The organism is Hymenobacter metallilatus (genome assembly GCF_003944705.1).
GTDB classification, from domain to species: domain Bacteria; phylum Bacteroidota; class Bacteroidia; order Cytophagales; family Hymenobacteraceae; genus Hymenobacter; species Hymenobacter metallilatus.
Window position 1 is genome coordinate 458,368 of record NZ_RWIS01000001.1, and the last position, 380,428, is coordinate 838,795.

Below are 380,428 nucleotides of genomic sequence, written 5' to 3' on the forward strand. Positions count from 1 at the left end.
CTGACACGTCGTTGCGTCCTCAACCTGTCACAGCAAAAATCCCCTGATGCCACAACTAGGCATCAGGGGATTTTTACTATGAGACTCTGCTCTAGGAGATACAGGGAATTCGCTTACCTCCCATTACTACCTAAGCACCTAGAGCGGATCGGCAGTTACTTTGAAGCGGGAGTCGGTGCGAATGGTAATGTCGCGGCTGATTGGCTTGCGGATGCGGGCTTCCGTGGACAGCGTGTAGCTGCTGGCTTTCACGTATTTATCCAGCTTCTGCGTGGTAGGAGTGAGCTGCAGCGTGTTAACACCAGTCGGAATGTTGTCCTGGGAAGCCAACAGAATCCGGTCGTTGGCGTCGGTGCTGATGTAGAGGCTGATGCTCTGCAAGAAGTCGAAGTTTTCGGAGTTGGGGTCGGTAACGGTGAGGGTGAGGCGGTCCAGCTTCACGTCTTTCACCAGGTCAGCGCTGGTATTTTCGTTCTTGAACTTCTCGTCCGAGCGGGTGGGTACGGTAATGGGCGTGAGCGGCACTACCTGCCCGATGGGGAAATTGCTGGAAATCTTTACCGACTGCGAGTCTTCAATGTAAAAGGTCAGCAGCTTGTCCAGCTTGTCGCAGCTGCTCAGGAAAGCCAGCACCAGCAGGGCAGGGGCCAGAAACAGGATTTTTTTCATAGGAGTTGCAATTTGTACAAAGGTACGAAGGCCCGGTTCTTTTCGGTTTGTTCTGGTAGCCAGTACACGAATTGTGCCATATGAACCCGCCTGGCAACTCGTTGGAACCGGAACCGGGACGCCAGCTGCTGAACGTGACGGTGCTGATTTTCGTGTGTTGGCAAAACACTGTTACACCAAGCGGCGCGAGGAACCCGGGCTACTCATCCCATGATGAGCCCCAGATTCCTCGTTTTGCGCGGAAGCGGAATAACAACCCGCTCGCGCTCCGTCCCTCCTGTCAACGCTAGTCCATCATATCGGCCGCGCGGGGTGGGTCGGGCACGAAACCGGGCTGCCAGCTCATGGGGTAGCGCGGGTCCACGTAGGGCAGGGCGGCCTCGGTGAGGTAGAGAGGGCGGAATGTATCAAGCATCACGGCCAGCTCGTGGGTTTCCTTCTTGCCAATGCTGGCCTCCACAGTGCCGGGGTGCGGGCCGTGCGGAATACCGCTTGGGTGCCAGGTAAAGGAAGCCAGATCCACGCCCTTGCGCGACATGAAGTTGCCCGCCACGTAGTACAGTACCTCGTCGGAGTCGACGTTGGAGTGGTTGTAGGGGGCTGGAATGGCCAGCGGGTGGTAATCGAACAGCCGCGGCACGAAGGAGCAGATAACGAAGTTGTTCCCCTCAAACTGCTGGTGCACGGGTGGCGGTTGGTGGATGCGGCCGGTAATGGGCTCGAAATCGTGGATGCTGGTGGCATAGGGGTAGAAGTACCCATCCCAGCCCACTACATCGAAGGGCGAGTGGCCGTACACCAGCGTGTGCAGCAGCCCGTCTTTCTTCACCCGTACCTCGTACTCGCCCGACTCCCGCACGTCGCCTTCCACCAGTTCCGACGGCCCCCGGAAGTCCCGCTCACAGTAGGGCGCGTGCTCCAGCAGCTGCCCGAAGTGGTTGCGGTAGCGTCGGCAGGTTTCCACGGGGCTGAACGACTCGATGATGAGCAGGCGCACCGGCCCTTCCTCGAAGTGCAGCTGGTGAATAATGGTGCGCGGAATCACCACGTAGTCGCCGGGCTCGAAGGCCAGCTTGCCCAGCTGGCTCCACAGCTCGCCCCGGCCCTCGTGCACAAAAATCACCTCGTCGGCCAGGGCGTTCTTGTAGTAGTAGTCCATGCGCGGCTCGGTGGGGTTGCAGATGCTCATGGTCACGTCGGCATTGCCGAGCAGGGTTTGGCGGGCTTGCAGGTAGTCGCCGCCGGTGCTGGTTTGGGCCAGGGTGCGCAGGTGGGCCGGCTCCAGCGGCCGGTCCTTCAGCAGCTTGGGCGCAAATGGCCGGGGCGTGCCCACCTTGCGGATTTCAGTGGGCGCGTGCCGGTGATAGAGCAAGGAGGAAACGCCGTGAAAGCCCAGCGTGCCCACCAGCTGCTCGTGGTACAAGGAGCCGTCGGGCTGGCGGAACTGGGTGTGGCGCTTGCGCGGAATCTGGCCTAAACGTTGGTAAAAGGGCATACGGGTGGGAAATTGCGGGTGGGAAACAAGCGGAGGATGCCGGCTGGAAGATACAAGGTTTGCCGCTGACCTACTGGAGTACAACGGCCCATGCGGGCACAAGGTGCCTGATTTTGGCGGCCGTACCTTTACCCCTCGGCCGCCACGGCAACTTTTCCGGCTTGTTTGGGCTTTTGCCGATGCCTGACCCATGCCTTTCCCCTGCTATGCTGTCATTTCTGCTGCCCCTGCTTTCGTTCCTGGCCCCCGATACGCCGGCCGCACCGGTGCCCCGCAGCCGTACGTTCACCTTCGAGTACACGGCTATGGTGCCGCCCTTGCCTGCCGGCACCGACTCGGTGGAGCTGTGGCTGCCGGTGCCCCACTCCGATGCCTCCCAGCAAACCAGCCACCTGACTGTTAACACCACTGTACCCTACACCGTGCGCACCGGCCAGTACGGCAACCAGCTGCTCCACTTGAAGGTAGCCGCCGCTCAGGCGGTCAGCCTGCGGGTGGAAATGCAGCTGGAAGCCACTCGCCGGGAGCATCTCAACCCCTACCTGACCAACCCTGCGCCCAGAAAAGCCCGCCGGGCCGAAGCTCTCGACCCCGATATGGCCCGCTGGCTGCAGCCCGACCGCCTTGTGCCCCTCGATGCGAAAATCCGGCAGTGGGCGCAGGAAGTAGTTACGAAAGCCCAAGCCCGTACTGACCTGGAAAAAGCCCGCGCCATCTACGAGCATGTGGTCAGCACCGTGACATATGATAAAACCGGCCAGGGTTGGGGCCGGGGCGACATCTACTATGCCTGCGACGCCCGCCGCGGCAACTGCACCGATTTTCACGCCGTGTTCATCGGCTACTGCCGGGCCGTGGGCATTCCGGCGCGGTTCAGCATTGGGTTTCCGCTGCCGCCCGAGCGGGGACAGGGCGAAATTAAGGGCTACCACTGCTGGGCCGAGTTCTACACCCCCGCCACCGGCTGGGTGCCCGTTGATGCTTCGGAAGCCGCCAAAAACCCTGCCCGCCGCAATTACTTTTTTGGGGCTCACGATGAAAACCGCCTAGAGTTCACCCGGGGCCGCGACCTGGACTTGTCGCCCCGGCAGCACGCTACCTCCCTCAACTACTTCATTTATCCCTACGCTGAGGCCGATGGCAAGCCGCTACCGGGCGTGCAGCAAACCTTCCGGTTTCAGGATGTGAAGTAGAAAGGCAACCCGTCATGCGGAGCAGCGCGAAGTACTGTATTACGCAGGAATAAGTCGTTTTACAGACTCCTAACGTGGTAGGGTCCTTCGCGCTGCTCCGGATGACAAACCTGGCGTACCGCAAAGCAGAAGTACGCCGTCCGATTACTTCTCCAGCAGCCCCAGCATCACGGGGTTGGTGGGCTCCTGCACGGCTTTCAGGGCCTGCTGCATCTCCACATCGTCTTGGTTGAGCACCTGAAAGTAAGCCGATTTGCCGTAGGCGCTGCGGGCAATGAGGGCCTTAATCTGGGTGCGCAGCAGCGGGGTACTGCGGCGCAAGCCAGGGGCATCCTGCGGAACACCGTTGCGGGCAGCCTGGGCGGCCAGTTGCAGCAGTTGGGCATCACTCACCCGGAAGCTTTGGTTGAACTGTTCAAACCGCAGCCCTTCCAGCTCTTCCTTATGCTCCTGGTAATACGTGAGGGCGTATTCTCGCACCAGGTTGTTGCTCTGCAGGCGCGTGTAGTAAGCCGAGGTGGCCGACGTATCGCGCGGCACAAACAGGTCGGGCATAATGCCGCCGCCGCCGTACACGGTGCGGCCGTGGGCCGTGCGGAACTTCAGCGAATCGGCAAAATGGATGCTGTCGGCGTGGAACAGCTCGCCGTGGCGCAGGCGGTTCTGCAGGTCCTTCTCGTACTCCCGCAGCCCCCCGCGGTACGATTTCTGGATGCTGCGGCCCGAGGGCGTGTAGTAGCGGGCAATGGTGAGGCGCAGCTCCGAGCCGTCGTTGAGAGCAATAGGCTGCTGCACCAAGCCCTTACCAAAGGTACGGCGGCCTACCAGCACGGCCCGGTCATGGTCCTGCAAGGCACCGGCCAGCACTTCGGCGGCCGAGGCACTGCCTTCGTCCACCAATACCACCAGGGAGCCTTCCTCAAACTCGCCGGCTACGCGGGAGAAGGTTTGGGTATCATACTGGTCGCCTTTGCCATCGGTGTACACAATCTTCTTAGTGCCCCCAATGAACTCATCGGCCATTTTGGTGGCCCGGTCGAGGTAGCCGCCGGGGTTGCCGCGCAAATCCAGCACGAGGCGGGTGAGGCCCTGTCGGCGCAGGTCGCCCAGCGCCGCCTTGAACTCGTCGTAGGTGCCACTGGCAAAGCGGCTTACTTTAATGTAGCCCGTCTGATTGTCTACCATATAGGCCACATCCACCGAGGCGTTGGGGATGCGGTTGCGGGTTACCTGCACGTTGATGGGCCGGGCCATTCCGCGGCGCATTAGTTGCAGCAGCACGCTGGTACCCCGAGGGCCGCGCAGCTTGCCGAACATTTGCTCTGTGGTCATGCGCACTCCCGATACCCGCTGCCCGTTTACGGCCAGAATCCGGTCGCCGGGCTGCAGGCCGGCCTGCTCGGCGGGGCCTTCGCTCAAGGGCGCTACTACCGTTACAGTGTCGCGAAACAGGTTGAACTCCACCCCAATACCATCGTAGTCGCTTTGCAGAAAGGAGGACGCTTGTTGCTGCTGCTTGGCCGGAATGAATACCGAGTGCGGATCCAGGCGCTCCAGCATACGGCTGATGGCGTAATCCGACAGCTCTTCGGCATTCACTGAGTCCACGTAGTCCCGGTCGACGTAGCTGAGGATTTCCTTGAACTTCAGGTAGCCGCGGGCCGTGAGGTCGGGGTTCTGATCGGAAGGGCGGAACGGGTTGGCTCCCAGCAATGCCCCGGCTAACAGGGCCAAGCCAAGCAGTAAAGGCTGCCGTACCCGCCAGCGGGAATTTCGCGGGGTAGGCATCGACGCGGACGGCGACGAGTCGTGGGGCTCGGGGGTCATAACGCGTTGAGAGAGTAGTAGTTCAGCCGATAATCAGAAATCCACACTACGGACAGGTCTTCAAAATTATTGAAACTTTTCCAAGAAACCGAGGCAGCATATAGTGGTATAGGCATTTTCGAATAACAGTACAATTTTTTATTTCCTGAAGTCAATACCTACCCCGATTACCTGTATTCCGTACTACTCTAAACACCCTGATTGTTAACTGAATACAAAGATTATTTTATCATTTTAGAAAGACGGGCATCTTTCGTTTAATGACTGACTTTCGCCGGTGAATCGGGTGGCCTGCCCGACACCGGCCAGCTTGGGTTAAGCTCCGGGTGCTACCTTTCTACCGGGGCATCGTATCTTTGTAGGCGGCGCGAGTTACCTCCCTGCATAATTGCCGCCTGCCACCTTTTTCTCTTTTCGTGATGGGCCGAATTCTTGCCATCGACTACGGCCACAAGCGGGTGGGGCTGGCAGTTACCGACCCCCTGCAACTCATTGCCACCCCGCTGGACACCATTCATAGCCAGGAGTTGCTGGCGTATCTGAAGGCCTACCACCAGCGCGAGCCTTTGGCGGCTCTGGTAATTGGCATGCCGAAAAACCTCAACAACGAAGCCACCGACTCAACCAGCGCCGTGGTGGGCGTGGTTCGGCGCCTGCGCAAGGAGTTTCCGGAAGTGCCGGTACACGAGATTGACGAGCGGTTTACCTCCCGAATGGCGCAGGCGGCCATGCTGGCCGGAGGGCTCGGCAAAAAGGACCGCCGCGACAAGGCCACCGTAGATAAGGTAGCCGCCACCATCATTCTGCAATCCTACCTCGAATCCCGATGATTTACCCCATTGTTGCCTTCGGCGACCCAGTGCTCAAGACCAAGGCAAAATTGATTCCGGCTGATTTTCCGGCCACCGAGCTCCAGCAGATTATTGCTGACATGTACGACACCATGTACCACGCGCACGGCGTGGGACTGGCCGCGCCCCAGGTGGGCAAAAGCATACGTCTGTTCGTCATTGACTCCGAGCCTATGATGGATGAGGACGAGGACGGCAACCCTATTATTGAAGAGCCCACGGCCGGCCCGGTGAAGCGGGCTTTCATTAACCCCCAAATGGTAAGCGAAATCGGGGAGGAATGGGCTTTTGAAGAGGGCTGCCTGAGCATTCCCGGGGTGCGCGAAAAAGTGGTGCGCCACTCCACCATTGTGCTGCGCTACGAGGACGAAAACCGCCAGCAACACGAGGAAACTTTCTCGGGCATGACGGCCCGCGTGATTCAGCACGAGTACGACCACCTGGAAGGCGTATTATTTACCGACTACGTATCGGGGCTGAAGAAGCAGCTGCTAAAAGGCAAGCTGGCCCGCATCAGCAAGGGCGACGTTTCGGCCGACTACCGAATGCGGTTTGCCGGCCAGGGCCGGCGCTAAGAGCAGAGCGTACAGTCAGCCGAGAAAAAGCGACACGTCAATGCCCGGTTGTTCGCCTGAGCGTTGGTTTGTCGCTTTTTCTCGGCCGACTCCCTATCTTATGCCCTATGACATCTATCCGGCGCCACTGTATTGCTACGCTCTATTTACTGTTATTTTCGTCTACGGCGCAGGCCTGGGGCTTTTTCGGGCACCGGCTGATTAACCGGCTGGCAGTGTACACACTGCCGCCCGAAATGATCCGCTTCTACAAGGCCAATATTGACTACCTAACCGATAACGCCACCCGCCCCGACTCGCGCCGCACAATGGTGCCAGGCGAAGCCCCTCGCCACTTCCTAGACCTGGATGTGTACGGCGACTCGGCTCTGTATACATTGCCCCGCTCCTACGCCGATGCCGTGGCTCAGCTGGGAGAAGACTCTCTTCTCAGGCATGGCATTGTGCCCTGGCAGGTAGCCCGCATGAAAGGCCAGCTCACAGCCGCTTTCCAGGCCCACGACGCCGACCGGATTCTGCACCTTTCGGCCGATATGGGGCACTATGTAGCCGACGCCTGCGTGCCGCTGCACACTACCCACAACTACAACGGACAGCTAACGGGGCAGCGCGGAATTCATGGGCTCTGGGAAAGCCGGCTGCCGGAACTGCTCAGCAACAGCTACGACTTTTTTACCGGCCCCGCCCCTTACCTGGACCGCCCAACGGACGTAATCTGGGCGGCCGTAGGGAGGTCCAATGCCGCCGTCGATTCGGTGCTGCGGTTTGAGCGGGAGCTGAGCCAGAAAATACCTGCCGACCGTAAATATGGCTTCGAGCAGCGCGGCAACCTAACGGTGCGAACTTACTCCCGCGACTTCGCCCGCGAGTACCACCAGCGCCTGAACGGGCAGGTGGAGCGGCAGATGCGGCTGGCTGCCCGCCTGGTGGGTGCCTTCTGGTACACGGCCTGGGTAGATGCCGGCCAGCCCAGCCTGGATACGCTGCCGCGTACTCCCTCGGAGCAGGAAAAGCAGCGCCTGGCTCTGGAAGCCAAACAGGCAGAGCAGGCCCCCTCCAAGCCAGTAGCCGGCCACGAGGAATAGGCAGGTAGCAACACAAACCAATGCCCAACGGGTTGGCGGGAATTGGTGAAGGACCTTTGTTCAAACGATTATTGGACGGATAACTTGTTTTACCGTACCCCTGCGTAAGCACCGGAAAACCAGCCGGGCATAGACTTCTCCTTTTCCTCGGCCGCATTCATGAAAAGCGTTTACACTATTCTGTTACTCACCATCTCCAACCTGTTCATGACGTTTGCCTGGTACGGGCATCTGCAGTTCAAGAAAATAAGCTGGCTGCACGGGCTGGGCCTGGTGGGTGTTATCCTGCTTAGCTGGGGCCTGGCTTTTTTTGAGTACGTATTCCAGGTGCCGGCCAACCGCATTGGGTTCGAGGAGAACGGGGGGCCTTTCAACCTGTTTCAGCTCAAGGTGATACAGGAGGTTGTGTCGCTCACGGTATTCACGCTGTGCGCCGTGTACGTGTTCAAAACCGATAAGCTGGCCTGGAACCATCTGGTGGGCTTCCTGCTGCTGGTGGCAGCGGTGTATGTTATTTTCAAGAAATGGTGAAGTTGTAGCGGCAGAAGCTGGATTTGGCGAAGGAATTTCTATTTTTCCCCCTTCATCTACACACTTCTTTTATTTCATGGAACAACCCTACGCTTCGTCTGTGCCTACGCCTCCGGCTGGTGGCCCGCCACCTAAAAACTGGCTGGTGGAATCTATTCTAGTCACTATTTTCTGCTGTCTACCTTTCGGTATCGTAGCCATTATCAATGCGGCTAATGTGAATTCGCGGGTGGCGCTGGGTGATTATGCAGGTGCCCAGGACGCCTCACGCAAAGCCGGCCAGTGGGTAAAATACTCGCTTATTACCTGGGCCGTACTTAGCGTACTATACGTAGTGCTGGTAGTAGTAATGGGAGTTGGTGCTGGTATGCTCAATGGCTTGAGCGGCCGCTAAGTTGGCTTACCGGATTTCTGTTGTACGAACAGCCAGCGTAACCGCCTTGAGCCTGATGGCCGGGCTGGCGCTGGCTGTTTTGTATTTCCGCCTAGACCCTGCCCAGCATCCGTTTCCGCGCTGCCCTGTGAACTGGCTGACGGGCCTGCACTGCCCGGGCTGCGGCACCCAGCGGGCACTGCACGCACTATTGCACGGTCGGATGCGGGCAGCTGCTGGCCACAATCTACTGGCGGCGCTGTGTACGCCCCTGCTCCTGCTAGGGGCGGCCGAAGAAATCAGAAGCAGCCTGCGCAACACGCCCCGGCGCCTTACGCTACTGTACCGCCCGTGGCTGGGCTGGGCAGTAGTGGGGGCCACGGTAGTCTTCACACTGTTGCGCAATCTGCCTGGCCCCCTACACACCTGGCTGGCTCCCTGAGCCAGCTATGGGCCGGTGTAGCTACACTGCCTCCTGCCTCCGGGGTGGTCGTTTCGGGGGCAGCAGGGGTTATGGGCAGGCCTTGCTGCCCAATGATGGTTATGCCGGGCAGCCGGCCGTTTGGCCAGTAGCCGGGTGGTTCGGGCGGGTGGGGTGTATGGTTCAGCTGAGGCCAGGCAACCTGCGGATGCAGTATGCGTAGGAAACGCGCCCGCCTTTGGGGCATCTCCCCGTTTATACCCCTGCTTCTATGCGTACCTCTACCTACGCCATTGCCTTTTTGTGCGCGTGGCTACTGGCTTCTTTTACGGCTCAGGCCCAGAAAGTAGGCCTCGTGCTCAGTGGCGGCGGGGCCAAAGGCCTGGCCCACGTGGGCGTGCTGAAAGTGCTGGAAAAGAACCGGATTCCTATCGACTACATTGTGGGCACCAGCATGGGTGCCATTGTGGGCGGCCTCTATGCAGCCGGCTACTCTCCCCGCGAAATCGAAGAAATTATTCTGAAGCCGGAGTTTCAGGACTGGGTAGCCAACCGCCCCCTGGAAGGCAAGGTGTTCAACTTCTACGATGCCGACCCCTCTCCGGCCGCTTTGCACCTGGGCCTGTCCATTGACTCGGCCTTCCGGACCCGGGTAACGCCACGCATCATCAACGATGCTACCCTGAACTACAAGCTGGCAACCATGCTGGCCCCGGCCGGGGCTATTGCCGACTACAACTTTGATAACCTGTTTGTGCCCTACCGCGCCGTGGCCTCCGAGGTATTTACACGCCAGCGCGTGGTGCAGCGCAGCGGCTCCCTCTCCGATGCCGTGCGCAACTCCATGGCCTTCCCGCTGGCATTCCGGCCTATCCGCCAGGAAGATGGGCGCTACCTGTTTGACGGGGCCGTGGTGGACAACTTTCCGACCGGGGTTATTAAGCAGGAATTCAAGCCTGATATTATTATTGGGGTAAACGTGGGCGACGTGGCTTACCGCAAGTACCCCAAGGAGAAGGACGACCAGCTGCTCACCAGCACCCTGGTTTTTCTGGGCTCCAACGCAGCCGATACGCTGTCGGTGGGCCCCAACGGCATCTTCATCCAGCCCGACCTGACCGACTACACGGCGGCCGACTTTGGCCGGGTGAAGCGCTTGGTTGCCTTGGGTGAAAAAGCAGCCGAAGAAAAGCTGCAGCTTACCCTGCAGCGGATTCAGCGCCGCGAGGATACGGTGGCCCTGCAGCAGCGGCGGCTGGCGTTTCAGCAGCGGGCCCCCCGCCCCGATTTCACCCGGATTTCGGTGCAGGGCCTGCCGCGGCAGCAGCAGGATTTTGTGCGGCGGTTTTTCCAGCGCACCGGCTCTACCTACACGCCCAGTGACGTGGAAGAAGGCTATTTCCGCCTCGTGAGCAACGACTTTTTCACGAACGTGTATCCCCGGGTGCGCTATTCGGCCGCCGATAAGGGCTACACGCTGGGTATTGATGCCCGCCAGGCCAATAACCTTACCGCCGATTTGGGCGTGCTGCTCTCCTCCCGCTCAATGAGTAATTTTTACTTGGGTGGAGCTTACCGCTACCTTAACCGCTACCTGTACACAGTGCGGGCCAATGCCACCATTGGGCGGTTCTACAATGCCGTGCAGGGCTCGTTCCGGGTGAGTGTACCCGGGCAGATTCCGTTGTACTTCGAGCCTATTATCACCTTCAACAACCTGAATTACCAGGATACTGGTGGCCTGCTGGGCCAGAATGCCGAAACCAGCCAGCTGGTGCAGCGTGACCTGAAAACGGCCCTCAATATTGGCATCAGCCCCAATTACCGCAGCCGGTACGTACTCGATATTGGGGCATTTACCAACCGGGACCGGTTTGCCAATACCCGGGAGCTCAGCAGCACCGACCAGCTGGACCTGAACCGTTTTCAGGGCGTTACGGCCGGCATCCGGTTTGAGCGCAACTCCCTGAACGCCCGCCAATACGCTACCAAGGGCCGCCGCGCCGAGTTTGCGCTCCGGGGCGTTACGGGCCAGGAAAAATACGAGGCCGGCACTACGGCCAATGGCGTGCCCAACCGTACTAAAAACCAGCGTTGGGTGCGGCTGTCGGTGTTCTCGGAACAATACTTCTCCCTGAGCAAAGTTGACTCGGTGGGGGCCAAAGTACATGCCTGGGGGGTACTGCTGGATGCCGTGGCCAGCACGCAGGGTCCGTTTGCAACCTACCGCTCCTCCCTTACTACCTCGGCGGCATTTCTGCCCCTGCCTGACTCACGCACCTTGTTTCTGGATAACTACCGGGGTACGGCCTACGCCGGTGCAGGTCTGCGCTACATAAAAGGGCTTTTCCGGGGCGTAGAGTGGCGCACCGAGGCCTTTGCCCACGTGCTGGTACGCCCCTGGCAGCAGGTGCCCGAAAACCCGGTACTCGTACGCCGGGCCGAAACCGTTAGCCGCCCCTACCTTACCGTTATGACTGGGGTAGTATACCAGACGCCCGTTGGGCCCTTATCCGTGCAGGCCATTCACTACGACGACCGAAACCACCGCTTCGGCGTGTTTGCCCACATTGGCTACGTGCTGTTCCGGGACCGGTCGTTGGAGTAAGTCAGGGCGAACAAAGTAATTCGTTCCCTTCCCTTTTTAAGTCTTACTATGCAGAAGCCCCCGGAGCCCGCGGACACTGGGGCTTCTTGTTTATCGGTGCGTTGTGTTGTGCACAACAAACGGATTACTTCGCGCTGCTCACAGTAACAACGCCCACATTTAAGTGGTCAAGTGCACGTAAAATCGTAGTCATTATCTGACTTCTATTCTCCTTTTCCGAGAAGGGAATAGGGGGGTAAGCGGACCGCAGAACGACCACCGCGCATTACTTTCGCTTGACCACTCCTTCCTTTACTGCACCAGAATCACGGCCGAGGAAGCCGGAACCTCGAGGGCAGTGGTGCTTACTTCCAGCTGGCGCAGGCCCTGGGGGTTGATTTCGTCGCCGCTGAGCACCACGGAGTACCGGCCGGCGGGCACGGGCAGGCGGGCGGGTTGGCGGTTGCCGTTGAAGAGGACCACAATATTGTTCCACTCGTCGCCGCCGGCGTGATTTTTCAGGAGGTAGCCAATGGTTACGGGCGGCAGGTTGGGCAGGAATTCCAGGTGTTGCTGAATCAGCTCCTGGGTGGGCAGGCGGAAAGCCGGGTGCGCCTGCCGCAGGGCCAGCAGCTGCTTATAAAACGTGAACACGCGCTGGTAGCGCACCTTACGGGTCCAGTCAATCTGGTTGATGCTATCGGGCTGGTTAAAGGAGTTGTGAGACCCGAACTTGGTGCGGAGAAACTCGTCGCCGATGGGCAGGAAAGGTACCCCCTGGGAGGTAAACACAATAGTATTGCTGAGCACATCCATGCGGATACGCTCCGCCTCAGAGGCCTGGGGGTTGGCGGCCGCCAGCTTGTCCCAGAGCACCATATCGTCGTGGCAAGCCACGTAGTTGATGGTTTGGGCCGGGGAGGCGGCCCAGGGCACTTTGGAGTAGTTTACCCTGGCGTAGTCGAGCTGGGGGTGCTGGGTAGCTGCCACAATACCAAACTTCACGCTTTCCTCCAGGCCCGGCTGTCCGCTGGCAAAGCCCGGCTCCGTCTGGCGGGCAAAGTGGCCCTTCACCCCGTCGCGCAGCTCATCCGAAAAGGCCGCAATGCGGTCCAGCTTGCGCACGTTGGCTTTCAGGGCCCGCTCAGTTTCGGGCAGGGGGCTGCTGCCGGCGGCCCAGCCTTCCCCGTACACGAAAATGCTGTGGTCCTGCTGGTCAAGAGCCACGCGCACGGCCCGCATGGTACGCAGGTCCAGCACGCCCATCAGGTCAAACCGAAACCCATCGGCGTGGTACTCCCGGGCCCAGTACGCTACCGATTCCACGATGAGCTTGCGCGCCATGGGCCGCTCCGAGGCCACCTCGTTGCCACAGGCCGCCGCGTCGGAAAGGCTGCCATCGGGGCGGTGGCGGTAATAATAGCCGGGCACCAGTTGCTCAAACGAGGTGCGCGAAACGGCCGTGGTGTGGTTGTACACCACATCCAGCACCAGCCGCAGGCCCTGGCGGTGCAGGCTCTGCACCAGCTGCTTCAGCTCCCGGATGCGGCTGGCCGGGTCGGCGGGGTCGGTGGCGTAAGAGCCCTCGGGCGCGGAGTAGTGCAGCGGGTCGTAGCCCCAGTTGTACTGATTATCGGCCAGGCGGCTTTCATCTACCGAAGAGAAGTCGTTGGTAGGCAGCAGATGCAAGTGGGTGATGCCCAGCTCGGTGAGGTGGTCGAGGCCGGTCCTGACGCCTCCCGGCCCCCGGGTGCCGGTTTCGGCCACACCCAGGTACTTACCCTTCTGCCCCACCCCCGACTGCGGGTGCAGGGACAGGTCGCGCACGTGCATTTCGCCAATCACCACATCCGTGGGCTGCTGGAGCGGGGGCCGCTCATCTTCATCCCACCCCGCCGGGTTCACCGTAGCGGGGTCGAGCAGGGCTCCGCGCAACCCGTTCAGGCCCAGGGCGTGCACGTAGGGGTCGGGCACTTCGGCCATCTGCCGGCCCTCAATGGTGGCCTGCACCACGTAGAACCGGCCCGGCGGCTGGGCGGGCAGGGTGTACACCCAGGTGCCGCCGGTAGATTTCTGCATGGTATACTCGGCCGCCGGAGTGCCCCCGGTTCCGGTGGTATAGAGCTTCAGCTGCAGCTTATCGGCCGTGGGAGCCCACACCCGCAGCCGGGCCTGGCCCTGCTGAAAGGTCAGGCCAAGGTCGGGGCCTTCGTAGGTAGGGTAGGTATCGTATACCTCGCCTACCCGGGCCGTGCGGCAGGTAGGGAGGGTACTCAGGGCAAGCAGAGAGGCAAGCAAAATCCGAAAGTGCATAGAGGCGCAGGGTTGAGCCAACAAGTTCGGTGGTTTAAGCCGCACCCGGAAGCTGCCCTGCTACGCCGCCTCAATTTTTTGAGCGAAGTCGCGCAGCAGCCGGGCCACTTCCTCCGGAGCTTCATAGGGCAGCAGGTGCCCCGCACCACTGATAATTTCCAGGGGCGTGCCCTCGGGCAGTAGCGGCAGCGTTTCCAGGCCATGCACGGAGGGCGACATAATGGCGTCCTGGTCGCCGGCCAGGATGGTGCAAGGCACCTGCAGCGTACACATCCGGGCGCTGATGTCCTCCCGGCTGCCGTGCAGCAGCCAAGCCTCGTAGGCCAGGCGGGTGCTGCGGAGGTTGTCCTGCACAATTTGCTGCTGGTCGGCGGCCGCCAATGGCCGTACGGTGATGGTGTGCAGGGTTTTTTCAGCTTCCGTGGGCTTACCGTAGGCTTTAAGGCTGCTTAGGCGGTCTGCGTCGGTCATGGGCTCAGGGGCAGGGGGCGAAGGACTCAGCAGGGCCACCCCCACCAGCCCAGTTGGCTGCCGGGCAGCCAGGGCCAGGGCTACTTTGCCGCCCATGCTATGGCCCAGCAGCACATAGCGCGCCACCTGGTTTTCATTGATGAAGCGGGCTACCTGGTCGGCGTAGGCATCCACGGTGTAGTCTCCTGCTTGCGGCGGGGCAGCCGCTTGGCCAAAGCCCATCAGATCGGGGGCCAGCACGGAATGCGCCGGAGCCAGCAGCCGGGCCAGGGCTCCAAACTCGCGGCCGGAGCCGGCCCAATAGTGCAGACCAATAAAGGTGATGGAGGAAGAGACAGGCATATGGGTAGGTGCTGGGTAAGGCCGCTTCAGGACGGGCTACGGTTAGTAGCAGTACGCAGATGGCACAATTACAGGCAGCCGGCCCTTTTCAGTTTCTCCGGGGCGTCGTTGGCAGCCGCTTCTCAGCGGCGGGCTTGTACCACCCTCCCGTCCGGCCCCGGCCGCGCCGTTGGCAGAATGGTTCTGGGGCGAAAAGTGCAGGCAGCTGATCCGGAGAAAACTACACTCTATGGGTCCGGCCGGGCACAAATTGGCCCCTAGCGCCAGTGGCTCCAGCCCGCTTCCGCAAAGCGCAAAGGCGCCGCCACTCCCAGGTGTTACGGGCTGGTACTACGTGGCGGCAGGCAGCTACTTTGTGCTGCCCGGTTGCGCGTACCCTATTTCTCTACCTTCAAAGTAGCGGGGCGGCTGGTAAACTCAAACATTTCGGCGTGGGGTACGATGGTAATCTGACCGAACTCCTCAATCATCATTTTATAGCTCTCCCCCACCGGCCTGATGTTGCGGTCCAGGTCGTAGAGGCCACAGGCGTTTACCGACAGGCGCTTCTCCCGCAGGCTGATGTCCCAGTCGAGCTGGTCGAGGAGGCTGTACCAGGTAAATCCCACCACCGGCACCCCATCCTGGCGGATGCGCTGCACGTTCACCCACTGCTTCCAGAGCCAGCACTCGGCATCTTTGGCGCTGAAGGTGTTGGTTTCGGTGTGGAACACGGGCTTGCGGTACCGCTCGTAGTACTGCTTGGTCATGGTATACCAGCCCAACACGTCTTCGGCGGCGCACCAGTCGCCGTTGGGCTTGATAATGCGCTCATTGCGGCCGTAATAGTCGTTGCCCATGATTTGGTAGCCGGGCGGCTCACCGGCCATAAACCACTTCATCTCTTCCCGGCTCATGCCGTTATCGAGGCAGTACAGCAACACCTCTGCATCAATGGTGTGGGCGTAGAGCAAATCCAGGGACAGGAAACGCAGCTTGTTCTGTAACCGGATTTCACTGCTTTCCACCGCGCGCATTTCGTGGATATACTCCGCCGATTCGCTTTGCACAATGATGCAGTCGGGCCGGTAGCGGGCAATTTGCTGGTTGCCCATGATGCTGGCGGCCGTAATGTGCTTCATGGCCGTTATGAACGCCCGATCATCCTTAAGCTGCTCATTCCAGATACCATCCTTGGCGGAGGCCCGGGCCGTTACATAAATTTCGTTGACGGGCGTATAAAACCGCACCCAGGGGTAGCGCTGCGCTACCGCCCCACAGTACTCGGCAAAGTGCACGGGCAACTCAGGATTCTGGAAATTGCCTACCCAATCGGGTACGCCAAAGTGCATCAGATCCAGAATAGGCGTGATACCCAGGCGCTTGATTTCGGCCATGGCCAAATCGGCAAACTCCCAATCAAACTGGCCAGGGCCTTTGTGAATGAGGTAGTACGGCAGGTTGTAGCGCAGCACCCTCAGCCCCAGCTCTTTCACCAACCCCAGGTCTTCTTTGTAGCGGTTGTAGTGGTCGGTTTCGGCCAGCAAATCGCGCCGGATAGTGCCGCCCGCAATGGTAGGGTAGGAGCACTCGATGCCGGTAGCAAACATGAAGTTGCCCGGCGTGCCGGTGGGCAGGCCGGAACCGTCGTGGCCGCCGGCCCCACCAAACTGGTCGCCTTCGTAATTACCGTCGCCGAACTTCTCTTTAATATGACTGAGGAAAGACTTCATTTTTTAGTGAATGGGGCTTAGGGCTTAGGTTATCGGAGCCAGAACAGCAGCGTGCTAGAACGTTATTCCGAGCGTAGCGGAGCGAAGTCGAGGAATAACGCTCTAGCACGCTGCTGTTGCCGAACTCCTCAGACGTCAGCACGCGAGATTCCTCGCGGGGCCCGAAATGACAAATACCACTACAACATCAGGATGCGAGATTCCTCGCAGGCTCGGAATGACGTTTTAATCCAGCCTGTCCTACGCCCGAAGGCTGGCCAGAAACTTATCGGCGGTGCGCAGGCTGAGGGCCATGATGGTGAGGGCCGGGTTTACGCTCAGGGCACTGGGAAACACGGAGTTGTCGCAGATGTAGAGGTTGGGCACGTCGAAGGCCTTGCCTTCCGGGTTTACCACCGCATCGTCGCCGCTCCGGCCCATGCGCGCCGTCCCGATGACGTGGGCATAGCGCTCAAACGCCCAGATATCGGTGGCCCCGGCCGCTTCCCAGATCTGGCGCATCAGCTTCTCGGCGTGGCGGTTCATGCGCTGCTCATTTTCCTGGGCCGTGAAGTGCAGGCGGGGCTTGGGCAGGCCGCGGGCATCCTTCTCGTCGCTGAGCTCCATGAAGTTAGCGGCGTGGGGCAGGCAGTCGCCCAGAATATTGATGCCGGCAATGTGGTTGTAGCTGCGCATGTAGTCACGCAGGGGCTGCCCCCAGAGCTTGCGCTGGCGCACCATTTGGGTGGCAAACGTCACGGGCATTACCCCGATACTCTGCAGCAAGTAGCCCCCGGCAAAATCGGCATCCTTGGGACGGTGCGTGTCCTCGGAAATCAGGCCGCCGGGAATGCCTTTGTAGGGCCGGATATCCTCGGGGAAAGTGCCCCACACCTGCATACCCGGGTGGGCCATAAAGTTTTTGCCTACGTGGCCGCTGCTCAGTGCCAGCTCGTTCAGCATCAGCAGGCGCGGCGTTTCTACGGCCCCGGCGCAGAGGAACAAGTGGCGGCAGCGCTGGCGCACGGTTTGGCCGTGCTGCTCATATACCACGCCCGTTACGCGGCCGGTGGTGTCGCGCTCAATTTCCGTTACGTAGGCGTCGGCCCTGATTTCGGCCCCGTAGCTTTCCGCCAGGGGCAGGAAGGTGACATCCATGCTGGCTTTAGCACCCCGGTTGCAGCCCGCCTGACAAAAGCCCCGGTTGGTGCAGGCTTCACGCCAGCCAATGCCCTCCTGGTAGTAACGCGCCGATAAGGCCGCGTTGGCTGCCGGCGAGGTTTGAATTCCCAGCTGGGCACAGGCCCGCTCCATTAGCTGGGCGGCCCCATTGAGCGGCAGCGGGGCCAGCGGGTATCCTTTGCGGCGCGTGGGGTCCCAGGGGTAAGGCGTAGGCCCCGATATACCCAGAAAGTGCTCTATTTCCTCATAATACGGCTCCAGCTCCTCTATGCCAAACGGCCAGTCCACTCCCTGCCCGAAGTCGGTGTGCAGCTGCAGGTCGCCGCGGTGGGCACGGGGGGTGTAGGCGGTGTAGTGCAGCGTGGAGCCGCCTACGCCGGTGCCGGAGTTGTTTTTACCAAACGCCACCGGGTTCTGCCCCGCCGAGAGGCGCTCATCGTTCCAGAACAGGAAATTCTGCGCCTTTTCGTCGGTGGCGTAGTCCTTGGTTGGGTCGCGGCGGGGGCCGGCCTCCAGGGCTACCACTTTCAGCCCAGCCATGGCCAGCCGGGCTAGCAAAGGTGCCCCGCCAGCGCCGGTACCAATCACCACGCAGTCCACCTCATCGGCTGGGTCGGGTAGCGGAGCCGCCTGTTCCTGCTCGGTGGGAGCAGCCGCCGGAACGGCTTCGCTTTCGGCCAGAATACTTTTAAGCAGGGGGTCTTGTATTTCAGGCTGAACCGGGTTCAGCACGCCTTCTTCCAGGACTTCTTCGTCGGGCATATGCGGTGAGATAGTGAAGTTGTGAAATTGTGAAAGGTGCTAGGCAGCCGTGTGTGAGTGGTGCAGCTCGATTGTCAAACTCACCACTTCACCACCTCACAACTTCACCTCTGTCGGTTCCCGGTCTTCGAGCTGGTTGAGGCCGATGCGGGTCCAGCCGGGCTGGTCGGCCATGCCCACGTACCCGATTTCCTCCTGAGCCAGCGGGTGGGCGTAGTAGCTTTCGGTCAGTTCAGCTAACAGCTCCTCAAAAAAGTACTTCTGCGAAACCTGCGCCCAGTTTTCGCCCGGTGCCTTCCCGGCTGCCAGCAACTCCAGTACCGCATCCTGGCCGGCCTCATCCAAAGCCGTAAACGGCTGCTGAAACTGGGCCTGGGCCGCCTGGTTGATACCACCCAGCCCTAACCGGTACGCCTCCCGGTCGGGGGGCATTACATCATAGCGCCAGCCGTCGGCCCGGCCTGCCGTTAGCCGCTGGTCCACATTGGGAGCCAGCTCAATAGGCGTTTCCCGCTCGGGCTGAGGAAAAAGGCGGGCCGCCACGGCCCGCAGCAGCTGGTAGGTATCGGTATCAAAAAACTGCGGCGCATAGTCGGCCGAAGCGTGCAGACGGGCTTCCAGCGCTGCTTTGGTGGCGGGTGTTACGTGGCTGGTAGCCAGCAGGGCCCGGACAGTGCCTTCGGGGTAGTGGGGCATATATGAAATGGTGAAGTTGTGAACTTGTGAAAGGCAGTTGCGGGCCAACGGCGCTTCGCAACTTCACCATTTCACAATTTCACCTATTGGTCGCTGCTCATTTTGCCGCCGGTTACGTGCACCAGGGAGCCGGTCATAAAGGAGCCGTCCTGGGAGGCCAGGAGCACGTAGGCCGGGGCCAGCTCCTCGGGCTGACCGGGGCGGGCCAGGGCTACCTCGTAGCCGAACTTCTCTACTTCTTCCCGGGGCATCGTTCCGGGAATGTTGGGCGTCCAGACGGGGCCGGGCACCACGCAGTTCACCCGGATACCCTTCTCCCCGAGGTAGGTGGCCAGGCTTTTGGTGAGGGCATGAATGGCCGATTTGGTGCAGGCATAATCCACCAGAATAGGAATGCCCGTGAGGCCCACAATGCTGCCGGTGTTGATGATGCAGTCGTGCTGCCGGAGGTGAGGAATAGCCGCCTGCGCCATCCAGATATAGCCCAGAATGTTGGTATCGAAGGTGCGGCGGATCTGCTCCTCCGAAATGTCCTCGAACTTCTCCTGAGCCATCTGGAAGGCCGCGTTGTTCACCAGGATGTTGAGGCCGCCCAGCTCGGCGCGGGTGCGGCGCACGGCCTGCTTGCACTGCTCCGGGTCGCGCACATCCAGCTGCAGCAAAATGCACTTGCGCTGCTGGGCTTCAACCAGGCGCCTGGTTTCCTCGGCATCCACCACGTTTTCGTTGAAGAGCACGGCTACGTGGGCACCTTCCATGGCAAACGCCACGGCCACGGCCCGGCCAATGCCGGAGTCGGCCCCGGTGATAAGAGCAATTTTATCCTGCAGCTTACCGGCGGCCCGGTAGGTACTGAAGCTCATGCCCGGCTGCAAATGCATATCGGCTTGCCTGGCCGGATAAGGCAGGGTTTGGGCGTGCTGCTTCATATCCTTAGCCGTTGGGCGCTTCACGGGAGTGGGCGCTTCGGCCGCGGCTTTGGAGGCCTTCTTAGCGGCGGGAGTTGCCGTTGTTTTTGTAGCCTTGGAGGCAGCGGGTGTAGTGGGGGTGGCAGCTTTTTTAGAAGCCGCCGCTTTTTTAGCAGCCATAGAGCAGAGCAGTAAGGAATAGTGCTGAGCTTATGCCTTACGCGAAACCGGCCGGGTTGTTGAGCCAATGCCAAATTGATGTACGTACACGCAGCCACCGCCGGGCCTTACTGCACCACCACTTCTACCCGGCGGTTGCGGGGCCGTTGCTCGGGGCGCCGGTTGTCGGCTACCGGCCGGGTACCGCCGTAGCCCCGCGCCGTCAGCCGCACCGAGTCGATGCCCTGTTGCAGCAGGTACTGGCGCACCACCCGGGCACGCTGCTCCGAGAGGCGCAGGTTCAGGCCGGCGTCGCCCACGTTATCGGTGTGGCCGGCTATTTCCAGCCGGAGCGCCGGTTGCTGCCGCAGGGTACGGACCAGCGCGTTCAGTGTAGGGCGGGAAGCAGGCAGCAGGGAAGCCGTGCTCTGGGTGAAGTAGAGGTTGGGCAATGTAACCGTGGTGCCTTTGTTCAGAGTACCCAGGTTTACCAGCGCCACCGCCGGCGTATCGGGCGCGGCCACCGGCACCCGGGCCACGGGCCCCACCCGTCCGGGGCGGATAGCGGCGGCACGTGGGGCCGGGCCGGGCTTACGAGCCACCACGCGCGGGGCTGGAGCAGGTACCGGCGGGCCAGGGGCAGGGCGCACTATGGCCACCGGAGCCGCCGCAACTACCGGAGGGGCCACCGGCACGGGTACGGCCGTGGGGGGCAGCCGCTGATACAGGTAGCGGACCGGAATAGTCTGTACTTCAGCAGCTCCCGGCGGCTGCCAGGCCAGCCCGGCCCGGGAGTCCCGGTCAACCTGGAAGTACTCGACGCGCAGCGGGTAGTAGCGCCCCGCCGTGAGGTGTACACGCGCGGTGACCGTGGTGACGGGCTGTCCGCGCCAGGAGTTTACGAGCCGCTTACCCCCCACCCACACCCGCATTCCATCATCGGTAGCTACCTGAAAAGTGTAGGTACCGGTGGTTGGCGCGTAGACGTACCCCGTCCAGCGCACCGAAAAATGCTCGCCCGGCACGCCCGGCCCCGGCGACACAAAATGGTCGCCGGTGGGCCCGATGGTCCAGTTGAAGTCAATGCCTGGGTCGGAGCGCAGGAGTACCGGTTTCTCAAAGTTTAGGCCCGCGTAATACTGTCCGCGCAGGCCGGTGCCCGCCGACGGCTGGGCCAGGGCCGACAGGCAACAGCTCAGGAGCAGCAACAGGGTGCTGGCAGTTCGTAGGTAGTGATTGTGGTGCATAGCTTCCGAAAGGTAGCAGACTGAGAAAGTGTCCGTTCACGAATTCAACCAACCGCAGCAGGTCTTCGACCTATCAACCAGTGGCCGGCACCGGATAACGATACCCGGGCCGGTTTTATGCGACTCATTTGCCGGTAACCCGTACGCAAACTCAGTCGTACCACTCTTACCAACAGGAAGTTCACTCAGCCCTGTTTCCACCCGTTATGCCTACCAGGAAAACCGCCACCGCCCATACTACCGCCAAAAAAGAAGACCCGTGCTGGAAAGGCTATGAGCAAGCCGGCACGAAGAAAAAGGATGGAAAAACCGTACCTAACTGCATCAAAAAGGAGTAAATTATCTACCCTGTTCTACCAAAGCCCGGCCGTTTACATGGCCGGGCTTGTTGTTTTTAGCGGGGTCGGTAGTATCTTCGCTATGTTACTTATCCAGAAAGACCGAGGGATTGGGCCCGATGACGTCTTAGCAACCTGAAATAAAACAAGGTGCTAACTCCCGTTTCAAGGCATTTGGGTGCTTTGGAAGAAGATAAGTGCGGACCTGGCCCCTGCGCCTGGCTCTTTCTGGATAGGCACTTTTTGCTGCTGATTTTCCTTAGAAGAGCCGATATGCCGACTGTCCTCCCCGCTTCCGCCCCTACTGCATCACCCCTCCACAATATCCTGCGTCAGCGCGTGCTGATTCTGGACGGGGCCATGGGCACCATGATTCAGCGCCACACGCTCACGGAGGAAGATTTCCGGGGCACCCGGTTTGCCAATCACCCCAAGCCCCTGCGTGGCAACAACGATTTGCTCAGCCTCACGCGGCCCGATATTATCCGCGGCATCCACGACGAGTATTTCGCGGCCGGGGCCGACATGGTGGAAACCAATACGTTCAGCGGCACTACCATCGCCCAGGCTGATTACGGGCTGGAGCACATTGTGTATGAGTTGAACTACGAGTCGGCACGGCTGGCGCGGGAGTCGGCGGATGCGTTTACGGCCCGCACGCCCGAGAAGCCGCGCTTCGTGGCTGGAGCCATCGGCCCCACCAACCGCACTGCTAGCCTCTCGCCCGATGTGAACCGCCCCGGCTTCCGGGCCGTCACCTTCGACGAGCTGGCCACCGCTTATCTGGAGCAGATACGCGGCCTGGTAGACGGCGGCTCCGATACCCTGCTCATCGAAACCATCTTCGATACGCTTAATGCCAAAGCGGCCCTGTACGCGGTGCAGAAGTTCTTTGACGAAGGCGGCCGGGTGGTACCCGTCATGATTTCGGGCACGATTACCGATGCCTCAGGCCGCACCCTGAGCGGGCAGACCGTGGAGGCTTTCTGGAACTCCATCCGCCACCTCCCGCTGCTAAGCGTGGGCCTGAACTGCGCCCTCGGCGCCGACCAGCTCCAGGTATATATTAAAGAGCTGAGCCGTATTGCCGATGTGCATATTTCAGCCTACCCCAACGCCGGTTTGCCCAATGCCTTTGGCGGCTACGATGAGTCGGCCCAGGAATTTGCGGGTGTGGTGGAAAACTACCTCAAAGAAGGCCTCGTGACGGTGGTGGGTGGCTGTTGCGGCACCACGCCCCAGCACATCGGTGAGCTGGCGAAGCTGGCGGAACGGTATGCGCCGCGCACCCTGCCCAAGGTACCCAAAGCTACCCGTCTGAGCGGCCTGGAGCCATTTGGCGTGTATCCCGACAGCCTGTTTGTGAATGTAGGCGAGCGGTGCAACGTGACCGGTAGCCGCGCCTTTGCCCGCCTGATCCGGACCGGCAACTATGAGGCAGCTTTGCAGGTAGCCCGCGACCAGGTGGAAGGCGGTGCCCAGGTGATTGATGTAAACATGGACGAAGGTATGCTCGATTCGGAGCAGGCTATGACCACGTTCCTGAACCTGATTGCCTCGGAACCCGATATTTCGCGGGTGCCTGTCATGATTGACTCCTCGAAGTGGAGTGTGCTGGAAGCCGGCCTCAAATGCGTGCAGGGCAAGAGCATCGTCAACTCAATTTCCTTGAAGGAGGGCGAGGACGTATTCCGGCAGCGGGCCCGCACCGTGCGCCAGTACGGCGCGGCCGTGGTGGTTATGGCCTTCGATGAAAACGGCCAGGCCGATAACTACGAAAAGCGCATCGAAATCTGCCGACGCAGCTACGATATCCTGGTGAACGAAGTCGGATTTCCGGCTGAGGACATCATTTTCGACCCCAACATCCTGACCGTGGGCACCGGTATGGAGGAACACCGCAACTACGCGCTGGACTTCATTGAGGCCGTCCGCTGGATTAAGCAGAACCTGCCCGGGGCTCTCACCAGCGGGGGCGTCAGCAACATCAGCTTTTCCTTCCGGGGCAACGATGTGGTGCGCGAGGCCATGCACTCGGCCTTTCTTTACCACGCCATCCGGGCCGGGCTGGATATGGGCATCGTGAACCCCAGCCAGCTGGCCGTGTACGATGAAGTGCCCCAGGATTTGCTGGAGCTGGTGGAAGACGTGCTGCTCAACCGCCGCCCCGACGCCACTGAACGGCTCGTAGATTTCGCCGATAACATCAAGGATAAATCGACTAACAACCAACAACTAACAACTAACAACCAGGAATGGCGTAGCCTGCCGGTAAAGGAGCGCCTGCAGCACGCACTGGTGAAAGGTATTACGGAGTTCATCGACCAGGACACTGAGGAAGTGCGCCAACTGGTGGGCCGCCCGCTGGAGGTGATTGAAGGCCCGCTGATGGCCGGCATGAACGTGGTGGGTGACTTGTTCGGGGCCGGCAAAATGTTCCTGCCTCAGGTAGTGAAATCGGCCCGCGTGATGAAGAAGGCGGTAGCCTACCTGGAGCCCTACCTGCTGGCCGATAAGCAGAGCGGCGACCGGCAAACCGCCGGCAAAATCCTGCTGGCCACGGTGAAAGGCGACGTGCACGACATCGGCAAAAACATTGTGGGCGTGGTGCTGGCCTGCAACAACTTTGATATTGTGGATCTGGGCGTGATGGTGCCGCTGGAGCGAATTCTGGACGAAGCTCAGAAGCAGCAGGTGGACGTGATTGGCCTGAGCGGGCTGATTACGCCCAGCCTGGATGAAATGGTGTACGTAGCCCAGGAAATGGAAAAGCGCGGCCTCAAAACCCCGCTGCTCATTGGCGGCGCCACCACCTCCCGCCTGCACGCTGCCGTGAAGATTGCGCCCAACTACAGCGGCCCCATCGTGCACGTGAATGATGCCTCCCGCTCCGTGGGCGTGGCGGCGGCTCTGCTCGGCTCGGCCGACGCGGAATACGCCCGCACGGTGCGCGAGGAGTATCGCCAGCTGCGCGAGGATTACGCCGGCCGCCAGCGCGAGAAAAACTACCTCACCATCGACGAGGCCCGCGCCAATGGCTTTAAGGCCGACTGGGAAACTGCTCCTATTGTGAAGCCCACCTTCCTCGGCACTAAAACGCTGGAAGATTACCCGCTGGCTGAGCTGGCCGAATACATCGACTGGACACCCTTCTTCCAGACCTGGGAGCTGAAGGGTCGCTACCCGCGCATTCTGGAAGACCCGAACGTGGGCGAGGCGGCCACCCAGCTCTTTCAGGACGCCCAGAAAATGTTGCGCCAGATCATCGATGAGAAGCTGCTCACGGCCCGCGCCGTACTGGGTTTCTGGCCCGCTAATACGGTAGGATATGATACAGTGCAAATATTCACCGATGATACCCGCCGGGAAGTGGCCACCGAGTTTTTCACCCTGCGCCAGCAGAGCGAAAAGGCCGAGAGTGTGCCCAACCTGGCCTTCTCCGACTTCGTGGCCCCGCGGGAAACCGGCCGGGCCGACTACATCGGTGGATTTGCCGTGACGGCCGGTATTGGTATTGAGAAGCACCTGGAGCGGTTTGAGGCCGAGCACGACGACTACAGCAGCATTCTGATGAAGGCCCTGGCCGACCGCCTCGCCGAGGCCTTTGCCGAGCGCCTGCACCAGCGCGTGCGTGAGGAGTTCTGGGGCTACGACCCGGCCGAAAACCTCTCGAATGAGGACCTGATTCAGGAGAAGTACAAGGGCGTGCGCCCCGCCCCCGGCTACCCCGGCTGCCCCGACCATACCGAGAAGATTACCTTGTTCAACCTGCTCGACGCCGAAACCCAGACCGGTATTCGCCTCACCGAAAACCTGGCTATGTACCCGGCTTCCTCGGTAAGCGGCCTCTACTATGCCCACCCCGACTCGCGCTACTTCGGCCTCGGCCGCATTGGCCGCGACCAGGTAGAGGATATGGCCCGGCGCAAACACATGCCCCTGCCGGAGCTGGAGCGCTGGCTGATGCCGAATTTGAACTACGAGCCGATGGCCGTGCCCGTGACGGCGGGGTAGCCAGTAGCGCGAAGCCCTTGCTTCGCGTACCGTTGCTGATGGTGTTGTCACGCAGTCACGGTAACCGTTCTTATCAACGAAACGCGAAGCAAAAGCTTCGCGCTACATCCAACGCCTCGCCACCTGCCAGTTGGCGCCAGCAGTATGAAAGTAACCGAACACCTGACCCGCGCCGAGGGCAAAACGCTGTTTTCCTTCGAGGTACTGCCCCCCAAAAAGGGCGAGAATATCCAGAATCTGTTCTCCAACATCGAGCCGCTGATGGAGTTCAAGCCGCCATTTATTGATGTAACCTACCACCGCGAGGAGTACGTGTATCGCCAGCACCCCAATGGCCTGCTGGAAAAGAAAACTGTGCGCCGCCGGCCCGGTACGGTGGGCATTTGCGCGGCCATCAAAAACCGCTTCGATGTGGATACCGTGCCCCACCTTATCTGCGGGGGCTTCTCGAAGGAGGAAACCGAAAATGCCCTCATCGACCTGCATTTTTTAGGTATTGATAACGTGCTGGCTCTGCGCGGCGACCCTATCAAGAGCGAGGGGCGCTTTGTGCCGGAGCCCGACGGACACGCCTACGCCTGCGACCTGATTGGGCAGGTAGCCGACCTGAATAAAGGTGCGTACCTGGACGAGGAGCAGGATGATGTATGGGCCACCAACTTCTGCATCGGCACGGCTGGTTACCCCGAAAAGCACTTCGAGTCGCCTAACTCGGGGGCCGATATCCGTTACCTCAAGCACAAAGTAGACCGTGGGGCCGAGTACATCGTGACGCAGATGTTCTTCGACAACGAACAGTTTTTCCAGTTTGAGCAAAAGTGCCGGACGGCTGGCATTACGGTGCCCATCATCCCGGGCCTCAAGCCCCTCACCACCAAGGCCCAGCTTACGGCCCTACCCCGCTCCTTTTACCTGAACCTGCCCGACGAGCTGGTAGACGCCGTGCACCTGGCTCCGGATAACGCGGCGGCCCGCGAAATCGGCATTGAGTGGTGCATCAACCAAAGCAAGGAGCTGATGGCGCATGGTGTACCGGTGTTGCACTACTACAGCATGGGCAAATCGGAAAGTATCCGGCGGGTAGCGGCGGCACTTTTTTAGCGGTGAAATTGTGGGTTGGTGAGTTCGACGTTCAATCCGCACAAGTAGCGTACATAGCACATCAAACTCACCAAATCACCATTTCAGCATTTCACCATTTTGGATTCCCTCGACGAGTTGTTTGCCCGCCTGCGCGTGGCCACTACGCCTACCGAAATAGAGGCTTTGCAGGAAGGCATCTGGCAAATTTGGCTAGCCACTGGTCACCCGTTGCTGGATAAGCATCTGGAAGCGGGTATGCGGGCCCTGGCGGCGGAGGAGTATACGCTGGCTATTACCGAGTTTACGGCGCTTACCGATGCCTCGCCGGAGTACGCTGAGGGGTGGAACAAACGAGCCACGGCTTATTTCCTCCGGGGCGAATACAAAGCATCCATTACCGATATCCGGGAAACTCTGCGGCTGGAGCCCCGGCACTTCGGCGCTTTATCGGGGTGGGCCACCATTCTGCGCACCATCGGCGACAATAGGGCCGCGCTCCAGGTATTGCAGCGCCTGGAAAAGCTATGCCCCGCCTGGCCAGGCCTGCAAAGCCAACTCCGCAACCTGCAGGACTTACTGGATGAATAGTGTTACATCGGTCGTTTCGGGGCTTGGCGGGTTGAATAGATAGTTGTATATTTCCCGGACCAGCAAAACCCAATTCCAATCCCCCCGGCGTTGATTTGCGTACGTCTGTCACTTTTGCAGATGCTGTACATGGTTCCACATCTATATTCCCACCCCGGCTGGCCCTGGCCACAATTGCACTAAAACAACAATTTTCTTTACCTGACAAAGCATGCCGACTGGTTTTCCAGCCGGCCGTTCTGGTATTTCGTCCCGTCTACAATTCCCACAAGTCCCACCATGAAACAACTTTTACTGCTGTGTTTACTGCTGACGACAGTTGGCGCTCATGCTCAGAAATTACGAAAGACCGATACCAGTAGCGGAATGCTGGAAAAAGGCGAAAAAGTAGGCGTATGGGAGTATTATGCCTACACCCGCGACGGTACCCAGGTAATAGCGCAGAAGTACGACCACACTGCCAAAAAGCTGGTGTTCTTCCGCCCCTTCGATGATGTACCGTACGCGGTACGGACGGCCAGCGGCGAGTGGACGCGGCAGCGCGTTACGCACCCTATTTTCTTTGTGGGCGGCGATGCTGCCCTCGCTCAGTACATGAGCAAAATGGTGTACCCGGCGGCGGCCCAGAATAAGAATGTGCAGGGGCGCGTGGTAGTTTCTATTGTAGTAGACACGCTGGGCCACGCTATTGACCAACAGATTCTGTTTGGCATTGGCTCCGGCTGCGACGAAGAGGCGCTGCGGGTGGCCCGCACCATTCCCGACCAATGGATTCCGGCCCACATTGGTAGCCGGGCCGTGGTGTCCCGGTTTGAACTCCCGTTTACTTTTCGCCTGCGCCCCCAATAGCACGAGCAGGGCCAGCGCACTTCGGTTGTGAGGGGGGCAGTTAACTGTCCGCTTCTCATTCACGTATCTTGCTGCCATGAAAAAGCATGTATGGCTCGGCACCTTGGCAGCTGGTTGGCTGCTGACGGCCTGCGACTCGACGCCGCGGGAGCGGCAGGATATGGTGAAACAGGAAGCCCGCAAACTCGACACAGTAGTGGATGAGGCGGCGGCCAAACTGCGCGTGGCCGGCCGGCGTGCTTCCCGCTTCGATTCTACTTCCCGGGCCCGCAGCCGCCAACCCCTCGACAAAGCGGCCGAAACGGCCCTGGCCAACGAGCTGCTGGGCACCTATACCAACGTAGAAGCCCTCACCCCAGCTACCATTGAGCCGGCTTTCGTGCAGTTTATGCAGCAGGTACGGGCCCGCCGCCGCCAGTGGACCCAGCGCGACTGGGACTACGCCACTGCCATCAGCCGCCGCCTCAACGCACAGTTCCGTGCTATTCGTCTTGACATCAAAGGCCGCGACGAGCTGCACATCCGGGCATTGCAAACGGAATTTACGGCCCTGGAAACCGGCCGTGACGTGAAAGACCTGGGCGACGCGGTGAAGCAACCCTAGCCAGCCGTATTCTGTATGTACCCCTGAGCCCCGCCCTGCGCGGGGCTTTTGCATTGCCTGTGCCTATGTGGACCCGTTTTCTTCTTTGCCTGCTGCTGGGTGGTATATGCCTTTACGATGTGGTAGCGCAGAAACGCCCGGCCTTGCCTGCTGCCCGGCCATTACCCACTACCCCACCGCCGGTTATAACAGCGGCCGAAACGGTACCCGCCGCCGACCAGTGGCTGCAACCCGGCGACCGGCTGCAGGTACGCCTGGTGGGTACTCCGGGCTTAAGGGCATCCTTTCTGAATGGCAAGCCACTGGTGGAGCTGCCGCCGGCCCAGGCCCAGGGTAAACGGGGCGTATATCAGGGCACCTATGTGGTGCAGCCCACCGACACGCTGCAAAACCGCCGCATTGAGTTTGAGCTTCTTGGTCCTGACAGTGTCCGGGCCACCACATTCAGCAAAAACAGAATCCGCTTTCTGAACCCGAATGCGCCCCAGCTGGCTCTCACCAAAGGGGAGTTGGCTTACCTGAATTATGGGCTGGGCGAAGACCGGCTGGGTGGAGCCAAGCTGGGTTACCTCGACTCGGCGGTGGTATTGCACCTGACGGGCCGCGTGGGCAACCAGTACCGCGTGCAGCTCTCAGAAACGCAAACCGCCTGGATACCGCAGGAGGTGGTGCGCCTGCTGCCGCCGGGTGGCTTCGTACCCTCGTCCCTCACCGGCTCCTGGAGTGTATACGGCGACTCGGTATATGACTACGTGCGCCTGCCGCTTACCCAGCGCCTGCCTTACCGCTCCCAGCTGCTTACCGAGCCCAGCCGGCTTGTCGTTGATGTATTCGGGGCCACCTCCAATACCAACTGGATAACTCAGCGGGAGGGGCTGCAAGCCGTGGGCGACGTAACCTACGAGCAGCTGCAGCCGGATGTGTTCCGGATGGTGCTGCACCTGCGCCACCGCCAAAGCTGGGGCTACCATATTGGTTACCGCGGCAATACCCTGGAAATTCGGGTAAAGCGGCCACCCCGGCAGCTGCGCCTGCGGGGGCTTACAGTAGCCATAGACGCGGGCCACGGCGGCACCAACGTGGGGGCCACCAGCGCCAGCGGAGCCCAGGAGAAAGACCTGACACTGGCCATTGCCCTGAAGCTACGGCAGGCGCTGGAGCAGGCTGGTGCCCGGGTGCTCATGACCCGCACTACCGATGTCACTGTGGATAATGCCGACCGGGTGCTGCAATTCCGCCGCCTGCACCCCGATGTGCTCATCAGCATCCACGTTAACTCGGCGGGCAATACCAGCACCCAGGGCACCAGTACTTACTACCGCTACCTGGCTTTCCGGCCTCTGTCGGTGGCACTGTATGAGCAGATGCGCGACACTGGCCTGGCTGGCTTTGGCAACGTCGGCAGTTTCAATTTTGGCCTCAACGGCCCCACCGAGTACCCCAATGCCCTGGTCGAAACTGCCTTCCTCTCGAATCCGGCGGACGAAAAGCGGCTGACGGATCCGCAGTTTCAGCAGCAGATGGCAGTAGCCATGAAGCGGGGGCTGGAGCAGTTTCTGCGGACAACCCGGGCCCCGGGCCCGCGCGGCTGGCTGCTGGGCAGACCCGCCCTCAGTGTCCGCTAAAGCGTTGGGAGAAACCGGCGCCGGCGTAGCTGCTGCTTTCCAAATGATGGCCCGGATGGTAAAGGCCGCAACCAGAGGTAGCCGGACATAGGAGTGCCTGCACCCGGGGTGAGGTGCCTGTATCAGCAGAAGGCGCGGGGCAAGGTATACGGGCATATTACGGAGCCTGCCTATAGCATTTTAGCAAAAAATAGTTGCTCCCGGACACCAAAGCCGCAGGATGAGCTCTACCTTATTGGTGGCCAATGCGTACAGCCCCCGCAGGCGGGGCCTGGCGTGCGGCCAGCCCGTTCTTTTACTTCCTCAAACACCCACTTTCATTTATGGCAAACGACTCGTTACTCGACCGGAGCCGCACCATTGCCGGGCCAGGCTACAACCGCTGGCTGGTACCTCCAGCGGCCCTGGCTGTGCACCTCGCCATTGGGCAGGCCTACGCATTCAGTGTATTCAAGAAGCCCCTGGGAGCCCTCATCAGCGGCAACCCCGATGCCCCCGCCCCCACCGACTGGACTCCGGGACAATTAGGCGTTATTTTCTCCATTGCTATTGTGCTGCTCGGGCTTTCGGCGGCGGTGTTTGGCAAGTGGCTGGAGCGGGTGGGTCCGCGCAAGGCCATGCTGGCCTCGGCACTGTGCTTCGGGGGCGGCTTCTTTATTGCGGCCCTGGGCGTACACCTGCACAACATCTGGCTGGTATATTTTGGCTACGGCTTTGTGGGAGGTATCGGGCTGGGCATAGGCTATATCTCGCCCGTTAGTACCCTTATCAAATGGTTCCCCGACCGCAAGGGCGTAGCTACCGGTATGGCCATTATGGGATTTGGAGGCGGAGCCATGATTGGCTCTCCTCTGGCCGTTACCCTCATGGACCACTTTAAGGCAGCGGGCACCGGTTCGCTGGGGGTAGCCGCTACGTTTCTGGCCATGGGCCTGATTTATCTGCTGTTCATGCAGTTCGGCGTCTGGACCATTCGGGTACCGGCCGACGACTGGAAGCCTGCAGGCTACACGCCCCCAACCGACCACAACGCCCTCATTACTACGGGCAACGTAACGGCCGATAATGCCATCAAAACGCCGCAGTTCTGGCTGTTGTGGGTGGTGCTGTGCATGAACGTAACGGCGGGTATCGGGGTGCTCGAAACGGCGTCGCCGCTTATTCAGGAAACCTTTTCGGATGCGGCCCTGGGCACCGGCCGGGGCGTAACGGCCGCGGCGGCGGCGGGTTTTGTGGGCCTCCTGAGCCTGTTCAACCTGCTGGGACGCTTCTTCTGGTCGTCGGCTTCGGATAAGCTGGGCCGTAAAACTACGTATGCCATTTACTTCGGCCTGGGCATATTGCTGTATGCCTTGGTGCCTACCCTGGGAGCTGGGGCCCAGCTCACGCTGTTTGTGGTTGTGTCCTGCATTATTCTCACCATGTACGGTGGGGGCTTTGCTACCATTCCCGCTTACCTCTCCGATTTGTTCGGCAAGCTGCAGGTGGGGGCCATTCATGGCCGCCTGCTCACGGCCTGGAGCACGGCTGGGGTACTGGGCCCAGTAATTGTAAACTACCTGCACACCAACGCGAAAAGCAATGGTTTAACCGGCGCAGCCGCCTACCAGTCGGTTTTCTACACCATGGCGGGCCTGCTGGTGGTGGGCCTGATTGCCAACTTCCTGGTACGGCCCGTGGCGGAGCAGTATTTTGAGAAAGAAACGGCCAAGAAAGTAGCTGCGTAAGCGCCTTATCCTTTTACCCCGACTTGCTTTACCATGGACTCAAACACTTCGGCTTCTTCCCCTGAAGCAACTTCTAGTTCTACCGGCTCGGTTGTTATTGCCTGGCTGTTTGTGGGCATTCCATTGCTCTGGGGCGTATCCCAGACGTTCATTAAAGCGCTGGCCCTCTTTAAATAGGTTTTACGCGCTAACTTTTTCATCTTCAGAAGCACCCAAGCGGGTGCTTCTGCTGTTTTTAGCCTGGCGCACCTGGTTTTGCCCCGCTACTTCTCCATGAATTCGAGTTCTTCCGGCCCCTCCTCGGTGGTGCTGCTCACCTCCTTTACCGACAATATTGCGGCGCACCTGGCCAAAAACCAGCTGGAAGCGGCTGGTATTCCGTGCTTTCTGAGCAATGAGAACCGGCCTTACGGGGCCATGCTCGGGGCAGTGCGCCTCTTTGTGCGGGCCCCGGATGTAGCGGCCGCCCAGGAGGCGCTACAGCCCCGGCACAGCGTCATGCATGCCCTCTCCGACGAAGCAGAGGCAGCTACAGGGGTACGCTGCCCCCGCTGCCAGCATCCTGATGTGATGTGCCGCCACCAGCCCCAGCCTTCCGATAACCTGTTCGTGAAACTGCGCCTGTGGCTGTTGGCCCCCGAAAAGCCGCAGTGCCACTGCTTTCAGTGCGGCTTCGATTTTGAAGGTGAATAAATGTGGGAGGCTGAGCATTGTAGCTACATATATCGTGGCGGCAGGGTATCTTGCCCCTGTATCATCCGGAAATACGGCCTTGTCGGCATCACCCGCATTATACTATGGGTGCTGCCTGAACTCTTCCGGCGGCATTCAATGTAAGGCATATGCCCCCAATTTGCAGACGCACTTCTACTCTTGTACCCCCCATCTACCCTATGTCGTTTTTTAGTACTGCTTTGAAGTACAGTCTGTCTGTTTTCATGATGACCGGTTTGCTGGCCGGCTGCTCCGGCAAGGAGTCGGATTCAACCAAGCCCGCTGACCCGAGCCCACCTACTACGCCTACCCCCACTCAGTATGGCACTCCCTTCGCGGGCGTACCCGACCGGCAGGATGCGGCTCTGTACCAGGTGAACATGCGGGCCTTCAGCGCGGGAGGAAAATTTGCCGGCGTTACGGCCCGCCTGGATTCCATTAAGGCACTGGGAGTTAATACCATTTATCTGATGCCCGTGTACCCTATTGGCTCGTTGCGGGGCGTCAACTCCCCCTACGCCGTGCAGGAGTACACCACCGTAAATCCGGAGTTTGGTACCCTCACCGATTTGCGGGCCCTAGTAGATGGGGCCCACCAGCGGGGCCTGGCGGTGATACTGGACTGGGTGGCCAACCACACCAGCTGGGATAACGCCTGGATTCAGCAGCACCCCGACTGGTATCAGCAGAACGGCGCCGGTCAGATAATCAGCCCACCCAACAGTGGTTTTACGGATGTGGCTCAACTGAATTTCTCGAGTGCCCCTATGCGCCTAGCCATGATTTCGGCCATGAAATCCTGGGTGTACACGGCCAACGTAGACGGGTTTCGCTGCGACTACGCCGATGCTCCGCCGGTTGATTTCTGGAAGCAGGCCGTAGACACGCTGCGGGCCATCAAAACCCACAAGCTCCTGCTCCTGGCAGAGGGTAACCGTAGCAACCACTTCACCGCCGGTTTCGATTACATTTTTGGCTTTAATTTCTACGGCGGTATTTATCAGGTGTACAAAAACGGCTCCTCAGCCACCACCTTCGATGCCCTCAATACCTCCGAGTACGCAGGGGCTACCAACGGCCAGCAGGTAGTGCGCTACACCACCAACCACGATGTAAACGGCTCCGACGGTACCCCCGTCGCGCTGTTTGGTGGTCAGAGCGGGGCGTTGTCGGCGTTTGTAGTGGCCAGCCTCTATAGAGGCGTACCCATGGTGTATAACGGCCAGGAGGCGGGCATGAGCACGGCTATTCCTTTTCCGTTTACTTCCGTGAAGGTGCAGTGGGATACACAGCCAGCCATTACAAAAGCCCACAAGCAACTTCTGAAGGCCCGTGCGGCTAGTCCGGCGCTGCGCCGCGGTACCCCCACCGGCTACAGCACCGCCAATGTGTGTGCTTTCACCAAAACCGATGGCACCGACCAAGCGTTTGTGCTGGCTAACACCCGTAATACTGCGGTGCAGTACACCGTACCCGCAGCCCTGGCTAACTCCACCTGGACCGATGCCCTGCGTGGCGGCTCCGTAGTGGTAGGCACCACTATTACACTACCGGCTTACGGGTATCTGGTTCTGCGGAAATAGGCCGCAGATTTCTTTTCTCTTCAGGCGTATGATGCGGAAGGCTGACCCCGGATTGAGCAAGGCAGAGCAGGAACGGCAGCGCTGGAACCGGGCCTTGCTGGATACTACCTGGCGCAGTACCCGCTTCAATACCCAGCCCAACACGCTGCTGATGGAAGCTATCCAGGGCCGCCCGCCCGGCACGGCTCTGGATATGCACATGGGTGAGGGGCGTAATGCGCTGTACCTGGCCCGGCAGGGCTGGCAGGTTACGGGCGTGGACGTAGCGGAACAGGCACTGGCATTTGCCCGCCACCGCGCCACCGAGTTGGGCGTACCGCTAAGTACTATTGCCCAGGATAGCACTACCTATGACTGGGGCTACCACCGCTGGGACCTGATTGTACTTTGTTACGCCGATGAAGAGGCACATGCCACTCAGGCCGCGGCGGCGCTGCGGCCTGGTGGCTTGATGGTAGTAGAAAATTTTCACTCAGACCTCAACCTGACAAGGCCTGCCCCCGATGGAAAGCCCCTGGGCTTTCGTACCAATGAGCTCCCGCGCCTGTACGCCGCCGCAGGCTTGCGGATAGTGCGCTACGCCGAACCCCTCGCTCCTGCCGACTTTTCCCGCGAAACTCACCGGCTGGTACAGTTGGTAGCCCAAAAGCCCTAGGGCTTGCTCATTGCCGGAACCGCCACACCCGCAGCACCGTGCCGGCCGGGAAAAGCTCCTGCTCCGGGGGCAGCTCCAGAAAGCCGGCGGAGGTGAGCAGACTGGCCATGTCGCCGGAGCCGCCAGCCCGTTCGGGCGTGGCCAGCAGGCGGCCGTCGGGGCCGGGGCCCAGGCTTACCAGCTTGAAGTGCGTGATGCGCGGTTTAAATACTACATCTTCGGTAAGCACGGCCGGAACGGGGCCGCCCAACGCCACACTGCCGAAATTGGTGCCTTCAGGCTGCTGCGCGGCCAGCAGCCAGGGCCGGGCGTAGCGGTAGAAGTTCACAAACGTGGACACGGGGTTGCCGGGCAAGGCAAACACTACGGCGCCGCCGGACTGCCGGCCGAACCAGAACGGCTTACCGGGCCGCTGCCCTACTTCGTGAAACAGCTGCTCTACGCCCAGCACCCGCAGGGTTTCGGGCAGGAAATCAGCCTTCCCCTTCGATACCCCCCCACTCAGCACTACGGCATCAAACCCGGTCAGCAGAGCGGGCAGCCCCTGGCGCAACGCAGCGGGGTCATCGTCGAAGTGAAATGCCTCGGCCTCAGCTCCGGCCTGCCAGGCGGCAGCTTGCAGCATCAGGGCGTTGGAGCGCCGGATTTGGTGGGCCTGGGGCTGCTCGGTGATGGGCACTAGCTCGTCGCCGGTACTCACCACGGCCACCCGGGGCCGGCGGGCCACGGCCACGGTAGCGGCTCCCACCGTGGCGGCTACCGCCATTTCGGCGGGCTCCAGGCGGGTGCCGGCGGGCACCAGCAGGTCGCCCCGGTGGCGGTCGGCGGCTTGGGTGTGTACGTTGTGGCCTGCGTGGGGTGCGGGTACCTGCACCGTGCCCCAGCGCTGGCCGGCGTCATCGGTGCGGAACGTGAGGTCTTCGTAACGAATTACCGTATCAAGGTTGGAAGGCAGAGCAGCTCCGGTCATGATTTCTACGGCAGCAGCGGCATCCTGCGCCGGCACGGGCGGCTGCCCCGCAAACTGGGTGCTTTCGATGCGAAACTCCGTTTGGCCCGCTGCCAGCGCCGCGTAGCGTAGGGCCATACCATCCATGGCTACCCGGTTGAAGGGCGGAAAGTCCCGGTCGGCGCGCAGGTCTTCGCGCAGGATGCGGCCGGCGGCCAGTGGCAGCGAGAGGTACTCGGAGGGCAGCGGCTGCACGGTGGATGCCACCAGCCGGGTTGCTTCGTCAACTGAAATCATAGGTACGAATGTAGGGCAAGCAGTAGCTTGCGCCTTAACCAACGGGTGTGGGCGCTGGTTGTTTGGATGAGAAGTGGCCGCTGTAGCCGAGACGCGACACTTCGCGTCTCGGCGCGTTGATGATCTGAAACTGCGTCTATGAAACGAACCTGATGCAGAAGCCGCTACACGTCATGCAGAGGCGCAGCCGAAGTATGACGTTCATACGTAGCCAGACAACTTCCTGCACCGCTCCAACGTCAGCAACGATAAGACGCGAAGTGTCGCGTCTCTACATTAGCTGGTACCTTCGTACAGCCTGCTTATTCTTCACCTTCCGCAACCGGCGCAAGCTACAGCTTACGCTACCGTGTATGTCCGACTCCGCTAAACTTACCCACCTCAACGATGCCGGCCAGCCGGCCATGGTGGACGTGGGTGCCAAACAACCGACCCGCCGCGTGGCGCGGGCCCGTAGCCGGGTGGTACTCGGCCCCGACATCATAGCCCTGGTACGGGAAGGCGACCTGCCCACCCGCAAGGGCCCCGTGTTTCAGACGGCTATATTGGCTGGTATTATGGGGGCCAAGCGTACCTCGGAGCTGATTCCGCTCTGCCACCCGCTGGGCCTGGATAACTGCCAGGTAACTGTTGAGGTGGATGGCCCCGATGCCGTGCTGATTGAGTGCACGGCCACCGTGACGGGCAAAACCGGGGTGGAAATGGAGGCCCTCACCGGGGCCTCGGTGGCGGCCCTTACCATCTACGACATGTGCAAGGCCCTCTCGCACGACATTCTCATTCAGGAAACCCGCCTCATTAGCAAAACCGGCGGCAAACAGGACTTCCACCATGCCGGATAACGCCCCCGCCGACAAACCCCGCAGCAAGCACGCTCAGTTGGCCCGCCCCCATATGGGGGAATTCGGCCGCCACGAGCTAGCCATTCTGGGCGCACCCTGCGGCCGCATCAAGGAGCTGGCGGCCCGCCTGACGCCGCTGCTGGCCGATACCCTGCGCGTAGCCTACATAGACGCCGACCACGCTGCCGGCAACGACGCAGCCCAGGGTGGCAGCGGCGGCCAGGACGCCATCCTGCAGGCCGGTGCCACCGCCGAGCTGACCGACAAAATCACCTTCACCCGACTCGACGTGAAGCGGCCCCTCGACCGGTTCAGCCAGCCCGAGCTGCTGCAGCACCAGAACCTGGTGCTGGCGAACGGCAACCATTTCCGGGCCGCCCGGCAGCTGGTGATTCTGGACCCTGCCAAGCCCGTGGAAAAGAAGCTGGACCGCCTCACCAACGTGCGGGCCCTGCTGCTGCCCGAAGGCGTGACGGAGGTACCCACTTACTTGCAGGCGCATTTGGGTGAAGCCAAGGTGCCGATGCTGCCGCTGCATGATACCTCCTCCATTGCCCAACTGATTCTGGACGAATGGCACCAAGCCGCGCCGCTGCTGCGGGGCCTGGTGCTGGCTGGGGGCCGCAGCCAGCGTATGGGGCAGGACAAAGGCAAACTGCAGTACCACGGCCAGGAGCAGCGCGCCTACGCCGCCGAGTTGCTGGCCCCCTTCTGCCAAGACGTACACGTATCCTGCCGCCCCGACCAGGTGGTGGAGCTGGAATACGCCGGCCTGCGCCCCCTGCCCGACACCTTCGCCGATCTGGGTCCGCTCAGCGGCATCCTCTCGGCCCTGCGCCTCGACCCCAACGCCGCCTGGCTGGTAGTGGCCTGCGACCTGCCGTTTCTGTCCGAAACCACCCTGGCCCACCTCGTGCAGCACCGCCAACCGGCCCGACTGGCCACGGCCTTCCAAAGCCCCTCAACCGAGTGGCCCGAGCCGCTGATTACCATCTGGGAGCCGGCCAGCTACCCGCAACTGCTACGCTTCCTGAGCCTGGGCTACAGCTGCCCCCGCAAAACCCTCATCAATTCTGACGTAGCTGTGCTACCCGCCCCCGCTCCCCAGGAGCTGCGCAACGTGAACACGCCCGAGGAAGCCGCGCAGGTACGACAGGAGCTGGAGTAGCACGCAGCTCCGCTTCGCGCACGAGCAGAGCGAGTGGCAGGCGTGTAGTGCGCCATTCGCGAGGATACTCGCCTGCGGCTCGTGCGCAAAGCCAAGCTGCGCGCTACTTTACGGGTGGGCGGCTACCCACACGTCGCCGTCCTCGTAAAACTCCTTTTTCCAGATAGTGACTACCTGTTTCAGGGTGTCAATGATGTACTGGCAGGCGGCAAAGCTCTCGGCCCGGTGCGGGGTCGAAACGGCCACCACCACCGCCACGTCGCCGATGTGCAGGGTGCCTTTGCGGTGTACCACAGTTACGCGCTGCAGCATGGGCCACTGCTCGGTGGCCTGCTCGGCTACTTTGCGCAGCTGGTGCAGGGCCATGCTGTCGTAGGCCTCGTACTCCAGGCGCACCACGGCGCGGCCGGTGCTCCGGTTACGCACCGTCCCGATAAACGTATTAATGGCTCCGGCCCCGTCGGCCTCCACGCTTTGCAGGGCGGCCATTACGTCGATGGGCTGGTCGGTGAGGTCGATGTGAATCAAGGAAAGGAAGGAGAGGAAGTGAGGAGAAAAGAACGTCATGCTGAGCGCAGTCGAAGCATCTCTACCGCAAATCGTGAGGACGAAGCGGTAGAGATGCTTCGACTGCGCTCAGCATGACGGGCGGTAATGTTTGAAGACTGATAACAGGCAACAGGCAACTGAAATTACCCGCCGCTTACGGGCGGAATCAGGGCTATTTCGTCGCGCTCCTGCAGTAGGGTGTCATCAGCGGCGTACTCGTTGTTGACGGCTACGGCTAGGCTGCTGAGGCGGGCCAGCTCGGGGTAGCGGACGTGCAGCTCCCGCAGCAGCCCTCCAGCCGACTGGCCCTGCGGAGCGGCTACTTCCAGCGTGGGCTGCCCCACGATTTCGCGGGCAATGCCAAACAAAGCAATTTTCAGATTCATTGGTTATCTAGTAGTTCTCGTTCAGGAAAAGGCGCCGGACCGGACAGGCGAGCTGTAAGATCGGGCACCGGCCGCCAACCAGCGGCGGGCCGTAGCAGTTTACCCGAACGGAAAAGCCTGATTTACGTTGTTTGTTTGGTTGCGCTGGCGCTGCCGTTATTTCGTCCTGTTGTTTATGCCCGTTGCCGTACCCTCCGTCCTGTTCGATAACCACGGCCGCCCCCTGGAATACCTCCGGCTGGCCGTTACGGACCGCTGCAACCTGCGCTGCTTTTACTGTATGCCCGAGGAAGGCATCAAGTACCTGCCCAAGCAGGAGCTGCTGACCTACGAGGAAATGGAGCGGCTGGTAGCCGTACTGGCGGGCCTGGGTGTGCGCAAAGTGCGCCTCACGGGCGGCGAGCCATTCGTGCGCCGCGACTTGGTGCCGTTTATGGACCGCCTCAGCCAGATTTCGGGCATTGAGGAACTGACCATGACCACCAACGGCGTGCTCACTGCGCCCCACGTACCGGAGCTGGCCCGCATGGGCGTAAAGGCCGTGAACCTAAGCCTCGATACTCTGGACCGGGCCCGGTTTGCCAGCATCACCCGCCGCGACGAGCTGCCCCGGGTACTTGATACGCTGTATGCCCTGCTGGCCGCCGGTATTCGGGTGAAAATCAACGCGGTGGTGATGGATGGGCAGAACACCCAGGACCTGCTGCCCCTGGCTGAGCTAACCCGCGACCTGCCCGTGGATGTGCGCTTCATTGAGGAGATGCCTTTCAATGGGGGCAGCCACGCTGCGGCCGTTCTGCCCTGGAACCACCACCGCATCCGGGAGCATCTGGCGCTGAACCTGGGCGAGCTGACGCCTGTGCCAGCCCGCTCCGGCGACACCGCCTCGCATTACACCGTAGCCGGCCACCAGGGCCGCCTGGGCATCATTGCCGCTTACTCCCGCACGTTTTGCGGCACCTGCAACCGCATCCGGCTCACGGCCGAGGGCGGCCTCAAAACCTGCCTCTACGACCAGGGCGTACTTGATATCCGGGCCCTGCTGCGCGGGGGCTCCACGGATGAGCAACTAGCCGAGGCCCTGAAAGCGGCCTTCCGCAACCGCGCCGCCAACGGCTTTGAAGCCGAGAGCCAGCGCCCGTTGCACCAGCTCAGCTTCGAGTCGATGAGCACGATTGGGGGGTAACCGGACAAAGTTTTTTTGCCGGGAGCCGGTGATACTTGCCTCTAACGCGGATTAACTGGTATATCATCCGTTGTTATGAACAGCTCCGCTACCCTATCTGCCCCTCCTGCGCCGGCCGCCGAGCTGGCTGCGGCCCTGCGCGCCAACCGGGAGCAGACCCTCACCCAGCTCTATGCCCACACCTTCCCCATGCTGCGCCGCTACGTGCAGCAGCGGGGCGGCTCGGCGCAGGATGCCAAGGATGTATTTCAGGACGCGGTGGTGGTCTTGTACGAGCAGGCCGTAAGCGGCAGGCTGACACTCACGGCCTCGGCCAGCACTTACCTGTTCAGCGTGAGCCGCAACCTCTGGAAACAGGAACTCAGCCGCCGCAGCCGCCAGCCCGCCACGCCCCTCTCCGACGACCACACCCAGCTCCCGGACACCGCCGCAACCGACGCCGCCCCGCCGGATGTAACGGACATGGTGTTGCAGCACCTGGCCCAGCTAACCACCAAGTGCCGGCGTATGCTGGTGTCATTCTACTACTTCCAGCAGCCCCTGGAGCAGATTGCGGCCGAGCACCAGTACGGCAGCATCCGGTCGGCCACGGTGCAAAAGTTCAAGTGCCTGGAGCGGCTGCGCAACGCGGTGCGCCCTGTATTCCGCAACGCCTTTACCTCCTGATGATGCGCCCGGAACTGGAACGCTTGCATCACATTGAACGGCACCTGCTGGGCGCCGCTCCGGCCCCCGAGTGGCCGCTGCTGCAACTGCTCGATGCCGACCTGGAAGCGGACACCGAGTTGCAGCGCCAGCTATACCAGGGCGTGTACCGGGCCGGGCAGCAGCAACTACGCCAGGAGCTGCACCAGATTCATCAGCGGCTGTACCGGCGCCGTGGCTGGCTACAAGCCGGCACTAATTACCTGCACCAGCTGCGCCGCCTCTGGCGCCGGGCCTAGCCCTTTCCTTCTCCAACTGCTTCTTCCTCAGGCATCCGGCCCCGCATTGCGCGGCGCCCTGGCACGCGCATGCCCAATTTTTCTGCTGCTCTTCACTTTTACTCTCTACCTGCTATGCTGACCACTTCCGAGTTTCGCAAATTTGCCGTGCACGGCCGGGGCCTCAACGGGCTGGCCGTCGACCAATACGTGCAGCGGGCCCAGGCTCAGGCCTGGCCCCAGGTCATGGGCATGACGCGCTCCGTTATTGAGGAGCGCCCCACGCGCTTCGCTGAAATCGACGTGTTTTCGCGCCTGATTATGGACCGGATTGTGTTTCTGGGCACGGCCGTGGACGACCAGATTGCCAACATTATTACCGCCCAGCTGCTGTTTTTGGAATCCGTGGATGCCCGAAAGGATATTCTACTGTACGTGAATTCGCCGGGCGGCTCGGTGTACGCGGGCTTTGGTATTTTCGACACCATGCAGTACGTGCGGCCCGATGTGGCCACCATTTGCACCGGGCTGGCGGCCTCCATGGGGGCGTTTCTGCTGAACGGCGGCGCGCTGGGCAAACGCTCGGCCCTACCCCACGCCCGCGTCATGATTCACCAGCCCTCGGGCGGGGCCCAGGGCCCTTCGGCCGACATCGAAATTACCGCCCGGGAGATTATCAAGCTGCGCCGGGAGCTGTACGAAATTTACGCGGCCCGCACCGGCAAAACCTACGAGCAAATCCACCACGACTCCGACCGGGACTACTGGATGCGCGCCGACGAAGCCCGCGAGTACGGCCTGATTGACGAGGTGCTGGAACGTAAGCCGGCTTAGTGAGGATGATTACACCACGAAAGCCCGTATCCTTGGCCCGTACTGCCACATTCCCGGCCGCCCACACCATGACCATGTTCCTGAGTTGTCTGTTGTTTTTCAACCTGCTGTGCTTTCTGCTTTTCGCCCTAGACAAACGCAAAGCCCAGCGCGGCCAGCGGCGCATTGCCGAAAAAACGCTGCATTTTGCTACGCTACCGGGCGCGGCACCCGGCGCGTGGGTGGCAATACTGCTGCTGCACCATAAAAACCGCAAAGCGGCATTCTGGAGCATCACGCTGCTGCTGACGCTGCTGCAGGGGGCGACGCTGTATTTTGCGTGGCCTTATTTGCAGGCGGCGTTTTAGCAGGCCACGCGGACGTTTCCGGTAAGTTGGCAGGGGTGTAGGATGTAGTAGATTAGGGCGAAGAATTTGCGCAATTAGTCCATCACCTGAAACTACCCGTTATGCATTATTGGCAACGAGCCATCTGGCTGGCGGTGGTGAGTCTGCTGCTAGTATCAAGCTGTAAACCGCTGAAGCGGGTGTATGTACGCGCCATGCATCCTCCTCAAAGCACTACACAGACTGCCACAACAGCTACCTACCTGCTCCATGCGGATGTACTGGGCGGTACAGAACTGGATACTGGCCGCTTTGAGGTGTTGCATTACACCATAAAGTCATCTACCATAAGTACCCGCTACCGTCAGCATGTGGGTTTTAGAAACTATGAAGAGAATATTTTTCTGCGTTGTACTCAGCTAAAAAACCTTCCTGTAGGGCAACTCATGTCAGTGCCGAATACCAACTTCACAGTTACTGGCTATAATAGTAATACGCTATACAGCAACATCTCAGGTACTGTTATCCGATTGAATACTTCGACTACGCAGCCTCTCTTTCAGTTCGATTTACACTATCCGGATAAGTACAAGCTACCTAGTCCAGTTTTGAAGGGAACTGTTAGCTTCCGGATAGATTCTACTTACTTCAACCGGACACGCCAAGATTATCAGGGCCGGTACAACAACCTACGTTTAGCGCTAAAGGAAGCAGGCAAAGTAAAGTCACTGGACCTGGATTCCTATGCCTACCGTTACAGAGAGTTTAACGGGGAGGATAGCTATGACACATTGTATGCGCGACTTGGAGAGTTGTATAATCTGGAAGAGTTGAGTTTGGAGGCCAGTTACTTGCCGGCCCTTCCTCCCGGGTTCACAAAGCTGAAGCGCTTGAAGAAGCTGAATTTAAGCTACAACCGTCTCACGCAGTTCCCAACCGACTTGTACCAGCTGGATAGCCTAGAGGAGCTAAATCTGGAGCGCAACTGGCTGGATAGCATTCCGCCATCAATCCGGCAAATGGAAAGACTAAGGGTGCTAAACCTCAGCAGCAATCAATTGACGCAGTACCCAGAAGCCGTAAACGCCTTGGCGAATTTGCGGGAATTACACTTGGGCAACGCCAATATCCGCCGCCTCCCGCTCAGCACCAGACAGCTCCAGAATCTGGAGGTCATGGATGTGGGAAACCAACGTAATGAGCGAGCCAACAGGGTACATAATATAGATGCGCTGACGGCCCTGCCACACCTGCGAAGAGTAAGCTTAAAATACAATCCGTTGGATTCGCTCCCGGCAGCGGTATACCAGCTTCGGAAACTGCAGGAGCTCAATATAAAAGGTACGGGCCTCGATACACTATCCGTGAACCTCAGGCGCTTACCGAGCCTCCGAAAGTTGGAGTTGTACTACAAACCTCAGCTTTTCCCCAGCCCCACCCAGCCCTGACGCATGGCGTAATGCAGCCCCGTACCCACCACCAAGCCGATCAGGTAGTCATACGACAAGCCGCTGCACAACAAGCCTACCCAAAGGGCCAGCAGCAGCCCCGCCCGCGAGTCGCTGCTGCTGACGCTGCTGCAGGGGGCGGCACTTTATTTCGTGTGGCCCTATGTGCAGACGTCGTTTTGATAAGATAACACCTGTATTCTCACCTCAAGATGAGAGCTTTACCTTGGATAATTAGCTTGTTGATAGCTAACACATTGCTCGGCTGCCAGCCAATGCGCCGATTAACAACCAATCGCACTTTCAGGAAGGCAACTTACGTGGATAGTGCGGCGCTGCAGGGCGAGGAAACTATTGTACGGGGCAGTCATACAATTTTACAATACAGCGTTAAAACCAACCAGCCGAGGGTTGCTCATTCCATGCATGTCACGAGCTTCTGGCTGACCGTCCCATCAATTAATGTGCTACCTATCGGTACCCGTATCACCCTGCCCGATAGCCGGATTACGCTGCGCGGCTACACTTTTGGCGGCGGGATGTTTGGGTATGATTTTCCTGCTGTTACGGGTTCAGTTAAACGCAAAGCTTCTACCCCAAGCTCGCATACCATTCGGCTTCGTTTGCGTTACCTATCCCGTGGCAACAGAAAGCAACGTCTGAATCGAAGGGTTACCTTCTTGCGGGATTCTACCTTTTTTGCAAGGAAAGAGCAGAAGTAAGCCCTTGGTTTATGTATCCTTGACCCAACATGAAGATCCTATTCTGGATACTGGGTTTGGGGATGATGCTGTACGTGGCAGTGTGCGTGCTGCTGTATTTTCAGCAGGAGCGGCTATTGTTCTTTCCCACCAAGCTTCCCGCTGACTATCGTTTCCGGTTTACCAATCGGTTTGAGGAGCGGTGGATTCCGGCGGCCGATGGCACCCGCCTCCACGGCCTGCTGTTCCCAGCCGATTCGGCTCGGGGCCTCATCTTTTACTTGCACGGCAACGGCGGGGCGCTGGATAGCTGGGGCGAAGTGGCGGCCACCTACACCCGGCTGGGCTACTCGGTGTTCCTGCTCGATTACCGGGGCTACGGCAAAAGTGGGGGCCGCATCAGCAGCCAGGCGCAGCTGCTCACCGATGTGGACACGGCTTACCAGCAGCTTGCGCGCGAGTTTCCCGAAAACCGTATGATCCTATTGGGCTATTCACTGGGCACGGGGCCGGCGGCGTGGCTGGCGGCCCGGCACCACCCGCAACGCCTGATTCTGCAGGCACCCTATGCCAGCATGCGCGCTATGTCCCGGCAGCACTACCCCTGGGTTCCGGGTTTCGTTGTGCGCTACCCGTTAGCCACCGATGAGGTGCTGCCGCAGGTGCAGGCGCCCATCGTCATCTTCCACGGCAGCCAGGACGAGGTTATCAGCCCTCAATCAACCCAGCACCTGAAGGCGGCGCTGAAACCCCAGGATGAGTTTATTGCCCTGCCCGGGGCAGGCCACAACGGCCTGACCGATAATCCAGCCTACCAGCAAGCCCTGCGCCGGATTCTGGTGGGCCTGTAGGTGAGCAGGTAGCCACGGGCGGGCCTCCCGGGTGGCTGAGAAACAGAGGCCGGGGCGCGGATAGCGTTGGGCAGAGGAAGCCAGGATATTTACCTTCGGCTTCTGATGCTGCCCTTCCCCTCCCGTTTGCTTTCCAGTTCTTGTCTGCTGCTTCCGTCCCTGCTGCTGCCTATTGCCGCCCGGGCCCAGACGAATGCCATTCCTGACCCGAAAACGGGTACCTGGCACGTTGCCACGGTGGTGCTGCCGGGCGGACCGAAACACTGGGGCGGCTACGCGGAAGTACAAACCCGCTCCAACAGCCTGTTCCGCCAGTATTTCTATACCGAGCTGAAAGGTGGCGTGAGCTACGACGTGGCCAAAAACTTCACCCTGATGCTGGCCGGCGGCCGCTACTCCACCGCTGACTACCGCGACCTGAGCGCCGGCCCCCTCAACGTGGAAAAGCGCCTCTGGCAGCAGCTCACGCTCACGCAGTTTGCCGCCCGCCTCAAGCTGGAGCACCGCTACCGCATGGAGGAGCGCTGGTACCGCTTCCGCGACAATGTGGTGCCCACGGGCTTCTCCCGCTACCGCACGCGCATGCGCTACCGCTTCAACACGTTTTTGCCGCTCAACCAGCCTACTTTCACCGATAAAACGGTTTTCTTGTCGGTGTACGACGAGGTGTTTTTTAATCCCCGGGGGCCCTATTTTGAGCGGAACCGCCTGTACGCGGGTCTGGGCTATCAGTTCGACAAGCACTGGACAATGCAGGCCGGCTGGCTGAACCAGGCGAATTACACGCCCGCCAGCTACCGTCAGAACGTGTTTACCCCCCAAACCACTCTGGCCAAAAACAACGTGGTGCTGTCGGTTATCTACCGCCTGGGCCGCCCGGCCACTACATCAGCCTCCCCGGAGTACGTGCCTTCACAGCCTGATTAGCAGGGAGGGCAGAAGCCGGAAGCGAGAATTGTATTCCGCAGCTCAGCACGCTAGCACTACTACACTTCTACCTTCCGGCTCTTTACTTCTAATGTCTCCGCTGGCACCAGGTGCAGGGTTAGCGTGTGCCGGGCCTCGCCGGAGTACACCATGTGCAGCTCCAGGGTGAGGTGCTGGTCGGAGAGGGTTTTGATGAGCAGATACAAGGATGACTCGTTGCCGGGGTGCACAATTCTGCCGGCCTGCTTTACCCAGTGGGCAGCCGCTACAACTTCGGTGGGTTGATTGAGGTGGCTGAAGTCGAATACCACGCCTTCGCCCATGCTCCAGTAGCCCTGGAACGGCTGGGGGCCAGCCTCAATGCGCACGGTTTTCCACGCCTGACAAAGTATTCGTTCTTCCATACGCTGTTATTTCCCGAGGCCTACCCAGCCCCGCCGCATGGCGTAGTACAGGGCCGTACCCACCAACAGGCCCACAAGGTACCCATACGGCAGCCCACTGCATAATACTCCTACCAATAGTGTTAGTAATAATTCGGTGCGGGAACCGGCAATATCGCGCAGCAGGGTAGCCAGCGTGAGGGCCTCAAACAGCAGCAGTACCCCCAGAATGGGCAAGGGAAAAATCTGCACTACCTGCTGAAAGCCCTGGCTGAACCCCAGGCCCAGCACCAGAAACAGCCCCCCATACAGCACCACCGAGCCGCCCGTACGCCCCCCAAACGTATAGTGCCCCACCATACCACCCGAGCCGTGGCAGACCGGAAACCCGCCCAGAAAGGGGTTTATCAGGTTCATGAGGCCGTAGGTGAAGCTGATTTGCCGCACCGTGAGGGGCCGCTCCGGAAAATAGTCCTCCACTACCTGCCGGGTAGCCAGCACCGAGTTGCCCAGGGAAAGCGGAATCTGGGGCAGCGCCAGCAGAATAGCGCCGTATTGCACGTTCTGCCAGGTGGGCACCTGCCAGCCGGGCAGGTGCAGGCCAATGGCGCGCTGGGCTGTGGCAAAATCGAGCTTGAACAGCAGGCCGTAGCTTACGCCCAGAGCCAGCACCACCAGGGCAGCCGGCCAGCGCCGGTTGCCCAGCAGCACCACCGTTACCAGGAAGGCGGCAGCAGCCAGCACGTACCCCGCCAGGCCATCGGCGGGCACATACTCCTTAAGGGCCAGTGTGGCCAGCTGCAGGGCCAGCCCAAACTGAATACCCCGGATAACGGGCTTGGGCACCAGCCGGGCCAGGGCGTCAATGAGGCCGGTTACGGACAGCAGCAGCATACTCACCCCAATGGCCAGCCCGCCCCCGAAGATGACGCGGCCGGGGATTTTTTGGGCAATAACCAGGGCGGCAAAGGCCTTGAGGGGCTGCACGGGCATGGGCATCCCGTACCACAGCCCCGAAAATACCTGCATCAGCCCAAACATGATGAGCACACCCGCACTGTCCATGCCAGAGGCGGCAATGATGCCGATGAGCAGGGGCAGGTCGGTACCCAGGTCGCCGAAAGCTCCCGCCAGCTCATTCCGGTCGAAGCGAATACGGGGGCGGGGCAGCGGGGTAACGGTAAGGGGCATGAGGCTGATAAGGTGAGGGGCGGCCGCACGGGCAGGCCGGGGTTTACTGCCAGATAAAGCTGGGGGTGGTCTGCTCTACTTCTTTCCCGCTGTGCAGGCGCAGGCGCAGGCGAAACTGCTGCTGGGCATTATCCGTGGGTTTAGGGCTCACAACCAACTCAATGGGGCGGTCCAGCTCGGCGTAGTCCCCCGATTTCCAGGAGTTAAGGGAATCGGCTAGCTGAGCCAGCGGGAAAGATACGCCCTGGTAGCGGCTGTTACCCGGCAGGCAACGCACAAACTGATTCAGCGGCTGTCCGGCAGCTACCCCGTTAAACAACCCGGTGCTGGTAAACGACACCTCCGTTATTTTGTCTTTCAACCCTTTGCGGCCGGGCTCCTCGCACTGCCACGCCAGGGCGCCGGCAGTAAACCAGCTCCCCGATGGCGCTGCGGCCAGGTAATCATACTCCAGCCGTACGCTGGCCAGCACCTGGGCGGCGGTAGTGCGCGTGCCATTGGTAAAAGCCGGTCCGTTGGCTGACTCCGCCACCAGCAGGCGTATGGCCCGCACGTTGGCGTAGTCCCGCAGTTCCTCCTTGCAGCAACCCATGGGTATCACTCCCAAAAATACAAGCAGCAACCCAAGGCGTAGCATTTTATGGATCATCCTGAGGTATAGGCAGTAGTAGTTTGTTTCTCAAGATAAAAGACGGACGGCTTTTGCCAAGCGCAGCGGCTGGTTATGCGAAACCTGAACTGGTGAACGAGCTGCTGATTTTCACTGGCCCCGCCGGCCGTTGTTTACTGGCTTTCCGCCGAGCCGAAAGAGACAATTTCCGCCGGCACTTCTGCCGTGTCCTCCCAGGCCAGCATCCCGCCTTCCAGGTTCAGCAGGTTGGTCAGGCCAAACTCGGTTTGCAGGCGCTCCACGGCCTGGGTACTGCGCCTTCCCGAGCGGCAGTACACAACTACCGGGTGCTGCTTGGGCAGGTTGGCCACGCCCTTTTCCAGGGCGCTCAGGGGCAGCAGGGTGGCACCGGGCAGGTGGCCGCTGGCGTACTCCTGGGGCTCCCGCACATCCAGCAGAAAGGGCGGCCGGGCCGATATCAGCTGCTCCCGCAGCTCCACGGCCGAAATACTCCGGACGCCCGCCCCGCACAGGTCGGCGTAGTCGGTGGTGCTGGCCGTATCCAGGTTAATGGCGGCTTGCTCGGGGCGGCGGGCAAATTTCAGGGTGCGCGTCTGAAAGGTGAGGGCATCAAACAGCCAGAGCCGCCCGCTGAGCACCTCTCCAATGCCCAGAATAACCTTGAGAGCCTCTGTTGCCTGGGCCGTACCTACCAGCCCGGGCAACACGCCCAGCACCCCGGTGGCCTCACAGTTGGGAGCCTCAGCGGCCGAGGGTGGCTGCGGAAACAGGCAGCGGTAGGTGGGCCCGCCCTGGTAATTGAACACCGCAACCTGGCCCTCAAACTTATAAATGGCCCCCGATACCAGCGGCTTGCCGTAGCTGACGCAGGCATCATTGAGCAGGTAGCGGGTGGGGAAATTGTCGGAGCCATCTACCACTACATCGTACTTGCTTACCAGCTCCCGCACGTTGCCCAGCCTGGCCCGGCAGGTATACACCTCGGTGCGCACCAGCGGATTGATGCGCTGCACGGCCCGGCCGGCTACCTCCGCTTTAAGCTGGCCCAGGTCAGCGGGGCCATACAAAATCTGGCGCTGCAAGTTGCTGCGGTCCACCTGGTCGGCATCTACGATGCCCAGCGTACCCACGCCAGCGGCGGCCAGGTACTGCAGGATGGGGCAGCCTAGCCCCCCGGCCCCTACCACCAGCACGCGGGCGGCTTTCAGCTTTTCCTGGCCGGCTTCTCCTATTTCGGGTAGCTGCAGGTGGCGGCGGTATATCTGGCGTTCTTCTTGAGTAAGCATACAGAGGAGGCTACTGGTGGCCGGCAACATAAGCTGCCGCTTCTGGGGAGGGGCCGCCCGGACCGAAGTGCTTTCGGGCGGAGCCATGCCAAGCTCAAACTTACTTATGGCCCATAAGGTTAACCTCATACGCCGCCACTGGTCCGCGCCAGGCGGCGTACAGAGGTACCCGCGTTTCCCTTGTTTCTTTAACCGTTGCCGTGTCTGCTCCCGTTTTTCTTCCGCCCACCAGCTACGAGTACGTTACCGTGCGCCGCGTACAGGGCGCTGCCGCCACCGAAGCCTCTGATGTGCTGGCCGCCGAGGAGCCCCTGGAAATTCGGGTAGGCTTTGGACCGGCCGGACAACGGGAGCACCGCACCCTAAGCATTACCATGCGCACTCCGGGCCACGACTTTGAGTTGGCGGCCGGTTTTTTGTTTACGGAGGGCATTATTCGCAGCCGCCAGGAGGTGCAGGGCCTTATTTACTGCCCCGATGTGGCAAAGGAGGAGGAGCGCGAAAACGTGGTGCGCGCCGAGCTGGCTCCATCCGCCCTGCCCGACCTGCCCCGGCTGGAGCGCCACTTTTACACCAGCAGCAGCTGCGGCGTGTGCGGCAAAACCAGCATTGAGGCAGTGCATGCCGCCGCCTGTCCGGTACTGCCCCCGGCGGGGCCCCTGGTGGCGGCCAGCGTCATCCACCAGCTACCCGAGCGGCAGCGGCAGGCTCAGGAGCTGTTCGAGCAAACCGGGGGCCTGCACGCGGCGGCGCTATTCTCCCCGGCGGGCGAGCTGCTGCTGCTGCGCGAAGACGTGGGCCGCCACAACGCTCTTGATAAAGTGATTGGCGCGGCATTGCTCCAGGAGCTGCTGCCCCTACACAACACCGTGCTGCTGGTGAGTGGCCGGGCCTCGTTTGAGCTGGTGCAGAAGGCGGCCGTGGCAGGCATTCCGGTGCTGGCGGCCGTGGGCGCGCCCAGCTCCCTGGCTGTTTCCGCCGCCACCAATTTTGGAATGACGCTCTGCGGCTTCGTGCGCCAGAACCGCTACAACGTATATTCTCATCCCTGGCGAATTGTGCAGGCTGATGACGTATAAGTTGTCTATCATGCTGAGCGGAGCGAAGGATCTTATGTAAACGACCCATGCACCCGTAACAAGGTCCTTCGCTCCGCTCAAGATGACAGACACACTCAGTATCTATCTTCTACCCGCTTACCCTCCTACCCTACCATGAAGCTCCGCCTCGAAGACAACACACTGCGCCTGCGCTTGGATGAGCCGGAGGTAGCCACCTTCCGGCAGCAGGGCCGGCTGGAAACGGTAGTTCCCCTGGGCCCGGCCACCGCCGACTCTCTTACGTACAGGCTGGAGCGCGACGCGGCCACTCCGGCCCTGACGGTGCGCTACGAGGCGGGCCACATTCGGGTGCTGCTGCCCGCCGCCGTAGCCGATGCCTGGACCTCCACGGATGAAGTAAGCCTGCGCGGCACCACCGAAGTTGCTGATAACCACGTATTGCATATTTTGGTAGAGAAGGACCTGGGCTGTAAGCACTAATCACCTTCTTGCCTGTTTCTTTTTCTACTCTTCACTCCCGCCCCCATGGAAGATTCCCCCATCAGTGACCCCGGCAAAGCGGGCAACTCGCCCCAGCAAAAGGCTGAGAACAAGCCCAAGAGCGGTGACCGTCCCGACCAGGGTACGGCACCTGCTCCCGACCACTACCGACCCGATCCTCAGCACGAACGTGACGAAAGCGTGATACCAGCCCCCGACGTACCCAACGCCAAGTACCACCACCCCATTCTGGCCCAGCCCCCGGAAGTGTTTACTGGCCTCAGGCTGGAAGAGCGCGCCAAGGTGGCGGCCGGCGTTACGGCAGTTATTAAGTCCATGGAGTTTAGCTGGAGCGAAGGGGGGCTGAACCGGGGTACCCGGGGACTGCTCAACATGAACCAGAAGGATGGATTCGACTGCTCCAGCTGCGCCTGGCCCGACCCCGACGACCACCGCTCCGTAGCTGAGTTCTGTGAGAACGGGGCCAAGGCCACCGCCTCGGATGCCGATGACAAAGCTGCCGGACCCGAGTTTTTTGCCAAGCACAGCCTGGCCCAACTCTCCCAGATGACGGACCGGGACCAGAACAACGCCGGCCGCCTCACTCATCCGCTGGTAAAGCGTCCCGGCGACAACCACTACTCACCCATTGCCTGGCAGGATGCTTTCCAGCTGATTGCCGACAACCTGAATGCCTTGGACTCGCCCCACGAGGCGGTGTTTTACACCTCAGGCAAAGTACCCAACGAGCCGGCCTTCCTGTTCCAGCTGTTTGCCAAGCTACTGGGTACCAACAACCTGCCCGACTGCTCCAACATGTGCCACGAGAGTAGCGGGGCGGCTCTGAGCCCTACGCTGGGCCTGGGCAAGGGCTCCGTCACGCTCAACGACATCCACGAGGCCGAGGTAATCCTGATTATTGGCCAGAACCCGGGCACCAACCACCCACGGATGCTCACGGCCCTGCAAAAGGCCAAGCGCAACGGGGCCAAAATCATTTCCGTGAATCCGCTGCCGGAAGCCGGTTTGATGGCGTTCAAAAATCCTCAGGATTTCATGAATCCCTTCAAGGCGCTGGGTGCCCTGCTCGGCGACGGCACCCAGATTACCGACCTGTTCCTGCAGGTGCGCGTGGACGGGGATATGGCCCTGCTGCGCGGCATCATGAAGCATTTGTTCGAGGCCGAGGACCGCAACCCCGGCCAGGTAGTGGACCGCCCCTTCATCGAAAAATACACTACTGGTTTCGAGTCGTTTGAGCAAAACGTGCGCAACACCAGCTGGGAGGATATTGAGGAGTTGAGTGGCATTTCGCGGGCTCAGCTGCTGGAAGCGGCTAACCTGATTGCTACTAAGCAAAAGATTATTACCTGCTGGGCCATGGGCGTAACCCAGCAGCGCCAGGGCGTGCAGACCATTCAGGAAATTGTGAACCTGCAGCTGATGAAAGGTGCCATTGGCAAGCCCGGCGCGGGTACCTGCCCGGTGCGCGGCCACTCCAACGTGCAGGGCGACCGGACCATGGGGGTGTGGGAGCAACCCACCAAGCAGTTTCAGGATGCGCTGGGCAAGGAGTTCAACTTTCAGCCACCCTACGAGCACGGCTACGATACCGTAGAGGCCATCAAGGCCATGTATAAGGGCAAGACCAAGGTGTTTTTCAGCCTGGGCGGCAACCTGCTGGCCGCTGGCCCCGACACGGAGGTTATTGCCGAAGGTATGCGCAAGCAGAAGCTAACGGTATTTGTGGGCACCAAGCTCAACCGGGGCCACCTGACTACCGGCGAAACCAGCCTGCTGCTGCCCTGCTTCACCCACGCTGATGTGGACATGCAGAAGTCGGGCCATCAGATGACCTCCTGCGAAAACTCCATGGGCGTCGTTAGCCAGAACAAGGGTGTGCTGGTGCCATTGCCCGGCCAGATGATGAGCGAGGTAGCCATTCTCTGCGGCATAGCCATTGCCACCTTCGGCAGCAAAATCAACATTGCCGACTGGGTGGCCATGACGGAAAACTACGACGTCATCCGGGACCACATCAGCCGGGTAATTCCGGGCTTCGAGAACTTCAACGAAAAGCTGCGCCGCCCCGGCGGGTTCTACCTGCCCAATGGCCCCCGGGAGCGGAAGTTCACCACCAAAAACGGCAAGGCCAACTTCACCACCACGGAGCTGGAGCATTACCAGCGCGACCTGGAAGCCGACCAGCTGATATTGATGACGGTGCGCAGCCACGACCAGTTTAACACCACTATTTACGACTACAACGACCGGTACCGGGGCGTGCTGGGCGAACGGCGGGTCCTATTCATGAATGAGCAGGACATGGCGGACCGGGGCCTCAAGGCGAAAGACCTCATTGACATTACCAGCCATTTCAAGGGTGAAAAGCGCACTGTAGAGAAGTTTATTGCCATTCCCTACGATATTCCGAAAGGTAACGTGGCGGCTTACTTCCCCGAGGCCAATCCCTTGGTACCAGTGGGCAGCGTGGCCAAAACCAGCAATACGCCCACTTCCAAGTACGTGGTAGTGACGGTAGTGCCCACCCGTAAAACTGTAGGCGCACCGGTGGAAGTACGCATGGCGGCGGAGGTGTAATCAGTCAACCAGTGTCACCCTGCGTAAAGCGAAGGACCTTCTCCCGTTAGAATGATGCCCGTACAAGCGGCCCGATCTGACGGAAGAAGGTCCTTCGCTTTGCTCAGGATGGCATGTTGCTCTGCACTATCAGTAACATCTTTAAAACGGATACCCAATGGCAATATTCAGGCGGCCGGCACCCAAATCGGTTTTGTTGAATGACTGGTTAAGGCTGGGCCGCACTACTTCGGTATTGTTGTAGGGTACCCGCAAAGGATAGGCGTAATCAAAGCGGATAACGAAGAACTGCACATCAATGCGGATGCCGGCCCCGGCCCCCACGGCCAGCTCTTTGAGGAAGGTGCTGGGCGAGAACTGACCGTTTTTACCGTCGGGGTTGCCGTTGCTGTCCACCGTAATGCGGCTGGGGTCCTGATTGATCAGCCAGATATTACCGGCATCCACGAACAACGCCCCCTTCACGTACGGAAACAGGTCCTGGCGGTATTCGGCGTTGGCTTCGATGCGCATATCGCCCACTTGGTCATAGAACGAGCTGTTTTCAGAAGCAATAGGGGCCCGGTAGGTGCCCGGCCCCAGGCCCCGGGCGGCAAAGGCCCGCACACTGTTGGGGCCGCCAATGCCGTACTGCTTCAGGTAGGGCAACACCCGGGAGTTCTGGTAGGGCAGGCCCACGCCTACCAGCAGGCGGGTAGCAAATTTGTTGCCGCTGCTGGGGTTAGCCGAGGTGCGGAAGTAGTTGCGTAGCTCCAGATCAACCTTGGTGTATTGCGCGAATTGCTGGCTGAGCAAGGTATAGGCCTGGCTGCCATCCTCGTTGGTGATGCGCGGCTGGCCCGAAAGAGAGCTGAGCAGGTAGGCCAGGTTGCCGGCTACCTCAATACCTCCGCTGAAGTAAATCTGGTTGCGGCGCTGCTCCAGCGCCTGTTGGTTGTAGGTGTAGCGGTAGGAGCTGGACAGGATGAACTGTTGCCGGAAGGAGTTGGCCAGAAATGGCCGGTCCAGCAGCAGCTGCTGAAACGCCTCCGACTGGTTGCTCAGCCGCAGATACTGCACATCGATGGGGCGCAGCTCCTGCTCGTTGGTGAGCTTATTTTTCCAGGTGTACCCGTAGTTTACGTTGAAGGCCTGCTGGGTGAAGGCATCGAGGCGCGTAACTGTTTTGGCCCCTACCCCAAACGTGGTGCGGGGCTGAAAGTCGGAGTTTTTAAGCCGGATATCGAAAGGGGGCGTAATGAGGCGGGGCACCACCAGCTGAGCCGTAGCCCCCAGCTCGTAGCTGGTGAGGCCAATGGTGTTGGTGTTGCTGCGGGTCTGGTTTTCGAAAGTACCGGTTACGTTCACCAGCAGCTGCTCGGCCCCGCGCAGAGCCGAGCGGTTGCGGAACTGCACCTGAAAGCCGGGCCCCGTAAACCCGTTCGATTTGCTCACCAGCAGCACCTCGGCCCGCAGGCTCTTTTTGGGCAGCTGGGTCATGCGCACGTAGGAGTTCAGGAAGCCGTAGCCCGCCGAATCCGGCTTCTGGCGGGCTGGCCGAAAACCGATATCCACGTACTTGAAGGTACCCAGGCTCATCAGGCGGCTCAGCGTCTGGTCCTGGCGGCGGCGGCGGTACAGGCTGTCGGGGTAGAGGAACACGGCGTTGGTAATGGCCTTGGCCTTAAACACCTTCTCATCGGGATAATACTGGTAACCCTGGTAGTTGACGGGCCGCTCGGCCAGTACCGTATCCGACAGCGAATAGCGCGTGTTCAGCCGCACCCGGTTCAGTAAGTAAGGCTTGGCGGCCTGCGCGGGCGTTTTGGCCTTGATGCGCAGGTACACATTCACCTGGTTGTTCAGGGTACTATCCACTTGAAACAGCAGATAATCAGGGTTGAAGTAGTAAAATCCCTGGTTCTTCACGGCCTGATCAATGCGCAGCCGCTCGTTGGTGAAGGTTTGCAGGCTGTATGGGTCGCCTACTTTCAGCAACGAGGCGGCCTGGGTGGCGCGCACGGCTTGGGGCAGCAGGGAGTCGCCCTCAGGAAAGTAAATTTCCTTGATGGTGTAAGGCCGGCCCACGGTGGCGGTATAATCGACGGAAGCCGTCTGGCCCTTTACCTGCACCTTGCTGTGTACTACAGGCTGAAAGTAGCCGTTGTTGTACAGGCGGTTTACCATCAGGCCCTTTACTTTCTGGGTATCTACCTGGCTCAGCAGCACGGGCTTCTCGCCGTACTTGTTGGCCAGCCAGTGACCCAGGCCCTTGGTTTTGCCCTCACCCATGTGCCAGAAATACAGCTTGGGCCGCAGCCCCAGAATGGAGGCATTGGGCTTGGGCGTAATCACGCCGGTTAGCTCGGTAGTCAGCTCCGCTTCTTTCGGGATGGGACTATTGGACTCCACCTTCACGGTGCTACCCGTGTACAGCTTGCTGCCTTCCGGAATGAACTTGGTGCCCGAGCAGGCTGCCAGCAATGCCAAGCCCACGCTCAACCCGGCAGCCTGGTAGCCACTCCATCTCGGAGCAGCCCCCTGACGAGTAGAGTCGGCCGTTTGTGGTGGTTTGGACAGAAAAGGCAGGTGAGGCAGCATGCAGGCAGAAATCAGGAAAGAGACGCGGCGGTGGGAAACCTACCGCTTCTGTATAAAACTATCGGCGGGTAGAATCGGGGCGGGAAACCGGGCGGCTGGCGCGCCGGGCCGAGTCGGGGCGGGCCACCGGGCGCTGACGCAGGGAATCGGGGCGGGGGTTGGGGGCAGCGTTGGTGGAGTCGCGGCCGGCGCGGCGGTCCTGGCGGCGGCGGCGACTTTCCAGCTTCACCTCCTCCTTCACGTTATCATCAATGCCCTTGAACAGGTCGGCCAGGGTCTGGTAGTCGCGCTGGAAGATGAGCGAGGCCCCGGTGCGCACAAACTGCCCGTCAATGTCGCCGTAGGCGTTGTTGCGGAAAGCCCGCAGGCGGATGCGGCCGTTGGCCAGCACGTTGTATTCCACGCTTACATCACCGGCAAAGGCACTCACGCCGGCCCCGTTCTGGCCGGTGCTGGCCTGGTTGCCGCCGCCCAGAGGCACATCAGTACCCAGGCGCACGGTGAGGCGGTTATTGAGCAGCTGGCGGCGCACAGCCACGTTCAGGTCGGTGCGGGTTTTCTCCTGCCCGCTGCTGAAGTCGGCGTAAGAGTTCACGCCCAGCTCCACGCCCAGGTTGGAGAGGTAGGAGCCAGTGAGGTTGTTGAGCTGCTGAGTAAGTACTTGGCTGGCTGAACCGCGCAGCTGCTGGGCTACTAGGTTGCCGCTGCTGCTCCGGAAGGGGTCGTCGGCCATAAAGCGGTTCAGCACCAGCAATGAAAATACCTGCTTGTTCAGCTCGCTTTCCTGGGATGGTTGCCGCAGCTGCGTGAGGCGCGCCTCAATAGGGCCGCGCAAATCGGAGCGGGCTTCCTCGGGCAAGCGGATGTCGAACCCAATCACTGGTTTGAGCAGCTCCCCGGTCACTTTGAGGTCCACGACGAAGGGCAGCGCATTGCGGCCCAGCGCGTTCAGGGTCTCATCGGCCAGGCCCTGGGAGGCAATCAGCTCGGCGGGAGCGGCGCGCACGTTGTATTGGGCCGTTACGTTGGCCTGCCCATTGTAGGGGTCTCCGCTCCAGGTGATGGACGAGCCGGGCGCAATATCAAACTCCCGGGAGGCCAGATCGTAGAGCGACATCTGGTACTTGCCCTTGGCCACATCGAGGCGGCCGGTGAGGGTAATGGAGCCCGATGGGTCAATGGCGGTATTGAGTGTGCCGTTGGCCTGTACTTTCAGGTTGTCGCCGGAGGCCTCGTCCACCACAATGGTAAAGGGCGTGTTTTCCGTTACCGTCACCACGGCCTGAATGTCGTAGCCGGCGGCGGTTTGGGCGGTATCCAGGGCCAGCTGCCGGGCCAGCATGGTGTCAATGGGCGCGCTCTTGTCCACAAACTCCACAATACCGTCGCGCTCCACCTTCACCGGGTCGTCGGTGGGGATGCCCACAAACAGGTTGGAGCCGTCGGCCACGCGGGCCCGGGTACGCACCACCGGCAGGTTCAGCGAGCCGGTAATGCGGGAGTCGGAATCCACGAAGAGCTTGCCCCAGAACAGGTTGTTCTCGCGGCGGGAGCTTTGCACGGCCAAGAAGTTGTCGGTGGTAGCCTCCAGGTTGAAGCGGAAATCCGACACGTAGTCAGTAGTCAGAATCCGGCCGTTGATAGTGGCCTTGCTGCCCAGAGAGTCTGTCACTTCAAAGTCATCAAACCCAATGCCTTGGTTGGTAAACGCAATTTCCTGGGACTTCAGGAAGTAAGGTGCCCCCAGCTGGCTGAGCGTGAAGGTGGCGTCGGGGGTGGTGGTAAGCGTGCCGTTGATATCGGGCCGGTTTACCGTGCCCGTTACGGCCAGCTGCCCGGTTACGCCCCCGCCCATCTGCTGCAGCTGGCCCAGGGAGAAGGGCTCGATGATTTTCAGGTCCAGCCGGTTCACGTTCACATCAAACTGAATGGGCGAAGGCGGCGTAGCCAGGTAGTAACCCACGGCGCGCACATCCATACCCTGCTGGTTGGTAAGGCGGGCATCCACGTTGAAGCGGTCGGGGGTGGGGTTGGTGGCCTGCACGGCCACATCCCCAATAATGGACTTATTGTAGGCAAAGCCGCCCAGGGTGGCATTGGCCGTAAAGGCCTGCCTAGGCTGGCCCAGGCTGTAGGCCACGGCCTGCCCATTCAGGGTACCGGCAATCAGGGAGTCCTGGAAGCCGGCGGCCCGGCCCAGGGCGTTGATTTCGAGGTTCTGCATGTTCACCTGCAGCGGAAACTGGGGCCCGGTGAGGGTTTCGAGGCTGAGGCGGCGCTGGTTGCGCGAGAAGCTCACGTTGCGGGCGAAGATGGCCCCGGTGCCGGTGGTATAGCGCAGCTCATTGTCCTGGGGGGTATCCCACTGCTTCTGGTCCAGCATCAGCTTGGGATCGAAGCGGAAGACGTAGGCCTCACCCTGGTTGAGCACCCGCAGCGCCCCGGCCAGATTCAGCCGCTCGGCGCTGTCGGACTCGGCAATGCGCAGGCGCGTCCCGATTTCGTTGTTCTGAATGCTGCCCGTAAGGCTGGGGTTCGGAATGGTGAGGGTGGTATCTTGGCTCACCTGCCGCAAACCCAGGGCGTAGTCCAGCTTCTGCGGGTCGGACTGCACGGCCAGCTTCAGCGAGTCCATAGCATAGCCCATATACACAATGCGGCGAATGGCCGTGTTCAGGCGCAGGTCGGCCTGGCGGCTGTCGTAGCTGCCGGTGAGCTTAAAGGGCGTGAGCTGCTTAAGGTCGGGCACCAGCTGCTGCAGCAGGCGCGGCTGCTTCACGTTGGCCTCAAACGAGAACTGCCGGTACTCGCCCCCGGGCCGGAACTGCACCCCGGGCAAATCAAAATACCGGTCGATGTGCTGCTGTAGGGCCGTAGCCAGGTCGCCGAGGCGGGTGTTGCCGCGCAGCGTCACGTCGGCCACCGAGCTGGCAAAATCTACCTCGGTGCGGCCGGTACGCTGCACAATACGCCCATTCACCGAGTCCAGGGCAAACGGCTGGTTGTTGTTTACAATAACGATGCGGCGGCCCGAGAAGGTACCGTTTAGCGTGTTCAAATCGGAGCCGCTGAGGTTGGCCTGCAGGTCGCCCTGCACGCGCAGGTCGCCGCCGGAGTAGAAGCCCAGGGCCGTGAGGTTGGCTCCGCGCAGGTTCAGGCGGTCCACGGTGTAGGTAGGGTTGGCGGCGTTGCGCAGGTTAATGGTAGCCAGCACATCCAGGTTGAGGTTGGGGTCGTCCTTGCTGCTGGCTTCCACCACGTAGCGGTTCCGGTCGATGTCCACGTTGGCCGTAATGCCGCGGTAGGTGTAGCCGTTGTAAGTAGCCTGCTGCACGTTGGCTTTCAGCTGGCCCCACAGCTGGTTGGGGTCGAGGCCGCCGCGGCCGGTGAGGGTACCGTTGGCGGTTACCTTGCCAATGGTGGGGTCGTTCAGGAACTTGCCCACATCCAGGCCCTGAGTGCTGAACACGGCCCGTACCGGCTCCTGGCCCACGGGCCCTTCGCCCACATTTACCTTGGCCGCGAGGTTGCCGAAGCTGCTTTGCACCCGCATGTCGGTATCAAATATCAGCGCCGTGGGCCGGCCCCGGAACGTGCCGGTGGCCGAAATGCGGGGAGGCAGGCTGTAGCCTGCCGGAATGGTGCCGGCCGGCAGAATCCCCCGAATATCAGCAGCGGTAGAGGTGAATTCCCTGATGTTGAAGTCCACGAACAGCCGCTGGTCCGTGTTGGGTAACCCCACAAGCCGGCCGGTGGTACGGATGCGGGTGCCCTGCAAGCCCTGGAAGCTGAGGTTATTGAGGGCCAGGTTACTGATGCGGCCCTTTACCTGCCCGCTCATGGCCATGGGAGCATCGGGGTTGATGCCCAGCTCCGGCAGCGTGCCCTTGGGCAGCAGGCTGCGCAGGTCGTTTTCAGTGGTGCGCACGTAGCCCAGGTTCAGGTCCAGCACCAGCCGGTCGTCGGTGTTAGGCAGGCCCTGGATGCGGCCCGAGCCGCGCACGATGGAGTTGCGGAAGCCCACAAAATCCAGGTTTTGCACCCGTAAGTCGCCCAGCCGCCCGCTCACCAGCCCCGAAATCAGAAACGACTGATTGGGGCCACTGCTGAACGGGGGCGTATCAATCAGGCTGGGCGTGATGTAGAGCACGTCGCGGAAGCCCAGACGGGCCTGGCGCAGGTCGCCGTTCAGGCGCAGGTTGGGCAGGTCGTCGGGAATGGCCGCCAGGTCTTTGAAGCCAATACCCATGCGGCGCTTGAGGTGGCTATGGGGCGTTACCAGGTCCAGGTTGTTAAGCTGGATGCGGTGGGCGTCGTACAGCACATCGGCGGCGGCGCGGGTTACGGCAAAGCCGCTCTGCTCCTGCCCGGCCAGCTGGGTAATGCGGCCGGTGGTGCTATCCTGGGAGTAGCGCAGGTTCTCGGTATTGAGCGTGAGGTTCGTGAACTTCAGGTGGTTGTAGTCCATACCCCGGATGCGCGTCTGCTGCCGGGGCTCGTTGAAGTTGTCGAAGGCCACATCTACCCCGCTGATATCCGACTGCTTCAGCGTTACCACCCAGCTGGCTTCCTTGCCCGTGGCGTTTTCCACCGAGGCATTCAGGTCGCGCACAGCTTCGGCGGGGTTCACCACGCGCTGCTCCACCGGCACATTCTCGTTCTGGGCGTAGGCGAAAGTGGTGTTCTTGAGCTTGAGCGTGTTCAGCGCCACCCGGCTGTTTTTCAGGTCGATGTTGTCGGCCGTTACGTCGGCCTCGCCAATGCGGGTGCTAATGAACTGGGCCGAGGGGTCGTTCTGGTAGCTCAGGCTCACGTTTTGGAGCTGGGCCCGGTTCAGGCCAAATTCCAGCTGCAAAGCGGCCGTATCCTGGGGAGTGTCCGGCGGCACCTTGGTCTGCACGATGGTAACACCGGTGTTGCGCAAAGCGGCCTGGTCTACCCTATAGGTGGAGCCATCCACGTCCACCTCGTCCATGCTCACGGCCAGCTCGCCCACCCGGGTGCGCACGTTCATCCCGTCCACCTGGTCGTTATAGGTGAGCAGGATGTTGGTCAGGCGCAGGTCCCCGATATTGTACTGAAACCCGGCTCCGGTGGTATCGGCCGGGGTAGTTTTCACCGTAGAAGTATCCCCGCTGGCAAAGGCCCGTACAATAAAATCGTAGTTGGAGATACTGTCGGGCTGGGTGCGCTTAATGGCCAGCCGTCCGTCGTTCAGCTCCAGACTTTTCAGATTGATCTGCGACTTGGTGAGGGCCCACAAGTCCAGATCCAGGCCCAGATGTCCCACCGACAGCAACGTATCGCCCCGCTGGTCTTCCAGGTACACTCCGTCGAAGCTAATGGCGTGCCGGAAGTCGGAGCGAAACTTACCAATGCGCACCTCAGTCTGCAGCTTATTGCGCAGGTAGCCCTCAGCCTTACGGGCCACAAAATCCTGACCCGAAGGCGTTTGCACATACAGATAAAGGCCGGCCACGAATAGTAGCACCAGCCCAATCAGGCCCAATAGGCCATACAGGATACGACGTAGAATAACCGGCAAAAGGCAGACTATATGGATGAAACTCAGTGGGCCAAACGGAAAAACCGTTGAACGGGTTGGCTTAGGGCATTTTAATCGACCTAGAGCCGAAATCCAGCGTGTAATCCGCCGACTCCACCGACCAGGCATGGTCGGGCTAAGGAAGAATTGTATTTTCCGAACGTTTTCCAGTGTATCGCCTCTCTTCTACTACCAACTCACCTACCTGTGCGCACTTTTTCAATTTCCCCCCGTTATTTGTTGTTGATACTAGCCGGTTTCCTGTTTGCAGGCTCCACAATCAGCAGCCAGGCGCAAACCCTACCCGCAGCCAGTACTGCCAGCAGCACTGTTGCGCTTACCGGCGCCGTATTCAGCAATACCGGCCAACCCCTGGCGGGGGCCACAGTAAGCGTAGCAGGGAAAAAGCTGATTACCGCCAGCACGAACTCTGAGGGGTTTTTTCTGCTGCAGGTACCAGCCGGTGTGCCATTGCGCCTGGTAGTTGTGTTTCCGGAGCACCAGGAAGAACAAGTAGAAATCAGGCATCCCGAAACTGAAAAGAACCTGGTAGTGACGCTACAAAGCCTGGGCCGGCAGAAATCCAAGGCATTGCGTGCCCGTCAGAAAAAATACCAGCGCACCGGGCAATAGGTCCGCGGTTTGGCTTGCGGGGCACTTCTGGCGCGCACGGTTACTGAGCACTCACTTTGCCCACCCAAGGAAAATCAACCCGGCATCAACGTCACATCAATTGGGCATTAGCTTTGAAAAAAAAGCACCTGATTTCCCCCTTACTTCTCGCATTAACCGGGCATCACCGGTGCCGTTTTACCCTATTAAGCAGTATCTTCGGGCCCCATTTTTATCCATCAGCCCCCGATGATTCTTCGCTTTACGCTACCCTTCCGCACGGCCTGGGGCCAGCGCCTGGTAGTTTGCGGCTCGCTGCCCAGCCTGGGCCAGTGGAACCTCGACCAAGCCCTGAGCCTGCACTACCAGCCTGATTCCGGCTACTGGACCCAGGAAATCAGCTTGCCCGACGACCAGTTGGGTACGGTTGAGTACAAATACGTGCTGCTGGACGACCGGGATGGGGGCAAGCACTGGGAGTGGGGCGCAAACCGCACCATCGGCTACAATGCGGCCCAGTTTACCCGTATTGTACTGGAGGATTACTGGCGGGCCCCGGCTCTGCCCGAAAACGAGCTGCACACCGCCGCTTTTACCAAAGCCCTGATGCGCCGCCCGGCTTCAGCCCCGGCTAGTCAGGCCGCCCGCCTGGCGGGGTCAGTGGTGCGGTTTCAGTTGGCGGCTCCGCGCGTCGACTCCGACCACCAGATCTGCGTGCTTGGCTCCGACCCGGCCCTGGGAGCCTGGGATGCCAAAAAAGCCGTGGTACTCTCGGATGCGGACTACCCCACCTGGTGCGCCGATGTGGCCCTGGAAAATCCCGAGCAGACGGCTCAGTATAAATACGGCCTCTGGGACCCGCGCGAGAAAAAGATTGTGCAGCTGGAAGCTGGGGAGGACCGTCTGATTACGGCTTCCCAAGATAAACGTACCCTGCGCGTAAAAGCCGACGACCAGTTCCGCTACCCCACCGGCAATTGGCGCGGGGCGGGCGTAGCCTTGCCGGTATTTGCCCTGCGCAGCCGCCAGGGTTTGGGCGTGGGTGAGTTCCCTGACATTAAGCTACTGGTGGATTGGGCCGTGGCTACCGGTCTGAAGCTGGTGCAAGTACTGCCCATCAACGATACGGTGGCTACGCATACCTGGGTCGACAGCTACCCCTACGCCGCTATTTCGGTGTTTGCCCTGCACCCCCAGTACCTCAACCTTGAGGCGGTTGCTGAGCTGCAGGACGAAGCCGCCCGCCTGGAGCTGGCCCGGCTGCGCGAGGAATTCAACGCCAAGGATTTTGTGGATTACGAGCCGGTGATGAACGCCAAGTGGCGCTTTATTAAGCAGCTCTACCACCAAGAGAAGAAGGCCTTGCTGGCCAACCCCGATTTCCAGCTGTTCCGCGACGAGCAGAAGGCGTGGCTACTGCCCTACGCTGCTTTCTGCGGCCTGCGCGACCGGTTCGGCACCGCCGACTTCACGCAGTGGCCCGCAGAGTTCCGCTCACCTGCCGTGGCCGCCGAGCTGGTGCGCGAAGACAACCCCGAGTTCGACGAATTTGGCGTACACCTGTTCACCCAGTTCCACCTCGACCGGCAGCTGCTGGACGCCGTGGACTATGCCCGCCAGCACGGCGTGGTGGTGAAGGGTGACCTGCCCATTGGTATTTACCGCCACTCGGTGGATGCCTGGACCCAGCCTGAGCTGTACCACATGCACCAGCAGGCCGGCGCCCCCCCCGATGATTTCTCGGTGACGGGCCAGAACTGGCGCTTCCCAACCTACAATTGGGAGCGGATGGCGGAGGATGGCTACCAGTGGTGGCAGCAGCGGATGGGCCACCTGGCCCGCTACTTCGATGCCCTGCGCATCGACCATATCCTGGGCTTTTTCCGCATCTGGGAAATTCCCGGCCACTCGGTAGAGGGGTTGCTTGGGCACTTCTCACCCGCTTTGCCCCTGCACCGCCACGAGATTGAGCAGCGCCTGGGCTGGTTCGACTACGGCCGCCTGTGTGAGCCCTACATCCGCTGGCACATCCTGCAGGAAATCTTCCATGGTCAGGCTCAGAGCGTGTTCGATGAGTTTATGGAAGATGCCGGCCACGGCGCCATTCGTCTGAAGGAGCACGTGCGCACCCAGCGCCAGATGGAGGCCGTTTTTGCTGACAAAATCCAGCAGGACCCCGCCAACACCGAGCATTATACCTGGCTGCGGACCGGCCTTTACAAGCTGGCCAATGAGGTGCTGTTCGTACCCGACGACCTGCGGCCCGACTTCTACCACCCGCGCATTACGGTGTACCTGAGCCGCTCCTTCAAAGAGCTGGACGAGCAGAGCCGTCCCCGTATGCACGAGGTATATATCGACTTCTTCTTCCGTCGCCACGAGGATTTCTGGCGCCGCCAGGGCCTGGTAAAACTGCCGGCCGTGCGCTGGGCCACCGATATGCTCATCTGCGGCGAAGATCTGGGCATGGTACCCGAGTCGGTACCGGGCGTGATGAAGGCTTTGGGCATCCTGGGCCTCAACATCCAGCGTATGCCCTCCGACTCCAGCGTGGAATTCGGCCACCCCAATGCGGCCCCATACCTGAGCGTGGTAAGCCCCGGCTCCCACGACATGAGCACGGTGCGCGGCTGGTGGGAGGAAGACCGGGAGCAAACCCAGAAGTTTTTTGAAACCATTCTGGGCCACTGGGGCGAGCAGGCCCCGCAGTACTGCGAGCCGTGGGTGGCTCGCGAAATAACCGTGCAGCATCTGTACTCGCCGGCTATGTGGGCTATTTTCCCCCTGCAGGATTTGCTGGCCATGGATAGTCGCCTGCGCCGCCAAGACCCATTGGAAGAGCAAATCAACGTGCCGGCTAACCCCACGCACTTCTGGAAATACCGCTTCCATATTCCGCTGGAAGAGTTGCGGGCGGAAGCCGGTTTCAACCAGGAAGTGCAGCAGCTGGTAAACCAGAGCGGCCGTAACCAGGTGTATTAGGCGCGTAGGGGCCTACTGATGGGCCCCTGGCATACAGGGTATAGCTTATATGAGCCGTTTTCCGGGAGGAAAACGGCTCATTTACTTGTGTGGCGGTGCATTAGATGGCGCAGAAGGGTGGCCACTGGGGCAACATTGGTGGCACACCCCGCCGGACGGCCAATAATGAGCGTGCAAGTGCCCTGTGGCCTGCGCAAATCCGGAGAGTTGCCGGATTTTGGATCATACTGTTCAGGGTTCCTATTCTGGGAAACAGTTATTAATACGTAGCGCTTCCACTCCGGAGGGTGCAGCCGGCATTGTGGCCGCTAAAAGGTTCTTATTACGGTATGAGCGCACATTAAGGATATAACAAAACGTATATCGACTGCGCCTGTAAATGCATTCCCAATTTGGTAATTATTACTTCATTTTCCCAATTTAAGAATGCATGTGGTTCATTATTAGATCATTGAACTAAATATATCCTTCCTTACGTAGGTTCACACACCGCCAGGTGTCTTTTGTCGGAAACGTAGGTAATACGGGCCACAGGCAGACATTTTGAGCGGTATAATCCTGTGTGGCTGCTACTGTTTCTGCTGCGGCTGCCGGGGTTGCTTTTTCCACCTACTTTTTATAGTTCATGAAGAAAGCTTTACGTCTCTGGGTTGCTCTGCTCCTGGCAGCCAGTCTGGTATCACCCGACGTGCAGGCTCAACGGGTAGTGCCATCTTCGTCGCTGCCGGCGGTAATGCCCAGCCTCAGCGACCTGCAGCCCCCCTCCTTCCGGCAGCTGCGGCCGGAAACTGTGCCCACCCAGGCAGTTACCACCACTACGCAGAACAGTCAGGACGCCGGCCGGCCGGCGGCAGCTCCTACCGTTGCCAGCCAAACGGTTACCATTGGGGGCACTACGGGGCTGTATTACATTATCAACCTGAACGTTACCAACAACGGCGGGTTTCCGATTACGGCTTACCGGTTTTTCTCGGTGCCATCTGCTGCTGTTGCCGAGCTGTACGTATATAATTCCTCCAGTGGGGCGCTGAAACAGATAACCACGGCGCCAAGTGAGGAACTGCTAGCCGATTACAACCAAGTACTGATTCGGCCGACGACTAACGCTACGGGTACTACGTCGTTTCAGTGGCGGGCCCGCAACAGCAACGGCGAGCTATCTACTTCGTCGGCCACATTTACCATAAATGTGGAGCAGACGCCGGTAGCAGCGGCCCTGATTTCGCAGATTGTACCGGCCGGAGCCCCGGCTACTACCCTTACGGAGCCCCTATCGGTGGAGCCCGGCAGTATTGCCGCCACCGACTACGTGATACTAAGCTTACCCTCGGCTGCCCAGGGCACACTGGCCCTGAATGGTGCCGCCATAACGGTTGGGCAGGTAATAACGGCGGCCCAGGCGTCTCAGCTCACCTTCGATCCGGCAGCGGGTTTCTTTGGCACAGCCGTGTTCAGCTACCGCGCCCGTAATGCCAACGGCACCAACGGCAGCAGCGCCAGCTACGGTATTCCAGTAGCCCGGGCCACCTGTGGCCAGGCCAGCACCCTCAACTTTGCCAACCAGCCCGACGGCCAAAACTTCCAGACCACCCAATCGGTGCTGGTGGAGGGCGTAACCATTACGGCCAGCAACTACACCGCCCCCAACGGCCAGACGACTTTGCAGGTAGAAGACAACCAGGCCCTGCCCGGCAAGGCGCTGCTGTGGTCTACTGATTATACCTCATCAGCCAATGCTGCGTCTTCAGTTGACTTCACGTTTAGCCGGCCGCTGGATAATTTCTCCATTGCTCTGGCCGATATTGACCAAGTAAACAATACCTGGCGCGACCAGGTGCAGCTGGATGGCTACACGGCCAGCGGGCAGATAGTAACCCTCTCCTCCTCGGATGTGGCTCTAGCGCCCAACAACTCCAACAACTTTGCGGCTACCAACCTGGTAACGGGCCAGGGCAACTCCAATAACTTTGGCCCCAACAGCAACGTGGTAGTTACGTTTCCGCAGCCCATTGTGCGTCTGCGCCTCACCTACCGCAACACGGAGCCGGTAGCCGACCCCGGTGGCCAGATCATCGGCATCAATTCGATTTCATGGTGCTCGGTGGTAGATGTATACACGCGGTTTACGGCTGGGCCGGTGGCGGCCTCGGTGGGTAACACCGTGAGCTACACCGTGGAGTACGGCAATAACGGCCCCGATGCCGCCCAGCAGGTAACCCGCACCGTGACTTTGCCCGCGGGCGTTACCAACGTAGTTATTCCCACAGGTGCTACCTACGATGCTGCTACCCGGGTAATCGACTTCGGTGCGGCGGCTTCGGTAGCCAGCGGCAGCCCTACTTCGTTCACATTCAGCTTCACGGTGCCATCTACCACCGGGGCCTATAGCCTCACGGCCAACACCAGCACCCCTGGTAACGAAAACGGCGCCACGGCCAACAACACGGCCACCCGCAACCTGACGGTAAGCGACTGTAACCAGGTAAGCAGCCTGAACTACGCTACAGCCGCAACCGGCAGCCGCCGAACGGGCACCGAAACCCTGGGCGGCACCAGCTACACGTACAGCTACACCCAGAACACCGCTGCCGACGTGTTCAGCGTTGGCACGGACGCTAACCTCTCGGGTCAGACGTTGGCATGGCAGCTGACCACTAACACCGCTACCAGATCGGCAACCGCCACGCTGCTCTTCAGCCGGCCGGTTGATAACCTGACTCTGAGTGTACAGGACATTGAAACCGGTACGCAGCTCACCGAAGCGGTGCAGTTTAACGGCTATACTACTACCACCGGCGGCACGGCGGCTACCTTGTCAGCTGCCAATTTTACCCTGGGCTCTGCCACCTCCTTCTCCTCCCCGAACACCGTGCAGGGCACGGCGGCCGTGGCAGCTGGCTCACCCAATGGCAACGCCACCGTGCGCTTCACCACGCCGGTGCGGCGCCTGGAGCTGGTATTCTCCAATGCCAACACCCTCTTCACGGCGGCCCGTACTGCTACCATTGGTATCAACAGTCTGAGCTTCTGCGCCCAGGCCGACCTGGCTACCACCGTAACTCCGCAAACCTCACCTATCAACGCCGGCACCACGGGTCAGCTCAACGTTACCTTCACCAACGCTGGTCCCGATGCCTCGAGTAACGTGGTGCGGCAGGTGCAGCTACCGACAGGCCTCGCGGGCGTAACCGTCAGCAACGGCGGCTCCTACGATGCGGCAACCGGCCTGGTAACCTACTCGACGCTGGCCTCGCTGGCCAGCGGGGCCTCGCAGAACTCCGTTATTACGTTTACGGCCCCGAACAACGCCACCGCCGTTACGGCCGCCGCCGTTATCAGCGGGGATGCCAGTGAAGGGGGTAACACGGCCAACAACTCAGCCAGCGGCACGGTGGTAATTAACCCTGTAGCTGATGTAACCACGGTACTTAATGGCCCCACCAGCCTGCTGGCCGGGCAGCCCTCGGGTACTTACACGGTATCGTTCAGCAATACTGGTTTGAGCAGCGCCAGCACGGTGGCTCAAACGGTTACCTTGCCCGCCGGAGTTACCAACGTGGTTATTCCGAACGGAGCCACCTACAACACAACCAGCCGGGTAATTGATTTTGGCACAGCCGCCACGCTGGCGGCCGGGACGGCCAACTCTTACCAGTTCAGCTTCACGGCTCCGGCTACACCGGGCACGGCCAGTATCCAGAGCACTACCAGCACGGCTACCGGGCAGGGCAGCAACGTCGCCCCCGACCAGTTTACGCTGGGCCTGGATGTACAGGCGGTGGCCGATGTAGCCGTTACCCTGACCACTACCGCCAGCCCCATTAATGCCGGGGCGCAAGGGCAGTTTACGGCTACCTTCAGTAACAACGGCCCTAACTCGGCCAGCAGTGTAACCCGCCAGGTGCAACTGCCCGCCGGCCTTGCAGGAGTTTCGTTGCCGGATGGGGGCTCCTACGACGCCGCAACCGGCCTGGTAACCTTCCCCACCCTGTCGACGCTAGCCAGCGGCACCTCGGCCAACTTCCGGATTCTGTTTACGGCCCCGGCCACGGGGAGCGGCGTAACCGCCACGGCCAGCATTGCCACCCCGGACGTAGAGCTGGGCCAGACGGCCAACAACACGGCCTCGGCCACTATTGCCCTGACTCCGGTGTTCGACCTGATTACGCGCATCACCGGGCCGGCCACCACGGTAGCGGGCACGCTCACCACGTTCAGCGTCATCACGCAGAACAACGGACCATCGGTGGCTACGGGGGCAGTGCAAACTGTGCAGCTGCCTACCGGCCTGACGGGGGTGTACGTGAGCAACAATGGCAGCTACGACAGCTCGACGGGTGTAGTAACTTTCCCAACGGTGGCGGCTCTGGTGAGTGGCGCCAGCCAGAACAATACCATTAGCTTCTTGGCGCCTACGGCGGGCTTCACTGCCACGGCCAGCGTAACGCCTACCGCCGGCGACTCCAACACGGCCAACAACTCGGCTACGGCCGGCGCTACGGCCGTTACGGCGGCCCCGAGCACCAGCGCCAACCTGTTTACCACCATTACGGCCTCGGCTACTTCGGTGGCACCAGGCGGGGCGGTAACCTACACCATTACACAGGGCAACGACGGGCCAAATCCGGCAGCCAATGTAGTAACGTCTGCCTCGTTGCCGGCCGGCCTGACGGGCGTGTCGGTATCGGGAGGCGGCACCTACAACAGCACCACCGGCGTGGTAACCTTCCCGGTTATTGCCACGCAAAATGCGGGCAGCAGCACTGCATACACCGTTACGGTAAATGCGCCGGCCTCCGGCACGCTGCTGGCAGGAGCCAGCGTGGCCTCCGGTACTCCCGACCCCATGCCGGCCAACAACATCTCCACTACTAATGTGCGGGTAAACCCGCTAACGGACGTAGTCACCACGCTTAGCGGCCCCACGACGGCTACGGCCGGCCAGGTGCTTACCTACACTGTTGTTACCTCTAATGCCGGCAGTGCCACGGCCGTTGGCGTACAGCAAACCGTCCAGATTCCGGCCGGCCTGACGGGCGTGTCGGTATCGGGAGGCGGCACCTACAACAGCACCACCGGCGTGGTAACCTTCCCGGCTATTGCCACCCAACTGCCCGGGGCATCTACCTCCAACACTATTACCTACACGGCCCCGGCCAATGGCCCCCTGAACAACGTGGCGGCGGTGGCTACAGCTACGGCCGAAGCTACAACTGCCAACAACCGCTCGGCAGTAACCACTGCCGTAACGCCGGTGGCCGACCTGGCCGTGAGCCTGACCGGTCCCGCCACGGTAGTGGCCGGCAACCCGGTGGTGTATTCCGTTACTACTACCAACAACGGTACCTCGGTGGCGCAAAACGCAGCTACCACGGTGCAGCTACCCACGGGCCTGACGGGCGTGACGGTATCGGGGGGCGGCTCCTATAGCAGCGCAACGGGTCTGGTTACTTTCCCGGTTATTGCCTCGCAGCCGGCCGGCTCCGTCACGAACACCATCAGCTTCGTGGCCCCGGCTACTACCCAGCTGCTGGCTGCTGCCAACACGGCCGCTGACAATGAGGAGGTAACCACCAACAACTCAGCTACGGTGGCTACCACGGTTACGGCTCCTACGGCCCAAACAGTGGATGTGGTAACTACCATTTCGGCCAATATCACCAGCCGTACGCCCGGTCAGCCGGTTACGTTTACCGTAACGACCACCAATAGTGCGGGCAGTGCTACGGCGGCAACCAACGTGCAGCCGGTACTATATCTGCCGGCCGGCCTGACGGGGGTAGTGCTACCAACCGGTGCTACCTATAACAGCACCACCGGCGTGGTAACCCTGCCCGCTAGCAACTCCCTGGCTGCCGGAGCAGCCGCATCCTATGAGGTTACGGTCAATGCCCCAGCCAGTGGCTCGTTCACAGCGCTGGCCTTCAGTAGCGCCAACCAAGCGGAAACCAATACGGCCAACAACTCGGCCACCAGCCTTATTACGGTAACTCCCCAGGCCGATGTGGTAACCACCGTAACGGGCCCCGCCAGCATTAGTCCAGGCGCGTCAGCTACCTACAACGTCGTAACCCTGAACAATGGCCCTTCGGGGGCAGCAGGCGTACAGCAAACGGTACAGTTGCCCACCGGCCTGACGGGCGTGGTCGTATCGGGGGGCGGCACGTACAGCAGCGGCTCGGGCGTGGTCACCTTCCCGGCTATCAGCGTGCTGCCGCCGGGTTCGGCTAATGCCGTAACCAATACCATCACCCTCACGGCCCCGGCCACGGCATTTGCGGCGGTGGGTACGGTTACCACCACTACGGCCGAAACCAACAGCGGCAACAACAGTTCCACGCAGAATACAGCCATGGCCAACCAGCCGCCCACTGCCGTTGCCGTTGTAAGTGCCCAGCGTACCCCGGTAGGCAACTCGGCCGGCGCCATGGCCCTGTCGGCTTTGCTGGGCCGGGATGCCGATGGCACAGTATCATCCTTCACCATCACCAGCCTGCCTACCGCCGCTCAGGGAGTGCTCTATTACAACGGCAACCCGGTTACGGTGGGCCAGAGCATTCCGGCCAGTGATGCTGCCCTGCTCACCTTTGACCCTGTAGCCGGCTACGTAGGCAACGTGTTCTTTACTTTCACGGCCACCGACAACGCCAATGCCACATCTACGGCAGCCCTGTACACGGTGCCCGTTGGCCAGGATATTAATTCGGTGTACACCAACTCCCCCACGAAGGGCGGCACGGCGGCTACCTCCTACCAGAACAACGACCCCATTGCCCGGGTGTTCGATGTGAACGGGGGCAAATACAGCTCCGATGGGTCGGTAACGGCCAACGGCCTTACCGCAGCTACCACCAATGCGGCCGGTACCACCCAGCTCAGCAGCCTCGGCTTGCAGCTGGATGCCGTTACGGGCCTGATTTCCGTTCAGGACCGTTCCAAGCTGAAAGCCGGCACTTACACGGTTCAGGTTACAACAGTTGATGCCTACGGAGGCACCAATACGCAACCCGTAACTTTCACCATTGGGGCAGCGCCGCTACCGGTAACGCTGGTCAGCTTCACGGCCAAAGCCGTAGCCATGGATGCCCAGCTCACCTGGAATACCGCCCAGGAACTCAACAACGGCTATTTCGTGGTAGAGCGCAGCCTCAATGGCCAGGAGTTTGCTGCCATTGGGCAGGTGAAAGGCCAAGGCACCACTACCACCGCTACACCGTATGCCTTCACCGACCGGGGCATCGGGCGGAAGGGAGCAGGACCCGTGTACTACCGCCTGCGGCAGGTTGATCATGACGGAACATTCAGCCTGAGTGCCGTGCAAGTCGTGACCTTCGCCGTTACTACCGCCGCCGATGTTACGGTATATCCCAACCCGGCTTCCGACCGCACAGATACCTTCCTGGACCTGTCGGGGCTGCCGGGCGGACCCTACGTGGTATCCATCACCGACATGGCGGGCCGTACGGTACGGATTGCCGCCGGCACCGGCGGCAGCCGGCAACTGTTGGATATGACGGGGCTACCTACAGGAAGCTACCTGATACAGGTGGAGGGCAACGGACAGGTAATTACCAAGCGCCTGACCAAAGCGGAGTAAAACACTCCGCATTCCTGTATAACCCACACTGGCCGGCTTCTCATATGAGAGGCCGGCCAGTGTGGGTTATTGGCTTACCGGTTCTCCCGCACAGTTCCTGTCTGCTCGCCTTATCTACTTATTTGTACTCGGTTTAACTGCTGCAAACACCACCGGAAACAGCACCGTGCACTCTTTACATTTTCATAATGCAGCAGGTAAATCCAACGGCGGCCGATTTTTCGTAGCCTTTTTTTCAATTCTCTTCCCGTGGTGGCCTTCCTCAAATATAGCAGGGTGCCTATCCTGTTTTTGCACCCTAAAATTGTTGGTTTAACGATGCTACAGGATAGTTCGGCGAGATTTACCCGGATGGTATACCCTCCATTTTAGTTTTGTAGCGCCTAGTATTCCCTTGGTATAGTACAGCCTTCCTTTGCATTCACCATACTTTTTTTCAATGAGAACATGCTTACGATTGGCAGCACTGCTGCTAACCTGGGCCGCCTTTGGCCAGACAACAGGCTGGGCACAAGTGCTCAGGCCCAACTCCGCGGAGTGGTGGAGTCGTATTGAAATAGCGCCTCTCTCCTTCCCGACGCCGGCAACTACTGGTAATCGTCCGATGGCAATTCCGGTTGCTCGTACGGAAACCAGCCAGATCATGCTCAACAGCTTTGGGCGTACCGCTTTGTCACGGACGCTTTCGGCTACTGATCCGGACAACAACCCCATTGCCAGCTACATCATCAATACCTTGCCCCCGACGGCGTCGGGGGTGCTGGAGTTGAGCGGAACGGCCGTAACGGCCGGCCAGGTAATTCCGGCCGCCAACATCGGCAACCTGACGTTTGACCCGGCGGCCGGCTATTTTGGCCTGGCCAATTTTACGTATTCGGCCCGCGACAACGCCAACGAAACCTCGACTACAGTTACTTACGCCATTCCGGTTAGTAACCAGTCATGCGCGCAGAACTCCGGGCTGGACTTCTTCAACCGGACATTGGGCGAGGATTGGGCGGCAGGCCGCTCAGTAACTGTACAGGGCACCACCATAACGGCGGGCAGCTACACCGCCCCGGCCAGCACCACCACGTTCAATATTGCCGACCAAGGCGCTGACCGTGGCATTGGCCTGACGTGGACGGCCGATTATACGGCCACTAACGCCGCGACTTCCAGCGTAACCTTCACCTTCGACCGGGCCGTTTCGGGCTTCTCGTTTGTGGTGAATGACATTGACCGGCAGGCAACCGGCGCAGCCAACACCACCTGGACGGATGAGTTGACTGTGGCTGGTATTCGCCCAAATGGTACCACGATTACCCTGGGCAACGGCGACGTAATCGTCGGCTCGAACAATACCAACACCTACAACGGCAACAACATCATCACGGGTACGGCCAGCAACACGGGTGCGGCGGGCAACGTGCTTATTACGTTTCCGGAGGCTATTAACCGCCTGGTGCTCACGTACAAAAACACGCAGACCACCTACACAAATCCCGGAGGGCAATTCGTCACGTTCACGTCCTTCTCCTGGTGCTCTCGCTCCGATGTGGGCACGGCCATTGCCGGCCCTGCTTCGGCTCCGGCTGGCAGCACCGTCAGCTACACTGTTACAACAACCAACAACGGCCCCGACGTACCAGCTACCATTACGCCCACCGTGCAGCTGCCGACGGGCCTTTCCGGCGTTACGGGTGGCACGTATAACTCGGCTACCGGCCTGCTGACGCTGGCTCCGGTGAATGACCTGGCTTCGGGTAACTCCACCGCCAGCATCATTTCCTTTGTGCTGCCGGCGGCCGGAGCAACCTCCACCTCAGGCTTCACAACTTCCATTGAGGATGTAGTCACGGTCAATAATACGGCTTCTATCAGCACCACGGTGCGGGCTACTGGGGCCAGCGGCACGGCCGGCCCCTGCGCCACAGCCGGCCGCGACGGCTCGGCTACCATTAGCACGAACCCGGTTACTTACTACCCTACTACCAACCAGACGGTAAGCGTCAATGGCACCTCCATTGTAGTGGGGGCTGCCACCGGTGCGGCCACCAACATTGCCGCCGGCGACCTGCTGCTGGTGGTGCAAATGCAGGGAGCTGATATCACCTCTTCTAACTCCAGCGCCTACGGCGACGGAGTAGCTGGCATTCCGGCAAATGGTAATACGGCTACCAACTTCACGGCTGGCCAGTACGAGTATGTGGTAGCTAACAATGCCATTACGGCAACGGCAGGCGGTACGCTTACTCTTACTACCGGTCTTAAAAACGCCTACCAGACGGCTGCCGCCACAGGCACGCAGGGTCGCCGGGTATTTCAGGTGGTACGCATTCCGCAGTATCTCAACCTTACGCTGGGAGCCAACATTACGCCCAAAGTATGGGACGGCACCACGGGTGGTATTATAGCCCTGGACGTGGCAGGCCAACTAAACCTGGCTGGTTTCACGATTGACGCTTCGGGTTCCGGCTTCCGGGGTGGAGCGGGCCGTCAGCTGGCTGGCGACAAAACCAATCCGACTACGCTTACCGGCACCGACTACCGCAGCCTGGCTACGCTGAATGCCAATGGTATGAAGGGAGAAGGCACGGCTGGTACACCACGTTATGTAAATAATGCTGGCACCCTGTTCGATACGGGGGTGGAAGGCTACCCGAACGGCAGCGCCGGCCGCGGTGCTCCCGGTACCGCCGGTGGCGGTGGCACCGACTCCAACCCGGTAAACAACGATGAAAACACTGGGGGCGGCGGCGGAGCCAACGGTGGCGCTGGCGGCCGGGGCGGTAACGCCTGGAACTCCAACGCGGCTGTTGGTGGCGAAGCCGGTGGCGTGTTTACTGCTTCCTCCAGCAGCCGGGTAGTACTCGGCGGCGGGGGTGGCGCAGGCTCTACCAACAATGGTACGGGTACACCGGGTACCGGTTTTGCCAGCAGTGGCGCAACCGGTGGTGGCATCGTGCTGCTGCGTACTGGCACGGTTGCCGGTTCGGGCACTATTCTGGCCGATGGAGCCAGCGCGAACAACTCCGTTGCTAATGACGGCAGCGGGGGTGGCGGAGCCGGTGGCTCTATTGTACTGACGGCCAACGTAACCAGTGGTCTGAGCGGGCTGACTTTGAGCGCTAAAGGCGGAAATGGCGGCACCAACACCGGTGGCGGCGCACCGCACGGCACGGGCGGCGGTGGCGGTGGTGGGGTTATTCTCACCAACGGCGCACCTGCAGCAGCTACCATTACGGCAGGTGCCAACGGCACTACTCCCGGGGGTGGCGCTTTCGGTGCGGAGCCAGGTAATGCCGGTTTCAGCAACGCAGCCATCAGCAACAGTATTGCCAACAGCACGGCGGGCATCAACTGTATTGCCGACGTGGCCACGACCATTACCGGTCCGGCCTCAGCCAATGCAGGCTCTACTGTTTCGCTAAATGTCACCTTCGCCAACAATGGCGGACAGCCGGCAGCCGGCGCCACCCGCACCGTAACGCTACCAGCCGGGGTATCCAATGTGGTAGCCAGCGGCGGTACCGTAAGCGGTACGGTAGCAACGGGCTACACCATCACCTACAGCGGTACGCCGCTGGCAGCAGTTTCCAGCAACAGCTTCACCATCACCTATACGGCTCCCGGCACGGGTCCGGTAGTAGCACAGTCGAATACATCCACAACTACTTCCGAAGGGGCTAACCCCGGTCTGACCGGCAATAACAGCGCTTCGGTATCAACGGCTATAAGCACCGTTGCCGATGTTGCTACTACGCTGACTACCTCGCAGACCAACGTAGCCCCAGGTGCCACCATCACTTATACAGCTCAGGTTACTAACAATGGTCCTTCGCCGGCCCTTTCAGTTGTGCCTACTGTGCAGTTGCCGGCTGGTCTTAACCTGACGACTACTAACCTGCCCGATGGTGGTACTTACAACAACGATACGGGTCTGGTAACGTTCCCCACTACCTCTTCGCTGGCCAGTGGAGCCTCCACTCCGTACCGGATTATCTTCCCGGCTCCGAACTACAACACAACCATCACGGGTAAAGCTGCCAGTACCTCAACGACTACTGATCCGACTGCCACCAACAACGATGGCAGCCAGGCCAATGCCAACGTAACGACGGTAGTTACGCTGCCGACCAACGGCTGCGCCGGTGCCCAATACGGCCCCACACGTAGCAGTGGCCTGTATGGCGAATATTTCAGCGGTTATTTCGCAGATGATCTGACGTTCTTCAACGGCAAAACGGCTGGCCTAGCTCGCTATGATGCCACATTGAACTTTGCTAGCTCTGCGAGTTGGGGCAATTTAACGCCCACGGCTGCCGGTACGGCCAGTAACCCCGATACTTATACGGCCCGTTACCGCGGCAGCATTAACATTGCTACTGCTGGTTCCTACACGTTTTATCTGAACTCCGACGATGCTGCTTATCTGTGGTTGGATGGAGCAGCCTTGGCACCTACTATAGCCAATGCCGCTATCAACAATGGTGGTCTGCATTCTGCACAGGAGCGTACCGTCACCCTTACGCTGTCGGCAGGGGTACATAACTTGCTGGTAGTATATGGTGAGAATGGCGGTATTAACGTGCTGACGCTGGAGTATGCAAGCGCCGGCGCGAACGTGGCCCGTCAGATCATACCAAACTCGGTGCTGTGCGCCAGCGCTTCGCAGCCACCGGTGGCTAACAACGTCACCAACACGCCTGCTATTCCGGACAACAACGGCCCTACGGCCATTGCGGCCCTAAGCGCTACCGACCCGGATGGTCAGATTGACAGCTACACTATCGTAACGCTTCCCCCGGCTGCAGCCGGGGTGCTGTACCTGGTTTCGGGCTCCACGCTGACGGCTGTTACGGCAGGCCAGGTGATTCCGGCGGCCAGTGCGGGCAATCTGCGCTTCGACCCAGTATCGGGCTATGGTACCAATGGGGGCGCCAATGCTTCCTTCACGTATTCAGCTACGGATAATAGCGGCACCGTTTCAAACACGGCTACCTATACACTTACGGTAGGCGTTGCTCCGGTAGCGGTAAACGACCAGAACTTCACGGCTCCGAATACGGCCGTCTCGTTCAACGTGGCTACCAACGACACGGGTCCGAAAGATGCTGCTACCGTTGACCTCGACCCCAATACAGCAGGGATTCAGACGACGAAGACGGTAGCGGGTCAAGGCACCTTTACGGTTGATAATGCTGGGTTGGTAACGTTTACTCCGGTAAATGGCTTCACGGGAACGGCAGTTATTCCGTACACCATCAATGGTACTTCGGGTGCCGTATCCAACCAAGCCAGTATTGCCGTAACAGTACGCTCTCTGGCCGACGTTGCCACGACTGTCAGCTCCAGCGCCAGCACAGTAACGGCTGGTCAGTCGGTTACCTTCACCGTAACGACGACTAACGTAAACACGGCCGGCAATACCCCTGCTACGGGTGTAACTCAAACCCTACAGTTGCCAGCCGGTCTGGGCACAGTTACTTTCTCCAATGGTGGCTCCTATAACAACACCACCGGTCTGGTAACGCTGCTTAGCAATGGTACACTGGCGTTAGGTGCCTCCAATACCTATGGAGTTACGTTTACGGCTCCCGCCAGCGGCCCGGTAGTAGGCACCGCTCAGGTAACAACTACCAGCAACGAAACTGTGCTTTCTAACAACCTGAACTCAGTTTCGGTAGCCGTAACTCCCACGTATGATCTGACCACACGCATCAGCGGGCCAGCCTCTGTGGTAGCGGGTCAACCGGTAACCTTCAGCGTGTCGTCGCTAAACCTTGGCTCCGGCCTGGCTAGCACAGTGGCGCAAACCGTAACCCTGCCAAGAAACCTTACGAACGTTTACGTATCGGATAATGGCATCTACGATGCAGCCTCTGGTGTTGTCACCTTCCCTACGCTGGCCTCTTTACCCAGCGGTCAGAACGTGAACCACGTCATCAGCTTTGTAGCACCTGGTGCCGGCACTATTTCGGCCGTTGCCAATATCTCAGGAGCTGGCAATGAAACCCCCACGACCAACAACCAGGCTACTGCCTCACTGACGGTTAACTCGGCGGGTACCACCAACCAGGCTAACCTGTTCTCCACCATTACATCCTCTACCGCCGCTCCGGCTCCGGGCGAGGTGTACACGTACACCGTGACTTACGGCAACAATGGCCCTGCCACCGGTACCAACACCAGTCTGCGGATTCTGCTGGCTCCGGGCCTGACGGTTACGGGTCTGCCTAGCGGTTACTCCTACAACTCAACCACCGGCGAGATTACGCCTTCGGCCGTAACGGCTACCATGGCCAGCGGCTTCAGCAGTAACTTCACGTTCAGCGTGACGGCCCCGGCAGCAGGTACGGTTCTGGCTACATCTGCCATTGCTGGTACTACCATCGACCCAGTACCAGGCAATAACCAGACGGAGGTTTCGGTAACGGTAACTCCCCGCACGGATTTGTTGACCACAGTATCGGGCCCAAGCACAGCTGTAGCCAACCAGTTGGTAACCTATAATGTAAGCGCCAGCAACAGTGGGGCTGCCGCTGCTGCTGCTGCCACCCAAGTGGTTCGCATTCCGGCCTACCTGGGCACCGCCAACGTGACTATTACGGGTGGGGGTACCTATAACAATACCACTGGTGAGGTTACCTTCGACTTAGGCACTGTAAACGCTGGCACTCAGGTGCAGAACACCATCAGCTTTTATATGCCCACCGAAACCCAGATTAGTGTTGTGTCATCGGTAGCAACTGGTACTCCGGAAACGAACGTAGCTAACAATACTGCTTCCGTTACCACTACCAGCCAACGCTCTTCGGACGTACAGGTGTTTCTGGCATCCCCCGCTAGTCCCATTGTAGCGGGTACGCCCGTAGTATACTCGGTTACAACGGCGAACAACGGCGAGGCGCCAGCCGCTTCGGTCACCACTACAGTACAACTCCCTGCGGGTCTGACGGGAGTAACGGTTTCGGGGGGTGGCAGCTACGATGCGGCCACTGGTGTGGTAACTTTTGCGACCCGGACAGAAGTACCCGCTGGTCCAGATGGGACCATTACCAATACCATTAGCTTCCTAGCTCCAGACGCAAAACGTCTGACGGCAACTGCAGTAGCTAACGTATCCAATGCCACCAATGATCTGAACCTGGGCAACAACGTAGTGCAATCGAGTATTGTAGTTAATCAGCCAACCACTTCCATCAGTGATTTGGCTGTAGCCATCAGCTCCGATGCTAGTACCTATACGGCCGGTTCGCCTATCACCTACACGGTAACCGTAACGAACAATGGCACGGCTGATGCTACGGATGTACGCACTCGTATAGCTCTGCCAGGTGACTTAACAGGTTTCTCAGGCCCAGCTGGTGCCTCTTACAGCACTGGTTCCGGCGTAGTACTCATTACCTCGAGTACGGCGAATGTTTCGCTGGCCAGTGGTTCCTCACTTACATACTCCTTTAGTGTCAATGCGCCGGGCGCAGGTCCGGTAGTAGCCGTAGCCAGCACATCTTCGGATAACACGGATAATGTGCCAGCTAATAATATCAGCCAGAACAGCGTGAACATTACCTCACTGGCCGATGTGCAAACGGTACTGGATGGAGTAGGCACTGCAGTGGCTGGCAGCACGGTTTCTTACACGGTAATTACCCGTAATAATGGGGCGTCGCCAGCTAGTAATGTACAGCAAACGGTTCAGCTGCCTACGGGCCTGACGGGCGTTGTGGTATCGGGAGGTGGCAGCTACGATAGTAACTCAGGCGTAGTAACCTTCCCCACTATCAGTTCGCTGAATTCGGGTACTGCACAAGCCGTTATCAATACCATCAGCTTCCCGTTCCCAACGGCTTCTTACCGCTTGGTAGCCAACGTAAGCACAACTACTGCAGAAGGCGGTGTAACGGCGAACAACACGGACCCTTTCACAACGAACATTGCTAACCAGGCCCCAGTAGCCCGGAACGTGGTAAACAACATCACGGCTCCCGATGCCACTAACGCCGCCGTCGATCAGCCAATTGCCGCGCTGGCCGCCACGGATGCAGATGGCACGATCAGATCGTTCACTATCAGTAACCTGCCGAACACGACCACGCAGGGTACGCTGTATGTGAACGGGGTGGCAGCCACCGAAGGTCAGGTGGTGACCCTGGCAGATGCTTCGAAGCTTTCCTTCAAGCCAGTCAATGGCTTCGTTGGCAATGCCTTCTTCAACTACACTGCCCTCGACAACAATAGCCTGGTCTCGAACAACACGGCCGTATACACGATTCCAGTAGCCTCGGATAATAACTCGAGCTACGCTACTACCCCTGCGAAAGGCGGTAGTAACCGCTACCAGAACAACGATGTGCTGGCTTACGTGGTGGACCCCAATGGGGCAGTGTACAACGGTTCAGGTGTTATCTACGATGCTACTACCGGAGCACTGGTGAGTGGGTCGGTAGCGAATGGCCTGCCTACCTCTGGTACCAACGCCACCATCTCTGCAGCCGATCAGAATAAACTGAGTGCTGTAGGACTGGCGCTGAACCCGGCCACCGGTCAGGTATACGTAGCGAACCGACTGCTGCTTAAGCAGGGCACTTACTCAGTCAGCATTACCACTACCGATATTTACGGCGGCGTAACCACGCAAACTGTAAATATTCCGGTGGGTGCCAGCCCGTTGCCGGTAACGCTGGTGAGCTTCACGGCCACGGCGGCCGGGCAGGATGCGAAGCTGGCCTGGACCACGGCCCAGGAAGTGAACAACGCCTATTTCCTGGTGGAGCGCAGCTTCGACGGCCACTCGTTCGAGGTCCTCAAGCAGGTGCAGGGCCAGGGCACCACGGCCACGGCCACGCCCTACGCCCTGCTCGACGCGCAGGTGGCGGCCAAAGCGCAGGGCCGCCTGGCCTACTACCGCCTGCGGCAGGTGGACACCGACGGCACCGAAGCCCTCAGCTCGGTGCAGACCGTGCGCTTCGCGGCGGCGCTGCTGGCCGGTGAGGCCCAGCTCTATCCCAACCCGGCCAGCAGCGCGACGGATGCCCGCCTGGACCTGTCGGCCCTGCCCGCCGGCACCTACCAGGTGACCATCACCGACCTGGCCGGCCGCCGGGTGCGCTCATTCCAGCAGGCCGGGGGCAGCAGCGAAGCGCTGCACGTGACAGAGCTGCCCAGCGGCAGCTACCTGGTGCAGGTGCAGGGCAACGGCCAATCGGTGGTCAAGCGCCTGACCAAAGAATAGCCCCCCCCGGCTATTCGAGCCTGTCAATAAAACGCCCCCTCTCCCTCCCGGAGAGGGGGCGTTTTGAATATTACCCAGCCACGTATTCACTCCAACTCAGTAACGCTTTCTGCAAGGGGCTTTTACTAAGAAATTTGTTTTCCCATAATGAACAAATAAACAAAAGGAGTGTCTCTGCTTGCTGAACCGTCGATAAAACACTGTGAACGATAGTTATAATTGATGTATACTCCTGTAATTTTACGGTTGACTTCTATAATTTGGAAGTAGCTGTGTAGTGATTTCTTTCCTAAGCTTTTACATATGAAAACACACGTACGCTTACTGGCACTTGCTACGTGCTGGGCAGTCGTGGGCTCATCTCTGCAGACCAGTGCACAAGCACAGGATCTAAGGATTAGAAAGGCCACGTCTCTGCAAATTCAGCCTGCTGCTGAACAGCAGGCTACCACCTCGGGGCAGGCTGCCACCTTTCCGTTTGCTCAGCCTATGGGCTCTGTATTGCGGCCTGCTAGCTTTGTGCTTGGTGCTGGTGGAGTAGCTGGACGCCCTAACGCTCTTCCCGTTGCCACAAATGTTAATGGCACGCGCCTTATTAAAAACAACGGAACGTTATATCAATTTAACGAAGGGCTAGCTGGATCCGATGCCGACGGGGACTTGGTTCGATTCCGATTTGAGTCGTTACCGACCAATGGGACTTTGTATGTAGCAGATGCCAACATCCAGAGTTTCCAGCAGGTTACGGTTGGCATGGTCGTTTCGCCTCAGCAGGCGCAGTACCTTGCCTTTGCTGCTACAAATGGTTCGGCCATTGGAACGAGAAGCTTTCAGTTTGTGGCGGGTGATGCGCCGGGCGGTATTTCTAATACCGCTACGTACACCTTTCAGGTAGTCAATAATTTCCCGCCTACCACCAACGACTTTACCACAGCTACCCTTATCAGTAATAACCTGCGCCAGCCCCTTCGGGATCTGGCAGCATGGGGGTTCAGTGATAGTGATGGTTCAGTAAGTTCTTTCAGGTTTACAGCTCTGCCCGCCGCCAGCACGGGCACGTTGTATGTGAACGGAGTGGCTGCTGTGGTTAACCAAAATTATCCGGTAGCTAACTCGTCATTGCTCTCATTTCAACCTGCCGCCGGTTACTCGGGCACTACGGCTATTGCTTCATTTACGGCTACGGATAACCTTGGAGCTACCTCTACGGAGGCACAGTTGGGCATTCCGGTGAATAAGGCTACGTGTGGTCAGGCATCGGTATTTGATTTTACGGCTCGCCCCAACGGTGAGAACTGGAAAAACAATATCACGGCCACTATACCCAATAGCTCGGTTACGATCAGTAACAATTTAAACGGCACTAGCGGTTACTCCTCAACAGCTGCCGCTGGGGAAACAAGCCTCGTAACTGACTTGCGAGCTGGTAGCCCCGGCTATGCTCTTGACTGGTTTACGAACTACACCAATACCACCAATATAACCAGCACCGCTAACTTCTACTTTAACCGTCCGCTGAAGAATTTTAGCTTCACGATGGGCGACCTGGACAAAGGTACAGTAGCGGATGGTAGCGCATTTGTGGACGATGTAACATTCAATGGGTATCGCCCTGATGGTAGCATTGTGCAGCTCGACCCCGGTGACGTGTCCTTGGCTCCGAACGGCAACAACTTCTTCAACGGCAACAACCGCATTACCGGCCGCACCAATCCGGCTACTGGCTCGGGTAGTACGCTAGGTCCCGATGGTAACGTAACTATTACGTTTACGGACGCCATTGTGCGCCTGGAACTGGTATACAAAAACCTGCAAACGGAAATTGCTGATCCTGGAACGCAGGCCGTTTATATTTCCGCCTTTACGTGGTGCGAAGAAGCAGACCTCACAACCACTGTTAGTGGTAATACCTACGCCAACGCAGGTGGAACCGTAACGTACACCCTAACGACAACTAACAACAGTGGTCTGGATGATGCACACAATGTAGTGCCTACCATCCAGCTGGCCACCGGCCTGAGTGGTGTAAACGTAACCAACGGTTCATATAACGCTACTTCAGGTCTGGTTACGTTTAATACTACGGCTCTGCTGACCAGTGGCTCCTCGGTTACAAATACCGTGAGCTTCACAATGCCCAACAATACGGTAACGGGTACGGCCCGCAACACCGCCGACACTTCCGACCCAATTGCCGGCAACAACAATGGCACCCAGGCTGCCGCGCAGATTACAACGGTAGTCAACGCCGCGCCAACGGCAGTAAGCGTTAATAACGCTACCGTACCAAATACAACGGGCCAGCAGCCCATCCTGCCGTTGCAGGCTACCGACCCGCAAGGCAACGCGACGGTGGCATCCTTCACTATTACCTCTCTCCCGCAGCGGGGCACGTTGCAGCTGAATGGCTCTAACGTAACGATCAACCAGGTTATTCCGGCGGCTCAGGCCGATCAGTTGACGTATTCGCCCGATGGTAACGGAGCCAGCCTGAACACAACCCAGACCTTCCAGTTCAGAGCAACGGATGATTTAGGGCTGAACTCAAGCAACTTGGGAACTGTGCGCATTCCGATTGGCCCGGCAACCGGTGCCGTCGATTTTGCCGTGACGCAGCAGGTTACCCTAGGCTCCTACCTGGTAGGCCAGAACGTTACATACCGGGTTGTGGGCACCTCCACTGGTGTTGGTGCCGGGGTGAATGTGAACTTTGCCCTCCCAACCGGCCTCACTTTCGTAAGCAGCACTGTTTCTCAGGGCACTTACAACTCTGGCACCGGGTTGTGGACTATTGGCGCTACCGCTGCCGGCACCAACTACGTGCTCACGGTTACAGCTCAGGTAGCGCAGGTAGGTGACCTTACCACCAACGCTACCATTTCGGCCACTACCGCCGATAGCAACCCAGACAACAACCTGGCTTCGCAGACTATTAATGTTGCCGATAACAACGTCTTCTCCGAGGATTTCGAAGGCCGGATTATTGACTATTGCGCGTCAACTACTGGTCTTACTATCTCAGATGTAACAGGCATTAATGGACGGGAAGTACTGTCATCAGGTTCAATTGCGGCGGGTACAACGGTATCTTACACAACCCCCTTGCTCCAGGTAACTGGTGGCACGGTTTCGTTCAACATGCAGTCCAGTGCAGTAGGGGGAACCGGCGTTAACCGTCCGCAATACACGGTTACGCTGCTGAATGAGAATGGTACCACAGCGGCAACTTACGGCCCAACGTTTGTCACTCTGACCGCCAACACGACTACCCCTATTTCAGTGGCGTATACTGGCACTGGTGTACGGAGGGTGCAGATATCTTTTGTTCGTAGCGGTGGTAATACCACTTTCCTGCTCGACGATGTGCAGGTAACGAATGCCACCTCGGCTAATCGGGTGAAGGACGGCAGCAACTGCGCCGGAAACGTGGCTCCTACGGTAACGGATATAACGGCACCCCGCATGTCGGACCAAGCCGGGGCTACCTCTATTCCAGCCCTTTCGGGCACCGATTCGGATGGCAGCATTGCCTCGTATGTAGTTACCACGCTGCCAGACGCTACACAGGGAGTATTGTTCCTCAATGGTGTGGCCGTAACCAGTGGGCAGGTTCTTACCCCGGCCCAGGCAGTGCAATTGACGTTTGACCCTACCGCTGGTTATTCCGGCGACGCTAAGTTCACGTATCAGGCATACGATAACTCGAATACTATTTCTTCCAACACCGGTACCGTTACTATTCCGGTAGTACAAACGACCACCCTGACCGGTGTCATTTTTGATGACGTGAATTATGGTGGTGGTGCCGGCCGCACGTATGCGGCAGCTAATACCTCGGCAACGGGTTCCGGTTTCAGCAACAACGCCATTGGCCGAGGCAATGCCACGGTGGAACTGTACGATGAAACCGGCGCACTGGTAGCTACCACCACCACCAACGCCAGCGGCGTGTACACCTTTGCCAACCGCTTCCCCGGTGATTACACGGTGCGAGTGGTAAATAGCACGGTTACTTCGGTGCGGGCTACTGGCAGCACGCCTACCGGCTTGCTACCGGTGCAAACTTATATCACGGGTGATGTGAACCGTGTAGGTGGCGAAAACCCGATACTGCTGGATGCAGCCGTAAATACCGGCTCGCAGAACCTGAGTGCCCTCACTACCAGCACTACTACTCCGCAGTCCATCATTCCAGTAACCGTTCAGAACCGTCCGCCCAGCACAACGCCTTCATATGATTTCGGCTTCAACTTCGATGCCATTGTAAATACGAATCCCTCGGGCCAGGGCTCGTTGGCGCAGTTCATTACCAACTCCAACGGATTGGCCAATACGAACCTGAGCCAAACCGGCCTCACTGCCGGCCGTGAAACCTCGGTATTTATGATTGCCGACGGCCGCACGACTGATGTACCTGCCGGCTTGCGGAGTGGCCTGAATGGTGGCGCCAGCAATGGGCAGGCTACCATCACCATCACGGCTGCGTCGGGCGCTTTGCCCGCCGTAACGGATGCCGGAACAACCATTGATGGTGGACGGCAAACGGCCGTTACCGGCGACACTAACCCTGCAGTTGCTGAATCAACGACTGGCCCTGAAGTGACAATTAATTTCAACGGGCAAGGCGGTCGTAGCGGCGGCGGCTTATACGTAACCGGTGGCAACTTCACGTTGAGCGGTGTTGGCCTGACGGGCGCTACCAATGGTACCGACCAGGGTCTGCGCCTCGATGGAGCCGGCGTAACGGGAGCTGTTATCCAAAACAGCACATTCTACAGCAATGGAGCTAACATCGGCCTCAATGCGCTGAGCGGCGTTACTATCACAGGTAACGTGATTCGCAACTCCACCCGCGCCGACGCTGATGGCATTGAGTTCAGTGGTGTGACTAGTACCACAATCAGTAACAATCAGATTGTAAATAATGCGGCCATGGGTATCGACTTCATCAGCGGTACCAACAGCAACAATACTATTACCGGTAACCTGATCAAGGGTAACGGTACGCTAAATGGAGTACAGAAAGCTGGCCTGGCTATCCGCACGGCAGGCACTGGTAACACCATCAGCTCGAACACGTTCACCAGTAATGCTGGCGACGGTATTGTGGCTATTGCCGGCTCTAACAACGTGTTTTCGCAGAACAGCTTCAGCGCCAATGGTAACTTGGGCATCGACCTGGCCAATGGTGGTGCAGCGGATGGCGACGGGGTAACCCGGAATGCCAGCGGCCGCACTACAGCCAGTGGGGCTAACGGGCTGCTCACTTTCCCGGTTATCACGCAAGCACGCATCAATGGTGGCAACCTGTTACTGGCCGGCTACGCGCCGGCTGGCGCCCGGGTTGAAATCTATGTGGCTTCGGTTGACCCTACTAACTTCGGGGAAGGCCAAACGTACCTGACATTCCGGACGGAAGGCAATACGTCGGACGACGCCGCTACCGGCCGCAAATCGTACAGCGCGCTCATGAACGGGATTGACCAGGGAAGTGAGACGAATGCCAACATGTTCCAGTTCTCAATTCCTACGTCTTCGCTGACGGGCGCTCAGTTGGCGGCTCTGACGGCTGCTAACGCCCGCCTGACGGCTACGGCCACTGTAACTGGCTCAGGCACCTCTGAATTCTCGGGTGTTGCGCCGGTCCAGAACGGCCCGCTGCCGGTAACGCTGGTGAGCTTCACGGCCACGGCGGCCGGGCAGGATGCGAAGCTGGCCTGGACCACGGCCCAGGAAGTGAACAACGCCTATTTCCTGGTGGAGCGCAGCTTCGACGGCCACTCGTTCGAGGTCCTCAAGCAGGTGCAGGGCCAGGGCACCACGGCCACGGCCACGCCCTACGCCCTGCTCGACGCGCAGGTGGCGGCCAAAGCGCAGGGCCGCCTGGCCTACTACCGCCTGCGGCAGGTGGACACCGACGGCACCGAAGCCCTCAGCTCGGTGCAGACCGTGCGCTTCGCGGCGGCGCTGCTGGCCGGTGAGGCCCAGCTCTATCCCAACCCGGCCAGCAGCGCGACGGATGCCCGCCTGGACCTGTCGGCCCTGCCCGCCGGCACCTACCAGGTGACCATCACCGACCTGGCCGGCCGCCGGGTGCGCTCATTCCAGCAGGCCGGGGGCAGCAGCGAAGCGCTGCACGTGACAGAGCTGCCCAGCGGCAGCTACCTGGTGCAGGTGCAGGGCAACGGCCAATCGGTGGTCAAGCGCCTGACCAAAGAATAGCCCCCCCCGGCTATTCGAGCCTGTCAATAAAACGCCCCCTCTCCCTCCCGGAGAGGGGGCGTTTTATTTCAACCATAGGATGTACTTGCGCTAACCCACTGCTCCCTTTTAGGGTATAGAACCCTCGAACCATTCTACCTCTCCTAATGAAGCCTGCTCGCCACCATGTACCCCGCCACCTACTTACCGATGTTGATGTTGCCATAGTGGGAGCGGGGGCGGCGGGTCTGAGTGCGGCTCTGGTGCTAGGCCGCTGCCTGCGCCGGGTGCTGGTGCTGGATGGAGGCCCGCCCCGCAATGCCCCTTCCCCGGCCGTGCAGGGCTTTCTAACGCGCGACGGCACCAAGCCAGCTGACTTGTTACGGCTGGGACGGGAGCAGCTGATGCCCTACAACTCGGTGGAAATTGCGGCAGGCACCGTTACCGACATTGAGGCAATGAGCGGGCATTTCCATCTGACTATTGAGGGCGCAACCGGCCGCACCCGCACGCTCAGCGCCCGCAAGGTGCTGCTGGCTACCGGCGTGGAGGATGAGCTGCCGCCCTTGGATGGTATGCGCGACCTATGGGGGCGCGGCGTACTGCACTGCCCCTACTGCCACGGCTGGGAAGTGCGCAACCAACCCCTGGCCGTGTATGGCCGGGCCAAGCTGGTCACCGGGTTGGCGTTGCTGGTCAGCCGCTGGAGCCCCGATGTGGTGGTGTGCGTGGAAGACCCCGCCTACCTCACCCTCAACGCCCGCCGCCGCCTGCGTCAACAAAGAATTCAGGTGCGGGAGGAGCCAGTGGTACGGCTGGAAGGCACCCGGACCGGTGAGTTGCGGCATATCGTATTTGAGTCGGGGGAGAAGCTGGCGCGGGCGGCCGTGTTTATTCATGCCCATCAGCACCAGCGTACTCAGCTGGCCGGGCAGCTGGGTTGCCGGCTTACCAGCAAGGGGGCCGTGTGGGTGAGTAAGCAGCACCAGACCTCCGTACCCGGCCTGTACGCCGCCGGCGACACTACTCCTGGAACACAGCAGGCCCTGCTGGCCGCCGCCGAGGGCAATGCCGCCGCCATCAGCATCAACGAAACCCTGACCCGGGAGGAATGCCCCCGATGAGTTGCCCAAAGAGTTAACCGTCGGAACTCGTTTTTTCCAGACTGCCTTGGTATCTTACTGCAACTAGATTCCCTGAATCCGTCCTGCCTCGTTTGCTGCCCCGTATGCGCTTGTTCTACCCGCTGTTTTTGCTGCTCATCTTGGTGAGTATTCCGGCGGCCGAGGCGCAGCGCGTGGTGTTCAGTGGGCGTGTAACCGAAGCGGCCACGGGCAAGCCGATTCCATTTGCCTCGGTGTTTGTGCGGGGCAGCAGCCAGGGCACTACCGCCGACGAGGCCGGACGCTACCAGCTCACCGCCACCGGCCCCGTAGATACGCTGGCGGCCTCGGCCATTGGGTTTGCTCTGCAAAAGAAGCGGGTAGCCGGCGCAGCCGGCTCCCAGACCATCCACTTTACGCTGGGCAGCGGCTCGGTATCCTTGGGCGAGGTGGTAGTGCGGCCCCGCGAGAATCCAGCCTACCGCATTCTGCGGCGGGTGCAACAGCAGAAGCCCCGCAACGACAAGCGTACTCTCACGGCCTTCGAGTTCGACAGCTACAGCCGTACCGAGGTGGCCCTCAACAACCTGCCCGATGTGGTGAGCCGGCGCAAAGCCCTGCGCCAGCTCACGCAGGTGGCCGATAGCCTGGGCATTGCCCGCGACGCCAACGGTAAGGCCGTGGTACCCATTTTCGCCTCCGAAGTCCTCTCCCGCTTCTACCAGCTCAACGACCCGCTTCGCCGCCGGGAGGAGGTGCAGCGCACCCAGATGCGCGGGGCCACGCCCCGGGAAGGCTCGGTGGTGTCGCAGATTATGGGCTCCTCGTTTCAGGACTGGGACTTTTATCGCAACTGGCAGCAGCTGTTGGGCAAGGACTTCATTTCGCCCATTGCCGACGGCTGGAAGTTCACTTATGAGTATGAGCTGCAAGACTCTGTGATGGTGGGCTCGGAGTTCTGCTACCGCATTGGGGTGCAGCCCCGCCGCCCCCAGGATCTGGCCTTCGTGGGCACCATCTGGATTACCACAGACACCTATGCGCTGAAACAGCTGGATCTAGCGGTGAGCCCGGAAGCCAACCTCAACTTTATTGAGCAGGTGCGGGTGCGGCAGGAAATGGCCCCAACCCCGGCCGGCCAGTGGCTGCCCCGCCAGACGCGCGTGGTTATCGGCATCAAGCCCACCAAAGGCAGCACCGGCATTCTGGCCCGCCTCACCATCATCAACTCCGGCTTTCGGGTGAATGAGCCCAAGCCCCTGCCCTTCTACGACCGGCCCCTGGAAACGGCGGCCGATGCGTTTGAGGTGCCCAAGGGCTTCTTCGAGCAGCACCGACCCGACACGCTAAGCCAGCAGGAGCAAGCCACCATGCTGGTGCTGGACACTGTGCGCCAGCTGCCGGCCGTGCGCTCGGTGCTGGAGCTGGCCGACGTGGCCGTGAACGGTTACTACCGGGCGGGCAAGGTCGATTTGGGCCCCTTGCTGGCGACTTACAGCTTCAACAACATCGAAGGCCACCGCCTGCGGGCCGGCTTCCGGACCACGCCCGAGTGGAGCCGCGACTGGCTGCTGCGCACCTATCTGGCCTACGGCACCCAGGACGGACGCCTCAAGTACGGCCTGCGGGTGCAGCGGGTGCTGGACCGCCGCCACTGGACCGTAACCAACTTTGAGCATCGCCACGACCTGGACCAGGTGGCCCTGCTCGACAACGACTACGCCCTCGACAACCTGCTGTTCGAGGCCTCGGCCCGCTTGGGCAATATCAGCGGCAGCCGCCCCCTCATGCGCGACCTGACCACGCTCAGCCTGCAGTCGGACCTGTTTCGGGGGTTTACCCAGCGGGTGATGCTACGCCACCAGCAGTTCCAGCCGCTGTACCCGTTTGCCTACTACACCCGCGAGTTTCAGCCCGGCGCGCCCACCAACGACCGGTTCGACCTCTCGGAAATAGTGTTGGAATCACGCTACGCCCGCGACGAGGTGCTGGTGCAGAACAACCAGAACCGCCGCACCGCCATCGGCCTGAAACGCTGGCCGGTGTTTACGGTGCGCTACACCCTGGGCATGGACCGGGTGCTGGGCTCCGATTTCCGCTACCACAAGCTCAACCTGCTCATCGGCCAGAGCCTGCGCCTGGGCCAGCTGGGCCGCCTTGACTACCGCCTCGACGCGGGCTACATCCCGAGTACGGTGCCGTATCCGGTGCTCAAAACCCACCTCGGCAACCAGTCGCCATTTTACAACGCCGGGGCCTTCAACCTGATGCGCTACTTCGAGTTTGTGAGTGACCGGTACGTGGCCCTGCGGGTTGAAAATCAGTTTGATGGCTTTCTGCTCAACTCCCTGCCGGCTATTAAGCAGCTCAACTGGCGCCTGGTAGCTACCGGCAACGTGCTGTGGGGCGGCGTCAATGAGGCCAACCGCCGCATTATCCCGCAGGAAGACCCCGTAAACGGCGGCCCCCTGCCGGCCTTCCGCAGCCTGGGCCGGCTGCCCTACGCCGAAATTGGGTACGGCGTGGAGAACATTCTGCGGGTAGCGCGCGTTGATTTCCTGCACCGTCTCACGTACCGAAACTCGCCCGGAGCCCGTACCTTTGGGGTGAAAGTGAGTCTGCAATTCAAGCTCTAGTACCTGCCGAAAGCGCCCGGAGCCGACACCTTTTTGCGCCGGCCGGGAATCATCCCCGCCGTTTTTTTGTAGAACAGCCCATCATGCCTAAATACGAAGTTGCTAACCTCACGCTGGCGGAAGCCACCCGCCACGCTCCTTTTGTTGATTATGCCCGGTGCGTAGACGCCGGCCAGCGTCCCTATAACCACGTGGGTGACTGGCCCGAGGAAGGCCGCCTCTACCCCGTGCGCGTGGTGGATTCGCGCACTGAAGGTATGCCCTTGGTGCACGTGCTGGGGTTTGAAGGGGAAGCCCCCTATTACAACGCCTACGGCCCCCACCGCTTCGAAATGCTCCTGACGGTGTGGCTGAACTAACCAGTCCACCGCGCTAAAAACCGCAGTAAAAAAGGCCGTTGATGCATTGTCGCATCAACGGCCTTTTTTACTGCGTGATGTACAGATTATTCTTGGCGCAGGGCGTACAAAACCGGTTTGCTGGGGCTGGCATCCAGCTCCAGGCTGGTGATTTGCAGGTTGAGCAGGTAGAGGCCATCCTCCACCTCATCAGGCACAAAAATCAGCTCGGTGATGGTGGCGGCCTGGCGGGTGGCGTGGGGGTATTGCCAGAAGGCGTGGTGGGCCAGCAGCTGGCCCCCATCCTCTTCCCGGTCTACGCTGGGCAGGTCCAGCAGCAGGTGCTCAACGTGCTGCCCGGCCAGGTACTCGGTTAGGGCAGGCTCCAAGTAGGTAGGGTTGGTGCCGGAGTAGTGGTGGGTACGCTTGGCGCGATGGTTGGGTAGGGTGCGCAACACCACGGCCTCGGGCCGGATATCGGCATCGGGGCCGCTTTCCAGCTCCCGGCGCACATCATCCAGCAGCACTACCTGGTCGCCGTTGGCCTGGGGGCGGGCCTGCACCGATACCAGCCGGGCCACAAACAGAAACCGCCGCAGGCAGCGGTTGAGGGTGGCCGTAGGCTCGGCCGAAATATGGCCGTAGCACTCGGTGTGGGTACCGTTGCCGTGGGGCGTGAGGTGCACGCGCTGGTAGTTGGTACTGCCGCCCAGGGCCACGCTGCCCACAAAGCTGCCCACCCGAATCACGTCTACCTGCACTGGCTCGGCCCAGAAGCAGTTTACCTGCGCCTCACCCGGGGCCAGGGGCAGCGAAATATCCAGGGGCGCCGCCGGGTCGAAGGCAAATGGGCGGCCCTGGTACGGGTAAGTGGCGAGCATATAATGGGCTGAAATGGAGTAGCGTGAACTTTGTAGTCCGCGTATATCTGAAGTGTTGCAGCGAGCTGAGGAAGGGGCGCGGACTACAAAGTTCGGGCTACTTCCTCATTCCCTAATTCATTCAAAATCCGGCTGATTTCGGGGGCGTGGCTGACTACCATGAAGTGGCCGCCGCCGGGAATGAGGTACTCGGCCGGGGCCGGACCGGGCGGAAATACCCGGTCGCGGGTGCCCAGAATCTGAATGCTGCGGCCCACGCTGGTGCTGTCCCAGTGCAGCAGCCGCTCAATGGCCCAGCGGGTGTACACAGGCTCCATATCCCGCAGAATCTGTTTGAACAGCCGGTACTCCTCCCCGTTCTGGACGCCGAAGTACCACTGTCCGGCCCGCGGAAACAGCTTCAGCCACTGCGGCGGAAAGAGGCGGTACAGCCCGGTAGCCCGCACCAGCCGTAGCAGCAGGGGCAGGCAACTGGCATCCGGAATGCTGCTGATGAGCACCGTACGCAGCCCCGGCCTGATTTTACTGATTTCCAAGGCCACCATACCCCCAAACGACACTCCAACCAACAGCCCCCTGGCCGCGGCCGGAATAGCCGCCGCCATGCGGGCCGCGTACTGCGGCAGGGGTTCGTCGGGTTCCGGAGTGAGCCAGGACAGCAGGCAGGTTTCGCCGTGCAGCAAGGGCCGCAGCCGCTGAAACACCCGCTCATCGGCTCCCAACCCCGGAATCAGGTAGAACATGGTATTTCAATTAGAAATTAAAAATGCCGTGCCTTCAATGGCAGAATATTACCATAAATCTGTGGCCAACAGCAGAATGTTCACGCTGCCGAGCAGCTCAGAAATAACCAGCACGATAACTCATTTTTAATTGATTTCACGGTTCGATGCGCAGGAACACGTCTTCCAGGTAGAAGATGTTGTGGGGCTGTCCGGATTCATATTCTTCTGCCTCCTCGCTGTCGGCGTTCATGCTGATGTCGAAGGTGTCATCGTCCTCCGCGTCTTCATCATCCTCGAACAAATCGGCGGGGTAGGTACAGGAGAGCTTGAGGGCCACGTTGGGCAACGACACCGGCGGATTAGCTTCGGTGTTGTATTCCAGCAGGCAGGGCCAGTCGCGCACGGTAGCCAGGGCATCGGCCACATCTTCCTGCAAGGCTTCGGCCCGGCCGCCCGCCAGCCGCAGCAGTAGGTCCAGCTGCTGAAACGGCAGGCCCAGATGAAAAAAGTGTGCCTCCTGGTCGAAATACGTCGTGGCCCAGATGGTCACGTCATCGGAATTGTCGAATACAATGGCCGTAATCTGGACCTGTTCAATGAAAAAATCCGTGTCGTCGGCCAGGGCATCAATCAGTCGTCTCATACTCATGGAGTTGCCATAACTACGGCGGTTGCAAGGCTGGGCAGTGCATCTACCGAAATCTGCTGGGCTGTTTCAAAGAAAGAAGAAAACCCGAGAAACCGTGCGTTTACTTTCATACACGCGCCTAAACAGTTCGTTCTCACTCGCCCTGAAACAGCTCCAGCGTAATGTGGTCGGCTAGCAGCTTGCCGGCATCCGTGAGCCGGAGCTGGTTGTTCTGAAGCTGGGCCAGGCCGGTTTGCTGTAGCTGCCGCAGGTACGCGGGCTTTTCTTGTTGCAGGTCCACGCCCAGCACATCGCGCAGGTGGGTCAGGTTGCAGCCCTGGGCCGTGCGTAGGCTGGTCATCAGGTACTCGTTGGCCTGGTCGCGGGCCGAGAGGTGCTCCACGGTGGCGGGCACCTCGCCCCGGTCCAGCACTGCCGCCACGTACTGCGGGTTGTTGGCCACCGTGTATTGCCGGCTGTGGCCGTTGAAGGAATGGGCGCTGGGCCCCAGCCCCAGGTAGGGCACCCCGCGCCAGTACGCCGAGTTGTGCCTGGATTCGCGGCCGGGCCGGCAGAAGTTGCTGATTTCGTACTGTTGGTAGCCGTGGCGGGTCATTTCCAGGAGCAGCAGCTCAAACTGCCGGGCCACAAACTCGTCGGGCACGGCCGGAAATTTGCCCTTTTTCAGCTGGCGGCCGAACACCGTATCGGGCTCCACGGTGAGGGCGTAGCAGCTCAGGTGCGGCACCTGCAAGGCAAAGGCCGCGGCCATATCCTGCTCCCAAATGCCGTGGTCGGGGGCCGGCACCCCGTAAATCAAATCCACCGAAATATTCTCAAATCCGGCCTCCTGGGCCCGCCGCACTGCCGCCCCCGATTCCTCGGCCGAGTGGGCGCGGTTCATCAGGCGCAGGTGGGGCTCGTGGAAGCTCTGTAGCCCAATGCTGAGGCGGTTGATGGGCGAGGCCGCCAGCAGCCGTACGTTGTCGGGAGTGAGGTCGTCGGGGTTGGCTTCCAGAGTAATTTCCGCGTCAGGCGCCACCCGGAAGTAGCGGTGCACGGCCGTAAAGAGCGTATCCAGCTCCGCCGCCGTGAGCAGCGAAGGAGTACCGCCCCCGAAGTAGATGGTGTTCAGCGTCGCCTCGGGACCCAGGTAGGCGTGGCGCAGCGCCATTTCCTGCACCAGCGCCTCCACCAGCCGGCTTTTCAGCCCCATGGATGTGCTGAAATGAAAGTCGCAGTAATGACACGCCTGCTTACAGAACGGGATATGAAGGTACAGACCGGCCATGAGGAAGAAGTGTCGGCAGCGGGCCACGGCTTCCGGAAATGACTACCGCACCAGGAAACGCTACTTTCGGGAAATTAAACGCGGGGTTTCGCGTTTCAGACTGTAAATGTACGCCCGCGCCTTCGTTTTCTGCTGGATACTGCTACTGAGCGGGTTGCTCGGCGCGGCGGCGTTGGCCCAGGGTACCACCCCGCTCAACCCCGCTGCGCCCCCGGTTTCGGCGGCTCCCAGCGTGGCCCCGCCCGATTCGGTTCGCCGCAACGCTCCGCCGCCCGGCCGGCCAGTGCACCCCGTAACGGTGCAGTTCCACCCCGAGGCTACCGATCAGGCCATATTGCGGCCCTATCGGTACCGCACCGCCCTGCCCGACTCGCTGGCCGCCCTGCGCGAAGTGCGCAGCCTGGTGCTGGCCCTGCAGGCCGATGCCTACCTGACCGCCTCCGCCGATGAGCTGCACTGGCGCCACGATACGCTGCACGTGCGGCTGTACGTGGGGGAGCCGTTCCGTTGGGCCCGGCTGCGCAACGGCAACCTCGGCGACGGACTGCTCACCCGGGCCGGCTTCCGCGACAAGCTGTTCCGCCAGCAGCCGCTACGCCCCCAGGAGTGGGCCCGCCTCCAGGAAAACATTCTGCACGAAGCCGAAAACCAGGGCTACCCCTTTGCCACCCTCCAGCTGGACTCAGTGGCCCTCACTGGCACCGAGGTTACCGGCCGGGTGGTGCTGCGCCGGGGCCCGCCAGTGGTGTTCGACTCCCTGCAAATCATCGGCAAAACCAAAACCCGCGCCCGTTTCCTGATTGACTACCTGCAGCTGGAGCCTGAGCAGCCCTACAGCCAGCAGCGCGTAGCCGAGGCAGCCCGCCGCCTGCGCCAGCTGCCCTATCTGCAACTGAAGGCCGAGCCTGAGGTGCGGTTTGCCCGGGGCCGGGCCCGGGTGTACTTCCTGCTCGAAGACCGCACCGCCAACCAGTTCGATGCCATTGTGGGCGTGCTGCCTACCTCCAACCCACTGGCTGGCCAGAAGCGGGTGCAGATAACCGGCGACGTTACCCTGAACCTGCGCAATATTAATGGCGGCGGTAAGGGCGTGGGCGTGCAGTGGCGCAAGCTGGATGCCACCTCCCAGCTGCTGGATGGGCAATACGTTCACCCGGCTTTTTTCGGGACGCCCTTGGAGCTGAGCGGCTCCTTCAACCTTTTGAAGCAGGATACCCTGTTCCTGAACACCCGGCCGCGGGTTCAGTTTGCCTACCCCACGGCCCTGGCCGGGCGGCTGGCTGTGTTTGCCGAGTGGCGCAACTCCCGCCTCATTTCGGCCTCGCTCAAAAAGGCCACGGCCCTACCCGAAAACGTGGACAGCCGCTACGCCTCCTACGGCCTCAACTACACCTGGAACACCCTCAGCGACCCGTATTTTCCGCGGCGGGGGCTGCTGGCCAGTGCCCAAGGGGCCATCGGTATCAAACGCATCAGCAAAAACCCCGATTTGCAGGAAAGCTTTTACGCGGGCATACCGCTGAACACCCGCCAGACAACCCTGGGGCTGCGGGCCGAATATTACCTGCCGGTAGGCCGGCAGGGGGTGCTACTAACCCGGGTGCGCGGCGAGGCTCTGCTCAACAACCGCTTGTTTCTGAACGACTTGTTCCGCCTGGGCGGACTGGCCACACTGCGCGGCTTCAACGAGCTGAACTTCTACGCCAGCCAGTACGCCGTGGGCACGGCCGAGTTCCGCCAGTTCACCGGCCCCGATACCTACGTGTTCCTGTTCGCCGACCAAGCCTACCTGCGCCGCGACCTGCCCAACGCCCCCTACCCCCGGGATTCGCCCACCGGGCTGGGGGCCGGCCTTAGCTTCCGGACCGGGGCCGGGCAGTTTCAGTTTGTGTACGCCCTGGGCCGCAGCCAGCAGCAGGGCTTTTCGCTGGGCTCCGGCAAAATCCACTTCGGCATCACCAGCCGGTTCTGATTGCGTTGCCTACGCGCCGCGCCTGTTCCCACGGCAAATACCACCACGAAGTTGTCACCCTTCTGAACACCGTAAAGCACGATTTCAACAGAAATTTATTTAGTACTGGGCTCTTGATTTATACTTTTTGCCCCTGATAATCAGTCGCCAATACTATTTTTTAGTATTTTTGCACCCCAAATGAGCTGAATCTGAAAAAGGCTCGTACATTTGTAAAACCAAACAGTGCGGGGTGGAGCAGTTGGTAGCTCGTTGGGCTCATAACCCAAAGGTCACTGGTTCGAGTCCAGTCCCCGCTACCTAACAAGAGGCCAGATAATTCTTAGGAATTATCTGGCCTCTTTCGTTTTGCATTAGGCATGTGGGTTACTGCCCGCCCGAGCGGCGGCGAAGCTGTTTTGGACGGAGCACAACTCAGTTGCCTTGTAGCGTGCAGGTACTGGCTTCCGTAGCGCCTCAAACACGACATTGGCCACTTGTATGCGTACCTATTGAGCGCAGTTCATGAAAATCGGGCGGCCTGATGCCACCTGGTCTATATTTACTCGCATGGGCTGTGAGTAGTTCTCTTCGATACTGACAGCTACAGTGGGTCTTTGCCCGGGCCGGCCAAACTTTCCTGGTTTTCCATGCAAGGTTATGTCTAGTAGTTAATGGCCCATCGGCACAGGAGGCAACACAGCATCGTAAACCAGGCTTAATATCTCATTTACAACACTATACCTTAAGTTTCGTATCTTCTCAGGCCAACCTTGCCGTTAGTGCCGCTCCACGCGGGTAACCGCCTGCGGGCGTTGGCTTTGTAGTATTCACGCTACCCCACGGGTGGCCCTACTCCTGATATTATGACTTACCACTACACCACTGCCCATACAACTGTTGTACTGCCCACACCCAGCACCCACGAGCTCAAAGTGTGGCCCGCTTGCTTCGCGGCCGTTGAAAATGGCACCAAACCCTTCGACGTCCGCGAAAACGACCGGTATTTCCAGGTCGGCGACATGGTGCTGCTGCGCGAATATGAGCCAGAAAGTGAGCAGTACAGCGGCCGAACAACCACGCGCTGGATCAGCTATGTGCTGAATGGCGGCTGCTTCGGCATTGCAGCCGGCTGGTGCGTGCTGGGCTTCAGTGAGCTGCCTCCCCTGCCGCCGGGCATCAACGACACCCGGCTCTGGTAATTGCTTTGCCCAGTACGCTTTATAACAGCCTGCCCGTTACCTCGCCGATTGGAAGAGGTAACGGGCCACGGCTGCATGTGGCTGGCTAAAACCACGCTGCTACCAGCGGCATCAGCTGCTCCAGGGCCTGCTGGTCGTGGTGGTCAAAGTCGTTGAGCTGGTCGCTGTCTACGTCGAGCACGGCTACTACCTGGCCTTCTTTCAGCACAGGCACCACTATTTCCGACTTCGACTCGGAGCTGCAGGCAATGTGACCGGGGAACTGTTCCACATCGGGCACCAGCAACGTGGCAGCCTGGGCCCAGCTGGCTCCGCACACGCCCTTGCCCCGCCGGATGCGGGTGCAGGCAATAGGCCCCTGGAACGGCCCCAGCACCAGCTCTTCACCTTTCACCAGGTAAAATCCCACCCAAAAAAACCCGAAGGCCTGGCGCAGGGCGGCCACGGTGTTGGCGAGATTGGCTACCAGATCCGGCTCGCCGGTGGTCAGGGCTTCAATCTGGGGCAGGAGCTGGCGGTACTGCTCGGCTTTGCTGAGGGTGGTATCGAGGTGGAGTTCTTCGGCCATGAGAAGGAGGAAAGTCAAACGAAAACGGCGGCGCGGGGGCCACCTGGCGACTATAACCGCCCGGGACCGGGTTTTGTCACCAAAGCGCAAAGGTAGGCAGTGGCGGCAGGTCATCGGCGCGGGGGCTGCGGCTGAATACGTAGCCGGCCATGCCTTCGTCAAGTAACACATTCAGCTCGGTGGCGGCTATGTGGCGGGGTTGGCCGGCTACGTAAGCCGTCAACCGCTCGGCGGGCAGCTGGTCGAGGCAGGTGATGAGCAGGTACTTTTCGAGGCCGGTGGAGAAATGCGCGTCGCAGTGCAGGGCGTAATTGAGCATATCCACCGAAAGCGGGGCCCGCCGGAAGTGCTCCTGGTGCTCGTTGAACTGGTTGGTTTCCTGCTCGTGGTTGATGAGCGGCAGCGGCACTTCGGCGTGGGGCAGGGGGCCGGCTCCGTGGCGGGTGTGGTAGGCGCGGGTGGCGTAGAGCAGCCGGGCGCGGGTGGCGGGCTGGTGCCGGGCCAGTAGCTCCAGAGCGTTGCGCGAAGTGGTGAAGCTGCGCGTAACGTGCGGAAACAGCCCAAACTCTTGATCCAGCAGCACCCCCTGAGCACCCTCGAACACCAGCGCCGACCACCGGGCCGCCGGCCCCAGCACGTCCGCTTCGCGCACCAGCTCTATAGCCCCGGCCGCTACCAGCTCCCGCAGCTGCCGGGCGTAGTCGGCAAAACGCTGGTCTTCGGCATCGTGGTTGAGCTGGTCGAAGGCAACGCGGGTTTCCTGCTGCACACGCTGGCGGTAGTGCGCCCGAATCTGGCGGAGCTTGTGCATCAGTACGTCAGGAAAGCACAAATCCTGGGCGTAGAGGCGCAAGGGTGTGGTTTGCTGGCGCTCCACGGTGGACCCGAAACCCAGGCCGCAGCTGCCGTGGCGGGCCACCCCGCGTTCCGCTTCCAGCACCCGGTTCCAAAGCACATCGTAGGGCGTAATGACGGGGCAACGGCCATCCAGCAGCAAGTGAGGCTGCACGCCTAGCTCCCGCAGGGCCGCATATTCGCGCAGCAGCGGCCCGGGGGCCACCGGGCAATACCCCGACCAATACGTGGGGGAACCGCGTAGCGTGCCGGCCCCGAAGCTGGAAAAAACGTGCCGCCGCCCGTCGGCGGCTACCACCGTATGGCCCGCCTGCGGCCCGCCGTTGAAGCGCACCACCAGCGCCCCCGGATGCTCCCGGCACAGATAATCGGTGGCCAGGCCCTTGCCTTCGTCGCCAAAGCCCAGGCCCACCACCACCCAGGCAGGTATGTCAGCCATATGGTGGCAAATTATTGATTAGCATACGTTGGACTTTCTGTCATCCTGAGCAGCGCGAAGGAACTTAACACGCCTGATTGTTCTGATGTTTTTAGCCCGCAGAGGACGCAGAGGATGTCGCAGAGGTACACAGAGTCGTTCCGAGTTTTAGTTGCTACTGCAGTGTCAGCACGCGAGATTATTCCTTTCATCGGAATGATGTTCTTTTACTACCTCACGTCCTCTTACAGCTTAAAAATCCGGCTCAGCAGGCCGCCTCCGCTGGCAGGTTTAGGGGTGGTGGTGAGGGCGGAGCTGACGTGTACCAGGGCGTTCTGTACCGTGCCGGCGGTTTTTTTGTCGAACGACGACAGAATCTGGCTGAGGTCAACGCCGTGGATGACGGCTACGGTGGCGGCAATGGTTTCGGCCAGGGCGTTGTAGTCGTTAAGGATGATGAGCCGCTCGCCCAGCAGCTTCTTCCAGTAGCCCAGTACCTGCGGACTGTCTTTGTAGGAGGCCTCGTTGATGTGAATGTGGAAGACGTGGTAGCTGCGCTGCACTTCTTCCAGCAGCTGCCGGTCGGTGAGGTCGGTGGCCTCGGGGTAGCCCATAAGGGCTTTGAGAGCATCTTTTTCCAGCGTGGGCCAGGCCGCCTCGTCGCCAATGGTGAACAGGAAACCCTTCTGCCCCCGCTTCTCGAAGCAGTCGAGGGAGGTGTGCCGGGCCCCGAACAGCCAGGCCAGCGTGTACGATTCCATGCTCTGGCCGCCCCCGCCGCCTTCCAGGTAGAGGCCGGTCAGCCACTGGTCCAGTTCGGTTGTACCGCTCTCAAACTGCCCCACTTGCAGCGGATACTGGTCGGAAATATGGTCGCCGATGCCGCCGAACAGAATCTGCGGGTGCTCGACGCCGTGGGCAATGAGGGTGTTCATAAGCGCGCCCAGCTTCTCACGCACCAGCACCTCCGGAATCCGGCCCATGCTGCCCGTCACGTCCAGAAACACAGCCACCGCCAACGACTCGGGGTGAATGTCGGAGTCGCGGCTTTCCCGGAACTGCACGCCGTGGGGCAACATGCGCGGGTCGGCGCGGCGCAGGCGGTTGTTGGCAAAAATGTCGTCGGTGCCCGAATCGGCCCGGGAGTCGCGCAGATAATCATACGCATCGTCTGACCAGCGAGTATAGCCCATAAGAAGGAGGGATGAAGAGTGGTGAGGTGATGAGGTAAACGGTAACCCGTCATGCAGAGGTGCAGCAGAGCCGGAACATCTCGCGTGCTGAGGTACTGTCATTCCGAGCGGAGCCGAGGAATCTCGCGTGCTGACGTCTAAGTACCATCGCAACGTCAGCACGCGAGATTCCTCGGCTCCGCTCGGAATGACGTGCTATTACAGTCCGCCAGATTCCTCCTGCCATCGGAAGGACAATGCCCCGACTCATACGTCCAGCGGGTGAAACTGGCGCTTGCCGAAGAGGTGCCCGAGCAGTTGGCGGTAGTCGCGCAGGGTGTGGTAGGCGTTCTGGTGGGGCGTGAGCAGGAAGTCAATGAGGCGGGCATCCACTGTTTTTTTCAGCTTCACGCCGTGGCCCGAGGGGTCGCCGAGCAGGTACAGGGCCACCCGCTGGGCCAGGCTCACGTCCACGTAGGCCGTGGCCTGCTTCTGAGCAAAAACCGAGGGCGGGTACCAGTTCAGATACCGCCCCGACACCGTGCGTAGCGGCCCGTTCAGGGGCGTGAGGTGGTAGAACGACAGGCACACGATGCCGTGCGTATCGGGCACCAGGGCCAGGGCCTCGGGGTTGAGGCCGGCGTGGCACAGGCCCACCTGGTGCAGCCAGGCCGTCAGTTCCAGCACCCGGCTCAGCACCCAGCCCACATGCTCAGGCGCGAGGGTAAGGCCGGTCAGGGGCAGCAGGTAGTCGGGGCCGCTGAGGCGCAGGGCCGCGCCCTCCCACTCCAGACTGGCCGGCAGGTAGCGCTGGAAGTTGCGGGCGGCGGCATCGGAGAAGGCCATCAGCTGCTGGTAGTTGCGGTAGGACTGCCGGAGCTGATCAGCCTCGCCCTCCAGCCGGAACGTGCGCTCATCGAGGCGGCGCAGCGTGCCGGCGTCGTCGTCCAGCACGTCGAGGGCCTTGAGCTGGTCGGCGTATCCGTTGAGGCGGGCTACGGCATCGGCGGCCCCGGGCAGGGCGCACACATCAGGGTGCAGGAGCTTAAGGTAGGCCAGGTATTGCTGCCGGTAGCGGCGGCGACTGAACACATCCTCGGGGCAGTTGGCCCGGGCAACGGTAGCAAGCAGCGTGGCAGCATCCATGCCCCAATAGTAGGCATTATCGGGGTATTTGCGCAGGCAAAAGATGTTGTATTTTACGGCTGCTTAGCCCACCTGACTACCAGGTCCTTGCAAGCCCACTACCCAACTGTTTCCGCTTTTTTTACCCCGCCCGATAATCTGCCGTTGCCCGGGCACCGTATGCGGGGCAGCACCAGTTACGGGGCGCAATCTGTACCGTTCTTTTCCCACCCACAACCATTTTTCCCACCCCCTTCATGCGTAAAGTTGTCCTCTACATTGCCACCAGCCTCGATGGCTTCATTGCCTCCCCCGACGGCTCGGTGGAGTGGCTGCCCACGCCCCCACCCGGCGAGGATTACGGCTATGCTGATTTTTTGACCACTGCCGATGCCACCCTGCTGGGCCGGGCTACCTACGAGCAGATTACCACCTTTGGTGAGTGGCCCTACCCCACGCTCACTAATTATGTGTTCACGCGCCGCCCTCCCTACGAGGCCGCTCATCCTTCCGTGCAATTCGTTACCGACGACCCTACCCGCTTCGTACGGGAGTTGCGCCAGCAGCCCGGCGGTACTATCTGGCTGATTGGGGGCAGCACGCTGGCCTCCCCGCTGCTGGCTGAGGGGCTGGTAGATGAGCTGATGCTGTTTGTGGTGCCCCGCCTGATTGGAGCCGGCATTCCGCTCTGGCGCCACCAGGACCATGCTCAGCCCCTACACCTACTGCGTACCCAAACCTGGCCCGACGGCATGGCCCTGCTGCACTACCGCCTGTCGGAAGTTCCGGAAATGGCAAAAGCAGTAAGCTAACCCCCGAATATTCCTGTAACGCCAACGGCCGCTCCAGATACTGGAGCGGCCGTTGGCATTTTCCCGTAAGAATGAAGCTGTGAAATCTGCGGGAATCAGTGCTTAGAAGAGGCTGGGGGCAGTGGTTTTGAGCTGGGCAATAACCGTTTGCCCACCTTTTACCTTCTCCCCAATCTGCACCTTTACTTCGGTGTCCACGGGCACGAAAATATCTACGCGGGAACCGAACTTGATGAAGCCGAACTCCTCGCCCTGGCTTACCTCGTCGCCCTCGTTCACGTACCACACAATGCGACGGGCCATGGCCCCGGCAATCTGGCGGAAAAGCACAAAGGGCCCAGCTTCTGACTCCACCACTACTGTAGTACGCTCGTTTTTGGTGCTGCTTTTAGGGTGCCAGGCCACCAGGTAGTTGCCGGGGTGGTACTTGAAATAGCGCACAATCCCCGAAATAGGGTTGCGGGTGATGTGCACATTAATCGGCGACATGAAGATGCTGATCTGCTTGCGCTGGTCGTCAAAGTATTCCGGCTCATGCACATTTTCGATTACCACTACTTTCCCATCGGCCGGGGCAATTACCAGGTCCTCGTGCGTGAAGAGGCGACGGGCCGGACTCCGGAAAAACTGCAGCAGCGTCAGGAATACGATAACCGAAATACCGGCAAACACCTTATTAACGCCCCCATTTTCGGCGTTGTAGCGAAATAGCAGCAGATTGGCAGCCAGCAGGGCTAGCAGGGTAAAGAACAGAATACGTCGCCCTTCTTTGTGGATCTTCATGAATCGCAGATTTGCGCTGAGTACGTTGATTTTGCTGATTCAGACGACTTTGCGGAGACAAAATAGCCGCTCGCCCCTTGGGTAGCTTACGAATCAACCTAGACAAAGATAGCCCGAGCCACCGGCCCGGGCTATCCAGAAGCAAATATACGCAGCGGCGGCTACATAGGCCAACGCAGCACGTTACTACTCCGCCCTTGCCCGGTTTCACCAAGAAGATCAGCGAAATTAGTGCCGTCAGCGGTAATCTGTGATTTTAGAAGCCCCCGCGGAACTTGTAGGTCTGGGCGACTTTGTCGATGGCCACCACGTAGGCGGCAATGCGCATGGGAATGTTGTACTTCTGGCTGGTGGCGTACACCTTCTCGAAGGCGTCGTTCATAATCCGGTCGGCGCGCTCGGTTACCATTTCCTCGCTCCACTTGAAGCCCTGGCGGTTCTGTACCCACTCAAAGTAGGATACCGTAACCCCGCCCGAATTGGCCAGGATATCGGGCACCACCATAATGCCTTTTTCATTGATGATGGGGTCGGCGGAGGCCGAGGTGGGGCCATTGGCGCCCTCCACAATCAGCTTGGCTTTGATATCGTGGGCGTTGTGCTCGGTGATGACGTCCTCCACGGCGGCGGGCACCAGCAGGTCCACGTCGGCGGTCAGCAGGTCGTCGGCGTTGTCCATAAGGGTGGCGCCGGTGAAACCATCGAGGCGGCCGCTGTGGGCGTTTTTGTAGGCCACGGCTTCATCAATGTTGATGCCGTTCTCGTTCCAGTACGCCCCCGACACATCGGATACGCACTTGATTTTTACGCCCTGCTCACTCAGCAGCTTAGCAGCCCAGGAGCCCACGTTGCCGAAGCCCTGCACGGCCGCCGAAGCCTGCCGGGGGTCCATGCCCAGCTTTTTCATGGCAGCCAGCGCCGATACCATTACGCCGCGGCCGGTGGCCTCGGTGCGGCCCAGAGAGCCGCCCATTACCAAGGGTTTGCCGGTTACCACGGCGGGCGAGGTGGCACCTACCGTCTTGCTGAATTCGTCCATCAGCCAGGCCATTTCGCGGGGACCGGTGCCCATGTCAGGAGCCGGAATGTCCCGGTCGGGGCCGAACACATCCTTCATGGCCAGGGTATAGCCCCGGGTGAGGCGCTCAATTTCGCCGGCGCTCATTTTAGTTGGCTCGCAGATGATACCGCCTTTGGCTCCGCCATAGGGAATATCCACCACGGCACACTTCCAGGTCATCCAGGCGGCCAGGGCCTTCACCTCGTCGAGGTGCACATTTTTATCGTAGCGGATACCGCCTTTGCTGGGGCCCAGAATGGTGTTGTGCACCACGCGGTAGCCTTCAAACACGCGCACTTTGCCATTGTCCATCGTCACGGGAATGTGCACGATGATCTGTTTGTCGGGGGCTTTGAGTACGTCGTAGGTTTCTTCATCGAGGCCGAGGATTTCGGTGGCCACGTTGAAGCGCGACATCATCGATTCCAGGGGATTCTCGGCATCCACGCGGGGAGCCGGCTCTTTGTACACCGTGGTGGCAGCCATACGGAGGTGGGGTTGGGGTGGGTGAGAAATGACTACGGCAACCAGGATGGTGGGCAACCAGGCCGCGCGCGGATTTTTTGGGTGGCCAAAGGTAAGCGGTTTACGCCAACCGTGAGGAAATCTGCGGCTGGCGCACTGCCCACTGGCTGGGGCTACTCAACAGCTTAGCAAACACCGTACGAAAAATCAGGAGTGTTCGTATTTTCTTTCCCGAATTCCTGCCAATCTTCATAGTTTGCCGGGGGCCGCAAAGCATAAAAAAAACGGGCCACTCCGTTTTGAAGCAGCCCGGTGCAGAAGCAGTTAGCCTGAAAAGGCCTAGCCAAAGAGTAGCTCCAGCAGCGCCAGTACCGGCAGAATAAACAGGAAGGCATCGAACCGGTCGAGCAGGCCGCCGTGCCCGGGCATGATACGGCCGGAGTCCTTCACGCCCACACTACGCTTGAGCATGGATTCGGCCAGGTCGCCCAGCGGCCCAAACACGGCCACTGCTCCAGCTGCCACCAGGCGGTAGGTAAGCGAGAGTTCGGGCAGCAAATAGCCCAGCGCCCAGCCCATACCCAGGGTGAGCAGAAACCCGCCAATGGCACCTTCCCAGGTTTTACCGGGCGAGATTTTGGGCGCCAGTTTGTGCTTACCAAAGGTTTTACCCGCCGCATAAGCCCCAATATCCGACGACCACACCAGCAGCAGCAGCGCGAAGATGCGGCGGTAGTCGTAGCCGGTTTCGGTGAAGGCCACCACGCTCAGCAGGCTCATGGGCAGGCTCACGTACAGCAGGCCCAGCAGGGCCACGCCTACGTTGGCAAACGGCGAGAAATTCTGCCGCTCCCGGGGCCAAGCCGCCATTTCCCGCAAAATAAGAATGACCGGCAGCAGCAACAGAATGCCCATCAGGATGATGCCGGCCGAGCGGGCATCACCCACAATAATATGCAGGCCCTGACCAATAGAATCCACCGTATTGTTCACTACGACCACGCCCAGCACGCCGGCAAAAATGAGCGCGCTGATGGCTCCGCCTAGTATAGCGGCCGGCTTGTAGCCTACTTCGCGCATCATGCGGTAGAACTCCCAGAGCATCCGCATCTGCACGGCCCCGAAAAACAGGGCAAACGTCCAGGCGCTGTACCACACGCTGCCTAGCAGCAGGGCGGCCCCAATCAACCCGAAGATAATGCGTTGAGACAGGTTGGACATGCCGGGCTTGTCGGCGGGTGGTTCGGTGGTAGCGGGCGTGGGGGCGGGAGAGGTAGTCAAGGGAAAGTAAGCAGAGAAAATACGGGGAGAGAAACCAGGTGGACTGTGGCCGTTAGTCGGCTTTGGTGGCGTCCACACCGTCGTGGCTGAGGGTGCGAGCGGCCGGCGGTACCAGCGCCGGCCGGCTTACGGCCACGCCGTGGCTGCCCAGCGTGTGCATTTCGGTGGGGAGGGCATCGGCCTGGGGGGCACTCATGCGGCGGTGCAGGTACCAAAGCCCCACAGTGCACACTGCCATGGACAGCAGCACCCAATACCAGGGCAATGCCTCCGTGGAATCGGGGTCGAAACCCGACGACGACCAGTCGCGCTGCTGCAGGTACAGCAACAGCAGCTGAAACCCGTTCTGAGCGAAGTGGGCCGCTATAGGCACCAGAATATTACGGCTCCACTCGTAGAGGTAGCCCAGCCCCAGCCCCAGCACGAAGCGCGGCACAAAGCCCTGAAACTGCAGGTGAATGGCACTAAACACAATGGCGGCCAGCCAAATACCAACGTGGCGGCCAGCCCACTGCACCAGGTTGCGCTGCAGCACACCCCGAAAAAACAACTCCTCACTCACGGCCGGCACCACGGCCATTACCAGCACAGCCACCCCGAAACGTAGGGGCGAGGAGAAGTTGGTCAGGAATTTCAGGATGTCTTTGGCTTGCTGCTCCTTGGTCATGGCCCACTCCGGCAGACCCCAGCTGGCATTCCAAGCAATAAGCACCGACATGGCAGGCAAGCTTGCCACAATGAGTAAGCCAGCCAGCAGCGGCCAACCGGCTGGCACCGGGCGGCGGGGCATAAAATAATCGGCCAGCTTGTTGCCGGTAAGAGCGGCCAGGGCCAAGGCTGCGCCGCCCAGCCCCCCGAGCAACAGTACACCCTGGCTAAGCATAGATACGGCCCAGCCATTTGGGTAGTCGGCAGGGCGCTGGGTTACGTTGCCCATGTCTTGCATGCCCACCCCAAAAGCCAGGTAATTGAGCACCATTACCAGGAAACTGGCTACGCAAAAAGTGGCCAGTAGCAGCACTACCAACAGCCCCAGATTAGCTAATGGGTGTAATCGACTGGAAACGAAACCTTTCATGGGATGTTGGGGTCTTGGGAACTTCCGGGCAGCCTGGTCACCCTGAGGGGAGCGAAAGACCTTATCCCGTCAGGTTTACTGCCACGCATTGTCAGGCTACCGTAACAAGGTCTTTCGCTCAGGATGAAAGCATAGACGCTAAGTCCCTGATACAGTCGTAAATTTGCGCAAAATACTAGAATAGACTGCCGTGGTTCACATCCGTAACATTGCTCTGCCCGATTTTCCGCTTTTGCTTGCGCCCATGGAGGACGTGTCGGACCCGCCATTCCGGGCCGTGTGCAAGCAGGGCGGGGCCGATTTGATGTACACCGAGTTTATTTCCTCGGAAGGCCTGATCCGGGCCGCCGCCAAGAGCCGGCAGAAGCTCGACGTGTTCGACTACGAGCGGCCCATCGGCATCCAGCTGTTCGGCTCCGACGTGGAAACGATGGGCGAGTGTGCCCGCATCAGCACCGAGGCCGGCCCCGACCTCATCGACATTAACTACGGCTGCCCGGTGAAGCAAGTAGCCTGCCGGGGTGCCGGCGCGGCCCTGCTCCGCGACATTCCCAAGATGGTGGAAATGACGGCCGCCGTGGTGCGCAACACCCACCTGCCCGTCACCGTCAAAACCCGCCTGGGCTGGGACGACTCCACCAAGAACGTAGAGGATGTGGCCGAGCGGCTCCAGGATATTGGCATTGAAGCCCTCACGGTACACGGCCGCACCCGCGTGCAGATGTACAAGGGCGAGGCCGACTGGGAGCTGATTGGCCGCATCAAGAACAACCCGCGCATCAAAATCCCCATCTTCGGCAACGGCGACATTGACTCGCCCCAAAAGGCGGTAGAGTACAAAAACCGCTACGGTGTGGACGGCGTGATGATTGGCCGCGCCGCCATTGGCTACCCCTGGATTTTCCGGGAGGTGAAGCATTACGCCGCCACCGGTGAGCTGCTGCCGCCGCCCACCGTGGAGGAGCGGGTGCAAGCCTGCCGCATGCACTTCGAGAAAAGTCTGGAGTGGAAAGGTCTCCGCGCCGGCGTGTTTGAGATGCGCCGCCATTACGCCCAGTATTTCCGGGGCCTGGAAGGCGCCCGCCAGTGGCGCACCCGCCTCGTGGACAGCAACGACCCACTGGAAATCCACGCCATCATGGACGAAATTATTGCCGCCGAGCCGGTGCTGGTGGGGTAGCCTGCCAGCAGTTTCTCTGTTTTCTGTGAACGTCATTCCGAGCGAAGTCGAGGAATCTTGCGCGCTGATGGTGTTACCACTGTACCGTCAGCACGCGAGATTCCTTGGCTTCGCTCGGAATGACGTTCTGTAGTTTCTCTATCACCACCCCACCCACATGCCCATTGATACTCCTGCCCCGGCCGTTACGGCAGCCCCCGAGAATCCGCCCGTAGCGCCCTCGCCCCCGCACCGTGTGCCGGCTTCGGCCTGGGGGCTGCTGGTGTTGCTGGCTACCATCTGGAGCACGTCGTTTATTCTGATGAAGAAGGGGCTGGCCGTATTTTCGGCGGTGGAGCTGGGCGCAACGCGCGTAACGGTGGCGGCCCTAATTCTGCTGCCCTTTGCCCTGCGCCACGTGCGGCAAGTGGAGCGCAGCCGCTTCAAGTGGCTGCTGCTAAGCGGGGTTATTGGCACATTGTTGCCGGCTTTTCTGTTTGCCTATGCCGAAACCAAAATGGCCTCGGGATTAGCTGGAGTGCTCAACGCTCTCACCGTGGCCTTCACGCTGCTGATGGGGGCGCTGTTTTTCGGGCAGCGCATTACGGCGCTGCGGCTGGCGGGCATTGCGGTAGGGCTGTTGGGCACCGTGGTACTCATTGCCGTGGGTGGCAGCGGGGGCACGGCCACGCCCACCGGGGAGGGCAATGCCTGGTATGGCCTCTACATCGTGCTGGCAACTATGGGTTACGGCATCAGCATCAACATGATCAAGCACCACTTTCACGGTATTCCGGCGGTGGCCGTTACGGCGCTGCTGCTCCTGTTTATCGGGGGGCCGGCGCTGCTGTACCTGCTGCTGGGCACGGAATTCCTGTACAAGCTGCAGCACGTACCCGGCGCCTGGACGGCTTTCGGCTACATTGCCCTGCTGGCCACCATGAGCACAGCCGTGGCCATGGTGTTGTTCAACAAGCTCATTCAGCAGTCTACGGCGCTTTTTGCTTCTTCCAATACATACCTGGTACCCGTTATGGCCCTGGCCTGGGGCGTGCTCGATGGGGAAATCATCAACGGTTGGCACCTGCTGGGCATGGGTATCATCCTGCTCAGCGTGTTTATTATCAACCGGGCAAAGTAAGTTCGGGCTATTACTTAGCTGCTGGCTGTTGCACTTGCGCCGAGTTGAAGAACCGGAGCCGTTCCGCTTCTTTAAAGTCCCCGGTCTGACGGAGCGGCAGGAAGTGGAACTGGTACACCGTTCGGCCAACTATACAGCTGCGTACATATTTGATAACTACTGCACTATCAACAGTAAATGCTTTGTGCTTAACTGTTACCATATCTACTCCATCCTGCTCCGTTACCGACTGCTCTAACAGGTTTGGATACTCCCGCCCGAGCATCAGGGGAATCATTCGGTTGAGGTAGTAGCTTTTACGCTCCTCAAAGGTTGGAGGCAACACGGGTGCCTCTGCAGTTGGAATTCTGATAACTACATATACCGCGCTGGTATCTTCCAGTTTATACACCTGCGTGGCCTTCACCTGGGTATCCTGTTCACGCTGCGGATGCAGGGCCGACAGTACATCCGGGGCACTTAGTTTCTGGGGTTGCGCAGGTAGTTGTACGGTCACTTGCTCATCTACTTTCAGAGTTACCCATGGGGTTTCCGACACACTGGAGGTGCAACCGCCAACGAGCAGACACAGCATCGCCGCCCACATCTGGTTCAGCATAGATAAGCGAGTTTAAGCTGTAAGGATACGCCGCTTATTACGCTTGTCCAAAGCACAGCCATCAACGTACCCTCAGGCATTCTCGCTACCAGCCCCGGCTACCAGTACTGTACAGCGCTTAAAATGCCGCCAGCACCCCAAACTGCACCCATTTGTGTGTGCGGGCTCCGCTAAACTCCGGTGAAATCCACACGGCGGAAGCAGTCAGGCGCAGGCCCGCGTAGGCCAGACCCACGGTACCGGTGCCCCGGGCTACCGTGCGCCGCACCGCTGAAGCGGACAGGGTGTAGGGGTTGTCGGAGCGGAGCAGGCCGCCTTGCAGGGTGGCGTTGTAGCCCACTAGGCGGCCTTCGAGCTGAGCCTCGGTGTAGAGCTGTACGCGGCGCTGGCCTGGCTGCCGGCTCACGCCCAGGTTGCTGAAGTAGGGCTGCAGCAGGCCGGCCCGCAGCCGGGCGCCGGCCCCGGCATGGGTGTAGAGCGTGCCCAGGGAGGCATTTACGTCGCCAATCAGCTCGGCGGCGCGGCCCACGGCCAGCACCTGCTTCTCCAGCCGCGCCTCGTAGCCCAGCACCACGTCGTTGCGAATCTGGTAGTCCCAGCCCCGGGGGGTGGGTGCGCCCAGCCACTCGTGCAGGGTGGTCTGGAAGCCCTCGGCCCCGGCCGCCGGCCCCATAAATCCCACGTTCAGGGCGGTGGTCAGGCGGTAACGGCGCACCGGCTGGTTGGCCACCCGAAACAGATGGGCGTACCAGTACGAAGCGTACGGCCGGTCACCTACCCGAATGAAATCATCCTGAATGCGCAGGGGCGTAAACCCATCGTAGTGCAGCCGGACGCCGTGGTAAAGCACACTCCCGGCTGGCACCGGCCCCAGCAGGCGGTTTACCGGCGAGTGGCGCAGGGCCGGCAGCACCACGCCCCCGGTCATGCCCTGCGTAAAGTAGTAATCAGTCCGGAAAAAGGCGTCGTTGGCGAAGGTGTAGAACAGCAGCCGGTCGGGGCTGGTCTGGGCGCTATCCGGGCGCTGGGCGCGGGCAAAAACGGGTAGCAGCAGCAAAACAAGCGTAGCGGGAAGGCGCATTAAACAGGAGCTTTCCGCTACCTACGCAACCGGTAGCTTCGCGGCCTTCCGGGTACCGCTATCCGTGCACGTATGGCAATTCCCGGAACCGTTCCGGCAGGCTCAGGCGCTGCGGGTGCGCCAGCAGATACGTTTGCACGCGGCTCATCTCAACAGCATCGAGGATGGGCAGTTCGTGGAAGCCGGGTTGCCAGAAGTCGGCCTCGGGTGGGAGCTGGCCGCGCAACAGGCGGCGGGCCTGGACGGCGGTGCGCTGGTGCAGCAGCTCCACAGCTTTGTAGAGCGAAAGGCCGGAGCCGGCCGGCAGGTGCAGCACGGCGTGCAGATGGTTGGGCAGCAGCACAAAGCACGGCACTTGCAGCCCCTGCTCTTCCAGCATCAGCAGCTCGCCGGCCACCAGCTCGGCCAGCTTTTCCTTCGCCAGATAATCCGGCCCCACGGTGCGGGCGTCCAGCAGCGCATCGAAGCCGGCGAAGAACTGCTTTTCGGCCCGACGGTGCGCCTCCGGGGAGCCGGCGGCCTGGCGGGCGGCTATGTGTTGGGCGTGCAGCTCCCGGCCGGCCCGCATTGGGATGGAGCCGGCCAGGCGCAGGGTAAGCAGGATGGTTTCGCCGGGAGGCAGCATGGTAGATGGGGTTGGTCTTACATATCTGTCATCCTGAGCGAAGCGAAGGACCTTTTCACGTTTGTTCTGGCATCGGTTCCCGCAGAGGTCCACAGAGGGATGCGTGGAGGTACGCAGAGCGGTTCTAACTTAATAAGGTCCTTCGCTCCGCTCAGGATGACAGGATGAAAATCAACTGGCCGGCTTCAGCACCCCATTCACCTCCACTACCTCGCCGCTTGCCAACAAACCGGCCAGCACGGCGTCCAGCTGCTGGCGCATGTCGTCGGATAAGCGGCTGAAGCCGAGCAGGCGCACGGTGGGCAGGAACACGGCCTCGCGGGGAAGGGCAAAACTCTGCTCTACCACCGTGCGCAGGGCGCGGGCCAGCTCCTCGGGGGCCACGAAGAGGAGCTTGCGCGAAATAGCGGGCAGCTGACTTCGGTCACGCAGGGGCGGCTGCTGCATACTGATGTCCCACAGAAACTCGCCCTGCTGGCGCAAATGGCGCAGGTTGGCGGCCAGCAGGGCGGCGTCGCGGCCGGCTTTGCGCATGCGGGCTCCTACCTGCGTGGCCCCACTAGCCTGGCCCAGGCGGCGGGTGGCCTCATCCAGGTGGATCGGGCTTTCAATGCGGACGATGAGGGTAAGCCAATTGGCCAACTGGCCCAGGCTGTGCTGGTGCAATTCGCGGTGGCCCACGGCGGCCGGCAGCTGGGCCACCTGGTAGGGTTCGGCTAGCGTCTGGGTAGCTGCTGGCAGTTCTTCCCGCTCAATACCAGCCGTTTCCGCAGCGGCTTCTTCCGGTTCTTCCGGCTCGTCGGGGTCGTCCTGGACGGCGTGGCGGCGGGCTTCCTCGATGGCCTGCACGGCGCGCTCCGTTTCGCGCGCCGGGTCCCGGAACCAGTCGGTGCTCCAGATGCGGTGCAGGCGCCAGCCCACGGCCTCCAGCACCTGCTGGCGCAGCCGGTCCCGGTCCCGGGCCGAGCGGGCTGAGTGGTACATGGCTCCGTCGCACTCAATGCCCAGCACGTAGCGCCCGGGCTGGTCGGGGTCCACCACGGCCAAATCAATGTAAAAGCCCTGACTGCCGATTTGCGGGCGCACGACATAGCCCCGCGCCGTGAGGGCCCGGTGCACCGCCTCCTCGAAGGGCGACTCCATGGCGCGGCCGGTTTCCTCGTTCTGGTTGAGGCGGCCGTGCTGGGCGAAGCCCAGGAATGTTTTGAGGGCCGCCACGCCCTTGGCGCGGGTACGGCTCAGGTCCAGGTCGTCGGAAGTAAGGTTGGTGAAGACTTCGCAGCGTTGCCGGGCTCTGGTGATGAGTACATTGAGGCGCCGCTCCCCGCCTTCGCCGTTCAGCGGCCCGAAGCTCATGGTGAGGTAGCCGTCCTTGGTGCGTCCGTAGCCGATACTGATGAGGATGACGTCCCGCTCGTCGCCCTGCACGTTTTCCAGGTTTTTGATGAAGAACGGCTCGTGGGGGTGGCGGTTGAAAAACGACTCGGTTTCGGGGTGCTGGCGGCGCAGCTTTTCCAGCGCGTCCTGAATGGCCTGGCGCTGGGCCGTGCTGAAGGCCACCACGCCCAGCGTGAGGCGGGGCGTAGTGCGGGCGTGCTGCAGCACAGCCTCGGCCACGGCCTGCGCTTCCAATGGGTTGGTGCGCGTGGTGCCCCGCTCGTAGTAAGTTTCGGGCAGCTGATGGTACACCAGCCCCAGCTGGCCCTGCCCACCCGGACTGGGGAAAATCACCAGCTTATCCTCATAAAACAGGTGGTTGGAGGCCGCAATCAGCGACTGGTGCAGGCTGCGGTAGTGCCAGCGCAGCATCCGCTCGGGCATCTGCCGGGCCTTGCACAGCTCCAGAATACTCTGGATGTCAGCCGTTACGTTTTCCTCGTCGGCCTCCTCCCCTGCCCCGGTCAGGGAGTCGAAGAAGGAGGTGGGCGGCAGCTGCTTGGAGTCGCCGACTACCACCAGCTGCCGGCCCCGGGCAATGGCACCCAGCGCATCCACCGGCTTCACCTGCGAGGCCTCATCAAACACCACCAGATCAAACTCCACCGCCCCCGGCGGCAGGTAACCAGCCACCGACAGCGGCGACATCATAAACACCGGCTTAATGGCCTGAATAGCCCGCCCGGCTTCCTCCATCAGGCGGCGCAAAGGCTTGTGGCGGGCCTTTTTGGCAAACTCGTTTTTGAGGATGAGCATCTGCCCGCCGGCCTGCGGGTGGGGCAGCCCCTCGTGGTGCCGGCGCAGGGCTCGGATGCGGTTGTGGTACAATGAATCCTGGTCGGCCTGGCGGAAGCGGGCGGCCAGCTCCTCGTGGCTGGCCCGCTCGAACTGCCGCAGGGCCGGGTGCTGCTCGTAGGCTTGGCGCTGCAGGTATTCCAGCCACGTCTGGCGCACAGCGGCGGCCAGAAAGCGGGGAGCCGCCGGCCAGGTTTCCGCCAGCAGGAGCAGTTCCGGCAGCTGCTCCTGCTGCACGGAGGCCGCCACATTGTTCCACTCCGTCATCATGCGCAGGGCGGGCACATCGGCGGCCCAGGCGGCCAGGGTGTGCTGCTGGGTAGCAAAGGGCTGAAACTGCAGCCGCCCCTCCGGCCCGAAGCGGCGCGCTTCGTTGAGCTGCAGCGAATCCACTACGACCTGCAGGGCGGCGCGGTGCTGGGTAAGGCTGGTTTCAAGGGCGGATAACTGGGCGGCGAGGTTCTGTGGGTGGGTTACTTCACCCCCTGCCCCCCTCTCCGGGGAATAAGGGGAGCCAAATGATTGGCTGGTTTGTGCCTCTGCTTTCTGAGTTAAATACCCCAGCAGCTCCTTGGGCAGCTCGCCCCGGCTGATGCGCTGGTGGGTCAGGGTCAGATATTCCTGGGTTTTGGTTATGGCCGGCCAGTTGGAGCGCAGGCCCTGCCAAGCGGTGCCGAATAGGGAGCCGGCCCAGGCGTCAGCTTCGGTCAGGGTCTGACGGTGGCGGGTGGCTTCGTGGATGGCGTCGATGACGGGCAGCAGCTCGGCGGCATCTTTGGGCAAGGGGCCGCGCCACAGGCTTTGCAGGCGTTGGCGGGCGCGGCGGTAGTCACCGCTCAGGAAGTTCCACCATTTGTCGCCGTAGGAGAGCAACGCGGCGCGCTCCGGGAGCAGTTGCTGGTCCCAGGCTTCGGGCAACAGGATGGCGTCATACTGCTGATGCAGAGCCGTATAAGTTGCGCCGGCTTGCAGCAGTTCAGTCAGGCGAGTGGTGTGCTGCACCCACGCTGCATCGGCCACGGCAACACCGGCCAGCGGCGGAGCCAATTGGGCATGGCGGGCGGCGGGCAGAAGCTTTTCGGCAGCGGCACGGTCAGCGGGAGTAGTGAGCCCCAGGAGCGTAGCCAGGTTTTCGGCCTGGACCTGCACGGCCTGCACGGCCGCCAGGGCGGCGGGCAGCTGGCTGGTGAGGACGGCCTGGGCGGCGGGCAATAACACCGTCAGCTCACTGCCCCAGAACAGCAGCTGTTTGGGCGAACCGGTTTTCTGCAGGGTGGCCTGCAGGCGGGTGGCCTGGGCTTCGGCGCGGGCCGCATCGGCATCGGTCCAGGCAGCCAGGCCGGAGAAGGCAAGGCGGGGCAGCTCCACCGCGCCCCGCTCTTCGGCCAGGCGCAGCAGCTCGCCGGCCACCTGCTGGGCGGTACGGCGGCTGCGGCCGATGGGCGCATTCACGGCCAGGGCGTAGTCGTTGAGGGCCTGGCGGTAGCGGGGCAGCTGGGCTATCTGGTCTTCCACGCCGGCGGCCGAAGCGGGCCGGCCGAGGCTCAGGGTTTGGCGCAGCTCGTCGTGGAGGGCTTTTTTGTTGGCTTTGTGGCTGTGCAGCTCCAGGCAGGCCGCGCCCAGCCCCAGGGCGTCGAGGCGGCGCTTTACCACTTCCAGCGCGGCCATCTTTTCGGCCACGAACAGCACCTTCTTCCCCGCCCCTATGGCTTCGGCCAGCAGGTTGGCAATGGTCTGCGACTTGCCGGTACCGGGCGGGCCCTGCACCACCAGGTTGCGCCCTTCCTGCACCGCCAGCAGCGCCAGCAGCTGCGACGAGTCGGCATCCAGCACTTGGTGCAGCTCTGCGGCGGAGCTTTCGGTGTCCAGAAAAGCCGTGTCGCCCACCGTGGGGGCCGCGTCGCGGAAGCCGGTATCGGGGCCCAGCAGAGCCTCCATGGCGGGGTGGCCGAGCAGCGGATTGCCGGCAGGCCAGGTGGCGGGGTCCAGGTCGCGGTAGAGCAGGAACTTGCCGAAGGAGAAAAACCCCAGGGCCATGCTGTCGGGGGCTACCTGCCAGCGCGGGAAGCCGGCCACGGCGGCCGCTACGGCCCCGTAATAGTCGGCCAGGGGCATTTCTTCCTCCAGCAGCGGCAGCCCCAGGCCGAAGCCGGCTTTCAGCTTGGCCTGCAAACTCAGGTTGCTTTCAATTTCGGCCCCGGTGTAGCGCAGCTTAAACCGCTCGGCGGCAGTGCCGCGCTCCAGCAGCACCGGCACCAGCACCAGCGGGGCCTGCCGGGCCTCCCCGGCGCTGTCGGCCTCGTACCAGTTCAGCATCCCCAGAGCCAGGTACAGGATGTTCACGCCCTGCTCTTCCAGGCTGGTGCGGGCGGTGTAGTAGGTGTTCAGCAGGCGGCTTTCCAGCTTTCCGGGCAGCTCGGCGGTTTGCAGCTTGTTGTCGGTAGGGTCGGCGGCCAGCGCGGCGGCCGTGCTCAGCTGCGCGGGCGTTGCTACGGCGGGCACCGGCAGCCCCAGGGCCGAGGCTCGGCGGGCAGCCCGTTCGGGGTCCCCCTTCCAGCCAGCAGGCACGGGCTGGGCTGCTTCCGGCACGGGCGCAAATACCAGGGGCCGGGACTTCTGCACCAGCCGCTCCCACACGGCCTCCGCCTGCTCACCTACTACTTCCACTCCCCGCACTTTTGAGGGCCGGAAGTTGAGCAGCGGGTTGCGTAGGCCCAGATCCAGCAGCTCCTGGCGGGAAGCTTCGAGGCGGGTAGTAAGGGCGGCGGCAGCGGCGGATAAATCGGTAGTGGATTCCATGCTAGCGGAACAGAAAAGCGGGCCGGATGGGCTCCGGATCAAGTATAGGGCTACGCCTGCTGAGGCGCAAGCAAAAGCCCGGCACTCCGGCAGACTTACCGGGGTGCCGGGCCTTGCAGCAGCCGTAGTAGGAGGCTACTACGCTGCTTTCTTCAGCCCCAGCTTGCTGTGCTTATAGCCGTAGTTGAAGTATAAGGCCAGCCCGATAATCAGCCACCCAAAGAAGAGTAACCAGTTGTTGATGCCCAGCTGAGTCATTAGGTAGAGGTTGGTGAGCAGGCCCAGCACCGGTAGCAAACTCAGGCGCTTGCGGAACGACAGCCAAGCCAGGCCCAGGCAAAACCCAAAGAACACCAGCATCGGGATGTAGTGCCGCGCTTCCTCGTAGCCGCTGCCCAGGGCCGCGGTAAACTCCTTGATGCCCGCCTGGTTGTACACCGCCAGCAGCACCGCACCCACCAGCAGCACCAACGGCACCAGAAACTGCCCATTGATATAGGGTACCTTGAAGCGGGCGTCGCTCTGGCCGAGCGGATCAATGATGAGGATGCCCCCGCATACCAGGGCAAAGGCAAACAGCGTCCCGATGCTCGTCAGGTCAATTACCAGGTCCATGTTCAGCAGCATGGCCGGCACGCCCACGCAAAAGCCCGTTACAATAGTGCTGAACGAAGGTGTGTGGAACCTGGGGTGCACCCGGGAAAACACCGGGGGCAGCAGGCCGTCCCGGCTCATGGTCATCCAGATGCGGGGCTGGCCAATCTGGAACACCAGCAGCACCGAGGCCATGGCCAGCACCGCCGACACGGCCACCACGCCGCCCAGCCACTTTACGCCCACTTTGTTGAACACGTAGGCCAGGGGGTCGCCCACGGCCAGCTCCTTGTAGTTCACCATGCCGGTAAGCACCAGCGTGATAATCACGTAGAGTATGGTGCAGATGATGAGGGCGTAAATCATGGCCCGGGGCAGGTCGCGCTGGGGGTTCTTGCACTCCTCGGCCGTCGTCGAAATAGCATCGAAGCCGATGTAGGCAAAGAATACCGCCGACACTCCTTTCAGCACGCCCCCGATGCCGTTGGGGGCAAAGGGGCTCCAGTTTTCGGGCTGCACGTAGAACGCGCCCACCAGAATCACCACGGCTACTACCACCAGCTTCAGGGCTACCAGCAGGTTGCTGGCGTTCTTGCTTTCTTTGATACCCACGTACACCAGGGCCGTAATAGCCAGCGTGATAAGCCCGGCCGGCAGGTCCAGCACCAGCCGCAGGCCGCCGCCCAGCTCGGGGGCCGCGGCCCAGGCTTTGTAACCTTCCAGCTGCGCGGGTGAGGCCTCGGTGAGAGGTTTGCCGGCCTGCATCAGGGCCAGTACCTCGTTGTGGTATTTGTGGGCACTCTGCATGCCCATGGTCAGCCAGACGGGCAGGTCCAGCCCGACCCCGCTCAGCAGCCCGGTAAAGTAGTCTGACCACGAAATAGCCACTACGATATTGCCCACGGCGTACTCCATAATCAGGGCCCAGCCAATAATCCAGGCGGCCAGCTCCCCGAAAGAGGCGTAGGCATAGGTGTAGGCCGAGCCGCTTACGGGAATAGTAGCCGCAAACTGGGCGTAGCACAAGGCCGAGAAGGCACAGGCAATGGCTGTAAACACGAACAGCAGCGACACGGCCGGCCCCCCATCGTGGGAGGCATTGCCGATGGTGCTGAAAATGCCGGCCCCAATAACGGCGGCAATGCCCAGAGCCGTCAGGTCGCGGACGGTAAGGTGGCGGGCCAAACCGCCTCCGTGGCCGTGTCCGTCAGCATCGGCAGGTGGGTTGTGCAGAATGTCGTCAAGGCTCTTGCGGCGGAACAAGCCGGTGGAGCGGGCAGGGGGAATCTGAGTAGACAAGGTGTTGGGGAGGGGTTGAAAGAGGGGCAAAAGATACAGAATAATGCCGGGCGGCTGCACGTTACTCCCCCGGGGTCCTGGCTGTCAGCTGTCCTCCTGCTTTGTCCCGCTCCGTTTCCCTTCCTCAACCCTGCCCGCCCACCTGAACCGATGTGACGCCCGCGCCCGGTAGCCACCACTGCGTAGTCTGCACTTAGGTAGTGTCGGTTTCACGGCGTTTTTGGAAAAAGGAAGCCGGTAGGTATCGGTAGCGCCACCCGGGGCTATTGTGCGGTTGTGCAACCCGGACCCGATACTGGGCGGAGCCATCCTGGAGTCCGAGGAACATCACTCGCCAGCCGTTATGCCACATTTGCTGCACCTGGGCCCTCTGCCGCTCCGGCTGGCTACCATCAAGTTTGTGGCACCCGAAATCAGCGGCAGCCAGATAGAGAGCCTAACCTCACCGGTGTAGCCCCTAGCTCCCCAAAGCTGCGCCGCCTGCGTATCTTTCCCGCACCCCTGGGGGTTACGGGCTGCCGCCCTACCCCGGGGCCTGATTCAACAAACATCCTGCCCATGGCCTTCTCCGTCCCTACTCCCTGCTCCCAACCCTGGGCCGATATGACGCCTACCGCCGACGGCCGTTTCTGCGGCAGCTGCCAGCACGAAGTCGTGGATTTTTCGCGCCTGAGCGAAGCCGAAATAATGGCCTGGCTGGCGCAGCCCCGCACGGGGAGCATCTGCGGGTTTTTCCGGGCGGGGCAGTTTGCGCCGGTAGCGGCGGCACCCCGGCCGCGCTGGCAGCGGTGGATACTGGCGGCCGTGGCAGTGCTGGGGCTAAAACCGGCTGTGCTAACGGCCGAAGCCGCAACGCCCCCGCAGCCCGATCCTACTGGTGCTACCGAGCAGGCTGGCCGCTACGCTGCGCCCAAGGGTACTGTTACCATCCGGGGGCGGGTGCTCGACGATTCTACCGGCCTGGGAGTGGCGGGAGCAGAGGTTTTTATTGGTGACACCAACTACGGGGCCGTGACGGATGCGCAGGGCAACTTCAGCTTCACAATGCCGCAGAAATGGGCTCCGGTGCAAAAGAATCGGGTGCAGCTACGGGTGCAGGGTAGCCCGTTCGAGTTCAAACGGCAAACCGTGGCCGTAGCCGTTTCACCCGCACCCAGACCGCTTATCATCCGGCTGCAATCTGTGGAGGGTCGGGGAAATATCATGGGCAAAATCATGCGGCACGACCCGCCGCAGAAGCCGCCGTTGCGGTAACTACCTGTTTTTTCTCAGGGCCGCGTGTGGAATCCGGAGCGGTTCAGCATCAGACAGGCCGAACCTTACGCTGCTGTTATGCCTACCCGCCTCACCGTCTCCATTCCCGAGCCCTGCCACGAAAACTGGCAGGCCATGACGCCCGCCGCCCAGGGCCGCCACTGCGCCGCCTGCAGCCAGGTAGTCGTGGACTTTACCCGTATGACCGACGCCGAGGTGGTAGCCTACCTGAGCCGGCCCACCGGCCCGGGCTGCGGCCGGTTTCGGGCCGAGCAGTTGAGCCGCCCGCTGCGGGCTACGGCCGAAGCGCCAGCTTCACGCCGGTGGCTGGCCGCCGCGCTGGCTGTGTTAGGAGTTGGAGCAACCGTGCCGGCAGTGGCGCAAACCAAGCCGGCCGCGCCGGTGGAGCACCAGATTTTGATGGGTGTTCCACTAGTCCCGGAGGCGGTTGTAAAGCCCATACCTAGCATCCGGGGTCAGGTAACGGATGCGGCTACGGGCGAGGCGTTGCCCGGGGTGACGGTATTATTGCATGGCTTGCAAATTAGTGTAAGCACCCGCTCAGATGGCACTTTTGAGTTACTTCTTCCTACCTCTTTCACCCTAGGCCAAATAGTGGAATTTCATTCTATTGGGTTTGTAGCCGAAGAGCATAGTGTAGGCTCAGTGCTTGCGCAGAACGGTTCAGCCACCATACAGCTAAGCCCGGATGTAAAAGGTGGATTGAACTACTCTCCCATCTATTCTCCCAATGGCCTATGGCAACGGTTAATCAGCTTGTTCCGGTAAAAAGCAGCCGTTAGCTTTAACATGTATTCCCCTTCTATTGCCAGTTTCGATGCCGCGCCACGCTACTATCCTGCAAATTACCGAGCCCTGTCACGAAAACTGGGCGAATATGACGCCCGCCGCCCAGGGCCGCCACTGCGGCAGCTGCAACAAAACGGTGGTGGATTTTACTTCTCTGACCGATGCCGAAGTGGTAGCGTGGCTGGCCCGCCACAGTGGCCCCGTATGCGGCCGGCTGTGGGCAGGTCAGTTGGATAGGGCACTAATGCCAGCCGCCGTACCGGCGCCCCGGTGGCGCATGTGGCTGGCCGCCGGACTGGCCGTGCTGGGTGGGCGGCAGTTGCTGCCAGACGTGGCGGAAGCTCAAACTGTACAAGTTGTTCAGCGCGTTGCTTTCAACCGTATCAACGAGTCACCAGAACCGCATACTCCGCTGCACAGCATCACCATACAGGGGCGGGTTGTAGATAATAATACTGGTGAAGGCATTCCTTTTGCCTCCCTGGGCTTGCAGAGGACAGAAGTAGGTTGTCTTACGGATGAGCACGGATATTTTACCTGTGAAGTCCCGGCGAAACGGCTAAATAAATTCCCCACCGATACCCTTATTGCACTGGCTCTGGGATTCGAGCGGTACGAAATACCGCTTGATTTTGCCACGATACCGACTCTCATTAAACTTAACGTAATGATGCAGGCTAAACCACAGAGTGAAGCAGCAATTATGACGGGAATGATAGTTGTGCGAAAATCACCGAACACACCTGCCGATACTCTTTCGACCGGCTCACCTCAAGCGGACCGTAAGCGGCAAAAAAAGCGCTGACAACCACTGAAACCTACCCGCCCACCAAACCTTTCGGTCCGGAAATGCCTTATTCCGGCAGTATGAAGAACATCCTGCTGGCTACCTTATGGCTACTTGCGGCCGCGGGCTGCGCCCTGAAGCCGACCAACAAATTCGATGTGTTCACGGAGCGGGCCCAGCTGCCCCAGGAAGAAGCCGTGCACAAGCAAAACTCCCTGGAGTGGTGGTATTTCACCGGCCACCTGCGCGACGTGAAAACCGGCGAGCAGTTTGGCGTGGAGTACGTGTTTTTCCATTTCAACCTGACCGGGAAGCGCGACTGGCAGATGGTCAACTTCGCCCTCACCGACCCGCAGCGCCAGCAGTTTCGCTACGACTACAAGGTGCAGCGCCTGCCCCAACTGCTGGAGCCCCAGCTACCCATCAGCCTGAGCACTCAGAAAAAAGGGCAGCGCTGGACCCTCGGCGGCCAGACCGGCGAATACGTGCTTCAGGGCCGCATGGCGGACCATCCCGGCTACGCCATCAATCTGCGGACTACGCCCCACAAAGGGCTGCTGCTACACAGCGGCACCGGCTACGAAAACTACGGCGACGTGGCCCGGGCGGGCTACTACAGCTACCCACGTATGTCGGCTTCGGGCACAATTGAAGTAGACGGCAAAATGCACGAGGTACAGGGCTACCTGTGGTACGACCGGCAGTGGAACTGCAACAGCGTCACCAATAAAGGCATTGGCTGGGACTGGTTTTCCCTGCAGCTGGATGAGCCGCTGCTAACGGAAAGCGGCCGGACCGACCCCACGGGAGCCGTAGGCCACCACGAAATCATGACCTACCAGTTGTTCGACCGGAACTCCAGCCGCACCGTGAGCGGCGGCACCTACAGCGGCGCAAGCCGAGGCAACGAGGTAGACCTGCAAGCCCAGGATTTTCAGCTCGAAGTGCTTGATTACTGGACCAGCCCCCACTCCCGGCTCCGCTACCCCAGCAAGTGGCGCCTGCGCATCCCCAGCCAGGAGTACGACCTCACCCTTACGCCCCTGGTGGCCGACCAGGAGCTGACGCTCAAGCTCTTCGCCGGCATTAAAATGCACTACTGGGAAGGCATGTGCCGGGTAGAAGGCACTCACCACGGCCGCCCCGTAACCGGCAACAGCTACGTGGAGCTCACGAACCGAGGCAAGTAGTGCGTAGCTCCGCTTCGCGCACGAGCGGAGCGAGTATCCCGGTAGGGCACCGCGCGCGTGGGAACTCGCCTGCGGCTCGTGCGCGAAGCGGAACTGCGCGCTACTCTCCGTTCAGAATTACCCGGAAAGTGGTGCCGCGGCCTACTTCGCTCCACTTCACGAAGAGTTTGCCCTTGTGGTAATTCTCGATAATACGCTTGGCCAGGGCCAGGCCCAGGCCCCAGCCTCGTTTTTTGGTGGTATAGCCCGGCTGAAATACCCGGTCCATCTTGCTCTTGGAAATACCCTTGCCGGTGTCGGTAATATCAATGGCAATCTGAGACTTGTTACGGATGGGACGGCGCAGGTGAATGGTGATGCTGCCTTTACCGTCCATGGCGTCCACGGCATTTTTGCAGATGTTTTCGATGACCCAATCGAACAGCGGAATGTTTACCTGGGCGGGCGTATCGGTGGGCAGGTCCGTTTTCACCTCGAAGCTAACCTTGCGCGACACCCGGCTTTGCAGGTAGGCAATGGCGTTCTGGGTCACGCGCAGGATGTTCTCGTCGTTGAGTACCGGCACCGAGCCGATGTTGCTGAACCGCTCCGTAATAATTTCCAGCCGCCGGATGTCCTTGCCCAGCTCCTCTACAATGGGCTCCCCCCGAAACCGCTCCGACTCCCGCAAATACTCCTGCCAGCCCACCAGGCTGCTCAGGGGCGTGCCCAGCTGGTGGGCCGTTTCCTTGGCCAGCCCCACCCACACCCGGTTCTGCTCGGCCCGCCGCGAGTAGCTAAAGGCGAAATAGGCAATAACGGCCAGGCACCCGATAATGGCCAGCTGCACCAGCGGGTAGTAGCGCAGCTGCGTCAGCAAATCCGACTCCTTATAATACAGATAGTTACGCAACCCCGCTCCTATTTCAATAACGATGGGCGGGTGTTGCTCCTTCATCAGCTCAATTTCCCGGCGCAGCAACCGGATGGATGCCTGTTCCGAGGCGCCCTTGGGCACGTTCACGTTGCGGGCATCCACGATGTTGCCCTCCCCATCCGTCACGATTACCGGAATGGTGGTGTTGGCCCCGATAATCTCGTCCATCAGAAACGACAGGTTCGAGGTTTCTTCGGTGTTGATAATGTAGCGCTGGGTTTTGGCGTAGAGGTCAATCTGCTCCTGCTCCCGCTCCGAGAGGCGCTGCACCAGCACATTGGTATAAATAACGGTAGCGGCCCCAATCAGCAGGGCCACGGCCACAATAACGAGCTTAATGCGGGACTTCTGGTCGTAGATGGGAATAGGTAGCACGGGCGCGGGTTAATCGGAGGGTGAGCAGGGCCGGATACGGCCAGCTCCCCGGCGAAGATACGCCGGAGCCACGGGCAGCTCCGCTGTACCCAACGCAGCCCACCTGATTTTTATCATGTTTCGACGCCCGAAACCAGTGTTAATTGGGCTTAAATCGGTTTCTGCCGCCAAATTGTGCTTTCCCCGAACCACCTGCCTGCATCAACTGTTTTTACCCTAGCAATTTGTAGCGTATTTTTGCCCCCTGATTTTCGCACTAGCACCTGCTATGCTCCATTCCTTTAAGGCCCTTAGTCTGTCCTTCAAAAAAGCCCCGCTCGAAATCCGGGAGCTGATTGCCCTGGACGAGGCTGCCTGTCGGCGTTTTCTGCACACCCTGCACCAGGAGTTCGGCCTCCAGGACCTGCTGGTACTGAGTACCTGCAACCGCACGGAGGTATACTACTCTGCCGAGCAGGATCAGAGCCTGGCCATTATTGAGGCACTGGGTCAGCTTAAAAACCTGCCCGAAGCCGCTGAGTACTTTCCCTACTTCGATGTGCTGGACCACCAGCCGGATGCCGTGCGCCACCTTTTCGAGGTAGCCATGGGCCTGGATGCCCAGGTGGTGGGCGACCTGCAGATCAGCAACCAGGTGAAGCAGGCCTACCAGTGGTCGGCCGACGAGGATGCGGCGGGCCCCTTCCTGCACCGTTTGCTCCACACCGTATTCTTCACCAACAAGCGGGTGCAGCAGGAAACCTCCTTCCGCGACGGGGCCGCCTCCACCTCTTACGCTGCCCTGGAGTTGGTGGAAGAGCTGACCGCCGACGTAGCCAACCCGCGGGTGCTGGTGGTGGGCCTGGGTGAAATCGGGGCCGATGTATGCCGCCACTTCGGCGACAGTAAGGTGTTTCAGGACGTGACCATCTGCAACCGTACCCGCTCCAAGGCCGATGAGCTGGCTCAGGAGTGTGGACTGCAGGTACTGGATTTCGAAAACCTGGTGCAGGGCCTCAAGGAAGCCGATGTTGTTATCAGCAGCGTTGCCCGCCCCGAGCCCTTCTTCACCCGCGACATGGTGGAGCGCCTGGAGGTACTGAGCTACAAATTCTTCATCGACCTGTCGGTGCCCCGCAGCATTGCCACCGACGTGGAGCAGGTACCCGGCGTGCTGGTATACAACATCGACGCCATCCAGAGCAAGGCCTCGGCTGCTTTGGAGCGCCGCCTGGCCGCCGTGCCCCAGGTACGCGCCATTATTGAGGAAAGCATTGCGGGCCTGCAGGACTGGACCAAGGAAATGCTGGTGTCGCCCACCATCCAGAAGCTGAAGAATGCCCTGGAGCAGATTCGGCTGGAGGAAATGGACCGGTATCAGAAGAAAATGAGCCCCGAGGAAACCAAGCGCATGGACGACATTACCCGCTCCCTGATGCAGAAAATTCTGAAGCAGCCGGTGCTGCAGCTAAAGGCGGCCTGCAAACGGGGCGAAGCTGATCAGCTCATTGACGTACTTACGGACCTGTTTGACCTGGAGCGGCAGCCCAACGTGGCTTAATCAGCCGCCACAGCCAACATCAGCGGCGGGCTCGCCGCTTGTACGCAAAAGCCCCTGGCGTCCGCACGGAAGCCAGGGGCTTTTGCATGTAAGGAAACTTGGCTCTTTGTGCGCAAAGGCAGTGTATGGGCACTGGCTTTGCGCACAAAGAGCTCACAATGCAAGCTTACATCGTGTCGCAGCAGTCCTCCAACGAGTCGATTACATCAAGCAGCTTGGGAATAGACAGGGAGTAGTAGATTTTGGTACCCACCTTGAACGACGACAGGATGCCCCGGTCTTTCAGGGTAATAAGGTGCTGGGAGGCAATGGCCTGAGGCAGATCGAGCGAACGGTAAATTTCCGTGACGGTCATTTTCTCTTCCTTGCCCAACAGGTCCACAATGGCTAGCCGTTTGGGGTGGGCCAGCACTTTGAGCATGGCGGCAGCCTTATCTACTTTTTTGGATTCTACTCGTGAAAGCAAAGGTTTCATATGTCGTTACAACGGTGGTAGCAGTGGAAGGATATGCAGGAATAGGGGTAATACGATATTCTAACCCCGCAAAGTTCCTCCTTCTCTACTATCAGTTAAAAAAAATTATAACAAGCCAAAAAATTGCACCAGTGCGGGCTTGTACGTAGCTGCGGGGGCGAAGGACGAAAGCCAGCCAGCCAGGGTTGCTTGCCTGCGGGACAGGTTTCGCAATTTGTCCGACATAGTATTTCTCCGATGTACCCATGAGTTCCAGCGGCAGTACCTACCCCGGATGTACAAAGTCCATCCGGGGTAGGTACTGCCGCCGGGGCCTGCGTACCTTTGCCCCCGAAAATTTCCACCCCACCTATTCGCTGCCCTACATGAAAGACCTGCTGGCCAAGTTTGAGAATAAGCGCCCTGAAATTGTTTTTGAATGGAAAGACGCCGAAACCGAGGCCGAGGGCTGGGTGGTGATTAATTCCCTGCGCGGCGGGGCCGCCGGCGGCGGCACGCGCATGCGTAAGGGCCTGGATAAGCGCGAAGTGGAAAGCCTGGCCAAAACCATGGAGGTGAAGTTCACCGTGTCGGGCCCGGCCATTGGTGGTGCCAAATCCGGTATCAACTTCGACCCCCAGGACCCGCGCAAGCGGGGCGTGCTGGAGCGGTGGTACAAAGCCGTTATTCCACTGCTCAAGAACTACTACGGCACCGGCGGCGACCTGAACGTGGACGAAATTCACGACGTGATTCCGATTACGGAGGATTATGGCCTCTGGCACCCCCAGGAGGGCATTGTAAATGGGCACTACCGGGCCACCGAGCCCCAGAAAATTCAGAAGCTGGGCCAGCTGCGCCAGGGTGTAGTGAAAGTCCTGGAAGACGCCAGCTTCACCCCTGACCTGAGCCGCAAATACTCCGTGGCCGACCTGATTACGGGTTACGGCGTGGCAGAGGCCGTGCGCCATTACTACGAGTTGTGGGGCGGCCGCTCAGTGGCCGGCAAGCGGGCCATAGTGCAGGGCTGGGGCAATGTGGGCGCGGCGGCGGCCTACTACCTGGCCAGCCAGGGGGCCCGCATTACCGGCATCATCGACCGGGCCGGGGGCCTCATCAAGGAAGAGGGCTTCTCGCTGGAGGAAATCCGGGAGCTGTTTCTGCGGCGCGAAGGCAACGCCCTGACCGCCGATAACCTGCTTTCCTTTGAGGAGGTGAACCAGCGCATCTGGAGCAGCGGGGCCGAAATCTTCATTCCGGCGGCGGCCTCCCGGTTGGTGACGCGCCAGCAGGTGGAGCAGCTGGTGGCCGGCGGCCTGGAGGTAATTAGCTGCGGGGCCAACGTGCCGTTCCAGGACCCGGAAATTTTCTTCGGGCCCACCGGCGAATTTGCTGATGCCCATACCAGCGTTATTCCCGACTTCATTGCCAACTGCGGCATGGCCCGGGTGTTTGCCTACCTGATGGAATCCAACGCCGAAATCACCGACCAGGCTATTTTCCAGGATACCTCGCGCGTGATCCGGGCGGCGCTGGCCCGCACCCGCCACCAGGACGAGGCCGCCACCGGCATTGCCCAGAAGTCGTTTGAAATGGCCTTGCGCCAGCTAGTATACTAATGTGGTTGAATGTGCGGAATGTGGTGAATGTGGTTGCTCAGACGACACCATGTTTTTCACATTTTGCACATTCCGCCACATTCTCCACATTCATTTCATGACTTTACAGGAAATTCTTGGCTACCGCTTTCTGGGCAATAATGTGGCGGCTTACCTGTGGTGCGCGGGCATTCTGCTGTTCGGATACGCCTTCAAAACGCTGCTGTCGAGGCTGCTGTCCAAGCTGGTGTTCCGCTTTATCCGCAAGCGGACCGAGGGCGTAAGCGAGGCGCAGTTTCAGGCCCTGCTCATTCAGCCCTTGTCCATTGTCATCTTCCTGATTACGGCCTATTTCGCGTTTCAGGTGCTGGATTATCCGGTGCGCAGCTCCGACATTGCCCACAACGAGCCCTGGGCCAAGCGGCTGCTGTTCCGGCTGTTTCAGATGGCCGTTATCTGGGGCGTAGGCTGGGTGTGGCTGCGCATCATTGATTTTCTGGTGCTGGTGTTCCAGCGGCGCTCCGAAACCAGCAACTCCCGCCTCAGCAACCAGCTCATTCCCTTCGCCAAGGATTTGCTGAAGGTGCTGGTGCTCACCATCACCTTTCTGGTGATGCTGAGCAAGGTGTTCGGGGTAAACGTAACGGCCCTGATTGGGGGGCTGGGCATTGGGGGCCTGGCCGTGGCCTTTGCCGCCAAGGAGAGCCTGGAAAACCTGATAGCCTCGTTTACCATCTTCCTCGACCGGCCTTTTGCCGTGGGTGACCTGGTGGAAGTGGGGCCGGTAACCGGTACCGTGGAGAAAGTGGGCTTCCGCAGCACCCGCCTGCGCACGGCCGAGAAAAGCTACGTCACGGTGCCCAACAAAAGCATGATTGACAAGCCCCTGGACAACCTCTCGTTGCGCACGGCCCGGCGCGTGAACTTCACCCTGGCCCTGAGCCATGCCACCAACAGCCAGCAGCTGCTGCGCATCGTGGAAGACGCCAAGCGAGTTATTGAGGAAAACCCACTGGTAACCAAAGAAGTACAGGTGCAGTTTGCGGCCCTCACGCCGGCCGCCAAGGAGGTAACCGTGCAATACTTTGTGGAAACCACCAACTACGACGAGTACCTGCAAGTGAAGGAGGAGCTCAACTACCGGCTGGTGGAAACCGTGGAGCAGGCCGGCGGTACCTTCGCCAGCACCGGCACCACCATTGTACAGGTAAACGGCCTGCCGGCGTAGGGGGCGGTTAGCGGAATTTGGGGGAGCGGATACGGATGTCGTGTTTGATGATATTGACCTCCTTGTCTTTCGGCATTTCTACCTCGAAGCTGAATTTGAGGCGCTGGCTGGCCCCTGGGGCCAGCGTGAGGTACCAGGTCAGCCGGCCGATGCGCTCCTCTACCTGCGCCCCGCTCACGTCCCCAAGCTTCACTTCAATTTCCTTCTCGCTGGATACCGGTACTTGGTCCTGCACCTTAATGCGCACCGGCTCCGGCCGCAGGTTACGCACGTTCAGCTCGTAGGTAAGATGCACTTTGCGCTTCTGGCTGCCCACGTTGCGGCTGTAATCTTCCAGCTTGGTGCGCCCCACCACAATCCGCTCATCGTAGCCGAGCGACAGTTCCAGTGAGTCGTTGTAGGCGCGGCCTTCCAGCTCAGCGTCGCCCACGTAAGCTCCTCCGTAGTACACCTGCGCTTCGTCGGGCAGGTGCAGGCCTTCCCACCCGCTCACCTTCGCCTGCCGGAATACTTTTTCCGACAACTTTGGCAGCGCCAGATATTCGGTGCGCGAGGGCAGGGTAAGCACGGGCAGGCTGATGCGGCGCGATTCGCCGGCTTTCAGGGAAACCAGCTCCGGCACCTCGTAGCGCGTGCCCTGCGAGGCTTCTACGGCCCGGCCCGCCGACGTGCCCTTCACCACAAAGGCATCTACCCGGCCCTCCCCGATATGGTCGTCCCTGCCGTCGGAATCGAGCGTCCAGGGCTCCATTGCGGGTTTGCTGATGTCGACTTCCTTGACCTCGTTGACGAGCACCACCCGCACTCTATTCCAATCGAGTCCGGTCTTGTTGTACACTTGTCCGCTGGGCACAAACTGTACGGTTTTGCCGGTTTCGTCGGCGCGTATTTCCAGTTTCGGCCGCCAGGGCGTCATCCGGTTGGCAGCGTAGCGCAACCGTAGCGGAAAGGTGCCCGCCTGCCTGGTGCGTACCATCACGTAAAAAGGCTTCACCTGCTCGTCCGGCCGGTTCCGCTGCTCCATTCTGCGCACCAGGTTTTTCTGCGCTTCCTGCTGGACCGTGAGCCGGCGAATTTCCAGCTGAATGGCCGTGAGCCGGGTACGAAGCAGCGTGGCTCCTTTTTGCAGCTCGGCGCTCCAGTTGGCCTGCGTGCCGCTTGGCAGCACCCGGTTGGCCATCAGCATAGTTTTTTCTTCTTCCAGGGCCTTCAGCTCCGCATCCAGTCGGGCCAGCTCGTCGTTGCCCCGCGCCAGACTATCTATACTCGCCCGATTGGTGGCCGTGAGTGGTGCAGCAGCAGCTTCCTCCTCGTCCTCCACCTCCTCGCCTACCGACAGCACCTCCACTCCCTCGCCCAACCGCACTTCAACTTCAGTGGCTCGGCTGAGGTAGCGCGAAGCATTGGCAATCAGTAACCGACTCGTACCCGCTGGCAGTTGCACCTCGGCCTGGTGCTCCAGCTCCAGGCTGTTGCGGTATAGCGTGGCTATTTTCAGGGGCGGACGCACTTCAATTGTCTGCTTGGTTTGCCCCTGCGCAGTGAGGCCTATCAGCAGTAAACCTGCCAGTATAGCTTTTCTCATGTATGTATGCTAAATGGATACCGGCACCAAGATGCATAGGGCTGGCAGCATAAAAAAACCGGCCGGTTCCCTGCGGAACCAGCCGGTTTGTATTCTTACCCTAGTGAGGCCTTTACCGGCCGCCTAGCAAGCCGCCCAGCAGACCGCCCATGCCCCCGCTCATCAGCCCGCCGAGGCCGCCGCCGCCGCTGCTGCGGGGCTGGGAGTTAGGCTGACCACCCAGTCCGCCCAGAATGGACATCAGGGAGCCCAGGCCGCCGCTGCCCACGTGGGAGCCTTGCTGCGGGTAGTTGCCGTAGCCATCGGTAGACTGGGACTGACCGCCGCCCAGCACACCGCTGAGCAGCCCTCCTCCGAGCAAGCCGCCGAGCAGACCGCCCATGCCGCTGCTGGCTGCCCCACCCAGAAGGCCACCCATGGTACCGCCACCCATCATGCCACCGCCCATACCCGGGCTCTGGCTACGGCCGCCCATCACCTTCGATATTACCATGGGCGCTACCACACCCAGCAGGCCGGCCATCAGGGCACCTTTGGGAATACCGGCATTTTCCAGCTTATCGGTGATGCCGCCGAAAAAGCTTTGCTTGGCGGGGTCGCTGGCACTGTGAGGTACCTGCGCGGCTTGGTCGACTACCTGGTTGAGGGTTTGGGTTTGCTGGGGCGTGATACCCAGGTAGGCAGCTATTTTATTCACCATTGCTTCCTCGTCGTTGGCGTAAGAGCCATCGGCCCGGGCGAAGCTGATGAGGTCGGTTACCAGGGAAAAGCGCAGGTCGCTGCCCCGCAGGGCATCGAGGTTGCCCTTGATGGACTCGTTGGTGGCATCCTTGGCGGCAGATAACACCTGCTGGGTAGCTCCCCCGCTCAGGCCGGCCTGGTGGGCCAACTGCTGCAAAAATTCAATCTCAGCGGCCGAGGCTTCCCGGTCGGCGGAGGCCAGACTGGCAATTACGCTCAGGTAGGCCGCTTTTTCCGGGTCGGAGTAGTTCTGAAGTAGCTGGGTATCGTTCATGGTTGAGAGGAGATGGAATGGGAAATAACTCGCTGACCTTAACGCACCGGCTCCGGCTGGGGTTGACCCAGAAACGGAATGTAAGTACCCTAAAACTCGAAATACTCGCCTACCTGCGGCTGCGCGGGTTTCTTCACAGGTTTTTTCAGCTCGAAAGAGGGCCGGGTGGCCGGGCGCGGGCCGGGCGCGGGCGCCACTGCAGGGGGCGGCGCACTGGCCGGGGCCTCGGTGGCGGGCCGGGGCCCGGGTGGCTTGTCGGGGCCGGTTTCGTAGCGTACCGTAAACTGGTTTTCGGTTCCCCGGATGGCCAGCCGCAGCCCGGGTCCATCGGCGCGGGCGGCGGCCCGGGGCAGCAGGCCCGGCAGCAGCGGAATTTGCAGGTGGTAGTCTATCTGCTGATCAAAGGTGTGCGTGCCCGTTACGCGGATGAGGGAGGCCGCCCGCACGTTGGAGCGGATTTCCATTTCCGGCACATACACCGTACGGCTTTGCACGTAGAGGCTGTTGTGCAACTCGGCAAACCGCAGGTTTCGCAGCGTAGCCCGGTCGGCCACCAGGTTCAGGCGCTGCAGCGGCTCAAAATTCAGCAGCTGCCCGTTGTGGATGGTGGCGTGCACCTCCGCCTCCAGCTTGTCGGTGAGGGGCGTGAGGTGCTCGTCCAGGTACACGTCCGATTCGGCGGTGGCCGTGAGCTGCCCGCGCAGGTGGCGGGCCGTAAGAAACTGCTGGCCAAAATCCTCGAATACGTAGAACAGGCTGTCCAGGGGCAGCCGCTGGCAGCTGGCCACAGTACGGGCCTTTATCAATTCCGGATTGCGGGTATCCACCGTGCCTCGCACACTTACCTGCCCGCCGGCCGCCCACAGGCTCAGCCCCGGCGAGCTGAACATCTGGTTCTGCAGCCGGATGCTGCCGCGCAGCTCCCGCCCCCGCAGCCGCCGCAGCCGCACCTGCCGGGCCCGGGCCTGGAGGCTGAGCACCAGGGAGGCCGGCACCTGCCCCGCGGCGGCCCGGGCAAACCGTTGGGCAGGTGCCGGGGCAGCTTGTCCCGGTTGATACACGTACAGCAGCTGGTTGAAATCGAGGAGGTGAGAGTTGAGCGTTGCGTCTATCCGGAGCGGCTGCCCGGGCCGTAGCGCCCAGCCCAGCACATTATGCATTGTACCCCGCCCCCGGAAATCGGAAGCCCCTAGCCGCCCCTGCACCTCTGGCACGGCCACGGTTCCGCCGGCCAGCTGCACCTTTCCCGACAGGTCCGTGAACGGCTGCCGGAAGCTGCGAAGCTGCAGCCGCACCGCCCGAAACGTGAGTTGCCCCGTTGCCTGCCGGGCCGTGGGCCGCTCCCGCAGGCTGCGCAAGGGGCCGTGCAGCCGCAGCCGCAGTTGGGCCTCACCCTGCACCGCCTGTATTGCCGGCACCGGAAAAAACTGGAGGGCCCGCGCCAGCTCCACGTCGGCCTCCAGGTTCAGGTATAGGTGGGGCTCAGTGAAGTTTTCCAGCCGCAGCTCGCCCCCAAAAGGCCGGCCTGCCAGCTGGCCCCGCACGTTCTGCAGGGCCAGCACCGCCGTGCGGGCCGCGTGGGCCGGGCCATTGCTGAAGGTACCCGTCAGGTTCACGCGCTCCACGGCCTGCCGGTACCGGGGGTGAAAGAACGAGGCCTCCCAGCAGCCGAACTGCACCGCTACCGCCGGGTTCCGGGTTTCCGACCAGGTGCCCCGCACGGTACCGGCCACGTACACCTGCCCCCGGCTCCGGTACCCCTGCAACGGCCGGGTCAGGCGCGGGGGCAGCAGAGCCAGCACGGCCTGTACATCCGCGCCGGTAGCCCGGCAGCTTAGGTCGAGTTCGGGAGCCTGCCGGTACCTGATGGCTCCGGCAATGGCATATCTGGCGGGACCTACCTGCACCCGGGAGGGTCGCACCAGCAACTCTTTCTTGTCCCGGTCAATCAGCAGGGAAGTATTTAGCACAAGCTGTTTATCCCGGAAGTAATCATCGGTGCCCAGCCGTACGGTGTGCACCAGGGCCTCGCCGGTAGTTCTGACGTCAACCAGTGGACCGGTAATGGTGACGGCCGCATTCAGCGCTGAGCCGCGCAACGCCATGAACTGCTCCCGACCCGCATCTTCATACACGGCCCTCACCCGCTCCAGCCGGATGGCTTCCAGAGCCAGAGAAAACGGTGCTTCAGCCGGGCCAGCTACCGTATCTGAGCAGATGACGTGGTAATTGGCCACGCCCTGCCGGTTGCGCCGGATGTGCACCCGGGCATCAGCCAGGATAATTTCCCGGATGCGGTAGTGGCCACTGGCCACATCCCAGGCATTGAAGGCGCAGTACAGCCGCCGGGCCCGGGCCAGCCGCACGGTATCCTGGGGCAAGGAGCCTTGCACCACCACATCGTGCAGCGTGACGGACAGACGCGGAAACTGATCCAGTACCGACACTTCCAGCCGGCTGGCTTGCACCGGCACGCACAGGTAGCGGTTCAGGCCGGCCACAAACAGCCCGATGAGGTAGTCCTGTCCCAGCCACAGCCCCAGCCAGCCGGCACTTAGGAGCAGGAGCAGGGTGAGGCCGGAAATTTTCAGAAATCGACGCACCGTTTACCTTCCGCTGAAATTTCTGACTGGCAGTTAGTTGCTGGGCAGGAAGCCAGCCACTGCAAAAAATCTTCGGCCAAAGATGGCAGGAAGTGTTGTGATTTAGGAAATGACCTCCCATATTTGCCATCCCAAACGGGACACGCCCTTGGGAGATTAGCTCAGCTGGTTCAGAGCATCTGCCTTACAAGCAGAGGGTCACTGGTTCGAACCCAGTATCTCCCACTTTTTTTCAGAGTACGCATACCCCCGGGAGATTAGCTCAGCTGGTTCAGAGCATCTGCCTTACAAGCAGAGGGTCACTGGTTCGAACCCAGTATCTCCCACCCCCCAAAAAAGGACTGTCGGCAACGGCGGTCCTTTTTTGTTTTCCGGCCCTGGAGCTAGGTAGTTGTGGTGGCCGGCCAGTAACTTGGGGCCGCCGCCTGCACGCTGCTTACCACCATCTTCCCACCCCACTCCCTTTCCTATGCCGGCTGCTGCCATTGCCCCCGCTATCCGCCGGGCCCCGCGCTGGGTAGTCTGGGCTTTTTTTGGCGGGCTGCTGGTGCTGGGCCGCGTGCTGGTTACGGACTACGGCGTTTCCTGGGATGAGCCGGTGGACCACCGCAACGGGCTGGTGAGTTTGCGCTACGTAGCCGGGCTGGTAGCCCCGGAGTGGGCCGCCCGCCAGCCTTTACTCCGGGAAGTACCCCTGCTGCAAGGCTACCCCGACAACGACCATGGCGTGCTGTTTGAGCTGCCGCTGGCGCTGTACGACGTGCTGCGCTCCGGCACCGAACCCCGCGAATACTATATGGCGCGGCATTTCTGCACGTTTCTGGTGTGCCTGGGTGGGGTGTGGGCACTGTACCGCCTGGCGCGGCGGCGCTTCCGCAACGAGTACGCCGCCCTGCTCACGGCGGGCCTGCTGGTACTGTCGCCGCGGCTGTTTGCTGAGTCATTTTACAACGCCAAGGACCTGGTATTTCTGGCGGCCTTCACCCTGAGTATGCTCACGCTGGCCCGGCTGCTGGCCCGCCCGACTGCTGCGCGTGCCCTGCTGCATGGCCTGGCAACGGGCCTGGCCATTGATATTCGCATTCTGGGCAGTATGCTGGTGCCCCTCACGCTGGGCCTGCTGCTGCTGGAAGGCTGGGCCCCCACGGCCCCGGGCAGCCGTTGGGGCGGGGTGCTGCGGGCGGGCCTGCTGTATCTGGCGGGCACGGTGGCGGTTGGCATTGCCGGCTGGCCCTACTTGTGGGAAGCCCCAATCCACCATTTTCTGGCCGCTTTTCGGAGCATGGGCCATTTCCGCTGGGATGAGCCGGTGCTGTACTGGGGCGCCACGGTATCGGCCCGCAACCTGCCCTGGCACTACATTCCGGTATGGCTGCTGCTTACCACGCCGGTGGCGTACTCGGGGGCGGCGCTGGCCGGGCTGCTGGCCGTGGGCGCCCGACTGCTGCGGCAGCCGCTACACCTGCTGCGCACCTACGAGGGCCGGCTGGATATACTGTTCGGCGTGTGGCTGCTGGGGCCCATCGTGCTGGTAATTGGGCTGCACTCGGTGGTGTACGATGGGTGGCGGCACCTGTATTTTGTGTACCCGGCCCTGCTGCTGCTGGCCGTGGGGGCTGGCCTGGAGTTGGGGCAGCGCCGCCACGCCAGCCAGCGGTGGCGCGCTATGTTCTGGGTAGTGGCAGTGGTGGCGGGGCTGGAAGCTCTGCTGACTGCCGGGCGCATGGTGCGGATGCACCCCAACCAGCAGGTGTATTTCAGCTTTCTGCCGGCCGGGCAGGTGGCGCAGCTGTTCGAGCGGGACTACTGGGGCCTGGCCTACCGGCAGGGGCTGGAGTACCTGGTGCGGCGACAGCCCACGGGTATCATCAACGTGGATGTATCCCATGTGCCGCCCTTCGAAAACAACCGGGCCCTGCTGCCCGCCCCCGATCGGGCCCGCCTCCGTTTCAACCCGGAAGCACCCAACCGCTACTTCCTGATGGGCTACCGCCGCTTTGCCGGCCAGCTCTGGCCCGAAATGGGCGAGGAGGTGTACGTGGTGAAGGCCGATGGCCTGCCTATTCTGTCGGTGTGCCGGGTGCGGCCCCGCTGACGCCGGTGCCGACGCCGGGGCCAGCGGCCGGCAGCCACCCCAGCCGCCCGGCCACTACCAGCGGAAACAGCAGCAGGGCCGGCTCGGCGAAGAAACGCCACCGAAAACCCACGAAAAACACCAGGCTCAGCCCCCACACGGCCACCAGCGGCGCGAGTAGCAGCCAGTCGCGCGCTTCCAGCCGCAGCCCCCGGTAGCGCAGCAGCGTAAGGATCAGCGCCCCAAAAAACGCCAGGTGCACCAGGGCTGTGAACGGGTGCCAGGGCGTGCGGGGCGCGTCGGCAATGAAGTTTTCGGGGGAGAAGAAGAGCAGGGTTTTACGGCCCCAGAGTCGGATTTCCGCCGCCGGGTGGGTGGCTACCCAGTACCGGGCCAGCCGAGCCCGGGCCTGGCTTTCCTGGTACTGGTTCAGGGAATCGAGCTGGGGAATGTGCCGGCGCACGAACTGGTCGAACGGGCCCTGGCGCTCGTCCCAATCAAACATAAACCGGCCCTGCGTGACGGAATTGTGGCCTTGCAGCAGCTCGAAGCCGGCCTGGTTGCTGAGGGTGTAGGCCCCGAACATCCGGTGGTTTTTCAGGAAGATGGGCAGGTGGGCCGCCGTTAGCGCCAGCAGCAGCCCCAGGCTCAGGCCCCAGGCCGCGGTGCGCTGCCGGGCGGGCCGCGGCCCCATCAGCCCCAGAAAAACGGCGAATACCAGTCCGTACACCGCCAACAGGTAGCCCCGCAGCAGGCAGGAGAGTACCACGCTGGCCGTAATCAGCAGGGCATCGGGCCAGCGCAGGGGACGGCCGCCGTGCAGCCGCAGCAGCTTGTAGAGCACCAGAATCAGCAGGGGCAGGGCCAGGTTCTCGAACCACCAGTAGGCCCCGATGTAGTATACTACCCCCGGCGACAGGGCCCACAGCCCTGCCCCCACCCAGGCCACGCCGGGGGCCAGCCCAAAGTAGCGCAACGTGCGCTGCACGTACAGACCGCCCACCAGGTAGAGGCCGGCCGCCGCCGCGTACACCAGCAGCGTGAGGTAATGCCGGGGCAGCCCCGCCCGGCTCCAGCCTACGTACACGAACACCGGAAAGCTGGCGTGAAACGAATCGGGGCGGAGCTGCTGCCGCTCGGGGTCCAGGCTGACGTAGCCCCGGCCGGCCAGGTAGTTATCGGCAATGCGGCCGTTGCGGCGCTCATCGTAATTCCACTCCAGCCCGGGGTTGAGGCCCAGGTTGAGAGCCAGGCGAACGACGAGCAGCAGCGCGGCCACGGGCCAGATGTAGCGGGGAATGGAACGCAGCACAGCGGACTAGAGGTGGAGTTGGGAATGAATTGCCGAATTTAGCGGCGTTTCCGCAGCTTGTTACGCTCCCGGGCTGTCATTCCGGGCAGCGCGAGGAATCTGGGTTGACATCTTCAGGACATTTGTGCTCCATCGTTCTAATTCATTTCACGCAGTGGCACGCAGTGGGTTGCGCAGGGTCTCGCAGTGGGCTTAAAACATATTGCGTAGACACTAACACTATCATTACCCCAGATTCCTCGCGCTGCTCAGAATGACAGCCAAGCACCCTATTTCCACCTGTATGCCTTCTACTTCTGCTCTTGTTCGTCCCGTCTGGTTTCGTTGGCTGGTGGGCGCGTTTTTTGGGGTGCTGGTGGGGCTGGGTGGGGCGCTGCACCGTGACTATGGCGTGGGCTGGGATGAGCAGCTCGACCGGCTCAACGGCATCATCAACGCCAAGTATGTGGCCCTGAAGCTGGCCCCCGAGCTGGCCCGCCGCCAGGCCACCTTCGCCCAGATTCCTGATATGCGCGACAACCAGGATGCCGACCACGGGGTGCTGTACCAGCTGCCGCTGGTGGTGCTGGAGAAAGTGGTGGGCGCGGAGGATTCGCGGGACGTGTACTTTTTCCGGCACCTGGTTATCTGGCTGACCTGCGTGGGGGGCATCTATGCCCTGTACCGGGTGGGGGCCCGCTACCTGGGCAGCGGAGCCTGGGGGTTGGCGGTGGCGGCGGCGCTGGTGCTGTCGCCGCGCATGTTTGCCGAGTCGTTCTACAACTACAAGGACCTGGTGTTTCTGGGTTTTTTCACGGTGGGCATCGGTACGCTGCACCGGTGGCTGCGGCAGCCTACCTGGCCGCGGGCGGCCCTGCACGCCGTGGCGGTGGGCGCGGCCATTGATGTGCGCACGATGGGCGTGCTGCTGGTGGCCCTGACGCTGGGGTTTGCGGGGCTGGAGGCCTGGGCGCGGCCAGCCCTGTGGCGTCGGCTGGCGGGCGGCCTGCTACTAATGGTACCGTTGCTGGTGGCCGTGGTAGTAGCGGGCTGGCCCTACTTGTGGGAGCACCCGGTCAGCCATTTCGTGGCGGCGTTCAGCAGTTTCAGCCGCTACCGCGCCGATATGCTCACGCTCTACCTGGGCCGGGAAATATCGGTGCGGGAGCTGCCCTGGCACTACGCACCCGTCTGGATACTGGTCACTACGCCGCTGCCCTATGTTGCGCTGTTTCTGGCGGGGCTGGTTGTGGTGGGGGCCGCTGCTGTACGCCGGCCGCTGGGGTGGCTGCGCACCGCTGCCGGCCGCTTCGATTTGCTGGTGCTGGCCTGGCTGTTCGGGCCCCTGCTGGCTATTATAGTGCTGCACTCAGTGGTGTATGATGGGTGGCGGCACCTGTATTTCGCGTACCCGGCCCTGCTGCTGCTGGCGGGGCGCGGGGCGCAGGCGGCCGGGCGCGGCTGGCAGCGGGCCACCACCCGCCCGGCCCGGCTGGCCGGCTACGTGGCGGCTGGCCTGCTGGTCCTTGGCCTCGGCCACACGGCCTGGCGCATGGTGCTTGACCACCCCTACCAGAACGTATATTTCAGCTTTCTGCCCGGTGCCACGGCCGAGCGACTGTTTGAGCGGGACTACTGGGGCCTCTCGGGGCGGGAGGGCGTGGAGTGGATTCTGGCCCACGACTCCAGCGCCGCCGTGCCGGTAGCCACCGAGCCCCGTACTGCCCTGATGCTGCACAACGCCCAGCTGCTGCTACCGCCCGCCGAGCGGGCCCGCCTGCGCATGGTACCGGTGGGCCAGGCCCGCTACTTCCTGACTACCTACCGCTGGCACCCCGGCCCCTACCCCGACTCCCTGGGCCGGGAAGTGTACACGAAGCGGGTAAACGGACTTACCTTGCTGTCTGTGTTTAAACGTGCGCAATGAGCTGTAAGCAGTGAATGTCATCCTGAGCAGCGCGAAGGACCTTATTATGTGAGCACAAGCCGTTGTTTTACTTGCTGTTCTGACGTGATAAGGTCCTTCGCGCTGCCCAGGATGACAGCCGGTAGTTATTGCTCATAGCTCATTGCCAATTCCTCCCCCTCATGCCTCTGCTTGAAGTAAATTCCCCGGCCCTGGTCCGGCAGTTTCTGGATTTGCCGGCCCGGATCTACCAGAATCAACCCCAGTGGATTTCGCCCCTCGACCAGGAAATTGAAGCGGTTTTCGACCCGACCAAAAACCACAACTTCGCCCACGGCGAGGCCATCCGGTGGGTGCTCACCGATGCGGCCGGTACGGGTATCGGGCGGGTGGCCGCCTTCATCAACCACGAAACGCCTCAGACCGACCCTACGCTGCCGGTGGGCGGCATGGGCTTTTTTGAGTGCATCGACGACCAGGCGGCGGCCAACGAGCTGTTCGAGGCCTGCCGGCAATGGCTGGCTCAGCGCGGACTGGCGGCTATGGACGGGCCCATCAACTTCGGGGAGCGGGACCGGTTTTGGGGCTTGCTCACCGATGGCTTCACGGAGCCCAACTACGGCATGTTCTTTCATCAGCCCTACTACCAGCAGCTGTTCGAGGCGTACGGCTTTCAGCTGTATTTCAGGCAGTACACCTGCTACCGGGAAGTGGACACGCTGCTGCACCCGGCCTTCGACAAAGCGGCGGAGCGCTACGCCCGGGAGCACCCGGAGTTTAGCTTCCGCCACGCCCGCAAGCGCGACGCCGAGAAGCTGGCGCAGGATTTTCACCACGTCTACAACTTGGCCTGGGCCAACCACAGCGGCGTGAACCCCATGAGCCTGGACAAGGCCCGGGAGCTGGTGAAGCAGATGAAACCGGTGCTGGACGAGCGGATTCTGTGGTTTGCCTACGCCGGCGAGGAGCCGGTGGCTTTCTTCGTGAGCCTGCCCGAGCTGAACCAGATCTTCAAGCACGTGGGCCGCAACTTCAACCTCTGGGGCAAGCTCCGGTTTCTGTGGGAAAAGCGCAAATACGAGCGGCGCCGCGACAAAAAGCTGTTCGGTGTTATCTTCGGGGTGGTGCCCGAGTGGCAGGGCAAAGGCGTGGAAAGCGCCCTGATGGTACACGCCCGCCGGGAGTTTATGCGCTCCGGCTACCGCGACATTGAAATGAACTGGATTGGCGACTTCAACCCCCGCATGTTGGCCGTCACGCGCTCCATTGGGGCCCGCATCTACAAAACCCACGTCACCTACCGCTACCAGTTCGACCGCACCCGCCCCTTCGAGCGGTGCCCGATTATCCGGTAGCCCCGAGTGCCGGAGGCTACAGCAGCAGGGTGTCCCAGTCGGTTTTCTGGTCGGCCACCTCGGCCAGCAGCAGCAGCCCCACGCCCACTAGGCCAAACGGCATACTGGCTACAAACGACGACTCGGTGGCGTAGGGCAGCTCCTGCGCCAGCTGCGCGAGGGTGTGGCCCAGCCAATGCAGATAGCCGGTGCGGTAGGCCGCGTGGCCGCTCATGCCGTGCAGCCGCCGGTACAGGTGCGCCACTCCGGCACTGCCCTGGAAGAAACTGGCCGTTGTGACTTCGGTGGTGCTGGCGGTAGTGCGCAGCAGCGTGTTCAGGCCCACCAATTCGGCAATGCGGGCCAGCTCAGCATCCTGCCACACCGCATGTGCCTCGTACAGCAGCCAGGAGTGGCCCAGGTCGCCGTGCGCCCAGGTCAGCTCGGCGCTGAAAACGGCCTGCTGGTAAGGCGCCAGCAGCACCCGCGGAAACACACTGTAGCGGCCGGCACTGAAATCTACCTCCTGCCGGGTGGCCAGCAGCTGCTGAATGCCGGTGCGCAGGCGCTCCTCCAGGGCAACTGTTGTAACTCCCGCTTTGTGCAGCTGCAGCAGCAACAGCAGCTCGCCGGCCAGGCCGTCCGTCAGGCTCAGGGCCAGATCGGGGCAGACGGACCGCTCCGCCTGCCTTGCCGACGTGGGCCAGGCTTGTAGCAACTCATACAGGCTGGCTTCGGCCCCCGGCTCGGGCAGACGCAAACTGAAGTACTGCAGTATCCGGATGAAGTTGCGGGTGCTGGTAGGGCCTGGCTGCTGCTGCAGCCGGTGTGCCTCCTGGGCCAGGCGGGCATCCAGGTGGCGGAGGGGTGCGGGCGAGGGGGTAGGCAGCAGACCATCCTGCGCGAGGCGGGCCGTCAGCCAGGCCACCACCCGTACTTGTTCCAGCTCATCGGCTCCCCAGCTTACCGGGCCAGCGGCCCGCAGGTTGGCCAGCAGCTGCTCATATACGCTTCGGACAAGCGCAGCATCCTGCGCTTGTCCGAAGAACTTATACACATGGTAATAATACATGGTCAGGCCGCACAGCTCCAGGCCAGAGCTGGCCTGCCCCACGTAGGTAGTCAGAAACCCATGCACTTGCTGCCAGGACTGCTGAACGGTAGCATAGCCATTCGGCACGGGCAATGCCCCCGGGGCAACGCTGCCCGGTGAGCTGGAGAAATAAAAGGAAGGGCCGGTCCTAGTCATGGCAAAGGGTGCCTGGACAGCCAGGCCTCATCAAGAGGGATAAAAACCACCCGGGTGCCCGTTGCTACTATTGGTTTCCAGCCCGCCGTGCAGGCAGGGCCCAAAGGGCCCCGCCCCCACTACTACGTTATTAGAATGCTACAAACGACGAAACGGTGGTTAGCAGGGTGGTGCGCAGACCAGCGGCTTCCTGGGCGGTGCCCGGCTTGGTAAAGCGCGTAACAACTGTTTTGGTGAGCTTGAATTTGGCGGCGGTGTTGAGGTTTTTCATAGCGGGTAAGAGAAAGAGGAAAGTGAAAAGATGCGTGCTTGCGGTAACTGGATCAAACGTAGCCCGGCACCCCCACTTCCGAAAAACTATTACACCAACACCCCTTTCTGCGGTACCAACCGGCTGTTTCCGAAGTAGTACCTTCGCCTGCCTCCCCGGTACTGTGCGCCGCTTTTCGTCCCCTCGTATGCTTCCTCCCGAACGCTCTGTCCGCTTTATTCTCTTTCACGCCCTGGCTTGGCTGGGGTTTGCGGTGTACGAACAGTCGGTGTTTCTGCTGATTGGCAGCAGCCAGATGGCCGTATGGCAGAACGCCTCGTACTACCTGCTCAATGCCGGCCTGTTTTACGGCAACGCCTTGGTACTGCTGCCCCACCTGTACGTGCGGCGGCGCTACCTCTGGTACGTGCTGGGCGCCTTGCTGCTGCTACTGGGCTACGCCGTACTGCGGACCGAGCTGTACCTGCACCTGCAGTTCGGCGAGCCGGACATGCCCCAGACCAGCTCGTACTGGCAGCTGCTGGCCATGTCGTCGTACCGGGGGTTTTTCTTTTTTTTGGTGAGTATGGGCTACTGGTTTTCGCGTCATGCCCTGCTGCTGGAAAAGCAGAAGCGCCTGCAGGAGGAGCAGCTGCGGGCCACCGAGCGGAGCCTGATGGAAGCCAACCTGGCGTATCTGAAAAGCCAGATCAACCCGCACTTTCTCTTCAATGCCCTCAACTTTCTGTACGCGCAGGTATACCCGCACTCCGAAAGTGCCGCCCGGGGCATTCTGCTGCTCTCCGATACCATGCGCTATGCCCTGCAGGAAGACGAGCACAACGGTAAGGTGATGCTGACCCAGGAAGTGCAGCACCTGCACAACTATATTGCCATCAATCAGTTACGCTTCAATAACCGTCTGCAGATTCAGTTCACGGTTACCGGCAATACGCAGTTTCTCATGATTCTGCCGCTGGTGCTTATCACCTTCGTGGAGAACTGCTTTAAGCACGGCGAGCTGGACGACCCGGCCCACCCGCTCCAGATTGAGTTGGCCGTGGTGCAGAATCATCTTACCTTCCGGACGCACAACCGGAAACGGCACGGGCCCAAGGCCCACACCACGGGCATTGGCCTGGTAAACACCCGAAAACGCCTGGAGCTGTTGTATGCCGGCCGCTACGCGCTAACCACGCTGGACGAGCCGGAGTTTTATGAGTGTACCCTCACCCTTGATTTATAAACGATGATTTCCTGCCTCATCGTGGACGACGAACAAGGTGCCATCGACATCCTGCGCACGTTTATTGAGAAAACGCCCTTCCTGACGCTGGTGGGCAGCACCACCAATCCCCTCGAAGCCCTGAGTATGCTCCAGAGCCAACCCGTTGATCTGGTGTTTCTGGACATCCATATGCCCCAGCTCTCGGGTCTGGATATGATGCGGCTGATTACGGGCAACACCCGGGTTATCCTGACCACGGCCTACAGCGAGTTTGCCGTGGAAAGCTTCGAGCTGAACGCCCTGGACTACCTGCTCAAGCCCATTGCCTTCGAGCGGTTTCTGAAAGCCGCTCAGAAAGCCCTGAACACCTCCATTGAGCCCTCGCCCCGCTGGCAGGCCCCCGAAAAAGCCGACGACTACATCTTCGTGAAGACGGACAGCAAGCGGAAGATGACGCGGGTGAACTTCGACGAAATCGTGTTTGTGGAAGGCCTGAAAAACTACGTATCCATCTACACCCCCGACGACCGGATTATCACCCTGCTCAACATCAAGGACCTGGAGGACCGGCTGCCGCCCAAGCGCTTCATGCGGGTGCACAAGTCCTACATCGTGTCCTTGGACAAAATCCGGGCCCTGGATGGCAACCAGATTCTGTTCAAGGATGTGAAGGACATTGTGCCGCTGGGCGACACCTACCGCACGGCCTTTTTCGAGGCCCTGCAGGAGAAAGTGATGGGCGGCACCGGTAAGCGGTAGCCGCCTATACCCGCTGCCGGGCCTGCTGCGACTGGTAGTACCGGAACAGAAAATCATAGAGCACCAGCTCGTGCAGGCGGGCTTCGGCCGGCACCAGCCGATTGAGCAGCATGTGCACGTAGCTTGCCAGCAGCGAATCGAGCGGTACTTCCAGCTGACCCGCGTTTTCCAGGGCCAGCAGCTGTTGGGCAATGCTGGTGAGGGCCGCGGGTAGCGGCAGCAGGCCGGCCCCGGCGGCGTCCAGCACCTGGCTGATGGCGGGGCGGGCCTGGCGGAATTTGGCATCCAGCTGCCGCTTCAGCGTACTGTCGAGCCCAAATTCCTGGGCGAAAGAATCCCTCATTTTTTGCAGCAAAGCCAGCTTCCGGGGCAAGGAGTAGCCAAAAGCCGTGAGCAGCTCATCGGTAGTGGCCAGCCCCCAAAGCCAGGACTCCGGCGGCTCCTCTTGCAGCTGAGCCTGGGCTATAGCCTCCAGCAGCGCTTCGCTCTGGTAATGAAAGAGGGCTTCCGACGCCATCATGGAAAGGGAGCCGTAACGCTCCAGCTCCCGGCGGTACGTATCCGTTTGCACCCGCCACACGGCATTGGTAGCCCGAAACGGGTGCAGGTAGTGCTCCATCAGCCCAATCACCTCACCCACCTGTTCGGGCCGGGGCAGATGCCAGCGCACCCGCAGGTGGTTGTCGGGGTCGGCGTAGCGAATGAAAAACCAGTGGTCTACGAGGCCCCGCGCCTGTAGCTCGGCCGCCAGCGGCCGGATGGCGTCCAGCAGCACCCGGTCGGCCACCAGTTGCCCGCAGTACAGCTTGTAGTACAGCCACTCGGAGCCCAAAGCAAACTCCCGCGGCACCGCCGCCGCCGGGGGCAGGACGGGGCTGGCTGGCAGGTAGCAGGGCTGCTGCCGCACCAGCAGGGCAATGCACTGGGCCGCGTAGCCTTCCCCGGCCGCGTTGCGCACGGGGCTGGTGGCAGGGTCAAACAGAAACTCCTTGAGGCGGATGGTAGTCCGCTGCCGCACCGCCTCCAGCCACACCCGCAGCAGCAGCTCGTTGTCGGCATCAACCAGCAGCTCATTGTCGCCATCGGCCAGGGTGAAGAAGCGGGGCAGCTGCCACAGCGCCCGAAACGCCTGCCAGCACGCCGGCAGCTCGGCGGGGGTAGCTTGCAGCAGGGGCTGCACGTCGGCCGGCTCCAGCTGCCAGGCGGCCAGGGCCAGTACCACGGCGCGGTAAGTAAGCCGGGGCAGGAACTTGGCGTCGGTGGCAATGGCAGTCCAGCTAAAGGCCAGGTGGGGCTGCAGGCCCTGGGTTTGCAGGTCGCACAGAAACTGGTAAACCGGCAGGGCCTGCCGGGTATAGTTGTGGGCCGTACTCAGGCGAGGCACCACGCGCTGCCCGGTGCGGCGGTGCCGCAGCACCAGCTCGCCGTGTTGCACGGCCACCGTCAGCTCCTGCACCGGGGCCTGGGCCGCGCTGCCGCTCCGGGCCAGGTAGGGAATTTCCAGGGCCCGGAAGCAGGGCCGCCGCAGAATGTTGCCGGTGCGCCCGCTAGGCAGGTGGGCTATTTCGGCGAAGACCACGGCGGGGTTGTGGGCCTGCTCCAGGCGGGTAACCTGCTCCACCAGCTCGGCAATGCGGGCATCGGCGTGGGCAAACCGGCCCAGCAGGTTCACGGCGCTGGAGCCGCCCACGCTTTCCAGCACCACCTGCCCCGCCCCGGCCGGCCGGAACAGCACGCTCACCGACGGCGGCAGCGGCAGCGGCAGGGGGTGCAGGCCCTGGTGGCGCAGCTCTTCCAGCGTAATCTCTATGGTGTACTGCCGGGCTTGTTCGGCCGCACGCAGCTTTTGGTAGAGGTAGCGCCGGGCCGGCGTCCGGGGCGGGGCGGCCTCGTGCGGGGCGGTACTTTCCACTACCAAATCGTGCACCAGGGGCGAGTAGCGGCTCTGCCCATACTCGGAGTACGACAGGCCGCTTTCATTGTCCAGGGCTTCCAGCAGGGGCACTTCCCGGTCTTCGTAGCGGGCCTGAAAGCGGCGGGTGAAGTCGTCGAGGCGGGGAGAATGGGCGGGAGCGGCCAGGTAGGTCAGCACTTCCAAGGCCTCCAGCAGCTGGGGTTGCAGGCCGGCGTCCAGGGTGGCCGGGCCGGCGGTACCGGGCACGGCATCCGTCTGGAACAGCTTACCCGGCTCGATGGGCACGCCCAGCGTAGCCAGGTTGGCGGTAATCTGCTCGTAGGCCGCGGCGGGGTTGGTGCCTGCCTGGTCCAGGGCCTCCAGCTGCTGCTGGGTGGCGTCCAGCACGGCGGCAATGGCGTGCAGCTCGGCCGAGGGCGTTTCGGCCAGCAGCCCGGCCAGCACTGCCTGAATGCGCCGCAGAAACTCCTCCCCCGTCACGTTGGGTTCCAGCTCACTTTCCAACACCTGCGCCTCAATCAGGGCTTCCAGGAAGGCTGCGGCTTCGGCCTGTTCAGCTTCGTCCGGGGCCAGCACGGCCACCAGCTCCGGCAGCCGGACGCCCGCCTGGGCCGCGGCCAGCACTTGCAGCAAAGGCGGCGAAGCGGCCACGGCGCTAATCTGGTGCACCAGCTCGCCGGCCACCACCTGCTGCTCCACGTAGCGGATTTCCTCACCGGCGTGGTAGAGGCTGCTGTTGGGCCGGTAACGCAGGCGCGGCCCCACCTCAGGGTGGGCCGCCAGCTGCCGGGCCAGAGCGCACAAAAACTGCATATCCAGGCGGGTATGCCGAGTGCCGGCTTCGGCAGTAGTAAGCTCTACGTGGCTCTGCGGGCCCCACTCAGCCAGGGTACAGCCCGCAAACAGCCCAAACGGGGTGCTGCGGCTGGTGCTGCGGGTGTAGTAGCGGGTGAGGGTATGGCGTAGCTTCTCGATTTTGCGCGGCTCCGTCAGCTCGCCGCGCTGCCACCGGCGACACTCCTCGTACAGGGCCGGGGAGGCCAGGTAAATAGCCTCCATGAAGTGGGCATCGGTGAGCAGCTGCTCGATGCGGGCGGGGCTGAACTGGGTAGTAAACGGATACGCCGGGGCGCGCAGCACCAGCTGCGGATGGAAATGGTAGAGGGTTTTCATAGCGGATGAAGCAGAACGGGCAGCGGGCCGGGGCCCACGTTTCCGCTGGTGCCCCGGCCCGCAACAAGTTCACCTAAAATCCGGAAAATCCCGCTCCGGTTTCACCCTTTCTGGCAGGGGTGCAGCCGGCTTCGTGCTGGGGCGCGGCGGGGCGCCGGGCTCAGGCCACTAGCCGGATGGCCTTACCGGCCCGGTCGACCAGGGTGGTTTCGGCGAAGTCCTGGATGGAGCCAATCAGCTCGGGGCGGTGGGTGGCCTGCTGCTTGCTCACCCAAATGGCCTGGGCCAGCAGGTTGGCTTTGAACACGTCGTAGGCGGCCGTAATGGCTTCGTCGGCGAGAAACTCCAGGGCGTTGCGCAGGAACTCCTCGGCGCCCCGCTCGAAGTAGGAGTTCTTCGCATACAGCCAGTTATAAAGCACCACGCGGTTATAGGTGTCGGTTTCCAGCTCCTGCAACAACCCCCGGAAAAATACGCGGTGGTAGTATTCGTTGTGGTACACGGCATCGGCCATGTACTGGGTATTCTGGGCGGCCAGCTGGCTGAGTACGGCTTCCAGAGTGCTTTCCTGTAGCGTCCGCACGCGGCGCATGGTAGCCCAGTCCCAGTCGTCTAGCAGCAGGCCCTGGGCGCGGCCGGTGTGCACGAAGGTGAGGGCGTTGCTCAGAAGCTGGTTGGCCGCCTCCACCTGCTGCTGCCGGAACAGGATGTTGGCAATGTTCTGCACCTGCTCGATGCGGCGGTAGATAAGTGGCCCAAAGCCCTGCCGCTCCAGCCGGGCGCTGATGCCCAACCCCCGCCGCAGCAGGGCAATGCCCACGTCGCCCTCCTGGGTTTTGTAGCGGTAATTGCCCCAGGCTGAGAGCTGAAACAGGGTCACGAAGTCGACGGTAACGGCCGGCAGGCTGTCCAGCAGGCCGTCGGCCTGTTGCAGCTGAGCCAGGGCGGCGGCCAGCTCGTTTTTGCGGCACAGCAGCACAGCCTTGAAATACTGCCCCACCACGTGGTCGGCCTGGCGGTGGCCCTCCTCCCCGGCCTGGGCCTTCAGCTCGTTGTTGAGCAGGGCCGCAAACAGGGCCTGCCCGTTGATGTTCTTCACCTCCGCCGCCACCGTTGGGCGCTGGGCCAGGGCGTGCAGCTGTTCCACGAAACCATGCAGTGCGTTGTTCATGTTAGAAAGGTTAGGTGATGAGGTGATGAGGTGAAAGGGCAAAAAGACCGTCATGCTGAGCGAAGGCGCAGCCGTAGTCGAAGCATCTCTACCGTTGGCTAACTCCAATCAATACAACGACAGCCGCTGCATAGCCCAGGGTTTAAACCCTGGGCTAGTGAGGGCCCAGCGAAGCGGTAGAGATGCTTCGACAAACGGGCGTCAGATGAAGCGTGATAGTTACCACTGCAACTCGTCCGGTGCTTTATTCAGGCAGCTGCTCGCACGAGGTCAGGTGCCCAGCTCCAACTGGTTTTTAATCAGATTGTAGTAGTAGCCCCGCCGGCGCACCAGCTCCTCGTGGTTGCCTTGCTCAGTTACCTCGCCGTTGTCGAGCACGATGATGTTGTCGGCATTTTTGACGGTGCTCAGGCGGTGGGCCACAATCACCACGGTTTTGCCCTCGAAGAACTCGTTGAGCCGCTCCATAATCACCCGCTCGTTGTAGGCGTCGAGGGCGCTGGTGGCTTCGTCGAGGAAGATGTACTCGGGGTTTTTGTACACCATGCGGGCAATGAGCACGCGCTGACGCTGCCCCCCGCTCAAGCCCTTGCCGTCCTCCCCGATTTTGGTGTGCAGGCCCAGCGGCAGGGTGTGGATGTACTGCTCCAGGTTGGCAATGTGCACGGCTTTTTCCACGGCGGCCGGACTGCGGTGCTCGGCGTTGAGGGCAATGTTGTTGCCAATGGTATCCGAAAACACAAAGCCGTCCTGCATCACAATGCCGCAGTGCTGCCGCCAGTAGTGCGGACTGATGCGCTCCAGCGGGGTTTCCTCCACGTACACCTGCCCATCGGTGGGGGCGCAGATGCGCAGCAGCAGCTTGAGCAGGGTGGTTTTGCCGCTGCCGCTGGCCCCCACAATAGCGGTGGTTTTGCCCGCCGGCACGGCAAAGCTCAGGTTTTTGAGGGTGGGCTTGTTGCCGGCCCCGGGATACACAAACGACACGTTCTGGAGGGTAAGGCCGCGGCCGGTGGGCAGCACCTGCACGTAGTCCTTTTTGGGGTCTTCCTCCTCGGCCAGCACCTGCACCTGCCCCAGCCGCTCCATGCTGATTTTGGCATCCTGGTAGGTTTGCAGGAACGTGGCCAGCTGGGCAATGGGGCTATTCATCTGGCCCACAATAAACTGGATGGCCATCATATCGCCCAGGCTCATCTGTTGGTTCATGACCAGGCGGGCGGCCAGAAACAGGATGAAGATGTTTTTGGCCTGGTTGATGAACGTAGAGCCTACCTGTTGGTACTGGCTCAGGGCCAGGGACTGCACGTTGTAGCGGAACAGCTTGGCCTGAATGCCCTCCCACTCCCAGATTTTCTGGGTACCACAGTCGTTGATTTTGATTTCGTAGATGCCGTTGATGAGCTGCAGCGTCTTGGCCCGGTTCTGAGCCGAAATTTCAAACCGCTTGAAGTCCAGCTTTTTGCGCCGGTTCAGAAACAGGTAAATCCACCCAAAATACAGCACACTGCCCCCGCTGAACACCCAGCAGATGGCGGGGTTGTAGAGGTACAGAATCACCCCGAACACGGCGAAGGTCATCATCGAAAACAGCGTGTTCAGGGAGCTGTTGGTGAGCAACGCCTCCACCCGCTTGTGGTCCTCAATGCGCTGCAGAATGTCGCTGGTGAGCTTGGTATCGAAGAACGACAGCGGCAGCCGCAGCAGCTTGTGCAGGAAATCCGACAACACCGCCACGTTCACGCGGGCCGTAATGTGCAGCAGAATCCAGCCCCGCAGCAGCTCCACCGAGGTTTGGCCCAACGTCACGAGCAGCTGCCCCAGCAGCAGCAGGTACACAAAGCTCAAATCGTTGCCCCGGATACCCACATCCACCAGACCTTTGGTGAGGAAAGGCAGCAGCAGCTGAATGAGGCTGCCCACCACCAGCCCGGCCAGCAGCTGCCACAGCAGGGCCTTGTACTGCCAGATGTGGCCCAGCAGCTGCCCAATGCCTACGTGCTCCACCTGCTCATCCTCCTCGGTTTGGTAGAAGGCGGGGGTGGGGCTGAGCAGCATCACAATGCCGGCGGCCTTGTTGTGCATGGTGGTGTAAGCCCAGTTATTGAGGAACTCCTCGCGGGTGTAGGTGTGCAGGCCGCTGGCGGGGTCGGAGATGTACACCTTGTTGCGCTTGATCTTGTACACCACCACAAAGTGGTTTTTGCGCCAGTGCACAATGCAGGGCAGCGTGGCCTGCTCCGTCAGCTTCTCGAAGGTGATGTTGCCGCCCACCGCCTGAATGCCCAGCGTTTCGGCCGCCTTGCTGATACCCAGTAACGACACCCCGGTTTTGCCAATCTGGCTGGAGGAGCGGATTTTCTCGATGTTGAACAGCTTGCCGTAAAACTTGCTGATAATCTGCAGGCAGGTGGGCCCACAGTCCATGACATCGTGCTGGCGGTAGTGCGGAAAGCTGGCAGTAAGCATAGCGGAAACAATTGGGGTTAAGACAGCCAGATAAAGTCGTCCACGGAATATTGCCCCTTCGACAGCGCCTGAATCAGGGTGAGGCCGATGCCGGTTACCCCGAAGTTGAAGCCCTGCTGCGCGGCCGGGTTCTGCTTGAAGAAGTAGGAGCTAAAGCCCAGGTATTCGTTGGGGTGCGTGGCCAGCCGGGGCAGGCCCTCCAGCCAAAACTGCGCGGCCCGGGCAAACTCCTCCACCCGGGTGAGGCGGTATAGGGCCGCGTACAGCAGGTAGGTGCCGCTGGTGCCATACCAGAGGGAGGCGTCGTAGAGGTAGGTGTCGGCCAGGGCGGTGCGGCGGGTGGTGCGCAGGGCAATCTGGGTGGCTTCTTCCAGGTAGTAGGAGTTGCCCAGAATGGTAGCCGCCCTGATGATGGCGTAGGCCGTGCCCAGGTCGCCGTAGAGCAGGCACAGGTTGCTGGTGGGTTCCTCCTTGCCCTGCCACAATGGGAACGACGACAGGTTCTGGTTGGCGTCCATGCGGGTGCGCAGCAAAAACTTGGTGGCGTAGTGCATGAGCCGGGCGCACTCCTGGGGCCGCACATCGGCCTCGTACACAGCCGCCAGAAAGCTGATTAGCATGGCGCTGCCGTGCGAAATACCAGTGTACACGCGCGGCTCCTGAATCACGCAGCAGGTCCAGTAGTAGCCGGTGTCCTCGTCGCCTTCGTGCAGCTCCTCCAGGGCATCCAGCAGCAGCAGCAAATTGCGCCGCGCCACCGCCGAGTGCCGCTGCCGGCGCAGGAAATACACGCCCACGCTCAGCGCCCCATTGATGATTTCGAGGTTTTTGCTGGCCAAATGGTGCTGCAGCCGGCCTTCCAGCAGCGCATCTACCTTGCTGAGCAGCAGCTCACTGTCCCAGTCCAGGTGGCCCTGGCTGCCGAGGTAGCACAGCAGGTTACCCAGCTCGGCCAGCTCCTGAAAGTAGTTGCTGTTGTAGCTCGACTTATAGGTTTGAGGGTTCATCTCACCCAGGGCCGCTTCCAGCTGCTCCAGCGCCTGGTCGTAATACTGCGTGTTGCCGGTGTAGGCCGCGTAGTGGCACAGGAACAGCACGGTGCCGCCTTTGCCGGTGCCCACCCCAAAGTTGGGCAGCGTACGGGCCTCCGGGCCGGTCAGGTAATCGGCAATGGTGTGCAGCAGCTGGGCACTGGTAGCCACCGGGGTGTCTAGTTGAGTTTCCATTGGGCACGTCAGGCGGTTAGATGCCGAGGCGGTTGAGCTGGTCGGCGTTGCCGTTGGTTTGCACCCGCTTGGTTTTCAGGCCGGTTTTGCCCAGCTTATAGGTGAAGGACAGCCGTACCCGCCGCGTGTCGTTGCGCAGAATCCCGTCCGTCACGACCGGCACCACCCGCGAGGTTTCCCGGATGTTGGCCTGATAGAACAGGTCCGTCACGTCCAGCTTCAGGGCGGCTTTCTTATCCCAGAGCTGCTTTTTCACGCCCACTGTCACGTTGGAAAAGGCCCCGTAATCCAGAATACCGCTGAAGTAGGGCGAGTTGTACACCCCGTTGAGCTGGGCCGTCCAGCCTTTGCCCAGGGTAAAGGTGTTGTCGGTGCTGGCCGTGTAGTACACCTTGTTTTTCACGTAGCGCACAGCGTTGTCCAGGGGGCTGGGGAAACTCAGGTCCTGGTAGAGTACGCTCACAGTATTGTTCATATTCCACCACTTGGCCGGCGTGAGCGGAGCCGTAAGCGTGAGGCTGGTGAGGTGGCGCTGGCGGAAGTTATTCTGCGTCAGCACAAACCGCAGGTTGGCCGCATCATACAGGTACACCGACGAAATGGCGTTGGTGGTTTGGGTGTAGGCCAGCTGCAGCCCGAAACCCTTGTAGAGGTGGTTCCAGGAGAAGCTGTGCGCGTACTCGGGCCGCAGGCGGGCGTTGCCCTTGCGGGAGGTGTAGTTGTCGATGAACAACTCGTACGGTATCAGGCTCTCGTAGGAAGGCCGGTTGATGTTGCGGGCGTAAGCCACCGAAGTGGAGTAGTTGTCCGAGAGCTTGTAGTCGGCCCGCAGGTTCGGAAACAGGTTGAAGTAGCTGGAGTCCACGCCCTGCCGCACGCTGTAGTTGGTTTGCTCGGCCCGCAGCCCGGCCTGCAGCCCCCACTTGCCCACTGTGTGGCTCAGGCTGGCGTAGCCGGCCACAATCTGCTCCCGGTAGCCCAGCCGCGCGAAGGGGTTGTTGGTGGTAATTACCCAGGCTCCGTCGCTCATCGACTCGGCCACCTGCCGGCTCTCGTTGCGGGTGTAGATGTACTTCAGCCCCGATTCCAGCCGCGTGGCCGGGCCCCAGGCCTTGGTATAGTCGGCCGCGCCGGTGTAGATGTCGTAGGTGGCCGGGGCGTTGTTGCGGAAGCGGCTGGTGGTGCCGTCCGGGTCGGTGGGTGTTACCAGAAACTGGTCGAAGGTCTGGCGCTGCCCGCTCACGTACTGGGCGTAGTTGGTAGTCAGCAGCAGGTTGGAGCCCAGGCTGTCGAGGCTACGCTTATAGAACAGGTTGTAGTTGTAGAGGTCCACTTTCAGGCCCACGTCGTTGAAGCTGCGGGAGTAGGTGTCGCCCTCGGCCTTGCGGATGGTGGAGCGCACCCAGCCCGAGCCGTCCAGGCTGGCCCGGAGCACGTCCACATCCACGCCCACCGTGTTCCGGTCGTTGAGGTGGTAGTTGAAGCTGCTGCTCACGTTGCCTTCGTTTATCACTTTATGGCCGAAATCCACGTCCTGGGCGAAGCTGCCCACGGGCGTGAGGCCGGCGTAGAGCGTACGGTTCTGGTAGCCGCGCTCCAGCCCGCCCCGGCGCGTGTAGCCGCCGGTCAAAGAGAAGTCGATTTTCTGGGTGCTCAGGCGCAGGCCGCCGTTGAGGCCGCCGGCCGTGCGGTAGCCCTGGCTCAGGTTGCCGCCCAGGTTGCCATTCCAGCCCAGCTCCTTGCTGCGCTTGGTATAGATTTCAATTACCCCGCCCGAGGCATCGGCATCGTACTTGGCCGAGGGGTTGCTGATCAGCTCAATCCGCTCAATCTGGTCGCCGGGAATACTGGCCAGCACGTTTTCCAGCGTAGCCCCGGGCAGGCGCTTGCCGTTCAGCAGAATCAGCACGTTGTTCTTGCCCCGGAAGCTCAGGCGCCCATTGGTCAGCTGCACCGAGGGGGCCATGGCCAGAATGTTGTAGGCGTCGTTGCCGGTAGCCAGCACGCTGCCTTCCACGTTCATCACCACCCGGTCAGGCTTCTGCACCAGCAGCTGCCGGCGGCCCACAATGGTTACCTCCTTCAGGTTCTGGGGTGTGGGCTGCAGGTTGATGGTGCCCAGATCCAGCGTGGGCATCCCGCTGGTCAGCTGTAGGTCCTGGGAGTACGTCCCGAAGCCCACCATCAGCACCTGCAGCTGGTAGCTGCCGGGGTCAATGGTGCGCAGCTCAAACCGCCCGGCCTCATCCGCCAGCGCCGACTGCACTATTTTGCCATCGGTACCGGCGGCTTTCACCACCACCGTGGCAAAGCTCAGGGCCTCCTGTTTTTGCTGGTCCAGCACCCGGCCGGCCAGCTTGGTTTGGGCCAGGGCTCCGGTGCCCAGGCTCAGCAGCAGGCCAACCAGAGCGGGCCGCCATACGCCAATGTGGTGGAAGAGCGTGTTCATACGAGTAGCTTCGTTTGTTTATGTAGCGGTTAATCAGGGTCGGAAAGGGTAGCAACCAGTGGTTGGCTACTGGAAAAGGCGCTGGAGTACCGGTTTGTGCGTGCTGCTGACCAGCAGCGTACCTTCCAGGCTGTTGAGGCCGGCAAACTGCCGGGCTACCTGGGCATTGGAGGCGCTGTCCAGCCGGCCCACGTAGGTTACCTGCCCATTGCGCACCACCGGGTTGATGTAGTGGAGTTGCCCGTGCAGCAGCAGGTGGCTATCCGCCTGCTCATCCAGAGCTACTTGCAGCTGCTGGCGGCCGTGGCTGCGTAGCTCCCGCAGCTGCTCGGGTGCTACCCGGCCGGTAAAGCGGTAGGCGGTGGCGGCCGGCACCAGCACGCCCAGCGTATCGTTGGCAGTTTGCCCGGGTACCTCTGCGTAAAAAGTACCCCGGAACGGTGCCCGAATAGCAAGGCTGGAATCCTGCAGACTCCCGGCCAGACGCTGGCCTTGCTGCACTGGCTGCCCACTGGCCACCAGCAGCCGCAAGCCGCCGGCGGACTGCCGCAGGTAGTAGGGGGCCGTAATGCCGCTGATGCGCACGGCCGCGTGGTGCTGCTCCGGCACCTCCACCACGCTGGCCAGGGCCACACCGGCCACCAGGGCCAGCAGCAGCAGCCCGCTGCCCACGCGCATCATCCAGCGGGGCGGCGTACCGATAATTTCGGAAATTTCGGCGGAGTACAACGGGCGGTTTTCCATACTGGGAGAAGCGGTAAAGGGCGGGTTACAGGGTGGCCAGCTGCTTGCTGCGGGCCGCTACGGAGGCGTAGTGTCGGGCGAGGTAGTGGTACACCACCAGCTCGTGCAGGCGCTGGTTGGCCAGGAACATGCGGTTCAGGAACATATGCAGGTAGCTGGGCAGCAGCCGACGAACCACCGGCGCCACTTCCACCCCCGGTGAGTGCCCGGCAAACTCAGCCTCCAGCCCGGCGTAGGCCGCCCGGATACCCACCGAGCGGCGCGCAAACAGGGCCACGGCTTCGGCTATTTCCTCGGGGTCGTTTTCGGGGTTGAGGAACTGGCTGAGCTGCCGGCTCACGGCCCGGTACTTATCGTTGAGCTGGCGCGTGAGCTGGGCATTGCCCCGGAACTCCCGGAAAAAGCTCTGGTAGGTGCGCTCGGCCAGGGCCAGCTTTTCCGGCAGGCCCAACCCGAAATCCGTGAGCAGCAGATCCACGCCCCGAATGGCAAACAGCCACCGGTACTCTTCGCCCGCGTCGCCCTCAATCAGGTTCAGGAACTGTAGCACCGCCTGGCTGTCGTGGTGGAACACGGTTTCGCTGAAGGCCATGGTGACGTGCCCGTACCGTTCCAGCTCCCGGTGGTAAGTGTCGTACTGCAAGGCGTGCACAATGCGCTCCTGTTGCAGCGGGTGCAGGGCTTCGTGCAGTTGCCGCACCACCCGGGCGGTTTTGTCGGCACTGGCTTCGTGCCGGAGCCGGAGCCGCAGGTGGGGCCGGGGGTCGGCGTAGCGGAGGAAAAACCACTCCTGCGCCGTGCCCTCCGCCTCCAATTCCTCCAGGCAGGGCCGCAGGTGGTCGGCCAGCACCTTATCGGCCCACTTCGTACCGCAGTACACTTTCAGGTAGGTCCACTCGCTGCCCAGGGCAAAGGAGCGGCGCACCGGCCGGGCCGGAGCCACCGCCGGCAGGGCTGCCTGCGCCACCGGGGCGTTGGTAGTGAAGGGCAGGATAACCTCGTTCAGGTAGCGGTTGCCCTGCCCATCCACGACCAGCGCCCCGGTTTCCCGGTGAATATACTCGGCCAGGAAGGTGTCGCCTTTTTTCAGGCGCTGGGCCAGGACCCGCACGGCCAGGGGGCTGGCAAAATCCAGCAGCAGCTCATTGTCGGCATCTACCAGCACCACCTGCGCGGGTAACTGGTACTGCTCCCGGAAAGCCCGCAGCTGCTCCGAAGTTGCAATTGCCTCTACTTCCGCGTGGGCCGCGGCCGGCAAGCGCCACTGTTCCCGGCTGAGGATAATGTGCTTGTATTCCACGCGGGGCAGATGCCGCTGGTCGCGCAGCACGCCCCAATCCCAGGTTATGCTGAATGCTTCGTGCTGGTGCTGCAAGTCGCACAGAAACTTGTAGATGGCCAGGCCGCCGCTGTAGTTGTGGGCCGTAGTCAGCCGGGGCAGTACTACCTTGTTGAGGCGCCGGGACCGAAGCTGCACCCGGCCTTGCCGGAGGGAAACCAGCAGGTCGGACACGGGCAACTGCTGGGCCTGTGGCACCGAGGCGCTGCCCAGAAACGGAATTTCGTAGGGCCGCAGCTGGGGGCGTTGCAGCACGTTGCCCACCCGGGCCTCGGGCAAATGCACCACTTCCGCCAGCAGGGCCTCGCCGTGCGCCTCCTGCTCCAGCTGTCCGCAGGCCACCAGCTTTTCGGCCAGCGTGGTATCGGCGTGGGCGAAGCGGGCCAGCAACGCCATGGCGCTGGGGCCGTGGCAGGTGGTCATGTGAAACCGGAAATTGCCCTGGTCGAGGGAGGCGGCATCGGGGGCTATCAGGCTGCCCATGGCCATTAGGGCAGCGGGCAGCTTAGTGGGCTTGTCCGTGGTCAGGGCCGCTAGGTCTTCATCTGTAATCTGCACGGGGCCGGCCGAGGCCCGGCTTTCCTGAAACTTCCGAAACACCAGCTGCCGGTACACCGTCCAGGGCAGTTTCTGGGTGGCGTTGCCGGCGGGCAGGCGCACCTCATCTACCAGAGGCGTGTGGTTGGCGCGGGTGCCGGCGGCAGGGCCGTACCCCACGCCGGCTTCGCTGTCCAGGGCTTCCAGCAGCGGAATTTCCTGCTCCTCGTACCGCTCATAAAAGCGGGTGGCAAAGTCCTGCACATCGGGCGGCACGGCTGCTTTATATAAACCAGACAGGGCGCTCAGGTCGTCGCACAGCAGCTGCACCGCCTTCTGGCTAAGCACGTTGCGCGTCATAGCCAGGCGTAGGTCCGTCTGAATCAAATCCTTATCAGTAGCCAGCGGCAGGGCGTGGCTGATGAGCTGCTGCACGGCCTGCCCGGTGTGGCGGCTGGCCTGGGGGGTGCGCAGCACGGCGGCCAGCTCGCGCAGGTGAGGCAGGCTGAGGTGCTCCGGGCTCAGCTGGGCCAAGCGCGCCAGCAGCTGCGTGTAAAACTCCGGGCCCGTTACGGTAGGCTCCAGCTCCGAGAGCAGCACCTGCGCCTCCAGCAGCCGGTCCAGGAAGTTGCGAGCCACCTGGGGCGCCACCTCGGCGGCCTCCAGTTCGGCCAGCAGCTGCGCGTACGTAGCCCCGGCCGCAGCCGCAGCCAGCACCTTCGCCACGTACCCCGACTCGCGGATGGATACCAGGTAATACTGGCGGCGCTTGTTGCGGATGCGGTACTCGTAGTACCGGTAGGCGCCTTTGGTTTGGTAGAGGCTGTTGTTCACGTAAAACACCAGCTTCTCTTTCAGCTGGCTATCAGAAGCCAGCTGCTTGCTGATTTCCGCCACGTAGTTCATATCGAGGCGGTTGTGGGTGTGGAAGCGGTGTGCGGCGTCGGCCAGCACCAGCTCGGTGCCTGTGCCGCCCACGGCCCCCGTGGCAAACCCCGCGAACAGGCCGTAGGGCGTGCAGCGGCTGCTCATGCGTACCAGGTATTTGTATAGCGTCAGTAAAAGGCGCTCCTGAATAATTTCTGCTTCGTTGAATGGACGCGAAATCCATTTCTGCATTTCCTGATATAATTCCGGACTAGCCAGATAAATAGCATCCTGTATTTCGGCCCGCTGATATACTGTATGAATAGCTCGCGCAATTTCAGCCACTGCAGTATTAGCGTGCACGTTTTCTAGTACCTGCAAAGGCAGTACCGGTAAACGAAGCAAATAAAAATCCAGTGGCTTAATTACGGTGTTCATAGCTCAGAAAGAAAACTCAGCTTGTGCAAATACATATCGGGTAGCAGCCGTCAGCTAGCACCCTATTTTAATAAGGGGGAATGCACTCTGAATAGCACATTCCCCCTGTATTATTTCAGCAGGTCAGACTACTCCGACAGCTCGGCTTCGGCCTGGGTTTTAGAGCAGGAACCGCTACCGGTAATGCACGAAATACCAGCAGCAGCGGCGCCACCTTCAATTTCCTGCAGTTGCTCGTCCGTCAGGTTTGCAACAATTTCTTTGCTCAGTTCCAGCTGGTCAGCGAGGGTTACCTTTTTCATGTTGGTAGGATGTAAATGGGAGTTGAAAAGAAAAAAACAAGCAACGAATCAAGTCAGGCTATTCCGACAGCTCAGCTTCGGCCTGAGTTTTGGAGCAGGAACCGCTACCCGTGATACACGAAATACCGGCTGCGGCAGCGCCACCTTCAATTTCCTGCAGCTGCTCATCGTTGAGGCTTGCAATTACTTCTTTGCTCAGCTCCAGCTGATCGGCGAGGGATACTTTTTTCATGGGAAAAGTTTGTTTTTGGAAATAGATTGGGAAACAAAACACCAAGGCTACTTAACCGGTCGTAAGTGGCAATTGATGGCACTGTACCTGCGCGTGGCCAACACACAAGTATTTTTAGAGATGCACAACTAATTAGTGCTATATATCATCGTCCTCGTCCAGGGCAGTATCGAAATCCAGAAAATCAAGCATCTGGTCTTCGCCGCCGCCGCCTAATACCATCGACAATTCTTTTTCGTCGAAGATTTTAAAATCAAATTCTCCAAACTGCTGTTTGCTTTCATTAAAATTTTTCATGACCTCGTGGGTTATACCAGACAATCAAACTCCAATGCAGCAATTCAGCAGTACATTAATTTGTAGTTGCTATCAGGCAAATAGTGAGTAGTGCCTGGTAGCTGCTGCGGCTGCCACTGTTATTGTTGATTCAAAAGTATGGGCTGCCTCCTGCTACCAAATTTTAATACACCACCTGCCCATTTCGCAGGACCAACACCCCCAAAACCTGACTTTTGGGGCATAAAAAAACCTGCTGCGGGGCACACGAATACCACCGCAGCAGGAATGAGATTAGTCCCCCGAAAATTCGTTTCGGGGCGGGCAAACCGCCGCTACCCGGCCAGCCGGCAGAAAGCCTGGTCCAGCTCCAGCACCTGCGGAATCAGCAGGTGCTGGTCGTCGTTAAGTAGCACGTAATTGGCGCGCTGCCGCTTCTCCTCCTCGCTCAGCTGCTTGCCCATGATGTTCTGAATGTCGTCGGGGGTGCGGTGCGGGTCGCGGCGCAGCACCCGGGCCTGGCGAATTTCCAAAGGAGCAAACACCGTAATAATCCGGTCCAGCTGACGGTAGGCCCCGGACTCGTAGAGTAAAGCGGCTTCCTTCAGCACGTAGGTATGGCCCTCGGTCCGGCGGGCGGCGGCCCAGCCGGCAAAATCCTGGCCCACGTGCGGGTGTACCAGCGCATTGAGGCGGGCCAGATGCACGGGGTCGGGAAAGGCTACCTGAGCCAGATATGTGCGGTTCAGCAGGCCCTGGGCGTCAAAGGTTTCGGGGCCGAAGGTGGCCCGCAACTCGTCGCGCAGCTGCGGGTTATGGGCCATTACCCACTTGGCGCGGGCATCCGAATCGTACACCGGCACCCCCAGCGTCTGAAACAGCCGGCATACCACGCTTTTGCCGGAGCCGATTCCGCCCGTAATTCCGATTTGCAGCATACTGCGGTGAGAGTTGAGTGATGAAGGATGAAGGATGAAGGATAAAGGATGAAGGATGAAGGATGAAGGATGAAGGATGAAGGATGAGAAGGGGAAGAGTGTAGTGTAAGGTGACAGAGGTGAAGCATATGCCGGGCTGCCAGGTACGCCACTCGGGCGTCCTTGTTCCAGCATACATATTCATCATTCAACTTACCTACCGCAACTCACTTACCGCACTTTCACGCCCCGCGTCAGCACCAGATAGCCCCGGGCCTGGGCCGGTTTTTCGGAGAGAAAGGGACGCAGACTGGAGTCCTGATTGGTGAACTGCCCGAAATGGAGCTGCACCCGCACCTGCTCGGGCCGGAACCCAACGGTATCCTCAGGAAAAAACTGCAGCTGTACCTGCACTCTGGCCGGCGAAAAGCGGTAGGTACGACCCGTTGGGGCATCCAGCAGCTCCGGCACTACCTCCACCGGAATAGTTACCATAGGCCGCCGGAGCAGGCGTACCCGTACATCCTGCACGTTGGTTTGCACCAGCTCCGGCCCGCCAATCGGCACCCGAATATCCCCCGTAGTGGAGCCGGCCGGGGCCTGGGGCAGGTGTACCGGGTAAGGATTGGGCAGCGTCCGGATTTTGCTTTCCGGACCCCGAAAAATAATCTGAGCGGGCTCAAACCGGGCATCGTAGGGCAGAGCCAGGCCATTGGTGGCCGGGCTCAGGGCCAGAGCCACCCGGCGGCTCACCAGCCGGTCCAGCTCCACCCACAACGTATCAGAAAGCAGGTAGTTGAACTGCAGACCTTCCATGGCCTGCTGTAAAGCCGGCCGCAGGGCCCGGGCCGTGAGGTAACGGGTGGTGGCGGGCGTGCTCAGCGTCAGCTCAGCCGGCTTCACGTCCAGCAGCAGCTGCCGGCGCAGCAGCTTCCAGCCGCGGCCGGTTACGTTCACGGGCACCTCCGTGGGCAGGGGCTGCACCGGAATAAACCGGCTTTCATCGTAGCGCCAGGCCAGAGGGTAGGTAATGCGGGTAGTGTAGGTTTTGTTGAGGGCATTGAGCAGCCAAAAGGTGCTGGCTACCAGAAAACACGCCGTTACGGCCCGCCAATAGCTCCGCTCCTGCCCGTAAAACGGGTTAATAAACCAGCGTAGCCAACGGGTAGGATGAACAGATGACACAATAAACCAGGTGATGAGGCTGGCAAGGTACTAACCTGCCGGCTCCCACGCTACTACAGCGCACACCCCGCAGCTATGCTTTGGCCACAAAAGCGTGTACCCCAAAGCACAGCTTTGGGGTACACGCTTTTGTAGTGAGCCGAGGCTGTGGCTCAGGATGCAGTGCCTGTGAGCAGCCGCTAGGCAGCCGGAGCAGTTGTTTTGCCGGTTACCTCCCGGGCTATGGCCGACCGGTCGAAGCGCAGGCGGACACCTTTGTCTACTTCCACGGTAATCGTTTCTTCGTTGAGCTCCACTACCTTACCGTGCAGCCCCCCGATGGTTACCACATTAGTTCCCTTGGCCAGGGAGGCCCGAAATTTCTTGGCATCCGAAGCCTTTTTCTGCTGGGGTCGGATCATGAAGAAATACATAACAATCACCATCCCCACAATGAAGATGATTTGCGAGTAGCCACCCGCCGGAGCGGCCTGGAGAAGCAATGATGCAAGCATGAAAACAGGAGTTGGGAAGCACGTAAAAACCAGAAAGTTGAAGCCCGTGCCGGTTGGCCGTGCCTCAACTTTCGGCAGAGGTGGATGGAAGCCGTCGGTAGCTTAGCGGGTGGGCCCGTTCTGGCCTTCGCTCAGCACGTTGGTTTTAATAACCACTTTGGTAATGCTGGGCTGGGTATTGGCCTGAATGGCAACCTCCTTATTCTGCATTCCCACTTTACCGTGCGAGTCGAACTGCACATCAATGGTGCCTTTGCCTCCGGGCTGAATGGGCTCCTTGGTCCAGTTGGGCGTGGTGCAGCCGCAGCTGGCCGTGGCATTCTCAATCAGCAGCGGCGACTTCCCGGTGTTGGTGAATTCGAAGGTGTGCTTTACTACCTCGCCGGGCTTAATGTCACCAAAGTCGTGCTCGGACACGGCGAAGGTCATTACCGGGGCATTAGGGTTAGGTGCTTCCGTTTCGTTGGTTACGTTGGGGTTATCAACGGTAGGGTTGGCAGCAGCCTCATTGGCATTGGCGGCAGCGGCATTCATACCCTCGGCGCCTACCTCGGCGGTTTTATTGTTGTTGCAGGCGCCCATCAGCAGCGCGCCGGAAAGCAGAACGGCAGAAAACAGCGTACGTTTCATATGTAGCAGAAAAAGAAGGCCATTAGTGGTCTTCGGAAAGGTAAAGATAACGATGAGTTGTTAGTTGCTGGTTGTCAGTTGCCAGAATCCCAGACTCTGACATCTGATAACCAGCAACTAACAACTCATTACTTATCCAGGTTCTCAATAATAGCCTGCGCAAACTCCGAGGTGGAGGCCGAGCCGCCCAGGTCGCCGGTGCATTTGGCTTTGTCCTTCAGCGTTAGCTCCAGGGCCTTTTCAATTTTATCGGCCTGCTCATGCTCGCCAAGGTGGTGCAGCATCATCAGGGCCGAGCGAAGCAGGGCGGTGGGGTTAGCTTTGCCCTGGCCAGCAATATCGGGAGCCGAGCCGTGTACGGCCTCAAAAATGGCCATATCGTCGCCGATGTTGGCCCCGGCCACTACGCCCAGGCCGCCTACCAGGCCGGCGCAGAGGTCGGAGAGGATGTCGCCGAACAGGTTGGTGGTCACAATCACATCGAACTGCTCCGGCTTGCCCACCAGCTGCATACACATGTTGTCGATGATTTTGTCTTCGTACTGAATCTGCGGAAACTCACGGGCAGCTTCCTGGGCGGCATCCAGCATAATTTTGCCGGGCACTTTCAGGATGTTGGCTTTGTGGGCCAGCGTCACCTTCTTGCGGCCGTGCTTGGCGGCGTAGGCAAAGGCAGCGCGGCAGATTTTGCGGGCCCCCGCCACGCTCACGCGGGCAATGGAGTCGCCAATACCGTGGTGCTCGTCCCAGGTTTCAAGGCCGGCGTACAAGCCCTCAGTGTTTTCACGGAACAGTACCAGATCAATACCCTCATAGCGGGTCTGGATACCGGCGGTAGTTTTGCTGGGGCGCACGTTCTGGTACAGGTCGTACTTCTGGCGCAGCGTTACGTTGATGCTGCGGAAGCCCTTGCCCACCGGCGTGGTGATGGGACCTTTCAGGGCCACCTTGTTCTTTTCCAGCGAAGTCAACAGGGCCTGCGGAATCAGCTCGCCCGACTGGTCGAAAGTGGTCTGGCCCGCGTTCTGTTCTTCCCACTGCACAGGCACCTGGGCCGCCGCGAAAATATCGGTTACTGCTTTCGTGATTTCGGGGCCAATGCCGTCGCCGGGGATGAGCGTGATGAGATGCATGCTATTGAGTTGGGTTAATGGGCAAGAGGAAAGCGAGCCGGGCCGAAGAGGAGAGAATACGAGCAGCACGCAGGGGAAAAGCTGCCGGGTTGGTTACCTACTCAGCCGCCAACCCCACAATTTTGCACAAAGGTACCGCCTACCGGCGGGTGCTGAAAATGAAAATGTGCCAATGTGCCTGCGACAAGCCGCGGGCACATTGGCACATTTTCAGACTACCCACATTCCGCTATACCGTTTTGCGGGAGTTAATCTGGTTGATCAGCTGGTCTACGTCGCCGAGTAGCTGTTCGGCCTTACTTTTCGCATCCTGAATTACGCGCTGGCCTTCGCTTTTCGCGGAGCTGGGCCCCTGGTCGGCGCGGCTGGTCACCAGGTTTTCTGTGAGGTCGGCCAGGGTTTCGCGGTATTTTTCCAGCTGATAGCTGAGCCAGTTGCGGGTTTCGCGGCCCTTTTCGGGCGCATACAGAAGTCCGATTACGGCCCCGGTGAGGGCGCCGCCGGCGAAGCACAGGATGCCGGTGGTGGTTTTGCTACTCATATTTCTTGTTTAGAAGTGAGTACAGGTGGATGATGACGTGAGAATTGGGAGTGCCCAATACTACGTAAAAAAGCGCCGGAAGATATAGGACTCCACCAGAACGTCATTCCTCGGCAAGCCCGGAATGACGTTTTGCTTACTGGTTATCCAGCAAGCCCCGGCCCGATTTGCGAATGGCGCCGCTGGCCGTCAGATCCTGGGCCAGCTTGTCCAGAATGCCGTTCACAAACTGCTTGCTCTTGGGCGTGGAGTACATCTTGCTGATTTCGATGTACTCGTTGATGGTCACCTTCACCGGAATGGCCCGGAACAGGTGCATCTCGCAGAGGGCCATTTTCAGCAGAATTTTATCCGTAAGCGCCACGCGCTCCACGTCCCAGTTCTGCACCGATTCGGCAATGAGCTTCTCGTACTTCTCGTCGTCGGCCAGGGTTTGTTTATACAGGCTTTCGGCAAACTCCTTGTCTTCCTGCCAGTTGGCCGACAAGGACATAAGCTCCAGGCTTTCGTCGGCGGCCTCGTCCAGCATCTTCACCGTTTTCACTACCAGGTTTTTCACCACGGCGCGGTTTTCCTCCCAGTTCAAATCGTCCTCCTCGATGTAGGCCGGCAGACTCTCGCCCTTGAACACGTAGGTTTTGTAGAGGTGCTTGAGGATTTCCTGGTCTTCCTGGTAGTTGCCGGCGGGGGCAGCCAGGTAGCTCAGCAGTTCGGGGTCCTGCTTCATCTCCGTGCGCCAGGCGGTACGCAGGGCCTCCAGCTCCTCCTCGCCGTGCCAGCGCATGGAGCGCCGAATGGTGAGGTCCTGCAACTGCAGGTTATTGATAAGCTTTTCGATGGCCTTGTTTTCCAGCAAGCGCGTAGCGTCCAGCAGGGGCTCCTTGGCGGCCGTGAGGCGGCGGGAGTCGCGCACCCGCTCTTCCTCAATCACCTGCAGCAGCGCCTCGGGGATGTTGAGCAGGTGAATATACTGGTTATGAATACTTTCGGCCGCGTACACCATCTGACCGGCGTAGTACGTGGCGTCCTTGGCCGTAGCCTTTTGGTAATACTTAATGGCATCCTTCACCGCGTCGTTTACGTCGGCGTCGTCGGTAGCTTCCGGCTCCTCACCGGTTTTGTGCCACTCCTTGAAAATGAGCTCGGCCATTTTGCGCTGGCCCTGCAACATTTTGCGGTCCTGGGGCTCGGGCGAGTTCAAATCGGGCGCGAAGACATCCGCAATCCGGTCAATAGCCAGTAAAAAATCGGACCCCACGGCCTGATGATAGGCGTACAGGGCTTGCATGACCTTAATGCGGAGCGTGCGACGGTTGAGCATTCTGGGGAGGTGAAGTTGTGAAGTTGTGAAGTTGTGAAATGATAGATTCGATACCCACACGCCCCCAAGGGCTTAGTGCATCAAATTCACCATTTCACAACTTCACAACTTCACCATTTAGTAAGTTGATTTAACCTTGCCGATGGCGGCAATGCGCTCCTCGGCCTGGCGGGTGGCGGCGGCCTGGGGGTGGCTGCCTTCCTGCTCAGCTTTGTTGAGCACCTGGGTGGTAATGTCGTAGATGCGCTCCGTCTGGGTCATCACCGACTGGCGGTTGCCACCCTGCACCTCGGAGCACACGTTGATGAGGCCGCCGGCGTTAATGAGGAAGTCGGGGGCGTAGATGATGCCGCGGCGCACCAGCTCAGGGCCGTGCACATCCTCATTGGCCAGCTGGTTATTGGCGCAGCCGGCTACCACGCGGGCCTTCAGACGGCCGATGGTGTCGTCGTTGAGGGTAGCACCCAGGGCGCAGGGCGAATAGATGTCCACGTCCTGGTCGTAGATTTCCTCGAGGCCTACCATGCGGGCGTTGAAGCGGCTGGCCGCTTCCAGGGCGCGGTCTTCGTAGTAGTCGCAGAGCACGAGTTGAGCGCCCTCCTTCTGCAGGTACTCCAGCAGATAGGTGCCTACGTGGCCCACACCCTGCACGGCAATGCGCTTGCCGGCCAGGGAGTCAGAGCCAAACGCTTTTTTGGCGGCGGCCTTCATGCCCATATAAGTTCCGTAGGCGGTTACCGGGGAGGGGTCACCGGAGCCGCCCATGCTCTCGGGCAGGCCCGACACGTACTTGGTTTCCGTGCGGATGTACTCCATGTCCTTGGTGGTCATGTTCACATCCTCGGCCGTGATGTACTTGCCGTTCAGGTTCTGCACGAAGCGGCCAAACTTGCGCAGCAGGGCCTCGGTTTTCATGGTTTTGGCGTCGCCGATGATAACGGCCTTGCCCCCACCCAGATTCAGGCCCGAAATGGCGGCTTTGTAGGTCATACCCCGGCTCAGGCGCAGCACGTCGTTCAGGGCTTCCGCCTCGGAGGTGTAATGCCACATGCGGGTACCGCCCAGGGCTGGCCCCAACACCGTGTTGTGAATGCCGATGATGGCCTTCAGACCCGTCTCGTGGTCGTGGCAGAATACTACCTGCTCATGCTGGTGCTCGGCAATTTGCCCGAAGACCGACGATTCGGTCAGCACTTTCGTTTCTACCATTGCTGTTGGGGGTGGAAAAAAAGAGGTGGGTGGGGTGGTTATTATACCTTTGGGGGGCTCTGGTGGCGGTGGCTATATGCTGCGTTTCATGCAACGAATGATAACGCCCCATGGCTGTTTTCCCGTCGTTCAATGAAACCCACAGTCTAGCCCCTATCATCAGGACCGCCCGCAATGCGGGTGCAAAAGTACGCCGTTTTTCCGATTCCGGCCACTGCGTGCCTGTCTTTTCGCCAGTTTAGACGTTTGGCAGCTAGGCGGTTAGATTTGCGGTCTGGCTGAGTGCCGGCCGCACCTGAAACCCTTTGACGATGTTTTAACTTTCTACTAGCCAACCTGCTAATCTTTGCGGGCTAGCGTTGAAAAGTTGCTAATGGAATAAATCAGAACGTCATTCCGAGCTTGCGAGGAATCTCGCGTACTGGGATTGAACATCATCCTGAGCGCAACGGAGCCGAGCCGAAGCATCCCTACCGCTTTGTTGTAGTCGTATTGGGTAGTTAGAGGTAGCGGTGTTTCGGTTCCGCTCAATATGACAGTTAATTTAACAACGTCAGTACGCGAGATTCCTCGACTTCGCCTCCGGTCCCTGGCTTGATACGCCACATGCTCGGAATGAAGTTCTCTCCTTAACAACCTCAGCCCTCTTACCCTTCTACCTTCACACCCTATTTTCCGTGCGCGCCCTCTCCGCTACTAACAAATACCTGTTTCGCTACAAATGGCACTTCCTCGGGGGGGTGCTGTTTGTGGCGCTAAGCACGCTGCTGGCCATTTTTCCGGCCCAGATTGTGCGCTACGCTTTTGATTTGGTGGGGGAAGGCATTGACCTCTACCACCTGTACGCCGGCACCCGGGCCCAGAGCCAGGTGTACGAGCTGTTTGGGCGCAATGTGCTGCTGTATGGGGTGCTCATTCTGCTGATGGCCCTGCTACGCGGCATCTTCCTGTTCTTCATGCGCCAGACGCTCATTGTGATGAGCCGGCACGTAGAAAACGACCAGAAAAACGAAATCTACCAGCATTACCAGAGCCTGCCGCTAAGCTTCTACCGCCGCCACAGCACCGGAGACTTGATGTCCCGCATTTCGGAGGACGTAGGGCGGGTGCGCATGTACATCGGGCCGGCGCTGATGTATTTCATGCAACTCGTCATTCTGTTCCTGCTCATCGTACCGCTTATGTTCATGGTGAACGTGAAGCTGACGCTCTACACCCTGCTGCCGCTGCCGGTGCTGAGCGTGAGCATTTTCTACGTGAACAACCTGATTGAGAAGAAAAGCGACGAAATCCAACGTTCCCTGGCCGGCATGACCACCTTCGTGCAGGAGGCGTTTTCGGGTATTCGCGTAATCAAATCGTTTGTGCGAGAGGAGGATTCGCGCCAGCAGTTTGCGGTGGCTTCCGAGGAATACAAGCAGAAAAGCTTGAGCCTGAACTTCGTTAACTCCCTGTTTTTTCCCCTGATCCTGTTTCTGATTGGCCTGAGCACCATCATCACGGTGTGGATTGGGGGCCAGGAGGTTATCCGGGGCACTATTACTACGGGCAGCATTGCTGAATTTCTGATTTACGTGAACCTGCTCACCTGGCCCGTTACGGCTCTGGGCTGGACCAGCTCTCTGGTGCAGCGGGCCGAGGCCTCCCAAGCCCGCATCAACGAGTTCATGCACCAGCAGACGAATATTGTGTCGGGCCCGGTGGAGCTGGATATTCAGGGAGATATTGTGTTCGACCACGTTTCCTTTACCTACCCCGATACCGGCATTCAGGCCTTGCGCGACGTATCGTTCCGTATCCGGCCGGGCCAGACGCTGGCCGTCATCGGCAACACCGGCTCGGGCAAAAGCACCGTGGCCGCGTTGCTCTCCCGCCTTTATGATGTGACGGAGGGCCGCATTCGGGTAGATGGACAGGACGTGCGCGACCTGTCGCTCCGCACCCTGCGCGGGCAGATTGGCTACGTGCCCCAGGATGTGTTTCTGTTCTCCGACAGCATCCGCAACAACATCAACTTTGGCCTCGATGCTCCCGATGAAGCCCGAATGCTGCAAGCCGCCAAAGACGCCAACGTGTACGAGAACATCCTGCGCTTCCCCGAGGGCTTCGATACCAAAGTAGGCGAGCGGGGCATTACCCTTTCGGGGGGGCAGAAGCAGCGCGTCAGCATTGCCCGCGCCTTGGTGAAGGAACCCAAAATCCTGATTTTGGATGATGCCCTCTCGGCCGTGGACACCAACACCGAAAACGCCATTCTGGGCGCGCTCCAGCGCATCATGCACAATCGTACCAGCCTCATCATCAGTCACCGGGTAAGCAGCGTGAAGCTGGCCGACGAAATCCTGGTGCTCGACGACGGCCAGATTGTGCAGCACGGTACCCACGAAGCCCTCATGCAGGACCAGGACGGCCTGTACCGAGCCCTTTACGAGCGGCAGCTGCAAAGCGAGGAAGCGTAGGAAAGTCAACGGGAAAAAGTAAGAAGTAAAAGCGCGGCCGTCATCCTGAGCTTGCGAAGGATCTTATTACCGTTGAACGATTGTCGAACTAACGACCAACTCTAACCTGGCAAGATCCTTCGCTCTGCTCAGGATGACAGCAGCGCTTTTACTTTTTCTCATTGGTTCCATACATCAGCTGCGCCGCCTGCCAGCCGCTACCGGCTCCCATGGCTACGCCCATGCCATTGCAGCGCACAGCCACAAACAGGCCCGGCTGCACCTCCTGGATAATAGGCTCCAACTCCTGCCCAAAACCCATCACACCGCTCCAGCGATACTCGATACGGGGGCGGCAGCCGGGTACTATTACCTCATGCAGCAACTGCTCCAGCCGCTGCTGTACCAATGTAGTCAGGCCAGACTCGGTAGTGGCTTCAGCCTGAAAATCGAGGTGGCGGCCACCGCCCAGTAGCACCCGCTCCCCTACCTGCCGGAAGTAGTAGTAGCCCTTATCATAATGAAACGTACCTGGCAGGCACAGCCCCGGAATAGGTTCGGTCACGAGCACCTGCCCCCGGCCGGGCACTACGTCCAGTTCCGGCAGCAGCTGGCGGCTGAAGGCATTTGTAGCAACCAACACCTGGCTGGCCCTTAGCTCTAGTCCGGCTACCTGTGCCCGTACTGCTCCGGCAGTGGCCTCTACGGCCTGCACCGGGCAGCCATGGAGCACCACTACACCATCTGCCCAGGCCCGGCGCAGTAGGGCCAGCATCAGGCGGCCAGTATCCAGGCTGCCCTCCGCCGTGTTGTGTAGCATTGCGGCCGTGTTGCCCAGCTTCAGGCGCTGAATCTGGGAGGAAGCGTCCTGGAAGATGTCGCTCCGTCCGATGATGGGGGCCAGCAACTGGTTGTAGTAGGCGCGGTGGTTGTGGCAGGCAGTAGCCAGTTCAGCCTCATCCGGCCGAAACAGCTCGTAGCCTCCCTCCGGCTGATACCCTATTGCCGCATCCCCCAGCAACTCCCGCAAACGACCCAAACCATTCCAGCGGGCCTGTACCACCTGCAGCAGGGCCGCGGTGCCACTCCGCTTCTCCTGTTCCAGCAACTCAGAAATGCTCCCGAAGCAGGCGAAACCGGCGTTTTTGGTACTGGCTCCGTTGGGCAGTGGGTCGCGCTCCAGCACCAGCACCCGGACTCCGGGGCGCAGTTGGCGGGTATAAATAGCTGCCGTAAGTCCCACCAAACCGCCACCAATAATCAGCACGTCAGCCTCCTGCAGAAACGTTTGCTGCTCCCAGTATGACAGATTGTTCATGAAGTTGAGAAACACCTACCGGGAATATACACCGGCGAGCAGGCAAAGAAAAAGCTCCGCAGCCAAAGGCCCGGAGCTTTTCTCTGATTTGGCTTGATAGTCAGTTTACTGGCCCAGCATCACACGTTTCATGCCGCGCCGCTCCCCGGCCGTGCATTGCACAATGTAGGTTCCGGCGGGCAGGTTGCTTACGTCCAGCACGGCCGCCGCATCCCCCGAAATCAGGTCGCGGGTAAGTACTGGGCGGCCATCGGTGCCGTTTACCTCCACCCGGGTAGGCCCCGTGGCGTCGGTGCGCACCGTAAGGCGCTTGGTGAGTGGGTTTGTCTCCACCCGCACCTTCAGGGCGTCCGTGTTACGGGTCGGCTCGGCCATCTTATCGGTAATGAGGGCAGGAGCCGCCGAGGCCTGCACCGTGGCGGTTTGCGCCTGCGCCAGGGTGCTGCTTACCAGCAACAGGAGCAGACTACTCAGAAATGTAAACGTTTTCATACGCGTTCCTATTCAGATCAAGTGAACGATACGGAGCTTAAAGGTACGAAATACCAGTGCCATACCGATTTAAGCAGCCACAAAAAACTGCAGGCTGCTTAGGGCAAGAAACGAGCCAACACCTACATTATTTTTTCGGTTCACGGCTGTTTTTTTCATCAACAACTCCCAGAAGCTTAAACAGGTACGTCCGTTGGCCTTGCTTTTTGGCTACGCACCAGGACATGGCAATCGAAAAAAAGGCTCTTCTGACTTGCACGTAAGCCAACAGGCAGCGTATATTTGCAGCATAATTCATCGGGGTGTAGCGTAGCCTGGTATCGCGCCAGCATGGGGTGCTGGAGGTCGTAGGTTCGAATCCTGCCACTCCGACCGAAGAATATCTGTTCGAAAAGCCTCTGGGAACCCCACCCGGAGGCTTTTTTCGGCAGAACAATACGAGTACCCGATTTGTCCTCGGGGTGTAGCGCAGCCCGGTAGCGCGCGTCGTTCGGGACGACGAGGCCGTAGGTTCGAATCCTGCCACCCCGACTCTGGTACTCTCTCCTTAAAAAGCCCGCTGAACTTCGGTTCGACGGGCTTTTTTAATTTCCTTCACAGGCCTGCAAATCCGTTCTTATCGTAGACAACCACATAAGCAGGTTGTTACGGATGTATTGCCGGAACGGCTTTCCTATAGAAACCGACTTACTTTACCACAGCCAGCACTTCTGGCTCGCCCTGCTCCGGAAAACGCTCCAGGTACACATTCCGCAATGTCAGCTTCTGGGCTTCGGCGGCGTCCTTCACGCCGGTATACAGCTTATCCGGTGCCACCAGGTAGCTGGCGTTGATGCGGGCGTGCAGCACCCGCTGACCGGCGGCAAACGTACGGTATTCATACCCGGCGGGCAGTTGCTGGGACGTAGTATCGGCCACCAGCACGCCCACAAATACCCGGGCCGAGTCGCGGGAGCTTTCGGGGCTGTTGTAGAAGATGTTGCCGAAGTCGCCGCGCAGCTTGCCGGCTTTGCGCAGGTTGTAGGCCTCGCGGGTCAGGTCGCCGAAGGCTTCATCCTGGGCAGGGCCTGCGTAGTAGCGGCCTGCCAGAAAATAGGGCTGGGTGGTGGTTTCGAGCGTAACGGTAGCTGCTTTGAAGCCGCCCATGCGCCAATAGGCAACGGCAAAGCCTAGGGTAAGTAGCAGGGCCAGGGCCAGAAAAACTCTGTTCATTGCGTGTGGAAAGTGAGGATGCGGAAAGTGTTTTCCGGTTCGGGGATGCAAAGAAACAATACAGATGTCATCCTGAGCGGAGCGAAGGATCTTATCCTGATGACGCGAGTCGTATCAACGGTTGTCGTTCTGGCGTGATAGGGTCCTTCGCTCCGCTCAGGATGACAACACACAACTTCACCCGGTCTATTGCAGCACGTCCTTGTACTGCATCTGGTAGAGGTTGGCGTAGAAGCCCTGGTGGCGCAGCAACTCCTCGTGGGTGCCGGCTTCCTTGATTTCGCCCCGGTCGAGCACGATGATCTGGTCTGCTTTCTGGATGGTGCTCAGGCGGTGGGCAATGACGAGGCTGGTACGGCCCTGCATCAGCTTCTCAATAGCCTGCTGAATCAGCTCCTCGGTTTCCCCATCCACCGACGACGTGGCCTCATCCAGAATGATGATGCGGGGCTGGTATACCATAGCCCGCACGAAGCTGATGAGCTGGCGCTGGCCCACCGACAGCGTAGCCCCGCGCTCCATCACCTGGTAATCGAGGCCGCCGGGCAGGCGCTCAATGAAGCGGCGGGCTCCCACCAGATCAGCCGCAGCCCAGATCTGCTCGTCGGTAATGTCCTGCTTGCCCAGGGTGATATTGTCGCGGATGGCCCCGGCGAACAAAAACACGTCCTGGAGTACCACGCCAATATGGCGGCGTAGCTCTTTAAGGTCGTACTCGCGCAGGTCGTGGCCGTCGATGCGGATGGTGCCCCGGTTGATTTCGTAGAAACGGCTAAGCAGGTTGATGATGCTGGTTTTGCCGGCCCCGGTGGCCCCTACAAAGGCGAAGGTCTGGCCGGCTTTTACCGAGAAGTTCACGTCGCGCAGTACCCACTCCTCGTCGTTGTAGGCAAACCACACGTGCTCGAAGTCCACGTCGCCGCGCAGGTCGGCGGGGGCGTAGGTGCCGTTGTCGGCAATGAGCTCCTTGCTGTCGAGCAGCTTCAGCAGGCGCTCCGTGCTTACCAGGCCCAGCTGCAAGGTGTTGAACCGGTCGGCAATCTGGCGTATGGGCCGGAAGAACAAAGCGTTGTACATGATAAAGGCGATGAGTGCGCCCTTGGAGATGGTACCCTCAATCTGGCCCTGGGCGGCGTACCACACCAGCAGGCCTACGCCGGCGGCGGCCAGCACCTCGGCCACCGGAAAGTAGATGCTGTAATAGAGTACCGAGCGGATGTTGGCGCGGGTGTGTTCCTGGTTGATGGCCTTGAACTTGCGCAGCTCCCGCTCCTCGTTATTGAAAATCTGGACCACGTTCATGCCCGTCAGGTGCTCCTGCACAAAGGAGTTGAGGTTGGCTACGGCCGTGCGCACCTCCTGAAACGATTTCTTGACTTTCTCCTTGAACACGTAGGTACTGAACAGCAGGGGCGGAATTACCGACAGGCTGATGAGCGTCAGTCGCCAATCAATGTAGAACATGAAGCTCACAATGAACACCAGCTGCAGAATGTCGCCAATCATGGCCGCCAGTCCCTCGCTGAACACGTCGGAAAGGGTTTCCACGTCGGAGATGTTGCGCGTGACGAGCTGACCGATGGGCGTTTTGTCGAAGAACTTGAGGCGCAGGTCAAGAATGTGCTTGTACAAGTCCACCCGGATGTCGCGCACGATGTACTGGCCCAGCCAGCCCCCGAAGTAGGTTTGCAGGTAGCTGACGATGGCGTGGGCCACCAGCAGCACCAGCAGCAGCCCGAACATGCGGTTCAGCGCCTGCCAGTCGCCTTCCTCAATGGTCACGTCTACCATCCGCTGAATGAGGAAGGGCCGCAGCGTGCCCAGCACGGCGGTGGCCACGGTGAGGAAAATCAGGAAGTAGAACACGCGCTGGTAGGGCCGCACGTAAGCCACCAGCCGCCGCAGCACCTGCCAGTCGAATATATTGCCGCTTTTATTGGCCGGGGTAGGTTGCTCCATTTCGGGTTGTTGGGTGGGAATGGTTAGAAGGTAACCGACGGACGGGAGAAAAGTAGCACGCAGCTCCGCTTCGCGCACGAGCGGAGCGAGTAACAGGCGTCTGGTTCTCTCGCGTGGGAACTCGCCTGCAGCTCGTGCGCGAAGCGGAGCTGCGTGCTACTTGGCGAAGTACGGCAAACCGGTAGGCAGCGCTGCATCACCCAACATTTCAGCCGGGTACTCTACGCGGCAGAGGAAGAGGCCGTTGGCCAGGGCCGCGCCGCTGGCGTGCACACGGTTGAGGCTGCGAAATATTTCTCCGAACTCCTCCGGCGTCAGTTTTCCCCGACCCACACTCAGCAGCGTGCCTACCACCAGCCGCACCATGCCCCTTACGAAGCGGTTGGCCCGGATGCGGAATACCAGCCCGCCCGACTCCGGGTGCCAGCCGGCCTCGAAACAGGTGCAGATGTAGTGTTTCTCGGCCCCTTTCACTTTGGAAAAGCTGGTGAAGTCATGGGTGCCCAGCAGCAGAGCGGCGGCCTCGTTCATGGCTGCCACGTCGGGGGCCCGGTCGAGGTAAAGGCTGAAGCTGGCGGCAAACGGGTCGGGCGTGAGACGCACGTGGTACTCATAGGTGCGGGCCGTGGCGCTGAAGCGGGCGTGGGCCTCGGGAGGTACGGGGTGCAGCACCTGGCAGCGGATGCCCCCCGGCAGTGCCCGGTTGAGGCGGTAGAGCAGCGTGGCTTCGTCGAGACCCGGCGGCAGGTCGGCATCAAAGTGCGCTACCTGGTGGCTGGCGTGTACGCCCGAGTCGGTGCGGCCGCTGCCCAGGCAGTACACCGGCTGCCGTAGCACCTGCGAGAGGCAGCGGTCCAGCTCTTGCTGCACAGTAATCACGCCCGGCTGAATCTGCCAGCCGTGGAAGGCGGAACCATCGTAGGCCAGGTGAAGGAAGTAGCGCATGGCGTTTAGTTATTCGTTGTTCGTTGTCAGTTGTTCGTTAGCAGCCGTCAGGTGATGAGTAATGAGAACTAACAACTGACAACGAACAACTACCAACTCATACCACCAGCGCGTACAGCAACGAGTCCAGCATCTGGCCATTTTTCACGATGCTGCGGCGCAGGCGGGCTTCCAGTTCGTAGCCGGCTTTTTCGAGCACCCGACCCGAGGCAGGGTTGGTGGCGAAAATGGCCGCGTAGAGCCGACACACATCAAAGTTGGCCAGCGCATAGGTGCTGAGGGTACGCACGGCAGCCGTTGCAATGCCCCGGCCCCAGCAAGCAGGCGTGAGCCAATAGCCAATTTCGGCGGAGCGGCGGCGCACATCCGACTTGAAATGGATGCCAATGCCGCCCACCGCTTCTCCTCCCACTTCAATGGCCAGAAACAGGTCGCGCGGACTATCGGCCACCAGACTCAGGAAAAACTCGGCATCCTGGGCGGTGTAGGGAAAGGGAAACGTGTCGCGCAGGTTACGGGCAATCCGCTCGTCGTTGGCGTGGCGGGCCAGGGCAGCTGCATCCGAGAAGCGCCAGGGCCGCAGCCGGGCCCCGGCCACTGGTAAAGTAAGCGTCGGGGTAAGTATCACAGATTTCCGCAGATTTGAGGCAGATGATGCAAAGGCTGATGGGAAAACCGAAGCCGCAAAAAACACTAAGCACAAGAGACAGATTCAGCGCAATTGACTAACGGCCAGAAACCAGACCTACTATCCGCCCGACCGCGCCGTTTGCATCTGCGTCATCTGCCTCAAATCTGCGGAAATCTGTAATTACAGTTTCTCGTAAATCACAGCGGCACCCTGGCCCACGCCTACGCACATGGTAGCCAGGCCATAGCGCACGCCTTCGCGGCGTTGCATCTCGTGGAGCAGGGTGGCCGTGATGCGCGAACCACTGGCGCCCAGCGGGTGCCCGATGGCAATAGAGCCCCCGTTCACGTTCACCTTCGTGGGGTCAATGTCCAGGTCGCGCATACAGGCAATGCTTTGGGCAGCAAACGCTTCGTTCAGCTCAATCAGGTCCATATCCTGGAGCGTGAGGCCGGCTCGTTGCAACACCTTCTGGGTGGCCGGCACCGGACCAACACCCATATAAGCCGGGTCGACGCCAGCCACCGCCGAGGCCACCACGCGCGCCAACGGCTTCAGGTTGTAGCGCGTCAGGGCCTCTTCGCTTACCAGCAGGATGGCGGCGGCGCCATCGTTTATACCAGCTGAGTTACCGGCCGTAACGGTGCCATCTACCTGGAAGGCGGGCTTTAGGGTGGCTAATTTTTCGAGGCTGGACAGACGCGGCGGCTCGTCCTGGTCAAACAGGGCAGTATCGCCTTTGGGCTGGGGAATAAATACGGGGGCAATTTCCTTGCGGAACCGGCCTTTCTCGAAGGCCCGCTGGTACTTGCGCTGCGACTCAAACGCAAACTGGTCCTGCTCCTCCCGGGTAATGCCGTAGCGGCGGGCCACATTCTCGGCGGTTTCCCCCATGGCGTAGGGGTGGTGCAGCTTGGAGAGTTTAGGGTTTACGAAGCGCCAGCCCAGCGTAGTATCGTGGGCGGTAAAGTCGCGGGCAAACGCCGTAGCCGATTTGGCTACCACAAAGGGCGCGCGGGTCATACTTTCGGCCCCTCCGGCCAGGTACACGTCTCCTTCGCCCGCCCGGATGGCCCGGGAGGCATCCATAATGCTCTGCAGCCCCGAGGCGCACAGGCGGTTGACGGTGTTGCCGGGCACCGTAATGGGCAGGCCGGCCAGTAGCGCCGCCATACGGGCCACGTTGCGGTTATCCTCGCCCGCCTGGTTGGCAGCTCCAATAATGACGTCTTCTACTGCCGATTTGTCGAGGGAGGGGTTGCGGCGCAGCAGCTCCCGCAACACGTGCGCGGCCATATCGTCGGGGCGGACGCTGCTCAGAGCGCCACCAAATTTACCAATTGGGGTGCGGACGGCGTCCACGATGTATGCAGTAGGCATCAGATTGAATGCGTTATTCCGGTCGTAGTTGGCTACTTTTGCCGGCCCTGTCAGGGGGCTGATCCAGTAATCGAACTGTCAAAACACAAAGATGATACAAAGAATCCAAAGCGTATTCCTGCTGTTGCTGGCCCTGGCCATGTTAAGCGTTGTGTTCCTGCCTCTGTGGAGCAAACTGGACCCCGCCAGCCAGCAAACCGTAGTGCTGACGGCTACCCACTTAGGCTACGAACACGCCGATGCCGGTATGACGGTGCCAGCCGCCAATCCCTGGCCTATTGCCGCACTGGCCGTAGCGTCGGCGGTAGTGGCCGTGGTGGAAATCTTTCAGTTCCGCAACCGTTTCAACCAGCTGAAACTGGGCACGCTCAATATCCTGTTGATTACGGCTACCATTGGGGCAGCATTCTATTATTCCAACATAGGAGAGCAAATGCTCAACATCAAAATTCCGGGCACCTTCGAGGCCGGTTTCTATATTGCCACGCTGGCGCTACTTCTGAACCTGCTGGCCAGCCGCTTCATCCGCCGCGACGAGCAGCTCGTGCGCAGCATGGACCGACTGCGGTAAGGGTTCCAATTTTCTTTCAGCAGCTCCGGTTAGTACTAGCCGGAGCTTTTTTTATGATCATTTTCTAACCACGAACACACATTTTCTCATTTTGACTTTATCCTATATTCCTGCATTTGCCAAATACTCATATGGCTTTAACGCTTTGTATGACTATATAAAGTTTACCTAATACGTAAGAAAGCAGGACCATATTTCGGTTCTCAGCTCAGTATCAACCGGTTATTTATCAATTCCAAAGGATCATTCATTTTTGATTTGTTGCGCTTTATCATACATTCCATCCCAAATTCATCTTCTTCGCTCTTTTATCCCTGATTGCGCATGAAGCCTTTTACTCCCTTGTTTCCCATTTTGATTCTGGGCGCTACCCTATTTTCCGGCTGTAGTGATACGCTCACCGAGGTTCAGCCCCGAACCGCCAGTCAACAGGCCGACAGTAAGACCAAAGCCAGTGACATCAGTGCCGTTCTTATTGACTTGGAGCAGGCCGAAGGACAGTTTAGCCAAGGTAGCAAAGTTGTACTGCCCGGTGTAAGCGCGGGCAGCTACGACTTGCTGAGTGCTACCAACGGACAAATCAGGCTAACGCCCGCTTTCAGCGGTACGCTGCAAAGTATGCGTCTGGTATTAGGCGCCAACAGTAAGATTCAGCTTACCAACGGTCCCCTATTGGCGCTGGATACTCCCAGTGGCACCACTTCGGGCCTCAAGATTCTACTGGATGATACACCCGTAACAGCTGGTACCGCCTATCTGCTGACTGTTGATTTTTCAGTTGAGCGTGATATTGTGAGCCGGGGCAATGGTACATATGGGCTCAAGCCAGTGCTACGCGGCACCCTAAAGCCCGCGCCAATCATTATTATCATCCCACCTTCCACTCCCAGCTAACAGCCTGCTCTGCTCCTTCAATACAGCGTTATTTGCTATAATGGAGAAAGGCCAACGAGGCAATATAGTCGCCTCGTTGGCCTTTTTTGCTTTATGTCAATTGCTCCAGTATCTGCAGCAGTTCCTGCTGGGTGCTCCGGGTTTTGTCTTTGGCGTACCAACCATGAATCTTCTCGGCGTACTCCTCGTGGGTAGCACCAGCGGCTTTCAGCTCCAGCAGCAGGTTTTGCGCTTCATTGGGGCGCGGCCCCCAAGTAGCTACTTCGGTGAGGGTGTCGGCGTGCAGGATGAGCAGCTTGGGAATGGAGCGGCTGCCGTTGGTAAGGTAACGGTCCATCAGGTCCAGATTTTCGTCGCGCAGCAGATAGCGGGTGCGCAGGCGGCCGTGGCTGGCCTGGGCTATTTTTTCCAGTACCGGCACAATCTGGGCGGCATCCCCGCACCAGCCTTCGGTAAGAACCACCCACTCGTAGTTGTGGGTAAGGTTATTAAGGGCCTGCTGCATTTCCGGCATCAGCTCGGCCTTTTTATCCAGCCGCTCCATGCGCTGGATGTTGAGGCGGGCGTAGGCAGTCAGATCTTCCGATTGATTTTCGCCGGTGGTTTTGCCCTCTGCCATCAGCTGCTCAATTAACTGGCGGTAGGCAGCGTAGGTATAGGCCCCCGCCAGGCGCTCGGGGCTGAGTACGGGAGGTTGCGCGGAAGGATTCATGCGAAGTAGCAGCTCAGAAACGGTGAAAAGGTATTCGGTGAGTATAACAAACGAAAAACCCCTGCGTTTAGCCAAAGCTCTACCGCAGGGGTTTCGAAAACCGGACACCGGCGCAGCCTTACAGGCTGGGCACCTCGGCCGCCTGAGCCTTGGCCGATAACTCCCGGCAATAGGTAATAAAATCGGTGTTGATGGGCTCAAGCCCGGCCGCACGCAACTCTTTGGCAACCTGAGCCCGGTGGTAGTTACCGTGCACTGGCACGTGGGTCAAAATATCGGACACCTGACTGGTATAGCCCTCTCCTACCGAGTTGGTGTAGGTAATCAGGCGCTCCAGCTCGGCCGGGCTGGTAGTGGTAGCCTCAGCGCTGTACTGATGAAACCGCGCCGACGTTTGCTCGTGCCAGTGGTGCAGGCCAGCCAAATCGTGCTCCTGCCACACTTTCACGGGGCTGGGCGTGTTGGTAAGACGGCCCAGCCAGATGGCCTGGGCGTTGAGCACGTGGCTGAAAATGCGCAGCGCGCCGTGGGGCAAAGCAGCACCTTCGGCCACAAGGCCGTCGAGGTGACGCAGCAGGGTTGCGTTAGCCCACACGGTGTAGGCCCCCAGCTTTTCGATGGTATTAATCATTATAAAAAAAGTGAGTACAGAGACATGAGAACAGAGACTCTGCCAAGCAAAAAGAAAAAAGAAAGCGGTACAGACTCTTGCTTCTCATGTGCCTGTACCTGCTTCTGATTTAATACCCTACCGCGGGTCTTGCCAAACCAGTTTTTCCTCGGTTCTGTTTTTAGAGAAGTCAGCACATTTGCCGTCGCCTCGTCCTGTAAAGCCGCCATCGGGGTGGCAAAGAACCTTGCCATCGGCCGCGTAAAGGGTAGTGTACTGGTCGCAGCAGGGGCTGGTCTCATAGTACACCGTGGCCCCGTTAAACTGGTAGCTGTAAATATGAATGGGAGGGTTGGCCTTTTTCTCGTTCAGGTGTTGCTGAATCCGGTCTTCCAACCACTTGGGGCGCTTCCTGTCGTCGAAAGCCGGCTGGTTGTCGGGGGTAGGCTCCACGGTATTGGCGCTGGTAGGCGCGGGCGTGGATACGCTACCGGCCAACCCGGTCTGCGGGGCATCGGTGGGGGTGGTAACTGCCACGTTGCGCTGGCAGGCCGTGGTATGGAGCAGGGCAGCCGCAGAGGCCGCCGTCAGAAACAGGAGAAAACGCATAGAGCAGGGGTCGGGTTAGGCGGGAAACCGCGGCATCCGCACGCACATTGGGGCGGCAAAGATGCACACAAACCTGCGTTACGCAGTTACCCAGGCATAGTTCAACTGCTGGCTGAGTTAAAAGGCCAGCCACTTCCATACCCGGGGCCCAAATACCAACAGGCCGACAACCAGCGCCGCCAGAGCCATTACTAATACGGCCCCGGCAGCTACATCCTTGGCCCGGCCTGCCAGCGGATGGTACTCCGGCGACACCAGGTTGACTACAGCCTCCACAGCCGTATTTATTAACTCAGCGCACCACACCGCGCCCACCGCCAGGGCCACGGCTGCCCACTCCCACCGCGCCAGCCCGAAATAAAACCCCAACCACCCCACCACTACCGTAGCCGCTGCGTGAAACCACAGGTGCACCTCGGTGCGCAGCGCTGCCCCCACGCCCCGGAAGGCGTAGCCGAAGCTGGCTGCCCGCTTGCGCAGCAGTGCCGGAAACCGGCGCGGCATGGACTTTCCTGTTTCAGCCACGGACGTCGAATTGTTGAAAAACCGTCTGGCGTAGTTGGTTCCACTCGGGCCGGATGATGCTGAAAATCACCGTGTCGCGCCGGATGCCGCCCTGGGTGTAGCGGTGGCTGCGCAGGGTGCCTTCCTCGGTGGCTCCCATGCGGCGCATGGCGTTCTGGGAAGTGTGGTTGCGGGCGTCGGTTTCCAGCTCCACCCGCTCGCAGCCCAGCGCATCGAAGGCGTGGCGCAGCAGCGCGTGCTTGGCCGCCCGATTCAGGCCGCTGCGCTGGAAGCTTTTTCCTACCCAGGTGTAGCCGATGGAAAGCCGGGCGTCGGCCTCGTCCACGCTGTAGTAGCTGGTGCTGCCGGCTGCCTGGTTGGTTTCTTTGTCGATGATGAGAAAGGGGTAGCGGCGCTGCTGCTGACGACCCTGCACAGCATCGGTGAGGTACCTGGCCAAGCTGATGGGGTCGTCGGCGCGGGTGAGGGTGTAAGCCCACAGCTCCGGCGCAGCAGCCACGGGGCGCAGAGGCTCAAAGTCGGTGAGAGCCAACGGGCGCAGCAGCACGCGGCTGTTTTCAAGAACGATATCCTGGGAGAAATCCATGCGGGCAAGGGCGAGGAGTGCGCCGTAAAGATGCCGAAAAACGAAACGCCGCCGTTCCAGGCTGGAACAGCGGCGTTAGTATCGGCAGAAGCTTATCGGCCTAGAAAGCGTAGGTGTAGCCGGGAATCTGAACCGGCTTCAACTCCAGCAACTTCCGGCCATCGGCCATGATGTGCACTTTCGCAATCCGCTCCGGTGCAATGGCGCGGTTGCGGGCTTTGCGCTCCTCCCGGGCCTGCTGGCGTGGGTCGGCTTTTTTAGAAGACTTCGCGGAATATTTGGTCATAGCGCGTAATCGTGTTTTGCAACGCATCAGGCTGAGAAACAAGCCCGTGCGGCAGCACAAAAATAGTACTGTTTTCGGCAAAGGCTTCCACCTTATAGCGTGCCGGATTGATCTTTAGTTCCAGCATCCTAGTGTAGAGCTGGAAGCGGCGGGTATTTTCGTCCGTGGTTTCCGTGAGCATGGCCGCCGCAATGAAGCCGAAACAGGCCTGCGGATCCTGCTGAATGGTGCGGGCAATAATGGCCAGCACGGTAGCGCCCAGCTTGCCGGCCGCGTGCTGGTGGGTGCGCAGCCGGTAGCGGTTCACGTTGTGAACTTTGGCGTAAAAATCCACGGTGTACAGGTGCTCGTCGTACTGGCGCACTTCCACCAGGTACTTGCGGCGGGAAGTGCCGGTGTGCAGGAAGAACTTGTAAATCCACTCGAAATGCCAGCTGCCCAGCCCCGCGCGGTTGCGGTTGCGCTGTACCAGACGGTAGTGCTGAATGGCGTTGAACATACCCGCAACATACGCACCTTACGGCCGTTTTGCCACTGACACCGCCCGTTCCGGCAGCCGATTGGTTCAGCCAGGTCCAGCTGCTGGCCGCGCGTTCATCAAATGCCGTAGCTGGACTTTACCACCCGCCGGAATACGCCGTCGGACACCAAGCGGCGCAGGGGCAGCAGCACGTTGGCGGGATAGGCAATGGGGTAGCGCAGGCGCGTTTTGCCATCAGTGGCGGCCCGGAAAATGGTGGCGGCCACGGCCTCCGGCCCCACGGCCCTGGCCCCGGCCTGCTGGCTTACTTTCTCTACTTTCTGCACGAATGAGCCATAGGCCGGCCGCAGGTCGTCGCGCATCACAAACTCGCGGCTCCGGTCGTAGAAGTCGGTTTTAATGGCTCCGGGCTCAATGATTTTTACCTTTATACCTAGCGGCTCCAATTCGTACTGCAAGCTTTCTGAGAAGCCCTCCACGGCCCACTTGGTGGCGTGGTAGATGCTGTAAAGCGGAAACGTGACGCGCCCGCCCACCGAGGCAATCTGCACGATGGTGCCGCGGCCCTGCTGGCGGAAATGCGGAATGACGGCCCGGGTGCAGCGCATCAGCCCCAGCACGTTGGTATCAAACTGCCGGGCAATGGTGTCGTCGGTCATGGCCTCAAACACCCCATCCACGCCGTAGCCGGCGTTGTTCACCAGCACCTCCAGGCCGCCAAAGTCGCGCAACACGGCCGCCAGCGCCGCCTCGATGCTAACCGAATCCGTCACGTCGAGCGGGTAGAGACGCACATTGGGCAGCTGGCTGAGCTCGGTTTCCTTAGTGGGCGTGCGCATGGTGGCGGCCACGTTCCAGCCGCGCTGGGCAAACAGCCGGGCGGCAGCTTTACCAATGCCGGAGCTGGCCCCGGTGATGAGTACGGTAGGCATGAGGTGAGATGGTGAGGTGGTGAAATGGTGAGTGAAGTGGTGAACTGGTGAGATGGTGAAATGGTGAGTTTGACGTTCTATCCGCGCAGTTGGCGCAAGTGGCACATCAAACTCACCATTTCACCAGTTCACCGCTGGGCCAGTCCAGCCAGCACTAGGTCGGTGAGCAGGCGGGTATCGGCTTCGGCGGCGGTGAAATCGGGTTGGGAGAGAGGGGTCGGGGCGGCCTGGCGCACGGCGGCGTGCTTGAGGGCATCGGCGGCACTGAGCAGCAGGCGAGCCAGGTGGCGCGGCTCCGGGGCGGCAGCAGCAGCCAGCAGCGGGTGCAGCAGGCCCGCCAGAAAGGCTATTTCCTGTCCCAACACCTCGGCATACAGTGCCTCGAAGCGCGGCTCCAGCACTTGCAAAGCGGCTACCGAAAGCTGGTGCTGGTCGAGGACGTGGCGGTAGTAGCGCAGGCGCTCCAGCAGGTACTCGCGCACCTGCTCGGTGGGCGTAGGCAGGTGCTGCACCCGCTCGGCCAGAGCCTGCATGAAGGCCGCGCTTTCGCGCAGTACCACGGCCATGAACAGTTCGTCCTTGTTAGGGAAATAGTAGTACAGCGAAGCCTTATTCAGCTGCACCGCCCGCCCAATGTCGTCGAGAGTGGTTTTGGCATAGCCGTAGCGGGCAAAGCAGCCAGCAGCAGCATCCAGAATAACGGCCCGACGGTCAGTGGCTTTCGACATCTGTAAGTGAGTTCAAAACAAAGGCAAAACTGTTTTTCAAACATTTAGGTAAATTGTTTGAAAAATTAAATTAATAGCCACAAAAAAGCCCCGCAACGGCTGCTGCGGGGCTTTTTGATTTGCTTCAGGAAAACCAGACCATCATGCTGAGCGGAGCCACAGTATCTCTGCCACTGGCTAATCAAATACCGTTACAACGACCACCGCTCTATAGCCCAGGGTTGAAACCCTGGGCTAGTGATGCAACGAAGCGGTAGAGCTGCTTTGACTTCGCCTCGCTCCGCATGACCGTTCTTTCTCCAGCAACGTCAGCACGCGAGATTCCTCGGCAAGCTCGGAATGACGTGCCGGTGGCCGTTACTTCTTGATTTCGCCCACCATGTCTTCGGGCTTGAGCCACTCGTTGAACTGCTCTTCGGTGAGGTAGCCGAGCTGCAAGGCGGTTTCCTTGAGCGTGGAGCCGTTTTTGTGGGCCGTTTGGGCAATTTCGGCGGCTTTGTAGTAGCCGATGTGCGGATTGAGGGCCGTTACCAGCATCAGCGACGAATCGACGTGCTTCTTGATGTTGGCTTCCAGGGGCTCGATGCCCACGGCGCACTTATCGTTGAACGACACGCACACGTCGCCGATAAGGCGGGCCGAGTGCAGGAAGTTGTAAATCATCACCGGCTTAAACACGTTCAGCTCGAAGTGGCCGTTCATGCCGCCGATGTTGATGGCTACGTCGTTGCCCATCACCTGAGCCGCCACCATCGTCATGGCTTCGCACTGGGTGGGGTTTACCTTGCCGGGCATGATGCTGGAGCCGGGCTCGTTGTCGGGGATGTGCAGCTCGCCGATGCCGGCCCGCGGACCCGAGGCCAGCAGCCGGATGTCGTTGCCGATTTTCATCAGCGAAGCGGCTACCGTTTTCAGGGCGCCGTGGGATTCCACAATGGCGTCGTGGGCGGCCAGGGCCTCAAACTTGTTTTCGGCCGTGACGAAGGGCAGGCCCGTCAGGTCGGCAATGTGCTTGGCCACGTTTTCGGAGTAGCCAGCGGGCGTGTTGATGCCCGTACCCACGGCGGTGCCGCCCAGGGCCAGCTCGCTTAGGTGAGCTAGTGTGTTCTTGATGGCCCGCAGGCCGTGGTCAAGCTGCGACACGTAGCCCGAAAACTCCTGCCCCACCGTCAGCGGCGTGGCGTCCATCAGGTGGGTGCGGCCGATTTTGACGATGTGCATGAACTGCTCACTCTTGCTTTTCAGCGTGTCGCGCAGCTTCTCGATGCCGGGAATGGTGGTTTCCACCAGGATTTTGTAGGCCGCAATGTGCATGGCCGTCGGAAAGGTGTCGTTGCTGCTCTGCGACTTGTTCACGTCGTCGTTGGGGGCCAGCACCTTCTTCTCATCGGAGAGGCTGCCGCCCTGCAGCACGTGGCCGCGGTAGGCAACTACCTCATTCACATTCATGTTGCTCTGCGTGCCCGAGCCGGTCTGCCACACCACCAGCGGGAATTCCTTATCCAGCTTGCCTTCCAGGATTTCGTCGCAGACGCGGCCAATCAGCTCAGCTTTGTCGGCGGGCAGGATGCCGGCGTCGCGGTTGGTGAGGGCCGCGGCTTTCTTGAGGTAGGCGAAGGCGCGGATGATTTCCTTGGGCATCCGGTTGATGTCCTGGGCAATCTGGAAGTTGTCGATGCTGCGCTGGGTCTGGGCGCCGTAGTAAGCGTCGGCCGGCACCTGCACGGTGCCCATGGTATCTTTCTCGGTGCGGAACTGAGTCATGCTGGTATGTGGGGTGAGAAGGAAATGAGGTGACAGATAACGGCTGGGGCCGTCGGGCAAAAGTACACAACACGGCCCCCCGCCCTACCGCAACGCCAAAATTCTACCGTCTGCGGGCTCGGCTATCCAGCCCAGCCCTACGTACACCCAAACAGCCGGCCCCAGCCGGTATCATATCTTAGTTTCTCCTGTCATGAAAAAGACCTTCGAAGACGAATCCGACGCCCTGTCCACCTCGCCCGCCACGCCAACCGCTCACCAAAGCGCCGCCGTCACGCCGCCCAACCACGAAAACCAGGAATCCACCAGCACCCGCGTATCCGGCGCTTCGGCTACTACCGGAACACCCGTACCCACCGCCGGTAACGGGGCCCCCGACTATAGCCAAGTGGAAATGAAGACCGAGCCCGAGCTGCCCACCCCCGACAAAGCCGGTGGCAGCGCCACCGAGCCCGAAAGCGGCGGCGGCTACAGCGGGTAGAGGTGAAATTGTGAAGTGGTGAATTTGTGAAGGGTCATTGCGAGGCGCAGCCGAAGCAAGCCTTCCCTTTCACTGCTCAACGCCCTGAAAAGCAGAAAGCCCCTGACTCCTGGTTCTGGTGTCAGGGGCTTTTGCGTAGGGCATGGTTGAGAACTGCGTGAAGGACAAATTGCTTCGGCTGCGCCTCGCAATGACCCTTCACAAATTCACCACTTCACAATTTCACCACTTGCTAGCGTTGCTCTATTTTGAACGGGACGCTGACTACTACTTTGCGGGCTACGCGGCGGTTGTTCTGCACGGCCGGGAACCACGCCGGGCCCTCTTTCAGCAAACGTAACGCCTCCTCATCACACTCCGGCGACACGGATTTCACCACTTTAAAGTCGCTAAGCTTACCATCGGTTCCTACCACGAACTGTACCCGCACGGTGCCTTCGCGGCGGTCCGTAAGGGCTTTTTCGGGGTAGTCGAGGCTATCAGCCAAGTATTGGCGCAGCTTGCCATAGCCGCCGGCCGGCGTGGCCGAAATGCTGGGTAGCATGGGCGGCGCCTCGCGGCGCACCACCACTACCTCACTCAGTTGCTGGCTGCTGGGCTCCAGGGCCAGGGCCAGCGTGGAATCGGAAGAGCGAAGGGCGCGGGTTTGGGTCTTGAAACCAACGGAGCCAACAGTAAGCTGCTCAGTAGCAGTTGGCACTTTTATGGAAAATACTCCTTCGAAGTTGGTAACAGTCCCGTTTTGCGTGCCCGGAACCAGCACCGTAGCCCCCGGCAGGGGTAGGCCCGCAGCATCTGTTACCCGGCCCTGAATGGTGCGGGTAGCCTCAGCAGAAGCGGCCGGAGCCGCCGCCGCCGAAACGCCGGCCACACGAGTCATCTTGGCTTTGGCCGCCGGTTCGGGGGCCGCTGCTTTCTTGCTTTCCACTATTTCCGCGGCCCTCGACATAGCCACGGCCTCCGGCTCAGCCGGCGCCGCCGCATCTGCTACGGCATCGGGAGGAACGGTACCATTGCCAGCAGCCTGCAGGCCCGCCAGATCCGCTGGCTGCTCTGATGCTACTTCCGCATCGGCCACCATTACCGGACGGCGCGAGCGGGCCGCCAGCACCGGCGGCCGGCGCGGCGAGGCCGGGGGCAGCGGCACTACGGCCGCCATTTCGGGGGCAGTGGTAGCTGCGGCCGGCTCGGCCGGGCGGACGGTGGCAGCAGAGGCCGGCTGGGAGGTGGCAGTTTCCACCGCCGGCCGGACGGCCAGGTCAGGAGCGTTATTCAACCTGCTAATGGCCAGCCAGCCTACTACCCCCAACGAGAGCAGCAGCACGGCCGCCCCCGCCAACGGCCGCCACGCCCATAAGGGAATTACGGCAGGCTCAGGAGCAGCTTCAGTGGCCAGCTCGGCTACGCGGGCGTGCAGGCGTTGGCGCAGGACCGTCATGCTGGCCTCGTGCGCGGTGGCAGGCTGCAGCTCCAGACCTTCGAGGATGTCGGCACACACGGCGCAATCCAAGGTGTGGGTTTCTACCTGGTGTTCCTCGGCGGGCGGCAGCTCTCCGGCCACGTACCGGCGCAGCAGCTCCACCGGCAAGTGGGCACCGGCCGGGGCAGAGGAGGCGGAGGTCAGATCAGGGCGAGGCATCGGAGGCGGAGGCTTGCAGCAGGCGGCGCAGGTTGCGCTTGCCGTTTTGGAGGTAACTTTTTACGGCGTTTAAATCGAAACCCGTGAGGGCAGCTACTTCGCGGTAGCTTTTCTTTTCTAAGAAAAACAGCTCCAGACACTGGCGCTGACCGGGAGGCAATTCGGCGAGGGTAACTTCCAGCTGCTGCAAATGCAGCTCGTGCTGCTCGGCTTCGGCGGGGTCGTCGGCCGTTAGATGCCGGGCGGCTACCGATTCCATACCGGCCTCGTCGGAAAAATGCACCACCGTCGGCCCGGCCCGCTGCCGGGCCCGAAGCACCATCAGGCAATGGTTGCGGGCGGTGGCGTGCAGCCAGGGCGGAAAGTTTTCCACCGTGTGCTGCCGCAGTTTAGTCACCAGCTGCTCAAACAGCTGCATCACGGCGTCCTGGGCGTCTTCCTCGTCGCGGAGGTAGCGCCTTGTAATGGCCAGCACGCCGCTCATGTGCCGCTCATAGAGCACACCCAGGTCGGCCACCTCGCCCTGGGCGTGGTAGCGGCGCAGCAGGTCCTCGTCGGACAGCTCGGCGGCGGGCGTGGGGCGGGTGGAGCGGCGGAAAAACATGCGTGATGCAAGCTACGGGATTTGCGGGTTCGTTCGGTTGTTGCTAGTGGGCAGACGATTTTAGCCCGCAGAGGGCGCAGTGTTTGCGCAGAAGGCGCGGAGCTGTTCTGGAAATATTTTTTGTGGGGGCGTGTGGAATCTGGAAGCGGGCCGCATCTGAGAAGCAGAACCTGGCCGGATCTGCTTTTCTCACCGCTATTCTTTCTGCTGATGAAACCTCTTCTGTATTGTGCGCTGGCGGCTGGACTGCTGGCTTCGGCCGCTCAGGGCCACCAAGCCAACGCTTTGTATCGGGTAGCCAGTCCAGCCTCGAAACAAGGCACCGTATCGGGCCGGGTGACCGACAAAAGCACCGGCCAGGGCCTACCGGGCGTGACGGTGCTGGTGAAGGGAACCACTACGGGCACCAGCACCGGCCCCGATGGCACCTATACCCTCACGCTGCCAACTGAGACCACCACGCTGGTGTTTTCCACCATCGGCTTCGTCACCCGCGAAGTAAAGCTCACCGGCCAGACCACAGTTAACGTGGCTCTGGTTACTGATCAGAAAAAGCTCAGCGAAGTAGTAGTAACCCAAGGCAAAGCCAAGACCCGGCGCACGCCAGTTCGGGTGCGCACCCGGGTAGCCTCGGATGCCGACCTGGCAGGCCTCGAACCCAGCAGCAGCATGGGCAGCGCCCCGGTGCAGGGCCGGGTGGCTGGCGTAGCCGTTAGTCCCGGCGCAGGGTACCTGTATCCGCAGCCGGTGCCCGCCAACACCGAAACCTACGCCCACCTACCGGAAAACGGCTTCCAGCGGGTCATCAAGGAGCCACTGAGTACGTTTAGCATTGATGTGGATGCGGCCAGCTACAGCAACGTGCGCCGCTTCCTGCAGCAGGGCCAGCTGCCCCCGGCCGATGCCGTGCGGGTGGAGGAAATGCTCAACTACTTCCAGTACGACTACCCCCAGCCCGCCGCCTCGGCCCCCGAGCCCTTCCGCATTATCACTGAGCAGGCGCAGTGCCCCTGGAACCCTGAGCACCAGCTGGTGCAGGTGGCGCTGCAGGCCCGCCAGGTAGCCACCGAGAAGCTGCCGCCCGCCAACCTGGTGTTTCTGGTAGATGTGTCGGGCTCCATGCAGGGCGAGGACCGACTGGGACTGGTGCAACAGAGCCTGCGCCTGCTCACCAAGCAGCTGCGGCCCCAGGACCGGGTGGCGCTGGTGGTGTACGCCGGGGCGGCCGGCACGGTGCTGCCGCCCACGGCTGGCTCGGAGCGGGCCACCATTCTGCAGGCCATTGATAACCTGGCGGCGGGCGGCTCCACGGCCGGGGGCGCGGGCCTGCGCCTGGCCTACCAAGTAGCCCGCCAGCACTTCAACAAGGAAGGCAACAACCGCGTGCTACTCTGCACCGACGGCGACTTCAACGTGGGCGAGCAGAGCGACGACGCCATGGAGCACCTCATTGAGCAGGAGCGGGAAAGCGGGGTGTTCCTGACGGTGCTGGGTGTGGGCCAGGGCAACTACCAGGACAAGAAAATGGAGCTGCTGGCCGACAAAGGCAACGGCAACTACGCCTACCTGGACAACCTCGACGAGGCCCGGCGGGTGCTGGTGCAGCAGTTTGGCGGCACCCTGTTTACCCTGGCTAAGGATGTTAAGCTGCAGGTGGAGTTCAACCCCCAGCGGGTGCGCGAGTACCGCCTGGTGGGCTACGAGAACCGCGTGCTGGCCGCCGAGGACTTCAACAACGACCGGAAGGATGCCGGCGAACTGGGGGCGGGCCACACCGTCACGGCTCTCTACGAAGTGGTGCCCGTGGGCGCCCCCGGCGTGGTAGATGCCCTCAAATACCAGCCCGCCAAACCTGCTGCGGCAGCTCCTGAAGCGGCGGAGCTGCTCACGGTGAAACTGCGCTATAAGGAGCCTCAGGGCCTGAAGAGCCGTCTGCTGGCGGTGCCGTTGGCTGGCGAGGCCCGACCCATTGCCGGGGCCAGTGAAAACCTGCGCTTTGCGGCAGCGGTGGCGCAGTTTGGCATGTTGCTCCGCCAGAGCGACTACCGCGGCAGTGCCACCTACGAAACCACCATCCGCCTGGCCGAAGGGGCCCGCCGCTTCGACCCCGACGGCTACCGCGCGGAGCTGGTGCGGCTGGTTAAGCTGGCAGAAGGCCTACGACCCGAAGCATACGGAGCCCGGTAGGCCCTACTGCTTTCAAACAACAGATTTTCAACCCCATGCAACTATTCACCCATGCACAAGGCTCCTGATTTCGCCGGGCCTGCACACTAGCCACTCGTTTAAGTCGTTTCGCCCCCAATAGCATTTCCCGAAGGCGGTCCACCTTCACTCACTACGCGGCAGGCGGAGCAGGTTGCAGACTCTTCCGCCAGCCCATGCCGCCGGACCGCCTTCGGCTATTATTTCAATTTCCGTGTTGTATTCCGCTCCCCCCCACTATCCTACTGTGAAACGCAACGGCCCCGCTGGTTAGCAGCGGGGCCGTTTATTGTTGCTGGGGTAAGACAGGAGAGAGAAAGAACGTCATGCTTCAACTCCGTTGCACTTCGCTCATCATGACGTTCTGAACCAGTTATCCCACGTTAAAACGAGTAGTTCACGGAGGCCTTAATGACGCGGTTGTAGGCGTCGAAGTTGTTGTTTTTGTCCAGCGACGAGAGGCCATAATCGTAGCCGGCGCTCAGGCCCAGGCCGTTCCGGAACTGGTAGCCCAGGCCGCCCACCACGCCGAAATCCACCTGCCGGAACTGGTTTTTAATATCGAAATCGGTGTTGATGGCGTTGAAACCCAACGCACCGGCCTGTACCCGGGCTTTGCCCGACAGTAATACCGAGGCCTGCGGACCGGCGTACAGGTACAGCCCATCGGTGAGGTAGGCCTTGGCCAGCAGCGGAATATCAAGGTAGGCCAGGCGGCCGGTGGCGGTTACTTTGGCATTCAGGAAATCAAATTGCTCCAGCGGAATCCGGCCGGTCAGGATGGTACCTTTCTCGGAGTAGCCCACGCCGGGCTCAATGGCGAAGCGGGGCCCCAGCGGCAGCGTGGCGTAGAGACCCGCGTAGAAACCCGGCTTCATCTGCTTGGTTACGGCCCCATTGGTGTACTCCGCCAAGTCCATTACGGAGCTTACGGCGTCGCCCGAAAAGTCGGACACGTTCACGCCGGCCCGCACACCAAACTTCACGCCCTCAGTGGCCGAGGAGGAGTAAGATGGAGTAGCGCGCACCGAGCGGGCCTGGGCCGGGCCCGTGTACTTGGGTACGCGGTGCGTTACCACCTGGGCATTAGCAGCCGTTGAGAAAACCGAAAACAAAAGAGTAGCCGCGGCCAGGCGGCCGAAAAGTCGCTTCGTATTCATGGCAGGAAAGGTGTTGGAAGGAAATGCCGGCCGCCGCGTTTGCGCAGGACAGGCAGCCAGATGACAGACCAGTATTTCAAAACCGTGCCAACTTTTGCGCTACCGCGCCGGGGGCCTTGCCAAGCCGCCTTTCAACCCTGCTATGGTCCTTATTTGGATTCGGCCAACCCCTTCTCAATAAGCTGCAGGGCAGGATTATCCGGCTTCATTACGGTGGCCAGCTGCTTTTTAGCTTCCAGAAAGTGCGGGCGGGCCTGCTGGGGCCGCTTAAGCTGCATATTCAGGATGGCCACGTAGAAATGCAGCAGGCCCCGGGGCACGGCCTCTTTGGGCACGGTAGGTAGCCGGCTGCTGAAAAACGCCTCCGCCTCGGCCCACTGGTTGTGGCTTTGGTAGATGTCCATGATGTCGCTGAACATCTGGTCATCGGCCGGATTGAGCTGGTACAACCGGGTGGCCCAGGCGGTAGCCTCGGGCGAATGGGCCGCTACGGCCAGCCCCAGCAACCCGCGCAACGAGGGGTAATCCTCAGGGTTCAGGGCCAGACTTTGCTGATAGGCCGCCTTGGCTTCGGTGGGTTTCTGCTGCTGCTCATACAGCATGCCTAGCATACGGGCCGCATCGGCGCGGCGGCGGGGTTCGGCGGCGTACAAGTCGTAAGCGGCCTTGGCGTGCGGTATGCCCTCGGCCGGTTTTTTCTGCAGCCACAGCGCGTAGGAGAGGTTGTAGTGCGAGTTTGGATAGTCTGCTTTCAGGGCCACCGACTTTTCGAAGGCCACCGTGGCAGGCACTACCTGGTCGCGCAGCAGCTGCACGTAGCCCACCCCGAAGTAGGAGGTATAGTCGCCGATGTTGTGGGCGTGGGCCGCGTTGTAATAGCGCAGCACCAGGTCCTGCTTCAACTCCTCGGGCTTGTCCTTCTCCCCGCATCCGCACGACAGCACTGCGTACCAATAGTCACCGAGGCCTTTGCTGAGGGCGTAGTTGGTGGGGAACTTCCGCTGCAGGCGGCCCAGCTCCAGCGGCAGGTTCAGCAGGTGCATGGCGTAGCTGCCCTCCTTGCCGCGCAGCTGTTCTACCGTTTCACCCGGGGCCAGGTCACGCAGGCCGAAGCCTTGGTGCCCCATGCTGATGAGGTAGTAGTCCAGCACCAGCTTTTCCTTGGCCAGCAGCAGTTCCGGCTGCTGGTTTTTGGGGTCGGCCTTGTCCAGCACATCAAATGCCGATTCGTATTTCTGCTCCTTAACGAGCTGGGCAGCGCGGGTAAGCGTGGTGGCTGTGGAAGCTTGGGCAACGGCCGTGTGGCTAGCCAGGCCCAGGGCCAGCGGCAACAGATAAAGACGCATCAATCAAAGAGTTATCAGCTATACCAGTGTGGGTAGTAAAACGGGAGTCCCGCCCCGGAAAGATGCCGTTTTTCCGCCTGAATTTCCGTACAAACGAACAGTTGTTCGGGGTTTTTCTGCAGATTTTATTTGGAATTACCGGCAGCCGGCCCCACCTTGCCCCTAGTTAACCCCCCTGACGCTCATGGCTCAGCCCACGGCCCGCTACTTTTTTAGCTATACTTTCTACTACGCCACCGCGTAGTCGAGCGGCCTCCCTGTAGCCTTCCTAACCCGAACTCTTCAGCGCCCCTCGACCAGCTCGGGAGGCGCTTTTTTTACGCTCATTTTTTCTACCCTATGGCACCACAGGCATTCTGGTATTACGGCTTTAGCTACGGCTTCTTTTACCGGAAGCCACCGGGGCCCCCTTGCCAGTTGTGAAGCACCGCACTTCGCAGTACCGCAGCCAGGGCCCCACACCGGAGGCCCTTTTTTAATGCCGGGTAGTCAAACTCACTATTTCACAATTTCACTACTTCACCACATGGTTGCCATTCAGGGTTTCGAAGGAAGTTTCCACCAGATAGCCGCCCGCCAGCACTTTGGCGCGGGCGTGGCGGTACTACCCTGCGCCACCTTTACCGGGTTGGTGCAGGCCGTGGCCCAGGGCCGGGCCAGCGCCGCCGTCATGGCCATCGAAAACTCTATTGCCGGCAGCATTCTGCCCAACTACACGTTGCTGCGTAAGGCCGGCCTGCGGGTGGTGGGCGAGGTGTATCTGCACATCCGGCAGCAGCTGCTGGCCCTGCCTGGCCAGCAGCTGGCCGATATCCGGGAGGTGCACTCCCACCCCATGGCCCTACTGCAATGCGCTGACTACCTGGACCACTACCCGCACTGGAAGCTGGTAGAAACCGAGGATACGGCCCTGAGTGCCCAGCGCATCAGGGAGCAGCAGCGGCCGGGCGTGGCGGCCGTGGCCGGCAGCCTGGCCGCCGAGCTGTTCCAGCTGAACATCCTGGCCGCCGACATTCACTCGGAGAAGAAGAATTATACCCGCTTTCTGGTGGTGGCCCTTCCCGAAAATGCCGGGGCAGTAGTGCAGCCCACCAAGGCCTCACTTTACTTTGAGGCGCCGCACGCGGCCGGCAGCTTGGCCCGCATCCTCACGGCCGTGGCCGCACAGGGCGTGAACCTGAGCAAGCTGCAGTCGTGCCCGCAGCCGGGCCGCACCTGGCACTACTTTTTCCACGCCGACCTGGAGTTTGACGCCCTGGCTCAGCTGCAGGAAACCCTGGCCGCCCTAGCTCCGCTCACCGAAAACCTGCAGCTGCTGGGAGCATATAAGGGAGAGTTGAATGATGAGAGATGAATGCTGAATTGAACAGGTTATAACACCGATTTCTACCCGTACCAGCCTCTCTCATACCTCAACTCTCATCATTCAGCACTCAAAATTCAACATCTATGCACGTTGCCAGCCGCCTTCAGCACATTCAGGAATACTACTTCTCCCAGAAGCTGCGGGAAATTGACGGCCTGAACCAGGCCGGCGCTCAGGTTATCAACCTCGGTATCGGCAGCCCCGATATGCCGCCCCACCCCCGCGTTATTGCGGCCCTGACCCGCGCGGCTGAGCAGCCCACCACCCACGCCTACCAGGGCTATAAGGGCGTGCCCGCGCTGCGCCAGGCCATGGCCGGCTGGTACCAGCGGCAATACGGCGTAACGCTCAACCCCGACGCGGAAATTCTGCCGCTGCTGGGTTCCAAGGAAGGTATTATTCACATCAGCATGACGCTGCTGGATGCCGGCGACGAGGTGCTGATTCCGAACCCGGGCTACCCCGCCTACCGCGCCGCCGCCCACCTCAGCGGGGCCACGCCCCTCGACTATGACCTGACCGCCGAAACGGGCTGGCTACCCGACCTGGAAGCCCTGGCCGCCCAGGACCTGAGCCGGGTGAAGCTGATGTGGGTAAACTACCCGCACATGCCTACCGGCACGCCGCCCCCGGCCGGTTTCTTCGAGCAGCTGGTAGCCTTTGCCCGGGGCCACAACATTCTGCTGGTGCACGACAACCCGTACAGCTTCATCCTGAACACCGAGCCGGCGCAAAGCCTGCTGGCAGTGCCGGGGGCCCGGGAGGTGGCGCTGGAGCTGAACTCCCTGAGCAAGTCGCACAACATGGCGGGGTGGCGCGTGGGGCTACTGGCGGGCCGGGCCGATGTGCTGCAGGACGTGCTGCGCTTCAAAAGCAACCTCGACTCCGGCATGTTTCTGCCGGTGCAGCTGGCCGCCGTGGAAGCCCTGAACCTGGATGAGAGCTGGTATGCGGAGCTGAACGCCCACTACCGCGCCCGACGGGAGCTGGTGTTTGAGCTGCTGCACCTGCTGGGCTGCACCTTCAACCCCCACCAGGTAGGCCTGTTTGTGTGGGCCCAGGTGCCAGCCGCGTATACGGATGGCTACGCCCTCAGCGACGAAGTGCTGCGGGCGGCCCGGGTGTTCCTGACGCCGGGCGGCATCTTCGGCAGCAACGGCAACGGCTACATCCGCCTCAGCTTGTGCCAGCCGGTAGAAGTGCTGCATCAGGCCCTGGCACGGGTGCGGGCGGTGAAATAGTGAGATGGTGAACTGGTGAGTTGATGTTCGGGGTGCGCTACAAATACCACCCATCAGCTTTCCGATTCAACTTACCCTTTTGCTTTAAACCGCGCCGCTGGCTTGCCCGCGCCACCTGAACAGTAACTCACCAGTTCACCACTTCACCATTTCACCTCATGGTCGTTACCATCATCGGCATAGGCCTCATTGGCGGCTCTTTGGCGCTTAGCCTCAAGGAAGCGGCACTGGCTCACCACGTCATCGGGGTGGACCGGAGTCCCGAGAATCTGCGGGAGGCCGTGGCCATCGGCCTGATTGACGAGCCCACGCAGGACCTGGCCGAGGCCGTACGCCGCGCCGACCTGGTGGTGGTGGCCGTGCCCATGGATGCCATGCTCACGGTGCTGCCCCAGGTGCTGGACGCGGCTACGGAGCGGCAAACGGTCATCGACGTGGGCTCGACCAAGGCCCTGCTGCTGCAAGCCGTGGAGGCGCACCCGCAGCGGAGCCGCTTCGTGGCGGTGCACCCCATGGCGGGCACCGAGTACTCGGGGCCGGGGGCGGCGGTGCCGGGCTTGTTCCGGGATAAGACGCTGGTACTCTGCGACGCGCCGAGCAGCGCCCCGGACGCCGTGGCCCGGGTGGAAGCCGTATTTGGGCGGCTGGCCATGCGGCTGGTGTACATGGATGCTACCGCCCACGACCTGCACACGGCTTACATTTCGCACATTTCGCACATTACTTCCTTTGCCCTGGCCCTCACGGTGCTGGAAAAAGAAAAGGAGGACGAGCAGATTTTTGCCCTGGCCAGCGGCGGGTTTGAGTCGACGGTGCGCCTGGCCAAAAGCTCCCCCGATATGTGGGTGCCCATCTTCCGCCAGAACCGGGAGAACGTGCTGGACGTGTTAGACGAGCACATTCACCAGCTCCAACACCTGCGCCAGCTGCTGCACCAGGAGAACTACCCCGCTGTTTATCAACAAATCCAGCAGGCAAATCTGATTAAGAAGATTTTGAAGTAAAGAACTGCATGAGAAATGTACGTCATGCTGAGCATGTGGCGCATCAAGCCAGGAACCGGAGCCGCAGCCGAAGCATCTCTACCTCTGGCTAACCCCATAGCATTGCAACGAAGCGGTAGAGATGCTTCGACAAGCGGACGCCAGATGAGCATGACGTCCTTTTTCCAACAACCTCAGCACGCGCGAGATGCTCCGCCTTCGTGGACGCCAGACAGAGCATAATGGCCTTTTCCATAGCCATCCGCAGCCGCTCAGACTCCCCGCGCTGCTCGGAATGACAGTCCTTTTATCACCCTCACTGAAAACCTACAACCCAACTACCCCATGAATCAGCCCCATTTCTCCGACCATCCTGCCACGGATTCTTTGCTCAGGAAAAAACCGCTTATCATTTCCGGGCCCTGCTCCGCCGAAACTGAGGAGCAGCTCATTGCCACCTGCACCCAGCTGGCCGCTACCGGCAAGGTGGATATGCTGCGGGCCGGCATCTGGAAGCCCCGCACCAAGCCGGGCATGTTTGAGGGCATCGGCACCAAAGGCCTGCCCTGGCTGCAGAAGGCCAAGCAGCTCACCGGCCTGCCTACCACCGTGGAGGTGGCCACGCCCAAGCACGTAGAGGATGCCCTGGCCTTTGATGTGGATGTGCTCTGGATTGGGGCCCGCACCACGGTAAACCCGTTTTCGGTGCAGGCCCTGGCCGATGCGCTGCGGGGCGTGGATATTCCGGTGCTCATCAAAAACCCCGTGCACCCCGACCTGGAGCTGTGGCTGGGGGCCGTGGAGCGCCTGGCCAAAGTAGGCGTGAAGGATTTGGGCCTGATTCATCGGGGGTTTGCCAGCTACGGCAACACCGAGTTCCGCAACGCACCCATGTGGCACCTGCCCATTGAAATGAAGCGCCGCCTGCCCGAGCTGCCCATCATCTGCGACCCAAGCCACATTTGCGGCAACCGCACCGGCCTAGCCGCCGTGGCCCAGAAAAGCATCGACCTGGACTTTGACGGGCTGATGCTGGAGTCGCACATTGACCCGGATAACGCCTGGAGCGACGCCAAGCAGCAGGTAACGCCCCAACGCCTGGCCGAACTGCTCGATGGCCTGATCTGGCGCCACGAAACCACCGACCAGCAGGAGTTCCTCAATAAGCTGGCCCAGATGCGCGAGCAAATCAACCAACTCGACGATGAGATTCTGCACCTGCTGGGCCGGCGCATGCAGGTGGCCGAAAGCATCGGCAGCTATAAAAAGGAAAACAACATCACCATTCTGCAGGCCAGCCGCTGGAACGAGATTCTGGAGCGCGGCATCCAGCAGGGCCATAAGCTGGGCCTCACCGAAGACTTCATTCTCAAGTACTTCGATGCCGTGCACCTGGAATCCATCAACCGCCAAAACCGCGTGATGAACCAAAAATGAGTTGTTAGTTGCTGGTTGTCAGTTGTTAGTTAGTGGTTGCTGGGTGTTCGATCATCCTGAGCTTGCGAAGGACCTTATACCCGTTGAACGAGTCTGCGCCCTTTACGGGAACTACACCTGAACGGCGCTAACGTAATAAGGTCCTTCGCAAGCTCAGGATGACCGAACAACCACTAACTAACAACTGACAACCAGCAACCAACAACTGACAACTCACTTCATCCTTTCCTCAATCTGGCTGAGGAGGAAGCCGGCGTCTTCCTGATGGTGAGCATCTGAGAACAACGCCTGGGCACTGCGGGCGTGGTAGCGGGCTTTTTCGAACTGCTTAAGCTCCAGGAGCACAAAGGCCAGGTTGAGGTGGGCCGTGGCATAGCCGGGCCGCAGCTGCAGCGCCCGCTCGAACGGGGCCAGGCTTTCCTGAAACTGGCCCAGGCGCTGATAAGCGTAGCCCAACGCAAAGTACGAGAGGTAGTCGCCCTGGCCGTGGGCGTGGGCCTGCTGGTACTGGGCAATGGTGCGCCGGAAAACCTCATCCTCCCCCAGCTCCTGCTCGGCGCAGTCGCACTGCTGCACGGTGTAGTAGTAGTCGCCGAGGGCGCGGCTGATTTTGTAGTTGTCGGGGAAGCGGGTTTGCAGGCGTTCCAACACCTTGCGCACCGGGAAGGCGTAGCGCACAGAATCCTGGCCCAGCTGGCGGAGGCTGTCCAGACTCAGGTCCAGGAGCTTAAGGTTACGGAACGCAAAGTGGCGCAGGCCTTCGGTGTGAGCATAGTAATTCAGGGCCACATCGGCTTTCTGCAGCACCACAGCGGGCACGGCATTGGCCGGATCGATTAGCTCCAGCAACTGCCAGGCACTTTCATACCGACGCTCCAGCACCAGCTGCCGGACCTGGCGCAGGGCCGTGGCCTCGGCCGCGGCGGCCGTGGCCGGGGTGGTTTGGGCCCGCGCCGCCACGGGCAGGAGTAGGAGCAACAGCAGCAGTAAGCGCATCATCAGACGCCAAAGATGCGGAGTTTTCGGTGAAGCCACGGTGCCGGCGCAGCGTGAGAAACCGCCTATTGAGCAGTACGAAGAGCTTCTTTTTCGGCTTACTGTTTATGGTTGGACAAACAAGTCGGCATCGAGCTGTTGCAGGCCCGCGTGTTGGGCGGGCGTGAGGTACAGGTAGGCCTCACCACCGTCAATCAGATAAAACTGGCTGCCGTGCCCCTGCTCGCGCGCGGCCCGCTCTACCAGCTCAATGGCATTGCTGTCAAGCCATTCATCTTTCGTCCGGAGCGTGGCGCGGTAAGTAGCAGTGCCGAGCCGGAAGGAAAATGCAGTTTTCCGGCCATAGCTCACCTCGGGCCGGAACGTATCCTGCACCTGCACGGGGGCAAAGCCGCCGCGGCTGATGGCGGCCATTTCGCGCAGGTAGCGGGCGTACGGAGCGGGCTCAGTGGCCATTTCCCAGTCGGGCCAGTACAGCAGCTGCGGGAAGCAGGCCAGCAGCTCGAGCATCGTTTGTTTCTGCCCCTGGCTTAGCTCCTGCCGGGCGGCCGTCAGCTGGGCCGGCGTCAGGTGGCTCAGCAGACCCAGCGCCTGCAACCGGTCGGGGAGGCTATCCAACCAGGCCGAAGTGAAGCGGTTGTCGTGGTTTTCCTCGGTGAGGAAATAGGCCGCCGAACCCCACACCTTGCGCTGAGGCCGCGTAAGAATGGCCAGGTCCAGCTGCTCCTGCCCGTACACGGAGCGGGCGTCGGGCTGATAGGCTAAGTACAGCCGCTCGGGGGCCTGCTGGTCGCGCAGCCACTGGTTGATGCCGGTCCGGAACTCCTCTCCCACCTCCGGGCCGTTGGCCTGCTGAGTACCGTCCTTCCGCGCGTAGGCGTGCAGAAACCGGCTGGCGTAGCGGCGGCCATCGGCCCGGAAGCTCAACGTCACGTAGTCCGCCCACAGGTTGGGGCCATCCTCGCGCCGCACCACCGTGGCCTGCACCTCGGTGGGCCGGAAACGGGGCCACAGCTGGCTTACCTGCGCCAGCAGGGCCGGGTACAGCTGTTCGGGGCGGGCGGGCAGCTCCCGTACCGGCACCACCCGGGCGTAGGTTGTAAAGCCCAGCAGCGCCAGGGGCGGCAGCAGCTCCTGCGGCGGGTTGGCGGCTTCGGCTTCGCGGCGGCGGGCGGCGGTTAGCTGGCCCGTCAGCTGCAAGCTGTCGAGCAGCAGGCGGCGGGCTACACGACGGGCGGGCAGGGTGGCTTCGGCCAGCATCAGGGTAGCGCCCCGCTCGCACACGGCTTGTTCAGTGAGCAGCTGCTGGCGGGTTAGCTCGGTTTGTACCTGCTGGTACGCCGCGTCGCTGAGTAGGCCCAGCGCGTGCAGGTCGCGGGCTAGGCGGGTGCGGGTTTTGCCGAGCGTGCTGCGGCTCTCGTGGATGAGGTGGCCGGCTACCATCGCACCACCCAGGCCCAGGGGCGGATAAATCGTCCAGCCGGTTGGTGCTACTTTATCCTCAGCCGGAATAGCCGCCTCCAGGCGCGCCGCGGCCGGACCGTGGCTGAGTACGTAGTTTAGGGCGGCTGTTGTATCGGTTTTGAACTGCTTGAGGGCGGTGGCCAGTAGCTCGTCCTGCTTCCGCTGGTCGGCCGGCGTACGGGGAAAGTTGGTGCGGTAAAGCATTTCGACGGTAAAAGCCTGGGCGCAGAATAGCAGCACCGCCACCGGGCCCTGCTGGGGCGCAGCTTCCGCAGCCGACAACAGCTCCGGCGTATTCAGCCCCTGCAACCGGCCCTCCGCGGCCGTTTTGCGGAGCAAGTCACGGCCTTCGGCAGTCAGAATGTGTCGTTGATACAGCTGCTCCGCTACGGCCGCTACGGGCGGCTGAGCGTGGCACGCTGCGGTAAGACCAGTGCTCAGCACCAGCCACAGGAGTAGAACACGTTTCATACAGCCCAAAGATGCGCAAGCGCTGCCACGGTGCCAAGCCATGGTACCCCTGTTGCTGGGCGGATGCAGGCAACGGTGATGGTACTACGGCCTGGTAGCGCGAAAAGTCTGACACCAGCGGATTGTGGTTTGCCTACCAGCTGCCAAAGCCCGAAGGTTGTGGAAGCAACCCGCGGCGGCAACTCGGCCGGGGCGGGGCAAGTACAACTCCCACCAAAATCTGCTTTTCTTGCGGCTATGCTTTTCTACACGGTGATGAAGCCCCTGGTGCAGGTGGCCCTGCGCGTTTTTTTTCGGAAGCTGGAGCTGCGGCACCCCGAGCGGCTCCAGTTGCCGGGGCCGCTGCTGGTGTGCAGCAACCACCCCAATACCCTCATGGACCCGCTGGTGGCCGCCGTGAGCCGCCGCCAGCCCATTGCCTTCCTGGCCAAAAGTACCTTCTTCAAAAACCCCGTGCTGCGGGCTATTATGGAGTCGGGCAACTCTATTCCCATTTACCGCCGTCAGGATGTGGATTCCGGCGCTGAGGTGCTGACGCCCGCCCAGCTGGAGGCTCAGAACGAAAAAGCCTTTGGGCGCTGCTACGACTACTTCGACCGGGGCGGTACTATCATGATTTTTCCGGAGGGCACCAGCGTGCAGGAGCGGCGGCTGCGGCCTCTGAAAACCGGGGCGGCCCGCATTGCCCTGGGGGCCGAAGCTCGCCACGACTTCCGCCTGGGCCTGCGCATCCTGCCTATGGGCATCAACTACTTCGACCCGCGCCGCTTCCGCTCCGATGTATTCGTGAACCTGGCCGAACCCATTACAGTAGCCGAGTACGCCGAGCAGTACCGCCAGAGCCCCGAAGCCGCCGCCGACGCCCTGACTGAGGAAATCCGCCGCCGCATGGAGCAGCGCCTCGTTATTACCCGCACCGATGAGGAGGATGAGTTGGTGACGCAGGTGGAGCGCACCTTCGGCCAGCACCTCATCCAGGACGATGAGGAAACCCTCTATGACAACTTCCAGCTGAGCCGCACCCTACTAAAAGCCGTGCGCTATTTTGAGCAGCATAACGCCGGCGACCTGGGCGAAGTGCGCGAGCAGCTGCACGCTTACCACCAGGAGCTGCACCGGCTGCGCCTTACTGACGACGCACTGGAAAGCCGCAGCCGTACCGGTAGCCGCCTGAGCCGAGCCCTGGCGGCAGGCGTAAGGCTGGTGCTGGGGGCGCCGCTGTATCTATATGGGCTTATCAACAGCTACCTGCCGTACAAAATCCCCTCCTTGGTGGCCGGCCGGGCCACTAAGGATGTGGAGTTTGTGGCTCCCATACTGCTGGTGGTAGGCATGATAACCTTCACGCTGTTCTACCTGATACAAACGGCGTTGGTACATCACTTTACCGACAGTTGGCTCTGGACGATACTGTATTTCATCAGCCTGCCGCTTACCGGCTTCTATGCCCTGAGCTATGCCGGTAACCTGCGTGGCCGCCTGCGCCGCCTGCGGGTGCTGCGTCTGTTCCGGCAGCAGCGCCCCCGCATGGAAGCATTGCTCCGCCAGCGCACAGAACTGATCCGTCGGCTGCGCGAGGCCCGCACTGCCTATCTGGCGAGGTAGTTGGTAGTTGTTGGTTGTTAGTTGGTAGTTGTTGGTTGTTAGTTGGTAGTTGTTGGTTGTTAGCACATGTCCTTGAAACCAACAACTACCAACCAACAACCAACAACTACCAACTAACAACCAACAACTACCAACTATCAACCAACAACCAACAACTAAAAACCCTGTTTGAAACCGCCGCCCAGGGTGAGAATATCAACCAGGCGCAGGCTGTGGTTGGTCAGGGCACTTACCAGGTGCAAGTCGTTGGTGCTTAGTTCAGCGTAGGCGGCAGTAGGCTGACGGCAAGGGCCGGCATAGCTGAGTCGGGTGCCGGCCAGCAGCCCCAGCCGCACCGCCGACGACCACCAGTAATACCCTGGCCGGTAGTTGCCGGCGCTGTTGTTGGTCAGGAAGAACTGCTGTCCGGTGGTGTAGTTTACCATAGCTCCCAGCGTAACCGGGCTGGCCTGCCAGCTCGAACGGCCTAGTTCCGGCGTCCAGGGCAAATAGGTAGCTTTCAGGGTGATAATGGCCAGGGGTTTGCTGCCACTAATGCGGCGCGGCACGTAGCCCAGCAGCAACTCAGGCTCCAGCCGCTGCTGCGCCAGACGGTAGCCGCCTCCCAGCGCCACCACGCCCGTACCGCCGGCCAAATGCAGCGTCAGGAAAAACGGGCCAGCCGCCTGCGTTGCCGTTTGGGCACGCGCCGGCTGTGCGTGCGCCCCAACTACCAGCAGTTCCAGCAGCAACCCAAGTAGCCAGCTCTTACCCCTCCACCCCATACGTCACGGTTTCCAGCCGAAACTTTCGCTGCCCCCACACCGTCAGAATGTGGTAGCGCTTTTTCTGCAGGCTGTAGGTGGTAAGGTAGGTAACACCATCGTGGTAAGGCTGCCCTACCGTAAACCGATGAATGTGCGCCCCCAGATGAAACACCAGCCCCGCACAATCCCGGAGAGCAGCCGTGTAGCGGGGCACTACCAGTGGATCAAAGTCCTCGTCGGTGGGCGGCACGTGGCCGACTACAATAGTTTGACGGGTACCTGCCGTATCGGCCAGCTGCTGCTGCAGCCATTGCACATCAGGAACCTGTTGGTTGAAACCATACTCGCGGCCGTTGGTATCCAGGCAGATAAAATGAGTACCCTGGTAGCGGAAGGTGTAGTTGAGTGGGCCGTAAACCTCCCGGTACACCGCCCGGCCATTACCCACCAAATCGTGGTTGCCGATTACAGTGAGGTAGGGTGCATCCAGCAACCGTAGCCGCTGGTGCACCCACCGGAATTCCCGCGTCAGCCCGAAGTCCGAAATGTCGCCGCCAATCAGTACGAAATCGATGCTGCGCTGCTGGTTGACGCTGGCTACAAACTCCTCCGTTTCGTCGTAGAACCGCTGAGTATCGCCCACAAACACAAACCGCACCGTATCGTCGGGGTTTGGAGCCGTCTGCAGCCGGGCCAGCGCCTGGCCATTCAGGCCCCGCTCCTGGGCTGGCACGTAGGCCTGGTTGGGACTGAACTCTACCAGCTGGCAGGCGCTCAGCAGCCCAAAAACTCCCACAAGACCGGCTCCACGCAGCATAGTTACCACGGGCCATCCGGGGCCCGCCCCGCTTTTTATATGTCCAGCTTCAAGCCCAAGCTCAACGTCAGGATATCGGCCGGCGAAAGTCCCCGGCGGTTTTGCACGTAGCTCACGATGTACAAATCATTGGTTCCAAATTCGTAGTAGGCCGAGAGGCTGCGGCTACGGCCACTGGCTGTGGCAGGCAGGGCGTAGCTCAGGCGGCTGCCCAGCAGAGGACCTACCCGAGTATCCGTTGAGAACCAGTAGTATCCGGGCTGGTACTGGTCGGGCTCCTCGTCGTTAATGGTGCCGTGGGTGTAGCTGAAATACCCTCCCACCGACAACGGTTTTAGCGTCAGTTTATCGCGCAGGGGCAGCGTCCAGGGTGAGTATAAAAGCTTGGCCGAAACCAGCGACAGAGCCGAACCAGCGTACTTTTCGGGCACGTACCCAATCAGGATATCCAGGTCGAGGCGGTCTTTGAGGCTGAAGCCGGCCCCACCTGCAATCATACCCAGGCCCCCGCCGGTTTGCAGCACCACGTGGCTGGGCCGGTACCAGGGCAAAGGGTTGCTGGCTGACACCGGGCGGGTAGCGGCGGGTGGGCCGGGCACGGCCACCGAATCGGGCGGGGTACCGGGCAAGGACAGGGCGGTAGCCGACGCGGCCAGCGGGGCCGCTACCAGGGCGGCCAAAATCAGGCGGTACAGCATCAGGACTAGAACGTTACTTGTTTCAGGCAGAATTGCTTGTCGCCCCATACGGTAAGCACCACGTACTGACGCGACTCGAATGAGGATGAGTTGATGTACGTGACTCCATCCCCGAACACCTCCCCGATGCTGAATGCATGGCGGTGTCCGTTCAGCTCGAATACCAGCCGGGGGTCTTCGCGCAAGGCCGCAGCGTACGGCTCCGATAGAGCAGGGTCGAAGTCCTCATCCTGGGGCGGTACGTGACTGATGATAACGTGGCGGCGCACCGAGTTATCGGCCAGTTCCCGCTTCACAAACGTCATGTCCGGAGCCGTGCCATCAAAGTTGTACTCCCGGCCGTTGGTATCCACAAAAATAAACTTGGTGTCGCCGTACACGAAAGAGTAGTTGCGGGGCCCAAAAATGGCCTCGTAGGCTTTGCGGCCGTTACCCACCAAATCGTGGTTGCCTACCACGGTCAGGTAGGGCACTTTCAGCTTGCGCAGGTCATGATTGATCCAGCGCATTTCGCGAGCAAAGCCAAAGTCGGAAATGTCGCCGGCCACCAGCATAAACTGAATACCAGGCTGTTGGTTGACGCTGCGCACCAGGTCCTCCGCGTCGTCGTAAAACCGCTGCGAGTCGCCGGTAAACACAAACCGCAGCGTATCGCCGGCGGGCAGAGGGCGCTGGGCCAGCAGGGCCAGGTTTTTGGCCGTCAGGTCGCGCTCTGAATCGGGGGCACGGTGGTCGTTCGGGCTGAATTCCAGCAGGTCGCAGCCGCTAAGCAATAAAGCGGCAGCCACGGGCAGCAAAGACCGCCCGGAAAAAGTTCGGAAAAATGAGCGCATACGCCTCGGCACTGAATACAACAACCAGCCCATCCGGCGGGATAGGCCTGGTGCTATATACTAGCAAGGTGCGCAGAGAGTTTATAGCCTGAAGGCTATTTACCCTCCAAACAGGGGGCTGGCCAGAGCCGCGTTTCCGGCCCAAACCCGGTTTGCGGCGTTTCAGGGCCTAAAATCAATTCTGAAGATATTCTGTGGAAAAGCCGCGTTTCCGGTAAAATACTCCTTATAGGCCCACCTCAGGCTACCTCTCAAAAGAGGAAGCCGCGTTTCCCGGCTCCTGCACCCGGCAAGCGGCCGCTCACGGGATACTACCCCATGAGCAGCCCTAACCACACCGAGCAACAATTAACACGGGGTCCTTATTAAGCACATCCTACTTACTCGTCCAGGTACTGATGCACAAACTTGATGGCCATGCTGCCCTCGCCCACGGCCGAAGCCACCCGGGCCATGGCCCCGGCCCGACTGTCGCCGGCGGCGAATACCCCGGGCACGCAGGTTTCCAGGAGGTAAGGTTCCCGGCGCGGGTGTTTCCAGGAAGCGGCGTAGCGCGGGTCCGTTACCAGGTCACGGCCGGTCAGCACGAAGCCCTTGCCGTCGCACACAATGGTATTGCACACCCACTCGGTGCTGGGCCGGGCCCCGATGAATACGAACAGCGCCCGGGCCGGATGCCGCTCCAGCTGCCCCTGCCGACGAATCACAACTTCCTCCAGGTGGTCGGCCCCGCACACCTCGGCCACTTCAGTAAACGGCAGCAGTTCAATATTGTCGGTTTGCCCAATCTGCTCAATCAGGTAGGCCGACATGCTGGCCGCCAGGTTTTCGCCCCGAATCAGGATGAACACCCGGCGGGCATACGTGGCCAGGTACATAGCGGCCTGTCCCGCCGAGTTGCCCCCGCCCACAATGTACACGTCCTGCTCCTGGCAGAAGCGGGCCTCGGTGCGGGCCGCCCCATAGTACACGCCGGCCCCGCTCAGCCGGTCGATGCCTGGCACCTCCAGGGTACGGTAACTGACGCCGGTGGTCAGAATAACGGCCCGGGTTTTCACTTCGCTTCCGTCGCTGAGGGTGAGCACTTTGTAGCCTTCCTGCACACATAGGTTGGTTACCTCCTGGGGGGCCAGAATTTCAGCGCCCAGGCGCACGGCCTGGGCCCAGGCCCGGTGGGCCAGCTCGCTGCCGCTCAGCCCCGTAGGGAAGCCCAGGTAGTTTTCGATGCGGGAGCTGGTGCCGGCCTGTCCGCCGGGTGTCTGGCGCTCAATCACCAGGGTTTTAAGGCCTTCAGAGGCCCCATACACGCCCGCCGCCAGCCCGGCCGGGCCGCCCCCAATCACCACCACATCATACAAATCCTGAGAGGCCTGCACCGTGAGGCCGATGCGGGTGGCTACCTCGGTGGGCGTGGGGTTGGGCAGCGTGGTGCCGTCTTCCAGAATAACCACGGGCAGCTGGTGGGAGGTGAGCTGCCGGCGGGCCAGCAGGGCCTGGGCCTCGGCATCCGTCTCGAAATCAAGCCACTGGTAGCCCACCATGTAGCCCGCCAGAAAGTCCTTCAACTCGTGGGAGCGGGGCGACCATTGAAACCCAATGAGGCGCACGCCGCGGTAGGGCGGCTTGTAGGCCGCTTCCCAGGCCGTAAGCAAATCGTGGAGGGTGGGGTAAAGCAGCTGCTGGGGCGGGTCCCAGGGCTTCATCAGGTAGTGGTCGAGGCGGGCCGAGTTGATGGCCCGGATGGCGGCCTCCGTATCGGCGTAGGCCGTAAGCAGCACCCGCTTGGCATCCGGAAACAGCTCCCGGGTGCGCGTGAGCACCTCTACGCCTTCCATATCGGGCATCCGCTGGTCGGCCAGCACCAGGGCCAGGGGCTCGTCCCGGTCGTGCAGCTCCTGCACAATGCTGAGCGCCTCCTGTCCCGAGCCCGCCCGCACTACGCGGTAGTCGCGCCGGAACTCCTGGCGCAGGTCCCGGTCGATGGCGCTAAGCACCTGAACATCATCATCTACGCACAGTAAAACGGGCTTTTTCATGTTGTCAGGAGTAACTACGTAAGGAAGTAACTGAGTAAAAAGCCGTTGAACTTTGCCCAGAGTTTTGGCGCTACTAATGCCCACTGCTGGATTGCGCTAGGTTGCGCTGGCCGGCAACTGAAAGGTGAAGTAAAGAAGAACTGAATAAAGAAGTCGCGGCCTACTTGTTGTGTTGAGGCTCATACGCACCCGCCGAAGCATTACTCAGTTACTCCCTTACTCAGTTACTCATGTATTCACCGGCAGCCACACCCCAAACTCCGTATGGCCGGGCTCCGACTGTACCTCCAGGTGGCCACCGTGCTGCTCCACGATGCGCAGGGCAATATCGAGGCCCAGACCCGTGCCTTCGCCGGCGGGCTTGGTGGTGAAAAAGGGCTCCAGAATGCGAGGCAACACCTCGGGCGGAATACCGGGGCCATTATCGATGATGAATACCCGCACAAACTCCCCCTCGGGGCGGGTACGCACGGTAATTTCCCCACCGGCGGGCAGGGCATCAATGGCGTTGTCGAGCAGGTTGGTCCACACCTGGTTCAGGCTGCTTACCTGCCCACGCACCGGAGGCAGGCCAGGGGCATAGTCTTTCACGAGGCGCAGGTTTTTCTCGCGCAGCGCGAAGCCCAGCATGTTGAGGGTACTTTCCAGCCCGCTGTTCACGTCGAGGGGAGCAAAGTCCTGTCCCCGGTCCATGTGGCTGTAGGTTTTTACGTTGGTTACCAGGGTAGTGATGCGGGAGCCGGCTTCCTGCACGTCGTGCACCAAGTGCAGGCCGGTCAGCTGGCCTTCCAGCCAGGCCAGCGCCGCCGGGCGGGCCTCCGGGGCCCAGGCGGCGAGAGTAGGCGTCAGCTGAGTCAGGCTGAGGCCCGCATCCAGCAGCCCGGCTGCCAGCTGGTAGCCGTCGGGTACCCCCTGCTCTTCCAGCCAGCTGGCCAGTTCGTCTTCGGCGTCGGAGCGGTCCAGGGCTGAGGTGAAGGTGGGCGGGGCCGGGGCGGCGGCCAGGCGGGTCAGCTCGGCCAGGGCTTCGGGGCTGGGACAGTGGCGCACCAGCTCCTGCAGCAGCGCGGGCCGGGCCCGCAGGTTGCCGGCCAGCCGCTCGGCGGCCCGCATAATGGCGGCGGCGGGGTTGTTCAGCTCGTGGGCCAGCCCCGCCGAAAGCTTGCCCAGGGCCCGCAGCTTATCGTCACGCTCCTGGGTGCGGGCCTCCTGCCGGGCCCGGTCGCTCATCAGGCTCACTAGGCGTTGCACCAGCTCGGGACTGGTTTGCTCCAGCTCCGGAAACTCGCGGCGGTGCAGCAGGTACAGCCAGGTTTCGCCCACGGCCACGCTTTCGCCCCGGATAACCCGCAGCCGGGAGTAAGGCAGCACCCCGCTTACCTGGCCCGCCTCCACCCGAAAGGCCGGCTCCCGGTTGCCATTGTGCAGGGAGTAGAACTGCAAGCCTCCGGCCAGTACGGCCATCAGGTACTCGGCCTCGTCGCCGGGGCGGGCCACCACCTGCCCGGGCTCAAAGCAGCGCTGCTCGCCGTGAGCCAGCAGCCAGGCTAGCGTTTCGGGTGGCAGGCCGGCAAAGGTGGGTATCTGGGTAAGGTCGGGAGCTGGCATGGGGTTGGGGGAGGAAATGGTCTTGCGGAAGATTCAGGTAGTAACATACGCAACCACCCGCGTTTTTGAGGTATGTGGGCCCTCGGGAATCTCCATAAAAAGCGCGAAGATCAGAACCCCAAATCAGGTGCGGCAACCCGCCGCCCAAAGTCTGACTCAGCGGCAGATGGTGGTAGTATTGGCGAAGCCAACCGGCGACGACCCGCGAAGGACAATGCATAAAAAAGCCCCAGTGGTCTGCCGCACGCAGCAACCGGCTTAGAACTGGCTGCTGCGTGCGACGGACCACTGGGACACCAGGCAGGCCCTGCGGTGGGCCGGTTGGCGGTTACTGGCCCGATGCTGGGGCTGCCGGGGCCGCCGGAGCCTCGTTGCACTGGTCGGGCTTCAGGTTGGCGTTCTTGTTTTTATAGGTCGACTCAGTGACTTCCGTAAACACGAGCGTATTGGTCATGAAACGTGTTTTCATGTCGCCCTGGATATAGTATACTTTGCCGGCCTCCAAGTTGATGTCGAATTTTTCTTTGTCGGGCAGATTAAGGCCTCCCGCCACCGACGTAAACGATGTCTGCCCGGGCTTAATTTTGGCTACGAAGTAGCGCTTGTTGCTAAGCCGGCATAACTCAGCTCCGTTGGCCCGCACCGTAAAGTTAAGCGCGGCCCCCATGTACATCGGCGGCCGGTAGAACACGACGGTAGCCATGTCGGGTGTGGGGGTGGGTACAGGGCCCTGGGCTTGGGCCGAAGAGGCCGCCAGCAGCAGACCGGCCGGAATAAGTAGTAGGCGCATAAAGCCAGAAAGGGGATAAAGTGAGTAGGAAAAGTCGATGCCGGATTGGCAGCATTTACGTCAAATATAGTGGCTTACTGGTAAGAGCTCACGAGCAGAAAGAGCCCTGCACGCCGGGGGGCATCCGCCGGCCCCCGCCGCCCACCCTTCTTCTCCGAAAAAGCCCTTTCTTGCCAAACTTTTTAGCTCCGCGCTGCATTCTTTAGTTTTCCCTCTTGCTTCTGAACTCATCGGCATGGCCAAAGTCAAAACCCTCTTTTTCTGCCAGAACTGCGGCGCCCAAAGCGCCAAGTGGATCGGCCGCTGCCCCAGCTGCGGCGAGTGGAACACGTACGTGGAGGAGGTAGTAGAGAAGCCCGACACCAACACCGCCGCCAACGCCTGGAAGGCCTCCACCTCGGTGGGCACTACCACCAAAGCCGCCAAGCCCAAGCCCCTGGGCGACATCCTGTACGAAGAGGAATCCCGCCTGAATACCCACGATGGGGAACTGAACCGGGTACTGGGCGGCGGGCTGGTACCCGGCTCCCTGGTGCTCATTGGGGGCGAACCGGGTATTGGCAAAAGCACTCTGATGCTCCAAATTGCCATGCAGCTCAACGGGTTGCGCATTCTGTATGTGAGCGGGGAAGAGAGTGAGCAGCAGATTAAGATGCGGGCTGAGCGCCTGGGCCGCCAGCACCCCGGCCTTTACATTCTCACTGAAACCAATACCCAGAACATTTTCCGCCAGATCGACCAGCTCCAGCCCAACGTGGTGGTGGTCGACTCCATCCAGACGCTGCACAGCACGCTGGTAGAAAGCGGAGCCGGCTCGGTAAGCCAGGTGCGTGAGTGTACCACCGAGCTGCTGAAATACGCCAAGGATACCGGGGTGCCCGTGCTGCTCATTGGCCACATTACCAAAGACGGCTCCATTGCCGGCCCCAAAATTCTGGAGCACATGGTGGATACCGTGCTGCAGTTTGAGGGCGACCGGCACCTGACCTACCGCATCCTGCGCACCGTGAAAAACCGCTTCGGCTCCACCTCCGAGCTGGGCATTTACGAGATGCAGGGCGCGGGACTGCGGCAGGTGAGCAACCCCTCCGAAATCCTGCTCAGCCAGCGTACCGAAAGCCTGAGCGGCATGGCCATTGGGGCCACGCTGGAGGGCAACCGTCCCCTGCTGGTGGAGGTGCAGGCCCTTGTAACGCCCTCCACCTACGGCACGCCTCAGCGCTCCGCCACCGGCTTTGATGCCAAGCGCCTGCAAATGCTGCTGGCGGTGCTGGAAAAGCGCAGCGGCCTGCGCCTGGGCCAGCATGATGTGTTTCTGAACATTGCCGGTGGCCTGCGCCTGGAAGACCCTGCGTTGGATTTAGCCGTGTGCGCCGCCGTGGTCAGCTCCCTGAATGATGTGCCCATCCGCAACGAAATCTGCCTGGCCGCAGAAGTGGGCTTAAGTGGTGAGATACGGGCCGTTAGCCGCCTGGATCAGCGCCTGAGCGAGGCCGAAAAGCTGGGATTTGCGGAAATGTACATTTCGCAGTTCAACGCCAAAGGCTTGGACCTGGCCCGGTATGGTATCCGGGTACATCCTTCGGGCCGTCTGGATGAGGTTCTGACCGGCTTGTTCGGGTAGCTGACCTGATGCAGGGTAAGTTAACTGCAAGAGCCGATTGGCCTTGTCACTTGGTTAAATCCTGTTTTTTACCTGAGTGATACCGTTGCTTTTCACCCCATTGTTCAAAACTTTGGTATCGGTCAGTGAGTTACGAAAAAAGTAACCTGCCGGATTGGACTTTCTGGTCGGTTCTCTCGTATCTTCGGAGGAGGAATTGACTTTTACCGCGAATCATCTGACACCGTTCTGCAAAAACCGCCCCACGGCCAAGCAGGGTCCGATTCCTTACTCCGCAACCGCTACCAACCAATGGCCTATAGATCTACTCTCACTGCTGCCCTGATCTGGGCCGGGTTGCTGGCCGCCCCGCTATTGGGGCAGGCCCAAGGAACCGTCATTCTCACCGGGAAAGTGAGTGGCCGCACCGCCGACACAGTGGCCGTATCGGTGCGCGAGAACCCCTTGGATATTAAAGAGCAGATTACCTACGCCCGCCTCGACAGCAAGGGCGAGTTCCGGCTGGCCCTCACGGTAAATGGCCCCACCCGCGCCGACCTGGTATACGGCGACGATGTGACGGATATGTTTCTGGAGCCGGGCAACCAGCTGGAAGTTCGATTTAAAGGTAACGACCTGGCATCTTCCGTGCGCTACAAAGGCAAAGGAGCGGAAGCCAATACCTTCATGTCCGAAATGGACGATAAGTTTGTGGAGAATGATGGCTTTCAGGTGCTCCCTGACAACATTATGCTCTACGAGTCGCCGTTTCTCTCCTTTCTGGACTACCGCCGCAAAGAGGAAAACAAATTTCTGGAGGAGGGAGGCGAGGGCCTGACTCAGGCGTTCAAAAACTACATCAAGGCCGAAATTGACTACAGCTACGCCAACGACCGGCTCACCTTTCAGGACCTACGCGAGCAGGTAGTAGCCACCGAGGGCCGCCTGAAAATGACGCCCAGCTACTACAGCTTTCTGGAAGATAAAAGCCTGATAAACAACCCAACGGCTGTGCAGAGCGAGATGTACCAGGAGTTTCTGCTCAACTACATTCACTACCTGGCCCTAACCAGCGGCAAACAGCGCTCCGACCCCGATTTTTACCAGGTCTGCTACGACATGGCCAAGAAGCAGCTGACTGGTCCGGCGCAGCCCATCATTATGGGACGGGTATTGAAGGAGTCGTTCCGGTTTGGGCATGTGAAGCAGTCGGCAGCTATGCTGGAAGATTTCCGGTCGGTGGATGGCAAAAATGAGTTCTACCCCCTGCTGAAACAGGATTTCGATACGCACAAAGCCTTTGCCATTGGCTCGCCGGCCCCTGATTTCCGGCTGGTGTCCTCCACCGGCGACACCGTGAGCCTCAAGCAGTTTGCGGGCAAACTAGTGTACGTGAACTTCTGGCGCACCACCAGCGGCCTGGCCCTGCGCGACCTGCCCTACGAAACAGAGCTGGCCAAAAAATTTGAGGGCAAGAACATCGTGTTTCTGAACATTGCCCTCGACGAAAACGAAGGCGCCTGGAAGCAGCTGGTTATCAGCAAGAAGCTGCCCGGTGTGCACGTGCGTACTGCCGGTGGTATGCGCTCCGCCGTGGCCCGGGCCTATGCCATTCAGGATGTGCCCAGCTACTTCCTGCTGGCCGAAGATGGCACCTTCCTCAACACCAAGCCCAAGCGCCTAAGCAGCCGCGCCGCCGTGGACGAAATCAAGGAGTCGTTTGGTAAGGCCAATACCTACAGCAGCACGCTGCCGGGGCGGTAACACCTCCTACCTGCCTGGCCGCGCCCCGGCTCCGATGTCCCGCTTTCCGCAGGCGGTATCGGGGCCGGGGCGCTACCTTTGGCGGCATACTGCTACATTCCCTCCCCGAGATTATGCGCATTGTGGTAACGGGTTCCAGCGGCCGGATCGGTCAGGAAATTGTGCGCCAGCTGCAGCCCACCCACCAGGTAACCGGCCTCGATATCCGCCCCGGCCCCACCACCCACGTTTGCGGCAACCTGACCGATCAGGCCCTGGTGACGCGGCTGCTGACCGGGACCGAGGCCGTTATTCACACGGCCGCCCTGCACGCGCCCCACATTGATAAGTACAGCAAGTCAGATTTCGTGGAGGTGAACGTTAGGGGCACGCTGCACCTGCTGGAAGCTGCCGTGACGCAAGGCGTGCAGCGGTTGGTGCTCACCAGCTCCACCTCCGTGTACGGGCACGCCCTGGAAACGCCCGGCGCGGCCACCTGGGTGACGGAGGAGCTGACGCCCCGCCCCCGCGACATTTACGACATTACCAAGCTGGCGGCCGAGGAGCTGTGCCGGCATTTTGCGGCCACCACCCACCTCCAGACCCGGGTGCTGCGCACTTCGCGCTTTTGGGAAGAGCCCTGGCCCGACCGGGCCGTGTACCGCCTGTACCGGGGCCTGGACGTGCGCGACGCGGCTCGGGCCCATGTGCTGGCCGTGGAAAATGGACAGCTGGCATTCGGGCTGTATAACATTTCGGCCCGGCCCGACTTTGTAGCCCCGGAAGCTGCCGAGCTGTACACCAACGCGGCGGCCGTGGTAGCCCGGCATTACCCCCAGGCCGCGGCCGTGTTTGCCCGCCGCAGCTGGCCGTTACCCAGCTGCATCGACCGGGTGTACTGTATTGATAAAGCCCAGGCGGAACTCCATTACCAGCCAGAATACAACTTCGCCGAGCTGCTGGCGACGCTGTAAGCTTCTTCCTTTTCGACAGAGCAAGTGCTGCTTCGAAAAAGCCGTACCTGGCCGCTTGCACAACTCCCTCTGTTCCAGCACTACTGTTCGCCGTAGTCTGTGCCGAAGTATAACATTGCGTTTGTGCGGCGGAGCGCGTAGCTTGGCCGCACCACTCTGCTATTTCCTATTGCTATAGTCCCCTGCACTGGCAGGCTGATTCCATCCTTCCACTTTTTATCCCGTTTCGCTAATGAAACTCATCCGTTCACCGCTCTACTTGGCGCTGGCCCTGCTTACGCAGTGTAGCAGCTGCAAGGACCACGACCCCAGCCCGGAGCAGCAGCTGCCCCCCGCCACCCAGACCGGGGCCAACACCTTCGGCTGCCTCATCAACGGCCAAGCCTACCTGCCGGCCGGCTATGACGGTACTAGTAACTATGCCGTGCTCTACGACCCGGGATATAATGGGGGAACTCTTGATATCCGAACATATAACGCAGCTGGCAATAACGACCAATATCTATCTGTGAGTAGTGATGGAGTTAATCAGGTGCGTACTTATTCAATGAACGGCTCTTCCTCCTCTGTGGGATTTTATTTCAGAGATGCTGCCCACTCCACGTCTTGCGCACTAATTAACACCAGTGACAACAGTATTTATCGCAAAGGCTCGCTGACGATAACGCGCCTGGATTTGCAAGCCGGCATTATTTCGGGCACGTTCGAAGCGAAGTTGGCTAAGCCCGGCTGCGACACCGTGCGCATTACGCAGGGCCGCTTCGACAAGAAGTTATAGTCCAGCTTTCTACACTCTCCCATTCCATGCGACATCTTATCCTCTGTTTGTTGCGTAGGGGCTCCTGAACTGGCTATGCTGGCAGGCCCCTCTTCGCTGGATGGGTGCGACACCGCTCCGCAACCGTATAGTATTCAGAACTACGACCCGGCCTTCACCTATACGGTTACCTCCAGCGGCTCGGTCCGGCACCTGTTCGATGCCACTACGGGTGAGCTGTCGGTGCGCACTAACGGCCGCACCACCGGTCCGGGCCAGCTAACGGTGCGGGCCGCCAACAGCTGCGGCAGCAGCAGCCGCACAGTTTCTATCTCCGTTTCGGCCTGCACCACCTACCGCTACACCGTGTACCCCAACCCGGCTCAGGAAGAGGTAACCGTGGCGGACGAGCCGACGGCCGCCCGCTCCGTCTCCGCCTCGGCTACGACAGCCAGTCATGGCACGACCCCCGAGTTTGAGGTTACGCTCTACAATGGGCAGGGCCAGCCCGTACACCAGGGTCGCAGCCAGGGCCGTCGGTTCCGCCTGAGCCTGCACCAGTTCCCGGCCGGACTGTACCAACTGCATGTAGGCCAGGGCACACAAGTAGAACGCCATACGCTACAGGTTACGCATTGATAAGTTTAGTTTTCATCGTTAGAGCCCTGCTTTAGCTACCAGTAAAACGGTAAACTGAAGCAGGGCCTTGCTGTTGTAGGCACTACCAGTTCCTACCGCCGTACCTTTAGCCACCACATGGCCACTATCCTCACCGACGCACTTAACTTCCTGTCGAAAGCTACGCCCGGCCGCCTCTGGAACGGGGCGCAGGTGGTGGGTGGCTATGCCCTGAGTAAGCTCACGGGCAAGGCCCGGCACTGGGGGCTGCCGGTGGCCCTGAGCTTCGAGCCTACTACCAGCTGCAACCTGCGCTGCCCCGAGTGTCCCAGCGGCCTCCGCTCCTTCACGCGGCCCACCGGTATGCTGCCTGATGCACTGTTCAAAAAAACCATCGACGAAGTAGCCTCCCGGCTTTGGTACCTGATTTTCTATTTTCAGGGCGAGCCGTATCTGCACCCCAATTTCCTGGACATGGTGCAGTACGCTTCCGGCAAGGGTATTTACACGGCCACCAGCACCAACGCCCACTACCTTACCGATGCCAATGCCCGCCGCACCGTGGAAAGCGGGCTGGACCGGCTGATTATTTCCCTGGATGGCACTACCCAGGAGGTATACCAGCAGTATCGGGTGGGTGGCAAGCTGGACAAAGTGCTGGAAGGCACCCGTAACCTGTTGAAGTGGCGGCGGGAGCTCAAAAGCCAGACCCCGCGGGTGGTGTTCCAGTTCTTGGTAGTGCGCCCCAACGAGCACCAGATTGCCGAGGCCCAGGCGCTGGCCCGGGAGCTGGGCGTGGACGACGTGTGGTTTAAAACGGCCCAGATTTACGATTATCACAACGGCAGCCCCCTCATACCTACCATCGACTATTACTCGCGCTACGAAAACAACCCGGACGGCACCTGGAGCATCAAAAACCGCCTGCTCAACCACTGCTGGAAGATGTGGCACAGCTGCGTAATCACCTGGGATGGGCTGGTGGTTCCCTGCTGCTTCGATAAGGATGCCGAATACCGCCTCGGCGACCTGCAAACCCAAACCTTCCGCCAGCTCTGGCACGGGGCCAAATACCGCAACTTCCGCAGCGCCCTGCTCAAAGGCCGCGACCAGATAGACATGTGCCGCAACTGCACCGAAGGCACCAAGGTGTGGGGGTAGCAGTGAATTTGTAAAGTGGTGAAATGGTGAATGAGCCAGACCACTTATCTTAACCGCTACCTCACCGCTTGCTACTCGTTATCCTATGTTTTCGGCTACGCGCATCACGACCATCCGCAAAAGCAAAGGCTTGTCGCAGGAAGTGCTGGCCGAGCAGTCGGGGGTGAGCCTGCGTACCATTCAGCGGGTGGAGCAGGGCGAAACTGAGCCGCGCGGCTACACCCTGCAGGCTCTGGCCCAGGCCTTGGATGTGCCGCTGGAAGCGTTCCGGATACAGCCGGAGCCGGCCGCCCCCACTCCACCCGCGCCCCCGCTCCCGGCCCCAGCCGCCCTCCCCTCCGACCCCGATTTTCTGCAGCTGCTGAACCTGAGTGCCCTGAGCTTTCTGGTACTGCCCCTGCTGAACATTCTGGTGCCGTGGTGGCTGTGGCGGGCCCGGCGCCACCGCACGGCGCACGTAGCGGAGGTGGGCCGCCGGGTACTGGGCTTCCAGATTTTGTGGCAGGTGGGCAGCTTCTTCGCCTTCATGCTAGTGGTAGTAGTACAGCTGCTGATGGCTGGTTCGCACCGCCTGTTTTTTCCGGGTATTTACCTCGCCCTGGTGGTGCTCACCTACGGTTTTAACGTGGCCATGGTAGCGTACTATGCCATGCAGCTGCGCAAGGGCAACCTGGCTATCTACCCAACCCGACTATAAACCACAGCATCATAAATCCTTTATCTACAGATAATTAGGTGTAATGACGGGGAAATGACGGAGAAATGGCGCAGGGCCGAGTGGTGGTATGCCTCACTTTTGGTGACATCAACTACCTGGCCCTGCCCTGTTATGAAAATCCTCTTTAAAGTTCTCCTGGCCGTTGTTGTACTTCTGGTGCTGAGCGGTATTGGCGGCTACTTCTACGCTCGGCGGGCGTTTGCGCCCCCGGCCAACCAGCTCACCATTACGGGCCTGCCAGCGGCTACCCCATTTACCTGGCTTGGCGATACAGCCGTTACCCCAGCCCGGCCCCACGCCGTACTGCTGGTGCCAGTCCGGCTGGCCGGCTGCCCCCGCACCTGCTATCTGCAGTTTGATACCGGGGCTCCGTATACTTTGTTCTACGCCAATCCGCTGGCGGCGCTGCGGGCAGCTTATCCGGCCACCCAAAATGCCCTACTGCCCCAGCACGATACGCTCCGGGCCGTACGGTTCGGGTTGGGCAACGCGCAGGTAGCAGTAGCCAAAGCGCCGGTGCTGCGTTACGGTGCCGCCACCCTGCCGGCTGACAGTACTGCTCCGTTTATCATCGGCTCGTTGGGGGCCGATGTGCTGGTGAAACAGGCGTTGGCTATCGACTTTCCCCGGCAGCGCTTTAGCCTGTACTCCCGGTTGCCCGACAGCCTGACACAGCGGGCCCAGTTTACGCGGCTCAGTTTCGATAACCGCCGGGTGCTGGTGCAGGCTACCGTGCAGCAGGATCAGCAGAACTACCTCTTCGACTCGGGCAGCAGTGCGTTTTCTCTGCTTACCAACCAGGCCAAATGGCAGCAGCTGGCTACACCGGCTGCTACACCCAGCGTATCGGGCGTAAACTCCTGGGGCAAAACCCTCAGGGCCCATACGGTAGCCTCAGCGGCCACTTTGCGCATTGGCACGCAGGCGCTGCCGCTCCGCTCCGTTACGTACATCGAAAACGTGAGCTTCTGGCAGCGGGTCCTGATGCAGATTTCGGGTATGGGCGGGATGCTGGGCAATGAGGCCTTCACGCGGCACACGGTATTGCTCGATACTCAGGGAGGCCGTTTTGGGGTGGTGCAATAGCCTCTCAATTCTCCCAAAGACAAAAATGCGCTCCGAACGAATTCGGAGCGCATTTTTTATTAAGTAGGCCCGGAGGACTACCGGTGCTTCTTGTCGAGGTTTTTTCCCAGGTCTTCTACTTGCTTGAGAAAGTCCAGCGCGTCGGTGTCGCCGTAGGTGCCGTAAGCGGAGGAAATGGTACCCCGTACGCCATCAGTGGTTTCCAGGGCATACAAGATGGACATATCATCCGGGTTACTCTCTCCCTCGAAGCGGTAAAAATCCACAATGGTTACCTCGTTGGGTCCGTAACTTTTGTCCCGGTCGGTATCCAGGGTATGCAAGCGGCCATCCGTCACGCGGAAGTCGGCCGTGAAGCCCTCTTTATTCAGTTTGCGCTCCACATTTACAAGAGTGCGTTCTTCTTCTTTGTCCTGCATGGCGAGGGGTGTTTTAGGGAATAGGAAGGAATGCGGTCCGGAAGGATGATACGGTAGCCACGAAAAGCCCCCGTGCCGGGCTATACGTAGCCGGTACGGGGGCGGGTTATATCCGGAGGCAAGAATATTGCGCCGTTAGGCTTTGGCACCTTCACGAGCCTCAGCCAACTCAATGGTGCGCTGCAGGCGGTCAACATCAATAACGGAGCAGGCCCCACCGCAGCCTTTAGCACAGGCCGCCTGATCTTTGGAAAACCAGGCCCGCCAGAAAATCCGGCCTACATACCAGACCGCGCCGGCAAACAACAGGGCAATGATGAGATACTGTATCCACATGATGCTCACAAAACTACGACGGAGCCCGGAAAGTTTACTGGCGGGGCATCCTAACTCCTTCACTGTCATCCTGAGCGCAGCGAAGGACCTTATTACATTTGAGTAGTTCGTTCTGGTATGATAAGGTCCTTCGCGCTGCTCAGGATGACAGCTTTTTTCTATTCGGCTTCGTTCCAGAACTCCCGAATGGTAGCCTGCATTTCCTGGTGTACCAGGCCGTTGCTGGCCACCACCTGCCGGCCCGAGAGCGGGTCGCCGTCCTGCAGGAACTCCGTTACCCGCCCCCCGGCCTCGCGCACCAGCAGGATGCCGGCGGCCACGTCGTAGGAGTTGAGGTTGAACTCGAAGAAGCCCTCGAAGCGGCCAGCGGCTACGTAAGCCAGGTCGGCGGCGGCGGAGCCTACGCGGCGCACCCCGTGGGAGCGGCGCATGAAGGAGCCCAGCACCTGTAGGTAGTCATCCATCAGCTCGAACTTGGTGTAGGGGAAGCCGGTGGCAATGAGGCTGTTGTTCAGATCAGGCACATCGGAAACGTGGATGGGCAGCTCATTGCAGAACGCCCCGGCTCCTTTAGCGGCCCGGAAACACTCGTCGCGCACCACCTCGTACACCACGCCGGCCACCAGCTCCTGGCCCTTCACCAGGCCCACGCTCACGCAGTATACCGGTAGGCCGTGCACAAAGTTGGTGGTGCCATCCAGGGGGTCGATAATCCAGTTGTACTCCTCGGCCCGGTCGGCGCCTTCCGTGCCTTCTTCGGTGATAAAGCCGGCCTCGGGCAGCACCTCGCGCAGGCCGGCTACCAGCAGCTTCTCGGTTTCCTTGTCCACGTACGACACCAGGTCGTGCACGCCCTTTAGCTCAATGTGGCTGCGGTTGAAGGTGGCCGCCTCCTGGCGAATAAACTGGCCCGCGTGGCGCGTTACGGCTGCCAGTTGAAAGCTGAGTTGATTGTAGTCCATGCAATTATTCGTGTTGATTCATGCTGACCGAAGTCGAAGCAGAACATTCTAAGCCATTTCAGGCTGTTTGGTTTGTCTTTGTAATACGGCTCGTACCGCAGTGAGTAGTAACAGCAGCACCGCCAGCATCTGGCAGGCGGGGCCGAGCAGTTCGCCGTACTTCACGTAAAATGTTTGCTCAGTGTTCAGATGCACGGTGGCGCGGCTTACGGCCGGCACCCACCAGCCGGTTTGCTGGGTAATTTCGCCCTTCTGATTGATAAAGCCCGAAATGCCGGTGTTGGCCGAGCGGGCCACGTCGCGGCGGGTTTCGATGGCGCGCAGGGTAGCGTACTGCAGGTGCTGCAGGTGCCCCGGCGAATCGCTCCACCACCCGTCGTTGGTGATGATGCCGATGAGCGTAGCCCCGTTCTGCGCGTACTGGTTCACGAAGTCGCCGTACACTGATTCGTAGCAGATGACGGGGGCTACTTTGAGGGCGGGCGTGGCGGTTTGGTACACCGTGCGCTCATCCTGGGAGCCCAGGCCACCGGCCGTGCCGCCCAAATCAATTACAAACATGCTCAGCCAGGGTGGCACGCCCTCCACGCCTGGCACCAGCCGACTTTTGTGGTAAAACTGCCCCGGCCCCGGCAGATGCACGGCCGCGTTGAAGATGTCGTAGTACCCCAAATCCTCACGGAAGCGGGCGGTAGGGCTGGCCTTGGCTTTGTCGGGGCCATACTGCTGCACGGAGGTCAGGCCAGTGATGAGGTCGAGGCCGGGGTGCTGGGCCAGCCAGCTGCGCAGGCGCTGCACTTTGGGGTAGCCGTTGAAGGTGGCCTCGAAGTAGGTTTCGTCGAGACTGGTTTCGGGCCAGAGCACCAGCTTGGTGCTGGGCGTAAGGCTCTGCTCGGTAAGAGTGAGCAGGCGGGTCAGCTGCTCATCATAGGATACGAAACGGGAGCCGCCCTCAAACTTCTCGTTGTAGGGGTCGATGTTGGGCTGCACGGCCAGCACTTCCACGGCCTCGCCTTTTTCCTGGTAGCTGCTTCCGATGTAGTAGGATAACCCAATGGGCAGGATAATGGATAGGAGGCAGAGAATTAAAAATGAAGAATTAAAAATTAAAAATGGTCGGCTTTCTGAGTTTTCGATAGTCTGATTTTCAATTTTTGATTTTTCATTTCTAATTGAAAAAAACGCCAGCAAATTCACCACCCACATCCAGAGGGAGCCGCCCAGAAAACCGGTGTACTCGTACCACTGCACCCACTGGTTGGCCTGGGCGAAACCGTTGCCCAGCGTCAGCCAGGGCCAGGTAAGGAACCAGTGCAGGTGCAGCTGCTCGAAGGCAATCCAGAACACAGGCAGGGAGGCATAGCCCAGCCTGGGCCCGAAGTGCTTTTTGGTCAGGCGAAAGGCCGTAAGGGGCAAACTCATGAGGGCAGCGTTGGCCACCACGGCCGTAATGCCACCCCACAACGTGCTGTAGCTCACCCAGTAAGTAGCAAACAGGTTCCAGAGCAGCAGCAGCAGGTAGCTGTAGCGCCACACCTTCCAGCCGCTGGCCCCGCGTTGGGTGAGCAGCTGCTCCAGCTTGAGGTAGGGCACCCAGGCCACCAGCAGTACCGTCGCCAGCGCGGCCGGATGCACCGGCCAGCCCAGCCACAGCAAAAAGCCCCCCAGCAGCGCCAGCATGGTAGGCAGCCAAAACGCTGGGGTAGTGGCCGCGGGCGTGGTGGCAGGGGCGGCGGCGCGGGTAGCGTTATTCGGCACGGTCATCGTTTTTGTATCGGTCTTCTTTGGCGGCGCGCTCCTCTTTGCGGCCCTGCACCACCAGCACAATTTCGCCTTTGATGGCGGAGCGGGCGGCAAAACTGGCGGCCAGCTCCGCCAGGGGCGCCGTTACGGTTTCCTCAAACAGCTTGGTCAGCTCCCGGCTCACGGAAGCGGGTCGCTTGGGGCCCAGTACCTCGGCCAACTGCTCCAGCGTTTTTACAATGCGGTGCGGCGACTCGTAGAAAATCATGGTGCGGTGCTCCTGGGCCAGCTCCTGCAGGCGCGTCTGGCGGCCCTTTTTCACCGGCAGAAACCCCTCAAACGTGAACCGCTCGGCCCCAAACCCCGATTTCAGCAAAGCCGGCACAAAGGCCGTGGCTCCCGGCAAACATTCCACCTTGAGGCCCCGCGCCAGGCACTCCCGCACCAACAGAAACCCGGGGTCGGAAATTCCGGGGGTGCCGGCATCCGATACCAGGGCCATGGTTTCGCCTTTCTCCAGGCGCTCCAGCAGGCGCTGTACCTGCTGGTGCTCGTTGTGCAGGTGGTAGCTGAGCATGGGCTTCTTTAGGCCCAGGTGCTGCAGCAGCCGGCCGCTGGTACGGGTGTCCTCGGCCAGCACAGTATCCACCTCACCCAGCACCCGAATGGCCCGCAGGGTAATATCCTCCAGGTTGCCAATGGGCGTGGGCACCAGATAGAGCAACGTTTTTTCTTGGGGTTCAGCCATACCGGCAAAGGTAGTTGAAGGGAGTTGCTAGTTTCTAGTTGCTAGTTGCTGGTTGCTAGTTGTCTGGATGCACATGCCAACCAGTTATCAACAACTAGAAACCAGCAACTAGAAACCAGCAACTAGAAACCAGCAATTTCCTCCCCGCCATAGTCAGCGGCCAGTTGGTCGATGGCGGCGGCTAGCTTATGGTCTTTGTCGGTTACGCGGTTGCCGGCGTCGTGGGTACGCAGGCGGAAGCTGACTACGTTGTACTCGTTACTCCACCACGGGTGGTGCTCCTGGTACTCGGCTTCCTCGGCCACGTCGCTCATAAAGCTGAAGGCCATTTTGAAATCAGAGAAGCGGAAGGTGCGGGTGAGGGCGTTGTCGGTTTCGGTCCACATAGGCGGAAATTATAGGTTACTGCGCACTTCCATCAGGGCAAAGCCCAGCAGGTTCAGGCCGGGCCACTCGGCGGGATTAGTGGCCTGGGGGTGGTCCTGGGCCAGACCTATTCCCCAGATGGCATCAACCGGACTGGCTTCTACCAGTACCCGGGTGCCGGTACCCAGCAAAAACTGCCGCAGCGCCGGGTGCTGGCTGAATTTGGCTTTATTGCCGCGCCCCACAATGTCAAACCGGGCGGCATTCCACCTGGCTTCTTCAAACCTCTGTACCTTACGGCCCAGCCGTTTAGCTACGTCTGGGTGCGGGGCCTGCATAATAGCCTGGCGGGTAGCTTCATCCTGAAACAGCCGGGCCTTCTCGGCCATCATGTAGTGCTCAGTGGTAGCGTAAGTGTCGCCATCGAGCGTAAACGGGGCAGGGTACCACTGGCTGAACACCTCTTTGCCAATACCTCCTTTACTGGTGTGCCCCCAGAAAAACAGATACTTCACCAATTCACCCGCCTGCAGGTAATGCAACAGGCTGTCAACGGAGCGAACGGCATTTAAAGCATTGATTGACATTCTTCTGCAACAGAATATTTGAGTAGGATGTGGGCAAAGCTAAACCCAAATCCGGGAACCGCAGTACACTTACCTTACACGCTCTGCCCACCTCAACACCTCTTTTACCATGGCTATTGACCCCAACGACCGTCCCGTGCGCGTCATCAACGACGATACAACTGAGCAGGAAATGGCAGCCGGCCATATCACGCCCGGCGGCGACCCACCCAAGAACGAAGCGGCCCGCGGCGGCTTCGGCAACCGGGAAGGCAAGGAGGGCTACGGCACCGACAGCGGCAGTGGTATTTCGGCCGTATCGGTAAACGAAGACGCCGACAAAGCCGAGCACCCCGCCGATAATATGCGCACCTCCGAGGAAGGCCGCCCCGACCGTCCCAACCAGGATATGCCCGCCGACGATGACCGGGACCTGGAAGCCCGCCGCCCCGTGGACGAGCTGGACCTGGACGATGACCGCCCCGGCCGCGACGAGATGCAAAACCCCGATTCCCGCGTGGGGATGGGCCAGATGGAGCCCCGTACCGGCACCAACGCCGACCTAGCCCGCCAGGGTACCAACGCCGACCTCACTGACCCCGACGCTTCTGATACGGCCATTGTGCAGTAGCAGCCCCGCTGGGTTCTGGCAGTAGTTATCGGTTTTTTGTTCACCTAACTTTCCAGCATTATGGCCCATCATAGCAGTGAAGCAAATCAAGAGTCGCAGGAAAAACAGGACCGTAAAGCCGACGCAGGCACTCCCAAAGCGGATGCGTTGCCGGCTGGCTCTCTGAATGAGAAAACGCAGGACGCACTGGAGCAGAACGCGCTGGATGCTGGCCTGAGCCACCCCAACCGCAACCTGCATAAGCCTGAGCTGGATAAGCCTAGCTACTAACCCGTTTTATTTCTATAAAAAGCACCTGCACAGGCAGGTGCTTTTTTGTGTTACCTACTCTGCTCTCATATGGCCCGCTTCGTCACCACCGATTTGCACGGTTGTCTGCAGTCCTTCCAGCACTTGGTGGAGCACCGGCTGCAACTGCGTCCTCAGGATACGCTGTATGTGCTGGGCGACTACTTGAACAAAGGCCCCAACTCCCGCGGGGTGCTTGACTACCTGATGCAATTGCCGCAGCGGGGTTACCAAGTTATCTGCCTGCGCGGCAACCACGACCAAGAACTCCTGGATGCTGCCCAAGGCAACACAGCCGCTACCTGGGCCTCTGCCCCCGACCGGCAACTGACGCTTGGCAGCTTCGGGGTGGAGCGCCCCCAAGATATTCCGGTGCCCTACCTGCGCTGGCTACAGGAGTTGCCCTACCAGCTGGAGGTGCCGGGCTGGGTGCTGGTGCACGCCGGCTTCAACTTTCGGCTGCCGCCCGCCGATATGCGCCAGGACTGGCACACCATGCTCAACACCAAGGAGTTTGTGTTTGACGCCTCCCGCCTGCAAGGTCGGCGGCTGGTGCACGGCCACGTGCCTACCCCAACGCAGGAGGTTGAGAAGCGTGTGAAAGCCCACGCCGGATCCATTGGACTGGACACCGGCTGCGTGTACCGCCACAACCCCAAGCTGCGCCACCTGGCCGCCCTTAACCTTGATACGGAGGAACTACTTCTACAACCCAACATCGAACCTGACTACCCAATTGGGGTGAGGGGATGAGGGGATGATGGTAGTAGGATAAAGGATATAGGATAAAGGACCTTATCTCAACGGTATCCTATGTCCTTTATCCTACTACCATCATCACTCCTGCGGCAGGGCGTTGGAGCGCAGGAGCTGACGGGCTGCATCCTGGTAGGGGTTGCGGGTATCGTTGGCAACGGCGCGCAAGGTATTGCGGGCGGCGGTAATCTGCTGGTTGCGCCAGTAGGCCATGCCTAGGTGGTAGCGGGCCCGGCCGGCCAGTGGGGAGGCAGACTGCATGGCCACCCGCCGCAAAAATGGCTGCGCGGCCCGCACCTGCTCCGGGCCGTTCTGGCTCAGCAGGAATATCCCGTTATAATATGTTAGGGTATCCTGGCCTACCGTGCTGGTTGGCACCCGGCGGAGCGTATACAAGGCTGGGGTATAGTGCCCGTCGCGGTACTGGCGCATTGCTTCGGCCAGCAGAGGGCGTTGGCTTTCCTGTATCACCTCGTCGGTCAGGCCGGCTTCGGGCACGTAGTAGCGGGTCCAGGCTACCTCGGGGCTGGTACCGGCAGGCCGCATCAAAAACCACCATACGGCTAGCAATGCCAGCAGAGCTGCCCCACCAACCAAGGCCCATTGGCGCTGCAGGCGGCGCTGGCGGCGCTTGATGCGGGCCAGCGCTTCCTGGCGCTGGTCGAGGCGCCGGTCGAGGGCCAGCAGGCGCTGGTACAGGGTTTCGTGGCCCGCCACCCAGCGCAAATCAGCCGAGAGTTGCTCGTACAGCTGGTAGGCCTGGTACAGCTCGACATCCTGTTCCAGGCGGGTTTCAAAGGCTTCTTGCTCAGCGGCCCCCATCTGGCCATCGGCAAAGCGTTCCAACTCATCGAGGTAGGGGCGCAGGTCGGGGGTGGGCAGGGTCATTGAAGCAAAGGTGCAGAAGGCGGCAGGGCACAAGGCAGAAAAACCAGTGCGGAAGAATACGGCAAGAACAAAAATTCTGGCTTCTAAGCTACACAGAAGCCGGCATAGCCCCTAGCTGGCGGCCGTTTCGGTACGCAGGCGTAACTCGTATAGTTTGCGCAGGCAGATGGATTTCTGCATTCGGGCCACATTGGCATTGGCAAAGCCCATCTTTCCGGCCATTTTCTCGAAGTTATACCCCCGGAAATAAAAATACATCAGCATCTTCTGCGAGTCCAGCCCCAGCTGCCGAAACAGCCCCAGCAGCCTTTGCCGGCGGCCGGCTTCCGCCAGGGGCAGCACGGCGGTAGTGCGGGCGGCCCGCATCTGCTCATCAGCCATGCCATATACATAGGCCCGCAAATCGGGGGGCAGCTTCGTCAGGCGTCCATCCGATACCTGGTCGTAGAACTCCACCAGCACGGTGCGCAGCAGGTCGTGGGCTTTCGGGGCCGACAGCTGGTGCTGGCGGCGGGCCCAGCGGGCAAACAGGTCACGGTTCTGCTCATAAAAGGTAATCAGAAACGACTGGTTCCCGATACGGAGGCTGGTCAGGACTTCGGCAAGCTGCTGGGGCGTGTTCATACTGGCAAGATACGAGAGAACCGCTGTTGTAGCCATTTCGGCCGGTGCGGGCCTGGGCGTAATGCTACTCAGCGCAGAAATAGCAGAAAGGCTGCCCCCACTGGGAGCAGCCTTTCCGGTTAATACGATGAACTGGTAAATTACTTAAGGAAGCGCCGCACGGTAGTTTTGCCGGCCGGGCTCGTTACTATCAGCGAATAAACGCCACTGGGCAGCTTGGCCACATCTACCGGGCCCTGGTCGAGCTTACCGGAGGCCAGGGTTTGGCCATACTCATTTACAATGCGGTAGCTGCTACCGGCCAGCTGCAGCTCCGAGGTGAGTTCCAGGCGGTCGACAGCCGGGTTCGGAAACAGCGTGAGGGTAGGCTGATCATCGGCCTGTTCTTTGGTCGTAGCTACCGCGGTAGCCATGCGGGCGGCGCCGGCTTGGGTAATGCGCACCCAGTTGAGGTTCCAGCCCCCGCTCTGGGCATAGATGCCGAAATTATAGGTCCCGGCATTGAGGGTGACGGTTTTGGACACGGTGGTCCAGCTCTGCCAGCCCCCGGTGGCCGGAATGGCCGTATTGCCGAACTGGATGGCGCCGGCGTTCAGATCCGCGGAGATGGTGCCCCCGCTGGCCCCGCTGGCTACGCGGTACTCAATGGTGTAGGTGCCGGTGGTGGGGAAGTTGATGTTGTTCCACACCAGGTAGTCGCCGGCATCCACGTAGCCCATGTTCTGGCCCCCGCCCGCATCCGAGCAGGCTTCCACCGTCATGCCGTTGTTCACGTTGGCCGCTTCGGCTTCCAACTGCCGGCTAAAAGCCGCCGCAGCGGTCCGCACGCGCAGGGACGTGGTCTTGTCGTTCCAGTTGCTGGCACCTAAAGCATTGTTTACTAGGCAGCTGTTGCCGGCACTACCCACCGTGAGGGAGGCCCCCGAGTAAGTATCGTTTTCGTAGAGCACTACCTCGTAGCCGCTGTTCACGCGCATGGAGGAAATGTCGTCGTTGAGGATGCCCCGGCTCTGCAAGGCGGCTAGGGAATAGTCGCCCACGGGCAGGGCCACGGCCGTGCCCGTGTAGTTGCAGTCCTTGTACACGGTGGCCACACCGGTACCCGTTGGCTGCCCCGCAAAACCGCCCCAGGTAGCCGTTACCTGCGTGGGCTGGGGAGTTTGCAGGGTAGCCGACTGGTCGTTTACGTCGTCATAAGCAAAGCCGTAGCTTTTGTTGTCGAAGCTCACGCCGGGCAGATGCCAGAAGCGGGCGTAGTAGTTCATAGGAGCCGCCTGGTAGTACTTGGTGGCATCGTAGAAGTTCTGCTGGCCGGGGTTGGCGGTGCTTACGTCAATTACGTGGCGGTTAATGGCCGCCGTAATCTGGGCCTGCACCACTAAGTCACAGTCTCCGTCGCCCACGCGGTTATCCAGCAGGCCTTTGCCTTCGAAGGCCATCTGGGTGGTGGGGCGGCCGTTGATGATGCCCGTGCGGCCGGCAAACGCTCCGCTCTGGCCCACCACCGTCAGCCGGTCGTTGCCATCAATGCGGCCCTTAAACACGCCCGCGTTGCCGGCGTAGAAAATCAGGTCCGTGCCTTTGTACTTGTTCCAGATGGCATCAATGTAGCTCTTGAAGTATTGCCCATAGGCCCCGGTGGGTGTGCCGTTGGTACCGTCGCCGAAAGCCGCCGTTTTGCTGGGAAAAGTGATAACGCCGGTCGTGTTGTTCACGGTGCCCTGAAACTCGGTGGGCACGTTGGCCTTGTAGCGGCTCACGATGTCGGCGGCCGTCAGCAGCTCCCCGGTTTTCTGGTACACGTTGTTGTTGCCGCGTAGCTCTAGCCCCATAGGATAGTTGAAAGCATCGACGCGGGTGGTGTTGCCGAAGAAACCATACTGGTTGTTCGTTAACTCAATGTTCTCGTGCACAATGCCCTGGTTTGGGTCGCTGGCGTTTTGCAGGTTGGGCCCGGCGTAGCCGCTGGGTGCCCCGTTGGCCCCAAAGAAATACAGGTACAGCTGCTGCCCCCGCGAGATGTACACCCGGCAGCCCGCAATGTAAGGCAGCCGGAACGTCCGGCCCGGAATGGTGCTGAGCCGGAAAAAGCAGGCCGCATACTTCGAGTTCTGTCCCGGGCCGGTGTTACCATTGATGGTAGGCCCGGTTACCGTATTATAGCTGGGGCTCATGGGCAGCACCTGGCTGTTGGTGGGGTTCACCCACACGTGGTTGCCGTTGGTATCAATGCCCACAATCCCCACCCACAGGTCGGCGTCCGGGGTGGTGGAGTTGTTGTTGATGGTAAACGGGAGGCTGGTGTTCTGGGCCCAGGCCAGCAGAGGAAGCAGGTTGCTGAGCACCAGCAGGCACCAGGCAAAAAGAGTACGGTTTTTCATGGGTAGGAATTTGGTTGAGGAAAAGAAAGATGAGCAGCTGCCGTGCCCCGGCGGGCGTTGCGGCCCGCCAATGTACTGGCCCGCACCGCTCCGCAAAGCCTCCCGATATGCGCCCGATTCACGCTCTTTCGGTTAGCCCACACTTACCCACCTGCTTACCGCACACGCCGGCCTGGGCTCTGGTTTTACTGCTGCCAACCACGCAGTACCCACGCGGCACTTAGCGCACACGCCGGCGGCGGCTATGTGCCGGCCCGATGCCTAAATTTTGCACGGAGCTCCCCGGGTTGCGGCCACGCGCAGTTTGGGCACCTTATTTCCCCGTCGGCATTTCCGCTTACCTTTGGCCATATGGAAACGCACGCCACCACCCTCACCCTCGATACCGCCGTCTTCGATCTGATTCAGAAGGAGAAAGAGCGGCAAACCCACGGCCTTGAGCTCATTGCCTCCGAGAACTACGTTTCGGAACAAGTGATGCGCGCCCAGGGCTCCATCCTCACCAACAAGTACGCCGAGGGCCTGCCTGGGAAGCGGTACTATGGGGGCTGCGAAGTGGTCGACCAGATCGAGCAGCTGGCCATCGACCGGGCCAAGCAGCTGTTTGGTGTGGAGTGGGTGAACGTGCAGCCTCACTCCGGGGCCCAGGCCAACGCCGCCGTGATGCTGGCCGTGCTCCAGCCCGGCGACAAAATTCTGGGCTTCGACCTGAGCCACGGCGGCCACCTCACCCACGGCTCCCCCGTCAACTTTTCGGGCAAGCTCTACCGGCCCAGCTTCTACGGCGTGGAGCCCGAAACCGGCCTCATCGACTGGCAGAAAGTAAAGGAAACCGCCCGCCGCGAGCAGCCTAAACTCATCATCTGCGGGGCCTCGGCCTACTCCCGCGACTGGGACTACCAGGCCCTGCGCGAAGCCGCCGACGAAGTGGGCGCTTTGCTGCTGGCCGATATTTCCCACCCCTCGGGTCTCATTGCCAAGGGCTTGCTGAACTCGCCCTTCGAGCACTGCCACATTGTAACCACCACCACCCACAAAACCCTGCGCGGCCCCCGCGGCGGCCTTATTATGCTGGGTAAAGACTTCGAAAACCCTTTCGGCCTGAAAACTCCGAAAGGCGAAATCCGGATGATGAGCAGCCTGCTCGACGGGGCCGTATTCCCCGGCACCCAGGGCGGCCCCCTGGAGCACGTCATCGGGGCCAAGGCCGTGGCGTTTGGCGAGGCCCTGAGCGACGCCTACACGGAGTACACTCACCAGGTAATCCGCAACGCCCAGGCGCTGGCCAACGGCTTCCTGGAGCGCGGCTACCAGATTATCTCGGGCGGCACCGACAACCACCTGATGTTGATTGACTTACGCAGCAAAGGCCTTACCGGCAAACTGGCCGAAAACACCCTCATCAAGGCCGACATTACCATCAACAAGAACATGGTGCCCTTCGATGATAAGTCGCCCTTCGTAACCAGCGGTATGCGCATCGGCTCGGCCGCCGTAACTACCCGTGGCCTTAAGGAAACCGATATGGCCCGTATCGTGGGCTTCATTGATGAGGTGCTGACCCATAACGCCGACGATGCCCGTATTCTGCGGGTACGCGGCGAGATTAACGAGTGGATGCAGCAGTACCCGCTCTTTTCCTAATCAATGGGTGAATGAGGGAATGTGCAGTAGAAAAGGCCCACTGCCTACATCTTGATGTAGCTGTTTTCCGTTTGTCTGCTCTGACTATTCACTTGCCGCACGCTCATCCCCTCATTCACCCATTCACGCATTCATTCATTGGAGCCAACTCAACCTGCGCTGGGCGACCAGCAGGAAATGTCGTTTATCGACCACCTGGAGGCGCTGCGCTGGCACGTTATCCGGGCCGTTATTGCCGTAGTGGTGTTTGCTACGGGTGCTTTCTTTGCCAAAGACTTTTTGTTCCACGACCTGATTCTGGGACCTTCCCGCCCTGATTTCTGGACGTATAAAATGCTGTGCAGGGCCGGTGCGGCGCTCCATGCTCAGGGCCTGTGCGTGGATAAAATTGACTTTGTGATTCAGAACCGCGAGATGAGCGGGCAGCTTTCCATGCACCTCAGCTCGGCCTTTGTGGTGGGACTGGTGCTGGGCTTTCCCTATCTGTTCTGGGAAATCTGGCGCTTTATTAAGCCGGGGCTGTATCCGCACGAGCGGGCCAACTCCCGGGGAGCCGTGTTTTTCGTGTCTATTCTGTTTGTGCTGGGTTTGCTGTTCGGCTACTACATAGCCGCACCCATGAGCATCAACTTTCTGGCGGGCTACGTGGTGGATGCCACCATCGAAAACCAGATTGACATGCAGAGCTACATCAGCACGCTCATGACCATGACTCTCTCGTGCGCCTTCGTGTTTGAGTTGCCCATGATTGTATTCTTCCTGGCCAAAGCCGGACTGATTACGCCCGAAATCATGCGCGTGTACCGCAAGCACGCCATTGTGGTCATTCTCATCATTGCCGCCATCATTACTCCGCCCGATATTTCGGCCCAGCTGATTGTGACGGTACCCATTATGCTGCTCTACGAGCTGAGCATCAATATTGCCCGCATTGTTGGGCGTAGCCGCACTGCCTCCCTCAACGCCCAGCTGGCCGATAACCAGGGAATAGCTTAACAATGTGGTGAATATGAGAAATGTGGTGGAATGTAGCCTAAGAACCGTATTCCATTGCATTTTCCACATTTGCCACATTCCACCACATTCTTCACATTAAGATGAAACTTGCCATCGGCTCCGACCACGCGGGCTTTGAGTACAAGCAGATGCTGCTGCAATGGCTGCGCGACAACGGCTACGAGGTGCAGGACTTCGGTACCCATTCGCCGGACTCGGTTGACTACCCCGACTATGTGCACCCGCTGGCCCTGGCCGTGGAACGGGGGGATTTTGAGCGGGGCATTTTACTCTGCGGCTCGGCCAACGGGGTGTGCATTACGGCCAATAAGCACCAGGGCATTCGGGCAGGCCTGGCCTGGGAGCCGGAAGTAGCCTCGTTGATTCGGCAGCACAATGATGCCAACGTGGTATGCGTTCCGGCGCGTTTCGTGGATGAAGAAACCGCCCGCGCCATCATCAGCCAGTTTCTGAATACCGCCTTTGAAGGCGGCCGCCACCAAACCCGCGTGAATAAAATCAGCTGCTAACCCTGAAGCAGGAACGTAAAGCAGCCGTAAAAGAGCAGGGGCTGTTTCGGTAGCGCTGGAAACCACGCCGTCGGAACAGTCCCTGCTCTTTTACGGCTGCTTTGCGTTACATTTTATCCAGCAGGGGGCCTACTTTGCGCAGGCCGGCCGTGGTGCAGAGGCCGCGCACGTAGGGCACACACACGTTGCGGTACACATCGGCCAGGCTGAAGTAGTCGGGCGGAAAATACTGCTCATTCACAACCAGCCCGAACAGGGCCAGCAGAATATGGGCCGTGGCACGGGCATCCAGCTCGGCGCGGAACTGCCCTTCCCGGATTCCCTCCTGCAGCAGGCGCACCAGCAGCGGCTGGGAGTAGGTAGTCAGATACTCCTGAATAAGGGCCCAGGACTCCGGATACCGCTCCCGCATTACGTGGTAATCGTGGTGGGGGGAGCGGCGCAGCTCGTGCACACTGTGGTGCAGGATGGCCAGCAGCCCTTCGGCGGGAGTAGCCAGATTGGTCAGCAGCTGATTGTGCTCCTGGCGCTGCCGGCTCAGGTTGCGCTGGGTAACGGCGTAGAGCAGCTCGGCCTTGGAGCCAAACACCTCCCGAAAAGCAGCCGGTGAAAGGTCCAGCTCTGCGGCGAGCTGTTCTTCGTGCACAAGCCCTACCCCTACCTGGCGGAATAGGGTATTGGCGCGGTCAAGTAATTGCTGGAGTACAAGTTCCTCCATGAGGATGGGCAAAAAATTAGTACTATATTCCTATCCACACGGTCCGGCGCCACCCATAACGCCGCAAAGCCTCAGAGTAGCATACCCAGTGCGAAAAAAAACAGCAGTTGCACCAGGTACACAAAGGGCACCAAGGCATTCCGCTTATCGAATTCTACCCGATTGAAGTACACCTGCAGGATGAGGCTAACTGCAAACCACCCTTTGAAGTTCAACAGCGGAATTACATCGTACTGCCAACGCCAGAAGTCGTACCGGACGGCGACGGGCTCAATACAAATATCAAGCCCAACCATGAGCAAAGCGGCTACCAGAGCCCGTAAAAAATCCGGCAGGGGCAGATAGCGCGCCAGTACCCCAGCCGAGTACGTGAGCATCAGCCAGTTTACCCCAATCAGCAAAGGCACGTCCAGCCACTTCGGCCCCAGCGTAGCCCCGTACTCATACTGCCCGAACAGCAGCCCCGTACGGATACCTACTACCTCTACCAGAAATCCTACCAGCGCCACTACCACGCAAAAGCCCCAGAAGGCAGCCGTACGGCGCGGCTGAAAGGCCAGCAGCAACCCTAGCGTGAGCAATAGGTTCAGGGGCACAAACTGCAGGTAGAAGCTGGGGTCCTGGGAAAAGGCCAGCCCCAGAAATCCGGTGGTGTGAAACAGCAGCAGAATACCCTGCGCCCAGCGCAAACGCCGCTTCTGCACATCGGGAGCAGCCGTAGCCGGCGGAGAAAGTTGTTGCGTTGGTTCAGGCATGGAGAAGGAATTAAAACTGAGACGTAGAAATTGAGAATGACTGCCCCAGCCCTTGTTCAGGACCTAACAACCTGTCATTCAAACAATTTTTACTTCTTCATTTTTAATTTTTAATTAAGTCAGAGACAATGCGGGCCGAGAGCAGGCACAGCGGAATACCGCCGCCGGGGTGTACGGATCCGCCACAAAAGTACAGCCCTGGCACCTGGTCCGAAAAATTAGGGTGGCGCAAGAAGGCGGCCAGCGGATTGTTGCTGGAACTCCCATACAACGCCCCCCCGAACGAAGACGTTCGGGCCTCGATGCCGGGAGGGTCCCATACCTGCTCGGCCCGTATTACGCCTGCCACATCGGTACCCAGCGCCTGGCTAACGCGCCTGAGCACGGCCGTGCGGGTTCGTTGCACCAGCTCGGGCCAGTTCTGGCCCTGGTTATGGGGTACGTTTACCATCACAAACCAGTTTTCGTGGCCGGGTGGGGCATCGGTGGGCGTATGGCCACTGGTGATGTTCACGTACACCGTAGGGTCGTCGGCAATGGTTTTGTCCCGAAAAATGGCCTCAAACTCGCGCCGGTAATCCTGGGAGAAGAAGATGTTGTGCACCCCCAGCTCCGGAAAGCGCCGGGCAATACCCCAGTAAAAAATCAGGGCCGACGAGGAGCGGGGCTGGCGCAGGGTGCGCTCCGGGGCAGGTTGCCGGGGGAGCAGCCGCCGGTAAGTGGGCACCACATCCATATTACTGACCACAACGGCGGCCGGATGTTCGCCCCGGGCCGTGCGCACCCCGGCTACCCGCCCCCCGGCCGTCAAGATTTCCAGTACCGGCTCCTGGTAGCGGAACTGCACGCCCAGCTCCTGGGCCAGCCGCACCAGGCTCCGGGCAATAGCATAGATACCGCCCTCGGGATAATAGGCCCCCAGCCCATGCTCCAGGTGCGGAATCAGACTGAGGGTAGCCGGGGCCTGGTAGGGGTCAGAACCGTTGTAGGTGGCAAACCGGTCGAAGAGCTGCACCAGGCGCGGGTCCTGAAAAGCAGCCGCGTGGCGCTGGTGCATGGTACTGGTGAGGCCCAGCTGAGGCAGCGCCGCCAGTGCCTTCAATACCTCGGGGCTGAGGTAGGTACGGGCTTTGTGCAGCGACTTTTGCAGAAACGTGCCCGCCGTGGCCTCGTAGGCCCGGCCGCTACGCCGCAGGAACCGGAGCACTTCGGCGGCGGGTACCTGCAGCTTTTCCTCTACCTCCCGGGCAAACCGCTCCTCATCGGCCCAGGCCGTAAGGCGGGTGCCATCGGCAAAGAAGTACTGGGTAATGGGGTCGAGGCGCTGGTAGCGGAAATAGTCCTGGGGGTTGCGGCCAGCCAGCCGGAACAGCTCATCCACCAGATGGGGCAGCGTGAATAAGGATGGCCCCCCATCGAAGCGGTAGCCACCGGGCAGCTCCAGTTGATGCATCTTGCCCCCAAACGACTCCTGGGCTTCAAATACCGTAACGCGGTGCCCCTGCACGGCTAGCCGCACGGCCGTGGCTATGCCGGCAATGCCAGCCCCGATAATAGCAGCGGGCTGGGGGGGGCTGGGGGAGGTAGAGTGCAGCACGGAGGTAAGTAGCAGGAATGAAAGACGCGCCGGGCGCGGTGCCCACGCGAAGAACGGAGTATCGGAGGCGGTAACACAAGCCGGCTTCCATAAATGTTTGCGCCGGCCCAGGTACCAGCCGAAAAAGCGTACTGCCAGAAAAATAATTACGCAAAGCCCGCACTTTTTTTACGTGTTTTTTAGCCGCCCTTTGCAGTGGCTGCTCCTGTTCCTGGGAGCCGGTCGGCTGGGCATTTTGCGTGTGCCGTAAGTGTATAAGCATACGTGTGATGTAACCCTAAAACCCTGTTTTTAGCTTATCTGCCAGCATTTATACCTTGATTTTCTAGACAACACCCCACTACATTTGGTCAGGCACCAACCCTCCGGCTCCTTGATTTTGACGGAGTCCTGCTTCCGGGCATATAGTGGTGCCTGTCCGACTGCTTACCCGCTTCCTTGCTCCCCAGGCACTGGGCGGCTTTTGCCCTATCTACCAAAACACCCACACATTTCATGGAAACTTCTACCGCTTCCCCGGGCCGCTGGCTTGGGCGTTGGGCGCGGCTTACCCTGGCCTTAGGCCTGGGCTGGGCCCTCCAACCCACCGCCGCCCAGGCCCAGTGCAACCAACTCGTCTGGCAAGATGAGTTCAACACGGCCGGCGACTTTGCCAAGTGGCAGGTGTATAATGGCGACGGCTGCAACGTGGGCAACTGCAACTTCGGCAACGCCGAGCTGCAGGTGTACCGCCCCGCCAACGCCACCGTCACGGGCGGCTTCCTGAACATTGCCACCCGCTACGAAAACTCGGTGGAAGGCGGGCGTACCTACAACTACACCTCCGCCAAGCTGCAGTCGAAGGTGCCCGCTACCGGGGGCCTCCAGACCTTCAAATACGGCCGCATTGAGGCCCGTATGAAGCTGCCTTCGGCCCAGGGCGCCTGGCCCGCGTTCTGGATGCTGGCCGACCCCGGCAACTGGCCCTACACGGGCGAGATTGACATCATGGAGGCCAAGCACAAGAACCCCAAGAGCACGGCCGGCACTATTCATTACGACGCCGGCGGCTGGCGCTTTACCGGCCGCGAGTACACCTCCACCGTGGATCTGTCCCTGGACTTCCACGTGTACGCCGTGGAGTGGGGCCCCGACCAGATTAAGTGGTTTGTGGACGGCACTCTGTTCCACACGGCTTCGCCCAAAACTACCACGGGCGGCTCCTGGCCCTTCAACGACGGCAATTTCTACATCATCCTGAACACGGCCGTGGGCGGCCCCGGCACCGGCTTCACGGGCTATACCAACCCCACGCCCGCCGACTTCCCCGTTACCACCCAGGTGGACTACGTGCGGGTGTACAAAGGCACCTACAACTACGCCGTGCTGGGCGTCGACCAGGTGCATCAGGGCGACCAGAATAAAACCTTCCGCATGGACGCCATTACCGGCGGCACCTACACGTGGTCGGTGCCCAGCGGGGCCACCATCGTGAGCGGGCAGGGCACCAACGCCATCCAGGTAAACTTCAGCAGCACCGCCGCCAGCGGCAACGTAACGGCCTCCGTGGCCGTGAGCGGCTGCGCCACGGCTACCTACTCCAAAGCCCTGACGGTAACGCCCGCCCTGCAGCCGGACCGGGTGTATGAGGACTACGAAAGCAACCGGGTTATTACGTACGGTACCGTAACGGGCACGCTCACGCAGGCCGTGAACAACCCTTCGGCGGTTATCAACACCTCGGCCAAAGTGGGCCAGTACGTGCGCAATTCTTCGGAGCAGTACGACGTGCTGTACGTGCGCAACCTGGGCATCGGCAACGCCAACGACTACGTGGCGGGCCGGCGCAAGGTGTTTATTGATGTGTACTCCACGGCTCCGGTGGGCAGCAAGGTGACCATGCAGTTTGAGAACAGCCAGGTTACTACGGCCACCAACTTCCCGGCGGGCCGGCACAGCGCCTACCGCGCCTACACTACCCGCCAGAACGCCTGGGAAACCCTGGAATTCGAGTTTGAGAAAAGCCTCGACGCGGGCACCAACATCTACTCCATCGACAACGTAGCGTTTCTGCTGCAGCCGGCCACCAACTCCGGGGCTACCTTCTACCTGGATAACCTCCTGATTAAGAAGCAGCCCGAAGCCCCGGTAGTAGCCACCGAAGTGCTGCAGAACTACGACGGCACGGCCAAGCTGACCTTCAACGCGACCAGTACTAACGGCGCCTACACGGCTCCCACGGCCAACCCCTCGGCTACCGGCGTAAATACCACCGCCAACGTGGCCCGGTACGTGCGCAACTCCACCCAGCAGTACGACGTGCTGTTTTTCGATGCCGGCGCGCCGGGCACTGTGATTCAGGACGCGGGTTTGTTTAAGAACCAGACCTACCAGCTGCAGGTGGATGTGTACACCTCGGCCCCGGTGGGCACGCCCATCAACATTACCCTGCAGAACAAGGCGGCGGCTGCGCCTACGGGCTCGTTCCCGGCCGGCCGCAACAGCACCTACCTGGCCAATACCAGCAAGCAGAACCAGTGGGAAACCCTCACGTTTGCTTTCAATACCGCCCCTGATGCGGGCACGGCTAACGTGGCCATCGACCAGCTGGCCATGCTGTTCAACAGCGGCGCCTTCACCGGCGAAACGTACTACATCGACAACATCCGGATTGCCAAGAAGGCCACCCCGACCTACTCGGCCGGCACCACCTTTGAGAACTACGACGCGGTGCGCAACCTGCCGTTGCGGAACGCCAATGGCACTTACGTAGCGGCGGCCAACAACCCTTCGGCCACCGGCATCAATACCTCCGCCAAAGTGGGTCAGTACACCCGCAACCCGGCCTCGCAGTACGATGCCCTGACCCTAGCCAGCACCCAGATCAAGGACGGCAGCGCCTACGTGGCGGGCCAGAAGGTGTTTGCCCTCGACGTGTACACCTCGGCCCCGGCCGGCACGGTGGTGTCGTGGCAGCTGGAAAGCAGTGCATCCTCCAACCCCAACAACTATCCCACGGGCCGCCACAGCATCTACCAGGCCGTGGTGAAGCAGAGCAATGCCTGGCATACGCTCACCTTCACCTACGCCAACTCGCCCGATGCCGGCACCGCGGATGCTGACGTGGACAACGTGGTGCTGCTCTTCGCCCCGAACTCCACCACCGGCACGGTATTTTACATCGATAACCTGCGCAGCCTCACCGCCAGCACGGCCCCCTCGAACGTTGCGCCCACCGTCAGCCTGACCTCGCCGACCAATGGTGCCACCTTCACGGCTCCGGCCAGCATCACCATCAATGCCAACGCCGCCGATTCGGATGGCAGCATCAGCAAAGTGGAGTTCTACCAGGGCACCACGCTGCTCGGCACCGACACCAGCAGCCCCTACAGCTACTCCTGGACGGGCGTAACGGCCGGCACCTACAGCCTCACGGCCAAAGCCACCGACAACGCCGGGGCCGTAACCACCTCCGGGGCCGTGAGCGTAACGGTGGGCTCCACACCCGCCGCCCAGACCATTCCGGGCAAGATTGAGGCCGAGAGCTTCACGGCCCAGCAGGGCACCGACAAGGAAGCCACCACCGACACCGGCGGCGGCCAGAATGTAGACTACTTCGAAACCGGCGACTGGCTGGACTACGCCGTGAACGTAACCGCCGCCGGCTCCTACACCGTGGATTTCCGGGTGGCCTCGGCCAATGGGGGCGCCACCCTGCAGCTGCGCAACAGCGCCGGCACGGTGCTGGGCAGCATCAACGTGGGCAACACCGGCGGCTGGCAGAGCTGGCAGACCATTAGCACCACCGTAACGCTGCCGGCCGGCCAGCAGACGCTGCGCCTGTTTGCCCAAACCTCCACCGGCTGCAACGTCAACTGGCTCAACTTCGCCTCGGCTACGCAAACGGGCACCAACCTGGCCTTGAACAAGCCCACCTTTACCTCGTCCACTGAAACCAGCGGTACGCCCGGCTCGGCCGCCGTGGATGGCAACACCACCAGCACCCGCTGGGCCAGCGCCTTCGCCGATCCGCAGTGGATATACGTGGATCTGGGCGCCAGCTACAACGTGAGCCGCGTGAAGCTGACCTGGGAAGCTGCCTACGGCAAAGACTACCTGGTGCAGGTTTCTGCGGATGCTACCAACTGGACGACCATTAAAACGGTAACCGGCAACAGCACCCTCACCAACGACCACACCGGCCTGACCGGCACCGGCCGCTACGTGCGGATGTACGGCACGGCCCGCGCCGTTATCAACGGAGCCAGCTACGGCTACTCCCTGTATGAGCTGGAAGTATACGGCACGGCGGCCAGCGGCGGCGGAACCGGCAGCACCGCCTGCACCGGCACCGTAGCCAACGGCGACTACAGCTACGAGGTATCGACCACCAACGGTACCGTGAGCTGGAAGTTCATTCCGCTTGGCCCCATTGCGGGCAGCAGCATGGCCCTTATCTATGTGAAAGTGGGCACCGGCGGCTATACCGGCTACAACATGACGGCCGCGGGCAGCAACTTCACCTTCGCTCAGGCCCAGGCCAGCGGGGCGGCCCTCTCGTTCTATTTCACCTACCGCGTGGGCACTACCACCGCCGAGCGTAACTCCAGTGCCACCCCGCACAGCTACACGGCCGGCGCTATCTGCACTGGCAGCCGCCCGGCTCTGACTACCACCACGGTGGCCGCACCGGAACACCAGCTCTACCCCAACCCTGCCAGCACCCACCTGACGGTGCCAGTGACCGGGGCAGGCACCATTACCATTACGGATGCTCTGGGCCGCGTGGTACTCACGCAGGCAGTAGCCGCACAGCAGCCTACGGCTACGGTGGATGTCCACACGCTCCGGCCTGGTATGTATTTCCTGCGTGTGCGCCAGGCCAGCGGCGCGGCTACGATACAGCAGTTTGCCAAGGAGTAAGGCCCACGGCCGGCCGGAGCCGCTGCAACCGCTCCGGCCGTGCCCGCTCGGCAACTCCCCGATATACGAGTGAGAAAAAGCGGAAACGGGGCGGAGTTTCTCCGCCCTGTTTTTTTCTCCCTCCCCACCCACCTGCTCTCTTTTCCTTTTAATACGAACTGCTATGATTTGCCGAAACAGGCCGGTACCGGGCCAACGCAAGGCGTCTGTTTATCTGGGGTGTATAGGGCTACTGCTTGGCGGCCTGCTGGCAACGGCCAGTCCGGCCAGCGGCCAGCGGCTCAGCCCTCTGCACGCGGCCGGCCCCAAAATTGTGAATGCCAGCGGCCAGGAGGTGGTATTGCGGGGCTACAACGTGGGCGGCTGGCTGCTGCAGGAAAGCTACATCCTCGGCACCGACACACTCAACAGCCAGTGGCGCATCAAGCAGGGCCTGCTGCGTACCATGTCGGAGGCTGAGATGGAGAAATTCTACCGCCAGTACCGGCAGCAGTTCATTACCAAAGCGGATATTGATTTTCTGGCCCGGCAGGGCTTTAATTGTGTCCGCCTGCCCCTGCACTACGACCTGTTCCTGACCCCGGCGCAGCGCCACGCCCGCACCGAAGTTATCCGGGACCCGCACAACGAATCCAAGCTGACGGCTTACGTGCAGCAGCTCAGCCAGTGGTACGATACCGGCCAGCTGTTTGCCCAGCCCCGCAGGCTGGAAGGCATCCGCTACATTAATGAGGTGGTGAAATGGTGCGCCGCCAACAACCTGTACGTGGTGCTGGACCTACACGCGGCCCCCGGCGGCCAGGGCACCGACCGGAACATCAACGACAACTTCCGGCCCCTGGACTTGTGGAAACGCCACGATGCCCAGGGCCGCCTGTTGTACCAGGACATAACCGTACGCCTCTGGGAAATGCTGGCCAGGCAGTACCGCAACGAGCCGGCCATTGCCCTGTACGACCTCATCAACGAGCCCCATAATCTGAACGCAGCCAATGGCCTGTCGGCTGATAATCAGGAGCTCAATACCCTGTACTCCCGGCTGATTGATGCTGTACGGGCTCAGAACGACCAACACCTGATTCTGCTGGAAGGCAACGGCTACGGCAACGAGTACACCAACCTCACACCCGATAAGCTGAGGGTGAAGAGCACGGCCAACCTGGCCTACAATGCCCACCGCTACTGGTGCCCCAACACGGCGGAAGCTTCCGACCCCAACCCCAATCAGATTAACCTGCTGAGCAACCTCACGGCCTTCCGCGACACGTGGCAGGTGCCGGTGTGGGTAGGCGAAACCGGCGAAAACTCCAACGAGTGGTTTGCCGCCGCCGTGCAGGGCCTCAATGAGCGGGGCATTGGCTGGGGCCACTGGAACATCAAGCGCGTCGATTCGGGGGCGGGCCTGCTGCGGATAGCTCCGTACGGTAGCCTGCTCACCCCGGAAGGCCGGACAACCTTGCTGCGCAATGCTCAGTTTGCCCGCTGCCAGATAAACCGCGACGTAGTGGCAGCCCTCACCCAACCTGCGGCCCGTCAGCCCTTCACCCCGCTTACCATCCCTGGCACCATTGCTGCCACCGACTACGACCTGGGCCGCGACGGGGTAGCCTACCACGACGACTTTTCGGCCCGCACCGACTACCGGGACTACACTCCCCACAACCAGGGCGGGGCTTACCGCAACGACGGCGTGGACATTGCCCGCTGCCCCGACATGCCCAATGGCTTTGCCGTGCAACAACTGACGGCCGGTGAGTGGCTTACCTACACCGTTACAGTAGCAACACCCGGCGTTTACCGGGTTGAGCTGCGCGTGCAGCCTGGTACCGAAACCGGGCGACTTAGTCTGCAAATGGGTCCGACCAGCATGGGTACCGCCGTTGTGCCTCCCGGCTCCGACTGGACTACCGTTGCCCTCACTACGGCCGCCCTGCCGGCGGGCCAACATACCCTGCGGCTGCGGGTGGAGGCGCCGGTAAATCAGTTGGGTTGGCTGCGGTTTGCCCCGGTAAATTCGGTGGCCGGGCCGGGTGAGTAATTAAACACTGCCAGGTTTTCGTACCTTGAAGTCACCATGAAGCTCGTAAATTCCCACCTCCCAGCGCGTCGGGCTGCCTGGTTTTCTTTCCTGACGCTAAGTAGCTTTCTGTTTCTGACCCTAGTATGCAGCCAGCCCACCAGTGCGGGCCCTGCCGATACCCTGCGGGTGAACCCCGCGCTGGAAGAGTTGTTTGTCGACCCCGCCTTCTATAGCGTACTGGAGGACCCTACCGGCCGGCTCACCCTCGACGACGTGCGGCAGCCGGCCCGCTACCGGCAGTTCCAGGCCGGTAACCGGTTGCCCACCACTACTATGGAGCACCCCGGCGCGGCCTATTGGCTGCGGCTTGTTATCCGGGCGGAGGGCCAGCTCAGCCAGCACTGGTACTTGGAAATGTTCGACTCCCACCTGAACAGCGTGGCCTTCTTTCCGGCCGATGGGGCGGCCCCTACCATCACCGGCTCCGACCTGCCTCTGCTCACGCGCAAGTTTCCGTACAAGAACTTCCTGTTCCGGCTGCCGCTGCAGGCAGACCAAACCCAGACCTACTACCTGCGGCTGGTTTCCAGCTCCAAAACCACCTTTCTGAGCCGCCTGCGCACCGAGCAGCCTTTGGCCATCCACTTCCAGACGGAGTATGGCCTGCTGGGCGGATTTTATGGTGTGTTGCTCATTATGGTAGTGTATAACCTCTGCCTCTACCTCTTTATCGGGGAGCAAACCTACCTGCGTTACGTGCTGTACGTGCTCAGCTGCAGCCTCGTGTTTCTGTCGGAGGATGGGCTGGGCTTTCAGTACCTGTGGCCGGAGTACCCAGCCCTGAATGAGCTTATTGTGGCTGGCTCCCCCATTCTGTTGCTGCTCACGTTCAGCTACTACGCCCGCCAGTTTCTGGATATGCCCCAGCGCCTGCCGCACTTTGACCGGTGGGTGCGTGGCATCGTGTTTATGAGTGTAGTTGGTTTGGTGATTGATGCGGTTTGGCTGCACTCGGGCTGGGGGTTTTGGTTTTACCTGCTGCCCTACGGCCTCATTTACTACGCGGCGGTGCGGGTATGGCAGCGTGGCCAGCGCACGGCCCGCTTTTTCCTGCTGGCCCACGCCCTGGTGGCCATCAGCGTCGGGTTTCTGATTTTGCGCAAGCTGGGCATCAGCACCTTCACCAATACGGCCACGGTGTATAGCATGAACGTGGCCTTTGTGATTGAGGTGGTGGTGCTGTCCTATGCCCTGGGTGAGAAAATCAAAGCCATTAAGGATGCCACCATCCGGGCCCAGGACAAGCTGGTGAAGCAGTTGCGCAAGAAACATTTGGTGCAGGGCCAGCTGGTCGACCAGCTTCAGCGCAACCAGGAGCTCAAGGACCAGCTGAACACCGAGCTGGAAGGCCTGGTAGCCCAGCGCACCGACGAGTTGCGCCAGCAGAGCGACACCATTGCGGCCCAGAACCGGGAGCTGCTCCAGGCCAACGGCTTGCTGGCCCTGCAGTCGGCGGCCATTGAGAAGCTGAACACGGAGCTACAGCGCGACCTGCAGGAAGTGAAGACGGCCCGTGTGCTCTCCAAGGAAGTGGACTTTGGCGAGTTCAGCCAGATTTACCCCGACAAGGATGCTTGCCTGTCCTACCTGGCCAACCTGAAATGGGCCGAGGGCTACCAGTGCCGCAAATGCGGGCACGAGAAATACTGCGACGGGCGGGAGCCCCACTCCCGGCGCTGCACCAAGTGCCGCTACGTAGAGTCAGCCACCGCCTACACACTACTGCAAAAGTGTAAGTTCTCCATTATCAAGGCTTTCTACGCCGTTTTTCTGATTTACACCCACAAGGGCAACTACTCCTCCCAGGAGCTTTCCCGCCTGCTCGACCTGCGCCAGGGCACCTGCTGGAGCTTCAGCCAGAAGGTGCTGGAAGCCATGCGCCGCCGCCGCCACGCCCCCGACTTCGACGAAAACGAAGGCTGGACCCACGTGCTGCTGGATGCTACCAGCACGGAGCCGGAAGAAAGTGTGGCCACTGAAACCATGGTACAGGAATAGCTCCTTAACGAGCCACAATTACACCGGGCGTTAACTCAGAGCAGCAGCTTTTGCTGTTGCTCTGAGTTGACGCTTTTTTTGCAGGCGCCCGGATTCGCCGGCTCTTACCTGCCCATGTATCCAGCCGGCCGGACCGACGTGTGCAGTAAAAAAATCCGGCATGTTCGCCTTCCATACTATTTCAGTAGGTAAGTGCACACTTAGTGAGAAATATGTGTAGAAAAACTTGTCCTTAACAGGTGTTTTTTTGATTGTTTTTTACGTGGTGCCCTACTTCCGAAGGAATGCCCATTGCAGAGTTTTGAGGGCGTAAGTATTGTTTTTTGCGTGTGCGGTAAGTGTATAAACCACTTGTGAAGTAACCTCGAAAACCGCCTTTCTGGCTAAATCAGGCGGTTTTTTCTATTGCTTTTCCGAAACAAGCCCCGATATATTTGGGCGTTTTATTCCCCTGCCGTCAACTCTGTGCATGCAGCTGGCAGGTTGGCGCGGTTTAGTCATTCCTATCCGCAGCCTGTTTCACGCTCCCGAATGGGGTTACCTCCTGCCTCTGTTTTGTGCAGCTACCTCCCCCCGTTTGGTTTGCTTGCCCAGCCTTATTACATGGGCGCTTCTGTTTGCTAACACCCCGACCGCCCGGCCACCCCAAGGCTGGGCAATAGTACCCTCCGGTTTTTTACCTGCTTTACCTTCCCTCAATTCCCACACATCAATGAACCAACACCTCTACACTCAGGCACTCCGCCGGGCAATGTGGCTGGCGGCACTCGGGTTGCCGGCGCTGCCTACAGTGGCGGCTGCTCCCGTCAGCTCCCCGGCCGCGGCTACCCGCTTGGCCGTGCTGGCCGACGTGCCGGTATCGGGCCGGGTTACCCAGGAAAACGGCGACCCGCTGCCTGGCGTAACCATTATTGTGAAGGGCACCAGCCTGGGCACTACCACCAACTCCGACGGGAGCTTTACTCTGAACGTACCCGAAAACTCTACGCTGATTATCAGCTACGTAGGGTTTGCCCGCCGCGAAATTCCGGTAACTGGTGCCACCAGCAACCTGGCCATTACGCTCACCGAGGATACCCGGGCACTGAGTGAAGTGGTGGTGGTAGGCTACGGTACCCAAGAGCGCGGCAGCGTAACGGGGGCCGTATCGTCGGTGTCGGCGCGGGAAATTGCCTCCCAGCCCGTAGCCGATGCTACCCAGGCCCTGCAGGGCCGGGCGGCCGGCGTTACGGTAACCTCCAACGGCGGAGCCCCGGGCGGGGCGGCCGGCACCTCCATTCGGGTGCGGGGCATCACCTCGGCCGGCAACAACAACCCGCTGTATGTAGTGGATGGCTTCCCCTTGCCCGAAGGCGGTGAGAACCAGCTGAATGCCATCAGCCCCAACGACATCGAAACCATTGATATTCTGAAGGACGCCTCGGCCACGGCTATTTACGGGGTGCGGGCAGCCAACGGGGTAGTCATCATCACCACCAAGCGGGGCAAGGCCGGGGTTTCAACCATCAACCTTGATGCCTACCGCGGGGTGCAGCAAGTGTGGCGCAAGCTGCCGCTGCTGAACGCCGAGGAGTACGCCGTTATCAACAACGAGAACCGCATTGCCGCCGGCCAGCCCATTGTGGTGGACCGGCTGCGCAACCCCCAGGCCCTGGGCGAAGGCACCGACTGGCAGGACGAGGTATTCCGCCGCGCCGCCATTCAGAACTACTCCCTCTCGGCTACGGGCGGCTCCGATAAGGCCCGCTTTGCCGTATCGGGCAGCTACTTCCAGCAGGATGGCACCATTGTAGGCTCCAACTTTGAGCGGTTTACGCTGCGGGCCAACGGCGACGTGCAGGTGAATAAGGTGCTGAAGCTGGGCAACAGCATTTCGCTCACTCACCTGGAAGACCGCCAGATTACCAGCAACAGCGGGGAATACGGCACCGTGCAGCAGACGCTGCGTATTCCGGCCATTATTCCGGTATACCGCCCCGACGGTTTTTACTATGAACCCCGCGGCGCCCAGGACAACTTCATTGAGGAAAACCCCATTGCGGCCGCGACGCTTAACAACCAGAAGTTTGTCCGGAACCGCGCCCTTACCACCATTTTCGCTGAGTTAGAGCCGGTGAAGGGCCTGCGCCTGCGCACCAACATCGGGGCCGACTTCATCTTCGACAACTTCAACTCGTTCCGGCCCACGGTGCCGGAGCTGCGGGTGGGCTCGGAGGTGTATAGCACCCGCTACAACCTGGCCGGGGCCTCGGCTACCTCCTCGTACGCGCCCAGCTACCTGGTAGAAAACACCGCCACCTACGACCACCTGTTTGCCGATAAGCATCAGGTAACGGTGCTGGTGGGGCAGTCGGCGCAGTGGTTCAACTACAGCAACGTGGAGGCTTACCGCACCGGCTACCTGCGCAACGACCTGCAGGTTATCAACACCGGACCGCTGAATACCTCCCTGGCCAACGCGGGCATCATCAACCCCACTGCCCATCTGGCCAGCTACTTTGCCCGCTTTAACTATGAGTTTGCCGGTAAGTATCTGTTCCAGGCCATTGCCCGCTACGACGGCTCGGGAGCCTTCATTCCGGGCGACCAGTTTGGTTTCTTCCCGGGCGTATCGGCGGGCTGGCGCATTTCGGAGGAAGATTTCCTGAAAGGCAACAGCGTCATCAGCAACCTGAAGCTGCGCGCGGGTTACGGCAAAGTGGGTAACCCCAACAACGCCGGCCGCTTTGCCTACCTCTACGCCATTAACTCCCAGATTTCCTACCCCTTCGGGCCGAACGGCACCATCCAGACCGGGGCCGCACCTACCCGCCTGGCCAACCCCGACCTGCGCTGGGAAACCAACAACCAAACCAACATTGGGGTGGACCTGGGCTTCCTGGACAACCGCTTCGAGGCTACCGTGGATGTGTACGACCGGACCTCGCCCAACCTGATTGCGCCGGTACCGGTGTCGTTGGTGTCGGGCACGTATGAGAGCGTAAACCGCAACGCCGCCAACGCCTACAACCGGGGCCTCGACTTCTCCTTCACCTCCCATAACGTGCAGGGCAGCGGCGGAGCCCTGAACTGGACCACTACCCTGAACTTCTCCACCTTCAAAACCAAGCTGGAGTCGTTGGGAGTAGGGCAGCCCTACGACGGCCTGGGGGCGCTGAGCGGCGTAATTGTGCGCTACGATAAAGGCCAGCCCTTCGGCTCGTTCTACGGCTATGTGGCCGATGGCCTGTTCCAGACGCCGGAGGATGTGAAAAACCACGCCACCCAGAACGGGGCCGCCCCCGGCGACCTTCGCTTCAAGGACCTGAACAACGACGGCGTGATTAACGCCTCGGACCGTACGTTCATTGGCAACCCCAACCCCGATTTTACCTACGGCATCAACAACACGCTTACGTTCGGGGGCTTCGATCTGAATATGTTTATTCAGGGCTCTCAGGGCAACGACATTTACAACCAGAACCGCTACATTCTGGAAAGCGCGCTGTATGGCAACAGCAGCGGCAGCAAGCGGGTACTGGGCCGCTGGACGGGCCCCGGCACCAGCAACGATGTGCCCCGGGCCATTGCCGGTGACCCGAACACCAACCTGCGGGTAAGCAGCTACTTCCTGGAGGACGGCTCCTACCTGCGCATCAAAACCCTCACGCTGGGCTACTCGCTGCCTACTTCCGTGATGAGCCGCATTGCGGCCAAGCAGGTGCGGCTGTACGTAACGGCCCAGAACCTGCTGACCCTGACCAAGTACACCGGCTTCGACCCCGAAGTGGGCTCCCGGGGCGTGGACCTGGGTATCTATCCGCAGGCGCGGGTGTTCCTGGCAGGCCTCAACATCGGTTTCTAGCGCTTAGGCCAGGGGGCCGGGGCAGGTACATCAAGCACTGCTCCGGCCACCAGGCTACCACCAAAATTCCCTAACAGTTTCTGACGATGAGCTTCATCACAAAATATACCAGCGCCACCCTACTTACGCTGGGCCTGCTGACCGGCTGCGGGAAGGAATTCCTCTCGGAAGAGCCCACGGACCAGGTAACGGACGCCAACTTCTATAAAACCACCACCGACGCCATTCAGGCCACCAACGCTATTTACAGCGAGTTGGGCAAAGGCGGCCAGTATAACTACGCCCTGTGGGGCATCGGCGACATTGGCTCGGACATTTCGACTACCGGTGGCGGCGGCGGCGGCGACGGAATTGAGCAGCAGCAGCTCGATTTCTTCAACATCCCCACCACCAACCCCATTGTCAGCCGCTTGTGGGGGGGCTGCTTTATCGGCATCGGGCGGGCCAACATTGTGCTCCAGAAGGTACCGGCCATGAGCATTGATGCCGCCATTCAGAAGCGCTGCATCGGCGAGGCTCAGTTTCTGCGGGCTAAGTACTACTTCGATCTGGTGCGGGCCTACGGCGACGTGCCGCTGCTGACCAAGCCGCCCGTAACCCTGGAGGATGTGAACGTGCAGCGCACCCCGGCCGCCCAGGTGTACACCCAGATTGTGCAGGACCTGACCGATGCCATCGGCAACCTGCCGGCCTCCTACAGCGGCGACGACATCGGGCGGGCCACCAAGTGGTCGGCCACGGCCCTGCTGGCCAAGGTGTACCTGACCCAGGGCAATATGACCGGGGCCGCCACCCGGGCCAAGGAGGTAATTGCCGGCAGCGGCAAAAGCCTCTGGGACAACTACGGCGACAACTTCACGGTGGGCAACGAGAACGGCAAGGAGTCGTTGTTTGAGGTGCAGTACGTGGCCGGCCGCAACCAGTACACCTTTGATGGGCTGGGTTTCGTGGGCAACGAGTTTTTCGGGCCCCGCGGCCAGGGCATTGTGCCCCAGGGCGGCTACGGCTTCAACATTCCGGAGGCCGACTTCGTGGCCGGCTACGAAACCGGCGACCGGCGCCGCGACGTGACCATCTGGAAGCCCGGCGACAAGTACCCCGATGGCCGCGTGCAGCCCAACTCCCTGCCCGGCTCGCCCAACGGCTACGGCTGCAAAAAGTGGTTTGTGGGTAAGGTGAACACCAACATCTGGGACTCAGAGCTGAACATTCCGGTGCTGCGCCTGGCCGAGATGTACCTGATTCAGGCCGAAGCGGAAGGCCCCACGGCCTCGGGCCTGGAGGCCATCAACAAAGTGCGCCGCCGCGCCTTCGGGGAGCCCATCAACACGCCCGGTGCCCACGAAATTGCGGCCGGCATCAGCGCCGATGCGTTTAAGCGGGCCGTGTGGCGGGAGCGGAAATACGAGCTGGCCTTCGAAAACGACCGGTGGTTTGATATGAAGCGCACCGGTGAGCTGCTCACCTCGCCCCAGCTCATTGCCAAAGGCGTGAAGCCCTTTAACGTGGTGCTGCCCGTGCCTCAGTCGGAGCGCGACGTAAACCGGGGCCTGAGCCAGAACACGGGGTACTAGGGTGATGAGGTGATGAGGCATTGACGTGAACCGTCATGTTTCATCACCTCACCCCACTCTCCCATCATTCATCATTCCCACCAGATATTCCCATGAAAAATATAGTACGCATAGCAGCCCTGGGCCTGCTGGCCGCCCCGCTACTGCTGGCTTCCTGCCAGAAGGAAGGCGACGACTACACGCTGGAAGGCGGCGTGCCGCAGTCTTCGTTTACATTCCAAGCCAATACGGTGGAGTTCCCGACGGTGGTAACCTTCACCAGCACCAGCACCGACGGCTTCATCAACCAGTGGAACTTCGGCGACAACTCCCTGGGCACCGGCACCACCGTAACGCACACGTACGCGCAGCCGGGCTCCTACCAGGTGGAGCTGATTACGGCCGGCCGGGGTGGTACGGGCATCTCCTCCAAGCAAACTATTGTTATTCCGGATGCCTGCGGCAACGCGGCCTTCAGCAAGCTGGTCGACTGCGCCGGCAGCGGCACCCGGGTGTGGGCCTTCTCCAATGCCCCAGGCGCCATTGTGCGCGAGTCGGCAACCGGAGCAGTGCTGTCTACCTCCACTACCTTGCCCGCCTGTCAGCTCGACGACCAGTTTGCCTTCACCAAGAGCTATAGCCTGAACTACGAAAGCGCCGGCCAGACCTACAAAAACGGCAGCTGCGGCACCTCGCTCACCAACAGCGGCGGCTTCGTATTCCGGCCCAACAGCAGCGGCAACCCCCAGATTGTGCTGAAAGGTAAAGGCGCTTTCATCGGCACGCCCGACTCGGTGGTGAACAAAACCTACGACATTCTGGAGGCTACCGATACCCGGCTGAAGCTGCGCGGCACCAACCCCGACGGTACCCGCACGGTACTCACGCTGGCCCCCTACGATGCCACGGCCCCCATCAAGCTGCTGCTCACGGGCGGCTCCTCGCGCACCTGGAAGCTCGATAACGCCGCCGACGCTCCTATTACCGTTGGCACCGAAGCCAACCCACTGGCGTACTTTGCCGGGGCGGCCGCTGGCACCCTCCCGGCCTGCCAGACGGATGATGACTACACCTTCACCACGGCCAACGTTTTCACCTACGACGCCAAGGCCGAAACCTTCTCGGCAGCAGCAGGCTACACCTGCTCAGCGCCGCTGTCGGGCACCTCGCCCTACGTGTTCGGGCCAGCCTCGGGTACGGGCCTGGCGCAGTTTACGCTCACCCGGGCCGGGGCCTTTATTGCCGCCACCGATGCCTCGCCCACCGAGCGGGTGTACCGCATTCTGAGTATCGATAACCAGAAGATGGTGCTGCGGGCCGGTAGCGGCCAGAACGGCGGAACGGTCTTCACCATTAAGATGGTTGTGAAGTAATCATAGCCACTCCCCTCGCGTGCCCATTTGGCCGGCCAGCGCACCCGCGCTGGCCGGCTTTGGCGGTGCCGGAGGGCCGGTTTTTGTTGTGTCGCAGCCCTTCTCTTGTAACTCCACCCATGAAAAATTCCTTTCTGTTCCGGCCCAGCGCCGCTTTCCTTACTGCGGGGCTGGCCGTGACTCTCGGCCTGCTTGCCTGCACCGAAACCAAAACCAAGAACATTCCGCAACCTACGCCTACGCCCACTACCCCGGTAGTAAACGAGGAGGCGCGCGACTACAACCAGTATACGGAGCTGATCTGGAGCGACGAGTTTTCGACGGGTGCCCTCGACCAGACCAAGTGGACCTATGAGCTGGGGGCCGGCGGCTGGGGTAACAATGAGTTGCAGACCTACACCAACGCCAACGACAATGTGTACATGAGCGGGGGCAACCTCGTCATTCAGGCCAAGCAAACCGGCAACAATGCCTACACCTCGGGCCGCCTTATCACGAAAGGCAAGCAAAGCTTTCAGTATGGCCGCATTGATGTGCGGGCCAAGCTGCCCAAGGGCAAGGGCGTGTGGCCGGCCATCTGGATGCTGGGGGCCGACATCGACCAGAACAACTGGCCTAAGTGCGGCGAAATTGACATTATGGAGTTGCGCGGCAGCCAGCCCCGGGAGTTTCTGAGCACCATGCACTTCGGCAACAGCACCGCCGACCACCGCTACAAAGGCACCACGAAAGCCATGGCAGTGGATCTATCTGCCGACTATCATACCTACTCCGTGGTTCGGAGCAAAGACCTGCTGCGCTTCTACGTGGATGGGGAAACGCAGCCTTACTATCAGTTTACGGGTAGTGATGCCAGCCCCTTCCCTTTCAACAACCCGTTCTTCGTTATCCTGAACGTAGCCGTGGGCGGCAACTTCGATGGCAACCCCGATGGCTCTACCACCTTTCCCCAGCAGATGCAGGTAGACTACGTGCGGTATTACCAATACAAATAAGCCAGCGCCATTGCTTCTGTGCGGGGGGTGGGACTATACCAAGCAGAAGCGTGGCATCTGCCCACCGGGGCACTGGCCCGGGCGGATGGCAGGCCTCAGTTGTGGTTTTCTGAGTACTGCCACCCCCGGAAATTTAGCGGAGCCTCCGGCCTGTAAGCACATTACCGGTTGCTCTTTTTACGAATTCCCACCTGGCTACCAGCGCCGGGCGGGCGCATACCGGAGCCGGTTCACCAGTTAGGGGGGTGGGCCGGCTTCGGTTTTTTTTGGGTGGGGCCGTAGTTCATGGCCCAGCGCGGTGGCGGCAGCCGCCGAATGGCCTTATCCAGGTAGAACTCCATCCGGCGGTTATCTGATTTCACTGTAAAAGGAGGCCGAAGTTCCCGGAAAAGGGGCGGACAGCTGTTCCGCGGGCAAATTGCTCTGCGGCAGGAAATAGCCTTTGCGCTATTCACCATAACAGCCGCCCTACTCCACTGCCAGCACCAGCCCCTTCAGGTACTCACCTTCGGGGTGGAAGAGGCTCACGGGATGGTCGGCGGGTTGGGTGAGGCGGTGCAGAATGCGGGCGGGCCGGCCGGCTTCAATGGCAGCAGCCAGCACGGCCCCCTCAAACAGCTCCGCCGATACTACTTGGGAGCAGCTAAAGGTAAAGAGCAGCCCCCCGGGCGCAATCTGCCGGATGCCGGCCGCGTTGAGACGCTTATAGCCCATCAGGGCGTTGTGGCGGGCCGAAAGGTGCTTGGCAAAAGCCGGCGGATCCAGCACGATGAGGTCGTACTGCTCCTGGCTGTTTTTCATGAAACTGAATACATCCTCGGCATAGGCAGCGTGCTTACTGGCCAGACCGGTAAGGGCAGCGTTACGCTCCGTGAGCTCAATAGCCCGCTTTGAGCTATCCACCGAATGCACCAGCTCGGCCCCGGCCTGCAGGGCATAGGAGCTGAATCCGCCGGTATAGCAGAAGGTATTAAGCACCCGGCGGCCCGGCGCGTAACGGGCCAGCAGGCTGCGGTTGTCGCGCTGGTCGATGAAAAAGCCTGTTTTCTGACCGGTTTCCCAGTCTACCGCAAAGGGATGACCGTTTTCCTGCACCACGTGCTCCTGCCCACTGCTTTGGCCAAACAGGTAACCGTTCTGGGCGCCGGGCGCTGCTTTGGCCGGCACGGTTTCCGCACTCTTATCGTAGATGGCGCGCAGCCCCGGAATTACCGTTTGCAGCGCCTCGGCAATGAGGGGGCGGGCTTTGTACATGCCTGCGCTATGGGCCTGCACCACGGCCGTATCACCGTATACATCAATGATGAGCCCGGGCAGACCGTCGCCCTCAGCATGGGTGAGGCGGTACACGTTGGTAGTGCCGGTGCCGGTAAGGCCCAGCCCCTGCCGCAGCTGGTAGGCATTGCGGATCCGGGCTTGCCAGAACGCGGCGTCGGGCTGCTGGGCTTCGGGACCGAAGCTGAGCATGCGCACGGCAATGGAGCCGGGGGCATAATGTCCTACCCCCAGCAGCTCGCCGTTGTGAGCAAACACCTGCACCACCTCTCCCTCTACTACCTCGCCCTGCATACGGCCAATGGCCCCGGAAAACACCCAAGGATGCAGGCGGCGTAGGGACTGGTCTTTCCCAGGTTTGAGGGTAACGGCGGCAAGTGACATAGCAACGGGCTGATGAAGTAGACCGCAAAGGTAGACCACGGATTTCTCGAATCAGCCGGATGCTCTGGATTTTGTGGTTAAGCCAACCCGTTGGTGGCAGAACGCCAAGGCGCTGCCGTATGATGCCCACACCAGAGGCAATCAGCGCATTTCCTTACTGAAATGGGTCGAGGTAAGCCACCAGCACTGCCAGGGCTGCCAGGCCCGCCAGAATGGCCCACACTGGCCCACCCCAGATCAACAACCCCAGCAGCGAAACCGGCAGCACCACCAGCCCCAGCACACCTAACACCGTGGTACCCAGCCCAACCTCCGTTGGCTGCCGGGGCCCGGCCGTACGGCGCACCGCCTGGGCGGCTGGTTTGCCGGGCCCTACCACCCCTTTGGTGCCCACCAGCGCCACTGCCCGCCGTAGCGGCCTTACCAGGCGACGACTGGTGTGGTTTGCTTTGCCAGAAGCCCGCCGCTTTACCTGCGCTGGCATCGGTTTTTCAACAGCAACACCCCCCAAACGAGCAGCAGAATCAGTAGCAACCAGGTGGCGGGGCGTTATATCTGTAGCAGGTCGAAACTGATAGGCCGACTGGCTACTGCGGCAGCTGGCGGCCAGCAGCCCAATTGTAACCACAGGCAACAAAAACCGCCACAAGCGGCGCATCAGGGGAGCAGAAACGGGCATGGGCAAAACCAATGTGGGGGCAAGATACACGGCTTGCCGGGGTGCTATACGCAGGTGGCCGCCTCCGCGCTGCCTGCTCAGTGGTTTCAGGGTAGCAGCAGCTGGCCCGGCCGCCCAAACCAGCGCCGGTAGATAGGCCGCCGCCAGGCAAACTGCGCCCACATGGCCGGCCACAGCAGCCTATCAAGCAACCCCGAGCCGGCCGTATATTCCAGGTCCTCCACAATGTAAGTACCACCCCCGGGGGCGGGCTGCAGCAGGTGCCGATGCCGCCAATGGCGCAAAGGCGGCGGTAATTGCCGGCCCTCATCCACGAAGTAGTAGGTACCATCGGGCGTAGTGCCGTGGTCGGTGATAAGGGAAATCCAGCGGTAGCGCAACGGGCCGGCGCCTAGCTCAATGTGCACCTCGTCGCCGCGGTGGCAACCGTCGAAGCGCAGGAGCCGGAATGGCGGAAACGGCGGAGCCAGGGCCAGAAACAGCTCCCGGGTAAAGCCCTGCCACACCTGGGCAGGCGGGGCGGCAACGTGCGTACGGAGGTAGAGGTGCATACCCAACTAAACCCCCACCGGCGGCCCAGGGTTTTGCCGGAGCTGCGGCCCGCTACTTGGGCATAAACCAGTGCAGGTAGCCGCAGTTGTCGCACTCGTAGCAGATGGCTACGGGGTCAGCCCAATCGGGCGTCAGCAGGCTCAGCTTGTTTATTTGCACCTCGCGGCGGTGAAAACTCTGGTGCTGGCAGATAACACAGTGTAGCGGATTGCCTTTTATTTCTACCCGTACGGGTTGTGAAGCGCTGAATAGTCCCATGCCAGATGCCGTGATTTTACTAGAATTGTGGTGGTGAGGTAGCTTCGCCGCTAAGGTGCGGTCCAGTAAATATGCAAGGATGGCGCTCCACCATTAAATCGGACGTTGCTTTCGTAAGCGTGAGGAACCCGCCCGGCTGCCCCTATGACTCTGCTAACATTTGACACCCTCCCCGGCCGCCAGCTTCATCACGCGGGCCAAACCTACCCGTTTTGTAGTGGCACCGGCTACCTGGGCATGGCCCACAACCCGGCTCTGCACACCTCGGAAGATATGGAACGGGTGGCGGCATTATGTGTGCAATTTGCGGAATATGAGCATCAGTAAATGTAGTCTGCCGACTATACTTACCACCCTGCTTAATTTTCGGCTATGTTCACTAATTTCCTCATTCCATTACTGCTACTTTTCACGGACAAAAGTTCACCTACACATACAGTAGCTACTAGTGAATCTGTTGATTATGCTCAAGTGCCGGATGATTTATTTATCGGTCAACGTCTGTTACTTGGCTCGATGAGTATGGCCGATATCAGGCGGCGGCACATCAAAACTATTCGCAAGAAAACGGTTGGTGAAGATTATACTGAGTGGAGCATTGAGCAATTTGATGAGCAGGGACACACCACTTACCGCCGCAACTGGCATCAGCGGCTACATCAGCCTGGCAGTGGATACAGCCAGTTTTTTGTTTGCAAATACGCTGCTGATGGCAAACTACTAGCCGTATCATCAGTGGCTGACAGCTTGCAGAATCGTGTTATTCGGCGCTATGCGTACCGCTACACAAACCGGGGCCGGCTCAAAACAGCTGGTAATTACCGCCTCACGTATTATCTAGACGGTTTATTATGCTCCGTAACGGATGGCAGTGGCACCGAGCGGTATTTTTACAATCCGCAGGGGCAGCTCATTCAGATCAAATTTGGCGTCGAGCCCGGAGTGCTTGTATGTGGCAATACGACGGATGAGTGGCAAGGCGAATACAACGCCGACCATCTACTTACCCGTGAAACGCATATCGGGTTTGAAGGTCATACGTATCAACTCACGTACAACGCAGCCGGGCAGCTCACGCGCCGCACTTCATCAGATCCAACCTGGACCTATGCGTGCACTTACACTTATCAGACTGGTTTAATTGCCCACACCACGGAAACCTACAGCGGCCGGGCATACGGGCAGGAAGTAACCCGCAATACTTCTTACGAATACGAACGGTACTGATCCAGCCGGATGCTGCCACGTTACCCCAGCAGCTCCTCAATATCCTCCCGCGTGAGGCTTTTGATAATAGCCTCGTCGGTGGTGATGAGGTCGGTGACGAGCTGGATTTTCTTGTTTTGCAGGGCCAGGATTTTCTCCTCCACAGTGCCGCGGGTAATAAATTTGTAGGTGAATACCGTCCGCTGCTGCCCAATGCGGTGGGCCCGGTCCACGGCCTGGGCCTCCACGGCGGGGTTCCACCAGGGGTCCAGAATAAACACGTAGTCGGCGGCGGTGAGGTTGAGGCCCACACCGCCCGCTTTCAGGCTGATGAGAAACACCCGCAGCTCCTCGGTTTCCTGGAAGCGGGCCACCTCCAGGTGCCGGTCCCGGGTGTTGCCGTCGAGGTAGGCATAGGTAATCTGCCGCTCATCCAGAGCCGCCCGCACAATATCCAGGTGTTTCACAAACTGGCTGAACACCAGCACCTTGTGCCCCTCCGATACCACGCTCTTTACCATGCGTATCACCTCCCGCAGCTTACCCGACTCGTGGGCATAGTCCTCGTGGGCCATGCGGGGATGGTTGGCAATCTGGCGGAGCTTGGTGAGGCCCTGCAGCAGCATAAACTGGGTGCTGGCCGTGCCATGCTCCTCCAGGCTCTGCAGAATCTTGTTGCGGTAGAAGCTCTTGGTTTCCTCGTAACAATGCTGCTGCTCCTCCGTCATGGGGCAGTAGCTGAGGTTCTCAATCTTCTCGGGTAGCTCCTTGGCCACCTGGGCCTTGTGCCGACGCAGAATGAACGGCTTGATGAGAGCGTGCAGGCGGCGGGTTTTGCCCTCGTCCTTGCCCTTCTCAATGGGCTTAAGGAACTCCTTGCGGAAAAATGCCTGAGTGCCCAGCAGTCCCGGGTTGATGAACGACATCTGCGACCAAAGGTCCATGGTGCTGTTTTCCACCGGCGTACCCGTCAGAATCAGGCGGTGGCGGGAGTGCAGCTGGCGCACTGCCTGTGAGGTAGTGGAGCCGGGGTTCTTGATGGCCTGCGACTCGTCCAGAATTACGTAGTCGAACTTGTAGGTTTTGAGCAGCTCCGTATCCAGGCGCACAATGCCGTAGCTGGTCAGCACCACGTCGTAGTCGGCAAACTGCGCCACGTTTTTGTCCCGGTAGGTGCCGGTATAGATGAGCAGGCGTAGCGTGGGCGTAAATTTGAAGGACTCCGCCATCCAGTTGTACACCAGCGAGGTAGGCATTACCAGCAACGAGGCGGCCCCTTTGGCCGCGCCGGTTTCTTTGCGGTGCAGCAGCATGGCCAGCGTCTGCACGCTCTTGCCCAAGCCCATATCGTCGGCCAGGCAGCCGCCAAACTGGTATTCCTGCACAAAGTGTAGCCAGTTGTAGCCCGCCTTTTGGTAGGGCCGCAGCTCACCCCGGAACGAAGCAGGCATGGGCCGGTCTTCCACGGTCTCAAACTCGCGCAGCTTTTCCAGTTTCCGCGACATCACCACGGTGGCCAGGTTGCCGTTCTGCAGGTCCGATACCAGGGCCAGATGGTGCTTGCGCAGGGTGAGGGTATGGTTGTGCTCCTCCGAGAAGGCAAACAGCTCCAGATACTGCGTAAACCACTCCTCCGGAATAATGGCAATCTGCCCGTTGGGCAGCCGGAACTCGTGGCGCTTGTTGAGAATGTACGAGCGGAGCTTGATAAAAGGAATTTCGAACTCCCCGAACCGCACCGTACCGTGCACATCAAACCAGTCGCTGGTTTCCGTAATGCCCACCTGCACCGTTACGGCCCCGATAAAGTAGTCTTTGCCCGAGTTGGCCCCTTGCTGCACGGTAAAGCCCAGGCGTACCAGCTCATCGGCGTGGTGGTGCAGCCAGCGGAAGGCAGTAGCTTTTTCCAGCACGGCCCGGCCATTACGCACTTCCAGAGCCCGGTCGGCCAGTTCGGCAATAATTTCCTGCTCCCGGTCGAGGTTGCGGATCAGGCGGTGGAAGATGTAAGTATCTGCCTGTTTTTCCAGCTTCACGCACACCCGCTTATCGTGGGTGGTGTGCACGGTATGGTCGCCGTAGCGGAAACTCAGGTCGAAGTGGATATGATCAGAGGGAGCCTCGGCCGTTGCCACCGCCCCACTGTGCGCACTACTGCGGCGGGCCACCGCAGCCCGGGCGGCCGGAGCAGTGGTTACCACCGTGGCGCGGGGCGCATCCGAAAACGTGAGCTGGGGCCGGGCCACATACCGCTCCGAGCGAATATCGAAGCCCCGGGCGTGCACATCGAACGACTCCACCAGGGGCGCCACGAAGCGCTGGAAGTAACTGTCCTCTACCTGCCGGGGAATTACAATGAACTTCTTGTTCAGGAACGGCTTGATTTTTTTGCCGTCCACGTCGTTGCGGAAGTTGTACAGCAGGTCGCCCAGTAGCATCCAGGCAGGCTGCTCACAGATGATTACCGCATTTTTATACTGAAAATCGAGCTTTTGCCCCTGGTATTGGATGGTGGGGAAATAGTGGGTACTCTCCTCGTTACGCCGGAAGTGGAATAGCACCGAGGCCGGCTCCGGCGTTACGCTGATTTCACGCCAGGTGGGCTCCCCGTCTTTGCCCATAATAAACACGCACTTGCCCTGCAGCCGCTCCAGAATCTGCCCCATACGGTCTTGCACGTACTGGCAAATGGCCTCCTGCAGGTTCTTATCGCCCTTATCGGCGTCGTAAATCTTCAGGAAGAAGTCGGCGGGGGTAGTTTTTTTCGGCCAGAACTCCTTGATAACGGCATCCTGCTGAATCTGGTCGGTAAGGGCAATCAGCTCAAAATCAACTTCATCCAAGCCATCAGCAAACTCCGGGGCGTTTTTGGCCGATACCGTTTGGTGCTGAAGCGTAAGCTGGCCCCGCTGGTTACGCTGTACCACATAGGACTCGAATAGATAGCCCAGATACTCGTGCTCGAGTAAGGAATAAACAATTTGAAATGGCTGTGAAGTAGAGACCTTCATGGTCGGTAACTAAAGTGCAGCGTTGAAATTAATATCAATTGCCAAATACTATATTTTATCCCAAAAAGTAAAATTTAATCCAAGAATAATTACATTATACAGATCAATATCCTGTATTTCATAGTCGGAATACCCTTTGCAGTCTACGAAGGTAACGTACTTATCTTTTCAGAGTTATACTTTCCAGCAAAGAAACAACCGCCTCACCTGCCTAAACAGGCAGACAGGGCGGTTGTTTCTTGTTTCTGGCAGTAAAATCAGGCTGGTGGCTGCCGCATGGGCACGCTATGCTGCCTCAGGCTGATGCCATCCAGACGAGTCGCCAACTCTATACCGACGGCCAGTGCCGCGGGGAGCAGCACGGATGCGTTGGGGGTGTGCTGCTCAGTTAATGTACTGGAACCTTACAGATTTTCGCGCAGGTCGAGGCTGGCCGCGTTCAGGGCAGGCCGGATGGATACGGCAATGGTAATGACCACAATGGCAATGCCCGTCAGAACAATATCCGAGAGCTGCATCTTCACGGGGTAGGAGTCGACCACGCTGGTAGCCATACCCATGCTCACAATATGGAAGGTTTGCTGCAGCCAGCAGATGCCTACTCCCAGCACCAACCCGGTTACGGCTCCCACCTGCGCTACAATAGCTCCCTCCAGCAGGAACACATTCCGAATAGTACGGGTGCTGGCACCCATAGCCATTAGCACGGCAATGTCCTTGCGTTTGTCAATCACCAGCATGGAGAGGGAGAAGAAGATATTGATGCTGGCAATGAGCAGAATGAAGGCGAAAGTGATGAACACAAACATCTTCTCTACTTTAATGGCTTTGAGCAAGGACACATGCTGCTCATCGGAGTCGAGCACTTTGAAGTTGGCACCCAGCTGCTTTTTCAGGGCGTCTTTCACGTCGCTGATGTCGCGGCCGGGCGTGGCTTTCACTTCCAGAGCCGTGCGCCGGTTGCCGTAGCGCAGCAGGTCCTGAGCAAACTGCAGCGGCACAAAAATGTAACTATCATCAATGTGCTGCTCAATAAGGAACACGCCCCCGGCCAGAATATTCTGCTCGTTGAACGCCGTTTCAGGATTCATCGACAGCGTTTTGCGGCCCGTGTTGCGCGGGTACAGCAGGTGCATGGGCGAGAACCGGTTGTCGAGGGTGATGCTGAGCTCGTGCTGCACGCCGGCTCCTACCAGGGCGTAATCCATTCCGTCGCGGTGCAGCTGGTGGCTGCCATCCACAATAGCCGAGTCGATGTTGCTCTGCAGGTGGTAGTTATCGGATACGCCCTTCATCTTCACCACCATCTGCCGGTCGCGGTACTGCAGCAGGGCGTTATCCTCAATAACCTCCGTTACCAGCCCTACGCCGGGGGTAGCGCGCAGCTTTACCAGCAGTGGGGCGCTCAGCTCAAACGACTTTCCTTTAACGGCGGTAATTACCAGGTCGGGGTCGGATTTGCCATAGAGGCTGCGTACCAGATCCTCCAGCCCGTTGAATACCGACAGCACAATAATCAGCGCCATCGTTCCCACGGCCACGCCTACCATGGAAATGTTGGAAATGATGCTGATAATGTTGCGCTTCTTCTTCGAGAGAAAATAACGCCGGGCAATGAGCAAAGGTACGTTCACGTGCGGGGCGCGGCGGCGAGGCTAGTTTAAGGGCGGTGAGTGAGGAAGAGGCAACCGGATAATCAGGAGCAAGATACGCCGGCGGGCGAAAAAGGTCTATTTCCAGGCTTTCACAATCAGGCCCGTGCCCGATTCGTGGGTGGTGTTGGCATCGAACCAGTTCAGAACAAGGCAGAACGGGAAGGTAACCAGGTAATACAGGGGTAGCAACAGGAAAAACAACTTCGATTTGCCCAGCAGCAGAATGGGGTACTTCATGCTCAGACGCCAGGAAATCTGGCCCGGCTCGCCGTAGCTGTAGCGGGCCTCAATGCGCTCAAACCCGGCAGTGCGCAGCTTCTGCTGAATCTCATGGATGTTGTACCCGTCGCGCACGTGCTCTTCAATAAAGCTGGTCTCATCGTCGGAGTGTACATCGGAGCCGCCCTGGTCGGAGGGGGTAGAAATCAGCAGCATACCGCCGTCCTTGAGGGAGGCATGAATGTTTTTGAATACCTCTACGTCTTCCAGAATGTGCTCCATCACATCCACCGACAGGGCCAGATCGAAGGAGTTAGGCTGCTGGTAGAGCACCAGGTCCTGCACGGCAAACTGGGCATTGGTACGCCCGATCTGCCGGAAGAAGCGGTTGGAATCGGCCACCTGCTCATCCTTTACATCCACGGCCAGAATCTGCCACTTGCGGCTCAGGCCCGAGAGCCAGTAGGTGTACTGCCCGTAGCCGGAGCCGGCATCCAGAATGGTTAAGGCGCTGTCGGTGCGGCCCTTCGACCACTGACGCAGCTCCCGGTGCACATGCCAAGTGCGCAGCAGCAGTAAATCGAGCAGATGATAAAACAGACGACGAAGCCAGGGCGTACGGTTGAATACTTCGCCGAGCGACTTTTTAATCGGGTCGTAGTACAAGGGAGAGTAACGGTGAAATTGTGAAGGGTGAAATTGTGAATGAAGCTGCTGCGAAAGGGCTTGCTGCCTTTTCACAACTTCACTTTTCACAATTTCACCGTTGGCTATTCTTCGTCGTCGGCGAAGAGGCGGGGGCGTTTGGGGGCGGAGGCAGCATTATCCGTTGGATCGGTGCCTTCGGCCGGAGCCGGGGGAATGTGCAGGTCGCCGAATACCTTGTCCATGTGGGCAGCATAAGCGGCCGAGTCGTCGAGGAAAAATACCAGCTCGGGCACAATGCGCAGCTGCTTGCCCACGCGCTTGGCCAGGGCCTGCCGGATGGCTTTGGCGTTGTCTTTTACCAGGGCTTCCTGCGCAGCGTTGGACCCGTTGCCTCCCACCGTCAGTACGCTCAGATACACGCGGGCCACGCCCAGATCGGGTGATACGCGCACCAGACTGATGCCCGGCGGTAAGCCGGGAAAGAGGTGGGGCAGGTCGCGCTGAAATACGGCGGCCAGATCCTGCTGGAGTAAGCTGGCCACCTTTTGTTGTCGTTTACTTTCCATAAGAAGAGGCAAAGATACCGTTTAGGCAGCATTAAGTGCACTGAGAAAAAGGAGGGTACCGAATCCGGGCCGGGGGTGGGTATAGCTGCCGGGTAGACGGGCGTGGTCTGGGGCACGCTGGCCCCTATCTTTGTTTTTCAGCTCACGCTTCACTGGCTTTCCACTTTGCTGCAATTCTTCAAAAGCTCTTTGCCCACCCGCCTGTTTGTGCTGCTGGTGCTGCTCCTGGCCCTGCGGCTGCCGTTGCTGTGGTGGGGCATTCCGCTGATGCCCGTGGAGCTGCGCAGCCTGCTGATTGGGGAGCGGCTACACGCCGGGGCCCTGCTCTACCGCGACGTGTACGACAGCACGGCCCCCTTGACCGCGGCACTGGCGGGCCTTGCGGAGCTGGTAGGCAGCCGCCCACTATGGCTGTACCGCCTGCTGGCGCTGGCTCTGTTCACTTTTCAGGCCCTGCGCTTCAACTTCGTGCTCAACCGGGCCGATGTACACCCCGAGCGGGGCTATGTAGGGGCGCTGGTGTACCTGCTGCTGGGCTCCGTTTCCACCGACCTGGATATTCTTTCACCCCTGCTGCTGGGCCATTCTTTTCTGATTGCGGCGTTCAGTGCCCTGCTCCCAACCTCCCGGGAAGGCTATGATAACCGCCGCCTGTTCCGGGCCGGATTTCTGATTGGGGTGGCGGCCCTGTGCTACCTGCCGCTGGCCCTGTTTCTGCTGCTGGGGTTGTTTGCCGTTATCATTTTCGCGGCCAACTCCTTCCGGAGCTTTCTGCTGCTGGTATGCGGCTTTCTGTTTCCCTACGCGGTAGTGGCTACCTTTTTCCTCTACACCGATTCGTTGCCGGGGTTTGCCCAGCTTCATCTGCGGCCCACACTCAGCGGGCTGGTAGCCGGGGCCGATGGGCTGCCGCTCTGGGTGCAGCTGCGGCTGCTGGCGCTGCCGGCAGCGCTGCTGCTGCTGGCCATTGGCCGCAGCTTCCTGATTCCGCCGAGCCTGGTATTCCAGGTGAAGTTTCAGCAACTTATGCTGGTGTGGCTGCTGGTGGCCGGGGCCATGGCAGCGGCCGGCAAGAGCCATGCCCCGGGTACTCTGGTACTGATTCTGCCCCCGCTCACCTACTTCAGCCTGTATCTGTGGCAGAAAACCCGCCGGGCCTGGGTACCCGAGCTGCTGCTGCTGGTACTGGTGGGAGCTGTGCTGGTAGTGCGCTACCGGGCGGCTCTGTTTCTGGACAGCGTGGTACCTATTCCGCTGGAAAGCCGCTACGCCGTCCAGTCCGATCCTCGCTATGCCTTTTTGCAGGACCAACGAATAGTGGTGCTGGGCGCCGATATGCGGCCCTACGCCCACAATCAGCTGGCTACTCCCTACCTCGACTGGCAGCTGGCTCAGCATGACTTCGGACACCTGAATGAGTATGACGCCATATTTCGGGTGGCCCACAATTTCCAGGCGGCTCCGCCCCGCTACCTCATCGACCAGCAAGGGCTGATGCCGGAGCTGCAATACAAAGTGCCCGCTATTTTCAGCCGCTACGAGCCCACCAACACCCCCGGCGTGTACCGGCTTAAATAGTGAGGTGGTGAACTGATGAGTTTGACGTTTGAACCGCGCAACTGGCGCAGGCAGAACCTCAAACTCATCAGTTCACCACCTCACTATTTAGCTAATGCTTACGCGCACTTTGGCGGTATACTCGCGCAGGGCGGTTTTGAAGTCGGTGCCGTGGTCCTGCATGTGGTTGAGGATGAAGATGGCCGCAAACACGTGGGTCAGCTGTTCGCCCTCATCCTCGCCTTCAACCTCAATGGCCAGGGGCTGTTCTTCCAGCAGAGCCTGCTCGGCGGCTACCAGGTTTTCCAGCGTCTGGGTTTCCACCAGGCGCTTGATTACGGGCATTTTCATGGCGGGGCAGGCTTAGTTCAGGCGCGAAATCAGGCTGGCTACGGCCTCTTCCTTGCTGGCAGCCACGGTATCTACCAGCTCCCCGTTGCGGAATACCGCGAAGAAGGGCAGGTTGGTTACGCTGGCCAGCTTGCGGGCCTCGGGGCTGGTTTCGGCGTTTACGTCCAGGAAGGTCATGCCTTCGTTCTGCTCGGCCAGGCGCTTAAACTTGGGCGAAAACAGGCGGCAGTTGCCGCACCAATCGGCGTAGTATTTCACCACTACTTTCTCATTGTCTTGCAGTAGCTGCTGAAAATCGGCGTCGGTGGCTTTCGTAACGGACATTCGGGGGGTATTTGGTGAAAAAAATCAAGCGTAGCAGAGAAGAATTATTCTCATCTGGCAGCAAAGGTAAAGGCCGGAACTGCCAAAAAAGTTTGCCGCCGCTAACTTTTCTCCTTGGCCCTGTACACTTTCGGGGAAGCGGAACTCTGGCCCTGGCAAACCGTTTAGCCTGTTCGCCCTTCCCTTTTCGGGCCTTTACTATGCGCACCATTCTCTTCTTCGGCGACTCGCTTACGGCCGGCTACCAGCTCCGGGCCAGCGAGGCGTTTCCGGCCCGGATTCAGGAAAAAATCGATGCCGCCGGCCTGGCCTATAAAGCCTACAACTACGGCGTAAGCGGCGAAACCACGGCCGGGGGCCGGCAGCGCATCAGCACCGTGCTGCCTCGCTTCGAGCAACTCGACGTGTTTGTGCTGGAGTTGGGGGCCAACGACGGCCTGCGGGGTATTCCGGTTCGCGAAACCACTCAGAACCTGCAGTTTATCCTGGATGCCGTGCGCCGCGCCCACCCCGCAGCCCGCATCGTGCTGGTAGGCCTGGAGTTTCCCTTTGATCTGGGGCCGCTGGCCACGTTGGGCGGCGGACGGCTGGGCCATTACGCCCAGGAGTTCAACGCCCTGTTTCGGCAGCTGGCGGAGAAAAACCAGGTCGATTTTGTGCCCTTTCTGCTGCACGGCGTGATGGGCCAGCGCCACCTCAACCTCCCCGATGGCGTGCACCCCAACGCCGAGGGCCAGAAGCTGCTGGCCGCCAACGTATGGCAGGTGCTGCGGCCGGTACTGGAGCGGCAGCCATAAAGCAGCTGGCCAACACCGGATTCCTGCTACTTTAGCCTCACGTTCCGCCACTTCTCTTCATTTGCTATGAACCGCCCATTTTACCGCCTCGGCGACTGGCGCCGCAACCTGTTTCTGCTCACGGCAGCCGCCAGCCTGGGCCTGGGCGCTTTGCCGGCCTGCTCCTCCAACGACAGCCGCCCCGACGTCGCGGATTCCTCCTGGGACAATGCCACCGCCGACTCCTACAGCCAGGGCGTTATCACCGAAATGACGGAGACGCAGCCGGGCCAGTGGAAAATTACGGCCGAGCGGCCAGCTGGTAAGGAGGAAGTAGCCGCTATTCTGCGCCACTTCGACGGCAAGGTGGACACGCTGCAGGGCCAGGCCTTGCAGCAGCAGATGCAGGACTACACCCGTCGTAACCCCGAAAACCGGGTAGGCGGCACCAGCATGATGGATGTGCTGATGTGGAGCGGCATTGGCTACATGGCTGGCCGCTGGCTGACGCCCAACACCGGCTACTACGCTTCGCCCGGCATTTTCCAGCGCAACAACGGCTGGCGGCAAACCATTGCCCGGGAGCGGGACAACGAGGGCCGAGGCTTTTTCGGGCGGGGTTTCAGCGGAAGCCGCAGCAGTGGCAACGCGGGCATCAGCGCCAGTCCCACCGTGCGGCGCACCGTGTCGCGCGGCACGTTCCGTAGCTCGGCACCCCGCAGCAGCCGTAGCAGCGGTTTCGGGAGCCGGGGCGGCTCCCGGGGCTTTGGCGGGTAAGCGCCTGGCTACCCAAGCGTTCAGGGCCGAAAAGATGAGTGGGCTGAACCCACTCGCTGGCAGCACGCTTGGTGCTCCACCCCATTCCGCCGAAGCCTGCGGGAATTTTCAATCAGCGTTGAGCAGCCGGGGGCCCGCAATCCGGCCCCCGGCTGCTCAACACCCAACCCCCTACCGTATGATTCGTTTGCTGCCGCTGCCGGGCAACGTGGAGCCGGCCATCCGCCAGCTGGGCTGGGAGTGGGCTGTGGAAGATGCCTGCGCGGCCTACCTGGCCCCCGAGGCCGTGGTAGTGCCCGAACCTGAGGCTAATACGCTGCTGCAGGCCGCCGATACGCTTTATGCTATGCTGGTGCAGGCCATACCCGACCCCATTCCCGACGATTTCCTGCGCCAGCTGGGTATCCCCGCGAATCTCTGGGAAGCCGTACGCCATAGCTGGAACGACGAGCGGCACTGGCACCTCTACGGCCGCTTCGACCTGGCCCAGACGCCCGACGGCCCCAAGCTGGTGGAGTTTAATGCCGATACGGCCACCAGTATTCCTGAAACGGCCGTGGTGCAGTGGGCCAGCTTGATGGCCGCCGGCCGCCCCGCCGAGGAGCGACAGGCTAACGGCCTGTTCGAGGGCCTGGAGGCCCAGCTCGGCCGCTGGCGGGAGCTCAACCCCGACCTGGCACCTCACCTGCTGCTGGTACACCTGCCCGATAGTGCCGAGGACGAAACCAACTGCGCCGTGGTGGCCGAGGCCGCCCGCGCGGCCGGGTTCAGCACCGCCCACAGTTGCCCCGTTGATGCCATGCACGTAGCCGTAGCGGGTGAGGACCGGGGCGTGTGGGCCGAGGTGGCCCCGGACCAGTGGCAGCGCTTCGATTTTCTGTTTAAGCTGGTGCCATGGGAGCTGCTGGCCGATGAGGAGCCCGCCCTCACCGCCGACTTAACTCACCTGCTACTCACCCGCGACCTGGTTATTGCCAACCCGGCCTACACGTTGCTGTTCCAGAGCAAAGCCCTGCTGGCCCGCCTCTGGGACGTGTTTCCGCACCACCCGCTGCTAGCGGAAGCCAGCCTGCACGACCTGCCGGGCCACCACGTGCGCAAGCCCCTGTTCGGGCGCGAAGGCCAGAACCTGACCGAGCTGGACGGTACCCTCACCCGCCAGGAGCAGCCCGGTGACTTTGCTGACCAACCCCAGGTGCGCCAGCGCTGGCTTGATTTCCCAACTGACGAGCAGGGCCGCCGCTACCAGGCGGGCGTATTCTGGGCCGGCGAGGCCTGCGCCCTTAGCTTCCGCCGGGACGTGGGCATTATCACCAATCTCTCGGAGTTCGTCCCGCACATTCTCACTGAGTAGCTTTTGAGACTAGAGCTATAAACTAATTCCCCTCCTTGGAAAGGAGGGGCTAGGGGTGATTGATGACCGTTGAACGTAAACTAGAAATTAGCTCTAGCAACCGTTCTAATGCAGGGTCAACCACCCCTAGCCCCTCCTTTCCAAGGAGGGGAACTAGTTTGTAGCGCTAGCTTACTACTTGGCGTTGTACATCCGCTCGTAGTACTCGGTGGCCATGCGGTGCGACTCAAACTCGGGCTCCACCTCGCGCATGCCGGTTTTCACCAGCTCCAGGAACTTCTCGGGCTGGCCGTAGTACAGAGGCACGATTTCGTTTTCGAGCACGTCGAGCACGTTGGTGGCCTCGATGTTATCCTTCACCTCATCGGGCTGATTGATGTCGGTGTGCGCAATGATGAAGCCGTTTTCGCCGTGGCGCACGAACTCCGGAATCCAGCCGTCGGCGATGCTCAGGCTGGCCGAGGCATTCATGGCGGCCGTCATGCCCGAGGTACCCGAGGCCTCGCGGGGGTAGCGGGGCGTGTTCAGCCAGATATCGGAACCCTTCTTCAGGGCCGCCGACAAGGCCAGCTCGTAGCCCGTGAGCACGGCGCAGTTCTTCAGGTTCTTGGTCTTCTCGATAATGCTGTTGAACAGGCCCACCGCCCCGAAATCCTTGGGGTAGGGCTTACCGGCCCAGATGACCTGCACCGGACGCTCCTGGTTGTTTACAATATCCAGGAACCGCTCAAAGTGACGCAGAATCAGGTCGGCGCGCTTGTAGCCGGCAAAGCGGCGGGCCCACACCACGGTCAGCACCTCCGGGTCGAGCAGCGTGCCGGTCTGGTCGGCCACAATGTCGAACAGCTGCTTTTTCAGCTCCCGCTTGCGGGCTTTCAGGGCCACGTCGTCGCCGGCTTCCAGGGCTTCGTGCAGGGCTTTGTCGCGCCAGTAGGTGCCGTTCTGGGAGTTGGTAATGGCAATGATGGGGCAGATGCCCGCGTTGGTGCCCCACATGTCGTTGGCCACTTCGCCGTGCACCTTGCTCACGCCGTTGCTGATGCGCGAGAAGCGCAGGGCCGTGAGCGTGTAGTTCAGGCGCTCCTGCTCCACCAGGCCCAGGCGGCGCACTTCCTCCAGCGGCACATTGCCGAAGAACGACATATCGTGCAGCAGCTTGATGGGGTGCTCCTCGTTGCCGGCCAGCTCGGGCGTGTGGGTGGTGAACACCAGGCGCTTCTTCACCTCCTCCAGGTTGCGGCCGTGCTTGTCGTAGAGGTAGAAGGCCAGGGGCAGGCCGTGGCCCTCGTTGAGGTGATATACCTCCGTGTGGCGGCCCAGCAAATCGAGCAGCTTACCACCGCCCACGCCCAACAGAATGCTCTGGGCCACCCGGGCGGCCGTATCGGCGTCGTAGAGGTGGTGGGAGATGGTGCGGGAGAGGTAGTCGTTTTCGGGAATGTCCGTCGTCAGGAAGAACATGGGGGCCGTCCCGAACGTGTCGGGGGCCAGATACAGGGCCTTCACCAGCACCTGCGCGTTGTGGATGGTAATGGGGAACACCAGGCCGGTATCCTGCAGGAAGCTGTAGTGCTTGAGGCGGAAATCGGCGCGCATGCTCTGGTCCTCGTTGCGGCCCTGGTCGTAGTAGCCGAACGACCACAGGATGCTGATGCCTACCAGGTTCTGCTTGAGCTCATACACGGAGCGCATGTGGGAGCCGGCCAAAAAGCCCAGGCCACCGGAGTAGGTTTTCAGGGCCTGATCCAGGGCAAATTCCATGGAAAAATACGCGGCCGGGGTGCTGAACTCGGGGGCGGGCGTGTAGGTATTAAACTCGAATGCCATAGGAGCAGAATGTGTGCGGTGAGTGTGAGCGGACGGGGAGCCCCAGACGTCAGCTCACCCGTTGAAAACCCAAAAAAAGCGGAAAAGAATGGACCAAGCGGATTGCATTCAAATAAGAATGCCAAAATGTTAACGAGCCACTAGTAAAAGGCAAACAAGCATCATTTGCCGGTTCATCCGTTTTGCCTGCACAAGGGCCACTCTTTCTGGCTGGAAATTGTACTTCTGACAGAAAGACACAACCTCTACATAGCTAACTATTTGATAATAATTCCTTAATATACACTGCCCTTTTCACCGCTTGAAGGCCAGGTACCTTTGTTGAAAGGGTTTCTCAGTCCTTTTCTCATTCCACAACCACACTCTTTCCTATGCGCTACCCCCTGCGCTGGCTCACAGCCTCCCTGCTGAGCCTCTCTGTTCTGTCCTGTGCCAAACAGGATAATCTTCCTTCTCCTGCTGCTGTTACCCCCGCCACCGCCGCCGCCGATGTAAGCAGCGCCGGTTTCCCGGAAGGCTTCGAAACCGGCACCAAAACCGCCTACACCACCGGCTCCGTCACGCTTGGCTCGGGCTCCTGGACGCTCAACGACGCGCTGCTCGGCAATACCACCGCCGACCCCAAAACCGGGGCGCAGTCGGTGCGGATACGCAACACTGGCTCCCTCACCATGAACTTCAACGCTACCACCGGCGCGGGCGTGGTTACGGTGCAGCACGCCGTGTACGGCACCGACGGCAGCTCCCAGTGGGAGCTGTGGGTTAGCCAGAACAGCGGCAGCAGCTACGCCAAAGTAGGCAGCACCATCACCAGCAGCAGCAGTACCCTCAGCACGGCCTCCTTCACGGTAAACCTGAGCGGCAACATTCGTCTGCAGATTCGCAAGACTTCCGGCGGTACCAACCGCATTAACCTCGATAACGTGACGATGGAGCAGTACGGGGGCGGTACCACGCCGCCGCCCACCGGCACGGGCAAGAAATTCCTGTTCGATGGCTCGCACGGAGAGCTGGCCGGCAACGCCGACTGGGTGCTGGACGTGAACAGCGGCGTAGCCTCGCGCTACCCCTCGCCCGACCAGAGCGGCATCACCGCCTCTACTGCCGAAACGTACTGGACCGGCGCCATTTCGGCCTGGGGCGTGGCCCTGGTGAAGCTGGGCCACACGGTGGAGCAGCTGCCGGCCGGCGCGGCCATCAGCTACGGCAACAGCAGCAACCCCCAGGACCTGAGCAACTACAGCGTGTTTGTGGTGGATGAGCCCAACACAGTGTTTACCGCGGCCGAGAAAACGGCTATCCTGCAGTACGTGCAGAACGGCGGTGGCCTGTTCATGATTACCGACCACACCATTTCGGACCGCAACAACGACGGCTGGGACTCGCCCGAAATCTGGAACGACCTGATGCAGAACAACTCTGTGAAGACCAACCCCTTCGGTTTCGCGGTGAATATGGATAACATCGTGGAGAACAGCACCAATGCCCTGGCCTCCACCACCAACCCCATCATGAACGGCTCCCAGGGCCGGGTGTCGCAGCTCTCCTTCCACAACGGCGCTACCATGACGCTCAACCCCACCGCCAACAGCACGGTACAAGGCCTGGTGTGGCGCACTTCGGCCGCCCAGGGCAACAGCCTGGCCATGGCCGCCAGCAGCACCTTCGGCACGGGCCGCGTGGTTATTATCGGCGACTCCTCGCCGGCCGATGACGGCACCGGCTCGCCCGGTAACACCGTGTACGACGGCTGGAACGAAAACGTGAGCCACGCCCGCCTGCACCTGAACGCCTCGCTGTGGCTGGCTAAGCTGTAGAAACAAGCTAGTCTGCTCTCCGAATATCCCTTTTAGCCCCGCTACCTGCCCTGCAGGTGGTGGGGCTTTTTTGGGCCCGCACCGGCCGGCGGTTGCCGGGGCTGCAGCTACTGGCCACGGTGCCGCCCCAGGGCCGCGCTGCAACGGCATTATCCGGCCTTCGGCACCACTTCAGTGAAAATCCATCAATTCACCACCGAAAACCCGTCAATACATCATCATTTCCGGGGCCCGCAGCAGTAGCATGGCAGGGGTGGGGGTGCGTACCTTGGCAGTTCCATAATTCGTTTCCACCCCGCCTATGCGCTCCTTCCGATTTTTGCCCCTGCTGGCCGGCTCCTGGCTGGCCGCCGCTACCCCCGCCGCCGCCGCCCCGGCCGTAACCTTCACCGAGCTGGCCGCCCCGGCCGCCAAAACCGCTCCCATCCAGCGCATCGACCCCACTTTCTGGTGGGTGGGCATGAAAAACCCCAAGCTGCAGCTGTTGGTCCATGGGCCCGGCATTGCCAGCAGCACCGCCACCCTGAAAGACTACGAGGGCGTGACTCTGGACGGCGTGCAGAAGCTGGAAAGCCCCAACTACCTGGTGCTCAACCTCACCATCAGCCCCTCGGCCAAGCCGGGCAAGCTGCAGCTGGAGTTTAAGGGCAGCAAGAAAACCACCTTCGCCTACGAGCTGCGCCAGCGCACCACCCCCGGCGACAAGCAGAAGGTGCAGGGCCTGACCCAGCAGGATTTCATCTACTTCCTGATGCCCGACCGGTTCTCGAACGGGGACCCCAAGAACGATTACATTGCCGGTATGCGCGCCCCCAAAGCGGCCCGCGACTCCATGTACAGCCGCCACGGCGGCGACCTGAAAGGCCTGGAAAACCACTTCGACTACCTGAAGGAGCTGGGTGCCACGGCCGTGTGGATGACGCCGGTGGTGGAAAACGACATGCCCAAGGCCAGCTACCACGGCTACGCCCTCACCGACTACTACAACACCGACCGGCGCTACGGCACCCTGGAGGAGTACCGGCAGTTTGTGGACCGGGCCCACGCCGCCGGCCTGAAAGTGGTGCATGACGTGGTGCTCAACCACATGGGCTCGAAGAACTACCTGTTCCTCGACCAGCCCGCCAAGGACTGGTTTAACCAGTGGCCCAACTTCACGCGCAGCAATTATAACTCGCAGGCCCTCAACGACCCGTACCGCGCCGACCTCGACAGCCGCCTCTACAACCAGGGCTGGTTCGACACGACCATGCCCGACGTGAACCAGCGCAACCCCCTGGTGGCTACCTACCTGATTCAGAACTTCCTGTGGTGGGTGGAGTACACCGGCCTCGACGCTTACCGCATCGACACCTACCCGTACTCCGACCCCAAGTTTCTGATGCAGTGGGGCCAGGCCCTGAACGACGAGTTTCCCAACCTGTTCAAGTTTGGCGAGGCCTGGGTGGGCAGCACGGCCCAGCAGGCGTTCTTCGCCCGCAACATCTTCCAGCCGGTGGATGGCTTTAAGTCGAACCTGGAGTCGGTGTTTGACTTCCAGTCGACGTTTGCTTTGCACGACGCCATCAAGGGCGACCAGCCGAATATGGGCAAGCTCTACGACGCCCTGCAGGGCGACTGGATGTACGAGGATGCCACCCGTAACGTAACCTTCCTCGACAACCACGACATGAGCCGCTTCTACTCGGTGATTGGCGAGGACTTCGGCAAGTACAAGCTGGGTATTACCTGGCTGCTCACCTCGCGCGGCATTCCGCAGCTGTACTACGGCACCGAGGTGCTGATGAAGAATTTTTCTAATCCCGATGGGAAGGTGAGGGAAGACTTTCCGGGCGGCTTTGCCGGCGACAAAACCAACTACTTCACGGCTGCCGGCCGCACCGGCCAGGCCGGCGAGGCCTTCAACTACGTGAGCAAGCTGGCCCAGTACCGCAAGGCCCACCCGGTGCTGGCTACCGGCAAGCTCATGCAGTTTATCCCGCAGGATGGGGTGTACGCCTACTTCCGCTACAACGACCAGGGCCAGGCCGTGATGGTGCTGCTCAACGGCAATAAGGACGAGAAAACCGTGGACGGGGCCCGCTTTGCGGAGCGCACTGGCGGCTTCACGGGCGGCACCGAAATCATGACCGGCGCGGCGCTGGCTGACCTGAAAACCTTCAAAATTCCCGGCCGCACGGCTTGGGTGGTGGAGCTGCGGAAATAGGTATATTTCGTTCGGGTGTTTTTAGCCCGCAGAGGGCGCAGTGTTTTTCGCAGAGGACGCAGATGCACGAGAACGATATATCCTTTCTGATTCGCAAATCAGCCTTTGCCATTCATTCGGCCCTGGGGCCGGGGCTGTTGGAATCGGTGTATGAGACGTTGCTGTGCCACGAGCTACGCAAGGCTGGTCTGGATATAAAAACCCAGGTAGCTCTGCCGGTGCTGTATGATGGCCTTCACTGGAAAATGGTTTCCGAATGGATATGCTGGTAGAAAATAAGGTAGTGGTAGAGCTTAAATCCGTGGAAGTGCTGCTGGAAGTACATCACATGCAACTACTGACCTACCTCAAACTTTCCAGGCACAGATTAGGCCTACTCATTAATTTTAATGTTCCGCTTATCAAAGCCGGCATCTTTCGAAAAGTAAACGGGTTGTAAGAACACTGCGTCCTCTGCGAAAAACGCTGCGCCCTCTGCGGGCTAAAAACACCCGAACGAAGACAGAACGAAAACCCTAAACGCCATGACCGACCTGACCGATAAAGTAGCCATTGTAACGGGTGCCAGCCGCGGCATCGGCCGTGCCATTGCCTTGCTGCTGGCCATGCAGGGCGCCAAAGTGGTAGCCGTGGCCCGCACCGCTGAGGAACTGGAAGAACTCAACAGCAAAACCCAGGGCCTGGCCATTCCGGCCGACGTAGCCGACGAGGAAGATGCCGCCCATATCGTGGCCGAAACGCTCAGCTACTTTGGGCGGCTCGATATTCTGGTGTGCAATGCCGGCGTGGGCTCCTTTAACCTGCTGGAGCACTTTGATGCCGCCGAGTGGGACCGGATTTTCGATGTGAATGTGAAGGGCACTTTTTTGCTGTGCAAGGCCGTAGTGCCCCACTTCAAGGCCCAGGGTCACGGCCACATTGTGGGCATCACCTCCGATGTGAGCAAGCGCACCTTCGAGCACGGTACGGCCTACGGAGCCAGCAAGTACGCTCAGGATGCCCTGCTTAGCTCGTTGCGCAAGGAAGTACGGCCCCACGGCGTGAAAGTGAGCACCATTTACCCCGGTCTGGTAGATACTTACTTCAACGACTCCCGCCCCGGCAGTCTGGAAGCCGAGAAAACCCACCTCAAGCCCTCCGACGTGGCTCAGGCCGTGCGCTACGTGCTGGAAGCCCCCACCCATGTAGTAGTGGATGAGCTGATGCTGCACCCGATGACGCAGGAGTGGTAAATTGGGATGGGCGGAATGTGGAGTAAGACCGTCATGCTGAGCTTGTCGAAGCATCTCTCCCGCTTCGTTGCAATGCTGATCCTACGAAGCGGGAGAGATGCTTCGACAAGCTCAGCATGACGGTCATTTTTCACATTTCCCACATTCCTATCACATTACCAGAGTATCTTGTTTGCCGATGAAATATCCTTTCCTGCCCGCCGCGGCCTGTGTCTTTGGGCTGGCGGCCCTCGGGCTTTCTTCTTTCACCTCGCAACCCTCCGTCTCCGTGGCCGAAACCGTTCTTTCTTCGGACCCCAATACCACCGACGAGCAGCCTCAGGATCATAAGCTGGTGATTTATCAGATGATGACCCGCCTGTTCGGCAACAAAACCGCCGTGAACAAGCCCTACGGCACGCTCCAGGAAAACGGCGTGGGCAAGTTCAACGACATCACCACGCCCGCCCTGCAGGCCATCAAAAGGCTGGGGGCCTCGCACGTGTGGTACACCGGCGTGATTGAGCACGCCACCATGACGGACTACACCAAACAGGGCATTGCCCTGGATGATGCCGACGTGGTGAAAGGCCGCGCCGGCTCGCCCTACGCCATCAAGGATTACTACGACGTGAACCCCGACCTGGCCGTGGACGTGAAGAACCGCATGCGGGAGTTCGAGGCCCTGGTGAAGCGTACCCACGACAATGGCCTGAAAGTCATCATTGACTTCGTGCCCAACCACGTGGCCCGCACCTACAAGTCGGATGCTCACCCGGCGGGTGTGGCCGATTTGGGGGAGAAGGACGACAAAACCGTAGCTTTTGCGCCCAACAACAACTTCTACTACCTGCCGGGCAAACCCTTTGTGGTGCCGGCCGGCTACAACCCGCTGGGCGCACTGAAAGGCCCCCGCGAGGACGGCAAATTCCAGGAAAACCCGGCCAAGGCCACCGGCAACGACGTGTTTTCGGAAGCGCCCAAGGTGGACGACTGGTTTGAAACCATCAAGCTCAACTACGGCGTCGATTACCAGAACGGCCGCAAAAAACACTTCGAGCCCACGCCCGATACGTGGCTGAAGATGCGCGACATCCTCATCTTCTGGGCCAAGAAGGACGTGGACGGTTTCCGCTGCGACATGGCCGAGATGGTACCGGTGGAGTTCTGGGCCTGGGTAATTCCGGAGCTGAAAAAGGTGAATCCCCAACTCGTGTTCATCGGCGAGGCCTACGACGCCAAGACGTACAAGATGTACATCGAGCAGGGTCACTTCGACTACCTCTACGACAAGGTGGGCCTCTACGACGGCCTGCGCCGCCTGATGCGCGGGGAGGGCACCACCGAGGATATTACCCGGGTATGGAAGGAGGAAAGCCGGGGCTTCAGCAACCACATGCTGCGCTTCCTGGAAAACCACGATGAGCAGCGCATTGCCAGCAAGGACTTTGCCGGCAACCCCCGCGCCGCCATTCCGGCCATGACGGTTTCGGCCACCCTGGCCACGGGGCCCGTGATGCTGTACTTCGGGCAGGATGTGGGCGAGCCGGCCCACGGCTCGGAGGGCTTCTCGGGGGAGGACGGCCGCACCACCATTTTCGACTATTGGGGTGTGCCCGAGCACCAGAAATGGATGAATGGCGGCAAGTTCGACGGCGGTAAGCTCAGCCCCGAGCAGCGCCAGCTCCACGATTTTTACGCCCGCCTGCTCACGCTCACCAGCCAAAGCGACGCCATCCGCCGGGGCAAATTCTACGAGCTGCAGGACGCCAACAACCTCGACGCGCAGTACAACCAGCGCCAGCTCTACACCTACGTGCGCTACACCGAGAAGCAGAAGCTGCTCATCGTAGTCAACTTCAGTCCCGACAAAACCTACAAGCCCACCATCCGGATTCCACAGAATGTGATGCAGCTCATGGGCCTCAACCCCCAGCAGTTCTACACCTACTCGGAGCTGCTCAGCCAAGCCCCGGCCGTGCAAACGCTCAACCTTACGCTGGCTCCCCAAAGCGCCTACATTTTCGAAATCAACCCCAAAAAATAGTTGTCAGTTGCTGGTTGTCAGTTGTTAGTGTTTAGCTCCATTGCCTAATACTAACAACTGACAACCAGCAACTGACAACTAAAATACTCCCCCTAATTCCCACACCATTACTATGGCAACCAGCGTAGCAGCCGCGCCCACCGGCACCCGCAAAAAACCACGTCTCAGCTTCTGGCAAATTTGGAACATGAGCTTCGGCTTCATGGGTATTCAGTTCGGCTTTGCCCTGCAGAACGCCAACACCAGCCGCATCTTCTCCAACTTGGGGGCCAACGCCGACGACATTCCGATTCTGTGGGTAGCCGCCCCGCTCACGGGCCTGCTAGTGCAGCCCATCATCGGGTACATGTCGGACCGCACCTGGAGCCCGCGCTGGGGTCGGCGGCGGCCGTTTTTCCTAATTGGGGCTATTTTGGCGTCGTTGGCTATGCTAATTATGCCCAACTCGCCCTCGTTGATGATTGCTGGCGGTATGCTCTGGATTATGGACGCCAGCATCAATATCTCGATGGAGCCATTTCGGGCTTTCGTAGGTGACAAGCTGCCGGGTGAGCAGCATACCACTGGCTTCGCCATGCAGTCGTTTTTTATTGGGATAGGGGCCGTGGTAGCTTCCCTGCTGCCTACGTTGCTGACCAGCGCAGGCGTCGCTAACGAGGCTCCGGCCGGCATTGTGCCCAACTCGGTGAAATACGCCTACTATCTGGGCGCGGCGGCATTTTTCCTGTGCGTGCTCTACACCGTGCTGACGTCGGACGAATATCCGCCCGAGGACATGGAAGCCTTCGAGCGGGAGAAAAAGTCGGTGACGCTGGCTCAGGGTGTGAAAGAAACCTTCACAGGCGTGCTGCACATGCCTAAGGTAATGAAACAGCTGGCCTCAGTGCAGTTTTTCACCTGGTTCGGGCTGTTCTGTATGTGGATTTTTATGACGCTGGCCGTAGCTAAGCACCTGTACCACACCACCGACACTTCTTCTAAGAGTTTCAACGAAGCCGGCAACTTCGTCGGTAATGCCTTTGCCATGTACAACGGCGTTTCGGCGGCCTTTAGCCTGCTGTTGCCCTGGATTGCCCGCAAGGTGTCGCGCCGCCTTACCCATATGCTGTGCTTGGCCGCCGGCGGGCTGGGCCTGATTTCGGTGGCCTTTATCACCGAGCCCTGGATGCTGTACGTGAGCATGATAGGCGTGGGGGTAGCGTGGACGTCGATTTTGTCGGTGCCCTACGCCATGCTGGCTGGGGCCATTCCGTCGCACAAGATGGGGCATTACATGGGCGTTTTCAACGCCTTCATTGTAACGCCTCAGGTGTGTGCTTCGCTGGGGCTGCCGGCCATTATGAAGGCGTTTCCGCAGCTCGACCCGCTGAATGTGGTGGTGCTGGGTGGGGTGCTGATGATTATCGGGGGCCTGCTGACCCTGCGTGTGGCCGACGACGAGAAAATTCGCCTACCCCTAGCCGACGACGTGCAGCCCCAAAACGCCGCCTACGATGCCGGCCCCCAGCCCAACCCGGCGGTATAGCTTTTGGAGAAGCTGTAAGCTGCAAGCCCCAAGCCGATGGTTGCACATCAGCTTGGGGCTTGCAGCTTACAACAATTATCCCAGCAGCCACTGCTGGGCCGGCTGTTCTTCGGTAAACACCTGCACCTGGGTGCTGTTGGCCGGATCTTGATCCAGTTCCGCCAGGCGGGGGCGCAGAATGTCGGCGTGGAAGGGCGTAGCCAGGTATGCAATACGGCGGGCGGCAGTGGGCAGAGCTTTCTGCAACTCCTGACGAAACTCTTGGAGCACCCACTGTAGGTCGATGGGGTCAGCCAGGCCCCGACTACGCAGGTCAATCAGCCACTGGCCAGCCTGCTCCTGCCGGGCCAGCGTAAGTGCCGCCCAGTAACCCTGGCGGTGCTCCTCGGAGGTAGCGGGCCGCGTCCAGCGCATGAATAATAACGCCAAGTCAGGCCGGTAAGAAAGGCGCAGATAGTCGGAGGTAGCAGGCTCGGGCATAGAGGGGAGACAAAGGTACGCGGCTTTTCTACCAGCCAAGCGCTAGCCGCTGGGAGAGTCCGGCAGTTCCCCCTCACGGACGACGAGGCCAGCCGCACCAGTCCCGGTAAGTAATAGTCGGGATAAGCAGCTAAGCAACCGAAACTGTTGACGGTTGGTTTTCGGGCTTTCGGGGTTGAATCTGCCCGGTTCATTGGAACACCACTGGCTGCACGGACCGGGTTTGCATTTTGCCCCGTAACTTCCGCTCACGTTCAACCCACGTTTATTCCCCCTATTCCGATGACCCGCAATCAACTGTTGCTGCTGGGCCTGAGTGCTTCGCTGGCTTTCCAGCCGGCCCTGGCTCAGCAAAAAACCACTACCAAACCCGCCACCGTCACCAAAGCCCCCGCTGCTACGGCCGGTGGTGCCCGCCTCGTAGAGAAAGTAACCCGCAAAGGCTCGGAGCTGGTAATTCCCTACGAAAAATACGTACTGCCCAACGGCCTCACCCTCATTGTGGCCGAAGACCACTCCGACCCGCTGGTGCACGTGGATGTAACCTACCACGTGGGCTCGGCCCGGGAGCAGATTGGCAAATCGGGCTTTGCGCACTTCTTTGAGCACATGATGTTCCAGGGCTCCGACCACGTGGCCGACGAGCAGCACTTCAAGACGGTTTCCGCCTCGGGTGGTACGCTCAATGGCTCCACCAACCGGGACCGGACCAACTACTTTGAAACCGTACCCAGCAACCAGCTCGAAACCGCGCTGTGGCTGGAGGCCGACCGTATGGGTTTTCTGCTGGATGCCGTAACGCAGCCCAAATTTGAGAACCAGCGCAGCACCGTGAAAAACGAGCGGGGCCAGAACTACGACAACCGCCCCTACGGTCTGGCCTCTGAAAACGTAAGCCGTACACTGTACCCCTACGGCCACCCCTACAGCTGGCTCACCATCGGCTACCTCGAAGACCTGGACCGCTCCGACGTAAACGACCTGAAAAACTTCTTCCTGCGCTGGTACGGCCCCAACAACGCCACTCTTACGGTGGGTGGGGATGTGAAGCCGGCTGAAGTAGTGAAGATGGTGGAGAAATACTTCGGCCCCATTGCCAAAGGCCCCGCCGTAGCGGCCCAAAAACTGCCCGCCCCCAAGCTCACCGCCGACCGGTACGTGAGCTACAAGGATAACGTGCGCTTCCCCATGCTGCAGGTGGTATTCCCGACGGTGCCCAGCGGCCACCCCGATGAATTTGCCCTGGATGCGCTGGCCGAAATTATCGGGCAGGGCAAAAACTCCCTGCTCTATAAGAACCTCACCAAAACCCAGCAGGCAGTGCAGGCCCAGGCCTACAACAGCACCTCAGAGCTGGCCGGCGAGTTCACCATTGTCACGCTGCCCTTCCCCGGCAAAGGTCTGGACAGCCTGGAGATTAAGGTGCGCAATACCCTCAAGGAGTTTGAGCGCACCGGCGCTACGGCCGAGCAGGTAGCCCGCTTCAAGGCCAGCACCGAGGCCCAGATGATTAACGGCCTGGCTAGCGTACAGGGCAAGGTAAGCCAGCTGGCCGCCAACCAAACCTACTTCGGCAACCCCAACCGCCTGCCCGAGGAGCTGAAACAGCTGCGCGCGGTAACGCCCGCCGAGGTGAACCGCGTGTACAACCAGTACATCAAAGGCAAAAACGCCGTGGTACTGAGCGTGGTACCCAAAAACGGCAGCGTACAACCCGCCAAAGCCGACAATTTCACCGTGTCCAAGGACGGCTACAAAGCCCCCGATTATGGCTACGACGGCCTGAAATACGTGAAGGCCACCGATACTTTCGACCGGAGCAAGCAGCCCGGCTCGGGTGCCAACCCGGTGGTGCAGGTGCCTGCCGTATGGCAGGCCTCTTTCCCCAATGGCCTGCGTCTGATGGGCACCCGCAACACCGAAATTCCGACCGTAACGATGCTGCTCACTATTCGGGGGGGCCACCGCCTGGAGCAGAGTATGCCGAATAAAGCGGGTATTGCGGCCCTCACGGCAGGCATGATGAATGAAGGCACCCAGAAGTACACCGGTGAGCAATTCAGCTCCGAGCTGGACAAGCTGGGCAGCGCCATCCGGGTGAGCACCGGCGACGACAACACGACCGTGTACGTGCAGAGCCTGACCAAGAACCTGCCCGCTACTATGAAGCTGCTGGAAGAGCGCCTGCTGCGCCCACGCTTCGATGAGGCCGACTTCAACCGCCTCAAGAAGCAGGCTCTGGAAGGCATTGCCAACCAGAGCACTCAGCCGGTAGTTATTGCCGATAAAACCTTCTCCCGCCTCGTGTACAGCGCCGGCGACATTATGCAGGTGCCTCTGAGTGGCTCAGTGGCCACAGTTACGGGTATTACTCTCGACGACGTAAAGCAGTTTTATCAGCAGAACTACGCCCCCAACGTGAGCTACCTGGTGGCCGTGGGCGACGTAGACCAGGCGGGCCTCACCAATCAGCTGGGCTTCCTGAAAGGCTGGGAGCAGAAAAACGTGACCTTGCCGGCCGGCATGGCCACTACCCAGCCCGATAAAACCCGCATCTACTTCGTAAATAAGGAAGGCGCGGCGCAGTCGGAAATCCGCATCGGCTACCTCACCCCGCTCACCTACGATGCCACCGGCGACTATTACCGGGCGTACCTGAGCAACTACCTGCTGGGCGGGGCCTTCAACTCCCGCATCAACCTGAACCTGCGCGAGGATAAGGGCTACACCTACGGGGCCCGCTCGGGCTTCCAGGGTACGCGCTACGTGGGCCCCTACACCGCCCAGGCCGGCGTACGCGCCGATGCCACGGCCGCTTCGGTGAAGGAGTTCATGAAGGAAATTCAAAACTACCGCAATGGTATTTCCGATGACGAGCTGCAGTTCCTGCAGGCTTCGGTAGGCCAGAGCGACGCGCTGCGCTACGAAACCGGCCAGCAGAAAGCTGCCTTCCTGAGCCGCCTGCTGGAGTACGACCTGCCTACCACCTACGTGAAGCAGCAGAGCGACATTCTGAAAGGCCTGAAGAAGGAAGATGTGCAGGGTATTGCCCAGAAATACCTGCCCGCCGACAACATGTACATTGTAGTAGTCGGCGACCGGGCCAAATCTTTCCCGGGCCTTGCGGAGCTGGGTTATGAGGTGGTAGAGCTGGATGTAGACGGTAACCGCGTGGCGGCTGCCGCTCCGGCTGCCGCCCCGGCATCGGCGCCGGTCCTGACGCCCCCGCTGGAAACAGAAAAAATGAAAGTAAAAACCAAGGACGCCGACGGCAAAAAGGAAAAGCGTAAGTCCAAGAAAGACAAGGACGAAGCCAAATAACCTGTAGTCCGTCGCGCTGACGTAGTGCAAGCCCGGTTCCGGTGGAATCGGGCTTGTTGCATTTCCGGGCGGTGGTTGGCCCCCGGGAGCCTTGGGCCAGAGCCCAGGCCGCATATACCGGAGCTAAATAAGCAGGTCCGCTTTGCGGGCGGCGGGCGGCGGAACCACTTACCCCCTCCGGAATGTAGCTTATGTGCAGCCGCCGGGCCGAAATCCGTATCTTTCCCGTGCCCGGATTAGGCGGCACCCTTATGGTAGTGGAGAAAGACCCCGCAACAACTCGGGCCCTGGACGACGTACTGGCCCGCCTCAACGCATTTAAACGCAAGTTTTACCTGAGTCTGCTGGTGCGCGGCCTGGTGGTGGCCGGCGGCCTGGTGCTTAGCCTGTTTCTGGTAGTCAACCTGCTTGAGTACTTCCTTTACCTGCCCACCTGGGTGCGGGCCGGGCTGCTGTTTGGGTTTGTGGGTGGCATACTCTACGCTTTTGGGCGCTGGATCTGGCAGCCCCTGGCCGCCCTTACCAACCTGCGCCGTATGCTCTCGGATGAGCAGGCCGCCCGGCGGGTAGGGGAGCTGTTTCCGGAAGTGCAGGACAAGCTGCTGAACGCCCTGCAGTTGCGCGGCCAGGCCCAGGAAAACGCCCTGCTGGCCGCCAGCCTGGAGCAGCGCGCCGGGCAGCTGCAGGGCGTAGAGTTCAGCCAGGGTATCAATATTCAGGCCCAGACCCGGCCGCTGTGGAAGTATGTGGCCGTGCCCGCCGCCGTGGTGGTACTGCTCCTGCTGGTGTACCCCAGCCTGTTTGTGCAAGGTACCGAGCGGATTCTGCATTACGACCGGAAATACAGCCCACCCGCGCCCTTCCGGTTTGTGGTGGAAAACAAGCAGCTTACCGCTTTCAAGGGCGAAGATTTTGCGCTGAACGTGACGGTGGAAGGCGAGGCCCTGCCCAATGAAATCAGTATTCAGTACGAGGGCAAACAGCGCCGTTTGGTGCGCGAATCGGGCAGCCGGTTCCGCTTTGATTTCCGCCAGCTGCGCCGGAACGTGGAGTTTCAGCTTACGGCGGCAGGCTTTTCGTCGGGGGCCTATAACCTCCGGGTGAAAGAGCGGCCCAATCTGCGCGAATTTGCTGTGCGCGTGGCTTACCCGGCCTATCTGGGTAAGCCCGCCGAAACCATCCGCAACACCGGCAACCTCACCGTGCCCGAGGGCTCCGACCTGCGCTGGGAGTTCCAGACCGAAGCCACCGACCAGCTCCAGCTCAAGTTCCGTAATCCCAACGAAACCCTGACTGCCACTCCCGACGACGAGCAGTTCCTGCTCAGCCGCCGGGCTCTGCGCAGTCAGTCGTATTCAGTACACCTGCGCAACGCCGCAAGCCCCAACCGGGACCCCATCGAGTACCAGATTACCGTTATTCCGGACCAGGTGCCGGAGGTGGCGCTGGAGAGTTTCCAGGATACCACTTCCCAGCGCTACCTGGCCCTGGGTGGCACCCTCCGCGACGACTACGGCTTTTCCCGCCTGCAGCTGCACTACCGGGTGCTGAGCAAAGCCCGGCCTAATGCCGCCTATCAGGCCAAAGCCCTGCTCCTGGGCAGCGGCCCCAGCCAGAGCTACGCCTACCAGTGGGACACCCGCGCCCTGAATCTGCGCCCCGGCGACCGGCTGGAGTACTTCGTGCAGGCCTGGGATAATGATGGCGTACACGGTCCCAAAGCCGGCCGCAGCCGCACCGCCGAGTTCCGCCTGCCCAGCCGCGCCGAGCAGCGCCAGCAGCTGGCTTCCCAAAGCCAGGCCGTGCAAAGTCAGCTTAGCCAGGCGGCCCAGCAGAGCAAGAAAATGGAGCGGGAGCTGGCCAAGGCCGAGGACAAGCTGAAGGTGAAGCGCGACCTGAACTTTCAGGACCGTAAGCAGCTCAAGGATATGCTCGACCAGAAGCATCAGATGGACCAGGCCCTGGACGAGCTGAAGCGCCAGTTTGAGCAGCTCCAGGACCAGCAGAACCAGCTGGACCAGCAGAAGAATGAGCAGCTGGCTGAGAAAGCCAAGGAGCTGCAGAAGCTGATGGAAACCCTGCTGGACCCCGAAACCAAGAAGCTCTACGAGGAGCTGCAGAAGCTGCTGGACCAGCAGAAGGACCAAAACCAGCCCGATATGCAGAAACTGCTGCAACAGCTGGAAAACAAGGAAAACACCCTGCAGAAAGAGCTGGAGCGCGCCCTCGAAATGTTCAAGCAGCTGCAGTTTGAGCAGAAGCAGGACCAGGCCCTGGAAAAGCTCCAACAGCTGGCCCAGGAGCAGCAGAAGCTGGCCGAGGAAACCCAGAAAAACGACAAGCAAAACCCCGACAACAAGCTCAGCAACGAGCAGCAAAAAGCCAAAAACGAACAACTCAAAGACCAGCAGGCCGAGCAGCAGCAGAAGTTCGATGAGCTGAAGCAGGACCTCAAGGACATGAAGGAGCTGGACCAGCAGCTCGACGGCCAGAACGGGGCCGACGAGATGAAGCAGGACCAGCAGCAGGTAGACGAGCAGCAGCAGCAAAGCCAGGAGCAGTTGGGCAAAAACCAGAATCAGAAAGCCAGCCAGAGCCAGCAGCAGGCCGCCCAGAAATTGCAGCAGATGGCCCAGAAGATGCAGCAGCAGCAGGAGCAGGAAGAATCGGACCAGCAGCAGCAGAACATCGACGACCTGCGCGACATCCTGGAAAACCTACTCAAGCTCAGCTTCGACCAGGAAAACCTGATGAAGCAGTTCCGGCAGGTAGACCAGCAGGACCCGCGCTTTGTGCAGCTCGGCCAGACCCAGCGCAAGCTCAAAGACGACGCCCGTGTGGTGCAGGACTCGCTGTATGCCCTGGCCAAGCGCGTGTTCCAGATCAAGAGCTTCGTGACCCGGGAAGTGGGCGAAATGAACGGCCGCATGGACGAAAGCCTCGACCAGATTCGGCAGCGTAACGTAAGCCGGGCCACCAGCTCCCAGCAGCTGGCCATGACCAGCATGAACAACCTGGCCCTTATGCTCAACGATGCCCTGCAGCAAATGCAACAGCAGCAGCGTGAGAGCCAGCAGCAGCAACAGCAGGGTGGGGGCAAACCGGGCCGCAAAAAGAAAAAAGGCAGCAGTGCCGGCGAAGGCCAGCTGGGGCGTATGCAGCAGCAGCTCAACCAGCAGATTCAGCAGCTGCAGCAGAGCGGCAAAACCGGCCGGGCCCTGAGCGAGGAGCTGGCCAAGCTGGCCGGGCAGCAGCAAATGCTGCGGCAGGCCATGCAGGAGCTGGAACGCCTCCAGCAGAAAGGGGGTGGCAAGCCTGGCTCTAATAAGGATGGCCAGGGCCAGGATGGCACCGGTGGCCTCGGCGACGTGAAAAAAATGATGGAACAAACCGAAACCGACCTCGTAAACAAGCGGCTGACGGAGCAAACCATTATGCGCCAGCGCCAAATCCTGACCCGTTTGCTGGAAGCCGAGAAATCGGCCCGGGAGCGGGACCAGGAGGAAAAGCGCGAAGCCCAGACGGCCCAAACCCGCCCCCCGGTATTCCCGCCGGCGTTTCAACAATACAAACGCCAGCAAAACCGGCAAACGGAGCTGCTTCGGAGCGTACCGCCTACCCTCACGCCGTACTACCAGCGCGAGGTGAGTGAATATTTTCAGAAAATGAAATAGCGTTCCGCTAATTTTACCCCCTTACCCGCTGCCCCTCTCTTTTTCCTTTTATGAAGCAGGTCAAAATTCAGATTCCTTCCCTCGTTGAAAATATCCGCGTTGTAGAAAGCTTTATCGACAACTCCAAGGATACCTTTCACATCGACGACGACATTTACGGCAACATTATGGTAGCCGTAACCGAAGCCGTCAACAATGCTATTCGCCACGGCAACAAGTTCGATAAGGACAAGAATGTGTTCCTGTCGTTGTTTGTAGAGCCGGACCGGGTGAAGTTTGAAATTGAGGATGAAGGCACCGGTTTCGACTATACCAACCTTTCAGACCCCACGGCCCCCGAAAACCTGGAAAATCCTGGTGGCCGGGGCATCTTCCTCATTCGCCACCTGGCCGATGAGGTGGAGTTCCAGAAAGATGGACGCCACGTGCAGCTCACGTTTATGCTGCCCACGCCTTCGTCGGAAGCCGAGCAGACGTCAGCCATAAATGGTGCTGCCTCGGCTCACTAATTCTATTCCCAGTTTGCCAGCATGAGCGACCTGCCTACCGAGCACAACGAGTTTGACGACCAGGATGACTTCAGCCGCGAAAGTCACGGCATTGAATTCATGGTGGAGGATGTGGAGTTTGAGTTGGCCGATGCTCAGGAGCTTACCTCCTGGATTGAGCGGGTGGCCCAGGTACACGAGCACGAAATTGTGCAGCTTACCTACATCTTCTGCTCCGATGAGTACCTGCACAAGGTAAACGTGGAGTACCTCGACCACGATACGTACACCGACGTCATTACCTTCGACAATGCCGATGACGCTGACATTATCGAGGGCGACATCTTCATTTCGGTAGACCGGATTCGCGAAAACGCCGTCATTCACGGTGTATCGTTCCGCGACGAGCTGCACCGCGTGATGATTCATGGTGTACTGCACCTGCTCGGCTACGCCGACAAGGACTTGCTCAGCCAGACCGCCATGCGCAAAAAGGAAGACGACTGCCTGCTGCTGCGCACGTTTTAGCCCACGCTGCTCCCATAGCTTAGAACGCCCGCCATCCGGTGGGCGTTTTTTTGTTGTTATGCTCACGAAAACGATGTAGAGACGCAACACTTGGCGTCTCGTCGTTGCTGGTATTGTTTGAAAAGCGCCGCCTCGGTCGTTCAACGACGAGACGCCAAGTGTTGCGTCTCTACATTGCGCAATGTCATACTTCGGTTTTACTCCGCGTGACGTTCTTTGTATTCCAAGCATCCAAGCATGTCCGCTACCCCGCAACCTATTCGCACTATTCCCGGCCCGGCCCTGGATTACTACCTGGGCCAGGGCTATTACCGCATGCACCAGGACCTGTTTACCTGCCGGTTTCTGCCCATCGAGAACGAGCTGTACACGGTACACTGGCTGCGGCTGGAGCTGGCCCGCGTACACTACGGTCCCGAGCAGCGCCGCCTGCTGCGCCTGGCCGAGCGGTTTACTGTCCGACGGCAACCATTCCGGCTCACGGCGGAGCTGGAGGAACTCTACGCCGCCTACCGCCACTCCATCACCTTCGATGCCCCGCCCACAGTGGAGGCATTTCTGCTGGCCGGCGCCACCCATAATATATTTACAACGGAGGTACTGGAAATCCGGGATGGGGGGCGGCTGGTGGCGGCGGGTATCTTTGATGTGGGAGCCCGCACCTTGGCTGGCATCATGAACTTTTACGCCCCCGAGTACCGCAAATTCAGCTTGGGCAAGATGCTGATGCTGCTGAAGCTGGAGCACGCCCGCACGCTGGGTCACCATTACTACTATCCTGGCTATGTGGTACACAACTACCCCAAGTTCGACTACAAGTTGTTTCCCTGCCCGGCTGCCACGGAGGTGTTCGACTGCCTGAGCGGGCAGTGGCGGCCGTTTTCCTGGCCGGAAGTACACCGTCAGGCCGCCGGGCTGCTAGCCGAGTGGACCGAGGATGACTTCCTGCCCAACGACGAGGCATGAGCACTAAGCTGCGTAAAAACGCGCTGCAATTTGTATCTTTGCGCACGTTTTGAGCGTGTTGCGTAGGGCATTCTGCCACGGTTTTCCTGACAAAGCGCCTGCCACCTGCGGGCGTTTTCTGTTTAACCGTAGCCGTAGCGCTGTAGCATGAAGCCTTTGCTTCGTGTGTGGTTGAACGAGTGCCGGGCTGAACGTTGTTCACTCCGGACGCCTCATAAAGCTCGGTGCTGCCGGGCGCGAAGCCTTTGCTTCGCGCTACAGTGCAGGGCCCGCCAGAATCCGTGTAATCCGAGAAATTCGTCCAAATTCGTGATGCAGCAAGAAGAATACGATGTCATTGTAGTAGGAGCCGGGCACGCTGGCTGCGAGGCCGCCGCCGCCGCCGCCAACATGGGCTCCAAGGTCCTGCTCGTGACGATGAACATGAACACCATTGCGCAGATGTCGTGCAACCCGGCCATGGGCGGGGTGGCCAAGGGCCAGATTGTGCGCGAGGTGGACGCACTGGGCGGGCAGTCGGGCCTTATCACCGACCGTACCATGATTCAGTTCCGGATGCTGAACCGCTCCAAAGGCCCCGCCATGTGGAGCCCCCGGGCGCAGAGTGACCGGATGCGCTTTGCCGAGGAGTGGCGCCTTACGCTGGAGCAGACGCCCAACGTGGATTTCTGGCAGGAAGCCGTCATGGGCTTGGTTATCGACAACAACACGGTAGTAGGCGTAAAAACCCAGCTTGGTATCGAGTTCCGGGGTAAGGCGGTGGTGCTTACCAACGGTACTTTCCTCAACGGGCTCATCCATATCGGCGAGAAACAGTTTGGGGGTGGCCGCGCCGCCGAAAGCCGTAGCACCGGCATTACGGAGCAGTTGAAAGAGCTGGGCTTTGAGGCCGGCCGCATGAAAACCGGCACTCCGCCCCGCGTAGACGGCCGCAGCCTCGACTACAGCAAGATGGAGGAGCAGGCCGGCGACGAGGTGCCCAGCAAATTCAGCTACCTCGATACGCCCGTTTTGGCCAAGCAGCGTCCCTGCTACATCACTTACACCAACCCGGAGGTGCACGAAATCCTGAAGGAGGGATTCGAGAAGTCGCCGATGTTTCAGGGCCGCATCAAGGGCCTGGGGCCGCGCTACTGCCCGAGCGTAGAGGATAAAATCAACCGCTTCGCCGACAAGGACCGCCACCAGATTTTTGTGGAGCCTGAAGGCTGGAGCACGGTGGAGGTGTACGTGAACGGCTTCAGCAGCAGCCTGCCCGAGGACGTGCAGTACAGAGCCCTGCGCAAAATTGCCGGCTTCGAAAACGCCAAGATGTTCCGCCCCGGCTACGCCATCGAATACGACTTCTTCCCGCCCACGCAGCTGCAGCTCACGCTGGAAACCAAGCGCATTCAGAACCTGTACTTTGCGGGCCAGATCAACGGCACCACGGGCTATGAGGAAGCTGCCTGCCAGGGCCTGATGGCCGGTATCAACGCCCACAATAAAGTGCACGGCAAGGCTCCCTTCGTGCTCAAGCGCAGCGAGGCCTACATCGGCGTGCTCATCGATGACCTCGTAAACAAAGGCACCGACGAGCCCTACCGCATGTTCACGAGCCGGGCCGAGCACCGCCTGCTACTACGCCAGGACAACGCCGACCTGCGCCTCACACCTCTGGGTTACGAGTTGGGGCTGGCCTCGGAGGAGCGCATGCAGCGGGTGCGCGAAAAAGAGCAGCAAACCCAGGAGGTAGCCAAGCTGCTGAAAAACTTCGGCATTGAGCCCCAGGAAATCAACGGCTGGCTCACGGAAATCGGCTCGGCTGTTATCAGCGAGAAAACCCGGGCCGTAAACCTGCTGCGTCGCCCCGGCATCGACCTGCCAGCTCTGGCCCGGGTGCTGCCCGGTCTCACGCTGGCTCTGGCCCCGTACCGCCCCGATGCCCTGGAGCAGGCCGAAATTCTGGTGAAGTACGAGGCCTACCTGGAAAAGGAGCACCAGCAGGCGGCCCGCGTGCAGGAGCTGGAAAACTTCGTGATTCAGGGCCGCCTCGACTACACCGCCATGCCCGCCCTCTCGCACGAAGCCCGCGAGAAGCTGCTTAAAGTTAAGCCCGAAACGCTGGGCCAGGCCAGCCGCATCAGCGGCGTGAGCCCAGCCGACGTGTCGGTGCTGATGGTGTATCTGGGGCGGTAATTTCTACCCGTCATCCTCCATCTTTCGTCCGCCTGCAAAGGACCTTTTCCCCGGTAATTGTTCGAGAGTTTTTAGCCCGCAGAGGGCGCAGTGTTGGCGCAGAAGACGCAGAGCCGTGCTAGCGGGATAAGGTCCTTCGGCTACCGCCTCAGGATGACGTTCCATTTAGTCCAAACCGGCCGCCGAATCTGAAAGGAAACGGCGGCCGGTTTGGTTTTGTACCTTCGTGGTGCGGCAGGCAGCGGGGGGTTCCTCGTTCCGCCCTAATCAGCGTCATCTGCATCAACATCAGCGAGCATCTGTGATTTACGAGCGTTTGGAGAAGTGCCCGGTGTGCGGCAAAATGGAGTTTCGCAACAAGCTGGTAGTAGAGGATAAATCGGTTAGCAAGGAGAGTTTCGCCATTCAGCAGTGCGTGGCTTGCTCGTTTCAGTTCACCAACCCCCGCCCCGACGCGGCCCACATTGGCCGCTACTACGAGTCGGAGGAGTACGTATCGCACAACAGTGGGGCCGGAGGAGTTATCAACCAGGCCTATAAAGTGGCGCGGTTTTTTACCATGCGCCGCAAGGTGGCCCTGCTGAATAAACGCGCCAAGAAAGGCCGGCTGCTGGACTACGGCTGCGGCACAGGGCACTTTCTGGCCGCGGCCAAAAGCAATGGCTGGCAGGTGGCCGGCTGGGAGCCCAATGCCCGGGCCCGGCAGGAGGCCAGCCAGCGCGTAGGTCAGCCCATTGGCACTGAAAGTCTGGTGCAGTTTCAGCCAGCCAGTTTCGATGCCATTACGCTCTGGCACGTACTGGAACATGTGCACACCCTGAACGAAACTTTACAGCAGCTTATCCAGCTGTTGAAACCCGATGGCACCCTCCTCATTGCCGTACCGAATGTGGACAGCCTCGATGCCCAGCATTACCGCCAGGACTGGGCCGCCTACGACGTGCCGCGCCACCTCTACCACTTCACTCCCAAAACCATGACCCAGCTGCTTAAAAAGCACAAAATGCAGGTGATGGAAGTGCTGCCCATGCCCCTGGATGCCTACTACGTGAGTATGCTCAGCGAAAAGCACCGGGCCGAGCGGGGTGGCGGTATGCTCACGGTGCTGAAGGCCGGCTACAAATCCAACCAGTACGCCGCCCAGCACGAAGGCCAGTACAGCAGCCTGATTTACGTGGTGCGCAAACGCTAGAACGTGCCCCCCGGAACGTGTACCCCGGAGTTGTGCTCTGGCTTCGTGCCTGGGAGTAATTATCCTCTTACGCGAGCCGAAGCACAGCTTCGGGGTACACGTTCCGCCAAATCGGGCCGGTGGCCGCCTGGTAGGGTAGAAGGGAGGCCAAGGCAGTGCTACCAAGCCAGTTGTCATTCCGAGCAGAGCGAGGAATCTGGACTGCTGTGTAGTTAATAGCAGAACGTCATTCCGATGAGAGGAGGAATGACAATTAGCCTCTGATGTCAGCACGCGAGATTCCTCGACTCCGCTCCGCTGCGCTCGGAATGACGTTCTATGCCGGTTGCTCCCGCTACTCAGAATAACAGTTTTGGGCCGGAGCCGCGTTACAGCGTGTACCTTCGGTATTCGGAAGCGGCTGATTGGCCGGAGCCGAAACCTGCTACTATTCCCAACCTGCCTGCCCGCAATGCTCCCATTTGCCTGCGCCCGTGCCTCTTTATTTCTGTTGATTACCGCCGCGGCGGGCCTGGGCGGCTGTGCGGCCATTAGCTCGCCCGAAGGCGGCATCCGGGATACTATTCCGCCCAAGCTTGTGCGGAGCGTACCTGCCAACGGTACCCGCAACTACCAGGGTCAGTCGGTGCGGCTGGAGTTTTCAGAGCAGGTACAGCTTAAGGAGCTAACGAAAAACCTGATTGTAGCCCCTATCATCGGCGACGACAACCCCTACAAAATCCGGGAAGAGCGCACGGCCATTACGCTCACTTACGAGAAGCCGCTGAACCCCAACACCACATACTCCTTCAACTTCGGCAACTCCATCAGCGACATTACCGAAAGCAACCCGGCTCCCAAAGCTATGGTCAGCTTCAGCACCGGCCCCGATCTGGACTCGGCTTCGGTGCGCGGCTCCGTAACCGAAGTGCTCAGTCAGCAGCCCGTGGAAAACGCCGTGGTTTTGTTATATCCCGAAGCTGATACCTCGACGGTGCAGCGTGGCCGCCCTACCTACCAGGCCCGCACCAACAAGGGCGGCCGGTTTGAGCTGAACTACCTGAAAGCCGGGCGCTACCGGGCATATGCCTTGCTGGACAAGAACCAGAACAACCGCTACGAGGAGCCGGAGCGCATTGGCTACCTCCCCGACCTGCTGACTGTGGGCAATACAGCCGATTCACTTCGTTTTCTGCTGGCTCGCCCCGATACGCGGCGCCCTCTGGTTACCACGCAGAAAACCAACCCTACCGATTTTCGGGTCAGCTACAACGAAGGCGTCCTGCAGGTAAGTCTGGCACCGTTGGGGTCGGCCACTGGCTCAGCCACGCTCAACGAGGCCGTGCAGCTTGCGGAGCGCGGACGCACCGCCGTGCTGTTCCGCACCCCCGAGTTGCAGGAAGGCCGCTACCTGCTCACGGCCACCGACAGCGCCGGCAATACCGGCCGCGACACGGTGGCGGTGCGCTTCCAGGGCACTGCTCCGGCCAGGCGCGGGGCCGCTTACGCCGTGGAGGGCAGCCCCCGGGAAGTGTACCGGCAGGGCCAGCTCAAGTACGTGTTCAATGAGCCCATCCGCCTGGTTGTGGGCAAGCCCATCGGTACGCTGCTGGAAGACTCGCTCAAGCGCCGGCCGTTGGTAGTGCCTACCGATGCCAGCCTGAGCCCCGACCGCACCACGCTGAGTCTGAATTTGAATACCACGGCCCGCAAAACCGTCACGGTTCAGCTCGACAGCACGGTTATCCGCAGCATTACGGGGCAGCCGCTGGGCCTGAAACCACTACGGCTACGGGTGGTGGAGCAAACCAGTACAGGCACCCTCAGCGGCCCCATCCAAACCAAGGCCACCCGCTACTGGCTGCAGCTGCTGGACGCCAACGGAAACCTCCAGTTCAGCCTCGACAGCCCCAAAGGCACCTACCGCTTCGATAACCTGCAACCCGGTACCTACCGCCTCCGCGTACTCATCGACCAGAACCTGAACGGGCGCTGGGAAGGTGGCGACCCGCAGCTTAAGCGCCTGCCGGAGCCGGTTTTCCTGTTCCCCAAAGCCATTCAGGTGCGCTCCAATTTTGATAATGTGGAAACGCTGGCCTTCTAATCTACCTGCCTGGCTTAATTCAGAATGTGATTAGCACGTCGTTTCCGGCAAGCTCAGCGGGACACTCTTTTTGAATTCCTAAACCCGTTTCAAAGCCCGGCTTCTGTCTATGCAGAGGCCGGGCTTTTTGTAAGTATTGCCATTGCTACTCACTCGTCACACGGCTGCCTGCCGAACAGCCAGCATCTCCACTGCGGCAGGTGCCAGCAGTTCCCGGGAAGTTTCCGGCTGGGCATAGGGGCAGATGATGGCCTACCAGGCACCGAATGGTAATGCTGCCCAAAGCAATGCGGGTCGGCCGTAGTCGGGGAGGGCTGCGCAAGGGCAGTAGTGCTGCCAAAATCCAACTTCCGGCTATATAGCAACTCAACTACACAGATATCCACATAGCAAAAGTGCTTCTGGGCAATAGCAGCCGGTTTTTCGCTTTTTCGAAAACCACAATCCACAGTAGTTATCCACTTAAAACCGCCTAACCCGCATAACCTGTGGATAATACTGGGGAAACCTGGGGATAACCCGTGGAGAAGTTGCGGAAAAGTTTTTTTGGAGGTTCTATTGGTTTTGGCAGGCATTCGGAGGTGGCCAAAACCTGTGGAAAGCCGTTGATAACTTTCCCCCGAAAATCCCACAATCCACAGCTGTATGTGCATGTGAATTGTGGATTTCTCGTAGCTTATGTGAATAGTTAAAAAATATTACAACTACTTGATTATCAGAATTATGATATCCACATACCCTGTTGGCAGACGGTGGATAACTGTAGTTTTGTGCACATGTTACCCACGCCGTGGATAACTGTAGTTTTTTATCCACTTATAAACAGCCCTAACGACGGGGACAAAAAGAGATTTTTAAATAAAAAGATTTTTAAAAGTTATTAACCTGTGGATAAACGAACCGGGGTTCGGCCAAACATCAGGACCAGGGTTGGCTGCCCAACCTATTGCCTAACATGCAGCACGCCGCCGCTGCAGCTCGCCGGGACTCCGGGCTTCCGTTGCTACAGCGGGAGGAGAGCATTTACCACCAATGCCTTGCTTGTGGTTAGCCCGCTGGCAGCAACGGAAAAGCAGCCACTGGCAGCAGTAGCATATGAATTCCCGGTGCGCAATTTTTAGGTGAAAAATGTGGATAAGTAACTGGTTATGCACAGGTTAGCGGCTCCGTTTTGTACAAATACAGCTGGCCGAAGCCACTTACACGTAGCCATTGCGCGGTGCCCGGCGTATAGGAGCTTTCCAGCTTCTCTCCGAGCCGTATGCCGTTCGATTATCAGCTTGACTTCCGTACCACCGACTTTCGCCAGCACCCAGAACTCTACCGGGTGGGTAAGGGCGAGCAGGGAGTACTACTGGTGCAGCCCTATAAAGGCGAGATCCTGCCCTTCTGGCGCTTCCGCACGCCGGAGGTAGCCCAGGAGTCGTCGGAGCAGATTTACGGGCTGTTTGAGGCGTATTTGCGGCGGCACGATTTTGTGGGGGCCGACATGGCACGCAAGTTTCTGCAAATGGGCTTCACCCGGGCCCGGCGCTACGCCAACCACCGGGGCGGCAAAAAGTACGACGGGCCGGTGCCTGACGATAAAAAAGGCCAGAGCGGCAGCCACGGCCGCCCCGAACTGCCCCGCTCCCCCGAAGACCCCGAAAAAGCCGAAGCCGCGGCCATCTTCAAGCGCCGCTGGGACGAAGCGAAACAGCATCCTGAGTACCTGCGGCAGCGGGCCGAATTTGAAGCCCGCTACGGAAAGTAACTCGTTTTGGGTTATGCGTTGCTGGTTGGTTGTTGCTGGCTATTCGTAAGGTCACAGAATCAGGGGCTGCTGTTGCTAATGTGTAGCTATTGAGAAACCAACACCCAACTACGAACAACCAATAACGAATAACCAACAACCAGACCCCTACCTTTACGCTCACAATCACCCCTCACCATAACTGGCTATGCAGACACCAGCTCAACCTTCCAGCACCGAAGAAAACGAAATCAGCCTTGGCGTGGGCATGGGCCCCCTCAAGTTTGGCGCCTCCATGGATGAAGTGCGGGCCCTGATGGGGGAGCCCGAGGAAATTGAAGAGTCGGAAGACGACGACGAGTTTGAGCACCAGGCCTGGAACTACCTCGAAGAAGGCTACTCCCTCTACTTCGACCGGGAAGATGACTACCGCCTGAGCTGTATCGAAACCGACCACCCCGGTATGCGCCTCTACGGTGAGGCCATTCACGGCATGAGCCCCGAGCAGATTCAGGAGCTGATGAAGCGCCACGGCCACGAGCAAAGCGAGGTGGAGAAAATGGACACTGGGGAGATGCGCATCTCCTACGAAAAGGAAATGATTGACCTGTATTTCGATGAAGACGAGCTGCAGTTCGTCAACTTCGGCGTGTTCATCAACGACGAGTTAGAGGTGCAATGGCCCGCTTAGCACTGAGTTATCCACAAAACAGCTGCTTTTAAGTGTTGATAAGTGGATAAGGTGCTAAGTATCGGGAGTTTTCAACAGGTTTTCCCAACCTGGGAGGTATTGCTAGTTGTACTAGCATCCGCCCAGCACCTTCCTGATACTCAGCCTGGCAACAAAAAAGCCGCCCCGGAACCGGGGCGGCTTTTTTGTGCGTTTTCAAGAGTAGCCTACGAAGGCATGATGGTGCGGAACAGCAGAAACAGCCCACCCGACAGCACCATGGTAACCGGCAGAGTGAGCACCCAAGCCAAGGCAATGTTGCGCACCATCTGGGGGTTCAGGTTCTTGATGCCCCGGTTGGCCACCATGCTGCCCGCAATGGCCGACGACAGTACGTGGGTAGTGGAAGAGGGCAGGCCGAAACCCGTAGAAGCGCCAATCATGGCGGCGGCTACCAGCTCCGAGGAAGCACCCTGGGCGTAGGTGAGGTGCTCCTTGCCGATACGCTCCCCAATGGTTTTCACGATGCGCTGCCAGCCAATCATGGTGCCGATACCAAGGGACAAGGCCACCATTAGGGAAACCTGCCAGGGCGCGTAGTCGGTGAAGGTGCGCATGTTGGCAATGCTATCCTCGTACACCTTCCGGTCGGCGGAGCTGAGGGGCAGCTTTTCGCTGGCGGTAAGTTTCTTGGCGCGGTTGTACAGCAGCAGAATGCTCTTGCGGATTTCGAAGCGGGCTTGTTCGGGCAGCTGCTTCACGTCGGTTTTACCGGCAAAAATCTGGTCCAGGTTGGTGGTCTGGGTGCGTACTTCGCTCAGTAGTTTCCGGTCGGCTTCGCTTAGCTCGGCCGCGTTCAGCTTGCCCATCACCTGCTCTACCCGTGTCAGCGACTCGCGCATGTCCAAGGGGTTAAGCTTGGAGTTAAGGGCGAAATGCACCGGTACAATTCCAATCAGAATCAGCATAATCAGCCCCACGCCTTTTTGCCCGTCGTTGGAGCCGTGGAAGTAGCTCACCAGCGTGCAGGTGGCAATCAGAATCATCCGAATCCAGATGGGTGGGGGCTTGCGCTTGTGGGGCTCCTTAAAGATGGTTTTGTTCTGTACGAAGCGGCGCAGCAAAAACATCAGAATAATAGTCAGTGAGAAGCCAAACAGCGGGCTTACCAGCAAAGCCAGGCCGGTTTCGCCGGCTTTGCCCCAGTTCACGGCCGAAGCTCCTGAGCCGGGCAGCAGGGAGAAGGCAATGCCCACCCCCAGAATGGAGCCGATGAGGGCGTGGGAGGAAGAGGAAGGCAGCCCGTAGTACCAGGTACCTACGTTCCAGATGATGGCCGCTACAATGAGGGCGCCCACCATGGCAATGCCGTGGTACACGTTCTGATCAACGAGGCTTTCTACCGGCAGCAGGTACACAATGCCCATGGCCACGCCGATGCCGCCGGCAATAACCCCCACGAAGTTCCAGAACGCCGACCACACCACGGCCACCCAGGGCCGCAGCGAGTTGGTGTAAATCACCGTGGCCACCGCGTTGGCCGTGTCGTGGAAGCCGTTTACAAATTCAAACGCGCAGGCTGCTACCAGACAGGCAATCAGCAGCAACAGCACATGAGGCTCTAAGCCAAACATAAAGGGGGGGTTGGTGAAGATTCAGTTTTCGGCAACCAAAGGTAGTGCCGCCCTAAGGGGGCGCAAGATTATGAAATTGTTACCGTACCGGCCGGATGCCCGGCAGGTTGAGCCGCTAAACGCAGGAACCGGCAGAGGGGTTAAGCTCCTGCGTGGAAGGGGAGTAAATTATTGAAAAACAGCCGCTCAACGGTCTTTCTGGTGCCCGCGCTAGTACGGTAGCTAAAGCTTTGGCTACTTTTGTCCCGATTCAGAAGCGAGAGGCGCGAAGCAAACGGGAAGAAAGGAACCGGCACCCTGCCGGAGTACCCACCAGCCTGTTCGCTTCTCCCCGCTTACTTCTCGCCTCTCACCTCTCCATAGTATGAGCAACGAGCAGAAACCCGCCGCAACCACCGAAAGTACCCTGGCCGACATTGTGTCGCACGCCAAAGAGTACGGCTTTGTCTTCCCTTCTTCGGAAATCTACGACGGCCTGGCCGCCGTGTATGACTACGGCCCCAACGGCGTGGAGCTGAAAAACAACTTGAAGGCGCTGTGGTGGAAGGCCATGACCCAGCTCAATCAGAACGTGGTGGGCATTGATGCGGCCATCTTCATGCACCCCACCACCTGGAAAGCCTCCGGCCACGTCGACGGCTTTTCGGACCCCATGATTGACAACCTCGACAGCAAGAAGCGCTACCGCGCCGACGTGCTGCTGGAGGAGCGCGCCGCCGAATACGAGAAAAACGGCGACCAGGCCCGCGCCGACGCCTTACTGGCCGAAATGGGCCGTCTGCTCACTGCCGAAGACCTGGCCGGTGTCAAGCAGCTCATCATCGACGAGAAAATCCTCTGCCCCATCAGCAAAACCGGCAACTGGACCGATGTGCGCCAGTTCAACCTGATGTTCTCCACCCAAATGGGGGCCGTGGCTGAGGGCTCCAGCGAAATTTACCTGCGCCCGGAAACGGCTCAGGGTATTTTCGTGAACTTCCTGAACGTGCAGAAGTCGGCGCGGCAGAAGGTGCCGTTTGGCATTGCCCAGATTGGCAAGGCCTTCCGCAACGAAATTGTGGCCCGGCAGTTCATCTTCCGGATGCGGGAGTTCGAGCAGATGGAAATGCAGTTTTTCGTGCGCCCTGGCACCGAGGGCGAGTGGTACGAGCACTGGAAAGCCACCCGCCGCCGCTGGCATGAGGTAATGGGCCTGCCCGCCGACAAGCTCCGCTTCCACGACCACGAGAAGCTGGCCCACTACGCCAAGGCCGCCGTGGATATTGAGTACGAGTTTCCCTTTGGCTTCAAGGAAATTGAGGGTATCCACTCCCGCTCCGACTTCGACCTGACCCAGCACCAGCAGTACAGCCGCAAAAAGCAGAACTACTTCGACAACGACCTCAATCCCGAAACCGGTAAGCCCTACGGCAACTATGTGCCCTACGTGGTGGAAACCTCGGTAGGGGCCGACCGCCTGTTCCTGGCCACGCTCTGCCAGGCTTTCCAGAAGGAAGATATTACGGAGGGCGAGGGTGAGCAGCAAAAAGTGAAGTCACGTACTGTGCTGCGCCTGCACCCGGCCGTGGCCCCGGTGAAGGCCGCCATTTTCCCGCTGGTGAAAAAGGACGGGCTGCCCGAAAAAGCCACCGAAATCTACAACGCGCTGCGCCACGACTTCCGGCTGGTAGTGGAGGAGAAGGACAGCATCGGCACGCGCTACACCCGCCAGGACCTCATCGGCACGCCCTTCTGCATTGCCGTCGACCACCAGACCCTGGAGGATAACACTGTAACCGTGCGCCACCGTGACTCCCGCGAGCAAACCCGTATGCCTATTTCGGAACTGCGCAGCTACATCGGCGAGGCCGTGAGCCTCTCGCGCATCTTCGAGCAGCTGTAAGGCTGAGCACTTTTGAAAAGACCGAACGGCCGCCGGAGCAATCCGGCGGCCGTTCGGTTGTTTTGGGCGGTGCGTGAAGAGGCAGTTAGTTTTCACTGAGCCACTGGGTGGCGTCGCGGCGGGAGGTGAAGTAGTTGAACTCCACCCGGGCCGGAGGCAGCGTAGAAGAAGCCAGGGAATTGCCTATCTGGTACTGGTACTGACCCTCCGATACTACTGCCGCAATGAACAGGGGGCGGTGAGGCTGGTCGGCCAGGGCATCAGCCAAAGGGCCCAGCAACTCGTCGGCCTCATCGGTAGGAGGGGCGTTGCGCTTGAGGTCCAGCAGCAGCTTGCCCACGTTCTGGGCCAGCATTTCTTCCAGGGCGCGCTGGTACGCCTGGCCAAACGATACCGACAGGCGGGTGGCGTTGTAGCTCAGGTGTAAAGTTTCAGAAACCGGATTGTACGTAAGGGACGCATCCGGGGAATTGTACAAAGTCATGGCAAAAGGAAAATAACAAGCTGGGCGCGGAATAGTTCAATATGCAATACGCGCAACGTGTTGTAATGCGTATGTTTACGTAGAATAAGGCATAAAATGTTCACTATATTCTGAATAAAAAATGAGTTTTCCAATTAGTCCCGTTATATGACCAGGCTACCCGGCCGCAGGTGTACCCGTTGAGGCTCACTGCATAGCTGCCAGGGGTTGCGTACCTTTGCTGCATTTTAGCAGCCTATGTGGAGGAACCTCGCCTTATTCGTCATTAAGAACCGCCGCCTACTGGTTGGGCTGTTGGCAGTTATTACGGTGTTTATGGCCTGGGAAGCCCGCAAAATCGAAATGACCTACGATTTTGCGCAGGTTGTGTCGCCCACTGATCCGGACATGGTGTACTTCCAGCGCTTCAAGCAGAAGTTCGGGGAGGATGGCAACGTACTGGTGCTGGGGATGCAGGATAGCTCGGTGTATCAGTTGGGCAACTTCAATGAGCTCCGCATTCTGACCGATACCCTAAGCAAAGTGGAAGGCGTGAATGGGGTGCTGGGCGTGACGCGCCTGCCCCGGCTGATGAAAGATACGGCCACCCAAACGTTCCGGGCTGAGCCTATTTTCCGGCGCTTTCCGGGTAGCCAGGCCGAACTGGACTCCTTGATGCGGGTGGTAAACTCCCAGGAGTTTTACAAAGGCCAGCTGATTTCGCCCACTACCGGGGCCACGCTGCTGGCCCTTACCATGGACCCTAAGTATCTGAATTCCTCGCGGCGGGAAGCGGTAATGCAGGAAATCCTGGGCCATGCCGAGCAGTTCCAGAAAAAAACGGGCATCCGGATGCACTACGCCGGCCTGCCCTACGTGCGGGCCACCATGACCACCAAAGTGGCCTCGGAAATGAAGCTGTTTGTGGCCCTGACCATTGCCATGATGGCTCTGACCCTGCTCATGTTCTTCCGCACGTGGTCGGCGGTAGTGTTTCCGCTGCTGATTGTGCTGATTGTGGTTATCTGGTGCATTGGCAGCATGGTACTGATGGGCTACAAGATCAATCTGCTCACGGGGCTGATTCCGAGTATTATCATCGTCATTGGCATTCCCAACTGCACCTACCTGCTTAGCCGCTACCACTACGACTACCGCAAATCGGGCAACCAAGTGCTGGCTATGGCCCGGGTAGTGCGCAAAATAGGGCTGGTTACACTCATGAATAATACTACCACGGCCATCGGCTTCGTGGTGTTCTGCTTTACCAACATTGCCATTCTGTTCCAGTTCGGGGCGGTGGCTACGGTCAATATTTTTGTGGCGTTTGCGGTGTCGTTTATTCTGATGCCCATTGTGTTCACCATTCTGCCCCCGCCCACGCCCAAGCAGCTGGAACACCTGGAAGCCAAGCCGCTGATGAAGCTGCTGGAGTTTTTCGATTACCTGGTGCTGGAGCGTCGGCGCACGGTGTATGCTGCGGCGCTGGTGCTGCTGGTGCTGGCCTCGTTCGGGGTAGCCAAGGTGCGTTCCGTGTCCTACATGGTGGATGATTTGCCCAAAGACTCTTCCGTAAATTCCGATTTAAAGTTCTTTGAACAACATTTCAACGGGGTAATGCCCCTGGAGCTGGTAGTGGATACGGGTAAGGACAAGGGCCTGCTCAAGCTCAAGAACCTGGAGCGCATAGACCGCCTGGAGAATTTCCTACGCACTCAGCCGGTGCTGACTACCCCGGTAAGTGTTGTTACGGCGCTAAAGGCCTCTACCCAGGCTTTCTACAACGGGAGCCCCGAATTCTACCGCCTGCCCGACAATTCGGAAAAAAACTACGTGTTCAGCTACCTGGCCCGCTCGCAGAACGCCAAAGGCTCGGAAGGCCAACTCACCAGCAAGCTGCTCCGCTCCTTTACCGACAGCACCATGCGGGAAGCCCGGATTTCGCTGAAAATTGCGGATATCGGCTCCCATAACCTCGATACCCTGCTCAACAACCGTATCCGTCCCGAAATCAAAAAGATTTTCAACGGGACGGGTATGGATGTGAAGCTGACTGGCACTACCATCATCTTCACCAAGGGCAACGAGTACCTGATTGGCACGCTCAAGGAAAGCCTCATTATTGCCTTTGTGCTGGTGGGGCTGGTGGTGCTGATTCTGTTTCGCAGCATTCGGGCGGTGTTCTTTACGCTGTTGCCCAACTTCTTCACCCTGCTGCTCACGGGCGGTATTATGGGCTACTTTGGCATTCCGCTGAAGCCCAGCACGGCCCTCATTTTCAGCATTGCCCTGGGTATTGATGGCGACAACTCCATTCACCTGCTAGCCAAGTTCCGGCAGGAAATGGCTGCCAACGGCCGCCGCGTGAAGGCCGCCATCAGCACCACGCTCAGCGAGGCCGGCACCAGCATGATTTATACCAGCATTGTGCTGTTTCTGGGCTTTTCGGTGTTTGCCTTCTCGGAGTTTGGCGGCACCAAGGCGCTGGGCCTGCTCATGTCGGCCAGCCTGCTCATTACCAACTTCTCCAACCTGATTCTGCTGCCCTGCCTGCTGGTTACCTTCGAGCACGGCAAGGACGAGGACGTCATCGACCAGTCGGGCATCAAGCACTACGACGACAACTACCACGAGGAAGACGACGACCTGGAGCTCAACCTGAGCCGCATGCAGGTGCAGCCGAAACTGAACGGTCAATAAGCCTTTACTACTCAATTCCACCGTCATGCTGAGCTTGCCGAAGCATCTCTACCGCTTCGTTCTCACGACTGAGTTAGTCTGAGGTAGAGATGCTTCGGCAAGCTCAGCATGACGTTCTGATACAACGACCCTCCCCACAAATGAACTACCCCGAATTCAAGCAGCCGCTCAACTACGGCCAGGTCGGCACCGATATCCTGGCGTGGTGGAAGCAGAACGGCATCTTTGAGAAGAGCGTGAGCACCCGCGAAGGGCAGCCTACGTTCGTGTTTTACGAAGGCCCGCCCTCGGCCAACGGCGCCCCCGGCATCCACCACGTTATGGCCCGGACGGTGAAGGACATCTTCTGCCGCTACCAGACGCTACTGGGCAAGCAGGTGCACCGCAAAGGCGGCTGGGATACCCACGGCCTGCCCATCGAGCTGCAAGTGGAGAAGGAGCTGGGCATTACCAAGGAGGACATCGGCAAGAAAATCAGCATTGAGGAGTACAACCAGCGCTGCCGCGAAACCGTGATGCGTTTCAAGCAGCAGTGGGACGACCTCACCGAGAAAATGGGCTACTGGGTGGACCTCGACGACCCCTACATCACCTTCGAGCCCGAGTACATTGAAAGCTGCTGGGCTTTGCTCAAGAAGCTCTACGACAAGGGCCTGCTCTACAAAGGCTACACCATTCAGCCCTACTCGCCGGCCGCCGGCACCGGTTTGTCATCGCACGAGTTGAACCAGCCTGGCACGTATCGGGACGTGAAGGATACGACCGTGGTGGCCCAGTTCAAGGTGAAGCGGGACGAGAAGTCAGAGAAGCTGTTTGCTGGCGCGGATGAAGCAGTTGAAACCTTTATCCTAGCTTGGACGACGACGCCCTGGACTCTGCCCGCCAACACTGGTTTGGCAGTAGGGAAGAACATTCCCTATGTACTGGTGCGCACGTTCAATCCGTACACGTACGCGCCCATCCGGGTGGTGCTGGCGAAAGCCTTGGTGAGCAAATATTTCACGGAAAAAGGCGCTACTGCCGCCTTCGAAGAATACGTCAATAGTGACCATAAAGTCCTGCCTTGGCGCACTGAGGGAGAATTCACCGGCGCCGACCTCGTGGGCATCCGCTACGAGCGTCTCTTCGGCCAGGAGGCCGGCTTTCCGGCGTTTGAAGGCGAGGAAAACGCTTTCCGCGTAATTCCCGGCGACTTCGTAACCACCGAAGACGGTACCGGCATCGTGCACATTTCGCCCACCTTCGGTGCCGATGACTTCCGCGCTGCCCAGTTGGCCGGCGTGCCCGCCCTGCTGGTAGCCGACGACGAAGGCAAGCTCGGCCCCATCGTGGACCGGACGGGCCGCTACGTGCCCCAGATGGGCGAATTCGGGGGCCGCTGGGTGAAAAACTACGACGGTCACGACGAGTCGGCTGCCGACTACCGCACCCTCGACGTGGACATCAGCATCCGCCTCAAGGAGCGGGGCCGCGCCTTCAAGGTGGAGAAGTACGAGCACACCTACCCCCACTGCTGGCGCACCGACAAGCCCGTACTGTACTACCCCCTCGACTCCTGGTTTATCAAAACCACGGCGGTAAAGGACCGGCTCATCGAGCTCAACAAAACCATCAACTGGCAGCCCGAAAGCACCGGCACCGGCCGCTTCGGCAACTGGCTGGAAAACCTCGTCGACTGGAACCTGAGCCGCTCGCGCTACTGGGGCACGCCCCTGCCCATCTGGCGCACCCAGGACGGCACGGAGGAAATCTGCATCGGCTCCGTGGAGCAGCTGAAGGCGGAAATTGATAAGGCCGTAGCGGCCGAAATCATGACCCACAACCCGATTAAAGTTTCTGGTTCCTTGTCTCTGGTTTCTAGTTCGCAGGAAGGCGAAGACCAGCAACCAGCAACTAGAAACCAGAAACTCGATTTACACCGGCCCTACGTGGACGACATCTTCCTGGTATCGCCCAGCGGGCAGCCCATGTACCGGGAGCCGGACCTCATTGACGTGTGGTTTGATAGCGGCGCCATGCCCTACGCCCAGTGGCACTACCCGATTGAAAACGAAGGGCAGTTCCGCAAGAACTTCCCCGCCGATTTCATTGCCGAAGGCGTGGACCAGACCCGCGGCTGGTTTTTCACGCTGCACGCGCTGGCCGTGATGCTGGAGGATTCGGTGGCCTACAAGAACGTAATGGCCAACGGCCTGGTGCTGGATAAGAACGGCAACAAGATGAGCAAGCGCCTCGGCAACGCCATCGACCCGTTCACGACCATCCAGCAGTACGGCCCCGACGCCACGCGCTGGTACATGATTGCCAACGCCCAGCCCTGGGATAATCTCAAATTCGACCTCAACGGCATCACGGAGGTGCAGCGTCGCTTCTTCGGCACGTTGTTCAACACCTACTCGTTCTACGCCCTCTACGCCAACCTCGACGGCTTCCAGGCCCGCGAGTTCGACCGGGTGCCCTACGCCGAGCTGAGCGAGCTGGACCGCTGGATTCTGAGCAAGCTCCAGTCGTTGATTCAGGAAGTGCGCGGCTACTATGATGGCTACGACCCCACCAAGGCCGCCCGCGCCATCCAGGATTTCGTAACCGACCAGCTTTCCAACTGGCACGTGCGCCTTTCGCGCCGCCGTTTCTGGAAGGGCGAGCTGACCCAGGACAAGAAAGCCGCCTACGAGACGCTGCAGGAATGCCTGGTGGTGATTTCGCAGCTCATGGCCCCCATTGCGCCCTTCTTCGCCGAGTGGCTGTACCAGAACATGATGGGGGAGAATGATGAATTAGGAATGATGAATGCTGAATTGACTGCGCAGAAGCCACAATTCAGCTCTCATAACTCATCATTCATAACTCGTGCAGAATCGGTGCACCTGACCTTGCTGGTGCAGGCCGACGAAGCCCGCATCGACAAGGCGCTGGAAGAGCGCATGGAGCTGGCCCAGCGCATTTCCTCACTCACCCACTCCCTGCGTAAAAAATCGGGGCTGAAGGTGCGTCAGCCGCTACAGCGCATCCTGGTGCCGGTATTCAACGACACTACCCGCGAGCAGGTGGGCAAGGTGGAAGACCTGATTTGCGCCGAGGTGAACGTGAAGCACGTGGAGTTTCTGGACGATACCAGCGGCGTGCTGGTGAAGTCGGTGAAGCCCAACTTCAAGCGCTTGGGCCAGCAGTACGGGGCCAAGCTGAAGGCCGTGGGGGCCCGCATCCAGCAGATGAGCGCCGAGGAAATCAGCCAGCTCGAAAAAACCGGTCAGCTGGCCGTGGAAATCGACGGCGAAGCCTATACCCTGGCTCCCGACGACGTGGAAATCCGCACCCAGGACCTGCCCGGCTGGCTGGTAGCCACCGACGGCCCCCTCACCGTGGCCCTCGACGTGACCCTGACCGACGAGCTGCGCCAGGAAGGCGTGGCCCGCGAGCTGGTGAACCGCCTCCAGAACCTGCGCAAGGACTCTGGCCTGGAAGTGCAGGACAAGGTGCGCGTGACGCTGCAGCAGCAGCCCGAACTGGAAGCCGCCGTGCAGTCGTTCGGCAGCTACATCCGGGAGGAAGTGCAGGCCCTGGCCCTGGATTTTGCTCCGGAAATTAGTGGTGGCTCAGTGCTGGAATTCGACGAGTTTTCCGTGCCCGTATTGCTGAATGTCGCAACTGCCTAAGCCTCAGAAGCCAACCGCCGCCCTGGAAACGGCGGTTGGCACACCGGCGCACAAAGTGTGTTGCAGCTTCTTTCAAACAGCTTAAAAGGGCACAAAATACCCTCCGAGCCATATACCAACGGTGTCGCAGCCGGGCCATGCCCGTACGCAGCGAAGTCCAAAATTCTTCGTCACTTTGTGCTACGAGAGGGGAGAGGTACCAGTCCTGACACCCTGTCAGGGCGAAGTCTCACTTCTCACTTCTTGCCTCTCACCTCCTTAGAATGAAATACTGGAAGTACTACCTGGTGGCCCTGCTGGTCATCCTTGTTGATCAGCTCTCCAAGTGGGCCGTGCACCACTACATGCCCATGGGTATGCCGGGGGAAATTCCACTGCTCGGCAGCTGGTTTAAGCTGCACTACACGCTCAATCCGGGCATGGCCTTTGGCGTAGAGCTGCCGCCGCCCTACGGCAAAATTCTGCTCACCAGCTTCCGGTTAGTGGCCGTGGCGGGTATTGCCTACTATATCTACCGTCTCTGGAGGCAACGCGCCCCCAACGGCCTGCTTGTGTGCATCGCCATGATCCTGGGCGGGGCTTTGGGCAACGTTATTGATTCGATTTTTTACGGGGTCATTTACAACAATGCGCCCTACAATGCTCCCACGCCCTGGTTCCATGGGCAAGTGATTGACATGCTGTACGTGGACATCTACGAGGGGATTCTGCCGGCCTCCTGGCCGCTGGTGGGGGGCTCCCATGTGTCGCTCTGGCCCATTTTCAACATTGCCGATTCGGCTATTTTTGTGGGTGTGGCCCTGATTCTGCTGTTCCAAAGCCGCTTTTTTGCCCAGCAAGAGGAAGCCAAGCCGCTGGCCGCCGACGATGCCCAAGCCGCCCAGGCCCGCCGCGACGCCGAAGCCTCGGAAATAGCATAGAGCAACCTCGATAAACGTCCAAAAGGCCCGCTGAAACTGTTTCAGCGGGCCTTTTTAGTTCGGTATAACGTCATGCTGAGCGCAGCCGAAGCATTTCTACCGCTTCGTTGCACAGGTAATCAAACGAAGCGGTAGAGATGCTTCGGCTGCGCTCAGCATGACGTCTTTTTCAGCCTGATGTTCTTTCTTACTCCGCGCTTACTTGTCGTCTGTACTCTTACCAGCTATAATGCACCAGCGGCTTGATACGCTGCTCGTAGATGGCTTGTACGGCCTGCATCTGCTCCGGCGTGAAGGCAGGAAGCTGGGCAGCCTGCAGGTTTGATTGAAGCTGCTCGGGACGGGATGCGCCGGGGATTACGCAGCTTACTTCCTCAAACATCAACACCCAGCGCAGGGCCACTGGGGCCAGGTTAGGCTGGTCGGGAAATGCCTTCTTCAACTCCTCTACGGCTACCAGGCCGGTTTCATAGTCCACTCCCGAGAAGGTTTCGCCCTTGTCGAAGGCGGCCCCGTCGCGGTTGAACTGGCGGTGGTCTTCGGGGGAGAAGGTGGTGTGGGGCGAAAATTTGCCGGTGAGCAGGCCGCTGGCCAGGGGCACGCGCACAATCAGGCCCACATCCTGTCGCTTGGCCTCCCGAAACAGCAGCTCGGCCGGCCGCTGCCGGAACATGTTGAAGATGAGCTGAATGGTGGTGACGTTACTAAACGTCAGGGCCTTAATGCCTTCCTCTACCTTCTCCACGCTCACGCCCAGGTTCAGAATCTTGCCCTCATCCTTGAGCCGGTCGAACAGCTCAAATATTTCAGGGCGGTAGAACACCTCCGTGGGCGGGCAGTGCAGCTGAACCAGGTCCAGCGTATCCAGCTGCATGTTGCGCAGGCTGTTTTCCACGAACCGGCGTAGGGCAGCGGGCTGGTAGGCCTCGTTGGTATGCGGCTGCAGCTGGCGGCCGCACTTGGTGGCCACGTACACCCGCTCGGAGCGGCTGCGCACGAGCCGGCCCACCGCCTTTTCACTTTCCCCGTCGCCGTACACGTCGGCGGTATCAATGAAGTTAATGCCCGAATCGACGGCGCTGTTGAGGATGGCGTCGGCCGTGTCGTGGCTGAACGGGTCGCCCCATTTGCCGCCCACCTGCCAGGTGCCAAGGCTGATTTCGGAGATGTTGAAGCCGGTTTTGCCGAGTTTGCGGTACTGCATGAGTGGTAGGAAACAGAATGATGATGATTTTTCAGAGGCTACGGCTTGTCATTCCAAGTGCAGCGAAGAGTCTGAGTTAGCCGCTTATAATCAACTCAGATTCTTTCCTGCGCTCAAAATGACAGGCTTCCTGGCCTTACATGAACAACTGGTGCTTACGCGAAACACCCGGGGCAAGCTACCGCGCATCGGCCTATCTTTACCTTTTTCCGCTTCGATTCTCGTCGCCGTGTCCCAGCCCATCCTCTCCGTTCGCAACCTCACTATCGACTTTCACAGCCACCGCGGCAACACGCGGGCCGTGCAGGATATTTCCTTTGAGCTGCACCGGGGTCAGACGCTGGCCATTGTGGGTGAGTCGGGCTCGGGCAAATCGGTAACCTCCCTGGCCCTGATGGGCCTAATTCCGCTGCCCCCCGGCCAGATTGTGTCGGGCGAGGCCCGGTTCCAGAGCGAGGCGCTGGGGGAGGTAGACCTGCTCCAGCTCACGGACCGGCAGCTGCAGCAGGTGCGCGGCAACGACATCAGCATGATTTTTCAGGAGCCCATGACCTCCCTGAACCCGGTGTACACCTGCGGCAGCCAGGTGGTGGAAGCCCTGCGCCTGCATACCCCGCTCACCGCCAAGCAGGCGGAGGCCCGCACCGTGGAGCTGTTTACCATGGCTCAGCTGCCGCGGCCCGAAAAGATATTTGCCAGCTACCCCCACGAAATCAGCGGGGGCCAGAAGCAGCGCGTGATGATTGCCATGGCCATGGCTTGTAACCCCGCCATTCTTATTGCCGACGAGCCCACTACCGCCCTCGACGTGACGGTGCAGGCCCAGGTGCTACGCCTCATGGACGACCTGCGCCGCCAGCACAACACGGCCCTCATTTTCATCACCCACGACCTGGGCGTGGTAGCCGAAATAGCCGACCGCATTCTGGTGATGTACCGGGGCCGGGTAGTGGAGCAGGGCCCGGTGCTCGATATCTTCACCAACCCCCAACACCCCTACACTAAGGGGCTGCTGGCCTGCCGGCCAAAATTATCGGTGGGCCGAAAAAAACTTCCAGTAGTAGCCGATTTCATGCAGGAAACCGCCGACGGAGGCTTCATTGCTACTGAAACTGCCGCCGCGCAAGTAGTTGAGCCTGTTGCCGGTGAAAGCACCAGCGCAACCTCTCACAGCGGCCCCGAAACTACCAAAACGTTCCCCGTGGAACATAGTGTTTCACGACCTGTGGAACCATATTTTGGCCTGCAAACAGCCCCGGGGCTGGAATCGGGCCAACCTCTGTTGTCTGGTGTGGCCGTGCCGGAGCCCCAAGGCTCAAGCCCTGGGCAGGTTAGTGGAGTGATGACCGGTGCGGAAGCCACGCCGGAGCCCTCCGTAGCCCTGGGTTTCGACCTTGGAACGCCTGCGCCAGCCGCGCCGACAACGAATAACCCACAACCCACAATCCACAACGCCCAGCCTATTCTCCGCGTTGAGAACCTCAACGTGCACTTTCCCATCCGCAAGGGTTTTTTTAACCGGACCAAGGAATTCGTGCGGGCCGTGGATGGGGTGAGCTTCGATATTTACCCCGGCGAAACGGTGGGGCTGGTAGGGGAGTCGGGCTGCGGCAAAACCACCCTGGGCCGTACGCTGCTGCGGCTGGTGGAGCCCACTTCGGGTAGCATTCTGTTTGATGGCATAGACCTGGCCACGCTGCCCGCCGAGGAGCTGCGCCGCAAGCGCCGGGAGTTTCAGATGGTATTCCAGGACCCCTACGCCGCCCTCAACCCCATGATGACCGTGGGTGAGGCCATTCTGGAGCCCATGCGCGTGCACGGTGTGGGTGGCAGCCGGCAGCAGCAGAAGGACCGGGTGCTGGAACTACTGCGCACCGTGGGCCTCCGGGAGGAACACTACCTGCGCTACCCGCACGAGTTCAGCGGGGGCCAGCGCCAGCGCATCTGCATCGCCCGGGCCCTGGCCCTGCAGCCCAAGTGCATCATCTGCGACGAATCCGTATCGGCCCTCGACGTATCGGTGCAGGCCCAGGTGCTCAACCTGCTCAACGACCTCAAGCGCGAGTTCGGCATCACCTACCTGTTCATTACCCACGACCTCTCGGTGGCCCGCTTCATGAGCGACCGGCTGCTGGTGATGCGCCAGGGGAAAATCGTGGAAAGTGGTCCCGCCGCCGACATCTACGCCAACCCCCAACACGAGTACACCCGCCAACTGCTGGCCGCCATTCCCAAAGACACCCCCGCCGATATCCGCGCCGCCGTAGCCAGCCGGGCATAGTAGAACGTCATAAGTTGTGCATCCTCTTCGCCAACCAAACCATGCACCTTATCTACCCCTCATTGCCTTACGAAGTGCGTACTGTGGACCCGCTATGGGAACCGGAGTGCGCTTGGGCGCGGGAGCAGGGGTGGAGCGTAAGTTTGTACGACAGCGAAACCCCACGCCTGTGGTCGACGGCTGTAACAGCAGAGCCCGCTATTTATCGAGGCTGGATGCTATCCGCTGAGGAATATGAGTTGCTGGCAACACGGATAGCTTTGCGAGTATCAACGGTCAGCTATCTGGCTTCACATCAGGCTTCGGGTTGGTACGATATTATTCAACCCTTTACCTTCCCGAGTGTCTTTGGTACGGTCGCCACGGTGCCCGACTTTTCAGCCGGGCAGCGCTATTTTGTGAAAGGACTGGTGAAGTCGTTTGGCAACGACTCCGTGGTGGCTTCGCAGGAGCAGTGGATGCGACTATGCCGGGTGCATGAACTATTGCCAACGGAGCCGCTGTTCATACGGCAGTTCACCCCACTGCAAGCCGGTTCCGAGCGGCGCTTCTTTGTGGTGGATGGCGCGGCCTATGGCGCAGCCGGTATTCTGCTACCCGATGAACTGCGGCCGGTACTTGCGCTGCTACAGCCTCGCCTGTTCTATAGCCTGGATGTTGCCCTTACCGCCGCTGGCCAGCCGCTTATAGTGGAGGTGGGCGACGGACAGGTTTCAGACCTGAAGGAATGGGGACTGGCCGAATTCGGTAGCATAGTGCTGACAGCTTTAGCCCGCATAACGTAAGCATAACTGCCTATTTCATTCCCGGAATAGTTATTCCGCGCTATATTCCGTATCATCTCTCCGAAGCCCGAAGCCGGGCTGGATTACTTACCTCCGGGAAACCTCGTAGTAGTACTAGTTTCCCACTTACTCAACCCCGCCGCCTGCGAAAACGACACCTTCTGGCGGCTCCTTTTCTACATGAAAGAAAAAGACGAACCCGCCGCCCCCCGCGCCTCCCGCGCGAAGGCAGCCCCCCGCAACGAAGCCGTTGCGCCCTCCATTTCCCAGGACCTGGTGTTTCGCATCTTCCGCGACAACCCCGGTAAGGTCCTCTCTTACCGCCAGCTTTCCCGCCGCCTGGGCGTAACCACCAAAGAGCAGCGCGAGGATATCTTCACCCACCTGAAAAGCCTCAAGCAAAAAGGCCTGCTTAGCCTGCTCCAGAACGACGAGTACCGTCTTACTGACCCTGGTGCTGCCTATGCGGCTACGGAGCCCGCCAGCGGCCGCAAAACGCGACGCAACGAGCGGGACCCCTTTGCTGCTACCAACCGCCGCGCCGGCCGTCCCGTGGAAACGGAATTCGGGCAGGACCCCGTGGTACACCGCCGCCGCGAGGCTGGCTTCGACTTCCCCAACTCCGACGACCCCTCCACGCCCCACCGCCGCCCCCGGCCCGAGGGCGGGGGCGAGGTAATCACTGGCACCGTGGCCTTGGCTACTGCCTCCTACGCCTTCGTGATTTCGGAGGAAAGTGAGCAGGATGTGCGCGTGTTCACCGACCGCCTGAAGTTTGCCCTGCACGGCGACACGGTGCGCCTGCGCCTGCGCGGCTCCCGCGACGGCAAGCCCGTGGGCGACGTGCTGGAGGTAACCAACCGGGTGCGCCCCGAGTTGGTGGGCCGCCTCTACATGCAGGGGGCCGTAGGCTTCGTGAAGCCCGACAACCGCAAGGTGTACTTTGAGGTGATGGTGCCCGAGGAGCAGCTGCACGGGGCCCAGCACGGCGACAAGGTGCTGGTGCAGATTACCGAGTTTCCGGATGGTGACACCGGCCACCTGCCGGTGGGCGAGGTAAAGCGCAGCTTCGGTAAGGCCGGCCAGAACGAAGCCGAAATCAACGCCATCATGGCCGAGTTTGGTTTGCCGTTTGAGTTCCCCGCCGAGGTGGAGGAGGAGTCGGAAAGCATTCCGCTGGAAATCCCGCAAAGCGAGATTGAGCGCCGCCGCGACTTCCGCCACATCACCACTTTTACCATCGACCCGGTTGATGCCAAGGACTTCGACGACGCCCTCAGCATCCAAAAGCTCGATAACGGACACTGGGAAATTGGGGTGCACATTGCCGACGTGACCCACTACGTGCGCCCCGGCATGGCCCTGGAGAAAGAGGCCCGCTACCGCGCCACCTCCGTGTACCTCGTGGACCGCGTGATTCCCATGCTGCCCGAGCGCCTCAGCAACGGCCTCTGCTCCCTGCGCCCCAACGAAGACAAGCTGACTTTCTCGGCCGTGTTTGAGCTGGATGAGAAGGGCAAGCTGTACAGCTCCTGGTTCGGCAAAACCATCATCCACTCCGACCGGCGCTTCGCCTACGAGGAAGCGCAGGAGCGCATCGAAGGGCTGGACTCCGACTACACGCAGGAGATTCAATTGATGAACTCCATTGCCAAAAAGCTCTGTGCGCAGCGCTTCAAGCAGGGCGCTATCAGCTTCGAAACCCAGGAGGTGAAGTTCAAGCTGGACGCCGACGGTAAGCCGCTGGGCGTGTACGTGAAGGAGCGCAAGGATGCCCACAAGATGATTGAGGAGTTCATGCTGCTGGCCAACCGCAAGGTGGCCGAGTTCGTGTACAAGCTCAAGCCCCGCAAGCCGCGCCTGACCATGGTGTACCGCGTGCACGATGCCCCCGACGAGGACCGCCTGCAGAACTTCGCCCTCTTCGCCCAGAAGTTCGGCCACCAGCTGGACCTCTCCAACCCCAAGAAGCTAAGCGCCGAGCTGAACGATTTGAGCAGCGAGGTAGTGGGCCGCCCGGAGCAGAACGTCATCCAGACGCTGGCCATCCGGACCATGGCCAAGGCTACCTACACCACCGACCCGCGCGGGCACTTCGGCCTGGCCTTCGAGCACTACTCACACTTCACCTCGCCCATCCGCCGCTACCCCGATATGATGGCCCACCGCCTGCTGGAGCACTACCTGGAGGGCGGCAAAAACATGGAGGTGGAGCCCATTGAAGAAGAGTGCAAGCACTCCTCGGAGCGCGAGAAGCTGGCCGCCAATGCCGAGCGCGCCAGCATCAAGTACAAGCAGGTGGAGTTCCTTCAGGACCGCATCGGCGACCAGTTCACAGGCGTGGTATCGGGCCTGACGGAGTGGGGCCTGTACGTGGAAATCGAGGAGAACAAGTGCGAAGGCATGGTGCGCATTGCCGACATCCCCGGCGACTACTACGAGCTGGACAAGGACAATTACCGCTTGGTGGGCAAGAACAACAAGCGCATCATCCAGTTCGGCGACGAACTGCAGGTGGTGGTGAAATCGGCCAACCTGCTGGACCGTACCATCGACTTCGAGCTGGTGGACAACCGCCCCGATTCGGTGAAACGCCGGGAGCAGGAGGAGCGCGCCGCCAGCCGGGAAACCCGCCGCGGCTACCGCCCCGAGAAGAGCAGCAAAGGCGGCCGCCCCGGTGGCGGTGGTGGCAAGCCGGGCGGCAATAAGCGCCGCCGGTAGCCACCGTCATGGCAATGCCGAAGGACACTCCGCGCGTCAAGCGGTGTACATCCGTCCTTCTTCGGGTCCCTGACTCTCACATACAACAAAGCCCCCGATGCACTCAGCGTCGGGGGCTTTTTGCTGAGCTAAATTTGCTTTAGAAAATCACGGGAAGTGTGAGGGCCGTGGGCACTGGCTTGCCCTCGCGCCGGCCAGGCATGAACCAGGGCAGGCGGCGCACGCACTCTACCGCCGCGGCATCGTAGGCCGGGGAGAGGCCCTGGCCAGGCGCTACCTGCACTTCGGTCACCTCGCCCGTAACGGCTACCACGAGGTTCACCAGTACCCGGCCGTGCTGCCGGGGGCCGCGGGGGCGTTGCAGGTTCTTCCGGAGGAAGTTCAGCATGTTCTCCTGCCCACCGGCGAAAGCCGGCATGACCTCCACGTGTGTGTATCCGCCAGTAGTGAGCGGGAGAGAATCGACAACTATTGACGTGGTGCGGGAGGGAGCAGCAGCCGGCTTGGGAACTGGGCGGAGTAGAGACGTTACGGGAGCGGGCGGCCGGGCATCCCACCAGTTATAGGAGTTCTGGGCAAAGCCAGCGTGAGCGGCCAACAGGAGGGCTAGCAAAGCGGTTATTCGGAGTAGAGGTGTTGGCATGGCCTGGGGTGCTGTACGCACGCTACAAACGCCCAAACTCCTCTTCCCCGTATAGGCACTGGGGCAGTTGGCTTGCTGGTTTTCGTGGCTTCCCGCAACCTGCCGTACCTTGCTCATCTCAATCTTGACTACCTGTTAGTGGATCTGTCCTTCTTCTCCCAAAAACTTACGGCCGGCCTGTCGGGTCTCTCCTACGGCGAGCAGCCCACCACCCTGTACGAGCCCATCCGCTACATTATGGCGCTGGGCGGCAAGCGCATCCGGCCCCTGCTTACCCTGCTTGGGGGCCACCTCTTCACCGATGACCTGGATGCCTTGGTAAAGCCGGCCCTGGCCACCGAGGTATTTCACAACTTTACCCTGCTCCACGACGACCTGATGGACCAGGCCCCCCTGCGCCGGGGCCAGGCTACGGTACACGAGAAGTGGAACCCCAACGTGGCCATCCTCTCCGGCGACGTGATGCTGGTGCGGGCCTACGAATTGTTCCTGGATGTGCCCCCGCACCTGCTGGCCCATGTGCTGCGCCGCTTCTCCCAAACCGCCGCCGAGGTGTGCGAAGGCCAGCAGTGGGACATGGATTTTGAAACCGAAACCCAGGTCAGTATCAAGCAATACCTGGATATGATTCGGCTCAAGACGGCCGTGCTGCTGGGCTTTGCGCTGGAGCTGGGTGCCCTGCTGGCCGGTGCTTCCCGCGAGGATGCCGACCACCTGCGGCAGTTTGGGGTGGGCATTGGCGTAGCCTTCCAGCTGCGCGACGACCTGCTGGACGTGTACGGCGACGCTGCCACCTTCGGCAAGCGAGTAGGCGGCGACATTCTAAGCGACAAGAAAACTTACCTCCTGCTCACTGCCCAGGCTCAGGCCAACGACGCGCAGCGGGCCATCCTGGCCTGCCATATTGGCCAGCCCGTGCCCGATGCCGGTGCCAAGGTGCAGGCCGTGCGCGCCATCTACGACGAGCTCGAAATTCGCCCCCAGACGGAAGCTCTTATCAACGAGCACTTCCTGGATGCCTTGCAGCATCTGGAGCGCGTAATGGCCCCCCAAATGCGCAAAGAACCCCTGCACCAGCTGGCCTTACAGCTGCTGGAGCGGGAACAATAGTTTCCGGGGCCGGCACTGGCGTGCGGCCCCATTCCTTTCTTCTGTCTTTTTCCAGCCGCTGTGCTTATGGAACTCACTCCAACCGTGCTACTGGTCGCGTCGACCGTTGGTATATCTTTCTACGCCTGGTCTAACCCCACATTCTACGATAACTGGATCCTTGATCCTTACCGCACCAAGCGCAACAACGACTGGTACCGGTTTATCACCTCAGGCTTTCTGCACGCCGACTTCGGGCACTTACTATTCAATATGATTGCACTGTTTTCCTTTGGCCGGACAGTGGAGTTTATTTTCCTGCAGCAATTCGGGTTTGCAACGGGCATCCTGTATTTTCTGCTGCTCTACCTGGGTGGTATTGTAGTGTCGGATATTCCCACCTACCTGCGCCACCGCCACGACCCGGGCTACCGTAGCCTGGGAGCCTCGGGTGGTGTATCGTCGGTTGTCTTCTCTGCTATTCTATTCAATCCGCTCGGGAAAATGTTGGTTTTCCCCTTGCCCTTCGAGATACCCAGCTTCATCTTCGGCTTCCTCTATCTGGGCTACTCGTACTACATGGGCCGCCGCCGGGGCGACAACATTAACCACGACGCCCACTTCTATGGTGCTTTGTATGGATTGATACTCACAGTCGTGCTGCTACCTCAGGTCATAGGGCATTTCTGGTATCAGATTCAGGGTTTTATTTCGTAAATCATTGTAAATAAGATACTTAAATCAAGTATTTCATATCTGATTAAATCTATTTTGGCGGTGATGCGTACTGAGAGGCAACTCACTCTCCCAACCAACAACACCTTGTATCTTATGAACAAGATTCTCTCTCTCTCCAGTCGTGTCCCATTTTTTGGGCTCTTACTTTCTTTATTCACTTTGCCATTGCTTACGGCCTGTGGCAGCGGACGCCGCGCTGATGGTTCTTTAACCATTGCAGGCGTATTTTACTTGATCTTGGCCGTAGCAGCCTTTCTAAGCCTGATCAAGCAGGATTGGTCAATCGGTAAGAAAATCATCTGGGGTCTTATCATTTGGTTTTTCCCCTTTGGTGGTTCTATCATTTACTTCCTGTTCTCTGGTCGTAAATAAGTAGCACAGCTCACAACAGAAAGCCCCGATACTACATGTAGTATCGGGGCTTTCTGTTGTGAGCTGTGCTACTTACCCAGCAGGTGCTGCTTTTCCATGCGAGCTACGTGCTGAAGTATTTCGCTGATGTTAGTTATTTCTGTGGCCTGCCAATGGTCGCCCCGGTTCTGCATTTTGACTTCTAGTACCAACGTAGTATCGTAGCGAGGTTGGGTAAACTCCAGCCCAATAAAAGCCTGCTCTCCTTCCTCGCGGGAATATTTTACCCCCTTGAAAGAACTGTTTTTGCCTACCACTTTGTCGGCCAGCCCCAGTATCGACACGTTCATCATCTGGGTAGAAGAAGCATCGGCAGCGGCGGTGGCTGAGCCGGTTTCAACGTAGCGTTTTACCTCCTGGCGTGCTGCTCTGGCTAGTTGTGGTTTTAGGAGGCGCAAGGCCCCTTTCATGGCAAATCCGCCGGGGTTCAGCACCCCTAGGGCCGAGCCCTGCTCAGCTACTTGGTCGACTAGGCTACCCGTAACGCTGCTTACATCAACGTAGCGCTCAAATGCGGCAGCATCATGCTGTGTTACCGCTTTATAAGCTTGCATTAATGAGTATTCCGGTCCCGTGCTCAAATGCCGATAATACAGGTAGGCTCCACCGGCCAGGGCCAGCACCAGGAGCAGTAAAATGGTTCTTTTCATGTTTAAGTGATGGAATAAGAGGTAAGCAATTGCGTATGCTGGAATGAAAGCAAGTTTAGCACCTTTCCTGTCAAGCCGCTATGATTCTCACTTCCCCTGCTGGGTCTTATTTTCCCGAAATTCATGGTCATCGGGGTTGCCGTGGCCTTGCGCCCGAGAACACACTGCCAGCCTTTCGCCGGGCCTTGCACCTAGGCGTTGATGTGCTGGAACTGGACGTTGTCATAAGTGCGGACAATCAGGTAGTAGTTTCACATGAGCCGTGGATGTCGGCGGCCTTCTGCTTGGCGCCCAATGGAACTCCCATATCGCCCGATCAGCAACGCCAGCACAACCTGTACGCACTACCGTATGCCACCATTCGGCAGTACGATTGTGGCTCACGGCCCAACCGGCTCTTCCCGGATCAGCAGTCGGAATCTGCACCCAAGCCCTTGCTACGGGATGTGGTTGCCTTCGCCGATGCCCTGGCTCAGGAGTTAGGTAAGCCTCCGGTACGCTTTAGTATCGAAATAAAATCATCCCCGGCCGGCGACGGTATCTGGCATCCTGCACCAGCCAGTTTCCTAAACCTGGTGCTTGAGCAGTTCCGGTTGCTCGGTCTGGGGCAACGCGCAACGCTTCTGTGTTTTGATAAGCGTATTCTGCGTCTGGCACGTAGTGTAGCTCCGGATCTGCCTTTGTGCCTGCTGGTGGAGGATGAAAGGCCGCTGCATGTGCACCTGCAGGAATTAGGGTTCCTGCCCCACATCTACGGTCCCGACTTTCGATTGCTCTCGTCTGCTATGGTAGAGGAGTTGTTGCAGTTGCAGATAGGGTTGGTGCCCTGGACAGTTAACGAGCTTGCTGACTTACGACACGTGCTGTCCTTCAAACCACATGGCATTACCACCGATTACCCGAACCGACTTATTCAACTGCTTTCATAAGGCAGCTCAAATCCATATCTGTTGCGTTGGTGTACGGAAGCTTATGTAACATTCAGCTTCTTTGTTACAGATGTAACGAACGTTGTTTCATTTTACATCTGTGTTGCTTTACGCATTACAATGTATCTTATAACAAGATTCTGTATTGTATGTGTCATTACAGTGTTGTTATATACCGTACACAGTTGTTACTGTTTAATACATCTGTATATTTACACATTCACCCTACTGTTACCCTCGTTACTATGCCGCATCAAGGCGAAATACTGCAGGAAGCCATTAAAAACAGCGGAATTTCGATTACGCGCATCGTTGATGAGCTAGGTATTACACGCCCAACCATCTATCGTAAATTCAAAGACGATACGCTTGATTACGGATTTGTAAAAAGAGTAGGTGAAATTATCGGACATGATTTTTCACAAGACTTTACTTCGTTACAACAATCTGTACTGCCTTTTGTAAACAATACCATTACACAAGGTGTTACAAATAGTGTTACAAATACAGGCGTAAAGCCAATGTTACAAAGAGGTGTTACACCTCAACCCATTGAAACTGACGTTAACAAGCAGCTAATGCTACTTCAGCAGAAGTATATCGCTCTGTTGGAGGCGTACAATGAGCTGCTGTTAAAAGTGTACGGTCCACGTTGACAGATATGTTCCACGTGAAACATATCTGTCCTGGTTCCAATGCTACAGGCGGACAGGGTAGGGGGGATGCAGGAAGCAAATCATTGCTATACACTCAGCAGGCGCGAGTATGCTTTGTGTATTACAGGTGTACTGGTGGGAAAGCTAGGGAAGTAGGAGTGTTCTATAATCCTGCCCACCTGTAAAGCTCATTAATCTAAAAAATACATGCGCAGCCAGCCCGACTACCGTCCGGTTTCCTATTCCCGGGTAACCCTCACCGAGCTAATGATACCCGCCTACGCCAACTTTGGCGGTAAAATTCACGGCGGTATCCTGTTGTCGTTAATGGACAAAGTAGCCTATGCTGCCGCCTCCAAACATGCCGGTACCTACTGCGTAACGGTGAGTGTAGACGGAGTTAATTTTCTGCAGCCAGTAGAAGTGGGAGAATTGGTTTCCTTGCTGGCGTCTGTTAACTATGTTGGCCGTACTTCCTTGCTGGTGGGCATAAAGGTTATTGCCGAAGATGTGCGCAGTGGTACCGTTAAACATACTAACACCTGCTACTTCACCATGGTCGCCAAGGATGATGAAGGCCGACCCACGGTGGTGCCTGGGTTAAGTCTGGAAACTCCGGAAGACTCCCGCCGCTTTTTGGAAGCTATAAAGCGCCGCGAGTTCAAGGATCAGTACCGACAGGAATTCGATAACGTCCGTTCAAGGTTAGCACTGGTTGAGCAGCCTTACCTACTGGAAGGCGAGAGGTGTAGGGTTGATTACGATATAAACCAATAGCCGTGTTGGCTGAAGCCTGAGGTTGCCTAGGCTGTGGCTGTGTCTGAAAACGCTCAAGTGGTCCTGCTCATCTAGTATCCGCTTGTTGAAGCATCTTTACAGTTTCGTCTGAGCCGCTAAACGTAGCGGGAGAGATGCTTCGGCAAGCGGGTGCCAGATGAGCAGAATATTTAGTGAATCAGAACCGACTTTTCAGACATAGCCTGGTAAAAGCAGAGCTGAAGGGGAAAGAGAAACACGTAAGGTTAGTACAGGCAGTAAGTGAAAAAGCGGGGCTAAAAGCCCCGCTTCGTATTGTTCAATGCGCCTAAAAATCACGTTATACTTCTTCGTCGATATGGCCTTCCAATCCAAGGCGCTAAAGGAACACTACTTCCTTAATAATGTCTTCGCCGACCTCGGCGTTGAGATTTTCCAGCACCCGGGTTTTCGCCATAAACAACTCGTGTTTTAGGGGCGCCGAGGAAAGCCGTACAAAAAGCTTGTTGTTACTGACGTATACCTGCTGAGTTTTCATGGCCACGGCTTTGCCCATTACCTTCTCCCAACTGGCTACTACCATCACCTCATTCAGTTTGCCTTGCAGGCGGTAAGTCCGCAATAAGGCCGTAATTCCATCCTTCAGCGAAACAATGTCAGACTGACGGGAATTTTCGGAAGAGTATGGTTTTTTGAGTGCCATTATGCTTATTAACGCGCGTGGCCCGAACACGATAGGGCAGGCCCTCAAAGATACCACCACTTCAGGCCAGGTGGGTGCTGTGCCAAGCAAAAGAGCCATGGACTACTACACTGGCTGAATTGTTCCCTGCTGAACCCGGAAACGACGTACATCGTCCGATAAGTCTGCCAGCACGCGGTCCGTACGCTCCAAATGGGTATCTGTAAGAAAAATCTGCCCGAACGTATGGTTTGCTACCAACTGCATCAGGCGGGTAATGCGCTTCTCATCCAGCCGGTCAAAAATGTCGTCAAGCAGCAACAAAGGTTTCTGCTGCTTATGCACGGCCAGCGTCTCAAATTGAGCAAGCTTGAGCGCAATAGCAAAGGATTTCTGCTGGCCCTGGGAGCCATACGATTTCACCGGCATCCCATCCATCAGAAAAACAAAGTCGTCTTTATGCGGGCCAACAGTTGTTCGTTGCAAGGCCAGGTCCCGGCGCTCCTGTAGGCGTAGCAGCTTCAGAAAATCGGCCCCGGATACTTCGCTTTTGTAGGTAAGCGTTACCTGCTCCCGCCCATCGGCCAGCTGCTCGTAGTGGCGCTGAAACACGGGCTCAAACTCCATTAGGAATTCCCGTCGGCGGAGGGCCAGCTGCTCACCTACTGGTGCCAGCTGCTCATCAAGCACCAACAGGTAGTCCCGGTCGTAGCCGGCCTGGCGGTCAGTAGCAAGCTTAAGAAGTGAATTGCGCTGCTTGAGCAAGTGCGTATACCGAATCAGCTGCTCCAGGTACTGATGGTCTAACTGGGAAATAAGACTGTCAAAGTACTTGCGGCGCTCCTCACTGCCCTGCCGTATTAAGTCAGTATCGTAAGGAGAAATCAGCACAACCGGATAGCGGCCTATATGGTCCGATACCCGTTCGTAGGGCTGCTTATCGTGGGTGAGCGTTTTCTTCTGCCCCTGCCGGAGGCTGCACTGAATGGTTTCACCCTTAGCCTCAGTACCGGAGCCAAAGCGCCCCTTAATTACAAAGAACTCTTCGCCCTGCTTAATGCTCTGGCTATCGGTAGAAGTGAAAGCACTCTTGGTCAGGGATAAGTAATGAATGGCATCAAGCAGATTCGTTTTGCCGCTGCCGTTGTCGCCCACAAAGCAATTGATGTGGGAGGAGAAGCGCAGATTTGCCTCTTCATAGTTTTTGAAAAACAGCAGATGGAGGCTTTCTAGGTTCATGCTTAAGGTTCGGAATTGCAATCCTTTTACGTACTTTCGCATCCCAAACGCGAACAACCGAAAGCAAGATGGCGGAGACGAAAGTAAAGGCTGCCCCCAAGGCTTCCAATTCGACGAAGAAATCGTCGGCCCCGAAAGCGGCCCCCAAGGGCAAAGCTGCGGCAACTGCCAAGCAGCCTGATCCGGTATTGCCGGCTGCCAACGCAGAGGCAAAAGCGGCCACCGGCGCCCCCAAAGCAACGACCCCTACCAAACTGGAATTTTCGAAGGAAACCTACCTCGCATGGTATGAGCAGATGCAGCTCATGCGCAAGTTTGAGGAGAAGGCTGGCCAGTTGTACGGACAGCAGAAGATTAAAGGTTTCTGCCACCTCTACATTGGCCAGGAGGCGTGTGTGGCCGGTGCCGTCTCGGCCCTCACCAAGGACGACAAGTGGATTACTGCTTATCGTGACCATGCCCACCCGCTGGCACTGGGTACCTCACCCAACGCCATCATGGCCGAGCTGTTTGCCAAAGCTACCGGCTGCTCGAAGGGCAAAGGGGGCTCTATGCACATCTTCGATAAGGAAGTAAACTTTATGGGTGGCCACGGCATAGTAGGAGCGCAGGTTCCGATGGGGGCCGGCATTGCCTTTGCCGAGAAATACAATAAAACCGGCAACCTGTGCATCGCCTACATGGGCGACGGGGCCGTGCGCCAGGGTGCTCTGCACGAGGCCTTCAACATGGCCATGCTGTGGAAGCTGCCGGTTATTTTCGTGGTGGAAAACAATGGCTACGCCATGGGTACCTCAGTGCAGCGTACCTCCAATGTAACGGAGCTTTACCACATTGGCCGTGGCTATGATATGCCTTCCGAGCCGGTAAATGCCATGAACGTGGAAGACGTGCACAACGCCGTAGCCCGTGCCGCTGAGCGGGCCCGGGCCGGCGAAGGTCCCACGTTCCTGGAGTTTAAAACCTACCGCTACAAAGGGCACTCCATGAGTGACCCCGCCAAGTATCGCACCAAGGAAGAGCTGGAGGACTATCGTTCCCGCGACTCCATTGAGGCGGTGCGTCATACCATCCTGACCCACAACTTGGCCACGGAGGAGGACCTGGCGGCTATTGATGAGAAAATCAAAGCCCAGGTGCAGGAGTCGGTAGAGTTTGCAGAAAGCTCCCCGTACCCCACGGCCGATGAGTTGTTCAAGGACGTGTACGTGCAGCAGGACTACCCTTATATCCGCGACTAGTCAGGCGGAAGCCCATCAGGCCGTAGATATCGGCCGCCTTTTCGAGTAACTCACATGTCGAAGATTCCTTTCACCGGTAAAAGCCAGCAAGCCCGTCAGCAGCAACAGCGCGTCGTCTCGTCGGATCCGTTGCAGCCTGCCGAAGCCTATAACCCCGAGCATCCGTTGTTGGAAGACCCCGATGCCCTGGCCCTGCGCCTAGCCGAGTCGGAGGACTTTCTGCGTCGTAATAAGAATATACTGCTGGGCTTGATGAGCATAGTAGTGCTGGCCATAGCCGCGGGCTTTGGCTACTATATGTGGCGTGGCTCCCAGGATACTAAAGGCCAGGCAGTCATGTTTCAGGCGGTAGACTATTGGGAAGCCGATTCGTTGAACAAGGCACTCAAGGGCGACGGACGCAACCTGGGTCTGGAAAGGGTAGCAGCGGAGTACAGCGGTACCGATGCCGGCAATCTGGCCAACTTTTATGCGGGCGTGGCCTCCCTGAAAAAGGGCGAGTACAAAAAGGCCATTGACTATCTGGAGGACTTTAGCTCCGACGACTACTTGGTGCAGGCCCGGGCCTTCGCACTGATTGGGGATGCCCACTTAGAGTTGAACCAGGCGAAGGAGGCAGCCAACTTCTACAACAAAGCGGCCACCCACAACGCCAACGAGTTTTTCTCGCCTGGCTACCTGCTCAAGGAAGCTACTGCCCGGGAACTGGCCAAAGATTACGAGGGAGCCATTGCTGCCTACGACAAGATTATTACGGACTACGCCACAGCCGCCGAGGTAACTGAGGCTAAGCAGTACAAAGCCCGGGCCGAGGGACTGGCAGGCAAGTAAAATTACGGATAGCGCAAATTTTGCAGACTCCGCGGATAACAAAGGAGAAGGACGGCTACAGGCCGTCCTTTTCGCTTTAGGGTAAGGGCAGAACCTGTTGAGCATTTTCAGGTTCTGCGTATTAAATCCGGCACATACGCACACAACTGGCCCCGGGCCGTCTGCGCGGCTGTGCCATCCACCTCATCCGCCTCATCAGCGCTTCTATGGCCACTTCCCTCAAAAACCTGAGCGACTATACTTCCGACCATTTCATCGACATCAGCGACAAGCGCTTTGGGCTGGTGGTAGCCGAATGGAACCGCGAGATTACCGACACCTTAGCCCAGGGTGCCTACGACACGCTGCTGAAGCACGGAGCCAAGCCCGAGAACATCTACCGCAATACTGTGCCGGGTAGCTTCGAGCTGACGCTGGGGGCCCAGCTACTGGCCCAGCATGAGGAAATTGATGCCGTAATCTGCCTGGGGGTGGTTATCAAAGGCGAAACCAAGCACGACGACTACATCTGCCACGCAGTAGCCAGCGGCATCACCAACGTGGGACTGAAGTTCAACAAGCCCGTCATTTTTGGACTGGTTACCACCAACACCCTGGAGCAGGCCTGGGACCGGGCCGGTGGCAAGCATGGCAACAAAGGCGTAGAAGGAGCAGTGGCTGCCATCCATATGCTAGGTTTTTAAGCAGCCGTTGCCTCTGGGTGCTGTAGGCTCCCGCGTTTTCCGGGTTAAAGTAGCCGGCCGATGGTATCGTGCTGATTAGCGGACAAAACCGTAGCTTTGCGGCCGGAAAACGTCTGGCCAACAAATGCTCCCGATAGTGACGGTAACACCAACTGCTACCGGCCGCGTGCAAACGGTAAACTTATTAGCACAGGCTACTGTTGGGCGTAACTACTGACATTTGCTGGGTAACCAACGCCGACAGCCTAGGTAGTATCTTTTTACACATCATCTTCCTGCAACGACATGAGTGAAGCACCCTTACGCTATTCCAGGGAAGAACTGGCCGAGTTTGAGCAAATTATTCAGGAGAAGCTCACGGCCGCCCGCAAGGAAGTAGCGTTCATCAAAGAAACCCTGAGCCGCAAGAACGACTCGGGCACCGATAACACGGCTTCTTCTTCGAAGGTGCTGGAAGATGGTGCCGATACGGCCGAGAAGGAAAGCCTGAACCAGTTGGCTTCCCGCCAGATGAAATTTATCCAGCAGCTCGAAAACGCCCTCATTCGCATCAAGAATGGCACCTACGGGGTATGTATCGGTACGGGTAAGCTGATTCCGAAGGAACGCCTGCGGGCGGTGCCGCACACCCAGCACTCCATTGAAGCTAAAATGGCCCGCCGCGACTAGAAGCGGCTGGTCCCATGTACTGCCCGGATTTGTGCCTTGGTTTTGTAGCAATACAAAAGCGGGGCGGCAAGTCCGGGCACTGTTTTCGGAGACCCGGCGTTAGCCTGTTTCCTGTTTTTGATTATCCACTTTTCCCGTAGCGATACGGTACATACGCTTCTACCACCATGGGTAAGAAACATTTTTCTGGCGACGCCCCCGGCCGCAAAGGCCGCTCTACCGGCTCCGGTCGGCCTTCCGGCAACTCCGACGGGTTCCGCAAGTTTGTGCAGCCGGGCCAGGAGCGGGCCGAGCGGGCTTCGGGCGACAATGCCCGCTTCGGGCAGCGCCCCGACCGGGACGATACCCGCCGGAGCAACAACGACCGTTCGTCGTTCGGGCGCTCGGGAGGCGGTAGCTTCGGCGGCCCCCGCAAGTTTGGTACTACTGGTAGCTTCGGTGGCCCCCGCAAGTTTGGAACCCCTACCGGCGGCGGCAGCCGCGACGGTCGTTCTTACCGGGGCGATGATACGCGCCGCCCTGCGGAGGGCAGCCGCGAGGAGCGGCCGGTGCGCAATTTTGAGTCCCGTCAGACCTGGCAGGGCCAGCCTTACCGCCAGGAGGGTAAGCCTGCCGTACCCCGTGGCCTGCCTGGGGAGCGGAACCGGAAATTTGTGAAGCAAAACCCTACTCCGGAAGAACAGGCTACGCGCCCGGAGAGCTTCCGCCCGCAGGCTGCAGAAGAGCGCCCAACACGAAGTTCCTTTACCGGCGACCGGGAGATACGTCCGGCCCGGCCTTTCGATTTCCGGGGCCGCCCCACGGACATGGAGAACGAGCGGCCGGAGCGCCCAACTCGCTTTGCGGGCGAGGAGCGCCGGGAGCGACCCGCCCGTCGGGAGGATAGTGCTGGTTCGGAACGGCGGGATTTTGGCAGCCGCAAGCCCCAGGGCTTCGGCGGCGGTGCAGCGGGCGAAAGACGCGCCAGCCGGCCTGGCTCGTTCGGAGAGAAGCGCGAAGGTCGTCCGTTTGAGAAAGACCGGCGCTTTGATAGCCCCCGGGGTACCGACCGCTCAGCTATCCGTTCGTTTGAGGAGCGGCCCAAGCGGGCTCACGACGAGTACGTGGGCCGGGGCCCGCAGCAGGTGCCGAATGCCAACCAGGCCGGCAAGCGCAAGTACGGCGAGGTAGCCGGCGAGGCTCCCGACTATAAAAACCTCAAGCACTACGAAGAAGATAAAACCCGGGGCAACAAGCGCCGCCGCGAGGAGGACGAGTTGAACACCGGTGAGGTGCGCCTGAACCGCTACATTGCCAACGCGGGTATCTGCTCCCGCCGGGAAGCCGATGCGCTGATTGCTGCTGGCGAAATCAAAGTGAATGGAGAGGTGGTAACGGAAATGGGCTACAAAGTACAGCCCTCCGATACCGTACAGTACGGCAAGACCAACCTCAACCGCGAAAAGCAGGTATACGTGCTGCTGAACAAGCCCAAGGACTACCTCACAACCACCGACGACCCCGAAGGCCGCCGCACCGTAATGGAGCTGATTAAGGGCGCCTCAAAGGAGCGGGTGTTCCCGGTGGGCCGCTTGGACCGCAACACCACAGGCCTGCTGCTCTTCACCAACGACGGGGAAGTGGCGCAGAAACTCTCCCATCCCTCGCACCGCAATAAGAAAATCTACCAAGTAGAGCTGGACAAGCCTCTCACACCTGAGCACCTGGCCCAGATTGCGGAGGGCTTAGTGTTGGAAGATGGCAAAGCGGAGGTAGACGATGTGGCCGTGGTAGCTGGCAATCCGCACTTTGTGGGCGTGGAAATCCATATTGGCCGCAACCGCATTGTGCGTCGCATCTTTGAGCACCTGGGCTACGACGTGGTAACCCTGGACCGGGTACAATACGCTGGCCTGACCAAAAAAGACCTGCCCCGGGGCAAATGGCGCTTTCTCACGGAGAAAGAAGTTATCCGGCTCAAGTATTTCATGTAAGCACGCAACCGCCCGTTGGGTGGTGGACTCTTGGTAGTGAAGAAGCAAATGAGTGATTGAATGAAGCTCCTGGTGCAAAGGCTTCATTGAATCACTCATTTGCTCAGATACTCAATTACTCAGCTACTCCTTGCGTACCCTGGCTCTCGATATTGGCAACACGGCCGTGAAATACGGCTGTTTTGAGGCGGATGCTTTGCTGGAAACAGCAGCCGGTCAAACGGCGGCCCAGGTGCGGGCAGTGGTACAGCGCCTGCAGCCCGAGCACGTGGTGCTGGCCTCCGTGGCCGAAGCCACCGACCCCTGGACCGCCGAGTTGCGCCAACTGGTGCCGGGTACAGTGCTGGAGTTTGCTCCGGCTGCTACGGCACTGCCCATCCGCAACGCCTATGCCACTCCCCACACGCTGGGCGCCGACCGATTGGCAGCGGCGGTAGGGGCGGCCTGGTTGCTGCCGGGGCGGCCGGTGGTGGTGGTGGATGCAGGTACGGCCATCAAGTGCGACCTGGTTGCGGCCGACGGTACGTTTCAGGGGGGCAGCATTTCGCCGGGCCTGGCTATGCGGTTCAAGGCGCTGAACACGTTTACCGGGCGGCTGCCGCTCATCGACCTGCCCACCGACCGGGCCGCTACGGTCCCCCTCACCGGCGACGATACCCAATCCTCCATCCGGAGTGGGGTGCTGAACGGGGCGGCGGCTGAAGTGCGCGGTATGCTGGCCGAGTATGAGGCGCAGTTTCCGCAGCTGGCAGTGGTGCTGGCGGGCGGCGACGCGCCATTTTTCCGCACCCGGCTGAAACGACCTATCTTTGTTGTTCCGGAGCTCGTGCTACTTGGGCTCCACCGAATTTTAGTACATCATGTCTCAACCTAACTTTTCCGGCCTTGCCGGTGGTCTTTCGCTGCTGGGGCTGCTGGCAGCCTCACCGGCCGTACTGGGCCAGGGCCTCGGCAACTCGCCCTATTCCCGCCTGGGCCTCGGCGACGCCAGCCTGAACGCAGGGGGCGTCCGGCAGATGGGCATGGGAGGGATTGGCGTAGCGGCACCCAACAGCGTAAACGTAAATGAGCTGAACCCGGCCCTGGTGTACTATACCAACCGCACCACGTTCGAAGCCGGTTTTACCGGGCAGTTTAAAACCCTGCGCAATACCGTGAGCAGCCAGCGTACTGGTTCGGCTACGTTGGGCTACCTGGCGCTGGCCGTGCCCATTAACCGCCGCTGGGCCAGTGTTATTGGCCTGAAACCCTACAGCACGGTTGACTACGAATCGAGGACGCTGGATAACACCATTCAGGGCGACCCTGCCTCGCAGGTGGAGAAGCGCTACACAGGCTCGGGCGGCCTGGCGGAGGCCTACATGAGCCACGCCGTGCGCCTGGCCAAGGGCCTGACGGCCGGTGCCTCGGCCGGCTACGTGTTCGGCAGCATCGACCAGGAAGCCAGTACCCGCATCAGCACCCCGACGGTAGCCCTGGATCTTTCCAACCGGGATATTTATCAGCAGCACGTGCGCTACTCCGATTTTGCGTTTCGCACGGGTCTGCACTACCGGGGGCAGATCAAAGAAAAGCTGAGCTACAACATTGGGGGTACGTACAGCTTCCGCTCCAACCTGAACGGCACGCGCAGCATCAGCCTGTTGCGGGAAGACTATAATAGCATTCAGATTGGCTCCACGGCGCTGGAAACCGACGCCAAAGGCAAAGCCCGCGTGCCCGCCCTCACGCAGATTGGCATCAGCCTTGACAACAACCGCAGCTGGAGCCTGAGCGCCGAAGCAGCCCGCCAGGAATGGTCGCAGTTCCGGGCCTTTGGCGAGCAGGGCGGCTCCTCGGGCATTGCCCTGAGCGACACCTATCGGTTTGGGGTTGGGGGCGAGCTAACGCCCGATGCCACCTCGGTGGATAATTACTTCAAGCGGGTAACGTACCGGGCCGGCCTGAACATGGCTCAGCTGCCCTACCGCCCCGGCGGCAACACCCTCTACGACCGGTCGGTGAGCTGGGGCTTTGCCCTGCCGCTGCCCACCGCTACCCCGCTTGATGCCACGGTTATCAGCCTGGGCTTCACCTACGGACAGCGCGGTAACACCGACATGCTGCGGTATTCCGATGGTACTACCGAGCGCAACGTGAAGGAAGACTATATCCGGATGCAGCTGGGCGTGACCCTCAACAACCGGTGGTTTATCAAGCGCCGCATTGAATAGAACCCTGGCCATGCTACCTGCCGTGCTGAAATCCGGGCCCGCGTTGCTGTTGGCAGTAGTGCTACTGGCGCCGGGCTGCCGCGAAAAAAGCGAGGAGGCCCCGGCGAAGCAGGTGGAGTACAAGGGCCCCATCATCGAAACTGAAAATGTGCTGATGCTCGTCAGCGACTCCGCTAAGCTGCGCATCCGGCTGTCGGCCCCGCTGGAGCAGGATTTCGAAAACGGGGACCAGATTTTTCCGAAAGGAGTGAAGCTCACGTTTCTGGATGACAAGGGAGAAACGGTAGTAAATACGATTACCGGGCGCTACGGCAAGTTTGAGAAAGCCAAGAACCTCTATACCATGCGCGGCGACGTGCGGGTGGCCAACGTGCCCAAGCAGCAGCGCATGAACACCGAGGAAGCCTTTTACGACAAAACCAAGGCCACCATCTACACCCAGGAGCAAACCGAAATCAGGGTAACTACGCCCACAGAGGTGCTTACGGGCCGGGGCCTCACGGCTAATCAGGACTTTTCGCGCTACCGCATCCTTACGCCCACCGGCATCTTCACCCTGCAGAACGCGCCCACGGCTGGGCCGGCATCCTCCACGCAGAAGTAACCAGTTATATGAAACGCTTTTGGGACCCGGGCATCAGCCGCACAATTCTGTTTGTGCTGAGCGTGTTCACGTTTGTAGTGGCCACGTACCGTACGCTGGCTATTGGCAAGATGGAAGGCCTTTACGCCAACTACTGGCTGTACATGGTGTCGTTTGGGCTGGTAATAGGGCTGCGCTACCTGCGCCAACGCGACAAAGTTGCCGCCGCCGAAGCGGAGGCCGCTCGTAAAGCAGCCCTGACTCCCGCGAGAAAACCGAAAAGGAAGAAATAAGTCCTTGGTTACAGTTGGGGGCATACCTCCAACCCGTAGGTTTCCTGCTTCAACCCCGGAGCCCCTGGTGCGTGCGTAGGCGTCAGGGGCTCTGGGGTTTTGTGTTCCTGAGCGGGGCAAAACCAGGGCCGGCTTCCGGGTGTCCGGCAGGCCCATCCGGCTATTCCATGCTCCGTTGGCAGCTTATTACCTAATGACCATCTTTTTTGGTTATTTTGCACCTCATTCACCTTTTCTACCTGCGCTTTTTTTCAAGTAAATGGCATTAATTAACACGATTCGGGAAAAATCGGGCTGGGCAGTCGGGGCCATTATTATCGGCCTGCTGCTCTTCATGCTGGGAGGCGACTTCCTGTATGGCCGAAACAGCTTCTTCAGCAACAACGATACGTCGGTAGGCGAAGTAGCCGGCGAAAAGGTGGAGTACACAGATTTTGAAAATACCCTGGAGCAGGCCAAGCAGCAGTTCATTCAGCAGCAGCAGCGCCAGCCCGACGACCAGGCGCTGGGCTACCTGCGTGACCAGGCCTGGAACCAGACGCTTTACCGCATTGCCTTCCAGAAGGAGTTCGACAAGCTAGGCCTGAAGGTATCGGATGAGGAGCTGACCGACATGGTGCAGGGCGTGAACATTCACCCCAGCATCCGCCAGGCTTTCACCGACCCCAAAACCGGCCAATTCGACGTGATGAAGGTGAAGGAATACCTGCGCAACCTCGATAAGCAGGACCCCCAGGCCCAGCTGGCCTTTGCCAACTTTGAAGCCAACCTGCGTCCCGAGCGCCTCGGTATCAAGTACAACAACCTGCTCAAACTGAGCACCTACGTAACCACGGCCGAAGCCAAGCGCTACGCCGAAAGCCAGGCCGCTCAGGTAAGTATGCGCTACCTGTTCGTGCCTTACTTCACCCTGTCCGACTCCAGCGTGAAGGTGAGCAACGAGCAGCTGCAGGCGTACATCGACAAGAATAAAGGCCGCTATAAGGTAGAAGATGGCCGCAACATCGAGTACGTGAGCATTCCGGTGACGGCCTCCGTGGATGACAGCACCACCATCCGTAAAACGGTGGATGAGCTGGCCGCGCAGTTTGCCTCGGCGCCCGTGGATTCGGCTTTTGTGAAGGTGCACTCTGATAATCCCACCAACCCCACCTACCTCTCGCCGGCCGATATGCCCGAGAAGCTGCGCAGCCAGCTGCCCCTGCAGGTAGGCAAAGTGTACGGGCCCTACGCCGAAAACGGCACCTACTCGCTGTATAAAGTAACCGGCGAAAAAGCCGGGGCCCAGCCCGCCGCCCGCGCCAGCCACATCCTTATCAAAGCCGACGGCACCACGCCCGAAGCTGATGCAGCGGCTAAAGCCAAGGCTACCGAAGTGCTGAACAAGATTAAGGGCGGCGCCAACTTCGCCGATATGGCCCGGCAATACGGCACCGACGGCACCACCGCCACCGGCGGCGACCTGGGCTGGTTCCAGCAGGGCCGCATGGTGCCCGAGTTTGAGAAGGCCGTGTTCGGGGCTACCTCAGCCGGCTTGTTGCCTAACCTGGTGAAAACCTCCTTCGGCTACCACATTGTGAAGGTAACGGCTCCCAAAACCGCCCAGACCTACCGCGTGGCTACCGTGCAGAAAGGCATTCAGGCCACCGACGCTACCCGCGAAGCCGCCTACAATAAAGCCCAGCAGCTGAAAGGCGACGCCACCAGCCTGGAGTCGTTCCGGGCGGCCGTGGCCAAGGATAAGAGCCTGCAAAAAGTGGAAGCCAAAGGCCTCGGCCGCGGCGACCAGGCCGTGAATAACCTGCAAGGAGCCCGCCGGCTGGTGCGCTGGGCCTATGGCAACGACAACGAAGCTCCCAACGCGAAAATTGGTGACGTATCCCCGGTAATTGAACTCGGTGACCAGTACGTAATAGCCGTGCTGACCGGGGAGCGGACCAAAGGCACCGCCGACGTAGCCAGCGTGAAGCCCGAAGTAACCGCCCTGGTACGCAACGAGCTGAAAGCCGAGCAGATCATCAGCAAGCTGAACGCCGCCAAGGGCACTACCCTGGAGCAAATTGCCCAGGCTTACGGTAACGGAGCCCAGGTAAAAACCGCCGACAACGTGGTGCTGGGCCAAGGCCAGATTCCGGGCCTGGGCGCAGAACCCGTAGCGGTGGGCAAAACCTTCGGCCTGAAAGCCGGCCAGAAATCAAAAGCCTTTGCCGGTGAGCAAGGGGTGCTGATTGTGGAGCCCGTAAGCGTTACCCCGGCCACCAACGCCGACGCCAAAGCTGCCAAGCTGCAGCTTACCGGCCAGCGCACGGCCCGCGCCGATGGGCTCATCTACGAGGCCATCAAGCAGCACGCTAACGTAACTGATAACCGCACGAAGTTCTTCTAGGCCCTGGGCCGCGCAGAACCAGCAAAAGGGCCGTACCTTAGGGTGCGGCCCTTTTTTAGTACCTGAGTAGCGGAGTAACTAAGTAGTTGTTCTAGCTGTCTGGATGAATTACTGGCGTCTGATAAAAGCCCTGATGGGTACTGCAAATTGGTTTTGTGGTAACTTCCTTGGCTGCAAAATGGCCCAGCCATAGATGTTTCACGCCTGGCATTCACCAGCAAGGGCAATATCCAGTACTCAGTTACTCCGCTACTCAATTACTCTTCTGGCACTTGGGGCCGGTTCTTTTCGTTATGCGCTCATGAGAAAGTTGTTGCGTTTGGGGGTCGGGAAGGCAGGACTGGCCCTGTGGCTGCTGGCGGCCGTGCCGGCAGTGGCCCAGGTATCGGAAGACAGCCAGGTGCAGCTGGCCCGCGAGTACGAGCGGAAAGGTGAGCATGAAAAAGCCGCCTTCCTGTTTGGGCGCCTACGCAACGACGAGCAAACGGCCCCCAACATCCTGCCCGATTACCTGGCCGCGCTGCAGGGCCTGAAACAGTACAAGGAAGCCGAAAAGCTGGTGAAGCGGGCCATGAAGCAGCGGCCCCAGGAAGCCGCGTTGGGCGTAACGCTGGGCCAGGTGTACGCCCAGGCCGCCGACGAGCTGGCCGCGCAGAAACAGTGGGAGAAAGTGCTCAGCCAATTGAAGCCGGAGCAGGTAGCGCCCGTGGCCCTGGAGTTTCAGCGGCTGGCCCTGCCGGCCTGGGCCGTGCGCACCTACCTGCGCGGCCGCGAGCTGGCCCATTCCGACACCGAGTTCGGGCCCCAGCTTATTCAGCTCTATACCCAGCAAGGCCAGACCGATAAGCTCATGGCCGAAACCCTGCGGCTGGTGCAAACGGATGAGCGGCAACTGCCTTTCGTGCGCAACATGCTGCAAAACAGCCTGCAGGATGATAAAGACTTTGCCCTTCTGGAAAAAGAGCTGCTAAGCCTGGTACAGAAAAACCCCGATCAGTCCGTGTACAGCGAGCTGCTACTGTGGCTGCAGGTGCAGCGCCGCGACTTTACCGGAGCCCTGGTGCAGGCCAAAGCCTTGGACCGCCGCGGCCGCACTGAGGGACAACGGGTGTTGGAGGTAGCCGAAATTGCCCGTCGCAACCAGGATTTTGAAAGTGCTATTGCCGGCTATGAGTACTTGGGCCGGGAATACCGCACTAGTCCTTACTACGCCCTGGTACGGCAGCGGCTGGTACAAACCCGCGAAGATCAGGTACGCACTACTTACCCTGTTAACGCGGCCCAGCTGCGTGGCCTGCTCCAGGAGTACGAACAGGTGCTGCGGGACCTGGGCCGCACCCCCGAAACGGCCCCGGTGCTGCGCAGTATGGCGGCGCTGCTGGCCTTTCAGCTCGACGAGAAGGAGCCGGCTACCAAGCTGCTGAATGAGGTGATTACCATGCCCCGGGCCAGTCTGGAGGTGGTAGATCAGGCCAAGATTGACCTGGCCGACATCTACCTGCTGCGGGCCGAGCCCTGGGAGGCTACTCTGCTTTATTCACAGGTAGAGAAGTCACACAAGGATACGCCCCTGGGCTATGAGGCCAAGCTGCGCAACGCCCGCCTCAACTACTTTGCCGGCGACTTTAAGCTGGCCCAGTCGCACCTGGATATTCTTAAGCAGGCTACCAGCCGCGAAATTGCCAACGATGCCATGCAGCTCAGCCTGCTCATCACCGACAACACGGCCATGGATACCGCCGGCGTGGCCCTGCGCGACTACGCTGCCGTGGAGCAGCAGGTATTTCAGAATAAGATTCCCGAAGCTTTGCGCGGCCTCGACGCTCTGCTGGTAAAGTACCCCGGCCACGCCCTCCAGGATGAAGCCTGGTATCTGAAGGCCCAGCTCCAGCGCCGCACCGGCGACTATGCTGCCGCCCTCGGCACCCTGGAGCGCATTACGGCCAACCCCAAGTATGATGTGCTCAGCGACGATGCCCTGTTTCTGGCCGCCAGTATTCTGGAGGAAAACCTTCAGGACCGGGAAAAAGCCCAGCAGCTCTACAACCAGGTTATTACCAAGTACCCCGGCAGCATCTACGTGGTGGAAGCCCGCAAACGGTTCCGCAAGCTCCGCGGCGACGCACTGTAGCTGTCATTCCGAGCAGAGCGAGGAATCTGGGGGCAGCCGTTGCATAGTCAGAACGTGTATCCCGGAGCTGTGCCCCGGCCCGCGCGAGAAGGGACTTTCCTGTGAGTAGGAATTGGTTACCCTCCGGCGCCAGCCGAAGCGCAGCTTCGGGGTACAACTTCTTACGGCCCATTCATCCGCCATTCGAATCAGCGGCATCGGCGCCAAAATCAGCGAAAATCTGTGATTCTGTTTTCGTACTTTTGGAGATACTGCCGCTGTTAGGCTCCTCTGTACTCATGGAAAAAAGATGGATTCGCAAGCCCGCGCCCGATGCTGAGCAGGTGCGGCATTTAGCCGACGCCCTGCGCGTCAACGAAGCCATCATCAGCCTGCTCTGCCAGCGCAACGTGTGTACGTTCGAGGACGCCCGGGCCTACTTCCGGCCCAGCCTGGAGCAACTGCCCGACCCCCTGCTCATGCGCGACATGGACCGCGCCGTGAACCGCTTGCTGAAGGCCCTGCACCTGGGTGAGCGGGTACTGGTGTTTGGCGACTACGACGTGGACGGCACCACCTCCGTGGCCCTGGTATACAGCTACCTGCGCCAGTTTTTCGGGGCGGAGCGCATCGATTACTACATTCCGGACCGTTATAAGGAGGGTTACGGCATCTCGGAGGCGGGTATTGACTTCGCCCACGAGTTTGGCTACCAGCTCATTATTGCCCTTGACTGCGGCGTAAAAGCGGTGGACAAAATAGCCTATGCCAACGAGCGGGGCATCGATTTCATCATCTGTGACCACCACTTGCCGGGGGCCGAGCTACCGGCGGCCGTGGCGGTGCTGGATCCTAAGCGCCAGGACTGCCCGTATCCGTTCAAGGAGCTGTCGGGCTGTGGAGTAGGCTTCAAGCTGATGCAGGCCTTTACCCAGCAGCAAGGGCTGCCCGAGGAGGAGTTGTATGAGCTCCTGGACCTGGTAGCCGTGAGCATTGCGGCCGATATTGTGCCCATCTACGGCGAAAACCGCACCCTGGCCTACCACGGCCTGCGCCTCATCAACGACCGGCAGCGGCCCCAGCGCCCCGGCCTGGATGCGTTGCGCGAGCTGGCCGGTCTGCAAACTGCCGAGTTGAATATTAGCAGTCTGGTATTTGGGTTTGCGCCCCGCATCAACGCGGCCGGCCGCATGGGCGACGCCAAACGCTCGGTGGCCATGCTGCTGGCCGATACTACCGCCGAAGCCGTAGCCACGGCCGGCGTAGTGGACAAAACCAACCAGGAGCGGCGGGGCTTTGATACCAGCATTACCAAGGAGGCGCTGGAGATGATTGAGCAGGACGATTTGCTCCGCTCGGCCCGTACCACGGTGCTGTTCAAGCAGGACTGGCACAAGGGCGTGGTGGGCATTGTGGCCTCGCGCTGCCTCGATAAGTACTACCGACCCACCATCATCCTCACCGAAAGCAACGGCAAAGCCACCGGCTCGGCCCGCTCGGTAGTAGGGTTTGATGTGCACCAGGCCATTGAAGAGTGCGCCGAGCTGCTGGACCAGTACGGGGGCCACATGTACGCCGCCGGCCTCACTCTCCCCGTCGAAAATGTGCCGGCCTTCCGCGAGAAGTTCGAGCGGATTGTGGCCGGCCGAATTCTGCCTGAGCAGTTGATTCCGCCGGTCGAAATCGACTACACCATCCAGCTCAGTGACATTACGCCTTCGTTCTATCGGCTGCTAAGCCAGATGGAGCCCTTCGGGCCGGGCAACCCCAACCCGGTATTTGCTTCCGAGCGGGTGTACGCCGCCCCCGACTCGGCCCGGATTGTAGGTAACTCTCACCTCAAAATTGCCCTCACGCAGGATGGCCACCACACCGTGGATGCCATTGGCTTTGGACTAGGCGAGTACTACGAGCAAATTCGTCGGGGCCAGGCTTTTAGTGTATGCTACACAGTGGAAATCAACGAGTATCGGGGCGCAAAGAACCTGCAGCTGCGCCTTAAGGATATTCGCTGGGAGTAGGTGCAACAAGCCACACCCCTCAAGGCCCTACCATTCCAATGTGGTAGAGCCTTGGGGGTATAGGAAGAGCAGTAAGGGCTAGCGGGTAGTTCCCGGAACTGCCGTGGACGGCAATACATACTGATTCCGGTTCCAGCGTAGGTAGCCGCCGTGCAGCAACACCCCATACGTGCCGGGGGCAGGGCCCGCTGGGGCAGGAGTGGTGCTGGCCGTAGCCGGGCTGGGCGAGGGGTCTGTTTTTAGCCACAGATATTCCAGCTGGCCATTCAGCCGCCGCTCCCGCAGTACCCGTTTGCCGTTTTGTAGAGCGGTGAAGCGGGTGGCCGTGGTGCCGTTGCGGCGCAGTACGGTTTTCTGCTCCCAGGTAAACCGGGCCGATGCGCCCGGGGCAAATCCGCGCACCCGCTGCCGCCGCTTGCCGCTCCAGGGCGTTTTGGTGGCAAATCGTGAGGAGTGGGTTTGTACTTGCTGCTTGGTTGCCGCCGCTGCTTGCAGCAGCGAGTCGAGGGCGGCACTGGCGCGGGTAGCATCGGTAAGCACCTGGGCGTGGGTACTACGGCTTCCGATGGCAAACAGAGAAAGGAAAAGTAGGGTACGACGCATAGAGTAACGTAGCGGTAGTGTTTGGGTATCGGGTATTGCTAGGAAAGGTCATTCCACAAAAACAAGGCCGTTTCTGCGGGTAAGGCCGCCGGATGAGGCGGTGGCTTGCCGGGTTTTGGGCTTTGGCTGGCCAGCCGGCAAGCCAGCCTGATACTGCGTACCTTAGCTGGGGCGTTAGCGCTGTATTTGCCTCTAGTTTATCTGCTTGAATGAAATCTTTTGCACTGGCTCTCGGACTGAGCCTTACTACTACGGCCGCCCTGGCCCAGGTGCCTGCCGGCTACCACATCAACCTCAATCTGCAGCAAGTGGTCAACGACCGGGTAAAGGTGGTGGTAAACACGCCTCCTGTACAGGAAAACCAGGTAACCTACGTCATGCCCTCGGTGGTACCCGGCTCGTACTCCAAAAAAGACTACGGCCGCTTTATCACCAGCTTTAAGGCGTTTGATAAGAACGGAAAAACGCTGAAAGTGAAGAACAGCGGCCCCAATCTGTTCATCATCGACGGGGCCAAAGCCCTGGCCCGCCTGGAGTATCTGGTGGATGATACCTGGGACGTGAAGCAGGACGACTCGTTCGTGTTTCAGCCCGGCGGCACCAACATCGACGCGGGCCGCAACTTCACCCTCAACCACTACGGCTTTTACGGCTACCTCGAGGGCTATAAAATGCTGCCCTACGAAGTGCAGGTAACTAAGCCCACCGACCTCTACGGCGCCACCGCCCTCGACGTGCGCCGCGAGTCATCCACCCAGGATGTATTCACGGCTCCCAGCTACGTAACCCTGGCCGACGGCCCGGTGCTGTACGCCCGCCCCGATACGGCCAGCTTCAGTACTGGCGGGGCCCGCATTTCGGTGGCTGTGCTGTCGGAAAGTGGGGTCGTGAAGGCCGCCGAAGTCAGCCGGATGCTGCGGCCTATGTCGGAGGCTCTCACCAAGTTTTTCGGGCAGATGCCGGTACCGCGCTACCAGTTTCTGTTTTACTTCCCGGCCAGTGGCTCCCCACTCAGCAGCAAAACCGGGCGGTACGGGGCCATGGAGCACAGCTACTCTTCCTTGTACTTCCTGCCCGAGCTGGCCGACCCCGAGCGGCTCAAAAGCATGGTGTTGGAAGTCAGCTCCCACGAGTTTCTGCATATGCTGGCCCCACTCAACATTCACTCCCGCGAGATAGGAGAGTTTGACTTCCGCAACCCGCAAATGTCGCAGCACCTGTGGCTGTACGAGGGCGTAACGGAGTACGTGGCCCAGCTGGTGCAGGTACAGGGCGGCCTGATTTCCGAAGAAGAGTTCCGGCAGACCATGCGCGGCAAAATCCGGGACGCGCAGAAGTTCCCGGCCGGTGTGTCGTTCACCGAAATGAGCCGCCGTATTCTGGAAAAGCCCTACGACGACATGTACGAAAACGTGTACAAGAAGGGCGCCCTCATTGGCTTGCTGCTCGATATCCGCATTCGGGAGCTCACCCAGGGCCGCCAGACCCTGCGCGACGTGCTCCTGGCCCTACGGGCCAAATACGGCCCCACCCGCTCCTTCGAGGACAACCAGCTAATTCCGGAGATAGTGGCGCTTACCCACCCGGAGGTACAGCACTTCTTCGACCGGTATGTGGTGGGTAAGGAAGAGCTGCCCCTGGCCGAGTACCTGAGCAAGATAGGCTGGACCTATACGCCCAAGGCCAACGTCAAAATCCGGGCCTTCGGGCAGTTGGGCTTCCGCTACGATGAGGCCCGGAAGGAGTTTCAGGCGGCCGATGTGCTGCCCCAGACCAACGTATTTGGCCTGCGCAACAACGATGTAATTCTGGCCGTGGATGGCCAGGAGCTAACCATAGCCAACGCCGAGCAACTGTTACGCCCTCTGGTAGGCTCCGAAACCACTTCCGATGTTCCCGTTACGCTCACCGTTCGGCGGGGCTCAACCACCGGCACCGTAAAGGGTACCGCCCAGGAATATGAGGCCGAAGAAACCAACGGGCTGAAAAACAGCCCTGGTGCCTCCTCGGCGCAACTTACCCTGCGCCGCCAGGTGCTTGCCCCCAACGGCTAGCCCTGGCCGCCGCGGCCCGCTTCCCCGCCTCCTCACTACTTTTGCCCCAATGATTTTACGAGCCGAACATCTGGTTAAAAAATACAAGTCGCGCACGGTTGTCAACGACATGTCGTTGCACGTGGAGCAGGGCGAAATTGTAGGGCTGCTGGGGCCAAACGGGGCCGGCAAAACCACCTCATTCTATATGACGGTGGGCATGGTGAAGCCCAACGAAGGCAAAGTGTTTCTCGACGATAAGGACATTACCCGTCTGCCCATTTACCAGCGGGCCCGGCTGGGTATCGGGTACCTGGCGCAGGAGGCCAGTGTGTTCCGGGATTTGTCGGTGGAAGAAAATATTTTGTCGGTGCTGGAAATGACCAAACTGTCCAGGCAGGCCCAGCGCGACAAGGTAGAGGAGCTGCTTAATGAGTTCAGCCTCACCCACGTGCGTAAAAATCTGGGCCGGGTACTGAGTGGGGGAGAGCGGCGCCGCACCGAAATTGCCCGGGCCCTGGCCGTCGACCCCAAATTTGTGCTGCTCGACGAGCCTTTTGCCGGCGTCGACCCCATTGCCGTGGAAGAAATTCAGGGAATTGTGGCCAAGCTCAAGCACAAGAACATTGGCATCCTCATCACCGACCACAACGTGAATGAAACGCTCAGCATCGTGGACCGGGCCTACCTGCTGTTCGAGGGCAAGCTGCTGAAGGCGGGTACCGCCGAGGAGCTGGCTGAAGACGAAATGGTGCGCCGCGTTTACCTGGGTAAGCACTTCGAGCTGAAGCGGAAGATATAAGCGGACAGCGGACCACTGCCCGCCAGTAGTACATTTCAGGTAACTTTCCAGGGCTGCAGGCGGTACAGGGTATCCGTCTGCAGCCTTCGGGTTTCTTCCATTCCTACTTGCTCCCGTGATTAGTACCGTCTTAACCTGGGCCGTGCAGCGCCGTTTGGCCAGTATAGAGCACATCCGGCAACATCCGCATGAGGTTCAGGAGCAGGTATTCCGGAGTCTGGTGCATACGGCCCGCCACACCGCCTGGGGGCGTCAGTACGGTTACGCCGATGCGCCTTCGGCCCGGGAATTTGCGCAGCGGGTACCCGTCAGCAGCTACGAGCAGCTGTACCCGCAGCTGGAGCGGGTGCTCCGGGGTGAGGCCGATGTGCTGTGGCCTGGCCGGGTAGAATGGTTTGCCAAAAGCAGCGGCACCACCAACGCCCGAAGCAAGTACATTCCGATAACCCGGGAGGCCCTGCACGACTGCCACTACCGCGCCGGCCGCGACATGACGGCCCTGGCTACGCTCTACTACCCGCAAACCGACATCCTGGGCGGTAAAACGTTGTCGTTGGGTGGCACCCATGGCCCCAACCCCTTTCGCCCCACCGATGCCGCCTCCCGCGTTGGCGACGTGTCGGCCGTAATTATGCAGAATCTGCCTGCCTGGGCTGAGTATGTGCGCACCCCGCCCTTGGAGCTGGCCCTGCTGGATGAGTGGGAGGAGAAAATTGAGCGTATTGCCCGCCACGTGCTGGAAGCCGATGTGCGCGTGCTGGCCGGGGTGCCCACCTGGATGATTGTGCTGCTGCGCCGCGTGCTGGAGCTGGCCGGTACTACCTCTATTCTGGAAGTGTGGCCTCAGCTCGGGCTATTCCTGCACGGGGCCGTGGCATTTGGGCCGTATCGGGAGTTGTTCCGCCAGCTCATACCCGGACCCCAGATGCACTATCTGGAAGTTTACAACGCCTCCGAGGGCTATCTGGCCCTGCAGGATGAGCCGGACTCAGAAGACCTGCTGCTGCTGCTTAACCACGGCATTTATTATGAGTTTGTACCCGCCGACCAGTGGGAGGCTGCTGAGCCCCGTGCCCTCTCTCTGGCCGAAGTATCGCTAGGCTGCACCTACTCTCTTCTGATCAGCACCAACGCCGGCCTGTGGCGCTACGCCATCGGCGACACGGTGCGCTTCACTTCCCTGGCACCCTACCGGATCCGCATTGTGGGGCGTACCAAGCATTTCCTGAATGCTTTCGGGGAAGAAGTAGTAGTGGAAAATGCCGATGCTGCCATTGCTGCTGCCTGCCAGGCCACCGGTACCACTGTGCGCGACTATACTGCCGCCCCCATCTACTTCGCCGCCCACAACGGTGCCTCCCGCGGCGGCCACCAGTGGCTGATTGAATTCACCGAGCCGCCCGCCAGTCTGGACCAGTTTACGGCCGTGCTGGACGCCACGCTCCGCCAGCTCAACTCCGACTACGACGCCAAACGCCACCGTAATCTGGCCCTGATGCCGCCCCAGGTAACAGCCGTACCCACTGGTACCTTCGTGGCGTGGCTGGCCCGCCGGGGTAAGCTGGGCGGGCAGCACAAAGTGCCCCGCCTGAGCAACTCGCGGGAAATGATGGAGGAGCTACTTGAACAACTAAATAATTAGTTGTAACTAGGAGACAGGTAGTAGCTGGCTGTTTCAATGCGTATATTCTCTTCCCTGGCGTTGTGGCTGCTGGTTCTGGGCGCAGCCGGCTGCACTACGGTAGCAAGGCACCAGCCCATAGGTTTCTGGTCGCGTAACCGGTTTAATGCCCGGGAGCAACGCCAGGGTCCCTGGCGGGAGTATTTTGATGCCGCCGAAAAGCACCCAGCCAACCGGGGCCGTTACCGGCAGGGCCGCCCCGTAGGCACCTGGCATTACTACACGCTCACCGGCCTTGAGGAGCGCACCGAGCAGTTCTACCGCCGCCCCTACGGCCTGGTGCAGCTTTCCTACTTTCATCCGGGCGGCCAGCTGGCCAAGCAAGGCCGGGCCCGCTACCGGGCCGAGGCTAATGTGGCCCGGTTCTACTGGTTTGGAGAGTGGAAGTGCTACTCGCCCAGTGGCCAGTCTTTGCCCTCAGAGTTTTACCGCAACGGCCACCGCACTGCTACTTTCCTTACCACACCCACCGGCGACACATTGGTCGCGCCGGTTCGCTGAGTAGTAGAGGGTAACGGGAAATTGTACCATGGGCCGTTCTGCCGGAGCACAGAAATATCCCCTAGTAGAGGCGGTAGAAAGAAGCAGCTCCTTAGCCAGCCGTAGTTTAGATTGGTCGGTGAGAAGGAGTAATCCGTCGGCCGGTGGGAATGAAAACTGTATTATGTCGGGAAAGCCCACTATATTTCCATATTCGCTTTTTGATCTGTTTCCAAAATTCCCACCAATGGATACTATCTCACCTTCTGCTCCTGCTACTGGCCGGCAACGGCGGCGTTATCGTCTGAAATCCGACGCACAGGCGGAAACCAGCTCCCGCCGGCTAACAATGTTCTTTCTGGGGTTGATGCTACTGGCCCTGTTGGCTAGTATCGGAGTTATTGCGGCTACCGCAGTTTCCTGAGCTATATCGGCTGCAAAAAACAGGCCCGCCGGCTGGTAGCAGTACCAGCCGGCGGGCCTTGGTGCATTAAGTGGCTGAAATAAAGCAGTTACTCGTCCAAAATGCCGCCTACCATTCTGCCCAGAATACTACCGCTTTCCTTCTGAGCGTTGCCACCGTTGGGAGCCAGGGCCTGAATCAGCTTTTTCACGGGCATAGACTGCAGCCATACGCGGCCGGTGCCGCGCAGCGTGGCCAGCAGCAGTCCTTCTCCGCCAAAAATCATGGATTTCAGGCCGCCGGCCCGGGCAATGCTGAAGTCGATGCCGGGCTCGAAGGCCACTACGCAGCCGGTATCCACCCGCAACAGCTCGTTGTTAAGGCGCTTCTCGATGATGGTGCCGCCGGCGTGCACAAAGGCTCTACCGTCGCCGGTGATTTTCTGCAGAATAAAGCCTTCCCCGCCGAATAAGCCGGCGCCCAGCTTCTGGTTGAAATGCAGGCTGATTTTGGTGCCCTTGGCCGCGGCTAGAAACCCGTCTTTCTGCACAATCAGGCCCTGAGGCAGCTCACGCAGGTTAATGGGAATTATAGTACCCGGATAAGGAGCCGAAAAAGCTACGTGCGCCTTACCGTAGCCGCCGCGGTGGGTAAAGTGCGTCATGAACAGCGACTCGCCCGTAATCAGGCGGGTGCCGGCCGAAAACAGCTTGCCCATGAAGCCCTGGTCAGGCTCCGAGCCGTCGCCCATCTTGGTTTCGAAGGCAATGGCTTCGCTCATGTACACCATGGCGCCGGCTTCAGCCACTACCGTTTCGTTGGGGTCCAGCTCTACCTCGAGTACCTGGATATCGTTCCCCAGAATTTTGTAATCAACATCGTGGGACTGCATCAGCAAAAAGAAGGAAAGGAATGCGTGAATGATGCCCCAAGTATAGTAAAACGTCAATTTATGCTGGCCTGCCTACTACCTGGTCCTCCCGGGCGGGGCAGCTCCGGGAGCCGCCCCGCCCGGGAGGACGGCTTCTTTACTCAGCGTCTTCGGTGTGGAGGCTTGCTTCGTCCTCGGAAGCGGCTTTAGGTCCTTTCTTCTTGGCCTCCCGGCTGGTCCGGCGCATAAAATCCTCGTCCGACTCTTCGGGCTCCTGCGAGCCGTCTTCCAGTTGAAACTCCTCTTCTTCCTCTTTCTCACCAAATTGTCCGTCCCGGTTCACGAGCTTTTTGTCGCGCACGTGCCGATTCAGAAACTGGTTGATATCCTCGATGGAATAGTTGGAGGTGATTTCGCCCAGCGGGTTCACCTTAATTTCAAAGCCTTCGAGTTCTTTGTGTACCCGGGCTTTTTTCTCGGGGTCTACTTTCTTCTTTTTCGGGCTAACAGGTTTCTTGGCCATAATGGAGGTGGCTTAGGAGGGGCTGGAGGGTTGCCGGCTGCAGGGCCGGTACCTGGTAGGTACGGAAGCCGGCCCGGTAAAGATGTATCGGCGGCTCAGAACGCAAAAAGTCCGTCTGACCGAGGTCAAACGGACTTTTTGCGTTCTGAGCCGGCGGGTAGCTACGCCGGCAGCGCCGCCACGGCCGCCTGAATCCGCTCGGCGGTTTCCTGCGGGCCCAGAATGTGCATAATGTGCATCAGGTCGGGGCCGGCGGCGTTGCCCGTTACGGCTACGCGCAAGGCTTGCAGCACCTGTCCGATTTTGATGCCCTGGGCTTCCAGCACTTGCGTGAGCAAGGCCTTAATACCCTCGGCCGAAGCGTCGGCGGCAGCCGGCAGTTGCGCGGCAAACTCCGCTAGGGCCGCCGCTACCTGCGGGTTCCACTTCTTGCTGATTACCTGCTCGTCGTAGCTGGCGGGGCGCTGGAAAAACAGCTGGGCTTCCTTGGCTAAGTCGGCGGGAAAGGTGGCGCGCTCCTTCACCAGGGCGGCAATCTGCTCAGCCTGGCCGGCGGGCACCGCAATGCCCTGCTTGCTCAGCTCCTCGGTGAGGTACTGGGCCAGCTCAGCGTCGGGCTTGGCGCGCAGGTACTGCTCATTGTACCAGCGCACCTTGTTCTGGTCGAAGCGGGCCGGTGACTTGCTTACACGCTCAATTGAGAAGTGCTCAATCAGCTCGTCCATCGTGAACAGCTCCTGCTGGGTGCCGGGGTTCCAGCCCAAAAAGGCCAGAAAGTTGATGAACGCCTCGGGCAGGTAGCCCGACTCGCGGTAGCCGCTACTTACGGTTGGCTCGCCGGTTTCGGCGTCTTTGCCGTGAAATTCCAGCGGAAACACCGGGAAACCCAGCTTGTCTCCGTCCCGCTTGCTCAGCTTGCCGGTGCCATCGGGCTTGAGTAGCAGGGGCAGGTGGGCAAACTGGGGCATGGTGCTTTCCCAGCCCAGGTAGCGGTACAGCAGTACGTGTAGCGGGGCCGAGGGCAGCCACTCCTCACCCCGAATCACGTGGGTAATTTCCATCAGGTGGTCGTCCACGATATTGGCCAGGTGGTAGGTCGGCATCCCGTCTGACTTCATCAGCACCTTATCATCAATGGAGGAGGAATGCACCACCACCCAGCCCCGGATCAGGTCGTTGAAGCGAATTTCCTCCTTACGGGGTACCTTCAACCGAATCACGTAGGGCGCTCCTGAATCCAGGAGTTGCTGTACTTCCTCGGCCGGTAGGGTAAGGGAGTTGCGCATCTGAGCGCGGGTAATGCTGTTGTACTGGGGGTTAGGCACCTTGGCGGCCGTCAAGCGGGCACGCATGGCGTCCAGCTCCTCGGGCGTATCAAAGGCATAGTAGGCCGAGCCGCTGTCGAGCAGCTGCTGGGCGTATTGCCTGTACATAGGCTTCCGCTCGCTCTGGCGGTAGGGAGCGTGGGGGCCGCCCTGCTCAATTCCCTCGTCGATTTCGATGCCACACCAGCGCAACGAGTCCATAATATACTGCTCGGCACCCGGTACAAAGCGGTTCTGGTCGGTATCCTCAATGCGGAGCAGCATCTTGCCGCCCAGTTTGCGGGCTAGCAGATAGTTATACAGCGCAGTGCGCACACCGCCAATATGCAGCGGCCCGGTAGGGCTGGGCGCAAAGCGCACCCGTACTTCTCTTTCCATAAGTCAGTCAGTTCGCAACGCTTTCGGGTGGGAAAACGCGCCGCAAAGGTAAGGGAATACAATGAGCGAATAGTGGAATGATTGGATAGGGGGCGGGTTGAGCAATTAACCGCCGGCCGCTGGCCAGAATGGGCAACTAGGTATGCCATTCCGCTTGGCCTCTTCGGTTCATTCTATCACCAAACCGTACTTGCTTAGGAGGCCCGGCAGGCTCTGCAGCGCAAAACGGGCCTGTTTCACGTCATTCAGCTCGGGGTCCAGCACCACATCCTGCGCCGATAGAAAATCGGCGCCCCGCAGCGTAGTCTGGCTGAACACGGCCCCGTGCAGTTGGCAATCCTGAAAAATGGCTCCAGTGAGGTCGGCGCGGGTAAAATCGGCTTCCCGCAAAGAACAGTGCAGAAAGCGTGTATTGGGCATTGCTTTGCCCCAGAAGGAGGCATAATCGAGTTGGCACCGCTCGAAATGCACATCAAAGAGCATGTCGCGGCAGGCCGTAAACGGCAACCCCAGCAGCTTGCAGCCAGTGAAGGCTACGTTTTGCAGGGCGGTATTAGCCAGCGTGGTTCCCGCCAGGTTGCAGTTCTCAAACAAACATTCGCTAAAGCGGCGGCCAGAGAGGTCAGCCTGGCTTAAATCGAAGCCAATGAAGTGAAATTGCTCAAACTCACGCTGACCGAGCAGCTCCGGCGGCAGTGCCCGCGTCAGCACGTTTTCGGGAGGGAAGTAGCTGGGCTTCGCCAGTGGTGTAGCCTGCTTGCGTGGTCGGCGCATCATGCACGATTTCTGGCGCTCCACCAGAGTAGCAGCCCAAGCAGCGTTGCGCCGCCCTTAATAACCCAGGCTACGGTTGGTCCCCAGGTATTCATCCAGTCCAGTAGCGGAAACCGAAAGTTAACGGGCAGCAGAAGGGGGGCAACGAGGGCAATCAACCCGGCGAAAAACAAAAAAATACCTACCTCACGCATACTGGTGCAGTTATTAGATAATGAAGTGATGAAATAGGGAGCTTGCTGTCCAGTAAAACCGGAGGCCCAGTCTGCGCAATCCGCACATGCGGTGCAAACCGAGCAACAAACTCCCTATTCCTGTACTTCACAAATTTGCCATTACTGCACGGCTACGCAGGATATTTCCACCAGCACATCCTTGGGCAACCGGCTCACCTCTACTGTTTCGCGGGCCGGAGCATAGTCGGCATCGAAATAGCTCCCATAGATTTCGTTGATAAGACCAAAGTTGCCCAGGTCTTTCACAAAAATGCTGCATTTCACTGTGTTACGGAGCGTGAGGCCGGCGGCCGCCAGCACTGCCTGCAGATTGCGCATTACTTGGTGCGTTTGCTGTGCCACGTCCCCTTCGCCCACAAGCTGTCCATTGGCATCTAAGGCAATTTGTCCGGAAACATACACGGTGTTACCGGCCTGAATAGCCTGGCTGTAGGGGCCAATGGGGGAAGGGGCCTGCGGCGAAAAAACGATGGAGTGAGCCATAAATGCAGCGAAAGAAAAGAGGTGAATTTCGGTTGCCCCAAAGTACAGGAAAAGTCGGGTTTCGGCCAGGCTGAAATGCACACCGCCGGCCCGGAAAGTTCCGGGCCGGCGGTGGCTGGGCGAGCGTACGGCCCGGATTACTCTACCGTTACAGATTTTGCCAGGTTACGCGGCTGGTCCACGTTACAGCCCCGCAGTACGGCAATGTGGTAGCTCAGCAGCTGCAGCGGCACCACCGATACCAGCGGCATCAGTGCTTCGCTGGTTGCCGGCACTTCAATGGTAAACTCGGCCATCTGCGGAATCACATCATCTCCCTCGGTTACTATGGCAATAATTCGTCCCTTGCGGGCTTTCACCTCCTGAATGTTGCTGACCACTTTCTCGTAGGAGCTGTCCTTGGTTGCAATAACCACCACCGGCATATTCTCGTCGATGAGAGCAATGGGGCCGTGCTTCATTTCGGCCGCCGGATATCCTTCGGCGTGGATGTAGCTGATTTCTTTGAGTTTAAGAGCGCCCTCCAGAGCTACGGGGAAATTATAGCCCCGACCCAGGTACAGGAAATTGGTAGCGTCCTTGAAAATCTCCGAAATCTGTTCAATTTCAGCATTCAACTCCAGCGCCTTTTCCACCTTGGCCGGGATGTTGTTGAGCTCCACCATCAATTCGCGCAGGCGGGTGTCGGTGAGGGTGCCGCGCTTGTGGCCCACAATCATGGCCAGCAGGGTAAGCACCGTTACCTGGGCCGTAAAGGCTTTGGTAGAAGCCACCCCAATTTCGGGGCCGGCGTGGGTGTAGGCGCCGGCATCGGTGGCGCGGGCAATGCTGCTGCCTACCACGTTGCAGATGCCAAAAATGGTAGCACCCCGGCTCTTGGCCAACTCAATGGCGGCTAGCGTATCGGCCGTTTCTCCGCTCTGCGAAATGGCAATTACAATGTCGCGCTCCGTAATAACAGGGTTGCGGTAGCGGAACTCCGAGGCATATTCCACTTCCACCGGAATCCGGGCCAGGTCCTCCAGCAGGTATTCGGCCACCAAGCCGGCGTGCCAGCTGGTTCCACAGGCCACAATCAGAATGCGGTCGGCATTCACGAATTTCCGCTCGTAGGCTCGCACGCCACCCATGTTCAGGTGGCCGGCTTCCAGTTCCAGACGGCCGCGCATGGAATCAAGAATGGACCGGGGCTGCTCGAAAATCTCCTTCAGCATGAAGTGTTCGTAGCCACCTTTTTCAATGCGGTCCAGCTCCAATTCCAGCGTCTGGATGTAGGGAGTCTGTACCACATCTTCGCGGGAACGAATTTCCAGCTTACCATCCTTGATAACGGCCAGCTCGTAGTCGTTTACATACACCACTTCATTGGTGTACTCGATGATAGGGGTGGCATCAGAAGCCAAGAAAAATTCTCCTTCGCCCACACCAATCACCAAAGGCGAGCCTTTACGGGCGGCAATCAGTTGGTTAGGGTTGTCCTTACTCAGCACCACAATGGCATAAGCACCCACTACTTCGTGCAATGCCAGGCGCACCGCTTCTTCCAGGGTACAATGGTTCTGCTTCTGGATTTCCTCAATCAGATTCACGAAAACTTCCGTGTCCGTGTCGGAGTGGAACACGTGGCCCTGCTGCTGCAGGTGCTGCTTCAGGGCAGCATAGTTTTCGATAATGCCGTTGTGAATGATGGCAATACGCTCCGACGTAGAGTAGTGCGGGTGGGCATTTACATCATTTGGCTCGCCGTGAGTGGCCCAGCGGGTATGGCCCATGCCAATATGGGCATGCGTATCCTGCTCACCGATAAAGGCTTCCAGATCAGCTACCTTTCCTTTTTTCTTGTAAACAGTAAGCTGGCCATTCAGCAGAGCAACCCCTGCTGAGTCGTAGCCCCGGTATTCCAACCGGCGCAAGCCTTTGATGATGATGGGGCAAGCCTCACGGTGCCCAATGTAAGCGACAATTCCGCACATAGTGGTTTAGTTGTGACAGAGCAGAAACTTTCGAGAGAAAGAAAAATCGGGCGGCAACGGCAAAAGCCGTGCCGCCCTTTCAAGGTAAGCTAACCTGGCAGGATCGAGTAGCAGCCTAGCGCAGCTTAGAGTAGTATACGCGCAGCTTGATGTTGCTGGCGTCAAACTGAGCCCGGTTCAGGTTCAGCGTGGAGTTTGAACGCAGAATTGGGGAAACAATCAGGCCAGTCGGCAACTCGCCATCCAGGCGATTCTGCAGGTAAGCCTGCAGGTACTCTGTAAGCGGAACCGAATAATACTGGGCCGGATCCTGACCTGCCGGAATGGTGGCCCGGGCGTAGCTGTCGGCACCTACCGAGGTAGGCGTAAGCCGTACACTGGTCGTCGCGTTTATTCCTTCGCCGGGCACCAACCGCTCGTACGTAGTGGCCCCCACCGTGCGCGTAAGTACAGTATTGGCACTATTCACCTCGTACAGGTAAAGCCCCTGCGGGTAGGGAAAGATGCCGTTGCTGTACTGCTTAACCGGAAACAAAAGCTCCGCGCGGTTGATAGCCAGATTGGTGTTGTTGCGCAGATCATCCAGCCCCTGAAACTCAATGCGGGTACCCAGGCCAACGCCTTCCTGGGCATAGGTAAAGCCGTTGGTGGCCGCGGCTGGCAGTGTGCTCTGTGGCGTGGTAAGGCCCGCCAGCGGGGTTCCGCTCAGGTCGGTGGAAAGTTGCGTGAAGTATTTACCATCGGCCACTTGGCCTATCAGCGTATTACCGGCCGGAATATTGGCCAGGAATAACGAGTACGAGCGGTATTTGCTCCGCCGGCCTGCCGCATCGGTGCCGCGGAAATAGAAGGTAACGGTGGTGTTGCCCGAGCGGGTAAAGCCCACAATATTACCGCTGTGGTTGGCCGAAGGCCGGAGGGCTATACCTTTCCATACTGCATCCAGCTTCCGCTGATTGAAGGCGGCATCAGACAGCGCCGTAAAAACACTGGTTGCCAGAGCCGAAGTACCTGGATATTTCTGCAGCCGAATCCGCACAAACTGATCAGCTACCTGAGTGGTAATAACCGTGGTAGTGGTGTCGGTAGCGGTGCCCGATGCCACCCGCCGCTTTACGGGGCGGGTGCGGTTCAGCGAGGCCTCGAAATTGGTGAGGAGCGTTGTGCCGGTAGCAACCGAGGAGGCCGAGTTGTACACCGTGCGCTCATCCAGGGGGGCCTGTAGCGTGAGCAGGTCCAACCGCAGCGGCTGCGTAGCCGACCCATACACCTGGTCGAAGGCCAGACTGAAAACGGTGGAGTCGAGGCTAACGTTGGTGAACTTGCCCGGCAGCGAATCGGCGGGCGACAACACGGGCTCCACCATGATATTCAGGTAGCCACTCGCCGTGGTAGTGCCCACAAACGTATCGCGCAGGCGGCCAACCAGTACATGGTTGGTTTTTACCGTCTCAACGGGTTGCTGCCGTACCGTAAAGGCCTTTACCGGCAGGTCCAGGTAGTTAGCCGTAATAGGAGAGGTGCCCGGTAATTCCAAGCCCAGGTCGTTGGCATTGTCGCAGCCAGTAGCCAGAGCAAAAAGGGAAACCGCAGCAAGAGAAACCGAAGCAAGTCGGCTGGCGCTAGTTGGCCAATTCATTATAAAGAGCGTAGTAGGAAGTCAGCAGGTTGTCGTCGGCGGCCACCTGCTCAATTTGTTTTTTGGTCGAATACTCCGTGAACAGGGTATTCAGGTTCTCGCTGAAATCCTCATCCGATTTCACCACGGCATCGGCATACTCCATGCCTACTTTGATGAACCCGCCGAAGTCGGCCGTTTTCAGCGAAGCCAGCATTTCATCCTCGATGTCCAGCATCTTGGCCTTCTCCACAATGTCGCCTTCAAATTTGAAGTCGAACTCGTTGTTATAGATGGTGAATACGGACTTGGCATCCTTGAAAATCGGATCCTTCTTGTAGGTCGTTTTCAAGTACATCGGAATCAGGCCGGTCATCCAGTCGTTGCAGTGCACGATGTCCGGGGCCCAACCCAGCTTCTTCACCGTTTCCAGCACTCCCTTGCAGAAAAAGATAGCCCGCTCATCGTTATCAGAGTGGAACTTGTCATTTTTGTCGACCAATACCGATTTGCGGTGGAAGTAATCTTCGTTGTCGATGAAGTAAACTTGCAGCTTCGCATTCGGGATGGAAGCCACTTTAATGATGAGCGGCTTCTCATCTTCGCCCACTGCAATATTAATTCCCGACAGGCGCACTACTTCATGCAGGCGGTTCTTACGCTCGTTGATAATACCGAACCGGGGTACGAAAATGCGGATTTCCATCCCCATTTCCTGCATTCCCTGCGGCAGGCGCCGCAAAAACTCCGCTACCTTGGTGGTCTGCAAAAACGGGTTGATTTCCGTGGCAGCGTAGAGTATTCTCAACTTAGACATATAGAGTCAGTTGGGGTGATTGGGAAAGGGCAACACTTTGGGATGCACAAAATTAAACATTTTTAAGGGAAATTTCAATCAGGGCCGGCCGGCTGCTTGCCGAAAGGCCTTTTTCACTCTATGGAGATACTGAATACCGCTGCGGCGTTGCACGCCTACACGGAAAATGCCCGCCGGGCCGGCCAACGCATCGGACTGGTGCCCACCATGGGGGCGTTGCACGAGGGCCACCTGCAGCTGGTGCGGGCGGCGGCCCAGGAGTGTGAGGTAGTTGTTACCAGCATTTTTGTCAACCCCACGCAGTTCAACAACCCCGACGACTTCCGCCTGTACCCGCGCCTGCCCGAGGAAGACGCGGCCCTGCTGGCTCCGGCGGGCTGCACGGCGCTGTTTCTGCCTTCAGTGGAGGAAATGTACCCGCAGCCCACGGTAGTGCGCTTCGATTTTGGGGCGCTGGAGCGGGTGATGGAAGGAGAGCACCGGCCGGGCCATTTCAATGGGGTGGCCACGGTAGTCAGCAAGCTGTTTCACCTGAGCCGGCCCCACCGGGCATACTTCGGGCAGAAGGACTTTCAGCAGGTAGCCATTGTGCGCCAACTAGTATTGGGGTTATCCTTTGATCTGGAGCTGGTGGCCTTCCCAACTATCCGGGAGCCCGACGGTCTGGCTATGTCCTCCCGGAATCGGCGGCTGTCGGCCGAGGCCCGTGCCCTGGCCCCCCAACTGTACCAGGGGCTGCTGTTGGCCAAGCGGCTAATAGAAGAAGGGCAGCTGACACCAGCAGAGGTGCAGCAAACGGCCGCCGAGTTCCTGCGGGCCGAACCTGCCATTACGCTGGAATATCTGGCTGTGGTAGACGCGCACACGCTGCAGCCTCTGACGGACTGGCAGCCTAACGCGCCGGTAGCCATTTGCCTGGCCGCCCAGCTGGGAGGCGTACGGCTGATTGATAATGTAGTGGTGGCAGTGAATGAATAGTTTGTCCGCCTGCGTACAGCACAGGACCTGCGAGCCGGTGAACAAATGCCGTGCTAATGGTCCGGGCAAGCGTGCGGGGGCCTGCGTGGCCGCTTACTGTGCGGAATCCTCAGGCTGACAGACTGCTTCATGCAGCTACTCCTGCACTCCTTCCCCGTTCGTATCTTTGCGGACCCAAAATCCATCTGCTTTTTCACTCATGCATATCGAGGTCCTCAAGTCAAAAATTCACCGCGTGAAGGTTACGCAGGCGGAACTGCATTACGTCGGCAGCATTACCATTGACGAGGACCTGCTGGATGCCGCCAACATGGTGGAGAATGAGAAGGTAACCATCGTGAATATCAACAACGGGGAGCGGTTTGAAACCTACACTATCAAAGGGGAGCGGGGCTCGGGGATGATTTGCCTGAATGGCCCGGCGGCCCGCCGCGTGGCCGTCGGCGACATTATCATCATCATTTCCTACGCCCTTATTGATTTTGCCGAGGCGAAGGCCCACAAGCCCACCGTTATTTTTCCAGATCAGCATAACCGGGTAGCCTAGCCTGGATATCGTAGACAGTAAAGGCTGGTTGTTCTTCCCCCAGAATAGCCAGCCTTTCTGCTGCCACAGAGCGGCTGCCCCCGCATACTTTATGAAGCACCTGCTGAACACGCTTAAATATGTGCTGCTGCTGGCAGTATCCGTCCTGCTGATGTGGTATGCGCTGCAAGGCCAGGACCTGAGCCGCATTGGGCAGTACGTGCGCGAAGCCAACTACTCGTGGCTGATGCTGACAATGGTGCTGTCGGCGCTGGGCTATTTGAGCCGGGCCTACCGTTGGAAAATGCAGATTGACCCCACCGGCCACAAACCGGCCTACTGGGATGTGTACCATGCCATGATGGTAGGCTATCTGGCCAATCTGGTGCTGCCCCGCATGGGCGAGGTTATCCGCTGCTCGGTGCTGCGGCGCACCAGTGGCGTGCCGGTGCAAGTGGCGCTGGGCACGGTAGTTACCGAGCGGGTAATTGATGTGCTGGTACTGTTGGGGCTGTTGGGGGGCACACTGCTGCTGGATTTCACCACGTTTTGGTCGTTTGTGACGGATAAGGTACTGGCCGGCCGCTACGATGCGCTGGCCCGCAACCGTACGCCCCTGCTGTTGGCCCTGGGTATTGCCGTGGTGCTGCTGCTGGGCCTGGCCTACGCGGTATTCCGGAATCTGGAGCGGCTGCGCCAGAATGCACTGTTCAATAAGGCCGTAACGTTTGTGAAAGGCGTGCTTGCCGGGGCATTCAGCATCCTGAAGCTGGAAAACAAAGGCACGTTTCTGCTGCACACCTTCTTCACCTGGGCAGTGTATTACCTCATGGATTACCTGGCGTTCTTCGCCTTTCCGGCTACTTACGACTTGGGTATGCGGGCGGCCCTGGCGGTGCTCACGTTTGGGGCCTTCGGCATGGCGGCCCCGGTAGCGGGGGGCATCGGGCCGTTTCACGTAATGGTGCAGGGCATTTTGCTGGCCTACGGTATCAGCAAGGAAGCCGGTATTGCCTACGCGCTGGTAGTGCACGGCTCTCAGACGCTGCTGGTCGTGCTCATGGGCGGCATCAGCTTTGTGGCCAGCATGGTAAAATCGGGCAAAACGGCCCCGTTGCCGGAGGTAGCCACCTAAGCCACAGTTACTCCGTAATTCATTTTTTCCGACCCTACTCCCACGAGGTATGCAGTGGACGCACGAGAAAATCCTGAGCCGCGAGGCCCTGCTGCCGGTAGTTGCAGGCTGGCAGGCGGCGGGCCAACAGGTAGTTTTTACCAACGGCTGCTTTGATCTGCTGCACCTGGGCCACGTCGACTACCTCGAAAAAGCCCGACACCTGGGCGACCGGCTGGTAGTGGGGCTCAACACCGACGCTTCCGTGAGCTGCCTCAAGCCGGGCCGGCCCTTGCAGGACGAAGTGTCACGTGCGCGGGTATTGGCCTCCCTTTTGTTTGTGGATGCCGTAGTGCTATTCGATGAGCAAACCCCACTGGCCCTGATTGAAGCCGTGCAGCCCGACATTCTGGTGAAGGGCGACGACTACCAGATTAGTGGAATTGTGGGGCACGAAGTGGTGTTACGCAAGGGCGGCCAGGTACTCACCGTACCGCTGGTAGCCGGCTACAGTACCACGCGCATCGTAGAGCGGATTTTGCGCGGCGCCTAGTTCCCAAAGCATTTGAACGGTGCTTAAGGAGCAGTAGCCGGGCGTTTACTTTCACCCGAACCTCTTTCCCATGTACCAATCAAATCCGGCCATCATTATCGTGCTTATCACGATGCTGGCCAGCTGGCTTGTGCAGATGCGTCTGCGTAGTAAGTTTGAGAAGTATGCCCAGGTAGGCCTGCGCAACGGCCTGAGCGGCCGGCAGATTGCCGAGTTGATGCTGGCCGACCACGGCATTACCGATGTGCGCATCATCAGCACCGAAGGCAAGCTCACGGACCACTACAACCCCGCCGACAAAACGGTGAACCTGAGCGAAGCCGTGTACAACGACCGGAGCGCGGCGGCGGCGGCCGTAGCGGCCCACGAGTGCGGACACGCCGTGCAGCACGCCACTGCCTACAGTGCGTTGCAGTTCCGCTCGGCCATGGTACCGGCCCTGAGCGCGGTATCGAAATTCATGCCCATTCTGTTATTTCTGGGGGTGATAATGCTCCGGACCACGCCTCTGCCCCTTACCATTGGTGTCGCCTTCTTCGCCCTGACTACGCTGTTCAGTTTTGTTACCCTGCCCGTGGAGTTTGATGCCTCCAAGCGGGCCCTGGCCTGGATGGATAAGCGCAACATTGTGACGCCCCAGGAGCACGTAATGGCCAAAGATGCGCTGTGGTGGGCCGCCATGACGTACGTAGTGGCCGCCCTTGGCTCACTGGCTACGCTGTTCTACTACGCCACCATGCTGCTGGGGCGGCGGCGCTAACGTAACTCCGCGCGCTGGCTCACGACCCTTCTGGCAACCGGAGCAGCAGTGTGCCGCGCGGTCTTGGCCCGGGTGTTGGAATTCTGCAAATGTCGGCCGCCGGTTCTTGCTTGGTTCCGGTGGCCGCCGCCCGTAACCAAGGCACAGCCCGGCGACCCGAAAACAAAAAAACGGCCTTGGGCCTTTTACAGCCAGCTTCCCAGAAAAAATCTGCCGCATCTGCTTAATCTGCAAAAGCTGTGGTTTAATTTTGACCCGCCAGCGAATTTACGCTCGGTAGTTGCAGACGAGTTTCCCACCCCACCTTCTTAGTATAGTATGGATTTTCAGCTCACCGAAGAACAACTGGCCGTACAGGCCGCCGCGCGCGACTTTGCGCAGAACGAACTGTGGGCCGGCGTAATTGAGCGTGACGAGCACCAGAAGTTTCCTGCTGAGCAGGTGAAGAAGATGGGCGAGCTGGGCTTTATGGGCATGATGGTTAGCCCCGAGTACGGCGGCGGCGGCATGGACACCGTGAGCTACGTGCTGGCCATGGAAGAAATCAGCAAAGTAGATGCTTCCTGCTCCGTTATCATGTCAGTGAACAACTCACTGGTGTGCTGGGGCCTGGAGAAATACGGCACCGAGGAGCAGAAGCAGAAATACCTGACCCGCTTGGCCTCCGGCGAAATCATTGGGGCGTTTGCCCTGTCAGAGCCCGAGGCTGGCTCGGACGCCACCAGCCAGAGCACCACCGCCGAAGATAAAGGCGACTATTACCTGCTCAACGGCACCAAAAACTGGATTACCAATGGCTCTTCCGCTTCGGTGTATCTGGTAATTGCCCAAACCGACCCAGAGAAAAAACACCGTGGCATCAATGCCCTTATTGTGGAGCGGGATACGCCCGGCTTTGTAATTGGCCCGAAAGAAAACAAGCTCGGCATCCGTGGCTCCGACACGCACTCCCTCATGTTCACGGACGTGAAGGTGCCCAAGGAAAACCGCATCGGCGAAGACGGCTTCGGCTTTAAGTTCGCTATGCAGGTGCTGGCCGGTGGCCGCATTGGCATTGCCGCCCAGGCGCTGGGTATTGCTTCCGGGGCCTATGAGCTGTCGTTAAAATATTCGAAAGAGCGCAAGGCTTTCGGGGTGCCTATTTCGCAGCACCAGGCCATTCAGTTCAAGCTGGCCGATATGGCTACCAACATCGACGCGGCGCGGCTGTTGTGCTTGCAGGCCGCCCACGACAAGGACGCCCACCAGGATTACGCTAAATCGGGCGCTATGGCTAAGCTGTTCGCCTCGAAAGTAGCCATGGACACAGCCGTGGAAGCGGTGCAGGTACACGGCGGCTACGGCTTTGTGAAGGAATTCCACGTGGAGCGCCTGATGCGGGATGCCAAAATCACGCAGATTTACGAGGGAACCTCTGAGATTCAGAAAATTGTAATCTCTCGGGAAATTCTCAAATAAAGGCTGAATTGCCTAAAAGTCAGACTTGTTGCACAAAACCCAGCCAAATATTGGCTGGGTTTTGTGTTTTTGTGAATTTTTATATGTTATTTTGCATTACATAAGTCCGGGGTGCTATTTCCCGGCACATCGAGCTAAGACAAACTGCCCGCCAAAGATGGAAGATTATAATAAAGTAATAGAGTCGCTGGGGGTTCGCTACATCAAAGCGAAAAACCTGGTACTGCAGCAGCCCTTCACCGTAAAGAACTCTTACGATGTGGGCAATAACCTGATTTTGCTCCACAAAGGCCGGATTTCCTTCGGGGATGAGGATCAGGCAGTTGAAGAGGGGGAAATGCTGTTCATTCCGGGTGGCCGGGCCACCAAGGTGACCTACGGCGAAACGTCGAGCAAGAGCATTACCAACGACGACCTGATAACCAACAAGGACAAGTTCTTCCACTCCAACTCCAACCTCGACCTGATTGGGGACGCGGAGGAGAGCCACTCCTTTGTGAGTTTTGAGGCCAAGGTGTTCGATTCAGTGAACTTCTTCGCCTCGTTGGATGTGCCGGCTTTCCTGATTACCGGCAACTCCAAGCTGGCCAATCTGGTCATCAAAGTGGTAGAGGAAAGCCTGCAGGAGTTGCCTGGCCGGGAACGGCTGATTACGATTTACACCGAGAACATTGTGGTGGAAATCGTACGCTACATCCTCAAGAACAAGATGTTCGTGGAGCAACTGGCTACCAACAGCACCTACTTCAAGGACCCGCGTCTCATCGACCTGTTCAACTACATCAAGGAGAACATCGGCGGCGACTTGTCGAACAAGGTGCTGTCGGGTGTGGCCAACGTGAGCGAGGATTATGTGGGCCAGTACTTCAAGATGCTCACCGGCATTAACCCCCAGGACTACATTGAGTACCAGCGCATGGAGCGCGCTGTGTTCCTGCTGCGTACCACCAAAAAGAGCATCCGCGACATTGGTAAAGAGGTAGGTTACAAGGATACTGCCTATTTCTGCCGCCGCTTCAAGATGATGTTTGGTATTCCGGCCGGCAAAATGCGCCGCCGCGAGTCGGCCATGAACATCTAATCACGGATTTTAACGGATTAAGCCGGATTTCGCGGATTTTGTAGACGATTCCCGGGCCGGTGGCATACGCTTTGGCTTGTGCCGTACGCCAGCTAGCCGTTTCACATCTATAGCAAAAAAGGCTTGCCAATTGGCAAGCCTTTTTTGTGTCTAGAATTTGCCCTGCTGTATTGATTCGGCGTACGCCACAAGCTAAAGCGTGTGCCACCGGCCCGGGAATCGTCTACAAAATCCGCGAAATCCGCTCAACATTCGTGTAATCAGTGGTCTGGTTGAATTGGTGGACGGTGCGGGCCATTTCGGTCAGAAAATCGGGGTCTTTTTCAATCTGGTTACCTACCACGAGCACATCGGCGCCGGCCTGTAAGGCAGCGTTGGCCTTTTCGACGGTGTTAATGCCGCCGCCAACTATAAGGGGCACCTCAATAGCCTGGCGCACGGCCCTGATCATGGCAGGGGAAATAGGGTACATGGCACCGCTACCGCCGTCCAGGTACATCAGGCGCAGGCCTAACTGCTCACCGGCCATGGCGGTACAGGCCGCAATACTGGGTTTGTCGTAGGGCAGGGGCGTGGTGCCGCTGATGTAGCTGGCCGTGGTCTGACGGCCGGTGTCAACCAGCATATAGCCGGTGGGCAGAATCTGGAGGTTACTGGCGCGCAATAGTGGTGCCGCAATAACATGCTGACCAATCAGGAAATCGGGGTTGCGGCCCGAAATCAAAGAAAGGAGCAGAATACCATCGGCCTGAGCATCAAGGTGCAGGCTGTGGCTGGGAAACAGCAGCACGGGCACGGCCGAACGGCTCTTGATAAAACGAATGAGGGCAGCCTGGTGCGTACTCGTCACCAGGCTGCCGCCCACAAAAAAGTAGTCTACTGTATGCTGTTCACTGAGCTGTATCAGGCGCTGGCAGCCGGCTTCATCCAGATTATCGGGGTCCAGCAGGACCGCCAGGGACTTCTGGCCGTGTGTCCGGCGTTGGCTCAGGGCATCATACAGGCTGGTGAGGCGCATCCGCGTCGTCGTGGTGATAGGTAAAATCAATATCCCGGGTTTCTGGCTCAACGTGCATTGAGCCAGAGGCTGCAAGGTCGGGATTTTTGAGCATTGGCAAGTAGTCGCCGGCCTTCTTGGCAATATAGGCCATTAGAACGGCCGAAGCCTGGGCGACCAGCATTTTGCCAGTATCGGACTGCAGAAAGGATTTGACGGCCGAAGCCAGAATGGAGGTAGCCTCCGGAGAACGGGGCGGCACCTGGGACGTTGCCGAGTATGCTGCTGCAGGGTAGCGCACTACCGGGCCACCCCCGACGGGCTGAAATGGGTCGGCGTCGGTATGATAGACATCGGGCGCAATATCGGCCCGCTCCGAAGCGGGTGCGGTTTGAGGACGGGGCCGGCTGGCCTGATGGTGGCCCGAGCCAAAGCCCAAATCATCGGCCACGGCCGTATCCACGGCAGTAGGTGTGGAGCGACGGGTACGGGCAGGGGCGGGCCTGAGGTGGCGGTTGTACTCCTCCTGGTGAGCAGACAGTTCTTTTTTACGCTTACGGCCGCTCAGGGCTTTGCTGAGCAGCCACACGCCTCCTAAAACACCGGCGCCAATGGCTACATACTTGCTTACTTCCTGGGTTTTGGCTTTAATTTCTTCTACGTCGCCCAGCAGGGCACGCTCGTACTCCTGCTTCTGGCGCTCCAGGAATTCTTTTTCGTTCTCAAACAGGGGGTTATGCAAGTCGGCCATACAGGATTAGGCTTGGCGTTTGTCGGATTTATAGATGGTGTTGTTGAGCAGCTTGTCGGCCAGGCCCTGGAAGAGTTTTTTATCGACTCCTACCACAAAGATGATGAGTAGCAGCAGGTAAAAACCCGCCACAATTCCGAACCCCCAGTAGGGGCTGTCCAGCACATCATTGAGCAATAAGGCTACAAACAGGTTCAGAAACACGAAGAACAGCAAACCAATAAGAGCCAGCGTGAGGCCGTGTACAGTCCCGACGAAAGCCGTCTTTGCTTTTTCCTGTGCTTCCAGGCGTACCAAGTCGATGCGGGTATCGAGGTAGCCCATCAGGTTGCCCATGAGGTTGTCGGTACGGGGCGTTTTGGAGGTGTCGTCTTCGGTGGAGAACAGGGCCATAAGGAGAAATTTTGCGGAAAATACTGTTACCAAGTAGCGCAGGCCACACGCAGGTGCTACCAGTTTCACGGTAGCACCCTCTTACGGAAAAGGGCGCGGCGTGTCTGAAAATTGGCGTACTTTTACTATATACCACTCTCTCGTTGAGCCAGAATCATTATACGGTACTAGGCGTTTCCGCTTCCGCTTCGGCGCACGACATCAAGGTGGCCTACAAGCGGCTGGCCGTGCAATATCACCCCGACAAGCACGGGGGCAACACGTTGTACGAGGAGCTGTTTAAGGCGGTAGCCGCTGCCTATCATGTGCTAGGCGACCCGGGCCGGCGGGCTCAATATGATTTTCAGCTACAAGTAGCGGCCCGGCGGGCCGAGGAAGCCCGGCGCCAGCAACAGTCCCGCACCCACAGCCAGCGCGTGTACGGAGTACCCATGCCGCCGCCGGCCCCCCTGCGTACCCGCCCTCCGGCCGGAGCTCATGAGCGGCATTACCGCCCCATCCCGCGCCAGAAAGTCAATTTCACCCGCCGCGACTATTGGATGGCTGCCCTGCTGCTGCTGGGGTTTCTGCTGTTTATTGTATCGGTGAAGATAACCATGGACCATGTATCGGGGGTGCGCAACTACCAGCGGGGCCTGCAGGCCTACGTGGCACACAACTGGGAAGGCGCGCATAGCTACTTTACTGATGCGCTGCATTTTAAGCCCGGTTATGCTCCGGCCTTGCGGCGGCGCGGCGAGATAGAGCAACTGATACAACAGGACTACAGCCAGGCAGAAGCTGACTTTCGGGCGGCCCTGCCCAACGTGCCGCCCCGGCAGCAGGGCCAGCTCTGGCTGCGCATCGGCCAGTGCCGGGCCGCCCTCCAACACCCCCGGGCTGCACAGGCAGCCTACACCCGCGCCCTGGCCCTGGATACTACGCTGGCCCGGGCCTGGCTGCTGCGGGGCGAGCATCAGTTATTTCAGCAACAGCAGTACCGGCAGGCGGCCCGGGCGTTCAGCCGGGGCCTGCGGCACGCGCCGAGGGTGGAGCGCCTACGGGGCAAGCTGCTTACCTTCAGAGGGCTGGCCTGGTTTAAGCTGAAGCAGTACGAAGCTGCTCAAAACGACTATTGGGAGGTGCTCGGTATTACGCCCCGTAGCGGACAAATCTACTTCTTGCTGGGGCGGGTGGCCCAGCAGCAGCAACAGCCCGAGCAGGCGTGCACTCTGTTTCGGAAAGCTATTCTGCAGGGTTATGAATTCGCCCGGACCGCTCAGGACACCACTTGTGCCTCGGGTCCCACTGCCCGGGCCACCAGCCGCGGTGAAGGCAAATAAAAAGCCCTTCCTGCGTCCAGGAAGGGCTTCGAAGTCACAAAACATGCCGGCTAATGATTACTGTTGCTACCGCATTGCACTCACTCAGATGGGTAATCGGGTAGGAATAAGGGTACCGTTTCAGGTATAAGACAGGGTAATAGTAGTTTCCCCCTAATCGGCCCCGAAAAAAATCCGGTTATTTATCCCACCATACCGGCGTTGTCATCAGATCGGGGCCCTGGCGGCTGACAGCCCGTTGGTAAGCCGCGCTGTTAAGGCGCTGCTCCACGGTGGGATAGCGGAGGCGCAATGGAACTGCGCCGCCGGTTTCGCCGGGGTTGGCGGCGGATCGTAGAACAGGAAAACCCGTACGGCGATACTCCGCGTAGGCCTCGAAACCGTTGTTACCGAAAAGTGACAGCCATTTTTGGGTAATAATCTGCTCCAGGGCCCGGCCGGGAGTGAACCGCACGGCCGGATCCTGCAGGTAGGCCCCCACCACGGCGGCATCAGTAATATCTACGAGTGCCAATGCCTCACGCACACCCTGGTAATACCATTGCTCTGCCGAGCCAGAGGTGTCCCAGCCGCGTAGGCAAGCCTCAGCCCGCAGAAAGCAAACCTCAGCGTAGGTCAGCAGGTGCTGGTCGTTGGTGGGAGTGAGGTAGCGCGGGCCGGCGCTGCTGTAGCGGGCGGGGTTGTATTCGGGCAGGGCCAGCTGCGTAGCCGACAAACCGTTGGCCAGCCCTATCCGGGCTGGATTGGTGGCGGATACGGGTCCCACCAGCACCGGAAGGCGGGGGTCGTGGTAGCGGGTAAGGTAGTCAACCAGCGTAGCGCTGATGCGGGAGTCGTTGAAGCCCAGCACCACTGACAGCGGATTCTGGTTGATGCGGATGCTGCCGCCCGTATTGTTCATAACAGCCGACTCTTGGCTGCTCTGCATCACCCCATCGGCCAGGGCAGCGCGGGCCTGCAGGCTGGCTAACAGGGGGCTGGCTTCCGAAAGACGCATGGCCATGCGCAGGCGTAGCGAGTTGGCAAACCGCTGCCAGCGCTGGTGGGCCAGGGCCGGGGTAGCTACCGGATTGGCCGCTCCGGCATTGGAATACAGCAGATCGGCGGCCCCAAACGTGAGCGGCTGCGTATCATCGAAGGCGGCGGCGGCTTGCTGCAACTCCTGCAACAGGCTGGTATAGATGGATTGCTGCGAATCATACGCGGGCTGAATTTCCGTTGCGGCTCCCTGGAAAGCCGCGGTGTACGGAACGTCGCCCCAATAATCGGTGATGCGCTGAAACAGAAACGCCCGCCAGATTCGGGCCATACTCAGGCGGTTTACCTGGGCCGGATCGGCCTGCACCCGCCCGATAACCTCTTGCACATCCATGCCATATCCGGTGTAAAACGTGGTCCAGAAGGTGGTGGCCCACTGGTCGTTGCTTTCGTACCGGTCGGTGTTGAAGTGGGGCGTAGAGTTGGCGAAATATTGCACCCACATATTGGCGTGCAGGTGCTCTCCTACCTGGAAGTCGTTGTCGTAGAGGCTGCCATACTTAAGAGCGCGGGCGAATAGCTGATCGGAGGTTGGCGTGCTGGTGCGGGTGGGGTCGGTGTTGATTTCCTCGAACCTGTCGGTGCAGGCCGGCAGCAGAGCCAGCAGCAGCGGAACGGTACGGCGCAACACAACAGACTGAACGGCAGGCATCAGTTAAAAATCGAGGGTAAGATGATAGCCCAGCGTGCGGCTGTTGGGGTATGCCCCCGACTCCAGCCCCTGGGCCCGGCTCAGGTTATACGCCGATTCGGGGTCGAAACCCTGGGTAGCCCGCGCCAGAAAAGCCAGATTCCGGGCTACTACCGCCACGCTGGCGCCCCGCAAGTGGCCCATCCGCGCCAGCCAGCCGGCCGGGAGCTGGTAGGTCAGCGTCAGCTCCCGTAGCTTCAGAAAGGAAGCGTCATACACAAACGGCTCCGATACAGTACCCAGCCGGGCCCAATACTGCTGGGGATTCACGTAGCGGCGGCTCGAAGAATAGGTGCCGTCGGGGTGGCGCTGCACGCCCTCAACCAGCAGCCCCCCGGTTGGCGTCCAGGCGGCCGGGCTAACCCCGGCGGCTTGCCGCGCCGTTTCGGAGGCGTACCATCCCGCGCGGCCCTCCAGCGTAGTGCGGGCCGTGCCGAACAGAGCGGCCTGCTGCTGCGACACGGAGTATATCTGCCCACCCCAGCGGCCATCCAGCAGCACGCCCAGCCGGAACTGCCGGTAGCGGACCTCGTTGTGCAGGCCCCCAAACCACTTGGGCTGAAAGCTACCCAGTCGCTCCGTGGTGGCCAGCGGCGGTAGAGGCAACCCGTCGGCTCCCACCAGCAGCTGCCCGCCGGGGCCGCGCTGCAGCCGGGTGCCATACAGGTCGCCGAAAGCCTGCCCGACCCGCGCTACCACGGCCACGTTGTTGGATTCGGTGCCCAGCTGGTACACGTCGGTGGGGCTGCCCAGGCTTACTACCTCCGAGCGGTTGGCGGCCCAGTTGAGGGTAGTTTGCCAGCTGAGGCCCCGCTCGGTACGCACAAGGTTGGCCGTAGCCGTTACCTCCACGCCCTGGTTCTGAATGTTGCCGGTGTTGATGAGCTGGGTACGGAAACCGGAGGAGGGTGCCACCTGCACGCTGATAACCTGGTTGTAGGTATTGTTGCGGTACACCGTCACGTCCAGGGTGGCGCGGCTCTGACCAAAGCGCATTTCGGAGCCCAGCTCCACCGAGCGGGTCACCTGGGGTTTCAGGCCGGTAGCGGCCAGCTGGTCCTGCAGGCTGGCAAAGGGCTGGCCCAGGTGGGAGCTGCCGACGCCCGGCGCCCCGGGCACGCCCGAGGTATTCACATCGTACTTGGTAGCCAGCTCGTAGGGGCCGGTGCCCTTACCCACCCGGGCCCAGGAAGCCCGCAGCTTACCCTGGGTCAGCCAGGCCGGCGTCCAGCTCAGCAACTCGGTGTACACGGCCGCCAACGAGGCACTCGGGTAGAAGTACGACCAGCTGCCCCGGGGTAGGGTCGAGTCCCAGTCGTTGCGGCCGGTGAGGTCCAGAAACACGGCGTTGCGGTACGCCACCTGCGCCCGGCCAAACACCGACTGCACCTCATAGTGGGAAAAGGCGTACACCGGCGTGCTGCTGGCCAGGTTGTCGAGGGTAAATACGTTGGGCGTAAGAAAGCCCTGGCCCGTAGTGCCCCGGGTTTCGAGGCGGGACTGCAACAGGTTGCCGAATGCCTGCGCCGTCAGGCTCCAATCGGGGGCAAGGCGGCGCTGCCCGTTCAGAATAAAGTCAACGTTATCCTCCCGTACCGTTTGCTCCGACCTGGACAGGCCGCCCCGGTCGGGTATGGCCGTGTTGTTCCAGGCCGTGTAGCTGGCATACTGGTAGCCCAGGGCCGTCCGGTACCGGTCGGTGCCGGCCCGCAGCTGTAGCCACAGCCAGTCCGTAAAATCGTAGCGCAGAGCCACCGAGCCGTTGAGCCGGTCCTGCTCGGTGAAATTGGTGTTCAGGTACGCCGCCCAGTAGGGGTTCTGGCGACTCGTATTCAGGAAGGCCGCCCCGATATCCTGGTTCCAGAGAATAGGCTGCAGCGTGAGCGGGTTGCGGTAAGGCTGCAAATCGGCCAGGTCCACACTGCGGGGCAGGTGCTGGAACTGCGTCATTACATTATCGGGGTGGGCCCCCAGTGTAGGCCGGTTGAAGCTGCGCGAGTGGATGTAGCTGGCCTTTACCTCAGTAGTCAGCCGGGGGGTGAAGGCTACGGAGCCCCGCACCGTGGCAAAGTTGCGGGCGAGGCGGCTGTTGGGGTAGGTACCCCGGTTGCGCAAATCGGCTACCGATACCCGCACGGTGCTGCGCCCATTGCCCGCCCACAGCGCCACCGTGTTGGCAGAGGTAAAACCCGTCCGGAAGAAATCCTGGGGGTTGTCGGGCTGCGGGTCGTAGGGTTTCACCTGTCCGTTCGAGTGCCGCACCAGCTGCCCCTGCATCCGGGGGCCCCAGCTCCCGATGGTTTCGCCGGCAGCCTCCAGCTGCGGGTAGCCCTCCGGGGTTACTACCAGGTTGCCGGCACTGTCCAGCAAAAAACGGCCTTGGGTGCCTTGCCCGTACTCGTTCTGGTAGTCAGTCAGCACCTGGGCCCGGTCGAAGGTAGTGTTGGAGCTGACGGTAACGCCCAGCCCCCGACGGCCCTTTTTGGTGGTGATAACCAGCACCCCGTTAGAGGCCCGGTTGCCGTACAGCGCCGCCGCGTTGCCGCCTTTCAGCACCGATAGGTTGTCAATATCATCGGGGTTAATGGTGGAAAGTCCGTCACCGGCGTCGTACCCGCCCAGGCGGGTGGCCTGGAGCGGACTCCGGTTGTCGATGGGCACTCCATCCACCACCACCAGGGGCCGACTGTCGCGGGTGAGCGAGGTATAGCCCCGGATGATGATGTTGGTGGAGCCCATGGGGCCGGAGCCGGTACGGCTCACGTGCACCCCGGCCAGCTTCCCGCTCACCGAGTTGATAAAGTTCGGCTCCCGGGCCTCCACCAGCTGGGTGCCGGTCAGCGTCTGCACGGCGTAGCCCAGGACTTTGCGCTCCTGCGCCAGCCCGAAACCCGTTACCACCACTTCCTGCAGGCTGCGGGTATCGGCCCGGAGCGCAACCTCCACCGCGGTACCACGGTCGGGCCTGATTTCCTGCCCGATAAACCCCAGGGAGCTGACCACCAGCACGGTATCGGCGGGGCCCAGTGCCAGGCGGAACGTGCCTTCCGCTGAAGCGGCCGTGCCCCGCTGGGTGCCTCGCACCACAATGCTGGCCCCGGGCAAGGCCAGGTTGGTTTCCGCCACCACCCGCCCTTCCAGTACCCGCGGGCCTTGCTCCGGGCGCGGCCGGGCAGCCGCCGGAGGTGGCAGGGGCGGGGCGGCTCCGGCGGCTGCCCGCCGCAGAATGATTTGCCGGCCCACCATCTGGTACTCCAGGCCCAGTGGTTGCAGCAGCTGGCGCAAAGCTACCTCAAGGGGTTGCTTGCTCAGGTCGAGGCTGGCGCGGAGGGTGCCGTTGAGGTGCTCGTTGCTGTACACAAACGTGTACTGGCTTTGTAGCTCCAGCTCCCGCAGAATTACCGGCACGGGCTGCTGCTGCATCCGCAACGAAACTACCGGGCCGGTAGGCTGGGCCCGGAGCTGGGTGCCCGCCGAAACGGCCAGCACCAGCGCGCCGCCCAGCAAGCCCGCAACCTGCCACTTGGGCAGCCAATAACGCGGGGGCGGGCACTTTATCACGGATAGCAGACGAATACGGAAAGCAATGTAGCCTTCCAATATACGCCAAATGCCCGTAAGCTAACCTGGCCTGCGCTACCGGCAACCCGGCCCCGTAATGCGTAGTTGCTTGGGGCTCAGCTCAAACCCGAAGCTGCCCGTCAGGGCGAGCAGGCGCACAACTTCCGGCAGGCTCTGGTGCTGGAAGCGGCCGGTGAGGCGGCAGGTGCGCAGGGCCTCGTTTTCCAGCACCACCGATGTGTTGTACTGCCGGGCCAGCGTGCGAGCCACCTCATCCAGGGGCGTCTGCTCAAATACCAACTCCCCCCGGTTCCAGGCGGTAACGTCCTGGCTGTTGGCTGGCTGCCGCCGCAGGGCCGCCGTGCGCTTCACAAACACGGCCTGCTGGTTGGGCGTCACGTAAAGCGTATCCTGGGAGGTAGCCGCCCCCCCAGCCCCAGCCCGGATGAAGGCCACCCGACCGGTAACCACGGCCGTTTCCACGGTAGGCTCTTCGGGGTACGCCTGCACGTTGAAGGAAGTGCCCAGCACCCGCACCTGCTGGCGGCCCACATGCACCGTAAAAGGCTGCTGGCGGCTGGGCATCACATCGAAGTAGGCTTCGCCCTGCAAATACACCTCCCGCTGCTGCCCGCCAAACTTCTTTGGGTACCACAAGTGGCTGTCGGCGTTCAGCCACACGGCCGTACCGTCGGCCAGCAGTACCTTGGCCGTGGCTCCCCGGGGCGTCACGTACTCGGTGTACGAAGGCGGAACTCCGGCCTCATTGGACAGTTGCTGCATCACCCCATATACTAAGGCCCCACCCACTACCGCCACCCCGGCCACCGCCGCCGCTGCCCGGCCGCGCCACCAGGGCGTTGCGGGAGCAAACGGAATAATCCGGGCTTCTTCAGGAACTGGAGGCGTACTGCCGGCGTCGGGCAGGCGGGGCAACAGGGCCTCCAGGGCGGCGGCCGTTTCGGCGGCAGTGGCCACCGGGCGCACCGGTAGGGTCCAGTAGTGTCGGATTGCCTCGTACGTCAGCTTTTCGGTAGCGGTGGCCTGGGCCAGCCAGGCCGTAAGCACTGCCTGTTCCTCCGGAAGCAGCTCGCCGGCCAGGTCTTTGCCAATAAGTTCGTGTATTGCCGAAAGCTCCATTATAGTATAGCTGAGGATAGTGTTGTGTATCTGATAGACACCAGCCTGGCGGGTTGCCCCTAAGCGGGCCGTAAAAAATACGGCCGCCGGGCTGGCAGCATCCGGGCAAGCAGCTGCCAGTACGCCAGAGGCAGCAACGGCCCCAGCCATACGGCCAGGCGCTGGCCGCCACCCGCACCGGGGCGGCCCTGCGGCAGGTGGTGTTGCAGCTCGGCGCTTATTTTTTTGATGGCAATGCCCATCTGCACTTCCACGGTTTTCACGGAAAGCTCCAGAATATCAGCTACCTCCCGGTATTTCAGCCCGTCTTCCCGAATCAGCCGAAAAATTGTCTGGCACTGGGGCGGCAGCTTCTGCACCGCCCGCTGAATCTCGTGGTACAGCTCCTGGGTCAGCAGAGTCCGCTCCGGCGTCATGTCCTCTACCTGCAGGGCAGCGGGCACTTCCTCCAGTTCCTGAGTAGGGTGATTTTCAGCTTTCTGGAGGTAGTTGAGCGCCTGGTTTTTGACGGCCACGTACAGGTAGCTGCTGATGTTCTGAATGGTGGGCAAAGAAGCCCGCTTGTGCCACACCTTCAGAAAAACGTCCGATACCACCTCCTCGGCCAGCTCCCGGCCGCGCACGTACCGCATGGCAAACCCCAGCAGCGGACTATGAAAGCGGGTGAAAAACAAAGCAAAGGCCTGCGGGTCGTCGGCAGTAGCCATGCGGTGCAGTAGGTCTTCGGTAGTGGGGGCCAGAATCTTCATGCAGCCGCTAAAGATAGCCGCCGCGCCGCATATCAGCCCTCCGGCCCTACCCACAGCAGCCGCGCTTAAAGCGGAAGGGGTATCCGAGAGCACCACAACCCGCTCAAGCACGGCTGCGACCAGACAAACCTGAAAAATGGAAAGGCAGGGCGGAATTGAAAGCCTGTCTGGTGATGAGAATACCGGGGCGTAGAATAAAAGGTCGCTTGCCTGGAGCTCAGGGTTGCGCCTGTTTCCTTCGTAAACACCGGTTTTCTCATTTACCCTTAATCGGCTTCCCGTGGGTACTTAAAAATGCCAGCGCACAAAGGCTTCAATACCCTCGTACTCAGGCAGCCCCAGCTGGTCGTAGAGGCGGGCGGTGGTGCGGTTTCGCTCCTCAGCCCGCTGCCAGAACTCGCGCTGGTCGGCCCCCGGAAACAGCGGCCGGTCCTTCTGGCTCTGGTGCTTGAAAATGGCGCGGCGCTTGCGCGTCAGTTCCTGGGGCGAAAGGGGCACGGCCATTTCAATCTGGTCCACGTCCCACTCCTGCCAGGCTCCCCGGTACAGCCACACCCGGCAGTCGGCCAGCCACGGTGCCTTCGCCGCTTTCAGGCGCCGGATGGCTTCAAAAATAGCCGTCAGGCACACCCGGTGGGTGCCGTGGGGGTCCGATAGGTCGCCGGCGGCATACACCTGCTGGGGCTGCACCTGGCTGAGCAAATCCATCGTCAGGCGGATATCTTCTTCCCCGATTGGCTTTTTCCGCACCCGGCCGGTTTCATAGAAAGGCAGGTCCTGAAAATGGATGTTCGAATCGGGCACTCCGGCGTAGCGGCAGGCACTCTTGGCCTCGCCCCGCCGGATCAGCCCTTTTATCTGCTGCACCTCCTCCGAGTCAACCTGGCCGGGCAGCTTGTTGCGCAGAAAGTCGGCCACGCGGTGATAAAGGGTTTCGGCGGGCTGGTCGTCGAGGCGGAACATGCTGTCATACTCGGCCACAAACTCCGCAAACCGGATGGCCTCGTCGTCAAACACGGCAATGTTGCCGGAGGTCTGGTAAGCCACGTGCACGTCGTGGCCCTGGTCCACGAGCCGCAGCAGCGTGCCGCCCATGCTTATTACATCGTCGTCGGGGTGGGGCGAGAAGATGAGCACCCGCTTCGGAAACGGTGCCGCCCGCTCGGGGCGGTCGGTGTCGTCGGCGTGGGGCTTGCCGCCGGGCCAGCCCGTAATGGTGCGCTGTAGCTGCCGGAATACCCGGATGTTGATATCGTAGGCCAGCCCCGATTCCGCCAGCAGTTCCGACAGGCCATTCTCGTTGTACTCTTCGTCGGTGAGCTTGAGAATGGGTTTTTGCAGGGTGCGGGCCAGCCACGTAACGGCCTTGCGCACCGTGGGCGCGTGCTGCCAGTCGAGGGCCCGGCCTACCAGCCAGGGCGTTTTTACCCGCGTCAGCTCGGCGCCGGCGGCTTCGTCCAGTATCACCCGCACGTTGGGGTGCTGCTGCAGGTAGGTGGCCGGCACCGAGTCGGTGGGCTCGCCCTCTACCATGCGCTTCACCACGGCCGCTTTGCCTTCTCCCCAGGCCAGCAGCACAATTTCGCGGGCTTCCAGAATGGTGCCCACGCCCATCGTAATGGCCCGGCGGGGCACGTTTTCTTCCCCATAAAAATCCGAAGCGGCATCGGTACGGGTAATGTGGTCGAGGGTAATCAGGCGGGTGCGGGAGGCCGCCCCCGAACCGGGCTCATTGAAGCCGATGTGGCCGGTGCGCCCAATGCCCAGCACCTGCAAATCAATACCGCCCGCCTCTCGGATCTGCTCCTCGTAGCGGCGGCAGAACTCCGCAACCTGTTCCTGGGGCCGGGTGCCATCCGGAATGTGCACGTTTTCGGGCCGCACATCAATATGGTCGAACAAATACTCGTGCATGAAGCGCACGTAGCTCTGCAACGAGTCGGGCTGCATGGGGTAATACTCGTCCAGGTTGAAGGTTACCACATTCCGGAAGCTCAGCCCTTCCTGCTGGTGCAACCGTACCAGTTCTTCGTACAAGCGGGTAGGAGTGGAGCCTGTGGCCAGCCCTAGTACGCAGGTGCGGTTTTCAGCCGCCCGCTGCCGGATCAGGTCGGCAATCTGCCGGGCTACGGCAATAGAGGCTAGTTCCGAATCGGGGTAGATGGTGGTGGCCAAACGCTCGGCACGGAGTTCAGTGGCAGTGTGCATAGGGTAGCTGGAAAGGTGGGAGGAAGGAATGGAGGGGGAAGTACATAGTTCCGCGCGACAAACTCCAGCTATTCCCCAAATTCTTTTCCAAAGCCCAGCTGTTTCACCCAAGCTGTTCTTGCCCCACGAGAAAATGCCGCTGGAGCATGTCACAATCGGCTGTTTTACTGCAGGGTGTGTATCCGGTACAATGGCCCTACCGGTCGGGTAGCCAACGTGTATCCGCGGCCGGGAGGCGTAAGTGCTGCTCGCCCCGGTGCCAGGCGTGTCACAAACCGGATGGAATATTCCTTTACGCCAGCGGCATTGCCCCGCACCTTGCACAAGGTGCTGCCGCCAGCAGTATCACTTTCCCTCACAGTTTTTCTGCCGGGCTATGCTTTGTACTGCTACTAAAGATGCTTACCTGTGTGAATTGGGGTTCACACGCATTTCCTTGTACCGCTCCTGGGACTATCCGGTTGGGAACGGTGAGGCTGCCTTCATTCCCATTACCGATGTGCGCTACCTCCACCAAACTGTTGCGGCCGACGGTACCCGCCTCTATGCCTACGCCTGGGTAGAGGAGCCAGGTATTCTGCTGACTACTGAGCGGCACATATCCGCGCTGGAGCATATCGTGGCAGAGTTGGAAACCGACGATTTTCAAGTGCTCAGCCAGCAAATCGACCGGTTTTTTCAGCGGCACGGCGGCCGCGGTGTACGCATTACCTCTGCCGTGCACTGTTCCCAGCCCATGCTGTCGTAAGCTCGTCCGGCGCTATTCGTGTACAAGCTTACGGTAAACAAAAAAGGCCTTCTGTGTAATACAGAAGGCCTTTTTGTGGTAATGGTTGGAATCGAACCAACGACACCAGCATTTTCAGTGCTGTGCTCTACCAACTGAGCTACATTACCAGCTCGTGGGCCCCCAGAGGCGGTGTAGCCGTTGGGGAGCACAAAAGTAGTAAAGGATTTGCAACCCGCAAGTGGTGATGCATTTTTTTTTCGCCGAGAGAAACTCTCCGCCCGGAAAGCTGTAATTTGTTATGCATAACGACTATATTTCGGCCTAAACCCAAACCTACCCATTTTCCCGTGCACTTCTCCATCCAAAACATTCTCTTCCTGCTGGTGGCGGTGGCAGGCTTCGGCCTGTTTGCCTGGCAGGCGCGGAAGATTCGGGCCAATATCCTCGTCGGGCGCGACCGGGACATGAGCGGCCATACCTCTGAGCGTCTCTGGAAAACCCTGTTGGTTGCCTTCGGCCAGCAGAAGATGTTCAAGCGCCTTACCCCGGCCATTCTGCACCTCATTGTCTACGTTGGCTTCATCGTTATCAATATTGAGGTGCTGGAAATTATGGTGGACGGCCTTTTTGGCACCCATCGGTTTCTACAGTTTCTGGGCCCGCTGTATTCGGCCCTCACCGGCACCAACGAGGTGCTGGGTGCCTTGGTAGTGCTGGCCGTGGTGGCATTCTGGTGGCGCCGCAACGTGGGCGTGGTGCGCCGGTTTACCGGCCCTGAGCTGCGGGCCTGGCCGAAATTGGATGCTAACGTAATTCTGTATGTGGAGGTGATTCTGATGGTAGCCTTGTTCCTGATGAACTCCGCCGACCTGAAGCTGCACCAGTTGGAAGGCAAGAACCTGCCCGGCGCGTTTCCCATCAGCCAGTTTCTCACGGGCCTGCTGCCCGACAGCCTCACGGCCCTGGTCGTACTGGAGCGCGTGGGCTGGTGGGCGCACATTGTGGGTATTCTGCTGTTTCTGAACTACCTGCCCAGCAGCAAGCACTTCCATATCATCATGGCCTTCCCCAATGTGTTCTACTCCCGGCTGGTGCCGCAGGGGCAGTTCTCAAACGTGGACAGCATTACCCACGAGGTGAAAGCCATGATGGACCCCAGCTATCAGGTGCCGGCCCCGGCCACCAACCCCGATGGCTCGGCGGCAGCTCCCACTCCCTTCGGGGCCAAAGACGTGGACGATTTGGCTTGGACCAACCTGCTCAATGCTTACTCCTGCACCGAGTGCGGCCGCTGCACCTCGGTGTGTCCGGCCAACCTCACCGGCAAGCTGCTCTCGCCCCGCAAAATCATCATGGATACCCGGGATAGGGTAGAGGAGAAGTACAACTCCCCGCTGATTTTCCACCCCAGCTTATACGGCCCGGAGGCCAAGCACACTCCCCAGGAGCAGTTCGATAAGGAAAACCACACCCTGCTGCGCGGCTATGTAACCCCCGAGGAGCTATGGGCCTGTACCACCTGCAACGCCTGCGTGGAAGCTTGCCCGGTGAACATCAACCCTCTGGAAAGCATCATCGAGATGCGCCGCTTCCTGGTGCTGGAAGAGTCGGCCGCGCCCAACTCCCTGAACGTAATGTTCAGCAACATTGAAAACAACGGCGCCCCCTGGGCCTTCTCGCCCTCCGACAGGTTCAACTGGGCCGACGACCTGTTCGTGGCGAAGAAATAAATCAAGTTGCTGGCTGCGGGTTGTTGATGAAATAAACCACGATGCCCTGCCGCTGGCGGCTACCTGACAACTGATAACTGACAACTGTCAACAAAATAGAATGGCTGAGCAAACTGCCAAACGCCCCGTATCTGTTCCACTGATGGCCGACTTGGCCGCCCGGGGTGAATCCCCGGAAGTACTGTTCTGGGTGGGCTGCGCCGGGGCCTTCGATGACCGGTACAAGCGCGTAACCCGCGCCTTCGTCCGCATTCTGGAACATGTAGGCGTGAGCTACGCCGTGCTGGGCATGGAAGAATCCTGCACCGGCGACCCGGCCAAGCGCGCCGGCAACGAGTTCCTGTTTCAGATGCAGGCCATGACCAACATTGCCACCCTCAACGGCTACGGCATTAAGAAAGTGGTTACGGCCTGCCCCCACTGCTTCAACACCATCAAAAACGAATACCCCGCCCTCGGCGGCGAGTATGAGGTAATTCACCACAGCACCTTCCTGCAGCAGCTCATCAACGAGGGCCGCGTGACGGCTAAAGGAGGCGAGTCGTTCAAGGGCCGCCGCATCACCTTCCACGACTCCTGCTACCTGGGCCGCGCCAACAACATCTACGAGGCTCCACGCGAAGTACTGGAGGTGCTGGATGCCGACCTGCTGGAAATGAAGCGTTGCAAAACCAACGGCCTTTGCTGCGGGGCTGGTGGGGCTCAGATGTGGAAAGAACCTGAGCCCGGCAAAAAAGACGTGAACATCGAGCGGGCCGAAGAAGCATTAGCCACTCTTGATGGCGACGCCGGCGTGCTGCTGAACCTGCAAGGCGTGGAAAGCACGGCCCCTGTATTGCCCGCCGGCTCCAACCGCGGGGGCAGCGTAATTGCCGTAGCCTGTCCCTTCTGCATGACCATGATGGCCGACGGCGTAAAGAACAAGGACCGGGAGCAGGATGTCCAGGTATTCGACTTGGCCGAACTCATTGCTTCTGCCGAAGGACTCAACGCTTAATGAGTAACTGGTTGTTAGTTGTTGCGCCAGCAGTATACGTTCGGCAGGCAACTAACAGCTCATACACAATCAGCCCCGCACCGGAACTTCCGGGCGGGGCTGTTTCTTTACCTATAAAAGAAATTCTCCCGGCTCCTGCTGGTCTCCTTTCTATGTACGTTCCCTTCACCGAATTGCCGCCTTCCGCCCGGCTCTGGATTTATCAGGCCAGCCGCCCTTTCACCGCAACCGAAGTGCAGGCGCTGCAGCCGGTGCTGCAGCAGTTTGCCACCAGCTGGACCAGCCACGGCCGTACGTTGGCTGCCTCGGCGGCCATCTTTCACCAGCAGTTTTTGGTCATTGGCTTAGATGAAGCCGTAGCCGATGCCAGCGGCTGTTCCATTGATGCGTCAGTACGGTTCGTGCAGGAACTTGAGCAGCAGGTGGGCATACAACTGCTCGAGAAGTCAAAGTTAGCTTTCGTACTCCAGGACCAGATTCAACTGCTCGACCGGCGGGAGTTAAAGCAGGCTATTGCATCCGGAGTGTTGCTTCCTACCACGCCCTATTTCGACAACACCATCGGCACGCAGGCTCAACTTCAGGCCGGCTGGCCGGTTCCGGCTGCTGCTACCTGGCTCACCCGATATTTTTAAAATGATGGAAAAACAGTCGGTTTGCCCTGAAAATTTGCATAATAGTAGTATTATTAGCACCAAGTTGGCCAAAATGAGGGCCAGCCATTCTGTTCAATCCCCCTTCCTTTCCTCTATGCGAAATTTTACTCTGTTGTGTGCCACTGTAGGTTCTGCTGCCGTGCTAAGCGGCTGTGCAGCTTCCGGCGGCATGAGTAAGGCCGATAAGCGTTTTGCTCGCGGTGAATACGAATCGGCTATTGCCCTCTATAAGGCCGATGTGGCCAAGGGGAAAAATGTCGCCATGGCCAATTACCGGTTAGCCGAATCGTACCGCTTATCGAACCGCATTGAGCAGGCCGAGTCGTATTATAAGGCAGCGGTAGATGGAGGTGTCAAAAATGCCGATGCCGGCTATTATTACGCCCAAGCACTGCGGGCCAACGGGAAGTTCGACGAAGCTGCCACGCAGTTTGAGAGCTATGCCCAGAATGGTGGCAACCGTACTCTGGCCGCCCGCGCTGAGGTAGAGGCTAAAAATGCCAAGTCTGCCAATAACATCGTAGCCATGCGCACCAACAATGAGGTGATGCCGCTCGATCAAATTAATACCCCGGCCGCCGAGTTCAGTACCACTCGTATCCCCGATACCAAGGAATTGGTATTTGCTTCTGGCCGTGAAGGCAAAGTCTACCTCGGCAATGGCGAAGGGTTCAATGACCTATACGCCATTAAATTCGACGACGACCAGAAAATGACGGGTGGCACGGTGCGTAAGCTCGACCCCATCATCAACTCCATCGACAAGCACGAGGCCAGCGCCACTTACTCGCCCGATGGCAAGATGATGGTGTTTGCCCGTTCCAACAACGGCTCCAAAAAAGGCTACCTGAGCGTTGACCTATGGGCCTCATATTACCGCAACGGTGCCTGGACGGAACCCGAAATCCTGCGTGGAGTGAACAGTAGCACTGCTGATGAGTTCTCGCCGGTATTTTCCCCCGATGGGCAGACGCTTTATTTTACGTCTACCCGCAAAGGTGGCCTCGGTGGCAACGACCTGTATAAATCCACTATGGAAAGCCCCGGACGGTTCTCTACTCCTGAGAATCTGGGCGACCAAGTCAATACTCCCAGTAACGAAAACTTTCCGGCCGTTGCCCCCGATGGCACCCTGTACTTTTCCTCCGATGGGCACCCTGGTTTGGGTAAGCTCGATATCTTTAAGGTAGAGAAAGGCAAGGTAGTCAACCTTGGAACCCCCATTAACAGCAACGGCGACGACTTCGCTCCTTTCTTTACCGATAAAAAGGCGGGCGTATTCTCCTCCAATCGTGCTGGCGGCAAGGGTTCCGACGACCTGTACATGTTCCGCGAGAAGCCCATCAAGCTCGTTACCTTCTATGCAGATGGTACACTGGTAGAGCGCAACGACAAAACGGGCGAAACCGCCCCAGTGGCTAACGAGGCTGTTACCCTCTATGACAGCAAAGGCCAGAAATTGCAGGAGGTAACAACCGGTGCCGATGGCAAATTCAGTATCAAACTAGATACTGCTGCTGCCAACTACTCCCTGATTTCCGACCGTGACGGCTACTTCACCGCTCGAAATTCACTCAGCACAGTTGGTCGTAAGCCCGCTCAGGATGCTTTGCCTGAGTTGATGAACGACGTGAAAGTGCCCGTAACCCTCACGCTTACCAAAATCGTGAAGAATAAGGCCATCGTTGTAGAGAACATCTTCTACGATTACGACAAAGCCGATATTCGCCCGGATGCTGCCATCGAGTTGGATAAGCTAGTGCAAACGCTCAACGATAACCCCAAAATCACCATTGAGCTAAGCTCCCATACGGACTCCCGAGGGAAAGACGCCTACAATATTACCCTCTCTCAAAAGCGTGCTGAGTCAGCAGTAGCCTATATCGTATCTAAAGGCATCGATAAATCACGCATTACCGCGAAGGGCTACGGCGAAACTCGCCCAGTACTCAAGAATGCCAAGACAGAAGATGAGTTCCAGAGGAACCGTCGCACTGAATTCAAGGTGACCAAGATTGCCGAATAAAGTCAAGTAACATCTATATAAGCAGGGCCCGATTCATACGTATGAATCGGGCCCTGCTTATATAGGCGTGGAGTAACTCCCTACTATATATACTATATAACGCAGAGCTGGCATCTCGCTTTCTGCCCCCCTTCCGGCCATAAATGCCTAATCCCATTCCTTACCTGCCGCTCTCGTATTGCTACTCCCTGTACAAGGTCAGTTATCCCAAAGCCCATTCACAAAACTAATGGCGCTGATTGTGTGGCAGAAAGGCAACTGAGGCGGGCCTTGAACGGATTTTTTTGGGCCTGGGGTTTGGAATTCCGGGGGCAACCGGCCACCTTTGCGCTCCCAATCCGAAACGCGGAGCGGGCCGCTGCCACCCTTGGGGCCACCAGCGCGCAGTTCCTGCCGGCCTCCCGGCGCCGTTTCGCCGTCCGCGTCTTTCCTGGCGAAAGAGCCGGTGAAAAAAAGTTGGCCCCTGGGGTTGCAAATGGCAATGAGAAGGTGCTACCTTTGCACCCCGCTTCAGCAGGAGGCGCTTGGCAGGAGTCGAGACCGAAAAACTTTTTTCGGTCTGGTTCTTGGAAAAAGGCAGAAAAACAGGTTACCTTTGCAGCCCGGTTTCGAACG

At 60.1% G+C, this 380,428-nt stretch carries 295 protein-coding genes, 6 tRNA genes, 1 pseudogene and 1 riboswitch (1 of these 303 cut by a window edge); of the genes and pseudogenes, 160 read left to right on the top strand and 142 right to left on the bottom strand.

The window, feature by feature from the left end:
- On the top strand, positions 1–4 hold the 3' portion of the coding sequence (locus EI290_RS01880; RefSeq protein ID WP_125426099.1) for a hypothetical protein. The gene continues 818 nt to the left of window position 1, outside the view; only the last 4 of its 822 coding nucleotides appear in the window; the start codon falls outside the window, past its left edge; the stop codon is at positions 2–4.
- 134 nt (positions 5–138) lie between these two features.
- On the opposite strand, the gene EI290_RS01885 is transcribed toward EI290_RS01880, so the two are convergent.
- A complete protein-coding gene (locus EI290_RS01885; RefSeq protein WP_125426102.1) occupies positions 139–669 on the bottom strand; it encodes a hypothetical protein in 531 nt (176 codons plus the stop codon).
- A gap of 286 nt (positions 670–955) precedes the next feature.
- Complete coding sequence (locus EI290_RS01890; RefSeq protein ID WP_125426105.1) at positions 956–2,164, bottom strand: homogentisate 1,2-dioxygenase; 1,209 nt, start codon at positions 2,162–2,164, stop codon at positions 956–958.
- Positions 2,165–2,370: 206 nt separating this feature from the next.
- Here EI290_RS01890 and EI290_RS01895 point away from each other — a divergent pair, with 206 nt between their 5' ends.
- Positions 2,371–3,357 (top strand): transglutaminase-like domain-containing protein, encoded by a 987-nt coding sequence (locus EI290_RS01895; RefSeq protein ID WP_125426108.1) that lies wholly within the window; start codon positions 2,371–2,373, stop codon positions 3,355–3,357.
- A 144-nt stretch (positions 3,358–3,501) separates the two neighbouring features.
- Here the strand turns inward: EI290_RS01895 and EI290_RS01900 are convergent, their stop codons facing one another.
- Positions 3,502–5,091 (bottom strand): S41 family peptidase, encoded by a 1,590-nt coding sequence (locus tag EI290_RS01900; RefSeq protein ID WP_246008820.1) that lies wholly within the window; start codon positions 5,089–5,091, stop codon positions 3,502–3,504.
- A 512-nt stretch (positions 5,092–5,603) separates the two neighbouring features.
- Between EI290_RS01900 and ruvX the strand changes: the two genes are divergently transcribed.
- The 7 genes from ruvX to EI290_RS01935 all read left to right on the top strand — a co-directional run bounded on the left by ruvX (position 5,604) and on the right by EI290_RS01935 (position 11,628).
- Entirely contained in the window at positions 5,604–6,014 is a 411-nt protein-coding gene (gene ruvX, locus EI290_RS01905) for a Holliday junction resolvase RuvX (protein WP_125426111.1), read from the top strand.
- The gene (gene def / locus EI290_RS01910) at positions 6,011–6,610 is read left to right on the top strand and encodes a peptide deformylase (RefSeq protein ID WP_125426114.1); all 600 of its coding nucleotides are present in this window, start codon (positions 6,011–6,013) and stop codon (positions 6,608–6,610) included. Before ruvX ends, def begins: the two co-directional genes overlap by 4 nt.
- A 107-nt stretch (positions 6,611–6,717) precedes the next feature.
- Positions 6,718–7,695: a zinc dependent phospholipase C family protein gene (locus tag EI290_RS01915; RefSeq protein WP_125426117.1), complete on the top strand. Its 978-nt coding sequence runs from the start codon at positions 6,718–6,720 to the stop codon at positions 7,693–7,695.
- A gap of 159 nt (positions 7,696–7,854) precedes the next feature.
- Positions 7,855–8,226 (top strand): DMT family protein, encoded by a 372-nt coding sequence (locus EI290_RS01920; RefSeq protein ID WP_125426120.1) that lies wholly within the window; start codon positions 7,855–7,857, stop codon positions 8,224–8,226.
- Positions 8,227–8,302: 76 nt separating this feature from the next.
- Positions 8,303–8,620: a CD225/dispanin family protein gene (locus EI290_RS01925; protein WP_125426123.1), complete on the top strand. Its 318-nt coding sequence runs from the start codon at positions 8,303–8,305 to the stop codon at positions 8,618–8,620.
- 127 nt (positions 8,621–8,747) lie between these two features.
- Positions 8,748–9,041, top strand: a complete 294-nt coding sequence (locus EI290_RS01930; protein ID WP_185816802.1) for a DUF2752 domain-containing protein — start codon at positions 8,748–8,750, stop codon at positions 9,039–9,041.
- 250 nt (positions 9,042–9,291) lie between these two features.
- Positions 9,292–11,628: a patatin-like phospholipase family protein gene (locus EI290_RS01935; protein ID WP_125426129.1), complete on the top strand. Its 2,337-nt coding sequence runs from the start codon at positions 9,292–9,294 to the stop codon at positions 11,626–11,628.
- A gap of 291 nt (positions 11,629–11,919) precedes the next feature.
- On the opposite strand, the gene pulA is transcribed toward EI290_RS01935, so the two are convergent.
- The 7 genes from pulA to EI290_RS01970 form a co-directional block, all read right to left on the bottom strand.
- Positions 11,920–13,920, bottom strand: coding sequence for a type I pullulanase (gene pulA / locus EI290_RS01940; protein ID WP_125426131.1), 2,001 nt, complete (start codon positions 13,918–13,920; stop codon positions 11,920–11,922).
- A 60-nt stretch (positions 13,921–13,980) separates the two neighbouring features.
- Positions 13,981–14,733 (bottom strand): alpha/beta fold hydrolase, encoded by a 753-nt coding sequence (locus EI290_RS01945; protein WP_125426134.1) that lies wholly within the window; start codon positions 14,731–14,733, stop codon positions 13,981–13,983.
- 377 nt (positions 14,734–15,110) lie between these two features.
- Positions 15,111–16,445, bottom strand: a complete 1,335-nt coding sequence (locus EI290_RS01950) for a family 1 glycosylhydrolase (RefSeq protein WP_125426137.1) — start codon at positions 16,443–16,445, stop codon at positions 15,111–15,113.
- Between the two features lie 240 nt (positions 16,446–16,685).
- Entirely contained in the window at positions 16,686–18,368 is a 1,683-nt protein-coding gene (locus EI290_RS01955; protein WP_125426139.1) for a GMC family oxidoreductase, read from the bottom strand.
- A 96-nt stretch (positions 18,369–18,464) separates the two neighbouring features.
- Positions 18,465–19,064, bottom strand: a complete 600-nt coding sequence (locus EI290_RS01960) for a gluconate 2-dehydrogenase subunit 3 family protein (RefSeq protein WP_125426142.1) — start codon at positions 19,062–19,064, stop codon at positions 18,465–18,467.
- Between the two features lie 83 nt (positions 19,065–19,147).
- The gene (locus EI290_RS01965; protein ID WP_125426145.1) at positions 19,148–20,152 is read right to left on the bottom strand and encodes an SDR family oxidoreductase; all 1,005 of its coding nucleotides are present in this window, start codon (positions 20,150–20,152) and stop codon (positions 19,148–19,150) included.
- 107 nt (positions 20,153–20,259) lie between these two features.
- Positions 20,260–21,378: a PA14 domain-containing protein gene (locus EI290_RS01970; protein WP_125426148.1), complete on the bottom strand. Its 1,119-nt coding sequence runs from the start codon at positions 21,376–21,378 to the stop codon at positions 20,260–20,262.
- Between the two features lie 206 nt (positions 21,379–21,584).
- On the opposite strand from EI290_RS01970, the gene EI290_RS22830 reads away from it, so the two are divergent.
- The 12 genes from EI290_RS22830 (at position 21,585) to EI290_RS02020 (ending at position 35,158) form a co-directional block, all read left to right on the top strand.
- A complete protein-coding gene (locus EI290_RS22830; RefSeq protein ID WP_262706202.1) occupies positions 21,585–21,716 on the top strand; it encodes a hypothetical protein in 132 nt (43 codons plus the stop codon).
- Between the two features lie 86 nt (positions 21,717–21,802).
- Positions 21,803–21,916: riboswitch (SAM riboswitch) on the top strand.
- Positions 21,917–21,989: 73 nt separating this feature from the next.
- Entirely contained in the window at positions 21,990–25,730 is a 3,741-nt protein-coding gene (gene metH, locus EI290_RS01975; RefSeq protein WP_125426151.1) for a methionine synthase, read from the top strand.
- A gap of 144 nt (positions 25,731–25,874) precedes the next feature.
- Positions 25,875–26,831, top strand: coding sequence for a methylenetetrahydrofolate reductase [NAD(P)H] (gene metF, locus EI290_RS01980; protein WP_125426154.1), 957 nt, complete (start codon positions 25,875–25,877; stop codon positions 26,829–26,831).
- A gap of 99 nt (positions 26,832–26,930) precedes the next feature.
- The gene (locus tag EI290_RS01985) at positions 26,931–27,401 is read left to right on the top strand and encodes a tetratricopeptide repeat protein (RefSeq protein ID WP_125426157.1); all 471 of its coding nucleotides are present in this window, start codon (positions 26,931–26,933) and stop codon (positions 27,399–27,401) included.
- Positions 27,402–27,680: 279 nt separating this feature from the next.
- Complete coding sequence (locus EI290_RS01990; RefSeq protein WP_125426160.1) at positions 27,681–28,250, top strand: energy transducer TonB; 570 nt, start codon at positions 27,681–27,683, stop codon at positions 28,248–28,250.
- A 76-nt stretch (positions 28,251–28,326) separates the two neighbouring features.
- Entirely contained in the window at positions 28,327–28,854 is a 528-nt protein-coding gene (locus EI290_RS01995) for a hypothetical protein (RefSeq protein ID WP_125426163.1), read from the top strand.
- Between the two features lie 65 nt (positions 28,855–28,919).
- Entirely contained in the window at positions 28,920–30,479 is a 1,560-nt protein-coding gene (locus EI290_RS02000; RefSeq protein WP_125426166.1) for an N-acetylmuramoyl-L-alanine amidase, read from the top strand.
- Positions 30,480–30,802: 323 nt separating this feature from the next.
- Complete coding sequence (locus EI290_RS02005; RefSeq protein WP_125426169.1) at positions 30,803–32,206, top strand: L-lactate MFS transporter; 1,404 nt, start codon at positions 30,803–30,805, stop codon at positions 32,204–32,206.
- Between the two features lie 33 nt (positions 32,207–32,239).
- Positions 32,240–32,383: an MFS transporter small subunit gene (locus EI290_RS23080; RefSeq protein ID WP_185816803.1), complete on the top strand. Its 144-nt coding sequence runs from the start codon at positions 32,240–32,242 to the stop codon at positions 32,381–32,383.
- Positions 32,384–32,479: 96 nt separating this feature from the next.
- Entirely contained in the window at positions 32,480–32,899 is a 420-nt protein-coding gene (locus EI290_RS02010; protein ID WP_125426172.1) for a putative signal transducing protein, read from the top strand.
- A 245-nt stretch (positions 32,900–33,144) separates the two neighbouring features.
- Complete coding sequence (locus EI290_RS02015; RefSeq protein ID WP_125426175.1) at positions 33,145–34,503, top strand: alpha-amylase family glycosyl hydrolase; 1,359 nt, start codon at positions 33,145–33,147, stop codon at positions 34,501–34,503.
- 28 nt (positions 34,504–34,531) lie between these two features.
- Positions 34,532–35,158: a class I SAM-dependent methyltransferase gene (locus EI290_RS02020; RefSeq protein WP_125426178.1), complete on the top strand. Its 627-nt coding sequence runs from the start codon at positions 34,532–34,534 to the stop codon at positions 35,156–35,158.
- Positions 35,159–35,165: 7 nt separating this feature from the next.
- On the opposite strand, the gene EI290_RS02025 is transcribed toward EI290_RS02020, so the two are convergent.
- On the bottom strand, positions 35,166–36,404 hold the full coding sequence (locus EI290_RS02025; RefSeq protein ID WP_125426181.1) for a molybdopterin molybdotransferase MoeA: 1,239 nt from the start codon (positions 36,402–36,404) through the stop codon (positions 35,166–35,168).
- A gap of 353 nt (positions 36,405–36,757) precedes the next feature.
- Here EI290_RS02025 and moaC point away from each other — a divergent pair, with 353 nt between their 5' ends.
- Together moaC and EI290_RS22670 are read left to right on the top strand one after the other, a co-directional pair.
- The gene (gene moaC / locus EI290_RS02030; RefSeq protein ID WP_125426184.1) at positions 36,758–37,246 is read left to right on the top strand and encodes a cyclic pyranopterin monophosphate synthase MoaC; all 489 of its coding nucleotides are present in this window, start codon (positions 36,758–36,760) and stop codon (positions 37,244–37,246) included.
- Positions 37,236–38,414, top strand: a complete 1,179-nt coding sequence (locus EI290_RS22670) for an NTP transferase domain-containing protein (RefSeq protein WP_246008821.1) — start codon at positions 37,236–37,238, stop codon at positions 38,412–38,414. Before moaC ends, EI290_RS22670 begins: the two co-directional genes overlap by 11 nt.
- A 108-nt stretch (positions 38,415–38,522) precedes the next feature.
- Here EI290_RS22670 and EI290_RS02040 read toward each other — a convergent pair whose 3' ends face one another.
- Both EI290_RS02040 and moaD read right to left on the bottom strand, forming a co-directional pair.
- The gene (locus tag EI290_RS02040) at positions 38,523–38,981 is read right to left on the bottom strand and encodes a molybdenum cofactor biosynthesis protein MoaE (protein ID WP_246008822.1); all 459 of its coding nucleotides are present in this window, start codon (positions 38,979–38,981) and stop codon (positions 38,523–38,525) included.
- Between the two features lie 125 nt (positions 38,982–39,106).
- A complete protein-coding gene (gene moaD / locus EI290_RS02045) occupies positions 39,107–39,349 on the bottom strand; it encodes a molybdopterin converting factor subunit 1 (protein ID WP_125426190.1) in 243 nt (80 codons plus the stop codon).
- A gap of 175 nt (positions 39,350–39,524) precedes the next feature.
- On the opposite strand from moaD, the gene moaA reads away from it, so the two are divergent.
- The 9 genes from moaA (at position 39,525) to EI290_RS02090 (ending at position 46,545) form a co-directional block, all read left to right on the top strand.
- Positions 39,525–40,535, top strand: coding sequence for a GTP 3',8-cyclase MoaA (gene moaA, locus EI290_RS02050; RefSeq protein ID WP_125426193.1), 1,011 nt, complete (start codon positions 39,525–39,527; stop codon positions 40,533–40,535).
- A gap of 75 nt (positions 40,536–40,610) precedes the next feature.
- Positions 40,611–41,201 carry an RNA polymerase sigma factor gene (locus EI290_RS02055; RefSeq protein WP_125426196.1) on the top strand — a complete coding sequence of 197 codons (591 nt, stop codon included), beginning with the start codon at positions 40,611–40,613 and terminating at the stop codon, positions 41,199–41,201.
- Positions 41,201–41,479, top strand: a complete 279-nt coding sequence (locus EI290_RS02060; RefSeq protein WP_125426199.1) for a hypothetical protein — start codon at positions 41,201–41,203, stop codon at positions 41,477–41,479. The genes EI290_RS02055 and EI290_RS02060 overlap by 1 nt, the downstream gene beginning before the upstream one ends.
- A gap of 114 nt (positions 41,480–41,593) precedes the next feature.
- A complete protein-coding gene (locus EI290_RS02065) occupies positions 41,594–42,292 on the top strand; it encodes an ATP-dependent Clp protease proteolytic subunit (protein WP_125426202.1) in 699 nt (232 codons plus the stop codon).
- A gap of 5 nt (positions 42,293–42,297) precedes the next feature.
- Positions 42,298–42,639, top strand: coding sequence for a DUF1294 domain-containing protein (locus tag EI290_RS02070; RefSeq protein WP_125426205.1), 342 nt, complete (start codon positions 42,298–42,300; stop codon positions 42,637–42,639).
- A 101-nt stretch (positions 42,640–42,740) separates the two neighbouring features.
- Positions 42,741–44,066 (top strand): leucine-rich repeat domain-containing protein, encoded by a 1,326-nt coding sequence (locus EI290_RS02075; RefSeq protein ID WP_125426208.1) that lies wholly within the window; start codon positions 42,741–42,743, stop codon positions 44,064–44,066.
- Between the two features lie 212 nt (positions 44,067–44,278).
- On the top strand, positions 44,279–44,788 hold the full coding sequence (locus EI290_RS02080) for a hypothetical protein (protein WP_125426211.1): 510 nt from the start codon (positions 44,279–44,281) through the stop codon (positions 44,786–44,788).
- Between the two features lie 29 nt (positions 44,789–44,817).
- Complete coding sequence (locus EI290_RS02085) at positions 44,818–45,618, top strand: alpha/beta hydrolase (RefSeq protein ID WP_125426213.1); 801 nt, start codon at positions 44,818–44,820, stop codon at positions 45,616–45,618.
- Between the two features lie 126 nt (positions 45,619–45,744).
- Positions 45,745–46,545, top strand: a complete 801-nt coding sequence (locus EI290_RS02090; RefSeq protein WP_246008823.1) for a DUF2490 domain-containing protein — start codon at positions 45,745–45,747, stop codon at positions 46,543–46,545.
- A gap of 59 nt (positions 46,546–46,604) precedes the next feature.
- Here the strand turns inward: EI290_RS02090 and EI290_RS02095 are convergent, their stop codons facing one another.
- From EI290_RS02095 to moeB, 4 genes are all read right to left on the bottom strand, one after another.
- Positions 46,605–46,949 carry a hypothetical protein gene (locus EI290_RS02095; protein ID WP_125426219.1) on the bottom strand — a complete coding sequence of 115 codons (345 nt, stop codon included), beginning with the start codon at positions 46,947–46,949 and terminating at the stop codon, positions 46,605–46,607.
- Between the two features lie 6 nt (positions 46,950–46,955).
- Positions 46,956–48,119 carry a putative sulfate/molybdate transporter gene (locus EI290_RS02100; protein ID WP_125426222.1) on the bottom strand — a complete coding sequence of 388 codons (1,164 nt, stop codon included), beginning with the start codon at positions 48,117–48,119 and terminating at the stop codon, positions 46,956–46,958.
- Positions 48,120–48,162: 43 nt separating this feature from the next.
- A complete protein-coding gene (locus EI290_RS02105) occupies positions 48,163–48,711 on the bottom strand; it encodes a hypothetical protein (RefSeq protein WP_125426224.1) in 549 nt (182 codons plus the stop codon).
- Positions 48,712–48,902: 191 nt separating this feature from the next.
- Entirely contained in the window at positions 48,903–50,036 is a 1,134-nt protein-coding gene (moeB, locus tag EI290_RS02110) for a molybdopterin-synthase adenylyltransferase MoeB (RefSeq protein ID WP_125426227.1), read from the bottom strand.
- Positions 50,037–50,236: 200 nt separating this feature from the next.
- Here moeB and fdhD point away from each other — a divergent pair, with 200 nt between their 5' ends.
- From fdhD to EI290_RS02125, 3 genes are all read left to right on the top strand, one after another.
- Complete coding sequence (fdhD, locus tag EI290_RS02115; protein ID WP_185816804.1) at positions 50,237–51,115, top strand: formate dehydrogenase accessory sulfurtransferase FdhD; 879 nt, start codon at positions 50,237–50,239, stop codon at positions 51,113–51,115.
- Positions 51,116–51,250: 135 nt separating this feature from the next.
- Entirely contained in the window at positions 51,251–51,577 is a 327-nt protein-coding gene (locus EI290_RS02120) for a DUF7009 family protein (protein WP_125426232.1), read from the top strand.
- A gap of 45 nt (positions 51,578–51,622) precedes the next feature.
- A complete protein-coding gene (locus tag EI290_RS02125; RefSeq protein ID WP_125426235.1) occupies positions 51,623–54,178 on the top strand; it encodes an FdhF/YdeP family oxidoreductase in 2,556 nt (851 codons plus the stop codon).
- Positions 54,179–54,319: 141 nt separating this feature from the next.
- Here EI290_RS02125 and tamL read toward each other — a convergent pair whose 3' ends face one another.
- Both tamL and EI290_RS02135 read right to left on the bottom strand, forming a co-directional pair.
- Positions 54,320–56,758, bottom strand: coding sequence for a translocation and assembly module lipoprotein TamL (gene tamL, locus EI290_RS02130; RefSeq protein ID WP_125426238.1), 2,439 nt, complete (start codon positions 56,756–56,758; stop codon positions 54,320–54,322).
- Positions 56,759–56,816: 58 nt separating this feature from the next.
- The gene (locus EI290_RS02135) at positions 56,817–62,303 is read right to left on the bottom strand and encodes a translocation/assembly module TamB domain-containing protein (RefSeq protein WP_185816805.1); all 5,487 of its coding nucleotides are present in this window, start codon (positions 62,301–62,303) and stop codon (positions 56,817–56,819) included.
- 237 nt (positions 62,304–62,540) lie between these two features.
- Between EI290_RS02135 and EI290_RS02140 the strand changes: the two genes are divergently transcribed.
- The 8 genes from EI290_RS02140 to EI290_RS02175 all read left to right on the top strand — a co-directional run bounded on the left by EI290_RS02140 (position 62,541) and on the right by EI290_RS02175 (position 93,010).
- Positions 62,541–62,936: a carboxypeptidase-like regulatory domain-containing protein gene (locus EI290_RS02140; RefSeq protein WP_185816806.1), complete on the top strand. Its 396-nt coding sequence runs from the start codon at positions 62,541–62,543 to the stop codon at positions 62,934–62,936.
- A 228-nt stretch (positions 62,937–63,164) separates the two neighbouring features.
- Positions 63,165–65,897 (top strand): 4-alpha-glucanotransferase, encoded by a 2,733-nt coding sequence (locus EI290_RS02145; protein WP_125426247.1) that lies wholly within the window; start codon positions 63,165–63,167, stop codon positions 65,895–65,897.
- 625 nt (positions 65,898–66,522) lie between these two features.
- Entirely contained in the window at positions 66,523–73,494 is a 6,972-nt protein-coding gene (locus EI290_RS02150; RefSeq protein ID WP_125426250.1) for a T9SS type A sorting domain-containing protein, read from the top strand.
- Positions 73,495–74,098: 604 nt separating this feature from the next.
- Positions 74,099–82,711, top strand: a complete 8,613-nt coding sequence (locus tag EI290_RS02155) for an Ig-like domain-containing protein (protein WP_185816807.1) — start codon at positions 74,099–74,101, stop codon at positions 82,709–82,711.
- 1,416 nt (positions 82,712–84,127) lie between these two features.
- Complete coding sequence (locus EI290_RS02160; RefSeq protein WP_185816808.1) at positions 84,128–88,933, top strand: right-handed parallel beta-helix repeat-containing protein; 4,806 nt, start codon at positions 84,128–84,130, stop codon at positions 88,931–88,933.
- A gap of 146 nt (positions 88,934–89,079) precedes the next feature.
- On the top strand, positions 89,080–90,036 hold the full coding sequence (locus tag EI290_RS02165; protein WP_125426259.1) for an NAD(P)/FAD-dependent oxidoreductase: 957 nt from the start codon (positions 89,080–89,082) through the stop codon (positions 90,034–90,036).
- 104 nt (positions 90,037–90,140) lie between these two features.
- Positions 90,141–92,651 (top strand): DUF5686 and carboxypeptidase-like regulatory domain-containing protein, encoded by a 2,511-nt coding sequence (locus tag EI290_RS02170; RefSeq protein ID WP_125426262.1) that lies wholly within the window; start codon positions 90,141–90,143, stop codon positions 92,649–92,651.
- Positions 92,652–92,734: 83 nt separating this feature from the next.
- Positions 92,735–93,010, top strand: coding sequence for a hypothetical protein (locus EI290_RS02175; RefSeq protein WP_125417239.1), 276 nt, complete (start codon positions 92,735–92,737; stop codon positions 93,008–93,010).
- 86 nt (positions 93,011–93,096) lie between these two features.
- Here the strand turns inward: EI290_RS02175 and EI290_RS02180 are convergent, their stop codons facing one another.
- The 4 genes from EI290_RS02180 to hemW form a co-directional block, all read right to left on the bottom strand.
- A complete protein-coding gene (locus EI290_RS02180; protein ID WP_125426265.1) occupies positions 93,097–93,870 on the bottom strand; it encodes a cyclase family protein in 774 nt (257 codons plus the stop codon).
- Positions 93,871–93,953: 83 nt separating this feature from the next.
- The gene (locus tag EI290_RS02185; RefSeq protein WP_125426268.1) at positions 93,954–94,613 is read right to left on the bottom strand and encodes an alpha/beta hydrolase; all 660 of its coding nucleotides are present in this window, start codon (positions 94,611–94,613) and stop codon (positions 93,954–93,956) included.
- A 136-nt stretch (positions 94,614–94,749) separates the two neighbouring features.
- Positions 94,750–95,238: a hypothetical protein gene (locus tag EI290_RS02190; protein WP_125426271.1), complete on the bottom strand. Its 489-nt coding sequence runs from the start codon at positions 95,236–95,238 to the stop codon at positions 94,750–94,752.
- Between the two features lie 139 nt (positions 95,239–95,377).
- The gene (gene hemW / locus EI290_RS02195) at positions 95,378–96,514 is read right to left on the bottom strand and encodes a radical SAM family heme chaperone HemW (protein WP_125426274.1); all 1,137 of its coding nucleotides are present in this window, start codon (positions 96,512–96,514) and stop codon (positions 95,378–95,380) included.
- 106 nt (positions 96,515–96,620) lie between these two features.
- Here hemW and EI290_RS02200 point away from each other — a divergent pair, with 106 nt between their 5' ends.
- The 3 genes from EI290_RS02200 to EI290_RS02210 all read left to right on the top strand — a co-directional run bounded on the left by EI290_RS02200 (position 96,621) and on the right by EI290_RS02210 (position 99,667).
- Positions 96,621–98,486, top strand: coding sequence for a BamA/TamA family outer membrane protein (locus EI290_RS02200; RefSeq protein ID WP_125426277.1), 1,866 nt, complete (start codon positions 96,621–96,623; stop codon positions 98,484–98,486).
- A 226-nt stretch (positions 98,487–98,712) separates the two neighbouring features.
- Positions 98,713–98,785, top strand: a tRNA-Met gene (locus EI290_RS02205).
- A gap of 546 nt (positions 98,786–99,331) precedes the next feature.
- Positions 99,332–99,667, top strand: a complete 336-nt coding sequence (locus EI290_RS02210) for an ASCH/PUA domain-containing protein (RefSeq protein WP_125426280.1) — start codon at positions 99,332–99,334, stop codon at positions 99,665–99,667.
- Positions 99,668–99,752: 85 nt separating this feature from the next.
- On the opposite strand, the gene EI290_RS02215 is transcribed toward EI290_RS02210, so the two are convergent.
- The 4 genes from EI290_RS02215 to EI290_RS02230 all read right to left on the bottom strand — a co-directional run bounded on the left by EI290_RS02215 (position 99,753) and on the right by EI290_RS02230 (position 103,826).
- Positions 99,753–100,235, bottom strand: coding sequence for a GAF domain-containing protein (locus tag EI290_RS02215; protein ID WP_125426283.1), 483 nt, complete (start codon positions 100,233–100,235; stop codon positions 99,753–99,755).
- A 76-nt stretch (positions 100,236–100,311) separates the two neighbouring features.
- Positions 100,312–101,529, bottom strand: coding sequence for an adenylosuccinate synthetase (locus tag EI290_RS02220; protein WP_125426286.1), 1,218 nt, complete (start codon positions 101,527–101,529; stop codon positions 100,312–100,314).
- A gap of 224 nt (positions 101,530–101,753) precedes the next feature.
- A complete protein-coding gene (locus EI290_RS02225) occupies positions 101,754–102,701 on the bottom strand; it encodes a hypothetical protein (RefSeq protein ID WP_125426288.1) in 948 nt (315 codons plus the stop codon).
- A gap of 246 nt (positions 102,702–102,947) precedes the next feature.
- Entirely contained in the window at positions 102,948–103,826 is an 879-nt protein-coding gene (locus EI290_RS02230) for a protein kinase family protein (protein WP_125426290.1), read from the bottom strand.
- Between the two features lie 236 nt (positions 103,827–104,062).
- On the opposite strand from EI290_RS02230, the gene EI290_RS02235 reads away from it, so the two are divergent.
- Positions 104,063–104,617 carry a dihydrofolate reductase family protein gene (locus tag EI290_RS02235; RefSeq protein WP_125426292.1) on the top strand — a complete coding sequence of 185 codons (555 nt, stop codon included), beginning with the start codon at positions 104,063–104,065 and terminating at the stop codon, positions 104,615–104,617.
- 102 nt (positions 104,618–104,719) lie between these two features.
- On the opposite strand, the gene EI290_RS02240 is transcribed toward EI290_RS02235, so the two are convergent.
- The 4 genes from EI290_RS02240 to EI290_RS02255 form a co-directional block, all read right to left on the bottom strand.
- Complete coding sequence (locus EI290_RS02240; RefSeq protein ID WP_125426294.1) at positions 104,720–105,400, bottom strand: phosphatidylserine decarboxylase family protein; 681 nt, start codon at positions 105,398–105,400, stop codon at positions 104,720–104,722.
- Between the two features lie 256 nt (positions 105,401–105,656).
- A complete protein-coding gene (locus EI290_RS02245) occupies positions 105,657–106,946 on the bottom strand; it encodes a Glu/Leu/Phe/Val family dehydrogenase (RefSeq protein WP_125426296.1) in 1,290 nt (429 codons plus the stop codon).
- Positions 106,947–107,264: 318 nt separating this feature from the next.
- Entirely contained in the window at positions 107,265–108,206 is a 942-nt protein-coding gene (locus EI290_RS02250; RefSeq protein WP_125426298.1) for a phosphatidate cytidylyltransferase, read from the bottom strand.
- A 52-nt stretch (positions 108,207–108,258) separates the two neighbouring features.
- Positions 108,259–109,284: a CPBP family intramembrane glutamic endopeptidase gene (locus EI290_RS02255; protein WP_125426300.1), complete on the bottom strand. Its 1,026-nt coding sequence runs from the start codon at positions 109,282–109,284 to the stop codon at positions 108,259–108,261.
- 190 nt (positions 109,285–109,474) lie between these two features.
- Between EI290_RS02255 and dusB the strand changes: the two genes are divergently transcribed.
- Positions 109,475–110,464, top strand: coding sequence for a tRNA dihydrouridine synthase DusB (gene dusB / locus EI290_RS02260; RefSeq protein WP_125426302.1), 990 nt, complete (start codon positions 109,475–109,477; stop codon positions 110,462–110,464).
- A 157-nt stretch (positions 110,465–110,621) separates the two neighbouring features.
- Complete coding sequence (locus EI290_RS02265) at positions 110,622–111,584, top strand: DMT family transporter (RefSeq protein ID WP_125426304.1); 963 nt, start codon at positions 110,622–110,624, stop codon at positions 111,582–111,584.
- 10 nt (positions 111,585–111,594) lie between these two features.
- Here the strand turns inward: EI290_RS02265 and EI290_RS02270 are convergent, their stop codons facing one another.
- The 5 genes from EI290_RS02270 to EI290_RS02290 form a co-directional block, all read right to left on the bottom strand.
- The gene (locus EI290_RS02270; RefSeq protein WP_125426306.1) at positions 111,595–112,182 is read right to left on the bottom strand and encodes a hypothetical protein; all 588 of its coding nucleotides are present in this window, start codon (positions 112,180–112,182) and stop codon (positions 111,595–111,597) included.
- A 118-nt stretch (positions 112,183–112,300) separates the two neighbouring features.
- Positions 112,301–113,263 (bottom strand): lipid A deacylase LpxR family protein, encoded by a 963-nt coding sequence (locus EI290_RS02275; RefSeq protein WP_125426308.1) that lies wholly within the window; start codon positions 113,261–113,263, stop codon positions 112,301–112,303.
- A 58-nt stretch (positions 113,264–113,321) separates the two neighbouring features.
- Positions 113,322–113,888, bottom strand: coding sequence for a hypothetical protein (locus EI290_RS02280; protein WP_125426310.1), 567 nt, complete (start codon positions 113,886–113,888; stop codon positions 113,322–113,324).
- A 171-nt stretch (positions 113,889–114,059) separates the two neighbouring features.
- Positions 114,060–118,919 carry a DUF3320 domain-containing protein gene (locus EI290_RS02285; RefSeq protein WP_125426312.1) on the bottom strand — a complete coding sequence of 1,620 codons (4,860 nt, stop codon included), beginning with the start codon at positions 118,917–118,919 and terminating at the stop codon, positions 114,060–114,062.
- Positions 118,920–119,057: 138 nt separating this feature from the next.
- Complete coding sequence (locus tag EI290_RS02290; protein ID WP_246008824.1) at positions 119,058–120,812, bottom strand: amino acid permease; 1,755 nt, start codon at positions 120,810–120,812, stop codon at positions 119,058–119,060.
- A gap of 558 nt (positions 120,813–121,370) precedes the next feature.
- On the opposite strand from EI290_RS02290, the gene EI290_RS02295 reads away from it, so the two are divergent.
- The 4 genes from EI290_RS02295 to EI290_RS02310 all read left to right on the top strand — a co-directional run bounded on the left by EI290_RS02295 (position 121,371) and on the right by EI290_RS02310 (position 124,853).
- Positions 121,371–122,066, top strand: coding sequence for a carboxypeptidase-like regulatory domain-containing protein (locus EI290_RS02295; protein ID WP_125426314.1), 696 nt, complete (start codon positions 121,371–121,373; stop codon positions 122,064–122,066).
- Between the two features lie 78 nt (positions 122,067–122,144).
- Positions 122,145–122,855, top strand: a complete 711-nt coding sequence (locus EI290_RS02300; RefSeq protein ID WP_125426316.1) for a carboxypeptidase-like regulatory domain-containing protein — start codon at positions 122,145–122,147, stop codon at positions 122,853–122,855.
- 109 nt (positions 122,856–122,964) lie between these two features.
- On the top strand, positions 122,965–123,681 hold the full coding sequence (locus tag EI290_RS02305) for a carboxypeptidase-like regulatory domain-containing protein (protein ID WP_185816809.1): 717 nt from the start codon (positions 122,965–122,967) through the stop codon (positions 123,679–123,681).
- A 62-nt stretch (positions 123,682–123,743) separates the two neighbouring features.
- Positions 123,744–124,853, top strand: coding sequence for a lipocalin family protein (locus tag EI290_RS02310; protein WP_185816810.1), 1,110 nt, complete (start codon positions 123,744–123,746; stop codon positions 124,851–124,853).
- A 100-nt stretch (positions 124,854–124,953) separates the two neighbouring features.
- On the opposite strand, the gene EI290_RS02315 is transcribed toward EI290_RS02310, so the two are convergent.
- Entirely contained in the window at positions 124,954–126,144 is a 1,191-nt protein-coding gene (locus EI290_RS02315) for a sensor histidine kinase (RefSeq protein ID WP_246008825.1), read from the bottom strand.
- Between the two features lie 268 nt (positions 126,145–126,412).
- Here EI290_RS02315 and hemA point away from each other — a divergent pair, with 268 nt between their 5' ends.
- Positions 126,413–127,684 (top strand): glutamyl-tRNA reductase, encoded by a 1,272-nt coding sequence (gene hemA, locus EI290_RS02320; protein WP_125426322.1) that lies wholly within the window; start codon positions 126,413–126,415, stop codon positions 127,682–127,684.
- 166 nt (positions 127,685–127,850) lie between these two features.
- Here hemA and EI290_RS02325 read toward each other — a convergent pair whose 3' ends face one another.
- Positions 127,851–128,159 carry an ArsR/SmtB family transcription factor gene (locus tag EI290_RS02325; protein ID WP_044003755.1) on the bottom strand — a complete coding sequence of 103 codons (309 nt, stop codon included), beginning with the start codon at positions 128,157–128,159 and terminating at the stop codon, positions 127,851–127,853.
- Between the two features lie 365 nt (positions 128,160–128,524).
- Between EI290_RS02325 and EI290_RS02330 the strand changes: the two genes are divergently transcribed.
- Positions 128,525–129,757 carry a Glu/Leu/Phe/Val dehydrogenase dimerization domain-containing protein gene (locus tag EI290_RS02330; RefSeq protein ID WP_125426324.1) on the top strand — a complete coding sequence of 411 codons (1,233 nt, stop codon included), beginning with the start codon at positions 128,525–128,527 and terminating at the stop codon, positions 129,755–129,757.
- Positions 129,758–129,854: 97 nt separating this feature from the next.
- A complete protein-coding gene (locus EI290_RS02335) occupies positions 129,855–130,964 on the top strand; it encodes a mechanosensitive ion channel family protein (protein WP_185816811.1) in 1,110 nt (369 codons plus the stop codon).
- A gap of 7 nt (positions 130,965–130,971) precedes the next feature.
- Here EI290_RS02335 and EI290_RS02340 read toward each other — a convergent pair whose 3' ends face one another.
- The 3 genes from EI290_RS02340 to EI290_RS02350 all read right to left on the bottom strand — a co-directional run bounded on the left by EI290_RS02340 (position 130,972) and on the right by EI290_RS02350 (position 136,167).
- The gene (locus EI290_RS02340) at positions 130,972–132,549 is read right to left on the bottom strand and encodes a DUF4139 domain-containing protein (protein WP_125426328.1); all 1,578 of its coding nucleotides are present in this window, start codon (positions 132,547–132,549) and stop codon (positions 130,972–130,974) included.
- Positions 132,550–132,661: 112 nt separating this feature from the next.
- A complete protein-coding gene (locus tag EI290_RS02345; RefSeq protein ID WP_125426330.1) occupies positions 132,662–133,564 on the bottom strand; it encodes a TerB family tellurite resistance protein in 903 nt (300 codons plus the stop codon).
- Positions 133,565–133,653: 89 nt separating this feature from the next.
- Positions 133,654–136,167 carry an AsmA-like C-terminal region-containing protein gene (locus EI290_RS02350; RefSeq protein ID WP_125426332.1) on the bottom strand — a complete coding sequence of 838 codons (2,514 nt, stop codon included), beginning with the start codon at positions 136,165–136,167 and terminating at the stop codon, positions 133,654–133,656.
- Positions 136,168–136,317: 150 nt separating this feature from the next.
- Here EI290_RS02350 and EI290_RS02355 point away from each other — a divergent pair.
- The 3 genes from EI290_RS02355 to EI290_RS02365 all read left to right on the top strand — a co-directional run bounded on the left by EI290_RS02355 (position 136,318) and on the right by EI290_RS02365 (position 138,262).
- Positions 136,318–136,392 (top strand) — tRNA-Val (locus tag EI290_RS02355).
- 26 nt (positions 136,393–136,418) lie between these two features.
- Positions 136,419–136,493: transfer RNA gene (locus EI290_RS02360), tRNA-Val, on the top strand.
- Between the two features lie 143 nt (positions 136,494–136,636).
- On the top strand, positions 136,637–138,262 hold the full coding sequence (locus EI290_RS02365) for an ArnT family glycosyltransferase (protein ID WP_125426334.1): 1,626 nt from the start codon (positions 136,637–136,639) through the stop codon (positions 138,260–138,262).
- Here EI290_RS02365 and EI290_RS02370 read toward each other — a convergent pair.
- Complete coding sequence (locus EI290_RS02370; protein ID WP_125426336.1) at positions 138,228–139,553, bottom strand: hypothetical protein; 1,326 nt, start codon at positions 139,551–139,553, stop codon at positions 138,228–138,230. The two genes, EI290_RS02365 and EI290_RS02370, sit on opposite strands and share 35 nt — an antisense overlap.
- A 283-nt stretch (positions 139,554–139,836) precedes the next feature.
- Between EI290_RS02370 and EI290_RS02375 the strand changes: the two genes are divergently transcribed.
- Both EI290_RS02375 and EI290_RS02380 read left to right on the top strand, forming a co-directional pair.
- On the top strand, positions 139,837–141,459 hold the full coding sequence (locus tag EI290_RS02375) for a hypothetical protein (protein ID WP_125426338.1): 1,623 nt from the start codon (positions 139,837–139,839) through the stop codon (positions 141,457–141,459).
- A 161-nt stretch (positions 141,460–141,620) separates the two neighbouring features.
- Positions 141,621–142,793, top strand: coding sequence for a GNAT family N-acetyltransferase (locus EI290_RS02380; protein ID WP_125426340.1), 1,173 nt, complete (start codon positions 141,621–141,623; stop codon positions 142,791–142,793).
- Between the two features lie 16 nt (positions 142,794–142,809).
- Here the strand turns inward: EI290_RS02380 and EI290_RS02385 are convergent, their stop codons facing one another.
- A complete protein-coding gene (locus EI290_RS02385) occupies positions 142,810–144,021 on the bottom strand; it encodes a glycoside hydrolase family protein (RefSeq protein WP_125426342.1) in 1,212 nt (403 codons plus the stop codon).
- Positions 144,022–144,151: 130 nt separating this feature from the next.
- A complete protein-coding gene (locus EI290_RS22305; RefSeq protein WP_185816812.1) occupies positions 144,152–144,292 on the bottom strand; it encodes a hypothetical protein in 141 nt (46 codons plus the stop codon).
- Positions 144,293–144,479: 187 nt separating this feature from the next.
- On the opposite strand from EI290_RS22305, the gene EI290_RS02390 reads away from it, so the two are divergent.
- A complete protein-coding gene (locus EI290_RS02390; protein WP_125426344.1) occupies positions 144,480–145,517 on the top strand; it encodes a sensor histidine kinase in 1,038 nt (345 codons plus the stop codon).
- A gap of 3 nt (positions 145,518–145,520) precedes the next feature.
- Complete coding sequence (locus EI290_RS02395; RefSeq protein ID WP_125426346.1) at positions 145,521–146,258, top strand: LytR/AlgR family response regulator transcription factor; 738 nt, start codon at positions 145,521–145,523, stop codon at positions 146,256–146,258.
- 4 nt (positions 146,259–146,262) lie between these two features.
- Here EI290_RS02395 and EI290_RS02400 read toward each other — a convergent pair whose 3' ends face one another.
- The 18 genes from EI290_RS02400 to EI290_RS02470 all read right to left on the bottom strand — a co-directional run bounded on the left by EI290_RS02400 (position 146,263) and on the right by EI290_RS02470 (position 168,826).
- Complete coding sequence (locus EI290_RS02400; protein ID WP_125426347.1) at positions 146,263–149,346, bottom strand: lantibiotic dehydratase; 3,084 nt, start codon at positions 149,344–149,346, stop codon at positions 146,263–146,265.
- Positions 149,347–149,506: 160 nt separating this feature from the next.
- Positions 149,507–150,517 (bottom strand): hypothetical protein, encoded by a 1,011-nt coding sequence (locus EI290_RS02405; RefSeq protein WP_125426349.1) that lies wholly within the window; start codon positions 150,515–150,517, stop codon positions 149,507–149,509.
- A gap of 270 nt (positions 150,518–150,787) precedes the next feature.
- On the bottom strand, positions 150,788–152,986 hold the full coding sequence (locus tag EI290_RS02410; RefSeq protein ID WP_125426351.1) for a peptidase domain-containing ABC transporter: 2,199 nt from the start codon (positions 152,984–152,986) through the stop codon (positions 150,788–150,790).
- A 17-nt stretch (positions 152,987–153,003) separates the two neighbouring features.
- A complete protein-coding gene (locus EI290_RS02415; protein ID WP_125426353.1) occupies positions 153,004–154,212 on the bottom strand; it encodes a lanthionine synthetase LanC family protein in 1,209 nt (402 codons plus the stop codon).
- Positions 154,213–154,228: 16 nt separating this feature from the next.
- Entirely contained in the window at positions 154,229–156,661 is a 2,433-nt protein-coding gene (locus tag EI290_RS02420; RefSeq protein ID WP_125426355.1) for an outer membrane beta-barrel protein, read from the bottom strand.
- A 66-nt stretch (positions 156,662–156,727) separates the two neighbouring features.
- Complete coding sequence (locus tag EI290_RS02425; RefSeq protein WP_125426357.1) at positions 156,728–157,405, bottom strand: hypothetical protein; 678 nt, start codon at positions 157,403–157,405, stop codon at positions 156,728–156,730.
- A 25-nt stretch (positions 157,406–157,430) separates the two neighbouring features.
- Positions 157,431–160,586 carry a lantibiotic dehydratase gene (locus tag EI290_RS02430; RefSeq protein WP_125426359.1) on the bottom strand — a complete coding sequence of 1,052 codons (3,156 nt, stop codon included), beginning with the start codon at positions 160,584–160,586 and terminating at the stop codon, positions 157,431–157,433.
- Between the two features lie 128 nt (positions 160,587–160,714).
- Entirely contained in the window at positions 160,715–160,888 is a 174-nt protein-coding gene (locus EI290_RS22310; protein ID WP_185816813.1) for a class I lanthipeptide, read from the bottom strand.
- 58 nt (positions 160,889–160,946) lie between these two features.
- A complete protein-coding gene (locus EI290_RS22315; RefSeq protein ID WP_185816814.1) occupies positions 160,947–161,120 on the bottom strand; it encodes a class I lanthipeptide in 174 nt (57 codons plus the stop codon).
- 138 nt (positions 161,121–161,258) lie between these two features.
- On the bottom strand, positions 161,259–161,417 hold the full coding sequence (locus EI290_RS22320; RefSeq protein ID WP_185816815.1) for a hypothetical protein: 159 nt from the start codon (positions 161,415–161,417) through the stop codon (positions 161,259–161,261).
- Positions 161,418–161,731: 314 nt separating this feature from the next.
- Entirely contained in the window at positions 161,732–162,334 is a 603-nt protein-coding gene (gene coaE / locus EI290_RS02435; RefSeq protein WP_125426361.1) for a dephospho-CoA kinase, read from the bottom strand.
- Positions 162,335–162,544: 210 nt separating this feature from the next.
- Positions 162,545–163,498: a YbbR-like domain-containing protein gene (locus EI290_RS02440; protein WP_125426363.1), complete on the bottom strand. Its 954-nt coding sequence runs from the start codon at positions 163,496–163,498 to the stop codon at positions 162,545–162,547.
- 179 nt (positions 163,499–163,677) lie between these two features.
- Positions 163,678–163,992 carry a preprotein translocase subunit YajC gene (gene yajC / locus EI290_RS02445; RefSeq protein ID WP_125426365.1) on the bottom strand — a complete coding sequence of 105 codons (315 nt, stop codon included), beginning with the start codon at positions 163,990–163,992 and terminating at the stop codon, positions 163,678–163,680.
- Positions 163,993–164,094: 102 nt separating this feature from the next.
- Positions 164,095–164,622, bottom strand: a complete 528-nt coding sequence (locus EI290_RS02450) for a DUF1573 domain-containing protein (RefSeq protein ID WP_125426367.1) — start codon at positions 164,620–164,622, stop codon at positions 164,095–164,097.
- A gap of 128 nt (positions 164,623–164,750) precedes the next feature.
- Positions 164,751–165,755 (bottom strand): isocitrate/isopropylmalate dehydrogenase family protein, encoded by a 1,005-nt coding sequence (locus EI290_RS02455; protein ID WP_125426369.1) that lies wholly within the window; start codon positions 165,753–165,755, stop codon positions 164,751–164,753.
- 229 nt (positions 165,756–165,984) lie between these two features.
- The gene (locus tag EI290_RS02460) at positions 165,985–166,296 is read right to left on the bottom strand and encodes a YtxH domain-containing protein (RefSeq protein WP_125426371.1); all 312 of its coding nucleotides are present in this window, start codon (positions 166,294–166,296) and stop codon (positions 165,985–165,987) included.
- 136 nt (positions 166,297–166,432) lie between these two features.
- Positions 166,433–167,617 (bottom strand): transcription antitermination factor NusB, encoded by a 1,185-nt coding sequence (nusB, locus tag EI290_RS02465; RefSeq protein WP_125426373.1) that lies wholly within the window; start codon positions 167,615–167,617, stop codon positions 166,433–166,435.
- 117 nt (positions 167,618–167,734) lie between these two features.
- Positions 167,735–168,826: a Glu/Leu/Phe/Val dehydrogenase dimerization domain-containing protein gene (locus tag EI290_RS02470; RefSeq protein WP_125426375.1), complete on the bottom strand. Its 1,092-nt coding sequence runs from the start codon at positions 168,824–168,826 to the stop codon at positions 167,735–167,737.
- A gap of 677 nt (positions 168,827–169,503) precedes the next feature.
- Between EI290_RS02470 and EI290_RS02475 the strand changes: the two genes are divergently transcribed.
- A complete protein-coding gene (locus tag EI290_RS02475) occupies positions 169,504–171,285 on the top strand; it encodes an ABC transporter ATP-binding protein (RefSeq protein WP_125426377.1) in 1,782 nt (593 codons plus the stop codon).
- Positions 171,286–171,433: 148 nt separating this feature from the next.
- On the opposite strand, the gene EI290_RS02480 is transcribed toward EI290_RS02475, so the two are convergent.
- Together EI290_RS02480 and EI290_RS02485 are read right to left on the bottom strand one after the other, a co-directional pair.
- On the bottom strand, positions 171,434–172,582 hold the full coding sequence (locus EI290_RS02480) for an NAD(P)/FAD-dependent oxidoreductase (RefSeq protein ID WP_125426379.1): 1,149 nt from the start codon (positions 172,580–172,582) through the stop codon (positions 171,434–171,436).
- Between the two features lie 105 nt (positions 172,583–172,687).
- Positions 172,688–173,074, bottom strand: coding sequence for a T9SS type A sorting domain-containing protein (locus EI290_RS02485; protein ID WP_125426381.1), 387 nt, complete (start codon positions 173,072–173,074; stop codon positions 172,688–172,690).
- A 298-nt stretch (positions 173,075–173,372) separates the two neighbouring features.
- Between EI290_RS02485 and EI290_RS02490 the strand changes: the two genes are divergently transcribed.
- Positions 173,373–173,446 (top strand) — tRNA-Pro (locus EI290_RS02490).
- A gap of 85 nt (positions 173,447–173,531) precedes the next feature.
- A tRNA-Pro gene (locus tag EI290_RS02495) sits at positions 173,532–173,605 on the top strand.
- 156 nt (positions 173,606–173,761) lie between these two features.
- On the opposite strand, the gene EI290_RS02500 is transcribed toward EI290_RS02495, so the two are convergent.
- From EI290_RS02500 to EI290_RS02520, 5 genes are all read right to left on the bottom strand, one after another.
- Positions 173,762–174,286, bottom strand: a complete 525-nt coding sequence (locus EI290_RS02500) for a hypothetical protein (protein WP_125426383.1) — start codon at positions 174,284–174,286, stop codon at positions 173,762–173,764.
- A 186-nt stretch (positions 174,287–174,472) separates the two neighbouring features.
- Entirely contained in the window at positions 174,473–176,245 is a 1,773-nt protein-coding gene (locus EI290_RS02505) for an ABC transporter ATP-binding protein (protein WP_125426385.1), read from the bottom strand.
- Positions 176,246–176,401: 156 nt separating this feature from the next.
- Entirely contained in the window at positions 176,402–177,190 is a 789-nt protein-coding gene (gene truA / locus EI290_RS02510; protein ID WP_125426387.1) for a tRNA pseudouridine(38-40) synthase TruA, read from the bottom strand.
- 97 nt (positions 177,191–177,287) lie between these two features.
- Entirely contained in the window at positions 177,288–177,818 is a 531-nt protein-coding gene (locus EI290_RS02515; RefSeq protein WP_246008826.1) for a GNAT family N-acetyltransferase, read from the bottom strand.
- Positions 177,819–178,001: 183 nt separating this feature from the next.
- Complete coding sequence (locus tag EI290_RS02520; protein ID WP_125426389.1) at positions 178,002–179,201, bottom strand: thiolase family protein; 1,200 nt, start codon at positions 179,199–179,201, stop codon at positions 178,002–178,004.
- Positions 179,202–179,292: 91 nt separating this feature from the next.
- On the opposite strand from EI290_RS02520, the gene EI290_RS02525 reads away from it, so the two are divergent.
- Positions 179,293–179,772 carry a DUF4293 domain-containing protein gene (locus EI290_RS02525; RefSeq protein WP_125426391.1) on the top strand — a complete coding sequence of 160 codons (480 nt, stop codon included), beginning with the start codon at positions 179,293–179,295 and terminating at the stop codon, positions 179,770–179,772.
- Positions 179,773–180,096: 324 nt separating this feature from the next.
- A complete protein-coding gene (locus tag EI290_RS02530) occupies positions 180,097–180,666 on the top strand; it encodes a DUF4382 domain-containing protein (protein WP_125426393.1) in 570 nt (189 codons plus the stop codon).
- Positions 180,667–180,757: 91 nt separating this feature from the next.
- On the opposite strand, the gene EI290_RS02535 is transcribed toward EI290_RS02530, so the two are convergent.
- The 10 genes from EI290_RS02535 to fumC all read right to left on the bottom strand — a co-directional run bounded on the left by EI290_RS02535 (position 180,758) and on the right by fumC (position 187,899).
- Entirely contained in the window at positions 180,758–181,378 is a 621-nt protein-coding gene (locus EI290_RS02535; protein ID WP_125426395.1) for a thioredoxin family protein, read from the bottom strand.
- 118 nt (positions 181,379–181,496) lie between these two features.
- Positions 181,497–182,009, bottom strand: a complete 513-nt coding sequence (locus tag EI290_RS02540) for a DinB family protein (protein ID WP_125426397.1) — start codon at positions 182,007–182,009, stop codon at positions 181,497–181,499.
- Between the two features lie 117 nt (positions 182,010–182,126).
- On the bottom strand, positions 182,127–182,597 hold the full coding sequence (locus EI290_RS02545; RefSeq protein ID WP_125426399.1) for a DUF6970 domain-containing protein: 471 nt from the start codon (positions 182,595–182,597) through the stop codon (positions 182,127–182,129).
- 117 nt (positions 182,598–182,714) lie between these two features.
- A complete protein-coding gene (locus EI290_RS02550; protein ID WP_246008827.1) occupies positions 182,715–183,122 on the bottom strand; it encodes a diacylglycerol kinase family protein in 408 nt (135 codons plus the stop codon).
- The gene (locus EI290_RS02555; protein ID WP_125426401.1) at positions 183,115–183,708 is read right to left on the bottom strand and encodes a GNAT family N-acetyltransferase; all 594 of its coding nucleotides are present in this window, start codon (positions 183,706–183,708) and stop codon (positions 183,115–183,117) included. The genes EI290_RS02550 and EI290_RS02555 overlap by 8 nt, the downstream gene beginning before the upstream one ends.
- Before the next feature lie 100 nt (positions 183,709–183,808).
- Entirely contained in the window at positions 183,809–183,994 is a 186-nt protein-coding gene (locus EI290_RS02560) for a hypothetical protein (RefSeq protein WP_125426402.1), read from the bottom strand.
- On the bottom strand, positions 183,966–184,493 hold the full coding sequence (locus EI290_RS02565) for a hypothetical protein (protein ID WP_125426404.1): 528 nt from the start codon (positions 184,491–184,493) through the stop codon (positions 183,966–183,968). Before EI290_RS02565 ends, EI290_RS02560 begins: the two co-directional genes overlap by 29 nt.
- Positions 184,494–184,591: 98 nt before the next feature.
- Entirely contained in the window at positions 184,592–185,407 is an 816-nt protein-coding gene (locus EI290_RS02570; protein ID WP_125426406.1) for an SDR family oxidoreductase, read from the bottom strand.
- Positions 185,408–185,535: 128 nt separating this feature from the next.
- Positions 185,536–186,135: a TetR/AcrR family transcriptional regulator gene (locus EI290_RS02575; protein WP_125426408.1), complete on the bottom strand. Its 600-nt coding sequence runs from the start codon at positions 186,133–186,135 to the stop codon at positions 185,536–185,538.
- Between the two features lie 357 nt (positions 186,136–186,492).
- The gene (fumC, locus tag EI290_RS02580; RefSeq protein WP_125426410.1) at positions 186,493–187,899 is read right to left on the bottom strand and encodes a class II fumarate hydratase; all 1,407 of its coding nucleotides are present in this window, start codon (positions 187,897–187,899) and stop codon (positions 186,493–186,495) included.
- A gap of 193 nt (positions 187,900–188,092) precedes the next feature.
- On the opposite strand from fumC, the gene EI290_RS02585 reads away from it, so the two are divergent.
- Positions 188,093–188,380: a hypothetical protein gene (locus EI290_RS02585; RefSeq protein ID WP_125426412.1), complete on the top strand. Its 288-nt coding sequence runs from the start codon at positions 188,093–188,095 to the stop codon at positions 188,378–188,380.
- 232 nt (positions 188,381–188,612) lie between these two features.
- Here the strand turns inward: EI290_RS02585 and EI290_RS02590 are convergent, their stop codons facing one another.
- Together EI290_RS02590 and EI290_RS02595 are read right to left on the bottom strand one after the other, a co-directional pair.
- A complete protein-coding gene (locus tag EI290_RS02590; protein WP_125426414.1) occupies positions 188,613–190,019 on the bottom strand; it encodes a TonB family protein in 1,407 nt (468 codons plus the stop codon).
- Positions 190,006–190,623 carry an RNA polymerase sigma factor gene (locus EI290_RS02595; protein ID WP_125426416.1) on the bottom strand — a complete coding sequence of 206 codons (618 nt, stop codon included), beginning with the start codon at positions 190,621–190,623 and terminating at the stop codon, positions 190,006–190,008. The genes EI290_RS02590 and EI290_RS02595 overlap by 14 nt, the downstream gene beginning before the upstream one ends.
- Positions 190,624–190,833: 210 nt before the next feature.
- Between EI290_RS02595 and EI290_RS02600 the strand changes: the two genes are divergently transcribed.
- Positions 190,834–192,810: a vWA domain-containing protein gene (locus tag EI290_RS02600; RefSeq protein WP_125426418.1), complete on the top strand. Its 1,977-nt coding sequence runs from the start codon at positions 190,834–190,836 to the stop codon at positions 192,808–192,810.
- A gap of 401 nt (positions 192,811–193,211) precedes the next feature.
- Here EI290_RS02600 and EI290_RS02605 read toward each other — a convergent pair whose 3' ends face one another.
- Both EI290_RS02605 and EI290_RS02610 read right to left on the bottom strand, forming a co-directional pair.
- Positions 193,212–193,988 carry a porin family protein gene (locus EI290_RS02605; protein WP_125426420.1) on the bottom strand — a complete coding sequence of 259 codons (777 nt, stop codon included), beginning with the start codon at positions 193,986–193,988 and terminating at the stop codon, positions 193,212–193,214.
- A gap of 149 nt (positions 193,989–194,137) precedes the next feature.
- On the bottom strand, positions 194,138–195,334 hold the full coding sequence (locus EI290_RS02610) for a tetratricopeptide repeat protein (protein WP_125426422.1): 1,197 nt from the start codon (positions 195,332–195,334) through the stop codon (positions 194,138–194,140).
- 526 nt (positions 195,335–195,860) lie between these two features.
- Here EI290_RS02610 and EI290_RS02615 point away from each other — a divergent pair.
- From EI290_RS02615 to EI290_RS02630, 4 genes are all read left to right on the top strand, one after another.
- Positions 195,861–196,688, top strand: a complete 828-nt coding sequence (locus tag EI290_RS02615; protein WP_221766222.1) for a prephenate dehydratase — start codon at positions 195,861–195,863, stop codon at positions 196,686–196,688.
- A 95-nt stretch (positions 196,689–196,783) separates the two neighbouring features.
- Entirely contained in the window at positions 196,784–197,941 is a 1,158-nt protein-coding gene (locus tag EI290_RS02620; RefSeq protein ID WP_125426426.1) for a pyridoxal phosphate-dependent aminotransferase, read from the top strand.
- Between the two features lie 158 nt (positions 197,942–198,099).
- Positions 198,100–198,945 carry a prephenate dehydrogenase gene (locus EI290_RS02625; protein WP_125426428.1) on the top strand — a complete coding sequence of 282 codons (846 nt, stop codon included), beginning with the start codon at positions 198,100–198,102 and terminating at the stop codon, positions 198,943–198,945.
- A 324-nt stretch (positions 198,946–199,269) separates the two neighbouring features.
- On the top strand, positions 199,270–200,361 hold the full coding sequence (locus tag EI290_RS02630) for a chorismate mutase (RefSeq protein WP_125426430.1): 1,092 nt from the start codon (positions 199,270–199,272) through the stop codon (positions 200,359–200,361).
- A gap of 213 nt (positions 200,362–200,574) precedes the next feature.
- Here EI290_RS02630 and EI290_RS02635 read toward each other — a convergent pair whose 3' ends face one another.
- A complete protein-coding gene (locus EI290_RS02635; RefSeq protein WP_125426432.1) occupies positions 200,575–201,360 on the bottom strand; it encodes a tetratricopeptide repeat protein in 786 nt (261 codons plus the stop codon).
- A 102-nt stretch (positions 201,361–201,462) separates the two neighbouring features.
- Complete coding sequence (locus EI290_RS02640; protein WP_125426434.1) at positions 201,463–203,292, bottom strand: hypothetical protein; 1,830 nt, start codon at positions 203,290–203,292, stop codon at positions 201,463–201,465.
- Between the two features lie 237 nt (positions 203,293–203,529).
- Here EI290_RS02640 and EI290_RS02645 point away from each other — a divergent pair, with 237 nt between their 5' ends.
- The gene (locus EI290_RS02645; protein WP_185816816.1) at positions 203,530–204,897 is read left to right on the top strand and encodes a lysophospholipid acyltransferase family protein; all 1,368 of its coding nucleotides are present in this window, start codon (positions 203,530–203,532) and stop codon (positions 204,895–204,897) included.
- Positions 204,898–205,052: 155 nt separating this feature from the next.
- Here the strand turns inward: EI290_RS02645 and EI290_RS02650 are convergent, their stop codons facing one another.
- From EI290_RS02650 to EI290_RS02680, 7 genes are all read right to left on the bottom strand, one after another.
- On the bottom strand, positions 205,053–205,628 hold the full coding sequence (locus EI290_RS02650) for a hypothetical protein (protein WP_221766223.1): 576 nt from the start codon (positions 205,626–205,628) through the stop codon (positions 205,053–205,055).
- A gap of 16 nt (positions 205,629–205,644) precedes the next feature.
- Positions 205,645–206,460 carry a metallophosphoesterase family protein gene (locus EI290_RS02655; RefSeq protein ID WP_125426440.1) on the bottom strand — a complete coding sequence of 272 codons (816 nt, stop codon included), beginning with the start codon at positions 206,458–206,460 and terminating at the stop codon, positions 205,645–205,647.
- Between the two features lie 35 nt (positions 206,461–206,495).
- Complete coding sequence (locus EI290_RS02660; RefSeq protein WP_125426442.1) at positions 206,496–207,158, bottom strand: hypothetical protein; 663 nt, start codon at positions 207,156–207,158, stop codon at positions 206,496–206,498.
- Positions 207,159–207,163: 5 nt separating this feature from the next.
- Positions 207,164–207,946, bottom strand: coding sequence for a metallophosphoesterase family protein (locus EI290_RS02665; protein ID WP_246008828.1), 783 nt, complete (start codon positions 207,944–207,946; stop codon positions 207,164–207,166).
- Positions 207,947–208,371: 425 nt separating this feature from the next.
- Positions 208,372–210,027: an FAD-dependent oxidoreductase gene (locus EI290_RS02670; protein ID WP_125426446.1), complete on the bottom strand. Its 1,656-nt coding sequence runs from the start codon at positions 210,025–210,027 to the stop codon at positions 208,372–208,374.
- A gap of 228 nt (positions 210,028–210,255) precedes the next feature.
- Complete coding sequence (locus tag EI290_RS02675; protein ID WP_125426448.1) at positions 210,256–211,632, bottom strand: sensor histidine kinase; 1,377 nt, start codon at positions 211,630–211,632, stop codon at positions 210,256–210,258.
- Between the two features lie 328 nt (positions 211,633–211,960).
- Positions 211,961–212,422, bottom strand: coding sequence for a DUF2846 domain-containing protein (locus tag EI290_RS02680; RefSeq protein WP_125426450.1), 462 nt, complete (start codon positions 212,420–212,422; stop codon positions 211,961–211,963).
- A 235-nt stretch (positions 212,423–212,657) separates the two neighbouring features.
- On the opposite strand from EI290_RS02680, the gene radA reads away from it, so the two are divergent.
- From radA to EI290_RS02720, 8 genes are all read left to right on the top strand, one after another.
- Positions 212,658–214,046: a DNA repair protein RadA gene (radA, locus tag EI290_RS02685; RefSeq protein WP_125426451.1), complete on the top strand. Its 1,389-nt coding sequence runs from the start codon at positions 212,658–212,660 to the stop codon at positions 214,044–214,046.
- Between the two features lie 291 nt (positions 214,047–214,337).
- Positions 214,338–215,789, top strand: coding sequence for a TlpA family protein disulfide reductase (locus EI290_RS02690; RefSeq protein WP_125426453.1), 1,452 nt, complete (start codon positions 214,338–214,340; stop codon positions 215,787–215,789).
- Positions 215,790–215,902: 113 nt separating this feature from the next.
- Positions 215,903–216,742: an NAD-dependent epimerase/dehydratase family protein gene (locus EI290_RS02695; protein WP_125426455.1), complete on the top strand. Its 840-nt coding sequence runs from the start codon at positions 215,903–215,905 to the stop codon at positions 216,740–216,742.
- A gap of 232 nt (positions 216,743–216,974) precedes the next feature.
- A complete protein-coding gene (locus tag EI290_RS02700; RefSeq protein WP_125426457.1) occupies positions 216,975–217,520 on the top strand; it encodes a hypothetical protein in 546 nt (181 codons plus the stop codon).
- Between the two features lie 75 nt (positions 217,521–217,595).
- Entirely contained in the window at positions 217,596–218,138 is a 543-nt protein-coding gene (locus tag EI290_RS02705) for a T9SS type A sorting domain-containing protein (RefSeq protein ID WP_125426459.1), read from the top strand.
- Between the two features lie 117 nt (positions 218,139–218,255).
- A complete protein-coding gene (locus EI290_RS02710; RefSeq protein WP_125426461.1) occupies positions 218,256–219,278 on the top strand; it encodes an SPASM domain-containing protein in 1,023 nt (340 codons plus the stop codon).
- Positions 219,279–219,363: 85 nt separating this feature from the next.
- Positions 219,364–219,975, top strand: coding sequence for a helix-turn-helix domain-containing protein (locus EI290_RS22325; protein WP_185816817.1), 612 nt, complete (start codon positions 219,364–219,366; stop codon positions 219,973–219,975).
- Positions 219,976–220,107: 132 nt separating this feature from the next.
- Positions 220,108–221,082, top strand: coding sequence for a hypothetical protein (locus tag EI290_RS02720; RefSeq protein ID WP_125426463.1), 975 nt, complete (start codon positions 220,108–220,110; stop codon positions 221,080–221,082).
- A 77-nt stretch (positions 221,083–221,159) separates the two neighbouring features.
- On the opposite strand, the gene EI290_RS02725 is transcribed toward EI290_RS02720, so the two are convergent.
- The 7 genes from EI290_RS02725 to EI290_RS02755 all read right to left on the bottom strand — a co-directional run bounded on the left by EI290_RS02725 (position 221,160) and on the right by EI290_RS02755 (position 226,243).
- The gene (locus EI290_RS02725; protein ID WP_246008829.1) at positions 221,160–221,465 is read right to left on the bottom strand and encodes a hypothetical protein; all 306 of its coding nucleotides are present in this window, start codon (positions 221,463–221,465) and stop codon (positions 221,160–221,162) included.
- Between the two features lie 171 nt (positions 221,466–221,636).
- Positions 221,637–221,837, bottom strand: a complete 201-nt coding sequence (locus tag EI290_RS22330) for a FeoB-associated Cys-rich membrane protein (protein WP_185816818.1) — start codon at positions 221,835–221,837, stop codon at positions 221,637–221,639.
- A 158-nt stretch (positions 221,838–221,995) separates the two neighbouring features.
- Positions 221,996–222,799, bottom strand: a complete 804-nt coding sequence (locus EI290_RS02735) for an inositol monophosphatase family protein (RefSeq protein WP_125426467.1) — start codon at positions 222,797–222,799, stop codon at positions 221,996–221,998.
- Positions 222,800–222,847: 48 nt separating this feature from the next.
- The gene (gene lnt, locus EI290_RS02740) at positions 222,848–224,563 is read right to left on the bottom strand and encodes an apolipoprotein N-acyltransferase (protein ID WP_125426469.1); all 1,716 of its coding nucleotides are present in this window, start codon (positions 224,561–224,563) and stop codon (positions 222,848–222,850) included.
- Positions 224,547–225,290 (bottom strand): 16S rRNA (cytidine(1402)-2'-O)-methyltransferase, encoded by a 744-nt coding sequence (gene rsmI / locus EI290_RS02745; RefSeq protein WP_125426471.1) that lies wholly within the window; start codon positions 225,288–225,290, stop codon positions 224,547–224,549. Before rsmI ends, lnt begins: the two co-directional genes overlap by 17 nt.
- A 122-nt stretch (positions 225,291–225,412) precedes the next feature.
- A complete protein-coding gene (locus tag EI290_RS02750; RefSeq protein ID WP_125426473.1) occupies positions 225,413–225,676 on the bottom strand; it encodes a 4a-hydroxytetrahydrobiopterin dehydratase in 264 nt (87 codons plus the stop codon).
- A gap of 9 nt (positions 225,677–225,685) precedes the next feature.
- Positions 225,686–226,243 carry an NADAR family protein gene (locus tag EI290_RS02755; RefSeq protein WP_125426475.1) on the bottom strand — a complete coding sequence of 186 codons (558 nt, stop codon included), beginning with the start codon at positions 226,241–226,243 and terminating at the stop codon, positions 225,686–225,688.
- 109 nt (positions 226,244–226,352) lie between these two features.
- On the opposite strand from EI290_RS02755, the gene EI290_RS02760 reads away from it, so the two are divergent.
- The 3 genes from EI290_RS02760 to EI290_RS02770 all read left to right on the top strand — a co-directional run bounded on the left by EI290_RS02760 (position 226,353) and on the right by EI290_RS02770 (position 227,894).
- Complete coding sequence (locus tag EI290_RS02760; RefSeq protein WP_125426477.1) at positions 226,353–226,853, top strand: hypothetical protein; 501 nt, start codon at positions 226,353–226,355, stop codon at positions 226,851–226,853.
- 60 nt (positions 226,854–226,913) lie between these two features.
- Positions 226,914–227,123, top strand: a complete 210-nt coding sequence (locus EI290_RS02765) for a hypothetical protein (protein WP_125426479.1) — start codon at positions 226,914–226,916, stop codon at positions 227,121–227,123.
- A gap of 69 nt (positions 227,124–227,192) precedes the next feature.
- Positions 227,193–227,894 carry a metallophosphoesterase family protein gene (locus tag EI290_RS02770; protein ID WP_125426481.1) on the top strand — a complete coding sequence of 234 codons (702 nt, stop codon included), beginning with the start codon at positions 227,193–227,195 and terminating at the stop codon, positions 227,892–227,894.
- 84 nt (positions 227,895–227,978) lie between these two features.
- Here EI290_RS02770 and EI290_RS02775 read toward each other — a convergent pair whose 3' ends face one another.
- From EI290_RS02775 to EI290_RS02785, 3 genes are all read right to left on the bottom strand, one after another.
- Positions 227,979–228,785, bottom strand: coding sequence for a hypothetical protein (locus EI290_RS02775; RefSeq protein WP_125426483.1), 807 nt, complete (start codon positions 228,783–228,785; stop codon positions 227,979–227,981).
- Between the two features lie 111 nt (positions 228,786–228,896).
- On the bottom strand, positions 228,897–229,409 hold the full coding sequence (locus EI290_RS02780; protein ID WP_125426485.1) for a hypothetical protein: 513 nt from the start codon (positions 229,407–229,409) through the stop codon (positions 228,897–228,899).
- A gap of 140 nt (positions 229,410–229,549) precedes the next feature.
- Positions 229,550–231,790, bottom strand: coding sequence for a beta-1,3-glucanase family protein (locus EI290_RS02785; protein ID WP_125426487.1), 2,241 nt, complete (start codon positions 231,788–231,790; stop codon positions 229,550–229,552).
- A gap of 351 nt (positions 231,791–232,141) precedes the next feature.
- Here EI290_RS02785 and EI290_RS02790 point away from each other — a divergent pair, with 351 nt between their 5' ends.
- The 3 genes from EI290_RS02790 to rpiB all read left to right on the top strand — a co-directional run bounded on the left by EI290_RS02790 (position 232,142) and on the right by rpiB (position 234,960).
- Positions 232,142–233,434 carry a serine hydroxymethyltransferase gene (locus tag EI290_RS02790; RefSeq protein ID WP_125426489.1) on the top strand — a complete coding sequence of 431 codons (1,293 nt, stop codon included), beginning with the start codon at positions 232,142–232,144 and terminating at the stop codon, positions 233,432–233,434.
- A gap of 138 nt (positions 233,435–233,572) precedes the next feature.
- On the top strand, positions 233,573–234,430 hold the full coding sequence (gene tatC, locus EI290_RS02795) for a twin-arginine translocase subunit TatC (RefSeq protein WP_317127454.1): 858 nt from the start codon (positions 233,573–233,575) through the stop codon (positions 234,428–234,430).
- Positions 234,431–234,531: 101 nt separating this feature from the next.
- Positions 234,532–234,960, top strand: a complete 429-nt coding sequence (gene rpiB, locus EI290_RS02800; RefSeq protein WP_125426491.1) for a ribose 5-phosphate isomerase B — start codon at positions 234,532–234,534, stop codon at positions 234,958–234,960.
- A gap of 106 nt (positions 234,961–235,066) precedes the next feature.
- Here the strand turns inward: rpiB and EI290_RS02805 are convergent, their stop codons facing one another.
- The 3 genes from EI290_RS02805 to crtD all read right to left on the bottom strand — a co-directional run bounded on the left by EI290_RS02805 (position 235,067) and on the right by crtD (position 238,030).
- Complete coding sequence (locus EI290_RS02805; protein WP_125426493.1) at positions 235,067–235,678, bottom strand: TetR/AcrR family transcriptional regulator; 612 nt, start codon at positions 235,676–235,678, stop codon at positions 235,067–235,069.
- Between the two features lie 71 nt (positions 235,679–235,749).
- Complete coding sequence (locus EI290_RS02810) at positions 235,750–236,433, bottom strand: carotenoid biosynthesis protein (RefSeq protein WP_125426495.1); 684 nt, start codon at positions 236,431–236,433, stop codon at positions 235,750–235,752.
- Between the two features lie 103 nt (positions 236,434–236,536).
- On the bottom strand, positions 236,537–238,030 hold the full coding sequence (gene crtD, locus EI290_RS02815; protein WP_246008830.1) for a 1-hydroxycarotenoid 3,4-desaturase CrtD: 1,494 nt from the start codon (positions 238,028–238,030) through the stop codon (positions 236,537–236,539).
- 495 nt (positions 238,031–238,525) lie between these two features.
- On the opposite strand from crtD, the gene EI290_RS02820 reads away from it, so the two are divergent.
- From EI290_RS02820 to EI290_RS02850, 7 genes are all read left to right on the top strand, one after another.
- On the top strand, positions 238,526–242,932 hold the full coding sequence (locus EI290_RS02820; protein WP_125426497.1) for a carbohydrate-binding protein: 4,407 nt from the start codon (positions 238,526–238,528) through the stop codon (positions 242,930–242,932).
- A gap of 163 nt (positions 242,933–243,095) precedes the next feature.
- The gene (locus EI290_RS02825; RefSeq protein ID WP_125426499.1) at positions 243,096–244,970 is read left to right on the top strand and encodes a cellulase family glycosylhydrolase; all 1,875 of its coding nucleotides are present in this window, start codon (positions 243,096–243,098) and stop codon (positions 244,968–244,970) included.
- A gap of 36 nt (positions 244,971–245,006) precedes the next feature.
- A complete protein-coding gene (locus EI290_RS02830) occupies positions 245,007–247,010 on the top strand; it encodes a 7TM diverse intracellular signaling domain-containing protein (protein WP_125426501.1) in 2,004 nt (667 codons plus the stop codon).
- A 712-nt stretch (positions 247,011–247,722) separates the two neighbouring features.
- Positions 247,723–250,854, top strand: a complete 3,132-nt coding sequence (locus EI290_RS02835; protein WP_185816819.1) for a SusC/RagA family TonB-linked outer membrane protein — start codon at positions 247,723–247,725, stop codon at positions 250,852–250,854.
- Between the two features lie 86 nt (positions 250,855–250,940).
- Positions 250,941–252,428: a RagB/SusD family nutrient uptake outer membrane protein gene (locus EI290_RS02840; protein ID WP_125426504.1), complete on the top strand. Its 1,488-nt coding sequence runs from the start codon at positions 250,941–250,943 to the stop codon at positions 252,426–252,428.
- A 92-nt stretch (positions 252,429–252,520) separates the two neighbouring features.
- Complete coding sequence (locus tag EI290_RS02845; RefSeq protein WP_185816820.1) at positions 252,521–253,780, top strand: PKD domain-containing protein; 1,260 nt, start codon at positions 252,521–252,523, stop codon at positions 253,778–253,780.
- A 119-nt stretch (positions 253,781–253,899) separates the two neighbouring features.
- Entirely contained in the window at positions 253,900–254,775 is an 876-nt protein-coding gene (locus tag EI290_RS02850) for a glycoside hydrolase family 16 protein (protein ID WP_125426508.1), read from the top strand.
- A 468-nt stretch (positions 254,776–255,243) separates the two neighbouring features.
- On the opposite strand, the gene EI290_RS02855 is transcribed toward EI290_RS02850, so the two are convergent.
- The 4 genes from EI290_RS02855 to EI290_RS02870 form a co-directional block, all read right to left on the bottom strand.
- Positions 255,244–256,434 (bottom strand): class I SAM-dependent rRNA methyltransferase, encoded by a 1,191-nt coding sequence (locus tag EI290_RS02855; protein ID WP_125426510.1) that lies wholly within the window; start codon positions 256,432–256,434, stop codon positions 255,244–255,246.
- Between the two features lie 154 nt (positions 256,435–256,588).
- Positions 256,589–257,113 (bottom strand): hypothetical protein, encoded by a 525-nt coding sequence (locus EI290_RS22335; protein ID WP_185816821.1) that lies wholly within the window; start codon positions 257,111–257,113, stop codon positions 256,589–256,591.
- 86 nt (positions 257,114–257,199) lie between these two features.
- The gene (locus tag EI290_RS02865) at positions 257,200–257,664 is read right to left on the bottom strand and encodes an SRPBCC family protein (RefSeq protein WP_125426512.1); all 465 of its coding nucleotides are present in this window, start codon (positions 257,662–257,664) and stop codon (positions 257,200–257,202) included.
- A gap of 52 nt (positions 257,665–257,716) precedes the next feature.
- Positions 257,717–257,923: a hypothetical protein gene (locus tag EI290_RS02870; RefSeq protein ID WP_125426514.1), complete on the bottom strand. Its 207-nt coding sequence runs from the start codon at positions 257,921–257,923 to the stop codon at positions 257,717–257,719.
- 144 nt (positions 257,924–258,067) lie between these two features.
- Between EI290_RS02870 and EI290_RS02875 the strand changes: the two genes are divergently transcribed.
- Together EI290_RS02875 and EI290_RS02880 are read left to right on the top strand one after the other, a co-directional pair.
- Positions 258,068–258,250 (top strand): hypothetical protein, encoded by a 183-nt coding sequence (locus tag EI290_RS02875; RefSeq protein ID WP_125426516.1) that lies wholly within the window; start codon positions 258,068–258,070, stop codon positions 258,248–258,250.
- A 45-nt stretch (positions 258,251–258,295) separates the two neighbouring features.
- Entirely contained in the window at positions 258,296–259,150 is an 855-nt protein-coding gene (locus EI290_RS02880) for a hypothetical protein (RefSeq protein ID WP_125426518.1), read from the top strand.
- 20 nt (positions 259,151–259,170) lie between these two features.
- Here EI290_RS02880 and EI290_RS02885 read toward each other — a convergent pair whose 3' ends face one another.
- From EI290_RS02885 to EI290_RS02900, 4 genes are all read right to left on the bottom strand, one after another.
- Positions 259,171–262,140, bottom strand: coding sequence for a DEAD/DEAH box helicase (locus EI290_RS02885; RefSeq protein ID WP_125426520.1), 2,970 nt, complete (start codon positions 262,138–262,140; stop codon positions 259,171–259,173).
- Positions 262,141–262,544: 404 nt separating this feature from the next.
- Complete coding sequence (locus tag EI290_RS02890) at positions 262,545–263,774, bottom strand: FtsX-like permease family protein (protein WP_125426522.1); 1,230 nt, start codon at positions 263,772–263,774, stop codon at positions 262,545–262,547.
- 96 nt (positions 263,775–263,870) lie between these two features.
- Positions 263,871–264,680, bottom strand: coding sequence for a class I SAM-dependent methyltransferase (locus EI290_RS02895; RefSeq protein ID WP_125426524.1), 810 nt, complete (start codon positions 264,678–264,680; stop codon positions 263,871–263,873).
- A gap of 104 nt (positions 264,681–264,784) precedes the next feature.
- Positions 264,785–265,228, bottom strand: a complete 444-nt coding sequence (locus EI290_RS02900; RefSeq protein WP_125426526.1) for a ribosome-binding factor A — start codon at positions 265,226–265,228, stop codon at positions 264,785–264,787.
- 189 nt (positions 265,229–265,417) lie between these two features.
- Between EI290_RS02900 and EI290_RS02905 the strand changes: the two genes are divergently transcribed.
- On the top strand, positions 265,418–266,806 hold the full coding sequence (locus tag EI290_RS02905) for a hypothetical protein (RefSeq protein ID WP_148103616.1): 1,389 nt from the start codon (positions 265,418–265,420) through the stop codon (positions 266,804–266,806).
- Positions 266,807–266,893: 87 nt separating this feature from the next.
- On the opposite strand, the gene EI290_RS02910 is transcribed toward EI290_RS02905, so the two are convergent.
- Both EI290_RS02910 and EI290_RS02915 read right to left on the bottom strand, forming a co-directional pair.
- Entirely contained in the window at positions 266,894–267,136 is a 243-nt protein-coding gene (locus EI290_RS02910) for a DUF6952 family protein (RefSeq protein ID WP_125426530.1), read from the bottom strand.
- A gap of 12 nt (positions 267,137–267,148) precedes the next feature.
- Entirely contained in the window at positions 267,149–267,460 is a 312-nt protein-coding gene (locus tag EI290_RS02915; protein ID WP_125426532.1) for a thioredoxin family protein, read from the bottom strand.
- A 200-nt stretch (positions 267,461–267,660) separates the two neighbouring features.
- Between EI290_RS02915 and EI290_RS02920 the strand changes: the two genes are divergently transcribed.
- The 3 genes from EI290_RS02920 to EI290_RS02930 all read left to right on the top strand — a co-directional run bounded on the left by EI290_RS02920 (position 267,661) and on the right by EI290_RS02930 (position 270,367).
- Positions 267,661–268,257 (top strand): arylesterase, encoded by a 597-nt coding sequence (locus tag EI290_RS02920; protein WP_125426534.1) that lies wholly within the window; start codon positions 267,661–267,663, stop codon positions 268,255–268,257.
- Between the two features lie 66 nt (positions 268,258–268,323).
- Entirely contained in the window at positions 268,324–269,013 is a 690-nt protein-coding gene (locus EI290_RS02925; protein WP_125426536.1) for a hypothetical protein, read from the top strand.
- Positions 269,014–269,191: 178 nt separating this feature from the next.
- Entirely contained in the window at positions 269,192–270,367 is a 1,176-nt protein-coding gene (locus EI290_RS02930; RefSeq protein ID WP_125426538.1) for a glutathionylspermidine synthase family protein, read from the top strand.
- A 174-nt stretch (positions 270,368–270,541) separates the two neighbouring features.
- On the opposite strand, the gene glgP is transcribed toward EI290_RS02930, so the two are convergent.
- Positions 270,542–272,194 (bottom strand): alpha-glucan family phosphorylase, encoded by a 1,653-nt coding sequence (gene glgP / locus EI290_RS02935; RefSeq protein WP_125426540.1) that lies wholly within the window; start codon positions 272,192–272,194, stop codon positions 270,542–270,544.
- 371 nt (positions 272,195–272,565) lie between these two features.
- Here glgP and EI290_RS02940 point away from each other — a divergent pair, with 371 nt between their 5' ends.
- From EI290_RS02940 to EI290_RS02965, 6 genes and pseudogenes are all read left to right on the top strand, one after another.
- Positions 272,566–274,011, top strand: coding sequence for a hydrolase (locus EI290_RS02940; protein WP_125426542.1), 1,446 nt, complete (start codon positions 272,566–272,568; stop codon positions 274,009–274,011).
- Between the two features lie 301 nt (positions 274,012–274,312).
- Positions 274,313–276,217 (top strand): alpha-amylase family glycosyl hydrolase, encoded by a 1,905-nt coding sequence (locus tag EI290_RS02945; protein WP_125426544.1) that lies wholly within the window; start codon positions 274,313–274,315, stop codon positions 276,215–276,217.
- A gap of 62 nt (positions 276,218–276,279) precedes the next feature.
- Positions 276,280–276,656, top strand: a pseudogene (locus EI290_RS02950) (GxxExxY protein).
- Between the two features lie 85 nt (positions 276,657–276,741).
- Positions 276,742–277,449, top strand: coding sequence for an SDR family oxidoreductase (locus EI290_RS02955; protein ID WP_125426546.1), 708 nt, complete (start codon positions 276,742–276,744; stop codon positions 277,447–277,449).
- A 178-nt stretch (positions 277,450–277,627) separates the two neighbouring features.
- Complete coding sequence (locus EI290_RS02960) at positions 277,628–279,475, top strand: alpha-amylase family glycosyl hydrolase (protein ID WP_125426548.1); 1,848 nt, start codon at positions 277,628–277,630, stop codon at positions 279,473–279,475.
- A gap of 112 nt (positions 279,476–279,587) precedes the next feature.
- Positions 279,588–281,000: an MFS transporter gene (locus EI290_RS02965; protein WP_221766224.1), complete on the top strand. Its 1,413-nt coding sequence runs from the start codon at positions 279,588–279,590 to the stop codon at positions 280,998–281,000.
- A gap of 75 nt (positions 281,001–281,075) precedes the next feature.
- On the opposite strand, the gene EI290_RS02970 is transcribed toward EI290_RS02965, so the two are convergent.
- Positions 281,076–281,480, bottom strand: a complete 405-nt coding sequence (locus tag EI290_RS02970; protein WP_125426550.1) for a hypothetical protein — start codon at positions 281,478–281,480, stop codon at positions 281,076–281,078.
- Between the two features lie 282 nt (positions 281,481–281,762).
- Here EI290_RS02970 and EI290_RS02975 point away from each other — a divergent pair, with 282 nt between their 5' ends.
- The 10 genes from EI290_RS02975 (at position 281,763) to EI290_RS03020 (ending at position 298,333) form a co-directional block, all read left to right on the top strand.
- Positions 281,763–284,801: a M16 family metallopeptidase gene (locus tag EI290_RS02975; protein WP_125426552.1), complete on the top strand. Its 3,039-nt coding sequence runs from the start codon at positions 281,763–281,765 to the stop codon at positions 284,799–284,801.
- 227 nt (positions 284,802–285,028) lie between these two features.
- On the top strand, positions 285,029–288,475 hold the full coding sequence (locus EI290_RS02980; protein ID WP_246008831.1) for a DUF4175 family protein: 3,447 nt from the start codon (positions 285,029–285,031) through the stop codon (positions 288,473–288,475).
- Positions 288,476–288,525: 50 nt separating this feature from the next.
- Positions 288,526–288,984 (top strand): ATP-binding protein, encoded by a 459-nt coding sequence (locus EI290_RS02985; RefSeq protein ID WP_125426554.1) that lies wholly within the window; start codon positions 288,526–288,528, stop codon positions 288,982–288,984.
- A gap of 21 nt (positions 288,985–289,005) precedes the next feature.
- Positions 289,006–289,491 carry an rRNA maturation RNase YbeY gene (ybeY, locus tag EI290_RS02990; protein ID WP_125426556.1) on the top strand — a complete coding sequence of 162 codons (486 nt, stop codon included), beginning with the start codon at positions 289,006–289,008 and terminating at the stop codon, positions 289,489–289,491.
- A 237-nt stretch (positions 289,492–289,728) separates the two neighbouring features.
- Positions 289,729–290,457: a GNAT family N-acetyltransferase gene (locus EI290_RS02995; protein ID WP_125426558.1), complete on the top strand. Its 729-nt coding sequence runs from the start codon at positions 289,729–289,731 to the stop codon at positions 290,455–290,457.
- Between the two features lie 312 nt (positions 290,458–290,769).
- Positions 290,770–292,635 (top strand): tRNA uridine-5-carboxymethylaminomethyl(34) synthesis enzyme MnmG, encoded by a 1,866-nt coding sequence (gene mnmG / locus EI290_RS03000; RefSeq protein ID WP_125426560.1) that lies wholly within the window; start codon positions 290,770–290,772, stop codon positions 292,633–292,635.
- Between the two features lie 301 nt (positions 292,636–292,936).
- The gene (locus EI290_RS03005) at positions 292,937–293,827 is read left to right on the top strand and encodes a class I SAM-dependent methyltransferase (protein WP_125426562.1); all 891 of its coding nucleotides are present in this window, start codon (positions 292,937–292,939) and stop codon (positions 293,825–293,827) included.
- Between the two features lie 451 nt (positions 293,828–294,278).
- On the top strand, positions 294,279–295,910 hold the full coding sequence (locus EI290_RS03010) for an Ig-like domain-containing protein (protein WP_125426564.1): 1,632 nt from the start codon (positions 294,279–294,281) through the stop codon (positions 295,908–295,910).
- 1,261 nt (positions 295,911–297,171) lie between these two features.
- Positions 297,172–297,663 (top strand): DUF4385 domain-containing protein, encoded by a 492-nt coding sequence (locus EI290_RS03015; protein WP_125426566.1) that lies wholly within the window; start codon positions 297,172–297,174, stop codon positions 297,661–297,663.
- A 187-nt stretch (positions 297,664–297,850) separates the two neighbouring features.
- Entirely contained in the window at positions 297,851–298,333 is a 483-nt protein-coding gene (locus EI290_RS03020; protein WP_125426568.1) for a hypothetical protein, read from the top strand.
- Between the two features lie 206 nt (positions 298,334–298,539).
- Here EI290_RS03020 and EI290_RS03025 read toward each other — a convergent pair whose 3' ends face one another.
- Positions 298,540–299,946 carry an inorganic phosphate transporter gene (locus EI290_RS03025; protein ID WP_125426570.1) on the bottom strand — a complete coding sequence of 469 codons (1,407 nt, stop codon included), beginning with the start codon at positions 299,944–299,946 and terminating at the stop codon, positions 298,540–298,542.
- Positions 299,947–300,310: 364 nt separating this feature from the next.
- On the opposite strand from EI290_RS03025, the gene EI290_RS03030 reads away from it, so the two are divergent.
- A complete protein-coding gene (locus EI290_RS03030; protein ID WP_125426572.1) occupies positions 300,311–301,828 on the top strand; it encodes a glycine--tRNA ligase in 1,518 nt (505 codons plus the stop codon).
- Positions 301,829–301,913: 85 nt separating this feature from the next.
- Here the strand turns inward: EI290_RS03030 and EI290_RS03035 are convergent, their stop codons facing one another.
- Positions 301,914–302,312, bottom strand: a complete 399-nt coding sequence (locus EI290_RS03035) for a hypothetical protein (protein WP_125426574.1) — start codon at positions 302,310–302,312, stop codon at positions 301,914–301,916.
- A 237-nt stretch (positions 302,313–302,549) separates the two neighbouring features.
- On the opposite strand from EI290_RS03035, the gene EI290_RS03040 reads away from it, so the two are divergent.
- From EI290_RS03040 to EI290_RS03050, 3 genes are all read left to right on the top strand, one after another.
- Entirely contained in the window at positions 302,550–304,991 is a 2,442-nt protein-coding gene (locus EI290_RS03040) for an efflux RND transporter permease subunit (RefSeq protein ID WP_125426576.1), read from the top strand.
- A gap of 140 nt (positions 304,992–305,131) precedes the next feature.
- Positions 305,132–308,647: an isoleucine--tRNA ligase gene (gene ileS, locus EI290_RS03045; RefSeq protein ID WP_125426578.1), complete on the top strand. Its 3,516-nt coding sequence runs from the start codon at positions 305,132–305,134 to the stop codon at positions 308,645–308,647.
- Positions 308,648–308,910: 263 nt separating this feature from the next.
- Positions 308,911–309,567, top strand: coding sequence for a lipoprotein signal peptidase (locus tag EI290_RS03050; protein WP_125426580.1), 657 nt, complete (start codon positions 308,911–308,913; stop codon positions 309,565–309,567).
- A 217-nt stretch (positions 309,568–309,784) separates the two neighbouring features.
- On the opposite strand, the gene EI290_RS03055 is transcribed toward EI290_RS03050, so the two are convergent.
- A complete protein-coding gene (locus EI290_RS03055; protein WP_125426582.1) occupies positions 309,785–310,771 on the bottom strand; it encodes an aldo/keto reductase in 987 nt (328 codons plus the stop codon).
- 229 nt (positions 310,772–311,000) lie between these two features.
- Between EI290_RS03055 and EI290_RS03060 the strand changes: the two genes are divergently transcribed.
- The 3 genes from EI290_RS03060 to rnr all read left to right on the top strand — a co-directional run bounded on the left by EI290_RS03060 (position 311,001) and on the right by rnr (position 316,558).
- Positions 311,001–313,052: an ABC transporter ATP-binding protein gene (locus tag EI290_RS03060; RefSeq protein WP_125426584.1), complete on the top strand. Its 2,052-nt coding sequence runs from the start codon at positions 311,001–311,003 to the stop codon at positions 313,050–313,052.
- A 365-nt stretch (positions 313,053–313,417) separates the two neighbouring features.
- Positions 313,418–313,837, top strand: a complete 420-nt coding sequence (locus EI290_RS03065; protein WP_125426586.1) for an ATP-grasp domain-containing protein — start codon at positions 313,418–313,420, stop codon at positions 313,835–313,837.
- A gap of 180 nt (positions 313,838–314,017) precedes the next feature.
- Positions 314,018–316,558 (top strand): ribonuclease R, encoded by a 2,541-nt coding sequence (gene rnr, locus EI290_RS03070; protein ID WP_125426588.1) that lies wholly within the window; start codon positions 314,018–314,020, stop codon positions 316,556–316,558.
- A 139-nt stretch (positions 316,559–316,697) separates the two neighbouring features.
- On the opposite strand, the gene EI290_RS03075 is transcribed toward rnr, so the two are convergent.
- On the bottom strand, positions 316,698–317,171 hold the full coding sequence (locus tag EI290_RS03075; protein WP_221766225.1) for a TonB family protein: 474 nt from the start codon (positions 317,169–317,171) through the stop codon (positions 316,698–316,700).
- Between the two features lie 168 nt (positions 317,172–317,339).
- Here EI290_RS03075 and EI290_RS03080 point away from each other — a divergent pair, with 168 nt between their 5' ends.
- From EI290_RS03080 to EI290_RS03090, 3 genes are all read left to right on the top strand, one after another.
- A complete protein-coding gene (locus EI290_RS03080; RefSeq protein WP_125426590.1) occupies positions 317,340–318,311 on the top strand; it encodes a polyprenyl synthetase family protein in 972 nt (323 codons plus the stop codon).
- A 66-nt stretch (positions 318,312–318,377) separates the two neighbouring features.
- A complete protein-coding gene (locus EI290_RS03085; RefSeq protein ID WP_125426592.1) occupies positions 318,378–319,007 on the top strand; it encodes a rhomboid family intramembrane serine protease in 630 nt (209 codons plus the stop codon).
- Between the two features lie 114 nt (positions 319,008–319,121).
- On the top strand, positions 319,122–319,400 hold the full coding sequence (locus EI290_RS03090) for a PLD nuclease N-terminal domain-containing protein (RefSeq protein ID WP_185816823.1): 279 nt from the start codon (positions 319,122–319,124) through the stop codon (positions 319,398–319,400).
- Positions 319,401–319,468: 68 nt separating this feature from the next.
- Here the strand turns inward: EI290_RS03090 and EI290_RS03095 are convergent, their stop codons facing one another.
- Positions 319,469–320,089: a DUF2939 domain-containing protein gene (locus EI290_RS03095; protein WP_125426596.1), complete on the bottom strand. Its 621-nt coding sequence runs from the start codon at positions 320,087–320,089 to the stop codon at positions 319,469–319,471.
- 80 nt (positions 320,090–320,169) lie between these two features.
- On the opposite strand from EI290_RS03095, the gene EI290_RS03100 reads away from it, so the two are divergent.
- The 3 genes from EI290_RS03100 (at position 320,170) to EI290_RS03110 (ending at position 322,451) form a co-directional block, all read left to right on the top strand.
- Positions 320,170–321,018, top strand: a complete 849-nt coding sequence (locus tag EI290_RS03100; protein WP_125426598.1) for a glycerophosphodiester phosphodiesterase family protein — start codon at positions 320,170–320,172, stop codon at positions 321,016–321,018.
- Positions 321,019–321,263: 245 nt separating this feature from the next.
- Complete coding sequence (locus EI290_RS03105; protein ID WP_185816824.1) at positions 321,264–321,674, top strand: helix-turn-helix domain-containing protein; 411 nt, start codon at positions 321,264–321,266, stop codon at positions 321,672–321,674.
- A gap of 207 nt (positions 321,675–321,881) precedes the next feature.
- On the top strand, positions 321,882–322,451 hold the full coding sequence (locus EI290_RS03110; RefSeq protein ID WP_246008832.1) for an acyl-CoA thioesterase: 570 nt from the start codon (positions 321,882–321,884) through the stop codon (positions 322,449–322,451).
- 358 nt (positions 322,452–322,809) lie between these two features.
- Here the strand turns inward: EI290_RS03110 and EI290_RS03115 are convergent, their stop codons facing one another.
- Together EI290_RS03115 and recF are read right to left on the bottom strand one after the other, a co-directional pair.
- On the bottom strand, positions 322,810–323,232 hold the full coding sequence (locus tag EI290_RS03115; protein WP_246008833.1) for a DUF721 domain-containing protein: 423 nt from the start codon (positions 323,230–323,232) through the stop codon (positions 322,810–322,812).
- Positions 323,233–323,238: 6 nt separating this feature from the next.
- Complete coding sequence (gene recF / locus EI290_RS03120; protein WP_125426604.1) at positions 323,239–324,351, bottom strand: DNA replication/repair protein RecF; 1,113 nt, start codon at positions 324,349–324,351, stop codon at positions 323,239–323,241.
- Between the two features lie 68 nt (positions 324,352–324,419).
- Between recF and pdhA the strand changes: the two genes are divergently transcribed.
- From pdhA to recJ, 12 genes are all read left to right on the top strand, one after another.
- Entirely contained in the window at positions 324,420–325,592 is a 1,173-nt protein-coding gene (gene pdhA / locus EI290_RS03125; protein ID WP_125426606.1) for a pyruvate dehydrogenase (acetyl-transferring) E1 component subunit alpha, read from the top strand.
- A gap of 54 nt (positions 325,593–325,646) precedes the next feature.
- Complete coding sequence (locus EI290_RS03130) at positions 325,647–326,423, top strand: tetratricopeptide repeat protein (RefSeq protein WP_125426608.1); 777 nt, start codon at positions 325,647–325,649, stop codon at positions 326,421–326,423.
- 206 nt (positions 326,424–326,629) lie between these two features.
- Positions 326,630–327,106, top strand: coding sequence for a 6,7-dimethyl-8-ribityllumazine synthase (ribH, locus tag EI290_RS03135; protein ID WP_125426610.1), 477 nt, complete (start codon positions 326,630–326,632; stop codon positions 327,104–327,106).
- A 285-nt stretch (positions 327,107–327,391) separates the two neighbouring features.
- Complete coding sequence (locus tag EI290_RS03140) at positions 327,392–327,775, top strand: TraR/DksA family transcriptional regulator (protein WP_125420509.1); 384 nt, start codon at positions 327,392–327,394, stop codon at positions 327,773–327,775.
- A gap of 167 nt (positions 327,776–327,942) precedes the next feature.
- Positions 327,943–329,748 carry a pseudouridine synthase gene (locus tag EI290_RS03145; RefSeq protein WP_125426612.1) on the top strand — a complete coding sequence of 602 codons (1,806 nt, stop codon included), beginning with the start codon at positions 327,943–327,945 and terminating at the stop codon, positions 329,746–329,748.
- Between the two features lie 130 nt (positions 329,749–329,878).
- Positions 329,879–330,622 carry a type III pantothenate kinase gene (locus tag EI290_RS03150; protein WP_125426614.1) on the top strand — a complete coding sequence of 248 codons (744 nt, stop codon included), beginning with the start codon at positions 329,879–329,881 and terminating at the stop codon, positions 330,620–330,622.
- Positions 330,609–331,961 carry a porin family protein gene (locus EI290_RS03155; RefSeq protein ID WP_125426616.1) on the top strand — a complete coding sequence of 451 codons (1,353 nt, stop codon included), beginning with the start codon at positions 330,609–330,611 and terminating at the stop codon, positions 331,959–331,961. Before EI290_RS03150 ends, EI290_RS03155 begins: the two co-directional genes overlap by 14 nt.
- Positions 331,954–332,565, top strand: coding sequence for an LPS export ABC transporter periplasmic protein LptC (gene lptC, locus EI290_RS03160; protein ID WP_246008834.1), 612 nt, complete (start codon positions 331,954–331,956; stop codon positions 332,563–332,565). The genes EI290_RS03155 and lptC overlap by 8 nt, the downstream gene beginning before the upstream one ends.
- An 8-nt stretch (positions 332,566–332,573) precedes the next feature.
- The gene (locus EI290_RS03165; protein ID WP_125426618.1) at positions 332,574–332,837 is read left to right on the top strand and encodes a hypothetical protein; all 264 of its coding nucleotides are present in this window, start codon (positions 332,574–332,576) and stop codon (positions 332,835–332,837) included.
- A gap of 259 nt (positions 332,838–333,096) precedes the next feature.
- Positions 333,097–335,223, top strand: a complete 2,127-nt coding sequence (locus EI290_RS03170) for a peptidylprolyl isomerase (RefSeq protein ID WP_125426620.1) — start codon at positions 333,097–333,099, stop codon at positions 335,221–335,223.
- Positions 335,224–335,524: 301 nt separating this feature from the next.
- Entirely contained in the window at positions 335,525–337,354 is a 1,830-nt protein-coding gene (locus EI290_RS03175; protein WP_125426622.1) for a tetratricopeptide repeat protein, read from the top strand.
- Between the two features lie 278 nt (positions 337,355–337,632).
- Complete coding sequence (recJ, locus tag EI290_RS03180; RefSeq protein ID WP_125426624.1) at positions 337,633–339,354, top strand: single-stranded-DNA-specific exonuclease RecJ; 1,722 nt, start codon at positions 337,633–337,635, stop codon at positions 339,352–339,354.
- A gap of 78 nt (positions 339,355–339,432) precedes the next feature.
- Here recJ and EI290_RS03185 read toward each other — a convergent pair whose 3' ends face one another.
- Complete coding sequence (locus tag EI290_RS03185) at positions 339,433–339,957, bottom strand: hypothetical protein (protein ID WP_125426626.1); 525 nt, start codon at positions 339,955–339,957, stop codon at positions 339,433–339,435.
- Between the two features lie 209 nt (positions 339,958–340,166).
- On the opposite strand from EI290_RS03185, the gene EI290_RS03190 reads away from it, so the two are divergent.
- The 4 genes from EI290_RS03190 (at position 340,167) to EI290_RS03205 (ending at position 344,974) form a co-directional block, all read left to right on the top strand.
- On the top strand, positions 340,167–342,011 hold the full coding sequence (locus EI290_RS03190) for a M61 family metallopeptidase (RefSeq protein WP_125426628.1): 1,845 nt from the start codon (positions 340,167–340,169) through the stop codon (positions 342,009–342,011).
- A 49-nt stretch (positions 342,012–342,060) separates the two neighbouring features.
- Complete coding sequence (gene lptB / locus EI290_RS03195; RefSeq protein ID WP_125426630.1) at positions 342,061–342,792, top strand: LPS export ABC transporter ATP-binding protein; 732 nt, start codon at positions 342,061–342,063, stop codon at positions 342,790–342,792.
- A 115-nt stretch (positions 342,793–342,907) separates the two neighbouring features.
- A complete protein-coding gene (locus tag EI290_RS03200) occupies positions 342,908–344,434 on the top strand; it encodes a GH3 auxin-responsive promoter family protein (RefSeq protein WP_125426632.1) in 1,527 nt (508 codons plus the stop codon).
- Between the two features lie 36 nt (positions 344,435–344,470).
- Complete coding sequence (locus tag EI290_RS03205; protein ID WP_125426634.1) at positions 344,471–344,974, top strand: toxin-antitoxin system YwqK family antitoxin; 504 nt, start codon at positions 344,471–344,473, stop codon at positions 344,972–344,974.
- Positions 344,975–345,465: 491 nt separating this feature from the next.
- Here the strand turns inward: EI290_RS03205 and EI290_RS03210 are convergent, their stop codons facing one another.
- From EI290_RS03210 to EI290_RS03245, 8 genes are all read right to left on the bottom strand, one after another.
- Positions 345,466–346,248 (bottom strand): TIGR00266 family protein, encoded by a 783-nt coding sequence (locus tag EI290_RS03210; RefSeq protein ID WP_185816825.1) that lies wholly within the window; start codon positions 346,246–346,248, stop codon positions 345,466–345,468.
- Between the two features lie 136 nt (positions 346,249–346,384).
- Positions 346,385–346,750, bottom strand: a complete 366-nt coding sequence (locus EI290_RS22340) for a hypothetical protein (RefSeq protein WP_185816826.1) — start codon at positions 346,748–346,750, stop codon at positions 346,385–346,387.
- Positions 346,751–346,911: 161 nt separating this feature from the next.
- On the bottom strand, positions 346,912–348,453 hold the full coding sequence (gltX, locus tag EI290_RS03220) for a glutamate--tRNA ligase (protein ID WP_125426636.1): 1,542 nt from the start codon (positions 348,451–348,453) through the stop codon (positions 346,912–346,914).
- Positions 348,454–348,621: 168 nt separating this feature from the next.
- Complete coding sequence (locus tag EI290_RS03225) at positions 348,622–349,230, bottom strand: pentapeptide repeat-containing protein (protein WP_125426638.1); 609 nt, start codon at positions 349,228–349,230, stop codon at positions 348,622–348,624.
- A gap of 332 nt (positions 349,231–349,562) precedes the next feature.
- Positions 349,563–349,946, bottom strand: a complete 384-nt coding sequence (locus EI290_RS03230) for a RidA family protein (protein WP_125426639.1) — start codon at positions 349,944–349,946, stop codon at positions 349,563–349,565.
- Between the two features lie 137 nt (positions 349,947–350,083).
- Positions 350,084–351,919 (bottom strand): glutamine--fructose-6-phosphate transaminase (isomerizing), encoded by a 1,836-nt coding sequence (gene glmS / locus EI290_RS03235; RefSeq protein ID WP_125426641.1) that lies wholly within the window; start codon positions 351,917–351,919, stop codon positions 350,084–350,086.
- Positions 351,920–352,034: 115 nt separating this feature from the next.
- Positions 352,035–353,558 (bottom strand): DUF4270 family protein, encoded by a 1,524-nt coding sequence (locus EI290_RS03240; RefSeq protein ID WP_125426643.1) that lies wholly within the window; start codon positions 353,556–353,558, stop codon positions 352,035–352,037.
- On the bottom strand, positions 353,542–354,354 hold the full coding sequence (locus tag EI290_RS03245; protein ID WP_125426645.1) for a glycogen/starch synthase: 813 nt from the start codon (positions 354,352–354,354) through the stop codon (positions 353,542–353,544). Before EI290_RS03245 ends, EI290_RS03240 begins: the two co-directional genes overlap by 17 nt.
- Before the next feature lie 120 nt (positions 354,355–354,474).
- Here EI290_RS03245 and panC point away from each other — a divergent pair, with 120 nt between their 5' ends.
- From panC to EI290_RS03280, 7 genes are all read left to right on the top strand, one after another.
- Positions 354,475–355,332 carry a pantoate--beta-alanine ligase gene (gene panC / locus EI290_RS03250; protein ID WP_125426647.1) on the top strand — a complete coding sequence of 286 codons (858 nt, stop codon included), beginning with the start codon at positions 354,475–354,477 and terminating at the stop codon, positions 355,330–355,332.
- 199 nt (positions 355,333–355,531) lie between these two features.
- Complete coding sequence (panD, locus tag EI290_RS03255; protein ID WP_125426649.1) at positions 355,532–355,879, top strand: aspartate 1-decarboxylase; 348 nt, start codon at positions 355,532–355,534, stop codon at positions 355,877–355,879.
- 91 nt (positions 355,880–355,970) lie between these two features.
- The gene (locus EI290_RS03260) at positions 355,971–356,993 is read left to right on the top strand and encodes a lysylphosphatidylglycerol synthase transmembrane domain-containing protein (protein ID WP_125426651.1); all 1,023 of its coding nucleotides are present in this window, start codon (positions 355,971–355,973) and stop codon (positions 356,991–356,993) included.
- 49 nt (positions 356,994–357,042) lie between these two features.
- Complete coding sequence (rfaE2, locus tag EI290_RS03265) at positions 357,043–357,525, top strand: D-glycero-beta-D-manno-heptose 1-phosphate adenylyltransferase (protein ID WP_125426653.1); 483 nt, start codon at positions 357,043–357,045, stop codon at positions 357,523–357,525.
- A 70-nt stretch (positions 357,526–357,595) separates the two neighbouring features.
- Entirely contained in the window at positions 357,596–358,285 is a 690-nt protein-coding gene (locus EI290_RS03270) for a zinc metallopeptidase (protein WP_125426655.1), read from the top strand.
- 318 nt (positions 358,286–358,603) lie between these two features.
- Positions 358,604–359,743: an acyl-CoA dehydrogenase gene (locus tag EI290_RS03275; RefSeq protein ID WP_125426657.1), complete on the top strand. Its 1,140-nt coding sequence runs from the start codon at positions 358,604–358,606 to the stop codon at positions 359,741–359,743.
- Between the two features lie 157 nt (positions 359,744–359,900).
- Positions 359,901–360,824, top strand: a complete 924-nt coding sequence (locus EI290_RS03280) for a helix-turn-helix domain-containing protein (protein WP_125426659.1) — start codon at positions 359,901–359,903, stop codon at positions 360,822–360,824.
- Positions 360,825–361,047: 223 nt separating this feature from the next.
- Here EI290_RS03280 and EI290_RS03285 read toward each other — a convergent pair whose 3' ends face one another.
- The 3 genes from EI290_RS03285 to EI290_RS03295 are packed head-to-tail and all read right to left on the bottom strand — an operon-like array spanning position 361,048 to position 362,965.
- Entirely contained in the window at positions 361,048–361,842 is a 795-nt protein-coding gene (locus EI290_RS03285; RefSeq protein WP_125426765.1) for a geranylgeranylglyceryl/heptaprenylglyceryl phosphate synthase, read from the bottom strand.
- Positions 361,820–362,572 (bottom strand): hypothetical protein, encoded by a 753-nt coding sequence (locus EI290_RS03290; RefSeq protein ID WP_125426661.1) that lies wholly within the window; start codon positions 362,570–362,572, stop codon positions 361,820–361,822. Before EI290_RS03290 ends, EI290_RS03285 begins: the two co-directional genes overlap by 23 nt.
- A 6-nt stretch (positions 362,573–362,578) precedes the next feature.
- On the bottom strand, positions 362,579–362,965 hold the full coding sequence (locus EI290_RS03295; protein ID WP_125426663.1) for a phage holin family protein: 387 nt from the start codon (positions 362,963–362,965) through the stop codon (positions 362,579–362,581).
- 143 nt (positions 362,966–363,108) lie between these two features.
- On the opposite strand from EI290_RS03295, the gene EI290_RS03300 reads away from it, so the two are divergent.
- Positions 363,109–364,287 (top strand): J domain-containing protein, encoded by a 1,179-nt coding sequence (locus EI290_RS03300; RefSeq protein ID WP_125426665.1) that lies wholly within the window; start codon positions 363,109–363,111, stop codon positions 364,285–364,287.
- Between the two features lie 178 nt (positions 364,288–364,465).
- On the opposite strand, the gene EI290_RS03305 is transcribed toward EI290_RS03300, so the two are convergent.
- The 5 genes from EI290_RS03305 to nagB form a co-directional block, all read right to left on the bottom strand.
- Positions 364,466–365,977 (bottom strand): SusD/RagB family nutrient-binding outer membrane lipoprotein, encoded by a 1,512-nt coding sequence (locus EI290_RS03305; RefSeq protein WP_125426667.1) that lies wholly within the window; start codon positions 365,975–365,977, stop codon positions 364,466–364,468.
- Between the two features lie 3 nt (positions 365,978–365,980).
- The gene (locus EI290_RS03310) at positions 365,981–369,577 is read right to left on the bottom strand and encodes a SusC/RagA family TonB-linked outer membrane protein (protein ID WP_125426669.1); all 3,597 of its coding nucleotides are present in this window, start codon (positions 369,575–369,577) and stop codon (positions 365,981–365,983) included.
- A gap of 75 nt (positions 369,578–369,652) precedes the next feature.
- The gene (locus tag EI290_RS03315; protein WP_185816827.1) at positions 369,653–370,717 is read right to left on the bottom strand and encodes a FecR family protein; all 1,065 of its coding nucleotides are present in this window, start codon (positions 370,715–370,717) and stop codon (positions 369,653–369,655) included.
- Between the two features lie 59 nt (positions 370,718–370,776).
- Positions 370,777–371,466: an RNA polymerase sigma-70 factor gene (locus EI290_RS03320; RefSeq protein ID WP_125426673.1), complete on the bottom strand. Its 690-nt coding sequence runs from the start codon at positions 371,464–371,466 to the stop codon at positions 370,777–370,779.
- Positions 371,467–371,754: 288 nt separating this feature from the next.
- Positions 371,755–373,674, bottom strand: a complete 1,920-nt coding sequence (nagB, locus tag EI290_RS03325; RefSeq protein ID WP_125426675.1) for a glucosamine-6-phosphate deaminase — start codon at positions 373,672–373,674, stop codon at positions 371,755–371,757.
- A gap of 376 nt (positions 373,675–374,050) precedes the next feature.
- On the opposite strand from nagB, the gene EI290_RS03330 reads away from it, so the two are divergent.
- Positions 374,051–374,422: a hypothetical protein gene (locus EI290_RS03330; RefSeq protein WP_125426677.1), complete on the top strand. Its 372-nt coding sequence runs from the start codon at positions 374,051–374,053 to the stop codon at positions 374,420–374,422.
- 76 nt (positions 374,423–374,498) lie between these two features.
- Here the strand turns inward: EI290_RS03330 and EI290_RS03335 are convergent.
- Positions 374,499–374,571: transfer RNA gene (locus tag EI290_RS03335), tRNA-Phe, on the bottom strand.
- A 180-nt stretch (positions 374,572–374,751) separates the two neighbouring features.
- Here EI290_RS03335 and EI290_RS03340 point away from each other — a divergent pair.
- From EI290_RS03340 to EI290_RS03355, 4 genes are all read left to right on the top strand, one after another.
- Entirely contained in the window at positions 374,752–376,134 is a 1,383-nt protein-coding gene (locus EI290_RS03340) for a 4Fe-4S dicluster domain-containing protein (RefSeq protein WP_125426679.1), read from the top strand.
- A gap of 142 nt (positions 376,135–376,276) precedes the next feature.
- On the top strand, positions 376,277–377,131 hold the full coding sequence (locus EI290_RS03345; protein WP_125426767.1) for a (Fe-S)-binding protein: 855 nt from the start codon (positions 376,277–376,279) through the stop codon (positions 377,129–377,131).
- A gap of 152 nt (positions 377,132–377,283) precedes the next feature.
- Complete coding sequence (locus EI290_RS03350; protein ID WP_125426681.1) at positions 377,284–377,766, top strand: hypothetical protein; 483 nt, start codon at positions 377,284–377,286, stop codon at positions 377,764–377,766.
- Between the two features lie 115 nt (positions 377,767–377,881).
- Positions 377,882–379,813, top strand: coding sequence for an OmpA family protein (locus tag EI290_RS03355; RefSeq protein WP_246008835.1), 1,932 nt, complete (start codon positions 377,882–377,884; stop codon positions 379,811–379,813).
- The last annotated feature ends 615 nt before the right edge of the window (positions 379,814–380,428 follow it).

Coding starts and splice junctions, on each gene's coding strand:
- EI290_RS01885 (WP_125426102.1), bottom strand. CDS start 669: ATGAAAAAAATCCTGTTTCTGGCCCCTGCCCTGCTGGTGCTGGCTTTC.
- EI290_RS01890 (WP_125426105.1), bottom strand. CDS start 2,164: ATGCCCTTTTACCAACGTTTAGGCCAGATTCCGCGCAAGCGCCACACC.
- EI290_RS01895 (WP_125426108.1), top strand. CDS start 2,371: ATGCTGTCATTTCTGCTGCCCCTGCTTTCGTTCCTGGCCCCCGATACG.
- ruvX (WP_125426111.1), top strand. CDS start 5,604: ATGGGCCGAATTCTTGCCATCGACTACGGCCACAAGCGGGTGGGGCTG.
- def (WP_125426114.1), top strand. CDS start 6,011: ATGATTTACCCCATTGTTGCCTTCGGCGACCCAGTGCTCAAGACCAAG.
- EI290_RS01915 (WP_125426117.1), top strand. CDS start 6,718: ATGACATCTATCCGGCGCCACTGTATTGCTACGCTCTATTTACTGTTA.
- EI290_RS01920 (WP_125426120.1), top strand. CDS start 7,855: ATGAAAAGCGTTTACACTATTCTGTTACTCACCATCTCCAACCTGTTC.
- EI290_RS01925 (WP_125426123.1), top strand. CDS start 8,303: ATGGAACAACCCTACGCTTCGTCTGTGCCTACGCCTCCGGCTGGTGGC.
- EI290_RS01935 (WP_125426129.1), top strand. CDS start 9,292: ATGCGTACCTCTACCTACGCCATTGCCTTTTTGTGCGCGTGGCTACTG.
- pulA (WP_125426131.1), bottom strand. CDS start 13,920: ATGCACTTTCGGATTTTGCTTGCCTCTCTGCTTGCCCTGAGTACCCTC.
- EI290_RS01945 (WP_125426134.1), bottom strand. CDS start 14,733: ATGCCTGTCTCTTCCTCCATCACCTTTATTGGTCTGCACTATTGGGCC.
- EI290_RS01950 (WP_125426137.1), bottom strand. CDS start 16,445: ATGAAGTCTTTCCTCAGTCATATTAAAGAGAAGTTCGGCGACGGTAAT.
- EI290_RS01955 (WP_125426139.1), bottom strand. CDS start 18,368: ATGCCCGACGAAGAAGTCCTGGAAGAAGGCGTGCTGAACCCGGTTCAG.
- EI290_RS01960 (WP_125426142.1), bottom strand. CDS start 19,064: ATGCCCCACTACCCCGAAGGCACTGTCCGGGCCCTGCTGGCTACCAGC.
- EI290_RS01965 (WP_125426145.1), bottom strand. CDS start 20,152: ATGGCTGCTAAAAAAGCGGCGGCTTCTAAAAAAGCTGCCACCCCCACT.
- EI290_RS01970 (WP_125426148.1), bottom strand. CDS start 21,378: ATGCACCACAATCACTACCTACGAACTGCCAGCACCCTGTTGCTGCTC.
- EI290_RS22830 (WP_262706202.1), top strand. CDS start 21,585: ATGCCTACCAGGAAAACCGCCACCGCCCATACTACCGCCAAAAAAGAA.
- metH (WP_125426151.1), top strand. CDS start 21,990: ATGCCGACTGTCCTCCCCGCTTCCGCCCCTACTGCATCACCCCTCCAC.
- metF (WP_125426154.1), top strand. CDS start 25,875: ATGAAAGTAACCGAACACCTGACCCGCGCCGAGGGCAAAACGCTGTTT.
- EI290_RS01990 (WP_125426160.1), top strand. CDS start 27,681: ATGAAACAACTTTTACTGCTGTGTTTACTGCTGACGACAGTTGGCGCT.
- EI290_RS01995 (WP_125426163.1), top strand. CDS start 28,327: ATGAAAAAGCATGTATGGCTCGGCACCTTGGCAGCTGGTTGGCTGCTG.
- EI290_RS02000 (WP_125426166.1), top strand. CDS start 28,920: ATGTGGACCCGTTTTCTTCTTTGCCTGCTGCTGGGTGGTATATGCCTT.
- EI290_RS02005 (WP_125426169.1), top strand. CDS start 30,803: ATGGCAAACGACTCGTTACTCGACCGGAGCCGCACCATTGCCGGGCCA.
- EI290_RS23080 (WP_185816803.1), top strand. CDS start 32,240: ATGGACTCAAACACTTCGGCTTCTTCCCCTGAAGCAACTTCTAGTTCT.
- EI290_RS02010 (WP_125426172.1), top strand. CDS start 32,480: ATGAATTCGAGTTCTTCCGGCCCCTCCTCGGTGGTGCTGCTCACCTCC.
- EI290_RS02015 (WP_125426175.1), top strand. CDS start 33,145: ATGATGACCGGTTTGCTGGCCGGCTGCTCCGGCAAGGAGTCGGATTCA.
- EI290_RS02020 (WP_125426178.1), top strand. CDS start 34,532: ATGATGCGGAAGGCTGACCCCGGATTGAGCAAGGCAGAGCAGGAACGG.
- EI290_RS02025 (WP_125426181.1), bottom strand. CDS start 36,404: ATGATTTCAGTTGACGAAGCAACCCGGCTGGTGGCATCCACCGTGCAG.
- moaC (WP_125426184.1), top strand. CDS start 36,758: ATGTCCGACTCCGCTAAACTTACCCACCTCAACGATGCCGGCCAGCCG.
- EI290_RS22670 (WP_246008821.1), top strand. CDS start 37,236: ATGCCGGATAACGCCCCCGCCGACAAACCCCGCAGCAAGCACGCTCAG.
- EI290_RS02040 (WP_246008822.1), bottom strand. CDS start 38,981: ATGACGTTCTTTTCTCCTCACTTCCTCTCCTTCCTTTCCTTGATTCAC.
- moaD (WP_125426190.1), bottom strand. CDS start 39,349: ATGAATCTGAAAATTGCTTTGTTTGGCATTGCCCGCGAAATCGTGGGG.
- moaA (WP_125426193.1), top strand. CDS start 39,525: ATGCCCGTTGCCGTACCCTCCGTCCTGTTCGATAACCACGGCCGCCCC.
- EI290_RS02055 (WP_125426196.1), top strand. CDS start 40,611: ATGAACAGCTCCGCTACCCTATCTGCCCCTCCTGCGCCGGCCGCCGAG.
- EI290_RS02060 (WP_125426199.1), top strand. CDS start 41,201: ATGATGCGCCCGGAACTGGAACGCTTGCATCACATTGAACGGCACCTG.
- EI290_RS02065 (WP_125426202.1), top strand. CDS start 41,594: ATGCTGACCACTTCCGAGTTTCGCAAATTTGCCGTGCACGGCCGGGGC.
- EI290_RS02070 (WP_125426205.1), top strand. CDS start 42,298: ATGATTACACCACGAAAGCCCGTATCCTTGGCCCGTACTGCCACATTC.
- EI290_RS02075 (WP_125426208.1), top strand. CDS start 42,741: ATGCATTATTGGCAACGAGCCATCTGGCTGGCGGTGGTGAGTCTGCTG.
- EI290_RS02080 (WP_125426211.1), top strand. CDS start 44,279: ATGAGAGCTTTACCTTGGATAATTAGCTTGTTGATAGCTAACACATTG.
- EI290_RS02085 (WP_125426213.1), top strand. CDS start 44,818: ATGAAGATCCTATTCTGGATACTGGGTTTGGGGATGATGCTGTACGTG.
- EI290_RS02095 (WP_125426219.1), bottom strand. CDS start 46,949: ATGGAAGAACGAATACTTTGTCAGGCGTGGAAAACCGTGCGCATTGAG.
- EI290_RS02100 (WP_125426222.1), bottom strand. CDS start 48,119: ATGCCCCTTACCGTTACCCCGCTGCCCCGCCCCCGTATTCGCTTCGAC.
- EI290_RS02105 (WP_125426224.1), bottom strand. CDS start 48,711: ATGGGTTGCTGCAAGGAGGAACTGCGGGACTACGCCAACGTGCGGGCC.
- moeB (WP_125426227.1), bottom strand. CDS start 50,036: ATGCTTACTCAAGAAGAACGCCAGATATACCGCCGCCACCTGCAGCTA.
- EI290_RS02120 (WP_125426232.1), top strand. CDS start 51,251: ATGAAGCTCCGCCTCGAAGACAACACACTGCGCCTGCGCTTGGATGAG.
- EI290_RS02125 (WP_125426235.1), top strand. CDS start 51,623: ATGGAAGATTCCCCCATCAGTGACCCCGGCAAAGCGGGCAACTCGCCC.
- tamL (WP_125426238.1), bottom strand. CDS start 56,758: ATGCTGCCTCACCTGCCTTTTCTGTCCAAACCACCACAAACGGCCGAC.
- EI290_RS02145 (WP_125426247.1), top strand. CDS start 63,165: ATGATTCTTCGCTTTACGCTACCCTTCCGCACGGCCTGGGGCCAGCGC.
- EI290_RS02150 (WP_125426250.1), top strand. CDS start 66,523: ATGAAGAAAGCTTTACGTCTCTGGGTTGCTCTGCTCCTGGCAGCCAGT.
- EI290_RS02155 (WP_185816807.1), top strand. CDS start 74,099: ATGGCAATTCCGGTTGCTCGTACGGAAACCAGCCAGATCATGCTCAAC.
- EI290_RS02165 (WP_125426259.1), top strand. CDS start 89,080: ATGAAGCCTGCTCGCCACCATGTACCCCGCCACCTACTTACCGATGTT.
- EI290_RS02170 (WP_125426262.1), top strand. CDS start 90,141: ATGCGCTTGTTCTACCCGCTGTTTTTGCTGCTCATCTTGGTGAGTATT.
- EI290_RS02175 (WP_125417239.1), top strand. CDS start 92,735: ATGCCTAAATACGAAGTTGCTAACCTCACGCTGGCGGAAGCCACCCGC.
- EI290_RS02180 (WP_125426265.1), bottom strand. CDS start 93,870: ATGCTCGCCACTTACCCGTACCAGGGCCGCCCATTTGCCTTCGACCCG.
- EI290_RS02185 (WP_125426268.1), bottom strand. CDS start 94,613: ATGTTCTACCTGATTCCGGGGTTGGGAGCCGATGAGCGGGTGTTTCAG.
- EI290_RS02190 (WP_125426271.1), bottom strand. CDS start 95,238: ATGAGACGACTGATTGATGCCCTGGCCGACGACACGGATTTTTTCATT.
- hemW (WP_125426274.1), bottom strand. CDS start 96,514: ATGGCCGGTCTGTACCTTCATATCCCGTTCTGTAAGCAGGCGTGTCAT.
- EI290_RS02200 (WP_125426277.1), top strand. CDS start 96,621: ATGTACGCCCGCGCCTTCGTTTTCTGCTGGATACTGCTACTGAGCGGG.
- EI290_RS02210 (WP_125426280.1), top strand. CDS start 99,332: ATGACTTACCACTACACCACTGCCCATACAACTGTTGTACTGCCCACA.
- EI290_RS02215 (WP_125426283.1), bottom strand. CDS start 100,235: ATGGCCGAAGAACTCCACCTCGATACCACCCTCAGCAAAGCCGAGCAG.
- EI290_RS02220 (WP_125426286.1), bottom strand. CDS start 101,529: ATGGCTGACATACCTGCCTGGGTGGTGGTGGGCCTGGGCTTTGGCGAC.
- EI290_RS02225 (WP_125426288.1), bottom strand. CDS start 102,701: ATGGGCTATACTCGCTGGTCAGACGATGCGTATGATTATCTGCGCGAC.
- EI290_RS02230 (WP_125426290.1), bottom strand. CDS start 103,826: ATGGATGCTGCCACGCTGCTTGCTACCGTTGCCCGGGCCAACTGCCCC.
- EI290_RS02235 (WP_125426292.1), top strand. CDS start 104,063: ATGCGTAAAGTTGTCCTCTACATTGCCACCAGCCTCGATGGCTTCATT.
- EI290_RS02240 (WP_125426294.1), bottom strand. CDS start 105,400: ATGAAGATCCACAAAGAAGGGCGACGTATTCTGTTCTTTACCCTGCTA.
- EI290_RS02245 (WP_125426296.1), bottom strand. CDS start 106,946: ATGGCTGCCACCACGGTGTACAAAGAGCCGGCTCCCCGCGTGGATGCC.
- EI290_RS02255 (WP_125426300.1), bottom strand. CDS start 109,284: ATGAAAGGTTTCGTTTCCAGTCGATTACACCCATTAGCTAATCTGGGG.
- EI290_RS02265 (WP_125426304.1), top strand. CDS start 110,622: ATGCCCATTGATACTCCTGCCCCGGCCGTTACGGCAGCCCCCGAGAAT.
- EI290_RS02270 (WP_125426306.1), bottom strand. CDS start 112,182: ATGCTGAACCAGATGTGGGCGGCGATGCTGTGTCTGCTCGTTGGCGGT.
- EI290_RS02275 (WP_125426308.1), bottom strand. CDS start 113,263: ATGCGCCTTCCCGCTACGCTTGTTTTGCTGCTGCTACCCGTTTTTGCC.
- EI290_RS02280 (WP_125426310.1), bottom strand. CDS start 113,888: ATGCTGCCTCCCGGCGAAACCATCCTGCTTACCCTGCGCCTGGCCGGC.
- EI290_RS02285 (WP_125426312.1), bottom strand. CDS start 118,919: ATGGAATCCACTACCGATTTATCCGCCGCTGCCGCCGCCCTTACTACC.
- EI290_RS02295 (WP_125426314.1), top strand. CDS start 121,371: ATGGCCTTCTCCGTCCCTACTCCCTGCTCCCAACCCTGGGCCGATATG.
- EI290_RS02300 (WP_125426316.1), top strand. CDS start 122,145: ATGCCTACCCGCCTCACCGTCTCCATTCCCGAGCCCTGCCACGAAAAC.
- EI290_RS02305 (WP_185816809.1), top strand. CDS start 122,965: ATGACGCCCGCCGCCCAGGGCCGCCACTGCGGCAGCTGCAACAAAACG.
- EI290_RS02310 (WP_185816810.1), top strand. CDS start 123,744: ATGAAGAACATCCTGCTGGCTACCTTATGGCTACTTGCGGCCGCGGGC.
- hemA (WP_125426322.1), top strand. CDS start 126,413: ATGCTCCATTCCTTTAAGGCCCTTAGTCTGTCCTTCAAAAAAGCCCCG.
- EI290_RS02325 (WP_044003755.1), bottom strand. CDS start 128,159: ATGAAACCTTTGCTTTCACGAGTAGAATCCAAAAAAGTAGATAAGGCT.
- EI290_RS02330 (WP_125426324.1), top strand. CDS start 128,525: ATGAAAGACCTGCTGGCCAAGTTTGAGAATAAGCGCCCTGAAATTGTT.
- EI290_RS02335 (WP_185816811.1), top strand. CDS start 129,855: ATGACTTTACAGGAAATTCTTGGCTACCGCTTTCTGGGCAATAATGTG.
- EI290_RS02340 (WP_125426328.1), bottom strand. CDS start 132,549: ATGAGAAAAGCTATACTGGCAGGTTTACTGCTGATAGGCCTCACTGCG.
- EI290_RS02345 (WP_125426330.1), bottom strand. CDS start 133,564: ATGAACGATACCCAGCTACTTCAGAACTACTCCGACCCGGAAAAAGCG.
- EI290_RS02365 (WP_125426334.1), top strand. CDS start 136,637: ATGCCGGCTGCTGCCATTGCCCCCGCTATCCGCCGGGCCCCGCGCTGG.
- EI290_RS02375 (WP_125426338.1), top strand. CDS start 139,837: ATGCCTTCTACTTCTGCTCTTGTTCGTCCCGTCTGGTTTCGTTGGCTG.
- EI290_RS02380 (WP_125426340.1), top strand. CDS start 141,621: ATGCCTCTGCTTGAAGTAAATTCCCCGGCCCTGGTCCGGCAGTTTCTG.
- EI290_RS02385 (WP_125426342.1), bottom strand. CDS start 144,021: ATGACTAGGACCGGCCCTTCCTTTTATTTCTCCAGCTCACCGGGCAGC.
- EI290_RS22305 (WP_185816812.1), bottom strand. CDS start 144,292: ATGAAAAACCTCAACACCGCCGCCAAATTCAAGCTCACCAAAACAGTT.
- EI290_RS02390 (WP_125426344.1), top strand. CDS start 144,480: ATGCTTCCTCCCGAACGCTCTGTCCGCTTTATTCTCTTTCACGCCCTG.
- EI290_RS02395 (WP_125426346.1), top strand. CDS start 145,521: ATGATTTCCTGCCTCATCGTGGACGACGAACAAGGTGCCATCGACATC.
- EI290_RS02400 (WP_125426347.1), bottom strand. CDS start 149,346: ATGAAAACCCTCTACCATTTCCATCCGCAGCTGGTGCTGCGCGCCCCG.
- EI290_RS02405 (WP_125426349.1), bottom strand. CDS start 150,517: ATGAACAACGCACTGCATGGTTTCGTGGAACAGCTGCACGCCCTGGCC.
- EI290_RS02410 (WP_125426351.1), bottom strand. CDS start 152,986: ATGCTTACTGCCAGCTTTCCGCACTACCGCCAGCACGATGTCATGGAC.
- EI290_RS02415 (WP_125426353.1), bottom strand. CDS start 154,212: ATGGAAACTCAACTAGACACCCCGGTGGCTACCAGTGCCCAGCTGCTG.
- EI290_RS02420 (WP_125426355.1), bottom strand. CDS start 156,661: ATGAACACGCTCTTCCACCACATTGGCGTATGGCGGCCCGCTCTGGTT.
- EI290_RS02425 (WP_125426357.1), bottom strand. CDS start 157,405: ATGGAAAACCGCCCGTTGTACTCCGCCGAAATTTCCGAAATTATCGGT.
- EI290_RS02430 (WP_125426359.1), bottom strand. CDS start 160,586: ATGAACACCGTAATTAAGCCACTGGATTTTTATTTGCTTCGTTTACCG.
- EI290_RS22310 (WP_185816813.1), bottom strand. CDS start 160,888: ATGAAAAAGGTAACCCTCGCTGACCAGCTGGAACTGAGCAAAGAAATT.
- EI290_RS22315 (WP_185816814.1), bottom strand. CDS start 161,120: ATGAAAAAAGTATCCCTCGCCGATCAGCTGGAGCTGAGCAAAGAAGTA.
- EI290_RS22320 (WP_185816815.1), bottom strand. CDS start 161,417: ATGAAAAATTTTAATGAAAGCAAACAGCAGTTTGGAGAATTTGATTTT.
- coaE (WP_125426361.1), bottom strand. CDS start 162,334: ATGCTGCAAATCGGAATTACGGGCGGAATCGGCTCCGGCAAAAGCGTG.
- yajC (WP_125426365.1), bottom strand. CDS start 163,992: ATGCTTGCATCATTGCTTCTCCAGGCCGCTCCGGCGGGTGGCTACTCG.
- EI290_RS02450 (WP_125426367.1), bottom strand. CDS start 164,622: ATGAAACGTACGCTGTTTTCTGCCGTTCTGCTTTCCGGCGCGCTGCTG.
- EI290_RS02455 (WP_125426369.1), bottom strand. CDS start 165,755: ATGCATCTCATCACGCTCATCCCCGGCGACGGCATTGGCCCCGAAATC.
- EI290_RS02460 (WP_125426371.1), bottom strand. CDS start 166,296: ATGAGTAGCAAAACCACCACCGGCATCCTGTGCTTCGCCGGCGGCGCC.
- nusB (WP_125426373.1), bottom strand. CDS start 167,617: ATGCTCAACCGTCGCACGCTCCGCATTAAGGTCATGCAAGCCCTGTAC.
- EI290_RS02470 (WP_125426375.1), bottom strand. CDS start 168,826: ATGGTAGAAACGAAAGTGCTGACCGAATCGTCGGTCTTCGGGCAAATT.
- EI290_RS02480 (WP_125426379.1), bottom strand. CDS start 172,582: ATGAACAATCTGTCATACTGGGAGCAGCAAACGTTTCTGCAGGAGGCT.
- EI290_RS02485 (WP_125426381.1), bottom strand. CDS start 173,074: ATGAAAACGTTTACATTTCTGAGTAGTCTGCTCCTGTTGCTGGTAAGC.
- EI290_RS02500 (WP_125426383.1), bottom strand. CDS start 174,286: ATGAACAGAGTTTTTCTGGCCCTGGCCCTGCTACTTACCCTAGGCTTT.
- EI290_RS02505 (WP_125426385.1), bottom strand. CDS start 176,245: ATGGAGCAACCTACCCCGGCCAATAAAAGCGGCAATATATTCGACTGG.
- truA (WP_125426387.1), bottom strand. CDS start 177,190: ATGCGCTACTTCCTTCACCTGGCCTACGATGGTTCCGCCTTCCACGGC.
- EI290_RS02520 (WP_125426389.1), bottom strand. CDS start 179,201: ATGCCTACTGCATACATCGTGGACGCCGTCCGCACCCCAATTGGTAAA.
- EI290_RS02525 (WP_125426391.1), top strand. CDS start 179,293: ATGATACAAAGAATCCAAAGCGTATTCCTGCTGTTGCTGGCCCTGGCC.
- EI290_RS02530 (WP_125426393.1), top strand. CDS start 180,097: ATGAAGCCTTTTACTCCCTTGTTTCCCATTTTGATTCTGGGCGCTACC.
- EI290_RS02535 (WP_125426395.1), bottom strand. CDS start 181,378: ATGAATCCTTCCGCGCAACCTCCCGTACTCAGCCCCGAGCGCCTGGCG.
- EI290_RS02540 (WP_125426397.1), bottom strand. CDS start 182,009: ATGATTAATACCATCGAAAAGCTGGGGGCCTACACCGTGTGGGCTAAC.
- EI290_RS02545 (WP_125426399.1), bottom strand. CDS start 182,597: ATGCGTTTTCTCCTGTTTCTGACGGCGGCCTCTGCGGCTGCCCTGCTC.
- EI290_RS02555 (WP_125426401.1), bottom strand. CDS start 183,708: ATGGATTTCTCCCAGGATATCGTTCTTGAAAACAGCCGCGTGCTGCTG.
- EI290_RS02560 (WP_125426402.1), bottom strand. CDS start 183,994: ATGACCAAATATTCCGCGAAGTCTTCTAAAAAAGCCGACCCACGCCAG.
- EI290_RS02565 (WP_125426404.1), bottom strand. CDS start 184,493: ATGTTCAACGCCATTCAGCACTACCGTCTGGTACAGCGCAACCGCAAC.
- EI290_RS02570 (WP_125426406.1), bottom strand. CDS start 185,407: ATGCCTACCGTACTCATCACCGGGGCCAGCTCCGGCATTGGTAAAGCT.
- EI290_RS02575 (WP_125426408.1), bottom strand. CDS start 186,135: ATGTCGAAAGCCACTGACCGTCGGGCCGTTATTCTGGATGCTGCTGCT.
- fumC (WP_125426410.1), bottom strand. CDS start 187,899: ATGACTCAGTTCCGCACCGAGAAAGATACCATGGGCACCGTGCAGGTG.
- EI290_RS02585 (WP_125426412.1), top strand. CDS start 188,093: ATGAAAAAGACCTTCGAAGACGAATCCGACGCCCTGTCCACCTCGCCC.
- EI290_RS02590 (WP_125426414.1), bottom strand. CDS start 190,019: ATGCCTCGCCCTGATCTGACCTCCGCCTCCTCTGCCCCGGCCGGTGCC.
- EI290_RS02595 (WP_125426416.1), bottom strand. CDS start 190,623: ATGTTTTTCCGCCGCTCCACCCGCCCCACGCCCGCCGCCGAGCTGTCC.
- EI290_RS02600 (WP_125426418.1), top strand. CDS start 190,834: ATGAAACCTCTTCTGTATTGTGCGCTGGCGGCTGGACTGCTGGCTTCG.
- EI290_RS02605 (WP_125426420.1), bottom strand. CDS start 193,988: ATGAATACGAAGCGACTTTTCGGCCGCCTGGCCGCGGCTACTCTTTTG.
- EI290_RS02610 (WP_125426422.1), bottom strand. CDS start 195,334: ATGCGTCTTTATCTGTTGCCGCTGGCCCTGGGCCTGGCTAGCCACACG.
- EI290_RS02615 (WP_221766222.1), top strand. CDS start 195,861: ATGGTTGCCATTCAGGGTTTCGAAGGAAGTTTCCACCAGATAGCCGCC.
- EI290_RS02620 (WP_125426426.1), top strand. CDS start 196,784: ATGCACGTTGCCAGCCGCCTTCAGCACATTCAGGAATACTACTTCTCC.
- EI290_RS02625 (WP_125426428.1), top strand. CDS start 198,100: ATGGTCGTTACCATCATCGGCATAGGCCTCATTGGCGGCTCTTTGGCG.
- EI290_RS02630 (WP_125426430.1), top strand. CDS start 199,270: ATGAATCAGCCCCATTTCTCCGACCATCCTGCCACGGATTCTTTGCTC.
- EI290_RS02635 (WP_125426432.1), bottom strand. CDS start 201,360: ATGATGCGCTTACTGCTGCTGTTGCTCCTACTCCTGCCCGTGGCGGCG.
- EI290_RS02640 (WP_125426434.1), bottom strand. CDS start 203,292: ATGAAACGTGTTCTACTCCTGTGGCTGGTGCTGAGCACTGGTCTTACC.
- EI290_RS02645 (WP_185816816.1), top strand. CDS start 203,530: ATGCTTTTCTACACGGTGATGAAGCCCCTGGTGCAGGTGGCCCTGCGC.
- EI290_RS02655 (WP_125426440.1), bottom strand. CDS start 206,460: ATGCTGCGTGGAGCCGGTCTTGTGGGAGTTTTTGGGCTGCTGAGCGCC.
- EI290_RS02660 (WP_125426442.1), bottom strand. CDS start 207,158: ATGCTGTACCGCCTGATTTTGGCCGCCCTGGTAGCGGCCCCGCTGGCC.
- EI290_RS02670 (WP_125426446.1), bottom strand. CDS start 210,027: ATGAAAAAGCCCGTTTTACTGTGCGTAGATGATGATGTTCAGGTGCTT.
- EI290_RS02675 (WP_125426448.1), bottom strand. CDS start 211,632: ATGCCAGCTCCCGACCTTACCCAGATACCCACCTTTGCCGGCCTGCCA.
- EI290_RS02680 (WP_125426450.1), bottom strand. CDS start 212,422: ATGCGCCTACTACTTATTCCGGCCGGTCTGCTGCTGGCGGCCTCTTCG.
- radA (WP_125426451.1), top strand. CDS start 212,658: ATGGCCAAAGTCAAAACCCTCTTTTTCTGCCAGAACTGCGGCGCCCAA.
- EI290_RS02690 (WP_125426453.1), top strand. CDS start 214,338: ATGGCCTATAGATCTACTCTCACTGCTGCCCTGATCTGGGCCGGGTTG.
- EI290_RS02695 (WP_125426455.1), top strand. CDS start 215,903: ATGCGCATTGTGGTAACGGGTTCCAGCGGCCGGATCGGTCAGGAAATT.
- EI290_RS02700 (WP_125426457.1), top strand. CDS start 216,975: ATGAAACTCATCCGTTCACCGCTCTACTTGGCGCTGGCCCTGCTTACG.
- EI290_RS02705 (WP_125426459.1), top strand. CDS start 217,596: ATGCTGGCAGGCCCCTCTTCGCTGGATGGGTGCGACACCGCTCCGCAA.
- EI290_RS02710 (WP_125426461.1), top strand. CDS start 218,256: ATGGCCACTATCCTCACCGACGCACTTAACTTCCTGTCGAAAGCTACG.
- EI290_RS22325 (WP_185816817.1), top strand. CDS start 219,364: ATGTTTTCGGCTACGCGCATCACGACCATCCGCAAAAGCAAAGGCTTG.
- EI290_RS02720 (WP_125426463.1), top strand. CDS start 220,108: ATGAAAATCCTCTTTAAAGTTCTCCTGGCCGTTGTTGTACTTCTGGTG.
- EI290_RS22330 (WP_185816818.1), bottom strand. CDS start 221,837: ATGTGGATACAGTATCTCATCATTGCCCTGTTGTTTGCCGGCGCGGTC.
- EI290_RS02735 (WP_125426467.1), bottom strand. CDS start 222,799: ATGGACTACAATCAACTCAGCTTTCAACTGGCAGCCGTAACGCGCCAC.
- lnt (WP_125426469.1), bottom strand. CDS start 224,563: ATGACCGTGCCGAATAACGCTACCCGCGCCGCCGCCCCTGCCACCACG.
- rsmI (WP_125426471.1), bottom strand. CDS start 225,290: ATGGCTGAACCCCAAGAAAAAACGTTGCTCTATCTGGTGCCCACGCCC.
- EI290_RS02750 (WP_125426473.1), bottom strand. CDS start 225,676: ATGTGGACCGAAACCGACAACGCCCTCACCCGCACCTTCCGCTTCTCT.
- EI290_RS02755 (WP_125426475.1), bottom strand. CDS start 226,243: ATGTCAATCAATGCTTTAAATGCCGTTCGCTCCGTTGACAGCCTGTTG.
- EI290_RS02760 (WP_125426477.1), top strand. CDS start 226,353: ATGGCTATTGACCCCAACGACCGTCCCGTGCGCGTCATCAACGACGAT.
- EI290_RS02765 (WP_125426479.1), top strand. CDS start 226,914: ATGGCCCATCATAGCAGTGAAGCAAATCAAGAGTCGCAGGAAAAACAG.
- EI290_RS02770 (WP_125426481.1), top strand. CDS start 227,193: ATGGCCCGCTTCGTCACCACCGATTTGCACGGTTGTCTGCAGTCCTTC.
- EI290_RS02775 (WP_125426483.1), bottom strand. CDS start 228,785: ATGACCCTGCCCACCCCCGACCTGCGCCCCTACCTCGATGAGTTGGAA.
- EI290_RS02780 (WP_125426485.1), bottom strand. CDS start 229,409: ATGAACACGCCCCAGCAGCTTGCCGAAGTCCTGACCAGCCTCCGTATC.
- EI290_RS02785 (WP_125426487.1), bottom strand. CDS start 231,790: ATGAAAAACCGTACTCTTTTTGCCTGGTGCCTGCTGGTGCTCAGCAAC.
- EI290_RS02790 (WP_125426489.1), top strand. CDS start 232,142: ATGGAAACGCACGCCACCACCCTCACCCTCGATACCGCCGTCTTCGAT.
- rpiB (WP_125426491.1), top strand. CDS start 234,532: ATGAAACTTGCCATCGGCTCCGACCACGCGGGCTTTGAGTACAAGCAG.
- EI290_RS02805 (WP_125426493.1), bottom strand. CDS start 235,678: ATGGAGGAACTTGTACTCCAGCAATTACTTGACCGCGCCAATACCCTA.
- EI290_RS02810 (WP_125426495.1), bottom strand. CDS start 236,433: ATGCCTGAACCAACGCAACAACTTTCTCCGCCGGCTACGGCTGCTCCC.
- EI290_RS02820 (WP_125426497.1), top strand. CDS start 238,526: ATGGAAACTTCTACCGCTTCCCCGGGCCGCTGGCTTGGGCGTTGGGCG.
- EI290_RS02825 (WP_125426499.1), top strand. CDS start 243,096: ATGATTTGCCGAAACAGGCCGGTACCGGGCCAACGCAAGGCGTCTGTT.
- EI290_RS02830 (WP_125426501.1), top strand. CDS start 245,007: ATGAAGCTCGTAAATTCCCACCTCCCAGCGCGTCGGGCTGCCTGGTTT.
- EI290_RS02835 (WP_185816819.1), top strand. CDS start 247,723: ATGAACCAACACCTCTACACTCAGGCACTCCGCCGGGCAATGTGGCTG.
- EI290_RS02840 (WP_125426504.1), top strand. CDS start 250,941: ATGAGCTTCATCACAAAATATACCAGCGCCACCCTACTTACGCTGGGC.
- EI290_RS02845 (WP_185816820.1), top strand. CDS start 252,521: ATGAAAAATATAGTACGCATAGCAGCCCTGGGCCTGCTGGCCGCCCCG.
- EI290_RS02850 (WP_125426508.1), top strand. CDS start 253,900: ATGAAAAATTCCTTTCTGTTCCGGCCCAGCGCCGCTTTCCTTACTGCG.
- EI290_RS02855 (WP_125426510.1), bottom strand. CDS start 256,434: ATGTCACTTGCCGCCGTTACCCTCAAACCTGGGAAAGACCAGTCCCTA.
- EI290_RS22335 (WP_185816821.1), bottom strand. CDS start 257,113: ATGCCCGTTTCTGCTCCCCTGATGCGCCGCTTGTGGCGGTTTTTGTTG.
- EI290_RS02865 (WP_125426512.1), bottom strand. CDS start 257,664: ATGCACCTCTACCTCCGTACGCACGTTGCCGCCCCGCCTGCCCAGGTG.
- EI290_RS02870 (WP_125426514.1), bottom strand. CDS start 257,923: ATGGGACTATTCAGCGCTTCACAACCCGTACGGGTAGAAATAAAAGGC.
- EI290_RS02875 (WP_125426516.1), top strand. CDS start 258,068: ATGACTCTGCTAACATTTGACACCCTCCCCGGCCGCCAGCTTCATCAC.
- EI290_RS02880 (WP_125426518.1), top strand. CDS start 258,296: ATGTTCACTAATTTCCTCATTCCATTACTGCTACTTTTCACGGACAAA.
- EI290_RS02885 (WP_125426520.1), bottom strand. CDS start 262,140: ATGAAGGTCTCTACTTCACAGCCATTTCAAATTGTTTATTCCTTACTC.
- EI290_RS02900 (WP_125426526.1), bottom strand. CDS start 265,228: ATGGAAAGTAAACGACAACAAAAGGTGGCCAGCTTACTCCAGCAGGAT.
- EI290_RS02910 (WP_125426530.1), bottom strand. CDS start 267,136: ATGAAAATGCCCGTAATCAAGCGCCTGGTGGAAACCCAGACGCTGGAA.
- EI290_RS02915 (WP_125426532.1), bottom strand. CDS start 267,460: ATGTCCGTTACGAAAGCCACCGACGCCGATTTTCAGCAGCTACTGCAA.
- EI290_RS02920 (WP_125426534.1), top strand. CDS start 267,661: ATGCGCACCATTCTCTTCTTCGGCGACTCGCTTACGGCCGGCTACCAG.
- EI290_RS02925 (WP_125426536.1), top strand. CDS start 268,324: ATGAACCGCCCATTTTACCGCCTCGGCGACTGGCGCCGCAACCTGTTT.
- EI290_RS02930 (WP_125426538.1), top strand. CDS start 269,192: ATGATTCGTTTGCTGCCGCTGCCGGGCAACGTGGAGCCGGCCATCCGC.
- glgP (WP_125426540.1), bottom strand. CDS start 272,194: ATGGCATTCGAGTTTAATACCTACACGCCCGCCCCCGAGTTCAGCACC.
- EI290_RS02940 (WP_125426542.1), top strand. CDS start 272,566: ATGCGCTACCCCCTGCGCTGGCTCACAGCCTCCCTGCTGAGCCTCTCT.
- EI290_RS02945 (WP_125426544.1), top strand. CDS start 274,313: ATGCGCTCCTTCCGATTTTTGCCCCTGCTGGCCGGCTCCTGGCTGGCC.
- EI290_RS02955 (WP_125426546.1), top strand. CDS start 276,742: ATGACCGACCTGACCGATAAAGTAGCCATTGTAACGGGTGCCAGCCGC.
- EI290_RS02960 (WP_125426548.1), top strand. CDS start 277,628: ATGAAATATCCTTTCCTGCCCGCCGCGGCCTGTGTCTTTGGGCTGGCG.
- EI290_RS02965 (WP_221766224.1), top strand. CDS start 279,588: ATGGCAACCAGCGTAGCAGCCGCGCCCACCGGCACCCGCAAAAAACCA.
- EI290_RS02970 (WP_125426550.1), bottom strand. CDS start 281,480: ATGCCCGAGCCTGCTACCTCCGACTATCTGCGCCTTTCTTACCGGCCT.
- EI290_RS02975 (WP_125426552.1), top strand. CDS start 281,763: ATGACCCGCAATCAACTGTTGCTGCTGGGCCTGAGTGCTTCGCTGGCT.
- EI290_RS02985 (WP_125426554.1), top strand. CDS start 288,526: ATGAAGCAGGTCAAAATTCAGATTCCTTCCCTCGTTGAAAATATCCGC.
- ybeY (WP_125426556.1), top strand. CDS start 289,006: ATGAGCGACCTGCCTACCGAGCACAACGAGTTTGACGACCAGGATGAC.
- EI290_RS02995 (WP_125426558.1), top strand. CDS start 289,729: ATGTCCGCTACCCCGCAACCTATTCGCACTATTCCCGGCCCGGCCCTG.
- mnmG (WP_125426560.1), top strand. CDS start 290,770: ATGCAGCAAGAAGAATACGATGTCATTGTAGTAGGAGCCGGGCACGCT.
- EI290_RS03010 (WP_125426564.1), top strand. CDS start 294,279: ATGCTCCCATTTGCCTGCGCCCGTGCCTCTTTATTTCTGTTGATTACC.
- EI290_RS03015 (WP_125426566.1), top strand. CDS start 297,172: ATGCCGTTCGATTATCAGCTTGACTTCCGTACCACCGACTTTCGCCAG.
- EI290_RS03020 (WP_125426568.1), top strand. CDS start 297,851: ATGCAGACACCAGCTCAACCTTCCAGCACCGAAGAAAACGAAATCAGC.
- EI290_RS03025 (WP_125426570.1), bottom strand. CDS start 299,946: ATGTTTGGCTTAGAGCCTCATGTGCTGTTGCTGCTGATTGCCTGTCTG.
- EI290_RS03030 (WP_125426572.1), top strand. CDS start 300,311: ATGAGCAACGAGCAGAAACCCGCCGCAACCACCGAAAGTACCCTGGCC.
- EI290_RS03035 (WP_125426574.1), bottom strand. CDS start 302,312: ATGACTTTGTACAATTCCCCGGATGCGTCCCTTACGTACAATCCGGTT.
- EI290_RS03040 (WP_125426576.1), top strand. CDS start 302,550: ATGTGGAGGAACCTCGCCTTATTCGTCATTAAGAACCGCCGCCTACTG.
- ileS (WP_125426578.1), top strand. CDS start 305,132: ATGAACTACCCCGAATTCAAGCAGCCGCTCAACTACGGCCAGGTCGGC.
- EI290_RS03050 (WP_125426580.1), top strand. CDS start 308,911: ATGAAATACTGGAAGTACTACCTGGTGGCCCTGCTGGTCATCCTTGTT.
- EI290_RS03055 (WP_125426582.1), bottom strand. CDS start 310,771: ATGCAGTACCGCAAACTCGGCAAAACCGGCTTCAACATCTCCGAAATC.
- rnr (WP_125426588.1), top strand. CDS start 314,018: ATGAAAGAAAAAGACGAACCCGCCGCCCCCCGCGCCTCCCGCGCGAAG.
- EI290_RS03085 (WP_125426592.1), top strand. CDS start 318,378: ATGGAACTCACTCCAACCGTGCTACTGGTCGCGTCGACCGTTGGTATA.
- EI290_RS03090 (WP_185816823.1), top strand. CDS start 319,122: ATGAACAAGATTCTCTCTCTCTCCAGTCGTGTCCCATTTTTTGGGCTC.
- EI290_RS03095 (WP_125426596.1), bottom strand. CDS start 320,089: ATGAAAAGAACCATTTTACTGCTCCTGGTGCTGGCCCTGGCCGGTGGA.
- EI290_RS03100 (WP_125426598.1), top strand. CDS start 320,170: ATGATTCTCACTTCCCCTGCTGGGTCTTATTTTCCCGAAATTCATGGT.
- EI290_RS03105 (WP_185816824.1), top strand. CDS start 321,264: ATGCCGCATCAAGGCGAAATACTGCAGGAAGCCATTAAAAACAGCGGA.
- EI290_RS03110 (WP_246008832.1), top strand. CDS start 321,882: ATGCGCAGCCAGCCCGACTACCGTCCGGTTTCCTATTCCCGGGTAACC.
- EI290_RS03115 (WP_246008833.1), bottom strand. CDS start 323,232: ATGGCTCTTTTGCTTGGCACAGCACCCACCTGGCCTGAAGTGGTGGTA.
- recF (WP_125426604.1), bottom strand. CDS start 324,351: ATGAACCTAGAAAGCCTCCATCTGCTGTTTTTCAAAAACTATGAAGAG.
- pdhA (WP_125426606.1), top strand. CDS start 324,420: ATGGCGGAGACGAAAGTAAAGGCTGCCCCCAAGGCTTCCAATTCGACG.
- EI290_RS03130 (WP_125426608.1), top strand. CDS start 325,647: ATGTCGAAGATTCCTTTCACCGGTAAAAGCCAGCAAGCCCGTCAGCAG.
- ribH (WP_125426610.1), top strand. CDS start 326,630: ATGGCCACTTCCCTCAAAAACCTGAGCGACTATACTTCCGACCATTTC.
- EI290_RS03140 (WP_125420509.1), top strand. CDS start 327,392: ATGAGTGAAGCACCCTTACGCTATTCCAGGGAAGAACTGGCCGAGTTT.
- EI290_RS03145 (WP_125426612.1), top strand. CDS start 327,943: ATGGGTAAGAAACATTTTTCTGGCGACGCCCCCGGCCGCAAAGGCCGC.
- EI290_RS03155 (WP_125426616.1), top strand. CDS start 330,609: ATGTCTCAACCTAACTTTTCCGGCCTTGCCGGTGGTCTTTCGCTGCTG.
- EI290_RS03165 (WP_125426618.1), top strand. CDS start 332,574: ATGAAACGCTTTTGGGACCCGGGCATCAGCCGCACAATTCTGTTTGTG.
- EI290_RS03170 (WP_125426620.1), top strand. CDS start 333,097: ATGGCATTAATTAACACGATTCGGGAAAAATCGGGCTGGGCAGTCGGG.
- EI290_RS03175 (WP_125426622.1), top strand. CDS start 335,525: ATGAGAAAGTTGTTGCGTTTGGGGGTCGGGAAGGCAGGACTGGCCCTG.
- recJ (WP_125426624.1), top strand. CDS start 337,633: ATGGAAAAAAGATGGATTCGCAAGCCCGCGCCCGATGCTGAGCAGGTG.
- EI290_RS03185 (WP_125426626.1), bottom strand. CDS start 339,957: ATGCGTCGTACCCTACTTTTCCTTTCTCTGTTTGCCATCGGAAGCCGT.
- EI290_RS03190 (WP_125426628.1), top strand. CDS start 340,167: ATGAAATCTTTTGCACTGGCTCTCGGACTGAGCCTTACTACTACGGCC.
- lptB (WP_125426630.1), top strand. CDS start 342,061: ATGATTTTACGAGCCGAACATCTGGTTAAAAAATACAAGTCGCGCACG.
- EI290_RS03205 (WP_125426634.1), top strand. CDS start 344,471: ATGCGTATATTCTCTTCCCTGGCGTTGTGGCTGCTGGTTCTGGGCGCA.
- EI290_RS03210 (WP_185816825.1), bottom strand. CDS start 346,248: ATGCAGTCCCACGATGTTGATTACAAAATTCTGGGGAACGATATCCAG.
- EI290_RS22340 (WP_185816826.1), bottom strand. CDS start 346,750: ATGGCCAAGAAACCTGTTAGCCCGAAAAAGAAGAAAGTAGACCCCGAG.
- gltX (WP_125426636.1), bottom strand. CDS start 348,453: ATGGAAAGAGAAGTACGGGTGCGCTTTGCGCCCAGCCCTACCGGGCCG.
- EI290_RS03225 (WP_125426638.1), bottom strand. CDS start 349,230: ATGATGCGCCGACCACGCAAGCAGGCTACACCACTGGCGAAGCCCAGC.
- EI290_RS03230 (WP_125426639.1), bottom strand. CDS start 349,946: ATGGCTCACTCCATCGTTTTTTCGCCGCAGGCCCCTTCCCCCATTGGC.
- glmS (WP_125426641.1), bottom strand. CDS start 351,919: ATGTGCGGAATTGTCGCTTACATTGGGCACCGTGAGGCTTGCCCCATC.
- EI290_RS03240 (WP_125426643.1), bottom strand. CDS start 353,558: ATGAATTGGCCAACTAGCGCCAGCCGACTTGCTTCGGTTTCTCTTGCT.
- EI290_RS03245 (WP_125426645.1), bottom strand. CDS start 354,354: ATGTCTAAGTTGAGAATACTCTACGCTGCCACGGAAATCAACCCGTTT.
- panC (WP_125426647.1), top strand. CDS start 354,475: ATGGAGATACTGAATACCGCTGCGGCGTTGCACGCCTACACGGAAAAT.
- panD (WP_125426649.1), top strand. CDS start 355,532: ATGCATATCGAGGTCCTCAAGTCAAAAATTCACCGCGTGAAGGTTACG.
- EI290_RS03260 (WP_125426651.1), top strand. CDS start 355,971: ATGAAGCACCTGCTGAACACGCTTAAATATGTGCTGCTGCTGGCAGTA.
- rfaE2 (WP_125426653.1), top strand. CDS start 357,043: ATGCAGTGGACGCACGAGAAAATCCTGAGCCGCGAGGCCCTGCTGCCG.
- EI290_RS03270 (WP_125426655.1), top strand. CDS start 357,596: ATGTACCAATCAAATCCGGCCATCATTATCGTGCTTATCACGATGCTG.
- EI290_RS03275 (WP_125426657.1), top strand. CDS start 358,604: ATGGATTTTCAGCTCACCGAAGAACAACTGGCCGTACAGGCCGCCGCG.
- EI290_RS03280 (WP_125426659.1), top strand. CDS start 359,901: ATGGAAGATTATAATAAAGTAATAGAGTCGCTGGGGGTTCGCTACATC.
- EI290_RS03285 (WP_125426765.1), bottom strand. CDS start 361,842: ATGCGCCTCACCAGCCTGTATGATGCCCTGAGCCAACGCCGGACACAC.
- EI290_RS03290 (WP_125426661.1), bottom strand. CDS start 362,572: ATGGCCGACTTGCATAACCCCCTGTTTGAGAACGAAAAAGAATTCCTG.
- EI290_RS03295 (WP_125426663.1), bottom strand. CDS start 362,965: ATGGCCCTGTTCTCCACCGAAGACGACACCTCCAAAACGCCCCGTACC.
- EI290_RS03305 (WP_125426667.1), bottom strand. CDS start 365,977: ATGCCTGCCGTTCAGTCTGTTGTGTTGCGCCGTACCGTTCCGCTGCTG.
- EI290_RS03315 (WP_185816827.1), bottom strand. CDS start 370,717: ATGGAGCTTTCGGCAATACACGAACTTATTGGCAAAGACCTGGCCGGC.
- EI290_RS03320 (WP_125426673.1), bottom strand. CDS start 371,466: ATGAAGATTCTGGCCCCCACTACCGAAGACCTACTGCACCGCATGGCT.
- nagB (WP_125426675.1), bottom strand. CDS start 373,674: ATGCACACTGCCACTGAACTCCGTGCCGAGCGTTTGGCCACCACCATC.
- EI290_RS03330 (WP_125426677.1), top strand. CDS start 374,051: ATGCTTTGTACTGCTACTAAAGATGCTTACCTGTGTGAATTGGGGTTC.
- EI290_RS03345 (WP_125426767.1), top strand. CDS start 376,277: ATGGCCGACTTGGCCGCCCGGGGTGAATCCCCGGAAGTACTGTTCTGG.
- EI290_RS03350 (WP_125426681.1), top strand. CDS start 377,284: ATGTACGTTCCCTTCACCGAATTGCCGCCTTCCGCCCGGCTCTGGATT.
- EI290_RS03355 (WP_246008835.1), top strand. CDS start 377,882: ATGCGAAATTTTACTCTGTTGTGTGCCACTGTAGGTTCTGCTGCCGTG.